This is a genomic window from Metabacillus mesotrionivorans, from assembly GCF_052171315.1.
Taxonomy (GTDB): domain Bacteria; phylum Bacillota; class Bacilli; order Bacillales; family Bacillaceae; genus Bacillus_P.
This window is the reverse complement of the sequence record NZ_JBQMFF010000001.1, coordinates 285472-746844: the sequence shown is the minus strand read 5'-3', so window position 1 is coordinate 746844 and position 461373 is coordinate 285472. Positions and strand designations below refer to the sequence as shown.

The 461373-nt window shown below is 43.2% G+C and carries 471 protein-coding genes, 3 tRNA genes, 1 other RNA gene, 7 pseudogenes and 4 riboswitches (2 of these 486 cut by a window edge); of the genes and pseudogenes, 146 read left to right on the top strand and 336 right to left on the bottom strand.

Translation table 11 applies throughout. The annotated features are described in order from the left end of the window. The 5 genes and pseudogenes from ymaG to ACTSEZ_RS03740 form a co-directional block, all read left to right on the top strand. Positions 1-3: the final stretch of an inner spore coat protein YmaG gene (gene ymaG, locus ACTSEZ_RS03760; protein ID WP_369733078.1), read on the top strand. The gene continues 303 nt to the left of window position 1, outside the view; 3 of the gene's 306 nt are visible here — the last part of the coding sequence; its start codon lies beyond the left edge, outside the window; the stop codon is at positions 1-3. 103 nt (positions 4-106) lie between these two features. Next, positions 107-367: pseudogene (locus ACTSEZ_RS03755) on the top strand (spore germination protein); the annotation flags it as partial. Positions 368-487: 120 nt separating this feature from the next. After that, positions 488-730 (top strand): spore germination protein, encoded by a 243-nt coding sequence (locus tag ACTSEZ_RS03750; protein ID WP_369732864.1) that lies wholly within the window; start codon positions 488-490, stop codon positions 728-730. A gap of 24 nt (positions 731-754) precedes the next feature. After that, on the top strand, positions 755-1198 hold the full coding sequence (locus ACTSEZ_RS03745; RefSeq protein ID WP_369732863.1) for an Hsp20/alpha crystallin family protein: 444 nt from the start codon (positions 755-757) through the stop codon (positions 1196-1198). 12 nt (positions 1199-1210) lie between these two features. Further along, on the top strand, positions 1211-1609 hold the full coding sequence (locus tag ACTSEZ_RS03740) for a hypothetical protein (protein ID WP_369732862.1): 399 nt from the start codon (positions 1211-1213) through the stop codon (positions 1607-1609). A gap of 70 nt (positions 1610-1679) precedes the next feature. Here ACTSEZ_RS03740 and ACTSEZ_RS03735 read toward each other — a convergent pair whose 3' ends face one another. The 10 genes from ACTSEZ_RS03735 to ACTSEZ_RS03690 form a co-directional block, all read right to left on the bottom strand. After that, positions 1680-2240: a maltose acetyltransferase domain-containing protein gene (locus tag ACTSEZ_RS03735; protein WP_369732861.1), complete on the bottom strand. Its 561-nt coding sequence runs from the start codon at positions 2238-2240 to the stop codon at positions 1680-1682. Positions 2241-2351: 111 nt separating this feature from the next. After that, positions 2352-3716: an aspartate aminotransferase family protein gene (locus tag ACTSEZ_RS03730; RefSeq protein ID WP_369732860.1), complete on the bottom strand. Its 1365-nt coding sequence runs from the start codon at positions 3714-3716 to the stop codon at positions 2352-2354. Positions 3717-3734: 18 nt separating this feature from the next. Continuing rightward, entirely contained in the window at positions 3735-5198 is a 1464-nt protein-coding gene (locus ACTSEZ_RS03725) for a CoA-acylating methylmalonate-semialdehyde dehydrogenase (RefSeq protein WP_369732859.1), read from the bottom strand. A gap of 900 nt (positions 5199-6098) precedes the next feature. Beyond that, the gene (locus ACTSEZ_RS03720; protein ID WP_369732858.1) at positions 6099-7715 is read right to left on the bottom strand and encodes a PucR family transcriptional regulator; all 1617 of its coding nucleotides are present in this window, start codon (positions 7713-7715) and stop codon (positions 6099-6101) included. A 127-nt stretch (positions 7716-7842) separates the two neighbouring features. Next, positions 7843-8052, bottom strand: a complete 210-nt coding sequence (locus ACTSEZ_RS03715; protein WP_369732857.1) for a hypothetical protein — start codon at positions 8050-8052, stop codon at positions 7843-7845. 13 nt (positions 8053-8065) lie between these two features. Next, entirely contained in the window at positions 8066-9562 is a 1497-nt protein-coding gene (locus ACTSEZ_RS03710) for an NCS1 family transporter (protein ID WP_369732856.1), read from the bottom strand. A 32-nt stretch (positions 9563-9594) separates the two neighbouring features. Next, complete coding sequence (gene hydA / locus ACTSEZ_RS03705; protein WP_369732855.1) at positions 9595-11013, bottom strand: dihydropyrimidinase; 1419 nt, start codon at positions 11011-11013, stop codon at positions 9595-9597. 16 nt (positions 11014-11029) lie between these two features. Further along, a complete protein-coding gene (preA, locus tag ACTSEZ_RS03700) occupies positions 11030-12310 on the bottom strand; it encodes an NAD-dependent dihydropyrimidine dehydrogenase subunit PreA (protein WP_029565509.1) in 1281 nt (426 codons plus the stop codon). Positions 12311-12618: 308 nt separating this feature from the next. Continuing rightward, positions 12619-13977, bottom strand: a complete 1359-nt coding sequence (locus tag ACTSEZ_RS03695) for an NAD(P)-dependent oxidoreductase (protein ID WP_369732854.1) — start codon at positions 13975-13977, stop codon at positions 12619-12621. 19 nt (positions 13978-13996) lie between these two features. Then, positions 13997-14887 (bottom strand): nitrilase-related carbon-nitrogen hydrolase, encoded by an 891-nt coding sequence (locus tag ACTSEZ_RS03690; protein ID WP_369732853.1) that lies wholly within the window; start codon positions 14885-14887, stop codon positions 13997-13999. 253 nt (positions 14888-15140) lie between these two features. On the opposite strand from ACTSEZ_RS03690, the gene ACTSEZ_RS03685 reads away from it, so the two are divergent. After that, entirely contained in the window at positions 15141-15434 is a 294-nt protein-coding gene (locus ACTSEZ_RS03685) for a DUF6509 family protein (protein ID WP_369732852.1), read from the top strand. 37 nt (positions 15435-15471) lie between these two features. Here ACTSEZ_RS03685 and ACTSEZ_RS03680 read toward each other — a convergent pair whose 3' ends face one another. The 4 genes from ACTSEZ_RS03680 to ACTSEZ_RS03665 form a co-directional block, all read right to left on the bottom strand. Next, positions 15472-16089: an acetate uptake transporter gene (locus tag ACTSEZ_RS03680; protein WP_369732851.1), complete on the bottom strand. Its 618-nt coding sequence runs from the start codon at positions 16087-16089 to the stop codon at positions 15472-15474. Positions 16090-16491: 402 nt separating this feature from the next. Continuing rightward, complete coding sequence (gene cspD / locus ACTSEZ_RS03675) at positions 16492-16692, bottom strand: cold-shock protein CspD (protein ID WP_029281530.1); 201 nt, start codon at positions 16690-16692, stop codon at positions 16492-16494. A 457-nt stretch (positions 16693-17149) separates the two neighbouring features. Then, the gene (locus ACTSEZ_RS03670) at positions 17150-17605 is read right to left on the bottom strand and encodes a TlpA family protein disulfide reductase (protein ID WP_369732850.1); all 456 of its coding nucleotides are present in this window, start codon (positions 17603-17605) and stop codon (positions 17150-17152) included. Between the two features lie 67 nt (positions 17606-17672). Continuing rightward, a complete protein-coding gene (locus ACTSEZ_RS03665) occupies positions 17673-18215 on the bottom strand; it encodes a peroxiredoxin (protein ID WP_029281532.1) in 543 nt (180 codons plus the stop codon). A 332-nt stretch (positions 18216-18547) separates the two neighbouring features. Here ACTSEZ_RS03665 and ACTSEZ_RS03660 point away from each other — a divergent pair, with 332 nt between their 5' ends. After that, complete coding sequence (locus tag ACTSEZ_RS03660) at positions 18548-19390, top strand: mechanosensitive ion channel family protein (RefSeq protein ID WP_369732849.1); 843 nt, start codon at positions 18548-18550, stop codon at positions 19388-19390. A gap of 44 nt (positions 19391-19434) precedes the next feature. Here the strand turns inward: ACTSEZ_RS03660 and ACTSEZ_RS03655 are convergent, their stop codons facing one another. The 5 genes from ACTSEZ_RS03655 to ccpC form a co-directional block, all read right to left on the bottom strand. Continuing rightward, a complete protein-coding gene (locus tag ACTSEZ_RS03655; protein WP_029281537.1) occupies positions 19435-19677 on the bottom strand; it encodes a YkuS family protein in 243 nt (80 codons plus the stop codon). A 43-nt stretch (positions 19678-19720) separates the two neighbouring features. Continuing rightward, positions 19721-20851: an N-acetyldiaminopimelate deacetylase gene (locus ACTSEZ_RS03650; protein ID WP_369733077.1), complete on the bottom strand. Its 1131-nt coding sequence runs from the start codon at positions 20849-20851 to the stop codon at positions 19721-19723. Between the two features lie 79 nt (positions 20852-20930). Next, complete coding sequence (dapD, locus tag ACTSEZ_RS03645; RefSeq protein ID WP_369732848.1) at positions 20931-21641, bottom strand: 2,3,4,5-tetrahydropyridine-2,6-dicarboxylate N-acetyltransferase; 711 nt, start codon at positions 21639-21641, stop codon at positions 20931-20933. Between the two features lie 81 nt (positions 21642-21722). Next, a complete protein-coding gene (locus ACTSEZ_RS03640) occupies positions 21723-22190 on the bottom strand; it encodes a flavodoxin (RefSeq protein WP_369732847.1) in 468 nt (155 codons plus the stop codon). Positions 22191-22324: 134 nt separating this feature from the next. Further along, a complete protein-coding gene (gene ccpC, locus ACTSEZ_RS03635; protein WP_369732846.1) occupies positions 22325-23197 on the bottom strand; it encodes a transcriptional regulator CcpC in 873 nt (290 codons plus the stop codon). Positions 23198-23323: 126 nt separating this feature from the next. Here ccpC and ACTSEZ_RS03630 point away from each other — a divergent pair, with 126 nt between their 5' ends. Then, positions 23324-24055 carry a sulfite exporter TauE/SafE family protein gene (locus tag ACTSEZ_RS03630; RefSeq protein ID WP_369732845.1) on the top strand — a complete coding sequence of 244 codons (732 nt, stop codon included), beginning with the start codon at positions 23324-23326 and terminating at the stop codon, positions 24053-24055. An 11-nt stretch (positions 24056-24066) separates the two neighbouring features. Continuing rightward, positions 24067-24429, top strand: coding sequence for a VOC family protein (locus ACTSEZ_RS03625; RefSeq protein ID WP_369732844.1), 363 nt, complete (start codon positions 24067-24069; stop codon positions 24427-24429). A gap of 20 nt (positions 24430-24449) precedes the next feature. Here ACTSEZ_RS03625 and ACTSEZ_RS03620 read toward each other — a convergent pair whose 3' ends face one another. The 6 genes from ACTSEZ_RS03620 to ACTSEZ_RS03595 all read right to left on the bottom strand — a co-directional run bounded on the left by ACTSEZ_RS03620 (position 24450) and on the right by ACTSEZ_RS03595 (position 28352). Beyond that, the gene (locus tag ACTSEZ_RS03620) at positions 24450-25973 is read right to left on the bottom strand and encodes an MDR family MFS transporter (RefSeq protein ID WP_369732843.1); all 1524 of its coding nucleotides are present in this window, start codon (positions 25971-25973) and stop codon (positions 24450-24452) included. 70 nt (positions 25974-26043) lie between these two features. Then, positions 26044-26487 carry a cyclic-di-AMP-binding protein CbpB gene (cbpB, locus tag ACTSEZ_RS03615; protein ID WP_369732842.1) on the bottom strand — a complete coding sequence of 148 codons (444 nt, stop codon included), beginning with the start codon at positions 26485-26487 and terminating at the stop codon, positions 26044-26046. Between the two features lie 196 nt (positions 26488-26683). Continuing rightward, positions 26684-26878, bottom strand: a complete 195-nt coding sequence (gene abbA / locus ACTSEZ_RS03610) for an antirepressor AbbA (RefSeq protein WP_029281550.1) — start codon at positions 26876-26878, stop codon at positions 26684-26686. A gap of 73 nt (positions 26879-26951) precedes the next feature. After that, a complete protein-coding gene (locus ACTSEZ_RS03605; RefSeq protein ID WP_369732841.1) occupies positions 26952-27470 on the bottom strand; it encodes a ribonuclease H-like YkuK family protein in 519 nt (172 codons plus the stop codon). A gap of 481 nt (positions 27471-27951) precedes the next feature. Further along, on the bottom strand, positions 27952-28101 hold the full coding sequence (locus ACTSEZ_RS03600) for a hypothetical protein (RefSeq protein ID WP_369732840.1): 150 nt from the start codon (positions 28099-28101) through the stop codon (positions 27952-27954). Positions 28102-28115: 14 nt separating this feature from the next. Continuing rightward, entirely contained in the window at positions 28116-28352 is a 237-nt protein-coding gene (locus tag ACTSEZ_RS03595) for a YkuJ family protein (protein WP_029281554.1), read from the bottom strand. Between the two features lie 177 nt (positions 28353-28529). Between ACTSEZ_RS03595 and ACTSEZ_RS03590 the strand changes: the two genes are divergently transcribed. Next, the gene (locus tag ACTSEZ_RS03590) at positions 28530-29483 is read left to right on the top strand and encodes an MBL fold metallo-hydrolase (protein WP_369732839.1); all 954 of its coding nucleotides are present in this window, start codon (positions 28530-28532) and stop codon (positions 29481-29483) included. A 20-nt stretch (positions 29484-29503) separates the two neighbouring features. After that, complete coding sequence (locus ACTSEZ_RS03585; protein WP_369732838.1) at positions 29504-29740, top strand: glutaredoxin domain-containing protein; 237 nt, start codon at positions 29504-29506, stop codon at positions 29738-29740. A 45-nt stretch (positions 29741-29785) separates the two neighbouring features. Here the strand turns inward: ACTSEZ_RS03585 and ACTSEZ_RS03580 are convergent, their stop codons facing one another. The 5 genes from ACTSEZ_RS03580 to fadH form a co-directional block, all read right to left on the bottom strand. Next, positions 29786-30682: a manganese catalase family protein gene (locus ACTSEZ_RS03580; RefSeq protein ID WP_369732837.1), complete on the bottom strand. Its 897-nt coding sequence runs from the start codon at positions 30680-30682 to the stop codon at positions 29786-29788. Between the two features lie 98 nt (positions 30683-30780). Further along, positions 30781-31440: a DUF3993 domain-containing protein gene (locus ACTSEZ_RS03575; protein WP_369732836.1), complete on the bottom strand. Its 660-nt coding sequence runs from the start codon at positions 31438-31440 to the stop codon at positions 30781-30783. Positions 31441-31623: 183 nt separating this feature from the next. Beyond that, positions 31624-31863, bottom strand: coding sequence for a hypothetical protein (locus ACTSEZ_RS03570; protein WP_369732835.1), 240 nt, complete (start codon positions 31861-31863; stop codon positions 31624-31626). Positions 31864-31919: 56 nt separating this feature from the next. After that, on the bottom strand, positions 31920-33140 hold the full coding sequence (locus ACTSEZ_RS03565; protein WP_369732834.1) for an EAL-associated domain-containing protein: 1221 nt from the start codon (positions 33138-33140) through the stop codon (positions 31920-31922). Between the two features lie 128 nt (positions 33141-33268). Continuing rightward, on the bottom strand, positions 33269-34075 hold the full coding sequence (gene fadH / locus ACTSEZ_RS03560; protein ID WP_369732833.1) for a 2,4-dienoyl-CoA reductase: 807 nt from the start codon (positions 34073-34075) through the stop codon (positions 33269-33271). A 156-nt stretch (positions 34076-34231) separates the two neighbouring features. On the opposite strand from fadH, the gene ACTSEZ_RS03555 reads away from it, so the two are divergent. Then, positions 34232-35044: a metallophosphoesterase gene (locus tag ACTSEZ_RS03555; protein ID WP_369732832.1), complete on the top strand. Its 813-nt coding sequence runs from the start codon at positions 34232-34234 to the stop codon at positions 35042-35044. A 1-nt stretch (position 35045) separates the two neighbouring features. Here the strand turns inward: ACTSEZ_RS03555 and ACTSEZ_RS03550 are convergent, their stop codons facing one another. The 3 genes from ACTSEZ_RS03550 to ACTSEZ_RS03540 all read right to left on the bottom strand — a co-directional run bounded on the left by ACTSEZ_RS03550 (position 35046) and on the right by ACTSEZ_RS03540 (position 41107). Further along, complete coding sequence (locus ACTSEZ_RS03550; protein WP_369732831.1) at positions 35046-37145, bottom strand: sensor domain-containing protein; 2100 nt, start codon at positions 37143-37145, stop codon at positions 35046-35048. 166 nt (positions 37146-37311) lie between these two features. Further along, on the bottom strand, positions 37312-39423 hold the full coding sequence (locus tag ACTSEZ_RS03545) for an RNA degradosome polyphosphate kinase (RefSeq protein ID WP_369732830.1): 2112 nt from the start codon (positions 39421-39423) through the stop codon (positions 37312-37314). Between the two features lie 157 nt (positions 39424-39580). Then, on the bottom strand, positions 39581-41107 hold the full coding sequence (locus tag ACTSEZ_RS03540) for a Ppx/GppA phosphatase family protein (RefSeq protein ID WP_369732829.1): 1527 nt from the start codon (positions 41105-41107) through the stop codon (positions 39581-39583). A 188-nt stretch (positions 41108-41295) separates the two neighbouring features. Between ACTSEZ_RS03540 and ACTSEZ_RS03535 the strand changes: the two genes are divergently transcribed. From ACTSEZ_RS03535 to ACTSEZ_RS03520, 4 genes are all read left to right on the top strand, one after another. Beyond that, positions 41296-41790 (top strand): L,D-transpeptidase family protein, encoded by a 495-nt coding sequence (locus ACTSEZ_RS03535; RefSeq protein ID WP_369732828.1) that lies wholly within the window; start codon positions 41296-41298, stop codon positions 41788-41790. An 89-nt stretch (positions 41791-41879) separates the two neighbouring features. Next, complete coding sequence (locus tag ACTSEZ_RS03530) at positions 41880-43169, top strand: Mef(A)/Tet(V) family efflux MFS transporter (protein WP_369732827.1); 1290 nt, start codon at positions 41880-41882, stop codon at positions 43167-43169. Between the two features lie 126 nt (positions 43170-43295). After that, on the top strand, positions 43296-44819 hold the full coding sequence (locus tag ACTSEZ_RS03525; protein WP_369732826.1) for an HD domain-containing phosphohydrolase: 1524 nt from the start codon (positions 43296-43298) through the stop codon (positions 44817-44819). A gap of 82 nt (positions 44820-44901) precedes the next feature. Next, on the top strand, positions 44902-45369 hold the full coding sequence (locus ACTSEZ_RS03520) for a YkyB family protein (protein ID WP_369732825.1): 468 nt from the start codon (positions 44902-44904) through the stop codon (positions 45367-45369). 62 nt (positions 45370-45431) lie between these two features. Here the strand turns inward: ACTSEZ_RS03520 and ACTSEZ_RS03515 are convergent, their stop codons facing one another. Further along, positions 45432-46334 (bottom strand): chemotaxis protein, encoded by a 903-nt coding sequence (locus ACTSEZ_RS03515; RefSeq protein ID WP_369732824.1) that lies wholly within the window; start codon positions 46332-46334, stop codon positions 45432-45434. A gap of 98 nt (positions 46335-46432) precedes the next feature. Continuing rightward, on the bottom strand, positions 46433-47752 hold the full coding sequence (locus ACTSEZ_RS03510; RefSeq protein WP_369732823.1) for an MFS transporter: 1320 nt from the start codon (positions 47750-47752) through the stop codon (positions 46433-46435). Positions 47753-48006: 254 nt separating this feature from the next. On the opposite strand from ACTSEZ_RS03510, the gene ACTSEZ_RS03505 reads away from it, so the two are divergent. Next, on the top strand, positions 48007-49290 hold the full coding sequence (locus tag ACTSEZ_RS03505; protein WP_369732822.1) for an NCS2 family permease: 1284 nt from the start codon (positions 48007-48009) through the stop codon (positions 49288-49290). Positions 49291-49573: 283 nt separating this feature from the next. Here ACTSEZ_RS03505 and ACTSEZ_RS03500 read toward each other — a convergent pair whose 3' ends face one another. Both ACTSEZ_RS03500 and ACTSEZ_RS03495 read right to left on the bottom strand, forming a co-directional pair. Continuing rightward, positions 49574-50059 carry a DinB family protein gene (locus ACTSEZ_RS03500; RefSeq protein WP_369732821.1) on the bottom strand — a complete coding sequence of 162 codons (486 nt, stop codon included), beginning with the start codon at positions 50057-50059 and terminating at the stop codon, positions 49574-49576. Positions 50060-50116: 57 nt separating this feature from the next. Then, the gene (locus tag ACTSEZ_RS03495; RefSeq protein ID WP_369733076.1) at positions 50117-51367 is read right to left on the bottom strand and encodes an ATP-binding protein; all 1251 of its coding nucleotides are present in this window, start codon (positions 51365-51367) and stop codon (positions 50117-50119) included. Positions 51368-51594: 227 nt separating this feature from the next. Between ACTSEZ_RS03495 and ACTSEZ_RS03490 the strand changes: the two genes are divergently transcribed. The 4 genes from ACTSEZ_RS03490 to ACTSEZ_RS03475 all read left to right on the top strand — a co-directional run bounded on the left by ACTSEZ_RS03490 (position 51595) and on the right by ACTSEZ_RS03475 (position 53438). Next, positions 51595-52152: a PadR family transcriptional regulator gene (locus ACTSEZ_RS03490; protein ID WP_369732820.1), complete on the top strand. Its 558-nt coding sequence runs from the start codon at positions 51595-51597 to the stop codon at positions 52150-52152. After that, a complete protein-coding gene (locus ACTSEZ_RS03485; RefSeq protein ID WP_369732819.1) occupies positions 52142-52606 on the top strand; it encodes a GNAT family N-acetyltransferase in 465 nt (154 codons plus the stop codon). Before ACTSEZ_RS03490 ends, ACTSEZ_RS03485 begins: the two co-directional genes overlap by 11 nt. Before the next feature lie 131 nt (positions 52607-52737). Then, positions 52738-52935 (top strand): protein YkzT, encoded by a 198-nt coding sequence (locus ACTSEZ_RS03480; RefSeq protein WP_369732818.1) that lies wholly within the window; start codon positions 52738-52740, stop codon positions 52933-52935. Between the two features lie 206 nt (positions 52936-53141). Next, the gene (locus tag ACTSEZ_RS03475; protein WP_369733075.1) at positions 53142-53438 is read left to right on the top strand and encodes a transporter; all 297 of its coding nucleotides are present in this window, start codon (positions 53142-53144) and stop codon (positions 53436-53438) included. 226 nt (positions 53439-53664) lie between these two features. Here ACTSEZ_RS03475 and ACTSEZ_RS03470 read toward each other — a convergent pair whose 3' ends face one another. Then, positions 53665-54228, bottom strand: a complete 564-nt coding sequence (locus tag ACTSEZ_RS03470; protein ID WP_369732817.1) for a TIGR00725 family protein — start codon at positions 54226-54228, stop codon at positions 53665-53667. A 93-nt stretch (positions 54229-54321) separates the two neighbouring features. Next, complete coding sequence (gene corA, locus ACTSEZ_RS03465) at positions 54322-55293, bottom strand: magnesium/cobalt transporter CorA (RefSeq protein ID WP_369732816.1); 972 nt, start codon at positions 55291-55293, stop codon at positions 54322-54324. A gap of 155 nt (positions 55294-55448) precedes the next feature. Between corA and ACTSEZ_RS03460 the strand changes: the two genes are divergently transcribed. After that, the gene (locus tag ACTSEZ_RS03460; RefSeq protein WP_369732815.1) at positions 55449-56597 is read left to right on the top strand and encodes an aminotransferase A; all 1149 of its coding nucleotides are present in this window, start codon (positions 55449-55451) and stop codon (positions 56595-56597) included. Positions 56598-56640: 43 nt separating this feature from the next. Here ACTSEZ_RS03460 and ACTSEZ_RS03455 read toward each other — a convergent pair whose 3' ends face one another. The 4 genes from ACTSEZ_RS03455 to ACTSEZ_RS03440 form a co-directional block, all read right to left on the bottom strand. Then, positions 56641-58452, bottom strand: a complete 1812-nt coding sequence (locus tag ACTSEZ_RS03455) for a PAS domain S-box protein (RefSeq protein ID WP_369732814.1) — start codon at positions 58450-58452, stop codon at positions 56641-56643. Positions 58453-58752: 300 nt separating this feature from the next. Then, positions 58753-58926 carry a hypothetical protein gene (locus ACTSEZ_RS03450; protein ID WP_369732813.1) on the bottom strand — a complete coding sequence of 58 codons (174 nt, stop codon included), beginning with the start codon at positions 58924-58926 and terminating at the stop codon, positions 58753-58755. Between the two features lie 43 nt (positions 58927-58969). Then, entirely contained in the window at positions 58970-59641 is a 672-nt protein-coding gene (locus ACTSEZ_RS03445; protein ID WP_369732812.1) for a carboxymuconolactone decarboxylase family protein, read from the bottom strand. Positions 59642-59760: 119 nt separating this feature from the next. Next, positions 59761-61887 (bottom strand): peptidoglycan D,D-transpeptidase FtsI family protein, encoded by a 2127-nt coding sequence (locus ACTSEZ_RS03440; RefSeq protein ID WP_369732811.1) that lies wholly within the window; start codon positions 61885-61887, stop codon positions 59761-59763. A 386-nt stretch (positions 61888-62273) separates the two neighbouring features. On the opposite strand from ACTSEZ_RS03440, the gene ACTSEZ_RS03435 reads away from it, so the two are divergent. Then, positions 62274-63176, top strand: coding sequence for a CAP domain-containing protein (locus ACTSEZ_RS03435; RefSeq protein WP_369732810.1), 903 nt, complete (start codon positions 62274-62276; stop codon positions 63174-63176). A gap of 45 nt (positions 63177-63221) precedes the next feature. On the opposite strand, the gene ACTSEZ_RS03430 is transcribed toward ACTSEZ_RS03435, so the two are convergent. From ACTSEZ_RS03430 to ACTSEZ_RS03370, 13 genes and pseudogenes are all read right to left on the bottom strand, one after another. After that, positions 63222-63683, bottom strand: coding sequence for a GNAT family N-acetyltransferase (locus ACTSEZ_RS03430; protein ID WP_369732809.1), 462 nt, complete (start codon positions 63681-63683; stop codon positions 63222-63224). After that, a pseudogene (locus ACTSEZ_RS03425) lies at positions 63659-64552 on the bottom strand (NAD(P)-dependent oxidoreductase); the annotation flags it as partial. The gene ACTSEZ_RS03430 and the pseudogene ACTSEZ_RS03425, both read right to left, overlap by 25 nt. Positions 64553-64570: 18 nt before the next feature. Beyond that, entirely contained in the window at positions 64571-65071 is a 501-nt protein-coding gene (locus ACTSEZ_RS03420) for a hypothetical protein (RefSeq protein ID WP_369732808.1), read from the bottom strand. Continuing rightward, positions 65068-65541, bottom strand: a complete 474-nt coding sequence (locus ACTSEZ_RS03415) for a hypothetical protein (RefSeq protein ID WP_369732807.1) — start codon at positions 65539-65541, stop codon at positions 65068-65070. Before ACTSEZ_RS03415 ends, ACTSEZ_RS03420 begins: the two co-directional genes overlap by 4 nt. Before the next feature lie 59 nt (positions 65542-65600). Continuing rightward, positions 65601-66386 carry an SDR family oxidoreductase gene (locus tag ACTSEZ_RS03410; protein ID WP_369732806.1) on the bottom strand — a complete coding sequence of 262 codons (786 nt, stop codon included), beginning with the start codon at positions 66384-66386 and terminating at the stop codon, positions 65601-65603. A gap of 109 nt (positions 66387-66495) precedes the next feature. Further along, entirely contained in the window at positions 66496-67524 is a 1029-nt protein-coding gene (gene splB, locus ACTSEZ_RS03405; RefSeq protein ID WP_369733074.1) for a spore photoproduct lyase, read from the bottom strand. A gap of 142 nt (positions 67525-67666) precedes the next feature. Then, on the bottom strand, positions 67667-67909 hold the full coding sequence (locus ACTSEZ_RS03400; RefSeq protein WP_369732805.1) for a transcriptional regulator SplA domain-containing protein: 243 nt from the start codon (positions 67907-67909) through the stop codon (positions 67667-67669). A 38-nt stretch (positions 67910-67947) separates the two neighbouring features. Beyond that, positions 67948-69486 carry an ATP-binding protein gene (locus ACTSEZ_RS03395; RefSeq protein ID WP_369732804.1) on the bottom strand — a complete coding sequence of 513 codons (1539 nt, stop codon included), beginning with the start codon at positions 69484-69486 and terminating at the stop codon, positions 67948-67950. 117 nt (positions 69487-69603) lie between these two features. Next, on the bottom strand, positions 69604-71319 hold the full coding sequence (gene ptsP, locus ACTSEZ_RS03390) for a phosphoenolpyruvate--protein phosphotransferase (RefSeq protein ID WP_369732803.1): 1716 nt from the start codon (positions 71317-71319) through the stop codon (positions 69604-69606). After that, positions 71319-71585 (bottom strand): phosphocarrier protein HPr, encoded by a 267-nt coding sequence (locus ACTSEZ_RS03385; RefSeq protein WP_029281636.1) that lies wholly within the window; start codon positions 71583-71585, stop codon positions 71319-71321. Before ACTSEZ_RS03385 ends, ptsP begins: the two co-directional genes overlap by 1 nt. Positions 71586-71684: 99 nt before the next feature. After that, a complete protein-coding gene (gene ptsG / locus ACTSEZ_RS03380) occupies positions 71685-73784 on the bottom strand; it encodes a glucose-specific PTS transporter subunit IIBC (protein ID WP_369732802.1) in 2100 nt (699 codons plus the stop codon). Between the two features lie 223 nt (positions 73785-74007). Beyond that, entirely contained in the window at positions 74008-74850 is an 843-nt protein-coding gene (glcT, locus tag ACTSEZ_RS03375; RefSeq protein WP_029281640.1) for a glucose PTS transporter transcription antiterminator GlcT, read from the bottom strand. 82 nt (positions 74851-74932) lie between these two features. Then, a complete protein-coding gene (locus ACTSEZ_RS03370) occupies positions 74933-75316 on the bottom strand; it encodes a DUF6843 domain-containing protein (protein WP_369732801.1) in 384 nt (127 codons plus the stop codon). Positions 75317-75453: 137 nt separating this feature from the next. Here ACTSEZ_RS03370 and ACTSEZ_RS03365 point away from each other — a divergent pair, with 137 nt between their 5' ends. Next, positions 75454-75879: a hypothetical protein gene (locus tag ACTSEZ_RS03365; RefSeq protein WP_369732800.1), complete on the top strand. Its 426-nt coding sequence runs from the start codon at positions 75454-75456 to the stop codon at positions 75877-75879. 111 nt (positions 75880-75990) lie between these two features. Continuing rightward, positions 75991-76788: a Cof-type HAD-IIB family hydrolase gene (locus ACTSEZ_RS03360; RefSeq protein ID WP_369732799.1), complete on the top strand. Its 798-nt coding sequence runs from the start codon at positions 75991-75993 to the stop codon at positions 76786-76788. Between the two features lie 30 nt (positions 76789-76818). On the opposite strand, the gene ACTSEZ_RS03355 is transcribed toward ACTSEZ_RS03360, so the two are convergent. Beyond that, positions 76819-79215 (bottom strand): putative bifunctional diguanylate cyclase/phosphodiesterase, encoded by a 2397-nt coding sequence (locus tag ACTSEZ_RS03355; protein ID WP_369732798.1) that lies wholly within the window; start codon positions 79213-79215, stop codon positions 76819-76821. 229 nt (positions 79216-79444) lie between these two features. Here ACTSEZ_RS03355 and ACTSEZ_RS03350 point away from each other — a divergent pair, with 229 nt between their 5' ends. Next, positions 79445-79576: a hypothetical protein gene (locus tag ACTSEZ_RS03350; protein WP_267881635.1), complete on the top strand. Its 132-nt coding sequence runs from the start codon at positions 79445-79447 to the stop codon at positions 79574-79576. A gap of 238 nt (positions 79577-79814) precedes the next feature. Here ACTSEZ_RS03350 and ACTSEZ_RS03345 read toward each other — a convergent pair whose 3' ends face one another. The 6 genes from ACTSEZ_RS03345 to ACTSEZ_RS03320 form a co-directional block, all read right to left on the bottom strand. After that, a complete protein-coding gene (locus ACTSEZ_RS03345; RefSeq protein WP_369733073.1) occupies positions 79815-79901 on the bottom strand; it encodes a putative holin-like toxin in 87 nt (28 codons plus the stop codon). Between the two features lie 169 nt (positions 79902-80070). Continuing rightward, entirely contained in the window at positions 80071-80322 is a 252-nt protein-coding gene (locus tag ACTSEZ_RS03340) for a hypothetical protein (protein ID WP_369732797.1), read from the bottom strand. 391 nt (positions 80323-80713) lie between these two features. Continuing rightward, positions 80714-81577: a cation diffusion facilitator family transporter gene (locus ACTSEZ_RS03335; RefSeq protein ID WP_369732796.1), complete on the bottom strand. Its 864-nt coding sequence runs from the start codon at positions 81575-81577 to the stop codon at positions 80714-80716. Between the two features lie 38 nt (positions 81578-81615). Next, complete coding sequence (locus tag ACTSEZ_RS03330) at positions 81616-81756, bottom strand: YvrJ family protein (protein ID WP_029281653.1); 141 nt, start codon at positions 81754-81756, stop codon at positions 81616-81618. 132 nt (positions 81757-81888) lie between these two features. Beyond that, positions 81889-82104, bottom strand: coding sequence for a DUF2922 domain-containing protein (locus ACTSEZ_RS03325; RefSeq protein ID WP_369732795.1), 216 nt, complete (start codon positions 82102-82104; stop codon positions 81889-81891). 33 nt (positions 82105-82137) lie between these two features. Further along, positions 82138-82356 (bottom strand): DUF1659 domain-containing protein, encoded by a 219-nt coding sequence (locus ACTSEZ_RS03320; protein WP_369732794.1) that lies wholly within the window; start codon positions 82354-82356, stop codon positions 82138-82140. A gap of 187 nt (positions 82357-82543) precedes the next feature. Between ACTSEZ_RS03320 and ACTSEZ_RS03315 the strand changes: the two genes are divergently transcribed. Next, entirely contained in the window at positions 82544-82999 is a 456-nt protein-coding gene (locus tag ACTSEZ_RS03315) for a hypothetical protein (RefSeq protein WP_369732793.1), read from the top strand. A 267-nt stretch (positions 83000-83266) separates the two neighbouring features. Beyond that, complete coding sequence (locus tag ACTSEZ_RS03310) at positions 83267-84343, top strand: NAD(P)/FAD-dependent oxidoreductase (protein WP_369732792.1); 1077 nt, start codon at positions 83267-83269, stop codon at positions 84341-84343. 11 nt (positions 84344-84354) lie between these two features. On the opposite strand, the gene ACTSEZ_RS03305 is transcribed toward ACTSEZ_RS03310, so the two are convergent. The 7 genes from ACTSEZ_RS03305 to ACTSEZ_RS03275 all read right to left on the bottom strand — a co-directional run bounded on the left by ACTSEZ_RS03305 (position 84355) and on the right by ACTSEZ_RS03275 (position 92777). After that, positions 84355-85776, bottom strand: coding sequence for a dihydrolipoyl dehydrogenase family protein (locus ACTSEZ_RS03305; protein ID WP_369732791.1), 1422 nt, complete (start codon positions 85774-85776; stop codon positions 84355-84357). Between the two features lie 11 nt (positions 85777-85787). Then, positions 85788-86369: a CDP-alcohol phosphatidyltransferase family protein gene (locus ACTSEZ_RS03300; protein ID WP_369732790.1), complete on the bottom strand. Its 582-nt coding sequence runs from the start codon at positions 86367-86369 to the stop codon at positions 85788-85790. A 9-nt stretch (positions 86370-86378) separates the two neighbouring features. Continuing rightward, positions 86379-87032 carry a TVP38/TMEM64 family protein gene (locus ACTSEZ_RS03295; RefSeq protein WP_369732789.1) on the bottom strand — a complete coding sequence of 218 codons (654 nt, stop codon included), beginning with the start codon at positions 87030-87032 and terminating at the stop codon, positions 86379-86381. Next, the gene (locus tag ACTSEZ_RS03290) at positions 87029-88015 is read right to left on the bottom strand and encodes an ABC transporter ATP-binding protein (protein WP_369732788.1); all 987 of its coding nucleotides are present in this window, start codon (positions 88013-88015) and stop codon (positions 87029-87031) included. Before ACTSEZ_RS03290 ends, ACTSEZ_RS03295 begins: the two co-directional genes overlap by 4 nt. 5 nt (positions 88016-88020) lie before the next feature. Next, positions 88021-89676: an ABC transporter permease subunit gene (locus ACTSEZ_RS03285; protein ID WP_369732787.1), complete on the bottom strand. Its 1656-nt coding sequence runs from the start codon at positions 89674-89676 to the stop codon at positions 88021-88023. Further along, a complete protein-coding gene (locus ACTSEZ_RS03280) occupies positions 89654-90886 on the bottom strand; it encodes an ABC transporter substrate-binding protein (RefSeq protein ID WP_369732786.1) in 1233 nt (410 codons plus the stop codon). The genes ACTSEZ_RS03285 and ACTSEZ_RS03280 overlap by 23 nt, the downstream gene beginning before the upstream one ends. A 178-nt stretch (positions 90887-91064) precedes the next feature. Next, positions 91065-92777: a methyl-accepting chemotaxis protein gene (locus ACTSEZ_RS03275; RefSeq protein ID WP_369732785.1), complete on the bottom strand. Its 1713-nt coding sequence runs from the start codon at positions 92775-92777 to the stop codon at positions 91065-91067. Between the two features lie 154 nt (positions 92778-92931). Here ACTSEZ_RS03275 and ACTSEZ_RS03270 point away from each other — a divergent pair, with 154 nt between their 5' ends. Next, a complete protein-coding gene (locus ACTSEZ_RS03270) occupies positions 92932-93957 on the top strand; it encodes an EAL domain-containing protein (protein WP_369732784.1) in 1026 nt (341 codons plus the stop codon). A 37-nt stretch (positions 93958-93994) separates the two neighbouring features. Here ACTSEZ_RS03270 and ACTSEZ_RS03265 read toward each other — a convergent pair whose 3' ends face one another. The 4 genes from ACTSEZ_RS03265 to ACTSEZ_RS03250 form a co-directional block, all read right to left on the bottom strand. Further along, positions 93995-94810, bottom strand: a complete 816-nt coding sequence (locus tag ACTSEZ_RS03265; protein ID WP_369732783.1) for a thermonuclease family protein — start codon at positions 94808-94810, stop codon at positions 93995-93997. An 81-nt stretch (positions 94811-94891) separates the two neighbouring features. Next, positions 94892-95995 carry a M24 family metallopeptidase gene (locus tag ACTSEZ_RS03260; protein WP_369732782.1) on the bottom strand — a complete coding sequence of 368 codons (1104 nt, stop codon included), beginning with the start codon at positions 95993-95995 and terminating at the stop codon, positions 94892-94894. A gap of 36 nt (positions 95996-96031) precedes the next feature. Further along, positions 96032-96568, bottom strand: a complete 537-nt coding sequence (locus ACTSEZ_RS03255) for a glycosyl-4,4'-diaponeurosporenoate acyltransferase CrtO family protein (protein WP_369732781.1) — start codon at positions 96566-96568, stop codon at positions 96032-96034. Next, entirely contained in the window at positions 96565-97650 is a 1086-nt protein-coding gene (locus ACTSEZ_RS03250; RefSeq protein WP_369732780.1) for a glycosyltransferase family 2 protein, read from the bottom strand. The genes ACTSEZ_RS03255 and ACTSEZ_RS03250 overlap by 4 nt, the downstream gene beginning before the upstream one ends. Positions 97651-97817: 167 nt before the next feature. Here ACTSEZ_RS03250 and ACTSEZ_RS03245 point away from each other — a divergent pair, with 167 nt between their 5' ends. The 3 genes from ACTSEZ_RS03245 to ACTSEZ_RS03235 all read left to right on the top strand — a co-directional run bounded on the left by ACTSEZ_RS03245 (position 97818) and on the right by ACTSEZ_RS03235 (position 100978). Then, positions 97818-99338 (top strand): phytoene desaturase family protein, encoded by a 1521-nt coding sequence (locus ACTSEZ_RS03245; protein ID WP_369732779.1) that lies wholly within the window; start codon positions 97818-97820, stop codon positions 99336-99338. 85 nt (positions 99339-99423) lie between these two features. Beyond that, entirely contained in the window at positions 99424-100539 is a 1116-nt protein-coding gene (locus ACTSEZ_RS03240; protein ID WP_369732778.1) for a glycosyltransferase family 2 protein, read from the top strand. A gap of 103 nt (positions 100540-100642) precedes the next feature. Next, positions 100643-100978: a DUF3243 domain-containing protein gene (locus tag ACTSEZ_RS03235; protein ID WP_029281687.1), complete on the top strand. Its 336-nt coding sequence runs from the start codon at positions 100643-100645 to the stop codon at positions 100976-100978. Between the two features lie 221 nt (positions 100979-101199). Here ACTSEZ_RS03235 and ACTSEZ_RS03230 read toward each other — a convergent pair whose 3' ends face one another. Next, entirely contained in the window at positions 101200-103344 is a 2145-nt protein-coding gene (locus ACTSEZ_RS03230) for a GDYXXLXY domain-containing protein (protein WP_369732777.1), read from the bottom strand. Positions 103345-103595: 251 nt separating this feature from the next. On the opposite strand from ACTSEZ_RS03230, the gene ACTSEZ_RS03225 reads away from it, so the two are divergent. Then, on the top strand, positions 103596-104918 hold the full coding sequence (locus ACTSEZ_RS03225) for a short-chain fatty acid transporter (protein ID WP_369732776.1): 1323 nt from the start codon (positions 103596-103598) through the stop codon (positions 104916-104918). A 102-nt stretch (positions 104919-105020) separates the two neighbouring features. Continuing rightward, a complete protein-coding gene (locus ACTSEZ_RS03220; RefSeq protein ID WP_051827047.1) occupies positions 105021-105218 on the top strand; it encodes a hypothetical protein in 198 nt (65 codons plus the stop codon). A 220-nt stretch (positions 105219-105438) separates the two neighbouring features. Here the strand turns inward: ACTSEZ_RS03220 and ACTSEZ_RS03215 are convergent, their stop codons facing one another. Continuing rightward, a complete protein-coding gene (locus ACTSEZ_RS03215; protein WP_369732775.1) occupies positions 105439-107343 on the bottom strand; it encodes a heavy metal translocating P-type ATPase in 1905 nt (634 codons plus the stop codon). Positions 107344-107666: 323 nt separating this feature from the next. Here ACTSEZ_RS03215 and ACTSEZ_RS03210 point away from each other — a divergent pair, with 323 nt between their 5' ends. After that, complete coding sequence (locus ACTSEZ_RS03210) at positions 107667-108221, top strand: GNAT family N-acetyltransferase (protein WP_369732774.1); 555 nt, start codon at positions 107667-107669, stop codon at positions 108219-108221. A 508-nt stretch (positions 108222-108729) separates the two neighbouring features. Here ACTSEZ_RS03210 and ACTSEZ_RS03205 read toward each other — a convergent pair. The 7 genes from ACTSEZ_RS03205 to ACTSEZ_RS03175 all read right to left on the bottom strand — a co-directional run bounded on the left by ACTSEZ_RS03205 (position 108730) and on the right by ACTSEZ_RS03175 (position 116461). Continuing rightward, positions 108730-109092: a cytochrome-c oxidase gene (locus ACTSEZ_RS03205; protein ID WP_369732773.1), complete on the bottom strand. Its 363-nt coding sequence runs from the start codon at positions 109090-109092 to the stop codon at positions 108730-108732. Positions 109093-109171: 79 nt separating this feature from the next. Beyond that, positions 109172-110365: a NupC/NupG family nucleoside CNT transporter gene (locus tag ACTSEZ_RS03200; protein ID WP_369732772.1), complete on the bottom strand. Its 1194-nt coding sequence runs from the start codon at positions 110363-110365 to the stop codon at positions 109172-109174. Between the two features lie 153 nt (positions 110366-110518). Beyond that, positions 110519-110620, bottom strand: a riboswitch (purine riboswitch). 73 nt (positions 110621-110693) lie between these two features. Beyond that, a complete protein-coding gene (locus ACTSEZ_RS03195; RefSeq protein WP_369732771.1) occupies positions 110694-112022 on the bottom strand; it encodes a polysaccharide biosynthesis protein in 1329 nt (442 codons plus the stop codon). A gap of 63 nt (positions 112023-112085) precedes the next feature. Next, positions 112086-113159, bottom strand: a complete 1074-nt coding sequence (locus ACTSEZ_RS03190; protein WP_369732770.1) for a Ger(x)C family spore germination protein — start codon at positions 113157-113159, stop codon at positions 112086-112088. Further along, complete coding sequence (locus ACTSEZ_RS03185) at positions 113146-114252, bottom strand: GerAB/ArcD/ProY family transporter (protein ID WP_369732769.1); 1107 nt, start codon at positions 114250-114252, stop codon at positions 113146-113148. Before ACTSEZ_RS03185 ends, ACTSEZ_RS03190 begins: the two co-directional genes overlap by 14 nt. A 25-nt stretch (positions 114253-114277) precedes the next feature. Next, a complete protein-coding gene (locus ACTSEZ_RS03180) occupies positions 114278-115753 on the bottom strand; it encodes a spore germination protein (RefSeq protein WP_369733072.1) in 1476 nt (491 codons plus the stop codon). Positions 115754-115873: 120 nt separating this feature from the next. Next, positions 115874-116461, bottom strand: a complete 588-nt coding sequence (locus ACTSEZ_RS03175; protein WP_369732768.1) for a cell wall hydrolase — start codon at positions 116459-116461, stop codon at positions 115874-115876. Positions 116462-116735: 274 nt separating this feature from the next. Between ACTSEZ_RS03175 and ACTSEZ_RS03170 the strand changes: the two genes are divergently transcribed. After that, positions 116736-117305, top strand: a complete 570-nt coding sequence (locus tag ACTSEZ_RS03170) for a sigma-70 family RNA polymerase sigma factor (protein ID WP_369732767.1) — start codon at positions 116736-116738, stop codon at positions 117303-117305. Positions 117306-117510: 205 nt separating this feature from the next. Here ACTSEZ_RS03170 and ykzS read toward each other — a convergent pair whose 3' ends face one another. The 3 genes from ykzS to ACTSEZ_RS03155 form a co-directional block, all read right to left on the bottom strand. Next, positions 117511-117705, bottom strand: a complete 195-nt coding sequence (ykzS, locus tag ACTSEZ_RS03165) for a protein YkzS (protein ID WP_369732766.1) — start codon at positions 117703-117705, stop codon at positions 117511-117513. 70 nt (positions 117706-117775) lie between these two features. After that, complete coding sequence (locus ACTSEZ_RS03160) at positions 117776-118426, bottom strand: SDR family oxidoreductase (RefSeq protein ID WP_369732765.1); 651 nt, start codon at positions 118424-118426, stop codon at positions 117776-117778. A gap of 73 nt (positions 118427-118499) precedes the next feature. Continuing rightward, positions 118500-119369 (bottom strand): patatin-like phospholipase family protein, encoded by an 870-nt coding sequence (locus ACTSEZ_RS03155; RefSeq protein ID WP_369733071.1) that lies wholly within the window; start codon positions 119367-119369, stop codon positions 118500-118502. Between the two features lie 182 nt (positions 119370-119551). Between ACTSEZ_RS03155 and ACTSEZ_RS03150 the strand changes: the two genes are divergently transcribed. After that, positions 119552-119740: a YkvS family protein gene (locus ACTSEZ_RS03150; protein ID WP_029281718.1), complete on the top strand. Its 189-nt coding sequence runs from the start codon at positions 119552-119554 to the stop codon at positions 119738-119740. A 264-nt stretch (positions 119741-120004) separates the two neighbouring features. Further along, on the top strand, positions 120005-120523 hold the full coding sequence (locus ACTSEZ_RS03145; protein WP_369732764.1) for a GNAT family N-acetyltransferase: 519 nt from the start codon (positions 120005-120007) through the stop codon (positions 120521-120523). Between the two features lie 179 nt (positions 120524-120702). On the opposite strand, the gene ACTSEZ_RS03140 is transcribed toward ACTSEZ_RS03145, so the two are convergent. After that, positions 120703-121500 carry a peptidoglycan-binding protein gene (locus ACTSEZ_RS03140; protein WP_369732763.1) on the bottom strand — a complete coding sequence of 266 codons (798 nt, stop codon included), beginning with the start codon at positions 121498-121500 and terminating at the stop codon, positions 120703-120705. Between the two features lie 133 nt (positions 121501-121633). Beyond that, on the bottom strand, positions 121634-122428 hold the full coding sequence (locus tag ACTSEZ_RS03135; protein WP_369732762.1) for an AAA family ATPase: 795 nt from the start codon (positions 122426-122428) through the stop codon (positions 121634-121636). Positions 122429-122538: 110 nt separating this feature from the next. Here ACTSEZ_RS03135 and ACTSEZ_RS03130 point away from each other — a divergent pair, with 110 nt between their 5' ends. Further along, positions 122539-123213, top strand: coding sequence for an SOS response-associated peptidase (locus ACTSEZ_RS03130; protein WP_369732761.1), 675 nt, complete (start codon positions 122539-122541; stop codon positions 123211-123213). A gap of 68 nt (positions 123214-123281) precedes the next feature. On the opposite strand, the gene ssrS is transcribed toward ACTSEZ_RS03130, so the two are convergent. Continuing rightward, positions 123282-123469, bottom strand: a non-coding RNA gene (gene ssrS / locus ACTSEZ_RS03125) — 6S RNA. 155 nt (positions 123470-123624) lie between these two features. Between ssrS and ACTSEZ_RS03120 the strand changes: the two genes are divergently transcribed. After that, the gene (locus ACTSEZ_RS03120) at positions 123625-123756 is read left to right on the top strand and encodes a hypothetical protein (RefSeq protein WP_369732760.1); all 132 of its coding nucleotides are present in this window, start codon (positions 123625-123627) and stop codon (positions 123754-123756) included. A 115-nt stretch (positions 123757-123871) separates the two neighbouring features. Here the strand turns inward: ACTSEZ_RS03120 and ACTSEZ_RS03115 are convergent, their stop codons facing one another. The 5 genes from ACTSEZ_RS03115 to queC all read right to left on the bottom strand — a co-directional run bounded on the left by ACTSEZ_RS03115 (position 123872) and on the right by queC (position 126582). Beyond that, the gene (locus tag ACTSEZ_RS03115) at positions 123872-124072 is read right to left on the bottom strand and encodes a cold-shock protein (RefSeq protein ID WP_029281727.1); all 201 of its coding nucleotides are present in this window, start codon (positions 124070-124072) and stop codon (positions 123872-123874) included. A 171-nt stretch (positions 124073-124243) separates the two neighbouring features. Then, positions 124244-124741 (bottom strand): preQ(1) synthase, encoded by a 498-nt coding sequence (gene queF, locus ACTSEZ_RS03110; RefSeq protein ID WP_369732759.1) that lies wholly within the window; start codon positions 124739-124741, stop codon positions 124244-124246. Between the two features lie 19 nt (positions 124742-124760). Continuing rightward, complete coding sequence (gene queE, locus ACTSEZ_RS03105) at positions 124761-125489, bottom strand: 7-carboxy-7-deazaguanine synthase QueE (RefSeq protein WP_369732758.1); 729 nt, start codon at positions 125487-125489, stop codon at positions 124761-124763. Beyond that, positions 125486-125923: a 6-carboxytetrahydropterin synthase QueD gene (gene queD / locus ACTSEZ_RS03100; protein ID WP_369732757.1), complete on the bottom strand. Its 438-nt coding sequence runs from the start codon at positions 125921-125923 to the stop codon at positions 125486-125488. Before queD ends, queE begins: the two co-directional genes overlap by 4 nt. Beyond that, positions 125920-126582: a 7-cyano-7-deazaguanine synthase QueC gene (queC, locus tag ACTSEZ_RS03095; protein ID WP_029281734.1), complete on the bottom strand. Its 663-nt coding sequence runs from the start codon at positions 126580-126582 to the stop codon at positions 125920-125922. Before queC ends, queD begins: the two co-directional genes overlap by 4 nt. A 140-nt stretch (positions 126583-126722) precedes the next feature. Next, positions 126723-126767, bottom strand: a riboswitch (PreQ1 riboswitch). Positions 126768-126859: 92 nt separating this feature from the next. On the opposite strand from queC, the gene ACTSEZ_RS03090 reads away from it, so the two are divergent. Next, positions 126860-128155 carry a DUF2254 domain-containing protein gene (locus tag ACTSEZ_RS03090; protein WP_369732756.1) on the top strand — a complete coding sequence of 432 codons (1296 nt, stop codon included), beginning with the start codon at positions 126860-126862 and terminating at the stop codon, positions 128153-128155. Between the two features lie 41 nt (positions 128156-128196). Here the strand turns inward: ACTSEZ_RS03090 and ACTSEZ_RS03085 are convergent, their stop codons facing one another. From ACTSEZ_RS03085 to ACTSEZ_RS03075, 3 genes are all read right to left on the bottom strand, one after another. Next, entirely contained in the window at positions 128197-128319 is a 123-nt protein-coding gene (locus tag ACTSEZ_RS03085) for a DUF6254 family protein (RefSeq protein ID WP_234703361.1), read from the bottom strand. 75 nt (positions 128320-128394) lie between these two features. Continuing rightward, the gene (locus ACTSEZ_RS03080; protein ID WP_369732755.1) at positions 128395-129738 is read right to left on the bottom strand and encodes a hemolysin family protein; all 1344 of its coding nucleotides are present in this window, start codon (positions 129736-129738) and stop codon (positions 128395-128397) included. A gap of 257 nt (positions 129739-129995) precedes the next feature. Next, entirely contained in the window at positions 129996-131042 is a 1047-nt protein-coding gene (locus tag ACTSEZ_RS03075; RefSeq protein ID WP_369732754.1) for a YkvI family membrane protein, read from the bottom strand. A gap of 268 nt (positions 131043-131310) precedes the next feature. Between ACTSEZ_RS03075 and ACTSEZ_RS03070 the strand changes: the two genes are divergently transcribed. Continuing rightward, complete coding sequence (locus ACTSEZ_RS03070; protein ID WP_369732753.1) at positions 131311-133380, top strand: ATP-dependent Clp protease ATP-binding subunit; 2070 nt, start codon at positions 131311-131313, stop codon at positions 133378-133380. An 833-nt stretch (positions 133381-134213) separates the two neighbouring features. Here ACTSEZ_RS03070 and ACTSEZ_RS03065 read toward each other — a convergent pair. Continuing rightward, a complete protein-coding gene (locus tag ACTSEZ_RS03065) occupies positions 134214-135908 on the bottom strand; it encodes a M3 family oligoendopeptidase (protein ID WP_369732752.1) in 1695 nt (564 codons plus the stop codon). Positions 135909-136076: 168 nt separating this feature from the next. On the opposite strand from ACTSEZ_RS03065, the gene motA reads away from it, so the two are divergent. Beyond that, positions 136077-136868 (top strand): flagellar motor stator protein MotA, encoded by a 792-nt coding sequence (gene motA / locus ACTSEZ_RS03060; protein WP_369732751.1) that lies wholly within the window; start codon positions 136077-136079, stop codon positions 136866-136868. Beyond that, positions 136861-137619 carry a flagellar motor protein MotB gene (gene motB, locus ACTSEZ_RS03055; RefSeq protein ID WP_369732750.1) on the top strand — a complete coding sequence of 253 codons (759 nt, stop codon included), beginning with the start codon at positions 136861-136863 and terminating at the stop codon, positions 137617-137619. The genes motA and motB overlap by 8 nt, the downstream gene beginning before the upstream one ends. Positions 137620-137693: 74 nt before the next feature. Here the strand turns inward: motB and ACTSEZ_RS03050 are convergent, their stop codons facing one another. Then, positions 137694-138146: a MarR family winged helix-turn-helix transcriptional regulator gene (locus ACTSEZ_RS03050; RefSeq protein ID WP_369732749.1), complete on the bottom strand. Its 453-nt coding sequence runs from the start codon at positions 138144-138146 to the stop codon at positions 137694-137696. 318 nt (positions 138147-138464) lie between these two features. Here ACTSEZ_RS03050 and ACTSEZ_RS03045 point away from each other — a divergent pair, with 318 nt between their 5' ends. Then, entirely contained in the window at positions 138465-139973 is a 1509-nt protein-coding gene (locus tag ACTSEZ_RS03045; RefSeq protein WP_369732748.1) for an ATP-binding protein, read from the top strand. 74 nt (positions 139974-140047) lie between these two features. Here the strand turns inward: ACTSEZ_RS03045 and ACTSEZ_RS03040 are convergent, their stop codons facing one another. Then, entirely contained in the window at positions 140048-140995 is a 948-nt protein-coding gene (locus ACTSEZ_RS03040) for an aldo/keto reductase family protein (protein ID WP_369732747.1), read from the bottom strand. A gap of 243 nt (positions 140996-141238) precedes the next feature. Here ACTSEZ_RS03040 and ACTSEZ_RS03035 point away from each other — a divergent pair, with 243 nt between their 5' ends. After that, positions 141239-141973, top strand: a complete 735-nt coding sequence (locus ACTSEZ_RS03035; protein ID WP_369732746.1) for a ZIP family metal transporter — start codon at positions 141239-141241, stop codon at positions 141971-141973. Between the two features lie 51 nt (positions 141974-142024). On the opposite strand, the gene ACTSEZ_RS03030 is transcribed toward ACTSEZ_RS03035, so the two are convergent. The 7 genes from ACTSEZ_RS03030 to ACTSEZ_RS03000 form a co-directional block, all read right to left on the bottom strand. Further along, positions 142025-142273, bottom strand: coding sequence for an aspartyl-phosphate phosphatase Spo0E family protein (locus ACTSEZ_RS03030; RefSeq protein ID WP_369732745.1), 249 nt, complete (start codon positions 142271-142273; stop codon positions 142025-142027). A gap of 252 nt (positions 142274-142525) precedes the next feature. Further along, a complete protein-coding gene (gene cbpA / locus ACTSEZ_RS03025) occupies positions 142526-143179 on the bottom strand; it encodes a cyclic di-AMP binding protein CbpA (RefSeq protein WP_369732744.1) in 654 nt (217 codons plus the stop codon). 292 nt (positions 143180-143471) lie between these two features. Next, positions 143472-144005, bottom strand: coding sequence for an acireductone dioxygenase (gene mtnD, locus ACTSEZ_RS03020; RefSeq protein WP_369732743.1), 534 nt, complete (start codon positions 144003-144005; stop codon positions 143472-143474). 25 nt (positions 144006-144030) lie between these two features. Then, positions 144031-144663 carry a methylthioribulose 1-phosphate dehydratase gene (locus tag ACTSEZ_RS03015; protein ID WP_369732742.1) on the bottom strand — a complete coding sequence of 211 codons (633 nt, stop codon included), beginning with the start codon at positions 144661-144663 and terminating at the stop codon, positions 144031-144033. After that, positions 144660-145322, bottom strand: a complete 663-nt coding sequence (locus ACTSEZ_RS03010; RefSeq protein ID WP_369732741.1) for a 2-hydroxy-3-keto-5-methylthiopentenyl-1-phosphate phosphatase — start codon at positions 145320-145322, stop codon at positions 144660-144662. The genes ACTSEZ_RS03015 and ACTSEZ_RS03010 overlap by 4 nt, the downstream gene beginning before the upstream one ends. Further along, positions 145319-146557, bottom strand: a complete 1239-nt coding sequence (mtnW, locus tag ACTSEZ_RS03005) for a 2,3-diketo-5-methylthiopentyl-1-phosphate enolase (RefSeq protein ID WP_369732740.1) — start codon at positions 146555-146557, stop codon at positions 145319-145321. Before mtnW ends, ACTSEZ_RS03010 begins: the two co-directional genes overlap by 4 nt. A 78-nt stretch (positions 146558-146635) precedes the next feature. Beyond that, a riboswitch (SAM riboswitch) is annotated at positions 146636-146743 on the bottom strand. A 53-nt stretch (positions 146744-146796) separates the two neighbouring features. Then, complete coding sequence (locus tag ACTSEZ_RS03000; RefSeq protein ID WP_369732739.1) at positions 146797-147987, bottom strand: pyridoxal phosphate-dependent aminotransferase; 1191 nt, start codon at positions 147985-147987, stop codon at positions 146797-146799. Positions 147988-148088: 101 nt separating this feature from the next. Between ACTSEZ_RS03000 and ACTSEZ_RS02995 the strand changes: the two genes are divergently transcribed. The 3 genes from ACTSEZ_RS02995 to mtnA all read left to right on the top strand — a co-directional run bounded on the left by ACTSEZ_RS02995 (position 148089) and on the right by mtnA (position 151521). Continuing rightward, positions 148089-148877, top strand: coding sequence for a carbon-nitrogen family hydrolase (locus ACTSEZ_RS02995; protein WP_369732738.1), 789 nt, complete (start codon positions 148089-148091; stop codon positions 148875-148877). A 97-nt stretch (positions 148878-148974) separates the two neighbouring features. Continuing rightward, positions 148975-149132, top strand: a riboswitch (SAM riboswitch). Between the two features lie 130 nt (positions 149133-149262). Further along, the gene (gene mtnK, locus ACTSEZ_RS02990) at positions 149263-150447 is read left to right on the top strand and encodes an S-methyl-5-thioribose kinase (protein WP_369732736.1); all 1185 of its coding nucleotides are present in this window, start codon (positions 149263-149265) and stop codon (positions 150445-150447) included. A 12-nt stretch (positions 150448-150459) separates the two neighbouring features. Beyond that, the gene (gene mtnA, locus ACTSEZ_RS02985; RefSeq protein WP_369732734.1) at positions 150460-151521 is read left to right on the top strand and encodes an S-methyl-5-thioribose-1-phosphate isomerase; all 1062 of its coding nucleotides are present in this window, start codon (positions 150460-150462) and stop codon (positions 151519-151521) included. A 12-nt stretch (positions 151522-151533) separates the two neighbouring features. Here mtnA and ACTSEZ_RS02980 read toward each other — a convergent pair whose 3' ends face one another. From ACTSEZ_RS02980 to ACTSEZ_RS02960, 5 genes are all read right to left on the bottom strand, one after another. After that, positions 151534-152007, bottom strand: coding sequence for a GNAT family N-acetyltransferase (locus ACTSEZ_RS02980; RefSeq protein WP_369732732.1), 474 nt, complete (start codon positions 152005-152007; stop codon positions 151534-151536). Between the two features lie 11 nt (positions 152008-152018). After that, entirely contained in the window at positions 152019-152600 is a 582-nt protein-coding gene (locus ACTSEZ_RS02975) for a DUF2087 domain-containing protein (RefSeq protein ID WP_369733070.1), read from the bottom strand. A 601-nt stretch (positions 152601-153201) separates the two neighbouring features. After that, positions 153202-154032, bottom strand: coding sequence for a tryptophan 2,3-dioxygenase (gene kynA / locus ACTSEZ_RS02970; protein ID WP_369732731.1), 831 nt, complete (start codon positions 154030-154032; stop codon positions 153202-153204). 260 nt (positions 154033-154292) lie between these two features. After that, entirely contained in the window at positions 154293-154787 is a 495-nt protein-coding gene (locus tag ACTSEZ_RS02965) for a methylated-DNA--[protein]-cysteine S-methyltransferase (protein WP_369732729.1), read from the bottom strand. Between the two features lie 12 nt (positions 154788-154799). After that, the gene (locus ACTSEZ_RS02960) at positions 154800-156989 is read right to left on the bottom strand and encodes a PAS domain-containing sensor histidine kinase (protein WP_369732728.1); all 2190 of its coding nucleotides are present in this window, start codon (positions 156987-156989) and stop codon (positions 154800-154802) included. A 295-nt stretch (positions 156990-157284) separates the two neighbouring features. Here ACTSEZ_RS02960 and ACTSEZ_RS02955 point away from each other — a divergent pair, with 295 nt between their 5' ends. Together ACTSEZ_RS02955 and ACTSEZ_RS02950 are read left to right on the top strand one after the other, a co-directional pair. Next, a complete protein-coding gene (locus ACTSEZ_RS02955) occupies positions 157285-158331 on the top strand; it encodes an acyltransferase family protein (protein WP_369732726.1) in 1047 nt (348 codons plus the stop codon). A gap of 116 nt (positions 158332-158447) precedes the next feature. Next, positions 158448-160214 (top strand): B12-binding domain-containing radical SAM protein, encoded by a 1767-nt coding sequence (locus ACTSEZ_RS02950; protein WP_369732724.1) that lies wholly within the window; start codon positions 158448-158450, stop codon positions 160212-160214. A gap of 37 nt (positions 160215-160251) precedes the next feature. Here ACTSEZ_RS02950 and ykzE read toward each other — a convergent pair whose 3' ends face one another. From ykzE to ACTSEZ_RS02935, 3 genes are all read right to left on the bottom strand, one after another. Further along, positions 160252-160407 carry a protein YkzE gene (gene ykzE / locus ACTSEZ_RS02945; protein WP_168713758.1) on the bottom strand — a complete coding sequence of 52 codons (156 nt, stop codon included), beginning with the start codon at positions 160405-160407 and terminating at the stop codon, positions 160252-160254. Then, positions 160404-160580: a protein YkzP gene (gene ykzP, locus ACTSEZ_RS02940; RefSeq protein ID WP_029281795.1), complete on the bottom strand. Its 177-nt coding sequence runs from the start codon at positions 160578-160580 to the stop codon at positions 160404-160406. The genes ykzE and ykzP overlap by 4 nt, the downstream gene beginning before the upstream one ends. 87 nt (positions 160581-160667) lie before the next feature. Next, positions 160668-160805, bottom strand: a complete 138-nt coding sequence (locus tag ACTSEZ_RS02935) for a hypothetical protein (protein WP_369732722.1) — start codon at positions 160803-160805, stop codon at positions 160668-160670. Positions 160806-160880: 75 nt separating this feature from the next. On the opposite strand from ACTSEZ_RS02935, the gene ACTSEZ_RS02930 reads away from it, so the two are divergent. Then, positions 160881-161216 (top strand): DUF3905 domain-containing protein, encoded by a 336-nt coding sequence (locus tag ACTSEZ_RS02930; RefSeq protein WP_029565430.1) that lies wholly within the window; start codon positions 160881-160883, stop codon positions 161214-161216. Positions 161217-161275: 59 nt separating this feature from the next. Here the strand turns inward: ACTSEZ_RS02930 and ACTSEZ_RS02925 are convergent, their stop codons facing one another. The 4 genes from ACTSEZ_RS02925 to htpX form a co-directional block, all read right to left on the bottom strand. Further along, on the bottom strand, positions 161276-162835 hold the full coding sequence (locus ACTSEZ_RS02925; RefSeq protein WP_369732720.1) for a bifunctional metallophosphatase/5'-nucleotidase: 1560 nt from the start codon (positions 162833-162835) through the stop codon (positions 161276-161278). Positions 162836-163003: 168 nt separating this feature from the next. Beyond that, on the bottom strand, positions 163004-165016 hold the full coding sequence (locus ACTSEZ_RS02920; RefSeq protein WP_369732718.1) for a penicillin-binding transpeptidase domain-containing protein: 2013 nt from the start codon (positions 165014-165016) through the stop codon (positions 163004-163006). Positions 165017-165137: 121 nt separating this feature from the next. After that, positions 165138-166484, bottom strand: coding sequence for a TrkH family potassium uptake protein (locus tag ACTSEZ_RS02915; protein ID WP_369732716.1), 1347 nt, complete (start codon positions 166482-166484; stop codon positions 165138-165140). Positions 166485-166676: 192 nt separating this feature from the next. Next, the gene (gene htpX, locus ACTSEZ_RS02910; protein ID WP_369732714.1) at positions 166677-167555 is read right to left on the bottom strand and encodes a protease HtpX; all 879 of its coding nucleotides are present in this window, start codon (positions 167553-167555) and stop codon (positions 166677-166679) included. Between the two features lie 160 nt (positions 167556-167715). On the opposite strand from htpX, the gene ACTSEZ_RS02905 reads away from it, so the two are divergent. Further along, a complete protein-coding gene (locus tag ACTSEZ_RS02905) occupies positions 167716-168387 on the top strand; it encodes a DUF1836 domain-containing protein (RefSeq protein WP_369732712.1) in 672 nt (223 codons plus the stop codon). Between the two features lie 129 nt (positions 168388-168516). After that, the gene (locus ACTSEZ_RS02900) at positions 168517-168723 is read left to right on the top strand and encodes an alpha/beta-type small acid-soluble spore protein (protein ID WP_029281808.1); all 207 of its coding nucleotides are present in this window, start codon (positions 168517-168519) and stop codon (positions 168721-168723) included. Between the two features lie 98 nt (positions 168724-168821). Here the strand turns inward: ACTSEZ_RS02900 and ACTSEZ_RS02895 are convergent, their stop codons facing one another. Together ACTSEZ_RS02895 and sigI are read right to left on the bottom strand one after the other, a co-directional pair. After that, positions 168822-169988, bottom strand: a complete 1167-nt coding sequence (locus tag ACTSEZ_RS02895; protein ID WP_369732710.1) for an anti-sigma factor domain-containing protein — start codon at positions 169986-169988, stop codon at positions 168822-168824. Continuing rightward, positions 169985-170731, bottom strand: a complete 747-nt coding sequence (gene sigI / locus ACTSEZ_RS02890) for an RNA polymerase sigma factor SigI (RefSeq protein WP_369732709.1) — start codon at positions 170729-170731, stop codon at positions 169985-169987. Before sigI ends, ACTSEZ_RS02895 begins: the two co-directional genes overlap by 4 nt. A 104-nt stretch (positions 170732-170835) precedes the next feature. Between sigI and ACTSEZ_RS02885 the strand changes: the two genes are divergently transcribed. Further along, positions 170836-171009: a hypothetical protein gene (locus tag ACTSEZ_RS02885; RefSeq protein ID WP_369732708.1), complete on the top strand. Its 174-nt coding sequence runs from the start codon at positions 170836-170838 to the stop codon at positions 171007-171009. 83 nt (positions 171010-171092) lie between these two features. Here ACTSEZ_RS02885 and ACTSEZ_RS02880 read toward each other — a convergent pair whose 3' ends face one another. Beyond that, positions 171093-171896 (bottom strand): TerC family protein, encoded by an 804-nt coding sequence (locus ACTSEZ_RS02880; protein ID WP_369732707.1) that lies wholly within the window; start codon positions 171894-171896, stop codon positions 171093-171095. 129 nt (positions 171897-172025) lie between these two features. Continuing rightward, a complete protein-coding gene (locus ACTSEZ_RS02875; protein ID WP_369732706.1) occupies positions 172026-172646 on the bottom strand; it encodes a DedA family protein in 621 nt (206 codons plus the stop codon). 190 nt (positions 172647-172836) lie between these two features. On the opposite strand from ACTSEZ_RS02875, the gene ACTSEZ_RS02870 reads away from it, so the two are divergent. Next, positions 172837-173610 carry an undecaprenyl-diphosphate phosphatase gene (locus tag ACTSEZ_RS02870; protein WP_369732705.1) on the top strand — a complete coding sequence of 258 codons (774 nt, stop codon included), beginning with the start codon at positions 172837-172839 and terminating at the stop codon, positions 173608-173610. Positions 173611-173823: 213 nt separating this feature from the next. On the opposite strand, the gene ACTSEZ_RS02865 is transcribed toward ACTSEZ_RS02870, so the two are convergent. Further along, the gene (locus tag ACTSEZ_RS02865; protein WP_369732703.1) at positions 173824-175332 is read right to left on the bottom strand and encodes an aldehyde dehydrogenase family protein; all 1509 of its coding nucleotides are present in this window, start codon (positions 175330-175332) and stop codon (positions 173824-173826) included. A 141-nt stretch (positions 175333-175473) separates the two neighbouring features. Between ACTSEZ_RS02865 and ku the strand changes: the two genes are divergently transcribed. Further along, on the top strand, positions 175474-176331 hold the full coding sequence (gene ku, locus ACTSEZ_RS02860; protein ID WP_369732701.1) for a non-homologous end joining protein Ku: 858 nt from the start codon (positions 175474-175476) through the stop codon (positions 176329-176331). 19 nt (positions 176332-176350) lie between these two features. On the opposite strand, the gene ACTSEZ_RS02855 is transcribed toward ku, so the two are convergent. Beyond that, the gene (locus ACTSEZ_RS02855) at positions 176351-176881 is read right to left on the bottom strand and encodes a D-glycero-alpha-D-manno-heptose-1,7-bisphosphate 7-phosphatase (protein ID WP_369732700.1); all 531 of its coding nucleotides are present in this window, start codon (positions 176879-176881) and stop codon (positions 176351-176353) included. Positions 176882-176953: 72 nt separating this feature from the next. Here ACTSEZ_RS02855 and ACTSEZ_RS02850 point away from each other — a divergent pair, with 72 nt between their 5' ends. Both ACTSEZ_RS02850 and ACTSEZ_RS02845 read left to right on the top strand, forming a co-directional pair. Continuing rightward, positions 176954-178801, top strand: coding sequence for a DNA ligase D (locus tag ACTSEZ_RS02850; protein ID WP_369732699.1), 1848 nt, complete (start codon positions 176954-176956; stop codon positions 178799-178801). A gap of 93 nt (positions 178802-178894) precedes the next feature. Further along, positions 178895-179725 carry a hypothetical protein gene (locus ACTSEZ_RS02845; protein WP_369732697.1) on the top strand — a complete coding sequence of 277 codons (831 nt, stop codon included), beginning with the start codon at positions 178895-178897 and terminating at the stop codon, positions 179723-179725. A gap of 45 nt (positions 179726-179770) precedes the next feature. Here ACTSEZ_RS02845 and ACTSEZ_RS02840 read toward each other — a convergent pair whose 3' ends face one another. From ACTSEZ_RS02840 to ACTSEZ_RS02830, 3 genes are all read right to left on the bottom strand, one after another. Next, positions 179771-180229: a MarR family winged helix-turn-helix transcriptional regulator gene (locus tag ACTSEZ_RS02840; protein ID WP_369732696.1), complete on the bottom strand. Its 459-nt coding sequence runs from the start codon at positions 180227-180229 to the stop codon at positions 179771-179773. Positions 180230-180316: 87 nt separating this feature from the next. Beyond that, on the bottom strand, positions 180317-180907 hold the full coding sequence (locus ACTSEZ_RS02835; protein ID WP_369732695.1) for a molybdenum cofactor guanylyltransferase: 591 nt from the start codon (positions 180905-180907) through the stop codon (positions 180317-180319). Positions 180908-181124: 217 nt separating this feature from the next. Further along, positions 181125-181316, bottom strand: a complete 192-nt coding sequence (locus ACTSEZ_RS02830) for a stress protein (protein ID WP_369732693.1) — start codon at positions 181314-181316, stop codon at positions 181125-181127. A gap of 151 nt (positions 181317-181467) precedes the next feature. Here ACTSEZ_RS02830 and ACTSEZ_RS02825 point away from each other — a divergent pair, with 151 nt between their 5' ends. After that, a complete protein-coding gene (locus ACTSEZ_RS02825) occupies positions 181468-181728 on the top strand; it encodes a hypothetical protein (RefSeq protein ID WP_369732692.1) in 261 nt (86 codons plus the stop codon). On the opposite strand, the gene ykzB is transcribed toward ACTSEZ_RS02825, so the two are convergent. Beyond that, the gene (gene ykzB, locus ACTSEZ_RS02820) at positions 181720-181875 is read right to left on the bottom strand and encodes a protein YkzB (protein WP_369732691.1); all 156 of its coding nucleotides are present in this window, start codon (positions 181873-181875) and stop codon (positions 181720-181722) included. The two genes, ACTSEZ_RS02825 and ykzB, sit on opposite strands and share 9 nt — an antisense overlap. 191 nt (positions 181876-182066) lie before the next feature. Here ykzB and ACTSEZ_RS02815 point away from each other — a divergent pair, with 191 nt between their 5' ends. Further along, positions 182067-182396, top strand: a complete 330-nt coding sequence (locus ACTSEZ_RS02815; protein ID WP_029281840.1) for a MerR family transcriptional regulator — start codon at positions 182067-182069, stop codon at positions 182394-182396. 23 nt (positions 182397-182419) lie between these two features. On the opposite strand, the gene ACTSEZ_RS02810 is transcribed toward ACTSEZ_RS02815, so the two are convergent. The 3 genes from ACTSEZ_RS02810 to ACTSEZ_RS02800 form a co-directional block, all read right to left on the bottom strand. After that, positions 182420-184138: a methyl-accepting chemotaxis protein gene (locus ACTSEZ_RS02810; RefSeq protein WP_369732690.1), complete on the bottom strand. Its 1719-nt coding sequence runs from the start codon at positions 184136-184138 to the stop codon at positions 182420-182422. Between the two features lie 807 nt (positions 184139-184945). Further along, a complete protein-coding gene (locus tag ACTSEZ_RS02805) occupies positions 184946-185101 on the bottom strand; it encodes a hypothetical protein (RefSeq protein WP_369732688.1) in 156 nt (51 codons plus the stop codon). A 19-nt stretch (positions 185102-185120) separates the two neighbouring features. Next, complete coding sequence (locus ACTSEZ_RS02800; RefSeq protein ID WP_369732687.1) at positions 185121-186374, bottom strand: helix-turn-helix domain-containing protein; 1254 nt, start codon at positions 186372-186374, stop codon at positions 185121-185123. A gap of 282 nt (positions 186375-186656) precedes the next feature. Here ACTSEZ_RS02800 and ACTSEZ_RS02795 point away from each other — a divergent pair, with 282 nt between their 5' ends. Beyond that, positions 186657-187784 carry a S8 family peptidase gene (locus tag ACTSEZ_RS02795; RefSeq protein WP_369732686.1) on the top strand — a complete coding sequence of 376 codons (1128 nt, stop codon included), beginning with the start codon at positions 186657-186659 and terminating at the stop codon, positions 187782-187784. Between the two features lie 42 nt (positions 187785-187826). Here ACTSEZ_RS02795 and ACTSEZ_RS02790 read toward each other — a convergent pair whose 3' ends face one another. Continuing rightward, the gene (locus tag ACTSEZ_RS02790; RefSeq protein ID WP_369732684.1) at positions 187827-188240 is read right to left on the bottom strand and encodes an organic hydroperoxide resistance protein; all 414 of its coding nucleotides are present in this window, start codon (positions 188238-188240) and stop codon (positions 187827-187829) included. A gap of 114 nt (positions 188241-188354) precedes the next feature. On the opposite strand from ACTSEZ_RS02790, the gene ACTSEZ_RS02785 reads away from it, so the two are divergent. The 3 genes from ACTSEZ_RS02785 to ACTSEZ_RS02775 all read left to right on the top strand — a co-directional run bounded on the left by ACTSEZ_RS02785 (position 188355) and on the right by ACTSEZ_RS02775 (position 189969). Further along, on the top strand, positions 188355-188804 hold the full coding sequence (locus tag ACTSEZ_RS02785) for a MarR family winged helix-turn-helix transcriptional regulator (RefSeq protein WP_369732682.1): 450 nt from the start codon (positions 188355-188357) through the stop codon (positions 188802-188804). A 59-nt stretch (positions 188805-188863) separates the two neighbouring features. Next, a complete protein-coding gene (locus tag ACTSEZ_RS02780; protein WP_369732680.1) occupies positions 188864-189019 on the top strand; it encodes an aspartyl-phosphate phosphatase Spo0E family protein in 156 nt (51 codons plus the stop codon). Positions 189020-189252: 233 nt separating this feature from the next. Then, positions 189253-189969, top strand: coding sequence for a YdeJ family lipoprotein (locus ACTSEZ_RS02775; protein WP_369732679.1), 717 nt, complete (start codon positions 189253-189255; stop codon positions 189967-189969). An 81-nt stretch (positions 189970-190050) separates the two neighbouring features. Here the strand turns inward: ACTSEZ_RS02775 and ACTSEZ_RS02770 are convergent, their stop codons facing one another. From ACTSEZ_RS02770 to ACTSEZ_RS02740, 7 genes are all read right to left on the bottom strand, one after another. Beyond that, positions 190051-190449 carry a hypothetical protein gene (locus ACTSEZ_RS02770; RefSeq protein WP_369732678.1) on the bottom strand — a complete coding sequence of 133 codons (399 nt, stop codon included), beginning with the start codon at positions 190447-190449 and terminating at the stop codon, positions 190051-190053. 40 nt (positions 190450-190489) lie between these two features. Continuing rightward, positions 190490-190813 (bottom strand): AbrB/MazE/SpoVT family DNA-binding domain-containing protein, encoded by a 324-nt coding sequence (locus tag ACTSEZ_RS02765; RefSeq protein ID WP_369732677.1) that lies wholly within the window; start codon positions 190811-190813, stop codon positions 190490-190492. Positions 190814-190892: 79 nt separating this feature from the next. Then, positions 190893-191888: a LacI family DNA-binding transcriptional regulator gene (locus ACTSEZ_RS02760; RefSeq protein ID WP_369732676.1), complete on the bottom strand. Its 996-nt coding sequence runs from the start codon at positions 191886-191888 to the stop codon at positions 190893-190895. A gap of 159 nt (positions 191889-192047) precedes the next feature. After that, positions 192048-193016: a sugar phosphate isomerase/epimerase family protein gene (locus ACTSEZ_RS02755; protein WP_282033321.1), complete on the bottom strand. Its 969-nt coding sequence runs from the start codon at positions 193014-193016 to the stop codon at positions 192048-192050. Positions 193017-193030: 14 nt separating this feature from the next. Next, positions 193031-193789 carry a sugar phosphate isomerase/epimerase family protein gene (locus ACTSEZ_RS02750; RefSeq protein ID WP_369732674.1) on the bottom strand — a complete coding sequence of 253 codons (759 nt, stop codon included), beginning with the start codon at positions 193787-193789 and terminating at the stop codon, positions 193031-193033. Positions 193790-193808: 19 nt separating this feature from the next. Then, the gene (locus ACTSEZ_RS02745) at positions 193809-194831 is read right to left on the bottom strand and encodes a Gfo/Idh/MocA family protein (protein ID WP_369732673.1); all 1023 of its coding nucleotides are present in this window, start codon (positions 194829-194831) and stop codon (positions 193809-193811) included. Positions 194832-194888: 57 nt separating this feature from the next. Continuing rightward, entirely contained in the window at positions 194889-195977 is a 1089-nt protein-coding gene (locus tag ACTSEZ_RS02740) for a Gfo/Idh/MocA family protein (protein ID WP_369732672.1), read from the bottom strand. A gap of 393 nt (positions 195978-196370) precedes the next feature. Between ACTSEZ_RS02740 and ACTSEZ_RS02735 the strand changes: the two genes are divergently transcribed. Together ACTSEZ_RS02735 and ACTSEZ_RS02730 are read left to right on the top strand one after the other, a co-directional pair. Next, positions 196371-196892, top strand: coding sequence for an RNA polymerase sigma factor (locus ACTSEZ_RS02735; protein WP_369732671.1), 522 nt, complete (start codon positions 196371-196373; stop codon positions 196890-196892). After that, entirely contained in the window at positions 196885-198210 is a 1326-nt protein-coding gene (locus tag ACTSEZ_RS02730) for a DUF4179 domain-containing protein (protein WP_369732670.1), read from the top strand. Before ACTSEZ_RS02735 ends, ACTSEZ_RS02730 begins: the two co-directional genes overlap by 8 nt. A 34-nt stretch (positions 198211-198244) precedes the next feature. Here the strand turns inward: ACTSEZ_RS02730 and ACTSEZ_RS02725 are convergent, their stop codons facing one another. The 4 genes from ACTSEZ_RS02725 to ACTSEZ_RS02710 form a co-directional block, all read right to left on the bottom strand. Next, a complete protein-coding gene (locus ACTSEZ_RS02725) occupies positions 198245-198970 on the bottom strand; it encodes a Bax inhibitor-1/YccA family protein (RefSeq protein WP_369732669.1) in 726 nt (241 codons plus the stop codon). A gap of 185 nt (positions 198971-199155) precedes the next feature. Further along, complete coding sequence (locus ACTSEZ_RS02720; protein WP_369732668.1) at positions 199156-200289, bottom strand: glycerate kinase; 1134 nt, start codon at positions 200287-200289, stop codon at positions 199156-199158. Positions 200290-200301: 12 nt separating this feature from the next. Then, positions 200302-201570: a GntP family permease gene (locus tag ACTSEZ_RS02715; protein ID WP_369732667.1), complete on the bottom strand. Its 1269-nt coding sequence runs from the start codon at positions 201568-201570 to the stop codon at positions 200302-200304. Positions 201571-201691: 121 nt separating this feature from the next. Next, the gene (locus ACTSEZ_RS02710) at positions 201692-202774 is read right to left on the bottom strand and encodes a CdaR family transcriptional regulator (protein ID WP_369732666.1); all 1083 of its coding nucleotides are present in this window, start codon (positions 202772-202774) and stop codon (positions 201692-201694) included. A gap of 138 nt (positions 202775-202912) precedes the next feature. Here ACTSEZ_RS02710 and ACTSEZ_RS02705 point away from each other — a divergent pair, with 138 nt between their 5' ends. Continuing rightward, on the top strand, positions 202913-203449 hold the full coding sequence (locus ACTSEZ_RS02705) for an NfeD family protein (RefSeq protein ID WP_503129013.1): 537 nt from the start codon (positions 202913-202915) through the stop codon (positions 203447-203449). Positions 203450-203460: 11 nt separating this feature from the next. Continuing rightward, positions 203461-204981, top strand: a complete 1521-nt coding sequence (gene floT, locus ACTSEZ_RS02700; protein ID WP_369732664.1) for a flotillin lipid rafts scaffold protein FloT — start codon at positions 203461-203463, stop codon at positions 204979-204981. 281 nt (positions 204982-205262) lie between these two features. On the opposite strand, the gene ACTSEZ_RS02695 is transcribed toward floT, so the two are convergent. From ACTSEZ_RS02695 to ACTSEZ_RS02675, 5 genes are all read right to left on the bottom strand, one after another. Continuing rightward, on the bottom strand, positions 205263-205355 hold the full coding sequence (locus ACTSEZ_RS02695; RefSeq protein WP_369732663.1) for a YjcZ family sporulation protein: 93 nt from the start codon (positions 205353-205355) through the stop codon (positions 205263-205265). Between the two features lie 135 nt (positions 205356-205490). Continuing rightward, positions 205491-206036, bottom strand: coding sequence for a PepSY domain-containing protein (locus ACTSEZ_RS02690; RefSeq protein ID WP_369732662.1), 546 nt, complete (start codon positions 206034-206036; stop codon positions 205491-205493). Positions 206037-206192: 156 nt separating this feature from the next. Then, positions 206193-206879, bottom strand: coding sequence for a PepSY domain-containing protein (locus ACTSEZ_RS02685; RefSeq protein ID WP_369732661.1), 687 nt, complete (start codon positions 206877-206879; stop codon positions 206193-206195). Between the two features lie 54 nt (positions 206880-206933). After that, complete coding sequence (locus tag ACTSEZ_RS02680; protein WP_369732660.1) at positions 206934-208292, bottom strand: sensor histidine kinase; 1359 nt, start codon at positions 208290-208292, stop codon at positions 206934-206936. After that, positions 208289-208981 carry a response regulator transcription factor gene (locus ACTSEZ_RS02675; RefSeq protein ID WP_369732658.1) on the bottom strand — a complete coding sequence of 231 codons (693 nt, stop codon included), beginning with the start codon at positions 208979-208981 and terminating at the stop codon, positions 208289-208291. The genes ACTSEZ_RS02680 and ACTSEZ_RS02675 overlap by 4 nt, the downstream gene beginning before the upstream one ends. Positions 208982-209109: 128 nt before the next feature. Here ACTSEZ_RS02675 and ACTSEZ_RS02670 point away from each other — a divergent pair, with 128 nt between their 5' ends. Then, positions 209110-209931 (top strand): glycerophosphodiester phosphodiesterase, encoded by an 822-nt coding sequence (locus ACTSEZ_RS02670; RefSeq protein WP_369732657.1) that lies wholly within the window; start codon positions 209110-209112, stop codon positions 209929-209931. A gap of 30 nt (positions 209932-209961) precedes the next feature. Here ACTSEZ_RS02670 and ACTSEZ_RS02665 read toward each other — a convergent pair whose 3' ends face one another. Next, entirely contained in the window at positions 209962-210822 is an 861-nt protein-coding gene (locus ACTSEZ_RS02665; RefSeq protein ID WP_369732656.1) for a GAF domain-containing protein, read from the bottom strand. Between the two features lie 237 nt (positions 210823-211059). On the opposite strand from ACTSEZ_RS02665, the gene ACTSEZ_RS02660 reads away from it, so the two are divergent. Beyond that, positions 211060-211689: a YitT family protein gene (locus ACTSEZ_RS02660; RefSeq protein WP_369732655.1), complete on the top strand. Its 630-nt coding sequence runs from the start codon at positions 211060-211062 to the stop codon at positions 211687-211689. 44 nt (positions 211690-211733) lie between these two features. Here ACTSEZ_RS02660 and ACTSEZ_RS02655 read toward each other — a convergent pair whose 3' ends face one another. The 13 genes from ACTSEZ_RS02655 to ACTSEZ_RS02595 form a co-directional block, all read right to left on the bottom strand. Continuing rightward, on the bottom strand, positions 211734-211871 hold the full coding sequence (locus ACTSEZ_RS02655; RefSeq protein ID WP_369732654.1) for a hypothetical protein: 138 nt from the start codon (positions 211869-211871) through the stop codon (positions 211734-211736). 107 nt (positions 211872-211978) lie between these two features. Further along, positions 211979-212584, bottom strand: a complete 606-nt coding sequence (locus ACTSEZ_RS02650; RefSeq protein WP_369732652.1) for a chorismate mutase — start codon at positions 212582-212584, stop codon at positions 211979-211981. A 33-nt stretch (positions 212585-212617) separates the two neighbouring features. Continuing rightward, positions 212618-213136 carry a GNAT family N-acetyltransferase gene (locus tag ACTSEZ_RS02645; RefSeq protein ID WP_369732650.1) on the bottom strand — a complete coding sequence of 173 codons (519 nt, stop codon included), beginning with the start codon at positions 213134-213136 and terminating at the stop codon, positions 212618-212620. Beyond that, the gene (locus ACTSEZ_RS02640; RefSeq protein ID WP_369732648.1) at positions 213129-213326 is read right to left on the bottom strand and encodes a hypothetical protein; all 198 of its coding nucleotides are present in this window, start codon (positions 213324-213326) and stop codon (positions 213129-213131) included. Before ACTSEZ_RS02640 ends, ACTSEZ_RS02645 begins: the two co-directional genes overlap by 8 nt. A gap of 451 nt (positions 213327-213777) precedes the next feature. Beyond that, the gene (locus tag ACTSEZ_RS02635; RefSeq protein WP_369732646.1) at positions 213778-215019 is read right to left on the bottom strand and encodes an exo-beta-N-acetylmuramidase NamZ family protein; all 1242 of its coding nucleotides are present in this window, start codon (positions 215017-215019) and stop codon (positions 213778-213780) included. Positions 215020-215042: 23 nt separating this feature from the next. After that, positions 215043-216962: a glycoside hydrolase family 3 protein gene (locus ACTSEZ_RS02630; RefSeq protein ID WP_369732645.1), complete on the bottom strand. Its 1920-nt coding sequence runs from the start codon at positions 216960-216962 to the stop codon at positions 215043-215045. 19 nt (positions 216963-216981) lie between these two features. Further along, complete coding sequence (gene pbp4b / locus ACTSEZ_RS02625; protein ID WP_369732643.1) at positions 216982-218340, bottom strand: penicillin binding protein PBP4B; 1359 nt, start codon at positions 218338-218340, stop codon at positions 216982-216984. 28 nt (positions 218341-218368) lie between these two features. Further along, positions 218369-219379, bottom strand: a complete 1011-nt coding sequence (locus ACTSEZ_RS02620) for a MupG family TIM beta-alpha barrel fold protein (RefSeq protein WP_369732641.1) — start codon at positions 219377-219379, stop codon at positions 218369-218371. Then, the gene (locus ACTSEZ_RS02615) at positions 219376-220746 is read right to left on the bottom strand and encodes a PTS transporter subunit EIIC (protein WP_369732639.1); all 1371 of its coding nucleotides are present in this window, start codon (positions 220744-220746) and stop codon (positions 219376-219378) included. The genes ACTSEZ_RS02620 and ACTSEZ_RS02615 overlap by 4 nt, the downstream gene beginning before the upstream one ends. 24 nt (positions 220747-220770) lie before the next feature. Then, the gene (locus ACTSEZ_RS02610) at positions 220771-221628 is read right to left on the bottom strand and encodes a MurR/RpiR family transcriptional regulator (RefSeq protein WP_369732638.1); all 858 of its coding nucleotides are present in this window, start codon (positions 221626-221628) and stop codon (positions 220771-220773) included. 12 nt (positions 221629-221640) lie between these two features. Next, on the bottom strand, positions 221641-222549 hold the full coding sequence (murQ, locus tag ACTSEZ_RS02605) for an N-acetylmuramic acid 6-phosphate etherase (protein ID WP_369732637.1): 909 nt from the start codon (positions 222547-222549) through the stop codon (positions 221641-221643). Between the two features lie 346 nt (positions 222550-222895). After that, positions 222896-223561 (bottom strand): vWA domain-containing protein, encoded by a 666-nt coding sequence (locus ACTSEZ_RS02600; protein WP_369732636.1) that lies wholly within the window; start codon positions 223559-223561, stop codon positions 222896-222898. Between the two features lie 14 nt (positions 223562-223575). Next, on the bottom strand, positions 223576-224154 hold the full coding sequence (locus tag ACTSEZ_RS02595) for a TerD family protein (RefSeq protein ID WP_369732634.1): 579 nt from the start codon (positions 224152-224154) through the stop codon (positions 223576-223578). 175 nt (positions 224155-224329) lie between these two features. Between ACTSEZ_RS02595 and aldA the strand changes: the two genes are divergently transcribed. Both aldA and ACTSEZ_RS02585 read left to right on the top strand, forming a co-directional pair. Then, on the top strand, positions 224330-225778 hold the full coding sequence (gene aldA, locus ACTSEZ_RS02590) for an aldehyde dehydrogenase (RefSeq protein WP_369732633.1): 1449 nt from the start codon (positions 224330-224332) through the stop codon (positions 225776-225778). 86 nt (positions 225779-225864) lie between these two features. Then, a complete protein-coding gene (locus ACTSEZ_RS02585; RefSeq protein WP_369732632.1) occupies positions 225865-226332 on the top strand; it encodes a hypothetical protein in 468 nt (155 codons plus the stop codon). 309 nt (positions 226333-226641) lie between these two features. Here ACTSEZ_RS02585 and ACTSEZ_RS02580 read toward each other — a convergent pair whose 3' ends face one another. Then, complete coding sequence (locus ACTSEZ_RS02580; protein WP_369732630.1) at positions 226642-227382, bottom strand: TspO/MBR family protein; 741 nt, start codon at positions 227380-227382, stop codon at positions 226642-226644. A gap of 189 nt (positions 227383-227571) precedes the next feature. On the opposite strand from ACTSEZ_RS02580, the gene ACTSEZ_RS02575 reads away from it, so the two are divergent. Next, positions 227572-228513 carry a S8 family peptidase gene (locus ACTSEZ_RS02575; RefSeq protein ID WP_369732629.1) on the top strand — a complete coding sequence of 314 codons (942 nt, stop codon included), beginning with the start codon at positions 227572-227574 and terminating at the stop codon, positions 228511-228513. Positions 228514-228585: 72 nt separating this feature from the next. Here the strand turns inward: ACTSEZ_RS02575 and ACTSEZ_RS02570 are convergent, their stop codons facing one another. The 3 genes from ACTSEZ_RS02570 to ACTSEZ_RS02560 all read right to left on the bottom strand — a co-directional run bounded on the left by ACTSEZ_RS02570 (position 228586) and on the right by ACTSEZ_RS02560 (position 231878). Next, the gene (locus tag ACTSEZ_RS02570) at positions 228586-229830 is read right to left on the bottom strand and encodes a helix-turn-helix domain-containing protein (RefSeq protein ID WP_369732627.1); all 1245 of its coding nucleotides are present in this window, start codon (positions 229828-229830) and stop codon (positions 228586-228588) included. Positions 229831-229961: 131 nt separating this feature from the next. Next, the gene (locus ACTSEZ_RS02565) at positions 229962-230342 is read right to left on the bottom strand and encodes a hypothetical protein (RefSeq protein WP_369732625.1); all 381 of its coding nucleotides are present in this window, start codon (positions 230340-230342) and stop codon (positions 229962-229964) included. Positions 230343-230468: 126 nt separating this feature from the next. Continuing rightward, positions 230469-231878: a sucrose-specific PTS transporter subunit IIBC gene (locus tag ACTSEZ_RS02560; protein WP_369732624.1), complete on the bottom strand. Its 1410-nt coding sequence runs from the start codon at positions 231876-231878 to the stop codon at positions 230469-230471. Between the two features lie 184 nt (positions 231879-232062). Here ACTSEZ_RS02560 and ACTSEZ_RS02555 point away from each other — a divergent pair, with 184 nt between their 5' ends. The 4 genes from ACTSEZ_RS02555 to ACTSEZ_RS02540 all read left to right on the top strand — a co-directional run bounded on the left by ACTSEZ_RS02555 (position 232063) and on the right by ACTSEZ_RS02540 (position 235238). Then, a complete protein-coding gene (locus ACTSEZ_RS02555) occupies positions 232063-233040 on the top strand; it encodes an ABC transporter substrate-binding protein (RefSeq protein ID WP_369732623.1) in 978 nt (325 codons plus the stop codon). Positions 233041-233052: 12 nt separating this feature from the next. Beyond that, the gene (locus ACTSEZ_RS02550) at positions 233053-234030 is read left to right on the top strand and encodes an ABC transporter permease (RefSeq protein ID WP_369732622.1); all 978 of its coding nucleotides are present in this window, start codon (positions 233053-233055) and stop codon (positions 234028-234030) included. Beyond that, positions 234023-234817, top strand: a complete 795-nt coding sequence (locus tag ACTSEZ_RS02545) for an ABC transporter ATP-binding protein (protein WP_369733069.1) — start codon at positions 234023-234025, stop codon at positions 234815-234817. The genes ACTSEZ_RS02550 and ACTSEZ_RS02545 overlap by 8 nt, the downstream gene beginning before the upstream one ends. Positions 234818-234881: 64 nt before the next feature. After that, positions 234882-235238 carry a hydrolase gene (locus tag ACTSEZ_RS02540; RefSeq protein ID WP_369732620.1) on the top strand — a complete coding sequence of 119 codons (357 nt, stop codon included), beginning with the start codon at positions 234882-234884 and terminating at the stop codon, positions 235236-235238. Between the two features lie 49 nt (positions 235239-235287). Here the strand turns inward: ACTSEZ_RS02540 and abc-f are convergent, their stop codons facing one another. Together abc-f and ACTSEZ_RS02530 are read right to left on the bottom strand one after the other, a co-directional pair. Beyond that, entirely contained in the window at positions 235288-237168 is a 1881-nt protein-coding gene (gene abc-f / locus ACTSEZ_RS02535) for a ribosomal protection-like ABC-F family protein (RefSeq protein ID WP_369732619.1), read from the bottom strand. Positions 237169-237319: 151 nt separating this feature from the next. Next, positions 237320-237454, bottom strand: coding sequence for an RAxF-45 family protein (locus tag ACTSEZ_RS02530; protein ID WP_369732618.1), 135 nt, complete (start codon positions 237452-237454; stop codon positions 237320-237322). Between the two features lie 133 nt (positions 237455-237587). On the opposite strand from ACTSEZ_RS02530, the gene ACTSEZ_RS02525 reads away from it, so the two are divergent. Further along, positions 237588-239123, top strand: coding sequence for an FAD-dependent oxidoreductase (locus tag ACTSEZ_RS02525; protein WP_369732617.1), 1536 nt, complete (start codon positions 237588-237590; stop codon positions 239121-239123). Between the two features lie 571 nt (positions 239124-239694). On the opposite strand, the gene ACTSEZ_RS02520 is transcribed toward ACTSEZ_RS02525, so the two are convergent. After that, entirely contained in the window at positions 239695-239892 is a 198-nt protein-coding gene (locus ACTSEZ_RS02520) for a cold-shock protein (protein ID WP_029281940.1), read from the bottom strand. Between the two features lie 345 nt (positions 239893-240237). On the opposite strand from ACTSEZ_RS02520, the gene ACTSEZ_RS02515 reads away from it, so the two are divergent. Then, positions 240238-241053, top strand: a complete 816-nt coding sequence (locus ACTSEZ_RS02515) for an alpha/beta fold hydrolase (protein ID WP_369732616.1) — start codon at positions 240238-240240, stop codon at positions 241051-241053. A gap of 27 nt (positions 241054-241080) precedes the next feature. Here the strand turns inward: ACTSEZ_RS02515 and nagE are convergent, their stop codons facing one another. The 5 genes from nagE to nagA are packed head-to-tail and all read right to left on the bottom strand — an operon-like array spanning position 241081 to position 246033. Then, positions 241081-242454 (bottom strand): N-acetylglucosamine-specific PTS transporter subunit IIBC, encoded by a 1374-nt coding sequence (nagE, locus tag ACTSEZ_RS02510; protein ID WP_369732615.1) that lies wholly within the window; start codon positions 242452-242454, stop codon positions 241081-241083. 12 nt (positions 242455-242466) lie between these two features. Continuing rightward, positions 242467-243375, bottom strand: coding sequence for an N-acetylmuramic acid 6-phosphate etherase (murQ, locus tag ACTSEZ_RS02505; protein WP_369732614.1), 909 nt, complete (start codon positions 243373-243375; stop codon positions 242467-242469). Continuing rightward, positions 243372-244100 carry a GntR family transcriptional regulator gene (locus tag ACTSEZ_RS02500; protein WP_369732613.1) on the bottom strand — a complete coding sequence of 243 codons (729 nt, stop codon included), beginning with the start codon at positions 244098-244100 and terminating at the stop codon, positions 243372-243374. Before ACTSEZ_RS02500 ends, murQ (ACTSEZ_RS02505) begins: the two co-directional genes overlap by 4 nt. Then, on the bottom strand, positions 244097-244852 hold the full coding sequence (gene nagB / locus ACTSEZ_RS02495) for a glucosamine-6-phosphate deaminase (protein ID WP_369732611.1): 756 nt from the start codon (positions 244850-244852) through the stop codon (positions 244097-244099). The genes ACTSEZ_RS02500 and nagB overlap by 4 nt, the downstream gene beginning before the upstream one ends. Then, positions 244849-246033: an N-acetylglucosamine-6-phosphate deacetylase gene (nagA, locus tag ACTSEZ_RS02490; RefSeq protein WP_369732610.1), complete on the bottom strand. Its 1185-nt coding sequence runs from the start codon at positions 246031-246033 to the stop codon at positions 244849-244851. Before nagA ends, nagB begins: the two co-directional genes overlap by 4 nt. Before the next feature lie 202 nt (positions 246034-246235). Between nagA and ACTSEZ_RS02485 the strand changes: the two genes are divergently transcribed. The 9 genes from ACTSEZ_RS02485 to ACTSEZ_RS02445 all read left to right on the top strand — a co-directional run bounded on the left by ACTSEZ_RS02485 (position 246236) and on the right by ACTSEZ_RS02445 (position 252674). Continuing rightward, complete coding sequence (locus ACTSEZ_RS02485) at positions 246236-246661, top strand: PH domain-containing protein (RefSeq protein WP_369732608.1); 426 nt, start codon at positions 246236-246238, stop codon at positions 246659-246661. Between the two features lie 109 nt (positions 246662-246770). Next, on the top strand, positions 246771-247193 hold the full coding sequence (locus ACTSEZ_RS02480) for a pyridoxamine 5'-phosphate oxidase family protein (RefSeq protein WP_369732607.1): 423 nt from the start codon (positions 246771-246773) through the stop codon (positions 247191-247193). Positions 247194-247272: 79 nt separating this feature from the next. Then, a complete protein-coding gene (locus ACTSEZ_RS02475) occupies positions 247273-247506 on the top strand; it encodes a hypothetical protein (RefSeq protein WP_369732605.1) in 234 nt (77 codons plus the stop codon). A gap of 140 nt (positions 247507-247646) precedes the next feature. Continuing rightward, entirely contained in the window at positions 247647-248150 is a 504-nt protein-coding gene (locus tag ACTSEZ_RS02470; protein WP_369732603.1) for a hypothetical protein, read from the top strand. Positions 248151-248320: 170 nt separating this feature from the next. Continuing rightward, a complete protein-coding gene (locus ACTSEZ_RS02465) occupies positions 248321-249100 on the top strand; it encodes a transporter substrate-binding domain-containing protein (RefSeq protein ID WP_369732601.1) in 780 nt (259 codons plus the stop codon). A 32-nt stretch (positions 249101-249132) separates the two neighbouring features. Continuing rightward, complete coding sequence (locus tag ACTSEZ_RS02460; protein WP_369732599.1) at positions 249133-249798, top strand: amino acid ABC transporter permease; 666 nt, start codon at positions 249133-249135, stop codon at positions 249796-249798. Between the two features lie 29 nt (positions 249799-249827). Continuing rightward, a complete protein-coding gene (locus ACTSEZ_RS02455; RefSeq protein WP_369733068.1) occupies positions 249828-250556 on the top strand; it encodes an amino acid ABC transporter ATP-binding protein in 729 nt (242 codons plus the stop codon). 157 nt (positions 250557-250713) lie between these two features. Then, the gene (locus ACTSEZ_RS02450; RefSeq protein WP_369732597.1) at positions 250714-251334 is read left to right on the top strand and encodes a YczE/YyaS/YitT family protein; all 621 of its coding nucleotides are present in this window, start codon (positions 250714-250716) and stop codon (positions 251332-251334) included. A 158-nt stretch (positions 251335-251492) separates the two neighbouring features. Continuing rightward, a complete protein-coding gene (locus ACTSEZ_RS02445; RefSeq protein WP_369732596.1) occupies positions 251493-252674 on the top strand; it encodes a NupC/NupG family nucleoside CNT transporter in 1182 nt (393 codons plus the stop codon). 46 nt (positions 252675-252720) lie between these two features. Here the strand turns inward: ACTSEZ_RS02445 and ACTSEZ_RS02440 are convergent, their stop codons facing one another. The 5 genes from ACTSEZ_RS02440 to ACTSEZ_RS02420 form a co-directional block, all read right to left on the bottom strand. Then, a complete protein-coding gene (locus tag ACTSEZ_RS02440; protein ID WP_369732594.1) occupies positions 252721-254337 on the bottom strand; it encodes a M14 family metallopeptidase in 1617 nt (538 codons plus the stop codon). A 284-nt stretch (positions 254338-254621) separates the two neighbouring features. Further along, entirely contained in the window at positions 254622-256130 is a 1509-nt protein-coding gene (locus ACTSEZ_RS02435; RefSeq protein WP_369732593.1) for an MDR family MFS transporter, read from the bottom strand. A 99-nt stretch (positions 256131-256229) separates the two neighbouring features. Beyond that, complete coding sequence (locus ACTSEZ_RS02430; RefSeq protein WP_369732592.1) at positions 256230-257159, bottom strand: patatin-like phospholipase family protein; 930 nt, start codon at positions 257157-257159, stop codon at positions 256230-256232. Positions 257160-257536: 377 nt separating this feature from the next. Beyond that, entirely contained in the window at positions 257537-259057 is a 1521-nt protein-coding gene (opuFB, locus tag ACTSEZ_RS02425; RefSeq protein WP_369732591.1) for an osmoprotectant update ABC transporter permease/substrate-binding subunit OpuFB, read from the bottom strand. Further along, positions 259054-260007, bottom strand: coding sequence for an ABC transporter ATP-binding protein (locus ACTSEZ_RS02420; RefSeq protein ID WP_369732589.1), 954 nt, complete (start codon positions 260005-260007; stop codon positions 259054-259056). The genes opuFB and ACTSEZ_RS02420 overlap by 4 nt, the downstream gene beginning before the upstream one ends. Before the next feature lie 153 nt (positions 260008-260160). Between ACTSEZ_RS02420 and ACTSEZ_RS02415 the strand changes: the two genes are divergently transcribed. Next, a complete protein-coding gene (locus ACTSEZ_RS02415; protein WP_369732588.1) occupies positions 260161-260805 on the top strand; it encodes an alpha/beta hydrolase in 645 nt (214 codons plus the stop codon). Between the two features lie 61 nt (positions 260806-260866). Here the strand turns inward: ACTSEZ_RS02415 and ACTSEZ_RS02410 are convergent, their stop codons facing one another. From ACTSEZ_RS02410 to ACTSEZ_RS02380, 7 genes are all read right to left on the bottom strand, one after another. Next, complete coding sequence (locus tag ACTSEZ_RS02410; RefSeq protein WP_369732586.1) at positions 260867-262258, bottom strand: cell wall-binding repeat-containing protein; 1392 nt, start codon at positions 262256-262258, stop codon at positions 260867-260869. Positions 262259-262413: 155 nt separating this feature from the next. Then, positions 262414-265491 carry a cell wall-binding repeat-containing protein gene (locus tag ACTSEZ_RS02405; RefSeq protein WP_369732585.1) on the bottom strand — a complete coding sequence of 1026 codons (3078 nt, stop codon included), beginning with the start codon at positions 265489-265491 and terminating at the stop codon, positions 262414-262416. A 153-nt stretch (positions 265492-265644) separates the two neighbouring features. Further along, positions 265645-266667 (bottom strand): M42 family metallopeptidase, encoded by a 1023-nt coding sequence (locus ACTSEZ_RS02400; protein WP_369733067.1) that lies wholly within the window; start codon positions 266665-266667, stop codon positions 265645-265647. 126 nt (positions 266668-266793) lie between these two features. Beyond that, a complete protein-coding gene (locus ACTSEZ_RS02395) occupies positions 266794-268554 on the bottom strand; it encodes a glycoside hydrolase family 13 protein (RefSeq protein WP_369732584.1) in 1761 nt (586 codons plus the stop codon). A gap of 59 nt (positions 268555-268613) precedes the next feature. Continuing rightward, positions 268614-269528 carry a LacI family DNA-binding transcriptional regulator gene (locus ACTSEZ_RS02390; protein WP_369732583.1) on the bottom strand — a complete coding sequence of 305 codons (915 nt, stop codon included), beginning with the start codon at positions 269526-269528 and terminating at the stop codon, positions 268614-268616. 113 nt (positions 269529-269641) lie between these two features. Then, positions 269642-270100, bottom strand: a complete 459-nt coding sequence (locus ACTSEZ_RS02385) for an RDD family protein (RefSeq protein ID WP_369732582.1) — start codon at positions 270098-270100, stop codon at positions 269642-269644. A gap of 128 nt (positions 270101-270228) precedes the next feature. Further along, complete coding sequence (locus tag ACTSEZ_RS02380) at positions 270229-271092, bottom strand: dimethylarginine dimethylaminohydrolase family protein (RefSeq protein WP_369733066.1); 864 nt, start codon at positions 271090-271092, stop codon at positions 270229-270231. Positions 271093-271270: 178 nt separating this feature from the next. Here ACTSEZ_RS02380 and ACTSEZ_RS02375 point away from each other — a divergent pair, with 178 nt between their 5' ends. Then, the gene (locus ACTSEZ_RS02375) at positions 271271-272509 is read left to right on the top strand and encodes an ATP-binding protein (RefSeq protein ID WP_369732581.1); all 1239 of its coding nucleotides are present in this window, start codon (positions 271271-271273) and stop codon (positions 272507-272509) included. 716 nt (positions 272510-273225) lie between these two features. Here the strand turns inward: ACTSEZ_RS02375 and ACTSEZ_RS02370 are convergent. The 26 genes from ACTSEZ_RS02370 to ACTSEZ_RS02245 form a co-directional block, all read right to left on the bottom strand. Continuing rightward, complete coding sequence (locus ACTSEZ_RS02370; RefSeq protein WP_369732580.1) at positions 273226-274011, bottom strand: serine hydrolase; 786 nt, start codon at positions 274009-274011, stop codon at positions 273226-273228. Beyond that, positions 274008-275021 carry an ABC transporter ATP-binding protein gene (locus ACTSEZ_RS02365; protein ID WP_369733065.1) on the bottom strand — a complete coding sequence of 338 codons (1014 nt, stop codon included), beginning with the start codon at positions 275019-275021 and terminating at the stop codon, positions 274008-274010. The genes ACTSEZ_RS02370 and ACTSEZ_RS02365 overlap by 4 nt, the downstream gene beginning before the upstream one ends. Next, complete coding sequence (locus ACTSEZ_RS02360) at positions 275018-275938, bottom strand: C40 family peptidase (protein ID WP_369732579.1); 921 nt, start codon at positions 275936-275938, stop codon at positions 275018-275020. Before ACTSEZ_RS02360 ends, ACTSEZ_RS02365 begins: the two co-directional genes overlap by 4 nt. After that, positions 275935-277038 carry a dipeptide epimerase gene (locus ACTSEZ_RS02355; RefSeq protein WP_369733064.1) on the bottom strand — a complete coding sequence of 368 codons (1104 nt, stop codon included), beginning with the start codon at positions 277036-277038 and terminating at the stop codon, positions 275935-275937. Before ACTSEZ_RS02355 ends, ACTSEZ_RS02360 begins: the two co-directional genes overlap by 4 nt. 8 nt (positions 277039-277046) lie before the next feature. Continuing rightward, positions 277047-277976, bottom strand: a complete 930-nt coding sequence (locus ACTSEZ_RS02350) for a S66 peptidase family protein (RefSeq protein ID WP_369732578.1) — start codon at positions 277974-277976, stop codon at positions 277047-277049. Positions 277977-278034: 58 nt separating this feature from the next. Beyond that, positions 278035-279651, bottom strand: coding sequence for a peptide ABC transporter substrate-binding protein (locus ACTSEZ_RS02345; protein ID WP_369732576.1), 1617 nt, complete (start codon positions 279649-279651; stop codon positions 278035-278037). Positions 279652-279683: 32 nt separating this feature from the next. Then, positions 279684-280679, bottom strand: a complete 996-nt coding sequence (locus tag ACTSEZ_RS02340; protein ID WP_369732574.1) for an ABC transporter ATP-binding protein — start codon at positions 280677-280679, stop codon at positions 279684-279686. 4 nt (positions 280680-280683) lie between these two features. Next, the gene (locus ACTSEZ_RS02335) at positions 280684-281637 is read right to left on the bottom strand and encodes an ABC transporter permease (protein WP_369732572.1); all 954 of its coding nucleotides are present in this window, start codon (positions 281635-281637) and stop codon (positions 280684-280686) included. Continuing rightward, positions 281637-282569 carry an ABC transporter permease gene (locus tag ACTSEZ_RS02330; protein WP_369732570.1) on the bottom strand — a complete coding sequence of 311 codons (933 nt, stop codon included), beginning with the start codon at positions 282567-282569 and terminating at the stop codon, positions 281637-281639. The genes ACTSEZ_RS02335 and ACTSEZ_RS02330 overlap by 1 nt, the downstream gene beginning before the upstream one ends. A gap of 13 nt (positions 282570-282582) precedes the next feature. Next, on the bottom strand, positions 282583-283407 hold the full coding sequence (gene dppA, locus ACTSEZ_RS02325; RefSeq protein WP_369732569.1) for a D-aminopeptidase DppA: 825 nt from the start codon (positions 283405-283407) through the stop codon (positions 282583-282585). A 433-nt stretch (positions 283408-283840) separates the two neighbouring features. After that, on the bottom strand, positions 283841-284260 hold the full coding sequence (locus ACTSEZ_RS02320) for a PaaI family thioesterase (protein ID WP_369732568.1): 420 nt from the start codon (positions 284258-284260) through the stop codon (positions 283841-283843). Between the two features lie 15 nt (positions 284261-284275). Further along, positions 284276-285058, bottom strand: a complete 783-nt coding sequence (locus ACTSEZ_RS02315; protein WP_369732567.1) for an enoyl-CoA hydratase/isomerase family protein — start codon at positions 285056-285058, stop codon at positions 284276-284278. Positions 285059-285062: 4 nt separating this feature from the next. Beyond that, complete coding sequence (locus ACTSEZ_RS02310; RefSeq protein ID WP_369732566.1) at positions 285063-285452, bottom strand: PaaI family thioesterase; 390 nt, start codon at positions 285450-285452, stop codon at positions 285063-285065. After that, on the bottom strand, positions 285453-286634 hold the full coding sequence (locus tag ACTSEZ_RS02305; RefSeq protein WP_369732565.1) for a thiolase family protein: 1182 nt from the start codon (positions 286632-286634) through the stop codon (positions 285453-285455). Positions 286635-286639: 5 nt separating this feature from the next. Further along, positions 286640-287803, bottom strand: a complete 1164-nt coding sequence (locus ACTSEZ_RS02300) for an acyl-CoA dehydrogenase family protein (protein WP_369732564.1) — start codon at positions 287801-287803, stop codon at positions 286640-286642. A gap of 12 nt (positions 287804-287815) precedes the next feature. Next, on the bottom strand, positions 287816-288634 hold the full coding sequence (locus ACTSEZ_RS02295) for a 3-hydroxyacyl-CoA dehydrogenase family protein (protein WP_369732562.1): 819 nt from the start codon (positions 288632-288634) through the stop codon (positions 287816-287818). Position 288635: 1 nt separating this feature from the next. Then, positions 288636-289508: a 3-hydroxyacyl-CoA dehydrogenase family protein gene (locus tag ACTSEZ_RS02290; RefSeq protein ID WP_369732560.1), complete on the bottom strand. Its 873-nt coding sequence runs from the start codon at positions 289506-289508 to the stop codon at positions 288636-288638. Then, positions 289495-291114 (bottom strand): long-chain-fatty-acid--CoA ligase, encoded by a 1620-nt coding sequence (locus ACTSEZ_RS02285; protein WP_369732559.1) that lies wholly within the window; start codon positions 291112-291114, stop codon positions 289495-289497. The genes ACTSEZ_RS02290 and ACTSEZ_RS02285 overlap by 14 nt, the downstream gene beginning before the upstream one ends. 12 nt (positions 291115-291126) lie before the next feature. Further along, a complete protein-coding gene (locus ACTSEZ_RS02280) occupies positions 291127-292392 on the bottom strand; it encodes an MFS transporter (RefSeq protein WP_369732558.1) in 1266 nt (421 codons plus the stop codon). Between the two features lie 19 nt (positions 292393-292411). Beyond that, positions 292412-293560, bottom strand: a complete 1149-nt coding sequence (locus ACTSEZ_RS02275) for an acyl-CoA dehydrogenase family protein (RefSeq protein ID WP_369732557.1) — start codon at positions 293558-293560, stop codon at positions 292412-292414. Between the two features lie 582 nt (positions 293561-294142). Beyond that, a complete protein-coding gene (locus tag ACTSEZ_RS02270; protein WP_369732556.1) occupies positions 294143-295477 on the bottom strand; it encodes a DUF4179 domain-containing protein in 1335 nt (444 codons plus the stop codon). Next, positions 295458-295985 carry a sigma-70 family RNA polymerase sigma factor gene (locus tag ACTSEZ_RS02265; protein ID WP_369732555.1) on the bottom strand — a complete coding sequence of 176 codons (528 nt, stop codon included), beginning with the start codon at positions 295983-295985 and terminating at the stop codon, positions 295458-295460. The genes ACTSEZ_RS02270 and ACTSEZ_RS02265 overlap by 20 nt, the downstream gene beginning before the upstream one ends. A 137-nt stretch (positions 295986-296122) precedes the next feature. After that, the gene (locus ACTSEZ_RS02260) at positions 296123-296665 is read right to left on the bottom strand and encodes a DUF420 domain-containing protein (RefSeq protein WP_029282044.1); all 543 of its coding nucleotides are present in this window, start codon (positions 296663-296665) and stop codon (positions 296123-296125) included. 109 nt (positions 296666-296774) lie between these two features. Then, positions 296775-298472 (bottom strand): sigma-54 interaction domain-containing protein, encoded by a 1698-nt coding sequence (locus tag ACTSEZ_RS02255; RefSeq protein WP_369732554.1) that lies wholly within the window; start codon positions 298470-298472, stop codon positions 296775-296777. Continuing rightward, positions 298462-298782, bottom strand: coding sequence for a DUF3870 domain-containing protein (locus tag ACTSEZ_RS02250; RefSeq protein WP_029282048.1), 321 nt, complete (start codon positions 298780-298782; stop codon positions 298462-298464). The genes ACTSEZ_RS02255 and ACTSEZ_RS02250 overlap by 11 nt, the downstream gene beginning before the upstream one ends. A gap of 165 nt (positions 298783-298947) precedes the next feature. After that, positions 298948-300030 carry a serine hydrolase domain-containing protein gene (locus ACTSEZ_RS02245; protein WP_369732553.1) on the bottom strand — a complete coding sequence of 361 codons (1083 nt, stop codon included), beginning with the start codon at positions 300028-300030 and terminating at the stop codon, positions 298948-298950. 134 nt (positions 300031-300164) lie between these two features. On the opposite strand from ACTSEZ_RS02245, the gene ACTSEZ_RS02240 reads away from it, so the two are divergent. Further along, positions 300165-301049 (top strand): MerR family transcriptional regulator, encoded by an 885-nt coding sequence (locus tag ACTSEZ_RS02240; protein ID WP_369732552.1) that lies wholly within the window; start codon positions 300165-300167, stop codon positions 301047-301049. Between the two features lie 153 nt (positions 301050-301202). Here ACTSEZ_RS02240 and ACTSEZ_RS02235 read toward each other — a convergent pair whose 3' ends face one another. Next, the gene (locus ACTSEZ_RS02235) at positions 301203-301976 is read right to left on the bottom strand and encodes an SDR family oxidoreductase (RefSeq protein ID WP_369732551.1); all 774 of its coding nucleotides are present in this window, start codon (positions 301974-301976) and stop codon (positions 301203-301205) included. Positions 301977-302412: 436 nt separating this feature from the next. Then, complete coding sequence (locus tag ACTSEZ_RS02230; protein ID WP_369732549.1) at positions 302413-303630, bottom strand: acyl-CoA dehydrogenase family protein; 1218 nt, start codon at positions 303628-303630, stop codon at positions 302413-302415. Positions 303631-303971: 341 nt separating this feature from the next. Between ACTSEZ_RS02230 and ACTSEZ_RS02225 the strand changes: the two genes are divergently transcribed. After that, positions 303972-305039: a DUF3900 domain-containing protein gene (locus tag ACTSEZ_RS02225; protein WP_369732548.1), complete on the top strand. Its 1068-nt coding sequence runs from the start codon at positions 303972-303974 to the stop codon at positions 305037-305039. Positions 305040-305142: 103 nt separating this feature from the next. Beyond that, positions 305143-305973, top strand: a complete 831-nt coding sequence (locus ACTSEZ_RS02220) for an STAS domain-containing protein (RefSeq protein WP_369732547.1) — start codon at positions 305143-305145, stop codon at positions 305971-305973. A gap of 156 nt (positions 305974-306129) precedes the next feature. On the opposite strand, the gene ACTSEZ_RS02215 is transcribed toward ACTSEZ_RS02220, so the two are convergent. Beyond that, positions 306130-306897 (bottom strand): SDR family oxidoreductase, encoded by a 768-nt coding sequence (locus ACTSEZ_RS02215; protein ID WP_369732546.1) that lies wholly within the window; start codon positions 306895-306897, stop codon positions 306130-306132. Between the two features lie 208 nt (positions 306898-307105). Here ACTSEZ_RS02215 and ACTSEZ_RS02210 point away from each other — a divergent pair, with 208 nt between their 5' ends. Continuing rightward, positions 307106-308152: a lactonase family protein gene (locus tag ACTSEZ_RS02210; RefSeq protein WP_369732544.1), complete on the top strand. Its 1047-nt coding sequence runs from the start codon at positions 307106-307108 to the stop codon at positions 308150-308152. Between the two features lie 6 nt (positions 308153-308158). Here ACTSEZ_RS02210 and ACTSEZ_RS02205 read toward each other — a convergent pair whose 3' ends face one another. The 3 genes from ACTSEZ_RS02205 to ACTSEZ_RS02195 are packed head-to-tail and all read right to left on the bottom strand — an operon-like array spanning position 308159 to position 309305. Further along, positions 308159-308728 carry a GNAT family N-acetyltransferase gene (locus ACTSEZ_RS02205; protein ID WP_369732543.1) on the bottom strand — a complete coding sequence of 190 codons (570 nt, stop codon included), beginning with the start codon at positions 308726-308728 and terminating at the stop codon, positions 308159-308161. Between the two features lie 16 nt (positions 308729-308744). Next, a complete protein-coding gene (locus tag ACTSEZ_RS02200; protein ID WP_369732542.1) occupies positions 308745-308981 on the bottom strand; it encodes a hypothetical protein in 237 nt (78 codons plus the stop codon). 27 nt (positions 308982-309008) lie between these two features. Next, a complete protein-coding gene (locus ACTSEZ_RS02195) occupies positions 309009-309305 on the bottom strand; it encodes an ArsR/SmtB family transcription factor (RefSeq protein WP_369732541.1) in 297 nt (98 codons plus the stop codon). Between the two features lie 169 nt (positions 309306-309474). On the opposite strand from ACTSEZ_RS02195, the gene ACTSEZ_RS02190 reads away from it, so the two are divergent. The 3 genes from ACTSEZ_RS02190 (at position 309475) to ACTSEZ_RS02180 (ending at position 310711) form a co-directional block, all read left to right on the top strand. Next, entirely contained in the window at positions 309475-309681 is a 207-nt protein-coding gene (locus ACTSEZ_RS02190; protein WP_369732540.1) for a hypothetical protein, read from the top strand. A gap of 36 nt (positions 309682-309717) precedes the next feature. Beyond that, positions 309718-310167: a hypothetical protein gene (locus ACTSEZ_RS02185; RefSeq protein WP_369732538.1), complete on the top strand. Its 450-nt coding sequence runs from the start codon at positions 309718-309720 to the stop codon at positions 310165-310167. Positions 310168-310420: 253 nt separating this feature from the next. Then, positions 310421-310711, top strand: coding sequence for an AbrB/MazE/SpoVT family DNA-binding domain-containing protein (locus tag ACTSEZ_RS02180; protein ID WP_369732537.1), 291 nt, complete (start codon positions 310421-310423; stop codon positions 310709-310711). A gap of 33 nt (positions 310712-310744) precedes the next feature. Here the strand turns inward: ACTSEZ_RS02180 and ACTSEZ_RS02175 are convergent, their stop codons facing one another. Next, positions 310745-311368, bottom strand: coding sequence for a peptidylprolyl isomerase (locus ACTSEZ_RS02175; RefSeq protein ID WP_369732536.1), 624 nt, complete (start codon positions 311366-311368; stop codon positions 310745-310747). Continuing rightward, positions 311365-312369: an LLM class flavin-dependent oxidoreductase gene (locus ACTSEZ_RS02170; protein WP_369732535.1), complete on the bottom strand. Its 1005-nt coding sequence runs from the start codon at positions 312367-312369 to the stop codon at positions 311365-311367. Before ACTSEZ_RS02170 ends, ACTSEZ_RS02175 begins: the two co-directional genes overlap by 4 nt. Positions 312370-312520: 151 nt before the next feature. Between ACTSEZ_RS02170 and ACTSEZ_RS02165 the strand changes: the two genes are divergently transcribed. Then, positions 312521-312916 carry a putative endonuclease domain-containing protein gene (locus tag ACTSEZ_RS02165; RefSeq protein WP_369732534.1) on the top strand — a complete coding sequence of 132 codons (396 nt, stop codon included), beginning with the start codon at positions 312521-312523 and terminating at the stop codon, positions 312914-312916. A 26-nt stretch (positions 312917-312942) separates the two neighbouring features. On the opposite strand, the gene ACTSEZ_RS02160 is transcribed toward ACTSEZ_RS02165, so the two are convergent. Continuing rightward, the gene (locus ACTSEZ_RS02160) at positions 312943-313779 is read right to left on the bottom strand and encodes an STAS domain-containing protein (protein WP_369732533.1); all 837 of its coding nucleotides are present in this window, start codon (positions 313777-313779) and stop codon (positions 312943-312945) included. Between the two features lie 312 nt (positions 313780-314091). On the opposite strand from ACTSEZ_RS02160, the gene ACTSEZ_RS02155 reads away from it, so the two are divergent. After that, positions 314092-314604 carry an RNA polymerase sigma factor gene (locus ACTSEZ_RS02155; protein ID WP_369732532.1) on the top strand — a complete coding sequence of 171 codons (513 nt, stop codon included), beginning with the start codon at positions 314092-314094 and terminating at the stop codon, positions 314602-314604. Continuing rightward, positions 314605-315513: an anti-sigma factor family protein gene (locus tag ACTSEZ_RS02150; RefSeq protein WP_369732531.1), complete on the top strand. Its 909-nt coding sequence runs from the start codon at positions 314605-314607 to the stop codon at positions 315511-315513. A 46-nt stretch (positions 315514-315559) separates the two neighbouring features. Here ACTSEZ_RS02150 and ACTSEZ_RS02145 read toward each other — a convergent pair whose 3' ends face one another. The 12 genes from ACTSEZ_RS02145 to ACTSEZ_RS02090 form a co-directional block, all read right to left on the bottom strand. After that, complete coding sequence (locus ACTSEZ_RS02145) at positions 315560-315712, bottom strand: Fur-regulated basic protein FbpA (RefSeq protein WP_081414044.1); 153 nt, start codon at positions 315710-315712, stop codon at positions 315560-315562. 191 nt (positions 315713-315903) lie between these two features. Continuing rightward, a complete protein-coding gene (locus ACTSEZ_RS02140) occupies positions 315904-316218 on the bottom strand; it encodes a DUF2325 domain-containing protein (protein WP_369732530.1) in 315 nt (104 codons plus the stop codon). A 48-nt stretch (positions 316219-316266) separates the two neighbouring features. Further along, positions 316267-317277, bottom strand: coding sequence for an aliphatic sulfonate ABC transporter substrate-binding protein (locus ACTSEZ_RS02135; RefSeq protein ID WP_369732528.1), 1011 nt, complete (start codon positions 317275-317277; stop codon positions 316267-316269). A 26-nt stretch (positions 317278-317303) separates the two neighbouring features. Continuing rightward, positions 317304-318638: an LLM class flavin-dependent oxidoreductase gene (locus tag ACTSEZ_RS02130; protein ID WP_369732527.1), complete on the bottom strand. Its 1335-nt coding sequence runs from the start codon at positions 318636-318638 to the stop codon at positions 317304-317306. 11 nt (positions 318639-318649) lie between these two features. Then, on the bottom strand, positions 318650-319495 hold the full coding sequence (locus ACTSEZ_RS02125) for an ABC transporter permease (protein WP_369732525.1): 846 nt from the start codon (positions 319493-319495) through the stop codon (positions 318650-318652). Positions 319496-319508: 13 nt separating this feature from the next. Next, entirely contained in the window at positions 319509-320279 is a 771-nt protein-coding gene (locus ACTSEZ_RS02120; protein WP_029565336.1) for an ABC transporter ATP-binding protein, read from the bottom strand. Further along, positions 320276-321460 (bottom strand): LLM class flavin-dependent oxidoreductase, encoded by a 1185-nt coding sequence (locus ACTSEZ_RS02115; protein WP_369732523.1) that lies wholly within the window; start codon positions 321458-321460, stop codon positions 320276-320278. The genes ACTSEZ_RS02120 and ACTSEZ_RS02115 overlap by 4 nt, the downstream gene beginning before the upstream one ends. Positions 321461-321556: 96 nt before the next feature. After that, complete coding sequence (locus ACTSEZ_RS02110; RefSeq protein ID WP_369732522.1) at positions 321557-321715, bottom strand: DUF2292 domain-containing protein; 159 nt, start codon at positions 321713-321715, stop codon at positions 321557-321559. Positions 321716-321727: 12 nt separating this feature from the next. Then, the gene (ssuE, locus tag ACTSEZ_RS02105; protein ID WP_369732521.1) at positions 321728-322282 is read right to left on the bottom strand and encodes an NADPH-dependent FMN reductase; all 555 of its coding nucleotides are present in this window, start codon (positions 322280-322282) and stop codon (positions 321728-321730) included. A gap of 204 nt (positions 322283-322486) precedes the next feature. Continuing rightward, positions 322487-322885, bottom strand: coding sequence for a peptidoglycan-binding domain-containing protein (locus ACTSEZ_RS02100; protein ID WP_369732520.1), 399 nt, complete (start codon positions 322883-322885; stop codon positions 322487-322489). Between the two features lie 139 nt (positions 322886-323024). Further along, a complete protein-coding gene (panF, locus tag ACTSEZ_RS02095) occupies positions 323025-324455 on the bottom strand; it encodes a sodium/pantothenate symporter (RefSeq protein ID WP_369732518.1) in 1431 nt (476 codons plus the stop codon). Beyond that, positions 324452-324730, bottom strand: a complete 279-nt coding sequence (locus ACTSEZ_RS02090; protein WP_369732517.1) for a YhdT family protein — start codon at positions 324728-324730, stop codon at positions 324452-324454. The genes panF and ACTSEZ_RS02090 overlap by 4 nt, the downstream gene beginning before the upstream one ends. A gap of 528 nt (positions 324731-325258) precedes the next feature. On the opposite strand from ACTSEZ_RS02090, the gene ACTSEZ_RS02085 reads away from it, so the two are divergent. Beyond that, positions 325259-326794 carry a glycine betaine uptake BCCT transporter gene (locus tag ACTSEZ_RS02085; RefSeq protein WP_369733063.1) on the top strand — a complete coding sequence of 512 codons (1536 nt, stop codon included), beginning with the start codon at positions 325259-325261 and terminating at the stop codon, positions 326792-326794. A 66-nt stretch (positions 326795-326860) separates the two neighbouring features. Here the strand turns inward: ACTSEZ_RS02085 and ACTSEZ_RS02080 are convergent, their stop codons facing one another. From ACTSEZ_RS02080 to ACTSEZ_RS02055, 6 genes are all read right to left on the bottom strand, one after another. Beyond that, positions 326861-328525, bottom strand: a complete 1665-nt coding sequence (locus tag ACTSEZ_RS02080; protein ID WP_369732516.1) for a choice-of-anchor I family protein — start codon at positions 328523-328525, stop codon at positions 326861-326863. Positions 328526-328678: 153 nt separating this feature from the next. Next, the gene (locus ACTSEZ_RS02075; protein ID WP_369732515.1) at positions 328679-329188 is read right to left on the bottom strand and encodes an RNA polymerase sigma factor; all 510 of its coding nucleotides are present in this window, start codon (positions 329186-329188) and stop codon (positions 328679-328681) included. 119 nt (positions 329189-329307) lie between these two features. Continuing rightward, entirely contained in the window at positions 329308-329868 is a 561-nt protein-coding gene (locus tag ACTSEZ_RS02070; protein WP_369732513.1) for a DEAD/DEAH box helicase family protein, read from the bottom strand. Position 329869: 1 nt separating this feature from the next. After that, positions 329870-330331: a GNAT family N-acetyltransferase gene (locus ACTSEZ_RS02065; protein ID WP_369732511.1), complete on the bottom strand. Its 462-nt coding sequence runs from the start codon at positions 330329-330331 to the stop codon at positions 329870-329872. Positions 330332-330436: 105 nt separating this feature from the next. Beyond that, positions 330437-331018, bottom strand: coding sequence for an ATP-dependent Clp endopeptidase proteolytic subunit ClpP (gene clpP, locus ACTSEZ_RS02060; protein ID WP_369732510.1), 582 nt, complete (start codon positions 331016-331018; stop codon positions 330437-330439). 21 nt (positions 331019-331039) lie between these two features. Continuing rightward, complete coding sequence (locus ACTSEZ_RS02055; protein ID WP_369732509.1) at positions 331040-331723, bottom strand: sigma-70 family RNA polymerase sigma factor; 684 nt, start codon at positions 331721-331723, stop codon at positions 331040-331042. A 210-nt stretch (positions 331724-331933) separates the two neighbouring features. Here ACTSEZ_RS02055 and ACTSEZ_RS02050 point away from each other — a divergent pair, with 210 nt between their 5' ends. The 5 genes from ACTSEZ_RS02050 (at position 331934) to ACTSEZ_RS02030 (ending at position 334797) form a co-directional block, all read left to right on the top strand. Then, positions 331934-332497 (top strand): DUF2179 domain-containing protein, encoded by a 564-nt coding sequence (locus ACTSEZ_RS02050; RefSeq protein WP_369733062.1) that lies wholly within the window; start codon positions 331934-331936, stop codon positions 332495-332497. Between the two features lie 83 nt (positions 332498-332580). Further along, positions 332581-332727: a hypothetical protein gene (locus ACTSEZ_RS02045; protein ID WP_369732508.1), complete on the top strand. Its 147-nt coding sequence runs from the start codon at positions 332581-332583 to the stop codon at positions 332725-332727. Positions 332728-332990: 263 nt separating this feature from the next. Then, positions 332991-333620 carry a LysE family transporter gene (locus tag ACTSEZ_RS02040; protein WP_369732507.1) on the top strand — a complete coding sequence of 210 codons (630 nt, stop codon included), beginning with the start codon at positions 332991-332993 and terminating at the stop codon, positions 333618-333620. Positions 333621-333685: 65 nt separating this feature from the next. Further along, the gene (locus ACTSEZ_RS02035) at positions 333686-333934 is read left to right on the top strand and encodes a hypothetical protein (protein ID WP_369732506.1); all 249 of its coding nucleotides are present in this window, start codon (positions 333686-333688) and stop codon (positions 333932-333934) included. Between the two features lie 14 nt (positions 333935-333948). Then, on the top strand, positions 333949-334797 hold the full coding sequence (locus ACTSEZ_RS02030; protein ID WP_369732505.1) for a dimethylarginine dimethylaminohydrolase family protein: 849 nt from the start codon (positions 333949-333951) through the stop codon (positions 334795-334797). Between the two features lie 29 nt (positions 334798-334826). Here the strand turns inward: ACTSEZ_RS02030 and ACTSEZ_RS02025 are convergent, their stop codons facing one another. Next, complete coding sequence (locus ACTSEZ_RS02025) at positions 334827-335555, bottom strand: ZIP family metal transporter (RefSeq protein ID WP_369733061.1); 729 nt, start codon at positions 335553-335555, stop codon at positions 334827-334829. Positions 335556-335701: 146 nt separating this feature from the next. Between ACTSEZ_RS02025 and ACTSEZ_RS02020 the strand changes: the two genes are divergently transcribed. Both ACTSEZ_RS02020 and ACTSEZ_RS02015 read left to right on the top strand, forming a co-directional pair. Continuing rightward, positions 335702-337063, top strand: coding sequence for an amino acid permease (locus ACTSEZ_RS02020; RefSeq protein WP_369732504.1), 1362 nt, complete (start codon positions 335702-335704; stop codon positions 337061-337063). A 14-nt stretch (positions 337064-337077) separates the two neighbouring features. After that, positions 337078-337491 carry a GvpU-like protein gene (locus tag ACTSEZ_RS02015; protein ID WP_369732503.1) on the top strand — a complete coding sequence of 138 codons (414 nt, stop codon included), beginning with the start codon at positions 337078-337080 and terminating at the stop codon, positions 337489-337491. Between the two features lie 57 nt (positions 337492-337548). On the opposite strand, the gene ACTSEZ_RS02010 is transcribed toward ACTSEZ_RS02015, so the two are convergent. Continuing rightward, on the bottom strand, positions 337549-338781 hold the full coding sequence (locus ACTSEZ_RS02010; protein ID WP_369732502.1) for an MFS transporter: 1233 nt from the start codon (positions 338779-338781) through the stop codon (positions 337549-337551). 138 nt (positions 338782-338919) lie between these two features. On the opposite strand from ACTSEZ_RS02010, the pseudogene ACTSEZ_RS02005 reads away from it, so the two are divergent. Beyond that, positions 338920-339090, top strand: a pseudogene (locus tag ACTSEZ_RS02005) (YozQ family protein); the annotation flags it as partial. A 30-nt stretch (positions 339091-339120) separates the two neighbouring features. On the opposite strand, the gene ACTSEZ_RS02000 reads toward ACTSEZ_RS02005, so the two are convergent. Next, on the bottom strand, positions 339121-342183 hold the full coding sequence (locus tag ACTSEZ_RS02000) for a pullulanase (protein WP_369732501.1): 3063 nt from the start codon (positions 342181-342183) through the stop codon (positions 339121-339123). A 277-nt stretch (positions 342184-342460) separates the two neighbouring features. Here ACTSEZ_RS02000 and ACTSEZ_RS01995 point away from each other — a divergent pair, with 277 nt between their 5' ends. The 4 genes from ACTSEZ_RS01995 (at position 342461) to ACTSEZ_RS01980 (ending at position 347037) form a co-directional block, all read left to right on the top strand. Continuing rightward, the gene (locus tag ACTSEZ_RS01995; protein WP_369732500.1) at positions 342461-342970 is read left to right on the top strand and encodes a hypothetical protein; all 510 of its coding nucleotides are present in this window, start codon (positions 342461-342463) and stop codon (positions 342968-342970) included. A 108-nt stretch (positions 342971-343078) separates the two neighbouring features. Beyond that, on the top strand, positions 343079-344194 hold the full coding sequence (locus tag ACTSEZ_RS01990) for a CdaR family transcriptional regulator (protein WP_369732499.1): 1116 nt from the start codon (positions 343079-343081) through the stop codon (positions 344192-344194). A gap of 99 nt (positions 344195-344293) precedes the next feature. After that, the gene (glcD, locus tag ACTSEZ_RS01985) at positions 344294-345706 is read left to right on the top strand and encodes a glycolate oxidase subunit GlcD (protein ID WP_369732498.1); all 1413 of its coding nucleotides are present in this window, start codon (positions 344294-344296) and stop codon (positions 345704-345706) included. Further along, positions 345703-347037, top strand: coding sequence for a (Fe-S)-binding protein (locus ACTSEZ_RS01980; protein WP_369732497.1), 1335 nt, complete (start codon positions 345703-345705; stop codon positions 347035-347037). The genes glcD and ACTSEZ_RS01980 overlap by 4 nt, the downstream gene beginning before the upstream one ends. A gap of 49 nt (positions 347038-347086) precedes the next feature. On the opposite strand, the gene ACTSEZ_RS01975 is transcribed toward ACTSEZ_RS01980, so the two are convergent. The 4 genes from ACTSEZ_RS01975 to ACTSEZ_RS01960 form a co-directional block, all read right to left on the bottom strand. Then, positions 347087-348145, bottom strand: a complete 1059-nt coding sequence (locus tag ACTSEZ_RS01975; RefSeq protein ID WP_369732496.1) for a hemolysin family protein — start codon at positions 348143-348145, stop codon at positions 347087-347089. Then, the gene (locus tag ACTSEZ_RS01970) at positions 348133-349506 is read right to left on the bottom strand and encodes a hemolysin family protein (RefSeq protein ID WP_369732495.1); all 1374 of its coding nucleotides are present in this window, start codon (positions 349504-349506) and stop codon (positions 348133-348135) included. The genes ACTSEZ_RS01975 and ACTSEZ_RS01970 overlap by 13 nt, the downstream gene beginning before the upstream one ends. 44 nt (positions 349507-349550) lie before the next feature. Beyond that, positions 349551-349937 (bottom strand): MerR family transcriptional regulator, encoded by a 387-nt coding sequence (locus ACTSEZ_RS01965; RefSeq protein WP_369732494.1) that lies wholly within the window; start codon positions 349935-349937, stop codon positions 349551-349553. Positions 349938-350440: 503 nt separating this feature from the next. Then, the gene (locus tag ACTSEZ_RS01960; RefSeq protein ID WP_369732493.1) at positions 350441-350725 is read right to left on the bottom strand and encodes a hypothetical protein; all 285 of its coding nucleotides are present in this window, start codon (positions 350723-350725) and stop codon (positions 350441-350443) included. A 531-nt stretch (positions 350726-351256) separates the two neighbouring features. Between ACTSEZ_RS01960 and ACTSEZ_RS01955 the strand changes: the two genes are divergently transcribed. Then, complete coding sequence (locus ACTSEZ_RS01955) at positions 351257-351880, top strand: HNH endonuclease family protein (protein WP_369732492.1); 624 nt, start codon at positions 351257-351259, stop codon at positions 351878-351880. An 80-nt stretch (positions 351881-351960) separates the two neighbouring features. Continuing rightward, positions 351961-352203, top strand: coding sequence for a hypothetical protein (locus tag ACTSEZ_RS01950; RefSeq protein ID WP_369732491.1), 243 nt, complete (start codon positions 351961-351963; stop codon positions 352201-352203). Between the two features lie 168 nt (positions 352204-352371). Here ACTSEZ_RS01950 and ACTSEZ_RS01945 read toward each other — a convergent pair whose 3' ends face one another. Together ACTSEZ_RS01945 and ACTSEZ_RS01940 are read right to left on the bottom strand one after the other, a co-directional pair. Continuing rightward, positions 352372-352761, bottom strand: a complete 390-nt coding sequence (locus ACTSEZ_RS01945) for a DUF2283 domain-containing protein (protein WP_369732489.1) — start codon at positions 352759-352761, stop codon at positions 352372-352374. A 42-nt stretch (positions 352762-352803) separates the two neighbouring features. Then, on the bottom strand, positions 352804-353115 hold the full coding sequence (locus ACTSEZ_RS01940; RefSeq protein ID WP_369732487.1) for a hypothetical protein: 312 nt from the start codon (positions 353113-353115) through the stop codon (positions 352804-352806). A 70-nt stretch (positions 353116-353185) separates the two neighbouring features. Between ACTSEZ_RS01940 and ACTSEZ_RS01935 the strand changes: the two genes are divergently transcribed. Further along, a complete protein-coding gene (locus ACTSEZ_RS01935; RefSeq protein ID WP_369732486.1) occupies positions 353186-353383 on the top strand; it encodes a helix-turn-helix domain-containing protein in 198 nt (65 codons plus the stop codon). Between the two features lie 43 nt (positions 353384-353426). On the opposite strand, the gene ACTSEZ_RS01930 is transcribed toward ACTSEZ_RS01935, so the two are convergent. Beyond that, on the bottom strand, positions 353427-354158 hold the full coding sequence (locus ACTSEZ_RS01930; RefSeq protein WP_369732485.1) for a MerR family transcriptional regulator: 732 nt from the start codon (positions 354156-354158) through the stop codon (positions 353427-353429). Between the two features lie 85 nt (positions 354159-354243). Here ACTSEZ_RS01930 and ACTSEZ_RS01925 point away from each other — a divergent pair, with 85 nt between their 5' ends. From ACTSEZ_RS01925 to ACTSEZ_RS01910, 4 genes are all read left to right on the top strand, one after another. After that, the gene (locus ACTSEZ_RS01925; protein ID WP_369732484.1) at positions 354244-354951 is read left to right on the top strand and encodes a CPBP family intramembrane glutamic endopeptidase; all 708 of its coding nucleotides are present in this window, start codon (positions 354244-354246) and stop codon (positions 354949-354951) included. Positions 354952-355029: 78 nt separating this feature from the next. Then, positions 355030-355548: an RNA polymerase sigma factor gene (locus ACTSEZ_RS01920; RefSeq protein WP_369732483.1), complete on the top strand. Its 519-nt coding sequence runs from the start codon at positions 355030-355032 to the stop codon at positions 355546-355548. Continuing rightward, a complete protein-coding gene (locus ACTSEZ_RS01915; protein ID WP_369732482.1) occupies positions 355535-356221 on the top strand; it encodes a hypothetical protein in 687 nt (228 codons plus the stop codon). The genes ACTSEZ_RS01920 and ACTSEZ_RS01915 overlap by 14 nt, the downstream gene beginning before the upstream one ends. 33 nt (positions 356222-356254) lie before the next feature. Further along, a complete protein-coding gene (locus ACTSEZ_RS01910; RefSeq protein WP_369732481.1) occupies positions 356255-356527 on the top strand; it encodes a hypothetical protein in 273 nt (90 codons plus the stop codon). Between the two features lie 79 nt (positions 356528-356606). On the opposite strand, the gene ACTSEZ_RS01905 is transcribed toward ACTSEZ_RS01910, so the two are convergent. The 6 genes from ACTSEZ_RS01905 to ACTSEZ_RS01880 form a co-directional block, all read right to left on the bottom strand. After that, positions 356607-357509 carry an alpha/beta fold hydrolase gene (locus tag ACTSEZ_RS01905; protein WP_369732480.1) on the bottom strand — a complete coding sequence of 301 codons (903 nt, stop codon included), beginning with the start codon at positions 357507-357509 and terminating at the stop codon, positions 356607-356609. Between the two features lie 490 nt (positions 357510-357999). Next, the gene (locus ACTSEZ_RS01900; RefSeq protein WP_369732479.1) at positions 358000-358374 is read right to left on the bottom strand and encodes a VOC family protein; all 375 of its coding nucleotides are present in this window, start codon (positions 358372-358374) and stop codon (positions 358000-358002) included. 40 nt (positions 358375-358414) lie between these two features. Further along, complete coding sequence (locus ACTSEZ_RS01895) at positions 358415-359131, bottom strand: hypothetical protein (RefSeq protein ID WP_369732478.1); 717 nt, start codon at positions 359129-359131, stop codon at positions 358415-358417. A 15-nt stretch (positions 359132-359146) separates the two neighbouring features. Continuing rightward, the gene (locus ACTSEZ_RS01890; RefSeq protein WP_369732477.1) at positions 359147-359992 is read right to left on the bottom strand and encodes an AraC family transcriptional regulator; all 846 of its coding nucleotides are present in this window, start codon (positions 359990-359992) and stop codon (positions 359147-359149) included. Positions 359993-360070: 78 nt separating this feature from the next. Next, positions 360071-360616 (bottom strand): GNAT family N-acetyltransferase, encoded by a 546-nt coding sequence (locus tag ACTSEZ_RS01885; RefSeq protein ID WP_369733060.1) that lies wholly within the window; start codon positions 360614-360616, stop codon positions 360071-360073. A gap of 23 nt (positions 360617-360639) precedes the next feature. Continuing rightward, on the bottom strand, positions 360640-361491 hold the full coding sequence (locus ACTSEZ_RS01880; protein WP_369732476.1) for a hypothetical protein: 852 nt from the start codon (positions 361489-361491) through the stop codon (positions 360640-360642). 878 nt (positions 361492-362369) lie between these two features. Here ACTSEZ_RS01880 and ACTSEZ_RS01875 point away from each other — a divergent pair. After that, a complete protein-coding gene (locus ACTSEZ_RS01875; protein ID WP_369732475.1) occupies positions 362370-362945 on the top strand; it encodes a TetR/AcrR family transcriptional regulator in 576 nt (191 codons plus the stop codon). A 78-nt stretch (positions 362946-363023) separates the two neighbouring features. Then, the gene (locus ACTSEZ_RS01870; protein ID WP_369732474.1) at positions 363024-366191 is read left to right on the top strand and encodes a bifunctional cytochrome P450/NADPH--P450 reductase; all 3168 of its coding nucleotides are present in this window, start codon (positions 363024-363026) and stop codon (positions 366189-366191) included. 124 nt (positions 366192-366315) lie between these two features. Here the strand turns inward: ACTSEZ_RS01870 and ACTSEZ_RS01865 are convergent, their stop codons facing one another. Genes ACTSEZ_RS01865 through ACTSEZ_RS01855 form a run of 3 tightly spaced genes read right to left on the bottom strand, consistent with a single transcriptional unit; the run spans position 366316 to position 368797 of the window. After that, complete coding sequence (locus tag ACTSEZ_RS01865) at positions 366316-366981, bottom strand: HAD family hydrolase (RefSeq protein WP_369732473.1); 666 nt, start codon at positions 366979-366981, stop codon at positions 366316-366318. Beyond that, positions 366978-367976 (bottom strand): HD domain-containing protein, encoded by a 999-nt coding sequence (locus ACTSEZ_RS01860; protein ID WP_369732472.1) that lies wholly within the window; start codon positions 367974-367976, stop codon positions 366978-366980. Before ACTSEZ_RS01860 ends, ACTSEZ_RS01865 begins: the two co-directional genes overlap by 4 nt. A 23-nt stretch (positions 367977-367999) precedes the next feature. Then, positions 368000-368797, bottom strand: a complete 798-nt coding sequence (locus ACTSEZ_RS01855; protein ID WP_369732471.1) for a GNAT family N-acetyltransferase — start codon at positions 368795-368797, stop codon at positions 368000-368002. Between the two features lie 110 nt (positions 368798-368907). Here ACTSEZ_RS01855 and ACTSEZ_RS01850 point away from each other — a divergent pair, with 110 nt between their 5' ends. Next, positions 368908-369036 (top strand): hypothetical protein, encoded by a 129-nt coding sequence (locus ACTSEZ_RS01850; RefSeq protein ID WP_369732470.1) that lies wholly within the window; start codon positions 368908-368910, stop codon positions 369034-369036. A gap of 64 nt (positions 369037-369100) precedes the next feature. Here ACTSEZ_RS01850 and ACTSEZ_RS01845 read toward each other — a convergent pair whose 3' ends face one another. Continuing rightward, positions 369101-369601 (bottom strand): DinB family protein, encoded by a 501-nt coding sequence (locus ACTSEZ_RS01845; RefSeq protein ID WP_369732468.1) that lies wholly within the window; start codon positions 369599-369601, stop codon positions 369101-369103. 148 nt (positions 369602-369749) lie between these two features. Between ACTSEZ_RS01845 and ACTSEZ_RS01840 the strand changes: the two genes are divergently transcribed. Further along, positions 369750-370769, top strand: a complete 1020-nt coding sequence (locus tag ACTSEZ_RS01840) for an NAD-dependent epimerase/dehydratase family protein (RefSeq protein WP_369732467.1) — start codon at positions 369750-369752, stop codon at positions 370767-370769. Positions 370770-370809: 40 nt separating this feature from the next. On the opposite strand, the gene ACTSEZ_RS01835 is transcribed toward ACTSEZ_RS01840, so the two are convergent. The 7 genes from ACTSEZ_RS01835 to ACTSEZ_RS01805 form a co-directional block, all read right to left on the bottom strand. Then, complete coding sequence (locus ACTSEZ_RS01835) at positions 370810-371226, bottom strand: hypothetical protein (protein ID WP_369732466.1); 417 nt, start codon at positions 371224-371226, stop codon at positions 370810-370812. A gap of 30 nt (positions 371227-371256) precedes the next feature. Then, a complete protein-coding gene (locus ACTSEZ_RS01830; protein WP_369732465.1) occupies positions 371257-371766 on the bottom strand; it encodes a GNAT family N-acetyltransferase in 510 nt (169 codons plus the stop codon). 18 nt (positions 371767-371784) lie between these two features. Beyond that, entirely contained in the window at positions 371785-372273 is a 489-nt protein-coding gene (locus ACTSEZ_RS01825; protein ID WP_369732464.1) for an NUDIX domain-containing protein, read from the bottom strand. Positions 372274-372617: 344 nt separating this feature from the next. Further along, positions 372618-372992 carry a YunG family protein gene (locus tag ACTSEZ_RS01820; protein ID WP_369732463.1) on the bottom strand — a complete coding sequence of 125 codons (375 nt, stop codon included), beginning with the start codon at positions 372990-372992 and terminating at the stop codon, positions 372618-372620. A 21-nt stretch (positions 372993-373013) separates the two neighbouring features. Beyond that, complete coding sequence (locus tag ACTSEZ_RS01815; protein ID WP_369732462.1) at positions 373014-373787, bottom strand: Cof-type HAD-IIB family hydrolase; 774 nt, start codon at positions 373785-373787, stop codon at positions 373014-373016. A 12-nt stretch (positions 373788-373799) separates the two neighbouring features. Next, positions 373800-374564, bottom strand: a complete 765-nt coding sequence (locus tag ACTSEZ_RS01810) for a phosphotransferase family protein (protein ID WP_369732461.1) — start codon at positions 374562-374564, stop codon at positions 373800-373802. A 54-nt stretch (positions 374565-374618) separates the two neighbouring features. Continuing rightward, positions 374619-375941 (bottom strand): hypothetical protein, encoded by a 1323-nt coding sequence (locus ACTSEZ_RS01805; protein ID WP_369732460.1) that lies wholly within the window; start codon positions 375939-375941, stop codon positions 374619-374621. 156 nt (positions 375942-376097) lie between these two features. Here ACTSEZ_RS01805 and ACTSEZ_RS01800 point away from each other — a divergent pair, with 156 nt between their 5' ends. Both ACTSEZ_RS01800 and ACTSEZ_RS01795 read left to right on the top strand, forming a co-directional pair. After that, the gene (locus ACTSEZ_RS01800; protein WP_029565285.1) at positions 376098-376688 is read left to right on the top strand and encodes an MEDS domain-containing protein; all 591 of its coding nucleotides are present in this window, start codon (positions 376098-376100) and stop codon (positions 376686-376688) included. 597 nt (positions 376689-377285) lie between these two features. Beyond that, positions 377286-377639, top strand: coding sequence for a YciI family protein (locus ACTSEZ_RS01795; RefSeq protein WP_369732459.1), 354 nt, complete (start codon positions 377286-377288; stop codon positions 377637-377639). Between the two features lie 64 nt (positions 377640-377703). On the opposite strand, the gene ACTSEZ_RS01790 is transcribed toward ACTSEZ_RS01795, so the two are convergent. Beyond that, positions 377704-378687, bottom strand: coding sequence for a DUF3231 family protein (locus ACTSEZ_RS01790; protein ID WP_369732457.1), 984 nt, complete (start codon positions 378685-378687; stop codon positions 377704-377706). 108 nt (positions 378688-378795) lie between these two features. Between ACTSEZ_RS01790 and ACTSEZ_RS01785 the strand changes: the two genes are divergently transcribed. The 5 genes from ACTSEZ_RS01785 (at position 378796) to ACTSEZ_RS01765 (ending at position 382923) form a co-directional block, all read left to right on the top strand. After that, on the top strand, positions 378796-379353 hold the full coding sequence (locus ACTSEZ_RS01785) for a GNAT family N-acetyltransferase (RefSeq protein WP_369732455.1): 558 nt from the start codon (positions 378796-378798) through the stop codon (positions 379351-379353). Between the two features lie 201 nt (positions 379354-379554). Further along, positions 379555-380685: a YibE/F family protein gene (locus ACTSEZ_RS01780; protein ID WP_369732454.1), complete on the top strand. Its 1131-nt coding sequence runs from the start codon at positions 379555-379557 to the stop codon at positions 380683-380685. Then, entirely contained in the window at positions 380682-381455 is a 774-nt protein-coding gene (locus ACTSEZ_RS01775) for a YibE/F family protein (RefSeq protein ID WP_369732453.1), read from the top strand. The genes ACTSEZ_RS01780 and ACTSEZ_RS01775 overlap by 4 nt, the downstream gene beginning before the upstream one ends. Positions 381456-381626: 171 nt before the next feature. Next, positions 381627-382556 (top strand): DHH family phosphoesterase, encoded by a 930-nt coding sequence (locus ACTSEZ_RS01770; protein WP_369732452.1) that lies wholly within the window; start codon positions 381627-381629, stop codon positions 382554-382556. A gap of 49 nt (positions 382557-382605) precedes the next feature. Then, on the top strand, positions 382606-382923 hold the full coding sequence (locus tag ACTSEZ_RS01765; RefSeq protein WP_369732451.1) for a hypothetical protein: 318 nt from the start codon (positions 382606-382608) through the stop codon (positions 382921-382923). A gap of 90 nt (positions 382924-383013) precedes the next feature. Here the strand turns inward: ACTSEZ_RS01765 and ACTSEZ_RS01760 are convergent, their stop codons facing one another. From ACTSEZ_RS01760 to ACTSEZ_RS01730, 7 genes and pseudogenes are all read right to left on the bottom strand, one after another. After that, positions 383014-384360 (bottom strand): GntP family permease, encoded by a 1347-nt coding sequence (locus ACTSEZ_RS01760; protein WP_369732449.1) that lies wholly within the window; start codon positions 384358-384360, stop codon positions 383014-383016. Positions 384361-384418: 58 nt separating this feature from the next. Continuing rightward, a complete protein-coding gene (locus ACTSEZ_RS01755; protein WP_369733059.1) occupies positions 384419-385129 on the bottom strand; it encodes a GntR family transcriptional regulator in 711 nt (236 codons plus the stop codon). Positions 385130-385413: 284 nt separating this feature from the next. Beyond that, positions 385414-385545 (bottom strand): annotated as a pseudogene (locus ACTSEZ_RS01750) (hypothetical protein); the annotation flags it as partial. A 76-nt stretch (positions 385546-385621) separates the two neighbouring features. Then, on the bottom strand, positions 385622-386119 hold the full coding sequence (locus tag ACTSEZ_RS01745; RefSeq protein ID WP_369732448.1) for a hypothetical protein: 498 nt from the start codon (positions 386117-386119) through the stop codon (positions 385622-385624). A 30-nt stretch (positions 386120-386149) separates the two neighbouring features. Continuing rightward, complete coding sequence (locus ACTSEZ_RS01740) at positions 386150-386443, bottom strand: hypothetical protein (RefSeq protein ID WP_369732447.1); 294 nt, start codon at positions 386441-386443, stop codon at positions 386150-386152. Between the two features lie 124 nt (positions 386444-386567). Continuing rightward, positions 386568-388994, bottom strand: coding sequence for a DEAD/DEAH box helicase family protein (locus ACTSEZ_RS01735; protein WP_369732445.1), 2427 nt, complete (start codon positions 388992-388994; stop codon positions 386568-386570). Beyond that, positions 388991-389314, bottom strand: a complete 324-nt coding sequence (locus ACTSEZ_RS01730; protein WP_369732443.1) for a phosphoribosyl-ATP pyrophosphohydrolase — start codon at positions 389312-389314, stop codon at positions 388991-388993. The genes ACTSEZ_RS01735 and ACTSEZ_RS01730 overlap by 4 nt, the downstream gene beginning before the upstream one ends. A gap of 384 nt (positions 389315-389698) precedes the next feature. On the opposite strand from ACTSEZ_RS01730, the gene ACTSEZ_RS01725 reads away from it, so the two are divergent. From ACTSEZ_RS01725 to ACTSEZ_RS01710, 4 genes and pseudogenes are all read left to right on the top strand, one after another. After that, positions 389699-389869, top strand: a complete 171-nt coding sequence (locus ACTSEZ_RS01725; protein ID WP_369732442.1) for a DUF3934 family protein — start codon at positions 389699-389701, stop codon at positions 389867-389869. Between the two features lie 205 nt (positions 389870-390074). After that, a pseudogene (locus ACTSEZ_RS01720) lies at positions 390075-390244 on the top strand (MFS transporter); the annotation flags it as partial. Between the two features lie 72 nt (positions 390245-390316). Continuing rightward, a complete protein-coding gene (locus tag ACTSEZ_RS01715) occupies positions 390317-390718 on the top strand; it encodes a (deoxy)nucleoside triphosphate pyrophosphohydrolase (protein ID WP_369732441.1) in 402 nt (133 codons plus the stop codon). 108 nt (positions 390719-390826) lie between these two features. Then, positions 390827-393727 carry a DEAD/DEAH box helicase gene (locus ACTSEZ_RS01710; protein ID WP_369732440.1) on the top strand — a complete coding sequence of 967 codons (2901 nt, stop codon included), beginning with the start codon at positions 390827-390829 and terminating at the stop codon, positions 393725-393727. A 407-nt stretch (positions 393728-394134) separates the two neighbouring features. Here the strand turns inward: ACTSEZ_RS01710 and ACTSEZ_RS01705 are convergent, their stop codons facing one another. From ACTSEZ_RS01705 to ACTSEZ_RS01665, 9 genes are all read right to left on the bottom strand, one after another. Then, entirely contained in the window at positions 394135-394608 is a 474-nt protein-coding gene (locus ACTSEZ_RS01705) for an SMI1/KNR4 family protein (RefSeq protein WP_369732439.1), read from the bottom strand. A gap of 160 nt (positions 394609-394768) precedes the next feature. After that, positions 394769-395254 carry a DUF6985 domain-containing protein gene (locus ACTSEZ_RS01700; RefSeq protein WP_369732438.1) on the bottom strand — a complete coding sequence of 162 codons (486 nt, stop codon included), beginning with the start codon at positions 395252-395254 and terminating at the stop codon, positions 394769-394771. 610 nt (positions 395255-395864) lie between these two features. Further along, positions 395865-396389 (bottom strand): Imm6 family immunity protein, encoded by a 525-nt coding sequence (locus ACTSEZ_RS01695; RefSeq protein WP_369732437.1) that lies wholly within the window; start codon positions 396387-396389, stop codon positions 395865-395867. A gap of 19 nt (positions 396390-396408) precedes the next feature. Then, entirely contained in the window at positions 396409-398454 is a 2046-nt protein-coding gene (locus ACTSEZ_RS01690; RefSeq protein WP_369732436.1) for a T7SS effector LXG polymorphic toxin, read from the bottom strand. A gap of 7 nt (positions 398455-398461) precedes the next feature. After that, positions 398462-398743, bottom strand: a complete 282-nt coding sequence (locus ACTSEZ_RS01685; RefSeq protein WP_369732435.1) for a YwqI/YxiC family protein — start codon at positions 398741-398743, stop codon at positions 398462-398464. Between the two features lie 15 nt (positions 398744-398758). After that, positions 398759-399127 carry a YwqH-like family protein gene (locus tag ACTSEZ_RS01680; protein ID WP_369732434.1) on the bottom strand — a complete coding sequence of 123 codons (369 nt, stop codon included), beginning with the start codon at positions 399125-399127 and terminating at the stop codon, positions 398759-398761. 269 nt (positions 399128-399396) lie between these two features. Then, on the bottom strand, positions 399397-399561 hold the full coding sequence (locus tag ACTSEZ_RS01675) for a hypothetical protein (protein WP_369732433.1): 165 nt from the start codon (positions 399559-399561) through the stop codon (positions 399397-399399). 77 nt (positions 399562-399638) lie between these two features. Continuing rightward, positions 399639-399830: a hypothetical protein gene (locus tag ACTSEZ_RS01670; RefSeq protein WP_320155750.1), complete on the bottom strand. Its 192-nt coding sequence runs from the start codon at positions 399828-399830 to the stop codon at positions 399639-399641. Between the two features lie 105 nt (positions 399831-399935). Next, entirely contained in the window at positions 399936-400487 is a 552-nt protein-coding gene (locus ACTSEZ_RS01665) for a hypothetical protein (RefSeq protein ID WP_369732432.1), read from the bottom strand. An 84-nt stretch (positions 400488-400571) separates the two neighbouring features. On the opposite strand from ACTSEZ_RS01665, the gene ACTSEZ_RS01660 reads away from it, so the two are divergent. Further along, positions 400572-401165, top strand: a complete 594-nt coding sequence (locus ACTSEZ_RS01660) for a TetR/AcrR family transcriptional regulator (protein WP_369732431.1) — start codon at positions 400572-400574, stop codon at positions 401163-401165. A gap of 9 nt (positions 401166-401174) precedes the next feature. On the opposite strand, the gene ACTSEZ_RS01655 is transcribed toward ACTSEZ_RS01660, so the two are convergent. The 8 genes from ACTSEZ_RS01655 to ACTSEZ_RS01620 form a co-directional block, all read right to left on the bottom strand. Next, positions 401175-401639 (bottom strand): hypothetical protein, encoded by a 465-nt coding sequence (locus ACTSEZ_RS01655; protein WP_369732429.1) that lies wholly within the window; start codon positions 401637-401639, stop codon positions 401175-401177. Positions 401640-401750: 111 nt separating this feature from the next. Continuing rightward, on the bottom strand, positions 401751-402128 hold the full coding sequence (locus tag ACTSEZ_RS01650; RefSeq protein WP_369732428.1) for a VOC family protein: 378 nt from the start codon (positions 402126-402128) through the stop codon (positions 401751-401753). Positions 402129-402157: 29 nt separating this feature from the next. Continuing rightward, positions 402158-403231 (bottom strand): bifunctional transcriptional activator/DNA repair enzyme AdaA, encoded by a 1074-nt coding sequence (locus tag ACTSEZ_RS01645; protein ID WP_369732427.1) that lies wholly within the window; start codon positions 403229-403231, stop codon positions 402158-402160. Positions 403232-403334: 103 nt separating this feature from the next. Beyond that, a complete protein-coding gene (locus ACTSEZ_RS01640; protein WP_369732426.1) occupies positions 403335-404081 on the bottom strand; it encodes a class I SAM-dependent methyltransferase in 747 nt (248 codons plus the stop codon). Positions 404082-404312: 231 nt separating this feature from the next. After that, positions 404313-405614, bottom strand: coding sequence for a hemolysin family protein (locus ACTSEZ_RS01635; protein WP_369732425.1), 1302 nt, complete (start codon positions 405612-405614; stop codon positions 404313-404315). Positions 405615-405668: 54 nt separating this feature from the next. Continuing rightward, on the bottom strand, positions 405669-406361 hold the full coding sequence (locus tag ACTSEZ_RS01630) for a zinc metallopeptidase (RefSeq protein WP_369732424.1): 693 nt from the start codon (positions 406359-406361) through the stop codon (positions 405669-405671). Positions 406362-406378: 17 nt separating this feature from the next. Further along, positions 406379-406750 (bottom strand): MerR family transcriptional regulator, encoded by a 372-nt coding sequence (locus ACTSEZ_RS01625; protein WP_369732423.1) that lies wholly within the window; start codon positions 406748-406750, stop codon positions 406379-406381. Positions 406751-406932: 182 nt separating this feature from the next. After that, a complete protein-coding gene (locus ACTSEZ_RS01620; RefSeq protein WP_369732422.1) occupies positions 406933-407262 on the bottom strand; it encodes a hypothetical protein in 330 nt (109 codons plus the stop codon). Between the two features lie 82 nt (positions 407263-407344). Between ACTSEZ_RS01620 and ACTSEZ_RS01615 the strand changes: the two genes are divergently transcribed. Beyond that, entirely contained in the window at positions 407345-407899 is a 555-nt protein-coding gene (locus ACTSEZ_RS01615; RefSeq protein WP_369732421.1) for a hypothetical protein, read from the top strand. 21 nt (positions 407900-407920) lie between these two features. Here ACTSEZ_RS01615 and ACTSEZ_RS01610 read toward each other — a convergent pair whose 3' ends face one another. Together ACTSEZ_RS01610 and ACTSEZ_RS01605 are read right to left on the bottom strand one after the other, a co-directional pair. After that, entirely contained in the window at positions 407921-408271 is a 351-nt protein-coding gene (locus tag ACTSEZ_RS01610) for a DUF4181 domain-containing protein (RefSeq protein ID WP_369732420.1), read from the bottom strand. A 102-nt stretch (positions 408272-408373) separates the two neighbouring features. Then, the gene (locus tag ACTSEZ_RS01605; protein WP_369732419.1) at positions 408374-409582 is read right to left on the bottom strand and encodes an MFS transporter; all 1209 of its coding nucleotides are present in this window, start codon (positions 409580-409582) and stop codon (positions 408374-408376) included. Positions 409583-409756: 174 nt separating this feature from the next. Here ACTSEZ_RS01605 and ACTSEZ_RS01600 point away from each other — a divergent pair, with 174 nt between their 5' ends. Continuing rightward, complete coding sequence (locus ACTSEZ_RS01600; RefSeq protein WP_029282277.1) at positions 409757-410116, top strand: winged helix-turn-helix transcriptional regulator; 360 nt, start codon at positions 409757-409759, stop codon at positions 410114-410116. 102 nt (positions 410117-410218) lie between these two features. Next, on the top strand, positions 410219-410560 hold the full coding sequence (locus tag ACTSEZ_RS01595) for a DUF805 domain-containing protein (protein WP_369732418.1): 342 nt from the start codon (positions 410219-410221) through the stop codon (positions 410558-410560). A gap of 37 nt (positions 410561-410597) precedes the next feature. On the opposite strand, the gene ACTSEZ_RS01590 is transcribed toward ACTSEZ_RS01595, so the two are convergent. From ACTSEZ_RS01590 to ACTSEZ_RS01575, 4 genes are all read right to left on the bottom strand, one after another. Then, positions 410598-411023, bottom strand: a complete 426-nt coding sequence (locus ACTSEZ_RS01590) for an OsmC family protein (RefSeq protein ID WP_369732417.1) — start codon at positions 411021-411023, stop codon at positions 410598-410600. Positions 411024-411076: 53 nt separating this feature from the next. Then, positions 411077-412324: a glutamate-5-semialdehyde dehydrogenase gene (locus ACTSEZ_RS01585; RefSeq protein WP_369732415.1), complete on the bottom strand. Its 1248-nt coding sequence runs from the start codon at positions 412322-412324 to the stop codon at positions 411077-411079. Between the two features lie 15 nt (positions 412325-412339). Continuing rightward, a complete protein-coding gene (gene proB / locus ACTSEZ_RS01580; RefSeq protein ID WP_369732413.1) occupies positions 412340-413425 on the bottom strand; it encodes a glutamate 5-kinase in 1086 nt (361 codons plus the stop codon). A 788-nt stretch (positions 413426-414213) separates the two neighbouring features. Further along, entirely contained in the window at positions 414214-415026 is an 813-nt protein-coding gene (locus ACTSEZ_RS01575) for a uroporphyrinogen-III synthase (RefSeq protein WP_369732412.1), read from the bottom strand. Positions 415027-415230: 204 nt separating this feature from the next. Between ACTSEZ_RS01575 and ACTSEZ_RS01570 the strand changes: the two genes are divergently transcribed. Next, on the top strand, positions 415231-415413 hold the full coding sequence (locus ACTSEZ_RS01570; RefSeq protein ID WP_029282294.1) for a YolD-like family protein: 183 nt from the start codon (positions 415231-415233) through the stop codon (positions 415411-415413). A 63-nt stretch (positions 415414-415476) separates the two neighbouring features. Here ACTSEZ_RS01570 and ACTSEZ_RS01565 read toward each other — a convergent pair whose 3' ends face one another. The 7 genes from ACTSEZ_RS01565 to ACTSEZ_RS01535 form a co-directional block, all read right to left on the bottom strand. Next, entirely contained in the window at positions 415477-415782 is a 306-nt protein-coding gene (locus ACTSEZ_RS01565) for a DUF3784 domain-containing protein (RefSeq protein WP_369732411.1), read from the bottom strand. 103 nt (positions 415783-415885) lie between these two features. Continuing rightward, positions 415886-416899 carry a S66 family peptidase gene (locus tag ACTSEZ_RS01560; protein ID WP_369732410.1) on the bottom strand — a complete coding sequence of 338 codons (1014 nt, stop codon included), beginning with the start codon at positions 416897-416899 and terminating at the stop codon, positions 415886-415888. Positions 416900-416935: 36 nt separating this feature from the next. Continuing rightward, positions 416936-418432, bottom strand: coding sequence for a response regulator (locus tag ACTSEZ_RS01555; protein WP_369732409.1), 1497 nt, complete (start codon positions 418430-418432; stop codon positions 416936-416938). Further along, the gene (locus tag ACTSEZ_RS01550; RefSeq protein WP_369732408.1) at positions 418407-420275 is read right to left on the bottom strand and encodes a sensor histidine kinase; all 1869 of its coding nucleotides are present in this window, start codon (positions 420273-420275) and stop codon (positions 418407-418409) included. Before ACTSEZ_RS01550 ends, ACTSEZ_RS01555 begins: the two co-directional genes overlap by 26 nt. Positions 420276-420370: 95 nt before the next feature. Next, on the bottom strand, positions 420371-422011 hold the full coding sequence (locus ACTSEZ_RS01545; protein ID WP_369732407.1) for a type 2 periplasmic-binding domain-containing protein: 1641 nt from the start codon (positions 422009-422011) through the stop codon (positions 420371-420373). A 51-nt stretch (positions 422012-422062) separates the two neighbouring features. Beyond that, positions 422063-422890, bottom strand: coding sequence for a carbohydrate ABC transporter permease (locus tag ACTSEZ_RS01540; protein ID WP_081414101.1), 828 nt, complete (start codon positions 422888-422890; stop codon positions 422063-422065). 86 nt (positions 422891-422976) lie between these two features. Continuing rightward, the gene (locus ACTSEZ_RS01535) at positions 422977-423948 is read right to left on the bottom strand and encodes an ABC transporter permease (protein ID WP_369732406.1); all 972 of its coding nucleotides are present in this window, start codon (positions 423946-423948) and stop codon (positions 422977-422979) included. A 297-nt stretch (positions 423949-424245) separates the two neighbouring features. On the opposite strand from ACTSEZ_RS01535, the gene ACTSEZ_RS01530 reads away from it, so the two are divergent. Then, positions 424246-426114, top strand: coding sequence for an NTTRR-F1 domain (locus ACTSEZ_RS01530; RefSeq protein ID WP_369732405.1), 1869 nt, complete (start codon positions 424246-424248; stop codon positions 426112-426114). Between the two features lie 89 nt (positions 426115-426203). Here the strand turns inward: ACTSEZ_RS01530 and ACTSEZ_RS01525 are convergent. The 15 genes and pseudogenes from ACTSEZ_RS01525 to ACTSEZ_RS01455 form a co-directional block, all read right to left on the bottom strand. After that, a pseudogene (locus ACTSEZ_RS01525) lies at positions 426204-426467 on the bottom strand (SDR family oxidoreductase); the annotation flags it as partial. Between the two features lie 172 nt (positions 426468-426639). Next, on the bottom strand, positions 426640-426936 hold the full coding sequence (locus ACTSEZ_RS01520) for a hypothetical protein (RefSeq protein WP_369732404.1): 297 nt from the start codon (positions 426934-426936) through the stop codon (positions 426640-426642). A 383-nt stretch (positions 426937-427319) separates the two neighbouring features. Further along, the gene (locus tag ACTSEZ_RS01515; RefSeq protein ID WP_369732403.1) at positions 427320-428693 is read right to left on the bottom strand and encodes a VWA domain-containing protein; all 1374 of its coding nucleotides are present in this window, start codon (positions 428691-428693) and stop codon (positions 427320-427322) included. Positions 428694-429099: 406 nt separating this feature from the next. Next, positions 429100-429160, bottom strand: a tRNA-Val gene (locus ACTSEZ_RS01510). A gap of 391 nt (positions 429161-429551) precedes the next feature. Beyond that, the gene (locus tag ACTSEZ_RS01505) at positions 429552-431345 is read right to left on the bottom strand and encodes an AIPR family protein (protein WP_369732402.1); all 1794 of its coding nucleotides are present in this window, start codon (positions 431343-431345) and stop codon (positions 429552-429554) included. A gap of 425 nt (positions 431346-431770) precedes the next feature. Next, positions 431771-432074 (bottom strand): annotated as a pseudogene (locus ACTSEZ_RS01500) (recombinase family protein). Between the two features lie 658 nt (positions 432075-432732). Next, entirely contained in the window at positions 432733-433317 is a 585-nt protein-coding gene (locus ACTSEZ_RS01495; RefSeq protein WP_369732400.1) for a hypothetical protein, read from the bottom strand. A 314-nt stretch (positions 433318-433631) separates the two neighbouring features. Beyond that, complete coding sequence (locus ACTSEZ_RS01490) at positions 433632-434561, bottom strand: DUF4238 domain-containing protein (protein ID WP_369732399.1); 930 nt, start codon at positions 434559-434561, stop codon at positions 433632-433634. Between the two features lie 102 nt (positions 434562-434663). Continuing rightward, positions 434664-435731, bottom strand: a complete 1068-nt coding sequence (locus ACTSEZ_RS01485) for a hypothetical protein (RefSeq protein ID WP_369732397.1) — start codon at positions 435729-435731, stop codon at positions 434664-434666. A 53-nt stretch (positions 435732-435784) separates the two neighbouring features. Next, positions 435785-435949, bottom strand: a complete 165-nt coding sequence (locus tag ACTSEZ_RS01480) for an HNH endonuclease (protein WP_369733058.1) — start codon at positions 435947-435949, stop codon at positions 435785-435787. Between the two features lie 21 nt (positions 435950-435970). Next, positions 435971-436762, bottom strand: a complete 792-nt coding sequence (locus ACTSEZ_RS01475) for a ScoMcrA-related endonuclease (protein ID WP_503129012.1) — start codon at positions 436760-436762, stop codon at positions 435971-435973. A 33-nt stretch (positions 436763-436795) separates the two neighbouring features. Further along, positions 436796-437230 carry a DUF6884 domain-containing protein gene (locus ACTSEZ_RS01470; RefSeq protein ID WP_369732395.1) on the bottom strand — a complete coding sequence of 145 codons (435 nt, stop codon included), beginning with the start codon at positions 437228-437230 and terminating at the stop codon, positions 436796-436798. A 167-nt stretch (positions 437231-437397) separates the two neighbouring features. Next, positions 437398-437724 (bottom strand): hypothetical protein, encoded by a 327-nt coding sequence (locus ACTSEZ_RS01465; RefSeq protein ID WP_369732394.1) that lies wholly within the window; start codon positions 437722-437724, stop codon positions 437398-437400. 27 nt (positions 437725-437751) lie between these two features. Then, on the bottom strand, positions 437752-439020 hold the full coding sequence (locus ACTSEZ_RS01460) for a hypothetical protein (RefSeq protein WP_369732393.1): 1269 nt from the start codon (positions 439018-439020) through the stop codon (positions 437752-437754). A 12-nt stretch (positions 439021-439032) separates the two neighbouring features. Then, complete coding sequence (locus tag ACTSEZ_RS01455) at positions 439033-439242, bottom strand: hypothetical protein (protein WP_369732392.1); 210 nt, start codon at positions 439240-439242, stop codon at positions 439033-439035. Between the two features lie 251 nt (positions 439243-439493). Between ACTSEZ_RS01455 and ACTSEZ_RS01450 the strand changes: the two genes are divergently transcribed. Further along, positions 439494-440273 carry a hypothetical protein gene (locus tag ACTSEZ_RS01450; protein ID WP_369732391.1) on the top strand — a complete coding sequence of 260 codons (780 nt, stop codon included), beginning with the start codon at positions 439494-439496 and terminating at the stop codon, positions 440271-440273. 215 nt (positions 440274-440488) lie between these two features. Here ACTSEZ_RS01450 and ACTSEZ_RS01445 read toward each other — a convergent pair whose 3' ends face one another. The 10 genes from ACTSEZ_RS01445 to ACTSEZ_RS01400 all read right to left on the bottom strand — a co-directional run bounded on the left by ACTSEZ_RS01445 (position 440489) and on the right by ACTSEZ_RS01400 (position 451438). Continuing rightward, positions 440489-441094, bottom strand: a complete 606-nt coding sequence (locus ACTSEZ_RS01445) for a recombinase family protein (RefSeq protein ID WP_369732390.1) — start codon at positions 441092-441094, stop codon at positions 440489-440491. A gap of 634 nt (positions 441095-441728) precedes the next feature. Beyond that, entirely contained in the window at positions 441729-443498 is a 1770-nt protein-coding gene (locus ACTSEZ_RS01440) for a hypothetical protein (protein WP_369732389.1), read from the bottom strand. Between the two features lie 529 nt (positions 443499-444027). Continuing rightward, positions 444028-445116 carry an RES domain-containing protein gene (locus tag ACTSEZ_RS01435; protein WP_369732388.1) on the bottom strand — a complete coding sequence of 363 codons (1089 nt, stop codon included), beginning with the start codon at positions 445114-445116 and terminating at the stop codon, positions 444028-444030. Positions 445117-445127: 11 nt separating this feature from the next. Continuing rightward, a complete protein-coding gene (locus ACTSEZ_RS01430; RefSeq protein ID WP_369732387.1) occupies positions 445128-446063 on the bottom strand; it encodes a sce7725 family protein in 936 nt (311 codons plus the stop codon). A 17-nt stretch (positions 446064-446080) separates the two neighbouring features. Next, positions 446081-446878: a sce7726 family protein gene (locus tag ACTSEZ_RS01425; protein WP_369732385.1), complete on the bottom strand. Its 798-nt coding sequence runs from the start codon at positions 446876-446878 to the stop codon at positions 446081-446083. A gap of 437 nt (positions 446879-447315) precedes the next feature. Then, positions 447316-448134 carry a helix-turn-helix domain-containing protein gene (locus ACTSEZ_RS01420; protein ID WP_369732384.1) on the bottom strand — a complete coding sequence of 273 codons (819 nt, stop codon included), beginning with the start codon at positions 448132-448134 and terminating at the stop codon, positions 447316-447318. Between the two features lie 367 nt (positions 448135-448501). Next, complete coding sequence (locus ACTSEZ_RS01415) at positions 448502-449104, bottom strand: GIY-YIG nuclease family protein (protein ID WP_369732383.1); 603 nt, start codon at positions 449102-449104, stop codon at positions 448502-448504. 554 nt (positions 449105-449658) lie between these two features. Continuing rightward, positions 449659-449898, bottom strand: coding sequence for an HNH endonuclease (locus tag ACTSEZ_RS01410; RefSeq protein ID WP_369733057.1), 240 nt, complete (start codon positions 449896-449898; stop codon positions 449659-449661). Positions 449899-450535: 637 nt separating this feature from the next. Beyond that, positions 450536-450826, bottom strand: a complete 291-nt coding sequence (locus ACTSEZ_RS01405; protein ID WP_369732382.1) for an HNH endonuclease — start codon at positions 450824-450826, stop codon at positions 450536-450538. Between the two features lie 3 nt (positions 450827-450829). Then, positions 450830-451438: a hypothetical protein gene (locus ACTSEZ_RS01400; RefSeq protein WP_369733056.1), complete on the bottom strand. Its 609-nt coding sequence runs from the start codon at positions 451436-451438 to the stop codon at positions 450830-450832. 419 nt (positions 451439-451857) lie between these two features. On the opposite strand from ACTSEZ_RS01400, the gene ACTSEZ_RS01395 reads away from it, so the two are divergent. Next, positions 451858-451930 (top strand) — tRNA-Ala (locus tag ACTSEZ_RS01395). A gap of 235 nt (positions 451931-452165) precedes the next feature. Here ACTSEZ_RS01395 and ACTSEZ_RS01390 read toward each other — a convergent pair. The 6 genes from ACTSEZ_RS01390 to ACTSEZ_RS01365 form a co-directional block, all read right to left on the bottom strand. Then, positions 452166-453086 (bottom strand): tyrosine-type recombinase/integrase, encoded by a 921-nt coding sequence (locus ACTSEZ_RS01390; protein ID WP_369732381.1) that lies wholly within the window; start codon positions 453084-453086, stop codon positions 452166-452168. Positions 453087-453218: 132 nt separating this feature from the next. After that, positions 453219-453290, bottom strand: a tRNA-Val gene (locus ACTSEZ_RS01385). Between the two features lie 62 nt (positions 453291-453352). Beyond that, positions 453353-453778, bottom strand: a complete 426-nt coding sequence (gene fosB / locus ACTSEZ_RS01380) for a metallothiol transferase FosB (RefSeq protein WP_369732380.1) — start codon at positions 453776-453778, stop codon at positions 453353-453355. 320 nt (positions 453779-454098) lie between these two features. After that, positions 454099-456066 (bottom strand): TRAP transporter permease, encoded by a 1968-nt coding sequence (locus tag ACTSEZ_RS01375; RefSeq protein ID WP_369732379.1) that lies wholly within the window; start codon positions 456064-456066, stop codon positions 454099-454101. Beyond that, on the bottom strand, positions 456056-456565 hold the full coding sequence (locus ACTSEZ_RS01370) for a DUF1850 domain-containing protein (protein WP_369732378.1): 510 nt from the start codon (positions 456563-456565) through the stop codon (positions 456056-456058). Before ACTSEZ_RS01370 ends, ACTSEZ_RS01375 begins: the two co-directional genes overlap by 11 nt. Before the next feature lie 62 nt (positions 456566-456627). Next, positions 456628-457608: a TAXI family TRAP transporter solute-binding subunit gene (locus ACTSEZ_RS01365; RefSeq protein WP_369732377.1), complete on the bottom strand. Its 981-nt coding sequence runs from the start codon at positions 457606-457608 to the stop codon at positions 456628-456630. A gap of 264 nt (positions 457609-457872) precedes the next feature. On the opposite strand from ACTSEZ_RS01365, the gene katG reads away from it, so the two are divergent. Both katG and ACTSEZ_RS01355 read left to right on the top strand, forming a co-directional pair. Then, positions 457873-460101, top strand: a complete 2229-nt coding sequence (katG, locus tag ACTSEZ_RS01360; protein WP_369732376.1) for a catalase/peroxidase HPI — start codon at positions 457873-457875, stop codon at positions 460099-460101. 158 nt (positions 460102-460259) lie between these two features. Then, a protein-coding gene (locus ACTSEZ_RS01355; protein WP_369732375.1) for a zinc-dependent alcohol dehydrogenase crosses the window boundary here: on the top strand, positions 460260-461373 show its 5' portion. The gene runs 26 nt beyond the window's last position; the window shows 1114 of its 1140 coding nt (coding positions 1-1114); the start codon lies at positions 460260-460262; the stop codon falls past the right edge of the window.

The window sequence follows — 461373 nt, the reverse complement described above, 5'->3', positions numbered from 1 at the left end:
TGAAAACGGGAAGAATGACTCTTCCCGTTTCTTATTTTTTCCGGGCAAGAACCGATGAGCCCTTTTCTGCATATGGATAACGTAAAGATGAATAGAAGGTGAAGCAATGCCTACAGTTGTTAATCTCTACTGCTTAAAGGTAAACAGTATTTCAGGCAACGGATCCGTAACAATTGGGGAAGCGATTCACAACAGCCATACATCCAACAATAAATCTCAGGGACTTAACTCTTCTTACGGTGACACCTCCCCTGCAGAGGCATTAATGGAAAACGTTTATATTGATCCGGATGTCAATGATCAAACCGATATTGCCAACTCTGATCCTATCAGTATAGGTGTTCCGGCGCCGGTTCCTGTTCCCATTCCAAATCCGCCGGTAAACGGGTTTCCATTTCCGGTGCCCGCAATGGCTGGTCCTGGTTCTAATATGGATGTACCTCCTGAGGTATACGTTCCTATTACTAAAAAGTAAGGAGTTAAAGCTATGCCCTTTCAGATAAATGTGTTTAACTTTCAGGTCAACGGTGTTACCCAGAACGGGAATGTTGACTTGGGTCCTACTGTCCATAACAGTCATACCGCAAACAGCAAATTCTTTGGCGTTAATTTTTCCCTTGGCAATTTTTCTCCAACTTTTTCACAAATGAATACATGTGCAATTGATCCGGACGTAAGCGATCAGGATCAAATCGCGAATCCGTCGATGCCGGTTGTCAGTCAAATATAAAAAAGGGATTAAAGGAGGGGCCCTATGGATATTCACAAGGTTCAAAAATGGCTGGAATTTACGAATGCCAATCAGAAAAATGATTTCTGGCAGAATATTTTTGATCAGCAAAAGCCTGAGCGGCTTTTTGAGGAAGACCATAAGCCTCTTTATGACCTATATAAAAGCGATACACATGTATGTGCAGTTATAGAGCTACCCGGAGTTGGACGCGATGATGTCACATTTGCGCTTAAATCCAATATCGATTTAATTGTAAAAGGCCATAAAAGGGCTCTGTATCCTCAGGAGATGGAACTTGAAAAACATCGGGCCTACGGGGATTTTGAGTGGGTCATCCGGCTTCCTGAACCTGCTCACGCCAATCAAATCAGCCTCCACTTCGATCATGGTCTTGTTTATGCTGCCTATCCTGTTTCGAGAGCGGAACCCATTCAGCCAATAGAAGGTCACAACAATCTAACTTAAGTGTGTGATACTATGCTATTTTCTTATTTTAAACGAAAACTGCTGGCAGACCTTAAAGATCAGTCGATGATTGAACGGGATCAGCTGGTGAAAAAAATTGAATCTCTTGAAAACGAAATCGGCATTCTTGTTAAGCATTTGGCTAAAGAACAGGTGAAAGATGTTTGGCAGAATGAATCCCGTTCGATCATTATCGAGAACGTAACGATTGAAAACCTGAACATCGATCAGGCTGATCTCAGCAGCAACTTTGGGCAGCTTGGCATCAACGAATTAAGCGGCCAGCTGAACATCGGAACGACGTATCAATCAAAACTTTCGGATAAGATTTCAGAAAAAACAAACAGACTGTTTGAACAATCCGGGGAAGCAGGGCCGAAGACAACCATTCGAAAAAGGCGGGATGAATAGGAACATCCGGAAAGTTCCTCATTCATTACATAATAAAAGCTGAAATCGAGGTCGATTTCAGCTTTTAGTGTTAGTTATTTTCAATCACTTTCAAAACCTTTGCCGGATTTCCTCCGACAACTGTGTTTGGAGGCACGTCCTTTGTCACGACCGCACCGGAAGCAATCACAGCATTGTCTCCAATCGTTACGCCAGGATTGATGACAGCAGCTCCCCCGATCCATACATTGTTTCCAAAGGTAACCGGCTTACCGAACTCTCTGCCGCTGTTACGTTCTTTCGCGTTTAAGGGATGAGTTGCCGTATAGATGTGAACACCCGGTGCAAGCATGCAGTTGTCTCCGAATCTTACCTCGCATACATCCAGAATGACACAGTCAAAATTAGCGAAAAAGTTTTCGCCGACATGGATATTCGAGCCGTAATCACAGCGGAAGGTCGGCTCTATGTAGACATGTTCGCCAGTTGAACCTAAGAGTTCTTTCAGAAGGCTCACACGTTCAGGATCTGTTTCAGTTGTTTCGTTAAAATGCCGGACAAGCTTTCTTGCTCTTATTCGTTCCTCTACAAGCGTTTTGTCTTGAGGGTCGTACATTTCTCCTGCAAGCATGATTTCTTTTTCCGTTCTCATAGTTGTCCTCCTTCTGATTTTCGATACCTAAAATCTTACTCTTTTTTTCACGTTTTGTTAAGTTAAACTAAATAAAAAACAGCACAGATTTCTCCGTGCTGCTGTGGTCATTTATGACAGGTCCGCAATTGCATTCAATTCCGAAATCAGTGTTTCTACAATAAATGCTGCATCCTCTTCCTCAATATTCAGAGGGGGCGAGATGGCTAGCACGTTGTTGAAGCCTGCCACTGATGCCCCGTTCTTTCCGATCAGCAGCCCTTTTTCCTTGCAGGCAGCCATGACTTTATTGACAAGAACAGCATTTAACGGGGCTTTTGTTTCTTTGCTTTCGACAAGCTCGACTCCAATAAGAAGACCTTTCCCTCTCACATTGCCGACCAAAGGATTTTTCTGCAGCCTCGACGTTAGTTCAGATTTTATTTTTGCGCCAAGCTCAGCTGAGCGCTCAAATAAATTCTCTTTTTCAAAGATTTCAATGTTCTTAAGGGCAAGGGCACACGCTGCCGGATTTCCTCCAAAGGTATTCACATGGCGGAAATAATCGTATTCCTCCGTCCCTTTAAAGGCTTCATAGATTTCTTTTTTCACAGCCGTTGCAGACAGAGGAAGATAGGCACTCGTAATTCCCTTTGCCATAGTAATGATATCCGGCTTCACACCATAGTTCATGAAACCGAATGCTTTCCCGGTCCTCCCGAATCCGCAGATGACTTCATCCACAATCAGGAGTGCGCCGTGCTTCTCGCACGCTGCTTTAACGCCCTGCATGTACTGCTCAGGAGGCATCAGAATGCCGCCTCCGGTAATGATCGGTTCCATAATAACCGCAGCGACTGTCTCGCTGAGCTCCCACGTCATGGCCTGATCAATCGCCTGAACTGATTTAAGCTCAGCAGGTTTTATACCTTCTTCTTCAGGACAACGGTACTGATCGGGCGGCGCTACATGGATAAAGCCCGGAGCGAGAGGTTCATATTTGTACTTTCTCTGAGCCTGGCCGGTTGCAGCCAGTGAACCAAGAGTGTTGCCGTGATAGGCTCTGTACCTTGAAATAATCTTGTACCGCTCATTGCTTCCTGTCTGCTGATGGTATTGGCGGGCTATTTTAAACGCCGTTTCATTTGCTTCAGATCCGCTGTTTGAGAAAAAGATGACATAATCCCCGCCAAGCATGTCATTCAGCTTTTCTGAAAGCTCAATGGCCGGCAGATGACTCTGTGTCAGCGGAAAATAAGCAAGCTTTTTCAGCTGTTCATAGGCTGCTTCTGCAAGCTCTGTTCTCCCGTAGCCTGCATTGACGCACCATAATCCAGCCATGGCATCGAGGTACCTCTTGCCGCCGGCATCTGTCACCCATGCTCCCTTAGCTTCTTTCGCGATTATGGTTGCCTCTGGATTGAACGGCTTCATGGAATGCCACAGATGCGCTTCGTCTTTTTGCAGGGCATCTTTTACATCTGTACTCTTTTGCATACTCATCCTCCCTGTCTGTTAAAAATCAAAACGGGATGTAATCATTTTTTTCCGCGTATAGAAGTTTACGCCGTCTTTTCCGTTAACATGTAGATCACCGTAAAAAGAATCCTTCCAGCCTGAAAACGGGAAGAACGCCATCGTCGCAGGCACACCTACATTGATGCCGAGCATTCCGGCATCCGCTTCTTCTCTGAACGTGCGGACAGCCTGCGCATCCTTCGTATAAATGGTTGCGCCGTTTCCATAACGGGATTTGCGGATATATTCAAGAGCCACGTCAAGATCTGATGCTCTCAGAACACTGAGTACCGGCGCAAAGATTTCTTCTTTTGCAAGGGTCATGTCCGGGGTGACTTCGTCAAAAATGGTCGCTCCAAGGAAATAGCCTTCGTTGTTGACTTCCATATCTCTCCGTCCGTCTCTGACAAGCGCCGCTCCTTCTTCCATCCCCTTCTCAATATAGCCTATGACTTTCTTCAAATGGGAATCCCTGATGACCGGTGTAAGTAGAACCTCATCATCCAGGCCATTCCCCATCACAAGTTCATCTGCTTTTCGCTTAAGGATCTTCATGAACTCGGTTCCGTCTCCGACCGTGACAACTGCACTGCATGCCATACACCTCTGGCCCGCGCTGCCGAATGCCGAACTGACAATATGCTGGGCTGCTTTTTCAAAGTCAGCGTCCGGCATGACGATATGATGATTTTTTGCTCCCGATAACGCCTGCACGCGCTTTCCGTTAGCAGCAGCTATTTCATAGACATATTTGGCGACCGGCTGTGAGCCGACGAATGAAATCGCTTTTATTTCCGGATGCCCGAGCAGGCCGTTAACCACATCGCGGCTTCCGTGAACAACGTTCAGCACACCGGCCGGAGCCCCAGCTTCCGTAAACATCTCCGCAAGTCTGTTTGACAGGAGCGGAGTTCGTTCAGAAGGCTTCAGCACAAACGTATTTCCGCATGCTACTGCAAGAGGGAACATCCAAAGCGGCACCATCATCGGAAAATTAAAAGGCGTAATGCCGCCGACTGCCCCAAGCGGGTAACGGAACATTTCAGAGTCCATATCCTCAGCAATTCCAGAAAGCGACTCGCCCATCATCAGACTTGGAGCCCCAGCCGCAAACTCCACACACTCGATTCCCCTTTGGACTTCCCCGTAGGCTTCTTTATAAGCCTTGCCATTCTCTGAAACAATCAGTTTCGCAAGCTCCTCATGGTTTTTGGACAATAAGTGATGATAGGCAAAAAGAATTCTGGCCCGCTTTGGAACAGGCACTCGCTTCCAGGTTTTAAAAGCTTCTGCGGCCGCCATTGCAGCTGCATGCACATCCTCTTCTGTTGAAATCGGCACCGATGCTATTTTCTTTCCTGTCGCAGGATTAATGACATCCTGCATCTCACTTCCAGCAGCACTCACCCATTTCCCGTTAATAAAATTCTTAATTACCGCAGCCTCATTAGCAACTGTCATTCTCATCCCTCCTGATTACTGAAAATTCTATAAATTTATTATCCCCCACAACACCACCATGTTCATTAGACACACTGTAAAACAAAAGAAAGGAAGAATGCTACATAGTGACAAGAAGAGCGGAATCAGCCGTTTAGCTCCGGGAGTCAGATAAGGAAACGGCGAAAAATTCTGTTTGCTTACCCTCCTATATCGATTTTCAGTTTGAGAGGGTACGATTCAGGCGTTTGCTTACCCTCGGATATCGATTTTCAGTTTGAGAGGGTACGATTCAGGCGTTTGCTTACCCTCGGATATCGATTTTCAGTTTGAGAGGGTACGATTCAGGCGTTTGCTTACCCTCGGATATCGATTTTCAGTTTGAGAGGGTACGATTCAGGCGTTTGCTTACCCTCGGATATCGATTTTCAGTTTGAGAGGGTACGATTCTAACGTTTGCTTACCCTCCTATATCGATTTACGGTCTGAGAGGGTACGATTCTAACGTTTGCTTACCCTCCTATATCGATTTTCAGTTTGAGAGGGTACGATTCAGACATTTGCTTACCCTCCTATATCGATTTTCAGTTTGAGAGGGTACGATTCTAACGTTTGCTTACCCTCCTATATCGATTTTCAGTTTGAGAGGGTGCGATTCTAACGTTTGCTTACCCTCCTATATCGATTTTCAGTTTGAGAGGGTACGATTCTAACGTTTGCTTACCCTCCCTATATCGATTTACGGTCTGAGAGGGTACGATTCTAACGTTTGCTTACCCTCGGATATCGATTTTCGGTTTGAGAGGGTACGATTCCGGCATTTGCTTACTACCCTCCAATATCGTTTTACAGGGTACGATCAACCTTGCTGCACAACAATAAAAAAAGAACACCTCCACAATTAGAAGTGCTCCCAATCTATTACTCAATTTTATGCTGCAGCGAAATAGTCCCTTCTGTGTTCCGGACAAAATCATAGGCCATGAGCATAAACTCAAGGGCAAGGCGTTTGTCTGAATTCATGAAGTTCTCCCCTAGCAGCAGCTCAAGTTTTTCGATGCGGTGGTACAGGGTCTGCCTGACAATAAAGAGCTTTTTGGAGGTCTCCTGCTTCGACCCGCTGCAGGCAAGATAGGTTTTCAGCGTAATCAGCATATCACCGTTGTACTTGCGGTCGTATTCAAGAACAGGACCGAGGTATTCATTGATTGTCTCTTCAAGGTCACCGTGTTTTTTTAAAAGAGACATCATTCTGTACATATGAAGATCCTGATAAAAGCAGCTTTTTCCTTCTGCTGAGAGAGAGTCCTGCAGGGCGAGAGTTTCTTTGGCCGTCTGATAGCTGTACGGAATATTCCCCAGTCTGTCCGCAAATTTCCCCACACCGATTGTGAGGGAGGAGGCTCTCTGCCTCTCTGTTCCGCTACCTGAATATATTCTGGAAATCGCTCCGCTCATGCGGTCTTTCCAGTCCTGCTTGTTCCGTTTGTTTCCTGCAATGAAAATCAGATGATGGCGGACTTCTACGGTAAACAAGTGAAAGCCGAATTGTTCAAAAACGGTTCTGAATAATAACTTAAAGTACGTGCTGTCTGCATTTTGGGTCTGGCCTGCAGCGTCAGGGGATAATTTGCAGATGCACACCGCGCCTCCGTTAAGCCTCAGCATAGGATCTTGAAAAGCAAGCTGCTCTTTGATCACTTCATCGGTATATTCCCCCTCAAGCCAGTTGGTCAGCCATTCGCTTTCTTCAGCCATTTTTTTCTCTTTTACATAGAGGTCCCTGAGCAAATGCTGGGCAAATGCATTTGCCGTCCGGTCCAGTACAAGAAGGTCAAATTCGTTCAGTTCCCTGCACTCGGTCCATATATGCAATTCTGCATACGTTTCGCCGAGAATTTGGACGGGCTGTCTGGCCGCCCATGCTTTCTTTTCCTCACTTCTTAATGAAAATAGCAATGCTTCCTTTTCGCTGATGTCAGGCTCTGGGAAAAAGTCGGTTTTATTCCCTCCAAGAACAGCCGCCACCTGTACCTCCAAATAAGATTGCATAAATTTGAGGATTTGCTTGTAATCTTCAATTTCAAGAAGCATTTTGTTCAGCTGCTGAGAATAGGTTTCAAGTTCAGATAACAGTTGATATTGTTTATTGATGATGAGGGAATGCACATCTTGTGTAATTTCAACAAAAGGCACTTCGTGATGAAACAGAATGATGGGAAAATGGCGGGAATCAGCTAGTTCAATAACATCTTCAGGTATGGTGTGGATATGAGTGCCGAGCTCAATGCACAGTCCGGCAGCCTGCCTGTCGATCAGTTGCTGAAGAAAAGAAACAAGTTGTCCGGGATGATCCTTGAAACCAAGACCTGTGGTCAAAATCAGTTCATGACCATTTAAGAGATTGCTGATTTGTATCGATTCGACAATATGCACCCATTTCAGCTGCCGCCGCAGGCCATTTGCTCCTGCAATGACTTCAGTCCGGGAAAAATGCTTTCGATTTAAAATCTCATCAATCGTTATGTATGATTTCATCCGCACACCCCTTTTTTGATGTCGCTTCCTTTTATTATAAAAGAGGCACAGGGTGAACACTATACGTTTGTCAGCTTTTCTCACAAAAAAGATAGGACAAAATCTGCCCTATCCGCGTCGAACAATGTCAATTTTTAGCTTGTGCAATCAGCATGGCCGAAAAATATTTTCTGCCATCAGCCGTTTTCACTTGCATTTCCGCTTCAGAATCATCCTGATCTTTGAAGACAAGGAATGCTCCGCTGAGGTTTTCTGTAACGGAAGATATCTTCCACCCTTTTCCGAGATAGTAATCGATTTTGTCCCGTTCAGCAAGATACTCCTGGTAATCTGACATCTTTCTCCTCCTATTATATGTGTTCTGTTTGAGCAGGCGAGATTGCTATGTTCGGCTCATATTCTTCTTCAAGATCAATGATCCAGTCGTTTCCTGCGGTGATGCCGAGGTATTTTGAATCATCCGGGTCAGTGATTTCAGCCTGTGCATATTTTTTAAACCACCAGTATTTTGCAAGAAAATAGTAGCTTGCCCCTCCGGCAGTAAAACCTATGATAAATGAGTAGTCTTTAAATATGACAGCAGCCGCTCCCCCGGCTATCCATGCTATATAGCCCGCTGCATTAATGCCTTTATAGTATTTGTACTGTCCTTCTGTTTCGTAGAGATCCTTTACATTCACTCTTCGCTTTCTGAGAAGATAGTAGTCTGAAATTAAAATGCCGCAGATGGCAGAAAGAATGCCCCCGACAACGAGCAGAATTTCAATTATGACACCAAACAGGCTCCAAGGCTGCACGACAATTCCAATTAGGCCCGCAACGGCAACTCCCGCCCAGAAAGGCACTTTCGGACCCCCTATATTTGAAAAGATAGTGGCAGCCGGTATCAGGTTGGCTGACGTATTGGTCGACCACTGCGCAAGGACAATCATGATGAGCAGCACACCGAGAACGATGCCTGTTGCAGACTGCTGCAGGGCAACAACCGGGTCGTAGTTCGTCACAGCGATATAGGAAACCGCACCAATAACGACCATAAACGTTTGAACAATGGGATAGGCGATCAGATTTCCTGCAATTTGGCTCCTGTTCCGCTTAAACCAATTACGCTCCATTTTAGGAGCCTTTACGAACCTGGAAAGGGAAGGCATATCTGCCGCAAGCGTTCCCCAAAACCCCATGTTCGCCATGATGACAACCATAAAAGCGGTGACAGCTGCACCTCCGGCTGCCGGACTCTCTACCCACGACCAGACGCTTCTTCCCTGTGCGAGCGCCTGATCTGACAGCGTAAAATACATCCATCCGGAAATAAGAATAATAACGGGTGCCGCAAGATCTGCAAAGCGCTCGATCGCTTTCATGCCGAGAGCCGTGTTGACAACTTGCAGAATGGCAAAGATGAAAAAGCAGACCATCCAATTATCAAATCCAAATAACGTTGCAAGAATTGCATTCATCGCGCTTGCTCCGAAAAACGTATTGACTCCAAACCAGCAGGAAGCAACAAACCCCCTCACAATAGAAGGAATGTGTGTCCCAAATGTCCCAAACGGCGCTCTCATATAAACCGGAAAACTCAAGCCGTGCTCAACACCTATGTCGCCCGTAAGCGTCATAATAAAACCAAGAGCAACGGAGCCCACTATGGTGGCGGCCACGACCCATCCAAGCGTAAGTGACTGGACCCCGGAACCCCCAATGGCAAATGCGGCAAGAACAACAGCCATCCCTACCCAAATCAGTCCAAAACCAAGCGACCCGATGTTTTTCTTATGATGAGGAATCGGCAGCAAATCCGGAGATTTCAAATAACCTTTCGCCACTATACATGTCCCCTTCCACATGAAACAATTAAATTTTCAGGTTGCCCATACTCTTAGATTGAGACCTTTGAAGAGCCGGCTGTTCCAAGCTGTTTCCCGTATTTAGCCCGTTTTATATATTGCCCGGTGCCGGTTTTGCCTGCAAACTGTCTGTCGCGCACGACAAATTCCCCTCTTGAAAGAACAGAAACAGGCACCCCTTTTACCTCCATGCCTTCAAACGCATTATAGTCCACAGCCATGTGGTGAGTCGCAGCAGAAATCGTTCTCTCAGCTGCAGGGTCAAACAGAACAAGATCGGCATCAGATCCAACTGCAATGGTTCCTTTTTTCGGATACAGGCCGAACAGCTTCGCAGCCTTGGTGCTCGTCAAATCAACGAACTGATTTATACTGATCCTTCCTTTACTAACCCCTTCGGAAAAGAGAATGCTGAAACGGTCCTCAATAATCGGCCCGCCGTTAGGAATTTTCGTAAAATCGCCTTTGCCAAGATCCTTTTGGCCATTAAAATCAAACGAGCACTGATCAGAACCGAGTGTCTGCAGCACGCCTGTCTTCATGGCGTTCCACAAAACATCCTGGTGCTTCTTCTCACGGAGCGGCGGAGACCAGACGTACTTGGCGCCTTCGAACTCAGGCTTTTCTAAATAAGACTGATCAAGTACAAGATATTGCGGGCATGTTTCTCCCCAGACATCAAATCCTTTGCTTCTTGCTTCGGCTATTTTTTCTACAGCTTCTGCACAGGAAACATGAACGACATACAGCTGCGATCCCGCAAGACCTGTAAGCTGGGCTGCTCTTCCCGTTGCTTCTCCTTCTACTTCAGGCGGACGTGTAAGAGCATGATAAACCGGATCTGTTTTGCCTTCTTCCAGTGCTTTTTTTGTTAAATAATCGATAACATCCCCGTTTTCTGCATGGACCATGACAAGACCGCCAAGCTCTTTTGCTGTCAGCAATGTCCGGAAGAGTGTTTCATCATCTGCCTGAAAAACATTTTTGTAGGCCATAAAGACTTTAAAGGAAGAAATTCCTTCTTCTTCAATGACAGAAGGCAGTTCATCAAGGACACGATCATTGATTTCTGAAATCATTAAATGGAAGCTGTAATCGATTACGGCTTTGTCTTTTGATTTCTTATGCCAAGTCTGGATGGCATCCTTTAATGGCTTTCCTTTTTCCGTCAGGCAGAAATCGATGATGGTAGTTGTGCCTCCAAAGGCTGCTGCGGTTGTCCCTGTTTCAAAATCATCTTTTGTAACGGTTCCTCCAAACGGCATATCAAGGTGTGTATGAGGGTCAATTCCTCCCGGGAAAATGTAGCATCCGTTTGCATCAATGATTTCTGCACCATTTTCTGTCAGATTGAGGCCAATGGCAGCAATCTGTTCTCCGATAATGAGAATATCTCCCTGAAAGGTATCAGAAGCTGTCACAATCGTTCCGTTTTTAATGAGTTTTTTCATAATTCCTCCCCCTTTCCTATTTCACAGCATTGGACGTTCCAAGAGAAGCGATCGCTGACTGCCGCTCGTTCCACGTCATTGGAGGCAGCTCATTTGCAAGTTCAACCATGTCGATAGCCCCGTCAACAGGACAGACGATGGAACAGAGATTGCAGCCGACGCAATCTTCTTCCCTTACTTTTAAGTATGGTTTTCCGTCGGACGTCATCAGCATATCAATGCACTGATGGGACGTGTCTTCGCACGCAATATGGCATTTATTGCAGTTAATGCAGACGTCTTCATTAATTCTTGCAGCAATTTTATAATTCAGATCAAGCTCGCCCCAGTCTGAATACCTCTCAACCGATTTCCCGACAAGGTCCATTACGGACGCAAGACCCTTTTCATCCAAGTAGTTTGAAAGACCTTCGATCATGTCTTCAACAATGCGGAAGCCATGATGCATGGCAGCTGTGCATACCTGCACGCCGGTTGCTCCCATCAGCATGAATTCAACTGTGTCCTTCCAGTTTGAAATCCCTCCTATTCCTGATATCGGAACATTAATGCGGGGATTTCTCGCACATTCAGCGACCATATTCAGCGCAATCGGCTTAACAGCAGGACCGCAATATCCGCCGTGAGCCCCTTTTCCTGCTACATGCGGAATCGTATTCCATGTATCGATATCCACCCCTGCAAGGCTGTTGATCGTATTGATCATCGAGATGGCATCAGCTCCGCCTGCCACTGCAGCTTCTGCGGTCACGGTAATATCCGTAATATTCGGCGTCAGCTTCACGATAACAGGCGTTTTCGCAGCTTCTTTCGCCCAGTATGTCTGCCTTTCGACGAGATCAGGCACTTGTCCTGAGGCCGCGCCCATTCCGCGCTCTGCCATACCGTGAGGACAGCCGAAATTCAGTTCAAGCCCGTCAACTCCGACATCTTCAACACGCTTGACAATTTCATGCCACTTTTCCTGTTTTGGCTCAACCATTAAAGAAGCGATAATGGCATGATTGGGAAACCTTTTTTTCGTTTCATAAATTTCCTTAAGGTTCACTTCAAGCGGCCGGTCCGTAATAAGCTCAATATTGTTAAAGCCTGCAACGCGCTGTCCATTAAAACTGACTGCTGCAAATCGTGAAGAAACATTCAGGATCGGATCACCGAGTGTTTTCCAGACAGCTCCTCCCCAGCCTGCTTCAAATGCCCTCTGAACCTGATAGCCCGAGTTTGTCGGCGGAGCTGAAGCAAGCCAGAACGGATTCGGAGACCGTATCCCGGCAAGATCAATCTTTAAATCAGCCATAGTGAATCCTCCTTTTATAGAAAAGTGGAACCGCCTTGGGCAGCTCCGAAGGACAGAAAAGGATCAGCCGGAAAAAGCCGGGTTTGCTTTTTATGGATGAGCCGTTCTGACCGAGGAGCTAGGCGGTGGAACTGGACAATACGAAATGTGGAACCGCCTCGATCAGCTCCGAAGGACAGAAAAGGATCAGCCGGAAAAAGCCGGGTTTGCTTTTTATGGATGAGCCGTTCTGACCGAGGAGCTAGGCGGTGGAACTGGACAATACGAAATGTGGAACCGCCTTGGGCAGTTCCTAATGACAAAAGAAATTACAAAGCCGGGTTCAGCGCCTCTGAAATTAGTTTTTTGTGAATCTGATAAGCTGTCAGTTTCCCCTGCTGGGCAGCGGAGACGACCATGGCTTCACCCTGGCCTTTGCCGAAGATAACATCACCGCAGGCAAATACTTTTTCGTTTGAGGTCTGATAAGTCCCTGCTGTGAGCTTTACGACTCCGTCTGCATGATCAAGGCCAAAACTCTCTATGAGAGATACATATCTTGATTGGCCGATCGCCCGGATGACCGCATCTGTTTCGATGATGAATTCAGATCCTTCAACAGGCACCGGACGCGGCCGCTCTCCTTCACTTGCTGAAGCAAGCTCCATTTTGATGCATTCAACACCTGTCACTTTGTTTTCTTCATTTTTAATAATCCGCTTTGGAGCCGTCAGCCATCTGAAAACGACGCCATCCTGTTTGGCAAATTCATACTCAAACTCGTAGGCTGTCATTTCAGCTCTAGTTCGTCTGTAGAGGATGCTCACATCCTCTGCACCAAGGCGGACTGAGCAGGTTGCAGCATCGATTGCCGTGTTCCCTGCACCGATTACGACCGCTTTTTTCCCGGCAAGCTTAAGCGTTTTTTCCGTTTTTGTTTCTTTGACAAATTCAATGGCATCATAGACACCATCTGCATCCTCGCCTTCTATGCCAAGCTTTGGCACAGCAGCCATGCCTGCGGCAAGAATCACGGCATCATACTCCTCAAGCAGCTCTGAAGGCATAATGTCTCTTCCAACTTTGGTATTCGTTCTGATCTTCACGTCAAGGCTTTTCACCTGATCGACTTCCCAAAATGAAATGGCCTGCGGCAGCCTGAATGAAACAATGCCGTAAGTGTTTAAGCCGCCTGCCTGACTTTCTGATTCAAAAATGGTGACTTCATAGCCAAGCAGAGCAAGTTCTCTTGCAGCTGAAAGACCTGCAGGCCCCCCGCCTACAACGGCAACATTTTTTCCGTTCTTTTCCCCTGCTTGAAACAGGACCTGCTCATTATGAATCGCCCAGTCGGTTGCATAGCGCTGAAGGTTGCCGATCATAATCGGTTTCGTGGAAGAATTCAGCACACAGGCTCCCTCGCAAAGTTCCTCAGTCGGACAAACACGGGAGCAGCTTGCGCCGACGGGATTTGCCGACATAATGGTTTTAGCTGATCCTTTCAAATTGCCTGAAGCGATTTTCTTAATAAAAGAAGGAATATCGATGCCGGTCGGACAGGCTTTTATGCATGGTGCATCATAGCAGTACAGGCACCGGTTTGCTTCTTCTATTGCTTCCCTGGCAGACAGGGGCGGTTCTACTTCCATGAAGTTCTGTTCAAGATCTTGGGCCGTAATCTCTCTCATCAAGCTCATTACCTCCTTTTTAAGGCAGCAGTGCCGTCATTTCCTGATACGTTTCAGGGCGTCTGTCCCGGTAAAATTGCCACGTATCCCGGACTTCGCGGATCACTTTTTTATCCATCTCCCCAATGACCACTTCATCTCTGTCACGGCTTCCTTCAGCAACAAATCTGCCTCTTGGATCGGCGAGATAGGATTGTCCGTAAAATTCACCCATATTCCATGGCCCCTCATATCCCACCCTGTTGATGGCGCCTATATAATAGCCATTTGCAACAGCATGTGCAGGCTGTTCAAGTTTCCACAGGTATTCTGACAGGCCTGCAACCGTTGCTGAAGGATTAAAGACGATTTCCGCACCGTTCAGCCCGAGAAGCCTTGCTCCCTCAGGAAAGTGCCTGTCATAGCATATATAGACACCAATCTTCGCAAATGCTGTATCAAAAACCGGGTAGCCGAGATTGCCTGGCTTAAAGTAAAACTTCTCCCAAAATCCGCCGCCGTCTTTTCCGACTCCGACATGAGGGATATGATGTTTGCGGTATTTCCCTAAATACGTTCCGTCCGCGTCAATGACAGCAGCGGTATTATAATAAGTTGCGATTCCTTCCCTTTCATAAATCGGCAGCACGATCACCATTCCAAGCTCACGGGCAAGCTCCTGAAACCGTTTTGTGGTCGGTCCGTTTGGAATTTCCTCTGCTGCATCGTACCATTTCGTATTTTGTTCCGTGCAGAAATAAGGGCCGTAGAATATCTCCTGAAGACAGACAATCTGCGCACCCCTGCTGCTTGCTTCCCTTACAAGCTTCATATGCTTTTCAATCGCCCGTTCTTTATGGATATCTACAGCCTCATTTCCGTCTGTATCATTGCTTGCCTGAATTAAACCGATGACCACTTTATCCGGCATATAAAAAACCTCCTCCGTTTCGCATAAATAGTCTAAATATTAAAAAAATAATACCTGTCTCTATTTTACTTTTAACAAATTGGCTTTACACTGTACAAATTGTTAAATGGTTAAGGAGATTTGTCTTGCAGAATGTAAAATATAAGCAGCGTGCTGTCAGTAAATCTGACACTCTTTTCTATAAAGTTGTTTTATGGACTTTTTTTAGGTAGGATAGGTAGGGAGTATACCCTGAAAGATTGGAATGATACATATGAACATTGCAGCCTATACGGTTGAAAAACTGCAGGATCCATTTGGCATTCTCACCGGAGACCGGTATGAATTTATTCTTGAGCTTGAGGTAGATGAAGAGGATGAGCTTTATACTGAAAAAGGTCTCCTGATGAAGGTGATTTTTGCTGTAAACGACACCGGTGAAGGAACCGTTTCTGTTTATCATCTGATGGAGCAGGAAACAAATGCAGTTCTTGATTTTGAGCTTGAAGAAGAAGAAGAAATCATGGTTAAAGCATTTTGCCAGGAGCATTACAGAGAAGAAAAGTAAAACGAGCAGGGAATGAACCCTGCTCGTTTTCTTTTGCTTATTTTTTGAAGATACCAAAAGGTTTTCCAACAGGCAGCACTGTTTTTCCGAAATGAGTATTCAGCACCGCTGCAGCAGAACCGTAGAACGACAGCAGGGCAATGATCAGCTCAGATACAGCAGCAAGCATGTGTGTTGCCTCATGCATAATATCAAAAGCACTCAGTGAAAGTCCGATAAATAGAAAATCGATAAAAACAAAAATCAAAAACAGGACCTTGTGTGTTTCCATCGCACCGATTGTCATGAACAGACTGAAAATCAGGTATCCGACAAATGCAAATCCAAGCTGTTTTGGATCAGCGGCTGCCGCAAGCTTCTCGCCGAACACGCCCATTTGAATCAGCCAGGTTGCGCCGACTCCAAGCCAGAAAAAGCCGAAAGCGCCAAATGCAGTCGTTCCAAATGTGTTGTTGTGTTTTGCATCGTGAACACTTGCAAAAAGCTGTGCAAAGCCGCCCAGGAATATCGCCCAGGGCAATATAAGTGAAAGACCGTCAGTCAATCCAAGTTTTTGTGACGAAGCCACTAGTGTTACCATAGCGAGTCCAAATAGCCCGATTGCCGAAGGATCTGCAGTAGTGATTTTTACTTGCTGTACATTTTGTTGATTCATGGTGAGCCTCCTAAATATTTTACACATACTTGACCACGATACAGGATGCAGATACCGGTGTCAATGGATTTTTTATGCGCAGTTAAAGGTAACCGTTTGCAAAAAAATTATGACCCTTCATGTATGGCAGCACGCTGAGAAAGGTCATATCCCGGTTGCTTATGACCCTTCATGCATCACAAGACTCTGCGAAAGGTCATAACTCAGCTCTTTATAACCCTTCATACATAACAGGACTCTGCGAAAAGTCATTTACCGCCTGCTTATGCCCCTTCATATGCGGAAGGAAATCTTTAAAAGCCATATGTTTTCAACTGAGGTTTTCAGATGCGGTAACATTCTGCAAATCCAGGAATAGAGCAAATAAAAAAGCCGCTCAGACCTGAGCGGCTTTTTCGTTCATTATAATTTTACAACATTCTCAGCTTGAGGTCCGCGGTTGCCTTCAACGATGTTGAATTCAACTTCTTGGCCTTCTTCTAATGTTTTGTACCCTTCGCCAGTGATCGCGCTGAAGTGAACGAATACGTCGTTTCCGCCTTCAACTTCGATAAATCCAAAGCCTTTTTCTGAATTGAACCATTTTACTTTTCCAGTCGTCATGAGAGAAAACCTCCAAAAATTTTTTAATATGCCCTACTATTTACAACATGGTAAATAAAATATTCACATATTATAAAGAGTATCAATTAGAGGAATAGATAGTCTTTATAACATGTGAATGCTAAATGCCATATAAAATCATAAAAAGATTTTGATAGTGTGACAAATCTATTGGTTATTCATTTATTATCTGTGAACACAAAGCAACGAAAGCCCTACCTCTCTCTCGTCCTTGCGGCTCCGATGACCGCGCCAGCTTGAATTGAGCTAACAAAAATCAAAGGATTTGAATTTGAAGCATTTGTCCGTATAAGGACTGATTGACTCATTATTAATATGGTAGAAGGGTATTTCATAATGAACTAACTTTTTCATTATACATGGAAAGGTTTAGAAAATCAAATAAATGGTTAAAAATGTAGAAAAAAGAAAGCGCTCCGTAAACGGAGCACTTTTTTTATTCTGCGTTTTCTGTTTCGGCAAGCACGCGGTTTACACGTTTTTCAAGCATTTTCATGCCGCTTCCGCCTGCCTGGAAGTGACGGAGAGCTCCTGTTTTGTCAAATACATAATAAGCAGGAACATACTGATTTTCAAATGCATCTGTCAGCTTATGTTCGCTGTCAACAAAGATTGGCTGTGAAATATCATGCTCAGCAGCAACTTTCTTGATGTCTTCAAGGTTCAGATCGTCTTCTGATCTTGGCATGTGAACAGCCACAACATTAAGTTTGTCTTTGTACTGATCTCTGAATTCATTTACTTGAGGCATTGCCTCTTTGCAAAGATGGCAGCTTACTGACCAGAAATGGATCAGTGTAGGTTTCTCGCCAATCAGGTCTTCTTTTGTCAGCTGGCCGTTCAGCCATTCAGTTGCGCCGTTCAGTTCAGGCATTGGTGCGCGTAATTTCATTGTGTTTCCCTCCATTGCTTGTTTAAAAAAGGCCTAACAAAAAGTTAGACCTCTCATCAACCGTTTATTAAAGTGTAGCTTGTCCAGGTTTCCAGTTAGCCGGGCAAAGTCCGCCAGTTTGAAGAGCCTGAAGCACACGAAGTGTTTCATCTACGTCACGGCCGATGTTGTTGTGGTTAACAACAGCGTATTGAAGCTCGCCGTCAGGATTGATGATAAATAGTCCGCGAAGAGCTACGCCTTCTTCTTCAATAAGGACGCCGTATTCGCGTGAAACCATATGGTTTGTATCCGCTGCAAGCGGGAATTTAAGGTCGCCAAGGCCGTTTTCTTTACGGTCTGTGTTGATCCATGCAAGATGAGTGTGGATTGTATCAGTTGAAACGCCGATTACTTCAGCATCAAGATCTTCGAACTCATCATAACGGTCTGACATTGATGTAATTTCAGTCGGGCAAACGAACGTGAAGTCCATTGGGTAAAAGAACAGCACTGTCCATTTGTCGTTTTTCATATTTTCTTCAAGGCTTACTTTTCCAAATTCCTTGTCAGCCATTACCGCATCCATTTCAAAGCGCGGTGCTTGTTTACCTACCATGCGTTCTGCCATGATGTATCCCTCCAATATGTAATTGATATCTGGAATCGATATCAGCTTAATTGAGAATCATAAAATGATTTTCTCAATTATTGTCTTGTTTATTTCACATTGACCATTATAGTGCAATGTTTATTTTCAGTCAATGTTAAATAATAATTAATTTAAAAAAGGTATGTTGCCTAAAAAGGAGCACATGTATTGGTATTCCCTTTTCAGGTTGAAAACAATCACCAAATCTCAGCAATTTCTGATTAAATTCTACAAAATCAAGTTTAACATGACGGCCTTGGGGTAACCAAATAATTAGTCTTACTTTATTTGTACAGGAAGGATGTTGGTTCATGGAATTTTTTGATTTAATCAGCAGAGTAAACTGGGTAGGCCTGTTGACGGCAGCCGGAGTGATCACACTTAAGCTGATCGGCATACTTATTGCTTTTCTGGTCGTAAGGGCTATTGGCACAAGAGTGGTTGAAAAGACGTTTAAGAGGGTTCAGGAGCGTCAGTCAATTTCAATTGGGAGATCCAGAACGCTGCAGAGTCTGACACTCAATCTCTTCTCATATATTCTGATCTTTATTTTTGTCGTGATGGTATTTGAGGTATTTGAATATGATGCAACAGCTCTCCTTGCCGGGGCTGGAGTTGTAGGGCTTGCCATCGGTTTTGGAGCACAGGGACTTGTCAGCGACGTGGTGACAGGCTTTTTTCTGCTTCTTGAAAAACAGCTTGATGTCGAGGATTATGTAACAACGGCAGGATACTCTGGCATTGTTGAGCAGGTTGGTCTGCGGACTACTCAGATCAGAAGCTTTGACGGCACGCTTAATTATGTGCCGAACAGAGAGATCATCAGCTTAAGCAATCATTCCAGGGGCAACATGCGGGCACTTGTTGATATTGGCATTTCATACGATGATAATATTGATGAGGCTATTTCGGTTATTCAAAAGGCATGTGATGATATGGCCGCCGGGGATGCATCAATCATTGAGGGACCAAGTGTGATTGGCGTTCAAAGCCTTGGCGCATCGGATGTTGTGATCCGGATTATTGCCAAGACAGAGAATATGATGCAGTGGGGCGTAGAGCGCAATCTCCGTAAAAAAGTGAAAGAAACACTTGATGCACACGGAATTGAGATTCCGTTTCCGCATCAGGTTTATATTGAGAAAAAACAGTGAAAAACAGCAAATGAGCTGCCGGCTTCGGCAGCTCATTTCTTTTTTTATTGAAGCCTGCTCTCTACCTGCTGGCAGATTTCATCCGCTGTATAACCGCTTGCTGTAAAAACAGAACCGCTTGTTACAGCATTGCTGATTCCCATAATGTTGGAATCCTGGCCTGTAATAATGCAGCAGTCACAGCCTTTTGCATCCTCTTCATTGCGGAGTTCTACAACATCATACCCCTTTGACTGAAGTGCAGCTGTAACATCTGATAATGATTGTTCAACACCGATTTTTGGCATCTCATCCACCTCCTAAGACTAATGTGTCTCATAGGAGGTACCTTTATTCTGATAAGCCGTTCGCTTTGTAGAGAAAATATCTGCACATAAGGTCAACAGCTGCCCCTATCGCTTCCTCTTTAGGCTGAAGCTTTGAGTGATGAAGTCCATACAGGGAGTCCACTCCGAGCCAGAACATGAATCCCGGAATCTCATCCAGCATATATCCAAAATCTTCGCCCGTCATGGCCTCTCTGCACAGCACAACTTCAGTATCTGTGTTCACTTTTGCAAAATCCATGAATTCTTCCGTCAGCTCATGATGGTTGTATACCTGATGGTACATCGAACCGTAATCAATGACCGCGCTGCAGGAATAGCCGATCTCAAGCCCTCTGACAAGTGCCTCAATCCGTTCTTTCACTTTATCCATCGACTCAACGGACAGCGTTCGGATCGTTCCTTCAAGCCTCGCATTTTCTGCGATAATGTTCTGAACCGTGCCTCCTGTTATTTTCCCGAACGTAATCACCGCACTGTCAAGCGGGTCAACGTTTCTTGAAACAACGGTCTGCAGCTGTGTAACAAGAGATGCAGCAGCAACAATCATGTCCTGAGCCGTATGAGGATAGGCTGCATGTCCCCCTTTTCCCTTTAAGTCAATGAATAATTCCGATGTATTCGCAAAAAGCAGACCGGGACGTGTGGCAATTGTACCGACAGGATATTCCGGAGCAATGTGAAGTGCCGTAATGAAATCAGGTTTCCACTCCTTCATTTCTTCGCTTCTGAGCATCGGTTCAGCTCCTCCGGGGCCTTCTTCTGCAGGCTGAAAAAGAAACAGCAGATCATCTCTGACTGGATGTTTGACGAAATAATGAATGATTCCAAGCGCAATCGTCATATGGAAATCGTGGCCGCAGGCATGCATGAGCTCCGGATGATCAGACTTGAAATCATAGCCGGTTTCCTCGCGAATGGGAAGTCCGTCGATATCGGCACGGTAAGCAAGTGTTTTCAAAGGAGCTGTTCCTTTTACTTTTACAAACAAACCGGTTTTCCATTTTTTGATTTCGAGTCTTTCTGCGGGTAAAGACCCGAGATGTTCCAAAAGGTACGCCTGAGTTTTATATTCCTGAAAGCCAAGCTCAGGAATGCGGTGAAGATCCTGTCTGATTTTTGACAATAGGTCCATTTGATCCAATCGTATCCCCCCTGTTTCTATAGAGAAGGCGTGGATGCTAAAACATCCACGCCGGTCAATCATTCAAGTATTAAAGCTGTCTGAGCTCTTGTTTGATTTCAGTTTTTGATTTTGTTTTTTCATCGATATCTTTAATTTTGCGGGCAGGGGTACCTGCTACAACTGTGTAAGGCTCCACATCGTCAATGACGATTGCGCCTGCAGCAACGACAGCGCCTTTGCCGACTGTAACGCCTTCTAATACGACGGCATTGGCTCCGATGACTACATCATCTTCAATGACAACCGGTTTTGCAGATGGCGGTTCGATGACGCCTGCAAGAACAGATCCCGCTCCGATATGGCAGTTTTTCCCTACTGTAGCACGACCTCCAAGAACAACGTTCATATCAATCATCGTGCCTTCGCCAATTACTGAACCGATGTTGATGGAAGCTCCCATCATAATAACGGCGTTATCGCCGATTTCGACTTGGTCGCGAATAATAGCGCCAGGCTCAATTCGCGCTTTAATGTTTTTCATATCAAGAAGCGGAATCGCTGAATTGCGGCGGTCATTTTCCACAACAAAATCATCAATTTTCGCTTGGTTTTGAGAAAGCACCGTCTGAATTTCAGCCCATTCGCCGAAAACAACACCGCTGCTGCCGTTTATGAATGTTTGTGAAGAAGAGCCGAAATCGATTCCTTCAAGATCGCCTTTCACATACACTTTTACAGGTGTCGATTTTGTACTATTTTGAATAAACGAGATAATCTCATTCGCATCCATCATTTTCATATGTATTCCTCCTTCAGACTATATACCTCATTACTGTATCAAAGGACGGGTTTGTTGACAAGCTGAAACCTGGCGCTGCATTTATAACATTGTTTTTCCGGCAGCAGCGCTCCATTCGGCAACAGCATCTGCAAACATTCTGCAGGCTTCCTGTTCCAGGTCTGATTCCGGTGAACCTTCTATTTTTAATGTATCACGAAAAACTTCTGCCCCTGTTTCTTTAAATCGCCTTTGAAGCAGATCTGCTGCCGCGCAGAATTTCGGATAGGCATGATCTCCTGACCCGAAACAGGCAACCAGCTTCCCTCTTAGGTTTAACTCTGTGAGTTCTTCATAAAAATCTTCTGCCTCATACGGAAGGTCTCCGTCTCCCCATGTGTAAGTGCCGGCAAGAATCACATCATAGTTGAACAGGTCATCTGTCATGCAAAGATCCAGCTCCTCAAACATCACATCCATCCCTTTTTCACTTAGCTGCTGTCCGATCAGTCTTGCCATGTCTTCTGTATTCCCTGACATGCTTGCATATAGAATAAGAGCCATTTTCACTCGTGCCACCTCTTTAATTGATAATGATTTTCATTTTCACTATTACTTTAATTGAAAACTATTCTCATTGTCAATCGTTTCTGCTGCAAAATAAAAAACAGCTTTATCAGCTGCTTGCAGAAAAATTGTCGCTTTTAAGAGATGCCCTCTTCTTTCAGGATGTCAAGAAACGCCTGCACTTGCTTCAATTTAAACGATGAGTCAAACCCAAGCAGCCATGTGTCCCTTACGATTGGATCTCCGTGCTCGTTTAATAATGGGATTTTATGAATGTCCCGATTGTCGTCCACAAGCGTAACCGAAGGCAGGATCGCATATCCGATTCCGTTGTAGGCCATTTGTTTGCACGTTTCAATCTGGTCGACAACAATTGTGCGCTTTGGGCTGCTCTGAAAATGTTTATGCCACCAATCCTGAATCTCCTGGTAATAGGACGAGTCGCTTTTAAATTGAATAAAGGGACGCTCAGTATCAATCAGATCCTCAACCTTTTGAATTTCTGAATCCACCAAGTACAGGGTGTCTGTCAGCAAATGCTTCTTGACCCCTTTCCATTCCGGATTTCCTCTGATAATGCCGAGGTGAACGTGATCTTCATACATACTTTTTAAAATCTCGCTGCTCCACCCCGTCACAAGTGAAATTTTTGCATGAGGATATTTGCTGACATATTTCTTGAGAATGTTAGGCAGCCAGTGCTGTCCGATGATGGATGCCACGGCGATCTTCAATGTGCCGTGCACCTCTCCTTCAAGCTCTGAAATCTCTTCACGCAGTTTTTCTTCTTTCTTCGTCACTTCTTTTGCGAATGCTACAATTTTTTCTCCCGCAGGTGTAAGCGTCAGTCCTTTTTGTGAACGGATAAAAATTTGAAAGCCCCATGACTTTTCGATGGACTGCAGCCTTTGTGACAGCGCAGGCTGGGAAACAAAAAGCCGTTCGGACGCTTTTCTCATATTCATTTCTTCAGAAAGAACAACAAGCATTTTTAATTCAGTCAGCTGCATAAATACCTCCTCTATAAGTTTTCCTTATATTATATGCTAATTTATTCATAATTTCATTATTGTCACTCGAAGAATATACTTAGGGTGAAAAGCGCGCTTTAACTTGTCAGGAAGATGTGATGCTTTATGGAATGGCCGATCTTTTTCATCGGTATTGCAGCAACCTTCATCGGCACTCTTGCAGGGAGCGGCGGTATGATCAACATGCCCCTAATGCTCATGTACGGACTGCCTATTCACACCATTATCTCCTCTAATAAATTTGCAAATACGTTAAGTTCACTTTCAAGCTTTGCTGTTCTCCTTAGAAAAAAAGAAGTGAACGTGAGGGAAATGGCAGCAACTGCGCCATTTACTGTTGGAGGAGGTGTGCTTGGAGCTGCCTTCACAAGTCAGGTGAGCGGGGAAGTGATGACTGTCATCGCTCTCTTTCTCCTCCTTTTCGCTTTGGGGCTCAATCTGTTGAAAAAACCGCAGGAACAGAAAACGGCTGAACCCCGGCTGAAGAAAAGGCTCTACCCTCTCGTTTTTGGAATTGGAGCCTATGACGGAATGTTCGGGCCCGGGCAGGGAACTCTCCTGATGTACACTTTTTTGCATAACGGATTTTCCTATATTAAATCAGTTGCCTTTACACGATTTCAGACTTTCTTAAGCTGCACCGGGGCATTCACTGCCTACGCCCTTTCAGGCATCATGAATTGGAATATTGCGCTGAGTCTTGCTGCTGGAAGCATACTTGGAGCACAGATTGCAGTGCGTTTTGCAGCAAAGCTCAGTTTTAAACAGGCGGCTTGGCTGATACGTCTGATCACTGTTCTGCTCATTCTTCAGTTATTCTATAACCTTATCTTATAGGAGGTTTCCCAATGAAAATAAAAAGCCTTCATCATCTGCAGCTGTGCGTTTCTCCTGCAGAAGAAGAACCTGCCCGTAAGTTTTACATTCAAGAGCTCGGATTTGAAGAAATACCTAAGCCGTCGGCACTTCTAAAGAATGGCGGTTTCTGGTGCCGTGCAGGATCATTAGAACTGCATATCGGCCTTGAGGAAACGGACGGATCCAAAAGCAAACGGCACCCGGCCTTTGAAGTAGAAGATCTTAAAGATGCCAGGGATTATCTGACTAAGCTTTCTGTAGAAATGAAAGAAGAGATACCGATTCTCGGTGTAAACAGATTTTCATTTTACGATCCATTCGGAAACCGGATTGAACTCCTTGAACTAAATTAAACAGCAAAAAGGCGCGGGAGTTACTTCTCCTGCGCCTCTTTCTTTTCTTTTGGAAGCCTTAATATAAGAACGAAACTGATAACAGCAAATAGGAACACAATAATATAAACACTGTGAAGGGAGTATGTCAGGCCTTCTTTTAAAGCCTGCATGGCATCATCAGAAAGCTTTGATGCTTCCTCAGGGCTGAGGAGCCTGTTAACGGAATCAAGATTGATTGTTTCACCAATTCCTTCATCCCTGAAATAAGACTGCAGCCGGGTATTTAGTATTCCTCCAAGCAAAGCGGCGCCAATCGTATTACCCAGCGTCCTCATAAACATGTTTGCCGCTGTTGCTGAACCCCTCTGCTCCCAGCTGACTGTACTTTGAATGGAGACAATGAAAGCCGTCGTGGTCATTCCCATCCCTATGCCGACAAGGAAGGAACCAAAGGCAGCCCACAGAGGGCCGTCGTCCGGTGTCAGCGTGAAGAAAACAGCACTTCCGGCGATCAGGGCTGCACCTCCGATAACCGAGGTGGTTCTAAAACCAATTTTAAAAAGGAGCCGCCCTGATATGGTTGATGCGATTGGCCAGCCAATGGACATAGCGGTAAGAGTAAATCCCGCAATAATCGGGGTCTGTCCCATCACAGCCTGTACAAAAGCCGGAAGAAAAGATGAGATTCCAATCAGCATAACACCTGTTGTTAATGAGGTTATGTTTGCGATGAAGATGCTTTTTTCTTTCCAGATACTAAACGGCATCATAGGCTCTTTTGCACGTTTTTCCTGTCGAATAAATAGGACAAAAGACAAAACCGCAGCCGATGAGATCAAAATGACCGGACTCGACATCCATGGCCATCTGATGCCTCCTTCCACAAGAACAATCATAGCTGTGCTTATGGAAAGAAATAAGAATAGGGCTCCCTTGTAATCAATTTCATGTTTTTTTCGCTCCACATTTTCGTGGAGATAGAAAACAAGCCCTGCAATCGCTAAAAGCCCAAGCGGAATATTAACCCAAAAGACAAATCTCCAGCTCACAAACTGGACTAAAAGCCCGCCGATTGCAGGTCCCATTACGGCAGAAATCCCCCATACGCTTGATAAGTATCCCTGAATTTTAGCCCGCTCTTCTTTTGTATAAATGTCTCCAACAATTGTCGATGCAATCGGCATGACAGCGCCTGCTCCAAACCCTTGGATAAACCTTGCTGCAATCAGCCACTCCATCGAGCTGACCATCCCGCACATCGCAGAACCGGCGAGAAAAACAGAAATGCCGAATATAAGGACAGGCTTTCTGCCGAACAGATCGGATAACTTCCCATAAATCAAAACGGTAACAGCATTCATCAGCAAATAGGACGAAAAAACCCAGCTGTATAACGAAAATCCTCCAAGCTCTCCTACAATCGCAGGCATGGCAGTGGATACAATTGTTGCTTCGATAGCAGCCATAAACATTGCGAGCATAACCGCAGCCAGGATAAATGGGCGCTTTCTATTCGAAGACTGCTGCTTGATTTCTTCTTTTTCAAGAATAGCCTGTGCCACCTTTATCGTCTCCCTTTTCCGTTAAAAAGCAAAAGAAGGAGCAAATGTTCCTCTCCTTCTCTCCCGGAATTTATCTATTTTCAATCATTTGTTTCTGAAGTTCTTTCAAAATGGCGCGTCTTGTCAGGATTCCCTCAAATATGCCGTCGTCATCGACAACACAGACAAAAGAGTGATCAATGACCAAATCCAGCCCTTTGGAAATCGGATCTTTTAAATGCAGCCTTGGAATATCTGCATTCATAGCCTCTTCAACCTTCATATGTTCAAGCTTCTCAAATTCAATTCGCTGGAGGCCTAAGATAGCATCCATCATCATGTTTGTGCCAAGAAGTCCATGCAGTTTAAAGAAAGGATCAAGAACCGGCACTGCCGTGTAGCCTGTTTTCGTCAAAACAAGCAGTGCATGCTCGAGGTTATTGCCAATCTGTACATGTGCAACCTTATCTGAAGGTATCATATATTCTTCTATCGTTGATTCATTCAGCAATTTCTTTGTATGTATGCTAATCACATTTGTTCTCCCTCTCTAAAAAAGTTCACACCGAACCCATTTACCCCGCTTTAAATATGTTCAAACCACCTTTTTATTTTACCACAAAGAGGGAAAGAAATGCGGATACATCTCTCTTTGCCATTCCCTCAAGAGCATCTTTTAACATGAAAAGCAAAAAAAAGATACTCTTGCTAAGAGTACCAGGCGTATGTAATCATTTCACTTCAAATCGGATTCGGTCATACAGCCGGATCAGTTTTTGATAGGTTGCATGATCAGACTGTTTTGTGCCGTTTTCAATTTCATAAATCTCGCTGCTGACCAGCTCCAGAGCATATTGCTGTTTAAGAAGAAGCTCAACTAAAAATTTTTGGTCGTCCTGTGAAAGAATTTCTGCTGCAGAATTCATAATAGATTGCCCCCTTAATGATAGATTAATCAATGAAAAAGCACTGCGTCAACCGCAAATTCCGACAGATTCATTATTTTGTGAACCGATTGGCATAGCTGAATGCAGTATAGGAGTCAGGCTTGATTTTTGCTTCCAGGCCCATAGCCTGAATTCTTCCGGTCATCTCCTGAATAAGGTCCTTTGTCACACCCTTCCTCCCAATATCCAGATGAATTTCAAATGTAAGATCTGCTCCCTCATCCGAATAAGGAATAAGAATTTCTGCAAGCTCTCCCAAATAAACGGATGTAAACGCATAGGCAAGCTCCTGGCTTAAAGTCGTTTCCATGGATATTTTTTCATGGAGGCTCGTTATTGGCCGCGGGATGACCGAATTCTTCAGGCAGCCCCACGCTCCTTTTCCGAGACGGTGAACATGAACAGCAGTGATAAACTTTGTTTCTGTCTGATGAACCTGTGAATCTGTGCCGATTGACAGAAGATAGGTGCTTCTCGGGTCTTTCTTCAGGAAGGATTTAATTTTATGGATCATAGCATCAAATGACATGTTTCCTTCAGAGACATTGTAAAAGGCAAAATGGTCAGTCATATGACAGCTCCTTTTCAGCGGAAATTACAGAACCAAGATATTATATGCTTGGCTGAAGAGAGTATTGAGCAAATTGGCGTAAATTTTATAGTATATTTTTTCCTCAAAGCCCTCTTTTTAAACAGTCTGCTGTTTAACCGCTGAACAGATCCGCCTCCATTACCCGAGTCACTATATATAACGTTTGAAATTGAATGAAGGTTTCGGATTTTCACACAAATTTATAAAAACTTTTTTCACTTAACCAAATGTTGGTTAAAACTAGAAAATAACCAGAACAAAAGCCGAAGCGCCAAGGCCCGCTCCGATAGGCAGATAAGAATCCGGCAGAAAAGTCCGGGTCCCGTCTTTTTTGCCGGATTTGTTCTGACAAAGGATCTAGGCGCTTGCGTTTGCCGAGGATAACTTGGTTATGTTTTCCACAGCCTTTTAACTTTATAATTTTCTAAACATCAAAAAAAACAGCCAATGTTTTGGCTGTTTACCCTTTTTTCGTTTGAATATTACGCATATGATAATGGCAGTTGGAACACGAATAATTGACATTCTGATTGGACAGGGCAGTCAGCACTTCATTCAGAGGCTGCTGCTCATGGCAATTCGGACAAATGACGCTTGGTTTCGTATTCATCGGTTCCCTCCCGTTTATTGGAGCAAATCAAAAATCTCAATTGCGATCATATCGATGTTGTCAAATTGATAAGACTGGGGCTTTTCATCTTTTTGGAATACTTCAAGTTCGAACGTATCCGTTTTATCAAAATATTTTACACTGCAGCGTTTTTCACCCTCAACTTCAAAGAAGCGCTGGCTTGGTTCATTCGAAACGGCATTTTCCTGCAGACTTTGAAGTCTAGTTATGATACCTAAAAGCTGTGACATTAGTATCACCTCCAACAGAGTGAGTCAACTTGAGGTCCGCCTTCGCCTCTAGTTTGTGCGTCCTTCTTTATTCTATCCATCGTATTTTACAGCTGCCTGAAAATTCTTTACATCGTCTCCGGGCAAACATAAAATGAGTATGATGGGAGAAATCAATGATCACAAGGGGGTAAAAACGTGTCGCTTGTAACCAAAATGGATGAACGTTCAGCAATCATCGACAGTCATGATTTAGGGATGACGGGTCGTACAAGTTCCTATGTATTACTTGAAGAGAATATCACACTCTTTGAGCCTTCATCAAGTCCTTCTGTTCCACATATTAAAAATGGGTTGAATGACCTTGGCGTCCGGCTTGAAGATATTTCCTATATTATTGTTACCCACGTCCACCTTGACCATGCAGGCGGAGCCGGTCTGCTTCTTGAAAGCTGTCCGAATGCAAAGGTTGTCGTGCATCCGAAAGGGGCAAGGCATTTAATCGATCCCACCAGGCTGATTGCCGGTGCAAAAGCGGTGTACGGCGAACAGTTTGATGATCTTTTTTCCCCGATCGTGCCTGTGCCCGAAGACCGGATTATCGCCATGTCAGATGGCGAATCTATTCAGATCGGACCGGATTCAAAGCTCACTTTTTATGATACACCCGGGCATGCCAATCATCATTTCAGCATTTTAGACCATAAAAGCATGAGTATGTATACAGGGGATACAATCGGCATTTACTATCAGGAGCTGCTATCTGAAGGGCTTGAATTTTATTTGCCGTCCACTTCCCCGAATCAGTTCAACCCGGAAGCGATGCTTGAAGCCGCGGATTTATTTGACAGCCTGGACTTAAAGGCAATCCATTTCAGCCATTTCGGAGTGAGCCGCAATCCAAAAGCCGCTACGGCTGCACTCAGGGAGTGGCTGCCGGTCTTTATCAGGGCAGTGGAAACAGTCGCGGGTCAAACCGGGGTTCGTTCAGCAGCAGAACATGTTAAAATGGAACTTCAACACGAGATTTATGCGTATCTTGATTTAAAAGGCATCCCAAGATCACACAGTGTATACAGAATACTGGATCTTGATTTATCCGTCTGTGCCATGGGTCTTGTCGATGCATATGCCAAAAAGATAAAGAGCTGAAAAAAAGGAGCATGACAGGAATGAAAGAAGTACATGTCTATACACAGCCCGAATGTCCTCCGTGTCAGATCGTCAAGCAGTTTTTAGATCATCACGGGATACAATACAAGGTTTTCAATGTAGCAGAAGATGCTGAAGCAAGAAAGAGAATGACAGAAAAATTAAAATCTTTTTCTACACCAACAGTGTTGGTAGACGGGGAAACAGTAGCTGGATTCGATTTGAAAAAGCTTGAAAAACTGCTTGAAATTGGCTAAACGAGCAAAAAGGATGTCCCAAAGTTTATTTTTGGGACATCCTTTTTATATACCCGCTGACCTCATCAGCCTTTTAGCAATTTCATCAAAATCCTCTTTAGAAATGCCCGGGGCGAATTCTTCAGGTACTTCATCCAGTTCCGGCACCGGCGCTCCTGATGGCATTCCGTCAAATACTTTTAAAGGCTGGCCGTCAATCGGATGCGGTCCCTTCCAGATTTTATTTATGTCCCTGTAATCGGTATCGCTGAACGTATAAAGCCTCAGATGGATGCCCATGTCCTCGAATTTTCTCGCATCGGCGAAGGCTTTATTGTCGAGATTTGGAATCGGCAGCATTTTTCCGACATCAACACCTGTAATGACTTCAAGAGCTTTTGCATAGGCAACGACATGTACCCCGCCCCGAACGAGCAAGTACCCGATCATCTCTCTTGCAACCGGGTGGTCCGTCATCTCATACACTCTCATTTTATGCGTCCTCGCCCCGCATTCAAGGAAAAAGTTATGAAGCAGATCAAGGACCAGATTCCCGCTGTTGAATACATTTTCTCCCGTCCATGGTTTTCCCATAGAGTCAAATGGATAAGAAGTCTGTGCCGTCTGAATGAAATGCTGGCTGTTCCTTTTGTCCTTTGCCCCCTGCATAGGAGTTGCATCAGGAGGCGCAGGATACGTTGAACCGGTGAGCATTAAATTGATGGTATTGGAAACGAGCTCAACATGGCCAAACTCCTCGGCTGTTATGCTTGAGACCAGGTCATAAAAAGGCTTCAGCTTTTTCTTCTGCCTGAAATTAAACGACTGAAACATATAATTATTCAGCGTTGACATCTCTCCGAATTTTCCGCCGAGCAGCTCCTGAACGGCAGCTGCCGCATTTGGATCCGCATACTTCGGCTTTGGCAGCTCAATCAGCAGCCGGTTAAACCGCTTTATCATCCCGTAATCCCCCTTTAAAAGAGTGGTTCCCTCTAAAAGGTATGCAGGCCGGGATTTGTCTTATTACCTGTCTGAAGACCAGGGTGGTTTCTTTCTTATCACTCCGCATATCCTGCAGCACTTGTCTGAACGTCTGAGACGTAAGCGCTCAGCAGTGTTTTCATCTGAAGATAAGGGTTCCACATAAAACTGAAACCGTCCTCATTTACAAATGAAACAGCCTCTGGCTTATCGAAAATCAGACTGACATTAAACGGCTTCTTCTTTTCAGGAGATTCTATTTTGGGCTCAGTTTCTGAAAAGACGACATCTTCAATTTTGTATCCGCCGTTCTCCTGCACAAACAGGACAGCCTCATAATGGTCATCATAGCTCACAGGCCCCTCCTCTTCTGCAGGAAAAAACTGAAATAATTTATGCGTATTCTTTTCAGCGCCGAACGTCATCTCTTCATCATAATTAAAGTAAGGCATGGTGTAAGGGGTGAAATCGCTGCCGAACACAATATAGCCGTTTTCAGTCTCTTTTACATTTTCTTTTACATACTTTTCAATAAACGAACGGGTGAAATAAGGCTCCATCATAGCCTTTATTTCGTTTAAAGGCCGTTCCTTTTCGGTGAGGGACGCCTGTACCTCTGACGCCTTCTGCACTGCCTGAACCGATTGTTCTTCAGTCAGCAGTTCCTCAGCAGAACCTGTATGTCCGTAACCCAGAAATAATATAAGTGCGACGAGTGTGCTTAAAAAAAGTTTCATGTCATTACCCTCCCGCTAATATCTGTGCTTAAATTTTATCAGAGTCTGTGTCGTTTTTATCCAACGATAATCCACAAAATACCATCATTTTCTGACAATTTCTCTTATTTTAATCCTTACCCTATTGAGAAAAGGATAATCGTCTTTTTTCCAAACAAAAAAACAGCAGCTGACTGCTGCTGTTTACCATGTACGTGTGAAAGCAAGATAAAAAATGTAGATTGCAATGAAAGCTGCTGCAATCAGGCATGCCAGGAATATTGGATTGCGGATATAGGGATGGGCCTGAATTTTCTCATTCATTTGGGTATCGTGTTCGCTCTTTCTAGTGTCCACAAGCCGGCCTACACCAATGGTATACAGCAGTCCGCCTGCTGCAATCATAAATGCCAGAATAGCCAGAGCGAGTGTGAATTTGTCCATATTGTCACCCCTTAGAGCGTTCTTTCTATTTAGGATGGCGCAATGAACAAAATTTATTACAGCAGCCCCTCATTTTCATAAAGATAGGAATAGGGCAGATCGAGGAACAGGTAATGCTTTTGATCAATCGGGTAGGAGAACGTTCTGATGGATTCACCTGTTTCAATGTCGCTGTACACATCACTGAAAAAGCCTTTTTTTCTGATCTGCATCTTCATGATATTTTCAAGAAAATAAGGGCGCCAGCTCCAGTTTTTAAGATTGTAGTGTGGCTGGATTTTCCATTCGTTGTCTTTTTTCAGGAAGTTCGAGCTTTGCTGAAAACCGTCCCCGTCGCAGACGTAGATCCTGAAACAGCAATCGTTCAGTTCTTCCGAGAGTTTTTTAATCAGTTCATCAAACGAACCTGTAGCATGCCTGGATTCTTTTGCAAAAAGAAGGCTGATTCGTTGATGAAACTCTTCTGACAGGTCATAGAAATGCTGCAGTTTTTTCTTTTCATACCTTATGAACGCCTGAAACTCTCCTGTCATTTTTTCTTTCAGAAGGTAAGGTTCTATTTTGCCTTCTTTTGGCGGCTGAAGATAATCCCCCTGAAAAAAGCGGCCGCCATTTTTCCACGCGTACTGAAATTGAAAGTGAAGGTCAATTTCGCTGTACAAAATGGCTGCACCTATTTTTCTTGCAAGCAGTGATATGGAATACAGAACATCGTGATACGTTTGCAGAGGAGACGTTAACCTGAGAGGCTGCAGATCAATCTTCAGGATATTTGGCATCAAAAGAGCGATTCTGTCCAGATTGCTGCTTGCTTTCCCTACATTCTCAACCGCCATTTTAATGCCGTATGTCCGGTAATAGGTAAAAACATGTGTAAGCTGCGTTATATCTCCAGTAAATGTATGTTCCGTAATTTCAATCACGATCCGTTCAAGATTTCCGCCCTTTTCCTGCCATTGAAACAATAGTTCGAGAAGGCTTTCACCATGATCGAGCATGAGCAGGTTCGCATCTCTGTTAATAAAAATCAGGGTATCATCAGCCGGATCAAGAAAATGATCCAGCGCCATATGTAAGATGTGGTAATCTGCCTCGAGTCTGTATTCATCAGGAATGGAATCATCTCTAAAAAATGGCCCCATGCTCTTCCATTCATTATCAATGTAGATTCTCCCCACAATCTCATACCCGATGACCTTTTGTTCATCTGCACTGAAAATGGCCTGGCAGAACGGTTTTGCGTGCTCCAGGTTAGCCATGATATCCAATGGATCCATATCCCATCCCGCTTTCTCTCTTTGTTTTTGTATGATTATACCATAGAGGGAGACCGGTTTAATGGTGCTTATGATATGAAAAAAAGATGCTCTGAAGCGAGCATCTTTTTTGAATGGATCGTCAGTGATTAAAACGGGTGCTGATTCAGCCATTGTCCGCCGTCTAATGTAATGCATTCCCCGTTCATGTACGAGGCTTCTTCAGAAAGAATGAACGAAGCAAGGGATGCGATTTCCTCCGGTGTTCCAAGACGTCCGAGCGGCACACTTTTCAGCGTTCTTTTAGCTGCTTCCTCAGATTGAAACAGCTTGTCCGCTCCCCCAGTTCTCTCAATAGGACCAGGTGCGATGGCATTTACCCGAATGCCGTATTTTCTTCCCCATTCAACAGCAAGCGTTCTTGTCATGGACAGCACGCCTGCTTTCGCTGCAGCGGAGTGAATGACACCCGCTCCTGCTCCCCATGCGTATGTAGCAACCATATTCAGAATTGATCCTTTTTGCTGCTTTTCAATCCAGTACTTCCCTGCTGCACTGCTGCAGTAAAACGTGCCGTTCAATACAATATTAATGACTGAGTTCCATCCATTAACTGAAAGCTGTTCTGCAGGACAGATGAAATTCCCTGCAGCATTATTGACAAGTCCGTCAATTCGTCCGAATGCTTCATCCGTTTTGCGGATCAGTTCTTCCGACATTTCAGGCACCCTCACATCCATCTGGAAAGGAGTGATTGTCCCTTCAAGACCTGTCATTTCTTCTTTGGCTGCTTCTAAATTTTCAAGTGATCTTCCCGTAATGACAACGTTCGCGCCTTGTGCAGCAAACTTTGCCGCCATTGCTTTTCCCATCCCGCTGGAACCGCCTGTTACAATAATTACTTTATCCTTCAACAAAAACACCCCCAAAATGAATGACCATTCATATTTTACCATAGTTTTCTAACAATTAAAATAATTATCTGAAAAAGAGGAAAACGGCCCGTCTTTCTAAAAGTAGTAGGGGCAGTCTTTAAGAAAGGGGGCGGCGGTCTGGAACACACCCATTCAAGAAGGAGTTTTCTCAAACTTTTTTTATCAGCAGCTGCCGGAATGCTTCTTGCTCTTTTTTTCGGCTATGCTTATGCAAGGTATATTGAGCCAAAATTGATAAAAGTGACTCAGATAACTATGAAAAACGGCAAAATCCCTCCGGCCTTTGATGGCCTTAAGATGATTCAGTTCAGCGATACCCATCTGGGTCATGATTATTCAATTGACCAGCTGGTTAAAGTTGTCAGTAAAATAAACCAGCTTTCACCCGATATCATTTTATTTACAGGTGATCTTGTCGATAAACCGAATCAATATGAATATTTGCATAAAATCGCCCCTGAACTGAAAAAATTAAAAGCACCGCTCGGAAAATACTCCATATACGGAAATCACGACCATGGGGGATACGGCACAGACGTTTATAAGGCCATAATGGATGAATCCGGATTTTCTCTGCTGAAAAACAGCGGCAAAAAGATTGCATTGCTGGATGGTTCATTCATCTATTTGGCCGGGATCGACGATTTGATGCTTGGAAAACCTGATTATCAGCAGGCACTTGCCGGAGCAGACAGCAGGCAATTCACTCTCCTTCTCGCACATGAGCCGGATGCCGCACTGGAAACGAAAAAGCACCCTGCAGACTGGCAGCTTTCAGGCCATAGCCACGGCGGCCAGGTCCAGCTGCCCCTGTATGGCCCGCTCGTAACTCCTCCCTTTGCTTCTGTCTATACAGAAGGCATGTATGAAGAGGATGGGCTGACCCTGTATGTGAACAGGGGGCTTGGTACAACGAGGCTTCCTTTCCGATTTCTTTCCGTTCCTGAAATCACTGTTTTCACTTTAAAAACAAACGAAAAAAGCACCTGAATTATGGTGCTTTTTTGGTGCTGCAGCTGAACCCGGACGTTATTTCTGATGGCAAAAGCGGACCTGAAAAATAAAATCCCTGCCCCCTGTTGCAATTCAGCGAGAGCAGCCACTCCGCCTGATTCTCAGTCTCAATTCCTTCTGCGAGAACTTCAAGAGAAAGACTTTGAGCAAAGTGAACGATTGAAGCAATCACAGCAGCGTCTTTGCCGTCACTAATTCCGCCTTTAATAAATGCCGGATCGATTTTTAAAAGGTCCACAGGATACGTTTTAAGGCTTTGCAGCGAAGTTAATCCGCTCCCAAAATCATCAATCGCGATCCTCACACCGATTTCTTTAAGCTTCTTTAAAGCAAGTGAAGCTTCTTTTTGGTGATGAAGGGCGCTTTCAGTCACTTCGAGTGTAATTTGCCGGGGCATAATCTGATAGGTTTGAAGCAACGACCTGATCATTTCAGGAAGGTTGCGCTGCTCAAATTGTTTGGAAGACAGGTTGATGGAAATGCATTGGTCCCCGAATCCTTCAAACCTCCACTCTGCAAGCTGCCTGAACGCTTCTTCCATTATCCATTCTCCAATGGGAATCATTAGTCCGGACTCTTCTGCAGCAGGAATGAATTCAGCAGGAGAAACATTTCCAAGCACCACGCTTTCCCATCGGACAAGAACTTCAAAACCCTCTGTCGCACCCGTTTCAAGGTTAATCTGAGGCTGATAGACAAGGTGAAGTTCATCGTTTTCAATCGCCTGCCTGAGGCCTGAATCCATAGCAAGCAGCCTTTTTGACCGGTGATGGAGCCCGGCATGGAATACTTGAAATTGTCCCCTTCCCTGATGCTTGGCTTCATATAGGGCAAGATCGGCCCCCGCAATCAGCTCTTCCCCGCTTAGTCCATGCTCAGGGTACAGGCTGATTCCGATACTCGGACTGACAAAATAGACAAGTTCATTGAGATAATAAGGGTCGGCAAACAAATCAAGGATTTGCTTAGCATAAGTTACTGCTTCCTTTTGATTTGTATTTTTGAATAACAGAATAAATTCGTCCCCTCCGTGTCTGTAGACACTGAAGGACGGTGCTTCAATTGACTGCAGGCGAGCGCTTACTTTTTGCAGGAGCAGATCTCCTGCTGAGTGACCTGCCGTATCATTTAGCCATTTGAATCTGTCAAGGTCTATATACATGAGCGCATGAACAGAGCCCGCATCGCTGCTGAAACATTCCTTAAGATGTTTTTCAAGGGCCGTCCGGTTCAAAAGACCGGTAAGAGCATCATGAAAAGCCATATGACTGATCAGGGCCTCGTGCCTCTTTTGCTCAGAAACGTCTTTAGCAAACAGATAGATGCCCTGAACGCTTCCATTTAAGACAATAGGAAATGTTTTCAGGTGAAGGTGCCATTCCTTGCTTTTCACTGTCAGCTTGACGTCTGTCTCAAACGTTCTTCCTTCAGAGGCTTCCGTTAACAGCTTTTCAGTTTCAGCTGCGTTCTTTTCAAACAGTTTAAATATGGATTTCCCTGTAATTGAAATCGTTACTTTTTTAAAAAGATTAATCGCAGCGGGATTCGCCGAAAGGATAGTGCCGTTCAGATCGAGTGAGAGGATGCTGTCATTCGTGTGATCGAACAGGGACCTGTATCTCTGCTCGCTCTCAATAAGCTTTTGCCTTTCAAGCATTCGATCTGAAATATCCCTTGTGACTGAAATAATATAGATGACGTCTCCTCTATCGTTTAAAATAGGCGTCAGCATCGATTCGCCGAACATGCCGGACCCATCCAATAACTGCACTTGATCCTGAAAGGAATAAGGTTCTTTTAACTCAATGACGGTCCTGTACATTTGCGTGAGGTGGAGGGAGGCGTTTTTATCCATCACATCCGAAAGCGCCATGCCCCCGTAATGCTCCGGAAGACCGGCATGCCTCACTCCTTCGTCATTCACAAATACATACCGCAGCTGACCCTCATCAACTTTCATCAGAAAAACAAGGTCTTTTATATGTTCAAGAATAATAGCAAAAATAATCGATTCTATTTTTTCAATGTTTTCTTCTGAACTGAAATCTTCTGTAATGGCTTTCTTTAATTTATTCATGATACCCTCATTCTTAACATGGTCTTATTCTATCACTGCACCGTTTTTAATAAGTCTTTTTTCATAGTATCATATCCTGCGCTGCCTGTACTATGATTCCTTGTGTGAAATTGAGGGTACCATTTTCTTCATCGTAAAAAAGAGCACCTGAAAGGCACTCTTCTGATTATTCCTCATCCTCAGAAACTCTGTAGGATAATTTCCGCAATATTGCCTGGCTGTCAATCTCCTCTTCATCAGGCAGCCTTGTTACATAGTGATAGTCACCCGACGCATCCTGTTCTCTTGCTTTTACGTTATCAGCCAGCATAATATCAAGCATAGAGAAGATTCTGGATTTTATTTTACCATCAAACACAGGAAATAGAATTTCAACCCGTTTTTCCATATTTCTGGTCATCATGTCAGCAGAGGATAAAAACATTTTCTTTTCGCCGTTGTGATGAAAAGAGTAAATCCGGCTGTGCTCAAGGAATCTCCCGACAATGCTTCTTACCCGGATTTTATCACTGATTCCTTCAATTCCCGGTCTAAGGCAGCACGTGCCCCGCACAATCAAGTCAATCTTCACTCCTGCAATTGAGGCCTCATAAAGCTTCATAATAATCGCCTTATCTGTCAGCGAATTCATCTTCGCAATCATTCTGCCGTTTCCGAAATGACGATGATAATCGATTTCCTGATCAACAAGCTTTAAAAAATCCGTCCGGATATCAAATGGTGCGACAGACAAATGATGAAATTCCGGTTTTTCTGTATAACCGCTTAAATAATTAAAGAAGTTCGTAGCATCTATTCCAAAATGGTAGTCAGAAGTGATTAGACTCATGTCCGTGTAAATTTTCGCTGTCTGATCGTTGTAATTTCCGGTCCCCAGATGAACAAACCGTTCAATCAGGCTGTTTTTCCTTCTGACAACAAGCGTGATTTTGCTGTGGGTTTTTAAGTAGGTCATGCCGTAAATAACATGACATCCCGCTTTTTCCAGTTCCTTTGCCCACTGAACATTGTTCTCTTCGTCAAACCTTGCTTTAAGTTCAACAAGGACGGTTACCTGTTTGCCATTTTCAGCCGCTTTTTTCAGGGCTTCAATGACGGGCGATCCTCCGCTTACCCTGTATAGTGTCTGCTTAATGGCTAATACATCGGGGTCTTCCGCTGCGTCTCTGACAAAATCAATCACTGGTTCGAATGATTCATAGGGGTGGTGCAAAAACAGATCCTGCGCGGCAGCTGTCTCAAAAACATCATCATCAGCAAGAAGATCTTTAGGAGGCTGGGGAATAAACGTTTCAAACGTAAGATGTTCAAATTTAGAACTCAGCTCTTTGTAAAAACCAAACAGAAAAGTAAAATCAAGCGGCCCGTCAATTTCATAAACATCGCCGCTGTGGATCTCAAGTTCTTCAAGCAGATAATCCAAAACGTGCGAATCAAAGCCGTTCTTTCTTACTTCAAGCCGGACGGCTGCACCCCATTTTCTTTTCTTCAATTCTTTTTCAATTTCCTTCAGAAGGTCTCTGGCTCCTTCTTCGTGTATCGTCATATCAGCGTTTCGGGTTATGCGGAAAGGGGTGACCGACAAAACTTGATAGCCGTGGAACAGCTTATGTATATGGCGGGTAATCACATCCTCCAAAAGCACATATGCGCAGTCATTTTCATCTGAAGGGATGGAAATAAACCGGTCGAGCACAGCCGGAACCTGCACAATGGCTGTTTTAGCCCTGAATTCTGCTGTTTCAGAGTGATCTTCAAGCTTAACGACAAGATTGAGGCTTTTATTCAGAAGCATTGGAAATGGCCTGTATGCATCAACAGCCATTGGGGTGAGCACAGGAAATATGTGATCGTCAAAATGTTTTTCAATGATATCAAGCTGATTCATGTGCAGGCTGTCCAAGCTTAAGAATAAGATTCCTTCCTCCTTTAATGCAGGGAGAATCACATCATTATAGGTGCCTGCCTGGAGATCTACCAGTTTATGATTCAGTGCTGATATTTGCTTAAGCTGCTGTTTCGGGGTAAGTCCTGCTTTGTTCTCAGGCTTGCCAAATCCCGCTTTCACCTGGTCCTTTAGACCCGCAACCCTGACCATAAAAAACTCATCAAGGTTTGAGCTGAAAATCGCAAGGAACTTCAATCGTTCCAGAAGAGGATTTCTGCTGTCAATCGCCTCTTCGAGCACTCTTTTGTTAAAAGCAAGCCAGCTGAGCTCCCGGTTATTATAATAGTGAGGGCTGCCAAGTTTTGCCTCATCGGTGTGCAATGTGCTCATAAAAAAGTCACCCTTTTGAATTAGTCATTTGGATTCATTTGTAATGATAGCACTTGAGTTTAAGAGGAATGTAAATGATGTGTAAAGATTATATGTGGTTTATGTAAATGCTGCAGAAAAAAGAAGAGCATCTCCTCTTCTTTTTTCCTTTACTAATCTATTGCTGAAACTTCAATTGAATGTTTTTCTTCAGCAATTTTTCAAGATTCTTTTTTTGTTTTTCTGCCTGATACTCCTCTGGCATAAAATTGCCTTCACAAAAGATCGTGCACACTGTACGGTCGATTTCATCCTGCAGGCTGACTGAACGAACAACATTTCTTTTTGTCGCATTAAGACTGTAGGCAAATTTTATGATCGCCCCAAGCAGCATAATGTTGTGCTGCTCCACCTTTGAAAACCAGTGTTTGAAAGGAGCTGAATATTGTTTGTAGGCAGACTTGCTTTTAAAGGAGGCGATCAGGGCAAGCTTCAGTCTGTCTCTGTGGGAAAGACCGTCTATTGTGCGGTTGGCAATCAGGTAAAAAGTATGCTGGCTGCTTGATTCGGAATCAATGTACTGCCCGAGATTATAAACAAATGATCCTTTCCTGATCAGGCGGATATCTTCTTCTGTATAAGAAACTTTCCCCGCAGCAGCTAAACCCGAATACAGCTCAAGGGCAATTTTTGTGACATGCTGCACGTGATCAAGGTCAATGTCATAATCACTCAGCAATTCGTGAAAGCTTTCTTCGATGACACTCGGAAAAATGGCTGTTCCTGTGCCTCTCGTAAGCTCTTCATAAAATACCCCGTCCCTCAGGCCCTTTCGGCTCAAGATAAACCGGTCTGAGGCCGTAATGTCGCTCAGAGTGACAAAAACCTGCGCTGCCGGAAGAATAATATCAGCCCTGTCTTTTGACAGACCCTCCGTTCTTTGCAGCTCATGCATGGACATGGGGGAAAGAAATTGCTGAACATCCAGGAGATCGTTTGCCGACATTTCATATAAGTGGACTCCGGCAAGCGGATATTCCTGCATGGCCTGGTGGATTTGAACAATATTCCGGGCACTTCCCCCAATACCGACAACCGGCAGACGTTTATTGATAAGCCAAGGCAGTGTTTTGAAGTTTTCTTCAAGGTAAAGCTTTAGCTCGTGCAATTCTGTCTTTGTCGGTTTTTCCCCTTTTACAAACTCTTTTTTTAAAGACAGAGCACCGAAAGGAAAGCTGTGATAATTTATGAGCTTCCGGTTTTCAAAGTAGGTAATCTCCGTACTCCCCCCGCCGATGTCAATTGTAATTCCGCTCCTGATCTGAGTGGAATTTACGGCTGCAAGGAAACCGTAATAAGCCTCTTCATATTCGGAGAGAATGCGGATTGTAAAATCTGTTTTTTCTTTGACTATTCCCAGTACGGCGTCCTTATTGACAGCCTGTCTGACGGTCGCCGTTGCTGCACACTTCACATTTTTAAGGTCATGATGCCTCGTTACTTCCTGAAAACTGAGCAGTGATGAAACTAAAACGGTGATTCCTTCGTCGTTTAAGATGGACTCATCTGTTAAATAATTCCGCAGCCTCGCCGAAATCTTTACATTTTCAATTTCTTTGAGTCTCCGGCTTTTATCGCGCTGATAAATAACCAGTCTCATTGTGTTGGAGCCAATGTCAATAATCGCATATTTTTCCTTTATCATCTGCTCAACTCCTCTGAATTTAGAAAATTATACCACAGCGAAGAAACAGAGTGGCACAGCTTACGGAAACAAAATCCATATGTGCACATATGATGCTTTAACACACCGGAACTGAGGAAATGCCTTACAAATCCGGAGCCTAATCATATAAAACGAAGTATTCATCACAAACAAAGCGGTGAAAACAGATGATCTATCTTGTAAAACCCGGTGAGACTCTCACCTCCATAGCCCAGGACTTCCGTATCAGCCCGGCAGTTCTCATTACTGCGAATCAGCTGTCAGATCCAAATAAATTAACCGCTGGACAGCCTCTGATTATTCCCGGGCTGCCTGAGCCTTCCTCCATTCCTTACAGCATCATGATATCGATTGGCCGCAGACAGCTGACTCTGCTGAATAGAGGACAAGTGATGAAAGTCTATCCGATAGCTGTCGGCAAAATTCTTTCACGAACCCCTATTGGAGAATTTGTCATTGTCAACCGCCAGCCTAATCCGGGAGGTCCGTTTGGAGTGCTTTGGCTCAGCCTGTCAAAAATTCATTACGGCATACACGGAACGAACGATCCAAGCTCAATTGGAAAGGCTGTTTCAAAAGGATGCATACGCATGCAGAACAAAGATGTCCTTGAACTGGGGTCCATTGTCCCGAACGGAACAAGGGTATCCATCCGCCAGTAAAATTTTTACAAAACCTTTATGTTAAAATGAACATGTTTCTATTATAATAACTACTGTGACTACTATCCTGCAAAATAAGGAGCAGCATAATGAAAATCTTTGAAAACAGAAATTTTGTGAAGCTCTTTTTTGCCGCACTCGCTTCGCAAATGGGCACTACTATCGGAAATATGGCCTTTGCCTTTTATTTATTGGACCGTTTCAGCCACCAGCCGTCCTATGCGACACTGGCAGAACTGATGTATTCACTTCCAACATTGTTTGTTTTCTTTCTGGTCGGGGTGGTTGCAGACCGTTTTGACAGAAAAAAAGTAGCTGAAAACTGTGACTGGATCAGAGCATTTCTGACTGTGCTTCTGTTTGGTTCCTTGTTTTTGAATTCCATCCCGCTTATCTTCTTCCTGCTCTTTTTAAGAAGTGCAGTGACAAAATTCTTCTATCCTGCGGAAGCGAGCCTCGTGCAGGGAATTTTAAGCAAAGAGCAGTATGCGCAGGCTGCAGGGTTGAACCAGATTCTCTTCAGCATCTTTATGGTTTTCGGGGTTGGGCTCGGTGCAATTGCCTATCAGACAATCGGACTGAAGGGTGCCGTGACTTTCGACTTTATCAGCTTTGTCATCTCTGCAATACTCATCCGGCGATGCAAAATCCCCATGGAGGCAAGGCTTCCGAATGGAAAAGCGAAATGGAAAGACTTCAGTATTTCTTCCACTTACCGCGATTTTAAAGACGGCATTCTGTATATTGTAAAAAACAAACTGCTTGCTTCGCTCGTGTTCGGTTTCTTTGTTTTCGGGTTTGTGAATGGTGCTTTTTCCATCCTTCCGATTTTCACTATGAAATACGAGCTGTCGCCTGACAATTACGAAAAGTATGCGTCATTTTTCGCAATTTCTCTTGGAGCCGGCCTTCTGGCGGGAAGCCTCATCGGTACACTTATGTCTTCGAAATTCAAGCCGCATCAAATGATGATTTATCCGATTTTCGTAAGCGGCATTCTGATTTTCATGCTTGGTCTGACCGATCATCTTGGCATTTTTCTTGCCACTGTGTTCATTATTGGGACATGCATTGGACCGATTAATGTTGCCATTGGGGGCTGGATGCCTAAAATCGTACATCCAAAACTGATGGGCAGAGTAAGCGGATGGACAGACCCATTGATGATGTTTGCACAGTCCCTGACCCTTGGCATTATTGCGGTAGTCTTTCCGAAATTCATCAGCAATATTGAATATCTCTACTATGGAATGGCCACTGTGATCCTTTTCGTTTTCCTTTTCTATGCCCTTACTTTGCCAAAGCTAAGCAAAGAACTTGAATATTCCCAGAAAAAACTTGCACAGCGGACAGGAAAAGAACAGATCCATATTTCATAAGACGTTTTCAAGGCAGCAGACTTCATCTGCTGTCTTTTTTTTTTCAAGTTTTCAGTGTCCCGGTAAAGATTCAGAAAAAACAGCCGATATTACTAAAGAAGTATTGACTGAAAGTTGGGTCCTGAATTGACAATATATAAAGAGTTTATAACAAAGCTGATCATTCATAATTTTACTGCTTCTTTATTAGCTGTATTTGGCGTGGGTTCCGTTCTTATTTTTACTACATTAACAATCACTCCATCTGAAGTCATGCTGCTTATGCTGCTGCTTTTGTGTTCGATTATCTGCATGAGCCTATGTGAATGGGCACTGTTCCGGAAACACATCGCACCGATCAAAAACGTTTTCAAAGAGAGTGATACCTCTTTAGATACACTGGATGCTGCTTTCAGACAGACTCATCGTTTTCCCCTTTTAAGTGTATACAGAATTTTGGGTCCGCATCTTTTTGGGTTTTCTGTTCCTGCATGTATGTTTGGAATCTACCTTATCAACAATAACTTGCTGAATATCCCGCTATCATACATTCTTCCTGCTTTTGCAGTCACTTTTTTAGTTGCGGGCATGCACAGCGTCATTGAATTCTTTTTATGCTCCAAAGCGGTGAAGCCTATGCTTATTACCCTCCGCAATAAAGGTCTGATGCTTTATGGGAAGGATCTTGTACCAGATCGGGAAATCCCCATCTCTTTAAAATCCAAAGTAATGTTCAGCGCCATTTACATTGGTGTATATCCCCTGCTGTTATTTGCTCTTGCTTCACAGCTGCGTTTTAAGGAGAATGTCTCCCCGGGATTGCCTGAATACTGGAGCTGGTCTATGCTGATCGTAATCATGTCTGTGCTGTTTGCAGTGTTTGGTTCTTTTTTGCTGTTTAAAAACATTTCTGAACCTATTGAGAAGCTTCAGGAGGGCATGGCTGAGGTTGAACAGGGGCAATTCCATTACCGGAATGAGGTTTACTCAGATGAATTTGCAACGGTTATCGCAGGTTTTAATAAAATGATACGCGGACTCAAAGAGCGTGATCAGATCAATAATCAGCTTCTCGAAAGTTTGTACACAACACTTGCTTCCGCTCTTGATGCAAGAGATCCTTATACCGCGGGCCACTCCATCAGAGTAGCGGAATACTCCGTTATGATTGGCAGGGAAGCAGGTTTATGCGAAGAAACACTTGATGATTTGAGGAAATCAGCGCTTCTTCATGATATAGGCAAAATCGGCATAAAAGACAGCATTCTCATGAAAGAAGGACGCCTGACAATGGAGGAGTATGAAGAAATAAAAAAACATCCGGTCATAGGCGCCGGAATTCTCCTGAGTGTTCAGCCTGCTGAAATGCTGCGGCCGCTCATACCAGGCGTCAAATATCATCATGAGCGATTTGACGGTCACGGGTACCCTGAAGGTCTTGCCGGAAATGACATTCCTCTTTTCGGAAGGATTATGGCCGTTGCTGATGCCTATGATGCGATGACCTCTGACCGGCCTTACAGAAGGGGGATGCCGTCTGAGACAGCGCTCTCCATTATTAAAGAGGGCCGGGGCACCCAATGGGATCCTGTTTATGCGGATTATTTTCTAAAGATCATGAATTCGTTTTCAGAACGTCAGCTGATGAACGAAAACCGGGAAAACGGGTGATTGATTTTAGATTAAGTTTGCATTTTACACCTGGAAACGTATAATTTAGAATAAGCGAATAACTGTGCAAAGGAGAGAGAAAATGGACGATCAGCGAAATCAGCCGCTTAAACCAACGACAGATAATGTAGCAAAAGCAATCTATATCGTAAACCGCCATGCTAAGACGGCGCCAGACCCGAAATTTTTATATATGCTGAAAAAACGGGCACTTCAAAAACTATTAACAGAAGGAAAAGCAAAAAAAGAAGGACTGCACTTTTCCAATAATCCTAAAAACAGCAAACAACAGTCAGACGTTCTTATATCTGCCGGAGAATATTATTTTCATATGCCTCCCACTAAAGATGACTTCGAAAATCTCCCACATCTCGGTTCACTGAATCAGTCGTACCGAAATCCAAAAATACATTTATCCCTGGCAAAAGCAAAAGCACTGCTTCAGCAGTATGTCGGCGTAAAGGAGTCGGTTTCAAACCGCCCTTCTACCAATAAACCTGCACCTACATACAAAAAACCTGTATTTAAACGCTTGGGCGAGAGCTATTGAAGAAAAATAAGAAAGAGCCATTTCCTCATATGGAAATGGCTCTTTCTCATTTATACTGCAATCTAAAGAATATATTGATCAATCATGGAAACAAGCTCAGCAATTTCAGGTTTGCTTACCTGCCCGTCTGCCCCGACTTTTCTTCCTTTATGTTTAAGATCCTCTGTTATGAGCGAAGAAAAAATGAGAACTGGCAAAACCGCAAGCGTCGTATGTTCCTTGATGCGCTTCGTCAGATGGTGGCCGTCCATTTGCGGCATTTCAATGTCTGTAATCACCAGCTGCACTTCATCTTTTAATGCACCGCCATTACTGCACAGCGTTTGAAGGTAGTCCAGTGCGTCTTTGCCATTTTCAAAAAATTCCAGATTTACAAATCCCGCTTCCTGCAGCGTATCATGCAAAAGCCCTCTGAGTAATGGCGAATCCTCTGCGATGACTATTTTCTTATCTGACCGCTCGCGCTTGCCGAGCTTTTTTATTTGATTTAAATGAATGCCTGATTCCGGATTAATCTCAACAATCAGTTTTTCAAAGTCAGGCAGAAGAATCATTTCGCCGTTCCATTTCACGACTCCTGTAATCTGACTTTCGAGACCCTGGTAAAGCCGGGACGGTTTTTCAATCAGGCTCCAAGAAATCCGGTGAATTTGAGTGACGCCATGCACATGAAAGATGACCTTTTGTTTATTAAATTCCGTCACAATCAGCTTGTCTGCAGAAGAATTCGGATTCTCCCCCAGGCCAAGTGCTTTTGCTGTATCCACTACAGGTAAAACTTCCCCTCTCAGCTCGGTAATGCCTTCAACATTCGGATGGGCATGAGGCACTTTTGTCATAGTCTGAAGCTGGATGATTTCTTTCACTTTAATGACATTAATCCCGAATTTCAGGCCTGCTACAGTAAATTCAACGATTTCAAGCTCATTTGTGCCGCTTTCCAATAATATCTCTGTCTGCTGCATCGTTTTCTTCCTCTCTATAGTTACACATACCTTATATATCGGAACAATTCGATCTTTCTCAACCGGACAATAAAAAAAAGCCTGAGGAAATCTCAGGCTTACGCTTCATTGTCAGGAACAAACATATGGACAGCAAGCCCGATGCCTGCAAGAATCATCAGAGAGCCAATGGCAATCCTGCTTGCAAGATCACCGTAATCTGCAAGAACAAGTGTAATAGTTCCGTAAAGAAGCGGCCCTGCAATGGATGACACCTTGCCGGAAAAGGCAAAAAGCCCAAAGAACTGTCCCCTCTTGTTTTCCGGCGTCAATTCTACAATAAATGTCCTTGACGTGACCCACATAGCTCCAAGAGAAACTCCGAATAAACTTCCAGCAGCCCAGAACATGGCTGCATTAACAGCAAATGCAGCAAATGCCAGTGCTATGACCAGGATGATTCCGACATACATGATGCTATTTTTCGTTCCTGATGCCCTTGTTATATATCCAAAAAGAAAAGAGCCGGCTATGCTTGCCACCGTTGAGACAAGGTACAGCAAAATAAATTCACCTGAAGAAAATCCTACAATGGCCTTAGAATAAACAGCCATCATCGCTACCGCTGTGGCGATGGCATCGTTTAAAAAGAAATAGGCAATCATGAATAAAAAAACGGCTTTATACGTTCTTACTTCCTTAAAGGTCCGGATAATTTCTCTGTAGCCATCCAAAAATCCCGTCTTTTCGGGTTTACCCGCAAAAGGCTTTTCTTTTACAAAGAAAAAAAGCGGAAGTGAAAAGACCAGAAAAAGAAGGGCTGTCGGAATAAATGCCTTATGAAAGCCTGAATCTCCAATAAGCAGATAAACACTAAGGCCGACAAGGGTCCCGACATATCCTACTGCAACACCGAATCCTGATATTAGAGGAATCTGCTTTCCAGTGCCTAAATCAGAAATCATCGTATCATAAAAGATCAGGCTTGAATGGTAAAAGAATTTCGCCATGATAAAGAGCAAAATAACGTACACTAAACCGGCGGGGAGTCCAAACAGCGTATAAGAAAACTCTGTCATTCCAAAAACGCCCATAAGTATGGTGCACAGCACGGTTATTAAGGTAAAAGGAATAATATATGCTTTCTTTTTCCCCGATCTGTCAATTAATACGCCAAACAGCGGAGAAAACAGAACGAGCAGGAAGCTTGCTGCTGCATTGGCATAGGATATGAATGAACTTGCAATCTGATCCAGTCTTTCGTTTGCGCCAATTACTTCCTGAAGATAAAAAGGGAAGAAAATGGTTGTAATATTTGATGAAAAGATGGTGTTCGCAAAATCATACAGCGCCCATGACAGAATGGGGAGCGACAGGTACAGTCTCCATGCCCTCTCCTTTTGCAGAGTCACCGTGTCAGGCTTTTCTAATTGTGCCATTTTGCATCCTCCGTTTTCTTTTTGTATGGTTAACTTCTTTAAATAGGAAGCCGCCACCTGCCCGTTTACAAAAAATTAACGTGAACGACTTCCTGTATGTTTAATAAGAGTCATGATAGGAAAGACTCTCACAGAAAATGACAAATAAAGATAATGCACAAAGTCTTCCCTCTTGGTATAATGCTATATGTGAATCGGCTGATGCCGGTTGAACGGGTTGGGTCGAGGGTTACTTTTTAAGGAAGGGTTAAAAATTGCATAAGTACTTTCAGCTTGAGCAACATGACACGACAGTCAGAAAAGAGCTGCTCGCAGGAATGATTTCCTTTTTTACGATTGTCTACATCGTAGCCGTAAACGGTGCGATCCTGGCTGACGCGGGCATTCCGATTGAAGCAGGCATTATCGCAACCATTCTTACATCTTTCGTTGGCTGCGTACTGATGGGCTTTATTGGAAAAACACCGATAATTCTAGTTCCAGGGATGGGGGTGAATGCGTTATTCACCTACACAATCTGCGGTTCAATGGGACTCTCCTGGCAGGAAGGTCTTGCGGTCGTTTTTGTCTCAGGACTTCTTTTTGCATTTGTTGCATTCACGAAGCTCTCTGGCATCATCAGCGCTTCCATACCTGATTCGCTGAAAGAAGCGATTACGGTCGGAATTGGAATATTCCTCACGTTTATCGGTCTGCAAAAAGGCGGTATTGTCACCGGAAGCGAGACAACGTTTGTCAAATTGGGTGATTTTACAGACCCCCATGTCTTCGTTACGTTGATTACATTAGTGATCACGATTGTGCTCTTTGCCAGAAACATTCCGGGCAATTTCCTGATCAGCATACTTGCCGGTTCAGCAATCGCTGCAGGATTCGGCTTGATTGACAGCTCTAAAAGCAGCGGTGCCTCCTTTTCGGCAGCGTCGTATACTCAGGTTTTTGGCGCCATGTCATTTAATCAGGCAGCAGATCTCGCATTCTGGACGGCCACTTTCTCACTCACGATGGTCATTGTGTTTGAAAACATCGGCCTTGTTCATGGACACGTTAATATGATCAGCAGACAAGACAGGTACAGCAGTTCGCTCAGGGCAAACGCCATATCTGCCATTACAGCGGGTTTATTCGGAACAAGTCCAACAGTAAGCACGGTCGAAACAGCTGCAGGCATTCAGGCAGGCGGACGCACAGGACTGACTGCCATAACAACAGGATTCCTGTTTTTAGGTTCACTGTTCTTTCTGCCATATCTTAAACTGATTCCAGACAGTGCAATTGCCCCTATTTTAATTTTAATCGGCGGGCTGATGATTCAGAATATCCAAAACATCGATCTGAAAGATTTTACGGAAAGCTTTCCGGCCTTTTTGATCATTGCACTCATTCCCCTTACCTACAGCATCGTAGACGGAATGGCCTTTGGATTCATTGCGTATCCAATCTTAAAACTTGCCATGAAACGCACAAACGAAGTAGCGCTGCCGCTCTACATCATCGCGGTGCTGTTTTTGGCGAATTTTATTACACATAGTATATAGAAAAGCAGAGCCTCCCGTTTAGCCCTGACAGGCAGAAAAGAAATCCCCGGAAAAGTCCGGTTTTGACTTTTTCGGGGATTTTGTTCTGACGGAAGGGCTGGGAGGCGGAGCTGGACAATGAGAAAAGCGGAATCGCCCGTTTTGCTCCGGGAGTCCAATACAAAAACCCAGTTCAACTTGAACTGGGTTTTTTACTGCTTCTTAATCATTCTTATCACAATATACAAAGCTGTAAACAGGAATATAGCACCGGCAACGGCGAGGGCCTGCATGAGAAAAGACATCATGATGTCCTGCTTTTCTCCATTTTGTTCAGAAATGCGTCAATCTGTGCTTTATGATGGAGGTCATGATGAATGAACTCTTCCATATAGCCTGCAATGGTAAACGGGTGATCTCCGATGCTGAATTTAAAATCACATTCTTTTCCTGTAAAAGACCGGAATTCCTCAACAACGGCAGACCGCGCTTTTACGAACTCCTGAATAAGCGCCTTCTTCCCAATTCCGCTTTTCGCATACACTGCTGCCCTGCTGTTGACTGCCTCAATATCAGGGAATGGATCTAAAACAGCGTTCATATGTATGTTCTGCAGTCTCTGCTCAAGAGTAAACCTGTCCCATGAAATCAGATGTGAAATCAATTCAGCTACGGACCATTTTCCATGATCTATCGGATGATGCCATAGCTCTTCGCTTGTAAACTCCAATGAGATGACCCAGTTTGTAAAGTCAGAATAATGCTGATACATTTCGTCTAATGTTTTCATCAGTCTCCCCCTTTTCCATTATACATTCTCTCCGAACGTACGTTTCTCCTTCTTATGTCAGTGATTCATTTCCTGATATAATTGAAGGCTAATGATTACGCAGGTGCCCTTTCCAAGCTCACTTTGGTATTCGACTGTGCCGCCCATTTCCCGGATCAGCCTGTTTGTGATCATCGATCCAAGACCGGTGCCTTTTGATTTTGTGGTATAGAACGGCAAACCGAGGTTTTTTCTTACTTCCTCTGTCATTCCTTTTCCGTTATCACTGATGGCAATGCTGATGGTGCCGTCTGCATCATTCGTTATTTTGGTTATTTCTACTTCTCCGCTGTCTTCAATGGATTCAATTGCATTTTTAATCACATTCATGAAAGACTGCTTAAGGAGATGGATGTCCCCATATACTTCATTTCTCCCGTCAGATTCGAAAGACAGGCTGACATTGGAATAATACCCGAGCGGTTTCAGCAGCTCTATGCTGTCTATAAGCACATCATCAATATCAATGTTCGTCATTTCACGATTTCCGGGCTTTGACAGCAGCAGATAATCTGTAATAATTTTGTTTGTCCGGTCCAGTTCTTCCAAAATCAAAGGTGAAAACTTCTTCAGATTTTCATCACCTGTATTCTGCTGTATATATTGGATAAATCCTCTCACCGTTGTGATTGGATTGCGGATCTCATGGGCAATGGCGGCTGCCATTTGGCCAATTGTCGTAAGTTTATCCATATAAACCATTTCATCAAACTGCTTATTTGTTTTTATAAGGCTTTCAATAATATAAATCATCGAAATACATGAAAAGTAAAAGGTCAGGAAATAGACAAAATAAAAAGGAAGCCCCAGAAAATTCATCTTAGAGTAAATGATCAGGATATAGACAGCAAAATAAACGGCAAAAATGATGCTTCCGGACATGTATTTATTGCTTGACTGAAGAAACGCCCTTCTGAACAGCAGTGCCATAACATAGGCAAAGACTGTAACAGCAATCCCGATCAGATAGAACTCTCCTCCGATTAAAAATCTGGCAAAGCATGTTACAATAAGAACAATTCCACCTGATATAAAGCCGGAATACAGGGTAATAATCATTACAACAACCATTCTCAAATCAAAGTTCGTGTCCCCGAGTGTTTCAATCGGGTACGCCATGCAAAGAAGAGCGCCAAATGAGCTGATCAGCCCGTAAATGATTTTCTGTTTTAATGCCTGCTTTTGCGTTGAATGAAACGGAAAAAACAGGTTTGCATTATAGGTTAGGGAAAAAAGAATTGTTATATTAACCAATAGCGGTTTAATCATTTGCAGCACACGTATTCCTCCATAAAGGAACTATTTTTTCAAACACTTTATTTTACAGGATAGAACAGAAAATAGATAGATGGTTCATTTACATTCCTACCGATACCTTTCCCTTTTATCGAATTAGTGAACCTTCATGTAAAATCGTTGCTAAATGGTCAAACTAGACTATATAATCAAAGTAAGCTGATAAAGAAACACAGCTTCGGTAAAGCGAGGTATGCTGTATGTCAATGAAATTGGTCATACTTGGGCTCTTAATGGAACAAAATGCCCATCCCTATGAAATGAAGCAGATTATGGAACAAAGACATATGGACCACTTTATGAAACTGCAGAAAGGCTCCCTGTATTATGCAGTTGAACAGCTTTACAAGAAAGAGCATATTGAAATTGTTGATATTATTAAAGATACGAACAGGCCTGATAAAACGATCTATTCGATTACCGAATCAGGGAAAAAGCTCTTTCACAAAATGATTCTGGACGAACTGTCGAGCGACTCAAATCTGTATCACCCGCTTTTTACGGGCGTTGCTTTTACTCTCCACAGCAATCCTCAGGAAGTGGCAGAAGTTCTTGAAAAGAGAGTGGAGCTGACAAAAAAAAGAGTGGCAGAGCTTGAAGGAATTCTTGATTTATATAAGAGGCTTCCGAGAGCTGTTATTCACTTAATCAGGGGATCAATCCTGCATGGAGAAGCAGAACTTGCCTGGTTAACGGATTTAATTAAAGATGCGCGTGCAGAAAAATTAAACATATTTGGTGGTGCTGATGAAGATTAGATTATTTGAACAAAAAGATCTTGAATCTGTCATCAATTTATATATTGATACAGTCAATGAGATTAATGGCAGAGACTATTCACCTGATCATATCCATGCACTGGCTCCAAAAAGTCGGGATCATTATGAAAATTGGGGAGACCTGCTTTCAGTGAACACAACACTCCTTGCAGTAATAAATAAAAAAATAACAGGTTTTGGCACACTGACGCATAACGGAGACATTCATTTTTTATATGCTCATAAAGACCATCAAAGGACGGGAACCGGATCTGCCCTTCTTGAGGCACTCGAGAAGACGGCAAGAGATTCGGGCCACAAAAAGGTCACTCTCAATACGGGAATTACAGCCCGGCCCTTTTTCTTGAACAGGGGCTACTCCGTTTTAACCGAACACTACGTATCTATTGATCCCATGCTTTTCATTCAGTACAAAATGAAAAAATACCTTTAAACCTCCTGTAAACGATTTCGATTTGGCGATTTTATGACATCTTCTTTTCAGCGGCAGATTTCATTCAAAAACATGGTAGAATTCTAAATGTGTTTTTTGAGTGATCTCTAGTAAAAGAAGGTGTTTTTTCGGTGGGAACCGTAGTGCTGTTTCATGAAAATCAGGATATGACTGTTCTTGAGGATGTTCCTGAAGAAATATATGTGCAATTAAAAGAAAATGCCGGCTCAGAGTCGTGCAGCTGTAAAGTGAACGGCAGAACAATGATTCTTCCTCCCTTTCATTTCGCCGTCTGGCAGGAGCAGATGGATTGGGATTTCGGCTATTAATGTCCCGTACGCAAAAAGGAACACTCAAAGAAGTGTTCCTTTTTGCGTGCTGCTGCGCGAAGTCCTGTATACCATTCACTCCCTTCCCCGTTGATGCATACTGTGTGTTGTAGGCTAATGAGGAGAGGAATGTTTATATGTACAATCCATACGATCGTCAGGGATTTCCAGGTTTTCCGGGAGCAGGCTTTGGTCCTGGAGGAGGTATGCCGCCTGGTCCGCCGCCAGGGTTTGGAGGAGGAGGAACGCAGGCACCGACAGGACCGCCTCCAAGTCAGATCCCACAGCAAAGTCCATCACTTTTTGCAGTAGACCCGGGAGCCATCAGCGGATGTCTTTTCCGGTTTACGTACGTTTGGCTTAACAATGGAAACAGCTTTTGGTTCTACCCGACCTTTGTCGGCAGAACATCCGTCGCAGGGTACAGATGGAGACCGCGCCAATTCAGATGGGACTATTTCGGAATAGACACTCAGCGGATTGCTTCGTTTTCTTGCAGGTAGCCCAGAAAAGCGGAAGCGCCTTGCTTAGCTCCGAAGGACAGAAAAGGCTCCGCCGGAAAAAGCCGATTTTGCTTTTTTTGGCGGAGCCGTTCTGGCCGAGGAGTTAGGCGCTGGAGCTAGACAATGTGCAGAGCGCAATGAACGAAATGACTTCTTAACTCCTAAGCATAGTAAAGAAATCACACGAAAAGCGGACGGCCAAACAGCACGTCCGCTTTTATTTTTATTAATCTCCGATCATCCCTGTATTTTTCATTTCATCAAGCGGATGTTCGATTCTTAAGAACGCTCTGTCTACTGCCATTTTTGCTGAGTTCGCGTAGTGAATTTCCACGGTCCGGCGCTCGTCAAGATAGGCTCCTTCAAATGCGGCTTCCTTCAGTTTCGCCGCCCACCCTCCAGATGTTTCAATAACAACGGCAGGCTTTTTATTCATATAGGCAGCAGACAGCTCTCCCAATGTTCCATTCCCTCCCCTGATCATAATAATCGCATCAGAGGAATGAACCAGCACAAGACTTCTGTAATCAAAGGATAAGCCCGTCGTAATGGGAACGTCCAGGTAATCGTTGGCAACATGTGTCTCATCTCCTGCAAGAATCCCGATGACAAGACCTCCCGCTTCTTTTGCCCCTTTGGACGCCGCCTCCATCACTCCGCTTCCGCCGCCTGTCAGCAGGACAGCATTTCGCTTGGCAATTTCAGCTCCTACTTCTTCACTTATTGCCCGCACTTCTGCAGGAATCTCTCCCGATTGGCCAATAACAGCAATTCTTTTCAAACCATCCACCGCCTCAGTCTTTTCCTTTATTATACTATGATTTTCCTCTTCCTTCTTTTAATTAAACGTAAAAAAACTGCCCGAAGGCAGCGTGTATTTGCGTTACAGCTTTGTTCCTTTATGATACCTGAACCAGCCCATTTTCGCGAAAAAGTAAATCATTCCGGCTGCAATCAGCACCATAATGCCCACAACAATAAAGTAATTGTATTTGCCGGTAAGCTCCGGCATGTACTGAAAGTTCATCCCGTAAAGCCCTGCAATAAATGTGAGCGGAAGGAAGATGGACGAGATGACCGTCAATGTCATCATGACTCTGTTCATTCTGTCTGAACTGATGGATAGATAGCTGTCCCTGATATCCGCGCTCAGCTCCCTGTTCGCATCAATCATTTCGACTAGCTTCAGCAGGTGATCGTATATATCCTGAAAATAAATCTCATCTCTGATATAGGCTTTCAGACTGCTTGAGCTTATCATCCTGTACAGCAGGTCCCGCATTGGGATGATTGTTCTTCTCAGCTTATACAAATCTGTGCGGATATCAAAAACACCTTCCATCAATTCGCTGATCGTCAGATCCTTTGTATTTTCCTCAATCTCATTCAGCAAATCCTCAAGCTTATAGACAGGAGGGAAATATTCATCTACCAGCTGATCCATCAGCTGGTGCATCAGAAGGGAAGGCCCCCCTTCTTTCAGACCTTCGTCCTTTTTCAGCTTAAACCAGATATTGTTCAAATCCCTGATCGGCTTTTTATGGAAAGTAACAGCGTAATTTCTCGCAATAAAAAGATCAAGCTCTTCGGCATCAAGAGTTTTTTGCTGGATGGCATGCATGACAACAAACAGATAGGTATCATAAGTATCAATTTTCGGTCTCTGAACAAACTCCACACAGTCTTCAATAGCTAAAGGATGAAAGCGGAAAAATTTGCTCAGCAGTTTCGTTTCTTCTGCAGTAGGATCCTGAAAATCGACCCAATACCATTTGATTTCGGGTTTTCTCAGTTCTTTAAGGGGCAGGTCATAAACAACCTCCCCGCTGGATTGAACGGCTAATGTACGTATCATTCTGTCACATCTTTCTTTGTAGGTAAATGTATTTTTGACCTTTACCCTTCTTAATATGTTGCTAAACACGCGCAGAATGGGTGAATTAGACTGAATAATTGTGTATGATGGTAGAATAACACGTTATTTGATTACTTAGAAAAAGGATGAACAAGATGGAGCACCTTATTAATCAGCAGGTTAAAAACATTCAGATCTCTGGCATCCGCCAGTTTTTCAATATGGTTTCAGAATTTGAGGATACCATATCACTCACAATCGGCCAGCCGGATTTTTTAACTCCAGCTCATGTAAAAAAAGCCGCCATTGAGGCGATTGATCGCGATTTTACCACGTATACCCATAATGCGGGCTATCCCGAACTCAGAGAAGCTGCCGCTGCTTTTGTAAAAGAAAAGTATGGACTTTCCTATCAAGGAAAAGATGAAGTGATTGTAACAGCCGGTGCCAGTCAGGCCATTGATATTGCATTCAGGACCATCCTTTCTCCGGGAAGCGAAGTCATTCTGCCAGGACCGGTATATCCCGGCTATGAACCAATCATTTCACTGTGCGGAGCCAAAGCGGTGCACGCTGATACAACCGGACACGGGTTTAAATTAACGGCAGAACTGATCAGCAGGCATCTGACTGAAAAAACACGGTGTGTTGTCCTGCCGTATCCATCCAATCCTACAGGCGTTACACTTGATGAGGAAGAGCTTATGAAAATTGCCGAACTGCTTAAAGGCAAAGATCTTTTCATTTTGTCAGATGAAATATACAGTGAACTTGTTTTTGATGGAAAACACCGTTCGATCGCATCTTTCCTGCGTGATCAGACAATCGTCATAAACGGGCTTTCAAAATCACACAGCATGACCGGCTTTCGAATCGGGTTTGTGTTCGCTCCGGCTGCCATCAGCAAGCATCTGCTGAAGGTGCATCAGTATAACATATCCTGTGCATCCTCCATCTCGCAAAAGGCTGCTCTGGAGGCCCTTACTGCAGGCAAAAACGATGCAGCACCTATGAACGGGGAATATTCAAAAAGAATGAACTATGTGTACAGGAGATTGACGGAGATGGGGCTTCCGACTGAAAAGCCGGACGGATCCTTTTACATTTTTCCTAGCATCAAGCATTTCAATGCCTCGTCTTTTGATTTTGCCTATTCTCTTGCAAAGGATGGGGGAGTGGCTGTAGTGCCCGGGAGTGCATTTTCTGCTTTGGGGGAAGGATACATCCGGATCTCTTATGCCTGCAGCTTTGAACAGCTAAAAGAGGCGATGGACCGGTTTGAAAACTATATAAAAAGCCGATAAGATTGGCCAGCGGACGCTATATGCTTCGCTGGCTTTTTGCCTTTCAAGCTTCCGGCAGCTTCAGTGAAAAAACCGTGCCCATTCCAGGCTCGCTCTCAATGCTCATGCTGCCTTTATGATTTTCAATGATTTTATACGTGATCATCAAGCCAAGGCCTGTTCCCTTTTCTTTCGTCGTGTAGAATGGTTCGCCGATTTTTTTCAGGGCTTCTTTAGGTATTCCCTCCCCTTCATCTTTCACATGCACAAAAATGAAACCTTCCGCTTTTTCGAAACGAAGCTGAATGGCTCCTCCTTTAGGCATGGAATCAATCGCATTTTTAAGCAGATTAATGAACACCTGTTTCAGCTGGTTCTGATCACAGTGGATAAACAGCTTTTCTTCCTGGGGAACGGTTTGGATGATGACATTATTCATGATCGCCTGCGTTTCAAGAAGCGTTGCAACATCACTTACCAGAGCAGTTAGGTCCGTTTTTTTCAGGACCCTTTCCTGAGGTTTTGCGAGCATCAGCAGCTCGCTCAGGATCAGTTCAATCCGGTTCAGCTCAGAAAAGACAATTTCGTAGTACCCTTGATCGTGACGGTTTGAAGAATGCATAAGCTGCAAAAACCCCTTGATAGCCGTCAGCGGATTGCGGATTTCATGGGCAATGCCGGCTGCCAGCTGTCCTGCTACGGAAAGTTTTTCAGAGCGAAGCATCAGTTCCTCTGCCTTTTTCCGGTCAGAAATATCCCTTAAAATGACCTGAACGGCCCTTTCGCCAAAATAAGTGGTGGGAATGCAGACCATTTCCGTATATATTGTGCTGCCGTTGTATGTATGCCAGGATTGCTTTGTGACTTCCACTTCAGACTTTTCTTCGACAATACTGCGGAGTTTCTCCCTCACCTGTTCATGATCTTCCTGTTCCAATAAGGCAAAGACGTTTTTGCCGAGCATATCAGGATAGTCTCCAGCTTCAAAAAGCTTTACTCCCGACTCATTAATAAAAACCCATTTGTCTCTGTGAATAACGGCAATGGTATCAATGGAATTCTGAATCAGGAGCTGATACCGTTCCCTGCTTTTCTGAAGGATTTTCTGGAACTTCTTGCGTGATGAAATATCAATCAGAACGACAAGTTCCGCCGGCTTGTTTTTATATATGGCGGGGGCCGCTTTAATTTCCACTTCAACCGGTGTTCCGTCAAGCCTTCTCCACGTTTGTTCAATAAGGCCTACATAGGAGCCCTGCTGCATTCTTTGTATGCGGTTTTTTACAATGTCATGATAATCATGATCGATGATATCAAGAACATCTTTCCCAAGAAGATCTTCTTTTGAGGACCCTCCAAGCAGATCAATAAGGGCCTGATTTACATAGCAAAGCTGACCCTTCTGGGATATAAACAGGGGACATGGCAGTTTCTTCAGCAGTTCTGTCGCATGAACACTGATTTCCTGTGATTCTTCACTTAAGTAGGGATTATTCAGCTGCACACGCCTGGACGGATCTCCATGCTGGCTGGGTTTAGGAATTTTCAGCTTAAGAATAATCTGATTTTCCTCTGCAGCTGCTGTTCTTATAAAATCAATATCAGCTTCCAGCCATAAATAGGTTTCATTCTTTAACATGAAACGAAAGGTGCACGGATGAAGATGATGTTCATTATAAAAATAGCTCTCCACTAAAAAAAGATCGTCTTTATGAACATATTCCTTCAATGTAGTGCCAATCATTTCACTGCTTTTAAAGCCCAGGTGCTCCTCGCTGTTTGCAGACATAAACTGAAACCTGCCGCTGTCGTTCATCACTGCAAACAGCTCTGCCTGCGGCAATACCTGATATTCGCTTTCTGTTTCCTGCTTCATGCATTGCCCCCCCTTAATATGTGAATCACAACACAATTCCGTGCTATCTGCTTTTGGGAAACAGCAGTCAAAATGATCGTCATGCGGGAGCCTGAGAGGAGAAAAATGAAGAAACAAGGAAGCAGATGATCTTCGCCTGCAGAACGTTCGATTTTACTTAACAAAATTCGATTCTGTCTTTCAAAATTCCTTTATGATTTCCTGAAAAAGTTAATTTTTTCTGGAAAGCCAGCGCAGGTTGTCATGATTGATAAACGGCGGTCATAAAAAAAGCAAGCCGGTATGGGATCCGGCCTGCTTTTACCCTTTATATTCACCAGCATTTTTTGAAGCTTTTTCTTTCTTTGCTTTTTCTTTGTGAGCACGGTTTGTAGCGGCACTGCCCAGTTCATTGCTGAACTCAGAGTCCGTTTTGCTTGAGTCAAAGCCTTTTTTGTTCTTCTGATCAGCATCGTTTTTGTTTGTTTTAGACATGTTCTTCCCTCCTTTTACTTACCTTAGTTTTGGCATGCGCGCTTCAATTATGTGTAGAGTTTTCGTTTTCACCCTCAAAGGATTTCAGCATATTCACCGCATGTGTGACAACGCCGCCTGACCTTAAAAGCGCTGCTGTTATTGCCGCTTCCGCCAGTTCTTCCTTAGAGCAGCCTTCCTGTTTGGCACCTGCTGTATGGGAGGCAATGCAATAGGGACATTCTGACGTGTGCGCCACCGCCACTGCAATCAGCTGCTTTTGTTTGGCTGAAAGCTTGCCCGCAGCCATTGCCTTAGAAAAAAAAGCATGGGCCGAAGCCCCGATTTCCGGAGTCAAATCGGTCATCGTTTTTAAATCAGCAAGATCAGAGCTTTTATAAAATGCATCTGCAGCATCTCCGTCGTATGCCCTGTGCATCTGCATTCTATGGGCATAGGCACCGCCTGCTTCGATTGCAGCCGAGACCATAACTGCTTCAAATAATTCCTCCGCACTTGCCCCTTCTTTCTTTGCTTTTTTCGTATGAAAATCAATGCAATATGGACATTCCGTTGCATGAGAAACAGCGACAGCAATGATTTCCTTGTCCTTTTTCGTTAAATGTCCGTCACTCAGCACCGCTTTGCTGAATGCAGTATATGACTGATAAAGCTCAGGCGCAAGATCAGGAAACCTCTTCATAAGCTGAATGTTTTCGGGAGAGTAAAATCCCATGTGATCCCTCATTTCTTTGATTTAACCTATTTTTTCCTACTATATAACGGGCTACTCAGATTTCAGAAAAAAAGGCAAAGAAAAAAGCCTTCCTTTGAAGGAAAGCTGGAGTCTGCCTGTTATTCCTGCCCGGCTTCTTCCTGCGAAGAGGCATCAGCCGAACTGTCTGCATCCTGATTCTGCGGTTTAGGATCAAGGTTTGCATAGGCTTCGATCGCGCGCTTGGCGATATTTTTGTTTACAGGATGCCCTGCCCGCAGCCCAGTATAAGGAACCAATACACTGATAGCCACTTCAGGCTTTGATGCAGGATAATACCCTACGAAAGCTAAATTATTTGTAGCAGTACCCCAATATGCTTTTTTGCTCAGTTCACCATAGTAGCTAGTTTGAGACGTTCCGGTTTTCCCTGCTACGTCAAATTTGCCAAAAACTCCTGCTGCGGTACCGCCAGATTTGGTGACGGCTTCAAATCCACGCTGTACTTGTCTTATATCTTCAGGTGAGTTATTAATGCGATTCAAAATAGTTGTATTATGTTCCGTTACAATCGGTCCAAGCTGTTTTTCTTCATTCGGTGAATGTATGCTTGTTACAATCCGCGGTTCGACACGGTAACCGCCATTAGCTATAACGGATACGTACTGAGCCATTTGAAGCGGAGTATACGTATCAAACTGGCCGATTGCCATATCGACAAGCTTACCCGGATCACTTGAACTTGTTTGAAGACCGATTGATTCGTTAGGAAGATCTATTCCTGTCGGCACACCAAGTCCGAACTGGCTGTAATAGTTCCGGAGACGCTGATAATCGCTAGATGAAATATCAAGAGGTCCGTTTGGAACGTATGTCTCCCCTGCAATTTCAAGAGCAATCCTGAACATATATACGTTGGAACTTTTTTGGAGTGCTGTTATGTCAGAGACAGGTCCCATATTTCTAACGGATTTTTTATCTTTGGCACCTTTTAGCTTTAATGGCGTATCAACATAGTAAGTTCCTCTTGGAATTCCATGTTGATATCCAGCCAAAACAGTTGCCCCTTTAATGGTAGAGCCTATTTCATACTGAGTTGTAAAGTTCCCTACAATATAATCGTTTACTTTCCCCTCTTCAAAACTGTACTTCTTACCCGACATGGCAAGCACGTCGCCTGTATGAGGGTCCATCATGACCGCAAAGGCTCTGTCCACGAGGTAATTTCCGGATTTTCCGCGGGCTACTCTTAGTTCTTCTTCGACAATTTGATCGAGCTGCTTCTGCAGGTCAAGGTCAAAGGACAGTTTTAAATCATAGCCGCGTCTCCCTTCATCGATTAGTGATTCGGAAATGACATTGCCGCTTGTGTCCGTCACATATTGCACTTTTGATTTTCTCGGATTCAGATAATCTTCGTATTGATACTCAAGGTTGCTTCGCCCAACCCGTTCGTTGCGAGCATATCCGCGGGCTGTGTAATATGATTTTCTTGCTTCGAGAATTCCCTGCTTAGGAGTTGTCACACTTCCGAACACTCCTGTCAGCAGGTCGCCGTTAGGATAGGAGCGTTTCCAGTCCGTGATAATATCCACCCCGGGAAGATCTTCAAGATTTTCAGCCACTCGGGTCAGCTCGTCCTTTGTCAGCTCTTCGCCTTTCGTCAGCCCTGTAGCTGTTACGATTTGGGGCTCATAGGCATAGCCGGAAGAAAAACGGGTATAAAGAGCCGCTATTTTAAGTTCTGCAGGATTTGCTTGTAATGCTTTCAGTTCTTTTTCAGGTACCCGGTCAATCTGAAGCTTATAGGTTTCACTGCCTTTTTTCGATTTTTCCTTTTCGGTTAAAAGGTCTGCTGCCTCTTCAGAATTCGCTGCCACCCAGTAGTCCTTCAAATCCCGTTCCTTCAGAAAATCGGATGGAACGTCAATTAATGAAGCCAGTTTCGCAGCAGTCTCGAGCTTGTCTTTTGCTTTGGTTGTTTTTTCAACCGTATACGTAATCGCGTCTACACCGATGTTTTCAACAAGGACATTTCCATTCCTGTCATACATCTTGCCCCGAGGTGCAGGGAAGCTGGCATAGTTTGACTCTGTGCGGCTGACTTCCTTGGAAAATTCCTCTCCCTGGACAATCTGCACAACACCTAGCCGGATAATAAGTGCTACAAACAGCAAAAACACAAAGAAAAAGAAAACGTTGATGCGGATTAAGCGTTTTTTCTTTAATTTCCGCAGATCCGCCTGACTATTGCCTTGCTCAGTCAACGCAGTTTATCTCCTTTCAAAATCGGATTCATCCGATTGTGGGTTCATTCATCTAATTACAACCCTATTGTAACACTTGTGTAATACTTGTTACACAAAAATGGGGGTAAATTTTTTGTCAAGAAACAATTCAATGAAAAAGTTAGTTTTGCTGGATAATGCTAGAAATCATCAGCCCAGTCTATGCTTGGCCTCACAGCTGTTCAAACCGATGCAAAGTCTTTTCTGTCAGGTTTTTTCGAGACTTACAAAATGTAAGGACGATAGGATAGCATTTTGCAAGACTGTCAATGGAAAGCACTGGCTGATATATTACAAGAATCGTGTGTTACGATATGTGTGTAGCAAGGAACACAACAAAAAAAACTCTTAGGAGGAATTTTTTCATGAAAAAGAAGTCTATTGCACTTTCAGTCGCAGCAGCAGCTACTATTTTTACATTTAATGCGGGTGGACAAACTGCAGATGCAGCAGCTCCACAGCAATCAAATATGCAAGTTAAAGCTTACCAAATTGCCGGTCAAAACTGCAATTTAAATCAGGAACAAACACAGGATATGCTGAAAAACATCAACAATCCTGAGCTTCAAAAAATGGTTGAAGAGCAGCTGAACCAGTTTAAAGCACAGCAAGGACAGGCTGCACCGCAGGCACCTCAGCAAGAGCAAGCTCCAGCACCTAAGCAAGAAGCAGCTCCAGCACCTAAGCAAGAAGCAGCTCCAGCACCTAAGCAAGAAGCAGCTCCAGCACCTAAGCAAGAAGCAGCTCCAGCACCTAAGCAAGAAGCAGCTCCAGCACCTAAGCAAGAAGCAGCTCCAGCACCTAAGCAAGAAGCAGCTCCAGCACCTGCACAGCAGCAGGCACCTGAAGCAAAAGAAGAAGCTCCAAAGCAAGAGCAAACTCAGGCTGCAGTAAGTGAATTCGAGAAAAAAGTTGTAGAACTTACGAATGCAGAGCGTGAAAAGCAAGGTCTTAAACCGCTTCAGCTTGACGAAGAACTAAGCAAAGTAGCTAAAGAAAAGTCTAAAGACATGCAAAGCAAGAACTACTTTGACCACAACAGCCCAACTTACGGATCACCATTTGATATGATGAAAAAGTTCGGCGTTGAGTATACAACTGCAGGCGAAAACATTGCAAAAGGACAAGCTTCTCCTGAAGAAGTTGTTCAAGCATGGATGAACTCTGAAGGTCACCGCAAAAACATCATGAACGCTGACTTCACACACATCGGTGTGGGCCACGTTGAAGAAGGCAACTACTGGACTCAAATGTTCATCGGAAAATAATAGAGTTTGAACGTCATAGACAGCCGGGATATCCGGCTGTCTTTTTTATGTTAAGCGCATTTTCAGGCGTACCATGTCAATACACGGTATTCCGTTTTCATAAATTGGCTTATCATATTGATCCAGGAAGTAATTTCTGATGATTCCGTCCAATCTGAAGCCGCACTTTTGATAAAGGGCCAACTGGTCAAGGCTCGAATTGCCTGTACCAATTTCAAGAAAAGCAAAACCGCCTGTTTCCCCTTCCATTCTGGCACGTGCCAGCAGTTTCTTTGCAATTCCTTTTCCCCGGAATGCTTCATCAACAGCAAGATTCATCACTTCTAATGATGTGGATGAACGTTTAACGAGAACCAGTACACCAGCCGTCTGTTCTTTATGTTCTGCCAAAAAAACGAGGCTCTTATGAAGATACTTTTGAATGGCTTTTTCCTCAGGATCTGCTTCAAGCAGCAGGTGCATTGGAGCAGATTCCCCGCTATTCAGTTTTCTGATGGTGATTTCCATAACTTGTACAGAGCCTGTGTTCCGCTCTCGGCTTCCCCTTTTTCTGAAAGCTCCGTATACAGCTTATGGGCAAGTGCGAGGCCCGGCACCTCCATTTTCATTTGTTCAGCCTCTTCGATGGCAATGCTCATGTCTTTCAGAAAATGTTTGACATAAAACCCTGGCTCAAAATCTCCCTTCAGCATTCTTGGTGCAAGATTGCTTAATGACCAGCTTCCAGCAGCACCTGCTGATATGCTTTTCAGCACATTTTCTGGATCAAGACCTGCTGAATGTGCATACGCAATCGCTTCGCTAACCCCGATCATGCCGGCTGCAATTGCAATTTGATTGCACATTTTAGTATGCTGTCCGCTTCCTGCAGGCCCCTGATAGACAATGTTTTTCCCAATAATAGAAAAAATCGGCAAACACGCTTCAAATGCTTCCTTATCTCCGCCGGCCATTATGGACAGTCTAGCCTCTTTAGCGCCTACATCACCGCCTGAAACAGGTGCGTCGATTGCGTAAATCCCCTTTTGCTTCGCCAGTTCGTAAATGCGTATGGCAAGGCTCGGCTTAGAAGTTGTCATATCAATTACGTAACTGCCGCTTTTTGCAGCATTTAAAATGCCATGATCTCCCAAATAAAGCTCTTCTACATCTGATGGATATCCAACCATCGTCATAACGACATCAGAGCTCCGGGCAAGTTCTTCTGCTGTCTCTCTCCAAACAGCTCCCTCTTTGATCAGATCATCCGCTTTTTCTTTTGTTCTTGTATAAATGGAAACAGAATAGCCTGCCTTCAGCAAATGCATGGCCATGCTCCTGCCCATTACTCCCGTTCCGATGAAACCTATACTTTGTGTCATGCATCTCTCCCTCTCTTTTTCAGCTTCCTCTTTTTATATAATGGAAGACTTTTCTTTCAGCTTATCATATTCCTTCATGACAAAATGAAAAAAGATGATAAAGAATGTCTGGATGTACAGGTAAATCGGAAATGAATATTGCATTTTGTACCCTTTGCCAAAATCAAAGATTCCGACTTGAACGGCCACCCATTCATAAAACACCGAAAACATTGACCAAAGAATGATGTATGGGATTGTCAGAATACCCCTGATTCGAAAGTGCTGATAAATAAATAGAAAAAAGTAACCGAAAAATCCATACATGCTGTAGTAAATTAAATCCCACACTTCGAAGTTCGGCGAATCATTGACATCATATATGTCGTAGGGCGGTATAGCTAAAATATGATCTGCAGTCAGCCCGATAAACGCACTGAACGTAAAAATAAGAACGGTAACGCCTGCCGGAAACTTTTTCGGGAGCTTTGCCATGATCAGGAGAGCAGCAGCAATGGTAGCAAGAATATAAAGCTCATTTTGCATGCCGTTCATCTCATCGTCACTCCCCTTTTCAATACCGGCCTGAATAAAGTCAGGGCAATGATTCCTGTCAATAGCAGCAGCGGAGTGTGGATAAGCGGGATTGCCCATCTGTTTTCAACATACTTCATGACCTGGAAATACATGCAAAGCTCCTCCATCCCGACAACAATGCCAAATGATGCAGCTAAAAGAAGGAATTTGCCAAGAATGCTCCTGATATTTAAAAACAGGTGCAGAATAAGCAAAAATAAAAGAGGGATAATCAGGACTCTTTGTAAAATTAAGACAGTAAAACCCTCTGGCGTTTCATACGGTACCGCCCATCTCAGGTTTTCAGTAATAATTGAGCAGAACATATTATTCATAATTGAAGTCGTCAAAAAAATAAATACTGACTCAATAGGGTTGCACTTTTTAGGCATATACACAAAAATGTGAACCAATAGCCAGATGATAATTGCAGCGAGAACGATCGCCATCCATAGAAGCCACCTTACCTGTTTTATCTATGGCTTAGTTTACTTCAGCGGCTGGTGTTCTATACGGATTTAACCATTCCTCCGTCAATCAGCTGGGTCTGACCCGTCATATAGGTATTTGCATCTGACAGCAAAAAGAGAACATAGGCTGCAAATTCTTCCGGCGTACCATACCTGCCCGCCGGAATTTTCTTTTTGTTTTCCTCTTCTGCGTCTTCGGCACGAATACCGAGTCGCTCTGCTGCCGCCTGATCAAGGGAAGCTGTCCGATCCGTCGCAATTCTCCCCGGTGCTGCCGTATTAATCAGAATCTGATAAGGTGCAAGCTCGGCTGCAAGCGTCTTTGTGAGGCCGACAATACCCAGCCTGAACGTATTGGACAGTACAAGTCCCGGGATTGGTTCTTTAACAGAAGATGAGGCGATATTAACAATCTTGCCTCCTTTTCCTCTCATATAGGGAAGGACCGTTCTGATCAGTCTGACATGGCTCATGACGTTCAATTCGAAAGACTTTTGCCAGTCTTCATCTGTCATCATTTCAAATGTGCCTGTCGGCGGGCCTCCTGCATTGTTAACAAGAAGATCTATTGTTCCAAAGCGTTTCGCTGTCTCCTCTACAAGCTGCACAATTTCCTCTCCATTTGAAAGATCGCATGCTTTGTATTCAATTCTGCCGGATGCTTTTTTGGAAATCTCTTCTTTAACCCTGTGCAATTTTTCAGGGTCTCTGCTGGTAATCATGACGTTAGCGCCCTCTATTGCAAGTGCCTCGGCAACAGCTCTTCCAAGTCCCTGGCTGGATGCTGCAACAAGTGCAGTTTTCCCCTTAAAACCTAAATCCATCTTCAGCACCTCTTCCTGAGTTATCTTCTCTTTTATAGTATCAGGATATGGACAGGAATGCCTTATTTGAGATTTAAAACCAGAAAAAACAGAGAAAGCCTCTGTTTTTTCAAGTGAAATATTCAATTTTTGCATTCGGAAAAAAGTCATCGATATAGCTCTCAAGCGTATCTCTTAATTCGGTTTCTTCATCTTTTTGATAAATATATTTTCCGATTCCATATCTTCCCCACTTATAGCGGCGGTCATCTTCGTTCATTTCCAGTTTTGACTTAGGATAGTTTTTCTGTATAACACGCTTGGCAGGCTTTGTGAACCTGTGCTGAATCATCTCAAAGGTAATATCCTCTCTTGCTTCCGGCGGCAGCAGTTCATCAAGTTTTGTAAAGAGTTCTTTATAGCCTTCCTGCCATCCCTCGTGGATATAGATTGGCGCAACTATGAATCCGAGCGGATATCCTGCCTTGGCAACTTTAACTGCAGCTTCAATGCGTTTATCAAGCGGCGATGTTCCAGGTTCAAAATTACGGATGACATAATCAGCATTAATACTGAACCGAAATCTTGTCTTCCCTTTGTGATCAGCATCCAGCAAGTGATCGACATGGTGAAATTTTGTCACAAAACGCAGGCGGCCCATATCAGTGTTTCCAAAAAACTCAATGGCCCGTTTAAGCGAATGTGTCAAATGATCAATTCCGACGATATCAGATGTACAGGAGGCTTCAAAACGGGTCATTTGCGGCGCCCGTTCTTCCATGTATTCCTGAGCCCGCTGAAAGATTTCGTCTGTATTCACGTACGTTCTGATATATGGCTTAGATCCCATCGTCGTCTGCAAGTAACAATAATGACAATGCCCCATGCATCCTGTAGCAAGAGGTATGGCATACTCAGCAGATGGCTTTGATGAATCAAAGTCCAATGTTTTTCTGACTCCGACGACTAATGTTGATTTCGCATTCCGGTATTTCTGAAGATCGTTCTTGCCGGGAATATTGCGAACCTGATTATGTGAAGTTGTTTCCCGTATTTCAAGACCCATCTTTTCAAATTTTTCTTTCAGCTCCACTCCAAGAGGGTATTCAAGTGCCCTTGGTTCGATATAGACGAGCTGCGGCACGAATGGTTTCACTATGCTGTCACTTCCTTCTGATTAAAAGCGGTATGTTAATAAGGTTTGTCTTTCAAGGAGTTCATATCCTTTTTAAATATTTCCTAAAACAGCATAGGGCTTACGCGGCCTTTTAAACATAAAAAAACTCCGTATAAACGGAGTTTTACTCGTATTGCTCGTAATCAAACAGCTTGTTGTACATCTCTTCTGCATCTGAATATGAAGGAAAAATCGCGTCTTCTTCGTCAAGTAAATGGTATGAATCATGGATAAACAAAGCTTTTTGTCCGGGCTCTGTCGGATGATCGACTACTTCTGCCTGCTGAATATTTGCCACATTTGCTGCATGGGGGTTTCGGTAGATCACATACACCTTATCGCCTGCTCTGACATCTTTTTTCTCCATTTTACATCACCTTTCAATCTGGTTGATGCAGTTAGTTTTTACCCATTTCCAGAAAGTGATGCAGGAAAAGTGGCTGTAACCGTCGTACCTGAACCTTTTTGGCTCGATATGGCAAGTGTTCCGCCATGCTGGCGAATAATCTTTTCAGTAATAACAAGACCGAGCCCTGTCCCTTTTTCCTTTGTTGTAAAGAAAGGCTTGCGGATCTGAGTGAGCAGATGTTGGGGTATCCCCTCGCCCTCATCGGTGATTATTACTCTGATGCAGTTTTTATCAGCACATGCTTCAACCAGGATCGTTCCGCCGCCTGACATTGCATCAAACGCATTTTTAAAAAGGTTGATCAGAACCTGCTTAACCTGATTTTCATCCCCCTTTACCGGGAGCTGTTCTGCGCTGCACTTGAACTGAATGCCGATATTTTTAAGGGCACTTTCCGTTTCAAAAAAACGGATGATGGACTGGATGAGTTCTTTCATATTCATTTCTTTCTTGTACACAGCCTGAGGTTTTGAAAGGATTAGAAACTCACTTACGATACTGTTCATCCGTTTCAGTTCCTGAAGCATGATTTTTGTATAGTGCGGGTCAATAATGTCTTTCTTTTCATCCATCATTTGCAGAAAACCCTGAATCACCGTCAGCGGATTTCTGATCTCATGCGCAACGCCCGCAGCCATTTGACCCGCTACCTTCAGTTTTTCATGCTGAAAAAGGGCAAGCTCTTCTTCTTTTTTCTCTGTAACATCGCGTATCATTTCGCAATAGGCAATCAATTCTCCTGAGGGATTATAAAGAGGTGTAGTCGTCACTTCGACTTCTATGGTCTTGCCGGATTTCGTTCTGTCTCTCCTTGAACTGACGCCTGATTTTTCTGCTGAATGAAATGGAAAGAGACTTCCTGAAATTTCCTGATTGCTCCAGCCGTAAAGGTCTGTAAACGCAGGGTTTACATCTTTTACCGTTCGCTCAGCATCAATGATCGCTATGGCGTCATGGCTTTGTGAAAAAACAAGGTCAAATTTCGCCTCAGTTGTTTTGAGGTTTCTTGACACCTTGTCGTTTTGCCGCTGGACTTTTTCCCATAGGTAATTTATATATTTGATGTAGTAAAACAGAATAACAACAATGATGATTGCAAAAAAGACATAGTACATGACATCTATTTTTTCAAACGAAGACGAGATGATTTCATAACCTTTCAGAAAAAAATAAAACTGGCTGCAGATGGTGACTGCACCTGTTATGAAGACAACCTTCAGATTTTGAAACACGGCGCTGAAAATGACTGGGAAAAGCAAAAAAATAAAATTCACTATATATGGATCTGTGTAGTTTAAGGCAAATAAATAGCAATAGATAAGCCCGAGCGAACTCCAGACAAAAAAAGAGTCCTTCTTTATAGTCCTTAGAAGGAAAGTGTAGCACAGGAGGATGCCGGCAAAGATCAAAACGATCGGAAAATATTTATAGCTTCTTTCAATGACTAAAATAAAGAGAGCGTCCAAAATAAAGATGACCCACATGGACTGCAGCAGGAGTTTTTTTCTCAAATCTTGATTTTCTAACCGATTCACTAAAGCTTCCCCATTTCTTCTGCATTCGTGACTATTTTACCACATTTTACTTAATTAGTGGGAATGGGGAGGAAAAAACACAAATAAAAAGACCTGCCGCAGCAGGTCTTTTCAAACTTAAACGTTGAATTTCGCTTTAACGAATTCAACTACTTCTTCTGTTGTGCTCATGGAAAGGATTTCTTCTTTAAAGCTTGCAGCTTCTTCTTTTGACAGATTCTTAATTAAAGAACGTGCCGGAAGGATTGAAGTAGCACTCATTGAGAACTCATCAAGTCCAAGACCGAGAAGAACCGGAATCGCTAAAGGATCTCCTGCCATTTCTCCGCACATGCCAACCCATTTGCCTTCTTTGTGAGCAGCTTCAATGACAAGCGTCACAAGACGAAGAATAGCAGGGTTATAAGGCTGGTACAAGTATGAAACGCGTTCGTTCATACGGTCAGCAGCCATCGTGTATTGAATCAGGTCATTTGTTCCAATGCTGAAGAAATCAACATCTTTAGCAAACTGATCTGCAAGCACGGCAGTAGAAGGAATTTCAACCATCATTCCAATTTCGATGTTTTCTGATACCTGAACGCCTTCGCTTACAAGCTTCGCTTTTTCTTCAAGAAGAATGGCTTTAGCTTCTCTGAACTCGTCCACAACCGCAATCATCGGGAACATGATTTTCAGGTTGCCGAATGTGCTTGCACGAAGCAATGCACGCAGTTGAGTACGGAAGATTTCCTGTTCTTCAAGGCAAAGACGGATCGCCCTGAAACCAAGGAAAGGATTCATTTCTTTTGGAAGGTTTAAGTATGGAAGCTCCTTGTCTCCGCCAATGTCAAGGGTGCGGACAACAACAGGCTTGCCTTCCATGCGCTCAAGCACAGCTTTGTATGCTTCAAACTGCTCATCCTCTGTCGGAAGCTGGTCGCGGCCCATGTAAAGGAATTCAGTACGGTAAAGACCGACAGCTTCTCCGCCGTTTTCAAGAACTCCGCGAACATCGTCAGGAGTTCCGATATTGGCTGCAAGCTCAACATGCTGTCCGTCTTTTGTAACGGTTTCTTCATTAACAAGCTTCGCCCACTCGGCTTTTTGCACTTCGTATTGCGCTTTTTTCTTTTCAAAGCCTGCAATCACTTCTTCAGAAGGATTGATGACTACATCTCCGTCAATTCCATCCACGATAACAATGTCGCCATTTTTAATGTCAGAAGTGGCTTTTTTTGTTCCGACTACTGCCGGAATTTCCATTGAACGTGCCATGATGGCCGAGTGTGATGTTCTGCCGCCGATATCTGTCGTAAAGCCAAGAACATACTGACGGTTAAGCTGTGCAGTATCTGATGGTGTAAGATCTTCGGCAATGATAATCACTTCTTCAGAAATCATGCTTGGGTTTGGAATTTCAACGCCAAGAAGATGGCCGATTACGCGTTTTGTCACGTCGCGGATGTCCGCTGCACGCTCTTTCATGTATTCATTGTCCATCGATTCAAACATGCTGACAAACATGTCTGATGTTTCTTTCATTGCAAATTCAGCGTTGATTGATTCGCTGCTGATTTTATCTTTTACAGGATTAAGCAGTTCCGGATCGCTGAGCACAAGAATATGGGCTTCAAAAATTTCGGCTTTATCTGCGCCAAGTTCTCTGAATGCATGCTCTTTGATTTGTTCAAGCTCTGCTTTGGATTGTTGGATAGCTTCTTCAAAGCGTGCAGTTTCAGCTGCTTTATCTGCAACCTCGCGCTTTGATACTGTAAGATCTGGTTCTTCTAGTCGGTAAGCTTTTGCAATCGCGATCCCAGCTGAAGCTCCAATCCCTTTAAGTTCAGTCATTATTCGCCTAAACCTTCTTTTTTCATTGTTTCTTCAAGAGCTGCGATTGCATCGTTTTCATCTGAACCAGCTGCAGAAATTGTGATTTCTGAATCCTTGGCGATACCAAGAGACATAACGCCCATGATTGATTTCAGGTTAACTGTTTTTCCGTTATATGCTAAGTTCACATCAGCATCAAACTTGCTTGCTGTTTGAACAAGCACAGTTGCCGGACGTGCGTGGATTCCTGATTCTGCTGTTACTTTAAATGTTTTTTCTGCCATAATTAATCAATCTCCTTTATAGTTAAATAAAGCTAGTACACAATACCTTATCATAACAGCCGCATCACATGGTTGACAAGTGATGCGGCTTAAGTTCATTTATTTTTCGATTGAAATGATGTGCTCCTGACCAGCTTCAACGCTGCCTGAAGACTTAATCACAATCGATTCGCCTTCGTTTAAGTTCGTGAAGACGATCGGCGTCATGATAGACGGTGCGTTTTGTTTCACGAAATCAAGGTTCACTTCAAGAAGTTTTTGGCCTTTTTTAACTGTATCCCCTTCTTTTACGAAAGCTTCAAAGCCTTCACCCTTCAGGTTTACAGTGTCAATGCCGACATGAATCAGAATTTCATTCCCGCTCTCAGACTCAAGGCCGATTGCATGTTTTGTAGGGAAAACATTCAGGATTTTTCCGTCAACCGGAGAAACAATTGTTCCGTTTGAAGGAGTAATCGCAATTCCGTCACCCATCATTTTGCCTGAGAATACTTGATCAGGAACTTCTGTAATCGGGTGAATCTCACCTGTAATAGGTGAAACAAATGAGAATTCCTCTACATCATTTTTAAGCGGGCCTGGTACAACGTCCTCTACCTGTTCTTCTACTTCTTTTTCAGGTGATGCAGGTTTTGCCGGACGAGGTGTTTTGCCTGCCATTACATCCTGGATCTGTGATTTCAGACTGTCTGATTTAGGGCCGTAGATAGCCTGGATGTTGTTTCCAACTTCAAGTACTCCTGCAGCTCCAAGACGCTTAAGACGGTTTTTGTCTACTGCTTTAACGTCATTTACAGTCACACGAAGGCGTGTAATACACGCATCAAGATGCTTGATATTTGAGCTTCCGCCAAGTGATTCAAGGATGTTGTATGGAAGATCGCCTGCAGCTTCCGTTGTTCCGCTTGCATCTTCATCATCCTGTTTGTCCTCGCGTCCAGGTGTTTTCAGATTGAATTTGCGGATCGCAAAACGGAATCCGAAGTAATAGATTAGCGAGAATACAAGACCCACTGGAATTACAAGCCACCAGTCAGTACGGTTAGGAAGGATTCCGAACAGGAAGTAGTCAATAACCCCGCCCGAGAATGTCATTCCGATTTTTACGTTCAAAATATGCATCGTCATAAAGGACAGACCTGCAAAGACTGCGTGAATCGCAAACAAAATTGGAGCTACGAAAAGAAATGAAAACTCAAGCGGTTCAGTGATACCCGTCAGGAATGACGTTAATGCGGCTGAACCCATGATGCCTGCAACAAATTTTTTGTTTTCAGCTTTTGCTTCATGATAGATCGCAAGTGCTGCAGCAGGAAGACCGAACATCATGAACGGGAATTTACCAGTCATAAATGTTCCAGCTGTCAGTTCAGCGCCATCTTTGATCTGTGCCATGAAGATACGCTGATCTCCGCGCACGATTTCTCCGGCCTGCGTTGTGTAATTTCCAAACTCATACCAGAACGGAGAATAGAAAATATGATGAAGACCAAAAGGAATAAGAGAACGCTCGATTAAACCGAAGACGAATGCTGCCAATGTTTTGTTGGATTCCAGAAGGCCTGTTGAAAAGGCATTAAGTCCTCCTTGAACCGGCGGCCAAATAAACAGCATAACCAAACCAAGAACAACAGCTGACACAGCGGTCATAATCGGTACAAAACGTTTACCTGCAAAGAAACCTAAGTATTGAGGCAGTTCAATGTTAAAGAATTTGTTGTACATGTATGCACCGAGGACACCCACGATAATACCGCCGAAGACCCCGGTCTGTAAGGTCGGCATTCCAAGCACCCTTGCATATTCAGGATGCAGCTGCTGGAAGAATTGCGCAAGCTCTACAGCGTCACTTGGAATTTTTCCTGTTTGAATCAGAACTGCACTCATTGTAGCGTTCATAATTAAGTATCCGATAATGGCTGCAAGACCAGCAACACCATCACCGTTAGCCAGTCCAATAGCAACACCTACTGCAAAGAGCAGCGGAAGGTTTGCAAAGACAATGTCCCCTGAAGACTCCATTACTTTAGCAATCAGCTGGATGATATCATTTGTCAAAAATGGCACTTTTGATGTTAATTCCGGGTTTTGCATCGCATTACCAAATGCCAGCAGGATCCCTGCAGCAGGAAGGATGGCAACCGGCAGCATAAGTGCTTTACCAATTTTTTGGAGAACTCCAAATAAATTTTTAAACATGTTTTAACCTCCTTGAGGAATAGTTTGTGTAAGCAGCAACCAAAAAAAACATGAAAGCACATTACAAGCGTTTACATTTAAATCCCAAAAAGAACGCAAAAAAAGCATGGTGCAACAAGGACATCCGCACTCAAAGGGTATACTTCCCCTTATGGGCGGTTTCAACACGTACTTGTTCACTCATGCCTGATCGTATCAGTAACACGTAAGGTACTTTTTAAGATTAAGTTTTATTTGTTAAACGGTATAAATGGAGGGTAAGATACACAGCCTCAGCTTCATATACCGGTTTTTTCAAGAATTGCTGCATTACTTTGATCATTTTCCAAGATGTATTGTAGCACAGCGGATATTCTTTTTTCAACAGTAAAGCAAATTTTTCTGGTTCTTCAACACTCTCACCTGATAAAACCCTTTCAATCGTATACCGCAAATGCCTGACAAGCCTCATATAATTTACGCTGTCCTGATTGACTTTCAGCTTCATGGAATCCTCGATGACGCCGATCAGCTGGCCGATCAGCTGTGAAAATTGATTCACATCTGAGATTGGTTTATTCGTGATGGCACTGTGAATGTGCAGGGCAATAAACCCAATTTCCCCTACCGGCAAGTCCACTTTAAGCCGGTCATTGATCATATGAACAACTTCCTCTGCTATCATGTACTCATTTGGATAAAGGGTTTTGGTTTCGGTCAAAAACGGATTTTTAATATCCATCCCTTTTTGCAGGCGCTTAATGGCAAAAGTTATATGGTCAATAAGCGCGATATGAATATGTTCATTAAGGGGGAGCTTTACCTGTTCTGCGATATAGTGAATCACATCGCTCACTACCTCAATCATATCTTCATCTACAAAAGGCAGAAGCATTTTAAATTGCTCTTGTTCCTTTTGATTTTTAAGCACAAACATTTTTTCATAGGATGTTTCTTCAAGCCTGTCACCGCGTTTACGGCCAAATCCAATCCCTTTGCCGATCAGCACGACTTCCTCAAACGAATCGTGCTCGGCAATCAGCACATTATTATTCAGTACCTTTTTTATTGTAAAGGACTCCTCCACGAAATCCTCAGCTCCTTTTATCTCTCAATGCTTCATATCGTACTAATAATGTCATATGCAGTCAACTGCGAAGAGCTTGCCGTTATTTATCTTCCGGTGTATACTCTGTTTTTTCAAAATCCTCTTTATTTCCTACGAAAAAAAAGGCTTCTCCTTTATTCTCATCTCCGGCTGACGCGCCGTGGATCATCTTCCCTTCTGAAAGCTCTTTGCGTTTTCCCTCTTTATCCACGTAATAATACTTATTGGAGGCCCATCCATCATGAATATCTTTTTCCTTCACTTCTGCATGCCCCTCTTCTGACACTTTATATTCTCTCTCGCCTTCACCTTCGGAAGGCTTATTGTGAACGGTCACCCAGCCAGTAAAACCTTCAGGAATTAGAAATGTCCGCTGGCCCTGATCTGCCTGTTTACATCCTGTTAAAAGGGATAACGCCAAAACGAAAATAAATAGGTTTTTCATTCAAATCACTCCTTCAATATCATGACTATTCGTTAGGATTGGCCATTCATGTAAATCTATCCTCCTGTCCGCCTTCATGAAATTACTGCCAGAAAATAATCTGCGATATTGGGGAAAGTACAAAAGAGGTGTTCATCATGAAAAAACAAATCATATGCTTTTTATCGATCTTCTTCCTTATAGCCCTGCCTGCAGTCAAGGGATATGCAGAAGTAAAGGAAGTGAAAGTAATTGATGTAGAGACGGGTGATGTTGTAAAGACTGCTCCTTCTACTGACTACTATTCAAATGAGTTGAAGAAGGCTATTCAATCAATGAAAGGCATTACTGTAAAAATAAACCCGCTTCCTAAAAAAGGATATCTTGTGCTCATTCAGCCTGTTATGCCATTTAAAGTAGAAAATAAGTGGTTCAATGGCATCGTATCAGAAGGAATGATCGTATACAGCAAAGAAGACGATCCCCGCCTGATCTTGTTTACAGATGAAAACAAGCCACTGTTCTTTGAAATAACCTACAGCCCTGAGAACATGATTAAAACCCTTGGAGTAGACCAGCCCTGAAAAAGAAGACAGCTTACAAAAGACCATTTAATTGCAGCCGCAGCAATGTCTCTTTAAAATAAACCAAGTGTTATGCTTTTAAGCAAAATACCGAAAGGGAGGAACTCCGGCATGATTAAGTTATTTGTAAGTGATCTCGACGGGACACTGCTGGATCATCAGAAAGAAGTTTCGGAAAAAGACATTGAAGCCTTAAAGCAGCTGAAAAAATCAGGTGTGGATATATGCCTTGCTTCTGGACGAATGGATGTGGAGATTGGGGAGATCTTAACGAAAATCGGTGAAAAATACCACCGGATCAGTCAGAACGGAGCCTTTATCAACACTGACAGCGATGAATCGCTGCATGCTCTTACTTTTGAAAGTGTGATTGCACACGAAGTGTTTGAAGTTGTTCGATCTGAAGATTTTATTACAATTGTCGCAGACTACAGCACCAATTATACAGAGCGGCGGAATGAAGCCGTGACAAGCATTGAATCCCGGATGTTTGCTCCCATAACAGAAAATGAACAATTGGCTGAAGGGATAGGCAGGGATATTAAAGCTTCAAAGATCTCCATACTTGGTGAGTATGAGTCCCTGCTGCCCCTGCAGAAAAAACTCCGCGAGAGCTATCCTGATACAATTGAAACGTACATATCCGACAGGCAGTGCCTGGACATTATGCCGAAACATATCAGCAAAGGAAATGCGCTTCACATGCTGATCGAGCACCTTGACATTTCGCCTTCGGAAATTGCCTGCATCGGCGATTCTTTTAACGATATTCCCATGTTCCGCTTAACCCCGTTCAGCTTTGCTATGGAAAATGCGCTGCCTGAGGTAAAGAAAGAAGCCGCCTATACTGCAGCTTCTGTCGGGGATGCGATTTTAAAAGTGCTGGAGATCAATGACAATAAGGGATAACGGCAAAAAAGGCGAGATACTCGCCTTTTTTTAGCTTGCTTTCCCGCTGGCAAGGTACTCGGCAAAAAATTCATCAGCCGGGATAGGCCTGCCGCCAAGGTATCCCTGAAATTCAAGACAGCCGAGGTTTGAGAGCAGTTCTTTTTGCATCAAGGTCTCCACACCTTCAGCAATAACCTTTAAGTTAAGATGGTGTGCCATTGAAATGATCATCGAGACAATAGCTTCGTTTCCATTTTGATGCTCCATTTCCTTAATAAAAGACTGATCGATTTTCAGCCTGTCGATATTCAGTTTTTGAAGATAGCTTAAGGAACTGTAGCCTGTTCCAAAGTCATCCATGCTGATTTCGATTCCTCTGTCTCTTAGCAGGGAAAGTTTCATGTTTGCCTCAAGCTCATTGTCCATCATGGCTGTTTCAGTTATCTCAAGCTCTAGACTCGAGGCCCTTATATTGTAATCAGAGAGAACATCGTCGATTGTCTGCACTAAATCATCCTGATAAAGATGCAGGTGTGAAATATTGATTGAAATTCTTCCAAAGGATGCGTTTTTTCTTTCCCACAGCTGTACGTGTTTTCCAACTTCTCCAATGACAAACCTTTCAAGATCAAAGATCAGGCCAGTTTCTTCAGCAATTGGAATAAACGTTGAAGGAGGAATAAATCCAAGTTCCTTATGATTCCACCTGACCAGCGCTTCAGCCCCGATGATTGTTGACAGATTCTCTTTAAATTTGGGCTGGAAGTAAACCGTAAGCTCCCCGTACTGAATAGCTTTTCTCAATTCATTTTCGATTTTGATTTTTTCGATCATTTTATTGTTCATTTCCTGTGTATAGATGCTCCAGCTGTTAGAGCCGTTTATCTTTACATCATACATGGCAATATCCGCATACTTCAGCAGCAGTTCCTCATCCGTGCTGTGAGTCGGATAGTGGGAAGCGCCGATGCTCGCTGTTACAAGACAGTCATTTCCTCTGACCTTCATGGGCAGCCTGAAGTGATGAACCATGTCATGTGCAAGTTCATTTGCTTCCTCAAGTGAGACATCCAGCAGAATGACACTGAACTCATCTCCCCCAAGCCTTGCTGCAAACGACCTTTCGGGAAGCACAGCAGACAGACGCTCTGCAATTTTAATGAAAACCTGATCTCCAAAAGCGTAGCCATAAAGATCATTGAGCCTTTTAAACCTGTCAAAATCAAGACTCAATACAGCAAATGTTTTTTCTTTTGCGATAACTTCAGACAATTTTTGCACAAAGAATCTTCTGTTGGGCAATCCGGTCAGCTCATCGTGATATGCGAGGTAGTTAATCCGGGTTTGAGCTTTTTTGCTTTCCGTAATATCCTTTATGACTCCGTATACACCTACAACTTCATTGTTTACTACCTGCCTTACGGCTGTGATGAGAATATCGAGGTCATCACCGTTCTTTTGCTTCATTTTTAAAGAGAGATCATTATCGATAAGAGTGCCCGTTACAATTTCAGAAAAATAGTGCATCACTTTTTGATGATCCTCTTTGTGAATCAGCTCTAAAAAGCGCAGGCCAATCAGCTCTGATTCATTCATCTGAGTCATCACTCCTGCGATTTTGTTGACAGATGTAATGGTTCCCTCTAAATCTGTCGAAATAACAGCATCAGGGCTTTGATGAAACAGGGACCTGAATCTCTCTTCTTTTTCATGAATTCTCTTAGTCTGTTCATACATCATTGTATGGCTGTATAGATCCGGAATCAAAGTAAGGATAAAATTTAAAAAGAAAACGAATAGGAACGGAAGCAAATACACATATTTTCCGCCTTCTGCAAATTCAAAATCCAGGACAGATGTCATGATGACATACGGAATTCCCGAAAGTGCTATTCCTCCGATGATGCTGCCTGCTGTACGATACCTGATGGATCTGCTCTGGTTCATTGCCCTGTCCTGAAGAGCGATCAGCAAAAGTCTTACAGCCGAAAAACTGAAGGCAACTGACAGGAGCAAAGCAAAAAGAATCAGCAGCGGCTTAATTTCCAAATGATCGCTGAAAATGACCATGTAGCCGATAAAATCAACCATCACAATGCCGGCAGACATACAAAATCCGGTCTTAAAATACGCTGAGGTATTGAAATTTTCTGTGTCTCCCGATCTGATTGAAAAGACAGCGATCATGCTGCATAAACAAAAGCTGAGCACCAAATAAAAAGAGAACCATTTTTCTGAAACAGGAAGACCGGCAGAGAAAACAGCCGTTACGTGCGTCAGCCAGAACATGAACCCCAGCAGCAGGCTCATTATCCATGGATTCGTTCTAAAGGAAGGTTTTACACTGTATTTGCGGATGGCGGCAAATATAGGAGCAAGATGATAACTAGCTATGGATAAGAGCATGACAAGTAAAACCAGCAGCAAATCTGCATTCACAAACATCAATCTGAACTCCCCCCTCATCCCTTATATCGAACGAAAGCGGAGATAGTTAAGATGTTCTGTTCGTTTTTTATAAATTTTGCCCTCAGTATCCCAAACTATTTTTCAAGTTAAAAGAGTGAAATTCTAGATTGTTTCCAAAAAAATGATAAAAAGAGGTTTAAAATGCGGTATTTTGATGCAAACTATCGAACGAAAGTGAATTTCACCTTGAAAGGAGGGGAAAAAAATGAAGCAAGAGCAAAACAACAAGCAGCAGCAAAATATGCAGCAACAGCAGCAAAACCAGCAAAATCAGCAAGCTGATACAGAATTTGCACAAGAAATGAATCAGCAAAAAGCTAACAAAAAACAAAAATAAGTTTACATAGTGTAAGCTGATAAGGACGGTTTATTTAACCGTCCTTTTTCCTATGTTCCGGCAAGCGCTGAATTTTTTAAAAATCAGCATGCGGGCAGGGATTTTTACTTTTTTTATGATATAATGTTTACGTGAAGCTGCAGATGGTGCCACATCTACAGCCAAAGCAGTCAAACTGCACTCATATGGATCAGCATCATCTTTTTGATTGCACGGGCCTCAAGGAACATACCGAGGTCTATTTTTTTTGTCCGAAGCCAAGCACGGCTACAATCAGCGTAGCAAATGAAACCATCACAACTAAGCTCTCAAATATAGTCACCATTCATCCCCCCTTTCCCCAGGGGTTCAAACTGATCCATAAAAGATTGACCTGCAAGTCCATTATAACATTTATCGAACAAAACAGGAACATACGTTTGTATTTTGATGCTATTTTACTAATAAGCTCCCGAAAGAGCAAAAAAAAAAGAGAGCTTATGTGTGCCCTCAGGTTAAGTCTTAACTTTGGTGCGGTCCATTGTGTTTAAGCAGATTTGCATCTTAGCAAGTGTTCCTTTAAGCGTTTCTTCATGGTTGCACTGATCGTTCACGTACATCTCCGACAGATCATAAACGGATCTTGACAGCAGTTCGACCACGTTCTTAAGTGAATAAGCATCAGGTGCGTATCCGTCATGGAGCACTTTTCGCAGAATCTCATCACTCAGTTCTTTGATTTTAGCTGCTTTTTCTTTCTCCCTCATGATTCATCCTCCTTACGTTTCATACGTTATTACATTCGCTTCAGGAGCAGAATTCCCTTTGTATGATTCTGTCGAGAAATAATTCTGCGGCCGATGCCAGGCTGCATCAGTTATAAAAAGGCTGGGAAAAAACATAGGACAGTCGGATTTCTGAAACATTGTTCATCCACGCATTGAATAGATTCAGAGCTGAAATTCGTACAAAAAGATATGTATCTTATGTTTTTTGAACACCAGCTGGAGATTATAACGTAAGAAAATGAATAAATCCTACGCTATGGCATCATGTATCAGATTAAAAGATCCTGCGTTAATAAACATAAATAAAAAAAGGATGAATTTTACAATTACAACTCAAATTCACCCTTTTTTATTTATGTCTCAGCTGCATTTACGATGGTTCTATATGAACATGGACATGAGATATCCGGTGTTCCTTTTCCAACCTGCTTTCAACAAGATCTGTTATTTCATGGCTTTCAGTCACATTCAATCCGGCATGGACCTCAATAACGACATCAACGAGAACACTGCTTCCGAGATACCTTGCCTTAATATCCTTTATTCGGTCGACACCCGGTGTCGATTCAACGGTGGATTTAAAGCTGAGAAGCTTTTGATCATCAAAACCGTCTGTCAGAGAATGGGCGGTTTCTTTAAAGATATCCCATGCCGTTTTACAGATAATAAACCCAATGGTAATGGCTGTGAGAGTATCAAGCCACGCAATCCCGAACTGAGAGGCGGCAATACCGGCAAATGCCCCGAGACTCACGAGCGCATCTGACCTGTTGTCATGTGCGGCGGCAATCAGCGCTTTGGAATTGATTTTTACAGCCAGAGCACGGTTATACCTGTAAACACCATACATAAGGGCCGCACTGATAATGGCCGTCCATGCGGTAATTAAGCTTGGGGATTCTGTTTTCGGCTCAATAATGGACTTAAAGCCTTCAAATAATACCTGAAGCCCCACTGACATGATAATAAAAGATGCAACAAGCGCAGCAATGGCCTCTGCTTTAAAATGTCCATACGGGTGGTCCTTATCGGGCGGCTTCTGGGAGATTTTCAAACCAATCAGAACGGCAGCAGAAGCAATAACGTCTGTGCCGTTGTTCAGGCCGTCTGCAAGCAGAGCCTGAGAGGAATAAAGATAGCCGATCGAGAGTTTTGCTGCGGCCAGAATTAAATAGGATGCGATGCTCAGCCAGGCACCGCGCTCCCCCTTTTTCAGGTCATTATAAACATCCACTTGTTCACTTCCTAACGCCGGTGAATGCCGGCACAGTCTTACTTGCTGTTCAGCTGATTTGGAAGCATCTGGATCGTACTGTTCAGAGTGTCCAGTTTACTTTCAATTCTATGCAGCAAATAGAGCGTCACCACGATTGGAAATCCGACTTCACTCACTACTTGAATCCATTCTTCCATAATAGGGTTTCCTCCTTTTCCATCATTTATTGCACTAAGACTGAAAACACATCTATTCAGCTGTAAACAGCCGGCATGATTTGAATACAGGAAAGGGCCGGATCCTCCGTGCATCAGATCCGGCCCTAATCTTTAAATCGTCAGGTCAGCTACATTGCGCTCAACGATGCGGCCTCCCTTTTTGCTGATGAAGTTTCCCCCCGCTGAAAAAAATGCGTTGGATGCCAGAATTTCATCCATTGCTAATGCCACATCACCGGGCACAACAGGTTCTTTCGGAGAATCAATCATTATTTTCACGATCTTTCCTTCTTCATTTAAAAAATGAAGTTCAAGTGTTTTTGCCATAGTCCCACCTCCTTGTCTCCAGCTGTTTTTTCATTACGCCATTACTTGATGAGAATCATTGCGTTCAACATGCAAAAGCGTTTCCGTCTGCAGTTCCGCAATGGCTGCTGCTGCCTGAAGCAGCTGTTCAGGCGTTGCCGAAGTCTTAATGTTGTTGTAATTTTTGTACTTGACTGCCGGCTCGCCCTTTTCATTTACACCCATATCAAACACAAGGCGGAGCTGTGAATCAAGAATGACTGTTTCTGCCATTTCATCACCTCCTTTCATGAATGTTATACATGGATTTCATGAATGGAGTAGCTTTGTCAGGCATCATTTTTTTCATCTTTTACTTTTCATGCTGAAATTTACTGTATGTTCTCTGTTTTTTTACAGAAAATAACATTAGGTCATATTCTTTTATACATAAGACAGACAGGGATAGGCAGGTTAGAATGTGAAAACAACTAAGCTTGAAGTTTTGTTATGGAGCATAGCATTTCCGGGGTTTGGGCAGCTGCTGAACAAACAGCTGGTGAAGGGGATCCTTTTTATTGCTCTGGAAGTGATCATAAATACGTACAGCCATTTTAACAGAGGAATTATGCTGAGCTTTTTAGGGGAAATAAATACAGCTTTTCAGACGGTTGACTTTGGATGGCTCATGTTTTATCCATGCATCTACATGTATGCCATGTATGATGCTTACAAACATGCAGATGGACATCAGCCTGAGCTGTCCTTTCTGCCATTTGCATCGTGTGCATATTTCGTAACAGTCGGGTTAATGCTGTCCCCCAAAGTGAGGCTCTTTGGAGTTTTGCCCGGGCCAATCTGGCTGCCTATGCTGTCTTTAATCCCTGGACTCTCTGCTGGATTTTTCGTGAGATACCTGCTTCTCAAGATGAAATAAAACTCTCCAAGCTGTGTTTCACAACCGGAATATCGGGTAAATAATGGCTAGAGGCAAGATTTCAGCCAATCATGAATTCACTTACTCCAGCTGGCGCGGGCTTGGAACCGCAAGGACGTTTGAGAGGCAGGGCTTACGTTGTGTAAGTGGTACCGGCATGGCTGAATCAATCAGACTTTCACATAAGCACAGTCTACTATTACAACTACTTATTGCACACTGCGCTGTATGCGAGTGTGCTTTTCATTGCGGTCAAGGGGTGTTTGAATGAAGCATTTGGTGCTGCTTGGAGGAGGGCATGTTCACGCTTCCTTCCTTCAGAGAGCAAAATCAGAAAAATGGAATTGCCGCATTACATGTGTGTCTCCTTCTGAGTATCAATTTTACTCCGGCATGTTCTCCGGATTTTCAGAAGGGCTTTATGATGAAGCGGATCTCACTTTCAGTGTAGAGGCACTCTGCAAAAGAACAGGAGCGCAGTTTTTAAAAGCAGAAGCAGTTAGAATTGATCCATTGAAAAAGGAGGTTCTTCTTCAAACAGGGGAAAAGCTGGCTTTTGACATGCTCAGCCTGAACCTCGGGTCAGAAAGTCATTCCCTTTTTCCCGGTCATCCAGCAGTTCATTCCATAAAGCCTTCTTATACCTTTCCTGAAAAGATGAGGAGATTCAGAGAAGCAAACCTGCCCGTTATAGTCGGAGCAGGAATCGCAGGTTTAGAGCTTGCTTTATCCGTATCAGCATACAGAAGGAAAAACGGGTTCCCTTCAAATGTTGCGATTCTTTCAAACAGCGGCATATTGCCTTCTGCAGATGAAAATATCTCAAAAGGATTGAAACGTCTGCTTGAAGCAAACAGCATCCGGCTCTTTCTCCATCAGTCAGCTGTATCCGCCAAACTGCAATTCATACAGACAGAAGCCAGTACAATTCCTTTCGACGCAGCGCTTATCCTTACAGGACCGGCTCCGCATCCCATGCTGAAGGAAAGCGGTATTGCATGCGATGAGAAAGGATTTATGCTAGTCTCCAAAACTCTTCAATCCGTTCAGTTTCCCTATATTTTTGGTGCAGGAGACTGTGTGTCGTTTGAGGAATACCCTGGTCTTGCAAAGAACGGCGTGTATGCCATCCGGCAGGCTCCAGTCTTGTTCGATACTGTCAAGAGATTTCAGCTGGGGCAGAAGCTAAAGCCGTTCAAACCTCAAAAACGCTATATAAGCATCCTTTCCGCAGGAGATAAAAAGGGATTTCTCCTTTATGGAAATTTCTTTTTTTATGGACGTCTCCCCTGGAAAATAAAGCACTGGATTGACAAAAGATATATGAAAAAGATGAAACGCTGAAGAATTCTTCTTCAGCGTTTTACTTTGATCCATTTTTCTGTCAGCTTAGGCACAATCCCTGAAAAAAGTTTCTCTCTCCAGTAAAGGTCCGCCGTTTTTTGAACAGCTGCCGCCCTGTTTGGATAGGGATAGACCATCTGGGAAAGATCGCCGATTTTTTTCCCGAGCTGACTGGCAAATACGACCGGCTGCATCCAGTCTCCCGCTCCCTCTCCTATTGCATGGGCACCTAAAATAGAGCCGTGTTTATCCGTTATTATTTTCACAAATCCCTCTGTCTCATCTTCGGCTATAAATCTGTCCACTTCATTGAGATCAGCCTTATATACCCCAATATCCTTGTGGTTTTTCCGAGCTTCATCCTCTGTCATGCCAAGATGAAAAATCTCCGGGTGCGTATATGTAACCCAAGGCATGCTGTCATACTTGACGGTATGAGGCAATCCCAAAACTGCTTTTTGTACGACCCCTTTTCCCTCCATGCCGGCAGCGTGAGTAAAAAGCTGGCTTCCGTTAACATCTCCGATGGCAAAAATATGAGGAATGTTCGTCTGCATGGACCGGTTGACTTTTACGGCTCCTTTCTCGTCGCACTCAACACCGATTGTTTCAAGCTTTAGCCCATCACTGTTCGGTTTTCTTCCGGCTGCTACGAGAATATGGCTCACTTCAAGCGTTTTAAGGACATCATTTTGCCTTATCACAAGTTCTTTCCTGTCTTCAAAAGAAGATACTGATTCAATGGATGCTTCAGTTAAAATGGTAAATTCCTTTCCAAGCAGGCGCGCTGCGGTTTCCCTGATTTCATCATCTTCTTTTGAGAGCGGCAATGAGGACCTTTCAATAAGTGTTACTTCGGTCCCAAGTCTTGAGAATGCCTGGGCAAGCTCCACTCCGATAGGTCCTCCGCCTATAACGGCAAGGCTTTCGGGCAAAACCTCAAGCTGAAATACATTCCGGTTTGTCAAATAGCCGCAATCGCGGATGCCGTCAATATCCGGAACCGCCGGTCTTGAGCCTGTTGCAAGAATGATTTTCTTCCCTTTTAGAATTTTATCTCCCACACTGATTTCATGACTTGAAACAAAAACGGCCTCGCCGTGAATCACATCAATCCCAAGATTCTCAAACCGCTCATCGCCATCATGCTCCTGAATAACAGCTATCGCCCTTTGAACGGACTCCATCACTTTTTTCATGTCGGCTTTGCCGCCTGAGGTAAGCCCGTATGCGGCTGCTGCTTTTTTAGCGCTGTATACTTTGTTTGCTGCAGCGATAAAAGCTTTAGAAGGAACACAGCCGGCGTGAAGGCAGTCCCCCCCTAAAGCTTTCTCTTTTTCAATTAAAGCTGTCCTCGCCCCAAAGCTTGCTGCGCCTGCAGCAGCTGTCAGCCCCCCTGATCCTCCGCCAATCACAATTACGTCATATTCCATGTCTGATCCCCCTATTTCAAAATGGTTTTAGCTTCTCTCAGCCTCTGCATGGCTGTAAACAGTTCAATTGCAAAAAATAAATAGGTAATAAGAATAAGGTGATCAGTTAAAAGAATCATTAGAGAAAACAAAATAAATCCTTCTGTCCTCTCAGCCAGTCCAGCCTGATAATAAAAGGTTTTCACTCCCTGCTTTTCGCTGACGGCCCCTACTGTAAGGAAGATGGTCATTGAAAGGATAATAGAAACCGATAATAGCACAAGGGCTAGCCGCGCATCAGGAAACGCAACCGCAAGGCCTACGATGACGCTTATTTCAACCACCCTGTCAAATGTAATGTCAAGAACGGTTCCAAAGCCTGAAGGTTTAGTAAGCCTCGCCATCGTTCCGTCAACGGCATCCAAATATCCGGATAGCCACAGTACGGCCAAGGCCCATAAAGGCTGTCCGATATAAACGAAAAAGCCGGAAGATGAACCGATGATAAAAGCCAGAACCGTCACCTGATTCGCCGTGAGCCCCGCTCGCAGGAGGCTCTTTGCAGAATGTTGGATGATGGGCTGAACATATTTTCTTGCATGTGTATCTAGCATACATTTTCCTCATTTCGATTCATTGGTGAGCAGCTGTTTTACTTTTTCCCTGAAAAGAAGGGGCAAGAGCATCAAAAGAAGAAATACAGCTCCTGCAGCAGCAAGCAGCAGCACGTTCCCTTCGGCAAAGCTAGATCCTAAAAAGGTGAAGGCAATTGTACCCGGGATTACCCCTATAAAAGTTGCAGCTGCAAATGGAAGAAGCCTCACTTTTGAAATGCCGGCTGCATAGCTTATGACATCAAAATGGACAATCGGTATCAATCTGAGGATAAGCACATAGAAAAATCCGTTCTGCTCAAGCTGCTTTTTCAGTGTCTTCATTCTTTGATTTTCTGATTTCCTGAACATGTCGAGTTTGAAGGTGCCGGCTGCCAAATAGGCAACTACGGCTCCAATAGTTGCTCCGGCCATAGTATACAGTGTCCCCAAATAGGGACCGAAAGCCAATCCGCCTGCAAGCGACATGACAGACGCGGGAAAAAGAATTAACGGTCTGACTGAATATAAAACGATGTAAAGGAGCGGTGCAGCGGCCCCGAAAGATAATATCCAGTCCTTGATCGTCTTAGGCTGCAGATTCAGATAACGGCTGTTGAACCAAAGCAGTACTCCCGCTCCCGTTATAATGAAAAGCAATTTCCATACACTTTTCTTTTTCATCCTGCATCTTCCTCTTTTTCGGAATGATCAAACCACTGAATGAGTTCCGGATGAATGACTTCAACATAGACTGAATCCTGAATACCTGCCGATAGATCTGAATGGATGGTTATTCTATCATTTGCATCTTTCAGTTTAAGCGTATAGAAAGTGGCGCCATGCCTCATAAAAATGTGTTCAATTTCAGCAGCATAGCTGTATGGATACTGCTCATTCTTATCGACAGCAAGCCTTAGATTGCTGACGTGCACAAACGAGCCGCTGCCGGTCATCATCCCTTCGCTGAAGATTGAAGCAGCAGCTTCCGTTTTAGGATGCAGATAGACGGTTTCCGGGACATCTGCCTGATGAACCCTGCCGTCAGCAAGAACGGCTGCCCGGTCCCCCATGTACATCGCTTCTTCCATATCATGTGTAACAAATAATGCAGACATGCCCTCTTCCTTAAGCAGCCTTCTTACCCACATTCTCATTTTTTTCCTGAGCTCAGGATCAAGACTTGAAAACGGCTCATCCAAAAGGATCAGCTGGGGTTTCACAATGAGTGCCCTCGCAAGAGAAATCCTTTGCTGCTGGCCGCCTGATAACTCGTTTGGATAAGCATCTGAATAAGCTGACATATCCACTTTTTCAAGCATCGCAGCGACCTGTTCCCGCCGGTTTTTCTTTTTGGCGGCCTTTAAACCGTACTCAACGTTTTCAAATACCGTCATATGCGAAAAAAGCAGAGGTTGCTGAAACATCATGACGACCGGCCGTTTCTGGGGTTTACTCCAGGTTACATTCTCTCCGTTGATCTTAATTTCACCCTCATCAAGCGTCTCAAGTCCTGCAATGCACCGCAGCAAAGTCGTCTTTCCTGTCCCTGAAGGACCGACAAGCGAAACAATTTCCCCTTTGGGTATGAACAAGTCCATCCTTTTAAAAACAGGCTTTTGCTTATACATTTTTGTTAACGCGCATAGTTCTATTCCTTGATTCAAACCGATCACCTTTTCTGATATGGAGTTACTAAGCGAAGCAGCCCTTCAAACAAAAGCCAGATTCCAATTGGAAGGATGGCAAACAGCATGGAAAAACTCGCGATCACCGTGTCATCTGCACTGCTGAAGTAAGGAAAATACAGACCTGCAAGTGTAAGTACATTTCCCCCTCCTATTAGAGCTGTAAGCAAATACTGGCTTAGGGAGATTGTTGATGCCAGAAAAATAACGCTTCTTATTGACGGGATCAGCTGAGGAAAATAAATGGTGTAAAACACTTTAAACTTGCCGGCTCCAAGCAAAGCTGCCTGTTCGCCGGTCAAAACTCCCGCTCTTTCAAATCCTGAACGCATCACTTTGATGGTGTAGGGCAGAGTCGGGAGCAGGTGGATCAGGACAACACCTGAAAGCGACCCGGCCAAGCCTGCCTGGATAAACACTGTATGAAGTCCCATTGCGATCGCCAGAACCGGCACAATGACAGGTGTAAGCAGCAGCGTTTCAACTGCTGATTTCCATTTAAAAGAATAGTGGGCAAGAACCTGGGCAGCAGGTATGCCGAGCAGCAGGTTCATCACAATCACACAAACGGCAATCGTAATGGACTGAGACAAAGCTTCTGCTAGTTTTGGCTCATCCATCAATAAAGCGTATCCTCTTCCGGAAAAAGTTTCCGGAAGCAGTCCGGTCCATCCAGATGTCATACTTTTTGCGATAACGAATACGACCGGGGCTGCGAACAGAATAATCAGAACGGCCATCACAGTACGGGATCCATTCCCATGAGGCATGCTTTCAACCGTACTGGACTTCGTTATTCTCTCTCTTTGCTTATTCAGCAGGAGATAAACAGCTGCAAGAGCTGCCAGAATGACAGCAGTTGAGAGAATCATAACAGCAAATGCAGCAGGTCTTCTGCTCCAGTCGCCCGAATAAAACCACTCATAAGTTAAAACAGAAACCATTTTCGGGTAAGTCGTCCCAAGCAGAGCAGGCACTTCGTAGGCTGCGAAAATAAAAGAAAACAAAAGAATAAAGATTTCGATCAGACTGGGGATGAGCACCGGCCATTCCACCAGCTTAAAAGCATCCCATTCATTACCTCCGAGAGTATACACAGCATCTTTGCGTCCCGTATTCAGCTGCAGATAGACAGGAAGAAGGATGAGAAGAACGAACGGAATCTCTTTCCATACATATGTGAGAATAATGCCGGTCCCTTGTGAATCTTTCATCAGATCAGGAAAAGCGCCTGATGAAGAGATCAGTCCCAGTTCAACTGAAATGGACGAAATCCAGCCGTTTTGTGATAGCAGCAAAAACAGCATGTACCCCCACACAAAATGGGGGAAAAGCATTGGAATCCATGCAGCAAGCTTAAGATATCTTTTTTTCAAAAGCGGATAGACAGACCTGATAATCAATAAACCTGCCAAAATAGAAATGACTGTCGACAGCAGGGTGATTTTCAAACTGTAAACCAATGAATCCCTGAAAGACTCATTAGTAAAAAGATCGTGATACGCTGACAGGCTTTTCGCTCCATCAGGCGCCGTTAAGCTCTCAGCCGCAGCAAGCCACAGTCCTGCAAAAACCATTACTAATGTAAACAGGACTGAGGGGACGACAGGCTTCAGCCTATTTCTTTCCTGCCACTTCATTCAGCCAATTCTCCTTTAACCAGTTAACGTATTGTGCATCCACTTCAGGAACAAGCGCTTTTTGAAGGACATCCTGAGGGAGCACTGACTGTCCCCTCTCGATTTCTTTAAACTGCTTCTTTTGCTCCTCATTAAATGTTTCCGGATCAACTGCCATTCCCTCTCCCCAATATGTGCTGTCATGCTTCGCAAGCTGTGCTTCAGGAGACATGAAGAAGTTGATGGCCGTCATAGCGCCTTCCGGGTTCTGAGTGTTGAAAGGAATACCCAGAAAATGAGTGTTTCCGAGTGATCCGGAATCAAGCACGAACGATTTGGTCGTTTCAGGGAAAATTCCTTTTTCGATTAAACTTTCCGCTCTTGCTTCGTTATAGCCCATTGTCATCCACACTTCCCCGCTGCTGTACAGTCTGTCAAGCTCTGTCAGAGAATTAGGGTAGGCAGATCCTTTTTTCCAGAGAGATGGTTTCAGATCATTCAGATAGGCCCACATATCAGAGCTTGATGAGGCTGCAAGTTCTTCATCAAAACCTTCTTTCAGAAACCGCTCTGCTCCTCCTCCCGACTCATAGAAAACATGCCTTAAAAAAGCATTTCCCGTGAAGTCATTAGCATCGGGGTAGGTGAACTTTCCGGGATTTTCCTCTGCCCATTGTTTAAGTTCTTCAAGAGATGCCGGGGGATTCTCCACCTTCGCCCCGTCATAGTGAAAAACAAACTGCACCTTGCCCCACGGTGCTTCAAGACCTTCTGTTTTTTCTCCGAAATCATACTGAATATCAAGGGCATCCCTGTTGATATGTTTTTTGAAATTCGGAAGTTTTTTTGTAAATGGCCCGTAAAGAAGATCACTGTTTTTGGCATTTTTAAAGTTTTCTCCGTTAATCCAGATAATATCTGTTGAACCTTTGGTTTCTCCGGCCTTTTTCTCGTTCAGGAGCTTTTGAAGAAATTCAGGGGCGTCCATCGGAACCCGTTCAAGGTTCAGTCCGTATTTCTCTTTAAGTCTTGGCGCAGCCCAGTCGTCAATGTACTGGTTAATTCCCTCGTCACCGCCCCACATAAACATTCGGACTGTCGTTCCATCTGCCTCTTTTGCAATCTCTTCCCACGATAGATCCAGTGCCTCCCGATTTTTATTTGGAGCAGACGATTGGGAGCAACCGGCTGCCGCTGTCAACAAAATTAAAAACAGTATAAATGGCTTCATATAATCCTCCTTTAAAGGTCATCCTCTCTTCATGATGCTATTAACCTGACGCGGATTCAAGCAGGAATATGCTTTCCTGAAAAGATAACGGATAAGGTTCCGGTTTGGATGACAGTAATTTTTTCCTCATATGCTCTTAAGCTAAAAAAACCTGACCAATTATGATCAGGTTTCGTGCTCATACTTGAAATTCTCCAACGAGCTGGGAGAGTTCATCAGACAGAGCTTTCAGACGGTCGGAGGAGGCTGCCACCTCTCTTATGTTTTCAGAAGACTGGTGCACAGAAGCGGAAACTTCTTCAATCCCTGCCGCTGACTCCTCAGAAACAGCAGCAACTTCTTCTGCCGCCCTGTTGACGAGCACCATCCCGCTTGCAATTGTTTTCATATAATCGTCTACATTGGCTATCTTTTCATCAAGCTTTCGGATCGATTTGGTGATCATCTCAAATGATTCACCTGTTTGCTTAATAGAGGAAGCAGAATCTTTTACACGGAGCTGTCCGCTGTTTAACGTGGCTGCCACATTTTTGGAAACGTTCCTGAAGTCTTCAACAATCCTTGTAATATCGGATACAGAAGCCGATACCCCAACAGCGAGTTTCCTTACTTCATCCGCAACAACGGCAAATCCCTTGCCATGCTCTCCTACTCTCGCAGCTTCAATTGCAGCATTGAGAGATAAAAGATTCGTCTGTTCGGCAATTTGTTCAATGACCGTAACAAGCGCAGCAATTTCTTTTGTTTTATCATCCAGATTCATGACTTCTGCTGCAGAAGTATTCATCACACCCATGATGTCATTCATTCTGGCAGAGGATGAATTCATCTGAACAGATCCCTGTGAAACTAAATGCATCACTTCATGTGATGACTTCCTCATAAAGGCGCCTTCTTCATTCGCTTTTTCGAGCTGCCTTGAGAAGTCATCCATTTGAGATGCGATGTCTGATGAAGCATGGGACTGCGCAGATGAACCTGCAGCAAGCTCCTGCATCGTTGCAGATACATGCCTGCTTCCTTCATTGACTTCGACGGAAGCTTTGTTTAACTCTCCGCTTCGCACTTGCAGTTCTTCAGATGCTTTTTTAATTTGGCGGACCATGTTGTTCATCTTTGTTTTCAGCTCATTTTGGGAAGCGGTCAGCTGCCCGATTTCATCCCGCCCACCATATTCAAGGTCTGGCGCAGCAAGATTCCCGGCTGAAATCTCATGTGAGAAGCGGATGACACGGTTAAAATGCCTGATAATCATTCTTTGAACGACGAACGTAATCGCTCCTGATAGAACAATAGAAACAACAAGGGCTAAAAGCAAAGTGAAAGCAATCTGTTCCATGCTGCTGCGGGAATCCTCTGCCGCATCATTTCTTTCTTTGTTTTTCAAGTCCCGGAGCTCATAAAGTGCTGCAATAGTCTCATCTCTGAGTACATTCGCTCTTTCTCTAGCCTGGCTTAATGTCTGCGCATTGTTCTGTTCGACTGCAGGCATAACCGTTATGTAAAAGAGATCATTTAACATTTTGTCATTTTGAATCATCTTCAAGTATAACGCTGTTTCTTCTGGATCATTGAATTCTCTCTTGCTTTTTTCTCCTGCATCCAGCAATTTCTTTCTCTTATCAAGATAGTTTTCTTTGTTTTCGTCTGTGGGATTAATGATGTAATCAGCAATGGCAATATCCATCGACCGGAAAATCGAACCCATCTCAGTGATTGTGCTTGCACTTGTGCTCAATTTGTCCATTTCTGATATATGTTCGTCCACTCTGCTCAGCTGTGCAAACGTTACCATCATTGAGATCGCAAAGAGAAGAATGCACATCATAACAGAAAAGCTGAACTTCCAGCCAATTTTGATATTTCTCCAGAACATGACCGCTTTTTTCATATGTTTAACCCCTTTATTCTTTATCTACGTTTACTATCGGAGGCAGAAAGGAAATGTTTAATCTTCAAATAAGTCTATTTTCATAGGTCTTATTATTCATATCATTCTAGTATTTTGGTATAATGGATTTATTATGAAAAAAGGGGATTTGTTCATGCATGCGTGTTCGTTTTGTTATCAGTCTTTTCCAATCAGCCCGGCTGGTTTCTTAACTATCAAAAATACAGACTCAGTCTATACGAGCTTCCTGGAATCCTCCGGTTTTACGATCAAAGGTGACGGAAGATTCGAGCTTGCCTATTCAACTAAAGATGAACTCAAAGAGAAAATCCTGCCTTTAGCTTCTTTTTTTGCAGACAAACCATGGGTTGCAGCCATTCATCCAGGCATGGCTGAAGAAAAGACATCTTTCCATGATCTCCAGTTAGTCTGTGCCCACATTATGAATGAGGAGACTGTCCATCTTATACAAAACGGAACATTTGTCAGCCATCTCCAGCCTATCATCCATGCACAAAGCGGCAGCCTTTACGGATATGAATCATTGCTCCGTGCGATGAATCAGGAAATCTCTCCATACCGGCTCTTTCAAACAGCCGTCGAAACGAATATGCAGTCAGTCCTTGATAAAAAGGCAAGGGAAGCGGCGATTAAAGCTAAGGCAACTCATATTCCTGCAGGAATTAAAAGCTTTATTAACTTTCTGCCTTCCACCATTTATAATCCGGAGTATTGTCTGAAGCATACCTTTGATATCGTAAAGAAATACGGGGTTTCACCGCAGGATCTAGTCTTTGAAGTCGTTGAAACGGAAAAAATAGAAGATGTCGTTCATTTAAAAAAAGTGCTTAACGTTTACAGGGAGAATGGAATGAAGGTGGCTCTCGATGATTTAGGGGCAGGATATGCCACCCTTGATATGCTTCATGAGCTGCAGCCTGACTATGTAAAAATTGACAGACATTATATTTCGAACTGCCACAGCGATACAGAAAAACAGGCTTTCGTTTCAAACGTTATAGCCATCGGCAAAAAGCTCGGCATTCAGGTGCTTGGCGAAGGTGTTGAAACGGAAGAAGAGTTTGCTTTTCTTAGAGAGAAAGGGATTGATTTTATACAGGGCTACCTTATAGGCAAGCCAAGTGCAAAACCGGTTATTCCAATGATATTAGCCGGATGAGAAAACTGAAAAAAGCAGCGGAATCACCTCCCGCTGCTTACCTTTTTGACGCTCTGTATCCTGCCTGAACGGCTTCTTTTTCAGAACAGAACAGCTCCTCTTCATCCGTCACGTCATAATACTGTCCGTCCGGCAGATGATAGATTTTCTCTCCTGAGGAAGAAATGTTCCCTTTAATATCGCATGACTCGTTCTTGCTTTCTGCAGGAACTTCCTCTTTTTCTTGGATTTCCCTGAACCCCTCGTCTTCAGCGGCATAGTTCTCAATGCTCCATATTCCGATTTCGCTTTGTTGAGCCTGCTTTTGCAGCTCATAAAACCGGTCTACATGTTTTGTGTTCGGAGCATACACATATCCCACTCTTGCCAGGCCTTTTTCAATCAGCATTTCATTAAACATCTTTCCGTCTACATGGAGATAAACAAGGAGACGGCCGTATTTGTCTCTCTCGCCAACATCAAGTTCAAGCTTAACTTTTTTTCCTGAGAGCGTGTCTTTGGCAAAGCGGCTGGCTTCAGGGCCAAACGGCTGAACCGGTTTGTTCGGATGAACGGTTTCAGGTGTGTCAACCAGCAGGAGACGAAGCGTTTCTTCTCTTCCTTCTGCCGTTACTTTTACCGTGTCTCCGTCAATCACTTTTAAAACTTCGGCTTCGATAAACGCTTCAGAACTGCTTTCTTGTGCATCCTGCTTTTTTTCTTCCTGTACTTCAGGTGCAGCGGCGTCTTCTGTTATTTCTTCTTTTTCATCCTGCATAACAGCAGGCTGTCCGGTTTTGGGCTGCTCTGCCGCCTCATCCGAGCAGCCTGCTGAGAGCATGGCTCCGAGCAGGAGTGCAATCCATTTTTTCATTTCGTTCTTCCCCTTTTGTAAAATTGAGCCGATCCTTCAAACGGCATAAATAAACCGCACATGCAGTGCGGTTTATGGCTCTTACGAAATAATTTGCAGGTCTTTTGGGAATTTTGTCAGGGTTTCATGGCCTTCTTTTGTAATGCAGACATCATCTTCTATGCGGACTCCGCCGATTTCAGGAACATAGATGCCCGGTTCGATCGTATAGACCATCCCCTCTTTAAGCACGCCGTTATTTGTATGGCTAATAGACGGGTACTCATGAACGCTGATGCCAAGCCCGTGGCCAAGACGGTGAGGGAAATACTCGCCGTAGCCGGCATTTGTAATCACATCACGTGCAATCTGGTCGAGATCTCCGATTCTGGTGCCGGGTCTGCTTGCATCAAGCGCCTGCAGCTGGGCGTCAAGAACAGTCTGATAAATGTTTCTCTGCTCGCTGCTGACAGATTTGTAAGCTAGTGTCCTTGTAATATCCGAGCAGTACCCATCAAGAACAACCCCCATATCAAACAGCACAAAATCTCCGTCTTTTAAAGGGGCAAGTCCAGGATTTCCATGAGGCTGGCCTGATTTTTTCCCGAAGAGAACCATCGTTGAAAAGGACATTTCGCGGATTCCTTTCCGCTTTAGTTCATATTCGATTTTAGCAAGAACGTCCATTTCAGAAACGCCTTCTTTTAAGGACTGAACACCGACTTCAACACCGTAGTCGGCAAGTTCTGCTGCCTGCTTCAAAATGGCAAGCTCCGTTTCATCCTTTACAAGACGAAGCTCATTCATAATCTCTTCAGCTGATACTAAGGCTGCATCCGGAAGAATCTTCTGAATTTCTTCTGCTCTGGAAAAAGGAAGCAGCTCTTTTTCAACGGCTGCCTGCTTCATGTTCTGCCGGCCTCTTTTTTGTATGGCCGTTTTTACTTTTTCCCATGGATTTTCATGATCGGCATATCCGATGATTTCACCTTCAAAACCTGCGTCTCTCGCCTGGGAGACTTCCATGCCGGGACAAATGAAAAACGGTTCGGCCTCTTTAAATACAAATAACCCCATTAACCGCTCATGAGGATCAGTGTAAAAATTTGTCAAGTAAAAAATATTTTCTGTTGACGATATAAACGCAGCATCTGTGTTCTGCTCGTTAAGCCAATCGCCGAGTTTTTGGAGTCTTTCTTTCTTCATCCGCACTCTCTCCTTCATCTAAATATCTCTTCTCTATCATAAGCCAATTTTATCAGAACTTAAAGAAGGCGGTTTGACTTTCGCTTCCGGAGTATGAACTTTTTTCGTCTTTCTTTTAGATAAAGCCCGGTTCAGACGGATCCTGTTGTACCGCTGAATCATGATAAACGGCAAATTGAAGCAGGCAGCATACAGTCCATTGATAAGACCTGCAGCAGGAGTGTTCCAAATAAAAAACAGCACAAAGACAATAAGCTGCATCCAGTGGGACAGCTCTCCCCTTTTTGTTTCAAGGACGAAGCGTTCCATGTCTTTTGCCGCATGCAGGTGTTTTTTTGAAAAACCGCCCGGAAACAAACCTCCTGCTTCAGGCATTCTGTCTTTCCATTTTTTAATCATCAGCCGTTCATAAAGTCTGCCGCTTTTCTCAACGGTTTTTTCATTCCACATCCAGTTAAACCGGCAAACCTGGCGGCTGTCCATTTTGCTTGTCAGCAAAGAAACAGAAAGGTGGATGCCCACCCATGCTGCTATATTCACGAATAGTGACTCTGCACCTGTAAGCAAGCTCACTTAGCATCCTCCTTTACAATAATTTTTCTCCCTTTCCAGGATGCTGATTTGCTGATGAAGGTCCGCCAAAATGAAGTGATGAAAACAATCATGAAAAAACCTGCATGAAAAGGAAAGAACAGAGCGGTGGTAATGCCGAAAGAGCCAATTTTTCTCACCGTTATCCAAATATGCAGAACAGCGGCAGCATAAAGAAGAGTATACACCTCCAGCCACTCACCCATAGGGAACTCAGTCAAAAAGGATAAACATCCGGCCACCCAGAGCACAAATGGAAGCAGAACCTTCCAATCCGTTGCCTTCGCTCCGCTTGCAAATGTTTTTGAAAAGCCCGCAATAAGAGATGCGGGCCCGTCCGGATACATTCTCATAGAAAGAGCGCCTTTTCCGCTCATGCAGCGGACAGGTTCTCCTGTCCGGCTTATACGGACGGCAAATTCCATATTTTCAGCGACCTTGTCTTTAATGATGCCGTGGCCGCCCCATTTAAAATAATCTTGTTTTGTACAGATCATGCACTGTCCAAACGCACCGTATGAAACACCCTTTCTCTGAAGAAAACGAAAAGCACCCATAGCAGAAAAAGCTGCCAAGTGGAAAAAAGCAGAAAGTGATTCGTATGGCTTATGAATGCTGTGATACGGATGAACGGACAGAATTCCCGAAGCTCCCTGATCAAGAAATGCAGCGGCCGTTTTTCCCGCGCCGAACTCCTCAAAAAAAGTATCTGCATCAAGGAACATGAGCCACTCTCCTTTAGCTTTCTTTGCCCCCGAAAAGCATGCCCATGATTTTCCGAGCCATCCTTCCGGAGGTTCCTCCGCATGCATGACTTCTGCTCCGCATGCAGACGCAATTTCTGCTGTTTTGTCTTCTGAACCATCATCCACAACAAGTATTTCGGCCGGATATTGGCCTTTCAGTGAATGCAGCAGTCTGGCGATATTCTGTTCTTCATTTCTTGCAGGAATTATAATAGAAAGCCTGCTTAGAGAATCTTTATCTCCTTTTTGCTTCTCAAGAGTATGAATTCTATATAGAAGGTAAAGGCCGGCAGCTATACCGGCTGTCATCGTAAACATGCACATCACACTTTCATAATGGAATGATCTGTCCCGCCTACATGCGGACAGCTGCCCATTCTCCTGTCAAACTGGTTTAAAACGAGCTTTTCAGGGCAGAATGGATGTCTGTAAAGACTGGTCATTAGTTTAGTCAAATTAGAAGAATTTCATAAGGAGGGTTTTCGATGAATAAGAAAGCAGTGATTATCGGCGGCGGGCTTGGCGGGCTGTCAGCGGCAATCAGGCTCCGTTCAGACGGCTATCATGTCACAGTGGTGGAGAAAGGAGAGCGTGTCGGCGGCAAACTGAATATGCGCGGCGGACTCGGCTATACCTTTGATACAGGCCCGTCTATTTTAACAATGCCCTGGGTGCTTGAAAAATTATTCAAAAGCGCCGGGCGGAATCTATCAGATTACCTGACAATTAAAAGGATTGAGCCGGGCTGGAGAACATTCTATGAAGACGGGACAACGATTGATTTAACAAGCGATTTGCCGGTGATGCTTGAGGAACTGAAAAAAGTTTCAGAAGAAGATGCAAACGAATTCTTTGATTACCTGCAGTATTGCAGTAAAATGTATGAATACAGCATGAAGAGCTTTTACAGCAAAAGCTTATCCGGCCTGAATGACCTCCGCTCTCTGCACAGCGTAAAAGAACTGCTGATGATGGAACCGCTGAAATCAATGGACGGCGTCACACGCAAACATTTTAAAAACAAGAAAATCAGACAGCTGTTTAATTTTCTGATTATGTACATAGGCTCTTCGCCTTACCATGCCCCTGCCGTTCTTTCGCAGCTGACTCATGTCCAGCTCGGGCTTGGCGTCTATTACGTCGAAGGCGGCATGTACAACATTGCGCTGGCCATGAACAAGCTGCTGCATGAACTCGGTGCTGATATTCTGCTGAATACCAAGGCAGAGCGGATTGTCACTGATGGCTCAAGAGCAGCCGGCGTCGAACTTTCAGATGGCAGATTCCTTCATGCCGACATTGTCGTATCCAATCTTGAAGCCATTCCTGCCTACAATACGCTTCTTAAAGACAAAGCCGGCAGCAGCCAGAAGGCGTCAGATCTCCAAAAATATGAGCCTACCGTATCAGGCCTAGTCATGCTTCTTGGAGTAGACCGGATGTACGAAAATCTGGCCCATCATAATTTCTTTTTCTCGGAAGATCCGGAAAAAGAATTTCATCAGATTTTTAATGAAGGCAAGCTTGCAGATGACCCGACAGTTTATGTCGGCATCTCGTCAAAATCTGATCCGACTCAGGCTCCAGCCGGAAAAGAAAACTTGTTTGTCCTTACTCATGTGCCTCCTTTGAAAGAAGGAGAAAACTTTGAATTCAGAAAAGAAACGTACAGGGCACAAATCCTTGATAAGCTGGAACGCATGGGGATGACAGGGTTAAGAGAGCACATTGAATTTGAATATACCTTTACGCCAAACGATCTTCAAAGTTTATACGGCGCAAACGGCGGCTCGATTTACGGAGTCGCTACAGACCGGAAGAAAAACGGAGGGTTTAAAATTCCGAGCAAAAGCACGCTGCTTGAAAATCTGTATTTTGTCGGAGGTTCCACCCATCCGGGCGGCGGAGTGCCGATGGTCACCCTTTCCGGACAGCTGACCGCAGACCTGATAGCAGAACACGAAAGCAAAAAGCCTCAAATCAATCAAGACAAAGAAATTTCCTGAAGATGCAAAGAAGGATAAGCACTGAGCTTCATCCTTCTTTTGCCTTTTGCCCTTATTGTATATATGTATAAAAGGATGTGTTTCCATGCTTCTTATGTTTGAGATTTTCCTTGCCTGTCTTCTCGCCTGGACCATACTTAATTCTCTTTTCATGCCGTCTTTAAAAAAAGGGTCGACCGGAGCCACACCTTTAGTCTCAATCTTAATCCCCCTCCGCAATGAGGAAAAAAATGCAGAAGATCTCGCCGCATCCCTTAAGAACCTGTCCTATCCAAACCTTGAAATCATCATGCTCGATGATCAGTCGACTGACAGGACAAAAGAAATATTGTCGGATGCAGCCAAGAATGACAGCCGGTTTAGGATTGTGACAGGTTCAGACCTGCCTGATGGATGGGCAGGCAAAGTATTTGCCTGTCATCAGCTGAGCAAAATGGCATCAGGGGACTATTATTTATTTCTTGATGCAGATGTACGCGTTCATAAACATACGATTGAAAGTTCACTCGCCTTAATGAAACAAAAAAAAGCATCCATGCTTTCCGGTTTTCCCCGCTTTCCGGTCAAAACGATTCTCGAAAAATGGCTTGTGCCCATGCAGCATCTCTTAATCTATTTTCATCTTCCGCTTTACCTTGCCAATCACACGTCTATGGCAGCTGCATCCGCTGCACACGGAGCCTTTATCATGTTTGAAAAAAACGCATACCTCAAGTTCGGAGGACATCAGGCGGTTAAAGACGCCATAGTAGATGATGTGGCTCTTGCAAAAATCACGAAACAAAACGGATATCGCGCAGTACTTGCGAATGTCACGGAATATGTCACCTGTTATATGTATGACAGCAATAAAGCTGTTTGGGAAGGATTCAAAAAAAACATTTTTCCGGGGTTTGGGCGATCGATTGTGATTGTCATACTCTTTTCGCTGTTTTACGGAGCAGTCTACCTGTTTCCTTTTTTTCTAGCACTCTATGGAATCACAGAACTGATTCAGGGGAAAATGAACCTGCATCTTTTTGTCCCTTACCTGCTTATCGTACTCCAAAAAGCATACATCGACTTGCGCAGCAGGCAGACACTGGCTTTGTCCCCTGCCATTCCGTTTTCGGCAGCAGCCTTCCTGCTGCTCCTTTATGCGTCCATGTTTGCTTCTATTAAAAAAACCGGCTATACCTGGAAAGGAAGAACCTATGATTAATCCTACATAAAAAGAAATCTTCCGCACTTTTGCACATTCCCAAGGTTTACCTCTCTGAGATCAGGGAATGTAACAAGTAACTTAACCAGGAGGTGCAAGAAACATGTCAAACCATCAAGTAAAAGACGAGTCAATTCAAACTGAAAAGATTGAGAACAAGCTGGATTCTATGAACAATGAAAAAATGGACGCGATCCTGAGAGACTTTGAAGAGTTTAAATCGTACTTAGGGGATAAAGTTGAAGCCGGGAAACGCCTCGGACTGAGTGATGAGATGCTGGCCAAAGGCGCTGAAAAAGTAGCCGGTTACCTTGCCAATAACGTAGAACCTAAAAACAGCGAAGAATATCTTCTCCATCAGCTTTGGAAAGTCGGAAATGATGAAGAAAGACATTACCTTGCACACATGCTTGTGAAACTGGCCAACGAAACGAATTAACATCTCAAAAGCGGAAGCGCCTTGGTCAGATCCGATAGGCAGATAAGAATCTGTCAGAAAAGTCCGGGCTTGACTTTTTTGACAGATTTGTTCTGACAGAGGATCTAGGCGCTTCCGCTTGCCGAGGATAACTTTGTACTATTATCCTCAACCTTTTACTCTTTATAATTTCCTTAATGAGAAACAGAAAACATCCATCCAGGCAGCCTGGATGGATGTTTCTATTTTAATGAAGTAAGATCCTTTTTAACATCCGTCAATAAAGCATTTCCTGCGCGAGATACAATGACTTTTGCATACTTCGCCGAGCGTTCAAGCTCAAGCCCGGTACCTTCTTCCACAAAAAACGATTCAATGCCGAAATGCACACTGTCATAGCCATTGTATTTCCCTGTGAGATAGACGGTGTCCTGTTCAGGCTCTCCCATGTCGGCCGCCCTTCCAATGACAGGCTCTCCCACCGGTCTGTAAACCCCGCTACTGTCCTTCTTCACTTTAACAGTGACAACCGTGCCGCTTTTGATGGTTTCATCTCCTTCAAAACGGCCGGCTTCATATCGAAGCTGCACATAATCTCCCTGCAGCACAGATCTCGGATCCAGCGGTTCAAGCTGAAGAATGACAGACGTTCCTTCTTTTAAGGCAGTTTCATTGGCAATAGACTGATAACCCGTGAATCCCAGCTGCAGAAGAACAACAGCTGCAATCATCGCCCATCTCTTTTTTGAAAAGGCAGATTCCCCTGCTCTATTCTCCCGGTCAAAGTAACGGGCAGCTGCAAACAGCACCACGCCAATAATCAGGAACGTGACCGATTTATGCAGCAGCTTCCAGGCAAAGTCATAATATAAGCCTGTTAAAAACAGAATAAAAAACACCCAGGCTGCATTTCTCTTAAACACTTCCTCCTTTTGCTGATAAATGACCAGTGCTGCAAGATTCAGTCCAAAATACAAGATCTGATAGACAAGTGTTTCCCGCCAGTCCGTACCCCAGAACGCTGCAGGATACAACAGCAGAAATCCATATGCCAGAAACACACTGTCAAGCTTTCGCAGAGGCTTGAACGGAACCAGCAAAAGGGCAAATTGGAAGAGTGACATGGCTGCAAGAATCACTCTGAAATGATCAGTCCACTCAAAATGCACAGAAAACAAGTTAAGCAATAAAGCGAGCACGAATGAATAAGAGAGAAATTGAAGGAAACCTTCTCTTTCAATCAGGAGGATGACTGCTCCCGCTATTAGAAAAAGATAAACAGCCGCTGTATCCATGATGGTGATGACCCCAAGAGCTGATAAAAATCCTGTAATGAAAAGCGTATACCTTGCTGCAGGATTTACTGTTTTCAGCACTGCAGCCAAAATCAGAAACACCATACTCACGATTGCCAAAGCATATGAGGACTCAAATATCAGATAAAGCAGGCCGGCCAAGCTTGATGACAGCAAAATGGAAGATGTGAACGTGATAATCACAATCAGAATATTTTTAGACACTTTAAACGCTGCCGAATCACTTGATGCCTGTTTAGATGCTTTGACTGCTGCAAAAATTCCGGCACCCAAAAAGATAAGAGCCAGAAGGATGGAGAAAAAGTAAAAACTGAGTCCTCCAAGCTGGTCTGACAGACGTATGCTCATCTCAATATATTTTGATAGAACATAGATGCCCGCCATCGTGAAGCCAATAAACGTCAGGGCCTGATTTCCCGCTTTTTTCATGAATGAAAAATAGCTGAACAGAAGAACGGCAAGGAACAGGCCATTCATCCAGAGGCTGTAGGTTTCAAACACATAGTAAAACGACATGATGATCAAAAAGAGGTGAACGACAGCAAACGCACAATATTCAAGCACCTTCAGCCCCAGTGACCTCGCAAGAAAGAAGACCACTCCGTTTAACAGCACGATTCCAAGATAGATAAGGAGCTGCTCGTATTCCGTCCGGTAAAGAAAGATGCTTGACGGATAGAGATAAAACCAGTACGAAAGCATAAACAGCACGTAGGATAATATAGCAAAAGGCTGATAGCTGGTAATAACAGCAAGCAGCAGGGATGGAATCAGCCATATGACAAACAGGAGATAACTGTCTGCATGTGAATTGTAAATCTGCCCGATCAAAGCAACGGCAGCTCCAAAGGACACCGCTCCGCCAACCAGCAGCCATCTGGTCAATTCCGATCTTTTCATCCATTTTCCAAAAAGAAAGCTCGCTCCATAAAATAAAATCATAATACCTGCTGCAAGGGCGGTCTTTTCAGTTCGTTCAAACCCTCCCCAATTCGACGCAAAGAAAAAGATAATGCCCGAGAGAATAAAAACAATTGATGCTGCATAGCCAAGCGGGATAAGTCTGTTCATCTTTCATGCCCCTTCCTTTTACACGTTCTCAAATATTACGGGAATTTCGCGTTGATAGTGTAATATTACACTTTTTTCTATATTGTGTAAATATGACATTTGATTACTGATTTCGAGTCAGTTCACATGGTCTATTACTGGATAATCATTATTTTAGAACCTCATCATAGAGTCTGGTGTAAAAAAGGAGATTTTCCATTGAAAGCGAATACATTTTAGAGCACACAAGTACAAAAAATGGAGGGATGAGAATGAAAGCAGTCATTTCGCTGTCGAACAGGCTTATGCAACGTTACTTGCCCGACCCGTATTTATTCGTCATTATTCTAACTCTTGCCGTTTTCGCCCTTGGCATTACCTTTACGCCGTCCACTCCTCTTCAAATGGTGGAATTCTGGGGAGGCGGATTTTGGGGCCTGCTCAGTTTTGCGATGCAGATGGTACTCGTTCTTGTAACAGGACATGTACTTGCAAGCAGCCCGCTTTTTAAAAAGGGGCTCAGCGCAATGGCTTCCGCTGCAAAAACACCCGGTCAGGCGATCGTTTATGTAACGACGGTCTCTATGATCGCAAGCTTTATCAACTGGGGTTTCGGACTTGTCATCGGAGCGCTTTTTGCAAAGGAACTTGCGAAAAAAGTAACAAATGTTGACTATCGTCTGCTGATAGCGAGTGCATACAGCGGATTTGTTATTTGGCATGGGGGAATATCAGGTTCAGTTCCGCTGACGATTGCAACAGAAGGCCATTTTGCACAGGATCTGATTGGGCTGATTCCGACATCCGAAACCATTTTTGCCCCATTCAACCTAATCATTGTGGCAGTGTTGTTTATCGCGCTTCCGCTTGTTAACAGAATGATGATGCCGGTTAAAGAGGAGACCATATCAATTGATCCTGCTCTTTTGAATGAGACAGGCTCTGAAGCTGCTTCGCTTGAGTTTGCGTCTCACACTCCGGCTGAAAAGGCTGAAAACAGCAAAATCATCTCAATGGTCATTGGAATAATGGGCCTGATCTACCTTATTTCTTATTTTATGAAGAATGGATTTCTGCTGAACCTGGATGTAGTAAATTTCATGTTTTTATTTTTGGGCATCTTGTTCCACGGCACTCCGAGGAATTTCCTGAATGCTGTGGCAGAAGCCATTAAGGGTACTTCGGGAATTATCATTCAGTTTCCGTTTTATGCAGGCATAATGGGGATGATGGTCACATCCGGACTCGCTGCGGTCATTTCAGAAGGCTTCGTTTCCATTTCAAATCAGCAGACATTCCCGGTCCTTGCCTTCTGGAGCGCCGGACTTGTCAATATCTTTGTCCCATCAGGCGGCGGACAATGGGCGGTTCAGGCACCCGTTATGATTGAAGCTGCCAAAGCACTCGATGTATCCATGCCGAAGACGGCGATGGCCGTTGCCTGGGGTGATGCATGGACGAATATGATTCAGCCGTTCTGGGCGCTTCCCGCCCTTGCCATAGCAGGTTTAAAAGCAAAAGACATCATGGGCTACTGTGTTTTTGTGCTCCTTATCAGCGGTGTCATCATTTCACTCGGATTTTTCTTTCTATAAGGTTTCGACCGTTCAAATGGCGATACACATTTTTCACAGCATATGATTTTATGTATAATGAATGGTGGAGTCTGTTCTTACCCAGTTAAGGAGATGTTCGCATTGCTGAAATGGATGAAACGCAGAATAGTCCTACTTTTATGCCTTGCCGGTTTTGCTTCGCCATTTATCTTTATTCAATTAACAGATTGGTTTTATTACAGCTCGCTCATTGGCTGGATTCTTGGCTTTATCTGCATTTCATCCGCTTACGTCATTGTAAGCAGACGGCCGGATGAAGAACCGGCCGGAGAACAGTAGTTGGTCGGAACAAAAGCGCAAGCGCCAAGACCCGCTCCGATAGGCAAATATGAATCCGGCGGAAAAGTCCGGTTCCCGCCTTTTTTGACGGATTTATTCTGACAGAGGATCTAGGCGCTTCCGCTTGCCGATGATAACTTTGTTATGTTATCCACAGTCTTTTATTCTTTATGATTTTCTGAACGACAAAAAAACGGACGAAAGCATTTCGTCCGTTTTTTCATGCCTTCAAAAGGCGAAGTCCATTTAATATAACCAGGATCGTGCTGCCTTCATGTCCTATGACGCCAAGGGGCAAATCAAGGATTTGAAGGAAGTTTGAACAAATAAGCAGGGCGATGACAGACATGGAGAAGACAATGTTCTGCTTTACGATACGGTCCATTTTTTTTGAAAGCTCAATCGCTTTTTTCAGCTTTGTCAGGTCATTTTTCATCAGAACAACATCTGCTGTTTCAAGAGCCACATCCGTTCCTTCTCCCATTGCAATGCCGACATTGGCAGCGGCAAGAGCAGGGGCATCATTAATGCCGTCGCCGATCATGGCGGTCTGTCCGTATGTTTTTCCGAGGTTTTTCACTTCGTTCACCTTATCATCAGGCAGACATTCTGCCACATACTGATCCACATTTGCAGCTTCAGCAATTGATTTTGCCGTAGATTCATTATCTCCTGTAAGCATAACCGTATGGATTCCTGCTTCTTTCAGTTCCCGTATAGCCGATACAGCGTCATGTCTTAAGCCATCCTGAAGACAAAGAACGGCTGCAAGAGTCTGCTCTTTTTTTACATAAACGACTGTTTTCCCTTCTTGTGCCTTTTTCAGTCCGAATTCAGTCAGCTGATTTTGCGGTTCATTCTGATCTGGCTTTCCAATACTCCATTTATCACCTTTCCATACAGCGCTCACACCAAAGCCGGATTGCTCCTGAACTTCGGCCATTCCAGTCACCACATGAGGATATTCTTTTTCAACATGCTTGACAATCGCTTTTGCCAGGGGATGATTTGACTGCTTTTCAATAGAAGCTGCGGCAGACAGAACATCTGCCTCATTCAGCTCTTCAAGGATCAGCACATCTGTTACTTGCGGTTCTCCCTTCGTCAAAGTCCCTGTCTTATCAAAAGCGATGACCTTCAGTTTGCTCAGGCGCTCTAAGTGAACGCCTCCTTTGAAGAGAAGTCCGTTTCTGGCTCCATTGGAAATGGCAGACAGCGTTGCCGGTGTAATGGATGCAACAAGTGCACACGGGGACGCAACAACCATCAGGACCATGGCGCGGTAAAAGCTTTCGCTGAAGCTCCAGTCAAGCAGGTAGTGGGGCACAAACATCATGAGGGCAACTGCTGCTAGAACCCCTTTTACATACGTTCCTTCAAATCGTTCAATAAAAAGCTGGGATGGTGACTTTTCAGACTGTGCGGATTGCACAAGCTCAATAATTTTCTTAAAAAGCGTTTCATCGCTGTTTTTTGTAACAGCAACTGTGATGGAACCGCTCAAGTTCACGGTCCCTGCATAGACGGTATCCTCCGTCTTTTTCTCGACAGGAATGGATTCTCCAGTTATCGCTGCCTGATCGATGCTTGTTGTTCCTGAGACCACTTCCCCGTCTGTTGCTATCCGCTCACCGGGTCTTACAACAATTCTGTTTCCCACTTTGAGTTCTGATACATGAACTCTTATTTCTCTGCCGTCTTTCAGCAGTGACGCTTCTTCAGGCTGAAGCTCCATGAGGGCAGATAGCTCTCTTTCACTTTTATTCATTGTAAACGTTTCGAGAGCACCGCTCAGCGCGAAGATGAAAATTAAAATCGCTCCCTCTACCCAATAGCCGATAACGGCTGAACCGATTGCTGCAAACACCATGAGGAGTTCAACATTAAGCTTGCGGTCTTCAATCGTTTCTTCAATGCCTTCTTTGGCTTTAGCATATCCTCCTATAATGAATGCCGATATGAACAGGGCAGCCGTAAAAGGGGTATCTCCCTGCTGTGTCTGCAGAAGCCATCCACAAAGGATCAGCAATCCCGATAGAAGTGCTGCTATAAGTTCGCCGTATTCTTTTATTCTATCAATCATTGATTTCCCGCCATGTGCGAGCGCATTTTCATTTAAGCTCATTGTAAGCCTCCTTAATTGAGAATCATAATCATCATCATTCTCTTGTATAAAACACAAATGCTGCCCTCTGAGCAGCAGTATCCGCCAATAAATAAAGATTTCAACTAGTGTATGTTTTATTATAACAAAATGTCACCGAAACTCAACTAAAAATTATTATAATTTCTTTTTAATAATAATTATCATTTAGGTTGTGTTTCCACCGAAAGTCCATTCATACAAATTGTTCCGGTAACCGGCCTTTTTTTAAAAAAAAATCCACTTTGGAAAAGGATTCCATTAAAACATGGAGAAAAAAGGAAGTAAGGAGGTGGGATAATTGTATGATTCAAGGGGAAAATGTCCTTCTCAGAAGGCTGAACCATGATGATATCCCTATATTATGGGAGTTTATATACGGTGAAAAAGATCCGGAGTGGAAGAAATGGGATGCTCCCTATTTCCCTGTCGGCTTTATGACAAGAAGAGATTTTGAAAAGGAGAAAAAAAGAGAAGCAAAAGATTTGTATTCAAATAAAATGTATATTGAAGCAAACGGACGCCTTATTGGAATGGTGACATACTACTGGGAGCACCAGCCTTCTAACTGGCTTGAGGTGGGGATTGTCATTTACGAGCCGTCCAACTGGCACAAGGGAGCAGGCACAGAGGCCTTAAAGCTCTGGATCCGGCATTTATTTGAAAAATACAAGCTCATCAGGATCGGCTTATCCACCTGGTCGGGCAATACAAGGATGATCAGGGTTGCAGAAAAAACAGGCATGCGGGAAGAAGGCAGGATCAGAAAGTGCCGATTTTACAATGGCGTTTATTATGATGCCATTAAGATGGGCATGCTGCGGGAAGAATGGCTGTCTTTTTCATTAAAAAATGTATAATCCCTCTTCATGAGTCCCAAAATAGATAGTGGTTTCTATCTATTTTCTTGGCGAGGTGAACGCTTGATGGCATTAGTTGTTATTTGCAGAAGCTGCAGCGGGTCAGGCAAGGTGAAGATAAATTCCGTTCTTCCCTTATCCCGGACATGCCGTTCATGCAGCGGATCAGGCAAGCTTCAGGAATTCACATACAAAAGCTGAACACTAAAAGTGGCTGGGACAGAAAAAAAAAGGGTGAATTTGATTATAGACTAGTCAAATTCATCCTTTTTTGATTTCATTTGTGTTTATTTATGCAAGATGATTTTATAATCTGATACCAGATCTCAATAGCGTACGATTGGCCTGCTTTGTAGGGTATAATCATCGGCCGTTATAAAAATAGCATAAGATAGATGCGTTATCATACGGTATAATTTCCAACCGGTTTTCAAACAGCATAAGATACACGCCTTTTTGTTTCACAGATTTCAACATGTTCTATGTTTTGTCCGAGTCTTTTTCCATGCTACTTTAAATTGACCAGCACATTCCATACAAAGAATAACAAACCCGCGACAACTGCAAAGGAGCCGGAAATGGTCAGGAAAAGAAGGCTTCTGTTTCCTGATACAGCAAACACAAGGCCAATCATCATACAAGGCAGGCCGATGTTATGCAGCCAAAAATGTGCTTTTGCCAGAAAATGATCCGTCAGCTCAGGAAATAAATAATACAGAATACCCGCAATGGTCAGAGTCGTCCAACCGAGAAGATTCACGTGTGCATGAACCGGCGCAAGCACATAGTCATGGGCCATAGACATGTACAAACCGAGGAACAGCCCGGCAGCCAGGTACAGCGCTGAAATTTTAATGGTTCTGATTCCCATATTAAAACCTCCCGCCTGGAATTTCTTCTCCCTAACTTTACGCGTCTTTTTCCTCTTTAGAAATTGTCCTATTCATTTTTTACATGAACATGCCCACAAACGCAGCTGTAATGAAGCTTGCGAGGGTCCCGCCGATAATTGCCTTGAATCCGAGCTTTGAAACGAGCGGGCGTTTTGACGGTTCGAGCGAGCCCAGTCCGACAATCAGCTGTCCAATTGAGGAAAGATTGGCAAAGTTGCATAGCGCAATTGACAGAATGGCCGTTGTTTTAGGAGAAAGCTCATCCATCGACTTGCTTAAATCCATGAAGGCAACAAATTCATTGACTGACAGCTTTGTTCCAATAATGGAAGCCGCTTTAAAGGCATCATCAAACGGAACGCCTATCATCAGGGCAAGCGGATAAAATACGTACCCGAAAATTTCGGACAGATCCGTTCCAAGAAGTCCAAGTCCCCCGTTGACAAGGGCCAGAATACTGATAAAAGCGATAAGCAGTCCCCCGATATTAAGTGCGAGCGACACCCCGCTCACTGCACCTTCTGCAATGGCCTCAAACACGTTGGCATGCTTCGTTTTTTCCATCATCACATTGTCATTTGTTTTTGAAACTTCTGTCTCAGGTTCAAGAAGTTTTGCTGTAATCAAGGAAACAAACGGAACACTGAAAACCGAAATCAGCAAATACTTCATCTCAATGCCCATCAACGAATAACCGACAAGGATGGCTCCGCTGGCCGATGCGGTTCCGCCTACCATGACTGCAAACAGCTCCGAACGGGTCAGATCCTTCAAATAAGGACGGACAAGAAGCGGTGCTTCGACAAGGCCAAGAAATGAATTGCCGACAGCGCTGAACGTCTCAACCTTTGTTGTCCCAAGCAGTCTGCCGATTGAAAGGCCGATGATTCTTACGACAAAAGGAATAATTCTCATATAATAAAGGGCCGATATCAGTGCAGAAATAAAAATGATGACCGCTAAAACATTAATGGCAAAAACAAACGTAATGTTCGTTTCTTCCCCGTAGAATCCCCCGAATACAAATTGAATTCCCTCAGAGCTGAAATCAATCATTTTCTGAACGCCTAAAGCTGTTTTTTCGAGGATAAAGGCCCCTGCTTCTACTTTAAGGACAAACAGGATAAAAACAGTCTGAAGCAATAGTCCGATGCCGATTGTTTTCCAGTTAATGCTTTTGCGGCTGCTGCTGAGGAGCCAGCCAAGAAACAAAATGCCTGCAAGTGATAGTATTCCATATAAAATGCTCAAGTTGTATGCCCCCATTTTTCGTAATCATCAGCCGTTTTCCTTAGTAAATCATTTTGGCGGTCGGATGTCTGACCTCTTTACTGCCGAAAAAAAAGAGACCGCAGTTCATCTCTCTACAAAGAAAGCTTGAACAATGGCCTCTGAAACTGGACGATCCGTTCGTACTTTCCCTATAGTCCGGCACTTTAAGGCTGCCAGGTAGAAACTTATGGACCATATCTCCATGATTATATAAGGAAAACGTATGAAGTTATTTCTGTATTTTACGTTGGACAAAGGACTTTTTCAACCCGCTCCGTTATTTGCAGACTAGAAAGTTTATTTTGAATCATCGGTAAACATTGTCTCTCCTTTTTGTCAGCCATACGGTAATGCCTATTTTCTGGCAGATTGTAAAATAGTGCATAAACGTCAGGAGCACAATGCCCGTGTTCATGCCAAGTATAATGCCGGTCATGTGAAGCGACTCTCTCGAACCAAGGAAAAACATCATCGCAAACGAAACGATATGCGACCAGAGCGTATGATAAAAAGCATCTTTTACAAGCCCGAGACCTATTAAATAAGCCTGCATGGGGATGACGAAGAAGTGAAACAGAAAATACGGCCAGAGCAGTTTCAAATAAAAGGCTGCCTGATCAGATGAAAAGAAAAGACTTGTCAGAGGCTCAGCAAACAAATAAATAATGAAAACCGCCGGAACCCCGTAAAGCATAGTAAAGGACATGGACTGCTGCAGAAGATTGCGCAATGTTTTTATATCCTTTTGAGCATAAGCATCCGATACTGTCGGTATAAGCATGATCATGAGAGAGTGAGCGATAAATGCAGGAAAAAAACCAATGGACATCGCAACGCCTGTCAGCATGCCGAAATGCTCTGTTGCGGCGGCTGCCCCGAATCCGGCGGCCACAAGAGCTGTCTGGATCAGAAAAGGCTGGATGGCATTTGTTATCGCATGAAAAATTCTCAGTCCGGTTGTCGGCAGGGAGACAGAAAGCAGTTTTTTCCGGGCTTCTGTTCCTGTAATTGGAGTAAAGCTCCCCCGCCTGAGTGCGTGCATGTGAATCATGAACATGCTTGTCAGGTAGAGAAAAACAATCAGTTCGCTGCCTATAAAGGCACACAGAGCAATTAGAAGAGCCTGCTGGCTAAAGTTAAATACAGAGAAAACACAAAGCAGTACGGTGAATTGGACGGCTTTTCTCAGGAAATTGGACACCGCAATCTTTCCCATCTGCTGCACACCCATAAAGTATCCGCGGGCAATGGATGAAAATGAGGCAATCGGGATGAGCCCTATAAACAGCCATTTGACTGCGGGATGAAAGCCATCCAGCAGCGGTGTGGCCGTAAAAAGGATATAAGTCCCTGCCAAAACAGTGAATGTGACGGCAGCCGTCATTTTCAGGGCATGCTGCAGCATGCTGTAGTGAAGAACTTTCTTATTTTCTGCTATGTATTTTGAAATTGAAATGGGAAGCTCAAGACTTGCCAGTACAATAACCAAAAAGATAACAGGCAAAATGGACATATACCTTCCCATGCCCTCTTCTCCAAGTTCTCTCGCAAGAATCATGTTGACGAAGAATTCGATGCATTCACTGAAAAAGGCTGCGACGATTAATAACAATGTTCCTTTAAAAAAAGAATTCATGCTGCTCCCCCCTGCTAACAGGATATGAGACAAGGCATGAAATTATTTTAGTATTTAGGACACTTATTCAATCACGCCTGTTTCTGTGATGGTGACAGAGGGCTTAATTTTCACAGAAAGCTCAGGATAGGTCTCTTTCCAGTCTTTTTGAGTAAATCCTCTTACTTTGCTTTTGATAATATCGTGCATTCCTAACGGATCGACATTCTGTTCCTTAAATTGCTCAATAAGCTCTAGCGACTCTTCAGCAACAACCTTCTCGAACGCTTTTTCCATCTCATTTTTAATTTTTGGCGTAATCATTTTGCCGGTATACTGCTGGACAAAGCCGTTAATTTTCACTTCTATCGTAATCTTTGAAGGGTCACCTTTATCAAGCCTTACTTTTCTGTCTGAAGAAATCGTTTTTATGGCTACCTGGTTTTTGTCAGGAAGCTTTAAGGCATAGGAGCCCTCTGTAAATTTATCAGCAATCAATTTAAAGAAAAACAATTTTTCATTAGGAATTTCACCTATCATTTTGTCGTCTTTAAACAGGGCAAGTCCATCAATTTCAACAGAACCTGCTTCGTTTTTCTTTAAAATCGGCAAATACGGATCAGAGTCATTGGAATACAGATCATAAAGAAAAATATGAAGATTTGTTTTGGGGACATCCCGGTTTTCAATGTTATGCTTGATCAAATTTGAGATATACGGAGCCGCTCCTCTGTTTCCAAATTCAGATTCCATAATTTCATTTGCATTTTCACGGCCCACGGTGAGATAGACTCTTGATCCTACGCTGGCATCCCTTTGAAGCGTGTCCACAAGATTTGTAATCCCTTTTTTTGCAACCTCTTCTGAATAAATAACGACAGATATCTTTCCGAGCACAAGCGGATCAGAAGATTTCCGCTGGAGATGGGTCAAAATGTCTTTGCTCACTTCTGTTGAGGACGTATCTTCAATAATCTCGCTTTCGACGGGGGCATCCTGTGTGTAAACAGGAATAATGACCGTGCCCTTCATCATGTCTGAGCTCTCCATGTCATACCCGACAACTGTAATAATGTTCACATCATCAAGAATTTCTTTTTCAAGGCATCCTGTAAGGAACAGAGGAATAAGGACAATCAGCCATTTACGCTTTTTCACTTTTTTTGCCCCCTTTTTTTAGTTTCCTGTATATAAGAGTGCATAAATAAAGCATTGGAATATAGCCTATAAAAACGTAAAATCCTACTTCCCCCAGAAATGAATTCAGCGTATTGATCTGCTCACGGCTATTCATGAAGTTGATACCGGCATAGCTGACAGCAAGAACAATCAAAATGGTGTATTTTTGCTTAACTTTCAACAGCTGTTTCATCCCTCTGCTTGCACACCATAACGTCAGACAGACATTTGGAAGAATGACGAGATTCCAGTTGGCAATACCAATATACTCAAACCTCTCTACAAAAGGCATCTCGACAATTTTCCAGATTGTAAGGGTTGCCCACACATTTTTCTGCAGCTGCTCTTCACTGAAGTAGATGATGCTGAACAGCATAATGATCAAATAAAGAAGAGTCGTGACAGCCACACCCGCATGAGCCCACTTTATTGATTTTTCAGGTTTTTTTATAAATGGATAGTACATGAACAGTGCTTCGAAACCAATAACAGTTAGAGACATGTTTTTCGTGCTTTTTAAAAGATCCGTTATGGAATGGTCAAAAACCGGCATCAAATTGTTGAAATTGGCAAATTTCAGTGTGAAAAGATAAGTCAATATTAAATAACTCGGAAGAACGACTCCAAAAAAAGCGATGCCTGCCACCACCCTGAATCCGCCACTTAATATGTAATAAGCGAGGACGAGAAAGAGGAAGCTGTAGAGCCAGACATTTAAGTCAGGAAACATCCACACCTGGATGACTTCAATAAACGTTCTTAATACATTGGTGGCAAGACAGGTAAAGTAAATGATAACCACAGCATTGAGAGCATTTCCAATCCATTTCCCAAAAAGCTTTTTCTGCACATCAAGAATGTTGCCTTCTTGATCTTTAAGTATCTGATAGATCAAAAACACTGCGATATGGACTGCAAGCCCTGATCCAAGGACAGCAATCCAGGCGTCGTGCCCGGAATCAAGAGAAATAAAGCGCTGAAATCCGAGTACACCTACACCGAATTGCAGGGCGTGTATCAGGTAGAAAACCATATATGGCGAAACCTGATAGCGTTCGGCAATTTTTTTCAAGTCCGGGACACCTCCTTTATGCAGCCTACTCGTCAATGTCGTGTTTCTGATTGGCTTGTTTTGATGAAAATTTATCCGGCTTTTTCGTTCTGAGAGCAAGCGGTCTTTTGCTTAATGTTGAAAATGGAAACCTGATAATGGCATCCTTCAGATCCCTTGCTCTTGCCGGGAAAATCGGCACCAGAAACGGGCGGCCAAGTGATGTAAGCCTGAGAAGATGGGCGGCCAGAAAACAAAAGCATAAAACAATGCCCAGGAGACCATATACTTGGGCAAACAGTAAAAACGGAAATCTGAGCAGCCGGATTGTATTGCCCATTTTATAAACGGGCGTCGTGAAAGAAGCAAGGGCTGCCAGGGCAACGATAATAAGCAGGACATTACTTGTCAGGCCCGCTTCTACTGAAGCCGTCCCAATAACAATCCCTCCAACGATGCCGATTGTCTGGCCGACTTTTGTAGGGAGCCTTGCTCCAGCTTCCCTAAGCAGTTCAATCGTCAGCTCGAGAAAGAGAGCTTCCAGTATAGGAGGCAGCGGAATCTCCCTCCTGGATGTTACTAGTGTGCTGAGCAAATCTTTCGGAATCAGTTCATAATGAAAGGTCAGAGTTGCTACATATACCGGTGTAACCAATATGGAGAAGGCAACTGCAAAAACTCTTATAAGCCTGAAGAAGGATGAAAGAACCCAGTTTAAATAATAATCTTCAAAGGATGAGAAAAATTCTATAAGCGTCGTCGGTCCAATCAGAACCTGAGGAGATCCGTCGACAACTACAGCTACCTTCCCTTCAGAGAGTACGGCTGCAACCCGGTCAGGCCGTTCAGAATCAAGCACCTGAGGAAACGGCGAGTTATGGTTGTCAGATATGAACTGCGCCACATATCCGCTGTCGCCAATCTGATCATAATGGATGTTTTTCAGTCTTTGTATAACCGTGTTGACGTTTTCTTCATCTGCAATATTATCAATATAAAGAACCGCTGTTTTTGTTTTTGACAAGTCACCTATTTGCAGTTCCTTGACCCGAAGCTGCGGTACCTGTATCCGTTTTCGAATAAGATTAATATTAAATTCAAGTGCCTCGACAAATGCCTCCTTAGGCCCAACTACGCTGAACTCTACTTCAGGAAGAGAGATGTCCCGTGCTTTATTCAAGGTTGATCTGAGAAGAGCACAGGGCGTGCCGTATTCAGTCATGGAAATAATGACGTATCCTTCAAGCAGTTTTTCTGATATAACATCTGTGTCAATTGTTAGGATGACTTCTTCAATCGGCACAACCTCTTTAATCTGCTGCAGACTCGTCCATTTTTCCTTAAGCAGCGGCCCTATTATGCTTTCATGTAAAAGCGTTGGATCTACAACTGTCCTAATGTAGGAAATCCAGAATCTCAGCTCTTTTGCATCGTGCTCATATTGAACAAAATCTGACGACGATTTAAAGCAGGTAATCAGTTCAGCCATTGACTGTTTCGGTTTTCCGTTTTCCTTCATCATCTCGTTCATTCGTTTCACCACGTTTCATGCTCATACTTTCCCTTATATTTCCTCCCTCGGCAGGATTTATTCTAATGCGCAAAAAAACTCCTTTCCGCTTAGGAAAGGAGTGGAGAAAATTTATTTTGCAAAGACGTGATCACCAATTGTAAGCGTAATTTCTCTTGAACGGATCCAGTCACTTTCGGCCGTAACAGGGTTGTAGAAGTAGACAGCTTCATTGTCCATTCCCTGATAAGCCAGCGCTTCCTGAACGGCTTCTTTAGATTCTTCATCTGCAGGCTCATTGATTGCACCGTTTTCTACAGGTGAGAAAGCATAAATGCCTGATACCTTCTGATAGATAACATCTGTGACAGTATCCGGGAATCGCTCATCTTCTACCCGGTTTAATACAACAGTTGCAACTGCCACTTTGCCTGCATACGGTTCTCCTTTTGCTTCAGCATGAACAATGCGTGCAAGCAGATCCTTCTCTTTATCTGAGATTGATTGAGGAATCTGAAGCTCTTCTCCAACGTATAATAAATGTCCGCTTTTATGATTTAAAGACTGAATATCTTTAACAGAAACACCGTGTTTTTTTCCAATCAGCCAAAGAGTATCGCCGTGCTGCACTTTATGGCCTTCTGCAGCCTGTGCCTTTTCAAAGCCGAATAGAGAAACAGTCATCGCTGAGATTATAGTAAAGAAAGCTAATTTTTTCATATGATGTAAACCTCCAGTTGTATTGCATCCATACTTGCCGGATGAACATTTTACTCTGTGAAGCACATATATAAGCCTAACAGGTTTATTCACGCTCTTCATTGACAAAAAACTGGAAATTTCACTCCGGATCTAAATACGGCTATTTCGGCAGTATTCCTGATTATTTCTCATCCATTTGTCATAAACCCTTAAAAGAAAACGGCGAACATACTGCATTTGACTCTCATGATTTTACTCTTATCAGCATTTTACCGGACAGCCGCCATTTCCTATGATGAAGATACCGCGGAATACACTTGAGAGAGCGCTCCCTTCAGAAACGGATGAAACGATGGACGATGTTACATTTACAGAGCTGGAAAAACGATATCAGCGCATGATTTACCACAATCTAAAGAAGCTTTGCATCACCCGAAATCAAGATGAGTATTATCAGGCTGGCCTGATTGCCATCTGGAAAGCTTCAAAGACCTATGACCCTTCAAAGGGATCGTTTGAAACGTACCTTTATAAAAGCATTAAAGGCCATATGCTGAATGAAATGAATAAACAAAATAAAAACAGGGACATGCCGGATGTGATGGAGCATATCCTGATCTCAGAAGACCCAACTGCCCTGAAGGATATGGAAGACATGATCAAAGCGAACTGCGACATCCTCACCAAACATCAGCAGATCTGGATGATTTCCTATTGCCTGAAAGAAAAAACAATCAGTGAAATTGCCGAAAGTGAACAGACAACTCCCGCCAGTGTCAAATCATGGAGAAGAGGCGCACTTAAGAAGCTCAGATCTTTGAGCGCTGAAGAGTGGAAAGAGAGATTTTGGTTGCAGCCATGAACAAAAGCGGAAGCGCCTTGGTAAAATCCGAGAGGCAGATAAGAATCCGACGGAAAAGTCCGGTTCCCGCCTTTTTTGACGGATTTGTTCTGACAGAGGATCTAGGCGCTTCCGCTTGCCGATGATAACTTTGTATTATCCAAAGCCTTTTATTCTTATAATTTCGCTTAACAACAAAAAAAAGCCGTCTGTCGTGACGGCTTTTTCAGCTTCTTGGGGTCTCGAGATATTTGTATACAACACTTCCGCCCTGCTGGGCAATGCCGCGGAAATGCTTGAAATCGTCCCGTTCTACAAGAACTTCGCGAAAAGGGAGAAATGAATCCTTTTGTACATGGTATTCATTCATTTCCCCGCTTTTTAACGAGTCAAGGACTTCATTTGCGAGCTGCTTATCCATAAGAACCTGATTCCTCCTGTTCGTTTATCACTGCAAGTTTACTAAGGAGGAGGGTGCTTGTCCAGCATCTTTACGAATAGACTTTTGACAGAGCTTCATCAATCTCCGTTTCCCCTGAGAGGATTTCAAATGTCTTATTTTTAAGTTCGTCTTTTGTAAGGGCTGCAATGAGGACAGCTGCCACGTCTTCTCTTGAAATGCTTCTTCCTTCTGTTTGGTTAATTTTATCCGCAGCTTCAATTTTGCCTGTGCCGCGTTCATCAGTAAGGGCTCCGGGCCTTACGATTGTATAGGACAAATCTGAACCTCGCAGGTACTCATCCGCTATCGCTTTAGCCATGAAATACTGCTCCATATCTGATGGTCCTGCAGCCGGGTTGTCTGTACCCATTGAACTAAGCATGACAAAATGTTTGATTCCATGTTTTTTAGCTTCATCAATCAGGTTTTTGGCTCCTTCCTGATCGACTGAGATTGTTTTATCAGGTCCTGTTTTTGACCCTGAGCCCGCTGCAAAAATAACCGCATCGGCAAGATGTACGGCGTGGGAAACGTCTCCTTCAAGGTCACCGACAACCGTTTGGGCACCCAGCTTTTCAAGCTCCGGCTCCTGTTTTGGATCGCGCACCATGGCAATCGCCCGATGCTCGCCTTCTTTTGCAATTTGTTCGATTAGAAGTCTTCCTGTTGTTCCATTTGCTCCAGCTATAAGTACATTCATTTCAACCAACACCTTTATAAGTAGTATGCTTGTACTTTTCCCGGGTATAAGGAGGTTTAAACAATGAAACTGTTCAGACAAGAACGTGATGGGGTTTAAGCCAGTCCGTCAGCTGCTCAAACTGAGTTTCGGCATCCCTAATTCCCTGATTGTAAAGTCGTTCGAGCTTGACAGGGTTACGCTCGATTCTATCCACTTCAAGTTTTTGGGATGGCCGGATTACAAATACGTTCCCCTTTTGCTCTTGTTCTTCAATATAGTCAAGGGTGCTGTTGTATTGCTTGTAGCGTGCCAGCATAGCATCTGCAAGGAGCGGGTACTGTTTAAACGTCCGTCTGACCATCCACTCCATGCTGCTTTTTTTCTTCCGGTAATCTGCATTTCTCGTAAGGATGACAACATTCCTCACATTTCCGTCCTCTTCAGACTTTTTAACCGGAATGGAGTCGGCAATTCCTCCGTCAAGCAGCTTTCTTCCTTTGTACTCAATCATGGGAGCTATAAACGGAAGAGAGCTGGATGCCCGCAGCAGCTTCAGAATATCCATTCCGACGTCATTTTTCTCATAGTAGACAGCCTCTCCTGTGACACAATCAGTCGTTCCCACTTTAAATGTCTGATCACTTTTTAAAAAAGCATCATAATGAAAAGGAACGAGTTTATTTGGAATTTCATCGAATATAAAATCCATCCCAAACAGCTGCTTATGTCTGATATAGTTTCCAAGGGACAAATACTGAGGGTGGCTGACGTATTCGATGTTTACGGTTTTGTTTCTTCCTTTTTGCCTCGAAACGTAAGAAGCCCCCATGCATGCCCCTGCCGAGACTCCAATAACATAAGGAAAATATAATTCTTTTTCCATAAAATATTCAAGGACGCCAGCGGTATAGACGCCGCGCATGCCTCCTCCTTCTAGGACAAGTCCTGATGAGACCAAGATGATCCGCCTCTTTCTCTGCTAATTTTATCCTACTATAACATGTTCCAGACACGTTATTCATCCATTCTGCCTGCCTGTTTTTTCGAAATTCTTGCACAATTTTGTCTGAAAGCCTTTACTTACCTGTAAAAATAATGTTAAATAGTCCTAATGGGGGATCTGTATAGAGAAGGAGAGAGGAAATGAAAATCGCTAAAGTAGGCAATGTGATTGAATTCAGAGACGGTTTACGCGGGATCGTAGAGAAAGTTAATGAAAATTCAGTGATTGTAGACTTGACGTATATGGAGAATTTCCGTGATTTGGATCTTGAAAGACGTACGGTCGTCAATCATAAAAATTATAAAATCGTGAAAGAACAGCTTCACTGAGAAAAGCTGAAGAGCCTTGCTCAGCTCCGAAGGACAGAAAAGGATCCGGCGAAAAAAGCCGGGTTTGCTTTTTACCGGATCTGTTCTGGCCGAGGAGTTAGGCGCTGGAGCTGGATATCAGGAAAAAAATGATAATCTTTCTTACCTTATTAAAAAGATCAGCCTGGAAGAGTTTAATCTTTCAGGCTGTTTTTTACGTTGGAGCTCATGAGGAACCGCTTTTTAACCAATACTAGTCTGTAACGACTAAATGAGGTGACCGCCATGGATTTCCGTTTGCTGACAGTGGAAGACACTGAACAATACAGACGTTTGCGTCTGCAGGCACTGGAGGAGCTTCCCTTTCATTTTGCCTCTGCCTATGAAATTGAAAAGAAAAAATCAATTGAAGAGCTCCTGGAGGAAATCAGGCCATCCGCCTCTCAGTTCATTGCCGGAGCGTTTACAGGCAGGGAGCTGGCCGGCATAACCGCGTTCAAGCAGGAGCCTCTTCACAAAATGAAACACAGAGGACAGATCCTGAGCATGTACATATCCCCTCCTTCCAGAGGAAACGGCGCGGGAAAAAGCCTGCTTACGTATCTTTTGGACCGGATCAGAGAAAATCCTGCTATCGAAAAAGCAGACCTTGCAGTGGGAGCTGAAAACAAAGGGGCCATCGCCTTGTACCGGTCTCTCGGTTTTGTCCAGTACGGAGAGTATGCGAGTGCTTTAAAAGTAGATGGAGAATACGTAGATGAGCTTTATATGACACTCGCGTTTAAAACAGAAAAAACCCGCTGAAAGCAGCGGATTTTTTTATGTAGGTTAAATAGCACAAAGTTTTTAGCTTGATGTCTATGTCTAGCTCCAGCACTCAGGCTCCTCTGTCAGAACAAAATCCCCCCAAAAGTCAAGTTCGGACTTTTCGTGTGATTTCTTATCTGCCTATCGGAGCTAAACGGGCGCTTCCGCTTTTCTAATTATTGATATACCCTAATTTTCACTGTTTTTCTTCCCCAGTTAACAGCACTGCTCTGACTGGCGATGAATACATCGATTTTATTTCCGTCAATCGCGCCTCCGATATCAGCGGCGATTGCTTTTCCGTAGCCTTCAACTTCGACAGTCGAGCCGATAGGTATCACATTAGGGTCAACGGCGATTACTTTAGCCTCCGGATATTTGTTCAGGTCCACGCCCATCTTAGTGACGCCTGAGCAGCCTTCACACGATGCAGTATATGCTGTACTTGTAACTGAGAGTTCCTTTACTGTTCCGGAAACACTGCTTGATCTCTGTTTCAGTTTTGCAAAAGTTTGCATTCCTGCTATTCCATCGCTTGCAAGTCCGTATTTCTGCTGGAAGCTTGCCACTGCATTTTTGGTTCCGTTTCCATACATGCCGTCAACGATACCGGAGTATAATCCCCATTCTTTCAATAACAGCTGAAGATCTGTAACCGGTTTTCCCATATCGCCGTAGCGGAGCACCTTTATTTTCTGCAGCGTTTGCGGACCGGCAATTCCGTCCACTTTGATTCTGCTTTTCTCCTGAAAATCTTTTACCGCTTCTCTAGTGATCGGGCCATAGTAGCCTGTTTCCTCAAAGTAAGGATAAACACTCTTAGATAAAAGATGCTCCTGAAGCTCTTTCACATCTGAATGGCTCATTCCTTCTGAAAGGGTTCTGTCACCAAGTGCAGTTTCCCCGCTCAGCGGAAACATAACACTGACGCCAAGTACCGATGCTCCAATTAATCCCATAAGCTTTTTCCTCATTGTGTTCCTCCTCGAAAAGTGATTATACATAACACTATTCGACAAAAACCTGGAATTGCAGGTGCAATGAGGGAAAAACAAAGCATTTGAACTAGAAAAATGGCAATGATTAGTGCCTATTTCGACAAATGTCTCATAAATGTCTGAGGTATCGTTCAGGTGCGTTCAGAAAATCTCTTGTCATTTTCACATGCTCCAATTCATCGTAGGAAACGCTTGAAACCGGGTACTCATCAAGCGAGTAAAGAATGGCCCCGGGGAACGCCATTAAGATCGGGGAATGCGTGGCAATAATAAACTGAGACCCCTCCTCCGTCATATCCTTCAGCATACTGATGAAGCTGAGCTGTTTCATTGGAGACAGCGGCCCTTCAGGCTCATCCAGAAGATAAAAGCCATTCGGCCGGAATCTGGACTGAAAAAAAGATAAAAACCTCTCACCGTGGGACCTGTTATCAAGTCCTCTTCCATATAAGGACTGAATTTCCGCCATCGCTTTTTTGTGAGGTGACGCAGCAAGCTGACGGGCAAGAATGGATTTCCCCCGGTATTCCTCCTCCACTTCTTCAACCCTTTTCTCTGCTTCAGCTCTCATTCTGGACACATTCCGCGCATATGTCAGAAAATCATCTGCTTTCAGATAGAATCCTTTTTTCGTTTTTGCTCTCCAGGTAATCTTAAGGTGGTTAGTGAATGCTCTGATTTCAGCATTCATATCCTGTTCCTCCGCCGATGCAATCCTGATGAGGCCCGCATGCTGGGCGATCGACTCAAGCAGTGTGGATTTACCCGTGCCGTTCTCTCCCGCAAGAATGGTGACCGGTGCTTCAAAGAATAATTCAAAAGATTTATTAAAGAGGGGAAGATGGTAAGGATACCCCTCATTTTGCTTACCCGCAGTATAATGTACTCTTTTCAAGTGGACCATCTGCAATCCCCTCCCGCTCATGCTTTCTTTCATTATACGATAACGGTTTTCTTATTGTCTAAGAGGGAATGATAACGGTATCATTTTCATATAAAAGGAGGCGGTCCCCCATGTGCGGAAGATACACGCTTTTTGCTGAATACGCAGAACTTGTAGATCGATTTCAGATTGGCGCAGCCATAGAGGAAGATCAATATGCCATAAGCTACAACATTGCCCCTTCGCAGCATGTCGCAGCTGTTATTAACGACGGTAAGCAAAACAGAATGGGCTACCTGCGATGGGGTCTTATCCCTCCGTGGGCAAAAGATGAAAAAATCGGCTATAAAACCATCAACGCACGTGCTGAAACGCTGTCAGAGAAACCAAGCTTCAGAAATGCCTTTATGAAAAAAAGATGCCTCATCCCTGCAGACTCATTTTATGAATGGAAGCGTGCAGAAGGGACGAAAACCCCAATGAGGATAAAGCTGAAGTCAGGCGCACCATTCGGGATGGCAGGGCTGTGGGAATCCTGGAAGTCACCGGAGGGCAAAGTCATCCACTCTTGCTCTGTGATCACAACAGAGCCAAACAGTCTCATGAGCACAATCCACGACAGAATGCCCGTGATCCTTAAAGAAGAGGACGAATCTATCTGGCTTAACCCTCTGCATTCTGATCCCGCCTATTTAAGCCAGTTTTTGAAGCCCTTTGATGAAAACCAGATGGAGGCTTTTGAAGTCTCTTCTGAAGTGAACTCCGTTAAGAATAACGGGGCGCATCTGATTCGGGAGATATGCTGAGGTTGCATAAACTTCTCAGATAAGCAAAAAACCAGCTCCTGAGACAGGAACTGGTTTTAATGGTGAAGATAGAAGCCACAATTGCCGTAAGTCACGTAAGAAAGTTTTAAACCACCACTTCTCAAAGTGGGTGTTTGCAGCAGCCTTCCTGTCTTCCTCTGCAAATGGAGGCCTGACATTCCGGGTGCGATGTAAAACTCCCTATTACAGCTTAAAGGTTAAAACTTAATTATCATTACGCACAATGCAGCTTGTAGTAGTATATTACATCATGACAGCCGATTGGTCAACCGGCAAGTTTTTTCGGGGCATTGGGCTTTTAAAAAATGCAAGTCTGCCATGTCGCACGATGCAAATCCGGGTTATAATAGAACTGTGCACGTAATTCTTCTGCATGGGATGGTGATACGCATGAAAAACCGTGATAAGCGCCTGAAGCGCAAACGCGACATGATCAAGGATTACATTAAAAGCAGGCTGAAAAATTTAAAGCCTAAGGCAAACAAGTCACCCGTTTCAAACCACCAGTCAAATAAGCCATAAATCTGCAAGTACCCCGCCCGCATAACGGGCGGATTTTTATTTACCCTATAAAAATGCAAAAAAAAAAAAAACAGCCTCTTGAAAAAGAGGCTGTTTTTATATGTCAGCTTAACAATTAAGCTTTTTGAACGTTAGTTGCTTGAGGTCCGCGTTGACCTTGCTCTACGTCAAAAGTAACTGCTTGGCCTTCGTCTAGAGTTTTGAAACCTTCGCCTTGAATAGCTGAGAAATGAACGAATACGTCTTCTCCGCCTTCGCGCTCGATGAATCCGAAACCTTTTTCTGCGTTAAACCATTTTACTGTACCTTGTTCCATTGTTGTTGCCTCCTCGTATGCTTCAGCATACTTTGTATTACTATCCTTGCTCTTGTGATAACAAAAGGCGAAAAGTTGTAAACTTTGTCTTTCCTTGCGTACCGAACAAAAATAATTCTTTTAAACCATACCATGTATGAAAATAAAAAGCAAATTTTCTCGGTAAATTTTTTATCGGTTATCAATTTTCTCCGGATACATATCGTGGTTCATCATGCGGTGCTCCGCCATTTTCTCGTACTTTGTCCCTGGTTTTCCATAGTTTGTGTACGGGTCGATGGAAATGCCGCCGCGCGGTGTGAACTTGCCCCAGACCTCAATATAGCGGGGTTCCATCAGTTCAATCAGATCATTCATGATGATATTCATGCAGTCTTCATGGAAATCGCCGTGGTTTCTGAAGCTGAACAAATAAAGTTTTAATGATTTGCTCTCTACCATTTTCTGATCAGGAATATAACTGATGTAGATCGTTGCGAAATCAGGCTGACCTGTTTTCGGGCAGAGGCTTGTAAATTCCGGGCAGTTGAATTTAACGAAGTAATCACGGTTCACATGCTTATTATCAAATGACTCTAGGATCTCAGGGCTGTACTCAAACAAATAATTTGTCCCCTGATTTCCGAGCAAAGTTACATCTGTCAGTTCTGAATCTAATCTTCCAGCCATTTTATACGTCCTTTCTATGTTAAACTCCCCTTTTATTTCCCCATACGAGCGTGTGGAGCTGGGGCAGAATACGGGCGCTGTTAAGCTCTTTTTCTTGCGCTGACCGTTCAATCAGCCATTCATATCTGGACAGCAGATGCCCAATCAGCTTGTCGTCGTTGTTTTCCTGAACAAGATCGTTGCCAACTTGAATATAGAATGGAAGCTCTGGATACATTATGTGCACTTTTTTAGCGAATTCAAGGTCTGCTTCATCAAAGACGACCACTTTAAGACTCGCATGATTAAGTCTGTTTTCCTTTTCCAGATAATCGATGATTTCCTTCAGCTTATCGAAATCCGTGCTCATTCCCGAGCTTGGAGGTTTAGGTGAAATGGTCAAATCATCAATTTCGGAAAACCATGGCTGAAGCCGGCTTCCCTGCGTTTCGATGGCAACCTTTATCTCCTTCTTATGCAGCAGGTCAACCAGCTCTGATAAGTGAACGAGCAAAGCCGGGTTACCGCCGGAAATCGTCACATGGGAAAAGAGGTCTCCTCCCAGTTCGTAAAGCTCGTTCCAGATCTCTTCTGCAGTGAGCTGCCTGATGTCATCCTTAGCTGAACCGTCCCATGTGAAAGCAGAATCACACCAGCTGCAGGAATAATCGCATCCCGCCGTTCTGACAAACATCGTCTTCTGGCCGATGACCATTCCTTCTCCCTGAATGGTCGGACCGAAGATCTCCAAAACCGGAAACTTCTTCATCCTTTTTTCACCAGCTTTGGACGATACATGACGTAGCTTGTCGGGGTTTCGCGGACAAATACACCGACACATTTCGGTTTGTGGGAAAGACTGTCCAAATGCTGCTGAATCATTTCGCAGATTGTTCGCGCTACCACTTCTGTCGTAGGGAATTTATTTGGATCTTCATCATTAAAAACGTCATGTTCATTTAAGATCGTGTGATCAAACCGGTCATGCACAAGCTGTTTGATATGGGCAAAATTTATCAAAAAACCCGAGTCATCAAGCTCATCTCCTGCAACCGTCACATTGATGAAGTACGTGTGGCCATGAAGGCGGCGGCATTTGCCCGCTTCTTCTTTAGGCACATAATGTGCTGCTGACAGCTGCATATCTTTGTTCAATTCGAACGTAAAGGGATGAAGTGTCTGGGGATACATTTGCTGGATCATGAAGCCTCTCCCCCTTTGGCTGAGATATACTCGTCAAGCCCTTTTTTGCGGAGGCGGCAGGCTGGACATTCTCCGCACCCGTCTGCGATAATACCGTTGTAGCATGTAAGTGTTTTATCCCTTACATATTCAAGGGCTGAAAGCTCATCTGCAAGCTTCCATGTTTCGGCCTTATCAATCCACATAAGCGGAGTATGAATGACAAACTGATCATCCATGGCAAGATTGATTGTTACATTGCATGACTTTACAAATACATCACGGCAATCGGGATATCCGCTGAAATCCGTTTCGCATACCCCTGTCACAATATGCTTTGCGCCAATTTGCTTGGCAAGCACTGAAGCGAATGTTAAAAAGAGAAGGTTTCTTCCCGGCACAAAAGTAGACGGGAGCTCTCCTTCCTTATGTTCAATGGCAATATCATCTCTTGTAAGGGCGTTTGGAGCCAGCTGGTTTAACAGAGACATATCAAGAAGATGATGGCGCACATCAAGCTCTTTTGCGATTTGTTCGGCCACATCAATTTCCAGTTTGTGACGCTGGTTGTAATTGAAGGTTACGGCCTCGACTTCTTTAAACTGCTTCTTCGCCCAGAACAGGCAAGTCGTACTGTCCTGTCCTCCGCTGAAGACAACAAGCGCTTTTTCATTTTTCATCATATTCTGCCTCCTCATAATAGAAGAGAGCATTCTTTCACAACCCGGATTCCTAAAAATCGGCATAAGAAAAGACACCCTGAGTGTTCAGAAGTGTCCAGCATGTAAGTCCTCAACTAAAAAACAGCAGATTTGGCTGTTTGATCTTAGTTTTTTATAGAGGGTTGTGCTAGAACCTCTCCCGCACGCACATGCGCGGAATTTATCATTCTTTTTACCGTTCATACTATATCACGAACAGTCTGTTACATCAATCTATTTTAATGGAGGAAATGCCGTGCCGCTCAAACCTGCTCTTGTAAAAGTAAAATCAAACTTCTGGATAACGCCTGCCGCCTATGCCTTCCTTTTTTTCATCCTTGCCATCCTCAGCATGTGGGCTGACAGATTTCTCGCTTCACATGGATATTTCAGCTATGTTCCTTCTGTTTTTTTAACTGATAAAGAGCTTTCCCACACGATCCTGAGCGCAACTTCCACTTCGCTGCTTACAATGACAACCATCACCTTTTCATCTGTCCTTGTCGTTCTTACCACCTTTTTGGCTAATTTTTCGCCAAGAACCATGCACAATTTCAATACCGATTCAAAAATCCAGCGGGTACTTGGCGTCTTCGTCGGAGGGTATATCTATTCTCTCGTTCTTCTAAACCAGGTGAGAGAAAATGAGACAAGCAATGACTTCATTGTACCAAGCCTTGCAATCCTTGTAGCTTTCTTGTGTGTGGGCATGTTCGTTTTCCTGATTCACCATATGACTGAGTGGATTAAAGTTGGAAACGTGATTTCAAACATCACGAAAGAAACACTTGCCTCGATCGATGATAAAAAAAGACCGGAAGAAAAAAGAACAGATGATGAGCCTTCATTTGATCAAGGATTGGAAATTAAAAGCAAGCATGAAGGGTATATCGAAGACATCGCGGTTGATGAACTTGTTTCATTTGCCGCAAAACACGAAGCAGCCGTAAAGTTCCACAGGGATCAGGGAGCGTATGCAGATGAAGATACCCCTCTCTTGACACTCATTTCTGATAATAAAGAAATCCAACGGGAAGATGTCTTGAAGTTCATCACAATTAGTGCCGATCATGAATCAAAAAACGACATTGAATTCGGTATTCAGAAGCTTGCTGAAATTGCTTTGCGGGGCATCGCACCAGGAAAAAACGACCCGGAAACAGCCATTGCATGCATTGAGCACCTTACTCAGATCCTCATCAAAATCGGGAAACATCATTCCCCTTCCCCCTACCACAGGGACAGCGAAGGTAAGATTAGAGTGATTCTTCCAAAACCGGATTTTCATGACTATCTGTATACAAGCTTTTATCAGATCCGTCACTATGGCAAAGAAGATGTTTCCGTCATGGCCTCCATTTTAAAAGCGCTTTGCCTGATTGCCGAAACAAACCGGAAGGAAATGAAAGAAGATATTTGGTCTTTTTCTCACTACATTTATGAAGGACTGGATACGATAGACTGGCTGAGCCTTGATAAGAAGTTTCTGAACCGGGAGCTTGCAGCTATTGCGCTGGCATGCGGCAAAGATGATTCATCGCTTCAGCTTTAAATCAGAAGAAAAGGAATCCGTTCAATGGATTCCTTTTTGCGTTACTGCTTTTTTTGAGTTCCTTCTTGTTCAAGTTCTTTAAAAGATTTTACTTTTCCGTGTTCATTTTGAGATTCCTTCCGGATGTCCCATTGACGCTGTTTTTGTCCTTTTGACTGAGTCATCTTTCGCCACTCCTTTGCTGAATAGATTTCATATTTTATTTTGCCCTGACAACAAAAAAAGATGCCGAAGCATCTTTACTGGGTGGCAGCGATCCCGTCCTGTATGACAGGCACGCTAGCTTCCTTTTTTTTTCGGATCATTTCCAGATAGCGGATATGGTGATTTTCCATATCTTTCACCCTAAATGAGTAAGAGCCGAGTTCAACAAGCTCGCCTTTTTGGATATCGTATTTCTCAGTCAGCATCCATCCGCCAATAGTATCGACATCTGAATCATCAAGCTCAAGGCCGAAAAGATCGTTTAATTCACTGATCAGGACTTTGCCGTCAATGATATAATGATCTTCATTGATCTTTTGAACGAGCGGCACTTCATCCGCATCGAACTCATCGCGGATCTCTCCAACGATCTCCTCAAGAATGTCCTCCACTGTGACAAGCCCTGCAGTCCCTCCATACTCGTCAATAAGAATCGCCATATGAATATGCTCTCTCTGCATTTTTAAAAGCAGCTCCTGCACAGGTACAGACTGAGTGACCTGAATAACCGGCCGTATATAAGTTCTTAGGGAGAACTGTTCGAGTTTTTTTGACTGAAACAAATCGGTGAAAATTTCTTTAATATTGACCATCCCGATAATATGGTCTTTATCTCCATCAACAACAGGGTATCTTGTATATTTTTCGCTTTTAATGATTTTCAGGTGCGCCTGAAGCGGTTCATCGCTGTCGAGTGAAATAATCTGTGTGCGCGGTACCATAATTTCTTTAGCAATGCGGTCATCAAACTTAAAAATCTTATTTACATATTTATATTCCGACTGATTGATCTCCCCGCTTTCATAGCTTTCCGACAGCAGGATCCTCAGCTCTTCTTCGCTGTGAGCGAGTTCATGTTCTGATACCCGTTTTAATCCAAAGGCTTGAGTGAGCATGCGTGCAGAGCCGTTCAAAAGCCAGATCGCCGGAAACATCAGCCTGTAAAATGCAATCAGCGGTTTTGAAAAAGCCAGGGTGACCCTCTCTGCTTTTTGGATCGCAATTGTTTTCGGAGCAAGTTCTCCGACAACTACGTGCAGGAAGGTAATAATGGCAAAAGCAAAAGCAATCGCCAAAAAGTGTGCAGCAGCACTTGGGAGATTCAGCTTTTCAAAAACTGGCTGAAGAAGCTTCCCTACAGCAGGTTCTCCGAGCCACCCAAGTCCAAGTGCGGTAATCGTGATTCCCAGCTGACAGGCTGATAAATATTCATCCAGATTATCCGTCACCCGCTTTGCTGAGAGCGCCTGTTTGCTGCCTTCTTCAATAAGCTGATTCAGGCGGGAACTCCGGATTTTTACAATTGCAAACTCAGACGCTACAAAAAAGGCAGTCGCAGCAATTAAAACCGCAATTATGAACAAATTGACTATGTCCAAATAAATTCCCTTTTTCGCAGAAACGAAAAAGGAGTCACCTCCCGGAAAAGTTCAATCTTTAAATAAAAGATGGTGAAACCCTGTCATGAAGGTATTACCCCATCAATCACCTCTCCCGAAAAAATATATAAAATTCTGAATATATTCCATCATAATATGAAGCCTGTCACCAGTCAAACAATCCTTCGCATTGTTTTCTTCATAAATATGACCAAAATCAAGCTATTATGTTTTAATTATTTCATTATTCTGATTTTTTAAAATTTGTTTTCATTCCCGGAAGGAGGAGCTTTTCTGACCATCAGCAGGAGGAGAAAGATGAGGCTCATGTAACCAAAAACCGGGTACAAAACTGCAATTAACGAGCTGTAGTCAATCAGGCTGATAAAAAACGCACCGCACAGCAGCATGGCAATAATCAGCATGCCAGGAAGTGGAACGACGCGTATAAGATGGCGCTCGAGCCCGAACAGGTTCCCGATTACAGATGTAAACACTTCCCCATAGATGACAAGAATATAAATGATAAAAAACGAAAACACAGATGCCTTCATGACTTCTGCCATCGGGATATCATAGGAGATGACATCACGCAATGAGGACAGCGCAAAATGACTGCTGAGCAAAATAAACGTGAGGATGGCACCGCCTGCAATCCCGCCCCATTTTGCCGTTCGCTCATCCTCTATTTCCTTTGCAAGCGGGACAAGCACGGCCTCCGCCATCGCAAGATTAAACGCCGCGTAGGAAACCGCAGAGATGATCCACTTAAAGGATGAATGACCGGACATGAGACTCTTTGCCGAATGAGCATCAAAAGATGAAGCAGCCACAAGCACACTGAACAAAATCAGCATCGGCACAACAATAATGTTCACACTGAAAAGGCCCTTTGATCCAAATGACATGGCAATAAGCGTCAGCGCAATCGTCAAAACAACGCCAAACCGGCTTGAAAGGTGAAGCTGCTCTTCAAAAATGGCACCCGCCCCTGAAAGCATGACAGACGTAACACCGAACAAAACGACAAGCATAAACAGATTGACGACCGTACCGCATGATTTTCCGAACAAAAAAAGATTGAGATCCTGATAAGAATTTGCACCTATCCTTTTTGAAATAATCATCATTTTGGACCCAAGATGCATAAAAAAATAACCGCATATAAGAATGCCAAACATTCCAAAAACGCCATACTGCGTAAAAAATTCAACAATCTCCCTGCCGGTGGCAAATCCTGCCCCCACTACCGTGCCCACATATACAGCTGCTATCTGCACTACCTGAAACCATTGTTTCTTCATTGTTTTGCCTCCGATACGAACCCTGGTCTTTTCATATGTATATGAGACAAGGTGCCAGGAAAGAAGGACAGATTGTCACTGTTTGAGTAAAGGAATCGTTCTTTCCTGAAAAGATAAAAAAGGTAAAACAAAATACTTGAAAGTCAAAATAGGTCAAACTATAATAAGAATCAAGATCATCCACTCGAGATGATTTTTCTTTCAATCAAAAGTCAAAGATAGTCAAAGTCAAACATAAACATAAATTTATTATATGGAGGTTTTCACTATGCTATGTCAAAACTGCCAAGCTAAGAAAGCATCTGTTCATTTAACTATGCAAATCAACCATGAGCGCCATCAAGTCATGATCTGCTCTGACTGTTATGCCAAGTACAGAAGTTCAGTTCCAAGCGGAGGGTTCGGTCATGTCCCGCCATCACAGCCATTTGGTCCTAATGCTGAACAAACGGCACAAAAACAAGGCCGAAACGGACTCCTTGATCAGCTGGCACGCAACCTGACACATGCTGCAAAAGCCGGCGTCATTGATCCTGTCATCGGCAGAGATGCGGAAGTTGAACGATTAATAGAGATACTGAACAGAAGAAACAAAAACAACCCTGTTCTTATCGGAGAGCCTGGTGTCGGGAAAACGGCTGTAGTAGAGGGCTTTGCTCTTAAAATTGCAGAGGGGGATGTTCCGGCTAAACTGAAGAATAAAGAAGTTTATCTGCTGGATGTTGCGTCACTTGTTGCAAATACCGGGGTCAGAGGACAATTTGAAGAGAGAATGAAGCAGCTGATCTCAGAACTTCATCAAAAGAAAAACATCATTCTGTTTATAGATGAAATTCATCAGCTTGTAGGCGCAGGCTCAGCAGAAGGCTCCATGGACGCAGGCAACATTCTAAAACCGGCGCTTGCACGCGGAGAGCTCCAGGTTGTCGGAGCCACTACTCTGAAAGAATACCGTCAGATTGAAAAAGATGCAGCACTTGAACGCCGCTTCCAGCCTGTCATGGTCACTGAGCCTTCTCTGGAAAAAGCGATTGAAATCCTGAAAGGCATTCAGGACAAATACGAAAAATATCATGAAGTGTCTTATTCGGAAGATGCGATTAAAGCAACTGTTATGCTTTCACACCGCTACATCCAGGACCGTTATCTGCCAGATAAAGCCATTGATCTTCTTGATGAAGCGGGATCAAAAAAGAACCTGCAGTCAGGCGGCGGTGAAGATATCAGCGGGAAACTGGCTGAGATTGCACGAAAGAAAGCACAGGCTACAAAAGAAGAAAACTATGAGCTTGCTGCTAAGCTGCGTGACGAGGAACTAAAGCTTGAAAGCATGCAGTCAACATCCCATGCAACAGTGGAAGCAGAAGATATTGCAGCCATTATCGAAAAGAAAACAGGCATTCCGGTAGGCAAGTTACAGGAAGATGAGCAGGCTCAAATGAAAAATCTTGAAAGCAAACTTTCCAGTAAAGTCATCGGTCAGGAAGAAGCCGTTAAGAAAGTGGCAAAGGCCATCCGAAGAAGCCGTGCAGGGCTAAAATCAAAACAGCGTCCAATCGGTTCATTCCTGTTCGTCGGCCCTACAGGAGTCGGAAAAACGGAATTGACCAAAACCCTTGCATCCGAGCTGTTTGGTACGCGTGATTCACTGATCCGCCTGGACATGAGTGAATATATGGAAAAACACTCTGTCTCGAAGATTATCGGATCACCTCCGGGCTATGTCGGTCACGAGGAAGCAGGACAGCTATCCGAAAAAGTCCGCCGGAACCCGTACAGCATCATCCTGCTTGATGAAATTGAAAAAGCTCATCCAGATGTGCAGCATATGTTCCTACAAGTCATGGAGGATGGCCGCCTGACAGACAGCCAGGGCAGAACGGTAAGTTTCAAAGACACCGTCATTATCATGACAAGCAATGCCGGTGCCGGACACAAGAAAGTCACAGTCGGCTTCGGAAACAGCGAAGCACTGAACGAAAGCTCATTGCTTGAGTCACTTGGTTCATTCTTTAAGCCTGAATTTCTGAACCGTTTTGACAGCATCATCGAATTTAAGTCTCTCGAAAAAACGGATCTGCTGCAAATCGTAGACATTATGCTTGGTGAGCTTCAGGAAACGCTCAATGAACAGCACATTAAGCTGAACATCACAGATGAAGCAAAAGAAAAAATAGCAGAGCTCGGCTATCATCCTGCCTTTGGAGCACGTCCGCTCCGCAGAGTGATACAAGAGCATGTTGAAGATGCCATTGCCGATGTTCTTCTGGATGGCAGCCAAATCTCCGAACTTACTGTATCGCTTGTTGATGATACACTGACAGTAAAGCAAGGTTAAACTTGGAAAAGAGCTGAATTCATAGGAATTCAGCTCTTTTTTTTTTGCCTTAATCTTATATGGATAGACCGGGTGAACAAATTCAATTTCTGTCTGGTCCTCTGCTTCAATTGCCAGCGGGTGAATTTCTGCCCCTCTTTGTGTAGGGAACCACGGCCTCCCCTGATTCACAAGAACAAGTGAACCGTGATGATCCCCGTAAAATGAAAACATGCTATCTTCCCCGTTATGGATATCCCTTAAAAAATTCAAATCCTTCCGCATGCTCTTGACACTGGTGCAGGGCAGACCTACTTCAAAGACATCAAACCAGCCAGTCAGTTTTTCAGCCTCTCTCCTGACAATCATTTCGAGGATGTTACCTTCAGAATCGTAAAAGTATGCCTGTTTGCCTTTCCAGTCCATAATTTTCTCGCCTTGTTCATTTGAGAGCAAAGGCAGCCTACCTGCCATCATGTCAAAAAAGAACTCATTCACCCTAAAGCAGAGATGGTAATATGCGGACTCCTCTGACTGTCTGAACGTCAAAAGAGTTTTTCCTGACTGAACAGTAAAGGAGTCCGAGTCTTCGGAGATTATGTTCATACTCAGCGATTCTGTGTAAAATTTTTTGAGCTTCAGAAGGTTTTTTGCGTGCATTTGGATGTGGAGAAATTTCATTTGAACCACCTATTCTCTTATTTGTACTGGATTTTTTCCGGTTGCTGCTGCCGGCTGATCGATCCCTTTTCAAGTATAGGTTTTTTGGTTTCATCTTTGCTCAGTCTTTGTGCTGAAATTCACTTCATTCATTGGACTAAAAAACCGCCAGCATACCGCTGACGGTTTAAAGATTACAGCTTTGTATCATCTACCTTTTCAAGCCACTCCCTGATCTCTCCTGTAACAGACTGAACGCAGCCATCTTCAAACGGAGAAATCAAATGCGCTGTCTCCACGAGCTCAAGGAAAGATTTGCTTCCGCCCTGCTTGCAGAGATGAAGGTAATCTGCCCATGCCGCGTCTTTATCTTCGTGCATTTTCTTCCAGAATTGAAGAGCGCAGATTTGAGCAAGCGTATAATCGATGTAGTAAAATGGCGAGTTGTAAATATGGCCCTGACGCTGCCAGAAGCCTCCGCCTTCTAAAAATTCGTTGTCCCCGTAATCACGGTGCGGCAAATACTTCCGCTCCATTTCTCTCCAGGCAAGTTTGCGTTCCTGCGGAGAAGCTTCCGGATTTTCATAGATAAAGTGCTGGAACTCATCTACAGCTACACCGTATGGAAGGAACTGAAGAGCTGCACTCAAGTGGCTGAACTTATACTTCTCCGCATCTTCCTTAAAGAAGGATTCCATCCATGGCCACGTGAAGAACTCCATGCTCATGGAATGAATTTCGCACGCTTCATAGGTTGGGAAATGGTACTCCGACAAATTGAAATGACGGCTCATATAAACCTGGAATGCATGGCCCGCTTCATGCGTGAGCACATCGATATCCCCGCTTGTCCCGTTGAAATTCGCGAAAATATACGGGGACTTGTAATCTTCTATATACGTGCAATATCCGCCTCCGGCTTTGCCTTTTTGGGCAAGCAGATCCATCAGGTTTTTCTCAATCATAAAATCAAAAAACTCATTTGTTTCAGGTGATAATTCCTCATACATTTTCTTTCCATTAGAAATGATCCATTCTGCATCGCCTTTTGGCGCTGCATTTCCTGTTGTGAAGGCAAGTTTTTCATCTGCAAACTCAAGCTTGTCCAAACCAAGCCGTTTTTGCTGCCTTTTGCGGAGATCTGTTGCAATCGGAACAATATATTCCTTGATCTGATCACGGAAGTTTTTCACCATTTCAGCATTATAATCTACACGCTGCATGCGCTGATACCCTAGCTCTGTAAAATTGGAAAAGCCAAGTTTTTTGGCAATCGACGTACGGACTTTAACCAATTTATCGAAAATGTCATCGAACTTTTCGCCGTTCTCCGCGAAAAATCCGAAATAGGCATCAGAAGCGCGCTTTCTCGTCTCCCTCTCCTTTGCTTCGAGAAGCGGTTCAATTTGTGCAAGTGTATACTCTTTGCCGTCAAAATCAATTTTTGCAGAGGCAACAAGTTTTGTATATTCCGTCACCAGTTTATTTTCCTGCTGAAGATCTGCAAGCACTTCAGGGGAGAATGTTTTCAGCTGGGCATCAGCAAGAAGGAACAGCTGTCTGCCGTACTTTTCTTCAAGACTGTTTCTGAATTTAGAACCTGTAAGAGCTTTGTAAAACTCTGTTTCCAAAGCTTTAATATGAGGATCCAGCTCATCCAGATAGTCCTGTTCTTCCTTGTAGAACTCATCATTCGTATCAATCGTATGACGGATGGAACAGAGGTTGAATGCCGTTGAAACATGTCCCCTGATTTCTCCTATTTTCTCAAGTGCTTTCTCCTGCTTCTCCAGTGTTTCCGCCTGTTTGAACAGCTCCAGCGCTTCGCGGAAGGAAGCTTCTATTTCTTCTTTCACAGGACGGCTGTATGTATAATCCTGAAATTTCATATGTATGGTCCCCGCTTTCATCTATTAATTATTGCCTGCCAAGGTTTACTATTCGCGAAAAAAGTGCTGAATCCTTTCTATCTCTTTTTGAAACTTACCTAAAAGTTAAAGAAAAACAGACGATATTACTTATAAGAACTAGTTTCTAAAAAGGATTTGGTGAATTCTATGGATAAAACGTCCCTCATTGGATTATTGTTAGGCATTATCGCAGTCGGCGTCGGCATGTTCATGAAAGGGGTCAGTCCTGCTGTACTCCTCAATCCGGCAGCTCTGCTCATCATCATTGCAGGAACAATTGCAACGGTTGTCACTGCTTTTCCGACAAGCGAGATTAAAAGAGTTCCAAAGCTCTTTGGAGTTATTTTCAAAGAACAGCAATCGCTCAGCATTCAGGAACTGGTTCCTATGTTTTCTGAATGGGCCCAAGTAGCAAGGCGCGAAGGATTGCTAGCCCTTGAAGCAAAAATTGCAGATGTGGAAGATCCGTTTCTGAAAAATGGACTGAGCATGGCTGTAGACGGTCAGAACGCGGAGTTTATCCGTGATGTGATGACGGAAGAAATTGATGCTATGGAAGAAAGGCATCTCGCCGGCGCGTCGATTTTTTCCCAGGCAGGCACGTACGCACCTACGCTCGGAGTGCTCGGAGCAGTTGTCGGCCTCATTGCCGCACTGTCCCATATGGATAATACAGATGAGCTTGGAAAAGCAATCGGAGCTGCGTTTGTTGCAACCTTAATGGGGATTTTTACAGGCTATGTCCTCTGGCATCCATTTGCAAATAAACTTAAGAGAAAATCAAAGCAGGAAGCAAAAGTAAAGCACGTCATGATTGAAGGGGTGCTGTCAGTGCTTGAAGGACAGGCTCCAAAAGCGATTGAGCAAAAACTCGCAACCTACCTTCCAGCTCACGAAAGGGACGGGCTGCTCGCTGAGGGAGAGAAGCTCGATGGCTAGAAAGAAAAAAAAGAAGCACGAAGAAGAGCATGTCGATGAATCCTGGCTGCTGCCATATGCAGACCTGCTGACCCTCCTCCTTGCCCTATTCATTGTCCTGTTTGCCATGAGCTCCGTTGATGCACAGAAATTCCAGATGCTTGCCCGAGCATTCAACAGCACATTTACAGGCGGAACAGGCGTCCTTGAATATCCAAGCCCGGTGCCGGACGGGGATATGGAACAGCTTGATGATAAAAAAGAAGAAAAAGCAGATCAGGAAGAAGCCCAGAAAGAACTGGAACAGCAAAAGCTTAAAAAAATTCAGGAAAAAGTAAATGCCTACATTAAAACGAATAATCTCGAGAGCCAGCTCAAAACCACCCTTACAGATGAAGGTCTGCTGATTACGATTCTGAACGATATCTTTTTTGATTCAGGCGAATCAGCCATCAGAGACAAAGATGAGAAACTGGCAAAAGAAATTTCAAATCTGCTCGTCATGAATCCTCCGAGAAATATTATCGTGAGCGGCCATACCGACAATGTTCCAATCTCAAATGCCGACTATGATTCTAACTGGCATTTGAGCGTAATGAGAGCCGTTAATTTTATGAAGCTCTTGCTCGAAAATGGAAAGCTTGACCCGAGAGCCTTTTCAGCCAAAGGATTTGGTGAATATAACCCCGTTGCCGACAATGCAACAGAAGCCGGCCAGCAAAAAAACCGACGTGTTGAAATTCTCATTCTTCCAATTGAACAAAACCAGTAAGAAGCGCCTGCTTGCAGGCGTTTTTTGTTTCACGTTTTGGGCAAAAGAAAAAACACTTTCATCCAGAAAGTGTTTCACTCATGACTGTCCCGGGCATGATATCCGACTTTTTTCATAAGGTCGATGACAGTCTGCTTTTCCTCTTCCGATAAAATGCCGACAATCTCATTCAATCTTTCCTGATGAGCAGGAAAAATGCGTTCAATCAGCTGTTTTCCGTTTTCGGTGATTTGAGCAAACGTCACACGGCGGTCTTTTTCGCACGCTTTTCTAGTCAGCAGCTGTTTTTGTTCAAGCTTATCGACTACATAGGTGATGCTGCCGCTTGCAAGGAGAATTTTCCCGCCAATTTGCTGAAGGGGCTGTTCGCCTTTGTGATACAGCAGCTCCAGTACGGCAAATTCCGTCGGATTCAGCCCAAAGCTTGTAATCTGTTTATTTACTTGATCGTTAATGGCACGGTGAGCACGTGACAGCACGATAAAAAGCTTTAGTGACTGTTCAATATCTGTTTGTGTATTTTCCACTTTTCATCAATCCTTCGATAACTAAATATCTTGAATTCTAACTATTAATAATACAGACTTTGTTTTCTGCTGTCAAGAAGAGCAAAGTGCACTGTGTTTAGAATGGGAAAATTAATAGAATAGCTTCATTCATAAACGGCTGCAATATTCATCTCTTCCCTTTTCTTTCCATCATACATAAAAAGTCCTATTTCTTCAAGAGATGGTTTCAAGGCTGGCACAACGCTTTTCCCGATTCTACCTTCCTAGTAGAAAACATGTAAATGGTATATAATTGAAAGTATGCCTAATCGGCAATATCAAACTGGGGCGATTACCTTGCTGAAAGATTCTGCACACTACAGAAAAGCTGCCGTCTATTTTATTATCGTGCTTATCCCCTCTCTTTTGATCAACACAGGCATTTACCTGTATCAAAAGGATAAAATCATGGATGAACACAGGGAAGAGGCAGCGTTTTTAATTACCATTCATAAAAATCAAATTGATAATCTAATACAGGATACAAAAGCGAGGCTTGAGACGATGTCCCTCGTTCTTGAAGAAGAATCGGACACAGCAAAAATCCAGCGCATTCTGAATGAAGCGCACAGCCAGGAACCCCGCTTCTCGGGCCTTTACTATGTGAAAAAGAATGGAGATATAACAGCCGGCACATCAAAACGGATGAAATCTGTCAACATATCAAACCGCGCTTTTTTCCAAAGTGCTCTGGCAACAAAACAGTCGAAAGTTTCGGATGCTTATTTTGGAAACATAACAGGTGATTATATCGTTTCAATCGGAACTCCGGTAATGGATGATGAAGGGGAAGTCAGAAGTCTGCTTGTGGCAGCGGTTAAAGTCGATTATCTCCAGAACATTATGAACGTGATCAGTCCAAGACTTACGATAAGTGTCCTAAATGGCAGCGATCACACAATTTTCACTGCCGGCCGCTCAGAGCCAACCGGCAGCATCGAACCTGTACGCGTTTATTTAGATCAGATTCCCTGGAAACTTGAAGGCTTTCCTGAAACCGTCATCACCGCTGATCATACGAAAGACATTGCCGTCTACATGCTGATTGTATTCGGTCTGATGAACATCATTTACATTCTCATTCAGAATTACTTACTGAAGAGGCGCGCGCTTCTGGAGCAAAGCCAGATTGATGCACAGAAAGTCGAGCTTGTCGGAACACTCGCTGCAAGCACCGCACATGAGATCCGAAATCCTCTGACCGGAATAAAAGGGTTTATCCAGCTGCTTCAGGAAAAATATAAAGATTCAGAGGATCAATATTACTTTTCTGTCATTGACATCGAAATTCAGCGCATCAATGAAATTGTAAGTGAATTTTTAGTCCTTGGAAAACCAACAGCCCATCACCATGCTGTATACGATCTGAATGCGATCATCCTGGAATTATCTCCGCTCCTTGGATCAGAAGCCAATTTATACAACACAGAACTGGATTTAAAGCTGAATAAAGAACCGCTTCACATTTTCTGTACAAAAGATCACATAAAGCAAGTCCTTCTGAATCTTGTAAAAAACGCTCTGGAGGCGATAGATAAGCAGGAAGGAAAGGTGACAATAGAGGTCAGAAAGCTGGATGGCAATGCGGTGATTAATGTAACTGATACAGGCAAAGGCATTCCGCATGAAGTTCAGTCCAAACTGTTCCACCCTTTCTTTACGATGAAAGATACAGGAACAGGGCTTGGTCTTGTCGTATGCAAACGCATCGTCACCCTGTACAAAGGCACGATTTCGATTAAGAGTGAATCAAACAAGGGCACTGAAGTAACAATCATACTCCCTCTGACAGAGCCTAAAGCCTGAGGCATTTTTATAAACCTAAAGAAAGAGTGACAGACAATCCTGTCACTCTCATTTGTATTTGCCTATGTATCCTGTCAGCTTGTAATGATTTCCTCAATCCTCTGCAGGGTGCTGTAGCCTAAAGCTACATCCGATGCTTTTGCATTTTCAGCGATCTGATCGGGATGAGATGCACCGACAAGGGTGCTGGCGACGTTATGCTGGCGAAGGGTCCATGCAAGGGCAAGCTGGGCAAGTGTGATGTCATTCTCTTTTGCAAGCTGATCGAGCAGCTCTACTTTGCGGTTAACCATATCATTTAAAATTTGCTTCATCCATGAATTGACGTTTTCCCCTGAAGCACGGCTGCCTTTGGGGATCAGCCCCTCTTTATACTTTCCTGTCAGGATGCCCTGAGCAAGCGGTGACCAGACAACCTGTGAAACACCTGCATTTTCGCACATAGGAATGATTTCTTCTTCAATATCCCGGTGAAACATATTATATTGAGGCTGATTGACGACGATCCTGTCAAGAAGATAGCGGTCTGATACACTGAGCGCTTCCTGGATTTGCGCAGCCGTCCACTCGCTGACACCTGCATAGAGAACTTTACCCTGGCGGATCAAGTCGTCTATTGCCCTCAGCGTTTCATCAAGAGGTGTTTCCTGGTCATAGCGGTGGCAATAAAAAATATCAACATACTCAAGGTCCATTCTCTTTAGACTCGCATGAACCTGTTCCATAATATGCTTTCTTGAAAGTCCTCTGTCGTTCGGCCCGTCTCCCATCGGCCAAAACGCTTTTGTCGTAAGTACATAAGAATCGCGCGGAAATGATTTAAGCGCCCTTGACATGACGATTTCTGCTTTCCCGCGTTCATATACGTTGGCACTGTCAAAAAAATTGATGCCCGCTTCATAGGCCTTGTGGATAATTTCGGATGCTGCCCGCTCATCTACTGTTTTCCCAAATGTAAGCCAGCTTCCAAGACTGATTTCACTAACTTTTAATCCCGATCTCCCAAGCCTCCGGTACTGCATCTCCATTCCCCCTGTTGTGCATGATCAATATCGTTATCTTTAACTTATCAGAAATTTCAAATATCGTAAAGAGAGAGAATCGCCGTCCTTGCGACACAATTTGACACCGCCCCTCCCGAAATCAATAAACTCACCTTCATTTTTCTCTGCTTCATCATCAAACAGGTGCAAAGTCTATCTTTTCACTGCCAAAATCAGCTATAATATGGCTAACATAGATCCGTTTAAAAAAGGAGCCGTAACATGACAGAAGTTTTACTCGGCAGCACACTGTCTGCCCTTGCTACAGGACTCGGGGCTCTTCCTATCCTGTTCCTGCAAAATACGATTACACACAGGTGGAGAGATATTCTGCTTGCTTTTACCGCGGGCATCATGATGGCCGCAACCATGATGAGCCTGCTTCCTGAAGCGCTGAATCAGGGAGGGTTTCTTGAAGTCTTTGCCGGACTCTTTCTAGGAGTTTTAGTGCTGACGACGCTTGAAAAAAAAATCCCCCATATAGACCTTGAGCACTCAAGATACGGCATGCAATTCGACGAAAAGGCGTTCCTGATTATCGCTGCGATCACGATGCATAATCTGCCGGAAGGACTTTCTGTAGGTGTAAGCTATGCATCAGAGCAGTCAGAGACAGGAAATTTAATTGCTTTCGCCATTGGTCTGCAGAACGCTCCGGAAGGATTTCTTGTTGCCTTGTTCCTGTTTAATCAGAACATCGGCAAATTTAAAGCCCTGATCATAGCAACGATGACAGGCGCTGTTGAAATCATAACTTCTCTTCTGGGATTTTATTTGACGTCATTCGCAGACAATCTCGTTCCGTACGGCCTGTCCTTTGCAGCCGGAGCCATGCTGTTCATTATTTATAAAGAACTGATTCCTGAAAGCCATGGGGACGGAAATGAACGAAATGCAACCTACTCCTTCATTTTAGGAATATTGTTTATGATTCTCCTCATAGAGACTTTCGGCTAAATAAAGCGTAAAAAAAAAACGGCTGAGCTGCGGGCTCTGCCGTTTTTGATTTTATATAGTAAGTCCTTCCCGATCTGTCCATTTTTTCATAGAATGAATAAACCGCATAAAAGGGGGGGTTGTCCGGTTTTCCTCTTCAAAAACAATCTGCTGGTATTGGTTTAACAGCATGTCCAGTTCCTGGCTGCACTTCACGGCCTCGCTGCTCGTATATCCTCCGGCCCTTGCAGAGTCCATCATTTCTTTCCTTTTTGAATCGATGCTCTCAAGCAGCTGGGTCTTATCTGATACAGTTGACATTTTCTTCCCTCCGCCTCATCCAAAAATATCTGTAATGGGAATAAATATTCAAGTAAATTATTACAGATACTTCTAAACTTGTAAATAGATTAGCAAAATCCGACAGCTTTTTTACAGGACTTTTTGACAATTCTGTTAACACACCTGGATGAACCGGCTCATTTGCTTTTCTTTTCCCATATTCCCCCACTTTTAAACCTTTATTTCCAATTTTTTTAAAAATAAAAAGAACCGGAATTACCGGTTCTGCAGTTATTTCATCAGTACTTTCTCACTTTTGTTTACATCATCCACTGCGGTCACTCTGAAATCTTTTTCTTCGAGTTTTTTGATGATTTTATGAAGCTTTTTTTCTGAAATATCATGGGACAGATTTACGATGATCCGTCTTAAATATGTATCTCCATTATCCAGTGTGAGCAGCCCTTCGATATTTACATCTTTGATGGCAGAGACGAGCTCCTTGATGGCACCCTTGTGTTCTTTAGTGCCGACAGTCAGGATATAACCTCCTGTTTTCATGCCGAATGAATCTTCAAGAACATCCATGATGTTTCCATGTGTAATGATTCCGGAAAATTCATCTTTTTCATTCAGGACAGCCAAAAATGGAAGCCTTCTGATTGTCAGAAACGTTTTAAAAAACGAATCCTCCTCGTAAACAAATGCATCCTTATCTGCAATCAAAGATTCAATTGAATCCTCATCCTTGCCCTGCTTTTCTACATAATAATCGAGCAGATCAACTTTATAGATCAAACCTGCGAAAACTGTTCCGTTGTCTTTCAGAACAGGAATGCTGCGGTAGCCTGATTCTTTCAGTAATTCGTAAGCTTCTTTTACAGTGCTCTCCGCCTTGCAGTACCTGACATCTTCTTTTTTAACAAAATTGTAGCGAATTTTCATGCTGACAATCCTCCCCTCTCTATATTGTTGAAAATTTACCATAGAACAGGACAAGAGTAAAGAAAATTCGTATTATTTCGTCTAATAGCCAGAACAAAAGCGGAAGCGCCAAGCCCCTCTCCGATAGGCAGATAAGATTTCCGCGGAAAAGTCCGGGTCGTTCTGACAGAGGATTTAGGCGCTTACCCTTGCCGATGATAACTTTGTTATGTTATCCACAACCTTTTACTCTTTATAATTTTCCTAAACACAAGAAACCCCCTTTCTGAAAGTGAAGGGGGTTTAAGACCGTTTAAGCCTGCTGCTGTTCTTTTTCGTAGATAGGTACCCATCCTTCTGTCGTTACAAAAATGCGGACTGCTACTACTTTGCGGTCTTCCTGCAGTGTAAAGTAGTGGCGGATGTTCGGAGGAACAGAGATCAGGTCGCCTGGATCCAGTTCAACATCAAAAAATGAGCCGTCTTTTGCCTGGATAATAAAAATACCGTGGCCGCTGACAATAAAGCGGACTTCGTCATCTGTGTGATGGTGCTCCTGCTGGAAATTTTGAAGAAGCTGTTCAAGATTCGGCGTGCTTTCAGACAAAGAAATAACGTCCTGCGCCTTGTAGCCGCGGCGTTCCGAGATATCCGCAATTTCATTTGTGAACACCTGAAGAATTTCTTCTTTTTGTTCATCAGAAAGACTGAAGTTTTCTCTCAATGCCTCAGGCAGCTTCTCTATATCCCATTGCTCATAAATAACCTCCTGCGCATTAAGAAAAGCTGAAACTTCCTTTTGATCTGTTAATCTTTCATTCGTTTCTTGAAGTCGGATCGTCGCCATCCTTCATTCCTCCTGTATGTTAAATTTATCGCACAAGCGATTTTGCCTGTTTAAGAGCAAGTAATTTCACTTGATAAGAAAATAAAAATTCGCACGCTTCCAGCACTTTTTTGGCTTCAAAAGCGTTTTTTCCCCATACCGTAATGCCGTGGTTCCGGATGAGAACGGCACCAGAGCTGCCTTTTGCATACTGACCAAAATCAGCAGCAAGAGCAGGAATATCCGCAGGGTTTTCGATGATTGGAATATGCCATTCCGCATCCTCTTCCCACAGCCCGAAAGCTTTAATAATCTCCTGCCCTTTGAAAGTGATTCCGCCTTCATCGCCATATATTTCAGAAATCACATTATTGTCTACGGTGTGGACATGGAGGCTGCAGCCGGCACTGGTCCGCTTATAGATTTCAACGTGCAGAAGGGTTTCCGCTGAAGGCCTTTGAGCTGTGTCTTCAAGGGGTGTTCCAGCACCGTCCACAAGCAGAAAATCTTCATCTGTTTCAAGTCTCTTATCTTTTCCGCTTGATGTGACCAGAAATGAAAGAGGGTCGGAATGTACTTTTATCGCAAGATTTCCGCTTGTACCCGGGAACCAGTCCCGTTCCGCCAGTTCCCTTTTCACAGCTGCAAGCTCACTCCAGCGCTGTTTATATAAGCTCATACTGCTGCCTCCTGCCTTGTCTTCAGCCCTTCAATTACGTCATAAAAGCTTGAAAAAGCCTGATGGCGCAGCTTTAGTGCATCGCATTTTTCAAGAAGATAATCCCGGGCAAATACAAAATCTGCAAGCTTGGCCGCTTCAAGATCTGTCACCGAATCTCCGATCACAATGACCTCCTGATCAGAGGCAGCAAGCTTCCTGATGATGCTCGGCTTACAGCATCCGCAGTCATTTGTGCACCTGTCATCACATGAGTTCGGCCAGAGGATTTGAACATATTCCCCGCTGAAATCTGATTCATTACAGTAGACACGGTCATGCTCTACAAGACCGTTTAACAGCGGATAGACAAAAAAATCAATGCCTCCGCTCACAACGTACAGCGGTATTTCATTGTCTTTTGCAAATTGAACAAAGTCACTGAATCCGTCCCGGATTTGTGCGGTAAACAGCAAATGCTGAATCATATCCCCCTTGAGATGTGACGGGATCAGCTCAAACATCCTGCCGACTCCTTCACGGACTGAGATGCGCTGGCTTAAAACGTCATCTTTCAGAGAGTTCCACTCAGAAGGTGCAAATTGTTTCATGAGCGCGATAATATTGTCATTGTTTGTTATCGTGCCGTCAAAATCGCAGATAATAACCGGTTTGCTCATCGGTTCACCTCCACCTGACCCCATAGATCCAGTGCAAGCTGAAGGTCGCGTTCACTTTTAGCTTTTTCAGATAATGAGATGCCTTCAAGCACAGCATCGATTGCAGAGCGGAAAGCTCTTCCGCCCGCCTGCGCACCGTCTGGATGCCCGTGTACGCCTCCGCCGGCATTAATGACGCTGTCGATGCCAAAATCCTGGATCAAAACAGGCACAAGACCCGGATGAATTCCTGCTGATGGAACCGGAAACGTTTCTTTTAACCCAGTGCTCTCTTTGCACGCTGCACCGATAGACAGTGCGGCATCCCTTTCAAGTGCCACACTGCCGTATGGCGACGGGAAGAGGGAAAAGTCAGCTCCGCACTGGCGAAGCAATTTTCCAAGCAGCAGAGAATGTGAAATCCCATAAAGGGCGGAAGAAGACAAAGCACCGCTTACAGCAGGGTGCGCCATGATCGGGACATGAATCTCCCTGTCTTCTGCAAGCTCCTGCAAAACGTCAAGACCATAAGCGAAAACATTAAAAAGAATGGCGTCCGCCCCAAGCTCTGAAGCGCGTCTTGCCTTCTCTTTGAGACTGAATGTCTTTCCGGTTAAGTTAACAGCGTACATCGCTTTGTGGCCGGTCTCCTCATACACCCTGCCGAGCAATTCTTTTCCTGCTGTGATTCTTTGTTCAAACGGCGTAAGCGGATTGTCAAACAGGATTTCGTCATCCTTTACAAGATCAACGCCGCCAAGCACCTGATTTCTTAGCTGTTCTTTTAAAAACGATAAATCACGTCCGATGACTCCTTTGAAAATGCTCATGAGAAGAGGCCGGTTATAGACTCCGAGTTTTTCCCTGATGCCGCTTATGCCGAATGCAGGTCCCTGAAAAGAAGAAAGAAGATCTCCTGTAAACTCCAAATCAAGCAGTTTCACTTCCCCGTCAAGAGATAGCTTTCCGAAAACCGTCGTCAGGACCGCAGGCAGGTCATGAGAATAGTTCACGCCGGGATAGAATATTTTCACAATACCTTTTTTCACTTTTTTTCCGAGAAACTCGGAAATGCGTTCTTCAGCATCTGTTTCTTCAACGGAAACAACTTGACCCTTATGCTGTTTCAGCTGCTGCTGTGTAAGCTCCGGAAGGTCCGTCCATGAGCCGACCGTAAGGCTGGTGGCAATTCCTTCTGCTTTTTTTTGGATGCTGTACTGATCATAGATGAGATAGGTTGCTGTAACGCCGCTCATGATTGTACCTGCCTTTCGCATTTAAATAAAAAAGGTCCCCTCCGCTGACGGAAGAGACCTTATCTGAAATGGGTAAGATCCTTATCTGCCAGCAATAGCTGCAAGATTTAGCACCGTGCTTAAACACTGTTTAAGTCGGTTGCCGGGCTTCATCGGGCCAGTCCCTCCACCTGCTCTTGATAAGAATTGTATATGTTCTGAATAACCTGAAATTAATTTGGATTATGACAGCTTTTCCCTCAGCTGTCAACCGGCAATGAAAAGAGATTTAAAGATTTTATTCTATCTGCGGCTTCTCTTAATCTCTCTTCAGAGGTTAAGAGTCCGGCACGGACATATCCCTCACCAAACGTCCCGAATCCAATGCCCGGCGCCACGCATACATGAGCGTGTTCCAGCAGATAGTCAGCGAAGGATTCCGATGTGAATCCCTCGGGTACAGGCAGCCATGCAAAGAATGATCCAGGCGGGGCCTCCACTTTCCAGCCGATGCGGTTCAGCGCGTTTATAAACGCCGCACGTCTGCTTTCATAGCGTGCGACAAGCTCGCTGACACAGTCCTGCGGGGCAAGAAGAGCAACAGCCGCAGCTTCCTGTATTCCGCTGAATACACTGACAAACATGTGATCCTGCAAAAGATTAATCGACTCTATGACACTTTTATTGCCTACTGCAAAACCGATCCTCCACCCTGCCATGTTATACGTCTTAGAAAGCGTATAAATTTCGATTCCAGTCTCTTTTGCTCCATCTGATTCTAGAAAGCTGATTGGCTTTCTGCCGTCAAAACCGATGCCTCCATAAGCAAAATCATGGACGACGCATATATCATTTTCTTCTGCAAACGCAACCGTTTCATCGAAAAAGCTCCTGCTGGCCACTGCCCCTGTAGGGTTGTTCGGATAGTTTAAAAACATGAGCTTTGCATCCGCCTTCGCTTTTTCTGAGAGCTTAGAGTAGTCAGGCAAAAACTCATTTTCCTTCAAAAGAGGCATATATTCCATACGGGCCCTCGCAAGCTCCACTCCTGACCAATAATCCGGATAGCCCGGATCGGGAACTAGAACTGTCTCACCGGGATTAAGGAGACACTGCGGAATTTCCACAAGACCTGCCTTTCCCCCAAAAAGAATGGCCACTTCTGTGTCAGGATCCAGTGTGACGCTATATTCCCTTTGATAAAATTCTGCTATCGCCGTTTTTAAAAAGCGCTGTCCTCTAAACGGTGAATATTTGTGATAGTCCGGTTTGCCTGCCGCTTCCTGCAGAGCTTTTACAATATGAGGCGGCGTCGGCTGATCGGGATTCCCCTGGCCAAGATTAATGACATCATGCCCGGCCTCAATACTCGCATTTACTTTTGCAACGAGACTTGCAAAAAATTGTTTCGGAAGATTATTCAATAGCGTTGATTGCTCAAACTTTTTCATCTTTGCACCTTCTTGTGAAAATTCTTGAAATTCTAGTCAAAAATCATATATTGTTATAGTCAGCTTGTAAAGGAAAATATTTTTTAGCGGAGATGACGTATATGAAACTTAAAATCGCCTGCCTGCAGACAGACATTGCATTCGGAAAACCGGAAGAAAACATTGCAGCAGCGGAAAAAAAGATAAAATCCATCATGCTCAGCGACAATCCTGATGTTATTGTCCTGCCGGAATTATGGACGACCGGATATGACCTGACACGTCTTGATGTGCTGGCAGATGAAGAAGGAAAACGCACCCTTTCCCTGATGAGCGGCCTTTCAAAAAACTGCTCGGTTAATATCATAGCAGGGTCTGTAGCTAAAAGAACAGAAGCAGGAGTAACAAACACCATGTATGTGTTTAACACCCAGGGTGAACTCCTGCACGAATACAGCAAACTGCACCTTTTCAAACTGATGGATGAACACTTGTATCTTAACGGCGGCACAGAAAAAGGACTTTTTAAGCTTGAAGGAATTCAAAGTGCCGGAGTCATTTGCTATGACATCCGTTTTCCTGAATGGATCCGCGCTCATACGGTTAATGGAGCTGAAATCCTGTTCGTTGTTGCGGAGTGGCCGCTTCCGAGACTTAATCACTGGAAAACCATGCTGCTCAGCCGCGCAATTGAAAATCAGTGCTACGTTGTTGCTTGCAACCGGGCGGGCAGCGATCCTGCAAACGTCTTTGCCGGCCATTCTATGATCATTGATCCATGGGGAGAAATTCTTGCTGAAGCAGGAACAGAGGAAGCCGTCCTTACAGCAGAAATCGACCTGGAAAAGGTAAAAGAAATCCGTAAACAAATTCCCGTTTTTGAAGACAGACTTCCGCATTTTTATTTGTAACTTTCTAAAAAAAGCATTGACATATTTCTTTTAAACCTGTTAACATTCAGAACAAGTGATTAATTGTGAATTATTCGAAAACAAAACCTAATAGAATCTCTTATCAAGAGCAGGCGGAGGGATTTGGCCCTATGATGCCCAGCAACCGACCGTAAAACCATTGCGAAATGGGGCGCAGCTTTTTGCGCCGGAAGACATCTTCCACAAGGCACGGTGCTAATTCCAGCAGAAAGACATCTTTCTGGCAGATAAGAGGTGCGAAGCCTGCGCCTTCAAGCCTCTTTCCCTGTGAAAGAGGCTTTTTTACATGTGCACAGCCTCTTTCTCAGACGACATGTTCCTGCTGCTGGCAGTAAAAGTCCATATGAAACCGGAGGAAAAACCCATGTCAAACTATCAATCATATCAACCATTAACAGAAAGCGCTGCCGTCACTCTTGCCCTCAGGCTTGGATTATTTGAGGAAAAAAGTGTGCTTTCATGCACGGAAATAGGAGACGGCAACTTAAATCTCGTTTTCCGCATAACCGACCAATCAAATAAAGGTCTGATCATTAAACAGGCTCTTCCATATGCAAAGGTTATTGGCGAGAGCTGGCCGCTTACGCTTGACCGCGCAAGAATTGAAAGCAGCGCCATGCTCAAGCAGGCTGATACGGCAGGAGAATACGTGCCGAAGATCTATTACTCAGATGAAACACTTGCCATAACAGCCATGGAGGACCTATCCCATCTTCAGATTGCACGCGCTGGGTTGATCGAAGGCAAAGACTTCCCTCTTCTCGGGCGCCACATTGGTGAATTTCTTGGAAAAACCCTTTTCTACAGCTCGGATTTCGCTTTAAATCCGCAGACAAAAAAGCAGCTGGTAAAGCAGTTTTCAAACCCTGAGCTCTGCAAAATAACGGAAGATTTCGTTTTTACAGATCCCTTTTTTGATGTGGAATCAAACAGTTTTGAAGATGAACTGAGACCTGCAGCAGAAGCCATTTGGAACGACACGGAACTAAAGCTTGAAGTTGCCAAGCTGAAGCATAAATTTTTAACAGAAGCCGAGACCCTTGTTCACGGAGATCTTCATACAGGAAGTATTTTTGCAGATGATGAAACAACAAAAGTCATTGATCCCGAATTTGCTTATTATGGACCAATTGGTTTTGACTACGGGCATTTCACGGCAAATTTATTGATGAATGCCATTTCGCGTGAGGAAGCAAAACAGCAGGTCCTCCTGGATCATATTGAAACGGCCTGGACTGTATTTGCCGGGGAGTTTTCTAAAGCATGGGAGAAAGACGGCCTTGAGGTTTACACAGAAGTCGACGGCTATCTTTCCTTCATCCTGGAAAAAACGTTTGAAGATGCGGTTGGCTTTGCCGGTGTGGAAATTATCAGAAGGACAATCGGGCTTGCGCACGTTGCAGACCTTGATTTGGTAGAGCCGCATGACAGAAAGATTGAAGCGAAAATCCGCGCGCTTGAACTTGGAAAAAAACTCGTTAAGAACCGCGGCAGCATCAAAACACCTGCACAAATTGCAGACTATTTCAAACAAGTACCTGTCAGATAAGGAGCATTCATCATGACATATCAGCAATCCATCATACCCCGTTCTGTCGAATGGAAAGAATTCTATATCCGCCTTCTTGATCAGCAGAAACTGCCTGCTGTGAGTGAATACCTGCACCTCGAAACGATTGAGGAGGTCTGGGATGCCATCAAAACCCTTAAAGTGCGCGGAGCCCCTGCAATCGGCATTGCAGCTGCTTTCGGGCTCGCGCTCGCGGCAAAAAAATATGAAACAGATGATATTTCGGAATTTCAAAAATGGCTTTCCCGCGACCATGATTATCTTGCCAGTTCAAGACCGACTGCCGTCAACCTTTTCTGGGCTCTCAGCCGCTTGAAAAACAGTGTGCAGCATGCCCGGTCCACAGAAGAAGCAAAAACAGTTCTGCTGCATGAAGCGATTCAAATTCAAGTTGAAGATGAAGAAACGTGCAGGAAAATCGGCGAACATGCCCTGCCTCTTTTTAGTGCAGGTGACGCTGTTATGACCATATGCAATGCAGGCTCTATTGCGACAGCAAGATACGGAACGGCCCTATCGCCTTTTTATCTCGCAAAAGAAAGAGGAATCCCATTGAGTGTATACGCCTGTGAAACACGTCCCGTACTGCAGGGATCAAGACTGACAACATGGGAGCTAATGCAGGCAGGCGTTGATGTAACGCTCATAACAGACAGTATGGCTGCCCATACGATCCGCACAAAACAGATTTCAGCCATCATTGTCGGAGCTGACCGGATTGCTGCAAATGGAGATACAGCCAATAAAATCGGCACATACGGCCTTGCCCTTCTTGCACATGCTTTCCAGATTCCGTTTTATGTAGCTGCGCCTCTTTCGACGTTTGATCCTGAGACAGGGAGCGGGGATGACATCCCAATAGAAGAACGTGATGCGGAAGAAATCACTCATATAGCGGGCTGCCGTGTTGCACCTGAAGGAGTGCATGTCTTTAATCCGGCATTTGATGTAACGCCTCACGAATTGATCACAGGCATTATTACAGAGGAAGGTGTTTTATCCGGAGACTACCTGCTGGAAATAGAAAGCCTCTTTCAAAAAGTCAAAAAGTAGAGCCATCCGGCTCTACTTGATTTGTTTTGCGAAGTGGATGATGGGCTTTCCTTTGTACACTCCCTCTTTAAAAGCAGAATACCCCATCTTCATCCAAAACTTCCTGCCCCGCTCATTTTCTGTCAGGACTCCAAGCCTCATTTCGGTAAACCCGTCTTGCTGAAGCAGCTTTTCTGCTGTCTCATATACTGCAGCGGCATATCCTTTTCCTTGGCAGGAACGGTGAAGAATAAACAAGCCGATCCATGGTTTTTTATCACTCGGATTAAGCGGGCAATATTCAAAAATGCCTGCAGGAACATCGCCGTCCATGATTAAAAATCGTTTGGCACTGACTGCTTTTCCTTCCTCCCTGTCTTCTGCTATGTCCTGCTTGTTAAGCATTTCCCTGTCTTCAGAAATCAAATTATAAGCAGGATTCGAGTTCATGATACAGAGTTCTGCATCAAGAAGATGTTCATTTTGCACCGGTACAAACGTCAGCATACAAACCCCCCCTATTCAATTTTTGCCCACAGCTCTTTGGGGTTCAGTTCATAGATGCTGTTCTCGCGGTACATCATATGATTCACTATCAATTCCCGCCTGATCGTCGCAAAATCTTCGTGATATTTTTTAATGATGTCATTGATTTCTTTTTCCGGATATTTTCTTCCCGGCTCAAACTCTTTAGCTAAGTGATATAAAACAATAAGCCTTCTTTTTCGCTGCGGCGGAATGGTTTTTAATTTTCCATCCTTTGTTAAATAATTCCCCAGAATTTTCGCATGTTCACCCGTTTTTTCCTGATTCATCTCAAGCTCCCCTTTTCCAGTGACAATTTCCATCATCCCAAGCGAAAGCTGCTGCAGCAGCTTTTCGTTCACCTGAAAATAGACGGTGTTTTTTACCCGTTTTTCAGTGACAAGGCCAATCTCTCTAAGTTTCGTTAAATGATGTGTGATGGTAGGCGGCGTCAGGCCCAGTATTCCGGCAAGCGCCTGCCCGTTTTTAGGGCTTTTCGCCAAAAGAGCCAGTATCCGGATGCGCGTAGCATCTCCCATTACTTTGTGAAATGTGACAAGTTTGCCGAGCTGTATGATTGTTCCCCTCCATCTAATTCGATTGCTATCTAATTAGATGATAATCAAATTAGATAATTCTGTCAATCAGGTTTTTGAAAATCTTGCGGCCTTGCCGGGGAGGAGGGTAAGTGCACTTAAACGATGTTTACAACAAGAACTACCATTCACAGCAAGTCGAAAGTGTTCTTAAACGATGTTTGCAACAAGAACTACCATTCACTTCGATACAAAAGTGTTCTTAAACGATGTTTGCAACAAGAACTCGCATTCACAGCAAGACGAAAGTGCTCTTAAACGATGTTTGCAACAAGAACTCCGATTCACAGCAAGACGAAAGTGCTCTTAAACGATGTTTGCAACAAGAACTACCATTCACAGCAAGACCAAAGTGTTCTTAAACGATGTTTGCAACAAGAATTCCGATTCACATCAATACGAAAGTGCTCTTAAACGATGTTTGCACCACCAATTGTGAGTGGCACCGGCGCGCAAGTGTTCTTAACCAACTTTTTCAACAAGAACTACATTTAGCCCGGACCCATAAGTGCTCTTAAACGATGCCTACAGCACAACCGCAAATAAAAAAATCCCAAGCATTCAGCTTGGGACCATGTCATCATAATTTTGTCCGGATATCCCACAGTTCGGGGAAAAAACGGTGATCGAGTACTTTTTTTAAGTAGGTGACACCTGAAGAGCCGCCTGTTCCTTTTTTAAATCCAATGATTCGTTCGACTGTTTTCATGTGGCGGAAACGCCATTGCTGAAGCCAGTCCTCAATATCAATCAATTTCTCAGCAAGCTCATATAAATCCCAGTAGGTACCGGGGTTCCGGTATACTTCCAGCCATGCTTCCTCTACGGATGCATCACCTTTATAGGTCAGTGAATGATCCCTGTTCAGAATCTCATCTTTAATTGGAAGCCCTGCTTTAGCAAGTGCCTGAATGGATACATCGTAAATGCTTGGGCTTTTAAGGGCTCTTGACAGCTCGCTGTGCAGCTCTTGATCTTTTTTGTAAATTTCCAGAACATGCGTGGTTTTATAGCCGAGGGCAAATTCAATCAGTCTGTACTGATGGGACTGAAATCCTGAAGCCTGACCGAGCTTGTCCCGGAACTGCACATATTCAGAAGGCGTTAATGTAGAAAGCACGTCCCATGCTGCAATAATCTGTGACTGGATTTTTGACACGCGGGCAAGCATTTTGAATGCCATTGACAGATTTCCCTCTTCGATTGCCTGTATGCTCGCCTGAAGCTCATGCAGGATGAGCTTCATCCATAGTTCGCTGACTTGATGGATAATAATAAACAGCATTTCATCATGATGGCCTGACAGGCGGTTTTGACTGTCAAGCAGATGTCCTAGACTCAAGTATTCCCCGTACGTCATCCGGCTGCTGAAATCGGTATGTATCCCTTTTTCGTCTTTTGGATCTTTCATGACTCTCCCCCGCTCCATTTCTCCTCATGCAAAAGGAGTTCAGCGCTTGAACTCCATTTCCCTTTATCTGTTCTTATCAGTTAAAATCAGCTTTTTCTGTTCTTCTGTCAGCACATGCATGGCAGTCAGGAGACTCGTATAAAATGCAAGTTTATTCGGCCTTTTCCACATTTCAAGCCCGCCCTTCCAATTTGCCCTTGAGCAACTTTTTTACCCTTACCAAATGATATGTCGCGAAGGCTAAAAAGTGACAAGCAAACCTACATTTTATACGGTATTTTTTCCAGGTCCAGCAGCACTTGCTTTAAATGGACATTCGCTCCAGCATACCCCGTCATACGACCGTTTGCTCCAATTACCCGGTGACACGGCACAATGATGGGAAGATTATTTTTTCTGTTGGCCTGGCCGACTGCGCGGACAGCTTTTGGGTTGCCGGTCTTTAGAGCGATGGCCTGATACGTGCAGGATGTGCCATACGGAATTTCAGTGAGCGCCTGCCACACCTTTTCCTGAAATGCTGTTCCCTTTTGCTTCAGCGGCAGACTGAAATCTTTTCTTGCGCCTGCAAAATATTCATTGAGCTGCTTCTCTGCTTCATTGAGCAGAGCGTCTTCACTGCTTTCCTGCACTTGATTTTTTTCCATATATTCATGTAAGTGTTCTTCTTTTAAAAAAAGATTCGTTATATACGTTCCGTCTGATGCTATGCGGAGAATCCCCATTGGCGTGCTGACTGATTTATATGCGTTCATGATGTCTTCCTTTCAGCATGATGTCTGATGAAGCGGCAGGCTGATATGAAAAGCTGTGCCTTTTCCGACTTCGCTCTCAACCTCCACTTTTCCGCAGTGCTCTTCGATAATTTTATAGCTCACCATAAGGCCGAGTCCTGTGCCCCTGTCTTTTGTTGTATAAAAAGGTTCCCCGAGGCGTTTGATTTTGTCTTCAGGAATGCCTGACCCTTCGTCAATAATTGAAATATGAAGTTCATCTTCGTTTTTCAGGGAAATATTGACCTGGATAGTACCGCCTGACGGCATAACCTCAATCGCATTTTTTAAAATATTGATAAAGACTTGCTTGAGCTGATTCGGCTCACAGTATACATGGGGCACACAGCCATTATGAAAAAGCTCAATCTGCACATTGACCAATATAGCCTGCGCGTTTAAAAGATCAATTGTTTCCTTCATGATGGTCACGACATCTTTTTCCTGATAAGAAATGGCCTGCGGCTTTGCGAGTATGAGAAATTCTGTAATGATGGATTCAATCCGGCTCAGTTCTGATGTAATCACGTTAAAATACATGGAAAAGTCTTCTTGTACATTCGCTTCGAGCAGCTGGATAAAACCTTTTAATGCTGTCATCGGATTTCGGATTTCGTGCGCAATGCCTGCTGCAAGCTCTCCGACAACGCTGAGCGTGTCGGATTTGCGGAGCCGTTCTTCAAGCTCCTTCTTCTCCGTAACGTCTCTGAAAATAGCCAGGTTCATGTTTTCGATAATATGCCGTTTTAATGAAAATTCGAGGATTTTTTCTTTGTCGTTCTGCAGTTTAAATGGAATTTCCTCTGTCATTTCGTCCATAAGATACATGGCGCTGCCTTCCATTTTATCATAGGAAATCAGCTCATGCAGATTGTACTTATGGATGTCCTCAAGAGGAATCTCAAGGATTTTTCCAGCTGCCTGATTGGCGTCAATAATCGTGTAATTGTCATCAATCAGTACAATGCCGTCCATCGCCCCGTTGAAAATTTTTCTGAATTTCTGTTCGCTTTCCCTTAATTCTTTTTCCATCTGCTTCCGGTCGCTTACGTTCCGGAGAATGGTCAGATGGTGCCCGTCTGTTACGTCCATTTTAGATGTGAATTCCAGCTGTTTGCACTGGCCGTTCGGCATATAAAACAAGAGCTCCTCGCGAATAGCTCCTGATTTTACATATTTCTTTTTGACTGTCCTGAATTTGGATTCACTGGCATCCATAAAATCAAAGATGCTGCTGCTGATCAGATTTTCCATTGAAAGCTCAAACGTTCTGCAGGCTGACTGATTGGCGCTGATGATCCGCCCGTCATTGTTCCAGATAATGATGGCATCTATGGCATTTTCAAATATTTCCCTGAAACGTTCCTCGCTTTTGAACAGTTTCATTTCCATATTCCTTTTTTCCGTAATGTCTCTCATAATGGCCATGTTGAATCCGCTGAGCACATTGGAGGTGGATGTAAATTCAAATACTTTTCTGCGCCCTGATAAAAGCGTCACGGGCATTTCCCCTTTTGCTCTGCCTCCTTCATTCAAAATAGACCATAGTTTATCGAGTTTAAACTGGTTCTCGTGCTCAACAAAATCCTCAAGCTTAAATGAGCCAAGACTGTTTTTATCTATTTCAAAATTCAGACAAAACGAGCCGTTCGCATCTATAAACTGGCCGCTCCCGTCAAAAATGACGATGCCGTCAACCGCCCTGTGAAACAGATCTTTAAAGAGCTGTTCATTGATTGTCCGTTCCCGCTCAAGCATTTTATTGGAGGAAATATCCCTCATAAGAGCAAGATGCCGGGTTCCGAGCGCATTTTTCTTAATGGAAAGTTCAATAAATTTCACCTGGCCATTGTCTAGCTTGATAATCAGTTCATCTTCTATTTGATCCCTGTCACGAAGCTCGTCCACTTGATTCAGCAGCTGCTGATGGGGAACAAGCGAAAGAAAATCACACATCTTTCTCTTGCCCATTTCAAGCTTATCCAGCTGAAAAAGGTGACAGGCAGATTTGTTGCAATCTATAAAATGAAACGATTCATCAAGAATAATGATCGCTTCCATCGCACTTTCAATAATCAATTCCTGCTGACGGCTCTTTTCTGCAAGCCGCTTATTTTCTTCTTTTAATATCGTGATCTGCTCCTGCAATGACGTCACTTCACATTCATTCATTACTTTGCTCATGCATCATTCCGCTCCTTGCCGACGGGCAAATTTTCATCTCCCCTGTAATTCTACAGAATGCTGAATAGTCCTTCACCGTTTTACCGGATTTGACAATTTTATTGCTAAGGACCTATGCAAAAGGGAGCAATCGTGAATAAGTGCAAAAATTCATTCTTTTTACACGCACCTAACAACTTCTTTACAATCCCTTTAAAAACGGCTATATTGCTATTTGACTGTTTTAAACTCTTTTAAGAAAGGGTAAAAAGGGTAGTAATATCCCTTATGGGAAAACTAACTGCAGGAGCCTTTAATGACTTCTGTGAAAATGGGTGATACTGTGAAAAATCGTGAAAGCTATTTCGATAATGCGAAATTCATTTTGATCATTCTTGTTGTGTTTGGTCATGTTATTCGCTCATTTATTGATGATAACGAATTTATGCTGAATGTCTATAAATTTGTGTACACCTTTCATATGCCTGCCTTCATTTTAATATCAGGCTTCTTTGCAAAAGGGTACAATAAAAAAGGCTATGTACAAAAAATCTTTAAAAAACTGATTATCCCGTATTTGATTTTCCAGGGAATTTACTCAGTTTATTACTTCCTTGTTGAATCCGAAAGCGCTCTTGCCGTCAATCCGCTCGACCCGCACTGGTCACTTTGGTTCCTGATGAGCTTGTTTTTCTGGAATCTCTTCTTGTTTGCCTATACGAAGCTTGATAAAAGAACGGCCATTCTTGTTGCCATCGCACTTGGCGTAGGGATTGGCTATGTGGATTCGGCAAGCAATTACTTGAGTGTGTCTAGGACATTTGTCTTCTTCCCGCTGTTTTTAGTCGGGTTCTATCTGGATAAATCACACTTCAAGCGACTGACCGGAGTAAAAGTGCGCCTTGCGTCAACCGCTATGCTGATGGCCGTTTTCGCCGCCTATTTTTTTCTTGATTTTGACTACGAATGGCTGTTTGGTTCGAAACCCTACTCTCAGTTTGGCGGAGTCGGCATTGAAGACGGCCTGATCCGTCTCGGATTTTACACACTGACATTTGTCCTGACATTCAGTTTTCTTTCCCTGATTCCTAAAAGCCGCTTTTTCTTTACACATTGGGGAACACGGACATTTTACGTTTACCTGCTGCACGGATTCATTGTCAGATCCTTGAGAAACAGCGAGGCTCTCGAATGGCTTAAAGATTATCAAAGCGTCACCCTGATTGTTCTTCTGTCCATTCTTCTGACATTCATCTTGTCTACAAATGCTGTTAAAACTGTTACACAGCCGATTATTGAGCTGAAAGCAACAAATCTGCGCAAATTCTTCAAAAACAGAGAAGAAAAGGTGCAGTACCGCTAAGAATAGAACCCGCTGCTTGTGCAGCGGGTTTTTCCATGTTTTTAGGTCGCTTTATTATGGATAAAATGTGATAGAATAGATAGGATTAAAAATTATGTTAGAAGTGGTGTTAATAAATGAACGTTGTACTAAGTACGCTGAACGCAAAATATATCCACACAAGTCTTGCCCTGCGCTGCCTGAAAGCTCATGCCCAGCCTGACTTTGAAGTGGCCATTGCTGAATATACAATTAAAGATCCGGCGATGAATGTTGTGACCGATCTGTTTCGCATGAAACCTGATGTCGTTGGTTTCAGCTGCTATATTTGGAATATCGAAGAAACCATTAAGATCATGAAAATGATGAAAAAAATCAACCCTTCCCTCATTATCGTGCTCGGCGGTCCTGAGGTGACGTACGACACAAGAGAATGGATGGAATCCATACCTGAAGCGGATTATATTGTCATTGGCGAAGGTGAAGAGACATTCAAGCAATTTTTGGCTGCCCTTCAATCAGACAAAAACATGAAGCAAGTCTCCGGAATTGCCTACAGAGATCATGGCGAGGTTATGATCAATCCTCAGCGGAATAAGATCAATCTGGCTGAACTTGCTTCTCCTTTTCGTTTTGAAGAGGATATCCCCCACCTTTCAAAGCGGGTTACCTATATTGAAACAAGCAGAGGGTGTCCGTTCAGCTGCCAGTTCTGTCTGTCTTCCATTGAGGTCGGGGTCCGTTATTTTGACCGTGAAAAAGTTAAAGATGACATCCGCTACCTGATGCAAAACGGCGCCAAAACCATTAAGTTTGTTGACAGGACGTTCAACATCAGCAGAAGCTATGCGATGGAAATGTTTCAGTTTCTTATCGATGAGCATCTGCCCGGAACGGTTTTTCAATTCGAAATAACCGCTGACATTATGCGGCCAGAAGTCATCCAGTTTTTAAATGACAATGCCCCAAAAGGTCTTTTCCGTTTTGAAATCGGAGTGCAGTCCACAAATGATGCAACAAATGATCTTGTGATGAGACGCCAGAATTTCAGCAAGCTTACGAGGACTGTCACAATGGTTAAAGAAGGCGGAAAGATCGACCAGCATCTTGATTTGATAGCGGGGCTGCCTGAGGAGGACTATACATCGTTTAAAAAGACATTTAACGATGTATTTGAAATGCGTCCGGAAGAACTGCAGCTCGGCTTCTTAAAAATGCTTCGCGGAACCGGACTGCGTCTGCGCGCTGCAGACCATGATTATGTCTATATGGACCACTCGCCTTATGAAATTCTGAAAAATAATGTTCTTTCCTTTGAAGATATCGTGAAGATTAAGCAAGTTGAAGATGTACTTGAGAAGTACTGGAATGATCACCGGATGGATGCAACGGTAGAATTTCTTATCAAGAGTGTGTTTGAAACCCCGTTTGATTTTTTCCAGCAATTCGGCACCTACTGGGACGAACAGGGCTGGGTCCGCATCGGTCATCAGCTTGAAGATTTATTTAAACGCCTTTATGAGTTCCTGTCTGTCCATCACAAAGAACAGGCTGACATGGCAGAAGGATTTATGAAATACGACTATCTGTCTTCTCAAAAACATAAACCGCGCAAGCCATGGTGGAATGATATGCTGACGAAGTCAGAACGCAGCACCATTTATCAGGCGATTCTTTCTCAGCCGTCATTGCTTGGAAAAGAATTCGAAGCAAAAGCTTTTACTGAAAAAGATCTTTATAAGCATACAATTCTTGATAAGGTGCCGTTTGATATGGATGCATATATAAGAACCGGAGAAGTGTTGCCCGGCGAGAGCATTCTGCTTGTTCATTATGATCCAGTTACACGCACTGCAAGCTCCTATGCTGTAAAAGAGAATAGACTGCATAATAAAGTAAGCTGACAAACAAAGAAGAACCGCCCCCTGAGCGGTTCTTCTTTTATTTGCATGTCTTCTTTTTGGATGATGCCGCCTCCAGAAACTTCGCTGAATTATAATCGCCCATTTCTGTGCCGAACTCTTCTTTCAGCAGATCAGGATCCATCTGCTTTTTATGCTGTCCGCTCTCTTTGCTTTTGTGTGTTTTCTTTGTCATGAGAATGACCCTCCTGAACGTCCCTTGCTGCCGTTTTTACTGTTGCGGTTTGCACCCTTGGCAGGATTTTCGCTGCTGTAGACCGCTTCTGCAGCAAATTCAGTATCGGCCATGCTTTCTTTTGGTGTTGTATTATTTTTCACTGCCTGATTTCTAGCGGCTTTTCTTTTCATCTTCATACCCCCCTGAAAGTTCGTGAGAAGCACCTCACTGTTTATAGTGTTAGGCGAATCCGGATCATTCATTAGAGGGAAAACGAGTCAGTTTTGCTGTTTATTGTGTTTGTAGGCAATTAGTACAATCTCTTCGCCTGTTTGATCTCTCAGTTCACTTTCCATCTTTTTCACTTTTTCAAGAAACTGATCCTGAAGAGCTGCAACCGGAAATTCCTTGTTCATATCCTTTTCCTCCTTAAAGATGTCTCTTTCATATCCTGCCAAAAAGCAGACAATACTACTACAGAGGTGATGAATATGAGTGAAAAAGATGAATTTACGATGGATGAAACGATGCCTCATCAGGCAAGTGCCCCGTCCTTTAAAGGAACAGGCATAACCATGAAAAAACCCTTTATCAATGAATACGGCGTTTTAATCGGAGACAGTTTTTATGACTCCAAACAGTCTCCCTTAAATCAGTGGAGCGATGATGTCGACCCTTCCATCATGGCGGGCGATCAATGGGTACATCCTACAAACGACATTGGCTGGAACACACCTGAAAACCGGGAGCTTTTAGAAAGCAAAAAAAAGCCTGATGGCTTTCCGTTTACTCATCCTGATAAAGATGCAGGCTATGGACAGGATTAGAAATTAGCCCTGTTTTCCCCAAAGGCGCAGCCATTGGGGATCTTGTTCCGCAGAAGCTATTAATGAAATTTTTCGACAAGATATTCAGACAGCACATCTGAAAGTTCCGGTCCTTTTTGAATGATTTCCCCTGATTTAAATGCCTCAAAGCCATCTCCGCCTGATGCAAGGTAATTGCTTGCAGCCGCACGATACATTTTTTGATCTTCAATAACTTCTCCATTTTCTGTCTTTAATGCTTTTATCCGCTCTCCCTTTGGCGCACTCCGGTCGATCTCAAAGGTCAGTCCTTTCGTTTGAAGCAAGTTCTCTGCTTTTAAACTCCACTGCTGTTCAAGAATCTCTCTTATTTGTTTTCCAGATAGAGAAATTTCTGCTGCGTAATGATTAAAAGGGAGCGCGGCAATGACGTGCTGTTTTGTCACAGGCCCTCTCTTCAGGCTTTCCCTGATGCCGCCATGATGAACGAAAGCAATATCAGTATTCATTTCTTTCATCATAGATTCTGTCAGGAGTGCGGCAAGAGGGGAATGGCCCTGATGATTCTTTTTTCTGGATAAATCGTGGGGAAGACTCCCTATTTCCTTGCTGTATTCGGCTCCGACCCGCTTCTTATATTTTTCAATAAGCTTCAGAGAACCTTCATCGGGTGGTGCCTGAGTGTGGTCTGTCAGAATAATTTGTGCTTCCTTCTGAATAATTTCCTTCTGGTCGCGGTCAATGAGAAGCGTTACATCAGAAAAGGCTTTCCCGTAAGAATAGCTCTGGACAATCATCTTGTTTCCAACTCTGGTATTTGCACGCTTATGGCTGTGAGCCCCGAATATGACATCTACTTCATCGGTGATTTTCGGAGCCATCTCGATCAGTTCTTCTCCTGCATGTTCACCGAATTTATCTGATGATGCAGCTGCATGCGCCAAAACGATGATTGACTCAACACCAAGCTTTTTCATCTGTGAAGTTGCCTCGTTGATTGCCTCAGACTCATCCGTTATTTCAATCTGCTCCCGGTTTTCAGGCAGCAGAAATTGATTGGTTTCTTTCGTTACAACACCGATTATGCCTATCTGTACGCCGTCAATTTTTTTAATTGTGTATGCTGGAAAAATCGGCTTTCCTGTCTGTTTATCAATCACATTGGCTGAAACATAATCAAAATCGGCACCTTTAAAGTATCCTGTACTACTATGATACCCTCCATTTATCAGTCTTTTAAGCTCGCCGATTCCTCTGTCAAATTCGTGATTTCCCGGTGTACCGGCATCAAACTTAAGCTGATTCATAAACTCAATGGTCGGTTCATCAAGAAACAAGGATGACAGCGGCGGACTTCCTCCTGTCATATCACCCGCATGCAAGAGCAGCGAATGTTCATGCATCTCTCTCCGTTTGTTAAGATGAGAAGCAAGATATTCGGCTCCGCCAACCTTTTTGCCAGATTGAACAGAATGAGTGTCCAGCTGTCCATGAAAATCATTCACACCAAGCAGATGAATTTCTGTGAGTTTGTTATCATCTGTGCCTGCCCGCCCTTGACTTTCTCCAAAAACAGATGCAAAAAATAAAAATAAGACAATCATGAATAAAATGCCTGCTGTTTTTACAGAATGCTTCATTGGCCTTCCCTCCCTCTGATGCTTCTAACGTATCATGCCAGAATGAAGGCCATCTAAAGTGAAGGTAAAGGATTATTAAGAATTGTTAAGAAGCAGATAAAAGCTTTTACACAAAAAAAAGATGGATAGGTATAAAAAAAGAAGCTGCGCTGGCAGCTTCTTTTTTGTTCATTGCTTAAGATAAGCGGAAAATGCCTGTTTTACTTTAGGCACCACATAGTGGCTTCCGCCTCTGTCTTTTACATCCTCAATCATCATGGCAATCAGCAGGCTTGGCTGATCCGTATTCACAGCCACAAACCAGCCGTTTTCCTGTCCTATTTCTCCTTTGGCCTGTTTCAGTTCGGCTGTGCCGGTTTTTCCCGCCAGATTCAGACCCGGCACGACAGGCTTATGGCCGGTACCGCTCGGGTCATCCACGACGCTGATTAAGTGATTCAAAAGGAAAGAACTCTGCTCCGGCGTTATAATGCTTTCCTTCCAAATTTCAGGAGCAGGCTCATCTTTTTTCACAAGATAAGGCATTAACATGCTGCCGTTATTGACAAATGCGGTATAGGCTGCTGCGATATGAACAGGGCTCATCAGGACCTCTCCCTGCCCGTATCCTGAGTCAGCCAGAAGAACTTCCTTTTCAGCTAGGTCAGACGCTGCGACTGATGAGTCCGCAGTCGGGAAGTCAAACTCAAATCGTTCACCAAGCCCAAACGCAGCTGCTCCTTCTTTAAAAGCATCTGCACCCATTTCGAGCGCTGCCTGTGCGAAATAAATGTTGTCAGATGAAACAAGAGCCCTTTTAAGGTCAACCGCTGAATAGGCGTCCGTTACTCTTGTGACAGAGTAGTTCCCCCACTCAGGCCCTTTCTTCCAGGTTAAACCCGCAATGGTTTTGACTTCATCCGGATTCAGTGTACCCGCTTTTAAACCCGCTGCGGCTGTCAGAGGCTTAAACACAGACCCCGGAGAGAATGTCTTGTTGAATTTGGCGCTCAGCGGCTTACCGGGCTGCTCTGTAAGAGCCTGATAAGCCTCACCTGACATTCCAAATACAAAGCTGTTCGGATTGTAAGCAGGGCTGCTGACAAGCGCAAGTGTTTCCCCCGTCATCGGATGAACAGCTGCAGCTGTGCCTGAATCACCTTTCAGCTGATTGTAAAGCACTGTTTGAAGAGCAGAGTCGATCGTTACAGTGATGTCCTTGCCATCTTCTGCAGGCTGCTCGGCAATGGTTTCGTTTGAAGGATCTGTATAGATGCGGAATCCGGATTTCCCCCGGAGCTCGTTCTCGTATACTTCTTCAAGCCCTGCTTTTCCAAGCTGCGATGTACTTGTATATCCTTTCCCTTTCAGCTCTTGGAGTTCCTCACCGGAAATATTGCCTATGTATCCGGTTAAATGGGCAGCATTCTCACCCAGCGGGTAGTACCTGGATGAAACATCTGCCTTTTGGAAACCGGGAAGGGATGTCACTTTTTTTACCAGTTCGGTTTCTGATGGGTCCACTTTTGCGACCGGCACGGACATATCAGGCTTAACCCAGCTTGCAGACAGCTTTTTATCTATGTCTTCAACTGTCAGATTCAAAAGCTTTGCTGCTTCTTTTGCGGCTTCAGGATCGCTTCCGAGCTTTTCGGGAACTGCCTGAATTTCAGGAACGACGGCATTTACAGCCAGACCTTTTCCGTTCTTATCCAAGATGCTTCCTCTTTCCGGCTTATCTTCCGAAATTCTGACTGCATCTCCTTCCTTCAGCTGCGGAAAAATCATCGATGAATTCCAAGAGACGAACCAGTTGTCTCCATCATCCGTCTCTTCCTGAACGAGTGACGCCTGATGTTCAAATGCAACAGGTCCTGCCAGAGTATCCATTTTTAACGAAAACGGCAAGGAAGCTTTTTTCTCATCTTTTCTCTCTTCGGGCTCCTCCGGCTTCTCATAGCTGATGCTCAGATTTTCCGTCTCGATTGACTCATAAATCTGCTGATATCGTTCTGTGAATTCCTGCTCTGTTATGCTTTTTTTAGCATCTGAAGATAAATAATCATACATTCCGCTGAAATTCTGGTCATTCCACAGGCTGACATATTTCTGGAATCGTTCTTCAGGCTGCGGTCCCTTTGAACATGCCGAAAGAATCACAAGCGTTAGCATACAAAAAAGTACTGCCGTCCATTTCTTCACTTTATCTGACCTCTCCCAATACGTATTAGCTAAAGTATAGCACAGGCAAGGGAAGATTTTCCTGAACTGTGCGTTGTAAACAGCAAAAAGCAGACAGTCTCCCTGTCTGCTTCATCCTTCGTCACCCGATAATAACACGTTCTTTCGGATAGTGATAATTTGGTTTTGATGCTTTTGATCCGATAATGTAAATGAACGTAACAATCCCAATCCGTCCGATAAACATTAAGATCATAATGATGCATTTTCCTATTGTGCTCAGCTCTGCTGTAATTCCCATCGATAACCCTGTTGTTCCGAATGCCGAACAAACTTCAAAAATGATTTCAATGAGCGTGAATTTTTCTGTGATTGAAAGAATAAACACGGAACCAAAACAAAGGACAAAGGCCATCAGCGTGACGACGAGTGATTTTTTCACATCATCTTCATGAAGTTCGCGTTTAAAGATCTTAATGGTTTTGTTGCCTTTGGCAAAGTGATAAAGAGCAAGCAAATTTAAAGCAAATGTCGTTGTCCTGATCCCGCCCCCAACAGAGCTTGGGGAAGCCCCGATAAACATCAGCGCACACATGACGAGCAGCGTGGCTTCAGAAAACAGGCTGACATCCATCGTTGCGAGTCCCCCGCTTCGTGTGGCGGTTGACTGGAACAAGGAATAAAAAAAGCTTTCGTGCCAGCTTTTCCCGCTGAAAAAAAACTGATACTCAAGCAGAGCGATCATAATCGTTCCGCCGATAACGAGCAAGGTATATGTAACAGTCGTCAGCTTTGTAAAAAGAGTAAATCTGTATTTGCCTTTTTTGCTGAAAAGAAAGGTTTTCACTTCTATCAGCACAGGAAATCCAATCGCTCCAAGCGTAATTAAAAGGATGATGACAAACTGAATGAAATAATCGTCTGCATATGGAATCATGGATGCTCCTGTAATATCAAAGCCTCCGTTTGTAGTAGCACTGACAGAATTAAAAAAACCGTGCAAATACGCCTCCTGCCAAGTCGGGTAGTATTTTAAAAAGTAGGTTCCAAGAATCATGCCGCCGCAAAACTCAATAATCAATATTAAAAACAGGACCTGCTTCATCAAGTTGACGATTCCCGAAAGAGAATACTGATTTTGATCAGCCATGATCAGTCTTCTTTCTCTCAGGCCAATGCGTTTTCCGACAATCAGCCAGACAAATGTTCCAAGTGTCATGACGCCAATCCCCCCGAACTGCAGCACAAACATCAGAATAAAAATGCCGGGGACAGTCAGGGTATCTGCTACCGTTATGACACTGAGGCCTGTCACGCTTACAGCACTTACAGCTGTAAACAGACCGTCCATAAACGTCCATTGCACTCCCTCCTGGTGGGCAACAGGCAGGCTCAGCAAACCAACTGAAACGGAGACGGCTATGGCATAATAAGCTACAATCAGCTGAAAAGGCGTTAATGATTGGAAAAAGGTTCTAGTTCGGGTCATGGATATCGTTCCTTAAATTTTTAGGGTGAACTGCATGTTCTCTATCATAATGAAAACCCGGCCGAATGAAAAGGGGTTGTCCAAAATTTATCTTGCCTGCTTTCATTTTCAACATGTGAAGACAAAAACATACTTTGCGGTTGAGTAAACAAAAAAAAGAGGAGACAGCATCTCCTCAGATTCATACCCAGGTTATTTTGCTTCTAAACGGCGGATTCTCTCATCAAGGTCAGGATGGGTTGAAAAGAGGGCAAGCCCGCGTTTCCCGCTTATCTTCAATGATGCAACAGAAGATTGATCGCTGCTGATCCGCTGCGTGTATCCTTTCAGCATACGCAGAGCGTGCACCATTTTGTCCTTGCCTGCCAAATCGGCTCCTCCCTTGTCCGCGTGGAATTCTCTGTGGCGGGAGAAAGCAAAAACGACGAGGCTTCCAAGAATGGAAAACAGGATTTGGAACACTAAAACCGCAATAAAATGAACAATTGGCGCCATGTCCTCTCTAACAAACCTGGAGGCAACCCAAGCCGCAATTCTTGCCAGGAAGACTACGAATGTATTGACGATACCCTGCAGCAGAGTCATTGTTACCATATCGCCATTTGAGATATGGGCAACTTCATGGGCAAGAACGCCATCAACTGCAGCGTCATCCATTTCTTCAAGCAGTCCGGTGGAAACGGCAACGAGAGAATTATTTTTAGATGGACCCGTTGCAAACGCATTGACCTCACGTGACTGATAGATGCCTACTTCAGGCATTTTTCTGATGCCTGCAGCTCTTGCAAGTCTGTGAACGCGTTCTACGAGGTTTCGCTCATATGCCGATAAATTTTGATCCGGTTTCAGAACCTTTACGCCCATCATCATTTTTGCCATCCACTTTGACATTAACAGAGATATAAATGAGCCGGAGAAACCTACAACAGCACTGAATACGAGCAGGCTGATGAGATCGATTCCACCTCCAGCCGTTACATAGGAGCCAACTCCAAGAATAGATAAGACAATTCCTATTGTTGTCAATACGAGAATATTTGTTAAAAGGAACAAAAAGATACGTTTTGCCATCTTGCACCCCCAAAGATTTTGAGTTCATTTGAACTTATATTATAATTTATAGTATAAAGAATGAAGAGGGATAATCGCAAATACTAAGCACTTGGTAATGTTATGCAGCACGATCGAAAAATGACTGCTTACTGAACAGAACTTAAATGACAAAGAGGTGATGCCCATGAAAATACAGCTGAAACGCTCAGAAATGGCCAAACTGCTTTTCACTCTGCAGGGCGAAAGCGATGCGGCTCCGGCATCTGTCCTGAAAGAAATCGGGATCGACCCGTCTGATTTTCCTGATTTCATCAGAAGCTCCAAGCCTCTTCCAAGAGGACTTTCATCAAATGAAATTGTTTCACTTGCAAAACTGTGCGAACTGACTTCTTTAAAGTCCACATCGATTCAGAATTGGATAAAGAGGGATATGAAAGAGCTGATCGGTTCACCTGAACACGGCAAAAAATATTCAATCGAACAAGCAGCGATCCTCCTCATTGTGAGAGACCTGAAATCAGCATTTGATTTTGATACGATCAGGCATTTGCTGAAGCTTCTGTTTAATACATTATCGGACCGAAGTGATGATTTGATTTCGCCCTTGCGTTATTACTCGGCTTACGGGACAATTCTTGAACGTATGGAATCGATCACGGTATTCTCGCTTTCTGAACATGAGCTCGAAAAGGATGTTCAGGATCAAATACAGGCGGCTCATGACCTTTTTCAGGATCTTCCGGAAGATGACTGGAATCAGGTAAAGGATATTTTAACGATTACCGTGCTTTCCGTCATCACATCCTATCTTCAGAAACGAACCCGCCTGTTTCTGCAGGAGCATTTTTAAATAAATGTCATTTACTCAACCCCTTCACCTCATATCATAGGGCACAATTGCCAGTATAGATTGTCCGTTTGAAACAAGACTATAAACACAGCCCTATGGCTGCAAACTTTTATGAAGGAGTTGAGGATAATGGCACGCAGCAGCAATAAATTGCTTGTTCCTGGGATTGAACAGGCCCTGGATCAAATTAAATATGAAATTGCGCAGGAATTCGGCGTTACGCTTGGTTCTGATACAGTTGCACGCTCTAACGGTTCTGTTGGAGGAGAAATCACGAAGCGCCTGGTCGCACAAGCACAGGCAGGTCTTGGAGGACAAGCTTCTAAAACTGAATAATATGGCAAAAACCGCAGGAATCCTCCTGCGGTTATCTTCTTTCTATGTATGTAGCAGGTGCCTATCCGGTCCGTTTCGCTTTCGCGGCACCCTATGTTTCAATCACGATCAGATCTTGACCCCTCATTATCGTCATCGTCATTGTCGTTGTCTTCATCTTCCTCGCGGTCATCATCCCGGTCGCGGCTGTCGCCGTCTCTCTCGTCATCATCGTCTTCACGGGATTTTTCTTCATTCCGCTTTTTTTCTTTCTCTCTTTCTTTACTTGCTTTATCTGCTTCTTTTCTTGCTTTTTCAGCTTCTTTTCTTGCTTTTTCAGCTTCGGCTTTTGCTTTAGCTGCCTGTTTATTTGTGTTCATCGATGTTTCTTTTTCTTTAGGCGGATCTGGCACAGCGGGCTTTTTGTTGATTTCCTTCTCTTTGTTCTCTTTCAAAGCGGGCGGTTCCTGATCCTTTTTTGTCGGAGGTGCTGGCTCTTTAACAGGAGGAACTGTTTCAGCAGATTCCGGTTTGGCTGGTTCTGTCTCTTTATCAGCCTTTTCCTCTTCATTGCGCTTTTCCGCATCTTCTTTTTCTGCAGGATCAGCTTCTTCTGTTTTTTGCAGTTTTACATATTTACCAGTAGAAATCCCTTGTTCCACTGCTTTATTGCGTGTTTCAACATCTGTCTCTACCGCCTGAACATTCAGGCTTTGTTCCTTGTATGACTCTTTCAGGCGCACAACATCTGCAAGCATTTTCTTTTTTGTCTCTTCATGCTTGTCATCTGCTGTTACCGTCGTCACAAAGATCTCCTTATCGTCTGTTAAATAGCCGAGAGATCTGCTTTTGTCCACAATGGTTGAAAAGACATCTGATACACTGCTTTTATTCATGTCTTTCAGTTCGGCAAGCATAGCCTTCCCATCTTCATTCATGGGTTCAATCCTTATGACTTTAAGCTCTTCGTTTAATTGAAGCTCAAAGCTTGGATTGATATCAATCGTCATATAAGCATATACCCTGTCGTCATTCAAAACGGGCAGCAAGGTAAAAAAGATAAGAATAAGAGCTGCCACTGCGATTAACCCGTTTCGAATTCCGCGCAGATTAAAAATACTTACTGATTTTGATGCTCTTTCGCTTGTATCTGAAAGCTGAAAAAAAGTAATTTCCTCACCCAGCTCGTATGAACGTTTTTGTTTTGCTGCTTTCAAAAATTGTCCATCAGGGGTAAGCAATGTAACATAATCATCATTACGGTCAACGACGATCCCTTTTTTCATGATTGAAGCACCCCTCTTATATAGTCTTTCAGATAAACGTAATCCCCCGATAAAATTATTGTCATGGCAATAATATATTTTCTGTTTCTCTCTATTGTTTTGCGGCTGACAGATACAAGCGATTCAAGCTGTTTAACAGGAAGCTGTTTTTTGGCAAACAGAATCCGCCTCAGCTCATCGTGCTCAATCAGAACTTGAGCTACTTTTATTGCATTTTGCCTTGCGTCCATATGTTTTGGAGAATTCTCCATCAGCTCTGAAAAAGAAAGGCCGAATTCCTGGAGCACTTTATGGAAATACACAATCTCTTCCCTTCGCTGCTCCTGTTCAATGAGCTTTTGATGCTCTTCAACGGACAGCTCCGCTTCAATCTTGCTCTGCGAAGCCTCGCCTTCTTCGTGTTCCTGAAGATCAATATTTACTGTCTGGGCGTTTCTTGCTTCTTTCCGAATATAGTCAATGACTTTTCTCTTTATAATCAATTCGGCAAAAGCAAGCAGCGAACTTCCCTTTTCAGTTGAATATTTTTCAATGGCCTCATTAAAGGCAATTAATCCAATGCTGAATTCATCGTCTTTTTCATCAATATACCTTTTGCAGACCGAAGAAACGGTTTTTGCCACGAAAGGTTTATACTGGTCAATTAATGTGTTCTGCAATTGTGTGTCGCCGTCCTGGATCTGCAGGACGGTTTCTTCTAAAGTTGGTTTCTTTTTGCCAAGTTTAAACAACAGGCTAAGCACCGGTTCTCACCTCAGTTCTCCCATATTACTTCGTATAATCATAGCTAATTTGCCCTGAGAGCGCAAAGGAAGAAATTTGGAATCGTGAGAGCCATGAGGTAAAGATGAACCTATCAGGCGTTGATGAAGCAGCAGATGAAGAATCTATTATGATTGTTCTCCTTTCTTTTTTCTTACTAAACAGCTACGAAGCAAGTTTGGGTTTTGAGGGTGTAATATTAGTTTTTTTACAAAAAGGTTACAGACAAGGGAGGAAATCCAGGGTAAAAGTTGATTAATTGTAAAAATTTTAATATAAAACGTCTATTATATCCACAAAATGTCATTTTTCATCAATAAAAAAACACCCCGTTAAGGGTGCTTAATCAAGGCGGTCTTCAGCTTTTTCTACAAGCTTCTCTTCTTCTGTTTCCGGGCGGCTGCTTTCATCTTTGGACAGAAACCATCCGGCAACAGCAATTCCTGCAAGTACAATCCAGAAGATAAGCTTCCATGTTGCAGATTCAATGAAATGTTTATCAATAATATTAATATCCGGGTGAGCGAGCGTGTACAAAGCAAGCTTCACTCCTACCCAGCCCACAATCACAAACGCAGCGGTTTCTAAACTCGGACGTTTTTGGAGCAGGGCGACAAAATAGCTCGCTGCAAATCTCATGATAATCAGGCCGATGATGCCCCCGGCCAAAATGACGGCAAACTGGCCGCCATCCAGACCTCCGATTTCCGGCAGACCCGTTGCAGGCAGTGTTACTGCCAGTGCGACTGCCGCAAGGATGGAATCGACCGCAAACGCAATGTCTGCAAGTTCCACTTTAAGAACCGTCATCCAAAACCCTGATTCTTTTCTGTCCTTATCATCATGAGAATCTTTCTTTAAAATAAATTTCTTCACTAAATGATTTATGGCAATAAACAGCAGATAAACAGCCCCTATTGCCTGTACCTGCCAGACATCGACCAAAAAAGAAATTAAAAAAAGCGAGCCGAACCTCAGGACAAACGCTCCTGCAAGCCCGTAAAACAGAGCTTTCTTCCTTTGATCATCCGGAAGGTGCTTAACCATGACGGCCATAACAAGAGCATTGTCTGCCGCAAGAATTCCTTCCAGTGCAATTAAAACAAGCAATACCCACCCGTATTCAAGCAAAAGGGCAACATCCATTCAACATTCCTCCTATATCTGTATTTTCTCTATATACCCAATTTCCTATCACTCTTATCAAAAAAAACATCTTTTCCTTATGCTGGAAAAGATGTTTTAGGAAATCCATGTCAGGATGCAGCAAGTTTTTCAGCTGATTTTCTTATCCTGTGAAATTGCTGAGGGCTTGACCGCTTTTCGTGTGAAGAATTTGTACAAAATAAAAGCAGCTACGACTACTGCAGCGGCAGGAAGCAAATAATCGTTGGCCATTCCGCCTACCTGTTCCCATTTATCCCCAAGTTTAAATCCGAGATAAACATACAGGAATGTGATCGGCAGCATGGCTGCAAAGGTATAGATGGAAAATACCCAGACGTTCATTTTTGCCATGCCGCACGGAATGGAGATCAGCGTTCGGACCCCTGGCAGAAACCTTGCCGTAAAAGCTACCATAGCTCCGTTTTTCTCAAAGAACAAATCGGCCTTAGCGAGATTTTCTTCGTTGATAAACATGTATTTTCCATATTTAATCAGAAAAGGTCTTCCACCATAGCGGCCAAGTGCATAAAGGGTAAGCGGACCGATTGTTCCGCCGATCGTGCCGGCAAGCACAGTGCCCCACAGCAGCATATCTCCCTGATACACCCAGTATCCGGCGAGCGGAAGAACAATCTCGGCAGGCACAAATTCAAAACATAGAGCAAAAAGCACCCCAAAATAGGAGAGGTCTTTAAAGTACTCAATAAAAGCAAGTATGTAATGTTCCATATTCAGTTCCAGACTCCTTTATTACAGGCATCGATTACGCACAGTACTTTCCTTCTTATCAGAAGCAGCCGCACAAATCAGCCTTTCAGTTCTACAAGTTATCATACTATACATACCATTAAAAAGGGACAACTTTACAATACTTTTATTTTGCATTTTTATGAACGCTTATTTTACAGGGGTGATGAAAATGGACTGGATACAGGCATTTATTTTGGGCGTCATTCAGGGACTGACGGAATTTCTTCCCATCAGTTCAACTGGTCATCTTTACTTGGGCAGAATGCTTTTTGGCATGAAGGACGGCGGGATCTTTCTCGATACGATGCTTCACATTGGCACATTTATTGCTCTGATCGTCTTTTACAAAGATATATTATGGAGGCTTTTGAAACAGCCATTCAGCAAATTAACTCTCTTACTTGTTGCGGGAACATTGCCTGCGGTGGCGGCGGGTGTTTTCATCAGCGATTTTTTTGACGGCATCAGCAAATCAGGGGCAACGATCGGATGGGAGTTTCTTATTACCGGAGCATTTTTATGGTTTGCTGATTCCATAAAAAAAGGAGCAAAAAAACTCGATGACCTCACCATTTTTGATGCCTTTTTTATCGGTTCCTTTCAGGCTCTCGCCATCTTCCCTGCCATTTCAAGATCAGGAATGACGATCGTCGGGGCTCTTATGAGAGGAATTGACAAAGAAACAGCTGCTTATTTTTCGTTTCTGCTGTCGATTCCGGCTATATTCGGAGCTATTCTTTTTCAGGCATCCGATTTATTTTCCGGAGAGGCGGCGACTATTGGCTTCTTCCCTCTTTTCGTTGCTACGCTTAGTGCTGCCCTGACAGGATATGTGGCTGTTAAGTGGATGATCCAATTTGTGAAGAAACATTCTTTGAGGGGCTTTGCGGTTTACGTTTGGATATTAGGAGCGGTCATTCTGTTCATTCAGTTTAAGGGATAAGAACAAAAGCGCAAGCGCCAAGGCCCGCTCCGATAGGCAGATAAAAATCCGGCGGAAGAGTCCGGTTCCCGCCTTTTTTGACGGATTGGTTCTGACAGAGGATTTAGGAGCTTACGCTTGCCGAAGATAAATTTGTTATGCTATCCACAGTCTTTTATTCTTTATAATTTCCTTACAAACAGAAAAAAACAGCGGAGGTTCTCCCGCTGTTTTTTAGCGTGACTTTCTGTTTCTTTTCCTGCCGTAGAGCATCTTTAAAAGCGACTTTACTTTGTTATACTTGTTTTTATACGGATACCACTGCATCTCTGTCTTTTTTCTGCCACTGTCCACCATGACAGATTTTTCATGGCAAAAGCGGCGGATTCCGTCCTTGCCGTGATACTTTCCGATTCCGCTTTGTTTCACTCCTCCAAACGGGAGATGCTGGTTGGCTATGGACATCATCACATCATTAATAACGGCGTTTCCAGTTTCAAGTCTTGAAGTAACACGCTTAGCTTTTTCAAGATCTTTGCTCCAGACGCTTGCATTCAGCCCGTAGACTGAATCATTCGCGAGAGCAATGGCCTCATCTTCAGATTGAAACGGCATGACAGCTGCAACAGGCCCAAAGGTTTCTTCCTGCATGATTTTCATATGCTGCTTTACGTCTGCAAAAACCATCGGATTGATAAACAGGCCTTCAGACAGCTTCCAGTTTTCAGGAAGTTCCCCTGCAATGAGTCGTGCCCCTCCCGCAACAGCATCTTCCACATGGTCCTTTATAACTGAAAGCTGCGACGGATGTGTCATCGCTCCGATATCATCATCCTCACCACGCCCCTGCTTCAGCTTGACTGTTTCAGAAACGAGCAGGTCAAGAAATGTTTCATACACATCCTCCTGCACATAAATTCTCTCTGTACTCATGCAGACCTGCCCGCTGTTTGTGAAGGAACCCCATGCAGCTGCCTTAGCTGCTCTTTCAAGATTTGCATCTTCAAAAACAATGAAGGGGTCCTTTCCTCCGAGCTCCAATGTAACGGGAATGAGGGTCTTTGCGGCTTCTTCCTGAATCTTCTTGCCTGCAGCAGCAGATCCTGTAAAAAAGATAAAATCCGGTTTAGCTTTAACTAGCGCCTGCCCGGTTTCCTTTCCTCCATGAACCACCTGAATGACTCCATCCGGAAAACCTGCGAGCTGAACGGTTTTTTCAATAAACAATCCTGTTTCAGCGGTAATTTCCGAAGGCTTCAAAATAACAGTATTTCCTGCTGCAAGAGCATTTACGACTGGCACGAGTGCGAGCTGGAGGGGATAATTCCAGGGAGAGATAATCAGAGCGGCTCCTCTTGGCATATATTCAATGTAGCTTTTTTTCCCGATAAAGTGGATCGGCGTCTTAACACGCCTCGCCTTCAAACTTTTTTCAGCATTTTTTTCAAGAAAGGATAATGTGTCAAGGACGGGCATCAAATCTGCTGTAACCGCTTCTATTTTTACTTTTCCGGTGTCTGCTGCGAGAACCTCAATGCATTCGTCCATATGGTCAATCAGAACGTGTTTCAGCTTTTTCAGATAAGATAGCCGTTCTCCTGCACTTTTCTCTCTCCAAGAGGCAAACGCTCTTCTAGAAGAATTCATGATTTGGCTGATGCGGAAATCAGATGTCTGATCAATGGCTCCTGCCCCTGCAATTCCAGCCGGGTTTAAGTCTGCCGCAGTTTTGCTTTGCTCCATGGCTTCCCCTCCTGTTCTTTTCTAGAAATATTCCCATTTAAAAAGATCATAAACAATAAACAGCTGTATGGAACCTGCACATTATCACAGAAATTCTGGCAAACCTAATGATATATCATCAAGGAAAGCAGGAGATCTGACATGCACACGATGTGGAAAGGATCCATCAGTTTTGGACTGGTCAATATACCGGTTAAATTATATGCCGCTACTGAAGATAAAGATGTGAAGCTGAGGAATTTGCACAGTAAATGCCATACGCCCATTCAATATGAAAAGAAATGCCCGAACTGTGATGAAGCAGTCGGAAATGATGAGATTGTAAAAGGCTACGAATACGTAAAAGGAAAATTTGTCATCCTGGAAGAAGACGAACTCAAACAGCTCAAGCAGGAGCTTGAGGATAAAGCGGTTGAAATCATCGATTTTGTCAACCTTGATGAAATTGATCCGATTTACTTTAATCGCTCCTATTTTATCGGCCCCGGTGAAAATGGAGCAAAAGCCTATTCTCTTCTGCGCGAGGCCCTGCTGAAATCAGGTAAAATCGGTGTTGCAGAAATGACCATCCGTTCAAAACAGCAGCTCGCCGTTCTGAGGGTATACCAGAATACGATTGTGATGGAGACCATTCATTATCCGGACGAAGTCAGAAAAGCATCAGATGTGCCAAGTGTTCCGGAGAAGACAGATATTGGGGAAAAGGAACTTGATACAGCGATCATGCTCATTGACCAGCTGACAACCTCTTTCAGCCCAGAATCTTATAAAGATGACTACCGGGAAGCGCTTCTGAATTTGATTCAGAAAAAAGCCGGCAAAAATGAGGGCAAAACACCTGCAGATGCTCCCCGTGAAAATGTCGTTGACTTGATGAGCGCCCTTCAGGCAAGCATCGACAAATCCAAGGAAAAACCGGCAGCAAAAGAAACAGCTGCAAAAACGAAGAAAAAAGCGGCAGCCGGCAAAAAAACAAAAACTGCCAGAAAAAAAGCGTAAGGACAGTCCCGCTGAGCGATCAGCGGGATTCCTGCTGTCTTCCAATCCATTTAGCGGCATCCAGCAGAGAAGGAAAAGTCATATCCGCACCATGATCAGATGAGCCAACCAAAATTGTTTTGGTTCCCGCTCTTTTTCCGGCCATTATATCCACATCCCTGTCACCGATCATGTAACTTTCTTCTATTGTAAGACCATGCCGTTCAGCAAGATCTGTAATCATGAGGGACCCGGGCTTTCTGCACTCGCAGCCGGCATGCGGGGAATGTGCACAATAGGCGACTTCTTCGATTCTCCCCCCTGCTTTTTCAATCTCTTCAACCATTTTCCGGTGGATATCTTTTAGGACAGCCTCTTTCATATACCCAAGTCCAACTCCTCCCTGATTAGTGACGACAAACACTTTATAGCCCTTATCACAAAGGATCCTTATTCCCTCTGCAGCACCGTCGAGCAGGTAAAGCTGAGAGGGATTGTTCACAAAGCGGACCCTTTCCGTAAGCACTTCGTTTATCACACCATCACGGTCCAAAAATACGGCTTTCATCATTAGAACATCCTTTCATAAACGAATCGTTAATAAGAAATAGTAAGAGTAATAAAAAGCAAAGGAAGTCTGCTTATGTATGTAAAACCAATGCTTCCATCCCTTTCTGTAAAGAGGCCTGAAGGAAGCCAGTGGAGCTTTGAAATAAAATATGACGGATTCAGAGCCCTGCTTTCCATCTCAGAATCAGCCATTTCCTTTACAAGCCGAAACGGAAAAGACCTTGCTCCTCTTTTCCCCGAAATCATAGAAGCTGTCCGTTCAAGCTTTTCCAAGTTTCAGCCGTTTATGCCTTGTACACTTGACGGGGAACTTACCATTTTGCAAAGTTCACACAAAGCATCTTTTGAGAAGATTCAAAAGCGGGGAAGGCTGAAAAAAGAAGAGAATATCCAGCGTGCAGTACATACTGATCCGTGTACGTTTTTAGTGTTTGATCTTGTAGAGTGCGCAGGTGAAAACTTTTCGGCCTCCCCTCTCAGGATCAGAAAGGAGAAACTGTCCTCTCTGTCGGAAGCATGCGGTTTTCCGCTTACCCCTGCACCCGGGGAAGGCCGCATACAATATGTCCCCTCTTTCTCAGACGGAGATGCCCTGTTTAAGGATGCCATACGCCACGATTCAGAAGGAATTCTGGCGAAAGATCTAAACAGCAGGTGGAAGGCAGGCATCCGCACGAAAAACTGGCTCAAAATAAAAAACTATAAATATGGCCATGTATTTATTATCGGATATGACAAGAAAAACGGCTACTTTAAAGCAGGCACTTACGATCAAGGCACGATTAAGGAAGCCGGTGTGTTTTCCCACGGGCTTGAGGGTGAGGAAAGAGAATCCCTTGTGGAGATTCTCAGACAAAATAAAGAAAAGGAAGATTCCCAATGGATTACTATTGCTCCAGCAATCTGTGTGGAACTTCAATTTCTCGGACTGTACAAAAATCAGCTGCGGGAGCCTTCATTTCATGCGTTCAGATTTGACCTTGCTCCTGAACTCTGCACATGGTCACAGCTTAAAGTACATGCGGTTTCCGTTCATGAAGACGTTCAGCTTACTCACCCAGACAAGCCTCTTTGGAACAATCCGGTAAGATCAAAGGAAGATTATCTTGCTTACTTGCTTGATGTTTCTGAAAGCATGCTCCCCTTTCTTGAGAATAAACATTTGACTGTCATCCGCTATCCGCACGGCACTTCTGATGAAGCTTTTTATCAGAAAAACTGCCCTGACTACGCGCCGGATTTTATTCAAACATCCTTACATGAAGGAATCCAGTACATTCTCTGCAATGACCCCTCCACTTTATTGTGGCTGGGCAACCAGGGTGCCATCGAATTTCACGTTCCCTTTCAGACCCGGAAATCCCATCAGCCAAATGAAATCGTATTTGACCTAGACCCTCCTTCAAGAAATGAATTTGGACTTGCTGTAAAAGCGGCTCTTGAAATGCATAAACTATTTGAATCATTCTCTCTTAAGTCTTTTCCAAAGCTTTCAGGAGGAAAAGGCATTCAGATTCACATCCCCATAACGGAGGGGACATTTTCCTACGAGCAGACGAGAAGCTTTACAGAATTTATTGCTTCTTATCTTGTACAGGTATTTCCTGATGCATTTACGGTTGAACGCCTGAAGAAAAAGCGCGGAAACAGGCTGTATATCGATTATATTCAGCATGCTGAAGGCAAGACCATCATTTCACCTTATTCTCTCAGGGGCAATCCTGCAGGAGCCTTTGCAGCAGCACCGCTCTATTGGGAGGAAGTAAAGGACGGTCTGAAGCCTGACTGGTATACAATGAACACAGTTGCCGATCGCCTGCAGGATATGTCCTGTCCCTTTGCAGACTTCTTTTCCTCTCCGCAGGATAAAGTGATAAAGCAAATCCTGCATTTTATTGAGGAGCAAAAATCAAAAGGATAACAGCGTCATCATTCCGAATCTGTTAATCCAAACATAATTCACCTGGAGAATGACAAAAATAAGTCATACTCTTATATAAATGAGGCCTGACCTATGCCGAATTTTTTTTGGTTCTTTCTCCTTTTCACAGCAACCGCAGCGCTTGCTTATGCAAATGCACAAAAAGACCGTCCCATGCTCGTTCCTCTATGGCTGTTAAATGCGGGGCTTGCGATTATTTTTGAAGTTTTCATCTTTGTTTTCTTACATTCTTATACATATAAACCGGAAGTTTTCAGCGACCCTTTCTCAGACAGCTCATTTGGTTCTATTTTCAGCCAGCTCATGATTGTCCCGATGATTGGTGTCACAGCCGCATTTTACAGGCTCACCTTTCCGGTGATGCTGCTGATCAGTTTTGGCATGTCAGCTGTGGAAGTTTCCTTTTTGCATTTGGGGATTTATGAACATCACTGGTGGAAAGTTTACTATACAACTTTGCTGCTTCCTGCCGCCTTTCTCATTTCATCCTGGTGGTACAGGCTGCTGAAAAAAAATAACCGCCCCGCTGCCAAACTGGGCCTTTACTTTATGAATTTGAGCATATCCTTAACACTCACATGGGCAGCAACCGTTCCGCTTACCATGTATTTGTTTCAGCCGGGCTTGTTTGATAATCCCGTCCGTGATCATCTTGCAGCAAACTCTGTCTTTTTCAGCATTGCGTGCGTTTTTTACACACTGATTGTCCTTATCCGCCGCAGAGTCATCAAGCTGCTGCTTTTTCTTATCCTTCTCTGCATACACTATTTCCTGCTGGAAAATGGATTATTTTCCTATCACACCGGCTTCGCCTCGTTCGCAGCGCTCCACCTGTTCTTTATCGCAGTGAGCTGCCTGATGTGGAAATGGACACAGAATGCTGTCAGATCCCACGCAGGCTGATTAAGGCATACAGCCAAAATAAAAAATCCCGATTTTCGGGATTTTTTATCTGAAAAGCAGATGCTGACTGTGTACGCCTGCTTTTTTCAGCAAAGCCATCAGCTGCTGCTGTTCGTCGATGGACAGGCCGGAGAAAGCCCGGGCCATTCGCAATGTATGTACCGGATAGATCTCATCCAGGTAGGTTCTTCCTTTTTCAGTAAGATTGGCATAAACAGAACGCTTGTCTTTTGGATCCTGCTCCCTGTATATAAATTCATTCTTTTCAAGCTTATCGATCACATAGGTAACATTCCCGCTGACAAGCAGAAGACGCGAGCCAATTTGCTGAAGCTTCTGGGGACCTTTCGTATAAAGAAGTTCAAGCACCGAAAATTCTGTCGGATTAAACCCATGTTCCTTGCTGTCACGGATTGAATGTTCGGAAACACTCTTAAATGCCCTTGCAAACGTTTTAAAAAGATTCAGTGCAAGTTCAAGTTCTTCATTTGTATAAGACTTCATTCTCATCGCCCTCTTACCTTAACATTGTAAAGATATCTAAAAATTCAAAAAACCATATGGATTATTTTACTATGAAAACACTGTTTTTTAAAGGCTTCTTTCCTGCTGGAACTTTGGCTCATTCAATAAGGCCAGATCCTCTTTTTTATTGATATTTGCAAATCGGTCAGGCCGGTCAAAATGCGATTGATCGAGCATGAGCGGCTCGGCTGCATGCAGCAGTGACATCATTTTCAGTTCTCTGTCCTCAAGCTGTTTCTGCAGCACGGGAAGCAGCGAGCGATGGTACATTGCACAAAGCGGATGAACCTTTCCGTGAATAACAGGTACAACAGCTGAATGTCCGGCGGTTTGTAACCCTGTAAAGACAGAGAGAGTCTGCCGGTCAATCAGCGGCATGTCACAAGCAAGGACAAGGTACCATTCAGATTTTACTATTTTCATAGCCGAGTAAATTCCGGCAAGCGGTCCAAGTCCCTTAAATGGAGGAATGTCTTCAAAACTTGTGATCTCAGGATGTTTCAATTTTCGTCCGGAGACTGCAGCAACATCTGATACCGCTTTCAATTCCGAATAAACATGCGTGAGGAATGTGCCGTTTTTGTATGGTTCACATGCCTTATCAGACTGAAAGCGCCGCGACATTCCTCCGGCCAGCACAATACCTGCAACTGTCATAAATTCCCCCGCAGTCTTCTTTTAATCATCTTACCACAATTTCGTATCTCGAGGCTATCTTCTCTTTTCCCTCTGTTCCTGCACCGCGCGTTTTCCAGACAGCAAAAAAAGCCGGAGAACATCTCGGCTTTTGGCGGGATTTCATGAGGAAGGCTGATTAGAAGAATGGCATCGTTTTTGCAATTTTTGCCCGCCATGAAGAGTATAAACCGGGATTCTACGGCTGCACAGGTTTTTTATGGGTGAGTTTCATAAAAGGCACACTGCTGTAAAAATACTGATATTCCTTTTTTAATTCAGACAGCGTCATGCTGCTCAGCACCTCTTCATCGTATATGCCAAGCGAGTTCAATTTCCTGCTGTAAAAAACCCTTTGATCTTCAAGAGCTTTCCGGAACAATTTGCTCATTTTTCACTTCTCCTTTCAAACTGTCTAGTTATCACTCTACCCGCTGATTGTTAGTCCACGGTTAAGCCAGTGTAAAAGTTCAGCTGAATGTGTTAAAAAGCCGTAAACGGTCAAGACTAGTCTCAAAGTATTACATGGAGGAGGCTTGACAATGAATCATATCCGACCGATTGCTTATCGGACACGTGATGAACTGCATCAAATCTATTTTCTGAATACACGTGAACCGAAGAATGAGCAGCTGTATACTGCTGAATTCAAATCCGGGAAACTGCTGCTTTTATGTGCTTATGAACACAGATATGACCGCTTCGGCGATGTAACCTCAATGTTTACAGAAGACTATCTTTTTGAGCTCAGTCACTTTTTAACGAACTTTCTTCCTTCCCGAATGGCCAGAAAATCAGGATGATTTTTTCAGGCATGAGTTTTGCATGTACCGCAGAAATTCATGCGCATCTTTTCCGATTTCATTCTGCAGATCCTCAAGCATTTCATCCCTCCTTACATCCAGTTCTACAATCTTCCTGGCAATTTCAGCTGCCTTCTTCAAATCCATGCTGTCTCCTCCTTCAATCTGTTAATCCAAGTGTAATGAGAAAAGATTCATAAATCATCATTGTTGTTAAATAAACTCACAATGTTTTTTATAAACCTGACAATTCATGTTAGATTTTCTAACAAAAGTGCACTTCAACTCATTTCCATAAGGTATAATTGGAAAAAGAAATGAAAGTGCGGGGTGGAAAAATGGAACAGCAAGACCACTCATATAAAGATAAAAAAGTGATTTCAATCGGGATTGTAAGCGAGCTTACCGGCTTATCTCTGCGCCAGATCCGCTATTACGAAGAGAGGCATCTGATTTCTCCGCAGAGGACCTCAAGAGGCACAAGAAAGTATTCTTTTTCGGATGTAGAACGATTAATGGACATTGCCAACAAACGTGAAGACGGCGTGCAGACGAATGAAATCCTGAAAGAAATGCGCAAGAAGGAAATGCGTTCAAATCCTGATTACCGCAAAAAAATGCTTGAAGGCCAGCTAAACGCTCAGTTTCATTTCCGCAATAAAAAATGAGGCGCATGCTGCGCCTCATTTTTTTATAGTTTAAACCGGTTTACAAGCTGTGTAAGTCTTGTTGAGACGGCAGCCAGTGAATCAGCATGTCCTGATATCTCTTCCATGGACTGGCTTGACTGTTCAGCAGAAGCAGCAGTCTGCTCAATCCCTGCCGCAGCCTCCTCTGAAACTGACGCAATACTCGAAATGGAATCATTCATGACTTCGCTGCTTTTCATAATACGGTTTAAATCCCTTTGAATGGTCGTGATTCTTCCCGACATCTCTTCAATATACTCTTTTATCTCGGTAAAGCTCTCTCCTGTCCGACTGATGGATGCTGATCCTTTTATAATTTGCTTATATCCATCCTTCAGATTTTCAGCTACCTCTTCTGTTTCTTTACGGACATTGCTGACAATCTTGTTAATATCAACAACTGAGCTTGAAACCTGTTCAGCAAGTTTTCTAACCTCATCTGCCACAACCGCAAACCCTCTGCCGTGCTCCCCTGCTCTGGCAGCTTCAATCGCTGCGTTAAGAGCAAGAAGATTTGTCTGATCTGCGATGCTCTGAATGACATCCACCAAAGTGGAAATTTTCTCTGACTGCTCATCCAGATGCTCTACTTTTTCAACAGTTGTTTCCATAAGTCCATTAATGCGGTTCATCTGATTGACAGATTCATTCATGAGTTCATACCCCGTATACGAATGAGTGAGAACTTCAGCAGATGCTTTTGCAACAGCCTCCCCGCTTTGATTCGCGACATAAATGGATTCCATCAGTTCACCCATCGTTTCAGAAAGATCGGAAGCGGAAGAAGCCTGCGTCTCAGCTCCCGATGAAAGCTCCTGCATCGTTGACGCAATTTGTTCGCTTCCAGCTTTTAACTCTTTTGAAGAAGCCTGCAGCTGACCGCTTTGCGATGAAACAACAACCGATGCTTCCGAAATGTCCCGGACAATTCCGCTCAGCTGCACATTCATTTCATTTACAGATGCGACAAGACTGCCAATTTCATCTTTCGAATCAAGGGACATAGGCTCATGATTCAGCTGTCCTTTTGAAATATCCTCCATCCTTTTTGCTATGGAATGAATTGGTTTCGTCAAGGCATTTGAAATCCGGACAGAAAGAAAAATACCCGCTCCGATAATAAGCAAAGACAAAACAATTCCAAGAAGATTGATCAATCTTCCCTGACTGATGATGGCGTCACCATCTCTTACAATCGATTTTTCACGCTCTGCAGCCAGGGCGTCAAAGCCATTTGTAAGCTCATCCGCAAGATTCTGAACATCGCCTCTCAACGTCTGATTGGCTGTCACTCTCATCCCGGAATCAAAGCTTTTAATCACATCTTCCTCAACCATCTTCTCCCACTCTGAACTCTTTTCCATAAGCTCCCTGCTTTTAGGATTCACACTCCGTTCAAGCAGGTTTTTCTGGAGAGATTTGCTTTCTTCCGTCAATTCATAATACTGATCTTTGTATTCATCTTTTCCATAAATGAAATATGCCCTGATTAGAGAAACCCGCTGTGTGATATTGTCCCTGAGCTTGCCTTCTGCAAGCAGCGACCGCATATCCTCCTGCACAATTTTCTTCGTCTGGCTGTTGACCATAGTGAACCCGGCAATCGTAAATCCTGCCATCAGCAGGCTGAGCACCATGATGATCGAAAAACTCCCCAGCAGCTTTCCCTTCAATGTAAGGTTTGACCTCTTGTTAAAATTCCATCTTTTTCTCTTTCTCATATCCAGACCCTCCTTTTTAACCAAATCTGCCAAGTATGTATGTGTGCAAAAAGACTTATACACCATACATCGGCCATTTTGGCAGAATATTTAGCAAATCGGCAGGTCAAAAGAATGAATAGAGCTGTTGATGGGGGATGAGGACTGGGTGAAGTGCTGTTAAGGGCGGGTTAAGAGCACTTACTGGGTTCATAGGTTGAGGGTAAGTGTTGTTAACGGCGGATTAGAACATTTACATGAATCAATCGGCGAGGGTTCGTGTTGTTAACGGCGGATTAGAGCATTTACTTGGCTCAATCGGCGAGGGTTAGTGTTGTTAAAGGCGGATTAGAGCATTTACTTGGCTCGATCGGCGAGGGTTCGTGTTGTCAACGGCGGGTTAGAGCAGGATGAGGGAAAGTGCTGTTAGAGGATAACGAGCCACTATCGAGGTTCCATCTCCGATAAAAGTCGCAGCACTTCAGCGAATGACGCCACAAACCAGGAGCCATTTCCAATAAAAGTCGCACCACTCCAACGATTGACGCCATAAACCAGGAGCCATCTCCTTTAAAAGTGGCAGCAATCCAACGATTGACGCCATAAACCAGGAGCCATCTCCTTTAAAAGTGGCAGCACTACGAAGGATGACGCCATAAAAGAGGATCCTTTTCAATAAAATCGGCAGCACTAGTAGAAAAACACACAAATACGAATCCATTCATAGGCTTTAAACATAAAAAAAACCAAACTAGCTACCCTAGTTCGGTTTTTCATGACTAAAATGGTATCAAGCCAGACTCGCTGGCCAAAGTCTATGTTTGTCAATTAAACAATTTTAGGATGATCCGGCTCCGAAACAATCTTCGGGTGATCAGGTTCAGAAACAATTTTCGGATGGTCAGGTTCTGAGAAAAGTCCAACTCCCGCTGCAAACGCCAGAGAGAATACGCCAGTGGTTAATCCAACTAATAGTCTCTTCATAAATCATTCTCCTCTTTTCCTAATTTGAATAAGCTCTTTTTAAAGCATTACATACGATTTGATAGTAGTGTGCCGCTGATTTATATTTGTGGCGCTCTTCGAAGTAAGAGGCCATGAGCTCCGAGTATTCAATAATATATTGCTGCTTTTCATGTTCAATAAAGTACGGAATGACCACTTCCAGCATAAAGAATTCAAATTCAGCTGAAAGATTGCCTTTGAGCAGAGAATCATAGACTTTAAAATGATAATCATATTCCTGATTAGGATTCTGTTTTAAAATGGTTTGGCCTTCAAGAATCCACTTTTCTGCATCCTCTTTCTTGTCCAGCTGGTAATACGCGTAGAGAATGGAGAAAATCGTGCTTAATGCTTCATGTTTATTTTTGTACTTCAAAGCCTCGTTATAATGATCAATTGCCTGTTCATATTTTTTGGTGATAGAACTTAAATACCCCATGTTATGGCAGATCATGCCTAGTAAACTTTTATCATTCAGCTGTTCGGCTATTTTTCGGGCGAGCTGATAGCTTTCCTCTGACCTGCTGTACTCCTCACACCTCAAATAATTAATCCCAAGCAGGATCTGGCATTCGGCACATCTCATTAAATCATATCTTGACTGGTAGATATTTAATGCGAAGTGAGTATATTGAATGACCAGGGCTGCCTTCCGCAGCTGGCTGAGGGTAAGGGCGATTGAATAATAGAGATCCGCTTCTTCCCATTTTTCAAAGGGGAGATGCTTCGTCAAAAACCGTTCAGCTCCCTTAAGATGCATAAGGGCTGAGGAATATTTGCTCTGAAGGTAGTGATGAAGACCGATGAATTTCTCGTAATAGTACGTCATTTTTTCTTCAAAGATATCTTTATAGAGGCTGATTTTCTCAAGCTTTGCTTCTGCTTCTGCAAAATCTCTTTCTGTGAGCAAGTATCTGAACTCAAAAAGAACAAAGTACAGCATGGCTGTTGTGTCGCTTGTGGAATGGATTTTCTCCCGGAGCTCTTCATATCTTTTTCTGAGAGTATCCTGCCGGCGGTGAACGATATCATGGTACCAGTCAAAAAGGGACTTCATGAGCGGAATTTCTTCTTCTTCGATGAGGTTGATCTTAAGTCTGCTGCAGAGGAAATCCAATACCTCGATGCTTGCTGTGGTCTGGTTATTTTCAATTTTCGATAAGTATGAAGTGGAAATGATGCCTCTAGACAGTTCCTCCTGGGTCATATTCTGCTGTATGCGATAGAACCTTATCCGACTTCCGATTTCCATGGGCAGCACCTCATCTACTAATCTGTATATGTCATTCTCTCTTTATTATGACGATTCCTTGTCGTTTCGTATTGGGAAAATAGACTTAATTTTCCGAAATTAAATGAAAAAATACAACCTTATTTCCCAATATTAAAAGTTGTAAGGAAACACCCCTCTGCTTTTCTGCATTAAACGGTGAAAAAAGGCTCATTTTTCCCAATACAAGACCTTCTATTAAAATGGTAGCATAATTAATAGAATAGTCAATCTATTCAATTATTTCTACCTAGGGGGTATTTGATGAAAAAGAAAAAGATTTTCAGTCTGCTTCTTGCTGCTATTCTAGCATTCACAATGGCATTTTCCATACAGCCGGCAGAAGCGGAAACGGTAAAGAAAGATTACCTCATCGGAATGAAACCAACTGTTAAAGATTCTAAAATGAAAGCATTGATCATCTCCGGTTTCGGGGGCAAGGTCAAGCATCAATATAAATATATGAATGTTGTTCACGCCTCCCTGCCGGATCAGGCAGCGGCAGCGCTCGAGAAAAACCCGAACGTTCTGTTTGTTGAAGAAGATTTCGAAGCAAAAGCTATTGGACAATCTGTGCCTTATGGAATTACACAAATTAAAGCAGACGCCGTTCAGTCGACAGGAGTAAAAGGAAGCGGTGTAAAGGTTGCCATTCTCGATTCCGGAATTGACGCTTCCCATGAAGATCTGAATGTTTCAGGCGGAGCAAGCTTTATCCCAAATGAGCCTGATCCATTTGTTGATGGCGACAGTCACGGGACTCATGTAGCCGGCACTGTGGCAGCATTAAATAATACAGTTGGGGTGCTCGGTACTGCACCGGACGTTTCTCTTTATGCAGTAAAGGTTCTGGATTCAACAGGAAGCGGCAGCTACAGCGGAATCGCACAGGGAATTGAATGGGCTGTTGCTAATGGTATGGATGTTATTAACATGAGCCTCGGCGGCAGTCAGGATTCAACAGCTCTTAAACAGGCCGTAGACCTAGCTTACAACAGAGGAGCAGTGGTTGTTGCTGCTGCAGGAAACAGCGGATCAAAGGGCAAACGGAATACAATTGGCTACCCTGCCAAATACAGTTCTGTCATTGCTGTTGGAGCCGTTGATTCAGCAAATGCCAGAGCTTCATTTTCAAGTGTCGGCAGCGAACTTGAAGTGATGGCTCCAGGTGTAAATATTTTAAGTTCGGTTCCCGGAAATAAGTATGCATCATTTAATGGAACTTCAATGGCTTCTCCTCATGTTGCTGGTGCTGCAGCACTTATTTTGTCAAAATACCCATCCATGTCCAATACAGAAGTCCGAAGCAGGCTGAAAAACACTGCTCTGCCTTTGGGCGACCCATTTTATTATGGTGCGGGATTAATTAATGTCCAGGCCGCCATCCAATAATGCAAAAGAGCTCACGTCATAAACGTGAGCTCTTTTCCATCTTTAAACAATTTTTAATTCAACTTCAATATTCCCTTTGACCGCTTTTGAATACGGGCATACGCCGTGAGCCTTGTGAACAAGCTCCATTGCGCGTTCTTCTGACACATCCGGGATATGAACTTCCAGGACAACAGACAGTCCGAAGCCCGAGTCATCTTTTCCGATCGAAACGTGGGAAGTGACTTTTGTCTGGCCAATTTTCTCACGCTCAGTACGGGCAACAAGGTTCAGCGCACTGTCAAAACATGCTGCATACCCTGCCGCAAACAGCTGTTCCGGGTTCGTCCCTTCTCCGCCGCGTCCTCCCAGCGCTTTCGGCATTTCAATTGCAAGATCCAGGAAATTGTCAGCGGTCTGCACCCGTCCTTCTCTGCCGCCAATGGCTGATGCTGTTGCAGTGTATAGCTTTTGCATGTGAATCTCTCCTTTAGTTTCGTATAATTTAATTGTGCACAATTTATTTTTGCAAAACTAATATAACAAGAGTATACTGGTCTTGTCAAATAAGAAATGTCAGGAGAATGTATGATGGCTATAGAGCAATCTCTCAGACTGGAGCAGCAGCTTTGTTTTTCTATTTACGCATGCTCGAGGGAAATGACTAAGTTGTACAGGCCCATCCTGCAGGAGCTTAAGCTGACTTATCCTCAGTACCTGGTCATGCTAGTGTTATGGGAGCAGGAAGAGATGAGTGTAAATGCACTTGGAAAAGAACTGTTTCTTGATTCCGGCACTCTGACACCTCTTTTAAAAAGGCTTGAAGAAGCGGGACTCGTTCAGAGGAACCGGTCAAAAGCAGACGAACGAAAAGTGAACATTTGTCTGACAGAACAAGGACGGAACCTGCAGGCGGATGCCTCACGCGTCCCCGAGTACATGGCTGCAGCAAGCGGACTTACAATAGAGGATTATGAGCGGCTGAACAAGGAGTTCAGGCATTTATTAAAAAAACTTACCTCCTCCCAGAAAAAGGTTTAAAATAGGGAAAATCGGCCGATAGTTAAACTATAAACACATGCGGGAAAGCGGTGATGGTTTTGAGCCGAGTAGATCTATTAATTGAAAAGTACCGTCAGAAAATGCTTGAGAGTGCAAGACGAGAGGGACTCAGTTCCCCTTCTACTATCAGGGCGAGCCAGCAGCTTGACCGCCTCTTAAACATTGGCGTCAGAATGCAGGAAGCGTCTAATTGAATTCATGCAAAAACAAAGCCGAGTGAAACCAATCAGGTATCACCCGGCTTTGTTTTTGTTCCTTTTCCGGATTGGATAAAAAACTTAAAATTGGAATTTTTTATATAATAAAGAGGGAAATTATGTCATAATGGAGAATGGATTCGGCCTAGCTATTCATGTTGACCGGTTTCGGTTTTGGATAGTCAACACCCGCATCAGGATTTTACTGGATGGTAAGGAGGATATTACAAATGCAAAAGGCATCAATGCTATTTTTACTTCTTGGACTGCTGGCATTGCTTGGAGGATGCACCGAAGATACTGCCAAACCAGAGGATTCCACGAAAAAAAGCCCGCCTGCAGCATCAGCAGAGAACACTTCCGATGACGAAGATGTAAGCACGGCTTCAAATGAAACGGAAGAATCCCTTCCTCAGGAAACAGCTTCAACAGCTGAAAAAAGCGGCCATGCCCAATCCAAAGAAGGAAGCAGTTCCAAATCTGAAGAAAGCAGCCCCCAAACTGAAGAAAAGAGCGGGACTGATGATGACAGCTCCAGGCAGACAAATGATCCGCTGGCCAGCTACTCGAGTGAAGAAATTGAGTATGCCAGGGTCTGGGCGCAGCTCGGCCCGAATCAGGAGCTTGATGAATTGAACATCAGGCATATCCCAAAGGGCGAGCCGGTCAATCCCAATATCGACAGCAGTGCCGTCTATCCGGACGGGGTTATTCAATTATTCGGCTCCCGTTTAATTGACGGATCGGTTACATATCGAGGGAACGGCGACGGAACAGTTCATATTTACGAGACTCAGATGCGCTGGGAAGCCCCCCCTCCTGGTGTTGATGAAAAAGAACTTCGAAAAGTTACAGAAAATATTCTGAACAACACAAAGCTTGTTTCTATTGAACCAAGAGATGGCCAGGAGATTATCAGCTTGATCAAATTGCTAAAGTTTCGCTGATTTCCGTTCAAAAAAACCAGGCTCAAAATGTGAGCCTGGTTTTTTCAGTGATTTCATTTGCCGACGCCGCTTCTATTCGCATCACTCTTGTTTCTTTTCCGTTATCTGATCAACAAAATCAACAATGATCCGGTCATCTTCCGTTTCCCTGACGCGAAGAACAATCGCTTTTCTCTCCCTCTGGTCAACCTCGTCATAATAGGCGCGGTAAACGTAAAAGCTTTCTTCCTGAAGATTAAAATCCTTCAGTTCCAGCTTGTCAATTCCCCACTTTTTCTTAAGGGAAATTAATTCTTCGGGTGTATGATAAGCCCCTTTGAGGTAAAGGGCTTTCATCTCCCTTTCATCTTCTTCTATTATTGCCTCTAACATATCTTCTGCTGCAACAAGCCTCCGGTCTCTTCCTTCGTCTTCGTCCTTGCAGCCTGACAGAAGAAAAGCAAATATGGCTGTCATGAGAAAGAGCGTAACTTTTTTCACTATAGTCCTCCTGCATGGTGCAAACGACACGTCTCCTGCGTCAGCTTGATAATGTGGACATGTGATCCGGCAGGCTGAACGTAATTTTCTGCATGGCTTCGTTCCAGTCTATTTTCAGCTTCTCGCCAACATCAATATCACAGAGATTTCTTATTTCGCTTGGTATGGTCACGGTTCCTTTGCTGCTTATAATGGTTTCGTTTTCAAATGTGCTGCTGTCATTTTTCATCAGCTGTATCATTCTGCCGTCTGTTTGTACAATGACACGCTCACCTGACTGAATGTTTAGTTTTTTGCGTATATAGGAAGGAATCATCACTTGACCATTTGACCAAATTTTCACGAAAAATGGGCCTTTTTTCAACGATCTCACTCCATTCCTTATAAAGATGCCTCTTATTATATCATAAAAAGAGCTTTGTTTCTCCTTCTGGCTATGCTGTTTAAAGCTGCCTCCGGGCTGTTGAGCTTCTCAGAACAAGTTCAGTCGGCAGCAAATAATCCCTGCCTTCTATCCCTTCATTCAGCGCCTGGTAAATCAAATGGGCCGCAAGAGACCCGATTTCGTAGTTGGACTGCTTAACGGTTGATAGCGGCGGAGAGATATACTGCGAGATTTCAATGTCGTCAAATCCAATGATAGAGAGATCATGCGGTATTTTTAAACCCGCTTCCTTAAAGGCTTTGATCGCACCTACAGCCATTTCGTCATTTGCGCAGAAAACAGCAGACGGGGCGTTCCCCTGCATCATGAGAATTTTGCCCGCAGAGTATCCGCCTTCACGTGTATACTGGCCTTGAAGAATCCAGCTTGGATGGAGATGAATTCCTGAATCTTTCAGAGCCTGCTTATAGCCTTCAAAACGGAGCTGATTGTCCCGGTTATGCGACGGTCCCCCAATGTAGGCAAGCTCTTTATGGCCAAGATCGATAAGATGCTGCGTTGCCTGATACCCGCCTGAAAAATTATCGACGAGGACATGAATGATGCTGTCACTGTCAAGCTTCCGGTCAAGAACAATAATCGGAAAATCTTCCCTGACGGACTGCAGAATCAGCTCATCCGGAAGGCTTTCAGCAAGAATGATGACTCCGTCCACTCTTCGTTCTCTTAAAAATTTTGTCGCAGTGGTTACATTTCCGCCGATGGCGCTGCAGGCAATCAGCCCGTATTTGTGAGTGAGGAGAGTATCCTGTGCGCCTCTCATCAGTTCTGAATAAAAAGGGCCGGACAGGTCCTGGACAATGATGCCGATTGTTTCTGTTTTGCTTCGCTTTAGGTCCCTTGCTATCCCGTTTTTCTGATAGTTCAGGGTTTTGGCAGCTTCCAGAACACGTTTTGCCGTTTCTGAATTCACTCTTGAATTATTGTTTAATGCATAGGATGCTGTGGAAACAGCAACACCGGCCAATTTTGCAACATCTTTGATTGTGGCCATTCTTCTCCACCTTACTTTCATGGCTTCTTCTGAATTGCTCCAACAGAGTTTTGTGCGCGGGATGCTTGGGGTGAATAAAGAGAGGAAATGGTTCTTTGGAAATAATCCGTACAAGCAGGTGTCAAACCCGCCTGTACGGTGTATCCCATAAAGAAGTTCTTATGCCCACCACATATTTGCAGGCTGTTCTTTAATCAGTACGCTCTTTAAGTTTGATACTGCGCGCTGGAAGCCTTCTTCAATCGACATGATCGGATCTTCATGTTCAATGCTTACAACATAGTCATAGCCGTATGTTCTAAGCGCACTGATCATATCTGACCACTCCTGCATGCTGTGTCCGCAGCCGACTGAACGGAAATTCCATGCTCTTGACTGAATCTCTCCGTATGGCTGCATGTCTGTCAGACCATACATGTTGATGTTGTCCTGGTCAAGATACGTATCTTTAGCGTGGAAATGATGAATCGCTCCCGCTTTTCCAAGGATTTTAATCGCTCCAACAGGATCAATTCCCTGCCACCATAAGTGACTTGGATCAAGGTTGGCCCCGATGGCTTCACATGTTTCCTCGCGCAATTTCAGCAGCGTGTAAGGAGTGTGAACCAGGAACCCTCCGTGAAGCTCTAATCCGATTTTCACGTTCAGGCTTTGAGCAAGCTCGCCGACTTCCTTCCAGTAAGGAATCAGCTTTTGCTCCCATTGCCACTTCAGAATGTCGCCATATTCGTTCGGCCAAGGGGCAACCGGCCAGTTTGGATATTTAGCATTTTCGTGGTCACCTGCAGTACCTGAAAAGCAGTTGACGACCGGAACGTTCATTTCGTTTGCAAGCTTGATCGTTTTGACAAGTGTTTCATGAGACTCAGCAGCAAAAGCCGAGTCAGGTGAAATCGGATTTCCGTGGCAGCTGAATGCGCTGATTGTCAGTCCGCGTGAAGTAACTTTCTCCAAATACTCATTTTGCTTTTCCTTGTTGCCAAGAAGCTCTTCTAAAGAACAATGTGCATTTCCAGGATAGCATCCTGTTCCAATCTCAACAGCTTCAACACCTGATGCTTTCACATAATCCAGCATTTCATCGAGGTTTTTATCTGAAAATAAAACCGTGAATACCCCTAGTTTCATCTTGATCTTCCTTTCTATGCTTTTAATAGTTCGTCCATTTTTTTTGAATTAAGCGCAACGGCTTCCATTAACTCGCCTTCAAAATGCTCCTGCTCAGCAATGAACCATGGCAGTTCAAGGTCTTTTCCAAGAGTCAGCAGCCCTTTCATATCAAGGGTTCCTTCGCCAATGACTGTACTGTGCTTAACACCGTTTGTTTCTTTCATATCTTTAATATGGAGGCTCGCAACACGGTCCCGCTGTTCTTTAATCAGGGAAAGCGGGTCATAGCCGGCATAAGTCACCCAGTAGCAGTCAAGCTCAAACTTGACCAGATTGCGGTCTGTTTCCTGAAGCAGGACGTCAAATGGCGTCTGCTCTCCAAATGAATGAAATTCAAAATCGTGGTTATGGTACGCAAGCTGCAGGCCCTGCTGTTTAATCACTTCTCCTGCTTTGTTCAGTTCCTGCGCAACGTGTTTATATGCATCAAGGTCCGTGCGCTGCTCTTCTGTTAAATAAGGAACAATAATTAAATCATTGCCGATTTCTTTATTGTAGGAAATGACTTGGCTGAGCCCGTCCCCTGTCACTTGTTCATAAGGCACATGACTCCCCGCTGCCTTCAGTCCATACTCGTTTAATGCTTCTGTCAGACGGTCTGCCGGCGTGTCGTAATAGCCTGCAAACTGCACCCCTTCGTACCCGTACTCGGCAACTTGTTTTAATGTGCCGAAAAAATCCTTTTCGAGCAGCGTTCTGATTGTATAGAGCTGAAGTCCTTTTTTCGTCATGACATAATCCCCCTTATGATTATAGTTTTACAATCGTTTTCGTTTCGTTCGACTCTAATGCACCAAGTACGATTTTCAGAGATTTGTAGCCTTCTTCCCCTGATACTGCTGGCTCTGTATTGCCGATGATGCTGTCGACAAATTTATCAATCACTTTAGATGAGGTTTGTCCCCCTTCATCATTTGACTGAATTTTGCCAAGCTCGTAGTTTACTACTTCACCAGTCGTATATTGTGCGATTAAAGAGAATTGAGGGTGATCTTCTAAACGAAGCACTCCTTTTTCACCATAGATAACCGTCGCATTATCTTCCCTGCTGTATGACCAGCTTGCAGCAAGCGTTCCCATGATGCCGCTTTCTGTTTTAACCACGCAGACAGCGTTATCATCAACGTCTGCTCCCTCTTTTGCAACCGTATCTACAAATGCTGCTACTTCTGTCACTTCTTCGCCGAGTATGTAGCGCATTAAATCAGCTTTATGAACACCAAGGTCTCCCATAGCGCCGATAAACGCATCTTCTTTCTTGAAGAACCAGCTGTCGCGTCCATCAGCACTCCAGCCTTCCGGACCGCCGTGGCCAAATGCTGTGCGGAAAGAAAATACTTTTCCGATATGTCCATTTTTGATCAGCTCTCTTGCTTTCTCATGAGAAGGCACAAAACGCTGGTTGTGGCCGATCATAAGCTTGCGGTTGTTTTTTTCAGCCGCTTGAATCATTGCTTCTGCTTCTTCTTTTGAAGTAGCCATCGGCTTTTCGCAAAGAACATGCTTGCCTGCATTCAGCGCATCAATTGACATTGGCGCATGAAGGGCATTCGGCGTACAAACGCTTACAGCGTCGATCTCTTCAAGGGCAAGAAGCTCTCTGTAATCGGTAAATGCTTTTGCATTGTACTGCTGTGCAGTAAGGTTTGCACGGTCTTCGTTAATGTCGCAGACAGCAACGATCTCAGCAAATTTGTTTCCAGCCCATTCAGGCAGATGTCTGTGTTTTGAAATGCTTCCGCATCCGATAATTCCGATTTTTAGCGTTTTCATGTTTCTCTTCCTCCTAGTAGTTAAAAAGATGAAATCGATTCCTGCTGCAGAAATCTCTTATTTTTTCTCAAAGTATACCGGTTCGCCGGTTTCGGACGATTTATAAATCGCTTCCAAAATTTCCGTTACAATCAGGGCCTGTTCAGGCTTAACAACCGGATCTTTATCCTCGACAATTGCTTCAATCCAAAGCCGCGCTTCAATATCTGCTTCGCTTTCGAGTTTTCCGTCCACAACAGATGCTCCGGATTCATCCAGATCAACGTTTGTCGTATAAAGCTTTCCGCGGCGCTCTCCGTTAATGCGGAGGCCGCTGTCCATATCTGCTCCGCCTTCTGTTCCCATCAGCGTGCACTTGCTTTCGCCGATATTAACGGTATTCAATGCCCAGCTTGACTCGAGAAAGATGGTTGCACCGTTTTGCATCGTAATATAGGCAAACGCTGAATCTTCCACCTGAAACTTTTCAGGATCCCATGGTCCCCAGAGGTTTGCCGCATTTTCCTTAGGTCCAAGCTTATGAAAAGCTGTTCCGACAACCATTTTCGGCTCGTAATTATCCATCATCCAAAGTGTCAGATCCAGGGCATGAGTGCCGATGTCAATCAGCGGTCCGCCTCCCTGTTTCTCCTTATCAAGGAACACTCCCCAAGTCGGCACTGCACGTCTTCTGACTGCATGGGCCTTCGCAAAATAAATGTCGCCAAGCTCCCCTTCTTCGCAGAGATTTTTCAGGTGCAGGCTGTCTGCGCGGTAGCGGTTCTGATAAGCAACAGAGAGCTTCTTACCAGTGCGTCTCGCTGCCTCAAGCATTTTTCTGGCTTCAGCAGCTGAAGTTGCCATCGGCTTTTCACACATAACATGCTTGCCTGCCTCAAGGGCTGCAATTGAAATATCTGAATGGGAATCATTCGGTGTGCAGACATGAACGACATCAATACCCGGATTTGCAAGCAATTCCTTATAATCTGTGTAATGTTCAGCCATCTCTGAACCAAACTGCATTTTTGCTTCGATGGCTCTTTCTTCCACAAGATCAAAGAATGCCACCATCTGAACATTCTTCAGGCGTGCGAGAGCAGGCATATGCTTGCCGGTTGCAATTCCTCCGCACCCGATAATTCCAACTCGAACAATCGTACTCATTGTCCACCTCCGGGTTCATTCCGGCCCATTGTCAGGACCCGTTCTGGAAGCGTGCTTAAGCCGCTGCCGTATTTATAAGTGATTTGAAACGTTTCACAAGATATGGGGGCAATTATGTATAAATCCCTTATTCCTGTTCTTTTAAATCAATGTGAAACGTTTCGACAAACCCATTTTAACATGAAAGCGCTTTTAATCAAACAAAAATTTAAAAAATATTTATCTCTCACAATTGTTTTCTTGTAAGCTAAAAAAAGAATGAAAATTGAAAACTTTTTCAGACGTTTGAAGTCTAATGAATAAAGAGGAAAAAGCTTTCACACAAAACTGCGTTCATGACAAACTTGCTTTTTTATAAACAGGATATATGACCCCATCAAGGAGGAATCCCCATTGACAGATCCCACTCTCGCTCAGGCAGCGATCAGGGGCGATGACCGGGCCTTTCTGCTCGTAATGAAACAGCATAAAGAACAGCTTTACCGGACCGCCTATTTGTATTTGAAAAATGAAAACGATGCGATTGAAGCTGTTCAGGAAGTAACGTACCGTGCGTATAAATCACTCAAAAAAGTGAAGGAGCCGTCTTATTTTACAACGTACCTGGTCCGGATCATGATGAACTACTGCCATGATCAGCTGAAGCGTCAAAAGAAAGTGAAGCTTGACGAAAAGCTTGCCTCATCCGGTACGGCTGCAGATTCCCTTCATTCCGTGGAAATTCAGGAGGCGCTAAGCAGTCTCAGTGAAAAATATCAGATTGTCATCGTCATGAAATATTTTCAGGATCTGAAAATAATAGAAATAGCCGATCAGTTAAACTGTCCGGAAAGCACTGTGAAAACAAGACTGAAAAAAGCGCTTGCCCTGCTTAGACAGCAGCTGGAAGAAAACGGAGGTGATGGTCATGTTTGAAAAGGAAGAATATAAGCTGAAGCAGATCAGGACGAAAACAGACATGATTGCCGTTCCTTTTGACGAACTCGATGATGCCATCACGGCCGGATATCAGAAAGCGAAAACGGAAAAAAGGCCGTATTCATTTAAATGGGCCGCTATAGCTGCTTCACTATTCATTTTTACGTTTATCACCTTAATCAGAGTTTCTCCAGCATTTGCTTCCTATGTCAGTTCAATCCCCGGCATGGAACATGTGGTTGAAATCATCAGATACAATAAAGGGTTAATGTCGGCCGCAGAAAATGATTTTGTACAGGAAATCGGTGTGTCTGATGAGAAAAACGGCATAGTAATCACCCTGAACTCGGCCATTGTCGACCAGAGAAAGCTCCGTATCTTCTATACAGTTCAAAACAAGTCTGAAAAAGCGGAAATTGGATTGGAGAAGGTCAAACTAACATCGGGAACAAACAATCTTAACGAAAATGCAATGATCAGTTATGGACATACCGATGAAATGATCGCTCATAATGAAAGCGAACATTCGTCGATTGACTACGACTTTGTTGACCCGATGAATCATGAGGATTTTAAGCTGGATCTTGTGGTTAAGACACAAAGACCTCTGTCAAGGACCGCAGAAGATACGTTTCAATTTGAGTTTAAACTGGATCAGGATCTCGTAAAAGAAAAGATGAGAGAAATTGACTTGAACAAAACCGTTTCAGTAGAAAACCAAAAAATCACATTCAGAAAACTTGAAATTACTCCTCTCTCTGCAGCCCTATACGTGGAATATGATAAAGAAAATACGATGGAGCTATTCGCCTTCGATGATATCAGGCTTACAGATGAAAAAGGCGAGCCGTGGTCTCTTTTCCATAATGGATTAGTGGGATCGGAAATCAGCGCCACAGAAGATGTGATTTATCTGGAGAGCAATTACTTTGAAACACCTAAAGAACTGTATTTGGAATTCAGCAGGATACGGGGAGTGAGTAAAAATGATCTGGAGGTTATCATCGATCCTGTCAAAAAGACAGTAGTGAAACAGCCGCAAGACAATGTTTTCAGCCTTATAGAAGTTTCTGAAAATGAAGTTTCCTTCACCTATACCGAAGATAGAGAAATGTCCAGTATGCTGATTAATGACGTAATAGATGCAAATGGAGAAAGCGTCTATGTCCAGTCTTCCAATGGAGAATTCGGCAACGGCAAGAAACGGTTCTCTGTTCAATTTGACCGCCGGAAAGCAGGCAGCGGCCCACTGACTATGAAGTTTATCGACTACCCCGGCTTTATTAAGGAAAAAACAACAATCAAAATTCAATAAAAAATGCCCGCTCAAAGTGAGCGGGCATTCCTGGTTAGTTGCGGCGCAGTTTTGCAAGCAGGCGCAATATCTCAAGATACAGCCAGACAAGCGTGACCAGAAGTGCAAAGCCTGCATACCATTCCATGTACTTCGGAAGCCCTGCATTCGACCCATTTTCAATAAAATCAAAATCCAAAACAAGGTTAAGCGATGCGACAATCACGATCGCAACTGAAATGAGGATTCCAACCGGACTTGCATCATGCAGGAACGGAATGGCTACACCGAAAAACCCAAGAATAAACGACAGCAAATACATAATTAAAATGCCAAAGGTTGCGGCAAAGACACCCAGCCTGAAGTTGCGCGTCACTTTAATCAGTCTAAAGCGATAAGCCAGCAGCAAAGCTAAAAACACACTTGCCGTCAAAAGGACCGCCTGCATCACAATCCCTTCGTAGAGGGATGCGTAATAGGCTGAGATGCCCCCTACAAACATTCCTTCAAGGACCGCATACACGGGCGCGAGCACCGGCGCCGTTTTCGGAACAAAGCTTACAATCAGTGCAATGACAAACCCGCCGATCGCCCCTCCGATCATGATGGCAGATACGTCCTGCCCCTGTGCACTGTAATACCAGGCAGCTCCTGCGGCCGTTATTAAAATAAACAGCAGCAGAAACGATTTATTTATGGCACCCATCAGCGTCATCGGCTGGCTGGAATAAGAACCTTCCCGTTTTGCAAAAGCTTTCAAAGCAGGATTCGATGTTCTCATAAGATCAACTCCTTTTTCTCAACTTGTAGTACGTACAGATGCGGAAAAAGTTTCACAGTGAACGCAACTTACTAGTTTCATTATATCGCAATGATCTCTTATTATGAAAATCTTCTGCCGCAAAGTTCTTCAAGGGGTCTTAGAGGTGTTCCATCACAAAAACAAGGAGACCGCATGCGGTCTCCTTATTGCTTCAGCTTCAGAATGTGCCCGATATTTGCCATTGTTTGCTCTACATACTGAGGACCCTTTCTCAGCGCTTCTTCGAGTGTGACTATGCCTGGCACAATAGAAAATACAGATCCAATCCCAGCTTCATAAACAGATTCATATCCTTCTCCAATTGAACCGGTAAGAGCTATTACAGGAATTCCGTGTTCCTTCGCAAGCTTTGATACGCCTGCAGGAGTCTTGCCATGGATGGTCTGCCCGTCAATTCTGCCTTCCCCGGTGATGACAAGGTCTGCATCTGACATGTGCTGTTTAAGATTCACTGCAGTTAATACAATATCCACTCCACTTTTAAGTTCAGCGTTCAAGAAGGCCATCAGTCCCGCTCCCAGCCCTCCGGCAGCGCCAGCTCCCTTTGTTTGCGCCACATCTGCCCCGGTTGTCTGTTTTAAAAGGGATGCGAAATGCGCAAGATTGCGGTCAAGTACAGCAACCGATTCAGCCGTTGCCCCCTTTTGCGGGCCGAATATGGCAGATGCACCATTTGGCCCTGTTAAAGGATTGTCCACATCGCACGCTACTTCTATTTTCACTTTTGAAAGTTCAGGCATTATGCCGGAAACATCAATTTCCGCAAGCTCCGCCAATGCCCCTCCGCCATGTCCTATTTCCTTTTTCTTATTATCCAGAAAGAGAACTCCGAGTGCTCTTGCCATCCCCATTCCGCCGTCATTTGTTGCACTGCCGCCGATGCCGATGATGATATGCTCTGCTCCCTTTTTGACCGCATCCCTGATCAGCTCTCCAGTTCCAGCCGTTGTCGTTATAAGAGGGTTTCTCCGTTCTGCCGGCACTAAATGCAGGCCGGAGGCAGATGACATTTCGATAACAGCCGTTTTTCCGTCACCAAGCCAGCCGTACTCCGCATCTGCAGGATGGCCAAGCGGCCCTGTAACAGACAGTTTCGTCATCGTGCCGTTCGTGGCATCAACAAGCGCCTGCACCGTCCCCTCTCCGCCGTCTGCAACAGGCACTTTTACAATTTCTGCCCCGGGAAACGTCTGTTTAAGACCTCTTTCAGCTGCTTCGCATACTTCAAGGGCCGTCATGCTTTCTTTAAAAGAATCAGGTGCGATGACAATCTTCATCTCGAACATCTCCTATCCAAACAGTTTAAACACACCAAAAATCAGGGTAGAAATCACTGCCAGTGTCAGCCCGACAAGTGATTCATAAGGAATAAGCTTCATTCTCTCCTTCATTCCCATAAACACACTGCCTCCTGTCGCATGGAAGAAGCTTCCGTGCGGAAGGTGATCAAGTACTGTTGCGCCCGCATGTACCATAGCCGCACCTGCAAGTGCAGGTATTCCAATCTCCAAGATCGCCGGAGCAAACACACTGCTCGCAACAGCTGTTCCTGCTGTTGTAGAGGCTGTTGCTGCTGACATTAAAATCCCGGAGGCAGGCGCCAAAATATAGGCAGGCAGACCGGAAGCATTGAGCCCTGCAACAATGACATCTTTCAGACCGGAATTTGCGATGATGCCTGCCAGTGTACCGGTTCCAATCAGCATGATCGCAACACCTGACATTTTCAGTAACCCGGATGCTGCAAACTCTGTTAAATGAGTCATATTTTTTGTAGCAATTGCACCGATCAGCCCTCCTGCAGGCAATGCAATAATCGGATCTATGGCTATATCAAAGGCAGGCCGCAGGGAAAGAAGCAGAATTGCTGCAGCCGGCCCGCTGACAGCTGCCGCAAATGATGGAAGGCTGCCTCCATCATTTGAAATGATTTCTTCCGACTTGATCTGCTCGCCTTTTCTCACCATTCTCTTAGCAAGCACATATGTGACGGCCACACCGAAAATGGCAGGAATGGCACCTGCCGCCATGACCGATGTTAAAGGAACATTAAACGCATCAGAAGCTGCTATCGTATTCGGATTCGGCGACATAATATTTCCCGCTTTGCCTCCTCCAATCATGGCAAGGAGTATCGCAGGCTTTGACAGCTTCGCTTTATATGCGATGGCCAGGGCAATCGGTGCCACTGTAATGACGGCCACATCCACGAACACACCAACCATAGTAAGCAGCATGGTTGATAAGACCAGAGCAAGAAGCGAACGCTTCTCTCCGATTTTTTTTATAATTGTATCAGCAATCACCGAGGCAGATCCTGATTCAATCAGTACTCCAGCCAGTACTCCTGCAGCCAGAATTCTAAGAACCGCGGGGGTAATATCTTTTGCTCCCGCAATCATCAGCTCAACGGTTTCTGTCAGATTTACTCCGCCCAGAAGCCCCCCAATAAGAGCTCCTGCCATCATTCCATACGCGGGAGGAACTTTTTTCAGAATGAGAAAAATGGCTGCAATGAGTGCGCATAACGCCCCGAAAGCGCTTACTTGAATATCCATCGTGATTTCCTCCTTCTCTCTTTTGGTCCTTTTATTGTAACCGCTTACTTTTATGAAATCATTATCCATACAGACAAAAAAAGACGGCCTGCCAGCGCCTCTTTTTTGTGCATATGCACAATCAGACAACCAGCAAAGCCGTATACAGCGTCAGTAAGTCTTTCATTTTCCTTGGATTCAGAGAGGTCGATTCTTCTATTTTATCAAGCCTGTATCTCAGTGTATTTCGATGAATAAACAGCTCTTCTGCTGTATGGTTCATATCTCCGTTCTGATTGAAAAATAATTGCAGGGTGTCAAGAAGCTCACCGTTTTTGTCCATTTCATCAAAAGCATTCTTAATATCCTGTAAGTAAACATCCTTTTGTCTGTCATATCCCCTGCGAATTAATACAGGCAGCGCCATTTCTTTATACTGAATAAATGAACCTTCTCCCGCTCCTCCTGAAGCTAGGGCATCCTTTGCACTTTCATACGACAGGGCAGGACCGTTAAACCCTTTATAAACGTACCCCGCTGCCCCTCTATGCGCGTACTGCTGCGAAAGTTCCGCCATTTTCATTAAAAATGCAGGGCTTTGACTTGAGCGGCAGTCTTTAAGAAGGACAATTTCCGCAGCACCCGGAATGACAATCAAGCCATCTGCATCTGCAGCGTCTTCAAGCTGTTTTAAGAAGAGATTCCGCTTCTTTAAATTCATATCCTCTTTTAGAACAAAGACAATTGCCTGCCTTTCAATGTCCAGATTAATCCGCAGCCTTTGGGCGCGTTGTGCAAATTCTCTCCTGTCGATTATTTCTCCTTTTATCAGCTGGATCAGTGTTTCCTGCCTCAACGTTTCATTCCAACGTATTTGATCTGACAAATAAGCCTGCTCAATGGTCAGTTCTGCCGCCATTCTCACAAGTTCTCCAAGCGGTCCTACCACATCCGGATCTCCGGTAATGCCAATGACACCAATTAATTCATGATGAAAATAGATTGGCAGGTTTACTCCTTTTTTCATCCGTTTCTTGCCGTCTTCTTCTGACACAACGGCTTTTTTCCCGGTTTGAATGACACTTATTGCACCGATATGCATGTCCCCAAGCCTTTTTTTATCTCCTGAACCAATGATTGTGCCGTCTTTGTCCATGACATTTATGTTATATGGAATGATGGACATTGTCCTTGATACGATGTCATTTGCGAGTTTTTCATTCATTGTTTGTCACCTGCTGATTTTGATTTATCTTACCATAGCTCCATTATTCGGAATTAATGAAACTTTCTGTCAAGTGGAGCGTATTACTGATTGAAGGCCTATTCCTTTTCTTCCGCAGTTTAAAACGGTCAGGGGGTGATCACCATTTCAGTTCATACTATTGATGCCATTTACCTTGGAGGACTCATTATTGCCGGTGTTCTGACTCTTATCTTCGTCTTTTTCGGAGACATCTTTGAAGGAATCAGCGAAGCCGTCCCTTTTTTCAGTCCCACACTTGTTCTCGCTTTTATCACATTCTTTTGTGCGGGCGGATACATCTTTGAAGTAACCGGCATTTTCTCTTCCATATTATCTGCTTTTCTTTCCGTTATGGCATCCGGTGTCCTTGTTGCTCTTCTTCATTTTTTCGTCCTCGTGCCTTTGTCATCTGCAGAAGAGTCTCTTTCTTATCATGAATCGGATTTAAAAGGCCGAACAGGACAGGTCATTACATCTATTCCTGCAGACGGCTTTGGAGAAGTGCTGCTTACAAGCAGCGTGGGGTCCATTTCAAAAACGGCCTCAAGCTTTGATCATACACCAATTGCCGGAGGCACGAAAATACTGGTGATTGAAAGCAAAAACAGCATCGTCTATGTAGCACCCTATCAGCCATTCGAAGAAACTCTTTAGGAGGTATTTTTATGTTAACTACTATCATTGTCATTGCCGGAATTGCTCTATTTGTCCTAATCGCTCTGCTTGCAGTTTTTGTTGCCAAGTACCGTACTGCAGGACCTGATGAAGCATTGATCGTTACCGGAAGCTATCTGGGCAGCAAGAATGTTCACATGGATGAAAACAGCAATAAAATTAAAATTGTACGCGGAGGCGGAACGTTCGTACTGCCTGTCTTTCAGCAGGCTGAACCGCTGAGCCTCCTGTCAAGCAAGCTTGATGTATCAACTCCGGAAGTGTATACAGAACAAGGGGTTCCTGTGATGGCAGACGGCACCGCCATTATTAAAATCGGAGGTTCTATAGGCGAGATCGCAACTGCTGCCGAACAATTTCTCGGGAAATCAAAAACAGACAGAGAGCAGGAGGCACGTGAAGTTCTTGAAGGGCATCTGCGCTCCATTCTTGGCTCTATGACGGTAGAGGAAATCTACAAAAACAGGGAAAAGTTTTCACAGGAAGTACAGCGGGTCGCTTCTCAGGACCTGGCAAAAATGGGTCTTGTCATTGTCTCCTTTACCATTAAAGATGTCCGGGACAAAAACGGGTATCTCGATTCGCTTGGAAAGCCCCGTATCGCACAGGTGAAGCGGGACGCAGATATTGCAACAGCGGAAGCCGAGAAAGAAACGCGCATTAAACGTGCTGAGGCAGCAAAAGAAGCGAAAAAATCAGAGCTTGAGAGAGCAACAGAAATTGCAGAAGCTGAAAAAATGAATCAGCTGAAAATGGCAGAGTACAGAAGAGACCAGGATACTGCTAAAGCAAACGCTGACCAAGCCTATGATCTTGAAGCCGCAAAAGCAAGACAGAAGGTCACTGAACAGGAAATGCAGGTCAAAATCATTGAACGCCAGAAGCAGATCGAGCTTGAAGAAAGAGAAATCCTGCGCCGCGAGCTTCAATACGATTCTGAAGTAAAGAAAAAAGCAGACGCTGACCGTTATTCAGTAGAACAAGCCGCTGCAGCAGAAAAAGCGAAACAGCTTGCAGATGCTGACGCGAATCAATACCGCATTGAGGCACTTGCAAGAGCAGAAGCTGAACGAATCCGCATGGACGGTCTCGCAAAGGCTGAAGCTGAACGTGCTCAAGGGGAAACAGAAGCTGAAATCATCCGCCTCAAAGGACTTGCAGAAGCTGAAGCTAAGGAAAAAATTGCAGAAGCCTTTGAACAATACGGCAAGGCAGCCGTACTCGATATGATCGTGAAAATGCTTCCTGAATATGCCAAGCAAGTAGCTGCACCCCTGTCCAATATTGATAAAATTACTGTCGTGGACACTGGAGGCGCCGGAGAAAACAGCGGAGCAAATAAAATCACAGGCTATGCTACAAATCTCATGAGCTCACTGCAGGAAACACTGAAGGCATCATCCGGCATTGATATGAAAGAACTGATAGAAAACTACTCCGGCAAAGGGAATATCAGACAAAGCATCGATCAGCTTTCATTGAGACAACAAGATGCAGATCAAGCTGAATAATTGCCGTGAAAAAAGCGCATGCCGGTGTCAGCATGCGCAAGCAGGAAGAGGTGTCTTACAAACATGAGGCTTATGAGAAAAAATATTTTCTCATAGCATATCCTATTCAGCGTACAGGAGATTGCTATGTGGAATTTGTCCATTTTTAACAAATTCCGCCAAAAATCAGCAATTGCCTTTATGTGCAATGGCAACCTCCGCACCAAAGCTGCAGCCTGTCAGAAAACATAAAAAGAAGCTGCTGATCTACTCATCAGCAGCTCCTCTTTATCATGTTCAGTTTAGTTAAAGTATGAAGCTCCAACAATGATCAAAAGAATAAACAATACAACCACTAGCGCAAAGCCATTTCCATAACCGCGTCCTTCAGACATGTCTCTTCCTCCATTTCACCTCTTATTCACTTTCCTTATCAAAATATGTAGAATGATAGAGATTGATATAGGACAAGAGTGGAGATTTGAGAAAATCCCTCAAACGCCCTGAGGGCACCCTGAGGGAAACTTGTATTAGTCTTCATCTTCCCATTCCGTTTTTACCGTTTCTCCGCTTTCAGCTGAAATTTCAACTTCAGCTTCTCTGCCGTCTTCTGCCATGATCTCAAACTTGTAGACAGCCTGGCCGTCATCATTTTCAAGCTCCGCTTCATTGACCTCGCCTTTCACTTCTTTTAAAGCGAGCTTTTTCGCCTCTTCCATCGTCACTTTAACCCTATCCTGATTTACCTTGGCGTCATCGCTGCTGTCATCATCCTCTTGCATTTCTGTCACTTCGCCGGTACCTGCGTTAATGGTAAAATCGTAGTCTTTTCCTTTTGACTTCACTTCGGCTTCATAAACCCATCCGTCTGCCCCCTGCTCAAGCTCCATCTCTGAAATACTGCCTTTTTTCTCCTTCAGAACGATTTCTTTTGCTTTTTCATAGCTGATTTTCAAATTTTGTTCTTCTGCTGTTTTTTCAGCCTGCGCTTTATCTCCAGGCGTTATAAACTGTGAACCTATTCCAATTCCTCCGACAAGTAATGCTCCAGTTAAAATAGCTGCTGTTTTTTTCATCTGAATTCCTCCTTGATTTGTATACATTTATCCTACATCTGAAAAATGAAAAACAAGAGAGAGAAACATTAGAAATTGATGAGAAATTGATTAGTTTACGGTGTAAATTCATATTGGCGATAAAAAAAGAACCTTTTGCTTACAAAAGGTTCTCTTTTAATCTTCAACAGATACGGAAAGGACAGCGCCTGTAAAAGCATCGACTTGAACGGTTGTCTCATTCTCGCCATTTTCAATTTCAATCTCGTAATAAAGCCTGCCGTCCTCCTCTTCAAGGTCAAGATCACCAACCTCACCCTTTGCTTCTTTCCTTGCAATTTCAATCGCCTGTTCTTCTGTCAGCTTCACCTTCGGATTGGAACCTATTGTTTTCCGGTTTTCAGATAATATCTTCCCGCTTGAGGAATCAATCTTCAGCGAAATTTCTTCCTTTCCGGATACAAGCCGGATGCTGTATGCCTGTTCCGATTCAACGTAGAACAATGATTCTATCTCTCCTTGATACTGCTCCTCAGCGATTTTTTTCGCCTCTGTTTTTGTAACAGAAACGCTTCTTTTCTCATCAAAATCTTTTATTTTTTTCAGTTCCTTAATTTTTCCTGCCTCAGCATCGACGGACAGCGAGTACAAGGCTCCCTTTTCCTCAAGTTCGGCAATGAAAAGATGCTCTCCGTCTGCCCGTGTCTCTTTTAGTGAGGTGATCGTTCCAGAGTACTGGCTGTTAACAAGGGTTCTTGCCTCTGCTTCAGTAAGAGGATCATCCTTGAAAAAAACCAAAACAGCCAATGATGCTGCACCTGCTAAAAGAACCAAAATTATCAGCACCGTCCACTTGTTTGGCATGAGCTCCCCCCTTATGTGAATATATGTTCAGCATAACCCGCAAACATTAAAACTTTATGAGAAAGCAGGGAGATACACATGAACTTCTGTCCCCAGCCCTTCTGAACTGTCAATCCGAATCTCGCCGTCATGTGCAGTGACAATTTTCCGGGCAATCGACAGGCCCAGGCCAGTTCCTCCAGTTCCCCTTGTACGTGCTTTATCCACTCTGAAAAACCGGTCAAACACAAAGGGGAGATCTTCTTTGGGGATGCCGATCCCGCGGTCTCTGATGCATAAATGAATCATGTTCCCCTTTTGATCTATTGTGCATTCAATTTCTTCTTCGCTGTATTTAAATGCATTATCAAGTAAGATAAAGAGCAGCTGTTTTAGCTTTAACTCATCTGCAGACACCATCACTTCCGGCTTGAAAAAGTGATAGACCACTCTTCTTTGATACACCTGTTCCAGGCTTTTCCCTGTTTGTCTGCATAGAGCTGCTGCATCTGTTTTTCTCGTTTCAGCCTGCATATGTGCGTCGTTTTCTGCAAGCAGGAGGAGCTGAGCTGTCATCTCTTTCATTCTTACCGCTTCGGAATAAATGGCTTCTACTGCTTCTTCAAGCACTTCGGGCTTTTTAGAGCCCCATCGTTTCAGCAGGTTAGCGTAGCTTTCAATGACCGTCAGAGGAGTCTTCAGTTCATGACTTGCATCAGACACAAACTGCTGCTGTTTTTCAAAATTCGTCTGAATCAGCCCGATCATTTTATTGAACGTTTCGGTCATTTGATGAAGTTCATCTTTTTTTGAACCGCTGTTTGTCTCTATTTTTTTAAACGTTTCTTTCTTTTGAATTTCTTCCATCGTTTGTATTAGCGTGTGGATGGGTTTCAGGATGATTCTGCTTAATGTGCTGCCCGCAGCAAAGATCGGCAGCAGCATAAAAAGCGAAGCCAGGGCAAGGACGACCTTCAGCCGGTCCATATCCTCATCAACATGCGAGAGGTTTTCTGTCACCTCAAGCTGGACAACTTCTCCGTCCGTCCAGATGAGAGGAATGGCCGCCCGGGAGAAGGTATCACCACCGGATTTGACAGTGCCGCTTATTTCAGAAGCTGAGTAATCCGGATCAAAATTTGAACGGTATTCTCCTTTTTTAGAAACAGCGGCAAGCTGCCCCGACGATTCGTCAATGATTCGGATCATTCCATCTGCCGGTAAATACGCTATTAAAAGATTCGTTGTGTTCATCGTTCTGCCGTCTTCTTCCTTCAAAGCTGCTGCAACGGCATGAGCCTGATTCTCGGTTCGTTCAACCTCGCGATCAAGAGTGATTGTTAAAAAAAGAAAATAGATGGCCGCATGAATGCCAAGGACAATAATCAGCATCCATACCGTTGAAAACAGCTGGATTTTATGGCTGATTTTCATACTGCAGGCTCCTTGATGGAATACCCGACTCCTCTTGAAGTGTGGATGAGAGGCTGATGATAGCTGCTGTCGATTTTCTTCCTCAGATAACGTATGTACACATCAACAACATTTGTGTCACCGTAGTAATCAAATCCCCACACTGCGTTTAGAATCTGCTCCCTGTTTAAAACCTGATTTTTATGTGAAAGCAAGTACACAAGAAGATCGAATTCACGCGGCGTTAATTCAATTGAGTCATCACCTCGTGTTACGTCCCTCGTTTTTATATTCACCATAAGATTTCCCGCCTTTAGAATGTCTGCTTCCTTCAGAACATTTGCAGGCTTCGCTGCACGAAGGCATACTCTGATCCTTGCAAGGAGTTCTTCAATCTGAAAAGGCTTTGTTATATAATCATTTGCTCCCTGATCAAGTCCGCTCACTTTATCCGGCAGGGTATCACGGGCTGTCAAAAGAATTACCGGTGTTTGTCCATCCTGTGCCCTGAGCCGTCTCAGCACTTCTAAACCAGTAACCCCGGGCAGCATGACATCAAGAAGGATGCAGTCCCATGAAGAAGAACGGATTTCCTCGAGCGCTTCAAGGCCGTCATGTACAGAATGGACGCTGTACCCTTCAAATTCCAGCTCAAGCTTCAGAACACGCGCAATTTTCACTTCATCTTCCACGACCAAAATTTTTTCCATACTAACTCCCCTGTATTTTTTTACTTGCAGTATATCACAGTTCCATGATAACTCTTACCGTCCAGCTGGCAAACATTCCTAAACTGGGGTACTATAAAAAGACAAGCTTGAACGGGAGGGACAGATTTATGGAAACAATTGTGATTGCTGCTGCAGTCATTTTACTGGCAGTTATTTATTTCATAAAAAAGACTTCACACCGCGGGCAAGCAAAATCAATGCTGACAATTGCCCACAGGGGAGCTTCGGGATATGCACCCGAGAACACCCTGGCATCCTTTGACAAGGCGATGGACATGAAAGCCGACTTTATCGAAATTGATCTCCAGCTGAGCAAAGACGGAAGACTGATGGTGATTCACGACGATTCTGTCGAGCGGACAACAAACGGCAAAGGCAATGTGCGCGACTTGACCAGCCAGGAACTTCAGGCTCTGGATGCAGGGAGCTGGTTTGATTCCGTTTTTGCAGGAGAGCGCATACCAACGTTTGATGAAGTTCTCGACCGGTATCCTCAAAAATGCGGATTGCTGATTGAACTCAAAAGCCCTGCCCTTTATCCCGGAATTGAGCAGAAAGTCTATGACGCCCTTGCAAGCAGGGGGCTCATTGAAAACCGGGAACCCAAAATCATCGTTCAGTCGTTTGATACAAATTCAATGAAACTGTTCCATGATATCGCTCCAACTGTTCCAATTGGCGTACTTGTAAAATTCACACCAAAGGGAATATCAAATGCTCAGCTGGAAGAGTTCAAAAAATATGCAAACTATGTAAATCCAAACAAACGTCTGGTGACAAAAAAGCTGATTTCCCGTATTCACGCACATGACATGAAAATCATTCCCTACACCATACGTGACAGAAGATCTGCAAATGCGTTTCTTCAGCTTGATCTGGACGGCATTACAACCGATTTTCCGGATTATATAAAACCAGCAAAAGCATGAAGCCGCGGCTTCATGCTTTTAAAGTTACACTCATTTGCGGTTCAGAGAAAAGCCGATATGACTTAAAATCCCCTCAACATCTCCTCCAATCAGGACATTATCCAAATCAAGATTCAGCTGAACAGCCTTCATCGCAAGATCCGGCCGAATCCCTGTCAGGGCAGGTGTCACCCCGATCAGCTCAAGCATTCTGACAAGGTTAAGCAAATGAAAGCTCACATCGTCATTTATTTGAAGAATCCCTGATAAGTCGATAATCAGGTAGCTTAATGACAAATCTGTACTTGAGGTAAGTGCCGTATGTATAATCTTTTCTGCACGGTATTCGCTGATATCACCAATGATCGGAAGAATAGCCACCCCTTTGGTGATTGGGACAATCGGAGCTGACAAGTGAATGATCTCTTTGTTCGCCCGGTCAAGCTCAAGTACATACGAAAGCAGGGTTGCCATTGTTTCAAAGAGCTCAACATGCTTATCTGTAAAAGGAAAAGACCTTGTATCGAGTCCGCATATTGTTCCGTAATTCTCTCCGTTTTCATAGTAAATCGGAATACCGATAAAACATCCTCCGCCTAAATTTTTCGTCACATCCAGATCTTTCGTCAAGCTGCTGCCTGCCAAATCGGGAATAATCAGAACCTCTCTCCCCTGATCGACGCTCAGCTTGCAGAATGTTTCCCTGAATGGAAGCTCAGAGCCTTCCTCAAGCAAAACGGAATCCTGATTCAAAACTTTCACAATTTCATTATGCTGCTGATCATTTTTTGCAATAAATAAGGTGTTAATTTCAATGAACTTGCTCATCATTTGAAGAATGCTTTCAGAAGCTTCATCAAAATTTGAATATTTCTTTATCGGCTTGCTCAAACCTAAAAGCGTGTCTGTCACTTCTGTTCACCAGCCCTTCTGAAAGTCGTCGTTTGTTTGTGCCCGTCCCACATAACCTATAACCAATACCCATTGCATTAACCAATCAAACATGATTTTTGACTATTTATCAGGCCCGTCTGCGTGCAGTTAACCAATAAATTTTCATAACATTTCCATTTTTCAATAACAAATGGTTTTCGAATATCTTCATGTATAATGAATTTTATCATCTATAGAAGGAGTCGTACGGAAAGCATGCACATTGTTATTCGCTGGATCAGCATCATCACCGGCTGTTTTGCCGTGTCGCTCGGCGTTCACCTGCTTTCATCCTCAGAGCTTGTCATCGGCGGAACTGCAGGGATGGGAATCATAGCACAGCACCTTACAGCTTACTCATTTGGAACTCTGTTTTTTGTCATTAACTTGCCTTTTTATGCACTTGCCGTCACACAGCTGGGCATAGCCTTTACCCTAAGGACGTTTATCAGCGTCAGCATCTTGTCCATCACCTCAGAATTTCTGCAGCAATCTTTCATTGTCCATTTTCCTCACCCTGTCATCACAGCCATACTTGGAGGAATCTCCATCGGAATCGGTCTGATCTTCTTATTCAGAAACGGATCGTCACTTGGCGGCATGAACATTCTCTGTATTTTTCTCGAGAAGAAATTTGGATTTAACCCAGGCAGAACGATGCTTATCACCGACCTGATGATTGTCGGATCAGCGCTGCTTGTTTTCGGTCCCCTGCAAATTGTCTACTCAGCCATTGCCATCTTCGTCATGACGGCAATTCTTGGAAGATACCATAAAAAAGCTCCGCTTGAGCGTGAAAGCGGTCATGCTGAAGCAGAAGAGAACAGCGTTTCGGCAACAGCGTGAAAAACAAAAAAGGAACCGGGTTTTAATCCGGTTCCTTTTTGTGTTCATCCAAACAGCCACTGATAAATAATAACTCCAGCAATGCTCCCAAAGACTATGAATCCCACTATTGTCGGACTCCCGTAAAACGTCCGGTTCCAGGCATCGTCTCTCACCTTTGTTTTTTCATCTTCATTATTCACCGAATTACTCCTACCTCCTATCAAAGGATATATTAGTATATGTCTAAGAAGGTTGGACTACATTCAATGCACAGCTTTCAATAAAATTTCCAGGAGCGGCTATCATTTTACTCCAAGTTAAATTCGATAATTGAGTTTGCGGGAACTCCTGTATACGGCTCGCTGTATTCTTTAAATTTAAAGGTAGTTCCTGAAAGATCATCAGGCAATGGAGGGGAAACTGTAAACTGATAAGCGAGATGTCCGTCTGATCCTCCTCCGCTTTTTATACGGCAGTCATATGCTTCATCAATATACAACTCCCAGTATCTATGCATATGCATGCGTTCTTCCATCTCCATGCTCGTCAATTCCCAGTCAATTTGAAAAGAGACAACACTGGCATTTTCATATTGCCTGATAAATGGAATTGTATATAAAAACTCTCCTTTTTCGGCAGTTTTTAATACTCGGACGTTTTTAATAAAACCTTGAGGCACTACCTGAGGGCGGCATTCATCTTCATTTCTCAGCAAACCGAACAAAGCTTCCAGCAAATCTTCATATATATCATATTGTTTTGCCCATGAAGAAATCATCTCCTGTGGAGGGTAAACCGGATTCTTGTTTGCAGCTTTCCTTCTTTCAATAAGCAACTGGCATATTCGTTCATCTATCTGCTGGATATTTTCAAAATAGTAATGGTCGGAACTATTATTTTGAAGTCTTTTCAAATGTATCCCACCGCCTTATTAATAATTGTTCGCCTACTTATATAATATCCTCGGATTTTCCTTTTGGCTGCATGACTCCAAAGCATACAGCGACTGCTGTGCCCCAAAGCGCAGCAGTTTGCGTTCAAGCTTCATGCCGATCTTCTCAAGCATTTTGCAAGATGCCAGATTGGCTGTCTGCGTTTCAGCAAGGATCACCGGAAGATTCATCTCTTCGAAAGCATACGTTATCACGGCACGGACTATTTCAGAAGCATACCCCGCTCCCCACCATTTCGGCAGGAACTGATAGGAGATTTCTGTATGTACGCCTTCATGGTGAACATCAAGAGAGACAGTACCCATGAACTGCTGCGTCATTTTTTCCCTTACAACCCAATAAGGCAGCTGGCCTTCTGCGACCTTTACAGCTTCAATCATTGGTGCAAGCGACTCTTCATCACACACTCCTCCAAGATATTTGCGAACTTCCGGGTTTAAATAGAGCTGTTTTACTTCTTCTATATCTGTTATTCGGATTCGGGACGCCTGACACCTCTTCGTTTCAATCAACATGTCCACCGCTTTTCCATTTTATTCTTGCTACTATACGAGATACTGATGAAAAAATAAAAAAGCAAAAAGCAAGAAGATGGAAAGAACCGCGGCTGCCCCCGAGCATTTCCTTATTTTCTGCTGCCTTCTTTTTCTTTCTTTCGCGATATGATTGCTGCACTGCCCTCATAGTTACCTGTTTTCTCATAAAATGTCTCCCTTTACAGCAACGTTGAAAAGGAATTCTGTTTACTTAACTAAAACATTCTCTGTATTCCATATATATCCTGCAACCTGTGATTATTTATTTGGATAGCAGCTTGATTGGGTGATCAACAAAACAAGCTTAAAGAAGTACAGGTTCCGCTTTAACTTACGCTGCCAAATTGTTTTACGGTTTTGCTGGGTACAATTCACGACTTTGCTTAATCTCCCAAATCGTTTTTCGGTTTTAGAGGGTACGATTCAGGCTTTTGCTTACCCTCCCAAATCGTTTTACGGTTTTGCAGGGTACGGTTCCGGCTTTTACTTACCCTCCCAAAATCGTTTTTCGGTTTTAGAGGGGTACGATTCACGCTGTTGCTTACCCTCCCACTCCTTTTACCAGTACTTGAGGGCAACAAAAAAGATGAAATCCGAAGATTCCATCCTTTTCGTGCTTACTTATAAATCAAATATTCTTTTCGTACTTTTTTGAATGCATCAAGGTCTTTTTTGTATTTGTCTGTGATATCAGAGACAGCTGCTCCTTCAAGGATCATCGGTCTTGTCCATGTGTTGCCGATCAGCTTGTCGAAGAAATTGTTTGACAAGAACTGAAAATCTTCCGGATACATGTCATGGACGGTTTTGATGATGTGCAGTCCTGTCGGCACCGCATCAAATTCTTCTCTGTCGGTCACATAGACTTCTACTCCGTGGCTGAGTTTGCCTGCATGTTTAGAGAACATCGGTGTAAATGATGCAGCCCGGAATTTCACGCCCGGCAGGCTGAGTGCGTTCAGCTCCGCAGCAAGGTCTGTGCTGTTAATGAATGGTGCTCCAATCAGCTCAAATGGTTTTGTAGTACCGCGTCCTTCAGACAGGTTTGTTCCTTCAATCAGACCTGTTGCAGGATAGACAAATGCTGTAGAGACAGTCGGCATGTTTGGCGAAGGCAGAACAAACGGAAGGCCCGTGTCATCATAATCCATGGAGCGTTTCCAGCCTTTCATTTTCACGACTGTGAGATCGGCTCCAATGTTGAATTCTTCATTAAAGAGCGATGCAAGCTCTCCAACCGTCATGCCGTGCTTGGTCGGAATCGGGTAAAGTCCGATAAAGGACGAAGCTTCAGGTTCAAGGACAGGTCCGTCGACACTGTCCCCTCCCTGCGGATTCGGGCGGTCGAGCACGACAATCGGAATGTTGTTTTCTTTTGCTGCTTCCATAGCATAAGCCATTGTGTAAATGTAAGTGTAGTAGCGCGTTCCGACATCCTGGATGTCAAAAAGAAGAATCTCTACGTTCTCAAGCATTTCAGGAGTCGGTTTTTTCGTCGCTCCGTACAGGCTGTAAACAGGCAGCCCTGTTTTTTCATCAATGTAAAACTCGACGTACGATCCGGCCTGAGCATCTCCGCGGACGCCGTGCTCAGGGCCGAAAAGGGCCGTTAGTTCGATTTCAGGATCGTTATGCAGCTGGTCAACGATGCTGTTCAGTTTTGAATCAATTCCCGTCGGATTTGTAATCAGCCCGACTTTTTTACCTTTAAGAAGTTCTTTCTCATCCTTCAGCAATACTTCAACACCCGGTGTGACTTTGTTTTTCTTTTTCTCTTTATGGGCAGAAACATCTTTTTCAGCCGGCCACGCACTGAGTGCAAGCATCAGTACCGTTATGAGCACAAGTATTCGTTTCATTTCAGCCTCTCCCTTACATCAAATTATTTAAGCTGTTTGCCTGAGCGGATGTCAAGTCCATATCCGAACGGATACAGCGTTTCTTCTGGATTTGTGACGGATGGAATGTCAACAGGAAGCTTACCTTTTGGATTTGACTCTCCGAAAATTGTTCTGATTCCGGCCGGGATGTTTGGCTGTCTGTATGCGCCGTTTGAATAGCCTTTGAAGCCGTAAACGGCCATAACAGCTTTTGCTTCTTCAAAATTTGCTGCGTCATACGGATTGCGCAGGCTCATAAGAACAAAATCTTTGCCTTTTGACTGTGCATCTTTCATGACTGCTCTCGGGAAAGCCGTTGCCCATTTGCTTGAATCCTGAACCGAGTCGTCAATGACGCCGTCGTTTACAGCAGGGTCGTTTTTCACCACATAGGAACCGGTGATGACATAGTCAGCCTGATCGATCATAGCAGCTGTTTCAGGACCGAATGTTTTTCCCGAGAAAGCATAGCCTGAGACTTCAACATCTTTTTTCTTGCCTTTTAATTCTTTGATGCTGCGTGTCATCGCTTCTACTTGATCTGCAAACGGTGCAAGCACCAATACTTTTTCGCCTTTTTTCGGCTTGAAAGGAAGTGTTTTGTCTTCGTTTTTCAAAAGTGTGACAGCATCTTCTGCCATTTTCTTTTCTTTTTTCAGGTGATCTTTGTTTCCGACCACTTCAAGTGCATTTTCTACTTTTTCCTCAATTGGAGTTGAATCAGGTGTTAAGATGCCGCGTTTTTCCTTCAGTGTAAGAATTCGTTCAACAGATGCATCTACTTGTTCAATCGGAAGTTCCCCTTCTGATATTGCTGCTTTCACGGCATTGAAGACTGATGCTAGATTTTTTTCCATGTCAAGCGAGTTTACCTGAGCAGGCATTAATGCGATATCCACACCGGATTTCAGTGCAAGAACGACGGCTTCTTCCTGGCCGAAGTTTTCCGCGATTGCTTTCATATTCAGAGCGTCTGTAATGATGACACCTTCAAAGCCCATTTCCTCGCGAAGCAGTCCTGTAAGAACCTTTTTGGAAAGGGTTGCCGGAACAAGGATTTCCTGTCCGTCTTTTTTACTGATGTACGTTGTATCATCGAATGCCGGGAATTGAACATGAGCCGTCATGACCATGTCAACGCCTTCATCGATGGCTTTTTGGAAAGGAGCGAGCTCAACAGCACGAAGTCTTTCTTTATCATGGGTCACTACAGGAAGTCCATAATGGCTGTCTGTCGCTGTATCGCCATGGCCCGGAAAATGCTTTGTTGTTGCGGCCATATTTTGGCTTTGAAGTCCTTTAATTGTCTGGATGCCAAGCTTTGAAACAAGTTCAGGATTAGAACTGAACGAACGGACGCCGATTACCGGATTCCCCGGATTATTGTTCACATCAACCGACGGACCAAAGTTAACATTCACTCCCAGAGAGGAAAGTTCTTTGCCGACTATTTCACCTGTCTGATAGGCATATTTCTCACTTCTTGCAGCACCGAGGGCCATATTGCCTGGAAGGTTTGTCCCTGTCTGGAGACGCGTGACAATCCCGCCTTCCTGATCGATTGTAATGAAGAGCGGAATATCCGGGCTTGCCTGCTGAAGGCCGTCCGTTAACCGTGCTGTCTGTTCGGTCCCGACAACGTTTTCTGCGAAGAGAATGACTCCCCCAAGGTGATATTTCTGAATGATGCCGCCGACTTCATCGTTCATGACCGTAAAGCCAGTCATTTTGCTTTCCCCTTCTTTTTTCCAGTTGCGGAAATCAGGCATCAGCATCTGTCCGATTTTTTCATCAACGGACATATTTTCTACAATGGCTTTCACATCAGTTTCTGCCGATGCTTTCGCCGGCTTTATTCCCGCTAAAGCTGATACTGACAGGACCGCTGCAAGAGCGGCGGATATCCATTTCTTTTTCCCCATGTTACCCATCCCCTTATTTTTAATTGGTTTCCATAGCTTCATAAACAGCGGTTACTACACTTCCATAGCTGCCTGTTGTAAACAGATCGCCGAAAAATTGATTGGAATTGGCAGCCGGATTCACAAGCGGAGAGTGCTTTTTGTTTGTTAAAAGAACGATGCCAAGGTCATACTCAGGATCAATGATCGTGACAGTGCCTGTCCAGCCTGTATGACCATATGCGCTGTCGCTTGCATATTCGCTGAACATCCAGTCCATGCTGTCGTTTCCATTTAATCTCCACCCGAGTCCGTACGTGCCGTTCATGTCCGAAGGCTCTACGAATTCTTCAATAACCTTTCTGTCAAAAAGCTTCTCGTTTCCGTAGCCTCCGCCATTAAGCATCACTTGAAGAAGAACGGCAAGGTCCTGTGTGGTTGAAAACAAACCTGCGTGTCCTGATACACCTTCCATAGAATAGAAGGCTTTTTCATCATGAACTTCCCCCTGAAGCGTATATGTTCTGATGTTCGGGAAGCTGATGACGCCGTCACGGGTGTTGCCCATCAGTTCTGTTGCTGCGATTTCCTTCTGTTTAAAACCTTTTTGCAGCGGATTAAAAACTGTATCCTTCAATTTCAAAGGCTTGTACAATTCGTTTTCAACGTATTGATCAAGCTTTTGGCCGGTAATTTTTTCAACGATTGTGCCAAGAAGCATATAATCTACATCGCTGTAAATATTCTTTGTTCCCGGTTCATATGTAAGAGGCGTCTTGTTGATATTGGCGATTGTTTTTTCCCGCTCCTGCGAATACAGTTCCTTTGATACTGCAGGGTTATGATATTGCGGGTCAGGCTTAAATCCTGCTGTGTGATGGAGGACATCAATAATGCGCATCGTATCCTTGCCTTTTATCACATCAGACTCTGAATCCTTAAATTCCGGAATGTACGTTTGAACTTTGTCGTAAACATCCAGTTTCCCTTCGCTTGCCAGTTTTTGAAGAGCAAAGTTTGCAGCATACATTTTTGTATTGGAGGCGAGGTCAAATAATGTATCGTTCTCCATCTTCAAGAATTTATTGAGCGGTGTATGTCCGTCAAATTTTTGTTTGTAGCCGTAGCTTTCATTTTTTACGATTTTGCCGTCTTTTATGACAATCAGAGCGGCTCCGGGAAACCCGGCTGCGACTTCTTTTTCAATCAGCTGGTCTACTTTTTCAAGTTTTTCAGAAGAGAAACCCGCTTCTTCAGGTTTTTTTGCTTTCGTCAGAACTGTGTACTCGGTTTTAGCTTTAGGCGAGGCTTTTTCAGCGATTTCTGCAAACGATGCAGATGGTGCGATAAGCGATAGAGCAAGAACTGAACTAAGTGCGCTGGCTGTCCATTTTTTCATACGTTTCCCCTTTGTTTTCCGTATTTTTTTAAACCGCGTCGATCTTCACTTTTTGACCAGGCAGGGCAAGATTCAAAAGCGGCAAATCCTCATCTATCACTCTCCCGATGACATTCACTCTTTCATCTGCCGCTAACACCCGCCTGCAAATCTGGACTTCTCCCCTGTAGCGGCCGTATCCGCTGTTATCCATCGTAATCATTCCTATTTGCCGTTCGATCGTATTGCATGGTTTTACCTCTTCAGCCAATCGCGTATCTTTTAGTCTGAAAACATCTCTTGATGCATCTGGCCGAAACTGATAAAAGCCGCCTGTAAACTGGTCTGAAAGTATCCTTAGAGAGAGAATATTCTGTTTTTTATAAAGAGATAATTTTTCAATCAGGCTGTCTTCTGTACCCGGGTCGCCTACATAGACGTGATTGACCTTTAGAAGCAGTTCGACACCGGCTGCATAGGAGGATATGTTTCTATGTTTCTCTAAAGTTGGCAGTCCATCATACAGCGGTCCTCTTTTTGTCCCTGCACCTGGAATGAAAGCTGCTGTCTCAATGCCGTATTTTTTGAACAGCTCATTTTGAGAATGAAAGAATTCTTCGTCTAAACCGGTTTCTCTTCTCGGATAGAAATTGTGCCATGCGATGATTTTTTGGGGTTCCAAGCCGTTTTCCAGCAAAGCTGAAAGCTCAGACTCTGTGACTGTGCTCGCATTAATAGAGAGGGAAAAAACGGATGAAAGTGACTTAATCGCGGCTTCATCGAATCCGTCGTCTAGTCTGATTCCCCTGACTCCAAATGCAGAAAGCTCTTCGAATTTATGTATGTCAAGATGCTTTAGTGTGGAAGGTGATACATCGGCGTGGATCTCAATGTCATGTTTTTCTGCAAGTTCCAGCAGCTCTTTTGCCCTCTGCTTCAGGTTTCCCTTTTCTTCAGGAATGTGAAGCGAGGTAAACGCCCGCTTCACGCCTGATGCTGCCGCATGCAGAATCTGCTGTTCTGCATGCGGGTCCTGAAGATAAAATGATATGCCAATCACTTGAATTCAGCTGCCATTTCGTCTTTAAATCCGAATAGATACGTAAAGATGAAACCTGCAGCGTAAGAGATGGCGAGTCCGGCAAGGTAAAGAATAATCTGGTTTGTGTGAACCAGGAATGTCAGCGGCAGGCCGGATACACCGACTGCAATTGTCGCAATATCAAAGTGGGCCTGGAAGGCTCCCCCTACTCCTGCTCCAAGACATGCTGTCAGGAACGGACGGCCAAGAGGCAGTGTGACACCGAAGATCAGCGGTTCGCCGATGCCGAGCATTCCTGATGGAAGTCCGCCGCCAATTGCGCGCTTAAGACTTTTCTTCTTTGTTTTAAAGTAGATGGCAAAGGCTGCCCCTACCTGACCTGCGCCTCCCATTGCAAGAATCGGAAGAAGCGGATCATCGCCGATTGAATTAATCAGCTCAAGATGTACAGGTGTCAGACCCTGATGAAGGCCTGTTACAACAAGCGGAAGGAACGTAGCTCCAAGGACAAAGCCGGCTACTACTCCTCCAAGGTCAAGGACACTCAGAAGTCCTTTTGTGATCGTATCCGATACAAAACCTCCAACAGGCATGAAAACGATATAAGTTACGATCCCTGTAATTAAAAGTGCAATTGTAGGTGTAATAATAATATCAAGAGACTGAGGAACAAATTTGCGCACCTGCTTTTCAACGAAAGCGATAAAGATGGCAGCGAAAAGGACTCCGATTAAGCCGCCGCGTCCAGGAAGAAGATTTTCTCCGAACAGGGCAATATCGCCAACTGCGGGGTTAATGACCAGAATTCCTGCGAGTGCGCCAAGCGCCGGCGAACCGCCAAATTCTTTTGCCGCGTTTGTACCGACTAAAATTCCAAGGTAAGCGAACAGTCCTGAACCGATAACCGTTAAAATAATGGCCAGCTGCGAATCGGCTGCAAGCCACTCTGCCTGGACAACCGCTTTCGTAATACCGGTAATCAAACCTGAGGCGACAAGTGCCGGAATCAGCGGAATGAAGATGCTTGCAATTCTTCTGAGAAACAGTTTAAACGGCTTTGCATTCTTTTTATCAATTTCAGATTTATTTTTCGATGCGGCATCCTTTAAGTCGAATCCATCCGCTGCTGCAAGCAGCTTTTCAAACTCGGCCGAAACTTTGTTGACAGCTCCGGGTCCAAGGATAATCTGAATCGTCTCTTCCTCTACAACCCCAAGAACACCGTCTGTTTTTTTAATGGCATCCATATTTACTTTTGATTTGTCATGCGGAGAAACTCTCAGCCTCGTCATGCAGTGTGTAGAAGCACTGACGTTTTCTGCTCCTCCCAGATGCTCAAGCAGCTGCTCGGCAATGAGTAAGTTTCTGTTATTCCCCTTAGCCATCCTGTAATCCCCCTTTTGTAGTGCCTATTTCATTTTTTCTGTCATTGATTTGATCGCCGCTCTTGTATTATCAATATATTGAACGGTCTTATCATACTGCTCGGTCGCCATTCCGAGGAACAAAATATCAATCATATACAGCTGCGCAAGCCGTGATGACGTCGCAGCACTCCTGAAAGGAGCTTCATTTGAGAAAGAAGTATGAAGCGAAACATCGCTGAGTGAGGAAACGGTCGTCTGCCCGAAATGGGTAAGTCCAATCGTTTTCACTCCTCTTTCTCTTGCAAGTTTCATCACATTGACGATTTCCTTCGTTTCACCCGAAAACGAAATGGCGAAAAGCACATCGTCCGGCTGTGCATTTGCTATTAATGTTGCAACAAGATGCATATCTGTAAAGGCAGTTGCTCCTTTGTTGATGCGGATCAGCTTTTGCTGGGCATCCTGCGCGACGATGTTTGATGCGCCTACTCCGCAGAAGTGAACGTTTTTCGCCTTCATGAGCATGCTGATTGCTGCTCTCAGATTTTCATAGTCGATGATTTCTGCTGTATCCCTTATGATCTGAATCGTATTGCTTGTCGTTTTCTCAACAACTCTGTAAAGAGATTCACCAGGCTCAATATCACGGTAGCCTTGTTCAACAGACTTCATCAGGTCGCCGGCAATTCTCATTTTCAGATCCTGAAATCCTTTGAGTCCAAGTGATTTGCAGAGCCTGACAACAGCTGCGCCGCTTGACTTTGCCGATGTGCTGAGCTCGCTTACAGTGCTGTTTACCACTTCATGCGGGTGTTTGAGAATATATTCGGCAAGCTTTTGTTCAGATTGCGGCAGCTTGGAAAGCATCGTTTGGATAATGGAGAGAGCTCCGGTTGTCATAGCTTCCGCTCCTTACCCTTCATGATGTGAGATGGCTTTTCGGACATCTCCGTCTGCGCGAAGCAATAAATCAGATGCATCGTCATACGCGACTTTCGCTTTAATCATGACAATGGACGGCTTCACTTTTAGCTCCGCTTTTTCAAGTGTCTCTTTCGCCGTCTCATAATCTGCTCCAGTTAACGTCTGAATAATGCTTACTGCACGTTCTTTCAGCTTGTAGTTGCTCACATTTACATCAACCATCAGATTTTCATACACTTTTCCGATTTTGATCATGGATGCTGTTGAGATCATGTTTAAAACCATTTTGTGGGCAGTAGCCGCTTTCATTCTTGTTGAACCCGTTATAACTTCAGGGCCTACAATCACTTCTATGCCGACTTCCGCTGCCTCCGAAATTTTCGCATCTTTGTTGCATGAAAGAGCGACTGTTTTAGCCCCGATGCTTTTAGCATATTGAAGGCCTCCGTAAACATATGGCGTTCTTCCGCTCGCGGCAATGCCAACTACAGTATCATTAGCTGTAAGCTGGATGGATTTTAAATCATTCACTCCAAAATCTTCTCTGTCTTCTGCTCCTTCTACCGCTTTAACGAAAGCACGTTCCCCCCCGGCAATCAGTCCGATGACTGTATCCGGAGATGTACTGAAGGTTGGCGGGCATTCGACAGCGTCGAGGACTCCGAGCCTGCCGCTTGTGCCTGCGCCAATATAAATGATTCTTCCTCCCTTTTTCAGAGATTCATAGGCAAACTCTACGGCCGCTTTCACTTCAGGAAGCACCTCTTGTACTGCCGCCGCTACTTTCATATCCTCATTATTCATGATTGAGAGGATTTCAAGCGTGCTTGCGCTGTCGATCTTCATTGTTTGTTCATTTCTCAATTCTGTCGTTAATGAACGCAGCTGTTTTTCCATAAAAGGATGTTGCCTCCTAACAAAATTCTTACTATTCAGTATATTTTAACCTAAACATAATTTCAATTTAAACTTAACTATTTTGAAATTACATTTCAGATTATACGTCCATGATAGCGCTTTTATGACTAGACAGCAAGAGGTGCCGGCCTGTTTTTTATATTGAAAATTATGTAATAGCCCGCTTTTTTTGGGTCGTTTGATTCAATTAGTGAGAACCTTGCATGAAAAAAGATTGGTTTCTTTGCCGATTTGCTCATACAAACAGGAAAAAGGAATGATTTTTCAAAAAAAGCATCTTTGCACACAAAAAAAGGCCACAGGATTTAGCCCTGCAGCCTCAAGTTTACAATACTCGTTTGTCCTTTGCTTCTTTGATCCAGTCCGGAAACTCATTCAGCAAGCGGTCATACAGCTCTTCATCTGTCATTGCATCGATGTTCTGCACATGGAAGAAGTTTGCGTTGTCGATGAACCTGCCTTCCATTGTGTCAAGATTTTCAAGCACTTTAAAATTGGAATCTCCAATCCCGACAAACTGCCAGAAAAGCGGCTTATCAGAAGATGAGACAACTGGTTTTTTAATGGTGCTTTTGCAGCCTCCGTCGTTGATAAAAACGATAAACGCAGGATCTCTGCTTGGCTCTTCCTTTAAATATTTTGTCATGACATCAAACATGACCGGCGGTTCATCGTTGCGCCCGAATTTATGTATAGAATCGTTAAAGAGAATCTCTCTGTTCACATAGTTTTCGAAATCTCTTTCTGTGACTGAAGGAAGTCTTGTAAATTCATTGTCGTACACCCAGACGTCAAGCATCCCGTCATCATCAAACTGGCTTGCCACTGCAAGAATTCTCTCAACTACTTTTTGCACGGTTCCATCCTTGTAGAGGGTCCGCATTGAACCGGAAATATCAAGAACAAGGCCTACCCGGGCGACGACTCCGGTGAGCTTTTTCTTCTCAAGTACGATTCCCGCTGTTTTTTTCATCAAGTTGATCGAGCTCATTTTAAAGTCTCCTCTCAGACATCAAGTCCATAGTTTCGGCATAACGCACCAAGTCCTCCGGAGAAACCGCTGCCGATGGCATTGAACTTCCAGTCCTGGCCGTGCTTGTACAATTCGCAGACGACAACTGCTGTTTCTACCGAAAAGTCTTCTCCAAGATCATAGCGGAGAACTTCCTCAGAGGTATCGGCATTCACAACACGTACAAATGCGTTTGAAACCTGTCCGAAATTCTGGCTTCGTGCATCTGCGTCATGGATGGTTACGGTAATACCTATTTTCTCAACATGGGACGGCATCAGGGAAAAATCGATGATCATCTGCTCATCATCTCCGTCTCCTTCGCCTGTTCGGTTGTCGCCAGTATGTTCGACTGCTCCTTCCGGACTCTTGAGATTGTTGTAAAAAATAAATTCGTGATCGTTTTGAACCTTTCCGCCTGCATCTGCCATAAATGCCGAGGCATCCAAATCAAAATCTCTGCCGCCTGAATATTTATTCGTATCCCAGCCCAGTCCGATTATGACTTTTGTTAATCCCGGATTTGTCTTTGTAAGATCAATGCGCTGTCCTTTTGATAATGAAATTGACAAGTAAATCACCCCTAAAAGTATTTTCCAATAAAGGAATTCCGCTTCTATTGTACTACGAATCTAACACAATAAAGTTTCAATTTCCATTTTTTCGCTGCACATTCCCCGTGCTGATGATGTTTAAAGAAAAAGCGTGAGTGGAACAGTTTAGAAGAATGATAGAAGGAGGCCAATCATGAAGACACATAAATTATATATTAATGGTGAATACATCGATTCCACATCAAAGGAAACAATCGAGGTCGTCAATCCGGCGACAGAGGAAGTCATTTCGTCCATTTTTGCAGGAACAGAGGAAGATGCGAATAAGGCAATTGAAGCAGCTTTTGAAGCACAGAAGAAATGGGAAAAGGTTCCTTCTGCAGAAAGAGGGAAAATTGTAAGAGCTCTTGGAGACAGAGTAAAAGACCGCCGCGATACCTTTATAGAGCTGCTGATGGAAGAACAGGGCAAGCCTTATGAACAGGCCAGCGGAGAAATCGACACGGCCATTGATTATTTTTACTATATGTCCGAATGGGCAAGGCGAATAGAGGGAGAAATTATCCCAAGTGATCGTGCGAATGAGAACATTCTGATGTTCAGAAAGCCGATAGGGGTTGTGGCAGGAATTGTTCCCTGGAACTTCCCGGTCTTTATTCTGGCAAGAAAGGTCGCAACCGCTCTGATTACAGGATGCTCAATCGTCCTTAAGCCAAGTCAGCAGACACCAAATACGGCGGCAGAATTCACAAAAATCATCGATGAAATGAAGGACATTCCGACGGGAGTTTATAATTTCATCACTGGTAAAGGTTCAACAATCGGCAATGTGATGGCCTCCCACCCCAAAGTCGGCATCATTACCATGACAGGAAGTGTAAAAGCAGGAACAAAGGTGATGGAAGCCGCTGCTAAAAACATTACCAAGGTCAACCTTGAACTTGGAGGAAAAGCACCTGCCATCGTTACGAAGCATGCCAATTTGGATACTGCCGTAAAGAGCATCAAAACATCGAGAATCACAAATTCCGGACAGGCCTGCACAAATGCTGAACGTGTGTATGTTCATGAAGACGTAGCTGAGGAATTCATCGAGAAGATGACACAGGCAATGAAGGATACGAAGGTTGGAATGCCTGCAGACAGGGAGTCTGAAATGGGACCGCTCGTCAGTATGGACCGTCTGGAAACAGTTGAAAAAATGGTTCAGAACGCTGTTGCGGGCGGTGCTAAAATTCTTACAGGCGGCAAACGCGCAGAGATGACTTCAGGTTTCTTTTATGAACCTACAGTCATTACGAACGTGAGTCAGGACTCAGAAATCATTCAGGAAGAGATCTTCGGTCCGGTGCTCCCGATTATGACCTACAAAACCCTTGATGAAGCCATTGAGCTTGCAAATGATTCAGATTATGGTCTTTCATCTTCCATCTATACAGATAATGTCCACGAAGCCATGCGGGCTGCGAATGAACTGAAGTTCGGCGAGACCTTCATAAACCGTGAAAATTTCGAAGCCATTCAAGGCTATCATGCCGGCCTCCGCAAATCAGGGCTTGGCGGAGCCGACGGCAAACACGGGATTGAGGACTTTACCGTCACACACGCCGTTTACATGCAGTATGACGACAAAAAAGCATAACAAAAAAAACGTTCAGGCAATTGCCTGGACGTTTTTTCATAATTTCTCCCCCATTCGAGCATGATGAATAACAGGAGGGATTTTTTGTGACTTATTCAAAACCGATCAGAATCATCATTCTTATTCTTTCCTGGGGAAGCCTGTTTTTATTAAAGCCAGCTTCTATCCTTCGCTTTTCTCCTGCCTCTTTTCTGGTCTCATTGCTTTTGGCAGTTGAGACAATGATTGCAGGACCTTATCAGCTGTGGACAATTAGAGGCGGCAGTAAGAACCGCTTATGGGGAGATCTGAGCTTTATATTCGGCCCGTTCATTTCAGGAACCCTCTGGATATTCCACCTTACATACGGAAAATTTTGGAGGTTTATGCTGCTCAATGCGGCCATGGATTTCCTATTGGCCTATCCTCTGACTTACCTTTTCGAAAAAACAGGTTTATATAAGCTTAAGAAATTAAATAAGCACAGCCTCTTTGCACTTTCCGTTTCCTATGCAGCTCTGATTTACGGCTATCAGAAGATACTGGAAGGAAGTTTTAAAAAAGAATCATCATAGGGACTTGGTCAAAACATGTTATTTAGAATAGTCAGGAAGTTCAATTAAAAAAATTCGTAAAACGATGCTGCTCCACTGCATGGCGCCACTAAGCCGAGTGATGCCGCTAATGAGGTTCTTTTATAAAAAAATTCCGCCACTCTCCCTAATCACGCCACTATTTAGGTTTCTTTTCTGATAAAAGTGGCAGCACTAACGCAATTGATGCCTCTTTTTCTAATCCTTTAATATGAAAAAAAACCGAACCAGTATATACCCTGGTTCGGTGTTTTTCATGGCTGAAATCGTTAGGTCTCAGCATCACTTTCTTTATTTCCGAAGCTTCTGAATGAGTTTTAACAGAACAGCCGCTGCAATCACAATCAAGGTTATGACAACGGTTCTTTTTATTGCAGCCGGATCCTGCATAACATAAATGGCAATGTACGCCCAGATGAAGACAAGCGGGTAGTAGACATCATCATTTTTAAATGTAAACCAGACAGCAAGCCCTGCACCGACAATCAGCATAATAACTGCCCACGCAAGCTCGTTCAAGCCAAGGAATGATTCGATGCCGGCCGTATAAAAGAAAATGAAAAAGTTTACGATTGTGGCAACTGATATCCAACCTAGATAAATTGAAAACGGTGTTCTCATCAGCCATTTCCGTTCTGGAAGACGCTGAATGCGTGTATACACGACAATCAGGGAAATCAGCAGTGCCAGCATGACAAGCAGCGAGACCGGAAACAGTTCATAATGGAAAGCAAAGAGCCATAGGCTGTTAAAGATGCAGCTAAGGAAAAACCAAATGCCAATCTTCGCATAGTTCATGCGTTCTTCTTCATTCACAAAAAATTGTCTTGCCGTCCAAATTCCAAGCAGCAGGTAAATCAGTCCCCAGATGGAAAATGCATAGCCTGCAGGCGTGAATAAAACCGGAATACCGGCAGACACTTCAGCTGATGTCTGTCCATTGAGCGGCAGGGCATTTGCGAGATAGTTAACGACAATGACGAGAACATATCCCGCCGCATTCAGAAGGGCAAAACCGGAAAATCTCTTCATGATGACCTCCTCCTTTTCACAATTAGTGTATTTTGCTTGTCTTTTTTTCATACCCTTTATTAGTCAAATTAAAATAATCAAAACACATTTGGGAGTTTTGAACGAGTCATGAGTTTCTTCTGATCATTCATCATGCTTTTGCTCACGCTATCATATATCTAAAGCATTACGAGTAAAGGAGAGGGAGAGATGAGAGGACAAGTAAGGCTGCTCCCCCATAAATATGGCCCGATCGTTAAAAATGTGAAAACCAATTCAGAAGGTGTTCAAATGATCCAAGCCCCAAAGCTTTGGGAAAAGGGAATCCGCGGAAGGGGCATCATCATCGCAGTGCTCGATACCGGCTGTGACATCAATCACCCTGATCTGCGCGGCAATATAGCAGGCGCGCGGAATTTTACGACCGATGACAATGGGGACCAAAACCGGGTGACTGATTACCACGGCCACGGTACTCATGTCGCAGGAACAATAGCCGCATCAAGATATGTGGGTGTTGCCCCGCAGGCAAAAATTCTCGTTGTAAAAGTACTCGCAGGAGACACGGGAAGCGGTGAGTACGACTGGATTGTAAAAGGCATTCTTTACGCCATTGAACAGAAAGTGGATGTTATTTCCATGTCACTTGGAGGACCGTCTGATCATTCTGAGCTTCGCAAAGCGGTAAAAAAAGCCGCTGCGAATCAGATTTCCATCGTCTGTGCTGCGGGAAATGAAGGAGACCAGGACGGCGGAACATCGGAATATTCTTATCCAGGCTCATATAATGAAGTGATTTCGGTTGGCTCAGTTGGATTTAACAGGGTGTCTTCCCCTTTTTCCAATTCAAACAATGAACTGGATTTAGTTGCACCGGGTGAGCGGATTGTTTCTACTATACCCGGAGGTGAATATGCTGCATTCAGCGGGACTTCTATGGCCACCCCGCACGTTTCAGGTGCACTTGCTTTAATAAAAGAGCTTGAAGAAAAAGAATTTGACAGGACGCTGACTGAAGCTGAAGTTTACGCTCAGCTGATTAAGCGCACGGTTCCGCATGGCAATCCAAAAACGCTGGAAGGCAATGGGCTGCTCTACTTGACAGCGCCTGACCTGCTCCGCGATGCCGCCGAAGGAGCTTCAGAAGAATAAGAAAGAGCCATCATCCGCATAAGATGATGGCTCTTTTTGTATGATCTCAAGTACTCATCTGAAAAAATCCGCTCAAACAAATTGATTGTTCCTCCTGAACTTCTCTATAAGCGCTTTAGCGAAGTCATTAGCCTTTATCAAATCGCCCTTTTCCATGTAATAATCAAACAGCAATAAACCGTAATGCTGTGCCGGAAGAACATATCCAAGTTCTTTAAAATGCGGATAGGCATGATTTTCTATGTACTCATAGTAGGATTCGATTTCCCCGTTTATTTTGAATAGGTGCATCGTAAAGAAATGAATAAAAGTCCGATTGTCGTCTTTTTCGGCGAGTGACAGACCCTTTTCTGCAAGGGCTGCCAGTTCTTCCTTCTTTGTCAGCCCCTCTTTGAACAGAGCATTCACATATCCTTCAAAAGAACCAAGGTAATTGGGATCTCCGGGCTGCCGTTTATCGGCAGATTTTTTGTAGTATTCTGCAGCAGCTGTAAATTCCCCCTGCCTGAGCTGATGATATCCGAAATTATGGTGCAGCAGCGCCTGCTGATGATCCAGCCCGTAATCTCCTGACATCTCTATGAGACGCTGATATTCTTTGTTTTGAAAAACAGCATCATCTGATTGCTCCAGCTGAATCAGCATAAGCATTTCCGTTTCAATTATTCGTGACAGGCTTCTGTTTTCTGTAAAGAACTGCAGGGCTTTGCCCGCATAAAAATACGCAAGGACATTCGAATGGATGGAATGGTAAGCCAGTGCCAGGTCGTAATAATATTCACGGTTAGAATATTCTGCAAGATTAATTTCTTTTAACACGGCAATAGCTTTAAAGTAGTCATTTTGGGCTCTCAAATGATAATTCCCCTGGATATGCAGCAGAAGATTTTGTTCATATGGGGACAGGCCGCTCCAAAGGCGCATCTCGTTTAAAAGGGCACATGCTTCTTCATTTTTAGAAGATGAAAGATAGTATCTGGCTAAAATAAGCGTATATGTACGGTGAAAGTCCTGAATCTGAAGCAGGCGGCTGCTTTCCAGCTGCTGTTTAACCGCTTCGGTTTTTGAATGGCTTTTGTGGATGATGGCTTCATGCCATTCATTAAGAAGTTTTTTAATCTTATGGTAGTTCTCAATTTCTGATTCGATGCTGATCCCAAGCCGCTCACAGAGCAGTTGAATGGTTTCTTTCGATACCTCTGTCAGCCCGCGTTCTATTTTGCTGATGTGCGTTGCTGAACAGATTGCATCCCCAAGGTCCTTTTGCTTAATGTTGTAGAGTTCACGGTAAAATTTTATGATTTTCCCTTCCAGCATGGTGTGTCATCCCCCTAAGCATCTCTATAAAATTATTATAACGGCATGCCCAATTGATTGGTTCGTGTTCAGGAAGAATATTTTTTTTGACACCAAAAATACCCCCGGCAGCCCGGAGGTATTCATTTTCATTATTTTGAAAGAACGTGCAGAATCATTTCTGCATCTTTTTCATCCACATTCATTTCATCAGCCAGCTTCAAAGGATCTTCTGCAAGGCCGGGCTTTCTTTTCAAAGCATATAAAGCCTGATAGCAAAGGCTTATCGGTGTTTTTTCAATGCGGGTGGTGATAATTCTGCACACACCCTGCCTTTCTGTCTGAATGGCCCCAAACTGCTCAAGCTGCTGCATTCTGAGAATAGCGGTCCGCTTTGACAATCCAAGTTCATCCGACAGATCACTGATGTCATATGAGACATTTCCGTCGGCATCGCGATGAACCAGCAAATACCCCAATATCTTTGAATAGATGCCCGATAGATGTACTAATGCTCTCTCATTTATGTTCATTTCTATGCCACCTAATCCAATCTGTTACAATTCAGTATACATATTGTCTTAGGCCCAATGTTTCATATCATCATTTTGTAATATAGTTTTTACCCGTTTGTTATATATCTGTGAATTTTTAGGAGTTTATTTATTTTCATCGTCAAAATCAATCATCTTATCTGAAAAACCAAACAGCCACGTCAGGACAAATGCCGCTGCGACTGCAAGAAAATTCACAGCCAGGTACATGATAATCTGGCCATTTAGATACAGCAGGACTCCCGGGATTGCCGTTATCGCCATTCCTGTCGCTTTAAGGCCTGCAAGAGATGCAGCAAACCCTCCGATGCCGCCTCCGATCAGCGCCATGATAAACGGTTTAATATAGCGGAGGTTCACACCGAAGATGGCAGGTTCTGTAATTCCAAGCAAAGCAGAAAAAGAAGACGGCAGCGCAATGGCCTTCAGTTTTTTCGACTTGGTTTTCAGGCCTACAGCAAGCGCCGCTCCCCCCTGCGCAACGACAGAACACGTAATAATCGCATTGTACTGATTGTATCCGAAGCGCTCGAGCAGCTGTATCTCAAGCAGGTTAAACACGTGATGGACGCCTGTTACAACGATCAGCTGATTTAATGAACCTATGATGAGACCGCTTATGCCAAATGGCCAGTTTAAAATGGCTACTGTGCTGTTCAGGATAACCTCTTCAACTGTATGAAAAACAGGTCCTATTATAAAAAGAGAAAGTATGATCATGAATAAAAGCGTTAAAAACGGAGTCAAAATCAAATCAAGCGATTCTCTTGTATGTTTTCTGATCGATCGCTCAAGTTTTGCTCCTATGAGTCCTGCGATAAATGCAGGTAGGACAGAACCCTGATAGCCAAGAACCGGTATAAAACCGAAAAATGTCAGAGCCTCGGCTTTGTCTGCCGCCACATCGTAGGCATTTGGAAGGGCAGGACTTACAAGCATTAAACCAAGCACCATTCCAATGACCGGATTCCCCCCGAAAACCCTGAACGCAGACCATGCAACGAGTGCTGGAAGAAAAGCAAAGGCTGTATCCGTCAGCACCTCTGAAAACGTAATGACATTTTGCGGAATCTGTTCAGGTTTCATACCGAAAAAGGCAAGCACCTGCTCTTGGAGGATAAGTCCTCTAATCCCCATAAAAAGCCCTGTAGCAACGAGAATTGGAATGATTGGAACAAATACATCCCCGAACGTGCGGACGGCTCTTTGAAACAAGTTGCCGCTTCTTGCTGCTGCCTCTTTCTGTTCAGCCTTTTCAGACCCCGTTACACCAAGAGCAGCAATCTCTTCATAGATGCGGTTCACCGTTCCTGTTCCGAAAATCAGCTGATATTGCCCTGAATTAAAAAAAGCTCCCTTTACTTTATCAATGGACTCCGCTTTTTTTTGATCGATGCCTTCTTTCCTTTTTACCATTACGCGAAGCCTTGTGGCACAGTGCGACACAGATATGATATTTTCACGGCCTCCTAGTGCCTCGATGACTTCTTCGGCAATTTTCCGGGTGTCTGACATGGAATCCTCCTGGATGTATTTGACATACCTGTAATTTCCCTCATTTTATCTTCTTTTAAACAGAAAAAATAGCTGAAATTTCAATCAAATCAGAAAATAATGATTGTCGAAACAAAATCTTGCGGTATAATTTAATGAATAAAAGCATAAAAGCGTAAAAGCAAATAAAACGGGGGAATGTCTAATGAACTGGAAAAACATCGGAATGGGAATTGCACTGTCAAGCATGATGATAGCTGCAGGCTGCGGAAGTAAAGAAACGGCCGGAAACAGCGGCGAAAAGACTTATCAGGTGGGTGTCACTCAAATTGTCGAGCATCCTTCTCTTGATGCTGCTTTAAAAGGGTTTCAAAAAGCTCTGAAAGATGAAGGTCTCAAGGTTGACTATGACGTCCAGATTGCAGGCGGCGATCAGAATAATAATCAGACCATTGCAAGCAACTTTGTCGGCGACGGCGTTGATCTGATTTTTGCCAACTCCACACCAAGTGCTCTAAGCGCACTCAATGCAACAAAAGATATACCGATTGTTTTCACTTCAGTCACGGATCCAATTGGGGCGGGCCTTGTCGAAAGCTTTGAAAAACCGGGTGCAAACATTACCGGAACGACAGATACTCACCCTGATGCCATTCCAAATACGGTCAAATTTATAGATGAAAATGTGGACGGCAATAAGATTGGAATGATTTATAACTCCGGTGAGCAAAATTCGGCTGCTCAAATTGATCTTGTTAAAAAAGCAGCAAAGGGAACAGACCTTGAAATTGTTGAAGCTTCTGTTTCAACTTCGGCTGAAGTGAAGCAGGCCGCTGAAAGCTTAGTCGGAAAAGTAGATTCTTTCTATATTATTACTGATAATACAGTTGTATCCGCGCTGGAGTCTGTTATTTCTGTTGCAGGGGATGAAGACCTGCCATTGTTTGTAGGGGAGCTTGATTCTGTAGCAAGAGGCGGTTTTGCAGCTTACGGATTTGACTACGGGGATATCGGATATGAAGCAGGCTTAAAGGCAGCTGACATCCTAAAAGGAGAAAAAGAAGCGGGAGAAATCCCTGTTGATTACCCTCAGAAATTAAAACTGCAGGTCAGCAAAAAAGCGGCTGAAGCGATGAATGTTGACATAAAAGAGGACTGGAAAGACGCTGAATTAATCGATTAAGGAGGACACACCATGTTTACTGCCCTATTCTCTTCTGTTGAATCCGGACTGATCTACGCCATCATGGCTCTTGGTGTGTATCTTTCCTTCAGGATTCTCGATTTTCCCGATCTCACCGTCGACGGCAGCTTTGTCACAGGTGCAGCTGTATGTGCTGCATTGATTGTAAATGGCGTTAACCCTTTTATCGCAACTCTGGCGGCCCTTGCCGCCGGATTTGTTGCAGGGTGTCTTACGGGAATTCTTCACACGAAAGGGAAAATCAATCCCCTGCTTGCAGGGATCCTGATGATGATTGCCTTATATTCGATTAATCTGCGGATTATGGGCCAGTCAAACGTCCCTCTGCTTCAGGAAAGCACCGTCTTTTCTGTTTTGCTTGATGGCTGGAACGAGCTTGGAATTGACGCATTTATACAGTCTGTTTTTGTATCAGCAGGTCTTGAAGCATTTATCCCGAAAACATGGTCGGTTCTCGCAGCCATGTGCGGCCTTATTGTCCTTATAAAGCTTTCGCTTGATTATTTCCTTAAAACAGAGATCGGCATTGCCATCCGTGCTGTCGGTGATAATGAAAAAATGATTTCAAGCTTTTCAGCCAATACGGATCTTCTGAAAATTATCGGTCTCGGTATCTCCAATGCACTTGTTGCCTTTTCAGGTGCTTTCATCGCCCAATTTTCGGGATTCAGCGATATTGGCATGGGGATCGGGATGATCATTATTGGCCTTGCATCTGTCATTATCGGGGAAGCCCTCGTCGGAACAAAAACGATTATCCGGGCAACTCTCGCTGTCATCATTGGAGCCATCCTCTACCGCATTATTATTGCGCTTGCGCTCAGAGCAGACTTCCTTGAGACAGGCGATATGAAGATGATTACGGCAGCCATCGTCATCGCGGCGCTCGTCGTGCCGCAGCTTCTTGCAAAACAGAAAGAAAAAAGGAAAAAACTTCTCAGGAGAAAGGGAGATGTTCACATTGCTTGAGCTGAAGCAGATTGAAAAAGTGTTTAATGAAGGTTCTCCCGATGAGAAAAAAGCTTTGAACGGGCTTTCCCTTTCTCTAAAAAAAGGAGATTTCGTCACGGTGATCGGCAGCAATGGAGCAGGTAAATCCACATTGCTGAACGTTATATCAGGCAGACTTTTTCCTGATTACGGAGACGTGCTGATCGATGGAAAAGCAATCACAAACATGCGCGAGCACAAGCGTGCAAAATACCTCGGCCGCGTTTTTCAGGATCCGATGGCCGGAACAGCACCAGCGCTCACGATAGAAGAAAATCTCGCCATCGCCTATGCGCGTGTCCATAAACGCACACTGAGACCCGGCGTTACTGCCAGGAGAAAAGCATTTTTCAAGGAAAAGCTAACGACGCTCGGCCTTGGACTCGAAGACAGACTCTCTGCAAAAGTCGGGCTGCTTTCAGGCGGCGAACGGCAGGCGCTGTCCCTCTTAATGGCCACGTTCACGAATCCTGGAATTCTCTTGCTTGATGAACATACAGCTGCACTAGATCCTTCACGGGCAGACCTCATTACAAACCTGACGGAAAAGCTCGTTTCAGAAGGTCAGTTAACAACTCTGATGATCACTCACAATATGCAGCAGGCAGTCGATCTTGGCAATCGCCTTGTCATGATGGACGGCGGACGAATAATCTTTCAGGCAGAAGGGGAACAAAAGAAAAAACTGACTGTAGCCTCCCTGCTGAACGAATTCTCAAAAATAAAAGGCGGAAGCTCTCTGTCAGACAAGGTCATGCTGAGTTAATAGAGGGTTATATTTATCCGATTAGTGGTAAAGAAAGACAAATCACTAAAAGGAGATGGATAGGATGAATCTAGAAAAACAAACGTACTATATTGACGTCGCAAGCGGAGAAATTCTTCAGAATCCTGCAGAATCAAGTCCCAGCTTCAAACTGTACGCCACTCCGGCTGAAATTGATCAGCTGAAGTCCTATTACAGCGAGAACAGCTCGGCTGACTTTCAAACCTTTCAGCGCGCGCAGGTTCCGTTCCGCGAATATCATCATGATGCTGAAAATAAAGCCTATGACGATTCGATGAGAAAAATATACGGCATGATTTATTTGCTTGGCGATGAAGAAGCTAAACGTCATATTGAAGAAAATGGCATTTTGAAAGACAATCATTCAGATAACCCTGAACGTGTGGAAAATTTCAAGTAGTCCAATAAAAAGAACCCATTGCGCACCGGCAATGGATTCTTTTTTTTGTTCATTCTGCATTCTCAAGCTCTAGATAGAGACATTCAATTTCTCTTTCTATTTCTTCTTTCCTGCAATTAAGAAGGAGTAACTCGTTTAGTTCGCTCTGTTTATTCATGTTCTGTTCAATTTCATACACATCATTTTCAAGCTTTTCAATTTTATTAAGGACGTTCTCTTCATTTACATGCACTGGTGTTTCAGGTTGTTTCGTTTTAAGAATTGAAGGCTGCTTTTCTCTTATGCCTTTTTCAGACTGATTCATCACAGGCTGCATTTTCCCACGCGCCCACGTATAATTTCCTTCAAAGGAGAAGAGCTTTTGCTGATGAATCCAGCATGTCTTTGTAAAAAGCTTATTGAGGAAAAACCGGTCATGGGAAACTGCCAGGATCGTTCCCTCAAACTGTTCAATCGCATCTTCAAGCACTTCCCTTGAATCTATATCCAGATGATTTGTCGGCTCATCTAAAATAAGCACGTTCAAATCCTGCTGCATAAGCTTTGCAAGCTGAATTCTCATCCGTTCACCGCCGCTTGTATGTTTCATTTTTTTAAAAACTGCGGGACCGTAAAACATAAATCCTGCAAGAATGTGACGGGCTTCTTCCTCAGATGCATTCACATCCTCTCTGAAAAAATCAATAATAGACATGTCTGTATCACCAAGCATAAGCTGCTGGGAAAGATAGCCGATTTTAACGCTGCTGCCTATTTTCACAGCCCCGCTGTCAGGTTCAATTTGACCCATGACCATCTTCAGCAACGTCGATTTACCTGACCCGTTTTCGCCGACAATGGCGGTTCTGTCCTTGTACTGAATATCCAGTGAAATCTCTTCCAGAATGGTCCGATCTCCAAATGCTTTTGAAGCACCATTAAGACTTACGACTCTTTTTCCGCTTCTGTCAGTCCCTTCAAAGGACAGGTCCATTTTTTTATGCTGAAGGACAGGCCGTTTCAGCTTCTCCATTCTCATGAGCGCGCGCTCCATATTTCTTGCCCGCTTGTGAAGGCCTTCATTCGGCGGATTAGCCTGATTCGCCCACTCTTTCAGCCTTTTAATCGCTTCTTTCATTTTTTTGATTTTTTTCTGCTGATCCTGGTATGCCTGAAATTCCGCCAGCAGCTTTTTTTGTTTTTGGATGATGAAACCTGAATAGTTATGGTGGTAGACAGTCACTTCCCCGCCTTCGAGATCAAGGATTTTACCTGCTACCTCATCCAGAAATGCGCGGTCATGTGATATTACGACAACGGTCCCTTTATATTCTTTAAGATAGGTTTCAAGCCATTCTACAGCTGCAATATCCAAGTGGTTGGTCGGTTCATCAAGCAGCAGAATATCCGGCTGCTTTAAAAGGATCATGCCAAGTGAAACTTTCGTCTTTTCTCCGCCGCTTATCGCCTGGAATTTTTCATTCAGAAGTTCCTGAAGCTTCAGGCCGCAGGCAACCGCCTGCACCTTCGCATCCATTTCGTAGCCTCCGAGCAATTCAAATTGCTGTCTGCAGCTGCCGTAACGCTCCATCACCCGTTCAAGCAGATGAGGATCTTTTGCCTCAGCCATTTTCATCTCAAGGTCAGATAGCTCAGCTGCCAGCTCTGTCAGTTCCGAGAACCCCTCTCTCAACACATCTTCCACAGTCGCACCGTCATGAAAAACAGGTATTTGAGCCAGATAGCCTATCTTTTTTCCTTTTTTAATCGCGATTGTGCCTTCATCAGGCTGTTCAATTCCTGACAGACACTTAAAGATCGTCGTTTTCCCTGTCCCATTTCTGCCTGTAAACCCAATCTTTTCGCCTTCATTTATTTCAAAGCTCAGCTTTTCAAAAATCAGCTGGCTTCCGTATGATTTTGTTAATCCCTGAACCGAACAAATCGTCATAAGTAAAAACCCCTTTGAAATATAAAAAAAAACCAGAATAAGCAGTTTCCTGCTTATCCCGGTTCTTCAGCGAGTTTATCTGAATTCGCCAAAACAAAAAATACGGAGGGCTAATAAGCCCTCCGCATCACTTGTGGATAAGAGAATCTTCTTAACGTTTGAATGTGTCTATGCAGTTGCTGAAAAAGGGCATACGTATCCCGTTAAAAGCAATTGCATGAAAAATTGCACGACATAAATAAAGGTATGATAACTCTTTACCGTGCAGCACATTCAAACTGTTCATCTCTCATCCACCTCCGTTCTTTAAAGTACTTCTATTATAACCCGCCGCTTTCAGAATTATCAATGCATTCTTCCAAATACATGTATTTTTGCCATAAGGTTACCCTAAGGGTGACTCAGGAGGAGGATTACATATGGAAAATATAAACTCAAAACTGCCCCGGTTTCCGGAACCTTACTGGAGAGACACCTCAAGTCTTCCCGATTTCCCTAAACTTTCAAAGCACATAACGGTTGATGCAGCTGTAGTCGGCGGGGGGATTACCGGCATAACTTCAGCCTACCTTCTTGCGAAAAAAGGACTTAAGGTCGCACTGATTGACTCTGATTGTCTGCTCAATGGCACGACCGGCCACACGACTGCTAAAGTTACCATTCAGCATGATCTTATTTATCACGAACTGACCCAGCATGTCGGAACAGATGGCGCCAAACACTATTATGAAGCGAACCAGGCAGGACTTGATTTTATAAGAAAAACCGTTGAAGAAAAAAACATCCCATGTGATTTCAGCAATCAGGATGCCATTCTCTATGCTGTTTCTGATGAATCTCTGGACAAACTTCTAAAAGAAAAAGATGCTTATGATGCCATTGGGATTCCTTATGAATACATTGATCAGATCCCGTTGGATATCGAGATTAAAGGAGCACTGCGTGTTAAAAATCAGGCTCAGTTTCATCCGCTGAATTATTTGCAGGCCCTGCTTGAAGAAATGATGCAGGCAGGTGTACAGATTTATGAAAACACAGCAGTAATTGACGTGAAAGGAACAAAAGAAGAGCCTGTACTGCTTTCAAATGAAGGATTTGAGATTACTTGTGAACATGTCATTGCGGCGACTCATTTTCCTTTTTATGACGGAAACGGCTTCTATTTTGCCAGAATGTATGCCGATCGTTCCTATGTCATTAGTGCAAAAACTTCAAAACCGTATCCCGGCGGCATGTATTTAAGTGTCGATGAGCCTAAACGTTCGCTCAGATCAGCATCCTCCAGCGGTCAGGATGTCGTCTTAATCGGAGGCGAGGGCCATAAAGCTGGCCAGGAGAAAGATACCCACAAGCTGTATGAAAAGCTCGAAGGTTTTGGAGAAGAGATTTTTGGCCTGGAGGAAATTACACACAGGTGGTCTGCACAGGACTTATTTACATTGGATAAAATCCCTTACATCGGCCCCCTTACATCAAGCAACCCCAATATCTATGCAGCTACAGGCTTTCATAAATGGGGCATGACAAACGGCACGTTTGCTGCACATATGCTCAGGGATTTAATTGTAATGAAAGAATCACGCTATCTTGATCTTTTCACACCGAGCCGCTTTCACTCTGACCCTGGTGTAAAAGAATTTCTGAAAGCAAATGCAGATGTGGCAAAGCACCTAATAGCAGGTAAAATCAAGCGTCCATCAAAGACACCCAAGGATCTTCATGCTGATGAAGGCTGTGCGGTGATGGTAAACGGGAAAAAAGCCGGAGGGTATAAAGACGAACAAGGTGTGCTTCACCTTGTGGATATGACCTGCACCCACCTTGGCTGCGAAGTGGAATGGAACAGCGGAGACCGCTCTTGGGACTGCCCGTGTCATGGATCAAGGTTTTCTTATAAGGGTGATGTAATAGAAGGGCCGGCTGATAAGCCGCTGAAGGTGATAAAGGAAGAGTAAGTTTTGGAGGGGTGAGACTCGGGGGCGTTTGCTTATCCTCTCCGATTGTTTTACGGTTTTGCAGGGTACGATTCAGGCTTTTGCTTACCCTCCCACATCGTTTTACGGTTTTGGAGGGTACGATTCACTCGCTTGCTTACCCTCCCAGATCGTTTTACGGTTTCGGAGGGTAGGATTTCACCGTTTGCTTACCCTCCCACATCGTTTTACTGTTTTGGAGGGTACGATTCAAGCACTTGCTTACCCTCCCACATCGTTTTACGGTTTTGGAGGGTACGATTCAAGCACTTGCTTACCCTCCCACATCGTTTTACGGTTTTGGAGGGTACGATTCACTCGCTTGCTTACCCTCCCAGATCGTTTTACGGTTTCGGAGGGTAGGATTTCACCGTTTGCTTACCCTCCCACATCGTTTTACGGTTTTGGAGGGTACGATTCAAGCACTTGCTTACCCTCCCACATCGTCTTACGGTTTCAGAGGGTACGATTCCGCCGCTTGCCGTGATTTAAATGTGCTCCACTCCCCCAAATACACAAAAAAAGACTCCTTTACAGGAGTCTTTTTCAGTCATTACTTTTGAACGTTAGCAGCTTGTGGTCCACGAGCGCCTTCAACGATTTCGAAAGTAACTTCTTGGCCTTCTTCTAAAGATTTAAAACCTTCGCCTTGAATAGCAGAGAAATGTACGAATACGTCTTCTTGACCTTCTGCTTCGATGAAACCGAAACCTTTTTCTGCGTTAAACCATTTAACTTTACCTTGTAACATGTGTGTATCCTCCTCGTGCGCCGAGCGCACAATTGTATTACTATCCCTGCTCTAAATAATATTCTTCAAGACGAGTGCCTTTTTAATCATATTACGAACAAAAATAAGTACTTTCATTATAACAAAAGCCGAAAGGACCCGCAACCGTTTCTAGTATCTTTTTAAAGTATGAATCTATCTGACTGTGTGCGTATTCTCAGCAGCGCACGTGTCAGTTCTTCTGTGCCTTGAGACCGCCTCTCAATTGTGACACTTTTCTTACAATTGGCCTATTTATATACTTTTTGCTCTTCAATCATATTAAGATATAAGTTCCTATGAACCTATAATCTTAACAGATGGCAGGTGTTACACATTTTATATTACAGAACCATGAAACTTCACGAGAAAAAGCCGTGGGTTACCTTTATTCATGGTGCAGGCGGAAGCTCGGCAATTTGGTACAAGCAAATAAGGGAATTTAAAAAGCATTTCAACATCCTGCTCATTGATCTTCGCGGACATGGAAGATCCGCAAAGGGGCTTTGGAAAGACGGCGATGATTTTTCAGAAATTGCTGAAGAAGTCATCCATGTTCATGATCGGCTGAAAATAGCTTCTTCTCATTTTGTCGGGATTTCACTTGGCACGATTGTTATTCAAACCATTGCGAAGATCAGGCCGAGGCTTCTTTCTTCCATGGTTCTGGGCGGGGCCATCACAAAATTGAACGTATTTACGAGAATGCTGCTTGTTATTGGCAACCTCGGCAAAAGGATTCTCCCCTATATGTGGCTTTATTCTTTGTTTGCCTGGATCATAATGCCTTATGCAACTCATAAAGAATCCCGCACGATGTTCATCAGCCAGGCAAAGAAGATGTGCCAAAAAGAGTTTATTCAATGGTTTTCACTTACTCGTTTTGTAAATCCGTACTTGATAGAGCTTCAAAAAGACTTTTACAAGATTCCTGTCTTGTTTTTAATGGGAGAACAAGACCATTTATTTTTAAAGCCGGTAAAAGAGATTGCCGCGGAAAACAAGGACGTACAGGCCGTGTATATAGCTGATTCCGGTCACGTCTGCAATATTGATCAGCCTGACAGGTTTAATCATCATGCTGTCTCATTTATAAAAAAGATTGAAACAGACCGCTTTTCTGTCCGCACAAAAAATGCCTGAATCAGGAGATGATTCAGGCATTCTTCTTTATTTCAGTTTTTTCAGCTCATTGGATACAAACTCAACGTCTGTTCCGACGATCACCTGTACATCTGTTTTCGTCAGCTTGATAACGCCTCTTGCACCAGCTTGTTTAAGTGCTTTTTCATCGATTGCTCCTGCGTCCTTCACTTTAAGACGAAGGCGCGTGACACAGTTATCAATCTCTGTCAGATTGTCGCTGCCGCCAAGACCTGCCATATATTTAGCAGCCATCGCAGCATATTTGTCTCCGCCTGCAGCCGTCTCGTCAATTGCTTCCTCATCTGTCTCATCCTCGCGGCCAGGCGTTTTCAGATCAAACTTTTTGATCAGGAAGTAGAACAGGAAGAAATAGATTGCTGCATACACAGCTCCCATGACAAGGAGCAGCCATGCATTTTTCGCAGCCGGAGCATTAAAGTTCAGTACATAGTCGATCGCTCCTGCAGAGAATGTGAATCCAAGGTGAATATCAAGCATTTGCGCTATTGCCATAGACGCACCTGTTAAAACAGCATGAATCACATACAGCAATGGAGATAAGAACATGAACATAAATTCAATTGGTTCTGTAATACCAGTTAAAAATGATGTAAAAGCAACACCGATCAGCAAACCTGATACAGCTTTCCGGCGCTCCTTCTTAGCAGCCATAATCATAGCAGCTGCAGCTGCAGGAAGGCCGAACATCATAATCGGGAACATACCTGACATGAAAAATCCTGCACTTGGATCACCGGCGAAGAACCGGTTAAGATCACCAGTCGCTCCGTTATATTCACCGAATACAAACCATACCAAACTATTAATAAACTGATGAAGTCCTACTGGAATTAAAATTCGGTTTAAGAATCCATAGATGGCTACACCTGCGGCACCTGCCTCAGTCAGCCAGACACCCACATTGTTGATCCCTTCCTGCACAGGTCCCCAAAGATAGCCGAATGCAAGAGAAAGAATGAGCATCACGGCAGCCGTAATAATAGGAACAAACCTGCGCCCTCCAAAGAATGCAAGCCATTCAGGCAGTTTTATCTCTGAAAAACGATTATATAAGAGACCCGCTATGATACCTGCTATAATCCCCCCAAGAACGGACAGCTTAATATCCGGATTGATGACTTCAATCCCCTTCGTTAATACCAGGTACCCAATTGTACCTGCAAGTGCGGCCGAACCATGCCCATCCTTCGATAAGCCGATTGCAACCCCAATGGCAAAGATAAGAGCCAGATTTGCAAAAATGAAATCGCCTGTCTGCGCCAATAACGGAATGCCGAGCAGGTCATCCTGTCCAAGGCGCAGCATAAGCCCGGCTGCCGGAAGTACGGCAATCGGAAGTTGCAGTGATTTCCCTATTTTCTGTAAAAACCCCAACATGATAATTCCCCCTTACTTGTTTTTATTATCGAAAAAGCGATGAATCGCTTGTTTCAATCTCCCTTGCGCCTCCTGAATATAGAGGCCTGCTTCTTCTTCGGAAGCATGTGTAACCGTCATGAAAATGGCTTCTTTAAGATTGTACTGTGTTTTTTCCATAGTTAGTCCTGCTGATTCCTCATCAATGCCTGTCGTTTCCGCCAAAATCATTTCTGCCCGCTTTTTCAGTTTGCGGTTGATCAGTTTCATGTCGACCATTTCGTTTCCATATACTTTCCCAAGCTGTATCATGACACTTGTTGAGATCATGTTTAAAGCCATTTTTTGAGAAGTTCCCGCTTTTAATCTTGTGGACCCCCGTATGACTTCAGGGCCAGTTATAAGTTCGATGGCAACATCAGCCAGTTCGGAAATGACTGAGTGTTCATTGTTGCTGATCGATATTGTACAGGCACCCTTCTGATTCGCATATTCAAGGCCGCTTACTGCAAACGGAGTTGAACCGCTGGCTGTTATGCCGATGACACAATCCTGCTCAGCGAGTGAATGGGATTTCAAATTCTCCCTGATGGCGCTTTCATCGTCTTCAGTCTCCTCAAGCGGCATCCACATCGCTTCATTTCCGCCGGATACAAGTGCCGTCCATCTGTCTTCCTCTACAGAAAAAGTCGGTCCGAGCTCCACTGCATCAAGCATGCCTACTCTTCCGCTGGTGCCTGCTCCAATCACAAACACTCTTCCGCCCGTCTTCCATCGTGCGACAATTTCATCAGCCGCTTCAGCAATTTGCGGAAGTGCTTTCTCCACAGCAGCAGATATCGCCGCGTCCTCCTGGTGCATAAGTTTTGCCATCTCATAGGAATTCATTTCATCAATAGCAGACGTCCGGATGTTTTTTTGTTCTGTTGCCCGCTTTTTCATGACAATCGCTCCATATCAATCGTGAATTTATAACGGTCCGCCCGGTAAACAGACTTTACAACTTCTAGCGGTTTATTTGATTCAAGCGTGCTTCTCCGCTCAATCATCAGGACCGGGGCACCTTCTTCAACCTGGAGCATTTCCGCTTCTGTTCTTCTGGCAATAGAGGCCTCAAGAACCTGTCGTCCATGGTGAATCTTCAGGCCCAGTTTATTTTCCACGTATTCATAGATAGAAGATTGAGCGATTTCTTCGGTCAAATCGGGTGCCGTTTCTTTTGAAATGTACAGCATTTCATAGGCCATCGGCAGCTGGTCTGCAAGCCGGATCCGTTTTAATTCAAAAAGGGACGTTCCCGCTTCCACCTCGAGCTTAGAAGCAAGATCATGACTTGCAGGCACTTCCTTAAAGCTGATGACCCGCGTACTTGGTTCAAGGCCGCGTGACCTCATATCCTCAGAAAAACTGGTCAGGCCTTGAAGCGGCTGTTCAATTTTCTGGTGGGCGACAAACGTTCCCTTCCCTCTCTGTCTGTAAAGGAAGCCGTCATTTACAAGGTTTGAAAGAGCTTGCCTGACAGTCATTCTGCTGATTCCGTACTTTTCCGCATATTCTCTTTCAGATGGAATCATCTGGCCTGGTGTCAGCTCTTGATTTTGTATTGCTTCTTTGATGGCCTCTTCGAGCTGATAGTAGATTGGCAGGGGTGAGTTCTTTTGAATCATCTGGCAAACATCTTCCTTTCTTCCGGCTGAAGCTTCGAAAGTGCATCCCTGTCTGCAATAATTACGGCATTCGGATGGTTTCTGAGGACAGTCGCCGGAATTTCTTCAGATACATCTGCATGAAAAAGATCATTTAATATGGCTGCTTTTTGAACACCTGATGCAAGAAGAAGAATTTTTTTGCTTCTCATGATTGAAGCGATTCCCATCGTCACCGCATGTTTCGGTACATCCTCAATCGTGTTGAAATACCTTGCATTTGCCTGACGGGTTGATTCTTCCAGTTTTACAAGGTGGGTGTTTGATTCAAATGAACTGCCTGGTTCGTTAAACCCGATGTGCCCGTTTTGACCGATCCCCAAAAGCTGCAGGTCAATGCCCCCGCTTTCGCTGATCCGCCTGTCGTAATCCCTGCACTCATTCTCTAAATCGGATGCTTCTCCGTCAGGAAGGTGGGTATTTGCAGCAGAGACATTGACGCTGTCAAAAAAGTGCTTTTTCATGTACGTATGATAGCTGTTTTCATCATCTTTGTGGAGACCGGCATATTCATCCAGATTAAAGGTTTTTACTTCAGAGTAGTCCGTTCCGTTCTCCTGATGGTCAAGGATCAGCTGCTGATAGGTGCCTAAAACCGTTCCGCCCGTTGCAAGTCCTAGCACTGAGTCTTTTTTGGACCGGACCTGCTCTGAAATCATTCTTGAAGCAAGCATGCTCATTTCCTTGTAATCCTTCGCTTCAATCAGCTTCATTTGTCAGCACTCCCTGTAAAAGATATCGTTCCTCTGCAGATCGTCATCATCACATTCAATTGGTCATCGAGCACGGCAATGTCTGCATCTTTTCCCTTCTCAAGGCTGCCTTTTCTGTCGTAGACCCCAATTTGTTTAGCAGGATTAACAGATGACATCGTGACAGCATCCTGGAGGGAGCATCCCGTGAATGACATCGCGTTGACGATTGCATCTCTAAATGTAAGAATACTTCCTGCAAGTGTCCCATCAGCGAGTGTCGCCCGCTCCCCGTCAACTGTTACTTCCTGTCCGCCAAGATCGTAAGTGCCTGGACCGAGCCCTTTGGCACGCATAGCATCAGTTATAAGAATGGACCTTTCACTGCCTTTCATCCTATAAGCAAACTTGACCATTTCAGGTGCAATATGAATGCCGTCGACAATCATTTCCGTCATCACTTCATCCTTCATCAGAACAGCGCCTGCAGTGCCTGCGTCGCGGTGATGAATCCCTCTCATCCCATTAAAAAGATGTGTCGCATGATGGACTCCGCTTGCAATCGCCGTCTCCACTTCCTGATATACAGCATCACTGTGGCCTATAGACGGGACAATGGACAAACTCTTTAAATGGCCGGCAAGCTCATACCCGCCTTCGCGCTCCGGTGCAAGTGTCACAAGTTTAATGCTTCCGCCTGACTCTTCATGCCACCTGTCAAAAAGGGCAATTGAGGGTTCAATAATATTTCCGGGTGCCTGAGCCCCTGCACGTTTCGGATTTAAAAATGGACCTTCAAGATGAATGCCAAGAATCTCTGCACCGGTTTGATTTTTTTCTTTTAAGTATGCGGCCGCATTGACAAGAGCTTCAGAAATTTGTTCTTTACTTGAAGTCATTGTAGTTGCCAGAAAACTTGTTGTTCCTTCAAATGGAAGCTTTGAAGTCATTATTTGCAGCGCTTCTAGAGAAGCATCCATTACATCCGCACCGTGTGCTCCGTGGATATGGAGATCAATAAAGCCCGGAACGATTCTTGCAGCGTGGTTTAAATCAATTACGCGCTCAAATCCGCTCTGCTCCTGATAACCCTCCATCTTCCCGACTTGTTTTATTTTTTCATCTTCTATTAAAACGTACCCACTCTCAATGATGGATTCGCCAGTATAAATTTCCGCATTCAATAAGCATATTTTTGCCATCATTACAGCTCCTTGCATCCGTTTTCACACATACTATAACATCTATTCAACTAGTTGTCTATACCAGTCTATATCAGCTATTTTAAATCATTCCCGTATTCCTGCTTCCCCGTAACAGGAACGTGCTTCCAATAAGAACAAACGAAATTTATCCGTCAATAAAAAGGGAAAATATGCTAAAATTTATGTAAGGAGGTCTGTCATGACGTTTAAAGTAAAGCGAAACCCAATCCTTGTATGTATCGTCGTTTTTTTGATTGTTTTCCCGTTTTTTCTTCTGTATCAGGGTGAACCTGCGGCACCTCTTGTTTTCCCTTTTTTAATTGCAGCCTTTCTTGCACATGCTCTTCTTAACTCGTATTTTGTCATCGCCGATCAGAAACTGAAAATTGTATTCGGACTTATCAGAAAAGAAATTTTTATCAGAGACATTAAAGAAGTGCACTATTCAATGAATCCACTATCTTCACCGGCTTGGACATTCAAGCGCCTTAAAATCGTGTACACAGGTTCTTTTTCATCCAGCCGCCCCGTCTATTCAAAATTTGCGCTTGTTTCGCTGCCAAAAGATGAAAAGCTTTTCTTCAGGGAACTGTCTGCAGTTAATCCGTCTGTTTCCACCCCATGAATGCCTCTCAGCGGGAGGCATTTGCGTGTCCGCCAACACTCCACTTACATGTTTCAAGATAAGAAAATGAAGGAATACATACATTATTACGTATAAAGGAGATGTTACCATGGACAAGCAGACACTGAATCAAGAGGTCCTTCAGGTACTTGAAAAACATAAAGTAGGGACACTGTCTACCGTAGTGGACAATAAACCCCACTCCCGTTATATGACCTTTTCCAATGATGAACTCATGCTCTACACCCCGACTAATGTTCACACGCACAAAGCAGAGGAAATTGATAAAAATCCGAACGTACATATCCTGCTGGGCTATGAAGGCGAAGGATACGGGGACTCCTATGTAGAGTTCGAGGGAACAGCGGAAATCAGCAGCGACCAGGAACTGAAAGACCGGATCTGGAATGAGCATATGAAAAATTGGTTCAAGGGTCCTGATGACCCGGACTATATTGTTCTTGCCATTAAACCGAACAAAATCCGCCTGATGAACAGCGGACAGAAAACACCTCAGACACTGGATGTCTGATCCGCTTATGCCAATTCCTTGTTTTCATCCGGCTGTCGTGAGAAAATAAGGGACGAAAGAACGCATAAAGGGTGATTTCATGTACTATGTGGTAGTTGATATAGGCTGCTCCGACTGCGGAGAGGCATCAAACGTAGTTGGTGTCTTTACAGAGGAACATAAAGCTCGCACAGCATTAGAGCATTATAAAAAAGCAAACAAGCTTGACTTGTATGGCGACGACCACCAGTTTTTAATTTACGGGGTTAAGGAACTGAACCATATCCACAATGACAGCTTTGAACATTGTATTTATGACAGTCAAGAAGAGTAGCATCCGGCGCCTGTACTGGCGCCGTTTTTTAGTAAGCAACTCCTTCCAATTCGAGCAAAACGGTTGATGCTTTTGCCGCAGTCCAGTAAAATAGATAATTGTGTTTTACGTACGGACTACTATATAGGAAGGAGATCAGTATGTATCAATCTGTACTTACCGGCGAAAATCAGGCACCTGTGGATGCGGAAGAACTGCAGTTTCAGCTCTTTAGAATGCAGGATAATCTCAAGGAAATAGCCAAGAGGTGGAAAGTTGTCGGAATTGATCAGACGAAAGAAGACAAATGGGTCGTTGTTTATGCACAAAATGACGGTGATTCATGCAAAGTGATGCTGAATGATTGCGAAACAGCCTATAGGGGGAAATGGGATTTTTCCATTCATGCCACCTTTTCAGACGATCATGCCATTCATATTGGCGACATTAAAGGACCTGCCAACAAAGGCTACGGATCAATTTGCATGAATTATTTAAAAGAAATCGCAAAAGACCAGAACATCCCGACTATTACCGGAGATATCGCCAAGAGAGACTGGGATCATGTCGACCGTCTTGTGCACTTTTACGAAAAGCACGACTTTAAAGTAAACATTGATTATGAAGAGCAGGCAGGAGAAATTGAATGGAATGCTATGCAGTAGAAGCAGCTATACAGCTGCTTCTTTTTTTACGCAAGTTTACATTTTCCTTTTCTAAAAAATTCTAAAAAATACGATTACAGTAAGTAAGATAAGGGTATGTACAACTAGCGCATTTTTTCCTGTTTACCATAATCATTCATACCATTCAGAAAGGAGACTTGGAGCATCTTATGAAAAAACAAGTATATCTTATGATCCTTGTTCTATTAACAGGTGTTTTTTTATCAGCCTGTGCCGAGAAAGAAAAGTTGTCAGACGGAACAGAATTGATTGACAAGGATGAATTCGTCTTTGCTGCATCAGGTGAATTCAAACCCTTCAGCTATGTGAAGGATGATATGACAATGACCGGGTTTGATGTCGCCGTCGGAGAAGCGATTGCCAAGGAGCTTGGACTGAAGCCTGTTCAAAAACGGATTAAATTCAAAGGGATTGTTGAAGGTGTTAAAACCGGCCGGGCCGACGCGGCGGTGGCAAGCCACACCATCAATGACCAGCGGGCAAAGCACGTGTCCTTTTCCACACCCTACTACTATTCAGGACCTCAAATTTTCACGCGCACAGACAGCAGCATCAAAACAGTTGAAGATCTCAAAGGAAAAGAAGTCGCTGTAGCCAAAGGCTCTACATATGCTGCAACCGCAGAGAAATATACAAACAACATAAAGATGTACGACAGCGATATCACTGCCCTTAAAGCGCTGAGTACAGGCCGCCACGACGCGGTGATCACGGATTTTGTAACAGGAAAAAGTGCAGCCAAAGGCGGTTTTGAAATTACCGGACAGCAGCTGATTGAACGAAGTGAACAGGCTGTTGTCATTCCGCAGGACAACCCCGAACTCTTGAAACGTGTTAATGAAGCGCTCGAAAATCTGCGCAAAGACGGAACACTTAAAAAAATCAGCATTGAGTATTTTGGAGAAGACATTACAGTAAAACCGGAATAATCACTGCCTGTACAGAAAGGATGCTGTTTATATTGCCCAGCTTTTCACATTTTTTTGATTCACTCATAGCCAGCAGAGGTGTATTTTTTGATGCAATGCTCGTCACTCTTCAACTGACGGTTGTGTCTATCTTAATTGGAATTATCATCGGCCTCTTTTTCGCATTGCTGAAAATATCCAAACTGAAGGTGCTCGGCTGGATTTCAGATGCTTATATCTACCTTGTACGAGGTACACCATTGATTGTTCAGATTTTCATCCTGTACTTCGGTTTCAGCGGATTGTTTCTCATCCCTGACTTCTGGGCTGCATCACTTGCTCTCGCCTTCCACAATGGTGCTTATATTGCCGAAATTTTCAGAGGCACCATCCAGTCCATAGACAAAGGTCAAATGGAAGCAGGCCGTTCTCTCGGAATGACCAGAGGTCTGACAATGAGGCGGATCATCATGCCGCAGGCGTTCAGACGCGCCCTGCCTCCGCTTGGAAACCAGATGATTATCGGCTTAAAGGATTCTTCTCTGGCAGCCTTTATTTCCATCAATGAATTATTTAACGTGGCGACCACTCTCGGTTCAAACAACTTTGATGAGATGACATTCCTGCTCATTGTTGCCGTTTACTACTTAATACTAGTTGCAATCCTGACACTCGTTGTAAATGGACTTGAAAAGAAAATGTCCATCAGTGACCGCTAAAGGAGGGAATCTTTTTGGAATCAAAAGAAATGATCAAAGTAGAAAAGCTGAATAAATCATTCGGCGACCTGCATGTCTTAAAAGATATTGATATGAAAGTCAATGAGAGCGATGTTGTATGTTTGATCGGATCAAGCGGATCCGGAAAAAGCACCCTTCTCAGGTGCCTCAACTTTCTTGAGAAAAAAGATAACGGAAAAATCATCATAAACGGTGAAGAAGTCACACAGGCAACTCATGATATCAACGAAGTCCGGCAAAAAGTCGGCATGGTGTTTCAGCATTTCCAGCTGTTCCCTCATAAAACAGTGATTGAAAACATTATGGAAGCACCGCTGATGGTAAAGAAAATGAAAAAGAACCAGGCTGAAGCTGAAGCACGGGCTCTCCTTGAAAAAGTAGGGCTTTCCGACAAAGCAGATGTCTACCCGAACAAATTGTCAGGCGGGCAAAAGCAGCGGGTTGCCATTGCCCGGGCACTTGCGATGAAGCCTGAAATCATGCTGTTTGACGAACCTACATCCGCTCTTGATCCGGAACTTGTCGGAGAAGTTCTCGCCACCATGAAAGAACTTGCTGAAGAAGGAATGACAATGGTTGTCGTCACGCATGAGATGCAGTTTGCAAGAGAGGTTGCTGACTGGATTGTGTATATGAACGAAGGAAGAGTTGTTGAGATCGGACACCCGGAAGAATTCTTTTCTAATCCAAAAGAAGAACGGACAAAAGAGTTTCTAAAGACCACTCAGCTCAGCTGAGTAAAAGCCGCAGAACATGGATTCTGCGGTTTTTTTCATGGATCCTTCTTCCACTATAATTTTTCTTGCCAAAACGGCCAATATTAGATATGATGAAAACGAATTCAAGAGGTCTGACGACTAACAACTAATAACTCCACCTGAGAGGGGACACTATATGAAAGAAAGAATACTGTTTTTCATGACAGGCTTACTGGCTCTTACGCTCGGTGTAGCCCTGATTATCAAATCAGGTCTTGGCGCATCCTCGTGGGACGCACTTGCAGTAGGAGAATCCAATCTTTTTGGACTCACTGTCGGTACCTGTATCTTTATAAATGGAATCGTTTTAATTTTTATTAACTCATTTTTGATGAAGAAAAAACCTGAACTGCTCGCAGCAGGAAGCATTCTCTTAATTGGAGCTTTGATTGATTTCTGGCTTCTAGTCGTTTTAAAACATTATTCCCCTGCCGATTTGTTCTTTCAGGCATCTGCTCTAATTGCCGGAATACTCACCATGGGCATCGGAGTAGCTGTTTATCTGCAGGCAAAATTCCCTGCCAGTCCGATGGATACACTGATGGTTGCCATTCATACCCGTTTCGGTTTAAATTTAAGAAATTCAAGGATCATCAGTGAAACCTTTGCGCTGCTTCTCGCTTTTGCTTTTCAGGGAGCAATCGGCATCGGCACATTTGTCGTGACATTGACACTTGGTTTTGTTGTTCAATATTTCCATCCTAAATTTGAAGGGTTATTGCTGCGAATGAGCAGCAGCCGATTATCCTTTAAATAGCAAAAATTTATTGTTGCTTTGTTCCTATAAATCTATTATAGTTGAATACGTCAGAGGTCAGACATCTGATCATACTGACTCTCTTTTTTGAAGAGGATGAAAGCGTATACAGTGTCTTTCAAAAATTGTTTTATAATCCCATCACAGAGGTGAATGAAATGAAATACCTGATTGCCCTTCTTGGACTTGCCATCGTACTTGGTCTCGCCTGGGTTGCCAGCAGCGACCGCAAGAAAATCAAGTTTAAACCTGTTGCACTGATGATTGTTATACAAATTGCTCTAACGTTCCTATTACTCAACACAAAATTTGGTCTCGTGTTAATTACTGCAATTGCCGACGGATTCGGCAAGCTGCTTGAATATGCAAACGAAGGAATCATGTTTGTTTTTGGCGGACTCGCGAATGATGGACAATCTCCATTTTTCCTGAACGTTCTTCTCCCAATCGTCTTTATCTCTGCTTTAATCGGGATCTTCCAGTACTTTAAGATTCTGCCTTTTGTCATGAAGGGCATCGGTTATGTACTAAGCAAAGTTAACGGCATGGGTAAACTCGAGTCTTACAACGCTGTCGCATCTGCCATCGTTGGTCAATCAGAAGTTTTCATCACCGTTAAAAAACAGCTTGGACAGTTGTCTTCACAGCGTCTGTACACACTTTGCGCATCTGCAATGTCGACTGTATCCATGTCGATTGTTGGAGCATACATGACGATGATCGAGCCGAAGTATGTTGTAACGGCAATCGTCATCAACCTGTTCGGCGGATTTATCATTGCTTCAATCATTAATCCTTACACTGTTTCAGATGAAGAAGATATTCTTGTCATTCAGGAAGAAGAAAAGCAGTCATTCTTTGAAATGCTTGGCGAATACATCATGGACGGTTTCAAAGTAGCCGTTATTGTCGGCGCTATGCTAATTGGTTTCGTTGCCCTGATTGCAGCGGTCAACAACATTTTTGATATGATCTTCGGCATTACATTCCAGGGTATTCTTGGATACATCTTTGCCCCATTCGCCTTTATCATGGGTGTTCCTATGAACGAAGCAGTAGCTGCGGGCGGAATTATGGCAACTAAGCTTGTGACAAACGAATTTGTAGCGATGATGGACCTGGCAAATGTTGCAGATACGTTCAGTGAGCGTACGCTTGGCATCATCTCCGTTTTCCTTGTCTCCTTTGCCAATTTCTCATCCATCGGAATCATTGCCGGTGCGGTGAAGGGTCTGCATGAAAAACAAGGAAACGTAGTTGCACGTTTCGGTTTGAAACTGCTTTACGGTGCTACACTTGTGAGTATCCTGTCAGCGATTATTGTAAGTATCGTACTATAATGGAAAAAAAAGATCCCGTGATTTAGCGGGATCTTTTTTTTTTTGCTTACTTCAGCTTTTTCCCATCAAACATAAACCGGTAAACCGGCAATTCTTCACCAATTTCTGACGGAATATAGCCGAATGTTACATAGCTGTCAATCGACTCGGGCTCAAGGGAGAGAGACAGAAGATTATTTTGCGGCTGAGCAGACAGGAAGATAAACGAGCCTTTCGGGAAAACGACCTCTTTTTTTGTGAGCTCTGTCTCCACTTCAACCAGCTGCTTTCCTTCATACTGTTCTGTCTCTTCTTTGCTTGTTATCTGATAGGCTTCAACAGGGAGTTTCATTTGTTTCGGAAGCTTGAATCCTTTTACTCCCTGATCCATCAGCCTGGCCGCAGCATCACCCTGATCAGGCTGCAGTACATATGCGGTCGGACGATCGCGTGTTAATGTCGGAACAGCTTCTGTTGCACTGAAATAATTAACAGGCACATCCTGAACAGTTCCGCTCTCAATATCAATCATTTCAAGAGTCTGTCCTTCTATCTCCAATGCTTCACTGTTCACATAAACAGGATCATTGTCATTTGGAAGCAGGCCTTTTTTAACTAGCTTTGCGCGTTCAGCTGCAACCGTTACTTTTACTTTACGGGCATTTTCTGCTGTCTGTCTTAAAATGCTTTCATGTGTGGCGATTTGAGCTGCGACCCGGCGTCCAAAGTCCTCCCTGCCAATTTCAATGCCCCTGCTTTCCACAAGGAACGAAAAGGCAGGCTGCAGTCCGAAGGAGTTTCTTCCGATGCGCGGCTCTGTCCCGCCTTCTAAAATATCAATTTCGCCGTTTGTCACAGCGGTTGTATAATAGCGGTCAGCCGAAAATCCCTGATCTTCAAGTGCAGTAAACGCAGGTTCAACATAAAGGCTGTCTGACATCGTTCTGATTTTTTCAGGAATGTTTAAATTTCTGCCTGAGAGCAGAAGGATATCATGATACTTCAGGAGACCGTCTTCCCCAAACCGGTCAAACGAACGGGTGTACGGCGAATATTCATGGGCATCAATGACAACTTCAGGCGTGTACCTATTGTATTCGCGGTGAATAGCCTGCACTTCCGGTGACTCCAGCTTGACATGATCACGGTTGCCGTCAAGGCCATTTTGAAGCTGCCGCTTAAAGTTGTAGGATCCATCCGGATTTACACGTGGAACAATAATAATATTGATATCATCCAGCAGCTCTTTCCCAAGCTCGCCTGTCAGACGATTTGCGATGGCGAGAATGGATTCACCGCTTGCAGGCTCATTTCCGTGAATCTGGCTCTGAATCCAGACCGTCGGCTTACGAGATGCGTAGCTCGGTTTTATGCTCCCGTCCTTTGTAAAGTAAAGTGCAGGAATTGCCATGCCGTTTTGCGATTTGCCGATCTCTTTTACTGATACGTAAGGAGATTTTGATTTGAGTTCTTCTATGTAAGCAAGCATTTCCTCCTGGGTGGTAAAGGCTTCTTCACCTTTTGTAAAAGCCGGTGTTTCATCTGTTGAAGCAACATCGGGAAAAAGCGGCCTTACTTGTTCGGGCTGCGTATACGTTTTTCCATAGTATGGTGTTTCGGCGCTGACTGCAGGGGCAAGAAGGAAGCTCGCTGTCAGCAAAACAGGAATCGCCTTTTTCTTCAAATTTTCCCAACTCCTCTTGTCATTTGCTTACAATCATAGAGGAAAAAGATAATATTATCAAAAAATTCACACTAGTTTCATATTCCTATCTCTTCCTATAGTGTGTTCAATCTGAATCAAAACAGGAACATGGACAGGTTCTGATTCTCCTTATAATAGTAAATAAATACTCGCAGTTTATGGCAGTCTGCCTGATAAGACCGTCTTTTGGCTCAATTTTTCAAAAACCTCTCATTATAAAAAAGAGCCTAAACAAAGCCCTATGCTTCATTTAAGCTCTTTCTTCATTTAGCGGATGCTGTCTCTTTCTTCTCGATGTTCAGTCTTGTTTTCCCCATAAAAAGGACGGTGATCAGGGCAGCTCCAAGCGGAATAAGCGCAAACAGGAACATGGCTGTAATAGAATCTGACATCGCATTTATTACCGGTTTAAGCACCCGGGCAGGAATCTGCTCCCGTACTTCCGGCTGAAAAATCCCCTGAGGATTGATCATATCAAACCCGCTGCCGGCAGATCCGGCGTTTTCAAGCTCTCTTGTGAAGATTTTTGTCTGTATAGCTCCGAATATTGTCACACCGATTGTCATGCCAAGCGATCTGAAAAAGGCATTTGTTGCGTTCGCTGAACCTCTGAACCGAGGATCCAGGTTATGAATGGACGCATTTGGAAGGAGCGAAAAGGAAAATCCGACCCCAAATCCCGATAGAATCATAAACAGCGTCAGCAGCAGCCTTCCCGTATCCGGCGTCATCGTGCTGAGCAGCCCCATTCCGGCAATAAAGGAAGTGATGGAAACGAACATGATGCTGCGGTAGCTTGTTTTTGTCATAAACGCACCTGCAAGTCCGCTGCCGACAACCGACCCTAGCATAAGCGGCATGAGGATGTAACCTGCACTTGTAGCTGATCCCCCGTATACAGCCTGAACAAAAATCGGAATAAAAATCGTAAGTATGATAAACGAAGCCCCGTACAAAAAGGCAAGAATCTGAGAACTTGCAAACAGTCTGCTTTTAAACATCCAAAAAGAAATGATTGGATCTTTTGCTTTTGTTTCGGCAACTAAAAATAAAATCAGAAATAAGACAAAAGAGCCGAACAATGAAAAGGACTGCCAAGAAGTCCAGGAGAACTCTTTTCCTCCAAGCTCCAGTGCAAACATAAGGCTGACAACGCCGGCTACAAGCGTGAGTGCTCCGGCCCAGTCAATTTTCTGGCTTTCAAGCTGTGCTTTTTCATGATAAAACTTACCGACCAGAATCACGGATAAAAGACCGATTGGAATATTCACATAAAAAACCCAGTGCCAGCTGATGTATTCTGTCAAATATGCTCCGATGAGCGGGCCGAAAACAGATGCAGATCCGAACACAGCACCTAAAAGCCCTGTCATTTTCCCGCGTTTTTCCGGCGGGAAAATATCAAAAACAATGGTAAATGCAATGGGCAAAAGCGCACCGCCGCCAACTCCCTGAACAGCCCTGAAGATGCTGAGCTGAGTTATGTTCTGGGCAACCCCGCAAAGGGCAGAACCTGCAAGAAAAATGATGAGTCCAATGATGAAAAACCGTTTTCGCCCGTACATATCAGAAAGCTTGCCAAAAATCGGCATACCCGCAAGCACCGTCACCATATAGGCAGATGTTACCCACACGAACTGATCAAGCCCTCCGAGATCACTGACAATCGATCCAAGGGCAGTTGCAACAATCGTGTTATCAATCGCAGCCATAAAAATACCGAGGAGGAGACCTGCGACAACCAGTCGGGTATGTTGTTGAGATGCGTCCATTTCCTTCACTTCCTTAATAGTTAAGTTGATGAAGCTTCATTTACTATTATAGTCAAATTTGAATAAGATACCAGCATAAACTGCAAATAAGCGGGCCAGTTACAGACCCGCAGCGGCTTTGGATTTTTTTCGTATTTCTTTATATTTCTCAAAATCAAAGCTTTTCAGAAACTGCTGTGCCGAAGAATACCCTGACTGATACAAGTACTCGATTTCCTCTCTATTCAAGTCAAAGTCGGTTGCTGTTATTCCTCCTGTGGGAATTTGCACCGTGCGTCCTTTTGTATCTTCAGTTAAATGCCTCAGATCGTGAGCCTGCAGCATCGTTTTAAAGATATTTTTAAAAAGATGGACCGGTGTCGGTATAACAGCCCCCGCCTTGATTTCTTCTTTAATAAAACGGAATCCGAAGGTTGGAAAGCGCGGTTCTTCTTTCGAATCAAACAGCCAGATCGGAAAATTGCTCAGCAGTCCGCCATCTAATATATAGGAAGTGAACTGGGAAGATGATTTCCATTTTACCGGCCTGAAGAAAAAGGGAATGGATGCGCTCATCATAACCGCTTTAGAGATTTTCAAGTCTGAGCGTTTCATCTTGTATTTGGGCAGATCATCAGGCAGGATAAGAATTTCTCCATTGGATACGTCTGATGCAATAATTTTCAGCTTATCTTCAGGCAAGTCTGCAAATGTATTGATCCCTTTTGCCGAAAGGAGACCGTCTATCCATTCTTCCAGATAGCTGTTTTTGTAAAAACCGAGATGAATCATGAGCTGAAGCAGTCCGCCGATGATTGGGATATAATTCAAAAAGGTTCTCCCTCTGAATTTCTTAAAATCAAGCTCTGTGAGATGCTCTTTGATCTCATAGCTTTTATAGCCGGCTGCCAAAAGGGCGGCAATGACAGCACCCGCAGACGTACCTGCAAGGCGTTCCCATTCAATTTTTTCTTCCTCCATTGCCTGAATAGCACCAGTAAACGCAATACCCCGGACTCCCCCGCCCTCAAATACTCCGTCAGCCTTCATCTGTGCTTCACCTCCGGAATGTTCTTCTATCTTTATTCTTGTTTTTTGTCACTAATCCTTTTTGTTTAGCATATTAATCCAAAAGAAAGAGGCTGGGACAAAACAGATCTTAACCGGGTTCAATTAAAATACCGGAAACATGCTGCCACACCTATGAATGACGCCACAAATGAGCATTCGTCTCCGTAAAAAGTGGCGCCACTACACCGAATGACGCCACAAATGAGCATTCGTCTCTGTAAAAGTGGCGCCACTATGGAAAATGACTCCTACAAATGAAAATCTATTATAGTCCTTTAACATAAAAACCGAACTAGCAGCTATGCCCTAGTCCGGTTTATTCATGGCTGAAATAGTTACGCCCCAGCCTCTTCCCCTTACTTTCCTAACAAGCCTTCTTTACTTAAATACTGCTCAGCAACTTCTGCAGCCGGTTTTCCTTCAACGTTTACCCGATAATTCATTTCTCTCATTTCGTCATCCGTTATTTTTCCTGACAATTGATTCAGTGCTTCCTCAAGCTCAGGATGCTCATCGAGCGTTTCCGTTCTCAGCAGCGGTGCTCCCTGATAGGGAGGAAACAGGTTTTTGTCGTCTTCAAGGACTAAAAGATTATATTGTTTCAGCTCACTGTCTGTCGAATAAGCGTCAATTAAATTGATTTCGCCTGTCTGAATGGCTTCATATCTGAGCTTAGGCTCCATTGTTTTCAAGTTCGCAAAGGTGGTGCCGTAAACTTTCTGGATGCCTTTGTAGCCATCCTCCCGGTCCGAAAACTCAAGAGTGAATCCTGCTTTTATATTCCCTGCAGCCGGTTTAAGGTCTGACATTTTTTCAAGTCCGTATTGCTCTGCAACTTCTTTGGGAACAGCAAGTGTATACGTGTTGTTGAATGACATCGGCTCAAGATACGCCATATCAAATTTCTCAAGCATTCCCGTTTTTGCCTGCTCATACACTTCATTCCGGTCTGTGCTGACGGCCTCTTCTTTCAAAAAGGTCGTAATCGCTGTTCCTGTAAATTCAGGGTAAATATCAATATCCCCTGACTTAAGAGCGTTAAAAACGAATGACGTTTTTCCAAGACCGGGCTTTAATTCAACCTCAAGATCCGTCTCCTGCTCTATCAGCAGCTTGTACATATTGATCAGAATTTCCGGTTCAGAGCCAAGCTTTCCGGCAATGACAATGTCTTTCTTGCCGGTGCCGAACGCAAGCGGCACCGCCACCGCCAGTAGTACGATTAATCCTGCAATGCCGATCACTTTCATTGATCGTCTCGCTGCTGCTTTTTCAACGCCCCGCAGAACGGCATCAAACAAAATAGCAAGCAGGGCAGCAGGAATCGCTCCAAGCAGAATCAGCATGTTGTCGTTTCTGTCGATGCCAAGCAAAATGAGCTTCCCGAGTCCTCCTGCACCAATAAGGGCCGCAAGTGTAGTGGTTCCAACAATCAGCACCATCGCCGTGCGGATACCAGCCATGATGACCGGCATGGCAAGCGGGAGCTCCACTTTAAACAGCCGTTTCATGCTGTTCATCCCCATGGCGCGGGCTGCTTCAATTAAGGAGGAATCCACTTCTTTAATGCCGGTGTACGTATTTCGCAATATCGGAAGCAGGGCATAGATGACCAGTGCAATAATGGCAGGCACTACTCCAATGCCCACGAGAGGAATAAGCAGTCCGAGAAGGGCAAGTGACGGAATCGTCTGCAGGACGGCAGAAACACCAATCACACCTTCTGCGGCTCCTGATTTTCTGGTCAGATAAATGCCGAGCGGAATGGAAATGGCGACCGCGAGCAGCAAAGCAATAAATGAGATCTGGATATGCTCAAGCAAAGCAGCTAAAAGCTCGCTTTGCCGTTCTTTAAATACGTCAATAAATGCCGTCATACTCTCCCTCTTTCTTCCGCATGGCCGGCTAAAAACTGTACCGCGGACTCTCTCGTTATGGTCCCGATAATCTGCCCGTTCCGCTCAACAGGAATCAAGTCTTCTGTCCCCAGTCTCTGGAGGGCTTCCTTTCGGTCAGCCGTAAAAGATATCGGCTTTTTGAGTGGATCTGTTTCCTGCAGAGGCCTGATCCACTGCTCAATTGAACCTTCGAGAATGGCTGCCTGTCCTCTGTTCCCGATAAATTCTTTGACAAAATCATTGGCAGGACGTCTTATGATTGCTTCCGGGCTGTCTATTTGCACGGCTTCCCCGTCTTTCATCACACAAATCCGGTCCCCGAGAGCAAGGGCCTCCTGCATATCATGAGTGACAAACACAATTGTTTTATGAATTCGCTTTTGCAGGTCGATAATATCCTGCTGCAGTTTCTCCCTGCTGATCGGATCAAGTGCACTGAATGGCTCATCCATCAGAATAATGTCCGGGTCTGCAGCCAGCGCTCTGATGACCCCGATTCTCTGCTGCTGACCGCCGGACAGCTCATTCGGTTTTCTTGTTCTGTATGTATCCGGATCAAGCCCCACCATATCCAGAAGTTCATCTGTGCGTTTTCGTATTTTCTCTGCTTTCCATCCCCTCAGTTCAGGAACAACCGCAATGTTTTCTTCAATCGTCATATGAGGAAAAAGCGCAATTTGCTGGAGAACATACCCTATATTCCACCGCAGTTCGTGAATGTCATAATCATGTACATTTTTGCCGTCTATGCTGACAGTGCCGTCTGTTGCATCAATCAGCCTGTTGATCATTTTCATCGTGGTTGTCTTGCCGCAGCCGGATGGCCCGATAAAAACAAAAAATTCACCTTTTTCAATGGTTAAGTCAAGGGCATTTACTGCCTTCGTACCGTCTTTGTATACCTTTGTCACATTCTCAAACCGGATCATCTGCTCACCTGTTTTCTATAGTGTTATCATAGCGCCACCAAATGTATTACCCTTTCCCGGCAAAAGATAAGCTTCTTTTTTTCTGAAGAAAGGAATCTGCACCCAATTAGTGGAATTAGTAGTATCATACTAAAAAAGAGAGGATAAAATCCAATGGTCCAAATCCAGAAAGATTCCATCACAGGCTACAAAGACGGCACTGTTTCCTATTCCCTGTTCAAAAAAGCCTCTCAAGGAAAAACACTTGCTATTATGTTTCCAGGCTACGGGTATACAGCGCAGGGCCCGCTGTTTCACTATTCAACAGGAATTTTCCTGAACCGCGGTGAGGATGTGCTGCATCTTAACTACTCCTATCAGTCACCTTTTTATGAATCGTTTTCAGATAAAGAGCTTGAAGATGCGTTAAAAAGAGATGTCCGGCATGTCGTCGATACCGTATTAAGCGCGCACTCCTATGAACATTTTTACTTGATAGGAAAATCACTCGGCACAATTGCACTTGCTGCTGAACTTGGGAGAACGGCATTTCTCGATGCGAAAATAGTCTGGCTCACGCCTTTGCTGAAAAGGGATGATGTCTTTGAGGGCATGTACACAAGCAAAAAGAGAGGGTTATGCATCATCGGCGATTCAGACCCTTGCTATGATCAGGAGCGCTTTGAGAAGCTTTCTGAAAATCCATTTCTTGAGCGTGTCCTCATAAACGGGGCTGACCACAGTCTGGAAGATTCAGAGGATGCGGTAGGTTCAGTGGATGTGCTGAAGGATGTTATGATGAAAATAAAGAGGTTTTGAATACTTCTAAATTGAAAAGACCGGTGCAGCTAAGCTCACCGGTCTTTCACATGCTATGGCTTTATTCAAAAAGCTGGTCGATTGCTTTTTGAGGGAGAGCTGTCTCTCCTCCGAGGATGTAGTTAATAAATGTTTGTTCCTTGTAATTCTGAACTGTCTGGTAAGTAGATGAGTTGAACTTTGCAGGATTTACAAGAACAACAGGACTTAAGTATTTAGCAGCAAGAGCAGAACCTGCAAGGGCATCCGGATAGTTTGCACCTGTTGCAAAATACATCATAGAAACATCAATTTCGTCAATAAATGTATCAATAATTTTGCTGTTCGTTGCATAACGGTCTGCACCGCTGATGCGTTTTTTGCCAGGCAATGCTTTTACAGAAGCGTCTGTAATTGCGCCGGTTCCGCCGATAATATATGTCCGGTCAACTTCCCAATTCTTAATAAACGTTGAGACAGCTCCAGGCACTGAATCTTTTCTTGTCAGAAGAATCGGCATCTCCATATTTGCCGCAATTGGTGCGATTGAGAGAGCGTCAGCAAAGTTTAAACCTGTTGCAAGTGTGACCGGACCGTACGTGCCGATTTTCTCTGCAATTTTAGCAGAGGTTGCATAGCGGTCAGAACCGCTGATTCTTGAAACTCTCAGTCCCATGCCTTTTAATTCTTTTTCAACATCAGCAGAAACGGCACCTGTTCCTCCGACAATGATGACTTTTGTGACATCAAGACGGGTTAACTCTTTTTTAACAACTCCCGGAAGTGCTCCAGGTCTTGTCAGCAATAAAGGAGCATTTTCACTATAGGCTAGCGGAGTAGCACTTAAAGCATCCGGAAAACTTGTACCGGTTGCAAGAACGGCAGTATCTGTTTCGCCTTCAAACCAGTCTTCCTTCGAAATATTTACAGCGGTTTCGTAGCGGTCTTCACCAGAAATTCTTTGATATTTCTCCATCACGCTATGGGCTAGAAAATATTCTTCACTTGCGGAATTCGAATTAGTCACTTCTAAGTAGTAAGTTCCAGGAGTTATTTGCATCTCAATGTCCTGGGAACCTCCCTCTCCATCTTCACCATAAAACTTGCTTTTAGCTGTTTCTTCTCCATCAGCAGAGAGTAATCGGATATTTAATGTACTGCTTCCAGTTTCAGTAAATCCCAAAAGACTGTAATGTGCTTCACTTTTTACAGTGAACTTATAATAATCAATATCCTTACCGCCTGCTTTACCTTGGATCCAATAATCAGCTTCTATCGGATTTGCTTCTGTTAAAAGATTGTTAGGCTCTTCCTCATAATAGGTTCCTTCTTCTTCATCAAATCCGAGTGCCTTTATTTGGTCTGCTTGAATCTGAGCAGCAGACCATTTCTCTGTCGTTTTTTCTGCTGCAAATCCCTGTACGCCAGGCAAGGCAAGCATTAGCCCGCAGGCGAGCAATAATTCCTTTTTCATAGTATCCCCCTATTTCTATGTATCAAATCTACTAGATTATACATTCTATCAGTGCTGAATGTAATAGGTATTATCTATTATTTCAGCTGATTTTTTTCGACTTTTTTTGACATAAAGAAAGCCCCGGCAAGTGCCAGGGCCTGATTCTTAACCTCTTATTCAAATAATGAAAGAATAGAATCTTCCGGTAAAGCTGTTTCTCCGCCGATGATGTAATACATTGAAGCTGTGTCAGCATAATCAGCTAGTGTATCTTTCGTCGTTTGCTTAGCTCCGGACGGGCTTGTAAGAATCACAGGACTTCCGTTCTTGGCTGCACGGGCAGATCCTGCAAGTGCATCCGGGTAGTTCATTCCTGTAGCGATATATGGTGCAGTCATATTCAGCGTGTCACTGAAGTAAGAGATAATCCTGCTGTTCGTCACGTATCTGTCAGAACCGCCGATTCTGTCAGGCTCAGGGAATGATTTTGCCGTTTTGTCAGAAATCACGCCTGTTCCGCCGATAATGAAAGAAAGTTCAATTCCGCTCTCATCGACAAAGTTTCTGACAACTGACGGCACACTGTTCTTCTTAGTAAGAAGAATCGGCATTTCCAAAGATGCGGCTACAGGTGCAATAGAAAGGGCATCTGCAAAGCTTTCTCCTGTTGCAACTGCTGCGAAGAAAGGCTCCTCTAGCTCTTCTGCAATCTTGACAGAAGTTGCATATCTGTCAGCGCCGCTGATGCGTTTGATTTTCTTTACTCCAAGCTCTTTAAGCTGTTTTTCTACGTTTGCAGAAATAGCTGTTTTTCCTCCGACAAGAATAACCGTTTCAGTTTCCAGTCTTATTAATTCATCCTGCACGATGACTGGAAGCTGATTTGTATCAGTCAAAAGAAGCGGTGCATCGTTTTTATACGCCAGAGGTGTAGCACTCAGGGCATCCGGGAAATTGCGGCCTGTTGCGATAACCGCAGTTTCTGCCGTTTCAAAGCCTTCTTCAGAAAGCTTTACCGCTGTTTCAAAGCGGTTTTCACCCGAAATGCGCGTCCATTCAGTAAAGTTCTTTCCGATTCCGTTGATTGCTGCAGGAGCATCAAGACGGCCCCAGCCGGATACTCTGTCATATCCTGGAATCACTTCTTCTTCCTCATAAGGAATCTCTTCTTCATCTGGGTATTCTTCATAGTTTTCCCACGGATTATCCTGCTCATCAAAAGCGATATCCTGAGCGGTCTTCGTCAGAATTTTTTCAATTTCAGCAGGCGTCAGATCCTGTTTATGTGAAAGGAGGAGACCTGCAACCGCTGCAACATGCGGTGTTGCCATAGACGTACCAGTCATGTTTGTAACGTTCCCGTCAGGCATTAAACTCGGAATGTCTGTACCCGGTGCGACAAGGTCCAGACCTTTTCCATAGTTAGAGTAGTCTGAAACTAGATCAATTCTGTTTGTTCCGCCGACAGAAATAACATACTTAGATGAAGCTGGATAGGACAACTCTTCCATCGCTTCATTTCCGCTGGCAGCAACTACTGTTACTCCTTTGTCATGTGCATATTTTAATGCACTTTCAATAACGCGGCTGTAGCTTCCGCCAAGACTCAGGTTAATTACCTGTGCTCCCTGGTCAACTGCATACCTGATGCCAAAAGCGATTCCTTCGGTGTCACCGCTACCAGCTGAATCAAGGACTTTTACTGGAAGAATTTTTGTGTGCTGATTGATTCCGGCCATTGAGTAATGGTTATCGTTTTCAGCTGCGATAATTCCGGATACATGTGTTCCATGTCCGTTGTCATCCATGGCATCCGTGTTTTTAGATATGAAATTGTAGCCTTTTTCTGTCAGTACTTTTCCGCTTAGGTCTGCAAGAGTATGATCCACTCCCGAGTCCGCAACAGCGATGACTGTTTCTTTGAGGTCTTTGCCTTTCAGAAGCTCCTGAAGCTGTTCGAACTTGATGTCTGCTCCTTCAGTGCCTCCGTCGCGTCCTTCATTTTTAAGGGACCATTGGTAAGGATATTGAGCATCGGCAGTGAATGCCTGATACTGCTGAACCGGTTCTGCGTATTCTACTTCAGGAAGTTTCGAAAGGTTGCTTACTGCGGATTTAACGCTTTTTGCAGAAGCTTTATAGCCTGTGCTGCCTTCAACTTCCATCACATACGTATCTGGGAAAACTGACTTTTGTACTTTCAGCGGTGCAGCTGACTGAATGCCGTAAGCCTTTGTTTTTGACTGAATGCTGCTGAGCTTTTTGCCTTCTTTCAGTTTCACGATGACACGGTTTTCTGTACCGCCTGCTGAAGGGACACTGTAGCCGCCTTTTTGCAGGATGGAAGATACTGTTTTGTCTTTAACATTGCTGATGCCGATGGCATTTCCTGTTTTCTTCATGGATTCCTGAAGGAATGAAGGAACAGAATCAAGGGCTGTCGTGTAAAGACGGTTAATGGCATCCTGATCGTCTTTTGTTACTTTATACGTGCTGCTGCTTCCGTTTTCAGCTACATCCGCAAATAAAGCTTTGAGCTGAACAAGATCCTGGTAGACCTGATCGCGGATCGTTTTGCTGAATACCATTTTTGTGCTTAGGAACGGTGCAACTTTATAATACATGGAAGAAAGTTCTTTTCCGTTTTCGCTTTTGGCAAGAACTCCCTCACGGATTGTTCTCAAATCCTTTAAAATGGATTTGCCGTTTTCTCTTTCCTTTGTGCTCAGCTCTGCCGGGCACTCATCAGAACTAATGTACTCTGAAGGAGGAAGTGTTACTCCGTCATAAGAAAGGGTAAAAGATGCCTGAGGTGCTTCCGTCTCTTCTTCTCCTTCTATGTATTCCTCTTCAGATACAAAGTGCTCCACTTTCACATAGAAAGGGCCAGACCATGCGACCGGAAAATCAATTTGAACCGGTTCTTCTGCAAAGGAGTATCCCATATATCTGTCAAATGCCCGGTTGTCCACTGCATTCTCCAGGCTTGAATATACGGTGATATTCATTTCAAGTTCTGATTGCATTTTCACTCTGAGATGAGTAAAATCCTTTACTTCTGCCGCTGATGGATCAATCATGTACCATTTTGCGGTTTCATCTGCTTCAAAAAGTCCTTCGACAGGTGTTCCAATTGGAAGAAGAGCTTCTTCCTCAGGAACAACCGCTGCGGCTGATGCTGCAGGAGCCTGGCTGAAGAACAGGGAAAAAATCATGGCCAGTGCCATGAGGCTGCTGATGGTTCTTTTCATTCAATTACCTCCGTTACTAGATTCATTGCGAATACACATCTATTAAATCACAGAAACTTCTAATATGGAAAACTTTTCTACTTTTTTAAGGTAGATTTAATATTTTGAAAAGGATTGACAAAAGACCCGGATGAGATCCGGGTCTTTACAGGATTATAGAACCATTTCCGATAGGACGTAATGATAAAGCAGATTTGCCGTGTTCTCAAGTGACTCCATATGAGTCCGTTCATAAGCATGTGATGAATCAATGCCCGGGCCAATCAATCCGTGGATGATGTCATGACCAGCACGGATGGCTGCCGATGCATCTGAACTGTAGTAAGGATAAATGTCGAGCTTATAGTTTATCCCGTTGTCCTGAGCAAGCTTTGTTAAATGCTTTCGCAGTCCGTAATGATAAGGTCCGCTTCCGTCTTTGACACAAATCGAAACGGTATATTCATCGGTTGATTGCCCATCTCCCATTGCCCCCATATCAACCGCCAGATATTCAGCCGTTTCAGGCGTGATATTCGAGTTGCCTCCATATCCGATCTCTTCATTGTTGGAAATGAGAAAATGCGTGGTAAAGGGAAGCTCGATTGCCTCTTCTTTAATTTTCTTCATAAGCTCCAGCAGAAGCGCAACACTTGCTTTATCATCTAAATGACGTGATTTTATGTAGCCGCTGTCCGTGATTTCCACACGCGGTTCAAACGAAACAAAATCTCCGGCTTCAATTCCAAGCTTTCTGACATCCTCTGCATTTTTCACCTTTTCGTCGAGGCGGATTTCCATGTTCGCCTGATTGCGCTCCGCTTTTCCTGCATCGTGATACACGTGCACGGACGTTTGATGCATGAGGATTGTTCCAGTGATTGTTTTTCCTGAAGACGTTTCTATTTTACAGTATTCGCCTTCTATGGAGTTGTAGGTAAACCCTCCAATCCGGTCGAGTGCCAGCCGTCCGCTGCTTCTAATTTCTTTTACCATGGCGCCAAGTGTATCCACATGGGCGGTCAGCATCCGGTGGCGGCTCTGATCTTTTCCTGGAATTGTTGCAATCAGGCCGCCTTTTCGGTTGCGTCTTGTCTCTATGCCGCAGGCGGATAAATAGTTTTCAACATATGTAATGACTTCATTTGTATTTCCCGATGGACTCGGTATGGAGACTAGTTCTTTTATAAGCTGCATTGTATCTTTCACGGCAGACACCTCTTTTGTCTTTTTTTCAAGTATAGCAGGTTCTTTTATCCTTTATATAGAAAAAACCGATATTCCGCACGGAACATCGGTTTTTCAATGCCATTTAAATTTGTGTCAGTATGAAATCATAGCGATTCCGTGCGGATTTAGCTCTATGGATGATCCATTCACTTTTTTTCCTGTCAGCACACATTGTCCGCCAGCTGCTTTTTCAGGCAGACGTGCTGCTGCTTCACGGTCTGTTCCATTTAGAACAAACAATATGGTTTGATCTTCGTATGTTTTTGTATACATAACAACCTCATCCTCTGCTGCCGCTTCCATAAACTGAATTCGCCCTCTGTTTCCGAATGCAGGATTCGTTTTCCGCAGCGAAATCAGCTGTGTAATAAAGCTGAGCAGATCCGTATCCTGCTCTTTTTCATCCCAGACCATGCATTTTCTGCAGCCAGGATCCATTACACCCGTCAGGCCGATTTCATCGCCGTAGTAGATGCACGGTGCTCCCGGGGAGGATAGAAGAAACGTAAAGAGCTGCTTCACTTTTGCCGTGTTCTCTCCGCAGACGGTCGCGATGCGCGGCGTATCATGGCTGCCGAGGAGATTAAAGGCAACTGCTGATATTTGCTCAGGATACATAAGCAAAGCTTCGGATGTACGGTTGATGAACTCGCTTGCCGTTACTTTCCCTTCAGCAAAATATTCAATCGCAACACTTGTATAAGGATAGTTCATGACCGCATCAAACTGATCTCCCTGAAGCCACGGCATTGCGTCGTGCCAAACTTCACCAAGGATATAGACCTCTGGATCAATGGCCTTGATCTCTTTTCGGAATTCCCTCCAGAAATCATGGGACACTTCATTTGCAACATCAAGTCTCCAGCCGTCGATGCCAAATTCCTTCACCCAGTACCGTCCAACTTCAAGGAGATATTCTCTTACTTCAGGATTGCCTGTTCTCAGTTTTGGCATATTTTCAGAAAATCCGAACGTTTCGTACTGTACCTTTCCATCTTTTTCCAGAGGAAAGCTGCTAATGTGGAACCAGTCTTTATATTCCGAATGCTCTCCATTTACAACAACATCCTGAAAAGGCGGGAATTCATAGCCGCAGTGGTTGAAAACTGCATCAAGCATGACTTTAATTCCATTTTCATGACAGATGTCAACCAATCGCTTAAAGGTTTCCTTATCTCCGAACTGCGGATCAATCTCCATATAATCGATCGTGTCATATTTGTGATTGGAGAACGCTTTAAATATAGGTGTAAAATAGATGCCCGTTACGCCAAGCTTAACGAGGTAATCAATGTTCTGAATGACGCCTTCAAAATCCCCGCCAAACGTGTTGTTTGCAGTCGGCTCCGTGCTTCCCCACGGCAAAGCTCCTGCAGGATTCAGCGTCTCATCTCCATTTGCAAATCGTTCAGGAAAAATTTGATACCAGACTGTATCTTTCACCCATGAAGGAGCAGTGAAAATGTCTTCTTCATTAAGATAAGGGAAGGTAAAATAGCCGCCGTTATGTTCAGGTTTCTTTTCAATAAAACCTTGCTCTGTATAAATCAGCTTTTCGCCGCCGGCAATGATTTCAAATCCGTATTTCAGGCGTTTGTGCGGAGGCTTTAAAGCAATTGTCCAAATATCAAACAGTTCTGTCTTTCCAAGCAGCGTCATTTCAGCATGCTCTTCTGATTTCCATTTCCACACACCGTCTTTGTCCTGGTCCCATGTAAATGGATCTCCCCATATCAGGCTCACACTTTCTGCCTCATTTTTTTTAACCTGCAAGCGGATATGCAAAGTGTCTTTATCGTAAGCATAAGCAAAATTGTTTTTTGGACGGTGATAGACTGCTTCTTTAGTTAACATTGTAGATTCCCCCTGTTAATAGCTTAAACGTTTAAGTATCGGTGAAAAAAGAGCAGATTTTACTCTGCTTGAATAGACGTATATTTTTCCAGATGGAGACCGCGGTTGTCTTTCATCAAATCGGACAGAACGTTGAACGCGGCGGCTGCCTTCGTTTCTATAAATTCGACGCAGTTCACTCCTGCCGGCAGAATGGATGGACATCCGGATGTGCATATGACCGTGTCCTTTTCAATATTTCTGTGCCTGCTTATTGAAGAAGCAAGAAATTCATTGAGAATGACCGCAGGTTTGTCCTTCTTTTTGTAAAGGAACGTTAGAAGGTCTAGTTCATCGGAAGTAATATGAATATCATCCTTGTGAAAACCCGAATCCTTCATAATTTTCCCGGTGATTCCTGCATTGTGAAAGGCTTCCATGATTAAAACTGCAGGCTCGGGCGATTTCTTTCTCGCAGCCTGAAATGCAGCCTGATAATCAAAGATGACTTTATAAAAGAGATCATCATCAATGATGCTGTCGACTATGACCAGCGGGACCCCTGATGGAACGGTGGTTGAGATGCTGTAGAAGAAGTCCTCCTTCACATCAACAAGAATGACCCCGTCAAGTTTCCGTTCCGCAATAATTTCAAGATTCGGCTTTTCAACATCGATACTTGAAAGCAGAACATGGTACCCTTGTTTAGTCAGAAGTTTTTCCAGTTCAAAGAGAAATTCTGCCTGATGGGACCGTTTCCATACCCCTTCATCAGCTCCCCTGTTCAAAAGGATGCCGACAAGACCTGTTTTTTGTTTCACGAGTGATCTCGCTGCAAGATTCGGGACATAGTTCAGTTTTTTGGCAATTTCAAGCACCCGTTCCTTCGTTTTTGACGGAATGGTCTGATTTTGCGCGCCGTTCAGTACATAACTGACCGTCGCAACTGACACACCTGCTTCTGCCGCAATATCTTTCATTGTTGCTTTTTTCATTATTTCACCATTTTCACTTAATCGTTTAAGTTGATTATAAAGCATCATTTAGTCAATGTCCAGCTGATCTTCCTTTGACAAAAACCGGCTGGAGTACAGCCGGCTTTTGACCATCATGCCTGAAGTCTTTTTTCAGAAGCTGCCTGGAAATCCGGTTCCGCTTTAACCACATATGTATCTGCCATCATATCATGCAGGGCTCGTTTTCTGTCCGTAAAAGCAGCCATGATGTAGCCAACATAAAAAATACTGCTTACTATGTATCCGAGGTATCTGATCCATGATTGGCCCATGGAAATTTTCCCGCCGGCATTGTTAACGACCTTCAGACCCAGCATCTTTTTTCCAATTGTCCCCTGGAAGGATGTTGCTGGCATCATTCCAAAGTACAGGATTGTCCCTATTAATAGTACAAGGGTTATAAAGCCTACAATTGCTGGAAGGACCCCTTCTGTTTCTCCAGATACCATTAAAAAAATAGTGGGAACGAAAAAAATGATGTTCGTTATCAGCCCATCAATCGTTGCGGCGGCAAACCGAATCCAGAATCCTGCAGGTCTTTGTTCATTCATAAAACCATTCCTCTCTCATATTTTTCTTGAATCTGGAAATCTTTTACCCTTATTTCCCATTTAATAAACAGACTATTTACCTATTCATTTAGAACAGAAAAAACAGCTGCCTGAAGCAGCTGTTTCAATCATACCGTTCTTAAGATGGGCATCGTACAGCATCTGAACGAGCCGCCCGATTTTATAATTTCGGAGATGTCCACTTCGATGACATTAAAGCCCTTTTCCCTCAGCCTGCTGTTTACTTCCTTGTTGACTGGAAGACTGATAACGGTTCTGTTTCCGATGGAAAGGACATTTGTTCCCATTGTAAATTGTTCAGATTCATTTATTTCAATCAGCGTGTATCTTTCCTTAAGCATGTTGAGTTCATTTTCTTCAAAAGCTGGTTTGTAAACAAGTGCCTCATTTTCAGAAAGGACATTAAACACGCAGTCAAGATGGAGATATTTTTCTTTAAAAGGCACTGGTATCACTTGAAACGCCGGCGCTTCCGCCTGAAGTTTTTCGATAGCACTCATGCACGTTCTGCCGCTTACGCCTGCGAAAATGGTTGTGCAGTCAATGATCACATCTCCGCCTTCAATCCGGTGGTCATTAAGGCAAACCATTGGATATCCCTTAACATCCAGCCATTCTCTGAGCACAGTCTCCTCACCTTTTCTAATATCCTGGCCCATTTCGGAAACAAAGACCGTCTTTCCGATCGTAAAGCCTATATCTCTTGTAAAAACCTGCTCTGGATACCGCTCATCAGGCTGAAGCTTTATCACTTCTGCTCCGTTTTCAGTTAAAGCACGGACAAATTGGCGGTGCTGCTCTGCTGCAAGCTTCTCATTGATATTTTCATTGGCATAATGCCTTTGCGTTTCGTTAATGACTTCAGTAATGCGCATATAATGAGGTTCACAAACAAGCACCCTCTTTAAAGAATCATATTCACTGAAGCAAGCTAATGTTTCTTCCGGTTTTCTGATGGCTGTCAAATGAATTCCCCCATAAAAAGTATGCTTTTATGAGATTATTCCCTATTCCTGCAAAATATTAAACTACCTTGTTATAAAATCTTACGCCTATTTTCGCAAACTCTACTGTTAGGAATTGTCAACCAACCCAATATGTTATATAGTCTTATAGGTTAAACTAATTTTTTCCTAATGAGGAAGGTACATGAAACCAGAAAACAAAATTGAAGCTTTGAAAAAAGAAAATCAGATGTTACGGGAACTTCTTGCCGAATGGCCCGCTGCCTTTACATTTGTGAATACGGAGCATGAGCTTTCAGTCAGCAAGACCAAAAAGCACAGCCCTCCCGAAATCCGGACGCTTACATATGAAGATAAGCAGGCTTACACAGAACAGCGCTTCTTCTTATCTGCATCTGAAACCGGTTCTTTTTTACAGACAGAAAAATTCTTATCCGATATTTTTGACCTTGTTGCCCATCATATCGTCTTCATCGACGAATCGGGCATCATTACATTATGCAATCTTCAGGCAGCCAGAGATCATGGCGTTGACAGAGATACAATCGTAGGAAAACATTTGCGCGAGCTCGTCCAGATCCCTGATGAGCAGCTGCTGACCCTTGAAACCGCCCGAACAGGCATTGAGTTTGTTGACCGGGAAGTGCTTGATAAAAATTACGGCATCCTGAACACGCGCATTCTTAGGGACGAAGATGGATCGATCATGCGCGTCATAGGCACCTTTTACTTTTTGAATGCCATTAAAGAAGCAGAAAAGCAGGCAATCGCAGGAAGGATTGCGGCCGGCATAGCCCATGAAATCCGCAACCCCCTTACAACAGTGCGGGGATTTTTGCAGGTGCTGAAGGAATCTGCTGATCCGGACACAAAAGCGCTTTTTCAGTCTGTGCTTATTCCTGAAATCGACCGTGCCAATAAGATCATTACCGATTTTCTAAGTATCTCAAAGCCTGTGGAAATCAGGTCTGAAACCTTTAAAATAGCCGACTTTCTGGAAATTCACCTCGGAAGAATCTTGAAAAGTGAAGCTCTATTATATGGGGTGGAAGTTGAAATTGTCATTGATTCACAGGCAAGAGAAGCGGCAATTCTCGGTAATAAAGATGAACTGCTTCAAGTTTTTCTCAACCTGTTTCAAAATTCTTTTCAGGCAAAAAAGAAAGAAACGCTCATCATACAGCTAACTGCAGCTGTGACCGGCGACCGTCTTCAGGTTGCTTTCAAGGATAACGGCAGCGGCATCATCCCGTCTGCGATCCGCCATATTTTTGATCCTTTTTTCTCTACAAAAGACAGCGGCACAGGCCTTGGACTGTCCGTTTCAAAAAAAATCATTGAGAATCACAAGGGAACAATGTCAGCAGAAAGTGATGAAAACGGAACGGTTTTCTATATGGAATTTCCTGTGGTGACGGAGTAAGTACTCTTTATAACGAAACAACCGGCAGCTGGGTAACAGCTGCCGGTTGTTTTTTCTATGGGCTCATTTTGATTACTGATAGTGGTAATACAGGTCCATTCATTTGGTATCGTGCCGTCAATCCTGTTATCGTGCTCTAACGATAAGCGCCATCAAATCAGGTTTCCCGCCGCTTGATGGTTCCGAACTCCGTGATAAGTGCCATCAAACCAGATTTCACTCCGTTTGATGGTCCTGATCTCACCGATAAGTGCCATCAAACCAGATTTCCCTCCGCTTGATGGTTCCAATCTCACCGATAAGTGCCATCAAAACAGCTTTCCCTCCGCTTGATGGTTCCAATCTCACCGATAAGTGCCATCAAAACAGCTTTCCCTCCGCTTGATGGTCCTGATCTCACCGATAAGTGCCATCAAAACAGATTTCACTCCGTTTGATGGTCCTGATCTCACCGATAAGTGCCATCAAACCAGATTTCACTCCGCTTGATGGTCCTGATCTCACCGATAAGTGCCATCAAACCAGATTTCACTCCGCTTGATAATCCTGATCTCACCGATAAGTGCCATCAAACCAGATTTTCCTCCGCTTGATGGTCCTGATCTCACCGATAAGTGCCATCAAACCAGATTTCCCGCCCCTTGATGGTTCCAATCTCACCGATAAGTGCCATCAAAACAGCTTTCCCGCCCCTTGATGGTTCCAATCATGACTCATCAGCCGTGTCCATCCAGCAGCCTCTCATAAATCAGCTTCCCTATTTCACTGATTGCTTTTCTTCCCCATTCTTTCTGTTCAAGCTGATCGATCATTACAGCAGCATACACGCATAAATCTTTGTACTTTATGATCGCGCAGTCGTGCTCAATTCCGTGAAGTTCTCCTGTTTTGTTCCCTGCGTACATCAGCTCTTTATCCATGCTGTAAGGAAGTTTATCAATAAACTGCTGTTTTTGCAGGATATCAAGCATCTTCTGTCTGCTGTCATCAGAGACAAAGTCACCTTCGTTAATGGCCTGAAGGCATCTCACCATATCTGCCGGTGACGTGAAATTATCAATTCCCGATTCGATGGCATCAAGGTCCATCATTTTCCGGTTAAGCTTCGTATTGACAAGACCAAGCCCCTCAATGGTGTCATTGATTTTAGGCATCCCGATTTTTTCAATCACCCAATTGGTTGCGGCATTGTCAGAAACGATAATCATCAGCGTCAAAAGATCCAGAACAGTTAAGACTGCATCATCTGATAAAGCCTGAAGGACACCGGCACCGCCTGTTTTTTCAACATCACGCAGCTTCACCTTTTCGTTCAAATCCAGATTTCCCTTTTCAGCCTGCCTGAATGCTGTGAGGAGAATCGGCAGCTTGATCAGGCTTGCAGATGAGAAAACCTCCCCGCTGCCGGCTTCGAGCCATTCACCGTTCCACGAGAAACATGCACCGGCCCTTCCAGGACAATTCGATAATATGTCGGCTGCATTCTTTAGAAAATCGTTCATTTTTTTGCAGCTGCAATCTGCTCTGAGCCGCGGCTGCCGACTATGCCGGCATCATATAAATGGCAGGCAACGTAGTGATTTTCTTCCACTTCCTGAAACTCCGGTTTTTTGACAGCACATGCTTCCATCGCATAGGCGCAGCGTGTTCTGAAGACACATCCGCTTGGAGGATTCATTGGACTAGGCAGTTCTCCCTGAAGAATAATCCGCTCCCGCTTATCTTCAACATCAGGATCCGGAATCGGGATGGCCGTCAGGAGTGCCTGAGTGTATGGATGAAGCGGTTTTTTATAAAGGCTGCTGCTTTCCGTAAGCTCGACCATCTGACCAAGATACATAACGCCGATGCGGTTGCTGATCTGTTTCACCATGGACAAATCATGCGCAATGAATACATAAGTCAGTCCTTTTTCCTTTTGCAGGCGTTTCATTAAATTGACAACTTGTGCCTGGACGGAAACATCAAGTGCTGAAATCGGCTCGTCTGCAATGATCAGCTGGGGATCCAGGGCAAGGGCTCTCGCAATTCCGATCCGCTGCCTTTGTCCTCCGCTGAATTCGTGCGGATAGCGGTTGGCATGATCCCGGTTCAGGCCAACATCCTCGAGGAGCTGATGCACTTTTTCTGTCCGCCCTTTTTTGCTGCCGTACATCCCGTGTACTTCCATCGGTTCAGAAATAATCTCAAGAACGGTGGACCTTGGATTCAGTGAGGCATACGGATCCTGAAAAATCATTTGCATTTGGCGGTAAAAGGAAAACTTCTCTTTCCCTTTGAGCTGATGAATGTTCTTTCCGTTAAAAATAACTTCTCCATCTGTCTGATCGTAAAGTCCGAGAATGGTTCTTCCGGCTGTTGATTTGCCGCATCCTGACTCTCCTACGATCCCGAATGTTTCTCCTTTTTTCACCGAAAAGGTAATCCCGTCTACCGCTTTCAGCGTTGCCCCTTTGCCAAGATGAAAATGTTTTTTCAGATTGCGCACTTCAAGCAAATTCTCCACTGTTATCCCTCCGTCTTCTGAAAATAGCGTCTGGCTGCACATAGTTCTTTTTCGTAAATCGTTCCTGCCATTTCAAGGATTTCAATTGTTTTTCCTGTGTTAGGGGAGTGCAGAAGTTTTCCCTCCCCGTAATAGATCCCCACATGATGCAGGCTGCCTTTTCCTTCTTCATAGGCAAAAAACAGCAGGTCCCCGGGCTCAAGCTGATCGAGTTCAACCTTCTCTCCTGATGCTGCCTGATCATGGGCATCGCGGGGGATGATATACCCGTTTGCTTTGCACATCGTATAGCTGAATCCTGAACAGTCAAAGCCAAAACTGCTCATTCCCCCCCAGAGATATGGAAGGCCGAGAAATCGCTCGCCGTCTTTTACAATGTCCTCCCCATTTCCTTTAGGGATCTCCTCAAAGGAACCGAAAATGGATACATCTTCTGCTTTTAAAAGACAGCTGCCAAGAGGTGTATTAACTCTGATCCATTCAGTGTCTTCCTTTTCAACCGGCAGAATCGTCTGAAAGCTCAGCTCGAATAAAGGGGATTTTTCTTTAGAGAACAGCATCGTCTTTTTGCTTTGCACAACGGCGATTGGTCCCGTGCTCTCCTCTTCCGCTACGGCAATTTGGGCGATCGGTATCCAGCCCGGATATCCGCGGTCATCTTTTGAGGAAGCCTGGCTCGGCACGATGACGTGCGCGTAGCCATCTTCTTCTGCAAGAATCAGAACCTCTTCTCCAAAAAGGGCCTGTGTCTGAATCCGGTTTTCATCACATAGCGCAAGTCTTGTTTCATGCGTTAGCCCCTTCAGCCAGCCATCAAGATCGGCTGGATTTGATACGGCTTTTTCATCCAGTTCCCTCGGTGAGTGCTTATCCGTCCAGATGGTTGCTGCTGCAACTGTTACTCTTCCTTTTTTAACTGTCATATTGAGAGCGCCTCCCCGTCATTTATCCATACATCCTTAATGCCAAGGCCATTTCCTTTTGAAAAAGTGATATGCCTGCCGTCATATTTGATGCCGCCTTCTACAATTTCTTTTGCAAGCATCAGCGGCGCATCAAAATCAAAGCGGGTAATGTTTTTCTTTGCTGCGGCAAAATGAGCAGCAGCGGTTATGCCGAGTTTCGTTTCGATCATGCTGCCGGTCATGCATTCTACCCCGCATATTTCTGCAAGCCGGCTGATCATTGACGCCTGGTAGATTCCGCCTGCTTTCATAAGCTTGATGTTGATCATGTCGGCACTTCTCGTTTTCAGCACGTCAAATGCCTGTTTTGGAGTAAACACGCTTTCATCCGCCATAATCGGTGTTTCCACGGCATCTGTTACTTGTTTCAGACCTTCGATATCATGTGCCTTAACCGGCTGCTCCACAAGTTCGATATCAAGACCCAAATCCTCCATTTTCCGAATAACTTTCACAGCTTCTTTCGGCTTCCATCCCTGGTTGGCATCAAGGCGGACCTTAATATCCTGGCCGACCCTGCTGCGTATTTCCTGCACTCTTGCAATGTCGAGACTGCTGTCTCCGAGACCCACTTTAATTTTCAGGACGTTGAAGCCCTTTTGGACGTACGAAACGGCATCCTCGCCCATTTCCTTCACATCATTCACACTTACTGTAAAATCGGTTTCAAGTTCCTGCCTGTATCCGCCGAGATATTGATAGAGAGGAAGCCTGCTGTATTTTGCAAGACAGTCATAAAGAGCGATATCAACTGCTGCTTTTGCACTGGAATTACCTGCAAGAACCGTTTGTATTCCCTGGAAAATACCTTCATAGTTTACTAGATCTTTCCCAAGTAAAAATGGTTTGAGAACGTGATGGATGGCGCCTTCAATACTGCTTGTGCTGTCACCTGTGATGACATGTGTAGGGGGTGCTTCCCCCCACCCGGTTATACCTTCTGAACAAGTCACTTTCACAAGGACGGTTTCAGCAGTGACAACCGTTCTGAGGGCCGTTTTAAAAGGTTTGATGAGAGGCACCGCGGCTTTGAATGTTTCGATTCTTTCAATTTTCATCATCATCATCAGACTCCCGAGATTCCGCTTTGAATGGTTAAGGTTTTCGTTTTTGTATTCATGACAGCTTTCGTTCCGAGCGGCACAGCAATATTGGGACTGCAGTGCCCGATTTTGAACCCTTTCATGGCAGGTTTGCCTGATAGACCAACATAGTGTTCCAGCACTTCGTCAAGCGGAATAGAGCGTTTTCGCTTTTGAGGAACACAATTGTGAAAGTCTGCTATGACAATGCCTGCTGCCTCTGTCAGCTTGCCTGCTGAATAAAGCTGGTTCATCATCCGGTCAATCGCGTAGGGTTCTTCATCAATATCTTCGATTAAAAGCAGTTTTCCGGCAGTATCAATTTCAAAAGGCGTTCCAAGGGAGCTTGCAAGCAGTGAAAGATTGCCTCCCGTAAGCTCCCCGTCAGTCTCCCCTTCTCTCATGATCTCAAGAGGAGAAATCGATTCGTCATATGTGATGCTGCTGCCGTCAAACAGCTGCTGAAAATAGGATTCTGTCAGCGGCAAAACGCCTTTTTCTTCTCCGTAATCAGAACTCAGCATCGGTCCGTGGAAAGTGACCAGTCCCGTCTGTTGCCCGATGGCTGTATGTAAAAACGTAATATCACTGTATCCCCAAAAGATTTTAGGATTCTTCTTTATAAGCTCATAGTCTAAGAGAGAAGCCATTCTCGCTGTTCCAAATCCGCCGCATGCACAAATAATTGCTTGGATGCTTTTGTCTGCAAACATGCTGTTCAAGTCTGCTGCTCTGTCTTCATCTTTTCCTGCAAGATAGCCGTACTCGTCCTGAGCGTGCTTTCCAAACCGGTACGACAGACCGTTTTTTTCCAGAAATGAGAGGGAACGTTTCAGGTTTTCTTTATTCGGGGGACTTGCCGGGGAAATAATTCCGACCGTGTCTCCTTTTTTTAAGGCTTCAGCTTTGATCATCTTTCATTCTCCTTTATAGACAAAAGGGGTGTTCGTGTGAACACCCCTTTTGCACAGCTTACTTCTTATCTGCCCATTTCAGTTCAAGGTATCCGACAGGGTGACGGACGATGCCTGATACATCTTCATTTTGAAGGTACACTTGGTTGTAGAAATGAATTGGAATGATCGGTGCCTCGTCAAATAAGATCTTTTCAGCTTTGTAAAGCATTTCAAAGCGTTTTGTTTCATCTGCCTCATTTTTTGAGTCCTTGATCAACTTATCGTATTCAGGGTTTGTCCAGCCTGTGCGGTTCATGCTGTGGCCAGTCTGGAAGTTCTCAAGGAAGTTCACAGGATCTGCATAGTCAGCCAGGAACGAACTGCGTGACAATTGGAATTTCAGTGCTTTTTGGTCTGTCGCAAATACGTTTGCTTCGAGATTTGCAAGCTTCACGTCCACCCCAAGGTTCTCTTTGAACATTTGCTGCAGGGCTTCAGCGATCTTTTTGTGTGTGTCATCTGTGCTGTACGTAAGTGTTACTTCAGGAAGTGTTTCATAGCCTTCTTCCTTCATGCCTTTTTCTAAAAGGGCTTTTGCCTCAGCTGCGTCCGTTTTGACAAGGTCGCCGCTGACTTCACGGAAATCTTTTCCTGAAGGATCTTTAAATCCAGGAGATACAAAGCCGTAAGCTGCTGTTTCCTGGTTCTTCGTTACAAAATCAACGATTTGTTTTTGGTCAACCGCCATTGCAAAAGCTTTGCGGATGTTTTTATTTTGGAACGGCTCAAGAGTAACGTTCATGCGGTAGAAGTAATCTCCCGCCTGCTCCTCAACATTTGCTTTTCCTTCTTCAAAAAGAGTATCCGCAAGGTCAGCAGGTACATCAGACGTATCTAGCTCACCAGTTTGGTAAAGCTGGTATTCTGTGTTTGTATCTTCTACAATTGCCCAGTGAACGCCGTCAAGCTTCACGTTTTTTGCATCCCAGTACTGATCGTTTTTCTTCATGACAAATTCTTTATCATGCTCCCACGACTCAAGGGTGAAAGGTCCGTTACTTACAAATGAATCGGCTTCTGCGAACCACTCAGGATTTTCAGTTGCCACTTTCTCGTTGACCGGGAAAAAGGCAGGATTTGCAATAACACTAAGGAAATATGCCTGCGGGCTGATTAATGTCACTTCAAATTTTTTCTCGTCAACTGCTTTTACTTTCACATCGTCTGCTGATCCAGTTCCGCTGTTATAAGCTTCTCCGCCTTCAATGAAGTAACCGAGGAAAGCTGCACCAGAGCCAGTTTCAGGGTTTAATAGACGCTTCCAGGCAAAAACGAAATCGTTTGCTGTTAAATCGTCGCCATTTGACCATTTGGCGTCTTCGCGAATGTGGAATGTGTAGGTTTTACCATCTTCCGACACATCCCATTTCTCAGCGATTGCCGCTTCAGGCTCGTGGTCTTTGCCAAGACGGGTAAGACCTTCCATAAGGTTGTTCAGCGCATTCCAGGAAACCGCATCAAATCCGATGACCGGATCAAAGGATGTTGGTTCAGCCCCGTTGTTTAAATGCAAAATTTTCTCTTCGTCTTTTTCTTTTTTGTCTGTTTCTTTTCCTGCACTCTCATTAGCCGTACATGCTGCAAGCACAAATACAAGCATGGCCGTCAGGAACATTGCCAACCACTTTTTCATCATCTTCCCCCTCTTATTGCTTGATTTATATGTTATTTCATTGATGCTGCGGCTAAAGCCCGGCTGTCCTGCAGCCAGCAGTCTACGTGGTGCTCCTTGCTCAGGGCTGACGTATATGGATAAATCCTGTCGCAAACCTCCATCGCATGCTCGCATCTTGCGGAAAACGGGCATCCCTGCGGAGGCAAAAAGAGATCAGGAGGCGAACCCGCAATCGGAATAAGCTCTTCCCCTTCGATATCAAGTCTCGGTATCGAGCGGAGAAGCCCTTTTGTGTACGGGTGCTGCGGCTGATAGAAGATTTCTCTTCTGGATCCTGCCTCCACCACTTTCCCTGCATACATGACCGCCACTCTGTCCGCGACTTGGGCAACAACTCCCAGGTCATGCGTGATCAGGATAATCGAAACACCTGTTTTTTTCTGAATGTCCCTGAACAGGTCCAGGATCTGGGCCTGTATGGTGACATCAAGGGCTGTTGTCGGCTCGTCTGCAATCAGTACCTCAGGTTCGCAGACAAGAGCCATCGCAATGACGATCCGCTGTCTCATCCCTCCGCTGAACTGATGAGGATATTGCTTCAGACGGCTTTCAGGACTTGGTATGCCGACGAGGTTCATCATCTCAAGCGCTTTTTTCTTTGCTTCGCTCTTTGACATGCTCTCATGCTGCATGATGCCTTCCATAATCTGATCACCGATTGTCAGGGTAGGATTCAGCGCTGTCATCGGATCCTGAAAAATCATTGAGATATCAGCGCCCCTTATTTTCCGGAGGTCTTTTTCCTTCAGCTTTGTCAGATCCTTCCCCTTAAAGAGAATAGAACCTGAGTCAATGCTGCCTGGCGGTTCGGGAATCAGACGCATAATGCTTTGGGATGTAACGCTTTTTCCGCAGCCTGATTCTCCGACAATGGCAAGAGTCTCTCCTTTGCGGAGGTCAAATGTTACTCCGCGGACAGCTTTTACAGTGCCTCCATACGTCTGGAACGAAACATGGAGATCATTTACTTCAAGTACTTTCGTCATGCTGCTACCTCCTTAGCTTTGGATCAAGCGCATCCTGCAGTCCGTCTCCAAGCACGTTAAAAGCAAACATCGTCAGGGAGATGCACAGGGCAGGAAAAAAGAGGCGCCACCAATGTCCAGTTAGAATTGTCGAGAGGGCATCACTTGCCATAACGCCCCAGCTCGCAAACGGAGCCTGAATGCCGAGACCGAGAAAGCTTAAAAATGCTTCTGCGAAAATGGCCGACGGGACAGTAAGCGTGATTTGCACAATGATTGGACCCATCGTATTCGGAAGCAGGTTTTTCCTGATGATTCTGCTTGTTTTCGTGCCGAACGATTTTGAAGCATGCACAAATTCATAGTTTTTGATTTGCAGGACCTGTCCCCGCACGATCCGTGCCATGCCGATCCAGCCGGTCACTGTAAGCGCAACGATGATGGTGAAAAGACCGGGACCCATCACAACCATCAGAAGAATGACGACAAGAAGGTACGGAAGCCCGTATAGAACTTCAACCACACGCATCATGTAATGATCCGTTTTTCCGCCTTTGTAGCCTGCAATCCCGCCGTACAGAACTCCGATTGCAAAATCAATCAGAGCAGCAATGGCCGCTACAAACAGGGAGATTCTTGCCCCGTACCACGTTCTTGTAAACACATCGCGGCCAAGCTCGTCTGTACCGAACCAGTATTTCGCAGAAGGCGGCAGGTTTTGATCTGTCAGCACCTGGGTTCTGACGGAGTGAGGTGAGATCAATGGGCCGAAAATGGCCATTAAAGTTATAAAAATCAAAAAGATGAGGCCTGTCATAGCCAGTTTATTTTTCCGGAGCCTTCTCCAGGCATCGTGCCAGTAGGAAAGACTCGGTCTTACAACCGCTTCTGCTGCTTTGCTGTCTTTGCCTTTAGGGGCAAACCATGCATCAGGAATATCCCGGGACAGGTGCGGTTCGTGCTGTTTGTTCAGTTCCATTATCGTCCCCCCCGTTTTGACACTTGAATTCTCGGATCAAGAATTCCGTACGCTATGTCTACTAAAAACAGCATCACGATTAAGATGGTGCTGTAAAAGACTGTCGTTCCCATAATGACGGGATAGTCTCTCGTGCCGATGCTTTCAATGAAATATTTTCCCATACCCGGTATTGCAAAGATTTTTTCGATGACAAATGTTCCTGTTAGTATGCTTGCTGCGAGTGTTCCAAGGACAGTCACAACCGGTAAAAGAGCATTTCTTAAGGCATGCTTGAAAACGATTTTGACTGGAGAAAGTCCTTTGGCCCGCGCTGTTCTTATGTAGTCCTGAGTAAGCACTTCAAGCATGCTTGAGCGCGTCAGACGGGCAATAATCGCCATTGGCCCAGTTGCAAGCGCAAGGGTCGGCAAAATCATATGCAGCGGGCTTGACCACGTAGCAGCAGGAAGGATGTTCCAGTTAACCGCAAAATTTTGAATAAGCAGTGTGGCCATAATGAAGTTTGGAACAGAAATTCCAAGCACCGCTATGGTCATGGCAAGATAATCAATAAATCCGTTATGCCGCAATGCAGCAATCACGCCAAGAGCAATTCCTGAAAAAACGGCAACTGTCAAGGTGACAATTCCAAGCTCAAACGACACCGGAAATCCGCGGCCGAGAAGCTCGTTAACCGTCTGTGACGACTTTTTGATTGAAGGGCCAAAATCAAATGTGACAAGCGACTTCATGTACATCGCATATTGAACCGGCAGCGGCTCATCCAGGTGATAAAAAGCTTCAAGATTACGCTGGACAGCTTCGCTCGTGCCTCTCTCTTCGTTAAAAGGAGAACCCGGGATTGTATGCATCAGAACAAATGTAAGAGTAATAATCAGCCAGATTGTCAAAACCATAGAAATCAGGCGTTTTACAAAGTATGTATTCATGCTATCCCACTTCCTAACAGAATGTCGTTCTCATAGCCAGTTCCGTCATCACAAGCATTGCGCGGTAGGCTTCCAGGATGTCCCTGGCCTGGAACGTGACAATCGTGGTGTTTTCTTTATGCTCTGTTCCCGGCATGAGCGCTGCCCATTCAGCCTGTCCATAATTGGCAAATTCAATGGCCATGAGGGGACGGTCTGGAGGAGTGAGCGGTTTTACATGTTCTCTATTCTTAATGGCAAGTGCCGTCTTCTCTTTTAACAGCTCCTGTGCTCTTTGAGGAGTAAGTGATTTAACAACTGATCGTGAAATCGTCTCCTTTACAATTGCGGTTGTGACGTTCGGAATAAGAGCCTCCGCTTCCTTAGCTGCCTGGTCATCTCCTGCAACCATGATGACCGGAACTCCGTGATAGCCTGCAACATAGGCGTTAAATCCCAGTTCACCAACGGCCACATCATTGATCCAGATTTCTCTCACACCAAAAATCATCGTATGGGACATAACCCCTTTTTTTGAAGCACGTGCATGATAGCCCGTGAAAACAGCTCCGCTGAAACTGCCGTCGAGCCCCTGAACCATACTGTACGGCTTTACATCACCCGTGATTAGCTGTGTATCGGGGTGCAGGTCTTCAATCAGGAGGTTGTTCATTTTCGAGTGGCTGTCATTGACCACGACTTCATTTGCCCCCGATCCAAAAGCCGCTTCTATGACAGCATTCGCTTCCCCTGTCATGATTTTACGGCCTCTTTCATAATTGAGCTTAGATGAATTCACATGTGTCTCATCAGCGAGTCCAGTGATTCCTTCCATGTCAACTGAGACATATACCTTCACCTGTATTCCCCCTGTTTTATATTTCTAATTTTCTTAAAATTATAAATTAAAAATCATTACTTTACAATAACATTTACATAAAAATGCATAGATACGAATGAACTTCCTTGTTCTCCCATAGTTAATAAGTCCCAATTAATTCCTTTTCTACTAAATTCAAACATGAAAACCATCCTATTTCCTCTCCCCTTTGATAGAGTAAAAGAATGAGTTTAAGAGCTGTTCCAAAAAACAATAGTGTTCAAAAAAAGAGAAAGAATCCTTGATAACAAAGGAACTCTTTCTCTTTCCCGCAGAACGAATATCCATTTTAAAGATGAGTGTTTTCCTTTTTCCCATCAGCATACTTTGAATTTAAAGTCTGTTATTTCGGCAGCCGAAAAACAGTCATTTAGACTCCCTGTCTTTTTTCATGTGCATAAATTTCGTCTACCTAATTATTTTCCCCTTCTCTGATCAGCTTGAATGTTCCAGTGCCTTTTGCAAGCAGCTTCCCCTCTGAATCTCTTATTTCACCTTCCATAAAAGCCGTCTTATATCCCAGCTGAAGAATCTTTCCTTCCGCATAGATTTCTCCTCCCGTGCTCGGTGCAAGGTACTGGATGCTGGAATTCATGGTTGCACACCTTGTTTTCGACACAGACCTGAGGAGCATCCCCTGTACATAGTCAAGCATGGTGGCATGTACGCCTCCGTGCAGTGTGCCGTTTGCATTCAGGACATAATCTTTCATCTCAAGTTTGATTTTCACTTCATTTTCCTCAAAGTGCACGATGTCGATTCCCATGTGCTGAAAAAAAGGACTTTCCTCAAAGCTCCGCCTTATTTCTTTCACGTCCATTGCCGTTGCCATAAAACGTCCCCCCTTCTACCTTGACGTAAACTGCGGCTTCCTTTTTTCTAAAAAAGCTGCCGTTCCCTCATTTTTATCCTCTGTGGAAAACAGAACGGCCTGGGCGAGCTTCTCAATTAGAAGACCCGTTCTCTGATCAGCGTCAAAGCCTGCATGCACGGCAAGTTTGGCAAGCTTCACAGCAAGCGGCCCTTTCGATAGAATCTCCTTTGCCGCTTCTTCTGTTTGCGCCTGCAGCTGTCCGTTTCCTGCAACCTCAGAAACTAATCCGATGCGATAGGCTTCAGTTGCATCAATGATTTTCCCTCTCAGAATCATGTTCATTGCAGGGCCTTTTCCTATCAGTCTTGCAAGCCGCTGCGTCCCTCCTGCACTTGGGATAATGGACAGATTCAGTTCCGGCAGGCCGAACTTCGCATGTTCAGAAGCAATGCGGATGTCACAGGCCATAGCAAGCTCACAGCCTCCTCCTAATGCAAACCCATTGACCATGGCAATCGTCGGCTTTTCATATGACTCTATGTAGTCGTATACCTGCTGCATGCCTCCAGGATTAAAGACATCCAGGGCAGTCCGCGTTTTCAGCTGGCCAATATCAGCTCCTGCAGCAAATGATTTTTCGCCGCTTCCTGTAAAGATGACGCAGCCTGTTTCATCGTCTTTTGCCAGTTCCTGAAGAGCTTCGGTCATTTCATCAAGCGTTTCTTTGTTTAATGCATTCCTGCGTTCAGGACGGTTAATGATCAAATAGGCAAGGTTCCCCGATTTTTCCACTTCAATATTTGCAAAAGCATTCATAGTTTCAGCCCCTTTTTTTCAGCAATTTAAAATCTCCGTGGCCTTTTGCTGCCAATGTCTCATCTGACCTGTATATCCAGCCTTCTGCAGATGCCATCCCATCCCTGCAGCAAATCACCTTTGCTATGCAGGTAAAAAAAGGAGCCGGTGATGGGTCAAAGATCGATGTACTCAGAACGATTGTTGCAGTCGGAGCTGCTCCTGCCTGTGATGCTGCCGTCCCCATGGCAATATCAAGCAGTGTGTAAAACATACCGGCCCCAACCGTAGCATCATCAAGCAAATGCTCCCTGCACGTCTCAACGGAAACAACAACAGCGTCTCCTTGATCCTCTTCTCTTTTCATTGATAAATGGCTGAAAAACGAGGAATGCACCATGTCCGGAGCCTTCATTTAAACGAGCTCCAGCATCAGGGCCATACCCTGTCCGCCGCCGATGCAGAGTGTTGAAATGCCGGTCTTTTTGCCGGACCGCTTCATTTCATGCAGCAGAGAGACCGTTATTCTTGCGCCTGTAGCCCCAAGCGGATGACCGAGTGCAATCGCTCCTCCGTTTACGTTTACTTTCGAAGAATCGAGTCCAAGCTCTCTTATGACGGCCAGAGCCTGGGAAGCAAAGGCTTCGTTCACTTCGAATAAATCGATGTCTTCTATGAATTTCCCCGTTCTCTCGAGCAGTTTTCTTACGGCCGGAACGGGTCCGATCCCCATAATTTCCGGGGAAACACCTGCCGCTGCCCAATCAACAATTCTTGCCATAGGCGTTATTCCAAGCTCTTTTGCTTTACTCTCCTTCATCAGAACAACGGCCGCTGCCCCGTCATTTCTGCCGCACGCATTCCCTGCTGTGACAGTGCCTGATTTGCGGAAAGCGGGCTTAAGCTGTGACAATTTTTCATAGGATGATTCCGGACGGGGGTGCTCATCTTTGTAGAATAAAACCGAGCCTTTTTTATTCGGCACTTCAACAGGTACGATTTCCTCTTCAAAAACCTTTTGATTGACGGCTTCCGCAGTTCTCCGCTGGCTTTCTATGGCGAAAGCATCCTGATCCTCCCTTGTAACGCCATACTTTTCGGCTACATTTTCAGCTGTTATTCCCATTCCGAGGTGCTCGCCGTAGATTTCTTTGGGCTGCTGGCCGTTTTCTTTGTTTGAATCAACCAGGACAGCAGCATCTCCGCCAAACCGTGATCCCCTTAAATAAATCGGAGCCTGGCTCATGTTTTCCGTGCCTCCGGCCACAACAATCTCAGCCTGTCCTGACATGATCTGCTGAACCCCTGATGCGATGGCCTGCATGCCGGATGCGCAGAGGCGGTTGATGGAAAAGGCGGGTGAAGATTCAGGAATTCCCGCACGGAGCGCTGCCACCCTGGCAACATTTGATGCCATTGTCGTTTGTCTCACTTCTCCTAAAATGACTTCATCAACCTGTTCCGGCGTTATACCCGCGCGGACAATCGATTCCTGAATGACCCTGGTCGCGAGCACGCTTGCCTCTACGTCCTTCAAAGTCCCTCCATACCGTCCAATCGCTGTCCGGACAGCACTTGCAATAATAATCGGATCCATACCCCTCACCCTTTCAATTGTTGCTGATACTGCTTTTTAAGCTGGCCTGCAATGATGTTCTTCTGGATCTCGGACGTGCCTTCATAAATCCTTGTGATTCTTGCATCACGGAAAAAACGTTCAATCGGATAATCCGCAATGTACCCGATTCCGCCGTGCACTTGAACCGCCTTGTCTGCAATTCTGTTGTACACCTCTGATCCAAACAGCTTCAGCATGGCTGCTTCTTTTATGACTTTCTTGCCTTCATCGACCATCCAGGCGACCCTGTAGGTAAAAGAGCGCAAAGCTTCAATTTCCATGGCCATCTCCGCAATCATGTGAGAAACGGCCTGATGCTCAAAGATCGGGACATCAAATTGCACCCTGTCCTTTGCATAAAGCATGGAAAGGTCGAGCAATTTTTGACATGAACCAAGGTTTCTCGCAGCAAGCCCCGCTCTTCCATTGGCAAGAATTTTCAGGGCATTCACATACCCCTGTCCTTCCTCGCCCAGCACGTTTTCAGCAGGAACCTCACAATCCTCCATGATGATTTCAGCCGAATGTGACCCGCGAAGGCCCATTTTCTTTTCAACAGCTCCTACTTGAAAGCCGGGGAAATCTTTTTCCACAATAAAGGAGGTGATTCCCTTCGGCCCTTTTGCAGGATCCGTAACAGCCATTACAGTGAAAACACCTGCTTCCGTGGCATTCGTAATGTAATGCTTCGTCCCGTTCAGAATGTATTTATCCCCTTTTTTTACAGCTGTTGTTTTCAGATTGGTCGCATTTGATCCGGCGCTCGGCTCGGTCAGAGCAAACGCCCCGATCTGCTCTCCGGCTGCCATTTTGGGGAGATATCTTTGTTTTTGCTCTTCATTTCCCATCTCCACAATTCCAACGGTGCCGATTCCTGTATGAGCGCCAATCAGAGTGGTGTAACCGTTATGTGTAGCGCCGATCTCTTCGTACAGGGCACACTTTCCAACCATTCCAATGCCAAGGCCGCCGTACTCTTCAGGAATACTTAAACCAAATAGTCCGAGCTCTTTTGACATGGCAATGATCCGGTCAGGGATTGCATTTGATTCTTCAATTTCCATTGCAGCAGCTTCAACCTCTGTTTGAACAAAGTCCCGGACACCCCGCTTTAACAGCAGAATATCCTCATCCAATTGAAAATTCATATGCATGGCCTCCTAGCTGTAAGTATAAAAACCGCGGCCGCTTTTCTTTCCAAGCCAGCCGGCCTTCACGTATTTCACAAGAATCGGACAAGGGCGGAATTTTTCACCGAGTGTTTGATGCAGATATTCCATGTTGCGAAGCCTTGTATCAAGTCCTACCAAATCCGCTAATTCGAGAGGGCCCATAGGGTGATTTAATCCCAGCTTCATTGCTTTATCGATGTCTTCAGCAGATCCGACACCCTCCATAAGCATCGTCATCGCCTCATTGCCGATCAGGCAGTTCATCCTGCTGACCGCAAAACCCGGGTATTCCTTGATTCTCACGCATTCTTTTCCAAGTTTTTCGCCGAAATGAAAGCAGCTTTCAACCGTTTCATCAGATGTTTCAAGTCCGCATATGACTTCAATCAGCTTCATCTTAGGGACAGGGTTGAAAAAGTGCAGGGCAATGCACTGCTTTGGTCTGCCTGTCTGTGCGGCAATTTCAGTCGGGCTCATGGTTGATGTATTCGTCGCAAGAATGGCTGAAGGTTTTGCATACCGGTCAAGCTCTTTAAACACACTGATTTTAAGATCCATTAATTCAAGAACGGCTTCTATAATTAAGTCTGCGTCCTCTGCGGCTGATTTCATGTCAGTTGTAAATGCAAGGTTTGCTTTCTCTATGCTTAACCCGGCTTTTTCAGCTTGTCTGCTGATATAAAATTGCGCCATTTCCAAAGATTGTACTGAAATGTCCTGAACGGTCACTTCATAGCCTGCAGCAGCACACGCATAGGCAATTCCGCGCCCCATCGTTCCTGCACCGATCACACTGATTTTTTTCACACTATCCCTCCACAGGGGCCTTTTCGTACGTATAGAAGCCTTTTCCGGTCTTCCGGCCGAGTTCTCCGTTCTGTACTTTTTCACGGACTATTTTTGCTGGCATGTCCCGTTCATCCCCGCTCTCTTCATAGCGCTGCATGCGGACAAAGTAATTGACGTCAATACCGGTCAGGTCCATCAGGGCAAAAGGACCGATCGGATGGTTCAAAGCTTTCGTGCACACTAGATCAATTTCTTCGTGAGAGGCATAGCCGTTCTCAAACAGAAAGACAGCTTCATCCATGAGCTTGCCTAATATGCGGTTGGCTATAAAACCAGAAATCTCTTTTTTTAATAAAACAGGAGTCTTTTTAATCGTTTTAACAAACCCCATGGCCGTGTCAGCTGTTTCATCTGATGTATGCGGCCCTTTAACGACTTCTACAAGCTCCATGACAAGGGCTGGATTAAAGAAGTGAATGTTGCAGACTTTGTCAGGGCGGCTGGTCGCATCAGCAAGTTTCGAGCTTACGATAGTTGAGCTGTTTGTAGCCAAAATGGCATGCGGCTGAGTAATTTCATCCAGCTGCCTGAACAGTTCTCTTTTTACATCCAGCTTTTCAACAATGGCCTCAATGACAAGGTCGGCATCCCTTACATCTTCCAAGCTTGACGTAAATAAAATTCTGCTGAATGCAGCATCCGTTTCTTCAGCTGTATACCTCCCCTTTTTCACCCGCTTATCCATCTGCTGCTGAAGAAAATCCTTTGCTTTTGCAAGACTTTCTCCGCTCACATCCTGAAGCGTTACAGGATAGCCTGAAAGTGCACACACCATGGCAATCTGCGACCCCATCGTTCCTGAACCAATAACAGCAATCTCATGAATCTTCATTTTCATTCTCCCCTCTTTCGCTTTCTTCTTTAATCAGCAGCCGCTTCAGAAGTTTTCCCACTGTGTTTCTCGGGAGGCTCTCCCTGACTTCAAACTGCTTCGGCACTTTATAAGGTGTCAGCTTTGTATAGCAGTATCCTTTTAATTCCTCTGCATCTATTATTCTTCCGTCTTTAGGAACAACATAAGCTTTGACTCTCTCTCCGTGCTCTTCATCCGGCAAACCTACTACAGCAGCTTCTTTTACATCCGGATGCTCATAAAGGACACCTTCAACCTCCTGTGGATAAATATTAAATCCGCCAAGAATGATCATTTCCTTTTTCCGCCCGACGATGTAAAAATAGCCTTCTTCATCCATCGTCGCGAGGTCTCCCGTGTAAAGCCAGCCGTTTTGAAGGGCTGCATGTGTTTCGCTTTCATTTTTCCAGTAGCCCTTCATAATCTGGGGCCCCTTGATCAGCAGCTCCCCTACGCTTTTTGGACCAAGCTCCCTGTTGTCTTCATCTACAATCATGCAGTCTGTCAGGGGAACAGGAATGCCAATGCTGCCGATTTTCCTCTTCCCAAAAGGCGGATTGCGGTGGGTGGAAGGTGAAGCTTCGGAAAGACCGAATCCTTCTCCGATTCTTGTGCCTGTCAGCTTTTCAAAGCGCTGAATGATTTCAACGGGAAGCGGAGCGGATCCTGATGAGCACAGCTTTAGGCAATGGAGCTTAGCTTCCTCAATTTCAGGATGATTGACAAAGGCAATGTACATCTTTGGAACACCCGGAAAGAAAGTCGGTCTGTGTTCCTTGATTTTTTCAAGAACATCATCAATCTCAAACTTTCTGAAAAGCAGAAGCCTTCCGCCTATGAAAATGCCGAGATTCATCCCGCTTGTCATCGCGTAAACGTGGTAGAGAGGCGTTGCAATGAGTACGGTTTCCTCTCCCTGAATCATGGAGTCGCCATACATCAGATAGCTTTGATAGACATTTGCGGTCAGGTTGTAGTGAGTAAGCATGGCACCTTTCATTTTCCCGGTTGTCCCGCCTGTGTACTGAATGACCGCCACATCTTCCGCTGCATCAATTTCTTCCGGCTGATGGAGAGGCTTCCCGGATTCAATCAGCTGATCAAGATCGTAAAATGAATCCTCCTGCTGCTCCAGCTGAGAACCAAATGTATAGGTGAATGTGAAGATATCACTGATTTTCCTGATGGTTTCTCTTCCGGCTGCATCAGCAACAATAGATGTTACTTCTGCATCCATCACAATCTGGATCAGTTCGCGTGCCGTATACATCGGATTAATCTGAACCACAACAAGACCAAGTGCATGTGCAGCATAGTACGAAACAACATAATCAGGGTGATTGGCAAGCATGAGGCCAATACGGTTCCCTTTTGCAAGGCCCAGTTCCTTCCAAGCTCCTGCCAGCCTGTCAACCCGGTCCTTAAGCTCCAAATAAGACATCTCTTCTCCTTCAAACAGGATGGCCGTCTGATTTCCGTATCTCTCTGCTGTATTCTGCAGCAGCATGTAGAGAGATTCCTCAGGCAGATGGACATCTCTGTGCTGGTAAAAAGAGTGCCAGGGCCGTTCTTTTACTTTTTTCACAATGCCTACCCCCTACTTGCCAATTGCAGCCTGCTGTTCGGGCGCAAAATCGATTTTCTGCTTCGGTCTGACAAATGCAGTAAATAAAACTCCGAACAAAACGATCAGTCCGGCCATAAACAAGATGGACCAGTCGAACCCTGCTGCACTGTTTTCTCCGCCCGCAGCAACGATATACCCTGTAAGAAGCGGACCGACAATTCCGGCAAGATTGCCTGAAGACGTCAGAATACTCGTCATCAAGTTTCCTCTGTCAGGCAGCAGCTGTATCATAATCGTCGGTCCTATCGTCAGGATGGCGTATGTAAGACCTTTTGCAAGGCACATAGCGATGATGACCCAAACCGCGTTTGTGATAAGAGCAGTAGATGCGAGAAGCACTGCCCCGATAATCATGGCGTAACCGACAACATATACGCGCGATGTCTTCCAATCTTTGTTTTTCTTAAACATTCTGTCTGATAAAACAGATACTCCGATATAGACGCCAACTGAAACGAGACCGATGCCAGATACGGCATACCCCATTTCCATGCTGCTCATATTGACAACCTTCACAAGGTAAACAGGCAGCCAGACGGCAAACCAGACGACAAGAAGATAGGTTGAAAAATAAGCAAGCGTCGTAAAAAGAGCGGAAGGTTTTGACAGCATCAGCATAAAGGCTTTCAAATCAAGCTTTTCAAGCTTTTTCACTTTCGGCTTTTCCTCTTCTTCAAGCTCATCTGCACGAGGAACATCTCTAGTAAACTGAATCGCCACAAACCAGACAATGCTTGCAAGACCAAGGACGGCAAACGCAATTCTCCAGCCGAACATGTGAATCAGGGCGACTAAAATCGGAGCGGCGACCATCGCCCCAAGTGTTGCCCCTGAAACAACAACGGAATTTGCCAGGCCGCGAAGCTTCGGCGGAAACCACGTATTGGCGTGATTATAGGCAATCGGACTGAACGGACCTTCAAATGCTCCAAGCAAAAACCGGTAAAGCAAAAGAAGCGGAAGACCGGCAATGGCCAGTACTCCTATCTGTAGCACAGCCCACGTAAGCATCAGGAAACCGAGAACCTTCTTCGCTCCGACCCTGTCTGCCCAGGCAGCCCCGAAAATACCCGTCACCGGATACAGCCAGTAATAGCTGCTTCCCACAAGACCCCAGTCGGCATAGGAAAGATTAAATTCCTTCATAATCGGCACAGCCGCAAGTCCTGTTATGGATTTATCAGCAAAGTTAATGAACATTCCGAAAAACAGCAGTACAAGCACAGTCCAGCGCATGTTGATTCCCCCCAGTCGCCTAATTTTCTTCAAGCACGCGTCTTGCAATAATAAGACGCTGAATTTCGTTCGTTCCTTCATAAATCTTTGTAATTCGCGCATCACGGTAAAAGCGCTCAACCGGATAGTCGGAAACATAGCCCATGCCGCCATGGATCTGTACCGCTTTGTCCGCAACGCGGTTAAAAACGTCTGATGCAAAAAGTTTTGCCATCGATGCTTCTTTGATTACTTTTTTCCCTTCATCAATCATCGCTGCAGCCATGTACGTCAAAGTCCGTGCCGCCTCTGTTTCAGTCGCCATATCTGCAAGCATCCACTGAATCGCCTGATTGTCGGCAATCGGTTTTCCGAATTGAACCCTTTCTTTCGCGTAAGATGCTGAAAGCGCTATCAGTTTGTCGCATGATCCGACAGCCCTTGCTGCAAGTCCAACCCTTCCCTCACTCAGAATTTTCAGTGCCGACATGTATCCCATCCCGACTTCGCCGATTACATTCTCCTCAGGAACGATACAGTCTTCAAAAATCAGCTGCGCCGTATGAGACCCGCGAAGGCCCATTTTTTTATCTTTTTTTCCAAGAGAAAAACCCGGGAAATCCTTTTCAATTAAAAACGCGGTGATGCCGCCTTTAGCTCCCTTTTCCTTGTCCGTCAGAGCAAAAACCGTGAACACATCCGCAACAGGTGCATTCGTAATAAAATGCTTTGTTCCGTTCAGGATCCACTGATTGCCTCTTTTTTCTGCACGAGTTGAAAGATTTGTCGCATCAGACCCTGCACCCGGCTCAGATAAAGCAAACGCAGCAATCTTTTTCCCCGCTGCCATTTCCGGCAAATATTTTTGTTTTAAGTGTTCAGATGCGAGCTTTACCAGTCCTGTGCTGCCAATTCCTGTGTGAGCACTGATCAGACTGACAAACCCGTTGTGGGTATGGCCAAGCTGTTCAAGCACGACCGCCTTTCCGACCGCATTCAGTCCAATGCCGCCGTACTCTTCAGGAATGCTGATCCCAAACAGTCCCAGATCCTTCGCCTGCTCCACAAGATGATCCGGAATTCTGTCCTCATCCTCAATCTGCTGAGCGTACGGTTCAACCTCCTGATCAACAAAACTCCTAACCATTTTCCTCATTTGTTCAATTTCCGGTGTAACGGTTGCCTGCATCCTTAAATCCCCCTTTTGTGTTGTTGCTTATATTGATGCAAGAAGTGTGCCAATGCGGGAAATGCTGATGAATCAGGTTTCAGAAAAAATGGTGATTCATAATTGAATTGAATTTGTCGATATTGCAGGGTATTTGCGATTCAAATTTGAATCATATGATTCAGTAATGAATGATGGAGAGGACTGTTTGAGGGTACTATGCCAAACCTTCGGGAGCATCAAGGGCTGATTGGTGCAAGCTTGAGGTAAACATGGATTAGCAGCACAAACTCAGTCCGATGCCCCCCAAAAGTGCTCTAAGCATGATTTAGCAGCACAAACTCAGTGCAGAGCCCCGCCGAAAGTGTTCTATAAATAATTTAGCAAAACAACTCAGCACGGGGCTGGCCTGAGGATGTTCATGACCAACAAGTACGGACTCCTGCCGGCTTGGGGATTCTTTTCCGGGCGATCAGGACCATCAAACACAGGCAGACCAGATTTGATGTCACTTTTCCAAATCTATAAACCATCGACAGCCCCCACTAAAAATGCCCCCAACTATAGGTTGGGGGCATCATTTTATATCAGATACAAACCGGTCTATTGCAGTTCAACCTTTATCGGCTCCATTTTTTCAGAAGACCTGTTCATGCTAAGCACACCAAATGGCACAGACAATGTTAAATCATTCAGATCGGTTTCAGAAGGGATTTCATAAACCGACTGAAAGCGGAGCTCTTTTTGATCGGCAGCTTTGCTTATCTTGCCGTTAATAAGCGTCTCTGTGTTCCCAATGGAAACTCCTTCTGCAAAGTTGTAAAATACGTCCTTTTTGAATTTCTCACCAGTTGGATTTGCTAAATGATAGTCTACAATGAGCCGATCTCCGTCTCTTTTCATCTGTTCCACACGCAGCTGATAGCCGAACCGGCTGCTTTCGACGACAAGCGAATGTGACAGTTTTGCGCTGGCCGGAGGCTCATCCCGTTCAATCACAGGAAGTACCGTTAATACTTCTGTATTTTTCAAAGCATCATCCGTATATAACACGCGCCAGTCTGTGACTGTCATTCCATCTTTTTTCTCTGAAAGCATCACCTCGCTGCTGACCGGAAACAGTTCCTTGCCCCCTGCATCCTCTATCTTAAAAGAGAGATGGTCATATTCGTTTGAAAGAACCGTTTTGTATTCAATCACCGTCGTCGCTTTCCCTTTTGCGACAGACTGTATGGTCACCGATTCGCTTCCTGATTTCGACACTCTGTTTACCGCAAGTACCTCAGGTTCAATCCGCTTTAAAGGTATATCAAACCGCCAGTCTCCTTTTTCCCCGGCAATTGAAGTGAATGTCATCGGAAGAGTAAAGTCCGCGGGAAGCTTCTTTTCACCCAGATAATACTCAGCCGTTCCCATGTATCCGTCTTCGGTTTCAACTAGTGAATGACTGCCCGCAAACTGACTGGATTCTTTGCCGTCAAATAAAGACAGACTGTAGCCGGAAACCGGATCATTCGGACCTTCCCTCCATTTTTCAGGAAGGTTTTCTCCTTCGGCTTTAAACGTAATGCCGACAACATTTCCTTCATAATAAGCACTTGTTAATGTAATACTTATCCCGCCGCTTTCAGCCTTTTCGTTCAGCTCATTCACGAGTCCTGCTGAAGCAAGTTCTTTTCCTATCGTAAAGGAAGAAAACGGCTCATAAAGTGATCCAATCAGCGGCACACTTGCTAGCACCTGGTTCACTGGAGCAAAGAAAAACCCTGTTCCAAGGATGATGGCAGCTGCAGATCCTGACATAACTCCGGCAGAAGCGAACCTTTTTTTCTTTTTCTGTTGTTTGCCCGCATGTATTCCGCGGGACACGGCGGCCATAATGTCGTCTTCGGGTACGGCAATTTGATCAATCTGACTGTCAAACCAGTTTTTGTTCATGGCCATTTCCTCCTTCAAGGGCTGCTTTCAGCTCACCTTTAGCTCTGCGCAAATAGGTTTTCACTGTGTTCTCCGGTTTTTCCATCATGTCTGAAATCGTGCGAATCGGTAAATCGTGATAATAAAACAAGAGAATAACGGTCTGGTAGTTTTCACTAAGTCCGCTTATCGCACAGACAAGATCCAGGTCATTTTCCTTTTCCACAAAAGAAACGTTCTCAAGAAACGCACTTTCCACAGCTACGGTTTTCTTCTTTTTTCTCAGAAGCTCAAAGGCTGTTCTGATTAAAATCTTCATCAGCCACGTACGGAAATATTCGGGCTGCTTTAACGTTCCGATCGAGATAAACGCTTTGCAGACTGTGTCCTGAAGAACATCCAGTGCGTCTTCTTTGTTTCTCACATATATAAACGCAGTTTTATATAGCTTTGTACTTTCCTGTTTAATCAGTTTTTCAAAGGCTTTTTCATTGCCTTTCATCGCTTTTTTTACTGTATGTATGTCCACTTCTTCCTCTCCTTTCAGCTGTTAGAGGAAACACATGCTGGAAAAGTTTCAAAAAAGTTCTATTAAAGTCATTATACTTTTAAAAATAGTTCCGTCTTTTGAAAACATAAAAAAAAGCCCGGCTTAAGCCGAGCTCCTTAATAGTATGGGGAAATCATCAAATACACAACTACACCTGTAAAGCTTACATAAAGCCAGATCGGCATGCTCCAGCGGACAATTTTGCGGTGCTTGTCAAGCTGGCCAGTCCATCCCCACACAAGTGAGAAAAGCGCAAGCGGCACGATGATGGCTGCAAGGAAGCTGTGTGTAATTAAAATAAAGAAGTACACGCTGCGAATGATTCCTTCTCCGCCGAACCGGGTCGTTTCAACTGAAAGATAATGATAGGTCAAATACGACACGCAGAAAAGCAGAGTTGTCGTAAAGGCTGCCAAAATGAAGCCTTTATGAAGCTTAACGTTTTTCTTAATAATCGATACGAGCGCAATGACTAAAAAGACAAATGTGAAGCTGTTCAGTACGGCATTGATCCGCGGAAAAATATGAATATCGAATGTAACCTCGCCGCCGTATCCAATCGGCAAAAAGAATAAGCCGAGGATGATGGCATTAACGACAAGGGAAAGGGTTACGATAATCGCCGTGTAATTTTTGCCTGAGCGATGTGTTTGTTCCATAAAATTCTCTCCTCATGTTTCAATATGCTTTATTGTACCACGGAGAGAGCGCAGAATATTCGACAATTGTATGAAGGATGTGCTGCGGGTGGGCCGTTCCGCAGGCAAATTAGTGGACAGGCTGCCTGACTGCAAGTCCGTACTTTTTCAGTTTCCTGACAATCGTCGGCTGACTGCTGTCCAGAGCTTCTGCAATTTCATAGGTTGTCCTGTATTTTTGGACAGCAAGAGTCAGGATTTTTTCTTCCGCGAGTTCAGCAGCTTCTTTTAATGTGACAATTTCAGATAGCTTAATCGGCCCTTCCCCTTTGTACTCGGCCGGCAAATTCTCATGTGTCAGCAGATCCTCTTCACTGATCAGCACAAGCCTCTCAACTAAATTGGCAAGCTCTCGGACATTTCCCGGCCAGCTGTATGTGTAAAAGAAATCTTTCAGCGCTGCATCCATCCGTTTGCTCTTGCCGTACTTCAAATTGGCTTTTTTCAAAAAGAATGAAACGATCGGCAGTATGTCGTTTTTCCGGTTCCGGAGAGGAGGAATGAAAATTGGAACAACATTAAGACGGTAAAACAAATCTTCGCGGAACTCTCCGTTTTGAACCATTTCTTTCAAGTCCTTATTTGTCGCAGCAAGAATCCGGACATCTGCTTTTTTAGAAACCGTTGCACCGACCCGCTGAATTTCTTTCTCCTGAATCACGCGGAGCAGCTTAACCTGAAGATTAAGCGGAAGCTCGCCCACCTCATCCAAAAACAGGACGCCTCCGTCTGCAAGTTCAAACATACCCGGTTTCCCTTGTTTATTTGCGCCAGTAAAGGCTCCGCCCTCATAGCCAAACAGTTCGGATTCCAGAAGATCCGCGGGGATGGCCCCGCAGTTCACTTTAATAAACCGCCCTTTATCTGACCGCCCGCTCCTGCTGTAAATGTAGCGGGCAAGCACATCCTTCCCGACACCTGTCTCACCCAGAATGAGGACGGTCGCTTCCACGTTCACAATTCTGTCGGCTGTTTCATAAATGGCCGCAAGCTCTTCGCTCTCAATGATAACGTCACTGATGCTGCTGTTTTTACTCTTAAGCCGTTCAATTTCCTTTTTATAGCTGTCATTGAGTTTCGTTGCTTTTCTGAGAGCATTCTGCAAATCGTTGAGTTCGGACAGGTCTCTGATATTTGTGACGATGCTTTCAATCTCCCCATTGTCGTTAAAGACAGGGTTTCCTGTCAGCAGCGTTTCTTTTCCTGTCCGGTTGAGCTGCACCACTGACACGCTTCTTCTTTTTTCCATCACTTTATGGGTCACTGAATTTTCAAGAATCCCGCGCTCAATAAGAGCGTTTACATTTTTCCCTGCGTAATATTCCTTTGGTATGCCTGTAATCCGCTCAATGGCACGGTTCGTCCTGAGAGTGACCCCATCTTTATCTGTTATGTAAATGCCGTCATAGGAATTATCAATAATCGCATCCAGTTCCCGGTTAATCCGCTTTGATTCCTTCAGTTCATCGATCAATGAAACAAGCTCAGTCGAGATCGTGCCAATATAAAGGCAGTCAGCTGAATCCTGTATGGACGTTTTGATAAAAATACAGCTGGTTTTCCTGCACGCAGCTTGAATCAGCTTCCCCCCTCCAAGCTCATCCCACACATCGAACACTTGATTAATAGGACGGCTCTCAGTTTCCATGCCGCCAATCAGCTTCTTTAAGGAGGCATTGGCCTGTACAATCACCTGCTCGTCCGTAGTCATCATGCACGGAAAAGGGATATTCATCAGCGTTTCTGTTTTCATGTCCTCACCGTTCAATCTTCAGCTGCTGATATTGAAAATGCAGATCAGACAGCGCAGCGATGATGGCATGGATGGCTTTTCCGCAGTAATGTTCCCTGACATGCTCAGTGACTTCATCCACCCCGTTCTGAAGGCTGTAGCCCCGGAGAAGGCGTCCGACAAAATCTCTTCCGTGCTCTGTTGCAAGCGTGCAGGAGGCTTCAAGAATCACCGCATATCTTTTATCAATTTCAACCGTAATGGTCAGCATATCGTATACGTTCTTCGCCGCCATTCCTGCAGGCAGGCGCGCATGTCCCGCAATAAACATCGTCTGTGAATGCATGGTGAGGTCCCTCTCTTTCAGTAAATGATTTCGCTTCTCTAACCTTACTTCTTTACAATCCGCGAATCTCCTTCCTTTTGTATCAAAAACGTACAGTCGTTACCTTCTGAAAAAACAGCATCTCATAAAAAAATACCCCTCAGCATAAGCATAAGGGGCAGCAGTTTACTTTTTTCTTTTCATTATACTGTTTTTAGCGAGCTCAAAAACGTCCCTGACATCTGAATATGGTTCTTCCCCACCATCAAATGTTCGGTACCAGAACACTCCCAATGGAGACGTCCCGGTGTTGTTCATCATCGCAAGAGAGATCTTGCTTTCTCTATCTACTACAACGTATTGTCCACCCGCGCCAACCGCCCATTGCAGCGTTTGATCCTCTTGCTTTTCCAGCCACCATAAATAGCCGTACCCCGTAAATCTGTCGACATCGGTTATTTCAGAGTACGCTTCAAAACTGGCATCAATCCAATTTTCAGGAATGATTTGCTTATCTTTCCACTTCCCTTCATTGGCATAAAGCGAGCCGAATCTTGCCAGGTCTTCTGCACACATATAGAACCTGTACATTAGCATGGAAGTTTCTTCTGACTCCTGATACACCACATTTGACGGCTGAAATTTCTTCATCTCTGTTGGTTTGGCAATCCATTCGTAGAAAGCTTCACCTAGGGATGTACCTGTCTCCTGTTCAAAAATGACGCCGAGCGTATTAAAATCCCAGTTGTTATAGTAGTAGTGCTCGTTATGGCTGTAGGTGCCTCTCTCAGGTCTTTTTTCTTTCATATCTTTTGATTCGCCCAAGGATGTAATGTAAATACCGGAACGTGCTTTCAGCAAATCTTCAACTGTTGCCTGTTTCTCCTTTTCAGAAAGCGGATTTTTCGTGTCATCAATCCCCAGCTCCTCCAGTGTTCGATCCACATTGATTAATCCTTTTGACTCGGCAATTCCAAAAAGAGCACTGATGAGGCTTTTTCTGACGGAAGCCACATTTGAAATTTGATCACTCTCTCCGAACTCGGCAAGCACGTTCTGGCCTTCCATCATAAACAACGAGTCCGCCTCATTCTTGTCCATGATTTCAGTTAACCTGTTCATTGTATTCTGACTGTCATAATCAGCCTGATTCAGCTCCTTATGAAATTGATTGTTTTCTGAACTTGTAAATGGAATGGATAAATAACCGGCAGCTCCTGCTGCGCTAAAAAATAGAACTGCTGCTAGTATTATGGCTATTCTCTTCACTGTAAAATCTTCTCCTTGTTGATTGATAAGCATGATTATCAGCCTTAAAGCAGCTTTAAGGTCAACCTCTTTTTTTAAAAATAGGATGATTTGTTATACTTTTCTCAGCGCAAAAGAAGACAAGAGGTGTCAAAATGGATGAAAAAGACTACTACACAATCGGCGAGGCTGCCAAACTATGCGGCACAGCTGCTTCCACATTACGCTATTATGATCAGATCAATCTGCTAAAACCAGCTGGCCTGAACAAGATCACAAACTACCGCTACTATACCTTTAAGGATCTTGCCAAGATCAGAATCATACAAAATTTGAGAGAACTGAATTTTTCCATTGGAGACATAAGCAAAATGCTTGAAGAAGACACCCTGCCAAATCAGCTGACTGTCATGAAAAAGAAGCGTGATGAAATCGAGGATGAAATATACGAATTAAAGAAAAAAGCTGCATCCATCAATCAACGAATTGAAAATATGGAAAAGGAATTAACAATCATCCAGTCTGATTCTGCCTCTGATTCCATTATTTCGACTGCATGGCAGCCTGCAAGGAAGATTCTTTCTTTAAGGAAGCAGACTGAGCGTGCTAATTTAAGTGTGTATGTACATTATTTTAATGAACTGATTGAACTGGCGAAAAAAGAAAAGATGATTCCATCAGGAAATCTTATGTTAATTCATCATCATATAAATGTGAATCAACTGTTCAAACAGAAGGAATTTCAGAGTATGATGAAAGATCTTGAGGTCTGTATGCCGGCAGGGCAGCTCCAGGATTCTCCCTTTATAAGTGAAATACCTGAAGGAATGTACTTATCGATGATTACAAAAGGAATGGCAGGAAAAGATACGTTCATTGACATTTATTCGCGTATTCAGAAATGGCTGATTGAAAACAACTACAGAGCTGCAGGTCCGCTGATTGATTTGCTGCACACTGACATGATCAGCCTGCAGCCCGATCAAATTGCAGAGAACATTTTAACAGAGGTTCAAATCTTGATAGAGAAAAAGGATTAATTCACACATAGCCGAACATTCATCGTGCAGTAAAAAAGGAACTCCACTTGATTTGGAGTTCCTTTCGTTCTTCGATTAAGCCCCTTCGCATTCTAAGAAAAAGCGATATCATCTTTCAAAGTCAGCAGCTAAATAGTCACTTTTCGTATCGACTCAATTCAATTGCTTCCTTAGATATTCTTCAAATGTGGTTTTTCCTGCTTTCTGAGATGAGTTGGTATTTATACCTCTAAGGAAAGATTTGTATATCTTGCCCGGTAATGAAATGTTCAAAATTTTATTCTTTTCATCATTAATCTTAATTTTCATCTCTGCCATTTCGCTTAACGTGACGATATCAGGTCCGCCAAAGTCATCTGTTCTTCCTTGAGGTTCCTCTCTACTTAAATCAAGTAGATGCTCTGCAAATTCTTTCACATCAACGCTTTGAAATTTAATACTGCCGGGTATCACATATCTTTTTAACAATGGCTTTGATAAAAATAATTTCTCAACAAAGCTGTGGAATTGAGTGGCACGGACAATTGTATGGGGTACAGAGCTATTTTCCAGCAATACCTCTGCTTTATATTTAAGTTTATAATATTTATAAGGGATTTGATCAATGCCAACGATCGATGGATAGATAAAATGCTTTATGTTTTGTGCTTTACTTAGCAACCTTTCTAAGCCTGAAACTTCAATTAACTCCGAATTTTTCACTGGGCTTGTTGCTGCGTGGATAATGACATCTACATCTCTTACGGCTTCTTCTAGTCCATCGCCTGTCAATAAATCGCTGTAAACCCACTCATAACAAATATCTTCAGGCTTTCTCCTGGAAGTTAATTTCACTTCATAATCTGAATCTTTAAGATGATTTGTTATCGTTTTACCTAGCTGCCCTGTCGAACCGGTGACTAATATCCTCAGATATACCCCTCCCATTTTACTAATGACCTTCTTAGTTTAGTATTCGCAAGCGGGAATCTTTATTCGATTATCCTCTTCTCCTATACCATATTTCCCCAATTCAACATCATTTTTAAACAACCTGCTTGAATGATCTAAATAAAAATGAGGCTGGGACATAACCTATGATAACGGGGTTCAATTGAAGATCCGGATAAATGCTTCCACACCAATGAATGGCCACATAAACGAGCATCCATCCCTGTTAAAAGTGGCGCCACTATCGCGAATGCTGCCTCAAATAAAATCCATTTTGATCCTTTGAATATAAAAAACCGAACTGGCTGCTATCCCCTAGTCCGGTTCTTATATTAAAATAGGTATGTCAAAGCCTCAAATGACATTGCGGTTTTCTGTTTTGCACCTCTGAAACGGATAAAATCTCAGCCTGTTTCATTCACCTCAAGTTTCTTCAGTTCTTAACCTTCTCCCTCTCCTCCTCAAACGGCCAGCTCGGCAGCATATGGCTCAGCGTTTTATCTTCTCTGTAACCTAACACATACTCCGCCTGCATCACGGTATGAATTTCTCTTGTTCCCTCGTAAATAACAGGTGCTTTAGAGTTTCTCAGGAATCGTTCAACCGGATATTCATTGGAATAACCGTACGCACCATGGATCTGTACTGCATCATTTGCCGCTTCGTTTGCGAAATCACAGGATTGCCACTTGGCGAGGGACGTTTCCCTTGTGTTTCGTTTTCCTTCGTTTTTAAGACACCCTGCTCTGAAGACAAGCAGGCGGGACATGTGATAGCCTGCTTCCATTTTGGCGATCATCTGCTGAACAAGCTGGTGTTTGCCGATCTCTTTGCCGAATGTTTTCCGCTCATGGCAGTAGTTGACGCTCTGTTCAATACATGCCTGAATGAGTCCGCAGGCACCTGCCGCAACGGTAAACCGTCCATTATCAAGAGCGGACATGGCAATTTTAAAGCCGTCCCCTTCCTGTCCAAGAAGGTTTTCTTTCGGCACCCGGATGTTGTCAAAAAAGATTTCACCTGTGTTCCCTGCGCGAATGCCAAGCTTGCCTTTAATGGGTTTGGACGAAAAACCAGGCATCGTGCGCTCCACGATAAACGCCGAAATGCCGTGGTGCTTTTTGCTTTTATCCGTGTAAGCGAATACAAGAAAGTGGTCAGCATAGTCGCAAAGAGAAATCCACGTCTTCTGACCATTCAGTATGTAATGATCGCCTTCCAAAACCGCTGAAGTCTGCAAAGCTGCAACGTCCGACCCTGCATTAGGCTCTGTTAAGCCGAACGCTCCGACTTTTTCCCCTTTTGCCTGCGGAGTAAGGTATTTCTGCTTCTGTTTTTCATTTCCCCACTGCAGCAGCGTCAGGCTGTTTAAGCCGGTGTGAACGGAAACGGCAGTACGGTAGGCTGTATCCCCGCGTTCAAGCTCCTCGCACACAATCGCTAGAGTATTATAATCCATGGCACTGCCGCCGTATTGCTCCGGCACGCAGATTCCCATCAGGCCGAGATCTGCAAGCTTTTTCAAAATAGACGGTTCAAAATGGCCTTCTGCATCCCACTCGGCAATGTACGGGTTTATCTCTTTATCAACGAAATCGCGGACCATTTTTCTTACAGCGTTCTGTTCTTCAGACAAGTTAAAATTCAACATTTGCTTCATCCCCTTTTAGTAGATATAAAAAAGCCGGCTGCGCAAAAAGGCAGCCGGCTTTTGTCAACGTTAAGAAATCTCTTCCATAGACAAAACAGCAATCAGGTTTAAACATATGTTCAATGGTGCTAACCGTCATCACGGATCACAGGAAGGCTAATTCCATAGGCGTGAAATGCGTTTAGTTACTAGAAGTATATCCAGTAATCCGAAAACAGGCAACCTTTTTTTGAAAATTCTATACATTTATAGTTTATCAGACTGCCGCTCCTCCATTCGGATTGACTCCCCAAGGCCAATCTTTTACACTTGAAGAACTGAAAAAGAAGCAGGTGAATCCAGTGGAATTTAAGATTAACTATCTCTCTTTCTATCTGATCCAGGTGGACGGAAAAGACGAGAATGCCAATAAGCAGTACAAACATTTTCAAACATTAACGGCGGAGGAGTACGAGCAGAACGCGCTGAAGGATTTTCTGGACGGCGAGCTGAAAAAAATTGTGAAACGGAAAGTTGAGAAGCATCCTAAGAGCGAGCAGGTTCCCACAAAACTTGGCCACTTTGTTGTGGAACCGGGATATGAACTGGATTCTAATCCAAATTACAACCTCTTTCACAGAGCACTTACAGCAGAAACAAAGGAAGCTTTTAAAGAAGCAGGCGAACGGTTCGTCTCTGCCTATCTCGATGCAAGTGCCGTCCGGGGCGGTGCATTCCTTGTTTTGTCGGCAACGCCTGAGAAGTATTTCGAGGATACATTTGTATTTATTTTAAAATGTGATTTTGAACCTAAAGTGGCTTCCATTTCGGATGAATCAACCCTGATCCGCAATGTGCAGATGGCGATCACGACGAAAAATATGAAATCCATCCAATACCCCCACATGCCTGAAGGAGGAATGACAGAGCCCGGCGAGCTTAAAATTCATCAGGCATCACATGCCCGCTACTTTGAAGACTTTCTGAAGTTTGTCGAATACGGTGAATCTATGCCAGAGATTATGAAAACTCAAGTCATGAGCATGGTCCAGGAGCATGTTCTTGAGACGTATGAAGAGAACAGCCAGGAACGCCAGCAGTTCGAACAGGACATGGAAATCTGGGAAGCAAGCGAGAAGCGGGAGATCCAGGAGCGTCTGGATACCCATCAGGTCATTGAAGCCGCTGCCCAAATTATAGAGCATACACCCGAAGCCGAGCTGAAGATGAAGCTCGGGGAAACTTCTGTAAAAGGACTCCTTGCAGACTACGGGGAAAACATTCACTTGGGCAAATTGGGCGGCCGATACGTTCTTCTCGTAGAGGCGGACAGCATTCAATTTGAAAAAGGAGTATCTCCGATTGAATTTCACCGTCCTGACGAGCTGGAAGCAATAATTGAGAGGATATCAAAGAAAGGGGAGTCATAACTCCCACTAGATTGCACGATTAAATTTTCTCTCCCCTCATCTGTCTATTTCCCTTTCAATCCTTTATACTTAATCTATTCAATCGGTTAAAAGGGGAACTTTCATGAAAGATGAGCTGCATTATATAGGCAATAAGATTCAGGAAAACGCACGGCAAATTACTTTGAATATCCCGAACGCCCAAGATGCCAAGCATACTCAGCAGCTGGAGCATTCGGGATTCCCATTAGAAGAGCGAATTGCCTATCGGGAAGAACTGATCGGTTATTTGGGACAGGCTCTGTGTGATGTGAAGGTTGAGGAAAAAGTAGACCAGTGGAGCATAAAAATAGCAAAAAGAGCCATCCACTTTGACGTCCCGCTGGCCCAGTGTCTCCGTGCGATCGGGGCATACAGGACGGCTCTGTGGGACACTCTGACCGAAGAACTTCACAAAAACAACTTCTACGCCGTTACGATGCTGGATGTTTCCAAAATGATTGATCCGCTGATTGACAGAGCCTGCAGTGTGACAGGCAGCGTCTATGAAAACCACAGCAATGAATTAATGGAAGTGGCTTATTCAGCATTGGAAGAGCTTTCTGTTCCGGTTGTGCCTGTGGCAGAAGGAATTGCCGTTATTCCTCTTGTTGGAGCGGTTGACACAAGAAGGGCCGCCCTGATCATGGAAGTTTCCCTTAGAGAGGGCGCCCGCCTGAATCTTGAAGAGGTCATCCTTGATGTATCCGGAGTTCCCATTATAGATACTATGGTAGCTGACCAGATTTTTAAAATCGTCAGCGCACTCAAGATCAGCGGCATCCACACCGTTCTCACCGGCCTCCGTCCTGAAATCGCCCAGACCATCATGAGTCTCGGCCTTGATTTTAATCATATCGAAACCAAATTCAACATGAGAAAAGCTTTGTACGACCTTGGATTCAGACGACAATAAATGAAGCTGATATGTATCGTAAAATCCGAACTATGAGTCAATTAGTTCGGATTTTTTCTGTTTCTACCTGTGGGGTATTAGCCGAAATTCTGCCGGTTTTCGTGATGGAACATGTTTGTGGCGCCACTCATCGGAGTACTGCCCTTTTTTTCCTCTTTAAACTAGTGCAGTGATTCCACCATCCACGACAAAAACCTGGCCGACGATATAGTCGGAGGCTTTTCCTGACAGAAGGAGAACAACGCCATCGAGGTCTCCGTCCGTTCCGAAACGGCCGGCAGGCACCCCTTTTAAAATCCCCGCATTATCTTTTTCTAGAATCATTTTTGTCATTTTCGTCGGGAAATATCCCGGTGCGATTGCATTAACCTGAATATTGTCCGGGGCAAGTTTTACTGCAAGATCTTTCGTGAAACTGATGACAGCGCCTTTGCTTGTGCTGTAGGCAATCGTATCCATAAGCTCTGCCGGAGTCCCTCCCATTCCCGTAACTGAGGCGATATTGATGATCTTGCCCGAGCCCTGGCTTTTCATTACTTTTGCAGCAGCCTGGCTGAAAAGGAAGACTCCCCTGACATTGACATTCATGACTTTGTCCCATTTATCGGCCGGCAGTTCAAGCGTAGGCGCCATCCATGAGGTACCGCTGTTGTTGATTAAAATATCAATTGTTCCAAAGTGAGCTAACGTCTGGTCGATGACATTCTGGATATCTTTCTGGCTCGTTACATCACAGGCAATCGCAAGGGACTTAACACCGAGAGCAACAAGTTCTCCCCTGACCTTCTCGCATGCTTCAAGATCCCTTGAACACACAACAACATTAGCGCCTGCAAGTGCAAGCACTCTTGCCATTTGTGCGCCAAGGCCTTTTCCTCCGCCGGTAACAATAGCCGTTTTATTTTTCAAGCTGAATAGATTCAAGTTCCTTGCTCCTTTCTAAAATCAGTGTGATTCTTTATATCTTAGTAAGAGTTTGTCTAAGAGGTTACACAATTTGATGCGTTAGCCCCCGCCCTTTTCGACAAAAATAGACGTTTTCCGTAGACAAGGATATGGGTATACGGATAATAACTTGATTTGGCGGGATTTATGCTAAAATAAGGTCATACCAATTAGAGGAGGATAAAAGATGAAATACAGCGGGTATATCGGTACATATACAAAGGGAGACAGCAAAGGCATTTACTCCTTTACACTCGATACAGATGCAAAAAAACTGAGTGAACCAAGCGTTGCTGCTGAAATCGGCAGTCCTACATACTTGAATTTAAGCAAAGATAACCGTTTCGTATATGCGATTGGAAAAGACGGGGACGCAGGAGGGTTGGTTGCCTACTCAAGAAATGCGAATACAGGGGAATTGACGGAGCTTAACAGACAGCTTCGCGAAGGAGCATCACCCTGCCACGTAAGTGTTGATTCAACCAACCGGTTTATTGTATCTGCAAATTACCATAACGGGACGATTGAATCCCATGAGATGGATGTGATCAGCGGAACTCTCTCGTCCGCCCTTTCCATCCGCAAGCATGAAGGTTCAGGGCCTAATGAAGAAAGACAGGACGCTCCGCACGCCCACTATGCAGGCTTCACGCCTGAGGAAAAGTATGTCGCTGCTATTGATCTTGGCACTGACAAACTGTACACGTATGAGCTCAATGACGGTGAACTTTATGAAGTTCACAGCCTTCACTTGAAGAGAGGAAGCGGACCAAGACATCTGACGTTCCACCCGAACGGGAAGATTGCATATCTGCTCACAGAGCTCAGCAACGAAGTGGTTGTTCTTGATTTTAAGGAAGACGGCAGCTTCACAGAGCTTCAGTATATCTCCACTCTTCCGGAGGATTTTACAGAAAACAGCCAGGGTTCTGCGATTCACATCTCATCTGATGGACAATTTGTGTATGCCGGCAACCGCGGGCACGACAGCATCGCCGTTTTCAAAACTGACAGCGACACAGGTAAACTGACATTCGTAGAACGCACGTCCACTGAAGGAAACTGGCCGCGTGACTTTGCACTCGATCCGACTGAAAACTTCCTGATTGCATCCAACCAGGAAAGCAGCAGCCTGATCCTGTTTGAAAGAAACCGCGAAACAGGAAAACTGTCTCTTCTGCAGTCAGATGTTCATGTGCCTTATCCGGTTTGCATAAAATTCTTAAATCAATAAAAAATCTCAGAGCCTGTACGGCTCTGAGATTTTTTTATATTCTTCCCCCGTAATTCCAAACAGGAGCAGGTCATGATAGCTGCCTTGCGTATAAATCATGTTCCGCATTCTGCCTTCTTCCTGAAAGCCCAGATTTCTGTGCAGGCTGATCGAAGCCTCATTGTAACTGTACACATGAGCATTTGCTTTTTGATAGCGCAGTTCTTCAAAGAAATAGTGAAGAACAATCCTGATGGCATCTCCTGCATATCCCTTTCTCCAGTGCTCTCTGAATATACTGATGCCATAGCTGAATGTGCCGTTTTGGGGATCGCACTTATCCGTGCTGATGCTGCCTGCAAATTCACCCGCTGCATTCTCAATTGAAAGTCTGACCGAATCCACGTTCCAGCCCTTTTCCGCCTCAGCTTCTGTCCAACGCCTTGTTCCCTCTTCTGATCTTGGGCCATAGACAGCATCATTGAGTCTAGCTATCTCTGAATCCATCCCGTCCTTGTGAAACATCACCCAGTCAGATGGCTGAACAGGCCTGAGTCTGACAAGCTCCCCCTTCCAGATGCTGTTGCTTTCAGCCATTTAGCACCTCTCCTTTTCATTCCACTTCCTTCAGCATTTTTTCAATTGAAGTCAGTCTTTGGTTTAACTCTTCATTAACTTTTACTTGTTTCTGCTGAAAAGCCGCATGATCTCTCTCCAGTTTCAGTCTCTCTTCGGCTCTTTTTTCCATCCGCTTGAAATAGCGGATAATAAAAATTAAAGGAAGAATGATGAAGATGATGAAGATGATAAAAAATAACAATGGCCCTATTGAAGTAATAATATCCCCCATAAAAAATCTCCTTTTCGTTCTGCACAATTATTCTTTCTTTTTATCGGATATGCTTTCTGATGCTTCTGCAATGATTCCGGCATCGAGCTGAAAACTGAAGGGAAGAAGTTCAAAGTACTTCATTGCTTTCCCATCGTTTGAAATTTCATGCTCTCCCTTTATCAGTCCCGCTTCTTCAAGCTTCTTGAGATGCAAATACAATAGCGGGCGGCTGATGCCGAGCTCCCTTGCCATCTGGCTGACGTATTGCCGATCCTTATGAAGGACGGCTATAATTTTCAGCCTGTAAGGATTGGAGAGAGCATCCAGAACCTTAAGTAACATGTCTCCATTCATTTGTTTTTTCATATGTAATAATTATATGACAGGTGTAATTATTATTCAAGAAAATATTGGAATAATTTCTTTATTTTTGAAGACAGTTACTGATCATGCAGGATTCACGTACACTTAACAAGAACTAGTAACACACAAACATTTGGAGGTGCTGTGCTTGGAAACTATTTATCTGATTTGCGTTGTTGCTGCCGTCGGGTTTTTCATTTTCAATCTAATTAGAAAAAACCGCAGGCTGCCTAACAATGAGTACACACCCATGAATGATATTGACAACGGCCTCGTCCGAAACTATCAGAATGAAATTCCCCTAAGTGAAAGCAAACATGAAGCAAAATATGAAGAATACGAGGAGAGAAAGTAAGGAATGCCTAAAACTATGAAAAGGAGCAAACGTGATTTGAACCGAAATGTACTGCTTGCAATCCCTTCTTATTCACCCGATGATTCAGGCTTTCAGTCTCCCATTGGAGAAACGTATGCCTATTGGGAAAAAATCATTTCTTATTTCCTGACTAAGGCAGAAACGGTTGAGATTCATTGCTGGAAAGATGAGAAAACAGCAATGAATGAACTCAGTCATTTTGAAGAGAAAGCTGCTGCTGCAGATGACGGGGATCTCATTATATTTACCGTAAAGAAGACACCCGCTCTGTCTGAGTTCCTGGTTAAGAGCCATTTAAAAAACGGCCGGATGAAATGGTTTACGGTGAACTTGATCCGCGGGGGTGAGACTGTTCTTCATTCCGGACACTGGGGCACTGAACTTGCGGTTTACGGTCTTTCAGAAGAAGACCTTTCATTTATCACGAACAAAGTTCCATCTGAAACTGATTTCACCTGGTGGTAAAATCAGTTTTTTTTATGCATTTTTATCCTGTCCTACAAGCTCCAAAAGCCTCAATTAAATATTTTTCACTTTAAAGAAACAGGGTGTGTGAACAAGATCCATTAAAATTCGGGCATAATGTCGCATATTTAAGCTGAATTTAAGGTTTCATTCAGCATGGTTTAATGACCATGAAATAAAATTTTCAGTGAGCCGTACATGCAGAAAGAAAGCGCTTTAAACCTGTACAAATACATAACTAGGATGGAAAACAATGAGAACACAGACCGTGCTAAGAAAAATGGATTCAGAAGGCAGAGTCACATTGCCTCAAAAATGGAGAAAGTACTTAGGCATTAAACGCTATGATCATGTTGAAATATTTGCAGACCATCATTCCATCACGATCAGAAAATTTGAGCCCCAGAAAAAATGCTTCATTACAGGAAAAATTGATCCGGACAATTTTGTTTGCTGCGATGGAAAAGTTGTCCTCAGTCCTGAGGGAGTTGACATCTTAAAAAACAGACTGGCCGGCAGCACGAGCTTTATGATCCGGCCATAAAACCCCCTGCCGCCATGGCAGGGGGTAAGCTTTTTATTCTGCTTTTTCCGGCTCGCTGTATTCCTCGCCAAATGTTTCAACAGTAACAGATTTCATTTTCTGGTCTTCCAGCGGCTTATCGTTCTCCGTTTCAACTGCAACGATTTCATCGACCACATCCATACCTTCCGTTACTTTCCCGAAAGATGCGTACTCGCCGTCAAGGCTTGGATAGTCAGCAACCATAATAAAAAACTGCGATCCTCCGCTGTCAGGCTCCTGGGATCGGGCCATTGAGATAACGCCGCGTTCGTGTTTCAGGCTGTTTTCAAAGCCATTTGAACTGAACTCTCCTTTAATCGAATAGCCTGGACCACCTGTTCCATTTCCGTCAGGGTCTCCACCCTGAATCATAAACTCAGGAATCACACGGTGAAAAATCAGTCCGTCATAAAACTTATCGTTAATCAGCGAAATAAAGTTTGCAACCGTATTTGGCGCGACTTCAGGATACAGCTCTACTTTGATTTGCTTGTCATTTTCCATTGTAATAGTAACAATTGGATTTTTATCTACTTTTTTTACAGGCTCCTCAGCGCTTTGCTCCTGATCTTTGTTTCCGCATGCTGTCAGGATGAGCAAAAGCATGGCCATGATCAGTACTGCCGTCTTTTTCATGTCATCATCTCTCCCATTTCATTTGCAATCAGTTCATACGACCTCAGCCTGTCCTCATAGCTGTGTGTAATTGTAACAATCATGATTTCATTCACGCCGTATTTTCCCGCCAAGCCGATCAGTTTCCTTTTTACTTCTGCGGGATTGCCTGCGATTAATTTGCCTTCTGAGCTCTGCAGCATCTCACGTTCTTCCCGGCTGTATGTATAGGATTTTGCTTCTTCAACAGACGGAATGCCTCCGGTGATGCCCTTCAGCTGCTGAATTTTCCAAAGTCTGAGACTTCCGGCTAACTCTTTTGCTTTTTCAGTGGAATCGGCGCAAATAGCACTCACGGTTAGAAGTGATTTCGGCTGTTTCAGCTCATATTTAGGCTGAAAGCGGGTTTTGTATTCTCTTAGCATGTCCACCCCGTCTTTGTCGCTCATAAACTCTCCAAAGGCATAGGCCGTTCCCGTCTGCGCAGCAAGCCTTCCGCTCTTTATGCTCGTCCCAAGAAGCCACACTTCAGGCGGGACTCCAGGCACCGGCGCTGCTTTCAGACTGGAATAGAAATTTTCTGCAGGAAAATCACCATGAATAAAATGAAGCAGCTCTTTAAATTTGTGTGGCATTGTACGGACATTTTCCAGGAAATTGTCTGATAACGCCATTGTTGCTTCTGCCGATCCCCCTGGTGCCCTGCCGATGCCAAGATCTATCCTTCCCGGAAAAAGCACAGAGAGCATATGAAAGGTTTCTGCGACTTTATAGGGCTTATAATGCGGGAGCAAAACAGCACCGGCACCGATGCGGATTTTTTCCGTTTCTGCTCCGATATAACTCAGCATAATTTCAGGCGCAGGACAGGCAAGACCGGGCATGTCATGATGCTCCGCTATCCAGTAGCGGTAATACCCCATTTTTTCAGCCGCCCTGGCAAGACGGGCTGATTCCCTCAGAGCTGTTCCCGCTGAGGATCCGGATGAAATCGGGGACTGATCGAGTATACTGAGTTTCAATCCTTCCACTTCTTTCTAATGTGAGATGGGTTCATTATACTGGCTGACAGACTGTAATGATGAACTGCATGATCTTCATTATTTTACCACGAATAACAGCGGAATACAGGGCACATCCTGTTAAAAGAACGTATAGACAGAGGTGACAGGTTTGACACAGATTACCCTTATATTCCTGATTTTAATATGGATGCCGCTATTTATCGTCCTGTTCCGTTTTCACATGAACCCGGATCCTCATTTAAACAAAGCGATCTCCTTTGAAAACAGGGTGCAGCAGCGCCTCTACACAACTCTCCGGAACAATGGCTATTATGTCAGGGTCAAAGAAAAGTGCGGACCTTACACGCTTGATTTGGTCCTTCCCTATTACAGAGTTGCACTCCGCTGCATGATAGATGCAGAAAAAATAGAAGATCTCGGCAAAAGGAATTATATCCGGAAACAGGGCTGGAAAGTAGTCGGTGTAACGGAAAAGGATATAGACGGGAAAATGACGACGGTTTTGCATAAAATTGAAGCTGCAGTTCTTGAGAAAATAAAATGAGAGCGGACGACATGTCCGCTCTCATTTTATTTATTTTCTTCTTCAAGCGCTTTTGACAAGGTTGATTTAATCGAAACATTTTCAAACGTCAGCCCAAGCTGCATGGACGTAAGCGCGATTTCAGGACGGATACCTGAGAGAGTCGATTTAATGCCGATTAGATTCAGAGCATCAATCAGCTGGAAGATTTGGTGGGCAACCATTGTATCAATCATCACTACGCCTGAGAGATCAATAAACAAATGAGCAACACCTTTTTCCGTGCACTGCTTCAGTGTATTTTCGAGTATCATTTTTGCGCGTGCTGTATCTATATCTCCTACCAGAGGAAGAAGGGCTGATTCACCTTTCAATTTAATCACGGGTGAACTCAGTTCATAAATCATTTCCTGCTGGGCTTTCAGCTGCAGCTCTGACGTTCTTTGCGTTTCAACGACAAAATGATAAATCACTCTGTCATGAGCTCTTACAATCAGATCTTTTATTGCCTCTATTTTCTCGCTTGTATACTCATTCGGTTGCATTTGAATAAAAGCTGCGACTTCTTTTAAATACTGGCTTCGGGTACGCATAAATTCTTTTATCACGAATTGAATCGGTGTGCTTAAATGCTCGCCGTCTTTTGCAATGCGTACAATCCACTCCTCGAACAATTCCATAAAGTCCACATCTTCTTCAGAGAAGACTTGAATAAACCTCTGGTGAAATTCCTGATTTTGCGCCTTAAGCGCTTTGATGACGTTCGGATCATTGGATGTATAGACACCGCCAGTATCTGACCGGTCGATCGATTCGTACCATTCCTCTGTTAACTGCGGAGCACGCTGCTGCAAATAGGTGTAGAATTTCTGGTTTCTGTGCACGATGTTTCTCCTCCTGCTTCTAGCTCATTTCCATCTCTTATTTTACTTCAAACTTTCAAAAAGCGCCAAATGAATGATTTTGTAAGGCATGCCAAATAACCCCAATAAATCGAGCAATTATTCAATTTCCCTGTTTTTTATTATCTTAAACCTAAAAATAGCGTTTTTTATAGAAAAAAGTACCAAAGAAGGCGTTTCCCTCTGCTATAATGACAGATGTTTGATAAATTTCTTACATTCTTTACATAGAACCGAAACAATTTGAAATGAAATACGTCAAGTCAGTAAGGTAAAAAGGGTGGGAAGAAGAAAGTGAATGTTGAAAAGCTGATTGAAACACACCGGCCCAGAATGGAGAGAACGATCAGAAAAATCATAAAAAATCCTTCTCTGGCCGATGATATTATCCAGGATGCTTCCATCAAGATATTCCGGTATTTCTCGGATTCAACAAAAGCACTACCTGAAAACATGGAAGCATGGATCACCATCCTCTCGAAAAATACAGCCTACGATCACTTGCGGAAACTTAAACGCACCCAGGATGCTGTTTCGCACGCAAGCGAAGAATTGAAACGCCATGGCTCCATGGACAGCGAAACACCTGAACGTGCTTTTCTCTCAAAAGAAATGATGCTAGAAGTAAAAGAAGTTTTTCAATCACTTGATCAAGAAACGAAAAACATTCTGATTTTGCGAAACCAGGGCCATTCGTATGATGAAATCGCCTCTGTGCTCAATATTACCCTTGCAAAGGTCAAAACAAGAGTATTCAGGGGACGCAAGAAACTATTGGAAGCACTTAAAAGTAAGGGGGTGCTCTAAATGAACTGCGAAACGTGCCGGGACCGGATTCTCATTTTTGACCAGCTTTCTGAAGCAGAACAGGATGCCTTGCTTGAACATATTGGAGAGTGCGACGGATGCTCTCAGGCTTTTGAGGATTATTTGCAGCTTGAAGAAGCCCTCGACCTCGTTTTGGAAGAGGAAGCTGTCTTAATTCCTGCCAGAAAGAAACACGATCCATATAAATATCTCAAACGTGCAGCTCTCATATGCGCATCCCTTTTCATCCTTTGCCTTGCAGCCTGGAATACCCCTCCGGTAAAAGCAGCCATCGAAAAAGCGCTGAACGAGCTGATTGGGGACAAATTCCTTGAGATGGACAAACCTCTTGAGCATAAAGAGGATGATAAAGAAAAAGAAAAAGAAACTGTGCCTGTCATCTATACAGTCAAAGTATCACCCCAAGGAAAAAGGACAATTTCCTATATGTCAGGCCGAAAAAACAGGCAGGAGTATGAAAACGGGAATTACGAAGTCTCAGATGGAACCACACGCCTTACTTATTATAAAGATGACCATGTCTACACATCTGAAAAACTTGATAACACCATCTCCCAGATGACACAGGATATTTTTGATGGACTGGATTCAGGCCAAATAAAAAAACTGGGAGAAACCACGTATGTTGGAAGAAAAGCAGATATGTACGAAATTTCCTTTGATGACGGTATGAAGGTTGAATACTGGTTCGATCAGGAAACAGACTGGATACTAAATGAGTTCAGATATGAGGAAGGGGTAAAACTGCCGAACGATGATATGCCCAAGCTTGTTGAATTCAAAGTGATTAAAGCAGAGAAAGACCACGCCCTTTTCGATGCCGATCCGCCAGAGGGAGCGAAAGAAATCGAGTTTGATCCGATGAGGATTTTGAAGCTGGAAGATTAACTGGCACATTTATAAACCCCTGATCACTGTCGATCAGGGGTTTAAGTTATTTCACAGCACGTTTGCACTCTTCTTCAAGTTCTGACAAAGTTAATTGAAATAAATGCAGATCATTTCTTTTGTAAATTCCGGAGCTTAACAGCTTTTTAATCAAATGATTCTTCCGCTTTTCAATTGCCCGGCGGATCATGTGACCCATTTTTTGCACCCCTTTCACCGATTATAATAGATTGGTCATTTATTGGCTGATGACTGAAAATGGTTAATGCCGTTTACTGCTGATGATATGACAATAAGAATTCTTTCATCAAAATAGCCCATACATAATATGCATGAGCTTTCGGCTGTCCGATCAGCGGAACAAACATCCTTGTTTATTATTTCTATGTGTTAAGTCGGATTTAATGCCTGATTTTTTTGCACATTACCTGCTTTTTTTATTTCAGTTGAAATCGATGTCCAGGACCGCTTGGAAAATAGGACAGGAATCGCTTGATTCTGTGCTTTCTTTTTAATAACTGAAGACAAATTATGATTTATATAATCTGTAAGAATTAAGACGGCGTCTACATCATAAGGAATTTCCTTCAACGTGATTTTCGGTTTTCTGCCGTCCAGATGAGAAATGACTTTCACTCCCTGCTGCCCAAGCTTTGAAATGATGGGTTCTATTCTGTCTCCTCCTGCAATCAATACGTTCTTCATCACGGTTTCCTCCTCTATCAATATTGTTGTGGAGAGAACTTACAATCCTTATTTCAAAGCCTCCTCCACATACTGATTATCAATGACCTCGGATGTATCCAGTTTTTTATTGATTCCGCCTGCCTTGTATAAAAAGTCTGCCTGATCCTGATGGGCTTTTTTAAATTCATCTGTGGCGGGTGATAAGATTTGAGTTGTATTTTTTAATACTTCAGAGATGATCTCAACATCCACCTTTTCAGCATCAGCTATTTCTTTTGCTGTTTGATCAAGATTTTCGGTGAAATGCTTTCTGACTTCTTCATATGTTTTTAAGAAAAGAACGGTCAGTTCAGGGTGTTCTTCTGTAAAATCCGAGCGTGCTATCAGAAATCCCGGGGCATTAATGTTTAAATCTTCTCCGCTGGCTAATATTTCAGCTCCAGTTTGGAAGACTGCAGTTGTCACATACGGCTCCCATGTGGACCACGCGTCAATGGATCCGTTGTCGAGTGCCGGTCTTGCTTCATCAGGCTGCAGCTGAACCACTTTTATATCTGTGTCTTTTAATCCTGCCCGGTCAAGCGCAAGATATAAAAAATTGTAGGCGCTGCTTCCTTTTGCAACAGCAATTTTCTTCCCTTTTAAATCCTTAAGTTCTTTAATTGTGCTTCCCTTTGGCACGACAATCGAGTTTCCTTTTTTTCCGTCTGTTGTGACAGCAATAGCCTTAAAATCAATTCCGCCGGACTGTCCGGCTATAAGAGGAGTGCCTCCCGTTGCCCCAAAGTCAAGCTTTCCCGATGCGAGAGCTTCAAAATGCGGAGGTCCGCTTGCAAATTCATGCCATTCAACTTTTGCTCCTGCTTTTTCAAAGGCTTTTTCAAACGTTTTTTTCTCCCGGGCGTATGGAAGTATTCCCGTGCTACCCTGCACCCCTATATGGACGACTGGATTATCGCCTGATGCAGCTGCTTTCTTTTCAGAACTGCCGCCGTTGCCGCACCCCGTCAGAAATAGCTGGATTATGATTAGTAAACTGACAAACATGCCCCATTTAAACCATTTTCCTCTTTTCATACACTAACTCCCTCCTGGTTACGAGTTTACTTGATTCCCTGTCTTTTCATTTTTTTCACTGCTGAAAGTCCTAAATGTCCGCGTAAAGTGCTGCCCTCATATTCTTGTCTGAACAGACCTCTGCGCTGCAATTCCGGAATGACTTGATGGACAAAAGCATCAAATCCTTCGCTCATTATCTGCGGCATGATGTTAAATCCGTCCGCTGCTTCAGAAACAAACCAGTTTTCGAGCTCATCAGCAATTTGAACGGCAGTTCCCGCCAGTGTAAAATGTCCTCTTCCTCCAGCAAGCCTCTGCAAAAGCTGTCTGATGGTCAGCTGTTCTTTTTCAGCCAAATTACTGATGAGCTGTGTTCTGCTTTTATGCCCCTGAATGACAGCCGGAAGCTCGGGAAGCGGACCGTCAAGCGGATAACTGGTCAAATCTGCTCCCACACGCTTTGAAAGCTGAATCAGACTGTACTCCGGATCAGCAAGTTCATGAAGCTGCGCTTGCTTTTCTTTCGCTTCTTCCTCTGTTCTCCCAATCACAGGGCAAATACCCGGAAGAATTATGGTTTCTTCTTTTGTGCGCCCAAACTCAAGAGCTTTCGCTTTTAACGCCTTGTAAAACGTTTGTGCATCTTCAAGAGACGACTGCGCCGTAAAAATGGCGTCCGCATATTTTGCAGCAAAGCCGATTCCTGTTTTGGAGGAGCCTGCCTGCACAATGACCGGGCGTCCCTGAGGAGACCTGGAGCTGTTTAAAGGACCTTTAACAGAGAAATACGTTCCCTTGTGATGAATTTCATGTACTTTCGATGAGTCTGCGTACCTGCCGTTTGTTTTATCTCCGATAAACGCATCTTCCTCCCAGCTGTCCCAAAGCTTGAGAGCAACATCCACAAACTCTTCAGCTTTTAAATACCTTTCACTGTGAGGAGGAATCTGCTGCAGGCTGAAATTTTGTGCTTCTTCATCTGTACCTGACGTAATCACATTCCACCCAGCTCTGCCTTTGCTAATATGATCGAGTGATGAAAATCTGCGCGCAACATTATAAGGTTCGTTAAAAGACGTTGACACTGTGGCAATTAAGCCTATTTTTGATGTAACGGCTGAAAGGGCGGATAAGAGAGTAAGAGGTTCGAGGCCTCCCCCTCCAAACTCGCCGAATGCTGCTCCCTTTTTTGAAACAGAGTATCTGTCTGCGAGAAAAATAGAATCAAGCTTTGCTGATTCTGCCTTTTGAACAATCTCTTTGTAATAGGAAATATCATGAATTCGTTCAATTTCTGCTGATGGATGTCTCCATGCCGCCTCATGATGTCCCATGCCCGAGAGAAACAAATTCAGATGCATCTGCTTTTTTCTCTCCATACGTCTCCTCCTCATCCTTTGTAGCTGTTACGCCATTTCAGCAATCTTCTTTCAAAAAGACGCACGAAAGAATCAGATGCTTTTCCAAATACAGCAAAGATAATGATCCCGACAAATACAATCGTGGTCTGCGAGAACTGCCTTGCGTCTGTAATCAAATACCCGATGCCCTCGCTTGATCCCATTAATTCTGCAGCTACAAGTGCAAGCCACGCTGCGCCAAGCGAGAGCCTTATTCCTAGGAGAATATTTGGCAGAGCCGAAGGCAGTACCAGGAGTCTGATCTGTTTCCATTTACTGAATTCAAGGACTTTAGCAACTTCAAACAGCTTTACATCTACACTCCTTATTCCTAAAAATGTGTTCACGTAAAGGGGGAAAAACGCTCCTTTTGCGATTAACAAAAGCTTTGATGCCTCACCAAAACCGAACCAGAGAATGAACAGCGGAATGACAGCAAGAGTGGGAACGGTTCTCAGCATCTGCATGGTGGGATCAATCGTTTCTTCTGCCTTGCTGGAAAAACCAACTATCAGTCCAAACAGAAGTCCAAGAGATCCTCCAATCACAAACCCTCCAATAGCACGAAGCAGACTCACTTGAAAATGATAAAGAAGATTCCCTCCTGTCAGAAGATCAAGAAAAGAAAGGAAAATATCGGTTGGCCTCGGAAGAAGAGTCGGGGAAATCAGTCCGAGATACCCCGCGAGCTCCCATAATGCCAGTACAGCTGCGGGAAGCAGCATCCCTCTTGCAATCGCTGATGATTTCCCGTTTTTTCTCACTTCATCTATAGCGGTTTCCCCTTGCTGTGATTTATGACCGGGTGCAAAAATCCATAAAGCTTTTTGGCTCAAAATGACCTCCTCCTTATATTCCCGCACTGTCTACAAGCTCAAGTTCATCTGTTTTTTCAAATTCGTTCAGGATCAGCTGCCGGTATTCCTGGAAGGACCGGCTCGTTTTTTTTCTTGGATGAGGAAGGTCAATGCTGACGATGTTACGAATGGAACCGGGTCTGGCATTCATAATGACAACGCGGCCCCCGAGATAAATAGCCTCATCTATATCGTGAGTGACAAACAGCATTGTTGTTCTGTTTTTTTGCCAGATATCAAGAAGAACTTCCTGCATATGTGAACGTGTAAAAGCATCAAGGGCTCCAAAAGGTTCATCAAGGAGCAATACTTTAGGGTTTCTGAGGAGGGCTCTTGCTATAGCTGCCCTCTGAGCCATTCCCCCTGACAGTTCTTTTGGAAAAGCTTTTTCAAAACCGGCAAGCTTGACAAGTTCAATCAGCTCTTTCACTTTTTTCCACGTTTCCCTTTCAAATAGGGAGTGATTGGCCGCTATATTTTTTTCTACGTTCAGCCAGGGAAACAGCCTTGGCTCCTGGAAGATGAACCCTTTGTCAATGCTTGGACCCTGCACCTCTTCCCCCGCAATTTGCACACTTCCTGTTAAGTCCGTGTCGAGCCCCGCAATAATCTTGAGCAGGGTGCTTTTTCCGCACCCGCTCGGACCGATGATCGTGATAAATTCTCCGTTATGAACGGAGAGCTGAATATCTTTCAAAGCATGAGTTACACCCTTTTCAGATCGAAACCGTTTGTTTAACTGACTGATCTCAAGCAGAGTCATACATGCCCACCTTCCAGGGCGGCAGCCTTTTGTTTTTCTTTTATAAGCGGGAGCAGCAGCTTCCCTGTTATTTCTGCTTCCTCAAGATTTGGATACCCGGATAAAATAAAGGATGAGATGCCTAGATCAGCGTACTCCAATATTCTGTCTGATACTTGATCCGGCGTGCCTACGAACAGAAGGGAACCGCCTCCCCTGACTGATGACAGACCGGTCCACAGATTGGGACCCGCGAAATAATCATGATCTGCCGACTGTGCCCGAAGCTTATTCTGGCGATTCTGGTTAACGGCATCGCTGCGGTTGAACCGCACAGAAGACTGTTCAACTGCACGATGATCAACTTTACTGATAATGTTCCATGCTGTACGGTATGCCTCTTCTTCTGTCTCCCTTACAAGCACCTGTGCCCGCAATCCGAATTTCAGACTGCGCTCGATCCCGGTTTCTTCCTTTTCTTTTTTTAGCAAGTCCCTCATCTCTTCCATCTGCTCTTTAATCCAATCAAGCGGCTCAGCCCACATTAGATATACGTCTGCCGTTTTAACAGCCGTCTTTTTACCTGCAGCTGAACTGCCTCCAAAGTAAATGGGCGGATGTGGTTTTTGGACGGGTGCGGGCTGGCTTGCACCCTGCTCAATTGCATAATAGTCGCCTTTATAAAAAAGTCCCTTTCCGCTGCCTGAGGCATGAGCCGCTAAAAACTCGTTTCCTTCTGCGGGAGCCTGCTGGTCCCACAGTCCCTTTACGATCTGCAGAAATTCAAGCGTTCTGTCATACCTCTTGTCATGATGGTCAGCAAGAGGATCTCCGGTTGCCCGCAAATCATCAGGGGAACCGCCTGTCACTATATTCACCAGGGCACGGCCTTTGGACAAGACATCAAGAGTTGCTGCCATTCTCGCGGCAAGAACAGGTTCAATCAGACCAGGCCTCATGGCTACTAGAGGCTTTAGGATGGTTGTATGCGAGGCAATCATGGACCCCGTTATCCATGCGTCAAGGCAAGAGCCGCCTGTAGGAATTAATGCAAATGTAAATCCTGCTTCTTCGGCTTTTTTTGCCACACTGATCATATATTCTGCTGTTGACTCCCTTTCCGGTTTAACTCCTATGTAAGCTCCGTCCCCCGTCGTTGGAATAAACCAGCCAAACTCAATCTGATGTCCTGTTATACTCATATCTCCTCATCCTCTCTCATTTTCCCCATTAAAAAAAGACACGTTCTACAAGTAGAATTCGTGTCTTCTCCGGATGACCGGTCGAATGACTTCAGCTTAGCTTTTCACAGGCTTCGGCTTCGTAAATCTATTCTTTTCAGTGCTGTCGAGCTGGGTGATTTCTCCTCCGTGAATGGTAATCAGCACAGATCCATAATCGATTTTCTTAACGGCGGTTAAAATCTGCTGAAGATGTGAGTCTTTTACATTGGCCATCCATGTTCCCCCTTAATTCAATTCTTTTTCAATGCTCAGATTTTGGGCAATTTCTGCAAATTGTTCAAATTGAATGTCAACCTTCTCCTGTACCTCTTCATCCTTAATAGGCTCATTGGCATCTGATTTATCTACATACTTATCAAGTACATAGACTCCTTTAAGAATGGTCTGTGCACTTAAAGCAGCGAGCAGCGGTTTAAGTGCGTAATCAATGGCCAGTAAGTGAGCTGCACTTCCGCCGACCATTAAAGGAAATAATGGTTTATTCTTGAAGATATCCTGAGGAAGCAAATCCAAAAGGGTTTTTAATGCGCCTGTATAGGCCGCTTTGTATACAGGCGAGACAATGACAACTCCGCTGGCTCCGCGAAGAGCCGAAATTGCTTCTGTGATGGACGGATCATCATATTTTCCCCGAATTAAAACATCCGGATCAAAATCAAGCACTGAAATCTCTCTTACAGATAATCCTCTTTCCTCTGCTTTCCTTTTAATATAGGCAGATACAACTGATGACCTTGACGCTTCAGATGGGCTTCCGGAAATTGATACAAGATAACTCACAACCATCATCCTTTCCAATAAGTGCAAAGGCCCCAATATCTGTTTAAAAAAGCAGAAAGTGGAGCCTTCGGTTTTCCGATTAGCATATCATAATTTTTTGTAATTGTCTGTATTTTATAACTTATTAATCCGATAAGTCAACTATGTTTTTCAAAAAAATAAAAAAATCCAGCTCTGCATGTAAACAGCAAAGCCGGACAAAACTTAATACTTTGCAGTAGAAAGACAGTAATACGTATCTTTTCCTACAATACCGTCAGAAGACAAGCCTTTATCAGCCTGAAAGGCCTTTACGGCACGTTCAGTCATACTTCCAAATATTCCATCTGCAGCACCCGGTGAATAGCCGAGGCAGGAGAGTGTCCGCTGAATGGCGGCGACATAGGCAGACTTGTTTCCCGAATGACCGTTCTTGGCAAGATACGCATGGCTGAAATCAATTACGGTATTGCTTAGGACGACTCCGCAGATGATTCCTCCTGACCGGACAAAGCCTTTATCCGACTTGTTGATAATCCACTGATATCCTTCACTTTCTGTTCTGGCATTCTCTTCCCATGCACTTCTCCCGTTGCACGAATACGCTTTTGCATCTAATGACATATGTACTTCCCCCCTGAAAATAATCATTCCGTTAAGGTACTCTGACTGCCGTTCCATTCTTTATGTATTCACAGAAAGCACCTGAACCTCCATATAGGTACGAATGATGGGGCTGATTGGTTTCAAATTTCCATATGAGTTAATTCTCAGATGCCCTCTGTGTAAACAAACTCGCAAGGATATAAGCACAGAGTGATATCAGAATAGGAAGAACGACTGTGTGCATGCCGAGCGCATTTGGATAAAGCCTGTCAAACAAAATGTAGGATCCCATTCCGAAAATCATTGATGCAAGCGCTCCGTATTTGTTTCCAAGAGTCCAGTACAACCCAAAAATCACAGGCCAGATAAAGACAGACTGCAGGCCTCCAAAAGAAAACAGGTTCAGCCAGATCAGCAAATCCGGAGGACTCAGGGCAAACAGCACAACAGATATTCCTATAATACTTGTCACCCAAAAGCTCGCTGTTTTCACTTGTTTTTCGCTCGCATCAGGCTTGATATAATTTAAGTAGATGTCTTTTACAACCGCCGAGCTGACAAGAATCAATAATGAGTCAACTGTCGACATGATTGCTGCCATCGGTGCTGCCAGGACAAGTCCTGCAAGCAGCGGCGGCAGCACTTCGAGCGTCAGCATCGGCATTACCTGGTCTCCGACTTCGATTCCCGGAAGAACAGAGCGCGCAAAAACGCCAATCAGATGCATGCCGAGCATAATAAAGCCGATGACGCCCGTCCCAATAATGATGGCCCTGTGCATGGACCGGGAATCTTTGTAGGACATCGCCCTCACTGTAATTTGCGGAAGACCCACTACTCCAATCCCGACAAGAATCCAGAAGGAGGAAACATAAAGCGGTGTCAAGTCCCGTTCAGCACCAAACGGAGACACAAAATCAGGATTTTCAGCTGCGAGATCTGCCATGATCGCAGGTATACCTCCACCGGCTATGATTACAGCAACCAAAAGCACAAGTGTTCCAATAAACATGATGACACCCTGGACAGCATCTGTGAGCGCAACTGCCCTGAAACCGCCGATAATGACGTAAACAAGGACGGATACTGCGAAAATAAACAATGCGGTTGTATATGACACTCCGGTGAGAGACTCAATTAACCTTGCCCCTCCAACCCATTGCGCAGCCATGGCTGAAAATAAAAAGACAATGATGCTGACTGCAGAAAGAATAACAACGGCATGACTCTGATATCGTTCTTTCAGAAAGTCTATAAGCGTGATTGCTTTATACTGCCTTGCCATAATGGCAAATTTTTTGCCGAGCACCATCAGGACAAAATACCCTGTCGCAAGCTGGGCCATTGACAAAAGCACCCATCCGAGGCCTTTAGTATATGCAACACCCGGACCGCCAATGAAGGAGCTTGCACTTCCGTATGTAGCAATCATTGTCATCGCAAGAACAAATCCCCCAAGCTGTCTGCCTCCAAGAAAATACTCCTGCAGGAACGAATCAGCGGACTTTACATGACGGTTTGCCAAGAATCCAATCAAAAAAATCAGAACCAAAAACAGCAAGAGAGGAAAAATAACAGACCAGTTCAATTTGAATCCCCCTCTTCTGCATCATCAAACGGCACTTCTTTAAAAAAGAATCGAACAATAAGCGCAACAAGGACAAGCATCACAATAAATCCAAGCACACAGCTGTAGAAAAACCATTCCGGCAAACCGAGCACGTATTTGTAGGATTCAGGATCGCCCGAACCGAGGCCGTACGCAAAGCCAAACCACCAGATAAAATTAAAAATAACAAGAACAAGTCCAATTTTCGCTTCCCTGTGGGCAATCTTAAATCGCCAGTCACTGCTTTTTTTCATACCTGCTCTCCTTTCAAAAGAAATTCTAGTACTTATTATAGCTATCTTCACTGGAAGAATCATCAGGGTTTTTCGAGCGTTCTTTCGAAAAAAACAGGTTTAGAGCCCTCCGGCATAGGGAATTGTACTCAGAGGTCTGCTTCAAAAACACAAAAACATGCAAAATCTTTTTCTCACTTTCTATCATGATTCAAGTCACGATGAGACAAGGCCGGAAAGATGCGTTATACTGTTCAAGTGCCTTTTTTGCCCCTTCCTGCAGCGGACATCATGTTTACTGGCGCGCACGGCGCAATCATCCATCCGGTATTTTTGCCTGCGAGAGCAGGCAGCTTAGTGTTCATGAGCAAATAATAGCTAAGTGAGAATGATTTGGTTAATGCATTTTTTTAACGCAATCTTTAAGGGTTAGTTACTATTGCTTCATAGAAATGAAAAAAGAGATTTGTTGGTTTTGCATGTTTTTGTGTTTTCCAATTGAAGTAAACCCTCTGCGAATCTATCAAAGATGGGAGTTTTTAATTGAATATGAAAAAAGTTTCAGCAGTATTTTACGTATCGGCTGCCATTCTCGCTCTTCTTGTGCTTGCGGGTGTCGCTGCACCTAAAACACTTGAGAGCGTGACTGGAAGTCTGCAAGGAATGATTACAGATAAATTTGGATGGTATTATTTGATTGTCGTGACCGCGTTTGTGTTTGTATGTTTATATTTGCTCGTAAGTCCGATTGGCCGGATTAAACTTGGGAAACAGGAGGATAAGCCTGAGTTTTCACGTCCAACCTGGCTTGCCATGCTGTTCAGTGCAGGAATGGGAATAGGCCTGGTCTTTTGGGGAGCAGCTGAGCCGATCAGCCATTATGCAATCAGCTCGCCTACCGGAGAGACAGGCACAGATCAGGCAATACGCAACTCTATGAGGTTTACGTTTTTCCATTGGGGAATTCATGCATGGGCTATTTATGGGATTGTTGCTCTGGTCCTGGCATACTTTACGTTCCGCAAAGGTGAGCGAGGATTAATCAGTGCTACATTAAAACCGATAATCGGCCGTCATGCGGATGGTCCAATAGGAAAAGCAATTGATGTTATCGCGGTAATTGCCACAGTTATCGGAGTTGCCACAACACTTGGTTTTGGTGCAGTCCAAATTAACGGCGGACTCACTTTTCTCTATGGCATTCCATCCAACTTATGGGTGCAGTTCGTAATAGTCGCTGTTTTTACAATCCTTTTTGTAGCCTCTGCGCTGAGCGGGCTGGGGAAAGGCATTAAAATTCTGAGCAACGCAAACATGATTTTGGCTTTTGCACTCTTCATGCTCATGTTTATTTTTGGACCGACTCTTTTCACGCTTAACCTTTTTACAGATACAATCGGAACTTATCTTCAGAATCTGCTGAATATGAGCTTCCGCATCTCGCCTCTTGACGAAGAAAACCGCAGCTGGATCAACGGCTGGACCATCTTCTATTGGGCCTGGTGGATTGCATGGTCACCTTTTGTCGGCATCTTTATTGCCCGCGTCTCAAAAGGAAGAACCATACGCGAGTTTGTAGTGTTCGTCTTGCTCATTCCATCACTAATCGGATTCCTCTGGTTTTCAACGTTTGGCGGTTCAGCCATTTTGCTTGAACACGAAGGAATTGCAAAAATTTCAGCACTGGCCACAGAAGAATCTCTCTTCGGTGTCTTTGAAAACTATCCGATGGGAACCGTTCTTTCCATCATTGCCATGCTGCTTGTTGGTACGTTCTTTATCACATCTGCTGACTCCGGAACATTCGTGCTCGGCATGATGACAACAAACGGCTCGCAAAACCCGAGCAACAGCGTCAAAGTGATCTGGGGAATTTTCCTGGCTGCCATTGCTCTTGTCCTTCTTTATTCCGGCGGACTGCAGGCCCTGCAGAACACGATGATTATTGCTGCTCTGCCGTTCTCAGTCATTATGGCGCTGATGACCATAAGCTTAATCAAATCGTTATCAAAAGAAGCAAAAGAACTGGGAATGACACAGGTTCCGGTTAAAAAGCAGAAGAAGAAAGTTGAGACTCCTGCATAAATATAAAATAGACAAAAGGCTCAGGAGCATTCGCTCCTGAGCCTTTTGTCTTTAGCAAGTATCTTTTTATTTATTACCTATTTGATTGACCGAAACTGTCCCGCTGACTTCATTCCCAATTAAGACCAGCGGTTTGCCTGTCGGGCTGTTCTTTGCCGGAATGAACTCAAGTCCTTCAGGTGAAACATCCCCTGCGATGGCTGCTGAAAAATCCCGTGTGTTTAAGTAATTGGCAAACTCCGGAGAGGCTGGATTTGACACGTTATAAGCCATAACCCCCCCGATCCTCTCAAGACCTATAAATGCATACACGTCTTTCCCGATACTTCCGATTTTTACATCCTCAGGTTCAGGTCCTTTTTTCGCACTCCTCTTTTCAAAAGCTGTATCGTCATTTGACCAGTTAAAGACGTCCGGATAGCGCTGTGAGGTCACGTTCTCAAAGTCGCTGCCGCTGTCATAAACAAGCTCCATTGTTTTCGCATTCCAGATGGAAAAAGATCTTCCTCCAAGAGTGTAGACGGCATCCGTCCCCCGGTCTGTCAAAATCTCAAGCTTGTCAAACTTGCCTGATTTCTTCATATACTCAAATGTTTCTTCTGCTTTTGCTTCTGACATCCCATTAAAAAGCGTTGAGTCGAGGGAAATGCTGTTTTTTACATCCTTGAAATCAGCGATGTTTTCAAACTCTTCCCACTCGGTAGCATCTCCTTCGTTTGCCGTAACAAGATACTCCTTACCCTTAATCTTCATATAAGCGACGCTGTCAGGCATGTATGCTCCAAGAACCGGGAGCCGTTCAAGCTCAACTTGGTCATTCCGTGATGCATCAAGCTCGTTACCAGGAAGGGAATGGTCTTTATAGCCAAGTGATTTAACAGATTTGACCTTCCCCGTCTTTAGATCGACTGCGGCCATGGCGTTGTTTTCCTGAAGAGTCACATAAGCAGTGCTTCCATCTTTATCAAGGGCGATGTATTCAGGTTCAAAATCCCTTACTGCATCTGCTTTTGTTCCGTTGTTGCGGATATGAACATCGCTGTTAATAACTTCAGAATCATTAAACCCTGCACGCTTTACGCTTCCGGTCCTCAGATCTGCAATCGTTACAGAACCCTCAGGATCAATGCCCTTTTCAAGTCCTTCGCGCGGTTCGCCTTCATCAGCCGATACAATATATCGTCCGTTTTCAGAGATTTTGACCATATCAGGCTGAACGCCGGCATCAAAGGTTTTAAGCAGGTTGCCTTCATAATCCATAACCGCAATTTTTCCGGATTTTGCATAGTCCGCTTCCTGAATGGCAACTGCAATGATGTTCTTTTTCGTATGGATGTCAATGCTTGTTACATCTCCATACTGAAAGGAAGCTGAGTTTACAGCATCCGCGATATTTAATGATCTTTCTTTTTTCAGCTCCTGCTTTTTCCCTGAAGCAAGTTCTGCAAGACTTACTATATCAATCGTCTGCTGCTTGCCGTTGATGACATAAAATTTCTTGTTGTCTGAGTTGTATTTGACAATCTCCGCGACTCCGCCATCTTCATCTGTCATTCCAGTGCTGAAGTTTCCGATCTTCTCAAGCTGAAGGCTGTCCGTAAAACGCGGGTCAGCTGAAGAATCTCCTTTTAATTTGGCTTCTGCAGGATAATTCCCCAAAAACCCCGCTGACAGCATCACACCTGCTAAAGAAAAGGCACCTAATTTACTGTACAGACTTGAACGTTTCAACTTCATTCCTCCTGTCCTTTTAAAAAACCTACCTTAAGAGTAGCGGAAAAAACGGGTCGATTACGGTTAAGTTTCTGTAAAGAAATATTGAGGCTTTGTAAAAGTAAATAAGAGCATACAAAAAAAGGCTTATCCCATAGGAAGCCTTGTTTGTCATGACGCAAGAGCAGCCTTCATCTGCTTTCTCGCTCTATGTATTTTCGTTTTAACAGTCGGAAGCTTTAAGGAAAGCTGTTCGGCTATTTCCTGATCCTTCATGCCAAGAAACAGCTTCATCATCATAATCTCGCGTTCTTCCGCTTTCAGCTCATTCAGCACTACTTTTGCTTTTTCTTTCAAAAACGCATAATCAGCGGTTTCCTCCACGCACTCTCTTCCATCCGCAAGTACAAGGTCTTCGAGGGACGTCTCATTTCTCTTTTTCCTGATAAACAGATCAATCGCCGTTCTTCTTGCAATCGAGGAAAGCCAGTTTTTCAGTTTGTCTTTTTCAAAAATGGTATCAAGCTTCAAGAATGCCTTAATAAAGGTTTCCTGGACAATATCCTCCGCCATGTGCGGATCTCTTGTCATTCTCAAAGCAATTCGGTAAATAGCGGTATAGTAAGTTTGATAGATTTCGTTAAATGACGGCTTTTCATACGCCAGTGCTGCTGGGGGCATCAGACACTCACCCATCCTTCTCATATTCTGTTTTCTCTCTTCCTGTTTGATTATAAGCCAGCAGCACGGGGCGTTAAAGGAAACTTTTTCTTAAGATTTTTTAAAGAAGATTTAAGAAATCATAGATTGAACGTATGTTTAATACGGAGAGCTGTTTCCTCGGCCGGAAGATTCGTATTATTAATCCTTGTATAATTTGTTCTTTTTATTTCTCCCTCGTCCGAGTTTAGTCTGTAGATCTCCATGCTAGACAGCAAATCATTTTCAGACCAATCAAGATTGCGCTTAGTTGGTTTATGCGCAAGGCGGTGTTCACTTTTGTTGCGGAGGAGTCTTACATCTGTATCCGCTTCAAGCTCTGCAAAGTATACGTCCGCTCCTTTTGACTCAAAAACAGCACAGATCTCTTCTACATAGTCCCAATCCGCCTGCTGATCAAACGCCCATACATATGTAAAAATCAAACCGGGCAAATCACTCCCCGCCACTTCCTCGAAGATTCTCTTCCTGAACTCACCAACCAGCTTTTTCCCTTGCTCAGTCCCATAATTGAAAAAAGGAGCTACAAGGTCAATGGTCATGTGATTATGAAAAAGCTTTAAATCCGTCATTTTTTCAAGCTGCTGTCCAACCGTCATTTTCCCGACAGCCTGCGGGCCGAAAATCAATACAAATTTCATCTTAACGCTCCTTATTTATCAGGGACTTTTTCATGCACAGACTGGCTGATTTCCCGATATAGGGACCATAGTTTGGAATGGCGCTGTATCCGATCCTTTTATATAGATTAATTGCTTCTTGCTGCTTTGTACCTGTTTCCAGAACCGCATCAGTATACCCTTTTTCTGCTCCCGTCTTTTCGAGCTGACGCACAATCTCCTTTGACAGGCCCTGTCCGCGGAACGTTTTTTTAACGAAAATCCGTTTCAATTCAATCGTGCTGCTGTCGAATTCTTTGAAGGCTCCGCAGGCTGCTGCCACGCCATCTTTATAAATCAAAACCACATCGTGAATATCATCCAGCTGATTATGGGGAGTGTATTCTTTTTGCAGATCCCCGTACCGTTCATGCAGATCCTGATCAAGCAGCTTAACGAGGCTCAGAAAATCATCATTGCGGCCATTTGTTTTAACTAGTTTCATTGTCATGTTCCACCCCGGAAATTAGAATACTTTCTATTTTCAGGCAACAGAAGGACAATTACAAGAAAAAAAACATGTCAGCCTAAAAGCTGACATGTCTTAGATCTACTTCTCTCCAATAATCTCATCAATAATGCCGTATTCCTTTGCTTCCGCTGCACTCAAATAGTAATCACGGTCAGAATCGCGGGCGACTTTTTCGATTGGCTGTCCTGTCCGTTCAGCAATGATTTTATAGATGTGCTCGCGGAGCTTTAGAATGCGGCGCGCTGAAATTTCAATCTCTGCCGCCTGGCCTCTTGCCCCGCCGAGCGGCTGGTGGATCATGATTTCACTGTTTGGAAGTGCAAAACGTTTTCCTTTTGTTCCGGCCAAAAGCAGCAAGGCCCCGAAAGATGCGGCCATACCTGTACAGATCGTTCTGACGTCAGGTTTGATATATTGCATCGTATCAAAAATGGAGAAGCCGGCAGTGATTGAGCCGCCTGGACTGTTGATGTAAATGGATATATCTTTATCAGGATCTTCTGCAGCCAGAAATAACAGCTGAGCCACTGTCACGTTTGCCGTGTGATCATTAATTTCATCGCCAATCATAATAATCCTGTCTTTCAGCAGGCGGGAATAAATATCATAGGAACGCTCACCGCGGCCTGAACTTTCAATGACGTAAGGGATCGTACTCATCCTTTTTCCTCCTTCATAAGGCTATGCAGCCATTTTCAGAGAAGCTGACGAAGACCGTCTGAACGGAATGTACACAAGTGCAGGGCTGTCATTGTTTTTAAATGTGAGGATATCAGGCAATGCCTTCAGCAGCGGCGCAGGATCCTGAAACTGCAGTGACGTATACATCAAATCCGACAGCCATTCCCTCTCCACCTCATCCCAATACGACTCTGCTTCGCCCTTTTCTTTGGATAACCGCTTTTTCGCTCTGAATACAGCTGATTTGACGGACGTTTCTGATGTTCCAAGAAGCTCCGCGAGTTCATTCGCCTGATAGTGAAAGACTTCCTTCAGCAAAAAGAGAACCGCCTGCTTTGGCGTGCATTTTGCCAGAAGATGCTCAAGCAAGCTCCGCCGTTCAATCATCTGATTCGCATGATCCGCACCGCCCATTTCAGGAAGCTCACACGGAGTCTCTTTCTTGCGCTTTCTGACCACATCTATCCAGTGATGATAAGCCATTTTATTTAACAATGCAGAGCTTAAGGCATTCTGATCATAGGTCAAGTACGCCTTCAGCATCACTTCCTGGGCTGCATCCTCACCGTCATATTTATCCTGGGTCAAGAACCGGCAGTATTGCTGCAGCTTCCTGTACAGCTCCTTCATATTGGGATGTTCCTGCTTCTTTTCCTGATTAGTTGACAGCCTGTTGCCTTGCATGCTCTCACTCCTTTTTGCCTCTCTGCTTTATAAACGGATGAAAACGGATAAAAAGATACGGGGTATGATACTTTTTATTTTATACAATTGCGCCTGGATATGACCAGAAACAGAAAAATTGGTAATTTCAAGAATGTATGATATGGCATGAAATAGGCAGAGAATTATGGTAAGCTTGCCGTATCTTTTAGGAGAGGGAGTTTTTGCATGCTGCTGCAGGCGCTGTTAATCTTTATTCTGCAACTGATTTTCGTACCGGTTTTAACGATGCGGACCATCCTTTTGGTAAAAAATCAAACGAAATCAGCCGCCGGTGTAGGATTGCTTGAAGCAATCATTTACATCATCAGTTTAGGAATTGTTTTTCAGGATCTATCAAACTTCTATAACATCAGTGCCTATGTACTCGGGTTCAGCATTGGGCTGCTGCTCGGCGGCATGCTTGAAAAGAAGCTTGCGATCGGCTACATCACGTACCAGGTAAACATACCGGAAAAAAACACTGAGCTAGTTACTGACTTAAGAAATGCCGGTTTTGGCGTGACGGTTTTCGAAGGACAGGGAATGAATTCTGTCCGCTATCGTCTTGACATTGTATCCAAGAGATCACGTGAAGAAGAGCTTCAGGAAATCATCCACTTGAGGGAGCCTTCAGCCTTTATGATGTCTTATGAAATCCGTTCATTTAAGGGCGGTTACTTAACAAAGTCGATGAAAAAAAGACAGAGTATGAAAAAAAATAAACAGGTAAAACAGGAAGGCCACTCTATATAAGGAGCGGCCTTTTTTCTATTCATGCATATTTAACGGAACATGCAATAGCTTGTAATAAGGACATCAAACAGGAGGGATCTTTCATGTGGGTGATCACCCTTTTTCTGAAAGAATCGGTCAAAATGTATGAATTCAGTACAGAAGAAGAAGCGAGGGATGCATTTAAGCGTTTGAAAGGATGCAAGTTTTTATCTGAGATTGTTTATTTTAATGATCCTTGCTTCTCATAGAAAAAGGAAGATCTCAGGGGGGCCGCTTGCGGCCTTTTTTCGTTGTTAAGGTACTTATAAAGAGTAAAAGGCGGAAGCGCCTAAATCCTCTGTCAGAACAAATCCGTCAAAAAAGGCGGGACCCGGACTTTTGCGTCGAATTCTTATCTGCCTATCGGAGCGGGCCTTGGCGCTTTCGCTTTTGTTCTTGTCCTAAAAATATGTCGTACAGGCCCTTTTTCAGGAATAGGATGACATATAGAGAGTGTATAGGAGGCTGTTAAATGACCGTTTTTCTGACGTACATCCTTCTTGGAGTTTCGCTAGCGGCACCTGTTGGCCCTGTGAATGCTGCTCAGCTGAACCGCGGAATTAAAAAAGGATTTTTTCATGCGTGGGTGTTTGGAATAGGAGCTTTGTCAGCTGATATTTTGTACATGCTCCTTGTTTTTTTAGGTGTGTCTCAGCTGATTGAAAATTCTTTCGTGCAGGTGTTTCTTTGGTTATTTGGTTTTTTTGTCCTTATGTATACAGGGGTAGAGGGTTTAAAAGGCGCCGGGGAAATACATATTGATAACCGGAAAGATGCAGGAGACTCCCTTTTCGGCTCTTTTTCTTCCGGTTTTATCATGTCCATTTCAAATCCGCTTACGGTGATGTTCTGGCTGGGCATTTTCGGGTCTGTTCTTGCGAAAACGGCCTCGGCATCGAGCGTTCAGGATTTAATCGGCTATAGTGCGGCCATCATTCTCGGCATTTTGCTTTGGGATTTTGCCATGGCCCTTGCTTCAAGCTTTGCGAGGCGCTTTCTGCATTCTAAACTGCTTATTCTGATTTCCATCCTGTCTTCTGTGTCGATGATCGGCTTTGGCGTTTATTTTGGCTGGCATGCGATGATTGTGCTGTTTTTCTGAGTTTTTGTATGAGGCATCTTTTGCCTGTACAGACTAGAAAGAGCAAATCAGCAGGAGGAATGGTCATGGAACAATCTGAAATGAATCAAATGCAGGAATTGGTCAAGCAGGCGCGTGAAGCTGTCATTCACGCTCAGATGAATTTTAATCCGGAAGAATATCAAAAAGCGTTTAAAGCACTGACTCTGGCAAAAGAGCATGTGAACGCTTCCAGGGCACATGAGGAAGACTCGCCGGACCTTCTGCATGCAAGCGAGCATTTGATGCATTTAAACGAAACGCTGACTGCCCTTCAAAGCACGAATTCTTTCTAAGGAGCGCTGTATCTATGAATCCGTCTAAAATAAGCTGCCATACTGAGTACGAAGTAATGGAAAGCGTCGTGTTGTGCAAACCCCAATTTATGAGAATCCATCATGTCATCAATGAAACACAGCGGCGCTACCATAAGGAAAATATTCATGTAGAAACGGCGATTGCCCAGCATACGGCGTTTATGAATGTACTTAAGGAAAATGGCATTGAAGTGCACCATCTGCCCCCAAAAAAAGAATTTCCGGAACAGGTTTTCACAAGAGACATTGGTTTTACAATCGGGGATACCATTTTCATCTCAGCCATGAGCATGCCGGTCAGGCAGGGAGAAGAACAGATTTTAAAGGACTGGCTGAAAAATCATGATCTTCCCTTCATTGATCTTACAGAAGACCAGACTGAAGGCGGAGATGTCATCATCCATCAAAAGACCGTTTACATAGGCATCAGCGAACGGACAACTGAGCATGCGATTGAACATATTCAGGCCGGGATTCCTGATTATACGATCATCCCGATCCCAATTAAGCAGGAAATTCTGCATTTGGACTGTATTTTCAATATCCTGTCACCGACTGAAGCCCTTATCCACAAAAAAGGAATGGAAGAAGCAGAATACAAACTGCTGAAATCACATTTTGACCTGATTGAAGTATCAGAGGAAGAGCAATTTGCCATGGGCGCAAATGTTCTATCGATCGGCCATAAAAAAGTCATCAGTCTTCCTCAGAATACAGGCGTCAATGGCGAACTGAAAAAACGGGGATATGACGTGATTGAAGTTGATTTCAGTGAGATTATTAAATCAGGCGGGTCGTTCAGGTGCTGCACCATGCCTTTAAGCCGGAGAACTGAAGCATGAGGAAAAGCCAGGGAATATCCCTGGCTTTTTCATGTGAAAATGCTGATGATTGCAAGCATCATCCCAAGTCCGCCTATAAACGCATAGGTCGAATACCGTTCATTTCCGTCCCCGTGGCTCTCAGGAATAAGCTCTTTATAGACAATAAAGAGCATGGCACCTGCCGCAAACGATAAACCGTAAGGAATTAAATCATCAATATAGTTCGTCAGTGAGTAGCCAAGGAGAGCTGCTGCAATTTCGATGCTGCCTGTTAAAGCAGCAAACAAAAAGGCTTTTAGTTTAGACATGTTCTGGTTCACAAGATAAAGAGCAACAAGCAGACCTTCCGGGGCATTCTGCAGGCCAATCGCAAGGGCAATGATTCCTCCAAGCCCTCCGGAATCACCGGCGTAGCTGACTCCAACAGAAAGTCCTTCAGGAATATTGTGAAGCGTAAGGGCGGAAACAATTAAAAACGTCTTTTTATCAAGATTAGGCATATAACTGAGATTTTCACGTTCGGGATGGCTGTGCGGGATGTATTTTTCCATGCGGTCAAGCACAAATGTACCAATTAAAAGGCCTGTTAAGACAACCCATACATTTGATTTGACAAGCGCTTCCGGTATCAGACTGAAGCTGCATGCGGTCACCATAATGCCTGCTGTAAAGGCAAGCAGCATATCCCTGAACTTATGAGAGAGACGGTTAAAAAGCAATATGGGCAGAGCACCGAGAGCAGTGGCAAACGCAGAGATGGAACTGCCGATTATCATATCCAGCAAGAGATCACCTTCCTGCTTAAATGTATTCACGACACTATGGTATGTATGATTGTTTAAAATTGCCCCCTCCTGTTTTTTCGCCTCATACATAATTGCCCCCCCATATTCGAACAATACCACTGTATAGGAGGGATTGTATGAGCAGCTGTACACCAGCAGGCAAAAACAAAAGCCCGGCTAAAGGTGATCTTGCATGGTGGCAATTATCCCTGATCGGCATCGGCTGCACGATCGGCACAGGGTATTTCCTTGGATCCGGCATCGGGGTTAAAATCACCGGGCCATCGATTGTCCTTTCGTTTCTTTTGGCAGCACTCGGTACATATATCGTCTTTAACGTACTGGCAAAAATGACAGCAGCCGATCCACAGACAGGCAGTTTCTGCTACTATGCAGGAAAAGCGTTCGGCAAGTGGGCGGCCTTCAGCTGCGGCTGGAATTACTGGGCTTCAAACATTCTGATCATGGGCAGTCAGCTCACGGCCCTCTCGATTCTTTCGCAGTTCTGGTTTCCGCATGTCCCGCTGTGGCTCTTTGCCACCGGTTATGCCATATTGTCCATCCTTGTCGTGCTGACCGGAACAAAAGGGTTTGATAAGACGGAAAATCTGTTTGCCGTGATTAAGTTTGCGGCCATCCTCATGTTCATTGTGCTTGCCGTGGCGGCGATCGCTGGAATGCTTTCAAGTTCAAAGGAACCAGTGGTCCGGAGTGGACTTCCCCAGCTTTTCACTGGAGGACTTTCAGGTTTTTGGGCCTCACTCACCTACGCATTTTATGCATATGGAGGAATTGAAGTCATTGGACTTATGGCCATGCAGCTGAAAAAGAAAGAAGATGCACCTAAATCCGGAACAGTGATGCTGATCTGTCTTGCGGCTGTTTATGTTGCATCTCTTGCGCTTGCCGTTCTCATCGTTTCTGCAGATGTGTTCCACGAAAATGAAAGTCCTTTTGTCACTGCCCTTTCAGCTTACAATCTGCCTTTTTTCCCTCATGTTTTTAACGGGGCCATTATTATTGCAGGCTTTTCTGCCATGACGGCATCTTTGTTCGGCGTAACCAACCTTCTTGTCATTTTGGCGGATGATGGCGACGCACCGGCCTTTTTTTCCAAAAAGAGCAGGAAATTAAAAGACCTGCCGCTGCCTTCTCTTGGACTTGCCGTCATCGGTCTGATTGCTTCTATTATTACGGCACTGCTATTGCCCGGGAAAATTTATGAGTATATTACAACGGCAGCAGGCATTCTGCTTTTATACAACTGGTTCTTCATTGTGATCTCGTCGCTTAAGCTGCTGAAACAATCCGTACTCATGAAGATTGCCTCCTGGACCGGCCTTGTGCTGATTGTGTTTGCTGTCAGCGGAACCCTGCTTGATCATGAAGTAAGACCGGGATTTTATGTAAGCCTGCTTTTTGTAATGATCATAGCAATCGTCTGTCTGTTTATGAAGAAAAAATGGAAAGTGAAAAAGACAACGCCTAAATATTTTTAAGGAAGGTGCGAAAGATGGCAAATGCCAAAAAAGAGCAGGCAACAACCGAGGATGCAGTCCTGCTGATGTTCCTCTCGCTTGCAGAGAATGACGGGATTGAAATGAATGTCACACTGAATGTACAGGGCACACTGGTTTCGGGGGTATTAATCGGTTCCAGGGCTTATTACGACGGAATTACAGAATCCGCTCATGATCTCCGCGATGACACAATGTCACGCATTATCGGAAAGCGGTTTGAAGATTTAAAAGATGAATATGTGAAACAAAAACAAGAGCAGGGTGATAAAAAAGCAGACGAACAGGAACCTCCTGCTTATATCCACCTGAGAAATGCAAGATATCAGCATACGCAGCCGGCCCATCCGGCATGGTGGCGGGGGAAAGTTTCATCAGTTGATGCTTTTTCTTTTGATTCATTAATTTAAGAACCCGAAATTGGGTTCTTTTTTCATGAGAAAAAGCACCCTGTTTCGGGATGCTTTTTAGAAGAATTTCGGCTTTAGCGGTTTAGGCTTGGCTTTAAAGTTTTTAAAAACAAAGATCAAAAGCAGAATACCTGCACAGCCTGCTGCGATAAAGGAAATCGTTAAGTAATTTTTCATAACAGCCGTCATGATCGGCGGGCCGGCTGCTACTCCTATAAACCTTGCTGAGCTGTAAAAAGAAGAAATCGTTCCCCTCTCTTCTTTTTCAATGTTTTCTGTTACCATCGCATCCAGGGTTGGCAGCATCGCGCCAATCGCGAGGCCGGCGATGCTGGTCACGAGAAACAGCAATAACCATTCATCTTTCACAAAGCCGACAAATGCCGTACTAATCGATAAAATGACCAGGCAGAGCATCGTAATCGTTCTCATCACTTTCACATTTCCTTTAATCGTTTTCCCTGTAACATACGCTGAGATGCAAAGGACAAGCAGCGGGATAGCAAGCATAAATCCTTTTTTAATCCCAGTCACACCGTACTCTTTTTCCAGATAATCGGACAAAAAGTACAAGATGGAAAACAGAATAAGCATGATAAAAGCACCGAGCATAAAAACCAGATACAGCCATTTTCCTTCTTTTTTAAACGTTTTTCTCGTTTTTGACAGGAACTCGCTGAAAGCAGGCGGTGTTTCTGTCTTTTTCGGCACCTTCACGAAAAAAAAGACCAAAACAATGGAAATCAGGCTGAAAAAAGAGATTGAAAAGAATGGAACAAACCACAGAATTGATGCAAAAAATGAACCGATGATTGGACTCAGAACTTTGCCGAATGTATTTGATGTTTCAATAATTCCAAGACATGAGCTTGTCTTTTCGTCATCATTTTTATATAAGTCACCGACAAGCGGCAAGATGATTGGCGACGCACCCGCTGCCCCTATACCCTGCAGTACCCTGCCGACAATGATCAGCAGATAGGGATCCGGCAGTTTCCAGGAGGCAAACCCGGCAATAAGCCCCCCAATCATGGCAATGATCAAACTTGGTATGATTACTGCTTTTCTTCCTGCCCGGTCTGAAAGATACCCTGCAATCGGAATGAGGATGATGGAAGCGATGGAATAGCTTGTGATAACCATACTGGACTGAAAAGAGGTAATGCCCACCTCTTTTTCAAAAACCGGCAAAACGGGGATCAGCATGGAATTTCCAAGGGTCATGACCAAAGGGATGGAAGCCATGCTGATTAAGCACCAAATACTTACCTTCTTACATTGTTCAGCCATAGCCGCACCTCATATCAGAATATACGCTGCAAAATGCTTTTTAAAATGACTGTATTAGTGTTTCCTTTTGATGATGAATTATGTGCTGTGAATGGTTTGCCCCATCCTGGAGCAATCTAATATCGAACGAACGATGCGGAGGTGTCAAATATGAAAAAACAGCCATCAGAAGAGCTTGCAGGAAGACAGTTTGAGGTTTCTGACTATGAAGGAAAATCCCAACTTGAAAAAGGCCTTGCAGAGACGCACGAACAAGTGAGCGATGATTACTACGAAGGTACAATTGATCAGGAAGACAGTAAAAAATAAAAACCAGACGGAACTTCCGTCTGGTTTTTATCATGCTATTGCTGCTTTTCTGCGAAGAAGGAAATAGGATCCTGCACCCGCAGCAACCGCTGCAGCTCCGATCAGTATCAGCAGATAGTGATTGGTTGCAGTCGCCGGCAGTGAACTTCCGCCTGATTGATTATCAGACTTGGCTGGAACTGCTGCTTCCTGCTCATCTTCCTTTTTCTCTGAAGCGGAAGGCTTTTTTGGTTCGTTCTTTTTCGGATCAGCCGGTTTCACTTCAGGTTTTTCCGGCTTGTTTGGCTTTGGAGCAGGCGGTGCCGGATCTTTAGGGCCATTTGTCTTTTCATCGCTTACTTTAATAACAACCGCAGTCAGAGGTTCTATGGTAATTGAATCTTTTTTCAGCTTAAAGCCTGATTCTTTCTTAACCTTTTCTGCTCCTGCCTCGTCGTTATCTGCGACAACGGTTCCTTTCCGAAGATCTTCAGAAAGCGTCAGTGTTCTTTCTTTTGAGTCTGCATTGACAAACACAGAGTACTCTTCTTTTTTGTCCGACGAGACAGCTTTGTATCCGATCATCAAATCAGAAGCCTGTATCTCGGGAGCTTCAATCATCGTAACGTTAGAATCAACAAGCTCTTTGCTGCCGAGTCTGAAGGCATCAGTTGATTTTCTAAGTTCAATGAGACCTACTGTGTATTCGCGGGTTGTACTGTTAATCGGATACGCACCCGCATCTGTTGCTTTAGTCCAGTCAAATTTGTTAATGGCATCAGACGAGTCATAGGAATCATGAATGAAGTAGCCGAAAGATTTTCCTGTCTCATCCTTGAGTTCATGGAATTTCTGCTCAGGCATTCCCTCACCAAGCCACTGCTTTGTCCGTCCATATTCCTGTCCTGCATGAAGGAAGGCTGTTCCCTGAGAAGTGAGGATCATCGCATTTCCAAGACGGATTCTGTCATGGATTTCCTGGTTGTTCTCAGGAACCGCAGGATCTTTTTTGATGGATTGAGCGATAACGTCATACAATGGAAGATTGTCATGCGCTTCAATATATTGCACCATGTCGCCGGGATCGTCAGCCGGAGTATTCGTTGGCTGGCCTTTGATGTTTTTCAAAATGAGGTCAATGCTTCTCGCGCCGCCTGTAAGGAATCGCGGTTCACCTTCAGAACCGAATCCCGATTTCAGCTCATTTCGGATCTCATCAGAGAAAACGCCGACATCATTTGTTTTGTTCATCCAGTCCTGGTCTGCCCCCTTGCCTGCAAGCGCAGGATCTGAAAGCTGTCCTCCGAATGTTCTCCAGCCTTCTCCAATGAAAAGGGCATCCTTATTGATATCGGCAGCTGCATTGTAGGCATTTTGAATGGAATCATAAGTGGCATCCCCCATCATGTCAAAACGCATGCCGTCAATCTTATACTCTTCAAACCAGTATTTAACCGAATCAATCATCAATTTTTCGGCCATGTAATGGTTTGTCGCGAGGTTATTGCCAAACCCGCCGATGAAATTGCCGTTTGCATCCTGAAACGCGTAGTAATTCGGAACAATGTCATTCAGCATGCTTGCTTTGGCCATGTGCGTGTATACAACATCAAGCACAACACCCATGCCTGCGTCATGAACAGCATCAATCAAGCCTTTCAGCTCTTTAATTCTAAGCTCCGGATCTGCCGCATTTTTTGAATAAGCTCCGTCCGGTGAAAAATAGCTGTGAGGGTCATAGCCCCAGTTGTACTCGTTATTTGCTGCAGAATATTCCATTTCCCTCTGTCTCATGTTCGTTTCATCGCCGTAGTACCAGGCCATCACTGGGAGAAGCTGAACGTGCGTTACACCAAGTGATTTAATGTACTCAAGCTTGTCTTTAAACGCATCGTACGTTCCCCACTCTGACGTCAAATCACCTTCAATGGAAGGATCAGATGTGAAATCTCTGACGTGAATTTCCCAGATGACTGCATCTTCTTTCTTTTCATAGCCGTCAATCTTTGCAAAATCAAGTCCTGCAGGATCTGTGCCTGCAAGGTCAATGATGGCCGCTTTACCAACAAGATCCCCGTCAGGTCCTGCTTCACCTTTCGTGTTGACCGTAAAAGGCGCCATTGATTTCGCGTATGGATCAAGAACTTTCTTCATTTCTCCGCCGTTTGTTACCTCATACTGATAGTAGTATCCTTTTAAGTCACTGATTCCAAGGTCGCCAGGTTTAGCTTCAACAGACCAGACTCCTTTTTCCCCCATCGTCAAATCAAGTTTCCCGAGTTCTTTAGCTGAATCGCTTTTATCATAAAAAACAGCTGTCACTTTGCTTGCTTTAGGAGCCCAAAGCTTCAAAACAGCATTCCCGCCGCTGTAAGCTGCTCCAAGGTCATCGCCTTCATAGGAATAAAGCTCATCAATCATTCTCCAGCCTCTTGTGGCCGTCACGGTCTTTGTTCCGTATGTAACCGTATAGGCATCGCCGCTCAGCTCACTGGCAACGGTCACTTCAACCGTTGAAGGAGACGTGATTTTAGCGCTTTGAACCGTCACTTCAGCCCCGGTTTCATCTTTTACTTTTATAGAAGAGAGCAGCTCTTCCTCCGTTAATCCTTCCGTTCTTGTTAAACCAAGAAGCAGTTTTTGGCTCGATGTGATTTCAGCGCTTATAATCGCCACTGGATTTTCCCACTGGGATGATGTGTACACTGTATCATCTGCATTTTTGATCCAAAGATGATTATAATCTTCAAGCATCGTAAACACTTTATCGCCGCCGGTTTTCTCCCCCGTCACCCGGTTTACAACAAGAAATCCTAATTTTTTTGCACCTTCTTTGACTTTTACATCAATATAGCGGCCATGTTCATCTGTTTGCTCATCCGTAAACGGGACAGCATCCTTCGGCCATTCTTTCGGTGCTTCCGCAACGTCTTCCCATAACCATAATCCGAGATCCTTGTAGTTCTTATCATCCTTTACATAATGAATCCGAACTGTGTTCTCAGGAAGATCCGGATCCTTTTCAGCAGCTTTTGCAGCAGGCAGCTGCAATGCCGGGAATATCATTCCCATCAATAAAACAAAAACCAATGCACTTTTTACCCATTTCGGCATTTCCCAACCCCCATTTTGAATAGCTTGTCCTCTATAAAACGATGAATCTGCGCAGGTGCGCAAACGTTTCCATAAAGCGTTTACATATTTAATTAAAAGGAATATGTCATCCGGTGTCAACGTTTTTTTGAATTTTTCAGATATTTTAACAGCCAGACTCTTTAATGTGGAAAGAAACGTTTACGAACTCTTTCATTATGGTATTTAATTGAAGTGGAAAGCTCTTGAAGTTCAAGGAGCCGGCCGCGAAAAAAGTCCAGAAAGGAAATCTGTTTTTATGAAGAATTTTATTTTTCCATGCTTTTTCCTCCTTTTTTTCACAGCCGGCTGCACTGCGGCACCACAGGAGAAAAAAACGCAGGAAGAGATTCTCAGTGTAATTAATGAAGATATCGCGGACATCTCTGCTAATGAAGTGAAAGCAAATCAGATTCTGGGGTCGGTATCAGGAGCGAACTACCGAAACGATCAGGAGCTCTATGACGTACTTGTTCAGCAAGTCATACCAACCTTTAATCAGGCGGTAGACGATGCAGAAGCACTTGATCCCAAATCAGATGAGCTTGATCAGCAGCTGAAGGAAATGACCGATGCCTTAAAGATTTACCAGAAAGCCCTGCTGCTTGAAAAAGAAGCACTGGAAAAGCAGGACGAACAGTTAATGAAAAAGTCCAACCAACTTGGGCTTGACTATCAGACTGCTATAAAAAAGTATCATGAAGGGATGGAAAAGCTTACTGAAAAGTATGGCATCAGCTACGAACCAACTCGAATGAACGCGAAATAGCACTTAATGCTTTCAGCAGTTTTTTTGAAGCATTTTCTGTTTTTGTGGAATTTCATTCAACGCTTGTTGCATGCTAAACTGGTTACAAACAGATCCGGAGGATTCAGTATGATCAAACCAGAACTCGCAGAAAGCATCATTTCAGAAATGAATCACCTTATCCATGAGGAATTAATCGTTGCCGATATATCCGGCACGATTATTGCCAGTACGGATAAGAGCAGAATCGGCGCTTTTCATGAAGGGGCGTTTATCTGTATAAGGGAAAAACACACGCGGGTGATAACAGAAGAAGATCAAAACACACTTAAAGGCGTTAAAGCTGGCATCAATCTTCCTGTCTTTTTCCAGCATCAGATTGCCGGTGTCATCGGCATTACCGGTGATCCCGAACGAGTATCACCATACGGGGAAATCCTGAGAAGAATGACGGAGCTTTTGATGAATGAACGCTATTATTCCGAGCAGGTTGAATGGCGTGCGCGTGCACTTGAAGCTTTCGTCTTTGACTGGGTTCAAAAGTCAGACTGGACAGAGGAATTTATCAGCCAGGCGGAATTGCTCGGGGTCGATCTGACACTAGAAAGACAGGTTCTTATCGGTCACTGCTCAAGCGAAATAGAAGGACTGATCAGCCAACAAACTTTGAATGATCTTATGCAGACTTTCACACGTGAAACAGCTGATGTCTTTGTCCGATGGGGAAACGACCGGTTCGTCATTCTCCTTTCGGGAATTAAGAAAAAAGAGCGGATACACCATTTCGCCGGACAAATCCGTGATTACCTCAAAAACCGGTACGGGCTCGATTTGTCAATCGGAATAGGACAGCCTGCATCCCCTCAGCATGTTCACCTCTCGTTTCAGCAGGCAGACCGTGCTTTAAACACAGCGAAAAAAACAAAAGAGATTGTGTTTGATGACGACCTGCGCCTGGAAATGCTACTCAAAGATATTAAAAAGGAAACAAAAAAAGACTTTGTCAGAAGAACGATCCGTTCAATGGAACATGAGAGAGAACTTATCGATACACTTCAAACATTCATACGGCAAAATCAATCCTTTAAGGCTGCAGCCGACGTTCTTCATATTCACATCAATACTCTTCACTACAGAATGAAACGGATTGAGGAACTTACAGGATTGAATCCCCGCCATACACATGACATGACGATCTTATATCTAGCTCTTCTCTTTTTAGATGAACAGCCAAAAAAAGAATAAATATACCGCAAATATTTGGAGGATTAACCATAGTTAATCCTCTTTCTCTTTTTTATGATGAAAGTAATCATTCTTTCAAGTAAAAAGGAGGTCTGTTTCATGATAACCGAACAGATAAAAACAAGGCTTCAAGCTATTGCAGGAGCAGAAAATTACGATGATTCACAAGCAGGCAGACTCGTCTATTCCTACGATGCCACCCCCCAGTTTCAATCCCTTCCTGACGCTGTAATCGCTCCAAGAACTGTTCAGGAAACAGCGCAAATCGTAAAACTTTGCAACGAAAACGGCATTCCGATTGTCCCTAGAGGCTCAGGTACCAACCTTTGTGCGGGAACGTGCCCGACAGAAGGAGGAATTGTCCTGCTGTTTAAACATATGAACCGGATTCTTGAAATCGATGAAGAAAACCTTACGGCTACTGTAGAGCCCGGTGTCATCACCCTGGATCTGATACATGCCGTCGAGGAAAAGGGCCTGTTCTATCCGCCTGATCCAAGCTCGATGAAAATCTCGACCATCGGGGGAAATATCAATGAAAACTCCGGAGGACTGCGCGGTCTCAAGTATGGCGTAACACGTGATTATGTAATGGGACTCGAAATTGTCCTTGCAAACGGGGACATCATCCAAACTGGCGGAAAGCTTGCGAAGGATGTCGCAGGCTATGATTTGACACGGCTTTTCGTCGGATCGGAAGGAACGCTTGGCATTGTGACAAAAGCCATTCTTAAACTCATTCCCATGCCTGAGGATAAAATGACGATGCTCGCGCTCTATCAGGACTTGGAAGCGGCTGCGAAATCGGTGTCCAAAATCATTGCCAACAAAATCATTCCGACAACACTTGAATTCCTGGATCAGCCTACTTTGAAAGTCGTGGAGGATTTTGCAAAAATCGGACTGCCTACTGACGTAAAAGCCGTCCTTTTAATCGAGCAGGACGGTCCCATTGATGTCGTGAAAAGAGATATGCTGAAAATGGCTGCTATTTGCGAAGAAGAACATGCGGTTTCCGTAAGAGTCGCGGAATCAGAAGAAGAAGCAGACGGACTCCGGACAGCCCGCCGCTCTGCCCTTTCCGCTCTAGCACGGCTGAAGCCGACAACGATCCTTGAGGATGCAACCGTCCCCCGCTCGGAAATCGCCAAAATGGTTGTGGCCACTAATGAAATTGCTGAAAAATACAATCTGAACATCTGCACATTCGGTCATGCAGGTGACGGTAACCTCCATCCTACCTGCTTAACCGATGTAAGGAATCATGAAGAAATTGAACGTGTGGAAAAAGCGTTTGAGGAAATTTTTATCAAAGCCATTGAACTCGGCGGGACAATCACAGGAGAACACGGAGTCGGGGTCATGAAAGCTCCTTACCTTGAACTGAAGGCAGGAAAAGAAGGAATTGCCGCGATGAAAGCCATTAAACATTCCTTCGATCCAAATAACATTATGAACCCGGGAAAAATGTTTGCAAAAGACTCAAGAAAACGGGTGGTGGTCTCAAGATGACAACGGTAAAAGAGCGCGAAACGATCCAGCAGCAGTTTCAAGAGCGGATGAATGAAGATGAGCTTCTGAACTGCATGCGCTGCGGATTCTGTCTGCCGAGCTGTCCGACCTATATCGAGTCCGGCTTTCAGGAATCCCATTCCCCAAGAGGACGGATTGCCCTGATGAAAGCAGTAGTGGACGGCCTGATCGAGCCTGATGAGGACGTTGAAAAATCACTGAACATGTGCCTCGGGTGCAGAGCATGCGAGCCGGTCTGCCCGTCAGGTGTAAATTACGGGCACTTGCTTGAAGAGGCGCGGGACATCATTAACCAGAATAAAAAACACTCGCTGCCTGTGCGGACGGTCCGCAAAGCCGTATTTGACGGCCTTTTCCCACATCAGGAACGCATGCGTACGTTAACAGGATTAATTGGATTTTATCAGCGTTCAGGCCTTCAGAAAGCCGTTCGTTCCACTGGAATGATGAAGCTTTTACCCGACAGTCTGTCTTCAATGGAAAAAGTGCTGCCGGAAATTCCAACACGAAAAGAATTGAAGAACCGGCCAACGTACCTTCCTGCCAAACCGGAAAAACGAAAGCGCGTCGCCTTTTTCTCAGGCTGTCTCATGGACACAATGTTTATGAAAACAAATGATGCCACCATGAAGCTTCTCCAGCTCTCAGGCTGTGAAATTGTCATCCCGGAAAATCAGGCCTGCTGCGGGGCCCTGCATGGCCACAGCGGAGAAAAAGACGCGGCCAAAGACCTTGCAAAGAGGAATATCAAAGCCTTTGAAGACCTGCAAGTTGACTACATCATCACAAATGCAGGAGGCTGCGGCGCCTTTTTGCTCGACTATGACCACCTGCTGAAGGACGACGCAGAATGGTCAGAACGCGCAAAAGACTTCTCCGGCAAACTGAAGGACTTTACAAGCATTCTGGCCGAACTTGAATTTTATAAAATGAAACTGAAGCTGCCGCATCAGGTCGTCACCTATCAGGATTCCTGCCACTTGCGGAATGTCATGAAAACATCAAGCGAACCGCGCAGGCTGCTTAAGGCCATCGCCAACATTGACTACCGCGAAATGAAAAACGCGGACAGCTGCTGCGGTTCTGCGGGCATCTACAACATCGTTGAATCGGAGATGTCCATGCAGATTCTGGACACTAAAATGAAGAACGCCAAAGCAACCGGTGCAGTAACCATCGTTACCGCTAACCCCGGCTGCCTGCTCCAAATGAAACTCGGCATCGAGCGTGAAGGGATGTCTGACAAAGTGAGAGCCGTTCACATTGCCGACTTGCTGCTTGAAGCAGCAGAAGGTCATTCATCTATTTAAGATGATTGCACATAAAATGCCTGTACCGCTAATGGTACAGGCATTTTTATTATGTTGCAGGCAGTCCGCCCTTGTGTTCATCGCGAATCTCCCCAACAATTTCCTCAAGGATATCTTCCATGGTGACAAGGCCGGCAGTTTTCCCCTGCTTATTCGTGACAATCGCCATGTGCACATGTGTTTCCTGCATTTTTAGCAGGACTTCTTTTAACAGAGCATGCTCTGAAAAGCGTGGCATTTCGTGAATGTAATCCTCGAGCTTTACTTCTCTTCCCGCAGCTGCACTTGTTAGGATTTCTTTCGTGTTGATAAATCCTGAAATCCTGTCCGTGTTTCCATGTTCCGCCACCGGATAACGGGTATAATCATGTTTGTCATGCAATTGAACAAGTCCCGGCAACTGCTCATTCGGATTAACCACAGCAATTTTCGCTGCCGGAATCATCACGTCTTTTAAAAACCGCTCATCAAAAGCAAAAATGTTCTTTAAATAAGCAAGTTCGGTCTGATTGATTTCTCCGCTTTCATAGCTTTGTGTCACAATCATTTTCAGCTCTTCTTCCGAATGCACAGTATCATGCCCCGCCGGCTTAACACCCAGTATGCGGAGAAGAAACTGCGCTGCACCGTTGAGAATGCTTATAAAAGGGTTCATTACTTTACCGAACCAGTATAGACCAGGGGCAAGCAGCAAGGTCATTTTTTCCGCGAACTGAATCGCAAGCGTCTTTGGAGCAAGCTCCCCCAGAACAACGTGCAAAAAAGTAACAAGAGATAATGCAATGGCATAAGAAAGCACTGTTGAAACGGCTTCAGGCACATCAAACCTTTCAAAAACCGGGTGCAGTATTCTTTCTACAGTCGGTTCTCCCAAAGCTCCAAGTACAAGTGCCGTAATCGTAATTCCAAGCTGGCAGGCTGACAGATAATAGTCTAAGTCCTGCGCAACCTTTTTTGCCAAAATTGCTTTTTTATTTCCTTCTGCAATCAGCTGGTCAATTCTTGACATTCTCACTTTGAGAATAGCAAACTCAGCACCGACGAAAAACGCCGTTAATCCGATAAATACGGCAACTAAAAATAAGTTTAATACAATTATTCCGTCCAATTTGTTCCCCCGCCTGAGGGGTTCACCTCCAACATATCGCTTCTGTCCTGCTGATCACGAAGCGCATATTGCTGCAACTCAACCTGCTTAATCTGGAAGTTCTCCATTTTAAGAACGGTCCACAGATGATCGTCCTGTTTAATCTGATCGCCTTCCTGAACGGTTTCAAGTTTCTGATGCTGGATCCATCCGCCAATCGTGTCAATATCCTCAACGTCATTGAAAACTAGCCCGAAACGGTCTTCCAGTTCCACGAGAAGAACTCTTCCGTTAATGACATACGTATTTTCATTTGTCTGGATCATATCCGCCATTTCATCTTCGTCAAACTCATCACGGATTTCACCGACAATTTCCTCAAGCACATCCTCCATTGTCAGGATTCCTGAGGTTCCGCCGTACTCATCAATGACAAGTGCCATGTGGACCCGTTCCTGCTGCATTTTCAAAAGCACATCCTGAATCTTCGTTCCTTCCATTACAATCGGAATATCGCGGACGCACTGCTGAAGCTTATGATCTCTGCCGGCTGCAAGATGGTTCAGCATTTTCTTCACATTGACCATTCCGACAACTCTATCCTTGTCGTTATTCTCTACTACAGGATATCTTGAGTAGTTGTGCTCGTCTAGAATTTCAATAATTTCAGCTCGCTGCATGTCTTTATCAAGGACGACAATATCCGTTCTCGGAACCATGATGTCCTTTGCGACACGCTCATCAAAAGAAAAGACGTTTTCCATGTATTCAAGCTCTGTCTCATCAAGCTCCCCTCCCTGGAAGCTCTGAGCCATAATAATTTTCAGTTCTTCTTCGGAATAAGCCTGCTCATGGCCTGCCGGCTTCACTCCGAAAGCACCGAGCAGAGCGCGGGAAGTGCCGTTTAACGCCCATATGAACGGGTACATCACTTTACCAAACCAATAAAGCGGTGCAGACAGCAGCATCGTTGCTTTTTCTGAGAATTGGATGGCAAGTGTTTTAGGGGCCATTTCCCCGACAACCACATGCAGAAATGTTACTAAAAGAAAAGCAATTGCATAAGAGGCAATGGAAGCAGTCGACTCCGAAACATTCAGCATATCAAACACAGGATATAAAAGACCTTCGACCGCCGGTTTCCCGAGTGCCCCAAGGCCAAGAGCCGTTACAGTGATACCGAGCTGACAGGCTGAAAGATAGTAATCAAGGTCATGTGCCACCTTTTTGGCAACAACGGCTTTTTTACTGCCTTCTGCAATTAATTGATCAATTCTTGACATTCGGATTTTTACAACCGCAAATTCTGCTGCAACGAAAAAGGCGGTAGCCCCGATCAGCAAAGCAAGCAGAAACAGATTCATAAGCGTGATAATGTCCAATAGTTTCCCTCAAAGTGTGAGGGATTCACCTCCAATAAGTGCTTCTAACGGTTTTTAAGTCTTGCCAGTATGCCTGAAATTCTGTCTTCAAGCTCTTTATATACAAAATTTCTTTCTTCCTCCGACGCATGTTCCAGAACTTGATTCAGCCGGGAGATTTTCTGCTGAAGAATCATGCACCAGTTGGTATCATTCTTCTTATAATCCCCATTTCCAGCGTTTTTCTCTAAAAAAAGTTCTTTTTGAATCTCAGCTATTGTCAGCCGCTGCTGTTTTAAAATACCTATCTTTTTCAGAGTTTCCAGCGCATCTTCTGAATAAAGCCGGTAGTTGGATGCAGATCTCTCAACCTTAAGTAAGTTGCAGCGCGTGTAATAATCAATAGTTCTGACGGATAATCCACTCAGCTTTGCAAGCTGGCCGATGCGCAATCCCTTTTTCCCAATACGGTTTCCCCCTTCACTTAGATTGAACGATTGAAAAGCATAACGTTACGTCCTGCAAACAGGCTATTATAATCGCCCGTCTTTCAATTATCCAAACTGAAACCGTCACGTTATGGTTATGATTAGTATCATATAATTAAAAAGGGCAGATCTTCAACAAATAAATTTCATCAATTTTGTGACGAACCTTATAAACAGCCCTTAACAAATTAAAAAGCTTACCCTTAAAGGCAAGCTTCTTCCAACTCCTATTTATTTTTTGCCTTTTCTTTTTTCAATCTGTTTTTTTACCATCGGCACAACTTGTTCCTTCACTGCTTTTTGCACTTTAGGATCTTTGATCATTTTCTTTAATTTATCTTTTAACACGCTTACACCTCCTGTGTTTTAACCCCCTCAGGGTGTTTTGACAAAAAGAGTACCCCTAAATAAATCCAATAAAACCTCCTAAAAAGTCAATACCTTTGAACAAACCTTCCGAAAGCTCTTCAGCTGCCCCGTTTTTTTCTTTTAAGAAGAACTATGCCTGCAATAGCTGCAGCCAGTGTTAAAAACCACGTTGTCATAAATGAGAGGCCAAGACCAATATTGGCATCCGCATACTCAGTAACTGCTTCATCATAAAGAGCGTAAATAACGGGACTGCCGGAAAACAAGAACAGAATGATGACAAGTCCGGTTTTTGCTTTCGTGCGGTTTTGGATACTTTTAAAAACAAGCCAATAAGCAGCTGCAAGAGCAGCTGCCGTCACTGCAGTTATTATGACAAGCATGTTTCTTCCTCCTTTTTACAGAACCCTGACTGGATTCATGTGTTAAATTTATTCAGAACTCTTTGCCATCATGCCACTGCTTTCGGCAACGGACTTGAGATAACTGCCTATGGCTGCTTCCGGAAAAAATACTGAACACGCCTTAACCATTTTGGTTTATATCCTATCGTTGATGCACTGCTTCTTTTTCCTCATTTTTCACCTATTGTAAATTTACAAATCGTGGAATTTTCATTCTTTTATCTTACAGTCATCTCAGATGTTCGTGACATATGGCCTCAGTTCTTCAAATACCATTTCCCATACCCGTTCTATCGGACTTAAAATCAGCAGAATTCTATGTAAATTTATGAAGTTGTTTACATTTCCTTAACTTGTAGAAAACGCTCTTTTCATACTATCATTTCTAACAGAGAGACAGATTTCCAGTTGATATTTTTCCTTCCCCTTATCTTCGATTTTTATGTTTATTAATCTTTCACTTATCAAAATGAGTGATTGATATAAAAATTACATACAGGAGGCATCTACATGCTGAAAAAAGCTTCATTATCTATTTTTGCACTGCTACTCTCATTCACTTTATTTCTGCCTGAAACCCATGCCACTCCGCCAGGCACTCCGTCGAAGTCCATGGCACAGACGCAGCTTAATGCTCTGACAGTCAAGACTGAAGGCTCCATGACCGGCTACTCTCGTGATTTATTTCCCCACTGGATCAGTCAGGGAAGCGGCTGTGACACCCGTCAAGTCGTGCTTAAGCGTGATGCGGATTCTTACAGCGGCTCTTGCCCTGTGACCTCAGGAAAATGGTACAGCTACTACGACGGTGTAACGTTCTCTGATCCTTCAGACCTTGACATCGACCATATCGTCCCTCTTGCAGAAGCTTGGCGTTCCGGTGCAAGCAGCTGGACAACATCCAAGCGCCAGGATTTTGCAAACGACTTAAGCGGACCTCAGCTGATTGCGGTAAGCGCCAGCACCAACCGCTCCAAAGGTGACCAGGACCCATCTACATGGCAGCCTCCCCGCGCCGGTGCATCATGCGCATATTCGAAATGGTGGATCAGCACGAAATACAAGTGGAGTCTGAGTCTTCAGTCTTCAGAAAAGACCGCCCTTCAAAGCATGCTCAATAGCTGTTCATACTAATGGTATAACCTGAAAAAACGAGCAGTCAAAAGCGCCTGCTCGTTTGTGCTATAATTTATGCAACTAACGGAGGTGACAGCATGGAGAAAAAATCAACTGTTTTTACCGCAACCCACGGTGTCATGACCACAGAAGTCGGCGTCATCAGCGGCGAGCTTGAACTTGTCACTGCCTGCGATGAAGACGGCGTCCTGACTCTTTCTATCACATACGCAGGGGCCGCGGAGTGGTACAGCCTGCCTGGTGAAGAATACCGTCTTTATGATGCACGTGATCATAAGGTCATTCACGAAATGCTTGTCAGCGTTCTTCAGCGGGATTGAGGTAAACCAGTGTGTGCCGAAGAACAGCCCTCACAGAAGAACCCCCCTTAAGCGTTGAGCTTTTCAGGGGGGTTTTTTCAGGTATTTTGCATCATTCCAGTGCATCGCTATCTAGCCTGTATCCATCCAGCAGCCGGAGCTATATGAATTTCTTATCCGCTTATAAGATTATTTTTCGCCTTCAGAACCCTTTATGTCATAATCAAAACCGACAAACCCCGTGCAGTCCTTCCCAGCAAAGCTCAGTGTCACACCCGAAACAGGATGCCGGCTTTCAACCTTGCTTTCCCCAATTCGAAGTGATAAACCTTCTTCCGTTTTTAAATAGGAGTGTACTGTCTCCGTATAGGACTTTCCTTTATAAAGAAGCTTCTTTAACTCCGCTGCTTCTTCGCCGGCAAGCTCGATTCCCGCTATCTTTTTATTCCTGTCAAGATCCAGAGCGATTAAAGGATTCACTTCAAGCTCTTCTGTTTCGTCAATACTGATCTCCTGTCCGGAAAACAAATAAATATAACCCATATCCGCTTCAGAATCATAGCTCATTTTTGCTTTCATGCTGCGCCTCCTTCAAACTGTTCTAACAAAAAAACGGATGACTCAGTCACCCAGTTCCGATTGATGTAAAGCCTCAAGGCGCTTCTCCAGCTTTTTAACTTTTTCCATCTGCTGAATAGTCAGAGAGAGTGCACATGCTGCCAAGAAAAAGCCTATCCATTCTATTTCATTCACTCCTGCATTAAATTGGTTGATATTACTATTATAGTATAATTTTTCAGACGCGCAAGATGCTGGCTGTTTCCGTTTAAACGTTTCATCGTATTGAGAGCTGCGCTTTTTTCCTGTCTCTGTTGGAATCCGCTGCCTGACTTTTAAATTTCCTATAAATCCCCGTCTGCCTTCTATAAACACATTCAAACTTTAAATTAAATGACCTAAGACCGATGATATATCTAGAAGATAGTAAAAAGGACTGGTGTTTATGATTAAAGGATCTAAACTGAGGAAGCTGAGAGAGGAATTAGGGATTCCGATAGGCTATCTTGCTCATTCTCTGGACATTTCCATCACCACTCTCATAGCAATCGAAAGAGGAAAAAAGCCGCTCACAAGAGATCAGATTTTCACTATATGCGGGATTTTCAACATGACAATCGCTGAATTGATTGCCAGAAAGTAACCAGAAGCCGGAGCAATGGGTGCCTAATCCATTTTGCCCCGTTTCAGTTTTTTCCTTCTGCAAATGCTATACATTTCTCTGCAAATAGGAGCACATCTTCTGAAACAGGATAAAGACCGGTTTCAGAAGATGGCTTTTTCCTTACGTCCCAGAATTTCTCCATTAGCTCTTCATCTTCTCCAAACGTTTCCCTCCCTGCTTCGAGCAGCTGAAGACCAATCTCCATACCTGCATCGCTTTCAGGAAAAATATCCCTTCTGATGCACCATTCTATCCTTCGCAAAAGAGAAAGGTAGTGCTGCGTGTGTTTGCTGCTGTCACCAAGGTCCGGGAGATTTTTTTTTAGAAACTCCTTTTCATCTTCAGCAAAATAGTCAACCCACTTTTTTTTCACTGTCTTAGAGGAAGTTACAAGCTTTGAGACCCGCTCCCAGGAAAGGCTGCCTTCAAGGTCGTACAGGTTAATCAGAGAAGACGTATTTTTGATGCTTGTCTCAAGCGTGGCCAATTGTTCCTGCAGATGCTGATGGTGCGCAATCAGAATGTCCCTGAACGAGAGCTTGTCCATCATCATTCTGATGTCATCAAGCGACAGCGACAGCGATTTTAAGAGCAGAATCTTCTCAAGCGTCAAAAGATCCTGCTCTGAATAATGCCTTCTTCCATTATCCTGCTTACAGCTCGGCTTTAATAAGCCGATTTGATCGTAATAGCGGAGAGTTCTTACAGATACAGCATGTTCTTTTGAAACCTCACCGGTGGTCCATCGTTTCATAATTTCCTCCGAAACCTCTTGATTGTGACGCTGCGTCACCTTTTATACTGGAAGTATATCACAGTTAAGAAGGAGACAGATGAATATGGAAAATGGAAAAATCGCAGATTGGAAGAGAAAGGATCCTTGGAATGGAAAGACATTTCTGCTTCTGATGCTGCTTGAATTTGGTTTGGTCATGTTTCTAGTAAAAGGCCATATGCAGCCCTTATATGATCAATGGCTGGGCAATTCCTTACACGCCGGTACACTGACTGGTGCCACCATTGCTCTCATTCTATTAACAGGAGTCTATTTTTTAGCGCTTAAGCCACATAATGAAAATTGGCCTGCTGTCGGAGTGCGTCCCTTTTATAAAAAAGACTGGGGAATCATCATCTTGTGCGTGCTGTTTTTACTTGCCGCAGGTGCAGCCGTAATGGCTGCCGTCAGTTTTTTCGGCGTCAGCTATGAGAACAGCAAAACCGATACGCTTACTGGAGATATCGCTCCTTCTGCCATCCTGCTCGCGCTTGTCAGCGCTGCAGTCATTTCACCCGTGTACGAAGAAATCTTCTATCGGGGATTCTTATACAGGTGGCTGCGGACAAGGCTTGGTGTCTGGGCGGGAATCCTGCTTTCTTCACTGATTTTTACCGCTGCTCATTACCCTGTGACAAATGCGATGCCGGTCAATTTTCTTGATGGACTTGTTTTTGCATGGGCTTATGAGAAGACACATTCTATCTGGCCTGGGGTTATTATTCATGGGGTGGTGAATGCGATATCCATTTTATTGCTGATTTTTCTGTAAAACAATAACCACCAGTGTAACTTTTTCCTTCATCAGCCGTTATATACATAAAATAACAAATGAGAGCGGAGTGACGAGGTGACACCAGATCAAAATGAAAAAGAGTGGGTTCGCATGTATCAGAATTACAGCGATTCTATCTATCAATATATCTTCTACATGATGAAAGACAAAGAAGCAGCAAAAGATATCTTGCAGGATACTTTTTTTCAAGTCTATAAAAAATATCATACCTTTCATGGAGGAAGCGAGAAAAGCTGGCTGTACACAATTGCCCGCAATACAGCCATTGACTATCTCAGAAAGAAAAAGCCTGTTTTTTATCTGATTGACTTATTTCCTTCAGCGCATGAAAAAACACCTGAAGACATCGTATTGCTTAACGAAACAGAAAAACTTGTTTATCTCGCTTTGAGTAAAGTGAAACGCTCCTACAGGGAAGTCATCATTTTAAGGAAAATGAAAGATTTCTCAATAAAAGAGACAGCCGATATTCTTGGATGCACAGAAAGCCAGGTTAAAGTAAATCTTAATAGAGGAATGAGCGCTTTGAGGAAAGAACTTTTGAAGGAGGGGTACTGCCATGAAATCATATGATGAATTCGATTTGAACCTGAAATCCTTAGATAAAAAGATTCAATTAGATGAAAAGAATAAGAACGAAATATTTCATCGGCTAAGTAACATGATTGCTGAAGATGCACGTCCAAAAAGGACTATTCAATGGAAGTACTATTTATCTTTGACAGCTGCCTCGCTTTTGCTTGTTCTTCTTTTTCTGCCATCTGTTTTGAACAATGAAACTGCAGAAGCTCCGTCAGCAGAAAAAAGCTACCCTGATGAAACCCGAGAACTAAAAGCTGCGGATATAGAAACAGATTTTAAACTGACGGAAACGGAATACATCGCGTATGCAAAGTTAAAAGAAGATCTCAATGAGGCTCATATTAAAGGATTAATGCCTGTCAGCATCGCAAAGATCTACGTTCAGGCCAGCCTTGATGAAGAATTAGAAGTAGTCTATGAATTGTATACAGACAGGGCTGGTGAGGCAAATATCCCTAAAGACGAATTTCTTGCAATTGAAAACCGCGAAACCAAAGAACAGCTTCTGGAACTTTTTGAAGGAATCCAAAACGGCACATTTATCAAAGAGGACGGACTAACTGGTCATATCACATATACCCGCATATCAGGGGAAACCGGGCATTTTTCCATGATAATGGATGAAGATGGCATTTGGAATGTATCCTTTATGCCCATTCAATAAACAGTTTAAAATAATGAAAAAGGCGGAATCGAAATGATCAGATTCAGTGTAATTGGCGTTCTCCTTTTGGCATTCCTTTCGTACTCAGCATTTACTAAAGGAATGGAATTGAAGGCACTTGGTGCAAATGTTGATGGGGATAGAATGGGCCTTGCGTTTTTGGGTCTTCCATTTATTGAACGTCTCCCTGAAGAGAGCATCCCGCATTATGCAGCAGGATTTCTATTATTCAGTGGAATGCTTGGCATACTAAGTCTCATTTTGCTCGTCCGTTCTATTTCTTGCAAAATGGCGAAACAGGCATGACAGCAGGTGTGCGACATCAACACAGCACTGAAAAAGGACGAGAAACCCGAAGCTGCTGGATTCTTGTCCTTCTTTGTTTTCAAAGAATGCTGCTTCTTAATTCAGCTTTCCAAGCAACATCCCTCAAAATCAGTTCCCATATATGATCGTTCTCCGATAAAAAATGACCAGCTTCCGGTATGTAACGTGCATCGGCCGAACCTATTTTTCTCTCCATCAGCCGAACTTGATCCACAGGAGACAAAGTATCCTCCTCACCATGCCAGATGGTCACAGGAACACTTATTTCTTCTAACGGGAAGCCCCAGTCTTTCGCAAGAAGAACCGACTCCTGAATCACTTCGTCCACTCCTTGCCTATAAGCTTCTTTTAAATGCTCAACTGTCTGATCAAGAACATCATCATGAAGCAAGATCTGATTATCCCAGTCTGCTAAGTGACTGCCGCCTTTTTTCAGCTGTTTTTTGAACACGTCCGGCTTTTCATCAATCATTTTTTTCTGAGAGCGATTTGCAAGTTTAATCAGCCACGGGAGGCGTTTGGCAAGGAAAAAGGCAAGTCTGTTTTCTTTTGACATGGATTTTGGCGGCTTCTCCTCAGGAAAAGGCGCTGCTGATGACAGCAGAATGCATTGAGTCACTCTCTCAGGGAATTTGTACGCAGCACCCGCAGCATATGCTCCTCCTCCTGAAACACCGAGAACAGAAAACGTACTATGTCCAAGAAATTCAGCAAGCTCTTTAAGGTCATTTGCATAATCCAGTATGGAGCGGCCCGGCATTTTGTCAGAGAGTCCGTAGCCCGGACGATCTGCTGCGATCAGCTTTATTCCAAGATTTTTTGCCGTTTGGTCGTCTTCAAGAAACCATACTCTTGAGCCCGGAGTTCCGTGGAGCAAAAAAAGCGGAAATCCTTTTCTGTCACCGTAAATCTCGTATCCTATTTTTCTTCCATCTGATAATCCATGGGTTTGTTCTGCCACTTTGTTACCTCCTGTAAATCATTCATGTTAATCTATTCCAATTATCTCAGGAACAGATGCGGCTCACCATCTTTTAAAGGATAATTCAGGAAATAGCCACAAATACAAATAGGTTCAGCAGAATGAAACCAAAGTGGTATGAATGACATTTATAAACGGCTATTTATTCGAAGCAGAAGATAACTTCGATAAAAGAGGGCTCTGGGTGTACTCGTTAACAGGGATGGAATGGACTTTACGTGTTGGGTCTTGCATTTATTTTAAGTCTCCCAGAAGAAAGGATTTAGAGCAGACTTTCTATTAAATAGCGGAAGGCTCGGGGAACTACGTCTCTTTTTGCTGGTTCAATGTGCTGCCCAAATAGAAAATAAAGGAATACAGCAGATCAGCACAATTAAAAAAGGACGAGAACCGCAGTTGCCGGAACTTGTCCTTCTTTCTTCCCCCAAATTTTTCTCTGGATTCAGCTTTCCTGACACCTATCTCTCTATCACCCTGTGCAGATCATAATGACATGATGATCCGGATCACTGATTGTGAAGAATGAGAAGTCCTCAAAACTGACTATTTCTGTTTCAATGCTGTACCCTAATTTTTTTATATATGATAAAGATTTTTCTATATCATCAGTATGGAAATTAAAAAGAGGATGCTCTGTGGAACAATCTTTTTTTGTGATGTCTGCAGGTCCGGCATCAAGAGTCAGTCCGGTATACTCTGAAAGTTGTATCGTGAAAACCGGCTCCTCAACTTTTTCTGAATCATACGTCTGACCAAGCAATTTGGTATACCATTCAACGGATTTCTGCAAATCACTGACATGAACAAAAACAGTATTTATTTTGTTATGGATTGGGCTGTTCATTTCATTACTCCCCTTCATTCGCAAGATAAAATCTTTACCCTTATTCTGAGACTATCCCTTCCCGCTGCATGCTCCAAACCAGCTCTTCAGGTTTTTCTTTTTCAAGGAATGTCAGCCGCCATACTTTCTGGTGTGTATCGTTTGCGAATTCAACTTTATGGTTCAGCCTCCATAACAGTGACCATTCTGCCTGCAGGAGATACTGTTCATCCGTGTACTCTGACGAAAAAAGCTTCTCTCTTTTGATCACTTTTCCATTCCTTTTTGCAAGCTCCATATATACGTCGATTCCGTGCACTTCATGATGACACATGATTCTGCAGACATATTTCCGGTTTGGACTGTTTTTTTTCATCAGGGGATAGCTATTCTGGTAGTTCAAGTCTTCGATTTTGTGGAAAATCCCATCAAAAACCGTACCATCCCAATCCAATTCCTCTGCCGCAATCTTCATTCCCTCATGGACAATAGCTGCTGCTTCTTGTTTTTTGTCTGCTTCGCTCAATTCGAAAAAGCGCCGCACATCTGTCTCGACATAAACCGGAAAATAGTCAAACACGATATGATCATATACTTCCAGTTTCTGTTTCTCCTCCATACTTTCCAGGCAAAAAATCTGAATTCCTTTATAATCTTCCGTTTTCAGCTTTGGCAGAAGACGGCTGTACAGAAACGCCATGCACCGCGTCTGGGTGACAAATGCCCAATTCCATTCCCGGTTTGGAACATAGAGCTGTATGTTTCTTATTACAGGCATAACATTCTCTCCTTATTATTCAGCAACAATCGGAACCCATAACTCATGCCTAGGCTTATGCCCCGGACCGTAGTAGCACTCGATGCATGGCAGGCTGGCAAGTTCGTAGCCTGATGTTGGCACCCATTCAGTGTATAAACGTTTCCATGCTTCCGGAATATTCGGAAAGACCGCCCAGGTACTCGGCGGAATCGTCAAAATCTCCATATCCTTCGGAGCATCACCGTCATACCTGACTCCCATAAAGTACTGAAATTCATCGTTCATAATGGCTGCCTCTTTCCCGCAGACACCAAGGAGGCTTTCAAGCGTGCATTTTGGCTCCTCCCAGGCCATGTCCTTCAGCTGCTGCATAAATCCGTCCTTTTTTGCAGCACTCCATAAGCCCGGTATGGTTTTAAACGCACGACTCGTTTTTACCGCCTTGCTTTTCCCAGCGAGTCTTAATTCAAAGTCAAGATGTTCGATTCTGTAGTCCATTTCTGTATCCCCTTTTATTGAAAGTTGAAAAGACAGTCTTGGAAAAGCCTTTAGCTGAACCCCGTCCTCCCTTGCCTGAGAAGGACTGAAACCATGTAATTTCTTAAAAGCTTTTGTAAAGGCATCTGGAGAGCCATAACCGTATTTAACGGCAAGATCAATCACTTTGGCTTCCCCTCTCTGGAGCTCAAAAGCTGCGAGCGTCATCCTTCTGCGCCTGATATATTCCGAGAGAGAACGTCCGGCTATTGAGGAGAACATTCTCGAAAAATGATACTTGGAGCAGCATGCTTCCCTGGCCAGCAGTTTGTAATCAATCTCCTTATCAAGGTTCCCCTCGATATAATCAAGCGCTGCATTCATTCGATTCAGCCATTCCATCCAAGTTCTTCCTTTCATTTCCATCCTATAAAAAAAGGGCGTGCCGCACCCGGCAATTTCTGCCTCAAATTGTCGGAATTACGGCCAAATTCTTCCCATCACAACCGTATGATAATACTTGCCGTCTGAAAGGAATTTATCATTTTTAAGAATACCTTCCACCTCAAAGCCGTATGCTTCATACAGCTTGATCGCTTTTTCATTGGTTTCAAGCACCTTTAGAGTCAGTTTCTTCATACCCGCTGCTTCAGCCCAAACAATCGAATCCTTCAGGAGGTTTTTTCCAATACCAAGCCCCCAGTACTCCTGTAATACGCCAACACCAAACTCAGCCTGATGAGCCAGCCGCTGCAGAGAGCTCCCTTCGCATCTTGAAAATCCTGCTATTTTGCCATCTACTTCAGCTACTAAAAAGAGGTTGCACGTTTTTTCCTTATCGTCCATTATAAGCTGCCGGAAGCGGTGCTCATTCAGATGGGCTTCCCCCTGAACCCGGTCAAGGTTTTCGGTTTCGCCGTCAATTTTCCAACGCACTTCTGATAATTCTTTTGCGTCTTCGGGTTCTGCAGTACGGATTATGTAGTGCACGTCACACTTTGTATATAAATTTGGATTCACTTGGATCTCCCCATCACAACTATATTTCTTTACCTGTTCCCGTTCCTGATTCCAAACGTAAACGATACTTTCTGAGAATTGTCCATCGTTGCCGTGCCTTTAATCACTTGCTCTTTGATACCATCCGGCAGAGTAAATCCATTTTGATCTGTGTTGATTTGCTCCACACCTTGGTCCGTAAGGTAGTAGACTTCTAATGTAAAAGACCTGTCTGTATTTAAAAAGTTCAGCTCAGCAAAGGCTTCTCCATCCACCTGAAATTCTGCCACTCCCACATCATCTGTAGGGAGAAGATACGGTTCCCGGTCAATGGGACACCCGCTGCTGTCGTCACTGTCCCAGCATGTGCTCAGCCTGATAGGGCTTGTCTCCTCATTAACTGTCAGCTCAGCCTTTGGCTCAGGTTCGTTTTGGATCGCTTGAAATTCTGCCTTTTGAATGAGCTGAGGAATGGACATCAGAACGTAAATCAAGGCTGGAACAAGGACAACACCTGCAATCTTGGCAGGGTGGCTCACTCTCCGGTAGATTACAGCGTCCGCAGCGAAAAAGACAGAAGCGGATATGACTGGAATTCCGATTAAGAATCCTGCTTCTCCAAACAAAGCAAATCCAATAATGGCAGCCGGTAGAATATGAATTAAAAAACTGACAGTGAGTTTAAATCTCTTAACCTTTCCCACAATAAAACCTGCCAGCAGGTGAACCGGCACACCTGCTATCAGAAGGAATGGCCCTCCGTACACGCTGCAAAATACAAAGTTTCTAGCATACTCCATCAGCAGATTCCCGTTGTTTTCAAAGCCAAGTGCGATAGGAAAAACAAGCAGTGAAATGATAATGGATAAAACAATCGTTTTTGTTCTTTTCATGTTGTTCATTGATGCCCCCCAATAATCTATAAAGCGTTTACTTATTAAAGTATACGATTCTATCAAATTTTGGTAAACAGAAAAACCGCCATTTGATTAAAATGACGATGTTCAACCTGTAAAGATATCCGTATAAAAATATGAAGCCTCTACTAACACTGTAAGGCAGAGAGAGTGGATGTGCGGATTTTGTTTATTTGTGGCGTTCCTGTTTGATTAAAACACGCTGTTCCATAAAAAAAGGATCAGTCCGCAAATGAATGTTACTGCCGTGAAAGAGACTATATATGCCACTGGAGAGACCGTTCTGTCAAATTCCACTTCGGATGGAAGCTCATTCACCTGTTCCCATACTCTTTCTATATCCGGAACATATCGTTTCGTCCTGATCATGCCAATTGTCACAATAATAATTTAAAAAAGCAAATGAACGATAATTGAACCAATCATTGCTCCGATAATGATACTCATCTGCACTCTCCCCATCATTAGAAATTTAGCCGCCAGCTGCATGCTTCCTTCTCTTTCAGGTCTGTTTCCAAAAATATAAACAGCTTCTTAGTATAACACCTATTGGCCTCTTCAATTTCTTTCTTCTTTTCTATCTTCATCATAAAAGTCATTAAAATGAGCCATTTATGCCATAATTTTAACTATTTTTAATTTGATTGAGCATCTTTAACCATTTTGTTCCAATCCTTTCTGCTTATATATTCTCTCTATTGGCTGCTTAACCCTTTTTCAGGCGGATTTGAATGCAAATGTTTGAACAAAACCTTCACATATATTAGGCCAATCGTGTGATTGAGATTGATTTTTGCCAGGTATACACTTTAGAGGAATGAATATTCATTCCCCTATTTCATCCATGAAAGGCTGAATCAATTATGGCAACTGCAGGTACTAAACGGGACAGCATTTTGTCCGGCGCATTGGCTCTTTTTGCCGAACGCGGATTTGATGCTACTACGGTTCCGATGATAGCAGCGTCGGCAGGTGTTGGCGCAGGCACCATCTACCGTTATTTTGAAAATAAAGAGGTGCTCGGGAACAGCCTTTTTCAGGAGTATGTTGGAATCTTTACGGAGACGCTGCAGCATGAATTTCCTTATGATGAAACGGTCAGAAATCAATTTCATCATATTTTTCAATCGATGATCCGATTTACAACAAAGGAAGTACATGCGCTTTATTTCATTAAAACACACAGCAATGCTCACTTTCTGGACGATGCAAGTCATGATTGTTTTCATGGGCTGCTGGATATTCTGAAAACCTTTTTTGATTTAGGAAAAGAGAAAAAAGAAATCAAGGAGATCCCTTCCTCTGCTCTGATTGCCATCGTTTACGGAGCTTTTCTTGAACTTCAGCGGCTGGTGCGAATTGGGGAACTTGAACCGGAAACAAAGCTAATAAATGATATTGAAGAAAGTATTTGGGACGCTGTAAGGCTACATGCATGAGGAATGATTCGTTTCTCATACACCAAACGGAATGAACGTTCATTCCGTAATTCACTATTAAATAAGAGGTGCTAGTAAATGACAAACTCAGCTCAACTTCCGCAGCCAAAGACTTATGGACCTCTCGGCAGTCTGCCGGTTATTAATAAAGAAAAACCGCTTCAGTCCTATATGAAGCTTGCGAAGGAGCTTGGCCCGATCTTTCAATTTCAATTTCCGGGACGAATAAGCACATTTGTTTCAAGTGCAGCTCTGGCAGAAGAGATTTGCGACGAGACACGTTTTGACAAAAAAGTGGGCCCCGCCCTTCAAAAAGTCAGAGCATTCGGAGGAGACGGCCTGTTTACAAGCGAAACGGCCGAACCGAATTGGAAAAAAGCGCACAATATCCTGCTTCCGAGCTTCAGCCAGCAGGCGATGAAAGGCTATCATGCCAAAATGATTGACATCGCCACTCAGCTTATTCAAAAATGGGCACGTTTAAATCCGGCGGAGGAAATAGATGTTCCTGAAGATATGACTCGCTTAACCCTTGATACGATTGGTCTTTGCGGATTTAATTACCGCTTTAACAGCTTTTACCGGGAAAACGCCCACCCATTTGTTGACAGCATGGTGCGGGCACTGGACGAAGCCATGAATCAGACGCAGCGTCTCGGAATCCAGGATAAACTGATGGTTAAATCTAAAAAGCAATTCAATGAAGACATTCAGTACATGTTTGGTCTGGTTGATGACTTAATTGCGGAACGCAGACGAAACGGCGATCAGGGCGAGGATGATCTGCTATCCCATATGCTGAAAGGAACTGACCCTGAAACCGGAGAAACACTGGATGACGAAAATATCCGGTATCAGATCATTACGTTTTTAATTGCGGGTCATGAAACGACAAGCGGTCTTCTCTCATTCACCGTTTACTTTCTTATGAACCACCCGGATGTATTAAAGAAAGCGCAGCAGGAAGTAGATGAAGTGCTGGGGAGCGATATTCCGGACTACAAACAGGTGAAAAAATTAAAATATGTCCGCATGGTTCTCAATGAATCGCTGCGCCTGTGGCCCACTGCACCTGCTTTTTCCGTTTTTGCAAAGCAGGATACAACCCTGAGCGGGAAATACCCTGTTAAAAAAGATGACGTCTTTACTCTTTTAGTTCCGGAACTCCACAGGGATTCTTCTGTTTGGGGGAATGATGCCGAACATTTCAAACCTGAGCGGTTCGAGGATGCGTCTTCTATTCCGTATCACGCTTTTAAACCTTTCGGAAATGGACAGCGTGCATGCATCGGGCAGCAGTTTGCCCTTCACGAAGCAACTCTGGTGCTCGGAATGATTCTGCAGCACTTTGATTTTATTGATCACAAGGGGTATCAGCTGGACGTCAAAGAAACCCTTACCCTTAAACCGGATGGGCTCACCATTCGAGTTGCTCCCCGTAAACCGGGTATGACTTTTACGGCGTCAGCCGGGGAAGAAGCAAAACCTGAAAAAATAGAAACCGAACAGGCTGCAGTTAAAACTCATGGTACGCCTCTGCTTGTACTGTTTGGGTCAAACATGGGAACAGCTGAAGGAATTGCCCGTGACCTTGCTGAAACAGGACGTCAGAAAGGCTTTGATGCCAAAATGGCTGCGTTAAATGAGTATGCAGGCGGTCTTCCTGCAGAAGGAGCCGTTCTCATTGTCTCTGCATCTTATAACGGCAATCCTCCCGACAACGCAGATGAGTTTGTTTCCTGGCTGCAGGAAACAGGAGAAGACACACTGAACGGCGTCAGCTATGCCGTTTTCGGATGCGGAGACCACAACTGGGCGACTACTTATCAGCGTATTCCTGACTATATTGATGAGCAGCTTCAGCAAAAAGGCGCCAATCGTCTTTCAGAAGCCGGTCATGGTGATGCAAGCGAAGATTTTGAAGGAGATTACGAGAAATGGACAGGGGCTCTCTGGCCAAACCTTGCAAAAGGGCTGGCAATTGAACTTGATCAAAACGAGCAGGACAGCAGTTCACTCACTCTGCACGTCGTCAGTGATGTCAGCGACACCCCGCTTGCCCGCACTCATCATGCTTTTACAGCGGAAGTGAGCAAAAACGGCGAACTCCAGCATGAGGAAAGCGGCAGAAATACAAGACACATCGAGCTGGTCCTCCCGGAGGAAATCACCTATAAAGAGGGAGACCATCTGGGGGTTCTCCCGGTCAATCCGGACGCTCTTGTTGAACGTGTGCTCAGACGGTTCAACTTGAACGGTGAAGACTATGTGAAACTGACAGGCGATCCGGGAAAAGCCGTGCACCTGCCGGCCGAAAAGCCTGTAAAACTAAGGGAGCTGATTTCTCATTATGCGGAGTTCCAGGAGCCTGCCACACGTTCTCAAATCCGTGCTCTCGCTGCCCATACAGTATGTCCTCCCCATGTTATTGAGCTTGAAAAACTGCTTGAGGACGAGATGTACAAAACGGAAATTCTCGCCAAACGCATCACCATGCTTGAACTGGCGGAAAAGTACCTTGCATGTGAAATTCCGTTTGAAAAATTCCTTCTGCTCCTCCCGGCACTGAAGGCAAGATACTACTCCATTTCAAGCTCTCCCCTTCACAAAAAGGGAGAAGCAAGCATTACGGTTAGTGTCGTCAGAGGCGATGCACGGAGCGGAAATGGAGAATACAAAGGAATCGCATCAAACTATCTCGCAGATCGTTCCGAAGGAGATAAAATTGCCTGCTTTATCTCAACGCCTAAATCAAATTTCCAGCTTCCCGAACAAACAGACACCCCGATTGTTATGGTTGGACCCGGCACGGGAATCGCACCATTCAGAGGATTTATCCAGGCACGCAGCAGTCTCAAAGAAAACGGCGAAACACTGGGAGCGGCTCATCTCTTCTTCGGCTGCCGCAATCCGGAGCATGATTTCTTATATCAAGAAGAACTGGAAAAAGCGGAACAAGAAGGTCTTGTCACCCTGCATACTGCATTTTCAAGACATTCCGGAAGTGAGAAAGTATATGTACAGCACAGACTGGCAGAAAACGCAGACATCATCCTTCCTCTGCTGAAAGATACAGGCCGTTTATATATTTGCGGAGATGGAAGCAAAATGGCACCTGATGTGGAGCAAACATTAATCGAGTGCTACATGTACTTTTATCAAACTACGGAAGAAGCTGCATCTGCATGGCTGGAATCAATGGAAAAAGACGGACGTTATGCAAAGGATGTCTGGGCAGGAGCTTAATGAAAGATGAAAGCAGCGAACCTTTACCTGGTTCGCTGCTTTTTTAACTATCGATATTTCTGGATATATAATGGAGACAATGCCACTCTATGAACCTTAAAATAGAAATATTATTAAATACGTTTTATAACTTTACAGTATTCCTCAGAAGAAGCCCCCTTAGCTCCTGTACAGATGAAACAATTACGCCTGCTTGTGCTTCCTCAAGTTCTTCTTTTGATCCATATCCGTACGTCACGCCAATCGAGCGAATGCCTGTGTTAACAGCACCGATGATGTCATGTTTTCTATCCCCGATCATAACCATATCCTCCTTCTTCACTCCTGGAAAGTGATTCATGACAGAATGGATGATTTCAGTTTTTGAAGCTCCTGTACCGTCAAGGCTGCTGCCGGCAACAAGGTCAAAGAATTGGTCAATCTGAAAAAATCTCAGAATTTCTTCAGCAAATACACTCGGCTTAGAGGTGGCAACAGCTAACTTGCACCCAACTTGCTTCAGCCCGCTCAAAAGTTCAGGAATGCCGTCATATACCTTATTTTCAAACATGCCTTTTTCTTTAAAACGCTCCCTGTAGTAAGAGACCGCTCTTTCAACTTCCTGTTCTGAAAAAGAATAATGCTCAGCAAATGAAACCTGCAGAGGCGGGCCCACAAATCCCTCCAGCTTTTTTAAATCCGTCTCATCGATTCCCATCTTTAATAGGGCGTATTGAACTGATTTAGTTATACCTTCCCCAGGATCAGAAAGAGTGCCGTCAAGGTCGAATAAAAGCAGCTTTGGTTTCATGTCGCATGTCTCTCCTTTTTATCGGATAAGATTTTTACATACACTCCGCTTAAAGCTTTCTTTAACGCTTCAGAGGTCATCGTCTTCACTTTTTCAGATAATACGGAAGCTCTTCTGATATCTGCGCCATCATATGTCAAGGGATCAATGATCCGGACTTTGTTTTTCTGGTGCAGATCGTATTCCAGTTCATTTTCCATAACTCTTACATGAACGTGCAGTTTTGAAATGAGCTCTTTTACTTCTCTGTCATTTACAGCCCTTAGTTGTGACATCAGTTCTTCATCATCCTCCAGAAAATCATCACGAGTTATGAAACCCTTTGACATGGCTGCTTTCAACGCTCTGGACAAAATGTCATTAGCGTATATGTTCAGGGGGTCCATAAAAAAATCGATGACCTCCTGATAGTAGGTTTTCACAAACCATTCAGCTGACTGAATATCCTTCACAGCTATTTTCCCGTCAGCAAGCGTCACTTTATCTAAAAACCAGTTGATATCATCAGAAGAAATCACACCATACTCAAACATATCTCTCAACGTATAATCCATTCGATCTGCACAGAGATCCGGTGCCGGCTGCTCGAGCAGCTGCCACTGGGAGTCATCCAGAAGGATGTCTCTGTAGTCGAACCGATACTTTTCAAGAATAGAAGGTATATCCGAGCTTTCTACTACTGAGCGGAAAATGATCTCATGGTAGTCCTCATCCCTGTTTTCAAACACATAGTCTGCTACATGCGAAAACGCAGTGTGGGAAACATCATGCAGCAATCCTGCTATTTGTTCCTCAAGAGTGCCTCCGAGCATGCGGATTAAAAGCATAACGCCGACAGAATGATCATAGCGGGTAACGTTCCATTTTTCATTAACAAGGTATCCGGCCCCGCCCTGATGAATTCCCTTCAGCCGCTGAAGAGGTCCGCTCATAATCAGTTCTTCTAAAACACCATCTATTATTACTTCACCGTAAATACTGTCTTTGATCAGCAACACAAAACCTCCTTGCTTCGTCCTTAAAAAGGATCCCAAATCGCCTTTGTATAAGCAATTTTCATCCCGGCACGTTCCATATTCCGCTGGCTGCCGCTTCCAAATGAAGCCTGTCCGGCTATGATGGAGCAGCCATGCTGTTTCGCTTCATCTATTCTTGCAGCAAGCAGCGCACGGTGCACTCCGCGGTTGCAGTACTCCGGCAGGACAGCTGAAGCAGCCATTGTACCAATGCCGTTTTTCATAAAAAGCACACCGATTCCGGCAGCTTTGCCTTCGATACTTGCCAGATAAAACCGCCAGTCCTCATGGCCATGAAGAACCAGATTGTTCTGTGCTACAGGCTGTTTTAAAAATTCAGGCATGCCAAAGCCTATTGTATAAATCTCCCCGAACAGATCAAACTCGCTGGCTTCAAGAGGACGAACATTAATATCCAAAACCGGTCTGCTTGAAAGAATCTTTGCTTCCCCATACAGCACCGTATGAAAACCGCTTTGAAAAAAACCTCTTGCTGACAGGCTTCTAAATAGCTCCGGGGAAGATTGAGCAGGAGTCACTTCAAACCTTGCAGGAATCTCCCGTTCTTCGTAAAAACATAGAATGTCATCCAGCGTTTCCACCGAAGCACCTCTCACAGTGTTATAGGCTGGTCCGGGAATATTTTTCACTAAAAATGCAGCTGTGCTTTCAACTCTTTTTATGGCAACGTCCATTGGATTCCCTTGCATGTTCTGTATAGCTCTAAGCCTCGATTCCAGTGCCTCAATCTCCGACTCATCAAGAATGACGGCCAATTCTTTCGTTACTACGGATGACATATGTACACCTCTTCCGGTTACTCAGTGAAAAATTCAACAATAAAGCCTGCATATTTTTTAACCCTAAAGAAACAGTAAATACAGATCGATTATTTTAAAAGGAGCCTTTTATGAAAAAAGAAAACAAAAATAACCAGCCGCAATCACAGGAAGAAATGGAAACGGTAAAAGACATTACCCGCGTTGAAAATGGACAGCCCGTCCCGCAGCCGAAGGATTTTGACGAAATCGAGTATTAGAGAATGAAAAAGGACTGCCTGGAATCAGTCCTTTTTGCGTTGAAAGAAAACTTCAATTTAATGATTAAAGGCCTATTTTCTGCTCAATTTCTTTTTTCTGCCTCAGATGATGGCGAAGATGCATGTCAACAAGCACATACCATTCCGCAGCATTCAGCCAGCCAAACCCGCCGTGCCGCTGTTTACAGGCAGGATTCGTTTTCGATGCTTTCTTTTCCTGCCGCTCCATTCTTTTCTCTACTTCAAGAAATCCCTGCAAAAGCTCCTGTTTTGAGCGGTTATTGCTTGGCGTATTTCCAGGCAAATCAGGCAGCTTTATTTTAATGGGAGGAAAACCGCCTCGCTCAAACAGTGCCTTGCCTCCTTCTGACTTTTCTAAATCAGGATCTGCTGCAGCTTTACTGCACGCCTCTGCATTCTCTAAATACTCAAGCGAAACCTCAATCAGATGCTGATACATCTGTCCAAGTGACCAGCCCCCGTCAGATGGAATTTCTCGTAATTTATGGTCAGGATAAGTTTGAAGGTCCGTAATAAATCCTTTTAACAATTGACTATCACGCATTAGCTCTACCTCCCTCTTTTGTAAGAGAACAACCTTGTATACTTTCTTTTAAAAGCCATGGATTCCTTTATTTCTTTTTCCCGTATCTTTTTAAAAGGGGTAACCGTTAATAACAGAGAATGGTATGAAAAGGATGGGAGGAATGGAAATGAACATTTTGATTTTAGGCGGGACGCGTTTTCTCGGAAGAGCGTTTACAGAAGAGGCTTTAAATAGGGGTTATAGGGTTACCTTGTTAAACCGCGGCACAAACAAAGGCCTTTTTCCAGGGCTTGAGCAGCTTACTGGAGACAGAAACGGTGATATGACGGCGCTTGGGAACCGAAAATGGGATGCTGTCATTGACACGTCCGGTTTTGCTCCGCATCATATCAGAAAAGCTTCAGAGTTCCTTGGAGATATCGGTCATTACACCTTCATTTCAAGCATTTCTGTTTACCGGGACTGGATTCCCGCCGGTATTCAGGAAGACTATCCGCTGCAGACGATTTCGGATGAAAGACTTGCGGAAAGTGAGAAAGGAACGCTATCCCCATATGAACATTATGGTGCGTTGAAGGCACTGAGTGAAGAAGAGGCTGAAAAGCACTGGCCGGGACGGGTGCTGAATGTAAGAGCAGGCCAGCTTGTCGGCCCGTTTGATTACTCAGACAGACTTCCCTATTGGGTTCAGAGGGTATCACAAGGAGGGCAGGTAATTGTGCCAGGCCGTCCGGACCGTCCCGTGCAGATGATTGATGTAAGAGATCTTGCTGTGTGGGTCTTCAATATGATTCTTCAAGGAAGGGGAGGCACCTACAACGCCACTGGTCAAAAAGAGACAATGGAAGACATCCTCCAAACCTGCAAATCGGTCTCATCCACCACGACAAAATTTGTTTGGACAGACGAAGCCTTCCTGCTTGAAAACAAGATAAAACCTTGGACAGATATGCCTTTATGGATCCCTGAACGCTTTCCTCTTGGGGGTGAAAAGGAACCTTGGAAAGGAACGTTTGAGATCAGTATAGAAAAAGCCGTTGAAGCCGGTCTCACGTTCAGATCACTCACTGAGACCATCCGCGATGTTTATGACTGGGAAAAGAGCCGGGAACCTTCCGACCTGAAAGCAGGAATCTCAAGGGAGAAGGAACAGGAACTGCTGCAGAAACAGAAACTAAAGCTTTGAAAACAGAAACGGCCATCCCAAAAGGGGTGGCCGTTTCTCCTTATTTAACAAGCAAACTGTCAAGCTCCCGCATCTTATCGTAAGAATCAAGCAAACGCTCGGGCACCAGGCTTCTGCCATACTCCCAGGCATTTGTTTCAATTTGGGACAAGAGCTCCTGCTTTTCCTCATCCCCGCCATAAACAAGCGTCCGGATGTCATGCTTGTTTTTCTGATAATCAAGGTAGTACCCGACAGTATGGTAAAGAATCAGTCTGACAAAGTCTTCATCGGTTTCTCTGACCCTTATCTTTCCTCTGTACCCGTTTATCTGCAGATAATTAAATTTAAGCGTCCTGGTTGAAATGTTGTAGCTCATAGGGGCAGGCAGCTGATTGTCAAATTCATAGTCGATATAAATCTTTAATTCTTTTAATTCCGATTCAATGATTTTCTCAATCGTCCATATGTAGAGCATTGGATCACTCCCTTCCATCCATATCGCCTATTATAACAAAGGAGACTTTCTATGTATTCGCTTTTGATATTTGCTGTGCCCTTTTGTTACTCCGGTCAGCTCAAACCCATTCTCTTTGTAAAAAGCATTAAGTTTTTCATTATCGGCTACACAATCAAGCCTGATCAAGTCAGCTCTGACAGCCTCCGGAATCCATGACAGGATGACATTTCCGATTCCCTGTTTCATATAGGCGGGATCAACTGCAAGCTTGTGAAGGTATATCGCGTCTTCCTCCTGCTGCCCCCATATCTCCTGATCCCATTCATTTTGAGAGGGATACAGGGTAAAAGTTGCGGCAAGTTTGTCATTTTGCTGAACGACATAGGTTTCATTGTTTTTTATACATCTGACAATCTCTTCATCTTCTCCGCCGTCCAAAAGATAGCTCCATTGATTAATTTCCTGTTCTTTTATCCATAGAGCTGTTTTTCTTAGCAATTTTATAATGTGACTGCTCTCATCTGGTTCAGCCAATCGTATATGCAGATCTGTTTTCACGCTGTATGTACTCCTTTTTTATGTCATGATTGCAGGATCATAATCCTCCAGCGACTGCTCCTCAATCAATTCTATGTTTCTCTTGTTTTCCAAATAGGATCTGATATGCCCGCAAAGGTTTGGATAGAGCACCACCTTATCAAGATCAGCAAGCTTCACCCACCTGACATCCGTCTGATTTGGATCAGGGTTTGCTGGCATCGTTGGAACAGAATCTTTCTGCAGCCTGCATTCAAACATGAGTGCGATTGAATGAGTTTCCCCGTACTTATTTGCATTCAGATGCGGGGCATACTCATAAACAAAAGCGAGCGGCCCGACCTCAGCATCAGCAGACGTTTCCTCTTTTACTTCCCGCCTGGCGGCATCCTTTACCGTCTCACCTGGATCAACCCCGCCGGCAGGCAAATTGTAATGCAGTCCGTTTTCATCGTGAAACTCAACAAGCAGAATGGCATCATCTTCAATGATTAAGCCGCCTGCTCTTACTCTCATGTGATAGGTCATTGTTTTCCGCCTCTCTTGTTTTAGTTGGAATTTCATTACCCTATAAATTCGTTTTGCAGGGTACGATTTTGGCGTTTGCTTACCCTATAATTTCATTTCTCGGTTTTACAGGGTACGATTCAAGCTTTTGCTTACCCTTTAATTTCGTTTTTCCGTTTTACAGGGGACGATTCCGGCGTTTGCTTACCCTATAATTTCGTTTTTCCGTTTTATAGGGTACGATTCCGGCGTTTGCTTACCCTATAATTTCGTTTTTCCGTTTTATAGGGTACGATTCTGGCTTTTGCTTACCCTCTAATTTCGTTTCTCGGTTTTATAGGGGACGATTCCGACTTTTCCTTACCCTATAAATTCGCTTTCCGTTTTATAGGGTACGATTCCATCCGCTGCAACTCATCAACTACCTTCTTCTTCAAATCATCATACTGCAGCTGATTCGTATCCGCAAACGCTTCTTCTCTGCTTGATGGGATGTCACCGTACTGCAGGTCACCATCAAATTGAGAGGCTGTAAAGTCAACCCTGACAGAGTCAAGCTCGTTATAGAAATGCCACCCCTCTACTGCATAGGTTTTCATAATCTCCCCGCCTAAAAGATCATGAACCACAAGAGCCGTTACTCCGCACTGCCCTTTTGCCGGATTTTCCGGGGTCCATTTGGAGCTTGAATTTAAAGACCATGAGTTTAATAGCGCACGGTGTAAAAACTGTATAGACATCATTGGATACTCCTTTCTATATTAAATGATCCCGTATTTCTTCAGTGCAAAAACGACGCCATCGTCCCCGGATGTCCTTGTCACAAAATCCGCCGCTTTCTTTACTCCTGCGCTGCCGTTTCCCATTGCAATCCCAAGGCCTGCAAGTTCAATCATATCAATATCATTGTCACCGTCACCGAAGGCAGCGGCATCAGCCGGCTCGCACCCGAAGTATTCCAGCGTCTTTAAAATAGCAAGTGATTTTGAGACATCCTTATCCAAGACGTTCAGCACATATGGATGCCATCTCCTGAAAGTCAGATGGGGAAAAGCTTTCCTATATAGGTCCGCTTCTGTTTCCCCCGCAAATAAACACAGCAAAAACACCTCTTCAAGAGAAGGGGCAACGTGAACGCCGGGATATTCAGTCAGCGAAAGCGTTTCCTTTAATGCGCGTAAAATGGACGTATTTTGTATGCCATTCATCTTGAAATCTTCCGTATAAAAGGACAAAGCATGCTTCTCTTTTTCTGCAAATGCCGTTACTTCCTTCACAATCGTTTTGTCCAGAGGGACCTTATGGATGATCTCATCTTTATGCTTTACGTACCCGCCGTTTGCGGTGATAAAGGTTTCAATCCCCAATTCCATAAGTTCACCGCACATGGACAGGGGTCTGCCAGTGGCTGCGACTACTGTAATCCCCTTCTCAAGCAGAAGCTTTACGGCTGCTTTGGTCGGTGCAGAAATAGTCCCGTTCTCGTGATGCGTAATCGTTCCATCGATGTCAAAAAACACGATCTTGTACGTCATGCCAATCTCCTTTTATTCATTTATTCTTGCATGGATCAGCTTCAGAAGCGCCTCTTTTTCCCTTTCGCCGATACTCTCTGAAAGTCTTGCAGCTGCAACAGGAAGAATCCACTTTTGAAGCTCTGACATGTCAAACGGACCTATTCTTCTACAGCACCTTACATAATATCCGGCCAATAGACGGCGAAACATTCTTTGAACCGGACTCGAAGTCAGCCCGCCATACTTAATAAGAAGAACGGACCGCGCGGTATCCGACAGCCGATTTCCAGCCGATGCATCCGCCCAGTCAATAATAACGTGTCCTTTTTTAGTCATCAGAACGTTGTCAGGATGAAAATCACCGTGGCATAAGACTCTCTCATGATCAGGCAGCCCGTCCAAATGAAAGAGTATTTTCTCTTTTTCCCTCTCCGTCAAGTCACTGCATTGACTGATTCGCGATGCAAGCCTGTCATTGAGAAGAGGCAGCAACAGATCTCGGCATTGATGAATGTCTGCATGCCATTCTGCCATCCGCCTCATGTGAATCGGCATGAAAAGCGGATTGCTTTTCATCTTAGCCATCAGGGAATTTCCATCAATCCGTTCAAAAATCAGGGCATACTTCTCTTTTTCGAAAGAGTAAAGTTTTGGGACCTGTAATGGAGTCTTTGCTATTTCTTTATAAATCGTAAATTCATATTCAATAAAGTCACTTCCAATATGTGCGTGAAACACTTTTGCCACTTTCCCGCCACCACGCGAAATGACTTTAGCTGTATTGCCTGTGCCCAAAACGGTTTCAGCTATGTTGTCCGCCTCCTGTGCTCAATGTCTGCTTACTGCCGCCTAAAACAAAATCCCAATCCCCGCAAAAGCAAGCTCCTCACAAAATACCTTTTGTTTATAGCTGTCTTTTTCAAAAGTATGGGTATAGCGGCTGAGCTTGATCATGCCCACATCGTTTTTAGTGTAGAATACGACTGTCGGGTGATCATTTTCATAATAAAAAATCGGTCTGAGCGTGGGCGGAATTGTTTTAAACTCATTCCAGTCGCCAAGAGTGTACAAATAATCCACGACACTGTCTGCCTGTTCATACAATTTTTCATCAAGCGGCAGAATATCGTCTGCACTCCAGTAGCAGGTTTGACGGCTGATGCCGAACTCCCCGAGCTCATGATAGACGACCGCAGCATGGAGATAAGAAAGCGGAGAACGGTCACCATCTAACGCGCACATAAAATGATCCGAAGGACATTGGGGTTTCGGAGTTTCATCCTTCGCAATCACTTCTGCAGGCATGATTAATTCCTTGTCGTGCGGAATCGCGTAAACAACAGAAGATGCTTCGCCTTCAGCCTTGTATGAATAGGCCCTGAGTTTATACCCCTTCCGAATGGCAAGTCCTGAATAGCTTCTTACAATCCGTTCTGGATTTTGACTTGAAATACTCCATCCGTTTTCGGATTGATGCAAATCCATTTCAGACCTGCAATAAAGGTTTGGCTTAACGGCTGAAGACGTAAATTCTGTCACTTCAGTCAATGCGGAAGATTTCACTTTTTGAACATACATATCCCTAAGCTCTTCAGCGAGCAAATTTCTCCTTGATACAAGCTGCGGGCAAAGATGATAATAGTCTCCAAAAGGATTTATTTTTCCAAAAGAAGGAATATCAGCCGATTTAATCCGCTCAAGCCACCTGCCTTTCAGCTGCTTTAAAAATGTATGTGAATCCGACGCCCCGACGCCCCAGCCAATGCAGATCCATGGATGGCGCTTCAGCTCTTCAATTGATGCGACCATATCCTCAATCCTCACAATTCCTCTTCCGCCCAGGTACTCAATATGAGAAATTGCCTCTTTGTCCTTTGTATTCTGAAGCGTAAATAAATTGAAAAGATACACCCTTCCGTTCAGCGGTTCAAGCGGTTTAAAGGCCTCCATCAGCCTGACAATCTGATGCATCGTCGGATCAAGTGCCATTTCGGTAAAAATACGCTCTCCATGAAGCATGTTTCTGACGTCCTCACAGCTTGCACCACCAGGGTTGAGCATAAGAAAGCTTCCAATCGAGGTTTCACTGTTTCCAAACTGCAAATATGCAGACTCCCGGAACGTTAAATTCCGGTTTTTATAAAACGTCCCGTATGCTTTTGGCTGGTTCATCTTACTCCTCCGTTCAGCTGTTTTCTCCCACACCCTATATTCTGCATGAACCTGTCATTTCCTTGTTAAGATTCTTTAAAGATGGCGGGTGACACGACCACCCGTTCGCTATTTTCCTCCAAGTGTGTTACGCTTGAGTGGAACAGGGGTGAGAGCATGAACACATTTTATAAACCCGTTACCTTGACTGATTTGAACGAAGGACACGTGTATTACCACTTTAAGGATGAAGAAATCTACTTAGAGAAGGTAGCTTCATATATTCATGACGGGCTTAAGAAAAACGAGCAGATTCTGCTGATTGAAAGCATGAAACTTTCAGATAAAGTAAGTCATTATATAGAAAATCATTTTACAGAAGAAGAACAGAATTCAATCAGGTTAGTGAACAACTTTGATTATTATTCAGGAAACTCCAAATTCAATATTGCATCCATTCTCGCTTATTTTGACAGAGATTTAGGCAGTCTCTCAGAGAAAAATGTTCGTCTGCGCACGTGGGCGCACGTGGAGTGGATGTCCAACATGTCTGATGCAGCCTTGCTGGAAAGCTTTGAAACCTCATCTGACGAGTTTGTGCTAAATGAAAACATCCTGTCTGTCTGTGCCTACCGAGATGCATCTTTGACAGATGATGCTAACGCTGCGCTTGAACAAAGCCATAAATATATCATGACAGATACTCAATTTCGATTTTCAGAAAGTTATGTAAAACCAGAAAAAACTGCTCAGTGCGATAGATGCTGAGCAGTTTTTGTTTTCTATGAAAAAAACGAACCTTATAAATCAGCTGGAGCAATTTATGGGGTATCAAAAAGCAATTATGGGTCCCTATAAATCAGCTGGAGCAATTTATAAGGCATCAAAAAGCTAATTTGGTTCCCTATAAATCAGCTGGAGCAATTTATAAGGCATCAAAAAGCGAATTTGGTTCCCTATAAATCAGCTGGAGCAATTTATGGGGTATTAAAAAGTAAATATGGTTCCCTATAAATTAGCTGGAGCAATTTATGGGGTGTCAAAAAGCAATTATGGGTCCCTATAAATCAGCTGGAGCAATTTATGGGGTGTCAAAAAGCAATTATGGGTCCCTATAAATCAGCTGGAGTAATTGATAGGGTATCAAAAAGCGAATTTGGTTCCCTGTAAATCAGCTGGAGCAATTGATGGGATATCAAAAAGCAAAAAAAGCAGGGACATTTTCTTTTTACATACATACCCTTCAATTCTTTTAGACTGTTCCAACTGATATGAAGAGGATAAAACGGCTCAAGAACGAAAATGTTAAGTGAATTTTATCAACCTTACAAATATCAGCTATTTTATTTAAGGAGGACGATTTTTTTGCTGTTTATGCTGATCGTCAAAGCCTCGAAAAATTCAGAAGCAGGAAATCTTCCAAGCGTTGATCTCATGGAAGCCATGACGGCATTTAATGAAGAATTAATAAAAGCAGGCGTAAGGGTAGCTGCTAAAGGACTGCATCCAAGTTCAAACGGCATCCGCATTTCGTTTCCGGTACCGGGAGAAAACCCCGTCATTTCAGAAGGGCCGTTTACTGAATCAACTGATTTAGTGGCCGGCTTTATTTTAATCGATGTGGAGTCAAGGGAAGAAGCCGTTAAATGGGCCCTGCGGATGCCCGACCCGCAAGGACATGGAGAAGGCCAGATTGAATTGCGCCAAGTATTTGAGTGAGCACGAAACAAGTATAGACATGTTAAAAGCACTGCAAATTGCAGTGCTTTCAATTTTCATATATTTAGCTCTGCCTCGAAGTCTGAGGAGGCTCTTCCATCCAGCCATGCTTAATCATGAGCTTCCCACCCTTTTTCGCATAGGTAAAAATATCTTTTGCAATAATCGTCATTTTAGCGGGCAGATCTGACCGCAGACTGAAGGAAGTGCCGAGTGCATTGCTCGTCAAACCAAAGCTGCTCAGCAAATTGGTCAGGTACATCATCATTTTTTCCGAGAAAGGAGACTCCTCTGAAAATGTCGGATTTCCCCAGGCAACTGCTGGAGGCTGAATATCGCTTTTCAGCAATGTCTCACTGAACGATTCGATGATTTGCTTCGCGAGATTTTTTCCCTCTTTAAAATATTGCTTCAGCTCTTTGTCGTCTGATGCCTGCTCAAAACCTTTCAAGAGCTGAAACCCAAGAATGTTGGTTTCAATGCCCTGATAGAGCAGCGAAAGTTCAATGGCATTCAGCGGGCGTTTTTCACTGAACGCATCAAAGCCTGCCATGTACTTTTTTTCCTTAACGAATTCAACTTTATCAGGCATCGGAATCATCGGCGGTCTCGTCAAAATCCCTTCATCCAGCAAGAACTGGGTCGCAGCCGTATAGGTTTGCTGAGAGCTTTGAGACATCCTCATAAACAAATCAGACATATCGCTCCGGTAGGTCATGCTAAGGTGAAGTGCATTAAGCCCTATAGTCACTTTCATCAGAATTCTCAGAAATAGAATATCAAAATACTCATCATAGAGCCGCGGCGTATCAGGCTTCACATCGCTGTCATTATACCCAACAGGCATGACAATCTTTTCAGCTTGGAAAATTCCGCTTATTTCATTAATATAAGCAGTCTCCTGATCATAATAGCTTTGGAGCTGCTGCTTAATTTTTTCATTTTGCTGCGTATGTAAAAAATGCTCAAGCATCCGTGCAAACATCGTTTTCTGGTGATAGGTCATCGAAAGGTTACCGATTTCAGATGAGGCAAGCTGCTTCGTCACAGTGAAGTTCCTCCCGATTTTAAAATTTCACGTATAGTATATCCTCATGAAATATTCTTTATTTATGATAACTGCGCTAAAATACAGGATGAAGGAGATGACTTACATATGCTCAGGAACAGCCGAATTCACATAAGACCTTTTACAAGACAGGATGCCGAAGACAGACTGAAACTGCAGCTTAAAAACCGTGCCTTTTTTGAACAATACTCCATGATTCGCACAGAGGAATTTTACACACTGGAAACCCAGCAAAAAATGATAGAAAATTACGAAAAACAAGCAAAAAAAGACGCCGAATATCAATTTGGCATCTATCTGAACGAAACCAATCAACTGCTCGGCACCATCAGCCTCTTCCAGGTCTTGCGCCACTCACTACAAAGCGCAGTTCTCGGCTACTTTTTGGACAAGGATCATAACGGCAAAGGCTATACAACAGAAGCAGTCAAACTGATTTTGGACTTTGCTTTTAATGAACTCAAGCTCCACCGGATCGAAGCAGGCGTCATGCCCCACAACATAGGCTCCATCCGCGTTCTTGAAAAAGCCGGCTTTCATAAAGAAGGACTGGCAAAGAAGAACGTCCTGATTAACGGGAAGTGGGAGGATCATGTGATGCTTGCGGTTTTGAATCCTGAAGACTGCGAGGGAGAGCAAGGCTGAAGTATCTGCTTTCAGCTTATTTTCTGATTTTTAAAGCTGTCATTGACGAACTAAAACCTGCACTGTTATTCTTAATCCATTGTAAACGGGACATGCCGTGTATTCTGCATGTCCCATTTTTTTGCAGAGGAATATCGGATAGTGTCTCAGTAGATTAGAGGCACCTCTCAATATGTTTGAGAGATGGCTGGAGGTTTTGTATTGAAAGTCACAAAAAGAATACTCGAATCGTTTTCCAACAAATGGTTGGTGGCTGCTGTACTATTATTTTGCTGCGCGGCTTCTCTTCTGTTTGTGCATCATAACCATTCATTTTATGATCGGCCCATTGCAGAAGTCATAAAGACATCTCAGACAGGTTCAGCTGAAGAGACTGACATGCATAATAATAAAGACCGGCTGTACACACAGCAGCTTACAGCAAAGCTGAAAAATGGAAAAGATAAAGGGAAATTGATCACTCTGACAAATGAATATTCCTTATCCGGGGCCTTCGATCAAAAATATCACGCAGGACATGAGCTGTTTGTCTCGATTGACAGCAGTACTAACAACTCCTTAACAGGTACGGTAAAAGATGTAAAGCGTGATAAATATATCATGATCGCATCATGGCTGTTTATTTTCACATTGCTGCTTGTAGGGAAAAAACAAGGATTTTTCTCTGTCATCAGCCTCGCTGTCAATGGACTGCTCTTGTCCTATGCATTAGACGTTTACCTGAATAAAAATGGGTTGGGCTTGCTGGTCATCTGCGGCATAAGCGCCATTTTGTTTACCGTGATTTCTTTGCTGCTCGTCAACGGCTTTAACGGAAAAACATATGCAGCCATTACTGCGACCCTTTTAGGGACATTTATTTCTTTGTTTATAGCCATGATCGTTTTAAAGCTCACATCTGGTAATGGACTTAGATATGAAGAAATGCAGTTTTTAACACGCCCACCGAAGGTCGTGTTTATTGCTGGGGTACTGGTCGGATCCCTTGGAGCCGTCATGGATGTAGCCATCACCATGTCCTCCTCTATCTTTGGCCTTTACGAAAAAAACACTCAAATATCTATAAAAGCACTTAAAGCATCAGGCCTGGAAATCGGAAAAGATATTATGGGGCCTATGACCAATATTCTGTTTTTTGCCTACATAAGCGGATCCATTCCCATGTTGATTTTGTATTTTAAAAATGCATCGCCGCTTGGATATACTCTGTCCATGAATCTATCATTGGAATTAGCCCGGGCTTTGGCCGGGGGGATTGGAATTGTGCTCACAATCCCAATTGGACTTTATACATCTCTCTATTTTATTAACAGAAAGAAGGCAAGAGTATGAATACATTAGTATGTTTAGCTGCCATCTTGTTTCTGTTAATGATTATGATAGGAGGCAGAAAAGGGGCAAGATCATTTGCGGCTTTATTCCTGAATTTTGTTATCCTTTTTCTCGCCATCCTTTTCATGGCTGATCCAAATCTTGATCCAATTCTTTTAACGCTTGCTGCATCTGCTATTATCAGCTGCGTGAACTTATTTTTTATAAATGAAGTGAATCAAAAAACAACTGCAGCCTTTATTTCAACAATGATTACGCTGGCTATGCTCTACTTTCTCATTGTTATTCTGACCGATAAGTTCATGATCCAAGGTTTTGGAGAAGAAGAAGTAGAAGAATTAAGCATGTTTTCCCTTTTCATTGGAATCGACTTTGTCAAAATTGGAGCTTCTGTAATTATCATGAGTACAATCGGCGCCATTACTGACATTGCCATCTCGATTACATCCCCGATGCATGAAATAGTAAAGCATCATCCGGGCATAAAAAGAAGAGAATTATTCACATCAGGTTTATCCATCGGAAGAGACATTCTAGGCACAAACACAAACACACTGTTTTTCGCCTTTTTTGGCAGCTACCTCGGACTCCTGATCTGGTTTAAAGATTTATCTTATTCTATTGGAGATATCGTCAACTCAAAAGTCTTCAGTGCCGAAATCATCACCATCATGTGTGCTGGAATAGGAGTTGCCATTGTCATTCCGATTACCTCTTGGATTGCCGCAGCGTTTTATATTAAAAGGGATACTAGAGGGATTGAGGATTGATTAATAAAATTGGAAAAGAAGGCTGTTCAGAACTGTTTAGCATTTTGAACAGCCTTTTGTCTGAATTCACAATGAGCTTTTCTTCTACAATCATCACCATTCTCCTGAATCATTAGTGAGTAAAATATTTATATATATAGGATAGAACTAGAAATGAATGAGGTGTAATCCATGGAACAATCAGACATTTTAAAAGCCATCACCACCCACCCCACCATCATCATTCACCGCCATATCCATCCTGATTTTGACGCACTAGGTTCACAAGTTGCTCTACAAAAAACATTGCAGCAGTCGTTTCCTGAAAAGAAGGTCTTTGCTGTGGGCAGCGACGCAGAGAACCTTGAATGGATCGGCAGCATGGATGTGATTGAAGACCATGAATACAAGGATGCTCTTATCATTGTCTGTGACACTGCGGAAACGAAGCGAATCAGTGATCAACGCTGCCTGTTGGGTACAACGCTCGTAAAAATCGATCATCATTCTAATGGAGAAAACTATGGGGATGTGTCCTGGATCGACCCTTCTTATAGTTCGGTGTGTGAGATGCTGGCGAATTTGTTTTTTTCCTATCCGGAGACATTTATTCTGACAAATGAAGCAGCTGCTGCATTGTATGCAGGAATAATGGGAGATACAGGCATGCTTAAGAATGGAATGGCCGGTGAACGAACGTTGAGGATTGTTTCACAGATAAAAAAATTCGCCTTTAAACCAGATCGTATCCATCGTCTGATGAAGAAGAGCGGCACTGACTTTTCGAAATGGAAACAATTTGTCTCATACCGCGCACAGGTAACTGAAGAAGGAATCGCCAGTCTTAGTGTAACAAAGGACATGCTTGAGAACCTTGGTCTCAATTCCTCTGAGGCAGCACCACTGATTCATGCCCTTGTCGCATATAAAGCAGCGCGCATCTGGGTACTTTTCATTCAGGAGGACTGCAAGATCAGAGTCCGAATCCGTTCAAAAACGGTTCCTGTAAACGAAATTGCGGAGAACTATGGCGGAGGCGGACACAGCCTGGCTGCCGGCGCCTTGCTTTCCTCGTGGGCGGAAGCTGATGAGATGATTGAGAGGTTAGGAAATGTAAAGTAAGCCTGCAAAGCTATTGGTAAGAATGACATGAATATTGGAGGGAGAACGATTGGAAGTATTACATATATGGATGGAAGCTGAAGAATGGGCTGAAGGCGAATGGAATACAGATGATGCAAATCTCGATGTAGTCGTAACCTTGTCAGATCATTCTAGATGGACGGCCACTTTTTTCACCTATCAAAACATTCAAAGTCTGCGGGAGAAAAATAAGATATCAGGGGAATGTTTACATGGCGCTTATTTATGGGGAAGCAATATGATCCTGATTGATATCGCGAGCAGCGAGCGAATTTGCAGGGTGATTTCAGATCTGATTGAAAGAAATGAGTTTGATTCTATTTTTACGAGATTAGAGGATTTCTAAAGTTCAACAATAGTGCCGGAATTTACATAGATATAGATTTTTATAATAAAGGCGATAGAACCACTGGTCCTACCGCCTTTACATGAGATATTAAACAAACAGACTCAGCAACAGAATAAATACAAGTCCTGCTACTGAAATGATGGTTTCAAGCAAGGTCCAAGTGGCAAACGTCTCTTTCATGCTAAGGCCGAAGTACTCTTTGAACATCCAGAAACCTGCATCATTAACGTGGGATGCAATCAGACTTCCAGCGCCCGTTGCAAGTACAACCAAAGCCAGGTTTACGTCAGTCGTGCCAAGCATCGGGATAACGAGACCGGCTGTAGTTAGTGCAGCCACTGTCGCTGATCCAAGCGAGATGCGAAGGATGGCTGCAATAATCCAGGCTAGCAGGATAGGTGACATGGAAGTGCCTTCAAAAAGATCAGCTACGTAGGTTCCGACACCTCCGTCAATCAATACTTGTTTGAAAGCACCGCCGCCTCCAATGATCAGAAGCATCATCCCAATGTGAGTGATGGCGGTCGTACAAGAATCCATTACCTGTTTCATTGGAATGTTGCGGGCAATTCCCATGGAATAGACGGCAAACAGTAAGGAAATCAGCATGGCCGTTCCAGCTTCACCGATAAACCGGATGGCTGCAAGGAAGCTATTGTCAACAAGCCCGACTGTATTTTGTACCAGAGTAATAATGGTTGCAATGGACATAAGGATCACTGGAAGCAAGGCAGTAAATACACTGATGCCAAAGCCTGGCGTATCCTCAAGCTTAAACGTTTTTTGTTCTCCCAGAGAGGCAATGCTTCCGGTCTTCGTAAATGATTCAGGAACAATCTTCTGCGCAATTTTTGTAAAAACAGGGCCTGCCAAAAGAACTGTCGGAATGGAAATAATGATTCCGTAAAGAAGAACCTGGCCAATATCCGCCCCGTATTCACCTGATATAACAGTCGGACCCGGATGTGGCGGCAAGAAGCCGTGGGTTACAGACAGAGCCGCTGTCATTGGAATACCGAGATACAGAATGGAAACTCTCAGCTGTCGTGCAATAGCGAAAACGATAGGAATTAAAAGGACGAGTCCAACCTCAAAGAAAAGAGCGATACCGATGATGAAAGATGCAGCGACAACAGCCCACTGGATATTCTTCACACCGAATTTGTTCACTAGAGTCATAGCAATACGCTGGGCTCCGCCCGAGTCTGCAATTAATTTACCCAGCATAGCACCAAGACCAAAGATAAGGGCAAGGTGTCCAAGTGTTCCGCCTAACCCGGCTTCAATCGTTTTAACGATGGTTTCAAGAGGCATTCCAAGGGCAAGTGCTACACCGAATGACACGATGATTAAAGAAACAAACGTATTCAGTTTTAACCCCATGATCAGCACCAATAAGGCTATAATTCCAATTCCTACTATAATTAAAGGCATTTTTTACTTCCTCCTAGTGTCTGGTACTCTATGTACCAATTTCAATGATGTACACACTCTACTCTTCTCTGTCTCCTACCCCTTTATTTAGCAGTTCCTGAGACATCCAAAGGTCATCAACTTTGTCCTGTACATCATCGAAGTTTTGATGCAGCGACATTTTCATGAGCTCACGGTCCTTTGTTGTAATCGCATTGATATAGAGTTCGTGATTATTGAGGATCCTTTCAAAATCTTCGTATTTCTCTCTGAACCTGGCCCGCATTGAAAGCAGGATCAAGCTTTCCATAACAGGCTTTAAATTGTTCCAGATCATCATAATATAGGAATGACCTGCAGACCGGATGATGGTTTCGTGGAAGAGGACATCCTGAAAAGAGAATTCATCTGCGTCCTGATATTTGATGGCGACTTTCATCATTTCCACAATTTTATGAAGCTCTCTCTCAAGCTCCTTCGTATCCTCTTTGACAAGCCTTTCGAACACGAACGTTTCAATCAGCAGCCGAACATCGTATATCTCCTGAATTTCTTTTTCAGACAGTCCGACAACAACCGCCCCCATCCGTTCCAGCCGAATCATATTTTCCGATGCAAGCGTCTTCATTGCATCGCGTACTGGTGAACGGCTTACAGAAAAATCAGCAGCAATCTTATTTTCAGAGAGGATGGTTCCGCTTTCAATTAACCCTGAAATAATCCGCATCCGAAGCTCCGAGGTAATGCGATCCCCAATCGAACCTTTTAACATCCATTTTTCCGGGTACATATATTCTATGTTGTTTACCAAAATGCCACCTCATTTAATAGACAAGTATACTTGTATACAAGTATAGTAACATGAAAAGGCATTTTTGCAAACGCTTAACTTGTGGGATTTTGTTTAAGATAGGTTACACTATCAATCGATTAAACTTCTAAAAGGAAAAAACCGAACCAGTTCATCTGAATACAGGTTTGGCTATCTTTTATCAGCATGTCGTATTTTATTTTTTCTATCAGCGATAAAACACATTGAATACGTAACTACGAACAAAACCTTATAAACTGACTTTATCCATGCACAGCCGAAAAACCCGATTCCCCGTCAAAAACATAGAGATTTTCTGTTTTGATACAGTCGTATCCGCGGCGGATAAGTTGTTTATACAGTTCTGCTGTTTGCTCAAGGCTGATGTTTTCCCCAAGAAAGCGGCAGTATTAAAATCCGAATGTTATGAAAGAGTCTCCATATATTGATTTTTGGAGACTCAAACTAAGTTTACTTAACTCCTTTAATCCACGCAGCGATAAAATTCCAATCCTTAATTGAGCCGTCCTCATTCAAGATTCCCAAATAAACGCCATCACCTTTTCCTACTTGCCAGATCGCTTGTGCTGATCCTTCTTTTTCTGTAATTCCATTCTTCAATACATAATCAAAAAACACTTTCTTTCCTGTACCGTAAGTCTCCGCAACATAAGCTACCAAGTAGATGTCTATACAGCAACCTCCTAGATCATTAGGGTCTTCTGATAAAATATGTTTTCTAATGAGATCAATTCTTTCTTCCTCAGAAGCTGCCATAATACTCAATTGAATTTTTTCAAGGTTGTAAGCACGATGACTGCTTTTTTCCCACTGTTTTAGTTCATTAAAATTACCTTGCAGCTCAATTAGTTTGTTTAACATATTCTTAATGTTACAAACTGTTGGGATTACTTGATTGTGAATACTTCTTCCTCTAATGTGGTTTGGAATTAAGATTGTATGATTCAATTTCATCCACTCCCGTTCTTTTTATACAAGTTAATTTTCTAATGATTTCATAGACTCCTCGATTACTTTTCTTAAATTTGCTTCATTAAAATTCTTAATATTGATCCACCCTCTTTTATCTACCGAATAAGAGTGGACATCTGAAAGATATTTTCCACATACATAACCATTTCCAGTTTCAGTAGAAAATTCAGTGATGACAGTTTTCTGAAGTTTTTTTGCATTTGGATGTTTATATGAGATCCTGATGTTATCTTTATGTTTTCTTTCAATTAGTGATGAATAACTTTTGAAGATTGAAAGTTTTTCTGAGACTGAAAGCATAAAAAACTCCTTTCCATTTCTGATAATACATACCTCACTATTAACAATAACTTGAAATCACTAAAGAGAGTTGAATATAATAAACTTAAAGCCGCCCAATATAAGGACGGGTTAATCTTCAATTCTATTTAAAAACCTTACTATCCTTCCTCTCAAAATACTCATGCAAACGATACTCACAAATTTCCTTTGTCCATCTGTACAATTGCAATTCATCATTTTCATTCACTGTAAAATTAAAAGAGAATTTCCCTTCATTAAAGATAACCAACCCATTCGAACTCCCGCTCCATTTAGTCATCGGCATATCTCTTATTAGTTTGGCTACTTTGTTCAAATCTCCGTTCCACATTTCCACGGCTGCTTTTCCTGAAAAGTCAATGTTTTTTCTATACTCTTTTTCGGTCAGATAGTTAAAGAAAAATGGCGCCACCTCTTCCGGTGTAATGAGCTTTAGCCAGTTTTCAGGACCTTTGTTAAGCATATAGAGAAGCACGATCATTTTGTAGCTCTTCGTCATTACTGTCTTCTCAACTTCAGTAAACCAATCCTTATATACTTCAAAAACCCTTCTCTCATTTTCATGGAGCTCATCTGCCCAATTTAAGAAAGCCGGGTAAGATTTAAACTCACTTTTATATGCTGAAGCCGGCTCTGCTCCCTTTAAATGAAGCTCTAAATAAGATGGCCTTTTCCCTAGTTCTTCTTTTACCTTATTGTAATTAGCCAGCAGCATCTCTTTTCTCGGCTGCTTCTTCCTCATCATTTCATTCAGCAAATCAATTACTTTCATCTCAATATCAAGCACACAGTTTGCAGGCAACGATGGTAAAGCACCTGTTTTCTTCTTATCTACTGAAAAAGGAACTCTTAACAAACTAAGCTTAAGATCTGCATTTCGATAGTTTCCGATTAAATCGATAATGACACATTTTTCTTTATCAGGATGAAGCCTTAGTCCGCGTCCTATTTGCTGGGTAAACACGGTCAATGATTCTGTCGGTCTTACAAATAAAAGTGTGTCTACAGACGGGATATCGACCCCTTCATTGAAAAGATTCACTGTGAAAATCGCATCCAGTTCCCCACGATCAAGCTGTTCAACGTAGAAATTCCGATTGAGTCCTTTGTATTGTGAATGCAGGCTTACTGTTCTGTATCCTCTATCTGAAAAAGCCTGTGATAAAAAGTCAGCTTGTCTAATAGAAGAACAAAAGACAATCGTCCGAGACTGTTTATGATTCTTCCAGGCCTCTATTATTTTATCAGCCATCCCTTGTCTGAGCTGTGCAGCCAAAAGCTCTTCTTCTTCATATCTTGAACCCAGCCACGAAATCCTGGAGTAATCTGTATCATCGTATATACCAACATACTTAAATGCAGACAGCCAATTCTTTTCAATCGCTTCAAGAAAGTCAATTTTATACGCAACATTTCCTTTACAAAGATCGTAAACATCTCGATTATCATTACGATCTGGAGTTGCTGTTATTCCCAGTAGAAACGCTGGTTTGAAATAATTGATTACTTTTTGATAGGAAGCAGCAGCAGCATGATGAAATTCATCGACAATGATTAAATCAAACGCAGTCACATCAAACACTTCCAAATGCTTTTTTCTGCTCAAGGTCTGGATAGAAGCAAAAATAATAGATGCTTTTGAGTCTTTTATTCTGCCATTATAGATTCCAAGCGAACGATTTTGGATAATCTTTTCAAAAGAAGACTTTGCCTGATAAAGAATTTCTTCTAAATGAGCAATAAATAAAATCCTTGGAAAATTCTCTGCAAAAAATCCCGCTAAGTATGTTTTCCCCAATCCGGTTGCCATTACGATCATTGCGGAATCGTATCCTGATTCATAGACAGTGTTTAATTCTTCTAATGCTTCAATTTGTGCAAATCTTGGTTGTATGGATCCGTATAGGACTTGAGGATCTTTCACAATATCTGCTTTTTCGTCTGAAACAGGAAGCATTAAATCCTGTTCTTCTAATGTCGTCCACTTTTTTACGAGTTGAGGAGTTTTCGCATGAAAGATTTCGTATTCTGATTTATATAATTCTGCCGTCACTTTATTTATAGAAATCGTCTGTTCATGATGAAAAACGTCAAGAAACGTTTGCGACGCGGTCAAAAATAAGTCCCCATCAGACTCTTCATCTACTTCTACGTTCCATTCATAGCCTTTCGTTAAAGCAGACCTTGAGAGATTAGAAGAACCAATAATTGATGTCCCATTTCTCTCATCTTCAAATAAATAGGCTTTTGGATGAAAACTGACTCCATTGCTTTTCCACATTCGAACTTCAATCGAAGGATGGATCGCAGCAAGCTTCTCTATCGCTTCAGGTTGAGTAATGTACAAATAGTCTCCTGTACAGATCTTGATGTCGGCGTTCCGCTCAGCTGCTTTCAGTAATGGCTTCTCTAGTAAATCGACCCCAGATTTCATGACAAAAGAGGTTAAGATATAAATGGTATCAGCTGTTTCCATTTTTTCAATCAGCCGATTGGCAAGTTGATTGGTTATTAACTGAACCTTACTCAATCTTCAACATCCAGCAAGAAAATTCGTTCCTGGAATCCCCCGCGTTTCTCAGCTTTCTTCTTTCGAAGTTCTTCTACTTCATGAATAGAAGAACCATGAACAGCAGCAAATGCATGGAGAATCTCAAGGACATCTGCAAGCTCCTCCAAAGCTTCTTCATTAGTTTCAGCTGACATATACTCTTCAAGTTCTTCATAGCTTTTCTTTTTTAGTTCTTTTATGTATTCTTCTTGAGTTAATAGTTTTGTATTAAATGATTTTCCTGTACGTTCGATTACTTCCGGAATACGATCTCGGACTAGTTTATTGTAGGATGGCATGAGATAACTCCTTCAAAACAATTTTTTTCTAATTAATCCCTATTTTACAGGAATAGAGAATGATAGAAAAATCTTTTTCGACTGGTTCTCTATGAAAAAATGTAATTGAAATTATTTACGAAGAGTCAATAAAGAAGCGGCATGTGCTTTGTATGCCAGGATTATCGGGGATACTGGACGTATGCTGAATGGGACCTTTGAGGGCTGTTAAGGCATTGCGGAAGTGCGAATGAAGTGATTGAAGCATTGAATCGTAAAACTTAAACCGAATATTGGAACTATTTTTGGTTTTTACATAAGGTCTAATGTTTGTGGTAGTGTAGTACTAATACGCTTGAAATAAACACGCTGCAAGTCAGTGTTCAATTATAATGGAGTGATCGCATGGGTAAAGCTAAAGCAAAAACGAAGAGCAGTAAAGGCGGGACAGGCGGCGGAACCGGCAAAAAGGGCTGGAATCGCTGGCAGGCTAGCGCCAATAAAAAGAAGAGCTTTAAGCCTTATACAAGTAAAGGCACGAAACAGCAAACCGAAGAAAAAAGCTCAAAAGAATAATATGATTGAAAGCACATGGATCCTTTTTGGGTCTTTTTTTATTGTAGAAAAACCTGAAATCTACATCAAGAAGAAATATGAAAAAATATAAGACTGATCCATATAAGCTGCAATCTGATTTTTCACCGATAACCGCTTCCCTTTACGATCGGAACTAAAATCACTGCAAGCAATAACCCGCTAAGGATAAACGGACCAAGGCCCGAGCTACTTTGCCACACTTGCTGCCGAGATCATTCCTAAGGACGTCGGGGTGAAGGAATGGGGTATTTTGGTGTTGGTGAAACAATAGCCATCTCTGTAGGTCCAATGATTGGGATGATGAAACTGAAACTATATGACTTTCAGAGACTGTTTTTAGGAGGAATGGCAGTCCCTCGTGCGTTTCAACTGTCTCTAAGGTAAGTTATAATGAAGACAGAATTACGACGATTTTAGGAGGTTGCTATGAAAAAGAACATTCATGTGGTTGGCGCAGTAATCATTGAAAACGACAAAATCCTCTGTGCCCAACGAGGGAACGGCAAGGTGCTGCCGCTAAAATGGGAATTCCCAGGCGGGAAGATTGAAGAGGGGGAAACACCTCAGGAAGCGCTGCGCCGGGAGATTGAAGAAGAAATGCTTTGCAAGGTGGAAATCGGGGAGAAAATTGAAACAACGGTATATGAATATGACTTTGGAATTGTCCACCTCACCACTTTTTACTGCCAGCTGAAGGAAGGCAAGCCGGTTTTAACCGAGCATGCGGCAATGAAGTGGCTAGTGCCAGGGGAGCTGGACACTCTAGATTGGGCTCCTGCAGATGTGCCTGCTATTGAAAAGATCTCCAGAGAATCTTGCGCTAATTAATAAAGAGCTACTCACAAATTGTGGGTAGCTTATTATATTTCCCACATATTTGCAGGATTTACCATAGTATCATAGAATGAAAGAATACTTGGTAAATAAGGGGATACTATGTCAAATTTAGTTGAGAACTTAACGGCTTCTTTATATAAAGGGTTTATTGATCAGAAGCATACTCGCTCAGGTAATTTCCGACCTGAATTGTTAGTAAATAACACTCAGAAAAATGAAAATGTACTAAACGCTGTACTAGAGGAATTAGAGAAAAGCATCGACTTTATTTTCTCGGTTGCTTTTATTACAGAGAGTGGATTAGCCACATTAAAATCCCATTTGTTAGATTTAAAGCGCAAAGGAATTCGTGGACGAATTTTAACGTCTACCTTTTTAAACTTTAACCAGCCGAAGGTATTTAAAGAGCTTTTAAAGCTAGAAAATGTAGAAGTGCGGACAACTGATATAAAAGGTTTCCATTCGAAAGGATATATTTTTAAACATCATACACATTATTCTCTTATCGTAGGCAGCTCAAATCTAACAGCACATGCCTTAAAAGTAAATTATGAGTGGAACGTGAAGCTTACTTCTCATGAAAATGGGGAGATTGTTCATCATTTTAAGAATCAGTTTGAAGAGGTGTGGGAGAGTGCCCATCTTCTTACTTCTGATTGGATAGAAGCATACGAAAAGTCATACACCCCCATAGCAAGACCAAATGAAATCAATCAATTAATTGAAATGCCCGCTCCTTATGAAACGAATGCTATAGAGGAAGCTCTGAAAATTGTCCCCAATAAGATGCAGGATGCAGCCTTACTACAAATTGCTGCTGTGAGAAAGGCTGGAAAAGATAAAGGCATTATTATCTCTGCCACTGGAACAGGAAAAACGTACCTATCGGCATTTGATGTTCGTCGCTTTGCTCCGAAAAGGATGCTTTTCATCGTACACCGTGAACAAATTCTTTCGAAGGCCAAAACTGATTTTCTAAAGATTTTAGGTGGAATCGAATCTGACTTTGGCATTTACTCTGGAAATAACAAGCAAACACAAGCGAAATATCTTTTTGCAACAATTCAAACGATTTCAAAAGAGGCGAATCTAAATCAATTTGACCCAGAAGAATTTGATTATATTTTAATTGATGAAGTACATAAAGCTGGTGCATCCTCTTACCGTCGAGTCATCGATTATTTCAAACCAAAGTTTTTAATGGGAATGACAGCTACACCTGAACGGACAGATGATTTTAATATTTATCAGCTGTTTGACTACAATATAGCCTACGAAATCCGCTTGCAAGAAGCATTAGAAGAAGATATGCTTTGTCCATTTCATTATTTTGGTGTCACCGACATGGTCTATGACGGAGAGCTGCTAGATGAAGAGGTTTCCTTTTCCAAATTGGTTGATACGGAAAGGGTAGATCACATTGTAGAGAAGCTCTACTACTATGGACACTATGGTGATAGAGTCAAAGGATTAATCTTCTGTAGTAGAAAAGATGAGGCATCTAAGCTTTCATTTGAATTAAACCAAAGAGGGTTACGTACCACTTCCTTGACGGGGGAAAACTCTCAGGATGAGAGAACATTAGCGGTAAACCAGCTTGAAAATGGAAAACTCGATTACATTTTAACGGTCGATATATTTAATGAGGGCATTGATATTCCTTGCATCAATCAAGTGGTGATGCTTAGGCAAACACAGTCCAGCATCATTTTTATTCAGCAGCTAGGAAGAGGTCTTCGTAAGCATGCCTCCAAAGAATACGTAACCATCATTGATTTTATCGGTAACTACAAAAACAACTACTTGATCCCTGTCGCCTTATCTGGGGATAAGTCACAAAACAAGGACAACATCCGCCGTCATGTGAAGGATACAAGCTATATTAAAGGCGTGTCTACTATTAATTTTGAAGAAATTGCCAAGAAGCAAATTTTTAAGGCAATTACAAACAGTAGATTAACATCATTAAAAGTGCTAAAGGATGCATATGTAGAGCTGAAAAATCGCATCGGAAGAATACCCGAGCTATATGATTTTATTCAGCATAACTCTATTGATCCAGTCGTTATCGTGGAAGAGCATTTCAATTACTATCAATTTTTAAAGAAAATAAAAGAAGATGTTCCGGTTATCTCAGAATATGAAAGCAAGGTCCTCACCATGCTTTCCTTAGAGGTACTAAATGGACAACGTCTGCATGAAATTGTATTGCTAGACCTTTTGATGAAGCAAGATAAAGTAAGTATTCAGCTGTTTACGGAAAAAGTGCTACAACACGATTGTAAATTGAGCTCAGAGACGCTTACCTCTGTTCGTCGAGTATTCGACCTCTCCTTCTTTACACAAGTTAGTCGAAAAAAATATGGAGATCGACCAATTGTTGTACTAAATGGAGAAGACTTTACTTTTAGTCAGTCAGTGAAGGAACTGTTAACCAATTCTTATTTTAGTAGAATGGTTGAGGATCTTATTAAGAGTGCTAAGGTTAAGACCAAATCCTTTCAATGCGATCAGCTACTAACAATTAATCAGAAGTATTCACGAAAAGATGTCTGTAAGCTTCTCAACTGGGAGAATGACGAAAGCTCGACTGTATATGGGTACAAAACGAAGCACCAAACCTGCCCTATTTTTATTACGTACCATAAGAAAAGTGAAGTAGAAGAAAGTATAAATTATGGAGATGAATTTCTTAGTCAGGACCTTTTAAAATGGTTCACGAGAAGCAATCGAACGCTTAAATCAAAAGAAGTAAAAGAAATCATCCGAGCTGATGAAAACAACATTGACCTCCATATTTTTGTAAAAAAGGAAGATGGGGAAGGCAGTGATTTTTATTATTTAGGCAAGGCCCACCCAGATCAAGAGAACATTTACCAAAGCAAGATGATCGCTAATGGAAAAGAGCTTCCGGTTGTCCATGTTCATATGGTCATGGAGCAGGCGGTTGATTATAAGGTTTATCAGTATCTTGTGAGTGGGGAAGAGGAAACAAACTAAAAGCGTAGTTTCTTGCAAGTTTTTCATCCTCAAATCATTCAAGTAAACATTATGTAAAAAAAAAGTATTGTAAAATACAAAAGCTTGCCCATTTTCTGGTGCAAGCTTTTGTGAAATATACTTTTCAATTAAGGATTTTTTTTAGTTGATACCAAGATTTTTTCCAGCTCTTTAAAATTCGATTTACCGTGCTACTAGCATAATTGTATTTCTTGTTTGATTTCTCAGTTAGCGTGCCTTTAGTCATGCGATTATTTAATCCTATTGACATTTTCTATGTCGTTCAAAACCTAAATTTCTCACAAAAACAAAAAGCTCATGTTGCCTATTAGACAATCAAGTGCTTTTATATTTATTTAACTGATTAACGAGCTTTCAATAAAGGTTTGATACTACCTAAAAAATACCTATTCTGTTAACATATTTAGAAATTCTTTGAAGCTATTGCTTGTAAAATATGTTACGGGATTTAAATCTGAAGACTCTTCGTGAATCCACACGCATACCGTAGGCTTTTCAGCATTGTTACGATAATCTAAGCAAACAAAGTCACCTGCAAATAAAACAGCTATTGGCAGCAGTTCAGTACCTACTAAGTTTTCATCAAATACAATTCTTTCGTCTAATTGTGTTCTAACTACTCCTATATTGTAATACTCATCATCTCTTTCCCCAGTTACGTTTAAAATACATAGAAACCTATCAATTGCAAAGATATGATTATTACACTTAAAACTATCATTTAAAGGAGTACCACCATTATATTTTTTTATAAATTCTTTGTAAGTCTCTGGTAAAGTTATTCTCCACTTTCTTTCCTTTTCAGAAAGCAAAATATCGTCCGGCAAGGGATAAATAATCGACTCATCTTTAAATTTCATTTTTAATCCTCTCTTTAAAGATATATCATGAGGTCATTATTCTAATGTTTTCTTACTGTGTTCAACCAATCTCATTACATAAAAAAGCATTTGATACTTAAATTCATAATTACATGCTAACTATTATTTTTCTTCCGCTCATCTTTCTATCATTGTATGTTTATAAAACTAAATCCTGATATCCTACTTCTTCTACAACTTCATCTTCAATTTTTATACCCAATCCATCCCCAATGTCCCAAGACACATCACACAAAAACCCTAATCTTTTCTTACCATTCCTCCTAACTTTTCTTACAACTAATTCAGTTGGTTTCACTAAGTCTGCTAAGCCAGTTAAAGAATCTATCTTAGGTGCAATTTTTTTTATTTGTGAATCATCACCTACCATTTCTCTATAGTCTTCGACATTCTCAATATAGTACTTATAGACTTTCTTTTCCACCTCGCTCATAATATTGTTCATAACTTGAATAAAGTGTTGGAATGCATCTCTTTGAGTATTTGAAAAAGCAGCGTCTTCATGCGCATCAACACTCAATAGTATTTTTTTCTCGATGTTAAACAGTCTAATAGTCATTTCGCCTCGCCAGAAATTTTTTTTGTATTCAAGTTCTCCAAACAATTCATCATTAATCACTGTCATTTTATTTTCTCTCCCAACTCAACTTTTATGTTATATTCGCCAACTCCACTCAAATGTTTAAAGACTCTTTTAATCTTTCCTGGTACGAATATTATTTTCTTCTCTCCAGTCACTATGTCTTTTGCTGTCCACTTTTGTTCAGGAGTACTACATTCTTTTGCTAATTCTTCATCAGCAGTTGAAAAATTAGGTTTTCATTCAATAGTGATTTTTTCTAACTTGATCTCACCATAGAAAATGGAGAAAAGGCATCCCATTTTTTTACTCATTTTTTCCTCTATCATTTCCATGGTGGCCGGTTTTAGAGAACCAGCTCCTTGTATGGCTGCTTGCATCACAGCGTGAAAGCGTTAGAATCGTCCCACTGATTGTGCTAATTTCCTATTGAGGATTATTAATTCAAAAGTATCTCTAAATTAGTCAAAGTTTGAATTAATAATAAAATAAAAAGCACTTGTTACCTAATTGGCAAGCAAGCGCTTTTTTTGACTATTATGAGCAGTGTATAAATTTATGTCATTAACAAATTAATTAGTTTTCACAAAAAACTTTGCTTTAAACGATAAACATCCACCATTTCAAAATTTCTCTTAGCATACAAGTTGATATTTCACACATTTTTATAATCAAATAGAATTAAAAAATCTTCTTTCTTGTTAAGCCTTTCTAAATCTGATTCACTATATTCACTAACAACTGTTACCATTCTATTAATTTCTTCTTCTTTCACAAAGCTGGTTTCAACCGCACTTTCCAATATAGTGCTAATACTGTCAGTTGAGATTCCTTCTAATGATTGAGGTAAGTACTTCACTCCTTCACTCTTGAATGCTTCCCAAGATGTATAAGCGACAGCATCAACCATTAAGGACCAAATTCTAGCAATATCTAAGTCATCTTCTTCCTCTGCATATTCAGAAATCCCTGTAAAGTCTGGATTATCAATAAGCTCATATAATTCGTCCCCAGTAACTGTTTGAGATTCAACCCATGACCAACACTTATCTAAAGCTTCTCTACCATCTGAGTATCTTTCATCTTTTACACTAATTTTAATAAACACTTTTTCAGCAATTGTTAAAACAAAGCCGACTTTAACTTCTATTTGTAAGTCATGAAACGATAAATTTCTCATAGTTGCCTCCTAAGATAATTTACTTAATAATTTTACCATCTTTTAATTTGAAAGATAACAATCCATTTACTTTAACACTGTTATCAACTTCTGATGTTACATCTATAATTAAATTAGGATATTTTTTACTAGCCTGAAAAAATATTCCACTTTTCTCGATGGGATAAGGTTTCAGTAACCCCTTACTACATTTATTACAGACACCTCGGGGGTTAGATTGGTGAATTTTCAATATACCTGTTACTGAAATTGGTGCAATGCCAGCTTTATTAATTGCGGAATCAAATTCATTTAATACTCCTTCTTCCGCATGCCTCGTAAACTGTGCTAATTTAGGATTTTTCAGATGATCATATGGAGCTCTGAACTCCCTGTTAGGTAAGATTGAATCTAATGAAGGTAATCCTGCCTCTTTTCTAACTTCTGGTGATCCGCCTTCAAAAGTCAAATGTTCAAGTCCTTTAACATCCGTTTTTCCTACTGCAATAGTATTAGTTTCAGGAACATTCCACTTTTTACGAAGTGCATCCAATTCTTCTTTATCTAATTGGATTTTCCTATTACCCGTACCCCTGACCAAATCTTCAATCTTACCACTTACATCCCCAACAACCCTCTCAACACTCTTCGAAGCATTAACAATTGTATCCCCAGCATTTTTTGCTACATCCCTCAAAGTATCCGAATCCATAGGTTCATTGAATGCAAGTGCTCTTGAAATTGGTGTATTCATCACAGCATCCACCATTCGCCCCACACCCATCTTCGTCCGAACAAGCGGCCCCTTCACAACATCCTCATACGTCTTCTTTAAAAGAACGTTGATTTTCTCAGGATTCAATACATGCTTAGCTTTGCGATAGATGTCCGCTGCCTGGTTGCTGAGGGCTTTCATGTTGACGATGGTTTTGAACAGGTTGGACTGGACAAAGTCGCTGATCTGTTTTTTGTAGCGGTGGGCTTCTTTTATGACGTTTTCCTTCATGTAGTCTTTGAGTTTTGCGGTGTCCATGACGTTGAAGGGTATGCTTTTTGGTTTTTCTGCCTCGGCCAGTTTTCCTAGTTTGCTCAGTTTGCCTGCTTTGCTGACTTTGTCGAGGCCTAATGTGAAGTAGGTGGCGGCGGCCGAGACGATGCCGTATGTGAAGAACCGTGATCTGCTGCGGGCGTCGCCGTTGATGACGTCACGTTCCCATGCAGCTTCAAGGGCCCCTATCATGGCGCCGATGGTTTCGTCGATGTTGATGACGGCGTTTATGATGCCCATGACCAGTCCCGGGAAATCTGTGAAAATGGCTATGATCAGGTCAAAGAGGCCGACGAAGAGATCTTTGACAAACTGGTAGATTCCTTCGGCGATTCCGACAAAGACATCTCCGATGATTTGGAGGAGATTTTTGTCCTCTTTTACATCTGTGTTGGCCGGTTTTTCACAGCTGGCGCCCTGGACTTGTCCATCTGTTTTTACAGTAGCCGGCTGGAAAAGATTTTGCAAGTCGTTTACTTTTTTTACGACCGTCTGCAGTTCATTCTCAAGGTTCGTCAGGAGCGAAGCCTGGCGATGGTCGAATTCTGAGAGCTGTTCGCTCGTTTGATTTTTTTCTCGTCTCGCTTTCTCCACCATTTCTGCGAAGAAGCGGTCGTCTATTTTCGGCAGTGCTACGATGTCAGCGACCCTGTTAATGGTGGCGTTCGTTTCGTTCGTCAGCTGGTTTGTCCGCTCTCTGGCTCTGGTTAAATCCTGTTCGACCTGCTGGTCAAGAAAACTCCGGCGGATATAGCCTGAACGGGAGGGCTCCAGGTTGTGGAGTGATTTTTTCATGCTGTCGAGCGTTGTTTGATAGTGTGCGAGAAAGGCAGAGTAACTCGCCATGACAGGGAGGTGATGCTTTTCATAGAAAAAGCGGATGGCCTCCCCGCCTTCGCCTTTGAAGGCATCATCTAGATCAATGATTCCCTTTACCGCCGTTTCAAGCTGCTTGATCTGCGCTGTCTGAGATGTTATTCTTTCTTTCGTTTTTTCAATGGCCGAGTGAAAGGCATCAGCATCAAGTACATGTGTCATCCGTTCCTCACCTTCCTCCGGCGATCGCAGCGGAAAGATGTTCGTCTGCTTTTTTCATCTGATCGACCGATTGCCGGGTTGCGTCTGCGTTAAGCATCAGCAATTCTTTATAGGTTTCCATCGCTTTTTGACATGCTTCATTTACTTCGTTCAGCTTTTTTATTGCTTCCAGTTCATTTCCCGCTCCGATGCCTGTCGGAAAATCGGTCTGAAAGGCATGGATAGCTGATTTCATGGCACCCAGTGCTTCTTCTATATCTCCGTAATGGATTTTTATTTCCGTTCCCAATCCGTTCCTCTCCCTTTACCGGGTTTTTTCCGAAAGCAATGCTTCTCTCCGCTCTTCTGCTTCAAGTGAGGCAATGGCTGCCTTTACACTGTTAATCTCCGTCATAATCTGCTGAATTTTTTGATCCAGCACCTGGAAAACTTCACGAAATTGAGCCATGTGAATCTCCTCATGTGCCGGCTGTATATCGTTTTCCCCAATTCTATTAAACTCATTGGACAGCTCACCGTACCACGTATTAGACGTTAACTCCGGTTCTGCCGCGAGGTGCCGGCTGCTGAAAAAGTCATACTGATGATCTGACAATTGACTGCTGCATGTGCGCAACCGCTGAAGCTTTTCTTCCAAGTCGCGCAGCTTTGCGTTTTGGGCTGATAAAGACAAAGGTTTGCACCTCCTGTGTATACTTACCTCTTCAAATTTTAGCACTATTTCCCATTTATACCTATTAGTATTTAGTCCCTGTTTGCAGATTCGACACATTTTTTAATGAGTCTAACTGCCTATTTCCCTTTCACTTAGCGTGATGGACTTACCAAAAACACCGCAGTTTTTTATCGAAATCCGCAAAGCGGGACCGCAATTTATCATGTCTTTCTCCAGGAAATGAACAAAACACCTGATGCGGGAGACAATCAGATGTTTTCTAAAAATTATCGTTTTGTTTCTGATTTTAGCTCCATTACCTCTTTTTCAAGTCGATCAATCCGCTTCTTTGTTGTTTTCCTTGATCGTAATAAAATGATGATAAGTGAGAGGATGCCAAACACCAGAACAAGGGTAAAAAGCTGAAAGATTACGTCCCCTGTGTTTACCATTGAGCGGTCTCCTTTCCTGAAAATACGTATAATGATTATACGTTTCAAGCATAAGAAAGTTTCATCCGCTCAAACTGCTACCTGTACCCGCTCCCCTTCACAATCAGCACCAAAATCACTGCCAGGATAAGTCCCCCTAGAATAAACGGCCCGAGACCCGAACTGTAGACAAGATATACTTTCACATGTTTGATGGTCGTGACGATCACATAAACGAAGAAAATCAGGCTTAGTCCGGCAATGAGCGGAACATATGGATTTCGCTTCAAGTTGATCAGCCCTTTTTAAAAGCTTTTAATTATTGGTATGCCTGCGACAATTTGTATCATGCAAAAAAGGCGCTATTCAATGAAGAATGTGCGCCTTTCATACCTTTACATATCCTGTCCTTTTGTCTCCAATTTCTTTGGGAACAAGGTGTAGCTGAAGCTGATGAGAAAATCGACACCAAGGACAAGCGTCCAGATCTGCAGTGTTTTAAATAGCTGATCTGTCTGCTGTCCATTGTTGATATATAAAATAATCGCGCCAAGAAAGGCTGCTCCGATTCCCCATGCAAGGAGATGGCGAAGCCAGCCCTCCCGTTCACGCTTCGCATGTTCTGCTCCGTACTTAGCCTTCTTCGGCGGTTTTTCCCCATTGGCAAATCTGTAGGCAAAGTGCCGGTCCGCCCATTTGATCATACTGTGGCCGAACGCAACGCTGACTCCAATGTATATGGCCGCAATTCCATGCACCATGGTGGCGGTTGCGCCATTTTTCAAATCAAGCACAGTTGCTGCAAGCAGCACTAAGTCAACAACCGGCGTACAAATCAGTAAAAATGCGCCAAGTTTCTTCTTTTTCAAAAGATACCTTGCAGCCAAACCTGCTAATACAAAGACCCAAAATCCAATTTCACATGCAATAATCAGCCAGCCAATCAAGTAAGCTCCCCCTTATTTAACACAAGTGTATGATTTCATAGTAGCAGAATGTTTTTTATAATACAACCGTGTTATAATAAAGACATGCCAAAAATAATTGATCATGACCAGCGAAAACAGCAAATAGCCGAAGCCACGTGGAAAGTGATTGCCGAGGAAGGCATCGAGCAGGCGACGGTGCGGAAGATTGCAAAGGCGACCGGACTGTCTGCGGGAGCCCTGAGGCACTACTTTTCCACACAGTCTGAGCTGCTTTTATATTCCATGAACCTTGTTTCTGAACGGGTAAAAGAACGGACAATGTCCAAAACGTATCAAGGGGATCCGATCGACCTTATAAAAGAGGCCCTGTCGGAGCTGCTTCCGATTGATGATGAGAGAAGACTGGAAATGGAGGTGTGGCTCGTTTTCTCCGTCAAAACACTCGTAGATGCAAAGCTGCGTGCTTTAAGTGAAGATGTTTATGTGGAAATGAAAGAAGGGGTCAGCGCAATCATTCAGCTGCTCGTCAATCTTGGCCTGCTGAAAGAAGAGTGTGATCCGGATGAAGAAGCGGTCAGGCTGCATGTATTTGTCGATGGTCTTGCCGTGCATCATTTGCTGCATCCTGTTTCTTTTCCGCAGCAGAAGATGATGGATGCGCTACAGTATCATTTGAAATCCATTTGTACGTTTTAAAAGGGAGGGCTATTCCGGCCCTCCCTTTAATACTTCCTGCTGCCAGAGCTGATAGAGATAGATCAGCACCGCCATGAGTGTGAAGGTGAAAAGAATTTCCAAGTTTGTATAGTTCACAAGCTTGTACAGACCAAGGCTTTCAAACCACTCATTCAAGGGAAAAGCAAACAAAGCATCAATTGCAAGGTTGATCAGCAAATACAGCTTAAAGTTTCCAAAGGTGAAATAAAAAATCCAGATTGTTCCGACCAAAAATGCTCCGTATACGAACGGAAAATAGGTAATAATCTGCGGCAGGATGGTTTCTTTGACCACCCACCACTTGTATGTATAGGCGAGCTCATTCTGCACCGTTACAAGGAGCGAGGCAAAGATGGCGACCGGCATGAACCGTTTGATGGTTTGCTTGTCCAAGAAAAACAGTGACAGCCATGGAACAATAAACGACGACCAGATGATAAAGTCATTGAGCATACCGTTTCTCCTCACAGGATTGATAGGTATAATCTCTCCTATCCCTGGAAAATCATTCAGTTATAGAACAAAAGAGCGATCGCTGATTCTAGTCAGTGACCGCTCTTTTAGTTACATAGCCGTGCAAATTTCAATATAATGACCGTCCGGATCCGTTACATAGGCGACCGTTTGTCCCCATGGTTTCACTGTTGGTTCCTTTACTACAGGTACGCCGGCGCTGCGCAGCTTTTCAATTGTTGATTCAACATTCTCAACGGTAAATCCAACTTCAAAGCTCTGGGGCGCATCGGTCTCGGGCATGTCCAGTCCAATTAGTTCCTGTACGGACTCACGCGTATTTATTGATAAAGTCGTCGCCCCGGTGTCAAATTCAACATATGTTCCCTGGTGCATTTTCACCTTCAAACCAAGTTGATCACGGTAAAATTTCATTGATTTTTCGAAATCAGTTACATACAGAATGACGTATTTCATCGATAAATTCATTTGCACAGCCCTCTCCGCTTTTAGATTAGCTAATTCCTTCCAACTGCAGCTCTCGCATGCTCCCTCTCCCATTCAAGCAGCCATGCTTTTCGCTGAATTCCGCCTCCGTAGCCGCCGAGACCGCCGTCAGAAGCTATCACTCTGTGGCAAGGGATCAAAATGCAAAGCTGGTTGGCGCCATTGGCCCGCGCAACGGCTCTGTACGCTTTAGGATTGCCCGCCCTAACGGCTAGCTCCTTGTAGCTGATGGTTTCGCCTGGCGGAATCTCTTTCAGAAGCCTCCATACGTTTCGCTGAAATTCAGAACCCGCATCCGAATAAATGGGGGTTTCAAACGTAAGAGATTTACCCGCGAAGTAATCGTTCAGCTCACGTTCAATTTGTTCAAGAACTGAATTGGTCCCAGGAACTATGGCGGCAGAGTGTTTGGCCCTAATGTTCTCCAGTTCTTTTTCCAATCCCCGGCGGTCAACAAATTCAACTAGATAAAGCACTTCTTCATCCGCAACAGCAACCATTGGACCAAGCTTGGTTTCGATCCATTTTGCCGTAAACAGCCGGATGTCCCTGTTTTTCTTCGGGACTGCCCCCATTGTTTTGGCAAAGGCATCGCGGAAGCCATTTCCTGACTCATAGCCGCTGTCCAGCTGAGTGTAAATCAAAGGTTTTCCGTTTCGAATGTGCTGAAAGGCCATCCCGAGGCGCCTTGAACGCGCGTATTCGATAAAGGTCATGCCGAACTGTTTCTTAAATTGCCTTCTGGCGGTGTGCGCAGTAATAGACAGCTCATCAAAATCTTTGTCTGTCCACTTTCGCTGAGGATTTTCCTCAATGGCAGCCACGAGTTTTTTCACTTCCGGCGACAGCGTGCTCGGTGTGCTGAGCGGATGACATCTCTTGCAGGGCCTGTAAGAAGCAAGCGCTGCTTCCTGAGCTGTTTTGAAAAACTCGCAGTTTTCTTTTAAAGGCTTTTTCGCAGGACAAGTCGGCCTGCAAAAGATGCCCGTTGTTTTCACCCCGACAAAGAACGTTCCCTCGTACGATGAATTTTTCTCAATCAGCATGCTATAGTAGTGATCGATCATTTTTTGATCATGTATCATTTGGTTTTTCTCCTTTATAAAGACTAATGGTACTGGTATCTTAACAAAAGGAAACGAATCGAAAACCAGAAAAATGAACATCAATTTTTCTCACACTAAAGGTTCATTTCCTGGCTTTCACCACAAACCTGTGCTGCTTCACTTCAAAAAAGCCCTTCTCTAAAATCTCATTATGAATCGTTAGCAACCGCTCTTTGAAAAGATCAGGGGCAAAATCCGGAACCTGCCAGGGAATGGCCTTTAAATAATAGATGAGAGCCCCAATGTCATAAAAACGCTGAGAAGGATCCTCCTCTTTTGCAAACAGTATGGTAAAGCCGGCTTCTTTAAGTCCATGTACGGCGTTCGAAAGATTCCATTGGAGATATTCCTCATTTGGCTTCACACCAAGAGCCTCATTTATTCCCAGACAATCCAGACCGCCAACCTGCTGTGTCAGGAAGAGTCCTCCCTCTTTTAAGATGCGTCTGACTTCTTCAGGGTCAAAGGATTCATGCTGGTTTAGGATCAAATCAAATTTACCGTCCGAAAAAGGAAGTTCTGCATCGTTATCAATGGAAACAACGGTCACGCCCAGTGGCTCCAGTTTGTTTTTAGCAACCGATACGTTCGGTTCATATCCTTCTGTTGCAGTAACAGATGCAGGGAACGGCTGGAGTTTCGATAAGAATTCACCGCCACCTGTACCCATATCCAGCATGGATGCTGCATCAGAAATAAGAGATTGCGCCATGCTTCCGTAAGACCATGAGAGCAGACCGCTCTGCATTCTTCCGGTTTCTGTGATGAAGGAAAAGTCCCATCCTGTGAAGGGTCTTTCCACTTCTTTCATATACTCCTCAAACTTCATCCTGTTTCCTCCTTGTCATTTTTTATGGCTTATTCAATGAATTGGGGAGGACCTCTAATTGATGCAAAGTGTTGTTATCGTTCGTGATGAAATGGGTTCATGTCAGTCTCCTGTCTGTTTAAACGTTTTGTTACTAGAATTATGTCAAAAGAATAGAATTTTCACAATTCATATTTTTCAATAATCCAGACACGAAAGAACCAGTCCAACAAATTGAACTGGTTCTTTTAATTATGATTTGATAACTTCCAAATAGCGAAGCTGATTTCCGTCTTTCTCAAATACTTTAAACAAATTGCCCTCGGCTTCGATTTCGGTTCCGGTTTCAGCATCGAGATGATGCGTCAGGAACCATCCGCCGATTGTATCGACATCCAACTCTTCAGTATTGAAGGTTGTTCCAAGCAATGTGTTGACATCTTCAATCAGCAGCTTTGAATCCAGGATATAGTGCCCTTCGTTCAGCTTGCGGATTTCTGGAACTTCATCTTCATCAAATTCATCTCTGATTTCCCCGACGATTTCTTCTAAGATATCTTCAGCTGTTACAAGCCCTGAAGTACCTCCGTATTCGTCAATCAGCACGGCCATGTGTGTACGCTCTTTCTGCATTTTTACAAGAAGATCGTGAATGGCGATGGTTTCAATTACATTAATGACAGGATTAATGTAATCGGCAATTTTCAATGTGTGGGGATCCTGCTTGTTCATGACTGCAGCTGTAAGCAATTCCTTGATATTGATGAAGCCCTTAATGTTATCCTTATCCCCGTCAACAACCGGATAACGTGTGTAGTTTTCATTTTTGACAATCTCAAAAATGTTTTCAAAAGAGTCATCAATTGAAATGGATACAATATCCGTTCTTGGAACCATGATTTCTTTTGCAACTCTTTCATCAAACGCAAAGATATTATTCATGTATTTCAGTTCGTTCTTATTGATTTCTCCGCTTTTATAGCTTTCTGAAAGGAGAATTCTAAGCTCCTCTTCAGAGTGCGCTTCTTCATGCTCAGAAGCAGGCTTCAAACCGAACAGACCAACCAGAATTCTTGCTGAACCGTTCAGGAACCAGATAAATGGGAACATAAGACGGTAAAACCAGATGATTGGAACCGCAAATACTAGCGTGACCGCTTCGGCTTTTTGAATCGCAACCGTTTTTGGAGCAAGCTCACCGATTACGACGTGCAGAAACGTGACAATGGCAAATGCAATTCCGAACGAAAGAATATGGGTCATCGTTTCGTTTATATCAAATCGTTCAAACAATGGGTGCAGGAGTTTCTCAACTGTCGGCTCTCCAAGCCACCCAAGCCCGAGTGCTGTTATGGTGATTCCAAGCTGACAGGCAGACAAGTATTCATCAAGATGTGTTGTGACTTTTTTTGCTGCAAGCGAGCCCTTTCTGCCCTCTGCAATCAGCTGATCAATTCTTGAACTTCGGACCTTAACAATGGCAAATTCCGTCGCAACGAAAAAAGCAGTTAATGCAATTAATAAAACAATCAATAAAAGATTTATGGTTGTCAACTAGCGGTCTTACACGGGTAAGACCTACACCTCCAATAAAAGTTTTGTTTAGTTTCAGCCTTCTTCTGACTGACTTCCCTGCACAAAAATCATGACAAATTTAATTAGCTCAAAGAGAGCCATCATCGCACCTGCAACATATGTTAATGCGGCTGCATTCAGTACTTTCTTCACGCCTTTTTCTTCCTCGTTGTACAAGATGCCGTCTGAGATCATCAGATTTCTGGCACGTTTACTTGCATCAAACTCCACAGGAAGCGTGATTAATTGAAAGGCCACCGCCACTGAAAAAAAGATAATCCCGATTCCAATCAGTGAAAGCTGCTGAAGAAGCATGCCCCCGATAAAAAGGAATGGAGCTATTCCTGATGCCAAATTTGTTACAGGGAAAAGTTTATGCCGAAAAACAAGAGCTTTGTATGATTCTTTATGCTGAATCGCATGGCCGACTTCGTGTGAAGCCACGGAAACAGATGCAATAGACCTTCCATAATAAACATCTTCTGACAGTCTCACAACGCGCTGAACCGGATCATAATGATCAGACAGCATTCCCCTCACAGGTTCTACAGGGACATGATGTAAACCGTTTCTGTCAAGAAGTCTTCGTGCTGTTTCAAAACCTGATAAACCAGTGCGCGTCGGGACTTCCGCCCACTTTTTAAAGTTGCCTTTCACTCTGAATTGTGCCCAGATTGAAATTCCCAATGCAATCAGAATCAGGAAATCCATCGGATGAAAAAACATTTCTTTCCCTCCATTAATTAATGTAAGAGCAAAAGCAAGGACTGAATTAATGACAAGCTTTCACTTGATATATTCTTTTTGAGACTCTCATACTTTTCAGGATCTGACTCTTTCAGCTGTTCGAGGGCTTTTGTGACATCCTGTTCCAGCCCCTGAATTTTAAGGCGGAGTTCAAGCACATCCACTTCCTCCGAAAAACGGCTGATGACCCTTTTTTTAATTTCTTCAAGAGAATGCCCTTCTGCTTTGCATTTTTCAATAAAAGCAATTCGTTCTATTGAGGAATGATCATAGTATCTGTAATTTGAAGGAGAACGTTCCGCTTTCAGTAAACCCAGTGTTGTATAATAATCAATTGTCCTCTTAGTCACACCGGTAATTTCAGCCAATTCTCCAATTTTCAGTTTCTCAGCCCCAAGTCAATCCCTCCTAACCGTAACGTGATGGTTTTATTATATGTGTGACAGTTTATGATTACAACTAAAAGGAACAGACTTCGCAAAATTGTCAAAAGTCTGTTCCTGTCATCCCTTCTATATGTTGTCTTTTTCAATAACCTTGAATACCTCTATTATTCTCCGGGTATATACCCAATCACTTTATTCGTTTCTTGATCTACCAGAATAACAGGCGCACTTACAGCCGTGTTTTCAAGGCCCTCAAACTCTACGCTCAAGACTTTTTTGCCTATGTACTGTTTGTCCAATATTTGTGTTTGACTCTCATTTACTGTGTACGCTGCCACTTTTGAATGTTTCCAGTACCCCCTCGTCCTGTTTTCCCATTTATTCTGTTTAATGAAGTTCCATCCTGCTTTTCTTACTTCCTTATATCCATCTTCTTCAGCATTAGAACAGCCTGTCAGCAGCAGGCACAGCAGAAGCAGAATTGCTCTTTTCATAACAAACTCCTTCTATTTAAATATTCCGAAACTTAAACAGATTCTTCTGCGTATACTTATTTAAGACAAGGAGGGCGTGACTATGAACTACAAAAATTATGAAAAGAAACATGTATTCGGAGTAATTGGTTTCCTCATTCTCATCCTGATTCCCTACGCATCTATACTATTCCCTTTTATGGTCGCCGACGTGCTGTATGCGACAAATCTGACGTGGTTTATCCAGCTTTCTACTGAAACGTACCTTTTGTATGGAGCCGGATTTCTGATGTGGGCACTTGCCGCTTTGATTGCTGCTTTCAGAAAAGCGGATAGTACCTCTATTATGTCAGGTTTAATACTTGTTTTTCTCAGCATTGTTCCGTTTACATTCGGAGCCATTCAGCATAAACAGCTCAGTGATGAAGGAATTTCATACAGCAGCGGAATCAGTTTTGAACAACATCAGTATACTTGGGATGAAGTGGAGAGCGCTGTTTTTCATTTGTCCAAGGAAAAAGGAGAACCCTCTGTTATTGAAATTGAATTCAAAGACGGAGAGAGTGTCTCCTTATTGAAAGATAAACACTTTACAGCGAATTACAGTTTATTCTTGCAAAAAGTGAAGGTTCATCAAATTGCTTTTACGGGAGAATAAGGTGGCATGGATTTCTTTCCCTTAAATTGAATTTATCCAATAGCCTGCCGCAACCACTAGAGGAAAAGTGGCCGCAGCATGAAGACTAAGGATATATTCTTTTTCTTCCCGTTCAAACTTCCATTCCATGAATGATCTGACGGCTAAAAAGAAGCTGATCGAGACTGTAATAAATAGGGTTGAAAAATCAAAGATCATCAGTCCAACAGCATACAGTACAATTAAGGTTCCTTCTGTCCATCTGTGAATCCTGTTTTGGCTTTGATAAAAGAAACCTCTTTGTTTCGGGATATTTAATTTTCTTCTAATCCATTTTTCAGAAAAAGTAATGTACACGAGCACAAGTGTTAAAAACAGCAAAAATTTAAGCATTCTATCCCTCCAAATCCATTATATTACAACACCAAACAATGAGGATATTTAAATTTCACTCACACAAAAAACGCCCAGGGAACTTTCCCCCGGGCGTCACAATTATCCAGCCATCTTATGGCCTTGAACGTTTTGATCTTTCTTTTCAAGTGCACGGCTCCATCCAGTGAGGATGACAGCTCCGGCGACCATCACGCCACCGATCCATGCTGTGTGAATCAGGCCGATGGAATCTGTGATGATGCCTCCGAGAAAGGCGCCGATGGCAATTCCTGCGTTGAACGCAGCAATGTTGATGGCTGAAGCTACGTCCACGGCGCTTGGCACGAAGCGTTCTGCAAGCATCACGACGTAAACTTGAAGACCTGGAACGTTCATGAAGGCGAACAGTCCCATAACTAAAATGGTGATCAATCCTGCAATTTTAAATGGTGCTGTAAGTGTCAGGACAAAAAGAACAATAGCCTGTGCAATAAACATATAGAAAAGAGCTTTAATCGGATTTTTATTGGACAGCTTGCCGCCGATCATGTTTCCGATGGCAATGGCAATTCCGTATACAAGCAGAATAACGGCAACGGTGCCTTCTTTAAAACCAGTCACTTCAACAAGAAGCGGTGAAAGATACGTGAAGACGACAAAGGTTCCGCCGTATCCAAGGGCTGTTATTAAAAAGACAAGCAGCAGACGTCCGTTTTTCACAAGCTTCAGCTGATCACCAAAGGTCGTGCGGTTGCCTTTTTTTAAGTTAGATGGAACAAGAATGCTGTTTGCGATGAGAGCAAGAATACCTATAAGAATAATGACGATAAACGCAAGTCTCCATCCAAACTGCTGGCCGATAAAGGTTCCGAATGGAACACCTGTTACTGTCGCGACGGTAAGACCTGTAAACATAATAGAAATCGCACTTGCACGGCGGTCTTCAGGAACAAGGTCCGCTGCAATCGTTGAACCAATCGACATGAACACACCATGCGACAGTGCCGCAATCACGCGTCCCGCAAGAAGCATTTCAATGCTTGATGCTCCCGCTGAGAGGCTGTTTCCAAGAATAAAGACAATCATAATCCAAAGGAGTAGCGTCTTACGTGACATATTTGAAGTTAAAGATGTTAAGACCGGTGCCCCGAACATGACTCCGACCGCATAAAGGGTGACGGTCAAACCTGCTGTTGTAACCGGTATATTCAAATCCTCTGCAATCATCGGCAGCAGGCCGACACTGATAAACTCCGTTGTTCCAATGGCAAATGCACTGACTGCAAGAGCAAGCAGCGCCCACATACTTCTTTTTTTATCTAAGCTCATGTATTTCTCCTCCTGATAATTGATATTTATTTTAAAACGTGTATGGTAAAGATCAGCCGGCAAATGTTATTATGAGATATATCGAACATAAAGAAAAGTACGTACTTTCAAGTGCTGTAGGAACTAAAAAGTTAGGTAGGCACTTTTTGGTGCCTATTAGATAGGAGGATTTATATGGAGAAGAAATACAACATTCCCGTTGAAGCAACTCTTGAGATTATCGGGGGCAAGTGGAAATGCGTCATCCTCTGTCACTTGACCCACGGCAAAAGACGGACAAATGAATTGAAAAAGCTCATGCCCAACATTACGCAAAAAATGCTCACACAGCAGCTGCGCGAGCTTGAAGATGACGGCGTGATCAACAGGATTGTCCATCCGGAAGTTCCGCCGAAAGTGGAGTATGAATTAAGTGAATACGGCTGGAGCCTGCAAAGCATTCTGGATTCCCTTTGCGCCTGGGGAGAAAATCACATCACGAAGGTGTACGGTGATAAATCAGCGGTGCTTGAAGAAAGCATTTTGAATAAATAAGCGAAATTCCACTGGGGGATTTCGTTTTTTTTTGCTTCTAATGTCAGAAGAAAATGGTATATTTATTTAGTCGTTCAATTTTCCGAGAAAGGAGGAAATTACATGCATTGGTATCTAGACGTTATTAAGAAATATGCGGTGTTTCAAGGCCGCGCTAGACGTAAGGAATACTGGATGTTCACTTTATTCAACTTTATCGTGACTATTCTTTTAACGATTGTTGAGTATATGATCGGACTTCCGTCTGTTTTAGTTATTATTTATTCTCTTATTGTTCTTTTGCCTTCAATTGGTGTTGCTGTGCGCAGACTGCATGACATCGGCAAAACCGGATGGTGGCTGCTTATCAGCCTTATCCCGGTTATCGGCGGAATTGTCCTGCTTGTGTTCAACTGTTTGGACAGTGAACCAGGTGCAAATAAATACGGTCCAAGCCCTAAATAAGAAAAAAGCGAAATCCCTTTTTCAGGATTTCGCTTTTTTACATAGTCTTGCTTCCCTTTACTCCGTTAATTGAGTATTCAGCTGTAATCTCAGCATTGAGGGATTGTGAGACAGAACAATATTTATCTTTGGAAAGCTGAATGGCCCTGATCACTTTTTCTTCAGGAAGATCGCCTTCCAGTTTGTAATGAATAGTGATGGCTGTAAACCGTTTTGGATGGTCCTCTGCCCGTGTGCCGGTGAGATCCATTTCAAACGAGGACGGATTGAGGCGCATTTTCTGCAGGATGCTGATGATATCGATACCTGTGCAGCCGGCAACAGCGTGAAGCAGAAGCTCGGTCGGCCTCGCTCCTGTGTTCTCTCCGCCCACTTCTTCTGAGGCATCCATTTTCACTTCATGGCCGGACGGGGTGCTGCCTGAGAAGCTCATTTTCCCATTCCACTTAATTGACGTATCCATAATTTTGCTCCTTCATGTCGTTAGTCTCCTTATGTTTTGTCAACGTCCGCCTTCTATTCCCTGATTTGTCCATTTCCCGAAATGAAGTGCTTTGTTGAGGTCAGCGCCGGCAATCCCATCGGTCCCCGTGCATGCAGTTTTTGCGTGCTGATGCCGATTTCCGCGCCGTAGCCGAATTCAAAGCCATCTGTAAAACGGGTCGATGCATTGTGATAAACAGCTGCCGCATCAACGCGGGATTGAAATTGATGCGCACTTTTAAGGTCTTCTGTGATAATAGCTTCTGAATGTTTAGTTCCGTATGTGTTGATGTGCTTGATCGCTTCATCTGTATTTTTCACTGTTTTTACACTTGCGGTCAGTGCAAGATATTCAGTGGCCCATTCTTCCTCACTTGCCGGTTTTGCCTGAGGAAAAAGTGACACAATGCGGTCATCGGCGATGATTTCAACGGAATGGTCATGCAGGCTCTGCAGCAGGTTCATCCCGTGCTGCTCAAGCCATCTTTCGTGAATTAAAATTGATTCAATGGCATTGCAGACAGAGGGACGCTGCGTTTTTGCATTCAGAACAATTCGCTGTGCCATTTCCGGGTCTGCCGATTCGTCGATAAAAAGATGACAATTGCCCGCACCTGTTTCGAGAACAGGTACAGAAGACTCTCTCACGACGGTGTCGATCAGGTTCTTCCCGCCCCTCGGAATAAGAACGTCTAAGTATTGATTTAGCGTGAAAAGCTGTTTGGCTGTTTCTCTGCTCGTGTCTTCAATCAACTGAACCGCTTCATGATGAATGGAAGTCTGCTCAAGAGCGCGGTGGATCACGCTGACGAGAGCCTTATTTGAATGAATGGAAGAAGAGCTGCCTCTTAAAATAACCGCATTTCCTGTTTTGAGCGACAGGGTTGCAGCGTCGATCGTCACATTAGGCCGGGCTTCATAAATCATTCCGATTACACCGAGCGGCACGCGTTTTTTGTGGATAAGCAGCCCGTTTTCTTTTTGGATTGTCTCAAGCACCTCTCCAACAGGGTCCTCAAGGCTGATTAACTGGCGGATTGCAAGAGCCATATCATCGATTCTTTTTTCAGTCAGCAGCATGCGGTCAAGGATAGAATCCGTCATGCCCGCTTTTTTTCCGGCTTCAATATCTTTTTGATTTTCTTTTATTAAAAAATTACGCTCCGCTTCCAGCTGCCTTGCGATTAGTTCCAGCGCACGGTTTTTTTCGTCGGTCGGCACCTGCATCATGTCATAGCTGACAGCCTTGGCGATTTTCCCTTTCCTCATCACTTCACTCATGGTTATCCCTCCGTTTCACGCTTTGACCCATCGGTCGCGGTGTATGACTTCGATGGACGCAAGCACAGCTCCTGCTTCTTTTGTCCGTTTTCCCATTACCTGCTTTAACGTTTCAGAGGAACAAAAAACCTCTCCTTTACCGAGCATCCCGTTCGGTCCGTGAACTTCCACAACGTCTCCGGTTTCAAATGTTCCCGAAATGTCGCAAACACCTGCAGGCAATAAACTTTTCCCCTTCATAATGAGGGCAGACTCTGCTCCTTCATCAATAAAAATTTTCCCTTTGACTAAAGAATGAAGGGCAATCCACTGTTTGCTGCTTTTCAGGAAAGAGCGGGCTTCTATATAGGTCCCGTCACCATCACCATTCAGGATGCGGATAAACTTATCATCGCCTTTTCCCGTTCCGATAAAAACGGATACCCCAAGCTCAATGGCTGTTTTCGCCGCAGCAAGCTTGGATTTCATCCCGCCGGTTCCGACTGAAGATCCCGCCCCTTCCGCTCCGAGCATCATCTCATCCGTAATGCCGGTCAAACGTTCATACCTTTTCGCATCAGCATGATCGCGCGGATTTTTGTCATACAGGCCGTTGATATCCGTTAAAATAACGAGCTCATCTGCCTGAACAAGCCCGCTGACAAGGGCAGACAGCATGTCATTATCGCCAAACGTCAGCTCCTCAACAGAAACCGTATCATTTTCATTGATGATTGGGATAATGCCCCTGTCAAGCAATTCACGAATCGTGGCAAAAGCATTTCTGTACCGCTCTTTTGAAGAAAAATCTGTCCGGGTCAGCAAAATCTGGGCAGGAACAAAGCCGTATGCCCCAAGCTGAGCCATATACGCTTGAATCAGCAGGCTCTGGCCGACAGCAGCCGCGGCCTGCCTGCCTTTAAGCGTAAGAGGTCTGGCCGGATAGCCAAGCTTGCGGAAACCTGCCGCAACAGCACCCGATGAAACAAGCAGCACTTCATGCCCTGCTTGTCTGAGCCGTGCAAGCGCTGCAATATGATCGGCGAATTTTTCCTGATCGATTTCACCTTTCCTGTTCGTAAGAGAACTGCTCCCGATTTTAACAACAATCCGTTTTTTCATGAGGGTTGGCCTCCTATAGTTTAGTGGGGGGATGGAAGAGTTTATTGGGCATAGTTACCGGTGGATATTGACCTTTCAGCACCTTTTTCTCTGTACGAAGGGTTCATTCACTACGCATTTTGACCCTTCAGCTCCTGATTCTTCGTACGAAGGGTTCATTCACTACGCATTTTAACCCTTTAACTTCTGATTCTTTGTACGAAGGGTTCATTCACGAGACCTTTTGACCCTTCAGCTCCTGATTCTTCGTACGAAGGGTTCATTCACTACGCTTTTTGACCCTTCAGCTCCTGATTCTTCGTACGAAGGGTTCATTCACTACGCTTTTTGACCCTTCAGCTTCTGATTCTTTGTACGAAGGGTTCATTCACGAGGCCTTTTGACCCTTCAGCTCCTGATTCTTCGTACGAAGGATTCATTCACGACGCATTTTAACCCTTCAACTTCTGATTCTTTGTATGAAGGGTTCATTCACGACGCATTTTGCCCCCCTCAGCTTCATGGAATAAAAAAAGCCCTCCCCGTCCTGTAAAATAAGGACGAAAAGGGCTTTGCTCTCCGTGGTACCACCTTGGTTGGATGCACACGGCATCCCGCTTTGCCTGATAACGCCAGGCTGATGGCGCCTGTGTATTTGGCACAGGACTCGGCGGGCAGGTTCTGCGGCTTTGCTGCTGCGGGGTATCTCAGCTTATAAACCCCGCTCTCTTTTGCACAAAGTCCCGCATACTAGTCCCGCTTCAGCGTTCATTGATTTTTATATATTATGCGCAGTCGGAAGGCTTATGTCAATTGTTTTTTTCATAATAATTGGCAAGTTCGATAATCATCGCACCCATTCGTTCAAGATCAGGAGCGAGCGGATTCTCTACACCTTCCTCTGTAAGGGCTTCGGCTGTAATTTTTCCGACAGCTACAGGGAGTGTGCGCGTTTTGAAGGCTTCAAGTACATCCTTCGTTAAATCATGCTCCTTCACATACTGAAAAAATTCCCGAACCTGGATGGCAGCGGTAAAACATACCGCGTCAATTTCTCCAGCTTTCAGTTCTTTGCAAAGGAGGCTGACGGCTTTATCATCAGGTGAAATGTGACGGTACGGGAGCACCTGGTGGACAGATGCCCCTTTTTCTTCAAGAAACTTAATCAGTGCAGGTGCTGTTTCACCGTGGAGCTGCACCATGACTCTTTTTCCGGTAAAATCTTCATTTTCCAAAGCGCGGACAAGGCCCCTGGTCGTTCCGTCATCATCCTTTTTTAATGGTGCCAATCCAAGCTTTTTGAGCGAAGCGAAGGTTTTGTATCCCCTCGAAGCAATGTTTGACTCGCGAAGCTGTCTTAAAAAGGCTTCTTCCTGCCCCAGCTGACGGGACAGCTTCACCAGCGTTTCTGTTCCCATTCCTGTCGTCAGGATGGTCCAGTCCGCACCCTCATTTATGTACCTGCGCAAATCAGGTTCTACCTGGTCCTCAGCCAGAAAAACAGTTCCCTGCAGTGAGCGGACAAGCGGAGTGCCCCCCTGTTTTTCAATCAGTGTACTGATTTCATCTGTCTTTCTAGATCCTGCAATCACAACTTTTTTGCCTTCTAAACCTCTTCCCATGCTGTGCGTCCCCTTTTCTGCGGTCTTTTTTATTAAAGGTACCATGCTGGATGAACGTGTTCAATGTGTTTTTTTTCACAAAGTGTTCAAACTTTATGTAATCGCTTTCACAAACCTGTAGTATAATAGGAATATACTCATAGAAAACGATTACATTTTAAATAATTCCCTTTAAATAAACACAAAACGGAAGGAGACATTCACATGATTTTAAAAGCATTGAGGCGCAATAAGCTTGTAACGGTAAACTATTACATCGACGGGGCCGTCCAGACACTGAAAGGCCGCGTCCGCAATCTAGACCTGAGCGATCAGACCCTGTCACTTGAAGACGAAGATAAGAATGTCTTTTCAATCAGGCTGGCGGGGATTAAAGAAATTTATTGATTCCTGAAAAAGAGCATCATGAAAGCTGATGTTCTTTTTTGTGTCTTAAAACTTCCGGGCAGCTTACTTTTTGAAGCGGCTTCCGCTGTTCGAATAGACTAGTGTGAAAACAACAGAAGCAATAAACAGCAAGGTGCCGAACATAAAAATCAGCAGGCTTCCAAGTGTGTCGCCAATCTCCCACAGAAGGATGCTGAACGAGATGACAAACATCATTTTTCCGTAAAACCTGCAAAGAGCCGGCGTGTCATATTTTTCTTTTTCTTCTTTAGAAAGCGTGTTATACCCGGCTATTAAATTCGCCCATTTCCCTTGGTAGAGCATCGTGCCGGCTAAGATGAAAAGGGCCATGATCAGGTAGGATATCATCTGTACTCCCCCTTCTAGACTGGATAAGTGTTATACGGTTGAAACGGAATAAAGTTCCAAATAAACAAGAAAAAACACACCTATAAAGGCATGCTTTCTTCCATCACCTAAACTCCTGAACAATAATCCCTTTTCCATTCTCCACTGTCACCTCCGCAAAAGCACCATTAATCAGGGTCATCTGAGGCGGCTGGTGTCCGCAGTCAATGTCGTAGATAACAGGGACCCCAAGTTCTGATGCAAGGTCCTCGTAAACATCCTCTGCAGTATAGCCTTCTACCGGATGATTGGCCGGGCTTCTTCCAAAAAGAATTCCTGAGCAATTTTCAAACCAGCCGGCCATTTTCAGTTGGACAAGCGATATGCGCAAATCCGTTGCGGAAAGCGTGCAGTTTTCGAAATACCAGAGGATCGGATCGCCATCGATATGTGTTTTGGAAAAGGCTTTAACATCTCCAAGCGGCGTGCCTGCCAGATGCTTAATCACATCAATGCAGCCACCGAGCAGGCGTCCTTTGACCTGTTCATCTTGGCCTGACACTGTTTTCCAGACGGTTGGTTCTGTAAGATGAAAAACATGAGGTGTCGGGTTCTCGTGCTGCCATTTTTTTTGATACTTTTCAGAAGACGTCTGAGTTACCTTTCCTCCCCGTTCCGTTTTCAGCACGGTTTCCCACATGGCAGTCGTCGGGTCGGACGATTCACCTCTTAAATCAATCAGGTTTGTTCCGTGAGCTGTTGCAATACCTGTTTTAAGAGTAATAGCAAGTGTAAGCACGCTGACATCGGAGTATCCCAGAATCCATTTTTCCTTTATCGCATCGTAATCGACACCTTCAAGCATTTCCATCGCAAGCTCACCGCCCCACGGAGGAAGAATGAAGTCAATTTGATTATCCTGTATCATTTGATTGAATTCGTCTGATCGTTTTTTGGCATGTGCGGATTTTGCTTTTTCCTGCGTCCAGGCTGTTTCACCTGTGATAATTGTATATCCCCTGGATTCCATTTTTCCTGTAGCCTGCTTGAGCAGCCCGTGCAATTCCTGCGGAACACCAGAAGACGGGGCCGTCACTCCTATTACGGCATTCGATTTTAATATTGGATATGTAATCATTTTATCTGCCTCCCGATGATTTCCTGGAAAATAAGATTAAGTCTGTTCCTTCGCGGCTGAAATGCCTGCCGCCTCCCTGAACTCCTTTGGTGATATGCCTTCAAGCTCACGAAATACGCGTGCAAATTGCTTGGGGTTTTTGTAGCCGACCCTGTCACTGACTTCAAAGATTTTCAAGTCAGGATCCTGAAGCAGTCTCTTGCTGTTTTCAATACGGACCTTTTTCAGGTAATCGACAAAATTTTGACCCGTATTTTCTTTGAACACATGGCTGAAGTAAGAGTAGTTCAGGGATATGTGATTTGAGACGACTGCAAGATTCAGGTCTTTTTGATAGTTGTCACCGATAAATGCAAGTGCCTGTTCCATATAGGTCTGTTCTGTTGAAATCGACTTCAGCTGCTTCATATATTCATGAAGTCTCAGGATCAGTTCCTGTGTTTCATGAAAATAATGATAGAAATCGCGGAAGCTGTAGAGGTCCTCCATATGGGACAGCTTTTTAAATGCGGCTTTCGATTCTTCCCCAAACCGCTCAAAAAAAGGTTCATAGATGATTCTGTTTATTTCGTGATGGATACTCTCAAGATAATCGATTGAATAGAACGTAATCCTTTCGTGATCTAGAACTTTCAACAGAAGAGACTTGATTTCCTGTTCTCTGATTGTTCCGAGCATGTTTTTGATTTTCTTGATTTCTTCTATGGGAAGCATGTCTGCTGGAGGTTTAGAAGTTACCGTGTTGTAATCAATATATGAGTGTCTCGGGTGGATAAATGAATATTTGCATGCCTCTGCTGCTTCCAGATAGGCCTCTCTGATCTCTGAAAAATCGGTTTTCTGCCCGCTGCAGCCCAGCTCTGCTTCAGGAATGTGCTGCTTAAGCAAATCAAGAACAGTCTGATTTTCTGTCAGAATGACGGTCCGGTCTTTCTGGTCCAGGAACAGGATTTCTTTTTTCAGCACCTGCTCTGCTTTTTCAAAGAGATTTCTCCCCTGATTCATAACGGCAATGAAATAGTGTCCGCTCTTAGCTTCAAGCTTTGACTGCCCGCAGATTTCTTTGATCCGTTCTTTTGACAGGAGCGGATTCAGCAGGATGTACTGAATTTGTCTGAGCTGCTCTTCTTCCTGTTCCTGCTGAACGAGTGTTTTTGTCTTTTCCAGATCTTCCATCGAACTGCGGACGGTCTGAAACAGCTCGTTTCTGTTCACTGGTTTTAAAAGGTAATCTTTTACTTTGCATTTAATGGCTGCCTTTGTATATTCAAAATCGTCATATCCGCTTAAAATGATCAGAATCGGTTTTTTGTCCGCTTCCTGAAGGGTGCGGATCAGCTCAATTCCGTTCATGCGAGGCATTTTTATATCTGTGATGAGAAGATCGATTTGTTCCCTGCTCATAATATCCAGTGCCTCAAGCCCGTCTCCAGCAAGGAAGGTATTGATTTCTCCCGGGAATTCCCGTTCAATCATGGCTTTAATGCCAAGGCGTATATTTGATTCATCATCCGCTATTAACAGATTGTACATGCTGCAAGTCCCCCTTTGTCTGCAAGTCTGGTACTAGGAATGAAACTTTTGTAAAAGCTCCCTCCTCGCTTTCTATTTGAAGTCCATGATCCGTTCCGTAATGCAGGAGCAGCCTCTCATTTACGTTTACAAGCCCGATTCCTGACCCGTGAAGCGTTTCGGTATGCTGTCCTGCAGTAATTTTTTCAGACAGGCGTTCTTTCTCTCTTTCATTCATCCCTGTCCCGTTATCTTCTATCTCAATCAAGATTCCGCTGTCCATTCTTTCTGCACTTATTTTGATGACGCCCTGATTTTCAGCAAGCAATGGAATCAGTCCATGCTTGACCGAATTTTCCACGATTGGCTGAAGAGACATCTTCAGCACCTCTGATGCCAGAAGCTGGTCCGGCACATCGACTTTGAGAGTCAGCCTGTTCTCAAGCCGCAGATTCATAATGTCAATATAATGCTTAATATGCGTCAGCTCTTCCTGAAGCAGCACAAAATCGTTTTTCCATTTCAGATTGTAGCGCATCATGGAACCGAGGGATGTCACGGCATCGGACGTCTCGTAATCTCCCTTTATTTCCGCCATCATCTTGATATTTTCAAGTGTATTAAAAAGAAAATGAGAATCGATTTGTGTCTTGAGAGCTTTAAGCTCTGCTTCTTTTGTTACCGCATTTTTATGAATGGCTTCAGCAATCAGCCGGTTGATTTTTGCCAGCATGCTTCTGAAATGATAGGCAAGCTGGCCGATTTCGCTGTATTCATCCACTTCGACTTTTACACCGAAGTCACCCGCTTCTGCTTTTTTCATCGTGCTCATCAGCCTGTACATCTCTTTCAGCAGATACGAGATCATTTTGTATGTCAAAAAGGAGAGAATCAGCACGAGGAACACAATTCCCCCAAGGACAAGATTTCTAGTGTTTTCAGTATCTGCAAAAATTGTTTCAAGAGAGACCAGGCTCAGCATATAGGAATCAATCGCTTCAATATAGACAGCTCCTGCGAGAATCGGAAGTCCGTGATCTTCATAGTAAAAAGAGAAGGATTCTTTCTTCTTTTCTTTTTCAAAGTGGCTTGTCAGTGTATCTATACGAATCTCATTTTCTTTTAAAAAGCGGTTTTCAGGATTGACGATATAATTGCTGTTCTGATCAATGACCATCATCGCAGAATCACCTGCATCAACGGTGCTGAACATTTTCGGGAAAAAGTTCTTTTGAAGCATGCTGATTTCGATGATGCCCAAGTGTTCATCCTTCGGGTAATCCAGCTCCCGCAAGACTGAAATCTTCGCATTCGCCCGGTATGGATAGCGTCCGAGGATATCGTAATCCTGCTGTTCATACCACCACATTTCCATGCCGTTGCGGTCGATGGCTTCCTGCTTCCATGGCTTATCAGCAATCCGCTCCTCACTGAAAAGGATCGGCCACATTTCGTTTACGAAGGGATTGTTTGTGTATAGATGAATGTTTTCAATGGTTGGATTATTCACTTGAAGTCTTGATACATTTGAGAACGCATTCATTTTGAAATTCAGCAGTTCGTCCACATTTGTCTCATCTCTGGATTTCACAAAATCGATAAATTCATTATCAGAGACGACCATCTGTGCCGTTCTCCTCATCGATTCGATATTGTTTTCAATATGAACTTTTTCAACTTCAAGGAGATATTCATTTTTCGTTGTAATGTCCTTTATCGCACTTTCATCCACTTGCCTTGTATAGATCAGGGTAAATGCAACGACTGGAATCATAATGATGAAAATATATAAGGCGATGAATTTTTGCTGCAATGAGAGTTTGAGGAACATTTCGAAGATCTTCGTTTTTATTTTTCCTGCCATGGGGACACCTGCTGTTCTTTTGACGTTCTTTTTAGTATAAGGGATTTCTTTTTCGGATAACAGGGAAAAAAAGGCTGCCGAAGCAGCCCTTTTCCTTACTTTTCTCCAGCATTCAGTTTTTCATTATTCTTTTCAAACATTTTCTTCTGATACTCTTCTACTTTGTCATAGCCGTAATCTTCACGTTTTTTCAAGTAAGCCTTCATCAGCTTATCAAACTCTTTGTCTGATTTTGCAAGAAGCAGCTTCGGAAGAGTTTTTCCCCATTCCTGGCTGATTTTTGTACTTGCAATGGCTTCTGCAGAAGTACCTGTCGGATTCAGGCCGTCATAAGCTGCAAAGCTGACTGTTTTGCCTTTTGTCCAGTCTTCCAATTGCTTGAACGGCTCAGCAGTAGGCGGGTTCCAAGGAAGACTCATGTTCGTATCCATCAGCATCCAGTGTTTATAAGAAGCACCGTATTGCTGATCGAAAGCTGTTCTGTCCTTGGTTAGAAGGTCAAGAACTTCCGGTTTGAACTGAGGTTTTCCGTCTGTCTCATCGTACGTAACGCCTTTTTCACCGAAGAAGAAATCTTTTTGTCCTTCTTCACTGATCAGGTAGCTTAAGAAAGCAATGGCACGGTCTTTGTCTTTTACATCTTTGGAGATAAGAGTAACTGTCCAGCCGGAAATGCTGTCCCCTGCAAGTGTCGGTTGATCGCCTGCAGCGTTGGCAGGACCATCAACAGCGATATAGACAGAATTTGGATCTTTTGCATAAAGAGCCTGCTGCTGAGCAGCCATGTCACTGCGCTGGTAAAGCATAGCGAAGTAGCGGCCTTGCGCAATTTTCTCTTCCATTTGCGGACGTTTGTCTACAAAAATATCTTTTGCAAGCAATCCTTCTTCATTTGCTTCTCTGAATGTTTTCAGCCATTTTACATATTCTTTATCTTCTGTGCGGTCATACAGCTTGCCGTCTTTTTCCATAGGAATGGCAAGGAAGTTTTGAAGATACGCTTCAAGTGATGTATTGCCTACATCTGTAAATTCATGAAGGCCAAGCGGAATAAGCGGTGCACCATTTACTTCAGGGAATTTTTCTTCTGCAGCTTTCAGAGCTGAAACAAACCCTTCAGGTGTGCTCATATCAGGACTTCCAAGTGCTTCGTACATATCTTTTCTGACCAAGAATGTTTGGTTAGAAGGCTTTAAGTCTTTATATTTTTCAAAATCCTTCGGAGAAGAAGATGCATTCGGGTAAGCGTATACATTTCCGTTCTCCTGTTTGTACCACTCAAGCTTTGCGTTATCTGCTACTTTAAAGAAGTATGGATCATATTCTTCAGCAAGTTCATTTAATGGAAGAACCAGTTCGCCTTCCTGCATTTTCTTAACGGCATCTTCCCACCAGCCAAGGGTAATAAAATCAGGAAGCTTGCCTGATGCAATCATCGTATTCATTTTCTCTGCTTCGTTTCCTGCAGGAGAAATGTAGTTGATCGAAACGCCTGTTTTATCTGTTACATACTTTGAAACAGCGTCCTCTCCCCATTTTGATGCGAACCAGGAAAAGTTGACATACCAGTCAAATGTAATCGGCGATGTATCTGCTTTCCATGCAGGCTCATCTGCTGAAACAGGCTTTTTGTTTTCTTTTTCCCCTGATGAAGCGGTTTCATTATTGCATGCAGCAAGCATGGAAAGAAGAAGAACCGCAATAAGGAAAATGGACAGACTCTTAAACTTTTTCATAGTAAACCCCTCTCTAGTACCTAATTATAATTGACTTTCTTTCTATATGCATCAGCCCTTTACAGAGCCGATCAGCATCCCCTTTACAAAGTACTTCTGAAGGAACGGGTACACAAGAACAATCGGCAGTGTCGTGATGACCATGGTTGCAAGCTTGATCGATTGTGACGTTACCGTTTTTGTTGTGATGCTGCCTGGAGCATTCATCATCATCTGGTTGGAACTGGATTCTGCAACAACCTTATACAAATAGGTTTGGATTGGCTGAAGATCAGGGTTATTGACGAAGATGACCCCTGCGAAATAATCATTCCATTGATAAACACCCTGGAATAAAGCGATTGTAGCAATAACCGGCATCGACAGCGGCACAATAATCTTGATAAAAATCATAAAGTCATTGGCTCCGTCAATTTTTGCTGCCTCTTCAAGTGATGGCGGCAGCTCTCTGAAGAACGAGACAAAGATAATAAGATGGAAAAAGTTGAACATGGTCGGAATGATATAGACCAGGAAGTTATCAAATAAGCCCAGGTCACGAATCAGAAGGAAGTAAGGAATCAGTCCTCCGCTGAAAAACATTGTGACAATCCCGATCATCATGTAAAGCTTTCTACCATATAAATCTCTTCTTGAAATCGCATAGGCTACCATCGCTGTGAAGAAAACGTGCGTGATGGTTCCTATAACCGTTTTCGCAATCGTGACTCCAAATGATGTCAAAATACCTGAGTTGGCAAAAACAGCTTCATAGTTTTGAAGCGTAAACTCCCTTGGCCACCAGTAAATGCCTCCATTAGCTGCATCTGCACCTTCATTCAGGGAGTTGACGATAACATACCAGATTGGGTAAAGCGTTATTCCGCAGATCAAGAACATAATAATGATGTTAATGTTATCGAAGATGTATTCACTTTTTGTTCTGCGGTTTAGTTTAAATAGTTTCAGCACGTGATCTCCCCTCCTTAGAATAATGAAGTGCCGTCAAGCTTTTTCGTAATTCTGTTCGCTGTGTAAAGCAGAATAAAGGCAATGATTGCTTTTAAAAGACCGACTGCCGTTGCATAAGAATAGCGCGCATTTTGAACACCCATTTGATACACATAGATATCAATAACATTGCTAGCGCTTTCATTTAATGCATTACGAAGAACTAAGATCTGGTCAAAATTTGAATTCAGCACACCGCTGACTGCCAGTATGAAAAGAATCGTAATCGTTGGACGGATCGAAGGCAGTGTGACATGCCACATTTTCTGAAAACGGTTTGCTCCATCAATTGTTGAAGACTCATAGAGTTCAGTAGATACGCCCGCTATTGCTGCAAGATAGATGATTGCAGACCAGCCGATTTCTTTCCAAATATCCGAGATAATCACAATGCCCCAGAAGTACTGAGGTTCAGCCAGGAAGCTGATGCGTTCATTGATAAATCCGAGATTAAGTAAAATGTCATTAATAATGCCGATATCAGATAACCATGTTGTTAAAATACCGCCGAGAACAACCCATGAAAGAAAATGAGGCAAATAGGTAATCGTCTGAACCATTTTCTTGAACTTCAGGGAAGTCAATTCATTCAGCATCAAGGCAAAAATGATCGGCAGCGGAAAGCCGATAAGCAGCTTAATCAAGCTGATGCCAAGAGTGTTCTTCAGTACAGTCCAGAAATTCTCATCCTGCAGAAACTCTTTAAACTGCATTAGTCCAACCCAAGGAGCCTCTCTGATCGTGCTGATGATGCTGAACTCCTTAAAAGCAATAATCAGTCCGTACATCGGCACGTAGTTGAAAATGAACATCCAAACCACACCGAGCAGCGCCATAACCTGCAAATATTTTTGGGAATTCATCCTCTTTAGATCCCGTTTTACTCTTTCTTTTTTTGTACTGGGCGCAATCACTTGCTCCTCTGCCCGTACAATCTTCGCTTCCATCTGCTCACCACCCCGATTTCTATGATGTTTTCTATCTGTCCTTATTGTAAGAAAAAGTTCCCTCCTGCATAAGTTAGGAAATTTCATGTAAGGTATCAGAATTTTGGATGGAGAAAAAAGGAACAGGCACCTGATTGTATGTATTTAATCGTGCACATTTTATCGGGCAGCGCCCGACCGCAGACAATTGTGCTAATTTACCTGGCCATTTACACTGTCCACTTTGCTGCCGGTGAATATCTTAAAGTAAGCTTTTCATTTACTAGTGAAAAGCATATTTTTGAAAGGAGGAAAAAAATGAGTATCGAAAACCGTATAGTTAATGATAGTTTTGAACTGGGCAGTTTTTTCCCATGGACCGCATCGAACGCTGTCATTACAACTCAAATTTCTCATAGTGGATTTGCTGCTGTCAGATTTGCAGGAGGAAATGTTAATTCATTTCTCTATCAGTTCGTTGAAGCAAATTCAGGTGAGACTTTTTTGCTTGAACTTTCGCTTGCCAAGGTTGGCGCTCTCCCAAATCCTCTTGTTACCGTTGTCCTCGGATTTTATGATGATGCATTTAACTTTCTCGGAATTGGAACTATTCAAAATATTCCCCCAAACCGCCTGCCAGATGTAAATCAGAATCACTGGCTTGAAATCTATGAAAACACTACTCCTGCTCCGGCAGGAACGACCCAGGCGCTTATTCTGATCAACAAACTTCCTCAAGCAGGCACAGCCGATGTTATTCTTGATGACATTTCTCTTCTCTATTTTGCGGGAGGAATTGCGGGACCGGCAGGACCTACAGGGGCTACCGGACCGGCGGGTGTTACTGGAGCTACTGGTGTTACTGGACCAGCGGGCATTACTGGTGCTACGGGTATCACTGGACCAGCGGGTGTTACAGGTGCCACGGGTGTTACCGGACCGGCGGGCGTTACGGGCGCGACTGGTGTTACTGGACCAGCGGGCGTTACGGGTGCTACGGGTATCACTGGACCGGCGGGTGTTACAGGTGCTACTGGAGTTACTGGAGTTACTGGACCGGCTGGCGTTACGGGTGCTACTGGAATCACTGGACCAGCGGGTGCTACGGGTATCACTGGACCAGCGGGCGTTACAGGTGCTACCGGTGTTACTGGACCGGCGGGCGTTACGGGTGCTACAGGCGTTACTGGACCAGCGGGCGTTACGGGTGCTACTGGCGTTACTGGACCTGCGGGCGTTACGGGTGCTACTGGCGTTACTGGACCGGCGGGCGTTACTGGAGCTACTGGTGTTACTGGACCAGCGGGCATTACTGGTGCTACGGGTATCACTGGACCAGCGGGTGTTACAGGTGCCACGGGTGTTACGGGACCGGCGGGTGCTACGGGTATCACTGGACCGGCTGGTAGTACAGGTGCTACGGGCATCACTGGACCAGCGGGTGTTACAGGTGCCACGGGTGTTACCGGACCGGCGGGTGTTACAGGTGCCACGGGTGTTACCGGACCGGCGGGCGTTACTGGCGCGACTGGTGTTACTGGACCAGCAGGTGTTACTGGTGCTACTGGAGTTACTGGACCTGCGGGCGTTACGGGTGCTACTGGCGTTACTGGACCGGCGGGCGTTACGGGTGCTACGGGAGTCACTGGACCAGCGGGCGTTACGGGTGCTACCGGTGTTACTGGACCGGCGGGCGTTACGGGGGCTACTGGAATCACTGGACCAGCGGGCGTTACTGGTGCTACTGGAGTTACCGGACCGGCGGGCGTTACAGGTGCTACCGGTGTTACTGGACCAGCGGGCGTTACGGGTGCTACGGGTGTCACTGGACCGGCGGGCATTACTGGTGCTACTGGTGTCACTGGACCTGCGGGCGTTACGGGTGCTACTGGTGTCACTGGACCTGCGGGCGTTACGGGGGCTACGGGTGTTACTGGGCCAGCGGGCGTTACGGGTGCTACTGGACCAGCGGGTAGTACAGGTGCCACAGGCGTTACTGGACCGGCTGGTGCCACGGGTGCCACTGGTGTTACTGGTGTTACTGGATCTGCGGGTGTTACTGGACCTGCGGGCGTCACGGGTGCCACTGGTGTCACTGGACCAACTGGTGCTACTGGACCTACCGGCGTTACTGGGCCGACTGGACCTACCGGTGCTACTGGACCCACTGGTGCTACCGGACCCTGATTTGCTGCAGTTCTAGTCAAAGGGTGGCCTGGATTTTTCAGGCCATCTTTTTACATAAAAAAGAACCCTTTAAGGATTCTCAGGGTTCTCTAAACACCGGAATATGCAGAAAATCCTACATCTACAGAAATGACCGTTCCAGTGACGAATCTGGAGGCGTCGTTGCTTGCAAGCCACAGCAACGTACCGTTCAGATCTTCAGGATTGCCGAATCTCTCCAGATGAGTTTGACCGAGAATTTTAAGCGCACGGTCTGTATAGCTTCCATCGGGCTGTGCCGGTTTCACGCGGATTCCTGCTTTTGACATGTGAACGGCCAGCCACTGCGTAGAATTGCTGATGGAGGCTTTGGCTCAGCTGTATTCAGATTATCTTTGCCAATCGCGTAAATGCACCATAGATCATTGTCGGCGTCCTGTGGGCAACAAGGGAGCTGAACAGCCGGATTCCATCAGCCACACCCAGCTGATGGAACCTGAACTTAAAGCCCGAAAATCTGCAGTCCCTCCAAAAAAACACCTCTGACTATTCATCAGAGGTGTTTTTCAGCATATTCATTGCTTTGTATAGTTCAACGTCATGTTCACTGATCTTAGACAGCACATACTTTGCTGATAATCTCAAATCTCTTACTTCATCACCAAGTTTCTGAATATCCTCTTCGTGGTCATCTCCTCCTGAATGAATGGCCCTGGAAAGCTTATACAGCTGTTCCTCTGCCTTATCAAGCCTTGAATCCACTTGTTTTTCAAGTGCATCAAACCGTTTATCCATACTGGATTTTAATTCTGTAATGGCCAGCAGAAGTTCCCTGTTTTCCACGAATATCCCCTCGCAATTGGTTAGTAAGAAGCATACATTTATTATAGTTTCAGTGAACAGGAGTTACTAGGATAAATGCGATAAATATTTGTAAAACATTTGCAAACAATTTTGGGTTTGGATTGTTAAAGCACCTGTTTAGACTGTTAGATCCTTGATTTGGATTGTTAAGCAGCAAATTAGGATTGTTAGAGTCTTCATTTGGAATGTAAGCATGTCTCCAGTGACCTCTTAAAGGGTGAAAACTTCAAAATGTTTGCCTTCCTGCTGCATTTCCAGAAGTTTTTATATTGAAAGATAGAAAAAGGCAAGGAGATATACGAAAATTATACCTCCTTGCCTGAACTCTATACGTTCTGAATCATCCCTTAGAACAGAAGAACCTATTTTTTCTCATATTTTTCTGTCATTTCTTCTTTATTCTCCTGAATGGAGTCCTTCAGATCTTCACCCTCGGTTTTAACTGTATCAAGCAGCTTTTCGTGAGTATTCTCCGCATAATCTTTCAGAATTTCATGTCGCTGATCGACCAGGCTTGTAACCTCCTGACGGACATCATACTCAATTTGTTCTTTTTCCTGAAGATATAACGCTGCATCATTCAGTCTCTTTTTCTCCTCATAAATCATGTTCGTTAACTCTCTTTTTCTTTCATAAAGATCATTTTGCTTTTCGCTTTGCTCTTCCCAGACTTCATTCCAGTTTTTATTTCCCCAGTCCCACCATTCATTCCACAGACGCTGGCGTTCATCTTCCCATAACTCTTGGAAATCTTCAGCCGTATCGACCGTTTCATACTGTCCGCCGCCTGCCTGTGCAACAGACATCAGCTGTTTTTGACCGTTGCTGTCTACATCAAAACCAATAATATTTACAACCGCTTCAATGTTTGAATCATGGAGTTCTTTTGCTGCTTTAGCAGGATCTCCGTCGCATGTTTCAATTCCATCGCTTACGACATAAATGATATTTTGTCCCTGCTTATCTGATTTCTCAAAGTCTGCTTTTGATTCTGAAATGGCTTTAGCGATTGGAGTCCAGCCGGTTGGCTTAAACTTTCCAAGTGAAGCTTTAAATTCGGCCTCATTATAAGGCTTCAAATCATAGACTACTTCTGTGCTGCTGCAGGATAGCTGTTTATCACTGTCGCTGTTGCTGCCTTCCTGGCCATAAACTCTAAGTGATACGTTCGCTCCTTCAGGCATGGAAGCAACAAAATCATTTACAGCTTTTTTTGCCAGATCCATTTTGGCTTGTCCGCCGATTTTCTGAGCCATACTGCCGCTTGCATCCAACAGGATTGAGATATTTGTATTAAGTCCAATCTCACCGTTTTCAAGCGTCATTCCTCCAGGCATATTGCTTAAAGAAGTCTCTATGCTCGGATTGAATTCTTCATAAAAATCATAAAAAGGCTTGTAATTCTCCCCCTCGTTCACAAGAGCAAGCAGCTCGCCATAGATCTGAAAGCTGTCCTTATCAGCAAACGACTTTTCGTCTAAAGCTTTATGTATAACCGCTTTATTGTAAGCATTCCCGGAGTATTTTCCAGGCTCTTCTTTCACAATTTCTTCAATACTGCCGGCTATCTCAACCTCATCCTCATTTTCTTTCTCAGAAACTTCTTCTTCTTTTTTAGTATTCTCTTTTTTCTCTTCTTTTCCAGAAGCCTGTTCCCCGCCTCCGCATGCTGCAAGCGCAAACAAGACGAATAAAGCTGACAGCAGCATCAGACATATCTTCTTCGTACGCTTCATTTTTTCACTCTCCTATTCTTTTTACCATAATTAATAAAATATGGATTTTTATAAAGACTTTTACAGTATACATGAATAAAAATGGCAAAAAAGACGAAATGGAAAATAAATAGCAAATGGATTAAAATTGGTAAAAATGTACCATCAATCTATTACCCTTTTTTATGACCTTTACACCCCTTACCAGAAAAAAATTCCAAAAATTGAATTTCCAGTTCGAAAGTCGGAGCTTATGTTTACCCGGGTCTCCTCTTTAAGGAATAAAAACAGCTGCACATAAAAAGCACCCGTCGTCTATTTGCGTCGGGTGCTTTTTCGGGTTTCAATTTTCGGCCGTCCAACCACTCGGCATTTTCCCAAATAAAAAAGAGCTCCCCATTCCGGGAAACTCTCTCAAATGTAATGACCTGTGAGGGACTTGAACCCCCGACCCCTTCCCTGTCAAGGAAGTGCTCTCCCACTGAGCGGGAATAGGCATGATATATATAGGTTTTTTAAAGTTTTTACAAGTTAAAAAAACATCAGACCACTAACCTTCTTGCATTTACATTTACTATTGTAAAGTGGTCGCTAAAATTCGTCAAGTAAGTATATTGCATTAGTATCATTGAAATAATAAGGGTTACTTCTGCATCTCATGTATATGATCCTTTTCTGTACGATTTGAGTCGCATAAGTCGTATTAAAAAGTCCTCTAAAACACAATAAAAACGACCTAGCATAATTACCAGATCGTTGATATATCGCTTATTATTCAATTGTATTAGATACAAAGGTTATAGTATAGCTAATCAATGTTTAAAGTGCTTTTGTCAATAGAATTAAATACTTTATCATCTTTAACTATTTTAATAAGTTTTATCTTTTTAAAAACTCACTATATTCCATAATTGGTGCACTCGTTCTTTCTCTAAGCATTTTTGAACTTATTGATTTAAGTAAATCATCATGGTACTTTTTATCTGTTTTAAAGTAGTTACTTACACTTGTTACTTCACCTGCATCAAGTAGCATTGTATATCTTTCTTCAATTAACAAAACTAACTCAATAATAAGTTTTTTAATTTTACTATCTAAATCATCTTCATTATAGTTTGAAATGAATTTTCCAAAAACGAATGCACTTTCACTTATTAGAGTAGGATTATCTACTGCTTCCTTGAAATTTTGAATATCATTGTTGTGTATTCTATAAAGAACTCCAATAATTGCAAGAAGTATGAAAGTACCATTTTTCAAAACATCTTTCGCATTTAATTCGAATAAATCATCATTTTTCTTCATTTCTTCAACAATTCTTTTAAATCTGTCATAGAACTTTATCATATCAACAATAAATTCCATTCTTACAGAAGAAGACACATAATTTTTCTTATATACTGATGCGTAAATACTATTATTTTCAAATAGAGCCTTTTTATTGGAGCGTGCCGTACCCGGCTTTTGCATAACAAATGAAAGAATTAACTGTCCAAATTCTTCATTTTTAATTTTTGTCATATTATTTCTAAATCTCTCACCACGTTTAATTTGAAAATCAATTTTATGATTTTCTAATACTCGTCTTAAGGATAGCATTTCGGGAGTATTAGATTTTAAATCACTTGCTTTAATAGGCTTTTGAGAATTTGTAGTTTCAGCAATTTGAGTAAAAAACTCATTTACTTTTTGCTTATCATCATTCTTTTTAAACACGACCTTACATGGTATATAGAACTCTTGACTATTAGTCCCTTTATAATTTCCTAATAAATTTGTAGTTTGTCCTCCATTTACAATTGAAAAATTATAAATTTTAATTGTGTTTCCATCAATTTCAAAATCCTCACAAGCTATTATAAGTCCATTATTGTAAAACCAAAAGTTTTCCCTATCACTATCTAAAGTTTTTCTAATTCCACTATCAACTAATTTGTTGGGAACAAATTTCCTAATATTCATATCAAATAATCCCTTATCTTTAAATTTATTGTACATTTTAATAAGGGAATTTGAGCTTATATTTACTAAAGCTCCATAATTTTCAGTAGACTCATACTCTAAAAAGTTATTAGCTTTATCTAACTCTGCTTTAAATTCACTAATTTTAGCAGTTATATCTTGAATATTTGAAATCTGAGTATTAATTATAGGTGAATCAGATACATTAATCATATCTTCTAAATCACTAATAGGTGAATTGTTTAATTTTCTTTCAAATATATTTGAATCGAAATTTCCTAAATAAAAAACATGATACTCAATTTGACCGTTATCAGGTAGCCGATCCAAGTTTTCTTGAAGTATTCTTTTTAATTTATCACTATAAGCTCCAGTATTGTGATTTTCAAAGGCTTTAACTGTTGTATTCATTTTTCTTATTTCATCTATTATTTCATCTGAAGACAAATTAGTAGTCTTACATTGAACTAGTGACAAAATTTCATCCTCATCATCATAATAAACTAAATCAATTCCACCATCATTTGTTCCATTAGTTAAATGGTCATCAACTTTTCCGTTTAATAAATAAATTTCTTTTTCCTTATAAAAGAAGTATTGTAATACTAGTATTTCAAATGCACTTTCATCTGTAATAGATTTATTAATACTTGAATAATACCTTTTGATTCTCTCTATTTCTTGAACATATGTTCCAGCCAAAGCTAACACCTCTTGTCCTCTCCTTCAATAATCAGAATTATATTAACCAAATTTCAGTAAAATTAATACAACTCACCAGTAACAACAAGTTATGTATTTTATAAATACAAACCGCTCATATTCTCTTTTATTATACAGCTATCTAATAGTTAAAGAGCATTAATTTTTTCATAGCGTGTGTATGAACCAACTATAGCTTTATCCCATCCAAGACCCCAGTGAAAATGTTGAAATACACTCCCTTAACTAACTTGTTGATGTTACTTAATTAACTTATTTAATGTTGGTCTTGATATACCCAATTCTTTAGCAAGCTGAGTATTAGATACTTCTCGATTTATATACCGTTTATAATGCTGATTGAAGTCTAGATTTGATACTTCTTTTCTCCCTTTGTACTTTCCTTCTGCTTTAGCTATTTCGATGCCTTCACGCTATCTTTCAAGCATTTTTTCACGTTCAAAATCATTAATAGCACTAATCATCTCTAACATTAATCTGCCTGTTGCTGTTGAAGTGTCGATATTTTCTTTAATTGATACAAGTTGTACTCCTTTTGATTTTAATAGTTCAACTAATTCCAACAAGTCTTTTTGATCGTGCTAATCTTGAGAAGTCTGCAACATAGATTGTTTCTCCTTCTCTTGCAAACTCTAACATCCGTTGTAATTTTGGTCTTTATGTATTCTTAGCGGATACCTTCTCTTGATACACCTTTTCTATTTTGTACTGTTTCATTGCTTCGACTTGTCTTGCTTTGTTTTGTTCAACTGTTGATACTCTGATATATGCTATGTTCATGTTCATCGTTCCTTCTGTATTTATCCGATGAATCAAAGGTAGCACATTGTAAAATTAGAATTTATAACTTCATTTACATTTTGTAAATTAATCAGAATATTAACTTCAAATTTACAACGAACTAATGTGTATTGGTTGTGAACTTAAGGCACGCTCTATCTTTACACCGCAATTTCTGGACAAATTACTTCACTTATACGCCCCAGCACAGCAGTTTTTACCACACACCTCTCTTTTCTTTGCCAATTTTGATTATTGTTCTAAGCCAAATTCTTTTAACGCATCAATATCGATTTCGTTGTTGTAGACTAATTTCCCATTGATCTCAACGGCAGGAACAGATATCAAACTAAGAACAGTTGTGGACGATGGCAATTTTATACTAACTATGTAAGGCATTTGGTAACATACAATTTTTAGATAAGATAAGCTTATCTTGAAATAGCAGTTAATATAGAAAAAGCTTGCGGATGTATACTATCCTCAAGCTTTAAATACAATGTAATTTTTAACTAAAGCACCCTTTCGTTCAACAACAACACCTGTAAGGAAGGTTACATTCCTAACTGGAATTCGGTATACATTTCTACACTGTTTAACCTTCTCTTCTAAGATCTAAAAATCTTTGATATGCTTCCTCATCTTGAAAGATCTTAAAGTATTCAATATCTCTCTGAGCATTTAGGATTTGGTAATCTTTAGTCTTTTCTGAATTGTCAGGAATTTGAGAGGATATTAATCCGTTAATTAATTCTGTTAATGGTTCGCCGATTGCTTTCTTGAAATTAAATCCTAATAGTTGAAGGATATTAAATGTTTCTTTTGAAAGGAGCGGTTTGAAAATCTCCACATTTTGTATGTTTCTCTCCACATTTTCTTGATTGCCATTTTCAATCAACCTCTCTAATAGAGGTAAAATATTTGTTGTAATATATTTGATATCCTCTTCTGAAATCTTCTGTGATACCATCTGTTCATCATAAATTTGAGCGATAGATATAAGTTCGTTTTTCTCAGCAATCAAGTTATTGATGATTTCTTCCAAATTATTAATCGTTTCGTCGTTGCTATTTTTTGCTTTTGTAGCCCTTATTTTGTCTCTTATTGCTTGGGTACTGTTTTGAGCTAAAAACTGACCAAGAGAAACACTTGCTTTAAGTAATTCTGGATTTTCAAACATTAAAAAATTACCTCCTTTTAGTCCAAATATTATATTCGACAAAATAGGAGCTTTTCCTGCATTTAAGAACGAAGAGAGAACAAACAGATTATGAAGTAAATATTAAACATAAAACTAGGCTAATTATATTTTTTCATTAACAGTCAAACGGTACCAATCCAAACATACGGAAACCCTTGTCACTACTGTATTTGAAAAAAAGTTTAGTATCGTTACCGTATAAGTACAATCAAACGGTAACAATTTCTATTAATCCTCTAAAAGCAAAAAGACATGCATTTACATGAATGTCTACTTTAATTCATCTACATAATCTATATTTTTATGGTAATGGATGTTGTGTCTGGTAGGATGGTTATTAACCCATCAATCATTTTAAAATTATCTGATACACAAAACAATTGTCGATATGATGAATGAAGCTGAGCTTCATTATAAGAAAGTATAACCTTTTCATCATCAATTCTTTTAGTTTTTCGGTGGTAACAAGAATCCAATAATGCTTCTTCCTTCTTCACAATTATTAAAAGAAGATTGCTTGTAAGTGGAAAAGCATATTCATCAATATCTGGTCTATCATGAATTGCTTGTATAACTCTTCCGTCTTCATCAAATTTACGTAAGACTAATGGATTGTCAGATGTATAAAAAGGTAAATCAGTCTCGTTTTCAATTAAGATCCAATAATAATCCTCTTTAAGTTTCTTAGCTAATCCAAATGATTTTCCGAATATTTGTTTAGCATGTTCTATTACCTTATTACTATCACTTAACTCTTTGTGTTTTTCAAAGTTAACATCATCAACTGAGAAATATCTAAGAAAACTTAATTTACTTCTTTCCGCTCCTTCTCTATAAGACTTTGTTCTATAGTATTGAAATGCTAAACTCTGTGCTAGCTGAAGTATATCCTCCTCGGGTAAAGCATAATCACTATCTTCATTCTTAAAACTATTATATCCGTTTAAAATTCTATTAAGAGATTCCTTAAAAACTGGTTCTATTTGGTATGTAAATAAATCATCGAGTAGATTCTCGCTAACTTCTTCATCTGGAAACTGCTTTTTAAGCTCATTTATCTCTTTTTCAGAAAAATTATAGAAAAACTTTTCCGCAGCTACTAACATTAGACCAGTGTGAAATTTTTTCCCTGCAATCTTATCAAATGTCCATATTTCTTCTTTTCCTTCAGTGTATCTTCTTAAATATAGCCTAGGAACAAAATGTTGCTTTATAGCTGACAAAATATCCCCCTACCTTCTATTGATTAATCGCAAAAATTATAAAATCAAAAATTTATTATTCGATAAAAAATTAACCTACAAGAAATTTACAATTCATAAAAGTTAGATAAAACCCTTATTTTCCTTCAAATATTTTTTTAAGTTATTTTCAAGAACAAAACATAAGCTCCTTAGCCTATCTAATCTATCTTCCATACTTTCACTTTGTACAATAAAATTAAATAAACGTTTTTCTTGAATTTTATCGTGATGCGCTGTAATTTGATGTAATTCTTCTATACTCCATTTAAACTTTGTAAAATCTATTTCTATAAAAGGAGGATGAGTAGATTTATTACCATTACTAAACATATACTTCACTTTCATAGAATCAAATATTAACCATAGTAATTCATCTCTAGTAACAAATACTGGAACTTTTTTATCGGAGATAAATTTCTTACTTACCAGTGTGGGCAAAGTAAGATCAAGTGAAGCATTCCAAATTCCATGTAAGAAGTGTTGAACTGTTTTCTTTTTTGGATGAATTAATTTTATCGCTTGAGGATGACCACTTAATAACAAATTACCGTATATTATATGAGAAATACTCATCAAATCCACTTCATTAGAAAGAAAATCTAAATAATTTATCATTTTCTTTGCATTTGAAGGTTCGGCGGTATCATTATAAATTAGAAATAACTTAAGTAAACAAGCATAGCTAAGAAACATTAAATTCTGAAATAAACTCTGCTGTTCTAAACTTTCCACTTTAGATGATATTCTTTCTGTTGTATCTTTTACAGGTTCAGAGAACTTAACTAATTTACTATGTTCGATCATTTGAAGGAAATCCATTTCAAATAAAGCTATTAAAATATTAATAGTCTCATTAAACTTCTCTTCGTTAATTTCAAAATTGTTAAGGTTTCTGCAAGATTCTTCTACTCCTATTGAGTAATCAACTTCTATGTCATATTGTTCAATATGTCTTAGCAGTTTTTTTAACTCATTCCAAAGCACTTCGTCTGTTATAGTTTTACTTGGCTGTCTATAAAACTCTCTTAGATATATACAAATATTAGTGTCAAGATATAATTGAATTTCACTTGGATCTAAAAAATTCGTTAATTCTTCAATTGACTCTATTTTTTGCCTAACATACATTGAACTGAAATGAAAATTCATAAAATTTCATCTCCCAAATTCGAATTAATTTTTTATTATATCGTACTTGTTTTCTATATTCTATGTACACTCCTTAACTTCTCCACACTTAAGACATTATCTTTCTTTCTATGTATCATCCTGTGACAGTTCGAACAAACTTGTACAAGATCATCATTAGGATCAATAACGATTTGATCACCTATAGTACTTAATGGTTTAACATGATGCACCTCAATGTAGTCCTTCCCACGCTCCCCTTAAACTTTCTCATAATTGAATCCACAAACAATACAGCTTAAGCCATGAATTTCAATTGCTTTTTTTCTGTTTTCTGGTCTTCTTTCATATCGCTTTCCATAAAACTGTTTAACTGCACCATCCTTGTAATAACTATCATCTTCAGCCTTTTCTGAATCAAGATCATCTTTAATTATCTCTTTTAAGCCTTGGCTATTATCTAACTGATTATTAAGCCTATAAAGAGAATGAATAACTAGTCCAAAATCTGAATCCCGCTGTTCTAAATTGTGGATGGCTTCCGATATACTATAGTCCTTGAATACTCCTTTATGCTTATCCTTAAGACCTATGTAATGGAGAATATTCATTGATTCATGACCTGTTCTCTTATCTGATGCAATTCCTAGTATATTTTCATCTAAGCTACGGTGAGACATTGCATTAAAAAGGTACTCATACACTATAGAATCCTTATCTTCGTTGCTGTATTTGTTATATTCCCTTGACCTCTTTGAAGGTTCTAAATCTGGAACATTCAAAAAGTCATTCTGAATTTCAGAACCAATTTCCTTGTTTCCAGTAATCGTAAAACCTAGCCTACCAAGAAATTTATTAGTTTCATTCACTCCACTAAACAAGGTGGGAGAATATTCTTCTCCATTGGCAAAAATATTTGCAATAGAAACCACGTATTTAGGGGGATAATATTCACCTTCATAGAAAAGGCTGAATCTTGTAGATTCTATCCTATCTCGTACACCTTCTCTATTAATCTTTTGAATAGCTTCAAGTACATGTTTTTTATTAATATTTTTCTAAATAGGCATTTGATAAGCACCCCTTTATTCTTTATCAATGGTGTTACTTTGTATTAGTGTATAAAACTGTAACTGCTCTCCTATTCCTTTTCCTTGAAGTGGTACATTACAGATAATACCCTCTTTAAGAACAGGAATTAAGTATTCTCTATAATTGACTCCAGAATAAAAGTCAATTTGTTTTAGACCCAATTGCAAATCGCCTACTTGTTTAAAAACTAACTCTGACCATTTTATGCGTTCGGTTGCTTTCATATTGTTTAAAGTTAGATCATAAGGCTCAATTACATCATTTTGCTTTATAAGTCCATACTTTGCAGATAATACATACCAATCGTCATAATCTTGCTGCTCAATGTATTTGACAGCTTTTTTAAATAAAGTTGATTCTTGATACATCTCTCTAGTGCAATTATAATCCGCTTTCAACTTTGTACAACTTATTAATGCGATTTTCAATATCTCATCTCCATATCCAATATAGAGGAATAATGAGTAGCCATTTCACAAGTAATAAAAATAAAAACTGCTCCAGTATGAGCAACCTTTTCCATTTGTTTAATTATAGTTCAAATATCTTCTAGAACGACCTCCACACTTATTAAATGATATTGTTTTATATTTCTTTATTCATTTTTTCTACATGAGGGGCAATAAGGTCTTGATAATAAATGGTCACTACGTATTTTCCATTCATATCCGCAAACATTACATTGTGCAGCAACTTTTTCTCTACTATTAATGTAATTTAATACATTAATAGTATTATCAGACCGTTTTAATACCTTAAGTTTATAGGCTTCCGATCTTGTAACCTTGTTATCAACTTTCAGTTCGTCATGTTTATCTACTACTATCTTAATTGGAGATTTTCTTCTTTTTTTAATTTTAGGTAATTTTTTTGTGAGTATTTTTTCTACAAAAGAATTATTCTGTAACCCTTCTTTTATCATACATATTTCTAAGCACCTATACGATTCTTAAGCCCTGATACTAAATCCGGTCTTATCATCAGTTAATTGTTGGATTTCATCTAACACAGTCGACAATTTAACCAATTGTTTATCTATTAGGGTGTAATCATTAATCCCATGTTTATATTCAGCTTGAATAGAAATAAAAGAGTTATCTATTTGCTCATCTATTACGCTAGATATTGAAAATCTTTCCCGCTTCATAGCAAACATATTATAGAAATCTTTCTCAATATACTCTATTCCTGACTGACAATTCACCGTTGTTTGATTATCAATATAATACCTATTTTTAAATTCAATTCTGTCATCATCAATGAAAAAATAATCAATCATAATAATATCTGGTTCTTTTCTTATGTCACTTCTACTAACTCCATTATTCGAAATGTATATATAGATATGACATGTGTTTATTAATACATTATCTTCATTTATTTTCATTGTAGGATTATTTGACCTGTCTATCAGAGAAAAAGACTTAAATTGACATAAAGGAAATATTAATTTATATCTTTTATGTCTAATTTCTTTCATACTTTGTTTTCTTAAGACATTAGCACTATTAAAAACTTCAAATTTCTTTTCGACTAAAAGTTTGTTATTTTTAACTTTTTTATCAAATCCCCCTAACCTTTCTTTAAATTTCTGAACTATTCCTTTTTCTTGTTGATTTACCATTTCATGATATTCAGTCTTAGCAATTTTATATTCTTCAAGTGTTTTGTTTACCTTTTCATTCAATATTTGAATTTCTCGATTTTGAATATCTAATTTATATAGCTTAAACAATTCGTCAAGATTAAGTTTTGCTTCATGATATTTTAATAGTGTGTCATTATTTAGTTGTTCATTCTCATTCAATAGATAAGCAATATCTCTAGGTATTGAATGTTCAAAATTAAACCTTGTAAAACCAAAATCTGAATAAGAATATATACCTTTTAAATCCTCCAGCAATATACTTAAGTAATGATCGATTTCCAAGTTACTCATTTGTAAATTTGAGAAACGAAACTTAAGCTGTTTTAGAAAAGAATTCAGTTGATTAAAGCCAAAAAATGAGGGCAATAGTCTTTGAAAATACTCCTGTTCTTTTTCATCTAAATATTCTTCTTCTACCTCTTCTAGAATAACTATATGAAAGTCTTGTAGAGTACAATTATTTTCTATCATATATTTAAAAATTTTACATGCTTTAAATTTTCCTTCATAAAAAGAATTAGACTTTGAAAAGAAATATTTATTATATTCATCATAAGAAAGCCTGTTCAAAGCAAGAATTTCTCAAAAATGTTGTTTATATCTTCTTTGTATATCTTTTGCTTGTCCTACATAAATCGGAACAATCTTTTCAGAAGTGAAATTGTCTATGTAAATCATATAAATTCCTGAAATATTATGTTTTGTTGATAGTGTAACTTCCCTATATAGATTATCTAGTATTAATCGTTTTACTTGGTATATAATATTATCGATTTTTAAATTATTATCCATAAAGTTCCTCCTCTGTTCCTTGTAACTACTATACCTAGATTCTCACACACAGGATAATATTACCATAAAAGTAAAAAAACACTTACATTATAGTAAGCGCCTTCTACCTAGTAGATTTAATAAAATCGATATTTCATTAAGCAGTCTTTACTTTCTAATATCTAAAAACCTGTTAGAGGTGCTTTTATGGGATTGTTTTTCCATCAAGATGGTGCGAATATTATTATTAACTAAATGTTGAGGTGATTGAAATGCGAATACTTTTAATATGGATTGCACTCGGAATAGCTGTTTTATATGTTGTAGTTCATCAATTCCTTTTACAAATTCCTGCAAATGGAGATTGGCAATATAATTTAGGAATGTTATTTCAGGCTTTGTCATTATCTTATATTGCTGCCTTTGTATTTTACCTAGTTCATAACCATTATCCTTACTTAAAAGCTAAGAAGAAGTATGAACCAGTTATCAATAGAGAATTAAATGATTTATGGGAAATCTGTAACAGCCTAACCTATATGATGAGCTATCATTCAAAAGTTTCTGCTTATGACTCTTGGCCATATGACTTCAAAAATTCAGTTCCAAATCAATTACAGAATTTACCCGTCAAGTTAAAAAATGAAGAAACTGAGGCAAACATAAAAAGTAAAAATAGTAATGGTCAAAAATTGTATACTCTTCCACCAGATAAAGACTTTGATGAGAAGTCTAAACCATTAACAATAAGAGAACTGGGGTTTGATAAATGGAGCGAAGCAATAGAGTATGTTGGCTCTAATATAAGTACTACTTTAAATAAGGTACTAAAACTCAAGGAGGTATTAGAAGAAGAAACAATTTTAAGGATATTTGATTTGGAAAAAAGTATCAACGATTTTAGAATAGTAGCAAAAATTTACGAAGACGCTAATTATAAAACATTTAAAAATGGATACTTAGAAAAACAATTTATTAAATTTTATGAAGGCACTGAAGAGTTGCGAAAGTATAATAAAAAATATAATGATCCGTCCAAACCAAAAGACTAGTATCATAGACTCTCACTAGTGTTGAGCTTAAAATATATGAATGCTTTACACTCTTCTTTAACCGTTTAAAGATAGTTGCTTTTCTAGGTCTAGGCAATTTTAATTTTGCAGACGTGGAGGTGAGGTAACCTCCCCCATCTCCCGCCCATGATCCCTTTAAAGGTGTGGAAAATACCCCCCCATACCATTCTCCAAAAAAAGACCCTTTGTGAGACTCAATCAACTTCATGATATTCCTTGACCTTACGATAAAATGTAGCCTTAGTCATATTTGATTTCTTCATCGCTTCAACCGCAGTAATATTTCCCGCTTTCCACTGCTTATAAGCCTGCTCAAATTCAGATGTAATAGATGCTTTTGGTCTTCCTAAGTGTTTCCCCTGTGCCTTTGCCAAAGCTATACCTTCAGCTTGACGAGTCTTAATCTTATTTCTCTCTTCCTCAGCAACCCATGATAATACTTGTAATACCAAGTCAGCAACAAAAGAACCGATTGAATCATTGTATTTCCGTGTATCCAATAATGGCATATCAATTACAACAAGATGCGCCTTTATATTTTGCGTTATATCCTTCCATTCGTGTAGAATCATATCTTTATTTCGCCCAAGCCTATCCAAGGAATGTATGTACAATGTATCTCCTTTACGTAAACGCATTTTTAAAGCTTGGTATTGAGGTCTATTGAAGTCTTTGCCGCTTTGCTTGTCAATATGTATATCACGCTCATCAATACTAAGAGCATACATGCTAGCAAGTTGTCTGGATTCATTTTGGTCTTTACTGCTTACACGTACATATCCGAATTCTTTGTTTTCCATGAGTGATCCACCTTATTGTTTGATGCACTTATGTTATCGGATGCGTACCAAAAGGTCAACAATAATTATGATACGTCCCAAAAATCATTTTGATACCATATGATACTATCTAAAATCATATTCCTCTGTTTCATTAATCGTGTAGCAAAAAGTGTACTTTTTGATACATATATACTTATCGAAATGTATTAGTATATCTTTGATTGATTAATCACTTTACCACTCAAAATCATATCTTTTATTTGAATCGTGTCGAACATTTACCGAGTACCAATTTGTGAATATGTGTGGTTTCTGTATCCATCAGAATATTATAACGAAACACAAAATGTCCTTTGATTCAACCCTAGGCAAAACTGAATACTAAAAAGAGGATAGAAGAGGAAGAAGAACGTCACCATGAGCAATTCTGAGCGGTGTATATGTGTGTTTACTTTCTGGGACTTACTCTGTTCCGCTCGCTTATGGGGTTCTAAATATCACGAAAAAGGACTTGGAGAGTATCCAAGTCTTTTAAGATTTGTTGTTCAACTCTTGCACCCTTTAATTTAAGTGCAAAACTTCACAAATTCAGCATTGTAACGGCTTAATGGATCGCTGGGACACATACAAAATCAGACTGTTCGACCAAATCTCAATCCAAATAAGATAAATCTTCTCCAATTAAACCTTCTGCATATGCTATTTCGTCATAAGCAAGTCCAAACATAGCCCCAATCATGTAATCTGCAACTGTATATCTAAATCTCCCATCCATTTTAGTCAATCCATTAATTTCTCTAATTAAGATTATATCAACATTTTCCATTTCAAAATTAGATTGTGGAACTAATTGTAAAATCCCATCCACATCCTCATCATCACAATATAAAATTAACTTATCTATATGAAAAAAGGATTCATTTAAATAATAACTTTTTACAATTGAAAATACATTCACAGATAAATAGTGAGGGTTTGGGTCTTTAATTATAAATAAATTACTATAACAATTCTTCCATTCATCAAAAAGCACAGTATTTAGATATTCGCTTACCTTATCAGTAACTAATATAAATATCGCATAATCCTCAAAAATATCAGATGCAATTTCATTCGAAAACTTACTTACTATGGGTTCTAGAGTTAGAGATATATTCTCATTAATCTGCTTATAATAAGGGGTCTTTTCATTAATTAATGTATCTAGATACTTTCCATCTATAACAACAATATTCCTATAGTTTGATATATGTTGTGGTATAACCTCATCTATAGCAGCTTCTCCTATAATATTTATGTATTGAAAATCTAAATCATAAATTTGATCTAAATCCCGAACTACCTCCTCCAGATTTAATTGATTAATAAATTCTTCTCTTCTCACAAAAGGGGTCTTTGGTGAATCAACTATATATCGTGAGGGAACAAAATCATTTGAAGCAGAACCGTCCTCTAGATAGCGGGTGATTAACGGTGAAGTTAATATTGCATAATTTACTTCATTCGAACGCCTCTTAATCCAAAACTTAATCCCGTCAGTAGAACTATACCCCTTAATTATTACCATAACCCTAGAGTTATATTGCTTATCGAAATATATTAAATAATGTGGAACAACAGTGTTAATAGTCTTAACTATTGCTTCCAATAAATAAGGATTTTCTTTCACCTTCTCTTTTATAAAACTGTCAAAGAAATACCTGAATTCTTCGTTAAAACTTGAAGCGTAATATATCGTATTGTTTCTGCATATAACTGATACCAAATTTTTATTCTTACCTCCATGAGTTATATGATATAACATATCTCTTGACCACTCTAAGTCATGATCTAAATATATTCCAAAAAACATTCCTCCTACCCCACATTTAATAAAATCATTTTTTATAGATATACACTGAATTGTACTTAAAATATCAGATAAATATATTCCATAATTGGATTGATGAGGTTCTCCATAATTGGCTATAATCTCTTTAAAAGATTTAGACAAATTCGGAATTGATTTTCCTGAACCAATATCAACAAATTCATCAATTTCTTTATATGAAGCATTATGCAGATGATATATTTTATTTACATTATCGATCTTAGAGATTACTATAAGATCAAATCCCTTATTATATGAATTACAAATCATTTGTAATATTGCTGGCAATGGCATTTGATCAACATATTTTAAATAAGATATTGCTTCTAGAACCACTGTTTCATCTTCACAACTATAAGCGACTGCTAAAAAATCATTAATTTTCACTATTTTTTGGGAAGTTTCTTGTGTCCAATAATTTGAATATAGACCTTCTACTTCTCCAAAAGATGATATAGAATTATTTGAATCTAGTTTGTTTAAAGTTGAAGTCACAGAATCGGCTACTAGAAAAACTTTTCCATGTTTTTTCCATGCTGCACAATATGTCATTTTAATCTCCCATTATTTTCATTTTAATATAACAAATCTCCAGTCATATTATTTGTCAGAAAACGTCATGCAAATAGGCACAGACTGATTGTTACTTTTCAAATTATTGCCACCGTTAGAGTTTAAGTACATTCTTTTACAATTAATATATCTTATTGTAGCAGACGATAAAAGACAGTGTTTACTCTTCATAAAATCACAGTTTTATTATCGTTTTGTATTATGTGCTTACTGAATTCAGCATAGAGTTATAACTTTTTTAATTCTTCAATTTGTACAGTAAAACTTGTACAGTAGTCATATTTAATGTTATTTTCCCCTTTATTTATGGCATTATGTTTTGTCACCTGCACCCTTGCACAATAAAAAAGGGACTAAGTTTGATACTTAGCCCTCCAATCTCACATATTGAATTGTGCCTAAAATTCTTTTACCACTGAATGAAGACTGAGTGAAAAAATTTAAGCTTGATTTTTTATATCATTTTAGTGACTAATTGTGAGATTAAACATGTCTATTCCAAGATTAGCTAAACACAAGAAACATGAGTATAATTTAGAGTTTGGATTACTCTTTTTTCTACCCTTGTACAGCTTAACAGGTTCGGGTCAAATAACATTAAATTATATCCACTCGTGCTTAGTGTACTCTCAAATACAATACCTTGATAACCAGCTGATTCTGTTTTATTAAGGCTCTTTATGTAATCAACAATAAATTGCGTGGGCAGATAATCCAATTTACTGTCTCCACTACGAACAGGCTTAGATATCGCTTTATTCATTTCATTGAAAATCTCTAAGTTTATCGCATACATTGTAGGATCAGTAAATCTAAAAACATCTAAGCCTTTAAGCAATCTAAAATCAACTACTTTTAGCTCTTCTCTTATTGGAAACTTCCCTATATAAACTGTATCACTTAAGCTTGGACGAATTTCACTAATAACAGTTCCTGTATCACTCGCTAAATATAAGTGACTGATCCCCTCTGAGTTTGCCCTCCCCGATGTTGCAAATGCTGAAGGAGGCGCTCCCATCTCGGTTTTATCTAACTCTTTATTATTAGATATTCTAGCTCTATAAAAAGTATCTTCTTCAACAGTTGTTGTAAGCCTTTTGAGATAATCCTTTAACACCACATAATTGACATGGTTTGAATGAAATCTATTTTCATGTTTAATATACTTCACAAATTCTCCCCATGAGTATCCTTTTAACACTGACTTTTCCTCAAGATAACTTTCGTTCATCCATTCTATAATACCTACTTGATTATTCAAAAAATGGATTTTATCTGAGTGATTACGTTCAAGAAGTAAATTTAAAAAAAGATGGATTTTACTTCCATCAAGGTTATTAAAAATGTTCCATTTTTTTTCGAACTCATCTTTGATACTAATTAATTTGTATTGGGAATAACCGTCAACAATCAAATCTGTACCTAGTTTAAATATGCTTAAAATATCGTTAAACAATTCATCTAAGCCTATATCGGAATATAGGTTATATACATGAACATTGTTACTACTACAAAAATCACAATTACTCAGATTATTAAGACTTTTTATAATACTCTTAATTTCTGAAGACTTAAAGCATTTCACGCAACAATTCATATATATACCTCCTAGTCTAACAATCTACCCATTAATTCTAGATGGTGCATAATAGATAATTTCTTTAAAGTTGGTAGACCCGGGTATGTTCCATCCTTATGGTGCTGTACTAAGCACTGCATAGCTAAAGTATTCATTCTTTCATCTGATATCAATAATTGATACCATTGTATCAACTTTTCCAAAGCCTCTGAAAACTTCCCTGCAGGGTCACTTATATCACTATTAGAATTTGAAACAAAGTGCATTATTTCTAAAGCATTTTCCGAATTTGGATACACAATATGAATTGCAACAGCATAAGGTGCAAAACCACTTTCGTTATATTCTTCTCCAACTACAGAAAAATCCGAAAAACCAATGTATCCTTCATCTCGGAAAAAAAGATGTTCCTCTGAAAAAAACTCATTCTCCTGCTCTAAGTAGTCTACATTCCTAGGAAGCTTGTTAAACTTGTCATCTAATCCTACTAATTCATGACCACTTAATTGTCTTCTAAACGAATTATCAGATGGAATCACATTAAGCCAAGCTGTTACATTGTTAAAAATTTCTTTGTAAAAACGAACAAGGTTTCTCTCAGAATGGATAATTGCTACATCCTCTAATTTAACATTAAACTCTTGCTGCAGATGTTTTACCTGACTCACAGAATCCTTATTTAAGTTGTGTCCAATAATAACAGAATCATTAAACATCAATTCTCTAAATTGTTGATAAACACTAGGCAAAGCTAGTTCACCTGTGAATGAACCGACTTTCGGATTTGATAATATTATTAATTGCCGATCATTCTCTTCAAATACTTTTACAGTAGACAATAAAGTAGAGCTTAATTTGATAGGCTCAATTATTGGAACAATTCTCTCACTTAAAAGACCTTTAGTCTGTAATTCCCTTAGAGCTAATAAATCATATTGTCTTCCTCTTATAATCGGAAAATACATCTCTTCTCCCCCTAGTGTTAATTCAGTTTGTCATATATCTCACGCAGTTCTTTATGGTTGAAGTTTCCCGTGTAAATCAGCCATCTTATCGGCATTGGTAAACCTTTTAATAATTCATCTTCTTCTATAACTATTCTTTTTCTTAACTGATTAAATACTAACCTTTGTGCTTCCTTGATATTTAGAGTTTTGAACCATTGAAGAGATGTTTTAAAATATTGTACAGGCCTTACCTCAGGTAAACATCCAAACTTTAAAAATAGAATTTCTTCATATTCTTTTTTTCTCAATAACTTAAATAAAACTTCGTGATTCAGACTGCTATCATTCTCAATAGCTTTTTTCCTAACACTTAAGCATACTTTATCTGTCAAAACAATAATACCTACTGTTGGATTTGATTCTTTCACAGCTTTATAAACTGGGTAGTAATTCTTTTCAGAAGTTACAACGTATACTTCACTAAAAGCAGCAGAGTAATCTTCTAATTGATACACTAGTCTTTCAAGGTTATCAAGGTCGGTCTTAATCTCATAAACCATCCCTTTATTGCGATTTATTAGAACAAAATCCGCCTTTGACTTTCCAACCACTACTTCACTAAAAGCGGAAGTCGTATTTAAACTGTACTTTCCCAACACCAACTTATTGAACAAAGTATTTTTGAAAAAAAACTCATTCCTATACCCCTTGGTCAAAACATTATAATTGTTTACGAGTTCTTCATTAAATACTTCTGCATTAAATACCTCAGTAAACAAATTACCCATTACATATTTTTTGCTAAAAAATCTATTCAAGTACACATTATTCATACTAATCACACTTTCTAAACTACTCTAATCACTTAGTTTAACACTTTCTGCAATTAGTGCAAAAATTAATATGTAAACATGTTTACTTCATGATATTTACTTATAAATCACATATAGTACTAAATCTGGATTTTCTTGATGTTTATTTTATAGGAAAATTATACCACATCAATATAAAAGAGTAGTACCCTTTAAACCCCTTTCTCTAAAAAACTTTGTGGAATGTGTGACTGTACCTACCATTTACTGTTAACAAATACTGATAGTGTATTTTGGAAACTACCAATTCATCAAAATTGATAATGTTGTTCCCTCAAAATAAAAGAAGGGTTTTATTAATAAGTGTAACAACATCACGAATTTCTAGCCTATATCCAATGTTCGTATCGAAAATAAAAAGGGATAACTTTATTCTGAGTCATCCCTAAACATACTGCTTATAGTGCCAATCCTAATTTTTCTAAAAAGGGATCAGCATTTGTTCTGGCCTCTTTCTTTTCTTCACGATCACGCTGTTTCCTTAATTCTGCTTTATAGTCAAAAGTTGGTGTGGTCGGTTCGTTTGCGAATCGCTCATTTCTCTCTTTCTCATTCTGCAACTGACGTTTTGCAGTCCCCAAGTCTTTATCAGTTAATCTGCTTAAAATAAAGCCTGTCGTTCCTCTAGTTAAAGTATTGATATTTACACCATTCATTGCATTATGAATTGCTTTTACAACCGTTCCCACTCCATACTCTTCATATGCTTGGTTTAGTCTTTTTGCAGAGTTACTATTAATTTCACCTTGATAATGAGTAAACCATTTCTCAATATTAGCATCAGCAATGAACATCATTTGCTTTGACTCTTTGGGTGTTCCTTTAACACCTTTTGTTTTTGGTTTAACAGTCTTAACCGTCTCAGTCGGATTATCTGTAAAATAGACCTGCAACACCTCATTGTTAAGATAGTAACGGTTTACGTTTTTCTCTTTACCACCTGCTTTGTAAGACCTTTTAACCTTCATTAATCCTTTTTGTTCTAAAACCTGAATATGACTCTTAACACTTCTTTCTGATTGCCCTGACATATTTGCGATACTTGAAATAGGAGGATAAGCGTATACTTGACCTTGTTCATCTTTTTTATTATTTTGGATACTCATATTTCTAAACGAAACTAATGCACCGTATACAAGCGTTTCTCCAACCTTTAACTCATAATCTCGCATAAGACTGGTATTAAACTTGACAAATGCTACTTTGCTTTCTTTCATACTTTTTGACCAACTTTCAATATTATTTATTAGTTAGTCATAATGAATGCCTTACTTAAGTCTTTCACCCCTGTTTGCAATAGAGAGACACCAAAGAAAGAAATAGAATAGAAAGGGAGCGAAGCGACTACGAGCGTTAGCGACCCTGTTTATTTATTTCTCTTATTTAATCTTCTAATGGTTTCTCTTATATTGGGCAAATTTTGCACTACCCTTTTACATTTATTGCACTACCCCTAATGCAATTTTTTCATTAGGGTAGTACGAATTTTGCACCCTTAACTATATTTTCTACTAAAACCAATTCCTTGGTCCTCAACCTAAGAGCCTGATAATAAATTAAACGAAATTTTCATCAATGTTAACTTCAGTAAAACATCTTCCTAGATTTATTTCTGGCTGCCTTGGGATTGAGTATTTTATTCTTTTGACTTGTTTTACAATATCTTGATAGATGAAATTGTTTATTTGCCAGAGCTTTATCAATCCGCTCATAGGGGACTATTCCCCACCATTTAAGGAATAGATACTCTCTCATATAGGAGAATGTTATTTCTCTACTCGCTTTTGATACAACTTCTCCAATTACTTTTTGAATCGGATGGATTAGGTATCTTGGATTCTCTTCAACATTAAACAGCGGTACTAATTCCTGAATAACATTGGCTTCCTTTACCTTTAAATACTTCTTGAGTTCCTTTTTATTCTTGCCAAGGACATTAATCGGTTGAAATGCTACCATTAAACTATTCAATTCATTCTTAATTAATTCAACTACCCTTTGATTATTGTGTCCTTCTCCTTTATCTTTTTCATACTGCCCCAATCGCCTGTATAGATCTATTGCTTCACCTACGTATAGCAATTCCTCTGGATTGTATGACAGATAAAAGTAATATAAACCACTCTTATTACTTAGTTTTGTTTTAAATCTCTTAAATTTAGTAAACTTAACTTTAAAATTTGACATTTGCCCTTGAAGCTAGTGTAAGCCCTCACTCTCGACAATGTATCATTGCCCGACACTACGATTTTCAGCAACTTCCTCACCCGCTTTCTTTTATGTTTTTGTTTGTATTGTTTATATTTCTTTCTATAGCCGATCCTAAAACAACACAAAAAAGGAGAGAGTCTACATGCCCCCCCCACCATAAGAAAACACACTTATCCCTGTAAAGTATAGGCATAAATCAGCCTATTCCCATGAGTCTGTCATAGGAAGATCGGGATATGTGTGCCTCCTAATGAGGCGGTTGCATGTAGATTCACTCCTTGTATAATTTAGTAGTTTTAGTTTATATCAGAAAATCATTATAACAGTTCGCAATTTATAAGGCAATATTTTTTTAGGAATTTATTGTTTTAATAGTGAAATGGATGTATTCTCTTCGAGGTTAAGTAATAAAAACTTATCCTTAAATTGAAATTTGATGAATAAAAGCCATTGAAAATTCGTTTCGAATCGGAAATTTTCCTCTCCCCTTTTTGTGTGTTCACAGGTGGAGAAACTATTAAAATTAAGTTCTACGTTCTACCAAGAATACGTGTTAACAGTTCATTTTCTGTTTCCTCATCAAACCTGCTAATATCATTGAAAAATTCCGACAAAAAACGATTTCCCTTTTCTGAATTGCACCTTTTACAACAACAAACACAGTTACTAAACAAAGAAAGTCCACCTTGCGATCTCGGAACAATGTGGTCTATTGTTTCGCCGTAATTCCCACAATAAGCACAAACATTCTTGTCTCTAGATAAAATCATATTGCGAAATGTTTTCCAATCGTACACTGAACAGATAAGAGATTCGTTTTTTATTCCTGCCACACCATCTTCTATCATTAAGATTGCTTGTTCGTATGTAACTTTATAATACATCCTTTTTTTCGATGGTAATTGATAGCAAATTTTTATATCTGTTTTTTTCAATGCACTAGTGTTATATGTGTAAAATGTAAAGGGATTTCTTTCTCTATCTTTCCAACATGGTTTACAATAAGCCCTTCTTTTCCCTCTGCTTTTCAATTCAAACTCTTTATACCATTTGGTCCGTCCACACTTTTTACAATTTTTGTATATGTAGCAAGAGCTACCAATCATGGTAATAACCTACCTATTAGAAGATTTTACATTAATTAGCCTAATTGCTGCATTACTTTGAACTTATATAAATCGCATCTGGATGATTACCTGCTTAAATTTGATTTAAAAAGGTAATCATCCAGTTTTAATAACCTTACTCCAAATTTACTATTTTCCCATGCCCTACCCTGCCGTTCCCAACCTCACCTTACCGTTCCGTACCACACCTTAGCGCACCTAACCTCGTAGTCCTTAAACTCATCAGTAGCAGGTCGGACCAAACCTGCTAGACATAAAGAATACTCTCTTTACGTTTCGTTTAATCTTCCCAAACAAAATGTCTCCAGTTTGAAGGGATGATTCCATCTGCTAAAGCTTTAGCAACCATCCCTCTATGTTTTAAATCTGCTCTTAATACATGACATTTTCGACATAACGTGCGCAAGTTACTATCTTCATTAGAACCAAGCTTTCCACTTTTGATGTGATCAATATGACATGTATTTATTTCAACATTTACCTTACACCGAACACAACATTTCTTATCCCTTAGCCATATTCTTTTTCTTGTGACTGTCCATACCTCTTTGGGTTGACGTTTTTTAGGCATTTACTAAATCCGACTCTCTGTTTTTTGCTTTTTATATACCTCATAGGTATTGGTTTCAATAGACTTTACTTCAAAACGCCCATAACCTATAGAACGAGCATCGGCTAAACCTACCAGCATACCCGCATCATATAAAACAGCTTCAATTTGATGGGTAGCTACTAATGTGTTGTCCCAGATAATCTCAAATTCTGATTCCCATCCAGTTGATAATGCAACACGATAACGGACATTACGACCTTTAGTGGAAGGATTCCTTACTGAACGAACGTCTAAATATACCGGTTCGTTCTCATTTCTTGTAATTTCTTCTGGCATGAAACGGTTGAAATAAATACGGCTTGATAACAATTGAAGAGTTGCGGAAAGCTTAGGCTGAATAGAACCCCGACCACTTTTGGTATACTTTGAAGCCTCTCTCATAGAGCCAAAAACATACGATGGATGAACATACAGTTGACCCTCTTCATTAACTGTGTAAGTACGCTTCCATTCCTCAGGATCATTTCCTGCTACGCCAGTCCGTTCTCTCCTTTCTAAAGATAAGGTTTCAGTTGTAAACATGTGAATTAATAATGGTTTACTACCTTTAATTTTTACTTTAGCGTACATTAAAGCCAAAATAATCACTCCCCTTTCACACTCTCTCATTTCACACAAAATTAAATGAATAGAATTAATAAATTGTAAAGTCAATTAGAATATATTTGATCAACTCACAAATATATATGTGGAACTAAGACTTTATAAGTAACATAATATAATTATTCTAGTATGCTTGTCAACAAAAATTCTAATAATTCAAAATAATATAAACCCTTTATTTTCAATGTTTTTTCGTAATTGGTCTTACTTAAACGATTAAACAAAAGTATTGCAATATAATTACAACAAATGAGAATTTCTAAGTAGAGAATTTCTAAGTAGAGAATTACCAGAAGACCTAAACACCTTGTACTTGGCCATTATCCCCTTTCAAATTACTATGGAATTAGAGTAGTGGTTATCTAAAGTCTAAAGTTGATTTATACGGGGCATTAGCTCAGCTGGGAGAGCGCTACGCTCGCAGCGTAGCGGTTATCGGATCGTTCCTGTTATGTTCTATTTCCGAAAACCCTTTCTACAAGAGGATTTTTTATCTAACGTTTTTCATTTTTTGTGTGTCGAGTTTTTATTCAGTTGAATTACCTGAATTAACATTCTACTTTTTCCCTTAACCAAAAAGAGCAGTCACAATGACTGCCCATAATACGTAACATTTAATTGTTATTGTGTTTCTTCTGCGCCATATATCATAGTATCACTTAATTCTTTTAAATCTGATATTCTTATTGAATACTCAAAATTCAATATTACTAAGCGGATTAAATTTTTCGTTTTGCTCTCTTAAAGCTGTTCCCCAAATTGCAAGATACTTCTCTGTCATTTTTAGGTTGCGGTGACGCAACATTTTTTGAAGTGTAAATACGTCACCACCATTCATTAAGAACCTGTGTGCAAATGTATGTCTAAAAGTGTGTGCTGATAATCTTACATCTTTAAAGTTCATTATCACTTTCAATCGCTTAAACACATTCTTCAATGCATCTGCTGATAAAGGCTTGTTCTCTCTGTTTACAAAAACATGATCTGATAGTTCTGAAAAGTGTTGCTGACAAAATACTTTGTACTCTGCTAGTTCCTTCACCAACTTATTTGTTATTGGAATACTTGCTTGTGAACGGTTTTTACCAAATACAATTATTGTACCTGTAATCAAGTCAACGTCTTTCCATGTAAGATTACACAATTCCCCTAAACGGATTCCACTACCTAGTAATATGAGAATGATGGTATGATCACGATAGGCGTAAAATGAGTGTTCCCTACCTTTTAACCTTCTGTAATATCCCAACATCTGTTTGATATGATTGTCGGTAAATACCTCAATTTTAGTATCTGTCTTTATCTTTTCAATCTTCAACATTGGATTTCGTTTCTCATTGACAATATCACTAATAACCATATAGTTGAAAAACGCTCTAAGATTCTTAATTTTTGTGTTAATGGTTACAGGATTGTTCCCTTTAGTTTTCATGCAGTAAAGGAAATATGATTTTACTGTATTGGTTGTCACATCTTCTACGTTGAGAACTTCCTTTTCAGCACAGTAGTTTTGAAACTCCCCCAAAATGATTTGATACGTTTTGATTGTTTGTATAGATAAGTTCTGAAACTCTCTGTCATCCTTAAAATCTTGTATTGCAAATTTCAACAACATAAAAAGACCACTTCCTTCTCATTTTTTCACAAGAAGGTTAGTGGTCTTAGTTGTAAGAAAGGGGTCTAGCAACGACCACTTTCTTACTTAGTTTGTAAAATCCTTATTGAACCCTTGATACGACTAGGTTTATGACCTGTGAGGGACTTGAACCCCCGACCCCTTCCCTGTCAAGGAAGTGCTCTCCCACTGAGCTAACAAGTCGCAATATGTAAGTGCTGCTGACAAGTTCTATTATATGGGGAGGCTTGTTCAAAGTCAATACTCTAATTATCAAAAAACAGCATATGTTTTTTCTCTTCTTTATAATACTGAATCCTGTCCTGAAGAGTTCCTGTATGAAACTCAAACTTGTGTCCGTCCGGATCTGTGAAGTAAATGGATTTCTTGTCTCTTTCATCTCGTGATCTACCAGGTAAGACTGTAACGTGTTGCTGCAATAGTTTTTGATGAAGGCTGTCGAATTCGGACTCTTCTATTGTAAAGGCGATGTGTGTATAGGATTCTTTTATTTCAGTTCTCGGTATGTCTTTTTCGAGATTAAGTGCCATCCAGATTCCATTCAGGTCGAAATACGCTGTGGTTCTGCCCTTTACTATCAGCTTTGCTTCAAGGATGGCTTGATAGAATTCAATCGATCTGTCAAGGTCTGAAACGGAAAAAAGCAGGTGGTTGATGCCTTTGACCTTCATCTGCTATACCTCCCGGGGATTCATTTGAAGAATATTTTACCATAATTATAGTATAGATACTGTTTTCTCACCAGAGTTCCGAATCGAACACTTACATAACATCTAGCCACTCTAGATGTGCTCTTACATCACGTTTACAGCACTTATCTTCCACTTTCACTTCTGCAGAGTGTTCTTACATCACGTTTACAATACTTAGCTTCAAATTAAAAAAGGGCAGCAATCGCCGCCCTTTAAATTTTTTGTAATAGACATCGTTTACCTGCGCCATTGTTTTCTTATAATTAGAGCAATAAAACCGCCCCTGTTAGGTTATTTCTTTACGCCTCCCGAGCGACAGTCTGATCGCTGTCTTTCTTATAAATAAGCTGCACAGCAAACAATCCTGCAAACATGATTAGACCGACTACATCTGAAATTCCCTCTGGGTAGATTAATAGCAAACCTGCAATGATAGCCAGTACTCGTTCGATCCAGTTCATAGGTCTCATCCAATAGCCAATAATTCCGGCACCAATTGCGATCATTCCCGTCACTGCTGTAAACACAACCCAAATGACTTCTGGAATTGTCGTATCAATTAGAAGCATTTCTGGTGAAAGAACAAAGATATATGGGATGATAAATGCGGCAATGGCAAGCTTGGATGATTGTATTCCTGTACGAATAGGTTCTCCTCCTGATACACCAGCAGCAGCAAATGCTGCAAGCGCTACCGGCGGTGTAATATCCGCAATGATTCCAAAATAGAAAACAAAGAGATGGGCAGCCAAATCAGGATAGCCCATAAAAATGATAACAGGTGCTGCTATTGTTGATGTGATGACATAGTTTGCCGTTGTTGGCGATCCCATTCCCAAAATCAAGGATGCAATCATTGTGAAAATAAGGGTTGGAATAATGTAGCCTTGTGCCAGATCAATTAAGCCATTTGCCAATGTTAAACCTAGTCCTGTTTTTGTTACAATCCCTACGATAATACCCGCAGCAGCGGTTGCCGCCGCTACAGACAAAGCCGTTCTTGCCCCATCTACTAATGCTAAAATGATAGCTTTAGGGCCCATTCTTGTTTCTTTGTTAATGAACCCTGCTACTATAGCAATTAAAATGGAATAAAGTGCTGCATGCATGACTGGAATGCCTGTCATCAACAAGACGATAATCGCCAGAATCGGAAGCAAGAGGTAGATTTTCTTCGCCACTTCTTTACGATTAGGCATTTCTTCTTCTGAAAGTCCTCTCAGACCAAGTCGCTTCGCTTCAAAATGGGTCATGATCCAGATTCCAGTAAAATAAAGGATTGCTGGAATGGCTGCAGCCTTTGCAATGTCCCAGTACGTGATGCCATTTCCAATAAATTCGACCATCAAGAAAGCAGCAGCTCCCATGATTGGCGGCATTAATTGTCCGCCAGTTGAAGATGCGGCTTCAACAGCTCCTGCAAATTCCTTTTTATATCCCAGTTTTTTCATCATTGGAATGGTAAATGCGCCTGATGTTACTACGTTTGCAACTGAGCTTCCGCTGATTGTTCCTTGAAGGGCGCTTGAAAAAATGGCAACTTTAGCCGGTCCGCCGACTCTTTTCCCGGCGATTACAGCTGACAGATCATTAAAATATTGACCTACACCAGTTTGAATCAAGAACGAGCCGAATAACAGAAACAAGAAAATAAATGTTGCCGATACCCCAAGCGGCGTTCCTAAAATCCCTTCTGTAGTGAAAAACATCGTCTGAACCAATCGTTCAAGACTTAACCCTCCATGCTGAAGAAATCCCGGCATATATTGTCCAAAAACCCCATAAGCCATAAAAAGAACAGCAATAATTGTAATAGGAAGCCCGACTGCTCTTCTTGTGGCTTCGAGAACGAGCAAAATCGCAATAATCCCTATTGCAAAGTCAGTTGCCGTTAAGATTCCAACACGCATAGCGATGTCTTCCATAAAGAGCGGCCAATAGGCACCGACGACTATACTGAGAAGAGCAAGCACAATATCATACCAGCCAACTTGCCATTTGCCTGATTCTTTCTTTTTCTTATTTAAAGGGAATAATAGAAAAATAAGCGCCAGTGCAAATCCTAAATGGACGGAACGCTGAATTTGAGCAGTAAAAACGGAAAAAATAGCTGTGTATAATTGGAAAAGGGAAAATGACAGCAAACCCAGGAAAGCAATCCATCCCATAATTCCCGTGAGCTTTCTCGTTGCAGCTTCTGGATCGTATTTTTCGAGAATTTCCTGCTGCTCTTCAAGTGATAAAAATTTCACTTCTTCATCCTTCATTGATTTTCACTCCTCTCAAAAGCTGAAAAAGATTCATGGTTCCATAACTGACTCTGACCCATGTACCGGGTTTTATGTATTTTTTCAATTCATATTCCTTTCCTTTGTAAACCACTCTGTGATTGGCAACCACCTGTCCTGTGCTGAGGTCAAAAAAAGGAAATGTCCGATTCATATTTGAAATGATATAACGGCCATCCTTTCTATCAAAAATCTCTTCCCCCTCAGGTCCGGAGGGCATACCTACTGCAAATGTCTCATATGAAAGCTCGATTTGTTTGATCTGTTTGTTCGAAAGCTCATATGTTTCAATCACATCTGTCAGATGAATGGAATGGGTATACTTTATTTGAAAAGTATCGCTTTCTTGAACAGAAATGTACGCCAACAGCCTGTTTGTGTCTTCAAAATGAAAAGCTGCGGTTTTCTTAAACGGGATAAAAAAGATGAGAATAACGAAGATGAAAAACATGAGAACGTATAATCGCTTTTTCTTCATCCCAGTTTCCTCCAAAATCAAGCGATAGACCGCAGTTCCTCTGCGGCCTATCTCTCAAACCATTATTTTATTACGCCTTTTTCTTTAAAGTATTTCTCTGCGCCAGGATGCAGTTTCAGATCGCCAATACCGTCAAGAGCTGTTTCTGCTTTGATTAATTTGCCTTTAGCATGGGCAATTTTATCTGTGTTTTCAAAAATGGATTTTGTGATCTCGTAAACGAGCTCCTCGTCAAGCTCATCCTGTACGACAAGCATTGCCTTGACAGCTACTGTGTTCACGTCTTCACCGATTTTGTACGTGCCGCTTGGTACAACATCCTCTGAATAGAAAGGATATTTTTCAATCAGCGCTTTTATTTTGTCATCCTCTAGCGGAACAACAATTACCTTGTTTTGGGCTGAAAGTGTTTCAACTGCAGCAGTCGGAGTTCCGGCCGTTACGAATGCTGCATCAATGCTTCCGCCTTGAATGCCTTCAGTAGACTCATCAAATGAGAGGTTCTGCGCCTGAATATCCTCTACAGTTAATCCGTAAACTTCAAGAATCTGAACGGCGTTAAGATAAGCTCCAGATCCGATTGCTCCTACTGAAACTTTTTTCCCTTTTAAATCTTCAACAGATTTAATACCGCTTTTATCTGTCGTAATCAGCTGAACTGTCTCATTGTAGAGTGTTCCAATCCCAAGAACGTTGTCAATTTTGTTGTCTTTGAACATGCTTTCTCCTGTTAGAGCATAAGTGGCAATGTCCGTTTGAGAGAAAGCAATTTCAGCGTCTCCGCTTTTTAATGTCTGCATGTTCTCAACAGAAGCCCCTGAAGATTGAACCGTAGCTTTATAGTCTGTGCTGTCAGAGATAATATCACCGAAAGATCCGCCGAGAGGATAATATGTACCGCCTGTTCCCCCGGTCAGAATGCGGAGTGTTTTAGGTTTTGAATCTCCTGAACCCCCTGAACCGCTTGTTCCCTCACTGCCTCCGCAGGCGGCTGCAATCATGGCAATAGCAAGCATCATAACAACGAGCAAATATTTTTTCATGCCTTTCTCTCCCCCTCTATTTGTCATAAATTTGTAATATTACCATTTTTATATTAACATAGCAGGAAAGATAATTGTCAATTAATTCTTAAAATTTAAAAAACACACCCTGTATTAAAAATAGTTCTTTCCGGAGAGACATATTGCTTTGTAATTCTTTTTTTATTTAGTATAATTATAAACTGATAATGATTATATTCATCAGAATAGTCACAATCATTAAAAGCAAGTATTTAAAAGACTTTTATCGGGAGGGAAATGAACATGGAAACAAACAACAGCCAGGATCAAAAAAGCCACACAGCTGCAGGCCAGTGCCCATTCACTGGTGCTCAGGGAGGTCACGCAGACAGTGCAATCACTACTTCCAGAAAGCCTGGAGGCACAACAAATAAAGACTGGTGGCCGAACATGCTTAACCTTGGCATCCTTCGCCAGCATGATAAAAAATCTAATCCGTTCGGAGAGGATTTTAATTATAAAGAAGAGTTCTCAAAACTCGACTATGACGCTTTAAAGCAAGATCTTCATAATTTGATGACAGACAGCCAGGACTGGTGGCCGGCAGATTACGGACACTATGGTCCTTTCTTCATCCGCATGTCCTGGCACGCAGCCGGCACGTACCGGACAGCTGACGGCCGCGGAGGCGGTGCTTTTGGTTCGCAGCGTTTCGCTCCGCTGAACAGCTGGCCTGATAACGTGAACCTTGATAAAGCCCGCCGCCTTCTGTGGCCGATTAAACAAAAGTACGGGAACAAAATTTCCTGGGCAGATTTGCTTGTTCTGACTGGAAACGTAGCCCTAGAGTCAATGGGACTTAAAACCTTTGGATTTGGTGCCGGCCGTGAGGACATCTGGCATCCGGAAGAAGACGTATACTGGGGAAATGAAAAGGAATGGCTGGCTGACAACCGCTATTCAGGTGACCGGGAACTTGAAAATCCTCTTGCCGCCGTTCAGATGGGACTTATCTATGTAAACCCTGAAGGCCCGAACGGAAAACCGGATCCTATGGGAAGTGCCCGTGACATCCGCGATACATTCTACCGCATGGGTATGAATGATGAAGAAACGGTTGCCTTGATTGCAGGCGGACATACATTCGGTAAAGCTCACGGCGCCGGCGATCCGTCACTTGTCGGGGATGATCCTGAAGCAGCAACACTTGAAACTCAGGGCTTCGGCTGGCTGAGCAAGCACGGTAAAGGGAAAGGCCGCGATACAATCTCAAGCGGAGTTGAGGGCGCCTGGACTGCTAATCCTACGAAATGGGACAACGGTTATTTCGAGCAGCTGTTAGGCTATGAGTGGAAGCTGACTAAGAGTCCTGCCGGTGCTTATCAGTGGGAGGCAGTGGATCTTCCTGAAAGTCACATGGCACCTGATGCGGAAGATGCATCCATCAAAGTGAAAACAATGATGACAACAGCTGATATGGCACTGCGCACAGATCCGGACTACGAGAAAATTTCACGCCGTTTTTATGAAAATCCGGAAGAATTTGAAGATGCATTTTCACGTGCATGGTTCAAGCTTCTTCACCGTGACATGGGGCCAAAAGTACGTTACTGGGGTCCGGAAGTGCCGCAGGAAGATCTTATTTGGCAGGATCCAATTCCCGCAGCTGACTACACATTGTCTGACGCTGAAATTTTAGATTTAAAAGAAAAAATCTTAAACTCCGGTCTTTCCGTGAGTGAGCTTGTTAAGACAGCTTGGGCTTCTGCCAGCACGTACCGCGGTTCGGATATGCGCGGCGGTGCGAACGGTGCGCGTGTGCGCCTCGCTCCGCAAAAGGACTGGGAAGCAAATGAGCCTGCTGAACTGGCAAGAGCTCTTGATGCATATGAAAGCCTCCAAAGCCAGCTTGACAAAAAAGTCAGCCTTGCTGACCTGATTGTTCTTGGCGGAAGTGCGGCAATCGAAAAGGCAGCGAAGGATGCAGGCTTTGATGTAGTCGTACCATTTACACCAGGCCGCGGCGACGCAACAGCAGAACAAACAGACGTTGAAGGTTTTGAAGTCCTTGAGCCGGTATCCGATGGTTTCCGCAACTATCAGAAAGCGGAATACTCCATCAGCCCTGAAGAAATGCTTGTTGATAAAGCACAGCTTCTTGGACTGACTGCACCGGAAATGACTGTTCTTCTTGGCGGAATGCGTGTGCTTGGGACAAACCATGGCGGCACAAAGCATGGCGTGTTCACAGATCGCGTGGGTCAATTAACAAATGACTTTTTCGTTAATCTTTTAGACATGGGCATTGAATGGAAACCGGCCGGATTTAACCAATATGAAGGCCGTGACCGCAAAACTGGCGAAGTGGTGCGCACTGCCTCCCGCTTTGACCTTGTCTTCGGCTCCAACTCCATCCTCCGTGCACTTGCGGAAGTGTATGCACAAGATGACAACAAAGAGAAATTTGTGAATGACTTTGTTGCTGCATGGGTGAAGGTAATGGATGCTGATCGATTTGATGTAAAACAATAATCACATGTTTAAGCCCGGTGGATTCTGTATCCGCCGGGCTATTTCTATTATCGCGAAAAATAGCGCCTCTCCTACAAAAGTCTCATTTTTCCAATAAGTCCATTATTTAGAGGGAAGACGGGTATATCAACACTATCACAATTTAGGAGGCTGTATTGATGAAAGCTGTAACGTTTCAGGGTGCAAAGGAAATGGAAGTGAAGGAAGTTCCGGATGCTGTGCTTCAGAAAAATGATGATATCATTGTCCGCATTACATCAACTGCCATTTGCGGTTCAGATCTGCATATCTATCAGGGCGCATTGCCCGCTGAGAAAGATTATGTCGTCGGGCATGAGCCTATGGGGATTGTCGAAGAGGTCGGACCCGAAGTAACAAAGGTTAAAAAGGGAGACCGGGTCGTTATTCCTTTTAACATTTCCTGCGGAGAATGCTACTACTGTAAACACGAACTCGAAAGCCAGTGTGACAATTCCAATGGAAATTCGGAAATTGATACAGGCGGGTATTTTGGATTTACCGAACGTTATGGCAATCATCCCGGAGGTCAGGCGGAGTATTTAAGAGTTCCTTACGGAAATTTTATGCCGTTTGTCATTCCTGAATCGGTTGAACTTGAGGATGAAGCTCTCCTGTTTATGTCTGATGTCCTTCCTACAGCCTATTGGAGCATTGAAAATGCCGGTGTGAAAGCTGACGATACGGTTGTTGTCCTCGGATGCGGCCCGGTTGGACTCATGGCGCAGAAGTTTGCCTGGATGAAAGGCGCCAAACGGGTTATCGCTGTAGATAATCTGCCGTACAGGCTTGAGAAAGCAAAACGAATGAACAATGTTGAAATACTTAATTTTGATGACTTTAAAGACACGGGTTCCCACATAAAAGAGCTGACGAGCGGAGGCGCAGATGCTGTGATTGACTGTGTCGGAATGGACGGCAAAAAGTCAGCCCTTGAAGAAATCGGCCAAAAACTGAAGCTTCAGGGAGGAACATTAAGTCCGTTTGAAATTGCCATGAATGCCGTCAGGAAGTTCGGAACCATTCAGCTCACCGGGGTTTATGGTTCGAAATATAACATGTTCCCTCTGGGAAATATCTTTGAACGCAACATCAATTTAAAAATGGGACAGGCACCGGTCATCCATTACATGCCAATGCTTTTTGATATGATCGCATCAGGAAAGCTTGACCCGACCGAAATCGTTTCACATAAGGTGCCTTTAAGCAAAGCCAGTGAAGCTTACAAAATCTTTAATGATCATGAAGATGAAT

Bases quoted from the DNA above. Each gene is read 5' to 3' on its own strand.
- ACTSEZ_RS03750 (WP_369732864.1), top strand. From the start codon at position 488: ATGCCCTTTCAGATAAATGTGTTTAACTTTCAGGTCAACGGTGTTACC.
- ACTSEZ_RS03745 (WP_369732863.1), top strand. From the start codon at position 755: ATGGATATTCACAAGGTTCAAAAATGGCTGGAATTTACGAATGCCAAT.
- ACTSEZ_RS03740 (WP_369732862.1), top strand. From the start codon at position 1,211: ATGCTATTTTCTTATTTTAAACGAAAACTGCTGGCAGACCTTAAAGAT.
- ACTSEZ_RS03735 (WP_369732861.1), bottom strand. From the start codon at position 2,240: ATGAGAACGGAAAAAGAAATCATGCTTGCAGGAGAAATGTACGACCCT.
- ACTSEZ_RS03730 (WP_369732860.1), bottom strand. From the start codon at position 3,716: ATGCAAAAGAGTACAGATGTAAAAGATGCCCTGCAAAAAGACGAAGCG.
- ACTSEZ_RS03725 (WP_369732859.1), bottom strand. From the start codon at position 5,198: ATGACAGTTGCTAATGAGGCTGCGGTAATTAAGAATTTTATTAACGGG.
- ACTSEZ_RS03720 (WP_369732858.1), bottom strand. From the start codon at position 7,715: ATGAAATCATACATAACGATTGATGAGATTTTAAATCGAAAGCATTTT.
- ACTSEZ_RS03715 (WP_369732857.1), bottom strand. From the start codon at position 8,052: ATGTCAGATTACCAGGAGTATCTTGCTGAACGGGACAAAATCGATTAC.
- ACTSEZ_RS03710 (WP_369732856.1), bottom strand. From the start codon at position 9,562: ATGTGGAAGGGGACATGTATAGTGGCGAAAGGTTATTTGAAATCTCCG.
- hydA (WP_369732855.1), bottom strand. From the start codon at position 11,013: ATGAAAAAACTCATTAAAAACGGAACGATTGTGACAGCTTCTGATACC.
- preA (WP_029565509.1), bottom strand. From the start codon at position 12,310: ATGGCTGATTTAAAGATTGATCTTGCCGGGATACGGTCTCCGAATCCG.
- ACTSEZ_RS03695 (WP_369732854.1), bottom strand. From the start codon at position 13,977: ATGAGAGAGATTACGGCCCAAGATCTTGAACAGAACTTCATGGAAGTA.
- ACTSEZ_RS03690 (WP_369732853.1), bottom strand. From the start codon at position 14,887: ATGCCGGATAAAGTGGTCATCGGTTTAATTCAGGCAAGCAATGATACA.
- ACTSEZ_RS03685 (WP_369732852.1), top strand. From the start codon at position 15,141: ATGAACATTGCAGCCTATACGGTTGAAAAACTGCAGGATCCATTTGGC.
- ACTSEZ_RS03680 (WP_369732851.1), bottom strand. From the start codon at position 16,089: ATGAATCAACAAAATGTACAGCAAGTAAAAATCACTACTGCAGATCCT.
- cspD (WP_029281530.1), bottom strand. From the start codon at position 16,692: ATGACGACTGGAAAAGTAAAATGGTTCAATTCAGAAAAAGGCTTTGGA.
- ACTSEZ_RS03670 (WP_369732850.1), bottom strand. From the start codon at position 17,605: ATGAAATTACGCGCACCAATGCCTGAACTGAACGGCGCAACTGAATGG.
- ACTSEZ_RS03665 (WP_029281532.1), bottom strand. From the start codon at position 18,215: ATGGCAGAACGCATGGTAGGTAAACAAGCACCGCGCTTTGAAATGGAT.
- ACTSEZ_RS03660 (WP_369732849.1), top strand. From the start codon at position 18,548: ATGGAATTTTTTGATTTAATCAGCAGAGTAAACTGGGTAGGCCTGTTG.
- ACTSEZ_RS03655 (WP_029281537.1), bottom strand. From the start codon at position 19,677: ATGCCAAAAATCGGTGTTGAACAATCATTATCAGATGTTACAGCTGCA.
- ACTSEZ_RS03650 (WP_369733077.1), bottom strand. From the start codon at position 20,851: ATGGACCTATTGTCAAAAATCAGACAGGATCTTCACCGCATTCCTGAG.
- dapD (WP_369732848.1), bottom strand. From the start codon at position 21,641: ATGAAAATGATGGATGCGAATGAGATTATCTCGTTTATTCAAAATAGT.
- ccpC (WP_369732846.1), bottom strand. From the start codon at position 23,197: ATGCAGCTGACTGAATTAAAAATGCTTGTTGTTCTTTCTGAAGAAATG.
- ACTSEZ_RS03630 (WP_369732845.1), top strand. From the start codon at position 23,324: ATGGAATGGCCGATCTTTTTCATCGGTATTGCAGCAACCTTCATCGGC.
- ACTSEZ_RS03625 (WP_369732844.1), top strand. From the start codon at position 24,067: ATGAAAATAAAAAGCCTTCATCATCTGCAGCTGTGCGTTTCTCCTGCA.
- abbA (WP_029281550.1), bottom strand. From the start codon at position 26,878: ATGAATTCTGCAGCAGAAATTCTTTCACAGGACGACCAAAAATTTTTA.
- ACTSEZ_RS03605 (WP_369732841.1), bottom strand. From the start codon at position 27,470: ATGACTGACCATTTTGCCTTTTACAATGTCTCTGAAGGAAACATGTCA.
- ACTSEZ_RS03600 (WP_369732840.1), bottom strand. From the start codon at position 28,101: ATGAATACGAAACCAAGCGTCATTTGTCCGAATTGCCATGAGCAGCAG.
- ACTSEZ_RS03595 (WP_029281554.1), bottom strand. From the start codon at position 28,352: ATGTCACAGCTTTTAGGTATCATAACTAGACTTCAAAGTCTGCAGGAA.
- ACTSEZ_RS03585 (WP_369732838.1), top strand. From the start codon at position 29,504: ATGAAAGAAGTACATGTCTATACACAGCCCGAATGTCCTCCGTGTCAG.
- ACTSEZ_RS03580 (WP_369732837.1), bottom strand. From the start codon at position 30,682: ATGATAAAGCGGTTTAACCGGCTGCTGATTGAGCTGCCAAAGCCGAAG.
- ACTSEZ_RS03575 (WP_369732836.1), bottom strand. From the start codon at position 31,440: ATGAAACTTTTTTTAAGCACACTCGTCGCACTTATATTATTTCTGGGT.
- ACTSEZ_RS03570 (WP_369732835.1), bottom strand. From the start codon at position 31,863: ATGGACAAATTCACACTCGCTCTGGCTATTCTGGCATTTATGATTGCA.
- ACTSEZ_RS03565 (WP_369732834.1), bottom strand. From the start codon at position 33,140: ATGGATCCATTGGATATCATGGCTAACCTGGAGCACGCAAAACCGTTC.
- fadH (WP_369732833.1), bottom strand. From the start codon at position 34,075: ATGGTAAAATATGAATGGTCATTCATTTTGGGGGTGTTTTTGTTGAAG.
- ACTSEZ_RS03555 (WP_369732832.1), top strand. From the start codon at position 34,232: ATGCTTCTTGCTCTTTTTTTCGGCTATGCTTATGCAAGGTATATTGAG.
- ACTSEZ_RS03550 (WP_369732831.1), bottom strand. From the start codon at position 37,145: ATGAATAAATTAAAGAAAGCCATTACAGAAGATTTCAGTTCAGAAGAA.
- ACTSEZ_RS03545 (WP_369732830.1), bottom strand. From the start codon at position 39,423: ATGAGCACATTGCACACCGATGAGGCAAAACTTGGCAGCCCTCACTAT.
- ACTSEZ_RS03540 (WP_369732829.1), bottom strand. From the start codon at position 41,107: ATGATAAAGGAAAAATATGCGATTATTGACATTGGCTCCAACACAATG.
- ACTSEZ_RS03535 (WP_369732828.1), top strand. From the start codon at position 41,296: ATGATCTATCTTGTAAAACCCGGTGAGACTCTCACCTCCATAGCCCAG.
- ACTSEZ_RS03530 (WP_369732827.1), top strand. From the start codon at position 41,880: ATGAAAATCTTTGAAAACAGAAATTTTGTGAAGCTCTTTTTTGCCGCA.
- ACTSEZ_RS03520 (WP_369732825.1), top strand. From the start codon at position 44,902: ATGGACGATCAGCGAAATCAGCCGCTTAAACCAACGACAGATAATGTA.
- ACTSEZ_RS03515 (WP_369732824.1), bottom strand. From the start codon at position 46,334: ATGCAGCAGACAGAGATATTATTGGAAAGCGGCACAAATGAGCTTGAA.
- ACTSEZ_RS03510 (WP_369732823.1), bottom strand. From the start codon at position 47,752: ATGGCACAATTAGAAAAGCCTGACACGGTGACTCTGCAAAAGGAGAGG.
- ACTSEZ_RS03500 (WP_369732821.1), bottom strand. From the start codon at position 50,059: ATGAAAACATTAGACGAAATGTATCAGCATTATTCTGACTTTACAAAC.
- ACTSEZ_RS03495 (WP_369733076.1), bottom strand. From the start codon at position 51,367: ATGATTAAACCGCTATTGGTTAATATAACAATTCTTTTTTCCCTAACC.
- ACTSEZ_RS03490 (WP_369732820.1), top strand. From the start codon at position 51,595: ATGTCAATGAAATTGGTCATACTTGGGCTCTTAATGGAACAAAATGCC.
- ACTSEZ_RS03485 (WP_369732819.1), top strand. From the start codon at position 52,142: ATGAAGATTAGATTATTTGAACAAAAAGATCTTGAATCTGTCATCAAT.
- ACTSEZ_RS03475 (WP_369733075.1), top strand. From the start codon at position 53,142: ATGCCGCCTGGTCCGCCGCCAGGGTTTGGAGGAGGAGGAACGCAGGCA.
- corA (WP_369732816.1), bottom strand. From the start codon at position 55,293: ATGATACGTACATTAGCCGTTCAATCCAGCGGGGAGGTTGTTTATGAC.
- ACTSEZ_RS03460 (WP_369732815.1), top strand. From the start codon at position 55,449: ATGGAGCACCTTATTAATCAGCAGGTTAAAAACATTCAGATCTCTGGC.
- ACTSEZ_RS03455 (WP_369732814.1), bottom strand. From the start codon at position 58,452: ATGAAGCAGGAAACAGAAAGCGAATATCAGGTATTGCCGCAGGCAGAG.
- ACTSEZ_RS03450 (WP_369732813.1), bottom strand. From the start codon at position 58,926: ATGTCTAAAACAAACAAAAACGATGCTGATCAGAAGAACAAAAAAGGC.
- ACTSEZ_RS03445 (WP_369732812.1), bottom strand. From the start codon at position 59,641: ATGGGATTTTACTCTCCCGAAAACATTCAGCTTATGAAGAGGTTTCCT.
- ACTSEZ_RS03435 (WP_369732810.1), top strand. From the start codon at position 62,274: ATGAAAAAGAAGTCTATTGCACTTTCAGTCGCAGCAGCAGCTACTATT.
- ACTSEZ_RS03430 (WP_369732809.1), bottom strand. From the start codon at position 63,683: ATGGAAATCACCATCAGAAAACTGAATAGCGGGGAATCTGCTCCAATG.
- ACTSEZ_RS03420 (WP_369732808.1), bottom strand. From the start codon at position 65,071: ATGAACGGCATGCAAAATGAGCTTTATATTCTTGCTACCATTGCTGCT.
- ACTSEZ_RS03415 (WP_369732807.1), bottom strand. From the start codon at position 65,541: ATGGCGATCGTTCTCGCTGCAATTATCATCTGGCTATTGGTTCACATT.
- ACTSEZ_RS03410 (WP_369732806.1), bottom strand. From the start codon at position 66,386: ATGGATTTAGGTTTTAAGGGGAAAACTGCACTTGTTGCAGCATCCAGC.
- ACTSEZ_RS03400 (WP_369732805.1), bottom strand. From the start codon at position 67,909: ATGGAGAAAAAAGATGTCAGAGCAGGCGATAAGGTGTATGTGATCTAC.
- ptsP (WP_369732803.1), bottom strand. From the start codon at position 71,319: ATGACTGAACTTAAAGGGATTGGAGCTTCAGCTGGGATCGCGATTGCA.
- ACTSEZ_RS03385 (WP_029281636.1), bottom strand. From the start codon at position 71,585: ATGGCAGAAAAAACATTTAAAGTAACAGCAGAATCAGGAATCCACGCA.
- ptsG (WP_369732802.1), bottom strand. From the start codon at position 73,784: ATGTTTAAAAATTTATTTGGAGTTCTCCAAAAAATTGGTAAAGCACTT.
- ACTSEZ_RS03370 (WP_369732801.1), bottom strand. From the start codon at position 75,316: ATGAAAAACCTATTTATTTTCGTTTTGGCGTTATCCCTTTTAACAGGA.
- ACTSEZ_RS03365 (WP_369732800.1), top strand. From the start codon at position 75,454: ATGAAAAAACAAATCATATGCTTTTTATCGATCTTCTTCCTTATAGCC.
- ACTSEZ_RS03360 (WP_369732799.1), top strand. From the start codon at position 75,991: ATGATTAAGTTATTTGTAAGTGATCTCGACGGGACACTGCTGGATCAT.
- ACTSEZ_RS03355 (WP_369732798.1), bottom strand. From the start codon at position 79,215: ATGTTTGTGAATGCAGATTTGCTGCTGGTTTTACTTGTCATGCTCTTA.
- ACTSEZ_RS03350 (WP_267881635.1), top strand. From the start codon at position 79,445: ATGAAGCAAGAGCAAAACAACAAGCAGCAGCAAAATATGCAGCAACAG.
- ACTSEZ_RS03345 (WP_369733073.1), bottom strand. From the start codon at position 79,901: ATGGTGACTATATTTGAGAGCTTAGTTGTGATGGTTTCATTTGCTACG.
- ACTSEZ_RS03340 (WP_369732797.1), bottom strand. From the start codon at position 80,322: ATGAGGGAGAAAGAAAAAGCAGCTAAAATCAAAGAACTGAGTGATGAG.
- ACTSEZ_RS03330 (WP_029281653.1), bottom strand. From the start codon at position 81,756: ATGGAAGAATGGATTCAAGTAGTGAGTGAAGTCGGATTTCCAATCGTG.
- ACTSEZ_RS03325 (WP_369732795.1), bottom strand. From the start codon at position 82,104: ATGGCAAAAACACTTGAACTTCATTTTTTAAATGAAGAAGGAAAGATC.
- ACTSEZ_RS03320 (WP_369732794.1), bottom strand. From the start codon at position 82,356: ATGGCAGAAACAGTCATTCTTGATTCACAGCTCCGCCTTGTGTTTGAT.
- ACTSEZ_RS03310 (WP_369732792.1), top strand. From the start codon at position 83,267: ATGAAGCATTTGGTGCTGCTTGGAGGAGGGCATGTTCACGCTTCCTTC.
- ACTSEZ_RS03305 (WP_369732791.1), bottom strand. From the start codon at position 85,776: ATGGAATATGACGTAATTGTGATTGGCGGAGGATCAGGGGGGCTGACA.
- ACTSEZ_RS03300 (WP_369732790.1), bottom strand. From the start codon at position 86,369: ATGCTAGATACACATGCAAGAAAATATGTTCAGCCCATCATCCAACAT.
- ACTSEZ_RS03295 (WP_369732789.1), bottom strand. From the start codon at position 87,032: ATGAAAAAGAAAAGTGTATGGAAATTGCTTTTCATTATAACGGGAGCG.
- ACTSEZ_RS03285 (WP_369732787.1), bottom strand. From the start codon at position 89,676: ATGAAGTGGCAGGAAAGAAATAGGCTGAAGCCTGTCGTCCCCTCAGTC.
- ACTSEZ_RS03280 (WP_369732786.1), bottom strand. From the start codon at position 90,886: ATGAAGCCATTTATACTGTTTTTAATTTTGTTGACAGCGGCAGCCGGT.
- ACTSEZ_RS03275 (WP_369732785.1), bottom strand. From the start codon at position 92,777: ATGAAAAAAGCGGTCATGTTCTGGAGAAATATCAAAATTGGCTGGAAG.
- ACTSEZ_RS03270 (WP_369732784.1), top strand. From the start codon at position 92,932: ATGCATGCGTGTTCGTTTTGTTATCAGTCTTTTCCAATCAGCCCGGCT.
- ACTSEZ_RS03265 (WP_369732783.1), bottom strand. From the start codon at position 94,810: ATGAAAAAATGGATTGCACTCCTGCTCGGAGCCATGCTCTCAGCAGGC.
- ACTSEZ_RS03260 (WP_369732782.1), bottom strand. From the start codon at position 95,995: ATGAAGAAAGAAAGACTCCAAAAACTCGGCGATTGGCTTAACGAGCAG.
- ACTSEZ_RS03250 (WP_369732780.1), bottom strand. From the start codon at position 97,650: ATGTTTACGATGACAGCCGGTATAGCTGCCGGCCTTTACCTTCTATAT.
- ACTSEZ_RS03245 (WP_369732779.1), top strand. From the start codon at position 97,818: ATGAATAAGAAAGCAGTGATTATCGGCGGCGGGCTTGGCGGGCTGTCA.
- ACTSEZ_RS03240 (WP_369732778.1), top strand. From the start codon at position 99,424: ATGCTTCTTATGTTTGAGATTTTCCTTGCCTGTCTTCTCGCCTGGACC.
- ACTSEZ_RS03235 (WP_029281687.1), top strand. From the start codon at position 100,643: ATGTCAAACCATCAAGTAAAAGACGAGTCAATTCAAACTGAAAAGATT.
- ACTSEZ_RS03230 (WP_369732777.1), bottom strand. From the start codon at position 103,344: ATGAACAGACTTATCCCGCTTGGCTATGCAGCATCAATTGTTTTTATT.
- ACTSEZ_RS03225 (WP_369732776.1), top strand. From the start codon at position 103,596: ATGAAAGCAGTCATTTCGCTGTCGAACAGGCTTATGCAACGTTACTTG.
- ACTSEZ_RS03215 (WP_369732775.1), bottom strand. From the start codon at position 107,343: ATGAGCTTAAATGAAAATGCGCTCGCACATGGCGGGAAATCAATGATT.
- ACTSEZ_RS03210 (WP_369732774.1), top strand. From the start codon at position 107,667: ATGATTCAAGGGGAAAATGTCCTTCTCAGAAGGCTGAACCATGATGAT.
- ACTSEZ_RS03205 (WP_369732773.1), bottom strand. From the start codon at position 109,092: ATGGGAATCAGAACCATTAAAATTTCAGCGCTGTACCTGGCTGCCGGG.
- ACTSEZ_RS03195 (WP_369732771.1), bottom strand. From the start codon at position 112,022: ATGAATTCTTTTTTTAAAGGAACATTGTTATTAATCGTCGCAGCCTTT.
- ACTSEZ_RS03180 (WP_369733072.1), bottom strand. From the start codon at position 115,753: ATGATGAAGGAAAACGGAAAACCGAAACAGTCAATGGCTGAACTGATT.
- ACTSEZ_RS03175 (WP_369732768.1), bottom strand. From the start codon at position 116,461: ATGAAAAAATTAGCTTTCTTTACTATAATCTCAGCGATGACTGTTTCT.
- ACTSEZ_RS03170 (WP_369732767.1), top strand. From the start codon at position 116,736: ATGATGAAGATACCGCGGAATACACTTGAGAGAGCGCTCCCTTCAGAA.
- ykzS (WP_369732766.1), bottom strand. From the start codon at position 117,705: ATGGATAAGCAGCTCGCAAATGAAGTCCTTGACTCGTTAAAAAGCGGG.
- ACTSEZ_RS03160 (WP_369732765.1), bottom strand. From the start codon at position 118,426: ATGAATGTACTTATAGCTGGAGCAAATGGAACAACAGGAAGACTTCTA.
- ACTSEZ_RS03150 (WP_029281718.1), top strand. From the start codon at position 119,552: ATGAAAATCGCTAAAGTAGGCAATGTGATTGAATTCAGAGACGGTTTA.
- ACTSEZ_RS03145 (WP_369732764.1), top strand. From the start codon at position 120,005: ATGGATTTCCGTTTGCTGACAGTGGAAGACACTGAACAATACAGACGT.
- ACTSEZ_RS03140 (WP_369732763.1), bottom strand. From the start codon at position 121,500: ATGAGGAAAAAGCTTATGGGATTAATTGGAGCATCGGTACTTGGCGTC.
- ACTSEZ_RS03135 (WP_369732762.1), bottom strand. From the start codon at position 122,428: ATGGTCCACTTGAAAAGAGTACATTATACTGCGGGTAAGCAAAATGAG.
- ACTSEZ_RS03130 (WP_369732761.1), top strand. From the start codon at position 122,539: ATGTGCGGAAGATACACGCTTTTTGCTGAATACGCAGAACTTGTAGAT.
- ACTSEZ_RS03120 (WP_369732760.1), top strand. From the start codon at position 123,625: ATGAAAAACCGTGATAAGCGCCTGAAGCGCAAACGCGACATGATCAAG.
- ACTSEZ_RS03115 (WP_029281727.1), bottom strand. From the start codon at position 124,072: ATGGAACAAGGTACAGTAAAATGGTTTAACGCAGAAAAAGGTTTCGGA.
- queF (WP_369732759.1), bottom strand. From the start codon at position 124,741: ATGGCTGGAAGATTAGATTCAGAACTGACAGATGTAACTTTGCTCGGA.
- queE (WP_369732758.1), bottom strand. From the start codon at position 125,489: ATGAAGAAGTTTCCGGTTTTGGAGATCTTCGGTCCGACCATTCAGGGA.
- queD (WP_369732757.1), bottom strand. From the start codon at position 125,923: ATGATCCAGCAAATGTATCCCCAGACACTTCATCCCTTTACGTTCGAA.
- queC (WP_029281734.1), bottom strand. From the start codon at position 126,582: ATGAAAAATGAAAAAGCGCTTGTTGTCTTCAGCGGAGGACAGGACAGT.
- ACTSEZ_RS03085 (WP_234703361.1), bottom strand. From the start codon at position 128,319: ATGACTCAGTCAAAAGGACAAAAACAGCGTCAATGGGACATCCGGAAG.
- ACTSEZ_RS03075 (WP_369732754.1), bottom strand. From the start codon at position 131,042: ATGAAGAAACAATGGTTTCAGGTAGTGCAGATAGCAGCTGTATATGTG.
- ACTSEZ_RS03070 (WP_369732753.1), top strand. From the start codon at position 131,311: ATGCTATGTCAAAACTGCCAAGCTAAGAAAGCATCTGTTCATTTAACT.
- ACTSEZ_RS03065 (WP_369732752.1), bottom strand. From the start codon at position 135,908: ATGAAATTTCAGGATTATACATACAGCCGTCCTGTGAAAGAAGAAATA.
- motA (WP_369732751.1), top strand. From the start codon at position 136,077: ATGGATAAAACGTCCCTCATTGGATTATTGTTAGGCATTATCGCAGTC.
- motB (WP_369732750.1), top strand. From the start codon at position 136,861: ATGGCTAGAAAGAAAAAAAAGAAGCACGAAGAAGAGCATGTCGATGAA.
- ACTSEZ_RS03040 (WP_369732747.1), bottom strand. From the start codon at position 140,995: ATGCAGTACCGGAGGCTTGGGAGATCGGGATTAAAAGTTAGTGAAATC.
- ACTSEZ_RS03035 (WP_369732746.1), top strand. From the start codon at position 141,239: ATGACAGAAGTTTTACTCGGCAGCACACTGTCTGCCCTTGCTACAGGA.
- ACTSEZ_RS03030 (WP_369732745.1), bottom strand. From the start codon at position 142,273: ATGTCAACTGTATCAGATAAGACCCAGCTGCTTGAGAGCATCGATTCA.
- cbpA (WP_369732744.1), bottom strand. From the start codon at position 143,179: ATGAAAATTCGCTACAATTTTGTTAAAAAAGAAGATGTCAGGTACTGC.
- mtnD (WP_369732743.1), bottom strand. From the start codon at position 144,005: ATGGCGACGATCCGACTTCAAGAAACGAATGAAAGATTAACAGATCAA.
- ACTSEZ_RS03015 (WP_369732742.1), bottom strand. From the start codon at position 144,663: ATGAGCTTATATAAACAGCGCTGGAGTGAGCTTGCAGCTGTGAAAAGG.
- ACTSEZ_RS03010 (WP_369732741.1), bottom strand. From the start codon at position 145,322: ATGAGCAAACCGGTTATTATCTGCGATTTTGACGGCACGATAACAAAC.
- mtnW (WP_369732740.1), bottom strand. From the start codon at position 146,557: ATGAGCGGCGTTACAGCAACCTATCTCATCTATGATCAGTACAGCATC.
- ACTSEZ_RS03000 (WP_369732739.1), bottom strand. From the start codon at position 147,987: ATGAAAAAGTTTGAGCAATCAACGCTATTGAATAATCTTCCGAAACAA.
- ACTSEZ_RS02995 (WP_369732738.1), top strand. From the start codon at position 148,089: ATGAAACTTAAAATCGCCTGCCTGCAGACAGACATTGCATTCGGAAAA.
- mtnK (WP_369732736.1), top strand. From the start codon at position 149,263: ATGTCAAACTATCAATCATATCAACCATTAACAGAAAGCGCTGCCGTC.
- mtnA (WP_369732734.1), top strand. From the start codon at position 150,460: ATGACATATCAGCAATCCATCATACCCCGTTCTGTCGAATGGAAAGAA.
- ACTSEZ_RS02980 (WP_369732732.1), bottom strand. From the start codon at position 152,007: ATGCTGACGTTTGTACCGGTGCAAAATGAACATCTTCTTGATGCAGAA.
- kynA (WP_369732731.1), bottom strand. From the start codon at position 154,032: ATGAAAGATCCAAAAGACGAAAAAGGGATACATACCGATTTCAGCAGC.
- ACTSEZ_RS02965 (WP_369732729.1), bottom strand. From the start codon at position 154,787: ATGAACGCATATAAATCAGTCAGCACGCCAATGGGGATTCTCCGCATA.
- ACTSEZ_RS02960 (WP_369732728.1), bottom strand. From the start codon at position 156,989: ATGAGCAAAGTAATGAATGAATGTGAAGTGACGTCATTGCAGGAGCAG.
- ACTSEZ_RS02955 (WP_369732726.1), top strand. From the start codon at position 157,285: ATGACTTCTGTGAAAATGGGTGATACTGTGAAAAATCGTGAAAGCTAT.
- ACTSEZ_RS02950 (WP_369732724.1), top strand. From the start codon at position 158,448: ATGAACGTTGTACTAAGTACGCTGAACGCAAAATATATCCACACAAGT.
- ykzE (WP_168713758.1), bottom strand. From the start codon at position 160,407: ATGACAAAGAAAACACACAAAAGCAAAGAGAGCGGACAGCATAAAAAG.
- ykzP (WP_029281795.1), bottom strand. From the start codon at position 160,580: ATGAAAAGAAAAGCCGCTAGAAATCAGGCAGTGAAAAATAATACAACA.
- ACTSEZ_RS02935 (WP_369732722.1), bottom strand. From the start codon at position 160,805: ATGAACAAGGAATTTCCGGTTGCAGCTCTTCAGGATCAGTTTCTTGAA.
- ACTSEZ_RS02930 (WP_029565430.1), top strand. From the start codon at position 160,881: ATGAGTGAAAAAGATGAATTTACGATGGATGAAACGATGCCTCATCAG.
- ACTSEZ_RS02925 (WP_369732720.1), bottom strand. From the start codon at position 162,835: ATGAAGCATTCTGTAAAAACAGCAGGCATTTTATTCATGATTGTCTTA.
- ACTSEZ_RS02915 (WP_369732716.1), bottom strand. From the start codon at position 166,484: ATGACCCGAACTAGAACCTTTTTCCAATCATTAACGCCTTTTCAGCTG.
- htpX (WP_369732714.1), bottom strand. From the start codon at position 167,555: ATGGCAAAACGTATCTTTTTGTTCCTTTTAACAAATATTCTCGTATTG.
- ACTSEZ_RS02905 (WP_369732712.1), top strand. From the start codon at position 167,716: ATGCCCATGAAAATACAGCTGAAACGCTCAGAAATGGCCAAACTGCTT.
- ACTSEZ_RS02900 (WP_029281808.1), top strand. From the start codon at position 168,517: ATGGCACGCAGCAGCAATAAATTGCTTGTTCCTGGGATTGAACAGGCC.
- ACTSEZ_RS02895 (WP_369732710.1), bottom strand. From the start codon at position 169,988: ATGAAAAAAGGGATCGTCGTTGACCGTAATGATGATTATGTTACATTG.
- ACTSEZ_RS02885 (WP_369732708.1), top strand. From the start codon at position 170,836: ATGAACCTATCAGGCGTTGATGAAGCAGCAGATGAAGAATCTATTATG.
- ACTSEZ_RS02880 (WP_369732707.1), bottom strand. From the start codon at position 171,896: ATGGATGTTGCCCTTTTGCTTGAATACGGGTGGGTATTGCTTGTTTTA.
- ACTSEZ_RS02875 (WP_369732706.1), bottom strand. From the start codon at position 172,646: ATGGAACATTACATACTTGCTTTTATTGAGTACTTTAAAGACCTCTCC.
- ACTSEZ_RS02870 (WP_369732705.1), top strand. From the start codon at position 172,837: ATGGACTGGATACAGGCATTTATTTTGGGCGTCATTCAGGGACTGACG.
- ACTSEZ_RS02865 (WP_369732703.1), bottom strand. From the start codon at position 175,332: ATGGAGCAAAGCAAAACTGCGGCAGACTTAAACCCGGCTGGAATTGCA.
- ku (WP_369732701.1), top strand. From the start codon at position 175,474: ATGCACACGATGTGGAAAGGATCCATCAGTTTTGGACTGGTCAATATA.
- ACTSEZ_RS02855 (WP_369732700.1), bottom strand. From the start codon at position 176,881: ATGATGAAAGCCGTATTTTTGGACCGTGATGGTGTGATAAACGAAGTG.
- ACTSEZ_RS02850 (WP_369732699.1), top strand. From the start codon at position 176,954: ATGTATGTAAAACCAATGCTTCCATCCCTTTCTGTAAAGAGGCCTGAA.
- ACTSEZ_RS02845 (WP_369732697.1), top strand. From the start codon at position 178,895: ATGCCGAATTTTTTTTGGTTCTTTCTCCTTTTCACAGCAACCGCAGCG.
- ACTSEZ_RS02840 (WP_369732696.1), bottom strand. From the start codon at position 180,229: ATGAAGTCTTATACAAATGAAGAACTTGAACTTGCACTGAATCTTTTT.
- ACTSEZ_RS02835 (WP_369732695.1), bottom strand. From the start codon at position 180,907: ATGACAGTTGCAGGTATTGTGCTGGCCGGAGGAATGTCGCGGCGCTTT.
- ACTSEZ_RS02830 (WP_369732693.1), bottom strand. From the start codon at position 181,316: ATGAGCAAATTGTTCCGGAAAGCTCTTGAAGATCAAAGGGTTTTTTAC.
- ACTSEZ_RS02825 (WP_369732692.1), top strand. From the start codon at position 181,468: ATGAATCATATCCGACCGATTGCTTATCGGACACGTGATGAACTGCAT.
- ykzB (WP_369732691.1), bottom strand. From the start codon at position 181,875: ATGGATTTGAAGAAGGCAGCTGAAATTGCCAGGAAGATTGTAGAACTG.
- ACTSEZ_RS02815 (WP_029281840.1), top strand. From the start codon at position 182,067: ATGGAACAGCAAGACCACTCATATAAAGATAAAAAAGTGATTTCAATC.
- ACTSEZ_RS02810 (WP_369732690.1), bottom strand. From the start codon at position 184,138: ATGAGAAAGAGAAAAAGATGGAATTTTAACAAGAGGTCAAACCTTACA.
- ACTSEZ_RS02805 (WP_369732688.1), bottom strand. From the start codon at position 185,101: ATGAAGAGACTATTAGTTGGATTAACCACTGGCGTATTCTCTCTGGCG.
- ACTSEZ_RS02800 (WP_369732687.1), bottom strand. From the start codon at position 186,374: ATGGAAATCGGAAGTCGGATAAGGTTCTATCGCATACAGCAGAATATG.
- ACTSEZ_RS02795 (WP_369732686.1), top strand. From the start codon at position 186,657: ATGAAAAAGAAAAAGATTTTCAGTCTGCTTCTTGCTGCTATTCTAGCA.
- ACTSEZ_RS02790 (WP_369732684.1), bottom strand. From the start codon at position 188,240: ATGCAAAAGCTATACACTGCAACAGCATCAGCCATTGGCGGCAGAGAA.
- ACTSEZ_RS02785 (WP_369732682.1), top strand. From the start codon at position 188,355: ATGGCTATAGAGCAATCTCTCAGACTGGAGCAGCAGCTTTGTTTTTCT.
- ACTSEZ_RS02775 (WP_369732679.1), top strand. From the start codon at position 189,253: ATGCAAAAGGCATCAATGCTATTTTTACTTCTTGGACTGCTGGCATTG.
- ACTSEZ_RS02760 (WP_369732676.1), bottom strand. From the start codon at position 191,888: ATGGCCACAATCAAAGATGTTGCAAAATTGGCCGGTGTTGCTGTTTCC.
- ACTSEZ_RS02755 (WP_282033321.1), bottom strand. From the start codon at position 193,016: ATGAAACTAGGGGTATTCACGGTTTTATTTTCAGATAAAAACCTCGAT.
- ACTSEZ_RS02750 (WP_369732674.1), bottom strand. From the start codon at position 193,789: ATGACGAAAAAAGGACTTCAGCTCTATACAATCAGAACGCTGCTCGAA.
- ACTSEZ_RS02745 (WP_369732673.1), bottom strand. From the start codon at position 194,831: ATGAAAACGCTAAAAATCGGAATTATCGGATGCGGAAGCATTTCAAAA.
- ACTSEZ_RS02740 (WP_369732672.1), bottom strand. From the start codon at position 195,977: ATGAGTACGATTGTTCGAGTTGGAATTATCGGGTGCGGAGGAATTGCA.
- ACTSEZ_RS02730 (WP_369732670.1), top strand. From the start codon at position 196,885: ATGTTTGAAAAGGAAGAATATAAGCTGAAGCAGATCAGGACGAAAACA.
- ACTSEZ_RS02725 (WP_369732669.1), bottom strand. From the start codon at position 198,970: ATGAGAACATCGAATCCTGCTTTGAAAGCTTTTGCAAAACGGGAAGGT.
- ACTSEZ_RS02720 (WP_369732668.1), bottom strand. From the start codon at position 200,289: ATGAAGATTGTCATCGCACCTGATTCTTTTAAAGAAAGCATGACGGCC.
- ACTSEZ_RS02715 (WP_369732667.1), bottom strand. From the start codon at position 201,570: ATGGATATTCAAGTAAGCGCTTTCGGGGCGTTATGCGCACTCATTGCA.
- ACTSEZ_RS02710 (WP_369732666.1), bottom strand. From the start codon at position 202,774: ATGAATGAAAAACTCGCAAATGACATCGTATCAAGGACAATGTCCATC.
- floT (WP_369732664.1), top strand. From the start codon at position 203,461: ATGTTAACTACTATCATTGTCATTGCCGGAATTGCTCTATTTGTCCTA.
- ACTSEZ_RS02695 (WP_369732663.1), bottom strand. From the start codon at position 205,355: ATGTCTGAAGGACGCGGTTATGGAAATGGCTTTGCGCTAGTGGTTGTA.
- ACTSEZ_RS02690 (WP_369732662.1), bottom strand. From the start codon at position 206,036: ATGAAAAAAACAGCAGCTATTTTAACTGGAGCATTACTTGTCGGAGGA.
- ACTSEZ_RS02685 (WP_369732661.1), bottom strand. From the start codon at position 206,879: ATGCCAAACAAGTGGACGGTGCTGATAATTTTGGTTCTTTTAGCAGGT.
- ACTSEZ_RS02680 (WP_369732660.1), bottom strand. From the start codon at position 208,292: ATGAAAATCAGCCATAAAATCCAGCTGTTTTCAACGGTATGGATGCTG.
- ACTSEZ_RS02675 (WP_369732658.1), bottom strand. From the start codon at position 208,981: ATGGAAAAAATTTTGGTCGTGGAAGATGAAGTGAAAATTGCGCGTGTT.
- ACTSEZ_RS02670 (WP_369732657.1), top strand. From the start codon at position 209,110: ATGGAAACAATTGTGATTGCTGCTGCAGTCATTTTACTGGCAGTTATT.
- ACTSEZ_RS02660 (WP_369732655.1), top strand. From the start codon at position 211,060: ATGCACATTGTTATTCGCTGGATCAGCATCATCACCGGCTGTTTTGCC.
- ACTSEZ_RS02640 (WP_369732648.1), bottom strand. From the start codon at position 213,326: ATGAGAAAACAGGTAACTATGAGGGCAGTGCAGCAATCATATCGCGAA.
- ACTSEZ_RS02635 (WP_369732646.1), bottom strand. From the start codon at position 215,019: ATGAAACGAATACTTGTGCTCATAACGGTACTGATGCTTGCACTCAGT.
- ACTSEZ_RS02630 (WP_369732645.1), bottom strand. From the start codon at position 216,962: ATGGGGAAAAAGAAATGGATATCCGCCGCTCTTGCAGCGGTCCTGTCA.
- pbp4b (WP_369732643.1), bottom strand. From the start codon at position 218,340: ATGAAAAAATGGACAGCCAGCGCACTTAGTTCAGTTCTTGCTCTATCG.
- ACTSEZ_RS02615 (WP_369732639.1), bottom strand. From the start codon at position 220,746: ATGGCTAAGGGGAATAACAGAAACTTACTCATTGCCGAGCAGCTGCTT.
- ACTSEZ_RS02610 (WP_369732638.1), bottom strand. From the start codon at position 221,628: ATGACAACCGGAGCTCTCTCCATTATCCAAACGATGCTTTCCAAGCTG.
- murQ (WP_369732637.1), bottom strand. From the start codon at position 222,549: ATGGAAAAACAGCTGCGTTCATTAACGACAGAATTGAGAAATGAACAA.
- ACTSEZ_RS02600 (WP_369732636.1), bottom strand. From the start codon at position 223,561: ATGAGCTCGATCAACTTGATGAAAAAAACAGCGGGAATCGTACTTGAG.
- aldA (WP_369732633.1), top strand. From the start codon at position 224,330: ATGAAGACACATAAATTATATATTAATGGTGAATACATCGATTCCACA.
- ACTSEZ_RS02580 (WP_369732630.1), bottom strand. From the start codon at position 227,382: ATGAAGAGATTTTCCGGTTTTGCCCTTCTGAATGCGGCGGGATATGTT.
- ACTSEZ_RS02575 (WP_369732629.1), top strand. From the start codon at position 227,572: ATGAGAGGACAAGTAAGGCTGCTCCCCCATAAATATGGCCCGATCGTT.
- ACTSEZ_RS02570 (WP_369732627.1), bottom strand. From the start codon at position 229,830: ATGCTGGAAGGGAAAATCATAAAATTTTACCGTGAACTCTACAACATT.
- ACTSEZ_RS02565 (WP_369732625.1), bottom strand. From the start codon at position 230,342: ATGAACATAAATGAGAGAGCATTAGTACATCTATCGGGCATCTATTCA.
- ACTSEZ_RS02560 (WP_369732624.1), bottom strand. From the start codon at position 231,878: ATGTCAGACACCCGGAAAATTGCCGAAGAAGTCATCGAGGCACTAGGA.
- ACTSEZ_RS02555 (WP_369732623.1), top strand. From the start codon at position 232,063: ATGAACTGGAAAAACATCGGAATGGGAATTGCACTGTCAAGCATGATG.
- ACTSEZ_RS02550 (WP_369732622.1), top strand. From the start codon at position 233,053: ATGTTTACTGCCCTATTCTCTTCTGTTGAATCCGGACTGATCTACGCC.
- ACTSEZ_RS02540 (WP_369732620.1), top strand. From the start codon at position 234,882: ATGAATCTAGAAAAACAAACGTACTATATTGACGTCGCAAGCGGAGAA.
- abc-f (WP_369732619.1), bottom strand. From the start codon at position 237,168: ATGACGATTTGTTCGGTTCAGGGATTAACAAAATCATACGGAAGCCAG.
- ACTSEZ_RS02530 (WP_369732618.1), bottom strand. From the start codon at position 237,454: ATGAACAGTTTGAATGTGCTGCACGGTAAAGAGTTATCATACCTTTAT.
- ACTSEZ_RS02525 (WP_369732617.1), top strand. From the start codon at position 237,588: ATGGAAAATATAAACTCAAAACTGCCCCGGTTTCCGGAACCTTACTGG.
- ACTSEZ_RS02520 (WP_029281940.1), bottom strand. From the start codon at position 239,892: ATGTTACAAGGTAAAGTTAAATGGTTTAACGCAGAAAAAGGTTTCGGT.
- nagE (WP_369732615.1), bottom strand. From the start codon at position 242,454: ATGTTGGGGTTTTTACAGAAAATAGGGAAATCACTGCAACTTCCGATT.
- murQ (WP_369732614.1), bottom strand. From the start codon at position 243,375: ATGAAAAAGCGGGCAACAGAACAAAAAAACATCCGGACGTCTGCTATT.
- ACTSEZ_RS02500 (WP_369732613.1), bottom strand. From the start codon at position 244,100: ATGATTCAAAAGAACTCACCCCTGCCAATCTACTATCAGCTCGAAGAG.
- nagB (WP_369732611.1), bottom strand. From the start codon at position 244,852: ATGAAGCTGATTGAAGCGAAGGATTACAAGGAAATGAGCATGCTTGCT.
- nagA (WP_369732610.1), bottom strand. From the start codon at position 246,033: ATGGCAAAAATATGCTTATTGAATGCGGAAATTTATACTGGCGAATCC.
- ACTSEZ_RS02485 (WP_369732608.1), top strand. From the start codon at position 246,236: ATGACGTTTAAAGTAAAGCGAAACCCAATCCTTGTATGTATCGTCGTT.
- ACTSEZ_RS02480 (WP_369732607.1), top strand. From the start codon at position 246,771: ATGGACAAGCAGACACTGAATCAAGAGGTCCTTCAGGTACTTGAAAAA.
- ACTSEZ_RS02475 (WP_369732605.1), top strand. From the start codon at position 247,273: ATGTACTATGTGGTAGTTGATATAGGCTGCTCCGACTGCGGAGAGGCA.
- ACTSEZ_RS02470 (WP_369732603.1), top strand. From the start codon at position 247,647: ATGTATCAATCTGTACTTACCGGCGAAAATCAGGCACCTGTGGATGCG.
- ACTSEZ_RS02465 (WP_369732601.1), top strand. From the start codon at position 248,321: ATGAAAAAACAAGTATATCTTATGATCCTTGTTCTATTAACAGGTGTT.
- ACTSEZ_RS02455 (WP_369733068.1), top strand. From the start codon at position 249,828: ATGATCAAAGTAGAAAAGCTGAATAAATCATTCGGCGACCTGCATGTC.
- ACTSEZ_RS02450 (WP_369732597.1), top strand. From the start codon at position 250,714: ATGAAAGAAAGAATACTGTTTTTCATGACAGGCTTACTGGCTCTTACG.
- ACTSEZ_RS02445 (WP_369732596.1), top strand. From the start codon at position 251,493: ATGAAATACCTGATTGCCCTTCTTGGACTTGCCATCGTACTTGGTCTC.
- ACTSEZ_RS02435 (WP_369732593.1), bottom strand. From the start codon at position 256,130: ATGGACGCATCTCAACAACATACCCGACTGGTTGTCGCAGGTCTCCTC.
- ACTSEZ_RS02430 (WP_369732592.1), bottom strand. From the start codon at position 257,159: ATGAAGGCTGACGGAGTATTTGAGGGCGGGGGAGTCCGGGGTATTGCG.
- opuFB (WP_369732591.1), bottom strand. From the start codon at position 259,057: ATGACGGCATTTATTGACGTATTTAAAGAACGGCAAAGCGAGCTTTTA.
- ACTSEZ_RS02420 (WP_369732589.1), bottom strand. From the start codon at position 260,007: ATGATCCGGTTTGAGAATGTGACAAAGGTATACAAAGACGGTACGAAG.
- ACTSEZ_RS02415 (WP_369732588.1), top strand. From the start codon at position 260,161: ATGGTCCAAATCCAGAAAGATTCCATCACAGGCTACAAAGACGGCACT.
- ACTSEZ_RS02410 (WP_369732586.1), bottom strand. From the start codon at position 262,258: ATGAAAAAGGAATTATTGCTCGCCTGCGGGCTAATGCTTGCCTTGCCT.
- ACTSEZ_RS02405 (WP_369732585.1), bottom strand. From the start codon at position 265,491: ATGAAAAGAACCATCAGCAGCCTCATGGCACTGGCCATGATTTTTTCC.
- ACTSEZ_RS02400 (WP_369733067.1), bottom strand. From the start codon at position 266,667: ATGCAGCTTATAAAAGAACTAGTCTCCATACCGAGTCCATCGGGAAAT.
- ACTSEZ_RS02395 (WP_369732584.1), bottom strand. From the start codon at position 268,554: ATGTTAACTAAAGAAGCAGTCTATCACCGTCCAAAAAACAATTTTGCT.
- ACTSEZ_RS02390 (WP_369732583.1), bottom strand. From the start codon at position 269,528: ATGAAAAAAGCAACAATGAAAGATATTGCGGCAGAAGCAGGTGTGTCA.
- ACTSEZ_RS02385 (WP_369732582.1), bottom strand. From the start codon at position 270,100: ATGAATGAACAAAGACCTGCAGGATTCTGGATTCGGTTTGCCGCCGCA.
- ACTSEZ_RS02375 (WP_369732581.1), top strand. From the start codon at position 271,271: ATGAAACCAGAAAACAAAATTGAAGCTTTGAAAAAAGAAAATCAGATG.
- ACTSEZ_RS02370 (WP_369732580.1), bottom strand. From the start codon at position 274,011: ATGAACGATTTTCTAAAGAATGCAGCCGACATATTATCGAATTGTCCT.
- ACTSEZ_RS02360 (WP_369732579.1), bottom strand. From the start codon at position 275,938: ATGACAGTTAAAAAAGGAAGAGTAACAGTTGCAGCAGCAACCATCTGG.
- ACTSEZ_RS02355 (WP_369733064.1), bottom strand. From the start codon at position 277,038: ATGAAAATTGAAAGAATCGAAACATTCAAAGCCGCGGTGCCTCTCATC.
- ACTSEZ_RS02350 (WP_369732578.1), bottom strand. From the start codon at position 277,976: ATGATCAAAGCTGAAGCCTTAAAAAAAGGAGACACGGTCGGAATTATT.
- ACTSEZ_RS02345 (WP_369732576.1), bottom strand. From the start codon at position 279,651: ATGAAAAAGTGGTTGGCAATGTTCCTGACGGCCATGCTTGTATTTGTG.
- ACTSEZ_RS02340 (WP_369732574.1), bottom strand. From the start codon at position 280,679: ATGACGAAAGTACTTGAAGTAAATGATCTCCATGTTTCGTTCCAGACG.
- ACTSEZ_RS02335 (WP_369732572.1), bottom strand. From the start codon at position 281,637: ATGGAACTGAACAAACAGCACGAACCGCACCTGTCCCGGGATATTCCT.
- ACTSEZ_RS02330 (WP_369732570.1), bottom strand. From the start codon at position 282,569: ATGAATACATACTTTGTAAAACGCCTGATTTCTATGGTTTTGACAATC.
- ACTSEZ_RS02320 (WP_369732568.1), bottom strand. From the start codon at position 284,260: ATGGCAACGGCAATGGACGTGAAAGAAATAAGGCGGAGCTTTGAGGAA.
- ACTSEZ_RS02315 (WP_369732567.1), bottom strand. From the start codon at position 285,058: ATGAATGCTTTTGCAAATATTGAAGTGGAAAAATCGGGGAACCTTGCC.
- ACTSEZ_RS02310 (WP_369732566.1), bottom strand. From the start codon at position 285,452: ATGAAGGCTCCGGACATGGTGCATTCCTCGTTTTTCAGCCATTTATCA.
- ACTSEZ_RS02305 (WP_369732565.1), bottom strand. From the start codon at position 286,634: ATGGATCCGATTATTATTGCAAGTGCTGTCCGGACAGCGATTGGACGG.
- ACTSEZ_RS02300 (WP_369732564.1), bottom strand. From the start codon at position 287,803: ATGAATTTTCAATTGGATGAGGATATTCTGCTGTTAAAGCGGGGTGTC.
- ACTSEZ_RS02290 (WP_369732560.1), bottom strand. From the start codon at position 289,508: ATGAAGATTCATGAGATTGCTGTTATTGGTTCAGGAACGATGGGGTCG.
- ACTSEZ_RS02280 (WP_369732558.1), bottom strand. From the start codon at position 292,392: ATGCGCTGGACTGTGCTTGTACTGCTGTTTTTCGGAATGTTCATTAAC.
- ACTSEZ_RS02275 (WP_369732557.1), bottom strand. From the start codon at position 293,560: ATGCAGGCAACCGTTACACCGGAAATTGAACAAATGAGGAAAATGGTT.
- ACTSEZ_RS02270 (WP_369732556.1), bottom strand. From the start codon at position 295,477: ATGAACAAAAACTGGTTTGACAGTCAGATTGATCAAATTGCCGTACCC.
- ACTSEZ_RS02260 (WP_029282044.1), bottom strand. From the start codon at position 296,665: ATGGAACAAACACATCGCTCAGGCAAAAATTACACGGCGATTATCGTA.
- ACTSEZ_RS02250 (WP_029282048.1), bottom strand. From the start codon at position 298,782: ATGCATTCACAGACGATGTTTATTGCGGGACATGCGCGCCTGCCTGCA.
- ACTSEZ_RS02240 (WP_369732552.1), top strand. From the start codon at position 300,165: ATGGATGAAAAAGACTACTACACAATCGGCGAGGCTGCCAAACTATGC.
- ACTSEZ_RS02235 (WP_369732551.1), bottom strand. From the start codon at position 301,976: ATGGGAGGGGTATATCTGAGGATATTAGTCACCGGTTCGACAGGGCAG.
- ACTSEZ_RS02230 (WP_369732549.1), bottom strand. From the start codon at position 303,630: ATGTTGAATTTTAACTTGTCTGAAGAACAGAACGCTGTAAGAAAAATG.
- ACTSEZ_RS02220 (WP_369732547.1), top strand. From the start codon at position 305,143: ATGAAAGATGAGCTGCATTATATAGGCAATAAGATTCAGGAAAACGCA.
- ACTSEZ_RS02210 (WP_369732544.1), top strand. From the start codon at position 307,106: ATGAAATACAGCGGGTATATCGGTACATATACAAAGGGAGACAGCAAA.
- ACTSEZ_RS02205 (WP_369732543.1), bottom strand. From the start codon at position 308,728: ATGGCTGAAAGCAACAGCATCTGGAAGGGGGAGCTTGTCAGACTCAGG.
- ACTSEZ_RS02200 (WP_369732542.1), bottom strand. From the start codon at position 308,981: ATGGGGGATATTATTACTTCAATAGGGCCATTGTTATTTTTTATCATC.
- ACTSEZ_RS02195 (WP_369732541.1), bottom strand. From the start codon at position 309,305: ATGTTACTTAAGGTTCTGGATGCTCTCTCCAATCCTTACAGGCTGAAA.
- ACTSEZ_RS02180 (WP_369732537.1), top strand. From the start codon at position 310,421: ATGAGAACACAGACCGTGCTAAGAAAAATGGATTCAGAAGGCAGAGTC.
- ACTSEZ_RS02175 (WP_369732536.1), bottom strand. From the start codon at position 311,368: ATGAAAAAGACGGCAGTACTGATCATGGCCATGCTTTTGCTCATCCTG.
- ACTSEZ_RS02150 (WP_369732531.1), top strand. From the start codon at position 314,605: ATGAACTGCGAAACGTGCCGGGACCGGATTCTCATTTTTGACCAGCTT.
- ACTSEZ_RS02145 (WP_081414044.1), bottom strand. From the start codon at position 315,712: ATGGGTCACATGATCCGCCGGGCAATTGAAAAGCGGAAGAATCATTTG.
- ACTSEZ_RS02140 (WP_369732530.1), bottom strand. From the start codon at position 316,218: ATGAAGAACGTATTGATTGCAGGAGGAGACAGAATAGAACCCATCATT.
- ACTSEZ_RS02135 (WP_369732528.1), bottom strand. From the start codon at position 317,277: ATGAAAAGAGGAAAATGGTTTAAATGGGGCATGTTTGTCAGTTTACTA.
- ACTSEZ_RS02130 (WP_369732527.1), bottom strand. From the start codon at position 318,638: ATGGAGAGAAAAAAGCAGATGCATCTGAATTTGTTTCTCTCGGGCATG.
- ACTSEZ_RS02120 (WP_029565336.1), bottom strand. From the start codon at position 320,279: ATGACTCTGCTTGAGATCAGTCAGTTAAACAAACGGTTTCGATCTGAA.
- ACTSEZ_RS02115 (WP_369732523.1), bottom strand. From the start codon at position 321,460: ATGAGTATAACAGGACATCAGATTGAGTTTGGCTGGTTTATTCCAACG.
- ACTSEZ_RS02110 (WP_369732522.1), bottom strand. From the start codon at position 321,715: ATGGCCAATGTAAAAGACTCACATCTTCAGCAGATTTTAACCGCCGTT.
- ACTSEZ_RS02100 (WP_369732520.1), bottom strand. From the start codon at position 322,885: ATGTCATTAGATGCAAAAGCGTATTCGTGCAACGGGAGAAGTGCATGG.
- ACTSEZ_RS02090 (WP_369732517.1), bottom strand. From the start codon at position 324,730: ATGAAAAAAAGCAGTGACTGGCGATTTAAGATTGCCCACAGGGAAGCG.
- ACTSEZ_RS02085 (WP_369733063.1), top strand. From the start codon at position 325,259: ATGAAAAAAGTTTCAGCAGTATTTTACGTATCGGCTGCCATTCTCGCT.
- ACTSEZ_RS02075 (WP_369732515.1), bottom strand. From the start codon at position 329,188: ATGCCCCCAGCAGCACTGGCGTATGAAAAGCCGTCATTTAACGAAATC.
- ACTSEZ_RS02070 (WP_369732513.1), bottom strand. From the start codon at position 329,868: ATGAAATTTGTATTGATTTTCGGCCCGCAGGCTGTCGGGAAAATGACG.
- ACTSEZ_RS02065 (WP_369732511.1), bottom strand. From the start codon at position 330,331: ATGAAACTAGTTAAAACAAATGGCCGCAATGATGATTTTCTGAGCCTC.
- clpP (WP_369732510.1), bottom strand. From the start codon at position 331,018: ATGAGTACGATCCCTTACGTCATTGAAAGTTCAGGCCGCGGTGAGCGT.
- ACTSEZ_RS02055 (WP_369732509.1), bottom strand. From the start codon at position 331,723: ATGCAAGGCAACAGGCTGTCAACTAATCAGGAAAAGAAGCAGGAACAT.
- ACTSEZ_RS02045 (WP_369732508.1), top strand. From the start codon at position 332,581: ATGTGGGTGATCACCCTTTTTCTGAAAGAATCGGTCAAAATGTATGAA.
- ACTSEZ_RS02040 (WP_369732507.1), top strand. From the start codon at position 332,991: ATGACCGTTTTTCTGACGTACATCCTTCTTGGAGTTTCGCTAGCGGCA.
- ACTSEZ_RS02035 (WP_369732506.1), top strand. From the start codon at position 333,686: ATGGAACAATCTGAAATGAATCAAATGCAGGAATTGGTCAAGCAGGCG.
- ACTSEZ_RS02030 (WP_369732505.1), top strand. From the start codon at position 333,949: ATGAATCCGTCTAAAATAAGCTGCCATACTGAGTACGAAGTAATGGAA.
- ACTSEZ_RS02025 (WP_369733061.1), bottom strand. From the start codon at position 335,555: ATGATAATCGGCAGTTCCATCTCTGCGTTTGCCACTGCTCTCGGTGCT.
- ACTSEZ_RS02020 (WP_369732504.1), top strand. From the start codon at position 335,702: ATGAGCAGCTGTACACCAGCAGGCAAAAACAAAAGCCCGGCTAAAGGT.
- ACTSEZ_RS02015 (WP_369732503.1), top strand. From the start codon at position 337,078: ATGGCAAATGCCAAAAAAGAGCAGGCAACAACCGAGGATGCAGTCCTG.
- ACTSEZ_RS02010 (WP_369732502.1), bottom strand. From the start codon at position 338,781: ATGGCTGAACAATGTAAGAAGGTAAGTATTTGGTGCTTAATCAGCATG.
- ACTSEZ_RS02000 (WP_369732501.1), bottom strand. From the start codon at position 342,183: ATGCCGAAATGGGTAAAAAGTGCATTGGTTTTTGTTTTATTGATGGGA.
- ACTSEZ_RS01995 (WP_369732500.1), top strand. From the start codon at position 342,461: ATGAAGAATTTTATTTTTCCATGCTTTTTCCTCCTTTTTTTCACAGCC.
- ACTSEZ_RS01990 (WP_369732499.1), top strand. From the start codon at position 343,079: ATGATCAAACCAGAACTCGCAGAAAGCATCATTTCAGAAATGAATCAC.
- glcD (WP_369732498.1), top strand. From the start codon at position 344,294: ATGATAACCGAACAGATAAAAACAAGGCTTCAAGCTATTGCAGGAGCA.
- ACTSEZ_RS01980 (WP_369732497.1), top strand. From the start codon at position 345,703: ATGACAACGGTAAAAGAGCGCGAAACGATCCAGCAGCAGTTTCAAGAG.
- ACTSEZ_RS01960 (WP_369732493.1), bottom strand. From the start codon at position 350,725: ATGCTTGTCATAATAACTGCAGTGACGGCAGCTGCTCTTGCAGCTGCT.
- ACTSEZ_RS01955 (WP_369732492.1), top strand. From the start codon at position 351,257: ATGCTGAAAAAAGCTTCATTATCTATTTTTGCACTGCTACTCTCATTC.
- ACTSEZ_RS01950 (WP_369732491.1), top strand. From the start codon at position 351,961: ATGGAGAAAAAATCAACTGTTTTTACCGCAACCCACGGTGTCATGACC.
- ACTSEZ_RS01945 (WP_369732489.1), bottom strand. From the start codon at position 352,761: ATGAAAGCAAAAATGAGCTATGATTCTGAAGCGGATATGGGTTATATT.
- ACTSEZ_RS01935 (WP_369732486.1), top strand. From the start codon at position 353,186: ATGATTAAAGGATCTAAACTGAGGAAGCTGAGAGAGGAATTAGGGATT.
- ACTSEZ_RS01930 (WP_369732485.1), bottom strand. From the start codon at position 354,158: ATGAAACGATGGACCACCGGTGAGGTTTCAAAAGAACATGCTGTATCT.
- ACTSEZ_RS01925 (WP_369732484.1), top strand. From the start codon at position 354,244: ATGGAAAATGGAAAAATCGCAGATTGGAAGAGAAAGGATCCTTGGAAT.
- ACTSEZ_RS01915 (WP_369732482.1), top strand. From the start codon at position 355,535: ATGAAATCATATGATGAATTCGATTTGAACCTGAAATCCTTAGATAAA.
- ACTSEZ_RS01910 (WP_369732481.1), top strand. From the start codon at position 356,255: ATGATCAGATTCAGTGTAATTGGCGTTCTCCTTTTGGCATTCCTTTCG.
- ACTSEZ_RS01900 (WP_369732479.1), bottom strand. From the start codon at position 358,374: ATGAACAGCCCAATCCATAACAAAATAAATACTGTTTTTGTTCATGTC.
- ACTSEZ_RS01895 (WP_369732478.1), bottom strand. From the start codon at position 359,131: ATGCCTGTAATAAGAAACATACAGCTCTATGTTCCAAACCGGGAATGG.
- ACTSEZ_RS01890 (WP_369732477.1), bottom strand. From the start codon at position 359,992: ATGGAATGGCTGAATCGAATGAATGCAGCGCTTGATTATATCGAGGGG.
- ACTSEZ_RS01880 (WP_369732476.1), bottom strand. From the start codon at position 361,491: ATGAACAACATGAAAAGAACAAAAACGATTGTTTTATCCATTATCATT.
- ACTSEZ_RS01875 (WP_369732475.1), top strand. From the start codon at position 362,370: ATGGCAACTGCAGGTACTAAACGGGACAGCATTTTGTCCGGCGCATTG.
- ACTSEZ_RS01870 (WP_369732474.1), top strand. From the start codon at position 363,024: ATGACAAACTCAGCTCAACTTCCGCAGCCAAAGACTTATGGACCTCTC.
- ACTSEZ_RS01865 (WP_369732473.1), bottom strand. From the start codon at position 366,981: ATGAAACCAAAGCTGCTTTTATTCGACCTTGACGGCACTCTTTCTGAT.
- ACTSEZ_RS01855 (WP_369732471.1), bottom strand. From the start codon at position 368,797: ATGTCATCCGTAGTAACGAAAGAATTGGCCGTCATTCTTGATGAGTCG.
- ACTSEZ_RS01850 (WP_369732470.1), top strand. From the start codon at position 368,908: ATGAAAAAAGAAAACAAAAATAACCAGCCGCAATCACAGGAAGAAATG.
- ACTSEZ_RS01845 (WP_369732468.1), bottom strand. From the start codon at position 369,601: ATGCGTGATAGTCAATTGTTAAAAGGATTTATTACGGACCTTCAAACT.
- ACTSEZ_RS01840 (WP_369732467.1), top strand. From the start codon at position 369,750: ATGAACATTTTGATTTTAGGCGGGACGCGTTTTCTCGGAAGAGCGTTT.
- ACTSEZ_RS01835 (WP_369732466.1), bottom strand. From the start codon at position 371,226: ATGCTCTACATATGGACGATTGAGAAAATCATTGAATCGGAATTAAAA.
- ACTSEZ_RS01825 (WP_369732464.1), bottom strand. From the start codon at position 372,273: ATGACCTATCACATGAGAGTAAGAGCAGGCGGCTTAATCATTGAAGAT.
- ACTSEZ_RS01820 (WP_369732463.1), bottom strand. From the start codon at position 372,992: ATGTCTATACAGTTTTTACACCGTGCGCTATTAAACTCATGGTCTTTA.
- ACTSEZ_RS01815 (WP_369732462.1), bottom strand. From the start codon at position 373,787: ATGACGTACAAGATCGTGTTTTTTGACATCGATGGAACGATTACGCAT.
- ACTSEZ_RS01805 (WP_369732460.1), bottom strand. From the start codon at position 375,941: ATGAACCAGCCAAAAGCATACGGGACGTTTTATAAAAACCGGAATTTA.
- ACTSEZ_RS01800 (WP_029565285.1), top strand. From the start codon at position 376,098: ATGAACACATTTTATAAACCCGTTACCTTGACTGATTTGAACGAAGGA.
- ACTSEZ_RS01785 (WP_369732455.1), top strand. From the start codon at position 378,796: ATGCTCAGGAACAGCCGAATTCACATAAGACCTTTTACAAGACAGGAT.
- ACTSEZ_RS01775 (WP_369732453.1), top strand. From the start codon at position 380,682: ATGAATACATTAGTATGTTTAGCTGCCATCTTGTTTCTGTTAATGATT.
- ACTSEZ_RS01770 (WP_369732452.1), top strand. From the start codon at position 381,627: ATGGAACAATCAGACATTTTAAAAGCCATCACCACCCACCCCACCATC.
- ACTSEZ_RS01760 (WP_369732449.1), bottom strand. From the start codon at position 384,360: ATGCCTTTAATTATAGTAGGAATTGGAATTATAGCCTTATTGGTGCTG.
- ACTSEZ_RS01755 (WP_369733059.1), bottom strand. From the start codon at position 385,129: ATGTACCCGGAAAAATGGATGTTAAAAGGTTCGATTGGGGATCGCATT.
- ACTSEZ_RS01740 (WP_369732447.1), bottom strand. From the start codon at position 386,443: ATGCTTTCAGTCTCAGAAAAACTTTCAATCTTCAAAAGTTATTCATCA.
- ACTSEZ_RS01730 (WP_369732443.1), bottom strand. From the start codon at position 389,314: ATGCCATCCTACAATAAACTAGTCCGAGATCGTATTCCGGAAGTAATC.
- ACTSEZ_RS01725 (WP_369732442.1), top strand. From the start codon at position 389,699: ATGGGTAAAGCTAAAGCAAAAACGAAGAGCAGTAAAGGCGGGACAGGC.
- ACTSEZ_RS01715 (WP_369732441.1), top strand. From the start codon at position 390,317: ATGAAAAAGAACATTCATGTGGTTGGCGCAGTAATCATTGAAAACGAC.
- ACTSEZ_RS01710 (WP_369732440.1), top strand. From the start codon at position 390,827: ATGTCAAATTTAGTTGAGAACTTAACGGCTTCTTTATATAAAGGGTTT.
- ACTSEZ_RS01705 (WP_369732439.1), bottom strand. From the start codon at position 394,608: ATGAAATTTAAAGATGAGTCGATTATTTATCCCTTGCCGGACGATATT.
- ACTSEZ_RS01700 (WP_369732438.1), bottom strand. From the start codon at position 395,254: ATGACAGTGATTAATGATGAATTGTTTGGAGAACTTGAATACAAAAAA.
- ACTSEZ_RS01695 (WP_369732437.1), bottom strand. From the start codon at position 396,389: ATGAGAAATTTATCGTTTCATGACTTACAAATAGAAGTTAAAGTCGGC.
- ACTSEZ_RS01690 (WP_369732436.1), bottom strand. From the start codon at position 398,454: ATGACACATGTACTTGATGCTGATGCCTTTCACTCGGCCATTGAAAAA.
- ACTSEZ_RS01675 (WP_369732433.1), bottom strand. From the start codon at position 399,561: ATGGTAAACACAGGGGACGTAATCTTTCAGCTTTTTACCCTTGTTCTG.
- ACTSEZ_RS01660 (WP_369732431.1), top strand. From the start codon at position 400,572: ATGCCAAAAATAATTGATCATGACCAGCGAAAACAGCAAATAGCCGAA.
- ACTSEZ_RS01655 (WP_369732429.1), bottom strand. From the start codon at position 401,639: ATGCTCAATGACTTTATCATCTGGTCGTCGTTTATTGTTCCATGGCTG.
- ACTSEZ_RS01650 (WP_369732428.1), bottom strand. From the start codon at position 402,128: ATGAATTTATCGATGAAATACGTCATTCTGTATGTAACTGATTTCGAA.
- ACTSEZ_RS01645 (WP_369732427.1), bottom strand. From the start codon at position 403,231: ATGATACATGATCAAAAAATGATCGATCACTACTATAGCATGCTGATT.
- ACTSEZ_RS01640 (WP_369732426.1), bottom strand. From the start codon at position 404,081: ATGAAGTTTGAGGAGTATATGAAAGAAGTGGAAAGACCCTTCACAGGA.
- ACTSEZ_RS01630 (WP_369732424.1), bottom strand. From the start codon at position 406,361: ATGTTTTTTCATCCGATGGATTTCCTGATTCTGATTGCATTGGGAATT.
- ACTSEZ_RS01620 (WP_369732422.1), bottom strand. From the start codon at position 407,262: ATGAAAAGAGCAATTCTGCTTCTGCTGTGCCTGCTGCTGACAGGCTGT.
- ACTSEZ_RS01615 (WP_369732421.1), top strand. From the start codon at position 407,345: ATGAACTACAAAAATTATGAAAAGAAACATGTATTCGGAGTAATTGGT.
- ACTSEZ_RS01610 (WP_369732420.1), bottom strand. From the start codon at position 408,271: ATGCTTAAATTTTTGCTGTTTTTAACACTTGTGCTCGTGTACATTACT.
- ACTSEZ_RS01605 (WP_369732419.1), bottom strand. From the start codon at position 409,582: ATGAGCTTAGATAAAAAAAGAAGTATGTGGGCGCTGCTTGCTCTTGCA.
- ACTSEZ_RS01600 (WP_029282277.1), top strand. From the start codon at position 409,757: ATGGAGAAGAAATACAACATTCCCGTTGAAGCAACTCTTGAGATTATC.
- ACTSEZ_RS01595 (WP_369732418.1), top strand. From the start codon at position 410,219: ATGCATTGGTATCTAGACGTTATTAAGAAATATGCGGTGTTTCAAGGC.
- ACTSEZ_RS01590 (WP_369732417.1), bottom strand. From the start codon at position 411,023: ATGGATACGTCAATTAAGTGGAATGGGAAAATGAGCTTCTCAGGCAGC.
- ACTSEZ_RS01585 (WP_369732415.1), bottom strand. From the start codon at position 412,324: ATGAGTGAAGTGATGAGGAAAGGGAAAATCGCCAAGGCTGTCAGCTAT.
- proB (WP_369732413.1), bottom strand. From the start codon at position 413,425: ATGAAAAAACGGATTGTTGTTAAAATCGGGAGCAGTTCTCTTACGAAC.
- ACTSEZ_RS01575 (WP_369732412.1), bottom strand. From the start codon at position 415,026: ATGGGAAGAGGTTTAGAAGGCAAAAAAGTTGTGATTGCAGGATCTAGA.
- ACTSEZ_RS01570 (WP_029282294.1), top strand. From the start codon at position 415,231: ATGATTTTAAAAGCATTGAGGCGCAATAAGCTTGTAACGGTAAACTAT.
- ACTSEZ_RS01565 (WP_369732411.1), bottom strand. From the start codon at position 415,782: ATGATATCCTACCTGATCATGGCCCTTTTCATCTTAGCCGGCACGATG.
- ACTSEZ_RS01560 (WP_369732410.1), bottom strand. From the start codon at position 416,899: ATGATTACATATCCAATATTAAAATCGAATGCCGTAATAGGAGTGACG.
- ACTSEZ_RS01555 (WP_369732409.1), bottom strand. From the start codon at position 418,432: ATGTACAATCTGTTAATAGCGGATGATGAATCAAATATACGCCTTGGC.
- ACTSEZ_RS01550 (WP_369732408.1), bottom strand. From the start codon at position 420,275: ATGGCAGGAAAAATAAAAACGAAGATCTTCGAAATGTTCCTCAAACTC.
- ACTSEZ_RS01545 (WP_369732407.1), bottom strand. From the start codon at position 422,011: ATGAAAAAGTTTAAGAGTCTGTCCATTTTCCTTATTGCGGTTCTTCTT.
- ACTSEZ_RS01540 (WP_081414101.1), bottom strand. From the start codon at position 422,890: ATGTTCTTGATCTGCGGAATAACGCTTTACCCAATCTGGTATGTTATC.
- ACTSEZ_RS01535 (WP_369732406.1), bottom strand. From the start codon at position 423,948: ATGGAAGCGAAGATTGTACGGGCAGAGGAGCAAGTGATTGCGCCCAGT.
- ACTSEZ_RS01530 (WP_369732405.1), top strand. From the start codon at position 424,246: ATGAGTATCGAAAACCGTATAGTTAATGATAGTTTTGAACTGGGCAGT.
- ACTSEZ_RS01515 (WP_369732403.1), bottom strand. From the start codon at position 428,693: ATGAAGCGTACGAAGAAGATATGTCTGATGCTGCTGTCAGCTTTATTC.
- ACTSEZ_RS01495 (WP_369732400.1), bottom strand. From the start codon at position 433,317: ATGTTTGAAAATCCAGAATTACTTAAAGCAAGTGTTTCTCTTGGTCAG.
- ACTSEZ_RS01485 (WP_369732397.1), bottom strand. From the start codon at position 435,731: ATGAATTTTCATTTCAGTTCAATGTATGTTAGGCAAAAAATAGAGTCA.
- ACTSEZ_RS01465 (WP_369732394.1), bottom strand. From the start codon at position 437,724: ATGATAAAAGAAGGGTTACAGAATAATTCTTTTGTAGAAAAAATACTC.
- ACTSEZ_RS01455 (WP_369732392.1), bottom strand. From the start codon at position 439,242: ATGGATAATAATTTAAAAATCGATAATATTATATACCAAGTAAAACGA.
- ACTSEZ_RS01450 (WP_369732391.1), top strand. From the start codon at position 439,494: ATGCGAATACTTTTAATATGGATTGCACTCGGAATAGCTGTTTTATAT.
- ACTSEZ_RS01445 (WP_369732390.1), bottom strand. From the start codon at position 441,094: ATGGAAAACAAAGAATTCGGATATGTACGTGTAAGCAGTAAAGACCAA.
- ACTSEZ_RS01440 (WP_369732389.1), bottom strand. From the start codon at position 443,498: ATGACATATTGTGCAGCATGGAAAAAACATGGAAAAGTTTTTCTAGTA.
- ACTSEZ_RS01435 (WP_369732388.1), bottom strand. From the start codon at position 445,116: ATGAATTGTTGCGTGAAATGCTTTAAGTCTTCAGAAATTAAGAGTATT.
- ACTSEZ_RS01430 (WP_369732387.1), bottom strand. From the start codon at position 446,063: ATGTATTTTCCGATTATAAGAGGAAGACAATATGATTTATTAGCTCTA.
- ACTSEZ_RS01425 (WP_369732385.1), bottom strand. From the start codon at position 446,878: ATGAATAATGTGTACTTGAATAGATTTTTTAGCAAAAAATATGTAATG.
- ACTSEZ_RS01420 (WP_369732384.1), bottom strand. From the start codon at position 448,134: ATGAAAGAAAGCAAAGTAGCATTTGTCAAGTTTAATACCAGTCTTATG.
- ACTSEZ_RS01415 (WP_369732383.1), bottom strand. From the start codon at position 449,104: ATGTCAAATTTTAAAGTTAAGTTTACTAAATTTAAGAGATTTAAAACA.
- ACTSEZ_RS01410 (WP_369733057.1), bottom strand. From the start codon at position 449,898: ATGATTTTATCTAGAGACAAGAATGTTTGTGCTTATTGTGGGAATTAC.
- ACTSEZ_RS01405 (WP_369732382.1), bottom strand. From the start codon at position 450,826: ATGCCTAAAAAACGTCAACCCAAAGAGGTATGGACAGTCACAAGAAAA.
- ACTSEZ_RS01400 (WP_369733056.1), bottom strand. From the start codon at position 451,438: ATGTACGCTAAAGTAAAAATTAAAGGTAGTAAACCATTATTAATTCAC.
- ACTSEZ_RS01390 (WP_369732381.1), bottom strand. From the start codon at position 453,086: ATGTTGTTGAAATTTGCAATACAAGATTTTAAGGATGACAGAGAGTTT.
- fosB (WP_369732380.1), bottom strand. From the start codon at position 453,778: ATGAAGGTCAAAGGCATCAACCACCTGCTTTTTTCCGTTTCAGACCTT.
- ACTSEZ_RS01375 (WP_369732379.1), bottom strand. From the start codon at position 456,066: ATGAAGGATGAAGAAGTGAAATTTTTATCACTTGAAGAGCAGCAGGAA.
- ACTSEZ_RS01370 (WP_369732378.1), bottom strand. From the start codon at position 456,565: ATGAAGAAAAAGCGATTATACGTTCTCATGTTTTTCATCTTCGTTATT.
- ACTSEZ_RS01365 (WP_369732377.1), bottom strand. From the start codon at position 457,608: ATGAAAAAATATTTGCTCGTTGTTATGATGCTTGCTATTGCCATGATT.
- katG (WP_369732376.1), top strand. From the start codon at position 457,873: ATGGAAACAAACAACAGCCAGGATCAAAAAAGCCACACAGCTGCAGGC.